392 protein-coding genes, 2 tRNA genes and 12 pseudogenes (1 of these 406 cut by a window edge) are annotated in these 461,373 nt (G+C 40.9%); 220 read left to right on the top strand and 186 right to left on the bottom strand.

Annotation, left to right across the window (positions count from 1 at the left end; translation table 11 throughout):
• Positions 1 to 85 carry the start of an ATP-binding protein gene (locus tag WKK05_RS35010; protein WP_341531275.1) on the bottom strand. It extends 1,517 nt beyond the left edge of the window, so only the first 85 of its 1,602 coding nucleotides appear in the window; its start codon is at positions 83 to 85; its stop codon lies beyond the left edge, outside the window.
• The gene (locus WKK05_RS35005; RefSeq protein WP_341527552.1) at positions 69 to 632 is read right to left on the bottom strand and encodes a hypothetical protein; all 564 of its coding nucleotides are present in this window, start codon (positions 630 to 632) and stop codon (positions 69 to 71) included. The genes WKK05_RS35010 and WKK05_RS35005 overlap by 17 nt, the downstream gene beginning before the upstream one ends.
• 1,252 nt (positions 633 to 1,884) lie before the next feature.
• Between WKK05_RS35005 and WKK05_RS35000 the strand changes: the two genes are divergently transcribed.
• The gene (locus tag WKK05_RS35000; protein WP_341527551.1) at positions 1,885 to 2,664 is read left to right on the top strand and encodes an N-formylglutamate amidohydrolase; all 780 of its coding nucleotides are present in this window, start codon (positions 1,885 to 1,887) and stop codon (positions 2,662 to 2,664) included.
• Positions 2,665 to 2,717: 53 nt separating this feature from the next.
• Here WKK05_RS35000 and WKK05_RS34995 read toward each other — a convergent pair whose 3' ends face one another.
• Both WKK05_RS34995 and WKK05_RS34990 read right to left on the bottom strand, forming a co-directional pair.
• Positions 2,718 to 4,085: an O-antigen ligase family protein gene (locus WKK05_RS34995; RefSeq protein ID WP_341527550.1), complete on the bottom strand. Its 1,368-nt coding sequence runs from the start codon at positions 4,083 to 4,085 to the stop codon at positions 2,718 to 2,720.
• Positions 4,067 to 4,909, bottom strand: a complete 843-nt coding sequence (locus WKK05_RS34990; RefSeq protein ID WP_341527549.1) for a YaaW family protein — start codon at positions 4,907 to 4,909, stop codon at positions 4,067 to 4,069. Before WKK05_RS34990 ends, WKK05_RS34995 begins: the two co-directional genes overlap by 19 nt.
• Before the next feature lie 268 nt (positions 4,910 to 5,177).
• Between WKK05_RS34990 and WKK05_RS34985 the strand changes: the two genes are divergently transcribed.
• From WKK05_RS34985 to WKK05_RS34965, 5 genes and pseudogenes are all read left to right on the top strand, one after another.
• Positions 5,178 to 6,239, top strand: coding sequence for an NAD(P)/FAD-dependent oxidoreductase (locus WKK05_RS34985; protein ID WP_341527548.1), 1,062 nt, complete (start codon positions 5,178 to 5,180; stop codon positions 6,237 to 6,239).
• Between the two features lie 552 nt (positions 6,240 to 6,791).
• Complete coding sequence (locus tag WKK05_RS34980; protein WP_341527547.1) at positions 6,792 to 7,166, top strand: hypothetical protein; 375 nt, start codon at positions 6,792 to 6,794, stop codon at positions 7,164 to 7,166.
• A gap of 200 nt (positions 7,167 to 7,366) precedes the next feature.
• Positions 7,367 to 8,215 (top strand): SIMPL domain-containing protein, encoded by an 849-nt coding sequence (locus tag WKK05_RS34975; protein ID WP_341527546.1) that lies wholly within the window; start codon positions 7,367 to 7,369, stop codon positions 8,213 to 8,215.
• 437 nt (positions 8,216 to 8,652) lie between these two features.
• Positions 8,653 to 9,039 (top strand): VOC family protein, encoded by a 387-nt coding sequence (locus WKK05_RS34970; RefSeq protein ID WP_341527545.1) that lies wholly within the window; start codon positions 8,653 to 8,655, stop codon positions 9,037 to 9,039.
• Positions 9,040 to 9,864: 825 nt separating this feature from the next.
• Positions 9,865 to 10,321: pseudogene (locus WKK05_RS34965) on the top strand (bestrophin family ion channel).
• A gap of 69 nt (positions 10,322 to 10,390) precedes the next feature.
• Here WKK05_RS34965 and WKK05_RS34960 read toward each other — a convergent pair.
• Positions 10,391 to 11,239 (bottom strand): M28 family peptidase, encoded by an 849-nt coding sequence (locus WKK05_RS34960; protein WP_341527544.1) that lies wholly within the window; start codon positions 11,237 to 11,239, stop codon positions 10,391 to 10,393.
• Positions 11,240 to 11,571: 332 nt separating this feature from the next.
• On the opposite strand from WKK05_RS34960, the gene dnaK reads away from it, so the two are divergent.
• From dnaK to WKK05_RS34940, 4 genes are all read left to right on the top strand, one after another.
• Positions 11,572 to 13,662 (top strand): molecular chaperone DnaK, encoded by a 2,091-nt coding sequence (gene dnaK / locus WKK05_RS34955; protein ID WP_341527543.1) that lies wholly within the window; start codon positions 11,572 to 11,574, stop codon positions 13,660 to 13,662.
• Between the two features lie 258 nt (positions 13,663 to 13,920).
• A complete protein-coding gene (locus tag WKK05_RS34950) occupies positions 13,921 to 14,928 on the top strand; it encodes a J domain-containing protein (RefSeq protein ID WP_341527542.1) in 1,008 nt (335 codons plus the stop codon).
• A gap of 143 nt (positions 14,929 to 15,071) precedes the next feature.
• The gene (locus WKK05_RS34945) at positions 15,072 to 15,635 is read left to right on the top strand and encodes a J domain-containing protein (protein WP_341527541.1); all 564 of its coding nucleotides are present in this window, start codon (positions 15,072 to 15,074) and stop codon (positions 15,633 to 15,635) included.
• 30 nt (positions 15,636 to 15,665) lie between these two features.
• A complete protein-coding gene (locus tag WKK05_RS34940) occupies positions 15,666 to 15,938 on the top strand; it encodes a DUF3143 domain-containing protein (protein ID WP_341527540.1) in 273 nt (90 codons plus the stop codon).
• 150 nt (positions 15,939 to 16,088) lie between these two features.
• Here the strand turns inward: WKK05_RS34940 and WKK05_RS34935 are convergent, their stop codons facing one another.
• The gene (locus WKK05_RS34935) at positions 16,089 to 17,738 is read right to left on the bottom strand and encodes a hypothetical protein (protein ID WP_341527539.1); all 1,650 of its coding nucleotides are present in this window, start codon (positions 17,736 to 17,738) and stop codon (positions 16,089 to 16,091) included.
• A 105-nt stretch (positions 17,739 to 17,843) separates the two neighbouring features.
• Here WKK05_RS34935 and WKK05_RS34930 point away from each other — a divergent pair, with 105 nt between their 5' ends.
• Entirely contained in the window at positions 17,844 to 21,194 is a 3,351-nt protein-coding gene (locus WKK05_RS34930) for an alpha-mannosidase (RefSeq protein ID WP_341527538.1), read from the top strand.
• 164 nt (positions 21,195 to 21,358) lie between these two features.
• On the opposite strand, the gene psbN is transcribed toward WKK05_RS34930, so the two are convergent.
• Positions 21,359 to 21,490, bottom strand: coding sequence for a photosystem II reaction center protein PsbN (gene psbN / locus WKK05_RS34925; RefSeq protein WP_341527537.1), 132 nt, complete (start codon positions 21,488 to 21,490; stop codon positions 21,359 to 21,361).
• Positions 21,491 to 21,575: 85 nt separating this feature from the next.
• On the opposite strand from psbN, the gene psbH reads away from it, so the two are divergent.
• From psbH to pth, 3 genes are all read left to right on the top strand, one after another.
• Complete coding sequence (psbH, locus tag WKK05_RS34920; protein ID WP_341527536.1) at positions 21,576 to 21,779, top strand: photosystem II reaction center protein PsbH; 204 nt, start codon at positions 21,576 to 21,578, stop codon at positions 21,777 to 21,779.
• A 289-nt stretch (positions 21,780 to 22,068) separates the two neighbouring features.
• Positions 22,069 to 22,341 (top strand): TatA/E family twin arginine-targeting protein translocase, encoded by a 273-nt coding sequence (locus WKK05_RS34915; protein WP_341527535.1) that lies wholly within the window; start codon positions 22,069 to 22,071, stop codon positions 22,339 to 22,341.
• A gap of 33 nt (positions 22,342 to 22,374) precedes the next feature.
• Complete coding sequence (gene pth / locus WKK05_RS34910) at positions 22,375 to 23,016, top strand: aminoacyl-tRNA hydrolase (RefSeq protein WP_341527534.1); 642 nt, start codon at positions 22,375 to 22,377, stop codon at positions 23,014 to 23,016.
• Between the two features lie 267 nt (positions 23,017 to 23,283).
• Here pth and rpsU read toward each other — a convergent pair whose 3' ends face one another.
• Both rpsU and rsmI read right to left on the bottom strand, forming a co-directional pair.
• Positions 23,284 to 23,463, bottom strand: coding sequence for a 30S ribosomal protein S21 (gene rpsU, locus WKK05_RS34905; protein WP_086686558.1), 180 nt, complete (start codon positions 23,461 to 23,463; stop codon positions 23,284 to 23,286).
• 412 nt (positions 23,464 to 23,875) lie between these two features.
• Positions 23,876 to 24,736 (bottom strand): 16S rRNA (cytidine(1402)-2'-O)-methyltransferase, encoded by an 861-nt coding sequence (gene rsmI, locus WKK05_RS34900; RefSeq protein ID WP_341527533.1) that lies wholly within the window; start codon positions 24,734 to 24,736, stop codon positions 23,876 to 23,878.
• A 126-nt stretch (positions 24,737 to 24,862) separates the two neighbouring features.
• Between rsmI and WKK05_RS34895 the strand changes: the two genes are divergently transcribed.
• From WKK05_RS34895 to WKK05_RS34880, 4 genes are all read left to right on the top strand, one after another.
• Positions 24,863 to 25,720 (top strand): sugar kinase, encoded by an 858-nt coding sequence (locus tag WKK05_RS34895; RefSeq protein WP_341527532.1) that lies wholly within the window; start codon positions 24,863 to 24,865, stop codon positions 25,718 to 25,720.
• Positions 25,721 to 25,782: 62 nt separating this feature from the next.
• Entirely contained in the window at positions 25,783 to 26,640 is an 858-nt protein-coding gene (locus WKK05_RS34890; protein WP_341527531.1) for a 3'(2'),5'-bisphosphate nucleotidase CysQ, read from the top strand.
• A gap of 458 nt (positions 26,641 to 27,098) precedes the next feature.
• The gene (locus WKK05_RS34885; protein WP_341527530.1) at positions 27,099 to 27,425 is read left to right on the top strand and encodes an RNA-binding protein; all 327 of its coding nucleotides are present in this window, start codon (positions 27,099 to 27,101) and stop codon (positions 27,423 to 27,425) included.
• 197 nt (positions 27,426 to 27,622) lie between these two features.
• Positions 27,623 to 28,345: a hypothetical protein gene (locus WKK05_RS34880; protein WP_341527529.1), complete on the top strand. Its 723-nt coding sequence runs from the start codon at positions 27,623 to 27,625 to the stop codon at positions 28,343 to 28,345.
• A gap of 126 nt (positions 28,346 to 28,471) precedes the next feature.
• On the opposite strand, the gene WKK05_RS34875 is transcribed toward WKK05_RS34880, so the two are convergent.
• From WKK05_RS34875 to WKK05_RS34865, 3 genes are all read right to left on the bottom strand, one after another.
• Positions 28,472 to 29,359: a hypothetical protein gene (locus WKK05_RS34875; RefSeq protein ID WP_341527528.1), complete on the bottom strand. Its 888-nt coding sequence runs from the start codon at positions 29,357 to 29,359 to the stop codon at positions 28,472 to 28,474.
• 48 nt (positions 29,360 to 29,407) lie between these two features.
• Complete coding sequence (locus WKK05_RS34870; RefSeq protein WP_341527527.1) at positions 29,408 to 29,920, bottom strand: hypothetical protein; 513 nt, start codon at positions 29,918 to 29,920, stop codon at positions 29,408 to 29,410.
• Positions 29,921 to 30,107: 187 nt separating this feature from the next.
• Positions 30,108 to 30,749, bottom strand: coding sequence for a class I SAM-dependent methyltransferase (locus tag WKK05_RS34865; protein WP_341527526.1), 642 nt, complete (start codon positions 30,747 to 30,749; stop codon positions 30,108 to 30,110).
• Positions 30,750 to 30,973: 224 nt separating this feature from the next.
• On the opposite strand from WKK05_RS34865, the gene WKK05_RS34860 reads away from it, so the two are divergent.
• The 5 genes from WKK05_RS34860 (at position 30,974) to WKK05_RS34840 (ending at position 38,232) form a co-directional block, all read left to right on the top strand.
• Entirely contained in the window at positions 30,974 to 32,656 is a 1,683-nt protein-coding gene (locus WKK05_RS34860) for a glycosyltransferase family 39 protein (protein WP_341527525.1), read from the top strand.
• Between the two features lie 225 nt (positions 32,657 to 32,881).
• Positions 32,882 to 33,349: a MarR family transcriptional regulator gene (locus WKK05_RS34855; RefSeq protein ID WP_341527524.1), complete on the top strand. Its 468-nt coding sequence runs from the start codon at positions 32,882 to 32,884 to the stop codon at positions 33,347 to 33,349.
• A gap of 147 nt (positions 33,350 to 33,496) precedes the next feature.
• Positions 33,497 to 34,987 carry an HlyD family secretion protein gene (locus WKK05_RS34850; protein WP_341527523.1) on the top strand — a complete coding sequence of 497 codons (1,491 nt, stop codon included), beginning with the start codon at positions 33,497 to 33,499 and terminating at the stop codon, positions 34,985 to 34,987.
• A 126-nt stretch (positions 34,988 to 35,113) separates the two neighbouring features.
• Positions 35,114 to 36,385, top strand: a complete 1,272-nt coding sequence (locus tag WKK05_RS34845) for an MFS transporter (RefSeq protein ID WP_341527522.1) — start codon at positions 35,114 to 35,116, stop codon at positions 36,383 to 36,385.
• A gap of 251 nt (positions 36,386 to 36,636) precedes the next feature.
• On the top strand, positions 36,637 to 38,232 hold the full coding sequence (locus WKK05_RS34840) for a DHA2 family efflux MFS transporter permease subunit (protein ID WP_341527521.1): 1,596 nt from the start codon (positions 36,637 to 36,639) through the stop codon (positions 38,230 to 38,232).
• Positions 38,233 to 38,261: 29 nt separating this feature from the next.
• Here the strand turns inward: WKK05_RS34840 and WKK05_RS34835 are convergent, their stop codons facing one another.
• The 3 genes from WKK05_RS34835 to acs form a co-directional block, all read right to left on the bottom strand.
• Complete coding sequence (locus WKK05_RS34835; RefSeq protein WP_341527520.1) at positions 38,262 to 39,020, bottom strand: Uma2 family endonuclease; 759 nt, start codon at positions 39,018 to 39,020, stop codon at positions 38,262 to 38,264.
• A 223-nt stretch (positions 39,021 to 39,243) separates the two neighbouring features.
• The gene (locus tag WKK05_RS34830; protein WP_341527519.1) at positions 39,244 to 39,918 is read right to left on the bottom strand and encodes a tetratricopeptide repeat protein; all 675 of its coding nucleotides are present in this window, start codon (positions 39,916 to 39,918) and stop codon (positions 39,244 to 39,246) included.
• Positions 39,919 to 40,042: 124 nt separating this feature from the next.
• The gene (gene acs / locus WKK05_RS34825; RefSeq protein ID WP_341527518.1) at positions 40,043 to 42,016 is read right to left on the bottom strand and encodes an acetate--CoA ligase; all 1,974 of its coding nucleotides are present in this window, start codon (positions 42,014 to 42,016) and stop codon (positions 40,043 to 40,045) included.
• 169 nt (positions 42,017 to 42,185) lie between these two features.
• Between acs and WKK05_RS34820 the strand changes: the two genes are divergently transcribed.
• The 5 genes from WKK05_RS34820 to WKK05_RS34800 all read left to right on the top strand — a co-directional run bounded on the left by WKK05_RS34820 (position 42,186) and on the right by WKK05_RS34800 (position 45,439).
• Complete coding sequence (locus tag WKK05_RS34820; protein ID WP_341527517.1) at positions 42,186 to 42,827, top strand: restriction endonuclease subunit R; 642 nt, start codon at positions 42,186 to 42,188, stop codon at positions 42,825 to 42,827.
• Between the two features lie 97 nt (positions 42,828 to 42,924).
• Positions 42,925 to 43,617: a hypothetical protein gene (locus WKK05_RS34815; RefSeq protein ID WP_341531274.1), complete on the top strand. Its 693-nt coding sequence runs from the start codon at positions 42,925 to 42,927 to the stop codon at positions 43,615 to 43,617.
• A 69-nt stretch (positions 43,618 to 43,686) separates the two neighbouring features.
• Positions 43,687 to 44,130, top strand: coding sequence for a hypothetical protein (locus WKK05_RS34810; protein WP_341527516.1), 444 nt, complete (start codon positions 43,687 to 43,689; stop codon positions 44,128 to 44,130).
• 198 nt (positions 44,131 to 44,328) lie between these two features.
• On the top strand, positions 44,329 to 44,634 hold the full coding sequence (locus tag WKK05_RS34805) for a hypothetical protein (RefSeq protein ID WP_341527515.1): 306 nt from the start codon (positions 44,329 to 44,331) through the stop codon (positions 44,632 to 44,634).
• Positions 44,635 to 44,815: 181 nt separating this feature from the next.
• Positions 44,816 to 45,439 carry a Uma2 family endonuclease gene (locus WKK05_RS34800; RefSeq protein ID WP_341527514.1) on the top strand — a complete coding sequence of 208 codons (624 nt, stop codon included), beginning with the start codon at positions 44,816 to 44,818 and terminating at the stop codon, positions 45,437 to 45,439.
• Positions 45,440 to 45,504: 65 nt separating this feature from the next.
• On the opposite strand, the gene WKK05_RS34795 is transcribed toward WKK05_RS34800, so the two are convergent.
• On the bottom strand, positions 45,505 to 45,936 hold the full coding sequence (locus tag WKK05_RS34795) for a hypothetical protein (RefSeq protein ID WP_341527513.1): 432 nt from the start codon (positions 45,934 to 45,936) through the stop codon (positions 45,505 to 45,507).
• 309 nt (positions 45,937 to 46,245) lie between these two features.
• Here WKK05_RS34795 and WKK05_RS34790 point away from each other — a divergent pair, with 309 nt between their 5' ends.
• Complete coding sequence (locus WKK05_RS34790; RefSeq protein WP_341527512.1) at positions 46,246 to 46,971, top strand: TerC family protein; 726 nt, start codon at positions 46,246 to 46,248, stop codon at positions 46,969 to 46,971.
• A gap of 170 nt (positions 46,972 to 47,141) precedes the next feature.
• Here WKK05_RS34790 and ndk read toward each other — a convergent pair whose 3' ends face one another.
• Positions 47,142 to 47,591: a nucleoside-diphosphate kinase gene (gene ndk / locus WKK05_RS34785; protein WP_341527511.1), complete on the bottom strand. Its 450-nt coding sequence runs from the start codon at positions 47,589 to 47,591 to the stop codon at positions 47,142 to 47,144.
• A gap of 233 nt (positions 47,592 to 47,824) precedes the next feature.
• Between ndk and speA the strand changes: the two genes are divergently transcribed.
• Positions 47,825 to 49,843 (top strand): biosynthetic arginine decarboxylase, encoded by a 2,019-nt coding sequence (gene speA / locus WKK05_RS34780; protein WP_341527510.1) that lies wholly within the window; start codon positions 47,825 to 47,827, stop codon positions 49,841 to 49,843.
• 72 nt (positions 49,844 to 49,915) lie between these two features.
• On the opposite strand, the gene WKK05_RS34775 is transcribed toward speA, so the two are convergent.
• The 3 genes from WKK05_RS34775 to WKK05_RS34765 form a co-directional block, all read right to left on the bottom strand.
• Positions 49,916 to 51,085, bottom strand: a complete 1,170-nt coding sequence (locus WKK05_RS34775; RefSeq protein WP_341527509.1) for an NDP-sugar synthase — start codon at positions 51,083 to 51,085, stop codon at positions 49,916 to 49,918.
• Positions 51,086 to 51,672: 587 nt separating this feature from the next.
• Positions 51,673 to 52,503 carry a ScpA family protein gene (locus WKK05_RS34770; protein ID WP_341527508.1) on the bottom strand — a complete coding sequence of 277 codons (831 nt, stop codon included), beginning with the start codon at positions 52,501 to 52,503 and terminating at the stop codon, positions 51,673 to 51,675.
• 318 nt (positions 52,504 to 52,821) lie between these two features.
• Entirely contained in the window at positions 52,822 to 53,922 is a 1,101-nt protein-coding gene (locus tag WKK05_RS34765) for an AI-2E family transporter (protein WP_341527507.1), read from the bottom strand.
• Between the two features lie 125 nt (positions 53,923 to 54,047).
• Between WKK05_RS34765 and pdxH the strand changes: the two genes are divergently transcribed.
• Positions 54,048 to 54,692: a pyridoxamine 5'-phosphate oxidase gene (gene pdxH / locus WKK05_RS34760; protein WP_341527506.1), complete on the top strand. Its 645-nt coding sequence runs from the start codon at positions 54,048 to 54,050 to the stop codon at positions 54,690 to 54,692.
• Between the two features lie 2 nt (positions 54,693 to 54,694).
• Here the strand turns inward: pdxH and WKK05_RS34755 are convergent, their stop codons facing one another.
• From WKK05_RS34755 to argB, 7 genes are all read right to left on the bottom strand, one after another.
• Positions 54,695 to 54,922, bottom strand: a complete 228-nt coding sequence (locus tag WKK05_RS34755) for a hypothetical protein (RefSeq protein ID WP_341527505.1) — start codon at positions 54,920 to 54,922, stop codon at positions 54,695 to 54,697.
• Between the two features lie 20 nt (positions 54,923 to 54,942).
• Entirely contained in the window at positions 54,943 to 56,508 is a 1,566-nt protein-coding gene (locus WKK05_RS34750; RefSeq protein ID WP_341527504.1) for a hypothetical protein, read from the bottom strand.
• 184 nt (positions 56,509 to 56,692) lie between these two features.
• On the bottom strand, positions 56,693 to 57,643 hold the full coding sequence (locus WKK05_RS34745; protein ID WP_341527503.1) for a DUF3153 domain-containing protein: 951 nt from the start codon (positions 57,641 to 57,643) through the stop codon (positions 56,693 to 56,695).
• A gap of 29 nt (positions 57,644 to 57,672) precedes the next feature.
• Positions 57,673 to 57,879: a hypothetical protein gene (locus WKK05_RS34740; RefSeq protein WP_341527502.1), complete on the bottom strand. Its 207-nt coding sequence runs from the start codon at positions 57,877 to 57,879 to the stop codon at positions 57,673 to 57,675.
• A gap of 65 nt (positions 57,880 to 57,944) precedes the next feature.
• Positions 57,945 to 58,481 carry a tetratricopeptide repeat protein gene (locus WKK05_RS34735; RefSeq protein ID WP_341531273.1) on the bottom strand — a complete coding sequence of 179 codons (537 nt, stop codon included), beginning with the start codon at positions 58,479 to 58,481 and terminating at the stop codon, positions 57,945 to 57,947.
• A gap of 105 nt (positions 58,482 to 58,586) precedes the next feature.
• Positions 58,587 to 58,856 (bottom strand): hypothetical protein, encoded by a 270-nt coding sequence (locus WKK05_RS34730; RefSeq protein ID WP_341527501.1) that lies wholly within the window; start codon positions 58,854 to 58,856, stop codon positions 58,587 to 58,589.
• 24 nt (positions 58,857 to 58,880) lie between these two features.
• Entirely contained in the window at positions 58,881 to 59,777 is an 897-nt protein-coding gene (gene argB, locus WKK05_RS34725) for an acetylglutamate kinase (protein ID WP_341527500.1), read from the bottom strand.
• A 189-nt stretch (positions 59,778 to 59,966) separates the two neighbouring features.
• Here argB and WKK05_RS34720 point away from each other — a divergent pair, with 189 nt between their 5' ends.
• From WKK05_RS34720 to WKK05_RS34710, 3 genes are all read left to right on the top strand, one after another.
• On the top strand, positions 59,967 to 60,194 hold the full coding sequence (locus tag WKK05_RS34720) for a hypothetical protein (protein ID WP_341527499.1): 228 nt from the start codon (positions 59,967 to 59,969) through the stop codon (positions 60,192 to 60,194).
• On the top strand, positions 60,184 to 60,573 hold the full coding sequence (locus WKK05_RS34715; protein WP_341527498.1) for a type II toxin-antitoxin system VapC family toxin: 390 nt from the start codon (positions 60,184 to 60,186) through the stop codon (positions 60,571 to 60,573). The genes WKK05_RS34720 and WKK05_RS34715 overlap by 11 nt, the downstream gene beginning before the upstream one ends.
• A gap of 517 nt (positions 60,574 to 61,090) precedes the next feature.
• Positions 61,091 to 62,500 (top strand): ABC transporter substrate-binding protein, encoded by a 1,410-nt coding sequence (locus WKK05_RS34710; RefSeq protein ID WP_341527497.1) that lies wholly within the window; start codon positions 61,091 to 61,093, stop codon positions 62,498 to 62,500.
• Here the strand turns inward: WKK05_RS34710 and WKK05_RS34705 are convergent.
• Positions 62,463 to 63,032, bottom strand: coding sequence for a shikimate kinase (locus WKK05_RS34705; protein ID WP_341527496.1), 570 nt, complete (start codon positions 63,030 to 63,032; stop codon positions 62,463 to 62,465). The genes WKK05_RS34710 and WKK05_RS34705 overlap by 38 nt on opposite strands.
• Before the next feature lie 62 nt (positions 63,033 to 63,094).
• Positions 63,095 to 64,717 (bottom strand): NB-ARC domain-containing protein, encoded by a 1,623-nt coding sequence (locus tag WKK05_RS34700; protein ID WP_341527495.1) that lies wholly within the window; start codon positions 64,715 to 64,717, stop codon positions 63,095 to 63,097.
• Positions 64,718 to 65,183: 466 nt separating this feature from the next.
• Here WKK05_RS34700 and WKK05_RS34695 point away from each other — a divergent pair, with 466 nt between their 5' ends.
• Positions 65,184 to 65,396: a hypothetical protein gene (locus WKK05_RS34695; RefSeq protein WP_341527494.1), complete on the top strand. Its 213-nt coding sequence runs from the start codon at positions 65,184 to 65,186 to the stop codon at positions 65,394 to 65,396.
• A gap of 92 nt (positions 65,397 to 65,488) precedes the next feature.
• Here the strand turns inward: WKK05_RS34695 and WKK05_RS34690 are convergent, their stop codons facing one another.
• The 3 genes from WKK05_RS34690 to WKK05_RS34680 all read right to left on the bottom strand — a co-directional run bounded on the left by WKK05_RS34690 (position 65,489) and on the right by WKK05_RS34680 (position 69,370).
• Entirely contained in the window at positions 65,489 to 66,187 is a 699-nt protein-coding gene (locus WKK05_RS34690) for a LapA family protein (RefSeq protein WP_341527493.1), read from the bottom strand.
• A 187-nt stretch (positions 66,188 to 66,374) separates the two neighbouring features.
• Positions 66,375 to 66,995: a flavin prenyltransferase UbiX gene (locus WKK05_RS34685; RefSeq protein ID WP_341527492.1), complete on the bottom strand. Its 621-nt coding sequence runs from the start codon at positions 66,993 to 66,995 to the stop codon at positions 66,375 to 66,377.
• Between the two features lie 17 nt (positions 66,996 to 67,012).
• The gene (locus tag WKK05_RS34680) at positions 67,013 to 69,370 is read right to left on the bottom strand and encodes a ribonuclease R family protein (RefSeq protein WP_341527491.1); all 2,358 of its coding nucleotides are present in this window, start codon (positions 69,368 to 69,370) and stop codon (positions 67,013 to 67,015) included.
• Positions 69,371 to 70,483: 1,113 nt separating this feature from the next.
• Between WKK05_RS34680 and WKK05_RS34675 the strand changes: the two genes are divergently transcribed.
• Complete coding sequence (locus WKK05_RS34675) at positions 70,484 to 71,368, top strand: hypothetical protein (RefSeq protein WP_341527490.1); 885 nt, start codon at positions 70,484 to 70,486, stop codon at positions 71,366 to 71,368.
• Between the two features lie 213 nt (positions 71,369 to 71,581).
• Here the strand turns inward: WKK05_RS34675 and clpP are convergent, their stop codons facing one another.
• Positions 71,582 to 72,193 carry an ATP-dependent Clp endopeptidase proteolytic subunit ClpP gene (gene clpP / locus WKK05_RS34670; RefSeq protein WP_341527489.1) on the bottom strand — a complete coding sequence of 204 codons (612 nt, stop codon included), beginning with the start codon at positions 72,191 to 72,193 and terminating at the stop codon, positions 71,582 to 71,584.
• A 462-nt stretch (positions 72,194 to 72,655) separates the two neighbouring features.
• Between clpP and WKK05_RS34665 the strand changes: the two genes are divergently transcribed.
• From WKK05_RS34665 to WKK05_RS34650, 4 genes are all read left to right on the top strand, one after another.
• A complete protein-coding gene (locus WKK05_RS34665) occupies positions 72,656 to 72,820 on the top strand; it encodes a hypothetical protein (protein WP_341527488.1) in 165 nt (54 codons plus the stop codon).
• Between the two features lie 172 nt (positions 72,821 to 72,992).
• Entirely contained in the window at positions 72,993 to 75,080 is a 2,088-nt protein-coding gene (locus WKK05_RS34660) for a thioredoxin domain-containing protein (protein ID WP_341527487.1), read from the top strand.
• Between the two features lie 119 nt (positions 75,081 to 75,199).
• Complete coding sequence (locus WKK05_RS34655; RefSeq protein ID WP_341527486.1) at positions 75,200 to 75,895, top strand: molybdenum cofactor guanylyltransferase; 696 nt, start codon at positions 75,200 to 75,202, stop codon at positions 75,893 to 75,895.
• Between the two features lie 210 nt (positions 75,896 to 76,105).
• Positions 76,106 to 77,041, top strand: coding sequence for an ABC transporter substrate-binding protein (locus WKK05_RS34650; protein WP_341531272.1), 936 nt, complete (start codon positions 76,106 to 76,108; stop codon positions 77,039 to 77,041).
• A 107-nt stretch (positions 77,042 to 77,148) separates the two neighbouring features.
• Here the strand turns inward: WKK05_RS34650 and WKK05_RS34645 are convergent, their stop codons facing one another.
• From WKK05_RS34645 to WKK05_RS34630, 4 genes are all read right to left on the bottom strand, one after another.
• Positions 77,149 to 78,117 (bottom strand): FTR1 family protein, encoded by a 969-nt coding sequence (locus WKK05_RS34645; RefSeq protein ID WP_341527485.1) that lies wholly within the window; start codon positions 78,115 to 78,117, stop codon positions 77,149 to 77,151.
• A 234-nt stretch (positions 78,118 to 78,351) separates the two neighbouring features.
• A complete protein-coding gene (locus WKK05_RS34640; RefSeq protein ID WP_341527484.1) occupies positions 78,352 to 78,786 on the bottom strand; it encodes a ferritin-like domain-containing protein in 435 nt (144 codons plus the stop codon).
• 145 nt (positions 78,787 to 78,931) lie between these two features.
• Positions 78,932 to 79,975, bottom strand: a complete 1,044-nt coding sequence (locus tag WKK05_RS34635; RefSeq protein WP_341527483.1) for a helix-hairpin-helix domain-containing protein — start codon at positions 79,973 to 79,975, stop codon at positions 78,932 to 78,934.
• Between the two features lie 201 nt (positions 79,976 to 80,176).
• Positions 80,177 to 80,392 carry a hypothetical protein gene (locus WKK05_RS34630; RefSeq protein WP_341527482.1) on the bottom strand — a complete coding sequence of 72 codons (216 nt, stop codon included), beginning with the start codon at positions 80,390 to 80,392 and terminating at the stop codon, positions 80,177 to 80,179.
• A gap of 1,705 nt (positions 80,393 to 82,097) precedes the next feature.
• On the opposite strand from WKK05_RS34630, the gene WKK05_RS34625 reads away from it, so the two are divergent.
• The 3 genes from WKK05_RS34625 (at position 82,098) to WKK05_RS34615 (ending at position 88,617) form a co-directional block, all read left to right on the top strand.
• Positions 82,098 to 84,065, top strand: a complete 1,968-nt coding sequence (locus WKK05_RS34625) for an AAA-like domain-containing protein (protein WP_341527481.1) — start codon at positions 82,098 to 82,100, stop codon at positions 84,063 to 84,065.
• A gap of 101 nt (positions 84,066 to 84,166) precedes the next feature.
• Positions 84,167 to 85,717: an AAA-like domain-containing protein gene (locus WKK05_RS34620; protein ID WP_341527480.1), complete on the top strand. Its 1,551-nt coding sequence runs from the start codon at positions 84,167 to 84,169 to the stop codon at positions 85,715 to 85,717.
• Between the two features lie 320 nt (positions 85,718 to 86,037).
• Positions 86,038 to 88,617: a GAF domain-containing protein gene (locus WKK05_RS34615; protein ID WP_341527479.1), complete on the top strand. Its 2,580-nt coding sequence runs from the start codon at positions 86,038 to 86,040 to the stop codon at positions 88,615 to 88,617.
• A 39-nt stretch (positions 88,618 to 88,656) separates the two neighbouring features.
• On the opposite strand, the gene WKK05_RS34610 is transcribed toward WKK05_RS34615, so the two are convergent.
• Positions 88,657 to 89,670 carry a multicopper oxidase domain-containing protein gene (locus tag WKK05_RS34610; RefSeq protein WP_341527478.1) on the bottom strand — a complete coding sequence of 338 codons (1,014 nt, stop codon included), beginning with the start codon at positions 89,668 to 89,670 and terminating at the stop codon, positions 88,657 to 88,659.
• 505 nt (positions 89,671 to 90,175) lie between these two features.
• Here WKK05_RS34610 and WKK05_RS34605 point away from each other — a divergent pair.
• The 13 genes from WKK05_RS34605 to WKK05_RS34545 all read left to right on the top strand — a co-directional run bounded on the left by WKK05_RS34605 (position 90,176) and on the right by WKK05_RS34545 (position 102,234).
• The gene (locus tag WKK05_RS34605) at positions 90,176 to 90,916 is read left to right on the top strand and encodes an energy-coupling factor ABC transporter permease (RefSeq protein ID WP_341531271.1); all 741 of its coding nucleotides are present in this window, start codon (positions 90,176 to 90,178) and stop codon (positions 90,914 to 90,916) included.
• Entirely contained in the window at positions 90,903 to 91,217 is a 315-nt protein-coding gene (locus WKK05_RS34600) for an energy-coupling factor ABC transporter substrate-binding protein (RefSeq protein WP_341527477.1), read from the top strand. Before WKK05_RS34605 ends, WKK05_RS34600 begins: the two co-directional genes overlap by 14 nt.
• A complete protein-coding gene (gene cbiQ, locus WKK05_RS34595) occupies positions 91,201 to 92,013 on the top strand; it encodes a cobalt ECF transporter T component CbiQ (protein ID WP_341527476.1) in 813 nt (270 codons plus the stop codon). Before WKK05_RS34600 ends, cbiQ begins: the two co-directional genes overlap by 17 nt.
• Positions 91,988 to 92,818: an ABC transporter ATP-binding protein gene (locus WKK05_RS34590; protein ID WP_341527475.1), complete on the top strand. Its 831-nt coding sequence runs from the start codon at positions 91,988 to 91,990 to the stop codon at positions 92,816 to 92,818. The genes cbiQ and WKK05_RS34590 overlap by 26 nt, the downstream gene beginning before the upstream one ends.
• Positions 92,819 to 92,977: 159 nt before the next feature.
• The gene (locus WKK05_RS34585; protein WP_341527474.1) at positions 92,978 to 93,169 is read left to right on the top strand and encodes a CbtB domain-containing protein; all 192 of its coding nucleotides are present in this window, start codon (positions 92,978 to 92,980) and stop codon (positions 93,167 to 93,169) included.
• A gap of 470 nt (positions 93,170 to 93,639) precedes the next feature.
• Positions 93,640 to 94,806, top strand: a complete 1,167-nt coding sequence (locus WKK05_RS34580) for a hypothetical protein (protein WP_341527473.1) — start codon at positions 93,640 to 93,642, stop codon at positions 94,804 to 94,806.
• A 618-nt stretch (positions 94,807 to 95,424) separates the two neighbouring features.
• Entirely contained in the window at positions 95,425 to 96,348 is a 924-nt protein-coding gene (locus WKK05_RS34575) for an energy-coupling factor ABC transporter permease (RefSeq protein ID WP_341527472.1), read from the top strand.
• Positions 96,341 to 96,994 carry an energy-coupling factor transporter transmembrane protein EcfT gene (locus WKK05_RS34570; RefSeq protein WP_341527471.1) on the top strand — a complete coding sequence of 218 codons (654 nt, stop codon included), beginning with the start codon at positions 96,341 to 96,343 and terminating at the stop codon, positions 96,992 to 96,994. Before WKK05_RS34575 ends, WKK05_RS34570 begins: the two co-directional genes overlap by 8 nt.
• A 14-nt stretch (positions 96,995 to 97,008) precedes the next feature.
• Positions 97,009 to 97,773, top strand: a complete 765-nt coding sequence (locus WKK05_RS34565) for an ABC transporter ATP-binding protein (RefSeq protein ID WP_341527470.1) — start codon at positions 97,009 to 97,011, stop codon at positions 97,771 to 97,773.
• Between the two features lie 184 nt (positions 97,774 to 97,957).
• Positions 97,958 to 98,437 carry a hypothetical protein gene (locus tag WKK05_RS34560; RefSeq protein WP_341527469.1) on the top strand — a complete coding sequence of 160 codons (480 nt, stop codon included), beginning with the start codon at positions 97,958 to 97,960 and terminating at the stop codon, positions 98,435 to 98,437.
• A gap of 865 nt (positions 98,438 to 99,302) precedes the next feature.
• Positions 99,303 to 99,959 carry a DUF1361 domain-containing protein gene (locus tag WKK05_RS34555; protein WP_341527468.1) on the top strand — a complete coding sequence of 219 codons (657 nt, stop codon included), beginning with the start codon at positions 99,303 to 99,305 and terminating at the stop codon, positions 99,957 to 99,959.
• Between the two features lie 232 nt (positions 99,960 to 100,191).
• Positions 100,192 to 101,364, top strand: coding sequence for a hypothetical protein (locus WKK05_RS34550; RefSeq protein ID WP_341527467.1), 1,173 nt, complete (start codon positions 100,192 to 100,194; stop codon positions 101,362 to 101,364).
• A 48-nt stretch (positions 101,365 to 101,412) separates the two neighbouring features.
• On the top strand, positions 101,413 to 102,234 hold the full coding sequence (locus tag WKK05_RS34545) for a hypothetical protein (RefSeq protein ID WP_341527466.1): 822 nt from the start codon (positions 101,413 to 101,415) through the stop codon (positions 102,232 to 102,234).
• 68 nt (positions 102,235 to 102,302) lie between these two features.
• Here the strand turns inward: WKK05_RS34545 and WKK05_RS34540 are convergent, their stop codons facing one another.
• Positions 102,303 to 104,702 carry a putative PEP-binding protein gene (locus WKK05_RS34540; protein WP_341527465.1) on the bottom strand — a complete coding sequence of 800 codons (2,400 nt, stop codon included), beginning with the start codon at positions 104,700 to 104,702 and terminating at the stop codon, positions 102,303 to 102,305.
• A 786-nt stretch (positions 104,703 to 105,488) separates the two neighbouring features.
• Between WKK05_RS34540 and WKK05_RS34535 the strand changes: the two genes are divergently transcribed.
• Positions 105,489 to 105,947, top strand: coding sequence for an MgtC/SapB family protein (locus WKK05_RS34535; protein ID WP_341527464.1), 459 nt, complete (start codon positions 105,489 to 105,491; stop codon positions 105,945 to 105,947).
• Positions 105,948 to 105,983: 36 nt separating this feature from the next.
• Here WKK05_RS34535 and WKK05_RS34530 read toward each other — a convergent pair whose 3' ends face one another.
• The 3 genes from WKK05_RS34530 to WKK05_RS34520 form a co-directional block, all read right to left on the bottom strand.
• Positions 105,984 to 106,391 carry a hypothetical protein gene (locus WKK05_RS34530; RefSeq protein ID WP_341527463.1) on the bottom strand — a complete coding sequence of 136 codons (408 nt, stop codon included), beginning with the start codon at positions 106,389 to 106,391 and terminating at the stop codon, positions 105,984 to 105,986.
• A gap of 59 nt (positions 106,392 to 106,450) precedes the next feature.
• Entirely contained in the window at positions 106,451 to 107,617 is a 1,167-nt protein-coding gene (gene recF, locus WKK05_RS34525) for a DNA replication/repair protein RecF (RefSeq protein ID WP_341527462.1), read from the bottom strand.
• Positions 107,618 to 107,779: 162 nt separating this feature from the next.
• Positions 107,780 to 110,638, bottom strand: coding sequence for a cation-translocating P-type ATPase (locus WKK05_RS34520; RefSeq protein ID WP_341527461.1), 2,859 nt, complete (start codon positions 110,636 to 110,638; stop codon positions 107,780 to 107,782).
• 297 nt (positions 110,639 to 110,935) lie between these two features.
• Here WKK05_RS34520 and WKK05_RS34515 point away from each other — a divergent pair, with 297 nt between their 5' ends.
• Positions 110,936 to 112,606, top strand: a complete 1,671-nt coding sequence (locus WKK05_RS34515) for a transglutaminase domain-containing protein (RefSeq protein ID WP_341527460.1) — start codon at positions 110,936 to 110,938, stop codon at positions 112,604 to 112,606.
• A gap of 109 nt (positions 112,607 to 112,715) precedes the next feature.
• Here WKK05_RS34515 and WKK05_RS34510 read toward each other — a convergent pair whose 3' ends face one another.
• Positions 112,716 to 113,570 carry a PD-(D/E)XK nuclease family protein gene (locus WKK05_RS34510; protein ID WP_341527459.1) on the bottom strand — a complete coding sequence of 285 codons (855 nt, stop codon included), beginning with the start codon at positions 113,568 to 113,570 and terminating at the stop codon, positions 112,716 to 112,718.
• A gap of 176 nt (positions 113,571 to 113,746) precedes the next feature.
• Here WKK05_RS34510 and WKK05_RS34505 point away from each other — a divergent pair, with 176 nt between their 5' ends.
• Both WKK05_RS34505 and WKK05_RS34500 read left to right on the top strand, forming a co-directional pair.
• Complete coding sequence (locus WKK05_RS34505; protein WP_341527458.1) at positions 113,747 to 115,204, top strand: phosphoglucomutase/phosphomannomutase family protein; 1,458 nt, start codon at positions 113,747 to 113,749, stop codon at positions 115,202 to 115,204.
• A 45-nt stretch (positions 115,205 to 115,249) separates the two neighbouring features.
• On the top strand, positions 115,250 to 115,528 hold the full coding sequence (locus WKK05_RS34500; protein ID WP_341527457.1) for a LapA family protein: 279 nt from the start codon (positions 115,250 to 115,252) through the stop codon (positions 115,526 to 115,528).
• Between the two features lie 14 nt (positions 115,529 to 115,542).
• On the opposite strand, the gene WKK05_RS34495 is transcribed toward WKK05_RS34500, so the two are convergent.
• Together WKK05_RS34495 and WKK05_RS34490 are read right to left on the bottom strand one after the other, a co-directional pair.
• Positions 115,543 to 115,818 carry a type II toxin-antitoxin system RelE/ParE family toxin gene (locus tag WKK05_RS34495; RefSeq protein WP_341527456.1) on the bottom strand — a complete coding sequence of 92 codons (276 nt, stop codon included), beginning with the start codon at positions 115,816 to 115,818 and terminating at the stop codon, positions 115,543 to 115,545.
• 94 nt (positions 115,819 to 115,912) lie between these two features.
• On the bottom strand, positions 115,913 to 116,050 hold the full coding sequence (locus WKK05_RS34490) for a ribbon-helix-helix domain-containing protein (RefSeq protein ID WP_341527455.1): 138 nt from the start codon (positions 116,048 to 116,050) through the stop codon (positions 115,913 to 115,915).
• A 108-nt stretch (positions 116,051 to 116,158) separates the two neighbouring features.
• On the opposite strand from WKK05_RS34490, the gene WKK05_RS34485 reads away from it, so the two are divergent.
• The 4 genes from WKK05_RS34485 to WKK05_RS34470 all read left to right on the top strand — a co-directional run bounded on the left by WKK05_RS34485 (position 116,159) and on the right by WKK05_RS34470 (position 117,881).
• Complete coding sequence (locus WKK05_RS34485; protein ID WP_341527454.1) at positions 116,159 to 116,446, top strand: BrnT family toxin; 288 nt, start codon at positions 116,159 to 116,161, stop codon at positions 116,444 to 116,446.
• Positions 116,415 to 116,696: a hypothetical protein gene (locus WKK05_RS34480; RefSeq protein ID WP_341527453.1), complete on the top strand. Its 282-nt coding sequence runs from the start codon at positions 116,415 to 116,417 to the stop codon at positions 116,694 to 116,696. Before WKK05_RS34485 ends, WKK05_RS34480 begins: the two co-directional genes overlap by 32 nt.
• Positions 116,697 to 116,777: 81 nt before the next feature.
• Positions 116,778 to 117,272 carry a hypothetical protein gene (locus WKK05_RS34475; RefSeq protein ID WP_341527452.1) on the top strand — a complete coding sequence of 165 codons (495 nt, stop codon included), beginning with the start codon at positions 116,778 to 116,780 and terminating at the stop codon, positions 117,270 to 117,272.
• A 177-nt stretch (positions 117,273 to 117,449) separates the two neighbouring features.
• Positions 117,450 to 117,881 (top strand): DUF29 domain-containing protein, encoded by a 432-nt coding sequence (locus tag WKK05_RS34470; RefSeq protein ID WP_341527451.1) that lies wholly within the window; start codon positions 117,450 to 117,452, stop codon positions 117,879 to 117,881.
• A gap of 5 nt (positions 117,882 to 117,886) precedes the next feature.
• Here the strand turns inward: WKK05_RS34470 and WKK05_RS34465 are convergent, their stop codons facing one another.
• Positions 117,887 to 118,597, bottom strand: a complete 711-nt coding sequence (locus WKK05_RS34465; protein WP_341527450.1) for a hypothetical protein — start codon at positions 118,595 to 118,597, stop codon at positions 117,887 to 117,889.
• A 243-nt stretch (positions 118,598 to 118,840) separates the two neighbouring features.
• Positions 118,841 to 119,584, bottom strand: a complete 744-nt coding sequence (locus tag WKK05_RS34460) for a Uma2 family endonuclease (protein ID WP_341527449.1) — start codon at positions 119,582 to 119,584, stop codon at positions 118,841 to 118,843.
• A gap of 239 nt (positions 119,585 to 119,823) precedes the next feature.
• Here WKK05_RS34460 and WKK05_RS34455 point away from each other — a divergent pair, with 239 nt between their 5' ends.
• Together WKK05_RS34455 and WKK05_RS34450 are read left to right on the top strand one after the other, a co-directional pair.
• Complete coding sequence (locus WKK05_RS34455; RefSeq protein WP_341527448.1) at positions 119,824 to 119,982, top strand: hypothetical protein; 159 nt, start codon at positions 119,824 to 119,826, stop codon at positions 119,980 to 119,982.
• 103 nt (positions 119,983 to 120,085) lie between these two features.
• Entirely contained in the window at positions 120,086 to 120,292 is a 207-nt protein-coding gene (locus WKK05_RS34450; RefSeq protein ID WP_341527447.1) for a hypothetical protein, read from the top strand.
• Positions 120,293 to 120,365: 73 nt separating this feature from the next.
• On the opposite strand, the gene ndhD1 is transcribed toward WKK05_RS34450, so the two are convergent.
• Positions 120,366 to 121,943: a photosynthetic/respiratory NAD(P)H-quinone oxidoreductase subunit D1 gene (gene ndhD1, locus WKK05_RS34445; RefSeq protein ID WP_341527446.1), complete on the bottom strand. Its 1,578-nt coding sequence runs from the start codon at positions 121,941 to 121,943 to the stop codon at positions 120,366 to 120,368.
• Between the two features lie 363 nt (positions 121,944 to 122,306).
• Between ndhD1 and WKK05_RS34440 the strand changes: the two genes are divergently transcribed.
• The 7 genes from WKK05_RS34440 (at position 122,307) to WKK05_RS34410 (ending at position 127,777) form a co-directional block, all read left to right on the top strand.
• Positions 122,307 to 122,564 carry a hypothetical protein gene (locus WKK05_RS34440; protein WP_341527445.1) on the top strand — a complete coding sequence of 86 codons (258 nt, stop codon included), beginning with the start codon at positions 122,307 to 122,309 and terminating at the stop codon, positions 122,562 to 122,564.
• A 4-nt stretch (positions 122,565 to 122,568) separates the two neighbouring features.
• On the top strand, positions 122,569 to 122,895 hold the full coding sequence (locus tag WKK05_RS34435; protein ID WP_341527444.1) for a type II toxin-antitoxin system RelE/ParE family toxin: 327 nt from the start codon (positions 122,569 to 122,571) through the stop codon (positions 122,893 to 122,895).
• A gap of 81 nt (positions 122,896 to 122,976) precedes the next feature.
• Positions 122,977 to 125,025: an N-6 DNA methylase gene (locus WKK05_RS34430; protein WP_341527443.1), complete on the top strand. Its 2,049-nt coding sequence runs from the start codon at positions 122,977 to 122,979 to the stop codon at positions 125,023 to 125,025.
• Positions 125,025 to 126,476, top strand: a complete 1,452-nt coding sequence (locus WKK05_RS34425) for a restriction endonuclease subunit S (protein ID WP_341527442.1) — start codon at positions 125,025 to 125,027, stop codon at positions 126,474 to 126,476. Before WKK05_RS34430 ends, WKK05_RS34425 begins: the two co-directional genes overlap by 1 nt.
• Entirely contained in the window at positions 126,473 to 126,970 is a 498-nt protein-coding gene (locus tag WKK05_RS34420; RefSeq protein ID WP_341527441.1) for a helix-turn-helix transcriptional regulator, read from the top strand. The genes WKK05_RS34425 and WKK05_RS34420 overlap by 4 nt, the downstream gene beginning before the upstream one ends.
• Positions 126,971 to 127,039: 69 nt before the next feature.
• Complete coding sequence (locus tag WKK05_RS34415; RefSeq protein WP_341527440.1) at positions 127,040 to 127,429, top strand: hypothetical protein; 390 nt, start codon at positions 127,040 to 127,042, stop codon at positions 127,427 to 127,429.
• A gap of 144 nt (positions 127,430 to 127,573) precedes the next feature.
• A complete protein-coding gene (locus tag WKK05_RS34410; protein WP_341527439.1) occupies positions 127,574 to 127,777 on the top strand; it encodes a hypothetical protein in 204 nt (67 codons plus the stop codon).
• A 195-nt stretch (positions 127,778 to 127,972) separates the two neighbouring features.
• On the opposite strand, the pseudogene WKK05_RS34405 reads toward WKK05_RS34410, so the two are convergent.
• Positions 127,973 to 128,254, bottom strand: a pseudogene (locus WKK05_RS34405) (NAD(P)H-quinone oxidoreductase subunit F); the annotation flags it as partial.
• Between the two features lie 90 nt (positions 128,255 to 128,344).
• Between WKK05_RS34405 and WKK05_RS34400 the strand changes: the two are divergent.
• Both WKK05_RS34400 and WKK05_RS34395 read left to right on the top strand, forming a co-directional pair.
• The gene (locus tag WKK05_RS34400) at positions 128,345 to 128,614 is read left to right on the top strand and encodes a UPF0175 family protein (protein WP_194000951.1); all 270 of its coding nucleotides are present in this window, start codon (positions 128,345 to 128,347) and stop codon (positions 128,612 to 128,614) included.
• Positions 128,611 to 129,096, top strand: coding sequence for a DUF3368 domain-containing protein (locus tag WKK05_RS34395; RefSeq protein WP_341527438.1), 486 nt, complete (start codon positions 128,611 to 128,613; stop codon positions 129,094 to 129,096). The genes WKK05_RS34400 and WKK05_RS34395 overlap by 4 nt, the downstream gene beginning before the upstream one ends.
• 49 nt (positions 129,097 to 129,145) lie before the next feature.
• Here WKK05_RS34395 and WKK05_RS34390 read toward each other — a convergent pair whose 3' ends face one another.
• From WKK05_RS34390 to WKK05_RS34375, 4 genes are all read right to left on the bottom strand, one after another.
• Entirely contained in the window at positions 129,146 to 129,370 is a 225-nt protein-coding gene (locus tag WKK05_RS34390; protein ID WP_152588362.1) for an addiction module protein, read from the bottom strand.
• Between the two features lie 163 nt (positions 129,371 to 129,533).
• On the bottom strand, positions 129,534 to 131,627 hold the full coding sequence (locus tag WKK05_RS34385; RefSeq protein WP_341527437.1) for an NAD(P)H-quinone oxidoreductase subunit 5: 2,094 nt from the start codon (positions 131,625 to 131,627) through the stop codon (positions 129,534 to 129,536).
• Between the two features lie 255 nt (positions 131,628 to 131,882).
• Positions 131,883 to 132,269, bottom strand: coding sequence for a thioredoxin domain-containing protein (locus WKK05_RS34380; RefSeq protein ID WP_341527436.1), 387 nt, complete (start codon positions 132,267 to 132,269; stop codon positions 131,883 to 131,885).
• A 414-nt stretch (positions 132,270 to 132,683) separates the two neighbouring features.
• Positions 132,684 to 133,400 (bottom strand): NnrU family protein, encoded by a 717-nt coding sequence (locus WKK05_RS34375; RefSeq protein WP_341527435.1) that lies wholly within the window; start codon positions 133,398 to 133,400, stop codon positions 132,684 to 132,686.
• Positions 133,401 to 133,701: 301 nt separating this feature from the next.
• Between WKK05_RS34375 and WKK05_RS34370 the strand changes: the two genes are divergently transcribed.
• From WKK05_RS34370 to WKK05_RS34350, 5 genes and pseudogenes are all read left to right on the top strand, one after another.
• A complete protein-coding gene (locus WKK05_RS34370) occupies positions 133,702 to 134,715 on the top strand; it encodes a LysR family transcriptional regulator (protein WP_341527434.1) in 1,014 nt (337 codons plus the stop codon).
• A 210-nt stretch (positions 134,716 to 134,925) separates the two neighbouring features.
• Positions 134,926 to 136,308, top strand: coding sequence for a serine/threonine-protein kinase (locus WKK05_RS34365; protein ID WP_341527433.1), 1,383 nt, complete (start codon positions 134,926 to 134,928; stop codon positions 136,306 to 136,308).
• 26 nt (positions 136,309 to 136,334) lie between these two features.
• Positions 136,335 to 137,387, top strand: a complete 1,053-nt coding sequence (locus tag WKK05_RS34360; protein WP_341527432.1) for a phosphate ABC transporter substrate-binding protein — start codon at positions 136,335 to 136,337, stop codon at positions 137,385 to 137,387.
• A gap of 128 nt (positions 137,388 to 137,515) precedes the next feature.
• Positions 137,516 to 138,895 carry an ABC transporter substrate-binding protein gene (locus WKK05_RS34355; RefSeq protein ID WP_341527431.1) on the top strand — a complete coding sequence of 460 codons (1,380 nt, stop codon included), beginning with the start codon at positions 137,516 to 137,518 and terminating at the stop codon, positions 138,893 to 138,895.
• Positions 138,896 to 139,055: 160 nt separating this feature from the next.
• Positions 139,056 to 139,891: pseudogene (locus tag WKK05_RS34350) on the top strand (substrate-binding domain-containing protein).
• A gap of 82 nt (positions 139,892 to 139,973) precedes the next feature.
• Here the strand turns inward: WKK05_RS34350 and WKK05_RS34345 are convergent.
• A complete protein-coding gene (locus WKK05_RS34345) occupies positions 139,974 to 140,732 on the bottom strand; it encodes a Crp/Fnr family transcriptional regulator (protein ID WP_341527430.1) in 759 nt (252 codons plus the stop codon).
• A 222-nt stretch (positions 140,733 to 140,954) separates the two neighbouring features.
• On the opposite strand from WKK05_RS34345, the gene WKK05_RS34340 reads away from it, so the two are divergent.
• On the top strand, positions 140,955 to 141,935 hold the full coding sequence (locus tag WKK05_RS34340) for a DALR anticodon-binding domain-containing protein (protein WP_341527429.1): 981 nt from the start codon (positions 140,955 to 140,957) through the stop codon (positions 141,933 to 141,935).
• A 321-nt stretch (positions 141,936 to 142,256) separates the two neighbouring features.
• Here WKK05_RS34340 and WKK05_RS34335 read toward each other — a convergent pair whose 3' ends face one another.
• Complete coding sequence (locus tag WKK05_RS34335; RefSeq protein ID WP_341527428.1) at positions 142,257 to 143,129, bottom strand: Cof-type HAD-IIB family hydrolase; 873 nt, start codon at positions 143,127 to 143,129, stop codon at positions 142,257 to 142,259.
• Between the two features lie 238 nt (positions 143,130 to 143,367).
• On the opposite strand from WKK05_RS34335, the gene polA reads away from it, so the two are divergent.
• Positions 143,368 to 146,337, top strand: coding sequence for a DNA polymerase I (polA, locus tag WKK05_RS34330; protein WP_341527427.1), 2,970 nt, complete (start codon positions 143,368 to 143,370; stop codon positions 146,335 to 146,337).
• A gap of 154 nt (positions 146,338 to 146,491) precedes the next feature.
• On the opposite strand, the gene WKK05_RS34325 is transcribed toward polA, so the two are convergent.
• The 4 genes from WKK05_RS34325 to WKK05_RS34310 all read right to left on the bottom strand — a co-directional run bounded on the left by WKK05_RS34325 (position 146,492) and on the right by WKK05_RS34310 (position 152,233).
• On the bottom strand, positions 146,492 to 147,988 hold the full coding sequence (locus WKK05_RS34325) for a family 10 glycosylhydrolase (RefSeq protein ID WP_341527426.1): 1,497 nt from the start codon (positions 147,986 to 147,988) through the stop codon (positions 146,492 to 146,494).
• Between the two features lie 515 nt (positions 147,989 to 148,503).
• Entirely contained in the window at positions 148,504 to 148,902 is a 399-nt protein-coding gene (psb27, locus tag WKK05_RS34320) for a photosystem II protein Psb27 (protein ID WP_341531270.1), read from the bottom strand.
• A 155-nt stretch (positions 148,903 to 149,057) separates the two neighbouring features.
• Positions 149,058 to 150,218 carry a 7,8-didemethyl-8-hydroxy-5-deazariboflavin synthase subunit CofH gene (gene cofH, locus WKK05_RS34315; RefSeq protein WP_341527425.1) on the bottom strand — a complete coding sequence of 387 codons (1,161 nt, stop codon included), beginning with the start codon at positions 150,216 to 150,218 and terminating at the stop codon, positions 149,058 to 149,060.
• 77 nt (positions 150,219 to 150,295) lie between these two features.
• Positions 150,296 to 152,233 carry a glycosyltransferase family 39 protein gene (locus WKK05_RS34310; protein WP_341527424.1) on the bottom strand — a complete coding sequence of 646 codons (1,938 nt, stop codon included), beginning with the start codon at positions 152,231 to 152,233 and terminating at the stop codon, positions 150,296 to 150,298.
• Between the two features lie 390 nt (positions 152,234 to 152,623).
• On the opposite strand from WKK05_RS34310, the gene WKK05_RS34305 reads away from it, so the two are divergent.
• Positions 152,624 to 154,336 (top strand): glycosyltransferase, encoded by a 1,713-nt coding sequence (locus tag WKK05_RS34305; protein ID WP_341531269.1) that lies wholly within the window; start codon positions 152,624 to 152,626, stop codon positions 154,334 to 154,336.
• 173 nt (positions 154,337 to 154,509) lie between these two features.
• Positions 154,510 to 156,108, top strand: coding sequence for a N,N-dimethylformamidase beta subunit family domain-containing protein (locus WKK05_RS34300; RefSeq protein WP_341527423.1), 1,599 nt, complete (start codon positions 154,510 to 154,512; stop codon positions 156,106 to 156,108).
• Positions 156,109 to 156,204: 96 nt separating this feature from the next.
• Here the strand turns inward: WKK05_RS34300 and WKK05_RS34295 are convergent, their stop codons facing one another.
• A complete protein-coding gene (locus tag WKK05_RS34295; protein WP_341527422.1) occupies positions 156,205 to 157,896 on the bottom strand; it encodes a M3 family oligoendopeptidase in 1,692 nt (563 codons plus the stop codon).
• Between the two features lie 365 nt (positions 157,897 to 158,261).
• Positions 158,262 to 158,864 carry a DUF3318 domain-containing protein gene (locus WKK05_RS34290; protein ID WP_341527421.1) on the bottom strand — a complete coding sequence of 201 codons (603 nt, stop codon included), beginning with the start codon at positions 158,862 to 158,864 and terminating at the stop codon, positions 158,262 to 158,264.
• A 272-nt stretch (positions 158,865 to 159,136) separates the two neighbouring features.
• Between WKK05_RS34290 and WKK05_RS34285 the strand changes: the two genes are divergently transcribed.
• The gene (locus WKK05_RS34285) at positions 159,137 to 159,400 is read left to right on the top strand and encodes a hypothetical protein (protein WP_341527420.1); all 264 of its coding nucleotides are present in this window, start codon (positions 159,137 to 159,139) and stop codon (positions 159,398 to 159,400) included.
• A 97-nt stretch (positions 159,401 to 159,497) separates the two neighbouring features.
• Here the strand turns inward: WKK05_RS34285 and WKK05_RS34280 are convergent, their stop codons facing one another.
• The 5 genes from WKK05_RS34280 to WKK05_RS34260 all read right to left on the bottom strand — a co-directional run bounded on the left by WKK05_RS34280 (position 159,498) and on the right by WKK05_RS34260 (position 165,629).
• Positions 159,498 to 161,120, bottom strand: coding sequence for an iron uptake porin (locus WKK05_RS34280; RefSeq protein WP_341527419.1), 1,623 nt, complete (start codon positions 161,118 to 161,120; stop codon positions 159,498 to 159,500).
• Positions 161,121 to 161,278: 158 nt separating this feature from the next.
• Entirely contained in the window at positions 161,279 to 161,887 is a 609-nt protein-coding gene (locus tag WKK05_RS34275) for a Crp/Fnr family transcriptional regulator (RefSeq protein ID WP_341527418.1), read from the bottom strand.
• A gap of 904 nt (positions 161,888 to 162,791) precedes the next feature.
• Positions 162,792 to 163,460: a phosphate signaling complex protein PhoU gene (phoU, locus tag WKK05_RS34270; RefSeq protein ID WP_341527417.1), complete on the bottom strand. Its 669-nt coding sequence runs from the start codon at positions 163,458 to 163,460 to the stop codon at positions 162,792 to 162,794.
• 28 nt (positions 163,461 to 163,488) lie between these two features.
• A complete protein-coding gene (locus WKK05_RS34265; RefSeq protein ID WP_341527416.1) occupies positions 163,489 to 164,823 on the bottom strand; it encodes a PAS domain-containing sensor histidine kinase in 1,335 nt (444 codons plus the stop codon).
• Between the two features lie 53 nt (positions 164,824 to 164,876).
• On the bottom strand, positions 164,877 to 165,629 hold the full coding sequence (locus WKK05_RS34260; RefSeq protein WP_341527415.1) for a response regulator transcription factor: 753 nt from the start codon (positions 165,627 to 165,629) through the stop codon (positions 164,877 to 164,879).
• 486 nt (positions 165,630 to 166,115) lie between these two features.
• Between WKK05_RS34260 and WKK05_RS34255 the strand changes: the two genes are divergently transcribed.
• Positions 166,116 to 167,099: a hypothetical protein gene (locus WKK05_RS34255; RefSeq protein ID WP_341527414.1), complete on the top strand. Its 984-nt coding sequence runs from the start codon at positions 166,116 to 166,118 to the stop codon at positions 167,097 to 167,099.
• Between the two features lie 54 nt (positions 167,100 to 167,153).
• On the top strand, positions 167,154 to 168,230 hold the full coding sequence (locus tag WKK05_RS34250) for a hypothetical protein (RefSeq protein WP_341527413.1): 1,077 nt from the start codon (positions 167,154 to 167,156) through the stop codon (positions 168,228 to 168,230).
• A 674-nt stretch (positions 168,231 to 168,904) separates the two neighbouring features.
• On the opposite strand, the gene hisA is transcribed toward WKK05_RS34250, so the two are convergent.
• Genes hisA through WKK05_RS34235 form a run of 3 tightly spaced genes read right to left on the bottom strand, consistent with a single transcriptional unit; the run spans position 168,905 to position 170,374 of the window.
• The gene (gene hisA, locus WKK05_RS34245; RefSeq protein WP_341527412.1) at positions 168,905 to 169,678 is read right to left on the bottom strand and encodes a 1-(5-phosphoribosyl)-5-[(5-phosphoribosylamino)methylideneamino]imidazole-4-carboxamide isomerase; all 774 of its coding nucleotides are present in this window, start codon (positions 169,676 to 169,678) and stop codon (positions 168,905 to 168,907) included.
• Between the two features lie 55 nt (positions 169,679 to 169,733).
• Positions 169,734 to 170,033 (bottom strand): DUF3593 domain-containing protein, encoded by a 300-nt coding sequence (locus WKK05_RS34240; RefSeq protein WP_341531268.1) that lies wholly within the window; start codon positions 170,031 to 170,033, stop codon positions 169,734 to 169,736.
• The gene (locus WKK05_RS34235; RefSeq protein ID WP_341527411.1) at positions 170,033 to 170,374 is read right to left on the bottom strand and encodes a DUF2499 domain-containing protein; all 342 of its coding nucleotides are present in this window, start codon (positions 170,372 to 170,374) and stop codon (positions 170,033 to 170,035) included. The genes WKK05_RS34240 and WKK05_RS34235 overlap by 1 nt, the downstream gene beginning before the upstream one ends.
• Before the next feature lie 314 nt (positions 170,375 to 170,688).
• Here WKK05_RS34235 and csaB point away from each other — a divergent pair, with 314 nt between their 5' ends.
• Both csaB and WKK05_RS34225 read left to right on the top strand, forming a co-directional pair.
• Positions 170,689 to 171,726, top strand: coding sequence for a polysaccharide pyruvyl transferase CsaB (csaB, locus tag WKK05_RS34230; protein WP_341531267.1), 1,038 nt, complete (start codon positions 170,689 to 170,691; stop codon positions 171,724 to 171,726).
• Positions 171,727 to 171,839: 113 nt separating this feature from the next.
• Positions 171,840 to 172,295: a retroviral-like aspartic protease family protein gene (locus tag WKK05_RS34225; RefSeq protein ID WP_341527410.1), complete on the top strand. Its 456-nt coding sequence runs from the start codon at positions 171,840 to 171,842 to the stop codon at positions 172,293 to 172,295.
• 15 nt (positions 172,296 to 172,310) lie between these two features.
• Here WKK05_RS34225 and pgeF read toward each other — a convergent pair whose 3' ends face one another.
• Positions 172,311 to 173,078 carry a peptidoglycan editing factor PgeF gene (gene pgeF, locus WKK05_RS34220; RefSeq protein ID WP_341527409.1) on the bottom strand — a complete coding sequence of 256 codons (768 nt, stop codon included), beginning with the start codon at positions 173,076 to 173,078 and terminating at the stop codon, positions 172,311 to 172,313.
• 76 nt (positions 173,079 to 173,154) lie between these two features.
• Between pgeF and WKK05_RS34215 the strand changes: the two genes are divergently transcribed.
• Positions 173,155 to 173,967, top strand: coding sequence for a biotin--[acetyl-CoA-carboxylase] ligase (locus WKK05_RS34215; protein ID WP_341527408.1), 813 nt, complete (start codon positions 173,155 to 173,157; stop codon positions 173,965 to 173,967).
• 90 nt (positions 173,968 to 174,057) lie between these two features.
• Positions 174,058 to 175,620: a peptidoglycan DD-metalloendopeptidase family protein gene (locus WKK05_RS34210; protein ID WP_341527407.1), complete on the top strand. Its 1,563-nt coding sequence runs from the start codon at positions 174,058 to 174,060 to the stop codon at positions 175,618 to 175,620.
• A gap of 90 nt (positions 175,621 to 175,710) precedes the next feature.
• Here WKK05_RS34210 and WKK05_RS34205 read toward each other — a convergent pair whose 3' ends face one another.
• On the bottom strand, positions 175,711 to 176,391 hold the full coding sequence (locus WKK05_RS34205; protein ID WP_341527406.1) for a riboflavin synthase: 681 nt from the start codon (positions 176,389 to 176,391) through the stop codon (positions 175,711 to 175,713).
• A 339-nt stretch (positions 176,392 to 176,730) separates the two neighbouring features.
• Between WKK05_RS34205 and WKK05_RS34200 the strand changes: the two genes are divergently transcribed.
• The 3 genes from WKK05_RS34200 to WKK05_RS34190 all read left to right on the top strand — a co-directional run bounded on the left by WKK05_RS34200 (position 176,731) and on the right by WKK05_RS34190 (position 179,096).
• Positions 176,731 to 177,228, top strand: coding sequence for a bifunctional nuclease family protein (locus tag WKK05_RS34200; RefSeq protein WP_341527405.1), 498 nt, complete (start codon positions 176,731 to 176,733; stop codon positions 177,226 to 177,228).
• A gap of 85 nt (positions 177,229 to 177,313) precedes the next feature.
• Positions 177,314 to 178,444, top strand: coding sequence for an aldo/keto reductase (locus WKK05_RS34195; RefSeq protein WP_341527404.1), 1,131 nt, complete (start codon positions 177,314 to 177,316; stop codon positions 178,442 to 178,444).
• A 34-nt stretch (positions 178,445 to 178,478) separates the two neighbouring features.
• Complete coding sequence (locus tag WKK05_RS34190) at positions 178,479 to 179,096, top strand: Uma2 family endonuclease (protein WP_341527403.1); 618 nt, start codon at positions 178,479 to 178,481, stop codon at positions 179,094 to 179,096.
• 57 nt (positions 179,097 to 179,153) lie between these two features.
• On the opposite strand, the gene WKK05_RS34185 is transcribed toward WKK05_RS34190, so the two are convergent.
• Positions 179,154 to 179,384: a type II toxin-antitoxin system HicB family antitoxin gene (locus WKK05_RS34185; protein ID WP_341527402.1), complete on the bottom strand. Its 231-nt coding sequence runs from the start codon at positions 179,382 to 179,384 to the stop codon at positions 179,154 to 179,156.
• Positions 179,381 to 179,593 carry a type II toxin-antitoxin system HicA family toxin gene (locus WKK05_RS34180; RefSeq protein WP_341527401.1) on the bottom strand — a complete coding sequence of 71 codons (213 nt, stop codon included), beginning with the start codon at positions 179,591 to 179,593 and terminating at the stop codon, positions 179,381 to 179,383. The genes WKK05_RS34185 and WKK05_RS34180 overlap by 4 nt, the downstream gene beginning before the upstream one ends.
• A gap of 410 nt (positions 179,594 to 180,003) precedes the next feature.
• Here WKK05_RS34180 and WKK05_RS34175 point away from each other — a divergent pair, with 410 nt between their 5' ends.
• Positions 180,004 to 181,335: a deoxyguanosinetriphosphate triphosphohydrolase gene (locus WKK05_RS34175; RefSeq protein ID WP_341527400.1), complete on the top strand. Its 1,332-nt coding sequence runs from the start codon at positions 180,004 to 180,006 to the stop codon at positions 181,333 to 181,335.
• Between the two features lie 152 nt (positions 181,336 to 181,487).
• On the opposite strand, the gene WKK05_RS34170 is transcribed toward WKK05_RS34175, so the two are convergent.
• The gene (locus WKK05_RS34170; protein WP_341527399.1) at positions 181,488 to 182,423 is read right to left on the bottom strand and encodes a glycosyltransferase family A protein; all 936 of its coding nucleotides are present in this window, start codon (positions 182,421 to 182,423) and stop codon (positions 181,488 to 181,490) included.
• Between the two features lie 321 nt (positions 182,424 to 182,744).
• Between WKK05_RS34170 and WKK05_RS34165 the strand changes: the two genes are divergently transcribed.
• The gene (locus WKK05_RS34165; protein ID WP_341527398.1) at positions 182,745 to 185,381 is read left to right on the top strand and encodes a DUF3656 domain-containing protein; all 2,637 of its coding nucleotides are present in this window, start codon (positions 182,745 to 182,747) and stop codon (positions 185,379 to 185,381) included.
• On the opposite strand, the gene WKK05_RS34160 is transcribed toward WKK05_RS34165, so the two are convergent.
• Positions 185,376 to 185,999, bottom strand: a complete 624-nt coding sequence (locus WKK05_RS34160) for a Uma2 family endonuclease (protein ID WP_341527397.1) — start codon at positions 185,997 to 185,999, stop codon at positions 185,376 to 185,378. The genes WKK05_RS34165 and WKK05_RS34160 overlap by 6 nt on opposite strands.
• Before the next feature lie 281 nt (positions 186,000 to 186,280).
• Between WKK05_RS34160 and WKK05_RS34155 the strand changes: the two genes are divergently transcribed.
• Positions 186,281 to 190,042, top strand: coding sequence for a CHAT domain-containing tetratricopeptide repeat protein (locus WKK05_RS34155; protein WP_341527396.1), 3,762 nt, complete (start codon positions 186,281 to 186,283; stop codon positions 190,040 to 190,042).
• Here WKK05_RS34155 and WKK05_RS34150 read toward each other — a convergent pair.
• Positions 190,017 to 190,910: a LysR family transcriptional regulator gene (locus WKK05_RS34150; protein WP_341527395.1), complete on the bottom strand. Its 894-nt coding sequence runs from the start codon at positions 190,908 to 190,910 to the stop codon at positions 190,017 to 190,019. The two genes, WKK05_RS34155 and WKK05_RS34150, sit on opposite strands and share 26 nt — an antisense overlap.
• 155 nt (positions 190,911 to 191,065) lie before the next feature.
• On the opposite strand from WKK05_RS34150, the gene WKK05_RS34145 reads away from it, so the two are divergent.
• Together WKK05_RS34145 and WKK05_RS34140 are read left to right on the top strand one after the other, a co-directional pair.
• Positions 191,066 to 191,842, top strand: coding sequence for a class I SAM-dependent methyltransferase (locus tag WKK05_RS34145; RefSeq protein WP_341527394.1), 777 nt, complete (start codon positions 191,066 to 191,068; stop codon positions 191,840 to 191,842).
• 277 nt (positions 191,843 to 192,119) lie between these two features.
• The gene (locus tag WKK05_RS34140; RefSeq protein WP_341527393.1) at positions 192,120 to 192,644 is read left to right on the top strand and encodes a hypothetical protein; all 525 of its coding nucleotides are present in this window, start codon (positions 192,120 to 192,122) and stop codon (positions 192,642 to 192,644) included.
• 97 nt (positions 192,645 to 192,741) lie between these two features.
• Here the strand turns inward: WKK05_RS34140 and WKK05_RS34135 are convergent, their stop codons facing one another.
• A complete protein-coding gene (locus tag WKK05_RS34135; protein ID WP_341527392.1) occupies positions 192,742 to 193,896 on the bottom strand; it encodes an extracellular solute-binding protein in 1,155 nt (384 codons plus the stop codon).
• A gap of 758 nt (positions 193,897 to 194,654) precedes the next feature.
• Between WKK05_RS34135 and WKK05_RS34130 the strand changes: the two genes are divergently transcribed.
• Positions 194,655 to 195,032: a hypothetical protein gene (locus tag WKK05_RS34130; RefSeq protein ID WP_341527391.1), complete on the top strand. Its 378-nt coding sequence runs from the start codon at positions 194,655 to 194,657 to the stop codon at positions 195,030 to 195,032.
• A gap of 59 nt (positions 195,033 to 195,091) precedes the next feature.
• On the opposite strand, the gene cobT is transcribed toward WKK05_RS34130, so the two are convergent.
• The 3 genes from cobT to WKK05_RS34115 form a co-directional block, all read right to left on the bottom strand.
• Entirely contained in the window at positions 195,092 to 196,246 is a 1,155-nt protein-coding gene (cobT, locus tag WKK05_RS34125; protein ID WP_341527390.1) for a nicotinate mononucleotide-dependent phosphoribosyltransferase CobT, read from the bottom strand.
• A gap of 79 nt (positions 196,247 to 196,325) precedes the next feature.
• A complete protein-coding gene (locus tag WKK05_RS34120; RefSeq protein WP_341527389.1) occupies positions 196,326 to 197,063 on the bottom strand; it encodes a DUF2232 domain-containing protein in 738 nt (245 codons plus the stop codon).
• A gap of 193 nt (positions 197,064 to 197,256) precedes the next feature.
• Complete coding sequence (locus WKK05_RS34115) at positions 197,257 to 197,958, bottom strand: Crp/Fnr family transcriptional regulator (protein ID WP_341527388.1); 702 nt, start codon at positions 197,956 to 197,958, stop codon at positions 197,257 to 197,259.
• Positions 197,959 to 198,700: 742 nt separating this feature from the next.
• Between WKK05_RS34115 and WKK05_RS34110 the strand changes: the two genes are divergently transcribed.
• On the top strand, positions 198,701 to 202,840 hold the full coding sequence (locus WKK05_RS34110) for a hypothetical protein (protein ID WP_341527387.1): 4,140 nt from the start codon (positions 198,701 to 198,703) through the stop codon (positions 202,838 to 202,840).
• Between the two features lie 283 nt (positions 202,841 to 203,123).
• Entirely contained in the window at positions 203,124 to 203,831 is a 708-nt protein-coding gene (locus WKK05_RS34105) for a sugar transferase (protein ID WP_341527386.1), read from the top strand.
• A 72-nt stretch (positions 203,832 to 203,903) separates the two neighbouring features.
• Here the strand turns inward: WKK05_RS34105 and WKK05_RS34100 are convergent, their stop codons facing one another.
• The 5 genes from WKK05_RS34100 to WKK05_RS34080 all read right to left on the bottom strand — a co-directional run bounded on the left by WKK05_RS34100 (position 203,904) and on the right by WKK05_RS34080 (position 209,327).
• Entirely contained in the window at positions 203,904 to 204,743 is an 840-nt protein-coding gene (locus tag WKK05_RS34100) for a carbohydrate ABC transporter permease (RefSeq protein WP_341527385.1), read from the bottom strand.
• A 240-nt stretch (positions 204,744 to 204,983) separates the two neighbouring features.
• Complete coding sequence (locus WKK05_RS34095; protein WP_341527384.1) at positions 204,984 to 205,550, bottom strand: 5-formyltetrahydrofolate cyclo-ligase; 567 nt, start codon at positions 205,548 to 205,550, stop codon at positions 204,984 to 204,986.
• Positions 205,551 to 205,777: 227 nt separating this feature from the next.
• On the bottom strand, positions 205,778 to 206,893 hold the full coding sequence (locus tag WKK05_RS34090) for an NAD-dependent epimerase/dehydratase family protein (protein ID WP_341527383.1): 1,116 nt from the start codon (positions 206,891 to 206,893) through the stop codon (positions 205,778 to 205,780).
• 448 nt (positions 206,894 to 207,341) lie between these two features.
• Complete coding sequence (locus tag WKK05_RS34085) at positions 207,342 to 208,073, bottom strand: sugar transferase (RefSeq protein WP_341531266.1); 732 nt, start codon at positions 208,071 to 208,073, stop codon at positions 207,342 to 207,344.
• A gap of 111 nt (positions 208,074 to 208,184) precedes the next feature.
• The gene (locus tag WKK05_RS34080) at positions 208,185 to 209,327 is read right to left on the bottom strand and encodes a glycosyltransferase (protein ID WP_341527382.1); all 1,143 of its coding nucleotides are present in this window, start codon (positions 209,325 to 209,327) and stop codon (positions 208,185 to 208,187) included.
• Between the two features lie 324 nt (positions 209,328 to 209,651).
• Between WKK05_RS34080 and WKK05_RS34075 the strand changes: the two genes are divergently transcribed.
• Positions 209,652 to 210,590 carry an NAD-dependent epimerase/dehydratase family protein gene (locus tag WKK05_RS34075; RefSeq protein WP_341527381.1) on the top strand — a complete coding sequence of 313 codons (939 nt, stop codon included), beginning with the start codon at positions 209,652 to 209,654 and terminating at the stop codon, positions 210,588 to 210,590.
• 50 nt (positions 210,591 to 210,640) lie between these two features.
• Here the strand turns inward: WKK05_RS34075 and WKK05_RS34070 are convergent, their stop codons facing one another.
• Positions 210,641 to 210,814 (bottom strand): hypothetical protein, encoded by a 174-nt coding sequence (locus tag WKK05_RS34070; RefSeq protein WP_341527380.1) that lies wholly within the window; start codon positions 210,812 to 210,814, stop codon positions 210,641 to 210,643.
• Between the two features lie 138 nt (positions 210,815 to 210,952).
• Here WKK05_RS34070 and WKK05_RS34065 point away from each other — a divergent pair, with 138 nt between their 5' ends.
• Positions 210,953 to 211,834, top strand: a complete 882-nt coding sequence (locus WKK05_RS34065; protein ID WP_341531265.1) for an SMP-30/gluconolactonase/LRE family protein — start codon at positions 210,953 to 210,955, stop codon at positions 211,832 to 211,834.
• Positions 211,835 to 211,884: 50 nt separating this feature from the next.
• Here WKK05_RS34065 and WKK05_RS34060 read toward each other — a convergent pair whose 3' ends face one another.
• Together WKK05_RS34060 and WKK05_RS34055 are read right to left on the bottom strand one after the other, a co-directional pair.
• A complete protein-coding gene (locus WKK05_RS34060; protein WP_341527379.1) occupies positions 211,885 to 217,557 on the bottom strand; it encodes an AAA family ATPase in 5,673 nt (1,890 codons plus the stop codon).
• A 629-nt stretch (positions 217,558 to 218,186) separates the two neighbouring features.
• Entirely contained in the window at positions 218,187 to 218,855 is a 669-nt protein-coding gene (locus WKK05_RS34055) for a response regulator (protein ID WP_341527378.1), read from the bottom strand.
• A gap of 398 nt (positions 218,856 to 219,253) precedes the next feature.
• Between WKK05_RS34055 and lipA the strand changes: the two genes are divergently transcribed.
• Positions 219,254 to 220,174 carry a lipoyl synthase gene (lipA, locus tag WKK05_RS34050; protein WP_341531264.1) on the top strand — a complete coding sequence of 307 codons (921 nt, stop codon included), beginning with the start codon at positions 219,254 to 219,256 and terminating at the stop codon, positions 220,172 to 220,174.
• A 314-nt stretch (positions 220,175 to 220,488) separates the two neighbouring features.
• Entirely contained in the window at positions 220,489 to 220,626 is a 138-nt protein-coding gene (locus tag WKK05_RS34045) for a photosystem I protein PsaX (RefSeq protein WP_341527377.1), read from the top strand.
• A gap of 21 nt (positions 220,627 to 220,647) precedes the next feature.
• Here the strand turns inward: WKK05_RS34045 and WKK05_RS34040 are convergent, their stop codons facing one another.
• On the bottom strand, positions 220,648 to 221,520 hold the full coding sequence (locus tag WKK05_RS34040) for a branched-chain amino acid ABC transporter permease (protein WP_341527376.1): 873 nt from the start codon (positions 221,518 to 221,520) through the stop codon (positions 220,648 to 220,650).
• 172 nt (positions 221,521 to 221,692) lie between these two features.
• Here WKK05_RS34040 and WKK05_RS34035 point away from each other — a divergent pair.
• Positions 221,693 to 222,721, top strand: a pseudogene (locus tag WKK05_RS34035) (histidine kinase dimerization/phospho-acceptor domain-containing protein); the annotation flags it as partial.
• Positions 222,722 to 222,984: 263 nt separating this feature from the next.
• On the opposite strand, the gene WKK05_RS34030 reads toward WKK05_RS34035, so the two are convergent.
• Positions 222,985 to 224,472: an IS1380 family transposase gene (locus WKK05_RS34030; RefSeq protein WP_341527375.1), complete on the bottom strand. Its 1,488-nt coding sequence runs from the start codon at positions 224,470 to 224,472 to the stop codon at positions 222,985 to 222,987.
• An 85-nt stretch (positions 224,473 to 224,557) separates the two neighbouring features.
• Here WKK05_RS34030 and WKK05_RS34025 point away from each other — a divergent pair.
• The 5 genes and pseudogenes from WKK05_RS34025 to larE all read left to right on the top strand — a co-directional run.
• A pseudogene (locus WKK05_RS34025) lies at positions 224,558 to 225,388 on the top strand (ATP-binding protein); the annotation flags it as partial.
• Between the two features lie 146 nt (positions 225,389 to 225,534).
• Positions 225,535 to 226,923 (top strand): ABC transporter ATP-binding protein, encoded by a 1,389-nt coding sequence (locus WKK05_RS34020; protein ID WP_341527374.1) that lies wholly within the window; start codon positions 225,535 to 225,537, stop codon positions 226,921 to 226,923.
• Positions 226,920 to 228,365 (top strand): hypothetical protein, encoded by a 1,446-nt coding sequence (locus WKK05_RS34015; protein ID WP_341527373.1) that lies wholly within the window; start codon positions 226,920 to 226,922, stop codon positions 228,363 to 228,365. Before WKK05_RS34020 ends, WKK05_RS34015 begins: the two co-directional genes overlap by 4 nt.
• A 2-nt stretch (positions 228,366 to 228,367) precedes the next feature.
• A complete protein-coding gene (locus WKK05_RS34010) occupies positions 228,368 to 229,267 on the top strand; it encodes a CHAT domain-containing protein (protein ID WP_341527372.1) in 900 nt (299 codons plus the stop codon).
• A gap of 150 nt (positions 229,268 to 229,417) precedes the next feature.
• Complete coding sequence (gene larE / locus WKK05_RS34005; protein WP_341531263.1) at positions 229,418 to 230,254, top strand: ATP-dependent sacrificial sulfur transferase LarE; 837 nt, start codon at positions 229,418 to 229,420, stop codon at positions 230,252 to 230,254.
• A 62-nt stretch (positions 230,255 to 230,316) separates the two neighbouring features.
• On the opposite strand, the gene WKK05_RS34000 is transcribed toward larE, so the two are convergent.
• Together WKK05_RS34000 and WKK05_RS33995 are read right to left on the bottom strand one after the other, a co-directional pair.
• On the bottom strand, positions 230,317 to 230,679 hold the full coding sequence (locus WKK05_RS34000) for a DUF4864 domain-containing protein (RefSeq protein WP_341527371.1): 363 nt from the start codon (positions 230,677 to 230,679) through the stop codon (positions 230,317 to 230,319).
• Between the two features lie 20 nt (positions 230,680 to 230,699).
• Positions 230,700 to 231,770 (bottom strand): SGNH/GDSL hydrolase family protein, encoded by a 1,071-nt coding sequence (locus WKK05_RS33995; protein ID WP_341527370.1) that lies wholly within the window; start codon positions 231,768 to 231,770, stop codon positions 230,700 to 230,702.
• A gap of 717 nt (positions 231,771 to 232,487) precedes the next feature.
• On the opposite strand from WKK05_RS33995, the gene WKK05_RS33990 reads away from it, so the two are divergent.
• Positions 232,488 to 232,700 carry a hypothetical protein gene (locus WKK05_RS33990; RefSeq protein WP_341527369.1) on the top strand — a complete coding sequence of 71 codons (213 nt, stop codon included), beginning with the start codon at positions 232,488 to 232,490 and terminating at the stop codon, positions 232,698 to 232,700.
• Between the two features lie 60 nt (positions 232,701 to 232,760).
• Here WKK05_RS33990 and WKK05_RS33985 read toward each other — a convergent pair whose 3' ends face one another.
• From WKK05_RS33985 to psaA, 5 genes are all read right to left on the bottom strand, one after another.
• The gene (locus WKK05_RS33985) at positions 232,761 to 233,666 is read right to left on the bottom strand and encodes a site-specific DNA-methyltransferase (RefSeq protein ID WP_341527368.1); all 906 of its coding nucleotides are present in this window, start codon (positions 233,664 to 233,666) and stop codon (positions 232,761 to 232,763) included.
• Between the two features lie 138 nt (positions 233,667 to 233,804).
• On the bottom strand, positions 233,805 to 234,245 hold the full coding sequence (cynS, locus tag WKK05_RS33980) for a cyanase (RefSeq protein WP_341527367.1): 441 nt from the start codon (positions 234,243 to 234,245) through the stop codon (positions 233,805 to 233,807).
• A gap of 149 nt (positions 234,246 to 234,394) precedes the next feature.
• Entirely contained in the window at positions 234,395 to 235,138 is a 744-nt protein-coding gene (locus tag WKK05_RS33975; RefSeq protein ID WP_341527366.1) for a class I SAM-dependent methyltransferase, read from the bottom strand.
• A 372-nt stretch (positions 235,139 to 235,510) separates the two neighbouring features.
• Positions 235,511 to 237,742, bottom strand: a complete 2,232-nt coding sequence (psaB, locus tag WKK05_RS33970; RefSeq protein WP_341527365.1) for a photosystem I core protein PsaB — start codon at positions 237,740 to 237,742, stop codon at positions 235,511 to 235,513.
• A 110-nt stretch (positions 237,743 to 237,852) separates the two neighbouring features.
• The gene (gene psaA / locus WKK05_RS33965; RefSeq protein ID WP_341527364.1) at positions 237,853 to 240,111 is read right to left on the bottom strand and encodes a photosystem I core protein PsaA; all 2,259 of its coding nucleotides are present in this window, start codon (positions 240,109 to 240,111) and stop codon (positions 237,853 to 237,855) included.
• Positions 240,112 to 240,663: 552 nt separating this feature from the next.
• Between psaA and WKK05_RS33960 the strand changes: the two genes are divergently transcribed.
• On the top strand, positions 240,664 to 242,301 hold the full coding sequence (locus WKK05_RS33960) for a hypothetical protein (RefSeq protein ID WP_341527363.1): 1,638 nt from the start codon (positions 240,664 to 240,666) through the stop codon (positions 242,299 to 242,301).
• Between the two features lie 67 nt (positions 242,302 to 242,368).
• Positions 242,369 to 243,423 (top strand): IS630 family transposase gene (locus tag WKK05_RS33955; protein WP_341525019.1). Its coding sequence is split into 2 segments (ribosomal slippage): positions 242,369 to 242,761 and positions 242,764 to 243,423, totalling 1,053 coding nucleotides; the frame shifts between segments, so codons are not numbered across the junction.
• Positions 243,424 to 243,551: 128 nt separating this feature from the next.
• Here the strand turns inward: WKK05_RS33955 and WKK05_RS33950 are convergent.
• A complete protein-coding gene (locus WKK05_RS33950) occupies positions 243,552 to 244,466 on the bottom strand; it encodes a glutaminase (RefSeq protein WP_341531262.1) in 915 nt (304 codons plus the stop codon).
• A 72-nt stretch (positions 244,467 to 244,538) separates the two neighbouring features.
• On the opposite strand from WKK05_RS33950, the gene WKK05_RS33945 reads away from it, so the two are divergent.
• The 4 genes from WKK05_RS33945 (at position 244,539) to WKK05_RS33930 (ending at position 248,114) form a co-directional block, all read left to right on the top strand.
• Entirely contained in the window at positions 244,539 to 246,056 is a 1,518-nt protein-coding gene (locus WKK05_RS33945; RefSeq protein WP_341527362.1) for a thioredoxin-like domain-containing protein, read from the top strand.
• A 105-nt stretch (positions 246,057 to 246,161) separates the two neighbouring features.
• Positions 246,162 to 246,512, top strand: coding sequence for a DUF952 domain-containing protein (locus WKK05_RS33940; RefSeq protein ID WP_341527361.1), 351 nt, complete (start codon positions 246,162 to 246,164; stop codon positions 246,510 to 246,512).
• A gap of 37 nt (positions 246,513 to 246,549) precedes the next feature.
• Positions 246,550 to 246,738: a DUF4089 domain-containing protein gene (locus tag WKK05_RS33935; protein WP_341527360.1), complete on the top strand. Its 189-nt coding sequence runs from the start codon at positions 246,550 to 246,552 to the stop codon at positions 246,736 to 246,738.
• Positions 246,735 to 248,114: an AtzE family amidohydrolase gene (locus WKK05_RS33930; RefSeq protein ID WP_341527359.1), complete on the top strand. Its 1,380-nt coding sequence runs from the start codon at positions 246,735 to 246,737 to the stop codon at positions 248,112 to 248,114. Before WKK05_RS33935 ends, WKK05_RS33930 begins: the two co-directional genes overlap by 4 nt.
• 33 nt (positions 248,115 to 248,147) lie before the next feature.
• Here WKK05_RS33930 and WKK05_RS33925 read toward each other — a convergent pair.
• Positions 248,148 to 249,372 (bottom strand): annotated as a pseudogene (locus WKK05_RS33925) (ISL3 family transposase).
• A gap of 690 nt (positions 249,373 to 250,062) precedes the next feature.
• Here WKK05_RS33925 and WKK05_RS33920 point away from each other — a divergent pair.
• Positions 250,063 to 251,466, top strand: a complete 1,404-nt coding sequence (locus WKK05_RS33920) for a glycoside hydrolase 100 family protein (RefSeq protein ID WP_341527358.1) — start codon at positions 250,063 to 250,065, stop codon at positions 251,464 to 251,466.
• 187 nt (positions 251,467 to 251,653) lie between these two features.
• Here the strand turns inward: WKK05_RS33920 and map are convergent, their stop codons facing one another.
• The 5 genes from map to WKK05_RS33895 all read right to left on the bottom strand — a co-directional run bounded on the left by map (position 251,654) and on the right by WKK05_RS33895 (position 257,490).
• Entirely contained in the window at positions 251,654 to 252,481 is an 828-nt protein-coding gene (gene map / locus WKK05_RS33915; protein WP_341527357.1) for a type I methionyl aminopeptidase, read from the bottom strand.
• A gap of 182 nt (positions 252,482 to 252,663) precedes the next feature.
• Positions 252,664 to 253,218: a plastocyanin/azurin family copper-binding protein gene (locus WKK05_RS33910; RefSeq protein WP_341527356.1), complete on the bottom strand. Its 555-nt coding sequence runs from the start codon at positions 253,216 to 253,218 to the stop codon at positions 252,664 to 252,666.
• 92 nt (positions 253,219 to 253,310) lie between these two features.
• Positions 253,311 to 256,151: a pitrilysin family protein gene (locus tag WKK05_RS33905; RefSeq protein ID WP_341527355.1), complete on the bottom strand. Its 2,841-nt coding sequence runs from the start codon at positions 256,149 to 256,151 to the stop codon at positions 253,311 to 253,313.
• 140 nt (positions 256,152 to 256,291) lie between these two features.
• On the bottom strand, positions 256,292 to 256,735 hold the full coding sequence (locus tag WKK05_RS33900) for a VOC family protein (protein WP_341527354.1): 444 nt from the start codon (positions 256,733 to 256,735) through the stop codon (positions 256,292 to 256,294).
• A gap of 242 nt (positions 256,736 to 256,977) precedes the next feature.
• Positions 256,978 to 257,490 carry a TIGR02652 family protein gene (locus WKK05_RS33895; protein WP_341527353.1) on the bottom strand — a complete coding sequence of 171 codons (513 nt, stop codon included), beginning with the start codon at positions 257,488 to 257,490 and terminating at the stop codon, positions 256,978 to 256,980.
• Positions 257,491 to 257,729: 239 nt separating this feature from the next.
• On the opposite strand from WKK05_RS33895, the gene WKK05_RS33890 reads away from it, so the two are divergent.
• The 3 genes from WKK05_RS33890 to WKK05_RS33880 all read left to right on the top strand — a co-directional run bounded on the left by WKK05_RS33890 (position 257,730) and on the right by WKK05_RS33880 (position 260,115).
• Complete coding sequence (locus tag WKK05_RS33890; RefSeq protein WP_341527352.1) at positions 257,730 to 258,251, top strand: gamma carbonic anhydrase family protein; 522 nt, start codon at positions 257,730 to 257,732, stop codon at positions 258,249 to 258,251.
• A 260-nt stretch (positions 258,252 to 258,511) separates the two neighbouring features.
• On the top strand, positions 258,512 to 258,637 hold the full coding sequence (locus tag WKK05_RS33885) for a photosystem II protein Y (protein WP_341527351.1): 126 nt from the start codon (positions 258,512 to 258,514) through the stop codon (positions 258,635 to 258,637).
• A gap of 146 nt (positions 258,638 to 258,783) precedes the next feature.
• Entirely contained in the window at positions 258,784 to 260,115 is a 1,332-nt protein-coding gene (locus WKK05_RS33880) for a folylpolyglutamate synthase/dihydrofolate synthase family protein (RefSeq protein WP_341527350.1), read from the top strand.
• Between the two features lie 44 nt (positions 260,116 to 260,159).
• Here the strand turns inward: WKK05_RS33880 and WKK05_RS33875 are convergent, their stop codons facing one another.
• A complete protein-coding gene (locus WKK05_RS33875) occupies positions 260,160 to 261,458 on the bottom strand; it encodes a sugar ABC transporter substrate-binding protein (protein WP_341527349.1) in 1,299 nt (432 codons plus the stop codon).
• Between the two features lie 144 nt (positions 261,459 to 261,602).
• On the opposite strand from WKK05_RS33875, the gene WKK05_RS33870 reads away from it, so the two are divergent.
• The 7 genes from WKK05_RS33870 (at position 261,603) to WKK05_RS33840 (ending at position 271,330) form a co-directional block, all read left to right on the top strand.
• Positions 261,603 to 262,712 carry a type IV pilus biogenesis protein PilM gene (locus tag WKK05_RS33870; RefSeq protein WP_341527348.1) on the top strand — a complete coding sequence of 370 codons (1,110 nt, stop codon included), beginning with the start codon at positions 261,603 to 261,605 and terminating at the stop codon, positions 262,710 to 262,712.
• 4 nt (positions 262,713 to 262,716) lie between these two features.
• Positions 262,717 to 263,484 (top strand): PilN domain-containing protein, encoded by a 768-nt coding sequence (locus WKK05_RS33865; protein ID WP_341527347.1) that lies wholly within the window; start codon positions 262,717 to 262,719, stop codon positions 263,482 to 263,484.
• A complete protein-coding gene (locus tag WKK05_RS33860) occupies positions 263,481 to 264,248 on the top strand; it encodes a pilus assembly protein PilO (RefSeq protein ID WP_341527346.1) in 768 nt (255 codons plus the stop codon). The genes WKK05_RS33865 and WKK05_RS33860 overlap by 4 nt, the downstream gene beginning before the upstream one ends.
• A gap of 479 nt (positions 264,249 to 264,727) precedes the next feature.
• Positions 264,728 to 267,190, top strand: coding sequence for an AMIN domain-containing protein (locus tag WKK05_RS33855; RefSeq protein ID WP_341527345.1), 2,463 nt, complete (start codon positions 264,728 to 264,730; stop codon positions 267,188 to 267,190).
• A 982-nt stretch (positions 267,191 to 268,172) separates the two neighbouring features.
• Positions 268,173 to 268,457: an HU family DNA-binding protein gene (locus tag WKK05_RS33850; RefSeq protein ID WP_009457351.1), complete on the top strand. Its 285-nt coding sequence runs from the start codon at positions 268,173 to 268,175 to the stop codon at positions 268,455 to 268,457.
• A gap of 26 nt (positions 268,458 to 268,483) precedes the next feature.
• Positions 268,484 to 269,674 carry a threonine-phosphate decarboxylase CobD gene (cobD, locus tag WKK05_RS33845; RefSeq protein ID WP_341527344.1) on the top strand — a complete coding sequence of 397 codons (1,191 nt, stop codon included), beginning with the start codon at positions 268,484 to 268,486 and terminating at the stop codon, positions 269,672 to 269,674.
• A gap of 75 nt (positions 269,675 to 269,749) precedes the next feature.
• Positions 269,750 to 271,330, top strand: coding sequence for an NAD(P)/FAD-dependent oxidoreductase (locus tag WKK05_RS33840; RefSeq protein ID WP_341527343.1), 1,581 nt, complete (start codon positions 269,750 to 269,752; stop codon positions 271,328 to 271,330).
• Between the two features lie 115 nt (positions 271,331 to 271,445).
• On the opposite strand, the gene WKK05_RS33835 is transcribed toward WKK05_RS33840, so the two are convergent.
• From WKK05_RS33835 to WKK05_RS33825, 3 genes are all read right to left on the bottom strand, one after another.
• Positions 271,446 to 272,156, bottom strand: a complete 711-nt coding sequence (locus tag WKK05_RS33835) for a phosphatidate cytidylyltransferase (protein ID WP_341527342.1) — start codon at positions 272,154 to 272,156, stop codon at positions 271,446 to 271,448.
• An 82-nt stretch (positions 272,157 to 272,238) separates the two neighbouring features.
• Positions 272,239 to 274,035, bottom strand: a complete 1,797-nt coding sequence (locus WKK05_RS33830) for a DUF3685 domain-containing protein (RefSeq protein ID WP_341527341.1) — start codon at positions 274,033 to 274,035, stop codon at positions 272,239 to 272,241.
• Between the two features lie 408 nt (positions 274,036 to 274,443).
• The gene (locus tag WKK05_RS33825) at positions 274,444 to 274,890 is read right to left on the bottom strand and encodes a Fur family transcriptional regulator (protein ID WP_341527340.1); all 447 of its coding nucleotides are present in this window, start codon (positions 274,888 to 274,890) and stop codon (positions 274,444 to 274,446) included.
• Positions 274,891 to 275,483: 593 nt separating this feature from the next.
• On the opposite strand from WKK05_RS33825, the gene WKK05_RS33820 reads away from it, so the two are divergent.
• Complete coding sequence (locus tag WKK05_RS33820; RefSeq protein ID WP_341527339.1) at positions 275,484 to 275,957, top strand: CRR6 family NdhI maturation factor; 474 nt, start codon at positions 275,484 to 275,486, stop codon at positions 275,955 to 275,957.
• Between the two features lie 132 nt (positions 275,958 to 276,089).
• Here the strand turns inward: WKK05_RS33820 and WKK05_RS33815 are convergent, their stop codons facing one another.
• Positions 276,090 to 277,028: a glycosyltransferase family 9 protein gene (locus WKK05_RS33815; RefSeq protein ID WP_341527338.1), complete on the bottom strand. Its 939-nt coding sequence runs from the start codon at positions 277,026 to 277,028 to the stop codon at positions 276,090 to 276,092.
• 69 nt (positions 277,029 to 277,097) lie between these two features.
• On the opposite strand from WKK05_RS33815, the gene ispD reads away from it, so the two are divergent.
• The 3 genes from ispD to WKK05_RS33800 all read left to right on the top strand — a co-directional run bounded on the left by ispD (position 277,098) and on the right by WKK05_RS33800 (position 279,064).
• Positions 277,098 to 277,781, top strand: coding sequence for a 2-C-methyl-D-erythritol 4-phosphate cytidylyltransferase (gene ispD, locus WKK05_RS33810; protein WP_341527337.1), 684 nt, complete (start codon positions 277,098 to 277,100; stop codon positions 277,779 to 277,781).
• 182 nt (positions 277,782 to 277,963) lie between these two features.
• Complete coding sequence (scpB, locus tag WKK05_RS33805) at positions 277,964 to 278,494, top strand: SMC-Scp complex subunit ScpB (protein WP_341527336.1); 531 nt, start codon at positions 277,964 to 277,966, stop codon at positions 278,492 to 278,494.
• A 222-nt stretch (positions 278,495 to 278,716) separates the two neighbouring features.
• Positions 278,717 to 279,064 (top strand): DUF760 domain-containing protein, encoded by a 348-nt coding sequence (locus tag WKK05_RS33800; RefSeq protein WP_341527335.1) that lies wholly within the window; start codon positions 278,717 to 278,719, stop codon positions 279,062 to 279,064.
• A gap of 57 nt (positions 279,065 to 279,121) precedes the next feature.
• Here WKK05_RS33800 and WKK05_RS33795 read toward each other — a convergent pair whose 3' ends face one another.
• A complete protein-coding gene (locus WKK05_RS33795; RefSeq protein WP_341527334.1) occupies positions 279,122 to 280,327 on the bottom strand; it encodes an HhoA/HhoB/HtrA family serine endopeptidase in 1,206 nt (401 codons plus the stop codon).
• A 219-nt stretch (positions 280,328 to 280,546) separates the two neighbouring features.
• On the opposite strand from WKK05_RS33795, the gene WKK05_RS33790 reads away from it, so the two are divergent.
• Positions 280,547 to 281,437 (top strand): M23 family metallopeptidase, encoded by an 891-nt coding sequence (locus WKK05_RS33790; RefSeq protein ID WP_341527333.1) that lies wholly within the window; start codon positions 280,547 to 280,549, stop codon positions 281,435 to 281,437.
• Positions 281,438 to 281,473: 36 nt separating this feature from the next.
• Here WKK05_RS33790 and WKK05_RS33785 read toward each other — a convergent pair whose 3' ends face one another.
• A complete protein-coding gene (locus WKK05_RS33785) occupies positions 281,474 to 282,517 on the bottom strand; it encodes an isochorismatase (RefSeq protein ID WP_341527332.1) in 1,044 nt (347 codons plus the stop codon).
• Between the two features lie 355 nt (positions 282,518 to 282,872).
• On the opposite strand from WKK05_RS33785, the gene WKK05_RS33780 reads away from it, so the two are divergent.
• From WKK05_RS33780 to ctpC, 3 genes are all read left to right on the top strand, one after another.
• Positions 282,873 to 284,414 (top strand): hypothetical protein, encoded by a 1,542-nt coding sequence (locus WKK05_RS33780; RefSeq protein WP_341527331.1) that lies wholly within the window; start codon positions 282,873 to 282,875, stop codon positions 284,412 to 284,414.
• A gap of 432 nt (positions 284,415 to 284,846) precedes the next feature.
• Positions 284,847 to 286,073: a (E)-4-hydroxy-3-methylbut-2-enyl-diphosphate synthase gene (gene ispG / locus WKK05_RS33775; RefSeq protein ID WP_341527330.1), complete on the top strand. Its 1,227-nt coding sequence runs from the start codon at positions 284,847 to 284,849 to the stop codon at positions 286,071 to 286,073.
• Between the two features lie 204 nt (positions 286,074 to 286,277).
• Positions 286,278 to 287,564 (top strand): carboxyl-terminal processing protease CtpC, encoded by a 1,287-nt coding sequence (gene ctpC / locus WKK05_RS33770; protein ID WP_341527329.1) that lies wholly within the window; start codon positions 286,278 to 286,280, stop codon positions 287,562 to 287,564.
• Positions 287,565 to 287,738: 174 nt separating this feature from the next.
• On the opposite strand, the gene WKK05_RS33765 is transcribed toward ctpC, so the two are convergent.
• From WKK05_RS33765 to WKK05_RS33750, 4 genes are all read right to left on the bottom strand, one after another.
• On the bottom strand, positions 287,739 to 287,924 hold the full coding sequence (locus tag WKK05_RS33765; RefSeq protein WP_341527328.1) for a DDE transposase family protein: 186 nt from the start codon (positions 287,922 to 287,924) through the stop codon (positions 287,739 to 287,741).
• 186 nt (positions 287,925 to 288,110) lie between these two features.
• Entirely contained in the window at positions 288,111 to 289,007 is an 897-nt protein-coding gene (locus WKK05_RS33760) for a prohibitin family protein (protein WP_341527327.1), read from the bottom strand.
• Positions 289,008 to 289,037: 30 nt separating this feature from the next.
• Positions 289,038 to 289,319 carry a hypothetical protein gene (locus WKK05_RS33755; RefSeq protein WP_341527326.1) on the bottom strand — a complete coding sequence of 94 codons (282 nt, stop codon included), beginning with the start codon at positions 289,317 to 289,319 and terminating at the stop codon, positions 289,038 to 289,040.
• A gap of 382 nt (positions 289,320 to 289,701) precedes the next feature.
• Positions 289,702 to 291,750: an elongation factor G gene (locus WKK05_RS33750; protein WP_341527325.1), complete on the bottom strand. Its 2,049-nt coding sequence runs from the start codon at positions 291,748 to 291,750 to the stop codon at positions 289,702 to 289,704.
• 316 nt (positions 291,751 to 292,066) lie between these two features.
• On the opposite strand from WKK05_RS33750, the gene WKK05_RS33745 reads away from it, so the two are divergent.
• The 6 genes from WKK05_RS33745 (at position 292,067) to pstB (ending at position 297,744) form a co-directional block, all read left to right on the top strand.
• On the top strand, positions 292,067 to 293,005 hold the full coding sequence (locus WKK05_RS33745) for a tetratricopeptide repeat protein (protein ID WP_341527324.1): 939 nt from the start codon (positions 292,067 to 292,069) through the stop codon (positions 293,003 to 293,005).
• 89 nt (positions 293,006 to 293,094) lie between these two features.
• Complete coding sequence (locus tag WKK05_RS33740) at positions 293,095 to 293,643, top strand: phosphate-starvation-inducible PsiE family protein (RefSeq protein WP_341527323.1); 549 nt, start codon at positions 293,095 to 293,097, stop codon at positions 293,641 to 293,643.
• Between the two features lie 147 nt (positions 293,644 to 293,790).
• Entirely contained in the window at positions 293,791 to 294,036 is a 246-nt protein-coding gene (locus WKK05_RS33735) for a hypothetical protein (protein ID WP_341527322.1), read from the top strand.
• A gap of 741 nt (positions 294,037 to 294,777) precedes the next feature.
• Complete coding sequence (gene pstC, locus WKK05_RS33730) at positions 294,778 to 295,716, top strand: phosphate ABC transporter permease subunit PstC (RefSeq protein ID WP_341527321.1); 939 nt, start codon at positions 294,778 to 294,780, stop codon at positions 295,714 to 295,716.
• A gap of 9 nt (positions 295,717 to 295,725) precedes the next feature.
• On the top strand, positions 295,726 to 296,625 hold the full coding sequence (gene pstA / locus WKK05_RS33725; protein WP_341527320.1) for a phosphate ABC transporter permease PstA: 900 nt from the start codon (positions 295,726 to 295,728) through the stop codon (positions 296,623 to 296,625).
• Between the two features lie 309 nt (positions 296,626 to 296,934).
• Entirely contained in the window at positions 296,935 to 297,744 is an 810-nt protein-coding gene (pstB, locus tag WKK05_RS33720; protein WP_341527319.1) for a phosphate ABC transporter ATP-binding protein PstB, read from the top strand.
• Positions 297,745 to 298,071: 327 nt separating this feature from the next.
• Here pstB and WKK05_RS33715 read toward each other — a convergent pair whose 3' ends face one another.
• The 3 genes from WKK05_RS33715 to WKK05_RS33705 form a co-directional block, all read right to left on the bottom strand.
• Positions 298,072 to 299,865: a tetratricopeptide repeat protein gene (locus WKK05_RS33715; protein WP_341527318.1), complete on the bottom strand. Its 1,794-nt coding sequence runs from the start codon at positions 299,863 to 299,865 to the stop codon at positions 298,072 to 298,074.
• The gene (locus tag WKK05_RS33710) at positions 299,855 to 301,147 is read right to left on the bottom strand and encodes an ATP-binding protein (RefSeq protein ID WP_341527317.1); all 1,293 of its coding nucleotides are present in this window, start codon (positions 301,145 to 301,147) and stop codon (positions 299,855 to 299,857) included. Before WKK05_RS33710 ends, WKK05_RS33715 begins: the two co-directional genes overlap by 11 nt.
• 990 nt (positions 301,148 to 302,137) lie before the next feature.
• On the bottom strand, positions 302,138 to 302,371 hold the full coding sequence (locus WKK05_RS33705; RefSeq protein ID WP_341527316.1) for a hypothetical protein: 234 nt from the start codon (positions 302,369 to 302,371) through the stop codon (positions 302,138 to 302,140).
• Positions 302,372 to 302,547: 176 nt separating this feature from the next.
• On the opposite strand from WKK05_RS33705, the gene WKK05_RS33700 reads away from it, so the two are divergent.
• Together WKK05_RS33700 and WKK05_RS33695 are read left to right on the top strand one after the other, a co-directional pair.
• Positions 302,548 to 302,916: a hypothetical protein gene (locus WKK05_RS33700; RefSeq protein ID WP_341527315.1), complete on the top strand. Its 369-nt coding sequence runs from the start codon at positions 302,548 to 302,550 to the stop codon at positions 302,914 to 302,916.
• Positions 302,917 to 303,024: 108 nt separating this feature from the next.
• Complete coding sequence (locus tag WKK05_RS33695; protein ID WP_341527314.1) at positions 303,025 to 303,588, top strand: Uma2 family endonuclease; 564 nt, start codon at positions 303,025 to 303,027, stop codon at positions 303,586 to 303,588.
• Between the two features lie 155 nt (positions 303,589 to 303,743).
• Here the strand turns inward: WKK05_RS33695 and WKK05_RS33690 are convergent, their stop codons facing one another.
• From WKK05_RS33690 to ndhC, 6 genes are all read right to left on the bottom strand, one after another.
• Positions 303,744 to 303,968, bottom strand: coding sequence for a type II toxin-antitoxin system RelE/ParE family toxin (locus WKK05_RS33690; RefSeq protein ID WP_341531261.1), 225 nt, complete (start codon positions 303,966 to 303,968; stop codon positions 303,744 to 303,746).
• Between the two features lie 53 nt (positions 303,969 to 304,021).
• Positions 304,022 to 304,369, bottom strand: coding sequence for a hypothetical protein (locus WKK05_RS33685; RefSeq protein WP_341527313.1), 348 nt, complete (start codon positions 304,367 to 304,369; stop codon positions 304,022 to 304,024).
• Positions 304,370 to 304,474: 105 nt separating this feature from the next.
• Positions 304,475 to 304,609 (bottom strand): hypothetical protein, encoded by a 135-nt coding sequence (locus WKK05_RS33680; RefSeq protein ID WP_341527312.1) that lies wholly within the window; start codon positions 304,607 to 304,609, stop codon positions 304,475 to 304,477.
• 182 nt (positions 304,610 to 304,791) lie between these two features.
• Positions 304,792 to 305,349, bottom strand: a complete 558-nt coding sequence (locus WKK05_RS33675) for an NAD(P)H-quinone oxidoreductase subunit J (RefSeq protein ID WP_341527311.1) — start codon at positions 305,347 to 305,349, stop codon at positions 304,792 to 304,794.
• Positions 305,342 to 306,079, bottom strand: coding sequence for a photosynthetic/respiratory NAD(P)H-quinone oxidoreductase subunit K (gene ndhK, locus WKK05_RS33670; RefSeq protein ID WP_341527310.1), 738 nt, complete (start codon positions 306,077 to 306,079; stop codon positions 305,342 to 305,344). Before ndhK ends, WKK05_RS33675 begins: the two co-directional genes overlap by 8 nt.
• Entirely contained in the window at positions 306,070 to 306,432 is a 363-nt protein-coding gene (ndhC, locus tag WKK05_RS33665; RefSeq protein ID WP_341527309.1) for a photosynthetic/respiratory NAD(P)H-quinone oxidoreductase subunit C, read from the bottom strand. The genes ndhK and ndhC overlap by 10 nt, the downstream gene beginning before the upstream one ends.
• A 317-nt stretch (positions 306,433 to 306,749) precedes the next feature.
• On the opposite strand from ndhC, the gene WKK05_RS33660 reads away from it, so the two are divergent.
• The 6 genes from WKK05_RS33660 (at position 306,750) to WKK05_RS33635 (ending at position 309,155) form a co-directional block, all read left to right on the top strand.
• Positions 306,750 to 307,085 (top strand): rubredoxin, encoded by a 336-nt coding sequence (locus tag WKK05_RS33660; protein ID WP_341527308.1) that lies wholly within the window; start codon positions 306,750 to 306,752, stop codon positions 307,083 to 307,085.
• Positions 307,086 to 307,186: 101 nt separating this feature from the next.
• On the top strand, positions 307,187 to 308,209 hold the full coding sequence (locus WKK05_RS33655) for a photosynthesis system II assembly factor Ycf48 (protein ID WP_341527307.1): 1,023 nt from the start codon (positions 307,187 to 307,189) through the stop codon (positions 308,207 to 308,209).
• A 225-nt stretch (positions 308,210 to 308,434) separates the two neighbouring features.
• Positions 308,435 to 308,683, top strand: coding sequence for a cytochrome b559 subunit alpha (gene psbE / locus WKK05_RS33650; RefSeq protein ID WP_341527306.1), 249 nt, complete (start codon positions 308,435 to 308,437; stop codon positions 308,681 to 308,683).
• Between the two features lie 9 nt (positions 308,684 to 308,692).
• Positions 308,693 to 308,830, top strand: coding sequence for a cytochrome b559 subunit beta (gene psbF / locus WKK05_RS33645; protein ID WP_015139785.1), 138 nt, complete (start codon positions 308,693 to 308,695; stop codon positions 308,828 to 308,830).
• A 9-nt stretch (positions 308,831 to 308,839) separates the two neighbouring features.
• Positions 308,840 to 308,962, top strand: coding sequence for a photosystem II reaction center protein L (locus WKK05_RS33640; protein ID WP_341527305.1), 123 nt, complete (start codon positions 308,840 to 308,842; stop codon positions 308,960 to 308,962).
• A gap of 70 nt (positions 308,963 to 309,032) precedes the next feature.
• Complete coding sequence (locus WKK05_RS33635; protein WP_341527304.1) at positions 309,033 to 309,155, top strand: photosystem II reaction center protein J; 123 nt, start codon at positions 309,033 to 309,035, stop codon at positions 309,153 to 309,155.
• A 201-nt stretch (positions 309,156 to 309,356) separates the two neighbouring features.
• On the opposite strand, the gene psaI is transcribed toward WKK05_RS33635, so the two are convergent.
• From psaI to WKK05_RS33605, 6 genes are all read right to left on the bottom strand, one after another.
• Positions 309,357 to 309,497: a photosystem I reaction center subunit VIII gene (psaI, locus tag WKK05_RS33630; RefSeq protein ID WP_341527303.1), complete on the bottom strand. Its 141-nt coding sequence runs from the start codon at positions 309,495 to 309,497 to the stop codon at positions 309,357 to 309,359.
• A 111-nt stretch (positions 309,498 to 309,608) separates the two neighbouring features.
• Positions 309,609 to 312,461, bottom strand: coding sequence for a hypothetical protein (locus tag WKK05_RS33625; protein ID WP_341527302.1), 2,853 nt, complete (start codon positions 312,459 to 312,461; stop codon positions 309,609 to 309,611).
• Between the two features lie 86 nt (positions 312,462 to 312,547).
• Positions 312,548 to 312,802 (bottom strand): hypothetical protein, encoded by a 255-nt coding sequence (locus tag WKK05_RS33620; RefSeq protein ID WP_341527301.1) that lies wholly within the window; start codon positions 312,800 to 312,802, stop codon positions 312,548 to 312,550.
• A 38-nt stretch (positions 312,803 to 312,840) separates the two neighbouring features.
• Positions 312,841 to 313,662: a hypothetical protein gene (locus WKK05_RS33615; protein WP_341527300.1), complete on the bottom strand. Its 822-nt coding sequence runs from the start codon at positions 313,660 to 313,662 to the stop codon at positions 312,841 to 312,843.
• Positions 313,663 to 313,827: 165 nt separating this feature from the next.
• Positions 313,828 to 314,604 (bottom strand): RNA polymerase sigma factor SigF, encoded by a 777-nt coding sequence (locus tag WKK05_RS33610; RefSeq protein WP_341527299.1) that lies wholly within the window; start codon positions 314,602 to 314,604, stop codon positions 313,828 to 313,830.
• Positions 314,605 to 315,204: 600 nt separating this feature from the next.
• On the bottom strand, positions 315,205 to 316,038 hold the full coding sequence (locus tag WKK05_RS33605; protein WP_341527298.1) for a photosystem II manganese-stabilizing polypeptide: 834 nt from the start codon (positions 316,036 to 316,038) through the stop codon (positions 315,205 to 315,207).
• Positions 316,039 to 317,035: 997 nt separating this feature from the next.
• On the opposite strand from WKK05_RS33605, the gene WKK05_RS33600 reads away from it, so the two are divergent.
• Positions 317,036 to 317,386 (top strand): hypothetical protein, encoded by a 351-nt coding sequence (locus WKK05_RS33600; protein ID WP_341527297.1) that lies wholly within the window; start codon positions 317,036 to 317,038, stop codon positions 317,384 to 317,386.
• 69 nt (positions 317,387 to 317,455) lie between these two features.
• Here WKK05_RS33600 and WKK05_RS33595 read toward each other — a convergent pair whose 3' ends face one another.
• Both WKK05_RS33595 and WKK05_RS33590 read right to left on the bottom strand, forming a co-directional pair.
• Positions 317,456 to 322,528, bottom strand: coding sequence for a hypothetical protein (locus WKK05_RS33595; RefSeq protein WP_341527296.1), 5,073 nt, complete (start codon positions 322,526 to 322,528; stop codon positions 317,456 to 317,458).
• A gap of 230 nt (positions 322,529 to 322,758) precedes the next feature.
• Positions 322,759 to 324,090, bottom strand: a complete 1,332-nt coding sequence (locus WKK05_RS33590) for a P-loop NTPase fold protein (RefSeq protein ID WP_341527295.1) — start codon at positions 324,088 to 324,090, stop codon at positions 322,759 to 322,761.
• A 950-nt stretch (positions 324,091 to 325,040) separates the two neighbouring features.
• Here WKK05_RS33590 and WKK05_RS33585 point away from each other — a divergent pair.
• The 3 genes from WKK05_RS33585 (at position 325,041) to ftsZ (ending at position 328,251) form a co-directional block, all read left to right on the top strand.
• Positions 325,041 to 325,895: an FtsQ-type POTRA domain-containing protein gene (locus tag WKK05_RS33585; RefSeq protein ID WP_341527294.1), complete on the top strand. Its 855-nt coding sequence runs from the start codon at positions 325,041 to 325,043 to the stop codon at positions 325,893 to 325,895.
• 437 nt (positions 325,896 to 326,332) lie between these two features.
• Complete coding sequence (locus WKK05_RS33580) at positions 326,333 to 326,899, top strand: hypothetical protein (RefSeq protein WP_341527293.1); 567 nt, start codon at positions 326,333 to 326,335, stop codon at positions 326,897 to 326,899.
• A gap of 56 nt (positions 326,900 to 326,955) precedes the next feature.
• Positions 326,956 to 328,251, top strand: coding sequence for a cell division protein FtsZ (ftsZ, locus tag WKK05_RS33575; protein WP_341527292.1), 1,296 nt, complete (start codon positions 326,956 to 326,958; stop codon positions 328,249 to 328,251).
• Positions 328,252 to 328,756: 505 nt separating this feature from the next.
• Here the strand turns inward: ftsZ and gshB are convergent.
• From gshB to WKK05_RS33530, 9 genes are all read right to left on the bottom strand, one after another.
• Positions 328,757 to 329,746, bottom strand: a complete 990-nt coding sequence (gshB, locus tag WKK05_RS33570; RefSeq protein WP_341527291.1) for a glutathione synthase — start codon at positions 329,744 to 329,746, stop codon at positions 328,757 to 328,759.
• Between the two features lie 136 nt (positions 329,747 to 329,882).
• Entirely contained in the window at positions 329,883 to 330,155 is a 273-nt protein-coding gene (gene grxC, locus WKK05_RS33565) for a glutaredoxin 3 (RefSeq protein ID WP_341527290.1), read from the bottom strand.
• 320 nt (positions 330,156 to 330,475) lie between these two features.
• The gene (locus WKK05_RS33560; protein ID WP_341527289.1) at positions 330,476 to 330,664 is read right to left on the bottom strand and encodes a hypothetical protein; all 189 of its coding nucleotides are present in this window, start codon (positions 330,662 to 330,664) and stop codon (positions 330,476 to 330,478) included.
• Between the two features lie 36 nt (positions 330,665 to 330,700).
• Positions 330,701 to 331,534 carry an XDD4 family exosortase-dependent surface protein gene (locus WKK05_RS33555; protein ID WP_341527288.1) on the bottom strand — a complete coding sequence of 278 codons (834 nt, stop codon included), beginning with the start codon at positions 331,532 to 331,534 and terminating at the stop codon, positions 330,701 to 330,703.
• A 682-nt stretch (positions 331,535 to 332,216) separates the two neighbouring features.
• Positions 332,217 to 333,965, bottom strand: coding sequence for a GTPase HflX (gene hflX / locus WKK05_RS33550; protein ID WP_341531260.1), 1,749 nt, complete (start codon positions 333,963 to 333,965; stop codon positions 332,217 to 332,219).
• 139 nt (positions 333,966 to 334,104) lie between these two features.
• Positions 334,105 to 335,229, bottom strand: a complete 1,125-nt coding sequence (locus tag WKK05_RS33545; RefSeq protein ID WP_341527287.1) for an ABC transporter permease — start codon at positions 335,227 to 335,229, stop codon at positions 334,105 to 334,107.
• A gap of 44 nt (positions 335,230 to 335,273) precedes the next feature.
• The gene (locus WKK05_RS33540) at positions 335,274 to 336,419 is read right to left on the bottom strand and encodes an ABC transporter permease (RefSeq protein ID WP_341527286.1); all 1,146 of its coding nucleotides are present in this window, start codon (positions 336,417 to 336,419) and stop codon (positions 335,274 to 335,276) included.
• A gap of 101 nt (positions 336,420 to 336,520) precedes the next feature.
• The gene (locus WKK05_RS33535) at positions 336,521 to 338,644 is read right to left on the bottom strand and encodes an ATP-binding cassette domain-containing protein (RefSeq protein WP_341527285.1); all 2,124 of its coding nucleotides are present in this window, start codon (positions 338,642 to 338,644) and stop codon (positions 336,521 to 336,523) included.
• 324 nt (positions 338,645 to 338,968) lie between these two features.
• The gene (locus WKK05_RS33530) at positions 338,969 to 340,231 is read right to left on the bottom strand and encodes an HlyD family efflux transporter periplasmic adaptor subunit (RefSeq protein WP_341527284.1); all 1,263 of its coding nucleotides are present in this window, start codon (positions 340,229 to 340,231) and stop codon (positions 338,969 to 338,971) included.
• A gap of 340 nt (positions 340,232 to 340,571) precedes the next feature.
• Between WKK05_RS33530 and WKK05_RS33525 the strand changes: the two genes are divergently transcribed.
• Complete coding sequence (locus WKK05_RS33525; protein WP_341527283.1) at positions 340,572 to 341,345, top strand: TetR/AcrR family transcriptional regulator; 774 nt, start codon at positions 340,572 to 340,574, stop codon at positions 341,343 to 341,345.
• A 55-nt stretch (positions 341,346 to 341,400) separates the two neighbouring features.
• On the opposite strand, the gene WKK05_RS33520 is transcribed toward WKK05_RS33525, so the two are convergent.
• Together WKK05_RS33520 and WKK05_RS33515 are read right to left on the bottom strand one after the other, a co-directional pair.
• Positions 341,401 to 342,510 carry a helix-turn-helix domain-containing protein gene (locus tag WKK05_RS33520; RefSeq protein ID WP_341527282.1) on the bottom strand — a complete coding sequence of 370 codons (1,110 nt, stop codon included), beginning with the start codon at positions 342,508 to 342,510 and terminating at the stop codon, positions 341,401 to 341,403.
• A 140-nt stretch (positions 342,511 to 342,650) separates the two neighbouring features.
• A complete protein-coding gene (locus WKK05_RS33515; protein WP_341527281.1) occupies positions 342,651 to 343,526 on the bottom strand; it encodes an alpha/beta fold hydrolase in 876 nt (291 codons plus the stop codon).
• Between the two features lie 229 nt (positions 343,527 to 343,755).
• Between WKK05_RS33515 and WKK05_RS33510 the strand changes: the two genes are divergently transcribed.
• Positions 343,756 to 344,232: a helix-turn-helix transcriptional regulator gene (locus WKK05_RS33510; protein WP_341527280.1), complete on the top strand. Its 477-nt coding sequence runs from the start codon at positions 343,756 to 343,758 to the stop codon at positions 344,230 to 344,232.
• Positions 344,233 to 344,256: 24 nt separating this feature from the next.
• Here the strand turns inward: WKK05_RS33510 and gatA are convergent, their stop codons facing one another.
• Complete coding sequence (gatA, locus tag WKK05_RS33505) at positions 344,257 to 345,717, bottom strand: Asp-tRNA(Asn)/Glu-tRNA(Gln) amidotransferase subunit GatA (RefSeq protein WP_341527279.1); 1,461 nt, start codon at positions 345,715 to 345,717, stop codon at positions 344,257 to 344,259.
• A gap of 519 nt (positions 345,718 to 346,236) precedes the next feature.
• Here gatA and WKK05_RS33500 point away from each other — a divergent pair.
• From WKK05_RS33500 to WKK05_RS33470, 7 genes and pseudogenes are all read left to right on the top strand, one after another.
• A complete protein-coding gene (locus WKK05_RS33500; protein WP_341527278.1) occupies positions 346,237 to 347,598 on the top strand; it encodes an OB-fold nucleic acid binding domain-containing protein in 1,362 nt (453 codons plus the stop codon).
• 163 nt (positions 347,599 to 347,761) lie between these two features.
• Positions 347,762 to 348,328: a hypothetical protein gene (locus tag WKK05_RS33495; protein WP_341527277.1), complete on the top strand. Its 567-nt coding sequence runs from the start codon at positions 347,762 to 347,764 to the stop codon at positions 348,326 to 348,328.
• A 527-nt stretch (positions 348,329 to 348,855) separates the two neighbouring features.
• Positions 348,856 to 349,335, top strand: coding sequence for a hypothetical protein (locus WKK05_RS33490; RefSeq protein ID WP_341527276.1), 480 nt, complete (start codon positions 348,856 to 348,858; stop codon positions 349,333 to 349,335).
• Between the two features lie 258 nt (positions 349,336 to 349,593).
• Positions 349,594 to 349,920: a DUF6464 family protein gene (locus WKK05_RS33485; protein WP_341531259.1), complete on the top strand. Its 327-nt coding sequence runs from the start codon at positions 349,594 to 349,596 to the stop codon at positions 349,918 to 349,920.
• A gap of 179 nt (positions 349,921 to 350,099) precedes the next feature.
• Positions 350,100 to 350,563, top strand: a pseudogene (locus WKK05_RS33480) (NADAR domain-containing protein).
• Positions 350,564 to 350,712: 149 nt separating this feature from the next.
• A pseudogene (locus tag WKK05_RS33475) lies at positions 350,713 to 351,194 on the top strand (peptidylprolyl isomerase); the annotation flags it as partial.
• 419 nt (positions 351,195 to 351,613) lie between these two features.
• On the top strand, positions 351,614 to 352,687 hold the full coding sequence (locus WKK05_RS33470) for a tetratricopeptide repeat protein (RefSeq protein WP_341527275.1): 1,074 nt from the start codon (positions 351,614 to 351,616) through the stop codon (positions 352,685 to 352,687).
• Positions 352,688 to 352,759: 72 nt separating this feature from the next.
• Here WKK05_RS33470 and WKK05_RS33465 read toward each other — a convergent pair whose 3' ends face one another.
• Entirely contained in the window at positions 352,760 to 353,446 is a 687-nt protein-coding gene (locus tag WKK05_RS33465; RefSeq protein WP_341527274.1) for a phosphoribosyltransferase family protein, read from the bottom strand.
• A gap of 163 nt (positions 353,447 to 353,609) precedes the next feature.
• Between WKK05_RS33465 and WKK05_RS33460 the strand changes: the two genes are divergently transcribed.
• Entirely contained in the window at positions 353,610 to 354,287 is a 678-nt protein-coding gene (locus tag WKK05_RS33460) for a uracil-DNA glycosylase (protein ID WP_341527273.1), read from the top strand.
• Positions 354,288 to 354,500: 213 nt separating this feature from the next.
• Here the strand turns inward: WKK05_RS33460 and WKK05_RS33455 are convergent, their stop codons facing one another.
• The 3 genes from WKK05_RS33455 to tyrS are packed head-to-tail and all read right to left on the bottom strand — an operon-like array spanning position 354,501 to position 357,130.
• The gene (locus WKK05_RS33455) at positions 354,501 to 355,136 is read right to left on the bottom strand and encodes a hypothetical protein (protein WP_341527272.1); all 636 of its coding nucleotides are present in this window, start codon (positions 355,134 to 355,136) and stop codon (positions 354,501 to 354,503) included.
• On the bottom strand, positions 355,133 to 355,852 hold the full coding sequence (gene pyrF / locus WKK05_RS33450) for an orotidine-5'-phosphate decarboxylase (protein WP_341527271.1): 720 nt from the start codon (positions 355,850 to 355,852) through the stop codon (positions 355,133 to 355,135). The genes WKK05_RS33455 and pyrF overlap by 4 nt, the downstream gene beginning before the upstream one ends.
• Positions 355,853 to 355,876: 24 nt before the next feature.
• Complete coding sequence (gene tyrS / locus WKK05_RS33445; protein WP_341527270.1) at positions 355,877 to 357,130, bottom strand: tyrosine--tRNA ligase; 1,254 nt, start codon at positions 357,128 to 357,130, stop codon at positions 355,877 to 355,879.
• A gap of 114 nt (positions 357,131 to 357,244) precedes the next feature.
• On the opposite strand from tyrS, the gene WKK05_RS33440 reads away from it, so the two are divergent.
• Positions 357,245 to 359,173, top strand: a complete 1,929-nt coding sequence (locus WKK05_RS33440) for a transglycosylase domain-containing protein (protein ID WP_341527269.1) — start codon at positions 357,245 to 357,247, stop codon at positions 359,171 to 359,173.
• Between the two features lie 131 nt (positions 359,174 to 359,304).
• Here WKK05_RS33440 and WKK05_RS33435 read toward each other — a convergent pair whose 3' ends face one another.
• Both WKK05_RS33435 and WKK05_RS33430 read right to left on the bottom strand, forming a co-directional pair.
• A complete protein-coding gene (locus WKK05_RS33435; RefSeq protein ID WP_341527268.1) occupies positions 359,305 to 359,628 on the bottom strand; it encodes a DUF1825 family protein in 324 nt (107 codons plus the stop codon).
• 125 nt (positions 359,629 to 359,753) lie between these two features.
• Positions 359,754 to 360,674: a DnaJ domain-containing protein gene (locus WKK05_RS33430; protein ID WP_341527267.1), complete on the bottom strand. Its 921-nt coding sequence runs from the start codon at positions 360,672 to 360,674 to the stop codon at positions 359,754 to 359,756.
• Between the two features lie 315 nt (positions 360,675 to 360,989).
• Between WKK05_RS33430 and WKK05_RS33425 the strand changes: the two genes are divergently transcribed.
• Together WKK05_RS33425 and WKK05_RS33420 are read left to right on the top strand one after the other, a co-directional pair.
• Positions 360,990 to 361,361, top strand: a complete 372-nt coding sequence (locus tag WKK05_RS33425) for an NINE protein (protein WP_341527266.1) — start codon at positions 360,990 to 360,992, stop codon at positions 361,359 to 361,361.
• A gap of 14 nt (positions 361,362 to 361,375) precedes the next feature.
• Positions 361,376 to 361,909: a ComEA family DNA-binding protein gene (locus WKK05_RS33420; RefSeq protein ID WP_341527265.1), complete on the top strand. Its 534-nt coding sequence runs from the start codon at positions 361,376 to 361,378 to the stop codon at positions 361,907 to 361,909.
• A gap of 48 nt (positions 361,910 to 361,957) precedes the next feature.
• On the opposite strand, the gene lepB is transcribed toward WKK05_RS33420, so the two are convergent.
• From lepB to rimI, 6 genes are all read right to left on the bottom strand, one after another.
• On the bottom strand, positions 361,958 to 362,530 hold the full coding sequence (lepB, locus tag WKK05_RS33415) for a signal peptidase I (RefSeq protein WP_341527264.1): 573 nt from the start codon (positions 362,528 to 362,530) through the stop codon (positions 361,958 to 361,960).
• A gap of 527 nt (positions 362,531 to 363,057) precedes the next feature.
• Positions 363,058 to 365,436, bottom strand: coding sequence for a UvrD-helicase domain-containing protein (locus WKK05_RS33410; protein WP_341527263.1), 2,379 nt, complete (start codon positions 365,434 to 365,436; stop codon positions 363,058 to 363,060).
• Between the two features lie 1,229 nt (positions 365,437 to 366,665).
• The gene (locus WKK05_RS33405) at positions 366,666 to 367,031 is read right to left on the bottom strand and encodes a clan AA aspartic protease (protein ID WP_341527262.1); all 366 of its coding nucleotides are present in this window, start codon (positions 367,029 to 367,031) and stop codon (positions 366,666 to 366,668) included.
• Positions 367,028 to 367,300 carry a hypothetical protein gene (locus WKK05_RS33400; protein ID WP_341527261.1) on the bottom strand — a complete coding sequence of 91 codons (273 nt, stop codon included), beginning with the start codon at positions 367,298 to 367,300 and terminating at the stop codon, positions 367,028 to 367,030. The genes WKK05_RS33405 and WKK05_RS33400 overlap by 4 nt, the downstream gene beginning before the upstream one ends.
• Positions 367,301 to 367,513: 213 nt before the next feature.
• The gene (locus WKK05_RS33395; protein ID WP_341527260.1) at positions 367,514 to 369,982 is read right to left on the bottom strand and encodes an ATP-dependent Clp protease ATP-binding subunit; all 2,469 of its coding nucleotides are present in this window, start codon (positions 369,980 to 369,982) and stop codon (positions 367,514 to 367,516) included.
• A 606-nt stretch (positions 369,983 to 370,588) separates the two neighbouring features.
• Entirely contained in the window at positions 370,589 to 371,137 is a 549-nt protein-coding gene (gene rimI / locus WKK05_RS33390; RefSeq protein ID WP_341527259.1) for a ribosomal protein S18-alanine N-acetyltransferase, read from the bottom strand.
• A 91-nt stretch (positions 371,138 to 371,228) separates the two neighbouring features.
• Here rimI and lysA point away from each other — a divergent pair, with 91 nt between their 5' ends.
• The 3 genes from lysA (at position 371,229) to WKK05_RS33375 (ending at position 374,578) form a co-directional block, all read left to right on the top strand.
• Complete coding sequence (lysA, locus tag WKK05_RS33385; protein ID WP_341527258.1) at positions 371,229 to 372,623, top strand: diaminopimelate decarboxylase; 1,395 nt, start codon at positions 371,229 to 371,231, stop codon at positions 372,621 to 372,623.
• 285 nt (positions 372,624 to 372,908) lie between these two features.
• Positions 372,909 to 373,832, top strand: a complete 924-nt coding sequence (gene cdaA / locus WKK05_RS33380) for a diadenylate cyclase CdaA (RefSeq protein WP_341527257.1) — start codon at positions 372,909 to 372,911, stop codon at positions 373,830 to 373,832.
• Entirely contained in the window at positions 373,829 to 374,578 is a 750-nt protein-coding gene (locus WKK05_RS33375) for an isoprenyl transferase (RefSeq protein WP_341527256.1), read from the top strand. Before cdaA ends, WKK05_RS33375 begins: the two co-directional genes overlap by 4 nt.
• 180 nt (positions 374,579 to 374,758) lie before the next feature.
• Here the strand turns inward: WKK05_RS33375 and WKK05_RS33370 are convergent, their stop codons facing one another.
• Entirely contained in the window at positions 374,759 to 375,703 is a 945-nt protein-coding gene (locus WKK05_RS33370) for a 1-acyl-sn-glycerol-3-phosphate acyltransferase (RefSeq protein WP_341527255.1), read from the bottom strand.
• A 312-nt stretch (positions 375,704 to 376,015) separates the two neighbouring features.
• On the opposite strand from WKK05_RS33370, the gene WKK05_RS33365 reads away from it, so the two are divergent.
• Positions 376,016 to 376,894 (top strand): lysophospholipase, encoded by an 879-nt coding sequence (locus WKK05_RS33365; RefSeq protein ID WP_341527254.1) that lies wholly within the window; start codon positions 376,016 to 376,018, stop codon positions 376,892 to 376,894.
• Between the two features lie 225 nt (positions 376,895 to 377,119).
• On the opposite strand, the gene aspS is transcribed toward WKK05_RS33365, so the two are convergent.
• The gene (gene aspS, locus WKK05_RS33360; protein ID WP_341527253.1) at positions 377,120 to 378,907 is read right to left on the bottom strand and encodes an aspartate--tRNA ligase; all 1,788 of its coding nucleotides are present in this window, start codon (positions 378,905 to 378,907) and stop codon (positions 377,120 to 377,122) included.
• A gap of 202 nt (positions 378,908 to 379,109) precedes the next feature.
• On the opposite strand from aspS, the gene WKK05_RS33355 reads away from it, so the two are divergent.
• The 3 genes from WKK05_RS33355 to WKK05_RS33345 all read left to right on the top strand — a co-directional run bounded on the left by WKK05_RS33355 (position 379,110) and on the right by WKK05_RS33345 (position 383,436).
• Positions 379,110 to 379,748, top strand: a complete 639-nt coding sequence (locus WKK05_RS33355) for a type I restriction endonuclease subunit R (protein WP_341527252.1) — start codon at positions 379,110 to 379,112, stop codon at positions 379,746 to 379,748.
• 352 nt (positions 379,749 to 380,100) lie between these two features.
• Entirely contained in the window at positions 380,101 to 382,254 is a 2,154-nt protein-coding gene (locus WKK05_RS33350; protein WP_341527251.1) for a pentapeptide repeat-containing protein, read from the top strand.
• 450 nt (positions 382,255 to 382,704) lie between these two features.
• Positions 382,705 to 383,436, top strand: a complete 732-nt coding sequence (locus WKK05_RS33345; RefSeq protein ID WP_341527250.1) for a class I SAM-dependent methyltransferase — start codon at positions 382,705 to 382,707, stop codon at positions 383,434 to 383,436.
• A gap of 135 nt (positions 383,437 to 383,571) precedes the next feature.
• On the opposite strand, the gene WKK05_RS33340 is transcribed toward WKK05_RS33345, so the two are convergent.
• Positions 383,572 to 384,006, bottom strand: coding sequence for a hypothetical protein (locus WKK05_RS33340; RefSeq protein ID WP_341531258.1), 435 nt, complete (start codon positions 384,004 to 384,006; stop codon positions 383,572 to 383,574).
• A 118-nt stretch (positions 384,007 to 384,124) separates the two neighbouring features.
• Entirely contained in the window at positions 384,125 to 384,994 is an 870-nt protein-coding gene (locus WKK05_RS33335; RefSeq protein WP_341527249.1) for a zinc metalloprotease HtpX, read from the bottom strand.
• A 378-nt stretch (positions 384,995 to 385,372) separates the two neighbouring features.
• Between WKK05_RS33335 and WKK05_RS33330 the strand changes: the two genes are divergently transcribed.
• Positions 385,373 to 385,828, top strand: a complete 456-nt coding sequence (locus WKK05_RS33330; protein ID WP_341527248.1) for a peroxiredoxin — start codon at positions 385,373 to 385,375, stop codon at positions 385,826 to 385,828.
• A 265-nt stretch (positions 385,829 to 386,093) separates the two neighbouring features.
• Here WKK05_RS33330 and raiA read toward each other — a convergent pair whose 3' ends face one another.
• The gene (gene raiA / locus WKK05_RS33325; protein WP_341527247.1) at positions 386,094 to 386,744 is read right to left on the bottom strand and encodes a ribosome-associated translation inhibitor RaiA; all 651 of its coding nucleotides are present in this window, start codon (positions 386,742 to 386,744) and stop codon (positions 386,094 to 386,096) included.
• A 638-nt stretch (positions 386,745 to 387,382) separates the two neighbouring features.
• Between raiA and lipB the strand changes: the two genes are divergently transcribed.
• Together lipB and WKK05_RS33315 are read left to right on the top strand one after the other, a co-directional pair.
• The gene (gene lipB / locus WKK05_RS33320) at positions 387,383 to 388,048 is read left to right on the top strand and encodes a lipoyl(octanoyl) transferase LipB (protein WP_341527246.1); all 666 of its coding nucleotides are present in this window, start codon (positions 387,383 to 387,385) and stop codon (positions 388,046 to 388,048) included.
• Positions 388,049 to 388,433: 385 nt separating this feature from the next.
• Positions 388,434 to 388,634 carry a hypothetical protein gene (locus WKK05_RS33315; protein ID WP_341527245.1) on the top strand — a complete coding sequence of 67 codons (201 nt, stop codon included), beginning with the start codon at positions 388,434 to 388,436 and terminating at the stop codon, positions 388,632 to 388,634.
• Between the two features lie 116 nt (positions 388,635 to 388,750).
• On the opposite strand, the gene WKK05_RS33310 is transcribed toward WKK05_RS33315, so the two are convergent.
• Entirely contained in the window at positions 388,751 to 389,506 is a 756-nt protein-coding gene (locus WKK05_RS33310; RefSeq protein WP_341527244.1) for an amino acid ABC transporter ATP-binding protein, read from the bottom strand.
• Between the two features lie 106 nt (positions 389,507 to 389,612).
• Here WKK05_RS33310 and WKK05_RS33305 point away from each other — a divergent pair, with 106 nt between their 5' ends.
• The 4 genes from WKK05_RS33305 (at position 389,613) to WKK05_RS33290 (ending at position 392,680) form a co-directional block, all read left to right on the top strand.
• Positions 389,613 to 391,157: an ABC transporter permease subunit gene (locus WKK05_RS33305; protein ID WP_341527243.1), complete on the top strand. Its 1,545-nt coding sequence runs from the start codon at positions 389,613 to 389,615 to the stop codon at positions 391,155 to 391,157.
• 91 nt (positions 391,158 to 391,248) lie between these two features.
• Positions 391,249 to 391,884, top strand: a complete 636-nt coding sequence (locus tag WKK05_RS33300) for a restriction endonuclease subunit R (RefSeq protein ID WP_341527242.1) — start codon at positions 391,249 to 391,251, stop codon at positions 391,882 to 391,884.
• 305 nt (positions 391,885 to 392,189) lie between these two features.
• Complete coding sequence (locus WKK05_RS33295; RefSeq protein ID WP_341527241.1) at positions 392,190 to 392,396, top strand: hypothetical protein; 207 nt, start codon at positions 392,190 to 392,192, stop codon at positions 392,394 to 392,396.
• A gap of 17 nt (positions 392,397 to 392,413) precedes the next feature.
• Positions 392,414 to 392,680, top strand: a complete 267-nt coding sequence (locus WKK05_RS33290; RefSeq protein ID WP_341527240.1) for a type II toxin-antitoxin system RelE/ParE family toxin — start codon at positions 392,414 to 392,416, stop codon at positions 392,678 to 392,680.
• A 254-nt stretch (positions 392,681 to 392,934) separates the two neighbouring features.
• On the opposite strand, the gene pgmB is transcribed toward WKK05_RS33290, so the two are convergent.
• The 3 genes from pgmB to WKK05_RS33275 all read right to left on the bottom strand — a co-directional run bounded on the left by pgmB (position 392,935) and on the right by WKK05_RS33275 (position 399,060).
• Positions 392,935 to 395,859 (bottom strand): beta-phosphoglucomutase, encoded by a 2,925-nt coding sequence (gene pgmB / locus WKK05_RS33285; RefSeq protein WP_341527239.1) that lies wholly within the window; start codon positions 395,857 to 395,859, stop codon positions 392,935 to 392,937.
• 719 nt (positions 395,860 to 396,578) lie between these two features.
• The gene (locus WKK05_RS33280; RefSeq protein ID WP_341527238.1) at positions 396,579 to 397,892 is read right to left on the bottom strand and encodes an NAD(P)/FAD-dependent oxidoreductase; all 1,314 of its coding nucleotides are present in this window, start codon (positions 397,890 to 397,892) and stop codon (positions 396,579 to 396,581) included.
• 37 nt (positions 397,893 to 397,929) lie between these two features.
• Entirely contained in the window at positions 397,930 to 399,060 is a 1,131-nt protein-coding gene (locus WKK05_RS33275) for a DUF5009 domain-containing protein (protein ID WP_341531257.1), read from the bottom strand.
• Between the two features lie 84 nt (positions 399,061 to 399,144).
• Between WKK05_RS33275 and WKK05_RS33270 the strand changes: the two genes are divergently transcribed.
• Complete coding sequence (locus WKK05_RS33270; protein ID WP_341527237.1) at positions 399,145 to 400,722, top strand: family 10 glycosylhydrolase; 1,578 nt, start codon at positions 399,145 to 399,147, stop codon at positions 400,720 to 400,722.
• Positions 400,723 to 401,065: 343 nt separating this feature from the next.
• Here the strand turns inward: WKK05_RS33270 and WKK05_RS33265 are convergent, their stop codons facing one another.
• Positions 401,066 to 401,629, bottom strand: coding sequence for a thermonuclease family protein (locus WKK05_RS33265; RefSeq protein ID WP_341527236.1), 564 nt, complete (start codon positions 401,627 to 401,629; stop codon positions 401,066 to 401,068).
• A gap of 688 nt (positions 401,630 to 402,317) precedes the next feature.
• Between WKK05_RS33265 and WKK05_RS33260 the strand changes: the two genes are divergently transcribed.
• Both WKK05_RS33260 and WKK05_RS33255 read left to right on the top strand, forming a co-directional pair.
• A complete protein-coding gene (locus WKK05_RS33260; RefSeq protein WP_341525207.1) occupies positions 402,318 to 403,211 on the top strand; it encodes a transposase family protein in 894 nt (297 codons plus the stop codon).
• Positions 403,212 to 403,374: 163 nt separating this feature from the next.
• On the top strand, positions 403,375 to 404,070 hold the full coding sequence (locus WKK05_RS33255; protein ID WP_341527235.1) for a ferritin-like domain-containing protein: 696 nt from the start codon (positions 403,375 to 403,377) through the stop codon (positions 404,068 to 404,070).
• Positions 404,071 to 404,245: 175 nt separating this feature from the next.
• Here the strand turns inward: WKK05_RS33255 and WKK05_RS33250 are convergent, their stop codons facing one another.
• Positions 404,246 to 404,560, bottom strand: coding sequence for an S-layer protein (locus tag WKK05_RS33250; protein ID WP_341527234.1), 315 nt, complete (start codon positions 404,558 to 404,560; stop codon positions 404,246 to 404,248).
• Positions 404,561 to 405,306: 746 nt separating this feature from the next.
• On the opposite strand from WKK05_RS33250, the gene WKK05_RS33245 reads away from it, so the two are divergent.
• Together WKK05_RS33245 and WKK05_RS33240 are read left to right on the top strand one after the other, a co-directional pair.
• A complete protein-coding gene (locus tag WKK05_RS33245) occupies positions 405,307 to 405,732 on the top strand; it encodes a thioesterase family protein (protein ID WP_341527233.1) in 426 nt (141 codons plus the stop codon).
• A 283-nt stretch (positions 405,733 to 406,015) separates the two neighbouring features.
• Complete coding sequence (locus WKK05_RS33240; protein ID WP_341527232.1) at positions 406,016 to 406,258, top strand: hypothetical protein; 243 nt, start codon at positions 406,016 to 406,018, stop codon at positions 406,256 to 406,258.
• A 3-nt stretch (positions 406,259 to 406,261) separates the two neighbouring features.
• Here the strand turns inward: WKK05_RS33240 and WKK05_RS33235 are convergent, their stop codons facing one another.
• The gene (locus WKK05_RS33235; RefSeq protein ID WP_341527231.1) at positions 406,262 to 407,059 is read right to left on the bottom strand and encodes an RNA methyltransferase; all 798 of its coding nucleotides are present in this window, start codon (positions 407,057 to 407,059) and stop codon (positions 406,262 to 406,264) included.
• A gap of 91 nt (positions 407,060 to 407,150) precedes the next feature.
• Positions 407,151 to 407,232 (bottom strand) — tRNA-Leu (locus tag WKK05_RS33230).
• 436 nt (positions 407,233 to 407,668) lie between these two features.
• On the opposite strand from WKK05_RS33230, the gene murA reads away from it, so the two are divergent.
• The 19 genes from murA to WKK05_RS33135 all read left to right on the top strand — a co-directional run bounded on the left by murA (position 407,669) and on the right by WKK05_RS33135 (position 431,098).
• On the top strand, positions 407,669 to 409,048 hold the full coding sequence (murA, locus tag WKK05_RS33225) for a UDP-N-acetylglucosamine 1-carboxyvinyltransferase (RefSeq protein WP_341531256.1): 1,380 nt from the start codon (positions 407,669 to 407,671) through the stop codon (positions 409,046 to 409,048).
• A gap of 112 nt (positions 409,049 to 409,160) precedes the next feature.
• On the top strand, positions 409,161 to 410,036 hold the full coding sequence (locus WKK05_RS33220) for a M48 family metallopeptidase (RefSeq protein ID WP_341527230.1): 876 nt from the start codon (positions 409,161 to 409,163) through the stop codon (positions 410,034 to 410,036).
• Between the two features lie 50 nt (positions 410,037 to 410,086).
• Positions 410,087 to 411,214, top strand: coding sequence for an alpha-hydroxy acid oxidase (locus WKK05_RS33215; RefSeq protein ID WP_341527229.1), 1,128 nt, complete (start codon positions 410,087 to 410,089; stop codon positions 411,212 to 411,214).
• A 216-nt stretch (positions 411,215 to 411,430) separates the two neighbouring features.
• Positions 411,431 to 411,514 (top strand) — tRNA-Leu (locus WKK05_RS33210).
• A 274-nt stretch (positions 411,515 to 411,788) separates the two neighbouring features.
• Positions 411,789 to 412,037 carry a hypothetical protein gene (locus WKK05_RS33205; RefSeq protein ID WP_341527228.1) on the top strand — a complete coding sequence of 83 codons (249 nt, stop codon included), beginning with the start codon at positions 411,789 to 411,791 and terminating at the stop codon, positions 412,035 to 412,037.
• A gap of 488 nt (positions 412,038 to 412,525) precedes the next feature.
• The gene (locus WKK05_RS33200) at positions 412,526 to 413,305 is read left to right on the top strand and encodes a WecB/TagA/CpsF family glycosyltransferase (protein WP_341527227.1); all 780 of its coding nucleotides are present in this window, start codon (positions 412,526 to 412,528) and stop codon (positions 413,303 to 413,305) included.
• A gap of 823 nt (positions 413,306 to 414,128) precedes the next feature.
• Positions 414,129 to 415,580, top strand: a complete 1,452-nt coding sequence (locus tag WKK05_RS33195; RefSeq protein ID WP_341527226.1) for a lipopolysaccharide biosynthesis protein — start codon at positions 414,129 to 414,131, stop codon at positions 415,578 to 415,580.
• 28 nt (positions 415,581 to 415,608) lie between these two features.
• Positions 415,609 to 417,051: a Coenzyme F420 hydrogenase/dehydrogenase, beta subunit C-terminal domain gene (locus tag WKK05_RS33190; RefSeq protein WP_341527225.1), complete on the top strand. Its 1,443-nt coding sequence runs from the start codon at positions 415,609 to 415,611 to the stop codon at positions 417,049 to 417,051.
• A 267-nt stretch (positions 417,052 to 417,318) separates the two neighbouring features.
• Positions 417,319 to 418,551 (top strand): polysaccharide pyruvyl transferase family protein, encoded by a 1,233-nt coding sequence (locus WKK05_RS33185; protein ID WP_341527224.1) that lies wholly within the window; start codon positions 417,319 to 417,321, stop codon positions 418,549 to 418,551.
• A gap of 181 nt (positions 418,552 to 418,732) precedes the next feature.
• Positions 418,733 to 419,821, top strand: a complete 1,089-nt coding sequence (locus tag WKK05_RS33180) for a glycosyltransferase family 4 protein (protein WP_341527223.1) — start codon at positions 418,733 to 418,735, stop codon at positions 419,819 to 419,821.
• Positions 419,822 to 420,019: 198 nt separating this feature from the next.
• Positions 420,020 to 421,225 (top strand): glycosyltransferase family 4 protein, encoded by a 1,206-nt coding sequence (locus tag WKK05_RS33175; RefSeq protein WP_341527222.1) that lies wholly within the window; start codon positions 420,020 to 420,022, stop codon positions 421,223 to 421,225.
• A gap of 101 nt (positions 421,226 to 421,326) precedes the next feature.
• Positions 421,327 to 422,382, top strand: coding sequence for a glycosyltransferase family 1 protein (locus WKK05_RS33170; protein ID WP_341527221.1), 1,056 nt, complete (start codon positions 421,327 to 421,329; stop codon positions 422,380 to 422,382).
• Positions 422,379 to 423,239, top strand: a complete 861-nt coding sequence (locus tag WKK05_RS33165) for a glycosyltransferase (RefSeq protein ID WP_341527220.1) — start codon at positions 422,379 to 422,381, stop codon at positions 423,237 to 423,239. The genes WKK05_RS33170 and WKK05_RS33165 overlap by 4 nt, the downstream gene beginning before the upstream one ends.
• A gap of 97 nt (positions 423,240 to 423,336) precedes the next feature.
• Complete coding sequence (locus WKK05_RS33160; protein WP_341527219.1) at positions 423,337 to 424,470, top strand: glycosyltransferase; 1,134 nt, start codon at positions 423,337 to 423,339, stop codon at positions 424,468 to 424,470.
• A gap of 214 nt (positions 424,471 to 424,684) precedes the next feature.
• A complete protein-coding gene (locus tag WKK05_RS33155) occupies positions 424,685 to 425,851 on the top strand; it encodes a glycosyltransferase family 4 protein (RefSeq protein WP_341527218.1) in 1,167 nt (388 codons plus the stop codon).
• An 87-nt stretch (positions 425,852 to 425,938) separates the two neighbouring features.
• Positions 425,939 to 427,204 (top strand): glycosyltransferase, encoded by a 1,266-nt coding sequence (locus WKK05_RS33150; protein ID WP_341531255.1) that lies wholly within the window; start codon positions 425,939 to 425,941, stop codon positions 427,202 to 427,204.
• A complete protein-coding gene (locus WKK05_RS33145; RefSeq protein WP_341527217.1) occupies positions 427,201 to 428,448 on the top strand; it encodes an O-antigen ligase family protein in 1,248 nt (415 codons plus the stop codon). Before WKK05_RS33150 ends, WKK05_RS33145 begins: the two co-directional genes overlap by 4 nt.
• A gap of 81 nt (positions 428,449 to 428,529) precedes the next feature.
• Positions 428,530 to 429,723, top strand: coding sequence for a glycosyltransferase family 4 protein (locus WKK05_RS33140; protein ID WP_341527216.1), 1,194 nt, complete (start codon positions 428,530 to 428,532; stop codon positions 429,721 to 429,723).
• Positions 429,724 to 429,904: 181 nt separating this feature from the next.
• The gene (locus WKK05_RS33135) at positions 429,905 to 431,098 is read left to right on the top strand and encodes a glycosyltransferase family 4 protein (RefSeq protein ID WP_341527215.1); all 1,194 of its coding nucleotides are present in this window, start codon (positions 429,905 to 429,907) and stop codon (positions 431,096 to 431,098) included.
• A gap of 170 nt (positions 431,099 to 431,268) precedes the next feature.
• On the opposite strand, the gene WKK05_RS33130 is transcribed toward WKK05_RS33135, so the two are convergent.
• Both WKK05_RS33130 and WKK05_RS33125 read right to left on the bottom strand, forming a co-directional pair.
• Entirely contained in the window at positions 431,269 to 432,831 is a 1,563-nt protein-coding gene (locus tag WKK05_RS33130) for a serine hydrolase (protein WP_341527214.1), read from the bottom strand.
• A gap of 172 nt (positions 432,832 to 433,003) precedes the next feature.
• Positions 433,004 to 433,744, bottom strand: coding sequence for an RNA methyltransferase (locus tag WKK05_RS33125; protein ID WP_341527213.1), 741 nt, complete (start codon positions 433,742 to 433,744; stop codon positions 433,004 to 433,006).
• 3 nt (positions 433,745 to 433,747) lie between these two features.
• On the opposite strand from WKK05_RS33125, the gene WKK05_RS33120 reads away from it, so the two are divergent.
• Entirely contained in the window at positions 433,748 to 433,939 is a 192-nt protein-coding gene (locus WKK05_RS33120) for a hypothetical protein (protein WP_341527212.1), read from the top strand.
• A 14-nt stretch (positions 433,940 to 433,953) separates the two neighbouring features.
• Here WKK05_RS33120 and WKK05_RS33115 read toward each other — a convergent pair whose 3' ends face one another.
• The gene (locus WKK05_RS33115) at positions 433,954 to 435,180 is read right to left on the bottom strand and encodes a hypothetical protein (RefSeq protein ID WP_341527211.1); all 1,227 of its coding nucleotides are present in this window, start codon (positions 435,178 to 435,180) and stop codon (positions 433,954 to 433,956) included.
• 263 nt (positions 435,181 to 435,443) lie between these two features.
• Between WKK05_RS33115 and WKK05_RS33110 the strand changes: the two genes are divergently transcribed.
• Positions 435,444 to 437,969, top strand: a complete 2,526-nt coding sequence (locus WKK05_RS33110; RefSeq protein WP_341527210.1) for a penicillin acylase family protein — start codon at positions 435,444 to 435,446, stop codon at positions 437,967 to 437,969.
• Positions 437,970 to 438,313: 344 nt separating this feature from the next.
• Here WKK05_RS33110 and WKK05_RS33105 read toward each other — a convergent pair whose 3' ends face one another.
• From WKK05_RS33105 to WKK05_RS33090, 4 genes are all read right to left on the bottom strand, one after another.
• Positions 438,314 to 440,641: a DUF4157 domain-containing protein gene (locus tag WKK05_RS33105; RefSeq protein ID WP_341527209.1), complete on the bottom strand. Its 2,328-nt coding sequence runs from the start codon at positions 440,639 to 440,641 to the stop codon at positions 438,314 to 438,316.
• Positions 440,642 to 441,050: 409 nt separating this feature from the next.
• Positions 441,051 to 441,365 carry a hypothetical protein gene (locus WKK05_RS33100; RefSeq protein ID WP_341527208.1) on the bottom strand — a complete coding sequence of 105 codons (315 nt, stop codon included), beginning with the start codon at positions 441,363 to 441,365 and terminating at the stop codon, positions 441,051 to 441,053.
• Positions 441,366 to 441,497: 132 nt separating this feature from the next.
• Positions 441,498 to 442,067: an IS630 family transposase gene (locus WKK05_RS33095; protein ID WP_341527207.1), complete on the bottom strand. Its 570-nt coding sequence runs from the start codon at positions 442,065 to 442,067 to the stop codon at positions 441,498 to 441,500.
• Positions 442,068 to 442,069: 2 nt separating this feature from the next.
• Entirely contained in the window at positions 442,070 to 442,570 is a 501-nt protein-coding gene (locus tag WKK05_RS33090) for a helix-turn-helix domain-containing protein (protein ID WP_341527206.1), read from the bottom strand.
• A gap of 162 nt (positions 442,571 to 442,732) precedes the next feature.
• Between WKK05_RS33090 and WKK05_RS33085 the strand changes: the two are divergent.
• The 3 genes and pseudogenes from WKK05_RS33085 to WKK05_RS33075 form a co-directional block, all read left to right on the top strand.
• Positions 442,733 to 442,921: pseudogene (locus WKK05_RS33085) on the top strand (type II toxin-antitoxin system RelE/ParE family toxin); the annotation flags it as partial.
• A 196-nt stretch (positions 442,922 to 443,117) separates the two neighbouring features.
• Positions 443,118 to 443,306 (top strand): annotated as a pseudogene (locus WKK05_RS33080) (type II toxin-antitoxin system RelE/ParE family toxin); the annotation flags it as partial.
• Positions 443,278 to 443,595 carry a DNA-binding transcriptional regulator gene (locus tag WKK05_RS33075; RefSeq protein WP_341527204.1) on the top strand — a complete coding sequence of 106 codons (318 nt, stop codon included), beginning with the start codon at positions 443,278 to 443,280 and terminating at the stop codon, positions 443,593 to 443,595. The pseudogene WKK05_RS33080 and the gene WKK05_RS33075, both read left to right, overlap by 29 nt.
• Before the next feature lie 359 nt (positions 443,596 to 443,954).
• On the opposite strand, the gene WKK05_RS33070 is transcribed toward WKK05_RS33075, so the two are convergent.
• A protein-coding gene (locus WKK05_RS33070) for an IS630 family transposase (RefSeq protein WP_341525019.1) occupies positions 443,955 to 445,009 on the bottom strand; the annotation gives its coding sequence in 2 pieces (ribosomal slippage) (positions 443,955 to 444,614 and positions 444,617 to 445,009; 1,053 coding nt in all).
• Positions 445,010 to 445,516: 507 nt separating this feature from the next.
• Here WKK05_RS33070 and WKK05_RS33065 point away from each other — a divergent pair.
• Positions 445,517 to 446,551 (top strand): annotated as a pseudogene (locus tag WKK05_RS33065) (IS630 family transposase); the annotation flags it as partial.
• Here the strand turns inward: WKK05_RS33065 and WKK05_RS33060 are convergent.
• Positions 446,541 to 446,809: pseudogene (locus tag WKK05_RS33060) on the bottom strand (phosphotyrosine protein phosphatase). The pseudogenes WKK05_RS33065 and WKK05_RS33060 overlap by 11 nt on opposite strands.
• Before the next feature lie 429 nt (positions 446,810 to 447,238).
• Between WKK05_RS33060 and WKK05_RS33055 the strand changes: the two are divergent.
• Genes WKK05_RS33055 through WKK05_RS33045 form a run of 3 tightly spaced genes read left to right on the top strand, consistent with a single transcriptional unit; the run spans position 447,239 to position 449,244 of the window.
• Positions 447,239 to 448,207, top strand: a complete 969-nt coding sequence (locus WKK05_RS33055; protein ID WP_341527203.1) for a sodium-dependent bicarbonate transport family permease — start codon at positions 447,239 to 447,241, stop codon at positions 448,205 to 448,207.
• Positions 448,208 to 448,211: 4 nt separating this feature from the next.
• The gene (locus tag WKK05_RS33050) at positions 448,212 to 448,523 is read left to right on the top strand and encodes a P-II family nitrogen regulator (RefSeq protein WP_341527202.1); all 312 of its coding nucleotides are present in this window, start codon (positions 448,212 to 448,214) and stop codon (positions 448,521 to 448,523) included.
• 28 nt (positions 448,524 to 448,551) lie between these two features.
• A complete protein-coding gene (locus tag WKK05_RS33045) occupies positions 448,552 to 449,244 on the top strand; it encodes a carbonic anhydrase (RefSeq protein ID WP_341531254.1) in 693 nt (230 codons plus the stop codon).
• 468 nt (positions 449,245 to 449,712) lie between these two features.
• Here the strand turns inward: WKK05_RS33045 and secA are convergent, their stop codons facing one another.
• The 6 genes from secA to WKK05_RS33015 all read right to left on the bottom strand — a co-directional run bounded on the left by secA (position 449,713) and on the right by WKK05_RS33015 (position 456,385).
• Positions 449,713 to 452,508 (bottom strand): preprotein translocase subunit SecA, encoded by a 2,796-nt coding sequence (gene secA, locus WKK05_RS33040; RefSeq protein ID WP_341527201.1) that lies wholly within the window; start codon positions 452,506 to 452,508, stop codon positions 449,713 to 449,715.
• A gap of 352 nt (positions 452,509 to 452,860) precedes the next feature.
• Positions 452,861 to 453,442 carry a cytochrome C gene (locus WKK05_RS33035; protein ID WP_341527200.1) on the bottom strand — a complete coding sequence of 194 codons (582 nt, stop codon included), beginning with the start codon at positions 453,440 to 453,442 and terminating at the stop codon, positions 452,861 to 452,863.
• A gap of 117 nt (positions 453,443 to 453,559) precedes the next feature.
• Positions 453,560 to 453,922 carry a type II toxin-antitoxin system RelE/ParE family toxin gene (locus tag WKK05_RS33030; RefSeq protein ID WP_341527199.1) on the bottom strand — a complete coding sequence of 121 codons (363 nt, stop codon included), beginning with the start codon at positions 453,920 to 453,922 and terminating at the stop codon, positions 453,560 to 453,562.
• Positions 453,912 to 454,169 (bottom strand): hypothetical protein, encoded by a 258-nt coding sequence (locus WKK05_RS33025; RefSeq protein WP_341527198.1) that lies wholly within the window; start codon positions 454,167 to 454,169, stop codon positions 453,912 to 453,914. The genes WKK05_RS33030 and WKK05_RS33025 overlap by 11 nt, the downstream gene beginning before the upstream one ends.
• Before the next feature lie 86 nt (positions 454,170 to 454,255).
• Positions 454,256 to 455,164 carry a MoxR family ATPase gene (locus tag WKK05_RS33020; protein ID WP_341527197.1) on the bottom strand — a complete coding sequence of 303 codons (909 nt, stop codon included), beginning with the start codon at positions 455,162 to 455,164 and terminating at the stop codon, positions 454,256 to 454,258.
• A gap of 81 nt (positions 455,165 to 455,245) precedes the next feature.
• Positions 455,246 to 456,385, bottom strand: coding sequence for a bifunctional riboflavin kinase/FAD synthetase (locus tag WKK05_RS33015; protein ID WP_341527196.1), 1,140 nt, complete (start codon positions 456,383 to 456,385; stop codon positions 455,246 to 455,248).
• Between the two features lie 83 nt (positions 456,386 to 456,468).
• Here WKK05_RS33015 and WKK05_RS33010 point away from each other — a divergent pair, with 83 nt between their 5' ends.
• Positions 456,469 to 456,633, top strand: coding sequence for a hypothetical protein (locus WKK05_RS33010; protein WP_341527195.1), 165 nt, complete (start codon positions 456,469 to 456,471; stop codon positions 456,631 to 456,633).
• Positions 456,634 to 456,858: 225 nt separating this feature from the next.
• Here the strand turns inward: WKK05_RS33010 and WKK05_RS33005 are convergent, their stop codons facing one another.
• Together WKK05_RS33005 and surE are read right to left on the bottom strand one after the other, a co-directional pair.
• Positions 456,859 to 457,755 carry an MBL fold metallo-hydrolase gene (locus WKK05_RS33005; protein ID WP_341527194.1) on the bottom strand — a complete coding sequence of 299 codons (897 nt, stop codon included), beginning with the start codon at positions 457,753 to 457,755 and terminating at the stop codon, positions 456,859 to 456,861.
• A 283-nt stretch (positions 457,756 to 458,038) separates the two neighbouring features.
• Positions 458,039 to 458,836 (bottom strand): 5'/3'-nucleotidase SurE, encoded by a 798-nt coding sequence (gene surE, locus WKK05_RS33000; RefSeq protein WP_341531253.1) that lies wholly within the window; start codon positions 458,834 to 458,836, stop codon positions 458,039 to 458,041.
• Positions 458,837 to 459,092: 256 nt separating this feature from the next.
• On the opposite strand from surE, the gene pheS reads away from it, so the two are divergent.
• The 3 genes from pheS (at position 459,093) to WKK05_RS32985 (ending at position 461,366) form a co-directional block, all read left to right on the top strand.
• A complete protein-coding gene (gene pheS / locus WKK05_RS32995; RefSeq protein WP_341527193.1) occupies positions 459,093 to 460,085 on the top strand; it encodes a phenylalanine--tRNA ligase subunit alpha in 993 nt (330 codons plus the stop codon).
• Positions 460,086 to 460,428: 343 nt separating this feature from the next.
• A complete protein-coding gene (locus WKK05_RS32990) occupies positions 460,429 to 461,031 on the top strand; it encodes a Uma2 family endonuclease (protein ID WP_341527192.1) in 603 nt (200 codons plus the stop codon).
• A gap of 29 nt (positions 461,032 to 461,060) precedes the next feature.
• Positions 461,061 to 461,366: a DUF433 domain-containing protein gene (locus tag WKK05_RS32985; RefSeq protein ID WP_341527191.1), complete on the top strand. Its 306-nt coding sequence runs from the start codon at positions 461,061 to 461,063 to the stop codon at positions 461,364 to 461,366.
• The last annotated feature ends 7 nt before the right edge of the window (positions 461,367 to 461,373 follow it).

The following is a 461,373-nucleotide window of genomic DNA, read 5'->3' as shown; positions in this document are numbered from 1 at the left end:
GAGGAATAAACAAGAATAATGTCAACAGTAATGTTATAGTTACTAGCTGATAAGGAACAATTTTAAATTTATAAGGCAGGCGCATTTTCATAGTATTTTTTAGATGTCTTAGAATCCAACGTTAACCAAATTTCAAATTTTCGTATAAGTTGAATTTCATCAGTATGAATTCCAAATAAATCTCTTATATGATTTATACTTTTATCGTGATATATTTCAAAGTTTATATCATTTATCTGTTTTACTTTAATTTTTCTCCCATAAACAAAGCCTAAATCAAATATGATGAAATCTAATGTAGAAAAGTTATAAGGATATGGATATATAAACTTAGCAAAAACTTTATATACAAATAAATGTAATTTATTAGTCTTTAAATCATTACCCATTGTAAATCCAATTACAAAAGCTTCATCTTCAGGAGAAATGCCTCGTCCTAAAAGAATATGAATATAATCGTGATAACGTAAACTAATTTTTCCAGGTAATGCCAAAGGGCTACTAGGATTTTCTAGTAACCAAACTACAAAAGGAATTTTCGTATTATCTAAACTAAATACTACTGTATGCGCTTCTTTTAAATGAGTATGGGCTACATCTATTTGGAAAGTTTCATCTAAATCAAAAGCCATCTGTATACTCCTAAACATTATTTAAAATAGAATTTAGTAAACTTTATTTTTATCAATTAAATATTTGTTTCTATATAAATTCTTCTTTTAATAAGCTACGCAGGTCAAGACGTACATCTGTGCATCCCTACTCGTATGTATGTTCAACTATAGATAATTTTAAGTATCTCTTTCTGTCCCTTACTCATGGAAGAACGGCTATAAATTTAAAAAAACAAATATTAATCCCTTAATTAATATTTGTTTTTCTATAATTTGTCTACAATTATTAAAAATATTATTTATTTTTTTATAATAAACCTACTAAAAACTACTTTTCATAAACTTTCAGTAGAATTACTAATGCTTGTTTTAAATGTAAATATTTGACTAAGACAGCTTTTATTTTAATTAATATAATTAAAATAAATATTTTGAAGTTTACAAATTTAAAATATTGTTTTTATACTTCTTTGTGAAATCTTTCAACATTATTTTAGTAAAAACATAAAAGATAAATTTTAATTAAGGATAAAATTATTATTAACACTTTTATAGCTTTATACCTTTTATCCATTTAGTATTTTACTTTATTTTATTTTGATGTCTTTTTGTTATGTATTGTACGAGGAAAATAAGAACCTTGAGACACTAAAAATTTAGATGAAATTAAAATAGATAACAGTTTAATTGCATATAATGAATTGTTAAAAATCCTAAATTACAATGAGTAATAAAATTTATTTATACAAACTGAATATGTTCTAATTTATTTAAACGTTGAGTAAGAAAATAAAATCCTCGGTTTAGCAAGTAAAGCAAAAATCTAAATGTAACTCGATTAGACTTTTATTGCTAAAACAAGGATGATGTAGAGAAGGATAAAATATAATGTGATATAGAAAACTTTATAAATTTATTAATTAAATTTTGTTTAACTGTCTAAAAATCGATATATAAAAGGGCATCTACAAGAGATGCCCGTCATGCAGGAAAACCCCAAAAGGGTTGTCCATACACCTTCCCAACAATCAGCAACAGTGGCTAATTCGGCATTAGCCACACTCACAGACGTGAATGTATTAATCCTATTAACTTATAACTATATATGTCCCCAGTGCATACACTGAAAAAACTGATAGCTATTCTAAATATAAATAAACTTATACTAGCCAGACTTGCTCCGCAGAGCAAAATAAATTGTTTGTATGTCATAACTAATATGTATATTACAAGCTAGCTATAAATTTATGTAAAAAAAGCTTAGAAATAAATGGAATTATTCAAAATTCATACACCTCTAGTCCAGCCAGTACCACTTATAGCTAATCTTCCCCACAGTGGTATGTTTATCCCTCAGAATATTGCTGGCCAATTTACTCCATATATTTTACAGTCGCTACCTAATACCGACTGGCATCTCGATAAACTTTATAATTTTCTTCCATCTTTAGGGATTACAGTTCTTCAAGCCAACTACAGCCGCTATGCCGTGGATTTAAACCGAGAATTTAATGAAACACTTAGTGGAAATTTCTGGTCAGCTATTGTTCCTCTACAAACAGCATTTAACCAACCAGTTTATATAAAAAATCCTAGTGCAGAAGAAGTACAAGAACACTGCCAGAAATTCTATATTCCTTATCACAATGAGCTAAATAAAATTATTCAATATAAACTTAAACAGTTTGGTAAACTTTATATTCTAGACCTGCACAGTTTTTTTGGCCCTATCAATGACCAAATTTGCTTAGGTAATGTCAATGGTAAAAGTTGTGATGAATCTTTCACATCCTTAGTGGAAGAAAGCTTTATTAACCAAGGCTATCAGGTGGTAAGGAACAAAAAATTTACTGGAGGCTACATTACCAGACACTATAGCCTAATCAAAAATGTTGCTACTTTGCAGATTGAAATTCGTTACCACCTTTACCTGGATATAAATCAGCTAGATAAACCAGAATTTCCAGATTGGGATGTCCCTCAGTTTACTACAGCAAGAAATAACTTTAAGGAAATTTTTACTTCTATTGCTAATCAACTGAGTATTTAAATTCTTTGCTTCTAAATTGCGGTGGAGAGATTTATTTATAAATTTCTAATTAGTTAATTATAAGGAGCTACAAGCCTGTCTGGTTGATTATAGCGATGTACTACTCCATAAATAGCAGCTAAAAATACCCATAAAAGTGTATTCAAACGGAAATCAAAGAGAGTTACATCTACTGTATTGAATAGCATCCAACCAACGAATACTACAAGATAACTGAAAAATATTAATCTCTCTTGTTTATCTATATATTTTGACTTTCGCACCAGTTGAATACCTGTAATCAAGATCCAACCGAGTAAGCTACAAAATAAAAGAGTAGTTGGAAAACCAGTTTCAGCAGATAACATCAAAAACAAATTGTGGGGGTGTCCTAAGTTAATTTGTACCTGTGCTTTGTAAAGTTGGGTAAAACTACGTAAGCCCCAGCCAGTCCAAGGATGTTGCTGAGCCAAAGATAATGCAAACTCCCACTGAGTTTTTCGCATTAAAGCGACTGGTCTATCTGGATACATATCATCATTTATCCGCGCCCAAAAGAAAGCAGGAACGTATTGGCGGAAAAATTGGGCAACTGGTGAGGGCGCAAAAGCTGCTAAAAGGACGCTGGTCACTATCCCAATGACACTACCCACAATAATGCGCCAACCTTGGTAGAGTGCATAAGCTAAACATACAAAAATAGCGATCGCCCAACCATTTCGTGAGTTGGTAAAAATTAAGGCGATGAAAATCGCAATTATCGTCAGAGTGAGGAAGAGGAGGGGGATTGGTGACTGGTGACTAGTGACTGGTGACTGGGATCTGTTCTTTGTACCTAATCTCCAATACCCAATTCCCAATCGCCATTGTTCTAGCCACAAGCTAAAACTGAGGGTTAAAACTATTATTAGGTAGGCTGCAAAGGTATTGGCGTGCATGAAGATTGAAGACATTCGACCTAGCGGTTCTCCTCCCCGCGCGATCGTGCACTCTAAGACAATCCACAAAAACTGTAAATTTAAATTCCAGCCTAAAAACAACTGCCCCAAGCCCATAATCACTACTGGCAAAGAACCAATCACTAAAATCCAAGCTATTTGCCGCAATTGTGCAGGTGTTTGAATCAGGGCGCTGAGTCCAACAAAAACTAAAAAGAACGGTAAGAAATTAAATAAGCCAAGGAGAGCCTGTATTTTGTCAGAGGCTAACCCAGCGGTAATAATCAGCAATACACTAAGGAGAGCAAATCCCCAGTTAAGGGGGCGGCGGTTAATTATGTGGGATTTTTGCAGCCAAGTTAGTAATACTGCAAAACCTAAACTCACAGCCCCCAGAAATGGACTCAATGGGAAAACTAAAAGTCCCAATTGAGTTAAGTTCCAAGGGAATTCTAATCCAGGATCTGGATGTTCAAAAGCCTTGTTCAAGCTGGCTCCCAACATTCAGCACGAGTCAGACGAATTTGCGCTAGGGCGAAAATAGTAGGGATGATCCGACCGTAATTAGTGGCGATCGCTCTCCACCCCAAATCGGCAAAAAACCAAGCCCACATCATTGGCCCAATTACAGCAAACATACTGCGAACTGCCCCATAACGAGCTGCACTCATAGTCATACCGCGCTGGGACATTTGCATAGCGACATAGCTTTGAAACTGCTTTGTAGCTGCTTCCGAACCTGTAATCGCTGCTTGTTTAGCTACTTCATAAGTGGCAAAGTGCATGGCAAACTGCTGGGCAATTTGTTTGAGTACGAGTGGCTGAAGCATAGAAGTAACAGCGATCGCACTACCCCCTTTGAGAAGTAAACCCAAGGGGTCACGTTGCAATAAAAGTGGTAGTGGTTCTTTTAGTTCTGATTTAAGTAGCTGATGTTGTATCCGTACAGTCAATTTTTGCTTTTCCTGTTCCGGTAATTTTTTCCAAACTTTTCCTAACAGATGTAGAAATACTTCTGCTTCTAAATCAACAGTTGCTAGCTGATTAGAATAAGGAATTTTCAAATACTTACATACTTGAACTAGTGCTTGTCTATAAGTTACTTCGCCTGTACGTCCCCGTAATACCGTTATTCCATCTGCCGCTAAAAAACGAAAGCGGCCCTCCAGTGCATCTAGCCAAGCTTTACGGTCTTGGCTTTGCACTTCGATGGGTTCGGGTGTATGAACATAGTCTAGGGGATTGAACTTACGACTAAACAGAATTGCCGTTAAGTCTTGCAATTCATCTTCAGTTGCCAGTTCTAACGCCGCCCTCATTTCATCCAATTTCCCTTCCTCCCTTCCGTGCAGCTTTCTGTACCTTATTCTACTATTAGCTTTCAGCAGCCGTTAGTAGTCTTTTTATCCTTGTCATCTGTCCTTTGATAATAACCAATGACTATGGACTAATGACTACCAATGATCCTACAGGTGACGCTCGTTCGCCTTTGGCGTCTGAAGACTCGCTCTAAGCGATAGCTCCACTAACGCACAGCGTCTCAGATAGGAGAAGGAGAAGGCTACTGGCTCACTAATAATCAAGGACTATTTACCAATGATTGATATTGTAGTAATCGGTGCAGGAATGGCGGGTTTAGCCTGCGCTCAGCAGTTAAGGCAGGCTGGATATTTGGTGCAAGTTGTGGAAAAATCCCGTGGTTTGGGGGGAAGAGTTGCTACGCGTCGCTTATATGATACTTGGGCAGATCATGGGGCTTGTTACCTGAAGCCAAAGGGCGAATTGTTAAAACGTTTTGTAGAAATACTGTGCGATCGCCAGATTCTCAAAGTCTGGACAGACACAGTTTACGAACTCAATCCCAACTTAGAATTCAACACTCAAAACTCTGTACTCCGTTATATTGCACCTACAGGAATGAGTGCGATCGCTAAATTTCTCGCCCAAGATTTAGATATCTTGTTAAATCAACGTGTGATAGCGATTACCTTAACTCCCGAAAATAATTGGCGTCTCACCCTCGAATCTAATAATGAAGAATTAATTGCAAAAGCTCTAGTTGTTGCTATTCCTGCACCCCAAGCTTTAATGTTGTTAGCGCCTTTGGGTGAAAGTTTATTAGATGCAACCTTTTTGGAAAACCTGCGTGCTGTAGAATTTTACCCTTCTATTAGTGCGATCGCTGGTTATCCTGCCACATCTCAACCTCTACCACCGTGGAAAGCCCTAACTTTTGTCGATGATGTTGATTTAGCCTGGATTGGTTTGGATAGTAGCAAGCGTCCTAATCCTCAGCAACCACATTTTGTAGTGCAAAGTAGTGCTAATTTTGCTCAACGTCACTTAGAGTCAGAGGATTTACAACCTGCTGGACAATATCTTTTACAACGCGCAGCTGAATCTCTAGCCCTTCCGTGGCTAAATACTCCTAAGTGGATGCAAGTACATCGCTGGCGTTACGCTTTTCCTAGCCGTCCTTGGCATGAAGCTTTTTTGTCTACCGAAACTCCTCTACCTTTAGTTTGCTGTGGTGATTGGTGTGGTGGCAATCTTGTGGAAGATGCGATGCTTTCTGGATTGGCTGCTGCTAGTGAAATTAACAATCAACTGCACCGTGTAACTCTAGATAATGTGAACTTTTTAAAACTTTTTAGTTGATTATTTCATCTCTCGCTAGACTGATTTATTGGTATAGTTAGTCACTGTTTGTGTGGCTAACTAAATTATTTTGCTAAGAAATATTTTTTCAGTCTATACGACAACTTTGAATTAAAGCTGCAACAACTGATTTGTCAGTAAAAGATATAAGTAATCTAAAATACAAATCAAGTTTAACTACCTTAAAAAACTCATTCTAATTAATGATGTTTTTTGCTTTTACCTTGATCCCCTATTGTTTATGCTGCGTTTTGTATAGTTTTGCCAAATAGGCTAAATTTCTAAATAATTGGAGCTATAAATATAAAATATTGATGGGTTACCAGTTTATCTTGTGCTAGCTTTAAATTTTATACTGTCTGCTCAGTATAAAATTTAACAAAAAAAATTAGGATGAATGTCTAATCTTCTACTAAGACAAAAGGTGAAGTCTAAGATTAGAGCATTTATTAGTTAAGTCACTTCTCATTGATAGCCATGACTAAATTACCATTTAGAAAAGTTGTTTTATTCTCAAAACATTGACCCAATTAAAAAAGGAGTTTAAACATTATGAGAACCGTCGTTAATTTAACACAGCAATCAGTAATAGGAGAGATTGAAAACGTTTTGGATACATATCCGTACAATCCTTATCAACAAGTCTTTGCCATTCCTGATTTACGCCAAGAGCTAATTAGCTTCGTTATTAAACGTATTCCCTGCTTTTACGTCTCAATGTCTGACGAACAGATTCCGTCAGAGGCTGAAAAAGAGAGCTTCGCAAACTATAAATTGCCACGACAACCCCTAGAACAGCAACTACACCTACAAAATTTGATTCATCAAGGCATTTGCTCAATTGTCCAACAAAAGTCAGATTGGATTAGCCATCACCTTTGTGAAACAGTTCAACCAGGGAGTGAACCCTCTCACTGGTTTGGTTAATACCTCCGGCAAGTTTTGGATTAGTGCGATCCTCTGAGAATGGTACGTACAAAGTCTCTGGGATGAACTTAATTTTATAGCCTGTCAACAAAGGTAAAGCAAGTAAGCGTTCGTATATCTACATATTTTATCCTTTGTTGACAATCACTTTTGGCGTGTAAACTTTGACAAGTACTAGGTTCAGAGGACATTCCTACGCCATGAGAAAAATAACTATTTTCATGCTGCTAAGTGCTACAGTGAATTTCGTGGTTGGCTCATTAACAGCCAGAGTTGCTACTGCACAATTATTTTATCCGCCAGCAAGCGATCGCCATTCATTGATGGTAATTGGCCAAGGTATTGTAAAAGTGCCAGCAGATACAGCAGATATTGAGATAGTACTGAGTAGCTCAGATGACAATAATGACTTAGAAACGCAACCATCATTGTTACCAGAAATTCGCCCAATATCCTCACCGATACTACTCTTAAATGACAAAACACCGACACCATCTTCACCAGATAAAGAATTTTTAACTAAAGCAAGTCTCCAACCTATAGTAAATAGCCTAGTTACTATTGGGATTAATGCCGATAAAATTCAAGTAAAAATTAATGCTAATTCTAGTGAAAATAATGCCAAGATATTGGTGAAATTAGAAAAATCAACTCGCATTAGAGAAGCTGCTCCTTTGGAGGCTCGCGTTCAAGAAATTATCGCCACAGTTAATAAAAGTACGAGTAAACTGGACAATATTTCTGTTAAAAATGTGGGCGTTGAGTACGCAGTAAATGATTGTCAGGCTTTACAGAGTTCAGTTTATCAATCAGCAATGAAAGATGCTCAAAACCGCGCTCAAGCTTTAGCATCCGCAATGGGTGTTAAACTTGGTACGCCTTCTGTAGCCGAGCCATTTTATACTCTTTTATACCCTTCATGTAGTTCCAAAGCGGGAGTTTCTTTACCTTCTTTTGCTAATTCTTTATTCTCACCAGCTTATGATCCAGAAACCCAGGCAGAAGTAGAAATGAAAAAGGATATTTTTGTGACATATACAGTCAAATAAGCATTTAGATAGGTGCGATCGCCATTTTTTTATATCTTTGAAATTGTCAAATAAAATTTAGCGATCGCTTTTCTAAAATTAAAAAACTCCAGAACTGCTTGGGACGAGCCTGGAGTCAAGAAAAATATGCATTTACCTTTATCAATCTTTCCCTATGGAAGAATCTACGTCATCAGGGTATACACTCAAATTTAGAACAAAAAGAAACTCCAGATGCAATGAAAGCATTCTGGAGCCGTAACAGGTTTCAAACATGAATCAATTTTTACCTGTTTTATGGGCAAATGTCGTTAGGGTATATACTCAAACACAAGGATAATGTTCAGTGACAAGCGCTTACGTATCTAAACTTGTTATATCTGGTAACAGAAAAACTTCAAAAGGCTATCTACAAAATTTATCTATACAAGCAGTTGCAAAAAGTTATTTAATATTTTATGTCTCATCATCCGCCAATTGAACAACAGATTACTTTTTTATATACCCATGATTTTACCACCTCCACACGATTTTATGAAGATAAGCTAGGCTTGGAATTGTGGCTTGATCAAGGAACCTGTAGAATTTATAGTATTAGTGGCTCTGCATACTTGGGATTGTGTCAAATAAACGAAACATCAATTCCTCCAAATAACAAACAACCAAGTGTAATTTTTACCTTAGTAACACCGCAAGTGGATGAGTGGTTTGAATACCTCAAAGGACGAGGTATTGAATTTGAAAAACCACCTATACTAAATAAAAAGTACAATATTTATCACTGTTTTTTGCGTGATCCCAATGGTTATTTAATAGAAATTCAACGTTTCGACGCTAAAGCTTAAATAGTCGTTTTGTGAAAAAAAAATTGTAGAATTTCAAGAGATAAATTATACAAATAATTAGATAAATCAATTAAGGATATAGGAAAAGCGAGCATTTTTCCTATTTGTTTAAGAATTGATAAGAGTCTACTTTTTCACAATTTAAACAAGGCTACTTTTATAGCGTTTCCAACTCCAGTGAGGTATAAAATAACCCCCTCCCCAACCCTCCCCTTACCAAGGGGAGGGTGCGCGATCGCGCGGGTGGGGTGTATTTCATATGCCTAAGAATTGCTATATAAAAAAAGACATAACTTTTTTCGTTATGTCTAAAAATTGAATTACTAAGGTAGAGTTTTAGAGCTTATAACTCTGTTATCACTCGTACAGATTATAGTGAGTAATTTAATATTTTTATAGTCTTTAGGTAAGTAGCTTTTCTTCTATAGAATTATCAGAGTGAAATATGAGATTTATGCATATACAATAAAATATTTCTCTTTTTTCATAACTTCCAACAATAGCCCGTGAGAAAGAACGAGAGAAGCTTGGATACTCCTTCTGTTCAAAAAAGTAGATGCAAAATCAAACATAAGTATTATCTATACTTAATATACTATGTAATATATGATACTTTTGCTCGCAACCTTCTAGTCCGTTTCCAAATTCCTTAGAGAATAGTATAACTGTACACAGAATGAAGCCTTGAATGCATATACGTCCTCTTTTATTGTTGAGAATTGTGCTACTTATAGAGTTATTATTTTTAAGTTATCAGACGTTTAATGCATCAGTGTAGTAAATCATTACTTGGGAGAACTGCATGACACCCAAAAAGTGCAATGAATTCAATCAGCTTTACAGCTTAAAGGTTCTGTGCTGGGAGCAATTTATAAACGCGTTCTGTGGTGTGGAACTTTTGGTGTTTTGATTTCTATACTACACTATTTTAAAATACCTGTGTCCCAACCTATTTTAGGAAGTGTTATCCCTAGTATATTCTTGTGAGCGAATTTTAAAAACACCCATGCCGCTTGCTTATGGAATTAATCTCAAGCAATTGTTATTATTATATTGCTTCTTACTACCATTTCAAATAGTAGAAAGTCTTGGTTGGTGGACAGGTTTAATTGCTAGTTTGGTTGGTTTTACTTTGTTTGGCATAGAAGCCATTGGACTAGAAATAGAAAATCCTTTTGGTTATGATGCTAACGATTTACCTCTAGATGCGATATGCAATACAATGAAACGCAATATCGACGACTTAATCAGCTTAACTCCCAGTGCTAAATCCTATGAATAAACTTTAGAAGTTAAAAGCTAGGAATAAAAAAATTCAACTCCTCATTCTTCACTTTAAACTCCTCACTTTTTATAGCCGCCGAATACCAAGTTCCAACCCTTCGCATATACCTGTAAGAAAATCTAAATCCAAAGTAGTAATAGTGTCACTAGGTTTGTGATAGTTTGGATTCCTTAAAAATGCAGTATCTGTCACCATAATTGCTGGATAATCAGCATCCCAGAAAGGTGCATGATCGCTCAACCTTGTTTGGCGAACTAGTAAACCTTTATTCGGTACTGGTAGCCATTGAGTAGGTATGCCAACTTTACGAATACTGCGGCTAATCCCAATTAAGTCACGGATAGTTCGCCAATTACCAATTAAGCCAATAAAATCGCCGCAATTTGGGTAAAAGCGTTCCAGAGGGGGTGGGTAACTTTGAGAACCAGGAGTAGAATCGCGATACCCCAGCATTTCTAGGGATATCATTAAACGTAATGGTTGTTGTTGTTGGCGTAACAAAGCTGCATAATCTGTGCTTCCCAATAAGCCGTACTCTTCCATATCGAAAGCAACCAGCCGTAATGGATATCTTGCTGGTTCAGCAGCGAACTTATTTGCTAATTCTAATAATACTGCTACACCTGTTGCATTATCATCAGCTCCTGGTGTTCCTGGTACAGCATCATAATGCGCTCCAATTAAGATTGGTGCTAAGTCCCCCTTTTGCTGCCCAGCTTGAGAGGGTAAATTTAAAATCAGATTTTTACAAGTTTTACTTCCAGTTACAAAGGTGTGGATTTCCACACCTCCCCATCGGGAAAATTGTTGACGGATGTATTCTTGGACAAAAAAATGTCCAGCTGTTGCCATGTAAGGATCGCGTTCTCGCGCAATCTCACTCAAGTAAGTTTGTAACCGCTCTTTTAAATTCAAATGTTTCAAATAGTCCGAATATAATTTTTCTTAGGCTGGGTAAAAACAGAGGATAGTTTTATCAGGGTGTATTTCCCAACGGTCAGATATAGTGAATTTATAGTGAATTAAATTTACTGGGCTACAAGAGTTAATGCTGCTGAAGCACACGACCCATTGTCAATGTTATCCTAGTCTTGCAACTAGCTCCTCAAACTTAAATTCCTCTGCTTGTGGCCTTAATGATGATTATTATACCATTGAGGCGTTTTAATCCCATAACACAAGGCTAGAGGTAGTCCGCTAATCATAATAAATTTATAAGAGACATATCATTAGGAGAAGAGTAACGCATGGGCAAGGTAGTCGGCATCGACTTGGGTACAACCAACTCAGTAGTCGCCGTAATGGAGGGTGGCAAGCCGGTGGTGATTGCCAATGCAGAAGGAATGCGAACAACCCCCTCCGTAGTAGGCTTTAGCAAAGAAGGTGAAAGAGTTGTTGGGCAAATGGCACGGCGTCAAACCGTCCTCAATCCACAAAATACCTTCTTCGCAGTTAAACGCTTCATAGGGCGGAAGTATGGCGAACTGAGTCCAGACTCAAAGCGTGTACCCTATACTATTCGCAAAGATGAAGTTGGTAACATAAAAATTGCTTGTCCCCGTTTGAATAAAGAATTCGCCCCAGAAGAAATTTCAGCTATGGTGCTGAAGAAATTGGCAGAAGATGCTAGTCGCTATTTGGGTGAACCTGTGACTGGGGCAGTAATTACAGTTCCTGCTTATTTCAATGATTCTCAGCGGCAAGCAACCCGCGATGCTGGCAGAATTGCTGGTTTAGAAGTGTTGCGGATTCTGAATGAACCCACAGCAGCATCTTTGGCTTACGGTTTAGATCGTGGTGACACAGAAACAATCTTAGTTTTTGACTTGGGTGGTGGCACTTTTGATGTGTCAATTCTGGAAGTTGGGGATGGCATATTTGAAGTCAAATCTACTAGTGGAGATACTCAACTTGGTGGCAATGACTTTGATAAAAAAATAGTAGATTGGTTGGCAGAGCAATTTTTAGAAACCGAAGGTATTGATTTAAGACGCGAAAGGCAGTCTTTACAACGTTTGATGGAAGCGGCTGAAAAGGCAAAAATTGAACTTTCGGCTGTAAGTGTCACTGATATCAATTTACCTTTTATTGCTGCTGACCAAGAAGGGCCAAAACATTTAGAAACTCGCCTAACCCGGTCTCAGTTTGAGGGTTTGTGTGTTGATTTGTTAAGTCGGTTGCGTACACCTGTTAAACGGGCATTGAAAGATGCTGGACTTTCGCCCGCAGACATTGAAGAAGTTGTGTTAGTTGGCGGTTCTACACGAATGCCAATGGTGAAGCAGTTAGTGCGCGACCTGATTGGTACAGAACCCAACGAAAATGTCAACCCCGATGAAGTTGTAGGAGTAGGCGCAGCAATTCAAGCAGGTATTCTTGCCGGCGAACTCAAAGATGTGCTGCTGTTGGATGTCACACCTTTATCTTTGGGATTGGAAACCATTGGCGGTGTGATGAAAAAGCTTATTCCTCGCAACACCACCATACCAGTGCGCCGCTCTGATATTTTTTCCACATCCGAAAATAATCAAAACACAGTGGAAATAAATGTAGTTCAGGGCGAACGGGAAATGGCAGCAAATAACAAGTCTTTGGGACGTTTCAAGCTGTATGGTATTCCCCCAGCGCCAAGAGGTGTGCCACAAGTTCAGGTATCCTTTGATATCGATGCCAACGGTATTTTACAGGTAACAGCCCTGGATAGAACTACTGGTAGAGAACAGAGTATTACGATTCAAGGTGCTTCTACTTTGAGTGAGTCGGAAGTGAATCGGATGATTCAAGATGCACAAAAGTATGCCGATGTGGACAGAGAACGCAAAGAACGCATAGAAAAGCGGACTCGTGCAGAGGCTTTGATTTTACAAGCAGAACGACAACTCCGAGAAGTAGCGCTAGAATTTGGGATGCAATTTGCCCGCAGCCGTCGTCAACGGATTGATAATATTTGCCAGGATCTACGAGAGGGTTTAAAAGAAAATGACGATCGCAGCATTGATCAAGCTTACGCTGACTTGCAAGATGCTCTATATGAGCTAAATCGAGAAGTCCGTCAGTATTATGCTGAGGACGAAGAAGACGATTTGTTTGGAACTATCCGTGAAATCTTTACTGGCGATAAAGAACGAGAACGTGAATCTCCTAGAGATACATACCGAGAACGTGATTCCTATAGCAGAGACTACAACAGCAGAGATTATAGTACCAGGGACTATAACAGCAGAGACAGAGACTATGGCAAGGACAGTCGTTCCTCCTCCTATGACAACCGTCCTCCTTCTCGCAAGCCCCGTCCTAGCTACCAAGATAACTGGGATGATGAGGATGATTGGCTGTAGTAGTTAGGAGAGACGCGACGCCAGTCGCTACAACGGGGGGAACCCCCGCAACGCGCTGGCTCATTAATCGCGTTTGTACAGGAGTTAAGAGTAAAGACGCGATTAATCACGTCTGTACACAAGTTAAAAGACAGGAGTTAAGTGTTTAAATTGATAACTGATAATTCCTAACTCCTAACTCTATCTTTTAACTCTCCCTTTCTAAATAAATAATCAACCCATTACCAAAATCTAAAATTTAAAGTTAAATAACTGGCTATGCAAAATTTGCAGAATTTTCGCGATTATTACGAGATTTTGGGAGTACCTAAAGATGCCTCGAATGAGGAAATTAAAAAAGTTTATCGGCGCTTAGCAAGGCAGTACCATCCAGACCTAAATCCAGGAAACAAAGCAGCAGAGGAAAAGTTTAAGGTTGTTGGGCAGGCTTATGAAGTCCTTTCTGACCCAGGTAAACGGGCGCAGTATGACCAGTTTAGCCGCTACTGGAAGCAACAAGGTTTTAGCGGCAAACAAGCGCAACGAGGTAAAGCAGGCTGGGCGGTAGATAATCGTGCTAATGGCCGCACCAGTACCCAGGAGGTAAACCCAAGTGAGTTTTCCAATTTTGAGGACTTTATTAATCAAGTTATTGGTGTAGGAGGTCGCAAACAAAGCAAAAATGGCACAAGTTCCTCTACCAGTGGCACTAAAGAAGATCCATTTCGTTCTACTAATACAAAAGTTCAATACACAGTCAACTCCCGCCCTAACCGTCGCGATATCGAAGCCAGATTGACTTTACCACTAGAGAAGGCTTATCAAGGTGGCAATGAACGGATTCGGTTGGAAGATGGGCGATCGCTAGAAGTAACTATGCCTCCAGGTATGGTCACAGGCCAAACTATCCGTTTGCGGAACCAAGGTATTGGTGGCGGTGATTTATACTTAAAAATTACCGTTGAGCCTCATTCTTTATTTAAACTAGAAGGCTTCAATATATTTTGCCAAGTACCAGTGACTCCAAGCGAGGCAGTCTTAGGAGGACAGGTAGAAGCACCCACTCTAGATGGCCCAGTAAAAATGACAATTCCTCCAGGAGTCAGGTCTGGTCAAAGATTTCGTTTGGCAAATAAAGGCTACCCTAACGAAAGCGGTAACCGCGGTGATCAATTGGTGGAAATCCAGATAGTTACGCCCAAAACTATTAGTACCCAAGAACGGGAACTATATGAAAAATTACGCCAAGTTGAAACCTTTAAACCCCGTGCTGATTTACTAGGTTAAGTCAATAAATATATTGATTAAGGTGTCATAACAGCACGTTAAAGCTACTGGGGAAGCATAACTATTAAGTAGAGTAAGACATAAAATGTTTGCCTGCCATCAGCTTGAGAGGTTTACAATATTAAAAAAAACTCGATCGCAAAGTGACTCAAACATCTGTGAATCACAACGAGGCAAGTCCACAAAGCAGGAAACCTACTCATTACTCTCTCTTAGGATTGCATCCCTCAGCGTCAGTAATTGATATTCGTCGCGCTTATCGGGAACTGAGCAAGCGCTATCATCCTGATACTACAGAATTGCCTGCTGCTATCGCCACTAGCAAATTTCAGCAAATCAATGAAGCCTACGCCACCCTGAGCAATCCAGAACGGCGTTTAAGCTACGATTTAAAGATTGGCTATTCTCGATTTGGGGTAATACAAGCACCCGCCGACTTGAACCATCCTGTTCACCGTTCCTATGACTGGTCGAAATCTAAATCAGCTTATTTAGACGCAAGCGATCGCCCCTTATCATCTGGCGAAATCTTTGTCTTGTTTATTCTGATATTGACCTTTATCGGTTGTGTGTTGCTAGCGATCGCCGTTGGACTAACTCGTGGTGATACCGCTTTTCAAACGCAACTCCTAGCACCAGATACACCCGCGCACCACCAGATTACCAATTTTTCGCCACCAACTGCTCCAAGAGAAATTAAAAATTAAAAATTTTCTAATCCAAAATCTAAAATTCTTATGTCTTTTCTTCCCGCTGACACTCCCTTATATAACCATCCCTTGCCGCAAATTGAACAGTGGCTAAAAGAGCAAGGTTGTCAACAAGATGAAACCCAGCGGCATTGTTGGCATATACAACGGCCAAGTTGGCAAGCCGAACTCTGGCTCGATATTGAACAAATTATTGTGCGATATATCAAAGCTGGTGGAACTGGGCAAGACATTCAACGCTCGTTTAAGTACTCTCTAAGTCGAGAAGACATAGAACAAGCCGTATTCTCTGGGCCGTAGGAGAGTGCTGAGTACAATTCATCCTAAAAAGGTTACGCAAATCAAGCTGCAATAACCAGTTTATCTACAACAGAATCGTTAGATGTTTAAGTTTGGGACTTTGCTAAAATTTTTGCAATCGATTTTTCACTTAGAATTTTTCCCACCGACTTACTTACCTTGCCACAAACTTCGCCAAGACTGAAAAAGTTTCACAAATATTTCTTCTAGCCAGACAATAGCACGGTCAAGCCATTCTAAAAGTTGCTCTAAAGGATGTTTCTCATAGCCCATTGAAGTGGCGCTGGTTTCTATCCAGTCTGGCTTTGCCTCTACTTCCGTGTTTTGACGAAACCGCTGAGAAATTTCCCCTTTATGACTCTTGCTTTCAGTTTGGGAAATACTAGCTCTAGTTTGTTTTGTCGAAGCGACGTTTCGAGGTGTTTTTTTAGTTGGCGTCAGATTATGAGTCGGTGTTTTCCTTTGCACTAATCCAGAGCCGGGTTTAGGTTGTTGTAAAGTCAGGTTTTTTCGGAAAGGAATCCCTGCGGATGAACTAGGAGATAAAGCAGATTTTGTGCTTTTAGACTGTGTAGCTGGCTTATTAGCAATTGTCTCGGTATTACCAAACAAATCACTTAAGCTCAACCAAGGATCAGTATCTAAATCTTGTTTCTGCATATGCCGACTTTTAGGTAAAGCCTTTCTTAAGCGATAAGATAAAGATTTGCTTTGCGATTGTCTATCACTGTCACTTGCCTCAACTTTTGTCGCAGTCCCAGTACCAAAAAAATAATTAATTGCTGCCTCGATTAAAGCTTGAAAGTTCAGTTTTTGAGTTTCCAAATCATCAGCAGCAACTGTTATTTCTCCCCTAGCGGCTAACTGCTCTTTGCCATAAAGAAAGATGTATAACTGAGTCCTCGCAATTTGGATCACTTCTTCGCTGCGATGTTGCACAGGCACTAAAGCATTGGCTTCCAACTTCGCAATAGATGCATCTAAAAATGCCAGCAATCTCCCGGCATTTAGTAAATCTTTTTCTGTCCCTTCAGCTAGATCTGGAATTTCTTCTGTAGTGCTACCAGTCAGCTTTGCTAATAAGCGGTTAATTTCTGGTAATAGTTGAGTCTCTTTTTTAGCTTCAGCTAATCTCCAAGAATACCAGTAATTAGCAACTTCAGTAATAATTCTATCTTCTAATTTAGCCTGCTGTTGAGGTGTCAAAATATCTAGAATTTCATTGTCAGCAGTAACAAGAACCAAATTGCGATTCAACAAGTTTGAAGCAATTCCCCGCATAACTGGAAGATGGCATTTTAGAGCATCATTTGGCTGTGTAGTTTTGAGGCTCTTTGCTGCATTATCTGGAATAGTTAAGGATTGAGAATTACTAGTATTAGTTGTAGAGCGATGGTGAATAACTTTTGACCATACAGTCTCTATGAATACTAAAGGATTGAAGGCTGGGGATGTTGTTGAAGAAGTAGCAGTAGTTTCCTCTGAAGATAGATGCTGGACGGCAACTAAGACCCGTTGAATGGGAGTGTCAACAATTGGGTAAGTTTCAGGTGATAAATCGGTATCATTTGGTTGTAACTTTAGCCTAGATTGTGGTTCTTTGGTATGTAGCGTTTTTCCAGCTGATTCAGATGACTGAAACAGTAGATACACTGGATAAAGTAGTAACTCCACACCCCACTTCGTGGCAACTTGCAAATGCCGTAAGGTGTGATCCCACTGTTGTGTCAACCGCCGAGATTTTTGGTGGACAAAGTTAAATAATCTGCTTTGATAACGACCAGAGGAACCAGAAGACATGGTAGTGATTTGTTAGTTTTAGTCTTGTTTAGTTGTGAGATTCCCACCAAACAATAAAAACGACAAACTGTAAACTATCGTAAGTGCCATCATCTTAACGAAAATATGACCCTTTCTGTATCTCAATTCATCTCGGAAGCAATAGAGAAACTCCGCTCTTGTTGTCAAGCTAATATTCAGTCTTCTTGGCTATACCAGGAACATGACCAGGTTATTACTGAGGTTGTCGCATCTGATTTGTCTAATTGGCAACCTGTTGAGTTAAACACCAAAGGACATATTGTTTGGCTAGGTGGGAAAAAAGTTCTATGGCTGGTACAAAGATTAGTGGTTCCTCAAGATTTACAGGGTTATCCCTTAGCGGGATTGTCTTTGCGGCTGGCGTTAGTTTGGTGGGCAGAATCTGCTGAAATTTATATCAATGGGAAGTTAGCGCTGGAGGGAGATTTATTTGATTGTTCCCCTAGAGTGCTTCTGAGTGAGGGAGTGAAGCCAGGAGAAGAATTTATTGTAGCTTTACGGTTAGTGAGTCCGGGGCATTGTGATGGTGCTTTAGTGCGATCGCTCCTTATTTACGAGTCTATTGATGATAATAATCCCGATCCGGGTTTTGTGGCTGATGAGTTGGCTATTTTGCAGCTTTATTTGGAAAGAGATGCACCAGAGAAGTTGGATGTTTTGGCAGAGGCGGTACAGGAGTTAACAAACCGCAGAGGCGCAAAGGACACAGAGGAAGAGAAAGAAGAGTTGGTAAAATCGTTTTTGCCTTTACGCCAAAAGCTAATTCAGTCCGATATTTTAGCCCCCCTTTTGAAGGGGGGTTGGGGGGATCATAAAATATATTTATTAGGTCATGCTCATTTAGATTTAGCATGGCTATGGCCTGTCAGTGAAACTTGGGATGCAGCGCAAAAAACTTTTGAATCGGTTCTCAAGCTGCAAGAAGATTTTCCTGAGTTAATTTTCTGTCATTCGACGCCAGCACTTTATGCTTGGGTTGAAGAACATCACCCAGATTTATTTAAGGCAATTCAATCGCAGGTAGCTGCTGGACGTTGGGAAGTTATTGGCGGAATGTGGGTGGAACCAGAACTTAATCTGATTGCTGGTGAATCAATAGTCCGTCAGCTTTTGTATGGTCAGCGCTATATCCAAGAAAAATTTGGCAAGCTGTCAACTGTGGTTTGGGTTCCAGATAGTTTTGGTTTCTGTGCAACTTTACCGCAGTTTTTTGCTAATGCAGGAATTGAGTATTTTGTCACGCAGAAATTGCGATGGAATGATACTACTAAGTTTGATTATGGGGCTTTTTGGTGGCGATCGCCTGATGGCAGCGAAGTGTTTAATTTAATGTCTGCACCCATCGGTGAAGCTATTGACCCAATTAAAATGGCTTCTTACTCTTTGGAATGGCAAAGCCAAACGAATTTACCAGAATCTCTCTGGCTTCCTGGAGTTGGCGACCACGGCGGCGGCCCTACTCGTGATATGTTAGAAACCGCCCAACGCTGGCAAAAATCGCCCTTCTTCCCCGAACTAGAATTTACAACGGCTGAAAAATATTTCCAACAAATCATTAAAGGAGGCAGGAGGCAGGAGCCAGGAGTCAAGAGTTATTATTCTCTCCCATCCTCCCCTGCTTCCCCATCCTCCCCTGCTTCCCCTGCTCCCCCTCCATCTTTCCCCACTTGGAATGACGAATTATACTTAGAATTCCATCGCGGTTGTTACACCACTCATGCAGATCAAAAACGTTGGAATCGTCTTTGTGAAGGGTTGTTGTATCAAGCTGAATTATTTGCGACTTTGGCGACTGTCAGCTGTGGCGTGACATATCCGAAAGCAGAAATCGAAACAGCTTGGAAACAGGTGTTATTTCAGCAATTTCATGATATTTTACCTGGTTCTTCAATTACTCAAGTTTATGTAGATGCACTACCCCAGTGGCAGGAAGTAGAACAAGTAGGAACGAAGATATTACAAGAATCACTTTTAGCGATCGCATCTCACATTACTCTACCAGAACCACCACAACCCAATAGTTTGCCTGTTTTCGTGTTCAATTCTCTTAACTGGCAACGTTCTGAAGTAGTTTCTGTGAATTTACCCTCACCAGTAACAGCCACCCAAGAATGGCAAGTCTACGATGTTTCTGGCAAACAGCTTGTTTCCCAGTTATCTGAACCCTCAACCCTGCTATTTCTCGCCACCGAAATTCCACCCGTCGGCTACCGCCTCTTTTGGCTTTCCCCCACTCCTTGCACAGAGGCGATTAATCGGGTCTCTACTGCTCCCTTCCTCCCCGACTGGATTCTAGAAAACGAATTCCTGCGTGCTGTTATTAACCCCGACACTGGAGATTTATCAAGTGTTTTTGACAAGATTCATCAATGGGAAGTTTTGAGTGGTGCGGGTAATCAACTACAAGGCTTTAAAGATAGCGGTCAATATTGGGATGCATGGAATATTGACCCTAATTATGCCCAGCATCCTTTACCTCCAACGAACCTGATATCTATACAGTTGCTAGAACAAGGGCCAGTGCAAAGTTGTGTACGTGTGGTGCGTCAGTTAGGTGAATCGGAATTTTGCCAAGATTATATTCTCCAAGCTGGTTCACCTGTGCTTAAAATTTCTTCTAGGGTTAACTGGCAAGAAACTCACATTTTGGTAAAAGCTGCTTTTCCTCTCAATGTCGAAGCAGACTTTGCTACCTATGAAATACCCTGCGCTGCTATTCGTCGCTCAACTAAACCTGAAACTCCCGCAGAACAAGCAAAATGGGAAGTTCCTGCTTTGCGTTGGGCTGATTTGACAGGTGAGACTAATGAGGGTTTATACGGAATTAGTTTGCTAAATGATTGTAAATATGGTTACGACAGCCAACCCAACCAACTACGGCTAACACTCCTACGTAGTCCTAGCTGGCCTGATGCAGAAGCTGACCGCGGCTGGCATGAATTTACGTATGCCTTGTATCCTCACGTTAATAGTTGGGAATCTGCTCACACAGTACGACGTGGCTATGAATTGAATATCCCGTTGCAAGTGATAGTAAATACACCTACTACTCAACGAGAAGCTGTAAAACAGGCTTCCTTTAGTGAGAACTTCTCCTCTTGGAAGACGCCGAGGGTGAACAGTGATTCAGGACTTAGCACTTTAGACAGGTTGAGTTTCCTAGATTTATCAGCTGAAAATTTAATATTGATGGCTTTGAAGCCAGCGGAAGATGACCCACAGCAAATTATCTTCCGATGTTATGAATCTCACGGAGAAACAGCAGAGTTATCTTTGCACAGTGATTTAGGATTAAATTTAGGAGATGCTGTAGATTTGTTGGAGCGTTCCTCCGCCACTGGTGAATTCTCATCTAAGCAACAAATCTTGATGATACAGCCTTGGAAAATCGCCAGCTTTCAAGTATCGCTAGCGACTAATCCTCAGCTAGGATAAGCGACTAATGCTCTGTCAGTGGCTGGTTGTGGGTTTGCACTGACCACTGACAAATAAGTCTCATATCACAAAGCGGCTTAAGTAAAACAACAAATTAAAGAGAACCGAGAAGCTTATATCGTAAGCCTTTTGAATTTTTAATTTTGAATTCCGCGTCGCGGTACTTAGTCTTCGTGATCATCAAAAGGGTCTGACAATTGCTTGCTAGGAGGGCCGAAAGAAGTATAAATGGCAAAGCCAGTAATGGCAACTAGGACGACGGATACAGAAATGCTAAGAACTATTGCGGGTTCCATAAATTAGAGATAAATTATGAGTGCTATTCTTATAGAATATTACAGAAGATTAAAAAAAGCTTTGGCAACTAATCTTAGGTGAACTATGGCACAACGGACTAGGTTGGGAGATATCCTGAAACCACTTAACTCTGAGTATGGGAAAGTGGCTCCAGGTTGGGGTACTACCCCTGTAATGGCTGTTTTTATTTTGCTATTTTTTGTATTTCTGCTGATTATTCTGCAACTTTACAATAGAACACTGTTGGTTCAGGATGTACTCGTCGACTGGCGGAGTTTAGGCAACTAACTAATACAGAGCTATCAAGTTTGGATAACAAGTTAACCAACACCCGGCTCGTCCGGGTTTTTTTGTTAGTTGTAATTTGTAATTTGATTGGTTAAACGATTTAACTTAAAGAATGATACAAATACATTGGTAGGGACACGACACGGCATTCTTACGTCCTGACAATAAATCTATGTCTATCAAAATTTTATGAATTGGTATTACTCATTTTTCTTTAATATTGACCATTGACTAAACTACATAATATGTGAGTTTATCCGGTAGTTTTAAAGTTGATAGGAGACAAAAAATGAATATATTTGGTATCGGTCTGCCAGAAATGGCTGTAATTATGGTAGTGGCGCTGTTAATCTTTGGCCCAAAGAAGCTACCAGAGATTGGTCGTAGTGTAGGTAAAACAATTCGCAGTTTTCAAGATGCTTCTAAGGAGTTTCAAAACGAGTTTCAAAAAGAGGCGGAACAGTTAGAAGAAGCTGTAAAAACTACCGCTGAATTGGAACCTAAGAAAATTGAGCCTGCTAAATCGGAGCAAGATACTGCTAGTTCTTCCCAAGCTAGCTAGGAGATTGCTGCGTATTGATTATCTGTAGGCAAAATGACAGAAGCTGATAAAAAACCTGTTTTGGTGATTCCCCAGCTAATAGTCGGGTTGGGGAACCCAGAACCAAAGTATGAGCAAACACGCCACAATATTGGCTTTGCATCTGTGGATGCTTTGTCGCGTTCTTGGCGCATTCCCTTAGCAGAAAATCGCAAATTTCAAGGGGAGTATGGCGAGGGTATTGCACCAAATGGCAGCAAAATTCGCTTGCTGAAGCCATTAACTTATATGAATCGCTCAGGACAGGCAATACAAGCGGTAACGAGTTGGTATAAGTTGCCTTCAGAATCAGTGCTGGTGATTTATGACGATATGGATTTGCCTTTGGGAAAAACTCGCCTACGCTTGTCTGGTTCTGCTGGTGGACACAATGGGATGAAGAGTGCGATCGCACATCTTAGCACCCAAAACTTTCCCCGGCTGCGAATCGGTATTGGTAAACCAAAAAATGCTGTCAATACCGATAACTCAGAAACTGTATCCCATGTGCTTGGAAGATTTTCTGCTGCTGAAACTCAATTGATGTCGCTTGTACTTCAGTTCGTAGCTGAGTGCTTAGAACTCAGCCTCAAACAGGGAGTAGAAAAGGCTATGAATCTTTGTAATAGCCGCACCATCGATAATTCTGACTTCTAAAGGTGGGTGAATGCTATCCTGCAAGCTTGACAAAAGAAATTAAGGGGTCTTTGAAGACATTTTTTTGGTTCTAGGCAGCTATTTTAACTGACTTGAATCAACCCGAATAACGTTCTGAATGCAGCTTGCTTGCAAGGATAGCAATCTACCTACACCCCAAGAAGGGGTGCGGCAAATATTGCTTAATTTTTTGTAAGAATAATGGCAACGCGCTGTTACTTGTTTTAGGTTATTACCTCAAGCAACGCCAGTACCAAACCAATAGGTTTATTTAAAACGACGTTTGCGTCTAGCTGCCACTGCCTTACGTTTGCGTTTTTCTAACGGTGTTTCGAAGTGCCGATGATATTTTACGTCAGCCAATATACCAGCTTTGGAAACCTGGCGTTTAAACCGACGCAGAGCTGAATCTATTCCTTCGTTTTCTCCTAGAAGCACTTGGGTCATTCTTGCCTTTTCCTCATTATCGATAATTTCCATTGTAATATTAGCCTCAAAGTTAGTAAAACTCCCCAAAGCAAAGCCAACAGCAGAGGTGATTCATCCAGATGAGACGGGTTATCTGTGCTTATCGGTTATGAAATTGGCATTTAGCTATTAATTAATTGCTATTACCCTAATGCACTATCGGCGGCAGCAGCAAAATAGAAAAAATATAATATTAAATTATCAAAAGGCACTAATTTACTAATAATCTAGCCATGTTAGGTACTTTTCATAAGCAGAAAATTCTCTTATTTCTACTTATTTTAAAAGAGGTTTATTGTATAAGTACTATAAGTGAATCTGCTCAATAGCTGAACTTCGATAATTCATGACTGATCGGACTCGAACAACTCGTGTTGACAACATTTACGAATCAGGAATCAGAACTCAAGACTATAGAAAGAGCTAATTGATAAATTTGGCGACGCGTAAGGGAAGTAAATTTGGCTAATTGACGGCTAGCTTGCGATCGCGATATTCCCTGACTAATTAAATGTTGTAATTCAACTTTGAGTTGTGCTTCTGTAAGTTGGGTTTCACTGGGTGGGTTTCCCGCCACTACTAGCGTATATTCGCCTTGGGGTTCACGTTGGTCGTAGTGAGCGATCGCCTCGGCAATTGTCCCCCGCCAAAATTCCTCATACAATTTAGTTAACTCTCGTCCTAGCACAATTTGGCGATCGCTTCCCCAAACTTCTGCTAAATCTTCTAAAGTTTCTCGCAAGCGGTGCGGCGACTCGTAGAAAATCAATGTGCGAGATTCTGTTTGCAGAGATTCTAAATGTTCTCGCCGTTGTTGACCTTTTGCTGGTAAAAAGCCTTCAAAGACAAATCGGTCTGTTGGTAGTCCAGCTGCACTCAATGCAGTAATAGCCGCACTAGCACCAGGAATAGGAACTACTGATATCCCTGCCTCAATACAAGCTTTCACCAATTCATAACCAGGATCAGAAATTCCTGGCATTCCAGCATCACTGACGAGAGCGATCGCTTTACCATTAGCTAAATGCTCTAATAATTCTGGAATGCGGCTACTACGATTGTGTTCGTGATAACTCACCTGGGGAGTTTTAATTTGAAAATGCTGTAACAGTTTCCCTGTATGACGCGTGTCTTCCGCAGCAATCATATCCACCGTTTGCAAAATTCGCACTGCCCGAAAGGTCATATCTTCCAGGTTGCCAATAGGTGTGCCGACAACGTAAAGTGTTTCTGGTTTGGGATCGGTCTGCATGAGTTAAACGATTGGGGATTGGGGACTGGGGACTGGGGATTGGGGACTGGGGACTGGGTACTAATGACAAATAACAAATGACAAATGACCAATGACCAATGACAAATGACAAATGACAAATGACCAATGACAAATGGATTATTTGTAGGTTTAGTAACCTTAGATTTGATTTACCTCGCTGAGTCTGCACCTAAGAATAATCAGAAAATAGTAGCTATTGACTATACTGTGGCGGCAGGTGGCCCAGCTACAAATGCGGCTGTCACTTTCAGTCATTTAGGTAATCAAGCTCAGATTTTAGGTGTGGTGGGTTCTCATCCCATGACGCAGCTAATTCGAGGAGATTTAGCAAATTGTCAAGTTGCGATCGCTGATCTTGATCCTAGTACTAATACAGCATTGCCTGTCTCTTCTATCATTGTCACCCAAAGTACAGGTGAACGAGCTGTGGTTTCTATTAATGCTGTAAAAACTCAAGCTAGCCACACATCTATTCCACCAGATATTTTACAAAATGTCGATATTGTACTAATTGATGGACACCAGATGGTGGTTAGTTATGACATAGCCCTAATGGCTAAAGCTAAGAATATACCAGTAATTATTGATGGTGGTAGTTGGAAAACTGGTTTTGAGCAAGTTTTGCCTTTTGTAGATTATGCTGTTTGTTCTGCTAATTTTTATCCCCCTTTCTGCCGCACAGAGCAAGAAGTTTTTGCATATCTAAATGCATTTAAAATTCCCCACATTGCTATTACACATGGTGAAAAACCGATTGAATATTTGAGTGACTCTAAAACTGGCTTTGTAGATGTGCCTCAGACTCCTGCAATTGATACACTTGGGGCTGGAGATGTTTTTCATGGTGCGTTTTGTCATTTCATCTTACAAGAAAGTTTTACCGATGCACTGGCACAAGCAGCTAATATTGCCGCTGATTCTTGTCGATTTTTCGGCACGCGCCGCTGGATGGATTCACAGTAATAACGCACAAAGGTGTGTCTTTACTCAGGTTATACATATTCAAGTTAAATAAGGCTGAATTAATGAAAGACTTAGAAGAAATATTAGCGATCGCTCTTGATGTGGGTAGGGAAGCATCAAATATACTCCGGTCTTACTATCACGAGACCATAGAAGACTTTAACTTAAAAGTGCAATATAAAGACAATGAGCCTGTAACTGTTGCAGATGTAGCTGTAAGTCAATATATTTTGGAGAGTCTACAAACGGCTTTAGGTAATGAAGATTTTACCTATATCAGTGAAGAAACCTATCAATTGCAAAGCGCACAGATGTGCGCCCCTAGCTGGGTATGGATAATTGACCCCTTGGATGGCACGCGAGACTTTATCGAAAAAACTGGTGATTATGCAATTCATATCGCATTGGTAAAGGAGACACGTCCAGTACTCGCAGTAGTGGCAGTACCTGAAGCAGAAAAGTTGTACTACGCTACAAAAGGTGGAGGTACGTTTGTTGAAACCTCTGCTGGATGTGTTCCTTTACAAGTTTCATCAGACAAAAAAATTGAGGATTTAACCTTAGTCGTTAGTCGCTCTCACCGCAATGAACGGCTCAATTACTTACTACAACATTTACCATGTCAAAATCAGAAATCTATTGGTAGTGTAGGTTGCAAAATCGCCGCCATTGTTGAACAACAGGCAGATGTGTACATATCTCTTTCTGGCAAGTCTGCGCCTAAAGACTGGGACATAGCCGCCCCAGAATTGATACTAACTGAGGCAGGTGGTCAATTCACGCATTTTGATGGCACTCCATTACAATACAACACAGGTGATATCAATCAGTGGGGTGGTTTGCTTGCTAGCAACGGTCAGCATCATCAGCTGTTGTGTAGCGAAGCCCAAAAGGCTTTATCAGAGTTTACTTCTGCCTAAAAGCTGCTCTAGTTTTAGATAAATGAAGTTTAAAATATACCTTCAATACAGACGCCCAATTTAGGACAACTAAGCCGGAAAATATTTTTTCCTACCTATTACCTATTACCTATTCCTGATTTCTGATTTCCAAGACAGTTAATCATGGTATAATTTCCTCCACTACTCAATTCAAATTCATACCTTTTATATTCCGCAGCCTAAATTTTCAAAGTAAAAACTTATGGGCGATCGCTAGTTGCCACTAACTTGCATCTAAACAGTGCGATATCGGGCATTTTGTGACACAATTCCTAGAGTTTTCTCTTTGCAAAAATCTCCGTGTGAACCGAGAGGTAAAGGCTGTGGTATAGTTGTGTATATAAGAATTATTTTCGGTTGAGTAACTCATTTTGATTTTTAAAAGGCGTCTCTCCGAATTTAACTCTCTACACTGTAAATTCGGAGACGTTCTATTTATGTCGATTTATGTCGGTAACCTGTCTTACAATGTTACAGAAGACGACCTGAAACGAGCTTTTGCAGAATACGGAACAGTTAGCAAGGTTCAATTACCTACTGACCGTGAGACAGGACGTGTGCGGGGGTTTGCTTTTGTAGAAATGGAAACAGAAGCACAAGAACAAGCTGCCATTGATGCACTTGACGGTGCTGAGTGGATGGGGCGTGATTTAAAAGTGAACAAGGCTAAGCCCCGCGAGGAAAGATCAAGCAACCCTCGTGGAAGTTGGGGTGGTAATAACCGTGGTGGTGGCGGTGGTGGTGGCGGTCGCCGCAGCTACTAAGTTTTCTACAGCAAATTTTATTCACATTTAGAGTCTCCAGTAGATAAAGCCAAAAGCTCAAATCTGCTGGAATATTTTATTTTGTTTCTAGCTTTAAACTATTCACCCATATTGAAATAGATTTCGCTTACTGTATGCCCATAAAGTATTGTAGATATTATTAGTCTGCAATCTTTGGCTATGGATTTTCAGGAACAATGTTACGACTTTATCATTTATTGCTAGGTTTTATTTTAATAACCTTAATGCCCCTGGGAGCAAAATTTGTTTTCCCTCAATTTTCAGCTACCAAAATAGAACAACGTCCAGCTGTGGCAAAGCTTCCTAATCTCAGGGAGGGAAATATTTGGAAGCAAATTCTCGCAACCGCAACAGCTCCAACGGGCTGGCAAGTGGCTGCTTGTGAAGGAAATGCACCTTTGTTGTGTGTCTCCTCAAAAGGAGAAATTTTAGGTACGGTTGAAATTGGGGTTTACCCACTAGCAAATAATCAAGATTTCCAAAAGAAACTAGTGGCAGCAGGCATTCCACCAAGTTCCCAGGTGGACTACCGAAATCCCCAATACCAAACTCAGATAGTAACAGCACTTAAAGCTTGGGTTGCAGACTTCTATACTAGTTTGGCAAAAGACCGCGAAGCTGAATATGGCAAGCAAATTGTTTTCTCAGCTTATCCAGCCCAACCAGTACCTATTGGTAAACTTCAAGGAATCCGTTATGGGTTTGCTGGAATCAAACAACAAGGTGGGGTACAAGAGCAACATATTAGTCATGTAACCTTTGATGGTGCTGCTCTTTATGTAATCACCACTGCCTTTGACCCAGGTTCAGAAACAGGGAAATTTGAGAAACTGGAAAATTTAGCTATTTTTCAACCTTATTTGGATGCGATCGCAACGAATCTGCGTTTGCCAAATTAAGGAATAGGGCATTGGCGATTATTAAGAAGCGGAGGGAGAGCAGGAGACTGGGAAAAGAATAACTGATGATTAATGCCCTATGCCCTATGCCCAATCCCCTATGCCCTATGCCCAATCCCTAAACTACTAAATCTCTGCAACAGCTCGTTCAATCAAGCGACGTGCTAAGGTTTGTGTGCCTGTATGTTCATAGTAATTTGTTGCTACATCCAGGAAAGCCGCTAGATAATCTAACTTGTCATCAGCTAATTCCATAAAACCTTGCAAGTGATGAACAACCTTTTGTGGCGTTAAATTATTGCTAGTGACGATACCATTCATCCAACCTTTAACTGAGTCAAAGCTTTCGCCAATAAAGTTAAGTTTGCTACCATCATTGCTTCCGGGAATCACATCTTTGATGTTTTGGAAAGTCGAGTTTTTTTCTAACTCTTGGGGATTTGTTTGATTAAGCCCAGATACTGCTTTTTGGATGAAATCTGGGCCCAGAGGTATCAATCCATCAACGCAAATTAATGCCACCATGCGGATAAGTGATTCACCACTATACTCACCCAAAGAAGCGACAAAATCCCCAATACTGTCTCCAGGAATGCCGTTAATTTGGCAGAAGGCTACTAATTCAGCAACTAATTTCAAAGACAAATCAATTGTTTGCGCTTTGTCAGGTTTGGGAGTCACAGAATTTAAAAAACCTAACAGAGGAATTTTTTCACCGACTTTGTTAGCTAAAGCCGCTGCACCAAGGGCTTTATCTGTACTATCTACAGTTTGATAAAGCCACAAAGCTCGTTGATATCCTTGTGATTTGTCGTTGAATAGATAAATTGCTCGTTCGCCAATTTGCTGAATTAAGTCTTCATCGTCTTCGCCAGTAACAGTCTTAATTGTGTTAACAAAGCCGACAGTATTTTGCCACTGACCAGGAGCAATAAAATCCAGAGAGTTCAACATAGAAATAGTCAAGCCGCTGGTTGGAAGTTGATCAACCAACTCAAAAATCGATTTGCTCACAACAATCTCCTTATTGTGCTTTTGTTATCTAAATGTTTGTAGCGCGGCTTATTTGAGCCTAGCCAGACCATTAAGGTTAAATTTTTCTAACCAATTGGCGCGATCGCTTGCTGTAAATGAAGCAGAACGGGAAAGTGCTTTTACTTGATACTTCCCTACCAAAATTGCCGTCTGCGTCTTACCTACTTCTATGGCTGGATAACCGCCAATTTTTTGAGTACTCTTAGAGAACTTAGCCGCTGCATTAGGCGTACTAGTAGTATCTGAAATAGATAGCACAGCTAGCTCTTTACCGTCTTTTTTCAACTTCGCTTCTGCAAAGCCTTTCTTCTCTTGAGTATAAACGCGCTGGTAGCCATTCCCAGATGCTGGGAAAAATTTGTTAAATTCACTTCCCTGAGTTGCAGTTTTGGAAACCGCTTGACCACTTTTTTTCTGGGTGCTGTCTTGTTGCACTTGGTCAAAACGTCCCGGTGTTTTTGGACTACCACAGGCTGCGGTCAGTAGTAACACTGACAACAACAAAGCAGCTAAAATCCTACGCTTGCGGGGTAAAGTCATCTTTGGCTCTCCATATACTTGAGCTTTGAGGCAATTATCTGCGCTGCTGTCGGTTTAATCCAGAAAATTTACTATTTGATAACTATTGTGGGGTATCAAGGATTACTAGTTAGGAGCCAAGAGTCAAGAATTAGTATTTTTCCCCTTGTCCCCCTTGTCCCTTTGTCTCCCACTCCCCTACTCAGCACTACTGACGATGAGCTACCACAGCATAAAACGGATCTCCTCCCGGTGCGCCCAACCACTGTAAGAAATTCGGTACTGTTGACTTATGGACAATGACTTCTGGGGTAGTAAACCCTGGTACTGAGGCGAAATAGTTTTTGACTAATTCCACTCGGTGATCTTCTGAAGCATCCCGCCAAGCTTGAATCGCCTTTTGAAAAAACATCCGGTTAGAAAAGCTGATAATTGCAACGCCACCAGGCTTAAGGATGCGGTGAATTTCAGAAAATACAGCCTCTGGATATTGTATATACTGCACAGAAACGCAGTTGAGAACGGCATCAAAATCTTGATCTGGTAAGGGTAGCTGCGGATTTTCGTTGATATTTTGGACTAAATAATGATTTAAGCGGGGATTACGTGCTAATTCCTCTGCGTTGAGTCCGTGTCCTTCAACATGAGCAAACTCTATCTCTTCTGGCAAATGAGATACCCAACTGCTCATCATATCCAAAATCCGGGTGTTGGGTTTCAGGCGATCGCGATATAAATCCGTTAGCCGTTGAATAAATCCTTCATCTACATGGGTGACGAAGCGGGGATAGTCGTAAAACAGCTTATCGTCTGTGTCATCTAACTTGACGCGTTGATTCGGTCTTAACATAAATCTCTTTTTTGCCAATTTGTCACAAAATTGGCTGAATTTCAGGTATTTTTTGAAAAAACGTTCTGTAACATATTTTAATAAAAGTAAGAGATATTAACTAGTGCTTGCAGGAAGAGGGCGAAGAGGTTGATACTCTGGTATTGAATACTAACTTAAACACATTGTTTACTTTCGCTCACCTGCACCAGACCAGATAACAGCATTACACTACTATCTATTCAATGTTATATAGACTACGCTCCTTGCAACCTATATGGCGGCAAATGCGCCTATCAGTAGCATTTCCCTATATTACTTTGTTACTTTGGATACTCCCTTTATTGCTATTCAATTCTGGGCAGAATAGCCTGATGGCACATGATGAAGGGCTGTATGCTTGGCGAGCGCGTCAGATGCTGGACTCTGGCGACTGGATAGCACCTTGGGGTAATGCTCATCATAAAACTCCTGGCCCATATTGGATAATTGCCAGTTGTTATAAGCTGTTTGGAATTAGTGAATTTAGTGGGCGAATTCCTAATATGATTGCTGGTATTTTAGTTTTGTTTTTAGTATATGAAATCAGCAAAATCCTGCTAGCGAAAAATTTAGCTTGGCTAACTGGGGCAATTTTAAGTATTGAATTTCTTTGGCTGCAATATTGCCGATTAGGTACGCCCGATATGCCAATGATTTTATTGGTACTTTTAGCTATTTTTTCTTTAATAAAAGCAGAGTTGTACCCTAAATATAGCCATTTTTGGACTTTAATTGCTGGACTAAGTTTTGGTTTAGGCTTCTTAGTCAGAAGCTTCATGATTTTTGTGCCAATCATAGCTCTATTACCTTATTTAGTTTTGGAGCATCGCCGTCATCGTCATCTTATCAACCCATTATTATATTTAGGGTTTGTAGTAGGTTTAATTCCTACCTTCAGTTGGTTATGGTTTAACTGGCAACGCTACGGTAATGTCAGTTTTGAGCAGCTGTTCAAGTTTGTTTTAGATTTAGGTTCCGATGATCGTAATCACAATGGAGCATTTTTTTACATCTGGAATATACCTTTAAAATCATTCCCTTGGTTTTTCTTTAGTCTTTTAGGCTTAGTTTTAGTATTACGTCGTCCTATTCCACGCTACCATTTGATCTTGGTTGGTTTTCCGCTAGTAATGTTTGCTGAACTTAGCCTGTTTTCTACTCGTCTATCTCACTATAGTCTTTGCATTTATCCCTTCATAGCAATGCTCGCAGCAGTGGGTTTAAACTGGTTGGGGAGAATTTATGAAACAGGACTTATACAAAAAGATATCCCCACTCAATCCCCCCTTAAAAAGGGGGGAAATATATTTATTCCCCCCTTTTTAAGAGTGGCTGGAGGGAATCTCCCGCGTAACCTCAGTTACGCCACAGGCGTATTAGGTATTTTACTTTTATTAGGGGCTATATTCGTTTTTGTTTGGGGCAGTGCTGATATTCGCAAGTATGCAATTCTTGGTTTAATTGTCGGGTTAGGTTGGTTAATTTTGCCAGTAGTGTGGATTAGTCGTTATCACTTTGGGCAAAAGTTTCTCACAGCACGTTACTGGATAGCTGGTTGGTTGATTCCCTGTTGGCTGGCTTTGGCTGTAGCTGGTAGTCTGGGTTTATTAGGCGACTATAATCCTGTTTATAGAACTTTTTTACAACAAAAAGCGATCGCTTCAGTTCTCCAAACTCATCCTATTTACTTTGTGCAGCTTGGCGGGAAAAACTCTGTACTGCTTAACTTCTACACTCCTATTCATGGCGAACGAGTAAATACAATTTCGCAACTCCCAGCTTCTAGCTACGCTTGGATTTATACAAAAAACTCCCTTGAACCGTCAAAGCCTTACCGTATTCTTGGTAAAGTGCAAGACTATCAGTTGATTCAAGTTATTCCCTAGAAAAAGAGAGTGGGAGAGTGGGAGACAAAGGAACAAGGAGGAAAAATACTAATTCTTGACTCCTGTAGAGACGCGTAGACGCTCGAAGAGCGGCTTCTCGTAAGAGTATAATCGCGTCTCTACTCTGCAAATTCTTCCTTAAGAACGATGTAAAGCAGGTGTTGCTAAGACGAACTATCCTCATATATAATAATATTACGTACACTAACTAATTATTATTTAAAAATGGTTGCTCAATTAAATAATACTCCGGCTTTGGAGTCTTGGCAGCAAGCTCTTGCGCCATACAATTTGGGTTATAGAATCAAATTGTTATCACAACTGCTCAGCCGCAAGTTTACTGAAAAGTTAGAACCGCTGGGACTAACTCCATTTCACTGGTTGGTGTTGTGCTGCTTATGGCAAGAAGATGGTTTACCTACTTCTAGCATTGGAGATAAGCTCAAGCAAGTGGGCGGAACTTTAACGGGTGTACTAGATCGCATGGAAGAACGCGGTTTAGTACGTAGAGAACGGGATTCTCACGATCGCCGCATCTGGCGAATCTGGCTAACAGATGCAGGCAAAGAACTAGAAACAGTTTTACCTCCAATTGCTGTGGAAGTGCGTGAAGAAGCAATGCAGGGTATTTCCTATGCTGAGCGTGAAATCTTCTCCCAAATCTTAAATCGCGCGATTTCTAACCTCTCCTAAAGGATTATCCCACAATCACCCAACTGGGGGAGGCATTGTTAAGTTTTGTTTTGGCATAATATTACGTACACTAAGCAAGTTTAGATAAACATCTCGCAATTAAATATTACGCATTCTAAATAAAAAAATCTTAAGCGAGTTAAAAATATGGGCGCTACTACTTCAAACGGACGCAATCAAAAGCAAACCCTAGTGTTAGAAAAAGAGTTGATAAAAGATTCAGAGACTTTAGAGACCGTAACTTCAGAGACATATACAAAGACAAAAGCGCCTGTTGCAGAGCCTGAAACTGGTGTAAATCAAGAGCCAGAGACAGGGAAAGATGTTAAACCAAAGCGTAAAAAACCGATTAAGTTAATTGTGGCAGGGTTAGGTGTAGGTGCGATCGCCGCAGGTGCTTTTGGATATCATTACTGGCAGTACGCCTCTACCCATCAAGAAACAGACAACGCTACTGTTGCAGGACATATTCACCAAGTTAGCAGTAAGATTCCGGGAACTGTCAGTCAAGTTTTAGTCAATGATAACCAGCTGGTGCAACCAGGACAGTTATTAGTCAAGCTTGATCCACGAGACTATGAGAGTAAAGTGCAGCAAGCACAAGCAGCACTGCAAAATGCTCAACGTCAAGCTCAAGCAGCACAAGCAAATATTGCCCTATCCGCACAAACAACTACTGGTAAGACTGCCCAGGCGCAGGGAGATGTCAGCAGTGCAGCAGCAGCAATTTCTACAGCACAAGCAGCTGTGCAAGAAGCACAAGCAGGGATACCAGCGGCACAAGCTGATGTGAAGTCTGCCGAAGCTGGAATACCCGCAGCACAAGCGCAAGTAGCACAGGCTAATGCCAATTTGGAAAGGGCGCAAGCAGATTATAACCGTTACAATAGCCTATTTAAAGAAGGTGCAATTCCTCGCCAGCAGTTAGACACAGCCAGGGCAGCCTATGATGTCGCCGTAGCCCAAAAGAATGCTGCTGTTCAGGGAGTAGAGCAAGCACAAGCCAGATTAGCCTCTGCGAGAGTTGGCGTAGCCAAAGCGCAATCTGTGTTAGCACAAGCACAACAAAATGTGACTAATGCTCAAGCTAAACTCGCTGCTTCTAGAGGAGGACTGCAACAAGCTACTGCTAACGGACAACAAACAGCAGTGAACAGAAGTCAATATGAAGCGGCAAGAGCAACAATTAGCCAAGCTGAAGCTTCATTAAAAGACGCACAATTGCAGTTGTCTTACACTAACATTACCGCCCCTAGTGCTGGACGGGTGGGCAAGAAAAACGTCGAAGTTGGCAACCGATTACAAGCAGGAACGCCACTAATGGCGATAGTGGATAACGAGTATTGGGTAACTGCAAACTTCAAAGAAACCCAATTGGGAAATATGCGTCCTGGACAGGAAGCCGAAATAAAACTGGATACATTCCCCAACCACACTTTTAAGGGTCGTGTTGATAGTATTTCGCCAGCTTCTGGCGCTCAGTTTGCTTTATTACCACCCGATAATGCTACAGGTAACTTTACCAAAGTAGTACAGCGCATCCCCGTAAAAATTGTTTTCGACCAGAAGAGTATTCAAGGATATGAATCACGGATTACTCCTGGGATGTCTGCGGAAATCGCCGTGGAAGTCAAGTAATACCAAATTGCTTTAAAACACATCAATAATCTCTGTCTTGCCTTTATCTCTCTCCACCTCTGGAGAGGCGTTAGAGGCAAACTGAACTGATATTTATAAAAGCATATTGGTATAAAGCAAGCCTACATGAAAACACAAGCTACCCAAAAACAATCGCTACTACCTGCATTAAAGTCAAGAAATTACCAACTTTTTTTTGCTGGACAAGGTGTTTCCCTGATTGGAACGTGGATGACACAACTTGCTACTATTTGGCTAGTTTATAAGTTAACAAACTCCCCATTAATGTTAGGAGTTGTGGGCTTTACTAGTCAAATTCCCAGCTTCTTTTTAGCTCCCTTTGGTGGGGTGTTTGTGGATCGCTTTTCTCGATATCGTACCTTAATCGGTACGCAAATATTGGCGATGATTCAGTCTTTAGCATTAGCAGTGCTGGCGCTAACTGGCGTGATTCAAGTCTGGCACATCATCGTTTTAAGCTTGTTTCAAGGATTTATTAACGCCTTGGATGCACCAGCACGACAGGCATTTGTGCCAGAACTGGTTGAACGTAGAGAAGATTTAGCCAATGCGATCGCGATTAACTCAACTATGGTTAATGGGGCGCGATTAATTGGCCCTGCGATCGGGGGTTTGTTAATTGCCAAAGTGGGAGCTAGTTACTGTTTTTTAATAGATGGTTTGAGCTATATTGCCGTAATCGCCGCTTTATTGGCAATGAAAATTAAGCCTTGGAAAGTTTCAGTAGATAACAGCAATCCCTTGCAAAGAGTCAAAGAGGGATTTGTCTATGCTTTTAGCTTTCCACCTATTCGTGCAATCTTATTACTATCAGCTTTAGTCAGCTTAATGGGACAGCAAAACACTACACTTGTACCAATTTTTGCTGAAGATATTTTAAAAGGTGGTGCAGAAACTCTAGGGTTTTTAATGGCGGCATCGGGAGTTGGAGCATTAGCAGGCGGAATTTATTTGGCGACACGGCAAACAATATTAGGGGTTGGCAAATTGATTGCCATAGCTCCAGCAATTTTAGGAATCGGTTTGATTTGTTTTTCTTTATCAAGATTTCTACCACTTTCTTTATTCACAATGTTGTTTGTTGGCTTAGGAACGATTCTTCAGATTGCTGCTAGTAATACAGTTTTACAAACCATTGTTGATGAAGACAAACGTGGAAGATTAATGAGTTTATACACAATGTCATTTTTAGGAATGATTCCCGTAGGTAATTTATTAGGAGGTTTTTTAGCAACTCATCTCGGTGCTTCATTAACATTAATTGTTGATGGCATAGCTTGTATTATTGGGTCTATTATTTTTAGCAGGCAGTTACCTACGTTAAGGCAACTAGTACGCCCAATTTATGAGCTAAAAGGAATTTATCCTCAGAAATAAGCAAAAAATTTTCGCTAACAAAGCTGCTATTTAAATTATTGTTAATACTATTTTTTCGTTAATTTTATGATTCAATAAAATTGAACTTTTACTTATTGTTTTGATAGGCAATTTCTATTTTATCTCAGCCTAAAAGATGAAATTGCTTTTGACTTTTTAAATATAAATAAATTTTGATAACTCAATAATGCTTCGTTTGACATCTATAATAATACATTTTAAAGATTAACCTAAGAAAGTGGAGCAATACTATGGCTAATACAGGTTCAATTCGTCAGTCAGGACAAAGTTCTGCTGTCCCGCCAAATCGTGTCCCGTTGAGAACTTGGATTGGTGTATTAGCTAGTATGCTTGGCGCATTCATGGCAGTTTTAGATATTCAAATCACTAACTCCTCTCTGCAAGATATTCAAGCAAGCTTAGGGGCAACTTTAGAAGAAGGTTCGTGGATTTCTACTGCTTATCTCGTGGCAGAAATTGTAGTAATTCCTTTAACGGGATGGTTATCGCGGGTATTTTCCCTACGACTTTATTTATTAGTAAATACTGCGTTATTTATCTTCTTTTCTATATGCTGTGCTTGGGCATGGGATCTCAATTCCATGATTTTCTTTCGCGCCTTACAAGGTTTCTGTGGAGGAGTTTTAATTCCTTCTGCTATGACAGTTGTGTTGACAACCTTGCCACCATCTAAGCAAGCAGTTGGGCTAGCAGCATTTGCTATTACAGCAGTTTTTGCACCATCAATTGGCCCGACATTAGGCGGTTGGTTAACAGACAACTATGGTTGGGAGTATAACTTTTATATAAATGTAGTTCCAGGGGTATTGATGATTACGGGGGTATGGTACGGGATTAAGCAAGAAATACCCCAGTTACAATTGTTAAAGAATGGCGACTGGTGGGGAATTATTTCAATGGCGATTGGATTAGGTTCTCTACAAGTTGTTTTAGAAGAAGGTAGCCGCAAAGATTGGTTTGGTTCAGCATTAATTGTACGCTTGAGTATAGTAGCAGCCATTTTTATAGCGCTATTTTTCTTTATAGAACTAACTCGCAAGCAACCATTTATTAATTTGCGCCTTATACGTTATCGTAATTTTGGTTTAGCAAGTATTGTTAATGTATCTTTAGGCGTTGGACTATATGGTTCAATTTATATTTTACCTTTGTATCTTGCTCAAATCCAAGGTTATAATGCACTGCAAATTGGAGAAGTATTAATTTGGGCTGGGATTCCCCAATTATTTATTATTCCTTTTCTACCTAGAGTGATGCAACGCATTGATGTGCGGTTAATGGTAGCCGTGGGAGTCACTTTGTTTGCTATTAGTGCATTTATGAATTCGGGAATGACTAATCAAACAGGATTAGATCAGTTGAGATGGTCTCAACTTGTAAGAGCAATGGGACAACCACTAATTATGGTTCCACTTACCTCAATTGCTACTGCTGGTTTAAAACCGCAAGAAGCAGGTTCAGCAAGTGGTTTATTTAATATGATGCGTAATATGGGTGGTTCTATAGGAATTGCTTCTTTAGCAACTTTATTAACTAATAGAGAGCAATTTCACTCGAATAGATTAGGTGATGCAGTATCTTTATATAGTCCAGCAACTCAACAGCGCTTAAACGAGCTGACACAGTATTTTGTCAGCCGAGGAGCAGATTTAGTGACAGCGCAAAATCAGGCGATCGCATCTATATCTAACGTCGTCCGCCGTGAAGCTTATGTGATGGCTTTTAATGATTGTTTCTACTTTATAGGTATTGCTTTATTACTCAGTGGAATAGCAATTATTTTCCTTAAGAAGGTGAAGACAACTGGTGGTGCTGTTGGTCATTAACAGTTTAGTTAAAAATATTTTAATTTTTTCTAATCTAACATTTCTGGATCGATTCCTAAAGCATTGAGTTGTTCAGCAGAAAGCGATCGCAATTTTTCTACAATTCTTTCTCGCTTCTGTCGCTCAACATCAGCGCTTTCTTCACCCGTTAGCAGCAAATTTCCTTGTGCATCCCACCAACGTAACCAGGGTAACTCTGCATTTTGGTACAATCCTTGCCAAATTCCCAACTCTACCCCAAGAGGAGCAATTGGGTAATGTCCTCGTTCATTTGCTGACATTAATTGATAGGTATTATCGATGAGATGATACACCTCAACTTGTGCTTTTGCTACTTCATAAATCCCATAATAAGGGACTCGAATTGCTTGCTCATAAATCCAAAACTTTCCAACATTTCCACCTTCACCCTGAGATGGCGGCGTTTTATCTCGTTCTTCTGAACCATCTCCAGAGACAAATTCCAACACAATTAACGGCGCGACATATTCTTTCCATAGCACATAAGAACGCCGCATTCTACCATCGAGGGTTGGCGGTACATTGGGTACATAAAACCAATCGGGTGCTTCAGCGCCTTTCTCTGGAGGATCTGTCAATCGCCAGTAAATACCTAAATCTTGCCCAATGCAATATCGACTATCAGAATGAAGTTCCTCTAGGACAAGTTTAATCGAGTCAGTAAGTAAGATACTTTGGGGATGCTCTTGCCAGTTTTTCACAAATGTACCATCTGAGTCTGGTAACTGAGTATGGTCAGGTAAAGTTAATGCCGATAGCGAAGTCATAGGCTTTAACCAGAGATATATCTAAATATTATTGTAGTAGTGTGGATGACTATCAAGGAGCGCTAGAAGATTATACGCAAACTATTCAATTAGATCCTGATTATACTGATGCTTATCCAACTAGATATTATCCAACATTCATGAATTAGGTGGGTACTCCCACCTAACAAATATTCTCGCTTACTTGATCGCAACTCAAAACAAATTTTCTGATAATATAAATTTAGGAAAGATTAGGATTATCTGAATTTTTTAGTTCTCGCAAAATTTGTTCAATTTGATAAACTTTTTCATTTCTCTTCTGTTGCTTGAAGATATCTAAAGCTTTTTCTAGAGAAGATACCGCTTCATCTCGTTTATTTGTTTGCCACTGTACTAGTGCCACATTAGTCAGTGCCTCGCCATAATTAGGATTAATTTCTAAAGCTTTTTGATATTCAGTAATTGCCTCTTGCCAGCGACTTTGACTGGCATAAACAACACCGATCGCATTGTAAGCTAAGGCATATTTAGATTGAAGCTCAATGGCTTTGCGGTAAGAGCTAATTGCTTCTTCGGCTCTGTTTTGCCGAAACAGTACATTTCCTAGTTGAAAGTGTGCAAAAGCGTCTTTGGGAAATTTTTTAAGTAGTTTGCGTAAATTTTCTTCTGCGCCTTTGAAATCTCTTTGAGAGTATAAATTATTAGCTTGTTGGATGAGCTGCGATCGCTCTGGTGAATTTGTATCTGTAGACTGCGCCAGTTTTTGTTCTTTGCTAAACTTTTCAGGCGAATTTAAAGAAACTTTTCCAGTAACCGCCAATACTAACGGTGATATACCAATTGTAGTTATAATACTCAGCGTTATGTAGCTAATAGATTGCACAAATACTGTTTTCTGCTTGTTCTTCAGCTTCATTGTCTTCAATGCCTAAACCTAAATAGTGTTCTAATTTTGATGAGAAATTGAGGTGCGCTAGCCAAGACATAACGCACCACGATTAATATTTAGTTGTAAATAGGGCTAACACATTTTGAATTGTTTACGTACCTTCCCGCAACTTATCTAACACACTTCTATCTTCTAAAGTAGAAGTATCACCAGAGACTTCTTGTCCCGATGCTAAGTTCCGCAACAGGCGCCGCATAATCTTACCCGATCGCGTTTTGGGCAAAGCGTCTGTAAACCGAATTTCACCGGGACGGGCGATCGCACCTATTTCTTTAACGACGTGTTGCTTGAGTTCTTTACTCAACTGTTCACTCGCCTGATAAGTACCTTCTAAAGTGATAAAAGCGACTACTTCTTCACCCTTGAGTTCATCTGGCTTACCAACTACCGCAGCTTCGGCAACTGCTGGATGCGAAACTAAAGCTGATTCTACTTCCATTGTTCCGAGACGGTGGCCTGATACATTAAGTACATCATCCACACGACCCATTACCCAGAAGTAGCCATCTTCATCTTGTCTCGCCCCATCACCAGCAAAGTAAGTATAGTTGCCATCTTTGGGGGGGATATGTTCCCAATAGGTACGGCGAAAGCGTTCAGGATTACCGTAGACTGTCCGCATCATTCCTGGCCAAGGATGACGCACCGCCAGATATCCGCCTTCATTGTTGGGTACAGTGTTACCGTCTAAATCTACGACATCCGCGAGAATTCCGGGGAAGGGACGAGTTGCTGAACCGGGTTTGGTTGCAATTGCCCCTGGTAAAGGTGTAATCATAATACCGCCCGTTTCTGTTTGCCACCATGTATCAACAATTGGGCAACGTTCACCGCCAATTACTTTGTGATACCAAATCCAAGCTTCTGGATTAATCGGTTCGCCAACAGTTCCCAGCAAACGCAATGAAGACAAGTTGCGGGTGTTGGGATGTTGTTCCCCCATCTTAATAAAGGCGCGAATTGCTGTAGGTGCAGTATAAAAAATATTGACGCCGTATTTTTCAATCACATCCCAGAAACAGCCAGGATTAGAAGCACGAGGCGCACCTTCGTACATCACAGTTGTTGCACCGTTGGAAAGCGGGCCGTAGACAATGTAACTATGACCAGTAATCCAACCCACGTCTGCGGTACACCAATATACATCTGTGTCTTGCAAGTCGAAGATCCACTTAGTGGTGATGTGGGTGTATAAGTTATAGCCAGCAGTAGTATGTACAACCCCCTTCGGCTTGCCTGTACTGCCGGAAGTGTAGAGGATAAACAGCATATCTTCGCTGTCCATTGGTTCAGCAGGACAATCGGCTGAGGCATCTTTTTGTAATTCGTGCCACCAATGATCGCGCCCGCCTAACTGCATATAAGTTTCTTGCCCGGTGCGCTTGACAACCAGAACATTTTCTACATTTGGAACAGCACCATCAGCTAAAGCTTTGTCTACTTGTTCTTTGAGAGGAACGATCGCATCTTTACGCCAACCACCATCAGCAGTAATTACCAGTTTAGCTTGAGCATCAATTAAGCGATCGCGTAAAGCTTCAGCACTAAAACCACCAAATACCACACTATGGGGTGCGCCAATTCTCGCACAGGCTAACATGGCGATCGCCGCTTCGGGAATCATCGGCATATAAATACCGACGCGATCGCCTTTTTGTATCCCCAATTGTTTCAGCACATTAGCAAATTGACAAACTTCTCTGTGTAGTTGGGCATAAGTGAGAGTACGCGAATCTCCTGGTTCCCCTTCCCAAATCAGCGCGGCTTTATTTTTCCGCCAAGTTGTGAGATGTCTGTCAAGACAGTTGTATGAAATATTCATCTTACCGCCGACGAACCATTTAGCAAAAGGCGGTTGCCAGTCTAGTACTGTGTCCCATTTTTGAAACCAGTGCAACTCCTTTTCGGCTAATTCTGCCCAGAATTGTTGAGGATCGGCTTTAGCTTGATCGTAGAGACGCTGATAATCTTCCAGACTTTTGATATGAGCATTCTCGGAAAATTCAGCAGGCGGATGGAATAGACGCTTCTCTTGTAGGATTGATTCTATAGTTGGTTGAGACATGGTTATGAATGCGATCGCTACGGCTACTGAAGTATATTCTTAACGGAGATTTGTCCCAAATTGTTTAGACTTTCATTAAAATGCACAAATGTAGAGACGTTACATTGCAACGCCTCTACTAAATAACGTTGCAAAATGTAAATAATATGCACAAACAAAGCCTTTAACTATGCCACTTACTGTTGAAGCCAGTAGCCTATCTCTTAACGATGTTCATCGCTTTCTCAAACTAGACAAGCTTTCAAATGCTTCATTCACAGATTTCTTAAGTTTAGAACCACTCTCTGAGTTTGAACAGCAGGATTTATTACGAATCGGAAACGACTTTGAGCGTTATCTATCAGCAGGCAAAATTTCTGAAGGTTTAGTTAAATTTTTAACAATTGCACCTTTAATGCGGTTAGCTGGGTTTTATGATGTCCCAATTCGGTTAACGATGGTAGATAGTATTGCGATCGCTGTTGAAGATGAGGATACAAATATTAAAGGTCAAATGGATATTTTAGCAGTCAACAGCGCCCAAGCAAAGACTCCACCAGTTTTTTGGGTTCTAGTGATCGAAACGAAAAATAGTGCTATAGATGTATCAGAAGGTCTACCACAACTACTTACCTATGCATTTAAAAGTTTAGAACAGCAAACATCTGTTTGGGGGCTAATGACTAACGGACTACGTTATCAATTTGTACATCTGATACAGGATAAGCCGCCAACTTATCAGCTAATGTCATTGTTAAACTTGAATGAATCTGAAAGTTCCAAGCTATTATTACAAGTTTTTAAAGCGATTTGTCAACTACTGAATATTTAACTACAACCAAATAAACGTTTTTGATAACAGAAATATTAACACCTACAATTAGGTATAAATTTAAAACAATCGTTAGTTTCTGAAAGTGGGGCAGAGTTTGCAAGCAAAAGAGATTAAATACCAGTTAAAGTCCCTCATCGAGCAAGCCTCCTCGATAGAGCCTAATTTAGCGAGAAGATTAGATGAAATCAATCGTTGGGTAAAAGATATCAAGCCAGGTTCGCTGACTGCTAAACCATTAGTCTTAGCCTTTTTGTTAGAGGTGATAACCGATTCAACAATTTGGCTGCTAATTAAATCTCTACCTACAGAGGAAGAACAAGAAGCGAAATTCGAGCAAATGACGCCTAACGAGAGATATTGGTATAGTTATCTCTTTCCCAGATGGATAAATGCTACAGATTCCAAATTTTATATTTGGAAACAAAAACTCATGGCAGGTGAGTTTAATCAGATTGATCATGATATTATTAAATCTATAGCGCAAGATATTGTCAGTCGTGAAGGTAGTTTTTGGCAGCGCTATATTGCTGACCTGTCAATGGCAACAGATTTAATTGTCAGCAGTCGCAATCAACAACCACTCTGCATCCAAGTTACCAGTGTCTGTGAAGAATTTAATCAACAAAAATACCAAGCTTGGCAAAATACACTGCGATTGTGGGAAATAGAGAGAGGATTGTTCTTAAGTTACAACCCTGGAAATGCTAATTTTCTCAATCAGTTAGTCAATGTGGCGCTGTATAACAGTGATTATCTTTCTGGTGGCAAATATTTAAAATTTGCTTGATGTTTTAAGGGGTGCAGTCTTCAAGATTTGTGTTCTAGTCTACATCATTATCTGTTCACGAAAGCTTTTATGGTTAATTATCGAGAAACTAGCAGCTGCAACAATCAAGTAGACAAATTTACCGAAGCTTTAGCAACAGCCAGACAAATGCAGCAAGACTGGCTAACTTACGGGCTTGATTTTGTCCATATTTATTTTGAAGATGTTGATGGAGATTGGCTAGAAACCTGGAAACATGACAAAATCTTGGGTAATTCAATACTAGATGGCATCAAAGAATTTTTAGTTAGTGATGATGATGTGGCTGTGAAGATACGGCAGCATTTAGGAGAACGTTCTCTATTTGATTTAGCAGTGAATTTAGAAGAATGTTGGAGAATTCCCGAATCAGATGATAGGTTATTTGCTGTGATAAATCTGTTATCTGGTGAGACAAATAGTGTTGATAGAGATAATATCAAGTTATTAGATTTAGCAGATACTCTATTAGAAAAGTTGGCAGAGATTTTGTAAATTTTAGTTGTGTAGTGGTAGATTAAATTGCCCTTAGACTAGAAGTCAATAGCTTACAAACAAAGGCTGCTGAGGCAGCCTGTAAAGAATTAAGCCCACCTTCGTGGGCTTTGTTTGTGCAGCCCCAGACTTCAAGTCTGTGGGGCTTTTCAGCAATTGGTGAAGGATTAATCAATATATAAGAATCAGGCTTGATTCTTGGTAAATATACTGAGGCGCCTATTTACTAAAAATTCCAGAAATGAGCAAATCCTTTTTGGTGAATCAACACTTTCAGTCAAACAGATTCGTTGTCTGGGTGGCGATAGACATGATCATGTTTATCTTTGGCAGGCGCAGGAATTTTCCCCTAGTTGGCTTAAAAATCATGGAATTTTACCTAATCCAAATACCCAGCCTTCCACAAACCCTACAGCAGATCAATTGCGAAGGCGAGAACACAGGCTTGAATCGTGGCAAAGAGAAATTGAACGTCTAGAACGGGAAGCTAGAACTTACATATGATATTAGAAATGGTATCTTAATTGATAGTTCTTATGAGCGATCGCAAGCAGCAAAAGCACTAAAAATCACAAATTAAAAACGTCTTTAGACCATTAATACAGAAAATTGTCAATAAACATTTGTTTACCTTGGAGGTAAAATTAGTTTAATGGACGCAAGAGCATAGGATTGCGAGGCAACGATGGATACTGTAATTACACCAGAAAGAATCGAGTTACCTCCTGGCGCTGTCTTGAAACTTTTGGGAAATTGGCAAGACTACCAAAGACTGCTTTCACAACTAGGCGATCACTCTGTACCTCGCATCAAATACCGTCCAGGAGAGATTTTATTAATGGCTCCGCTACCTGAACATGGGAGAGATGTAAACTTACTTGCAGATATTGTTAAGGTTTTACTCGACCATTTGGGACAAAGATATGATGCTTTTACTCCAATAACTATGAAGCTACCAGATGTAGGAGGAATTGAGCCAGATTATAGTTTTTATATTGAAAATTGGAGAGCAGTAGTAGGTAAAAAGAGAATTGATTGGGAGTCCGATCCACCCCCCGACTTAGTAATTGAAGTAGATGTTAGTAGCTACACAGATATTAATGATTACTTACCTTATCGAGTACCAGAGGTTTGGCTACTAAAGAATAGCGAGTTATTAGTTTATAGATTGCAGAGTGAAAGCTACACAATTTCAGAAAGCAGGTACTTTTCTAATGTCTCAGAAATTGTGCGGCAATGCTTACAAATTGCTACTGAGCAGACAACAAGTGAGACCATTAGATGGTTGAGGAATTTTTTAGGAAATTGAAGGGAAGCGATCGCTCCTTATTTGATGCCTGATACAATCAAAAACATTACACTTGTAATTCATCACTAACGCACGGCAACAGCTTGTAATTGTTGTACATGGGCTTTAAAAACAAACCAAGTCTGTGTACCGTCACCCTGATTGCACGGAAGTGGCTTCTCGAACGTGACTTCCCAGTAGTCTCTGAGGCGTTCACCATTACCAGTAGGACTTACTATTTGACTATTATTACTACCGAGAATAGATGAGACAAAAAATTTCTCACCTCCTCTGACGACACACTTGCGATCTGCTTGTTTAATATCGCGTGCTTGTAAATACCAACTGTCTTCTCGTTTTAAAGTAGTACCGCCTGGAGCCGTCACCCTCAAAATACGTATTACAGGAGTAGTTTGAGAAGACACAGTATCAGGAATGACTACGCCCAACACACCACAAGTCAAACCCAGACATAAAGCTAATCTCTTCGGATTTAACTTGATTTTAAAAATACTCATATTTATTAAACTTTTTTAGTGTTAAGTATGAATTTTACTCATAACTGTACTATTTTTACATGATTCTTATCTATAAATATATTTTACGATTTAATTTGTACGGTATAATATAACACAATTTACTGAGACAACCTCAAATTCGAGGGATGCCTAGATGCATAGGGACTTGTCGTTAGACATGACCCTTCAGAATGCACCACAACCACGTTAAGCTGGATTAGAGTAGCAATTTGTTGCGCTGTTTATATTAAATTGGCTAAATTAGCTAATCCTGTAAATTATTAATTTTTTCTGCTTGAGAAACCCGGAATGCTAGACCAAATTTTTGATTACCTGCACTTTCATTTCAGCGTTGAAGCCCCTATAGTTTTGCTGATTCTGGTGTTTTTAGAAGCAGTGCTATCTGCTGATAATGCGATCGCCCTCGCCGCGATCGCTCAAGGATTAGAAAACAAAGAACTTGAGCGTCAGGCCCTCAATTTTGGTTTGGTCGTTGCCTATGTGCTACGAATTACTTTAATTCTTACTGCCACTTGGGTACAAAAACTTTGGCAATTTGAATTATTAGGCGCAGCTTATCTGTTGTGGTTGGTATTTCAACACTTTACCTCCCAAGAAACTGACGGCGATCATCATCACGGGCCGCGGTTTAAATCCCTTTTGCAAGCGATCCCAGTGATTGCATTCACAGATTTAGCGTTTTCTTTAGATAGCGTCACAACCGCGATCGCAGTTTCTCAAGAAACGTGGCTTGTACTGACTGGTGCAACAATTGGCATCATCACATTGCGATTCATGGCGGGATTGTTTATCCGTTGGTTAGATGAATATGAAAATCTAGAAGATGCAGGCTATGTAACTGTAGCCTTGGTAGGCTTGCGCTTGTTATTAAAAGTGGTGAACGATAGTTTAGTCCCACCAGAATGGTTCATGATTAGTGCGATCGCCCTCATCTTAGCTTGGGGATTTGGCAAGAAGCGACCTGTCGCCGAATTGGTTCAAGAAGAACCAGAAAAGAGTGAAGTACCAAAGTAAGTTAAGAGTGAGGAGTTAGGAGTTAAGAGTTATTAATGATGAATTTTTAACTCCTGTACAGACGCGATTAATCGCGTCTGTACTCCTGACTCCTTTAGAGACGCGATTAATGAGCCAGCGCGTTGCGGGGGTTCTCCCCGTTGTAGCGACTGGCGTCGCGTCTCTACTTTTTACTCGTGCAACCAAGGGATTAAATGGGGTTGCCAATTGACTAATTCTTCTTCCTTAAACCATAAGGCTATTTCGTGTTTCGCTGTTTCTGGAGCATCAGAACCATGAATGAGGTTACGACCAATATTAATGCCAAAATCGCCCCGAATCGTCCCTGGTTCTGCTGTTAGAGGATTTGTTGCACCAATAATTTTTCTCGCAGAAGCAATTACACCATCACCTTCCCAAACAGTTGCGACTACTGGGCCAGAAGTGATAAATTCAACCAACCCAGCGAAAAATGGTCTTTGTCGGTGAACGCCATAGTGCTGTTCAGCTAATTCTCGACTGACATTCAGAAACTTCAAACCCACAAGGGTAAAACCCTTAGTTTCAAAGCGACGAATAACTTCGCCCACTAGTTTACGCTGTACGCCATCAGGCTTAATTGCAATGAATGTGCGTTCCAAAGCTGTCCCCCAAAACTTAATAAAATTTTTATCTGGTCAATTGTTCTTTGTTGTTTGTCATTTGTCATTCGTCAAGATTGCTTATAGACCAATGACCAATGACCAATGACTAATGACCAATGACCAATGACCAATCAGAGTTTATCTCAGAAATTATCCCTGGGTGCATATTTGTTCTCAGATGAATGCGTTAAATTGTTATCTCGTGGGTGAAAAACAGAGGTCAGGAATAAATGGGTGTTGAGTCAACTGCTACATCTGACGAGGTGGTAAAAGTACCGTCCAATGGACACAAATCTGAAGTGAAACACAAGCAAAAAAAGCTGTTACCACCTAGTACTAACACAGAAGATTCGCCTCGCGCCTCCTGGAAAATTGAGGACAGCGAAGCCCTCTACCGTATTGAAGGCTGGGGACAGCCTTATTTTTCGATTAACGCTGCCGGTCATGTGACTGTTGCTCCCAAGGGCGATCGCGGCGGTTCTCTAGATTTGTTTGAATTGGTCAACGCTTTGAAGCAGCGCAATTTGGGACTTCCCTTATTGATTCGCTTTTCTGATATTTTAGAAGACCGGATTGAGCGGTTAAACGCTTGTTTTGCCAAAGCGATCGCCCGCTACAATTACCCCGGCGTCTATCGTGGGGTATTTCCTGTCAAGTGTAATCAAGAGCGGCACTTGATTGAAGATTTAGTCAAATTTGGTAAGCCCCATCAATTTGGCTTAGAAGCTGGTTCCAAGCCAGAATTAATGATTGCTCTGGCTGTTCTCGATACACCAGGAGCATTGTTAGTTTGCAATGGCTACAAAGACCAGGAATACATCGAAACGGCAATGTTAGCCCAAAGACTAGGGCAAACACCAATTATCGTTTTAGAACAGATTGAAGAGGTCGATCTGGTAATTGCCGCTAACCGCCAGTTAGGTATTAAACCTATATTGGGGGTTCGGGCTAAACTCAGTACCCAAGGTATGGGGCGCTGGGGAACTTCTAGCGGCGATCGCGCTAAATTTGGTTTGACAATGCCAGAAGTGATCGAGGCTGTGGACAAGTTACGCGAAGCTGACCTGCTTGGTTCCTTGCAGTTGATGCACTTCCACATTGGTTCGCAAATCTCTGCCATTAATGTGATTAAAGATGCCATCCAAGAAGCCAGCCGCATCTACGTGGAGTTGGCGATGCTGGGGGCAGACATGAAATATCTCGATGTCGGCGGTGGCTTAGGTGTAGATTACGATGGTTCCCAAACGAACTTCTATGCCTCGAAAAATTACAATATGCAGAACTATGCCAACGACATAGTTGCAGAATTAAAAGATACTTGTGCAGAGCGGCAGATTTCCGTACCAACACTGATTAGCGAAAGTGGACGAGCGATCGCCTCTCATCAATCGGTGTTAATTTTTGATGTACTTAGTACTAGTGATGTTCCCCTTGATTCACCGGAACCACCGCAAGAGGGTGAATCACCAGTTATTAATTACCTTTGGGAAACTTACCAATCAATCAACACAGAGAATTACCAGGAGTTCTACCACGACGCTACTCAATTCAAAGAAGAAGCCATCAGCCGCTTCAACTTAGGAATTTTACGCCTCAGAGAACGAGCCAAAGCAGAACGGCTCTACTGGGCTTGTTGTCAAAAAATTCTGAACATAACTAGACAGCAGGAATACGTACCCGATGAACTGGAAGACCTAGAAAAAATCATGGCTTCCATCTACTACGTCAATATGTCTGTGTTTCAATCAGCACCAGATTGCTGGGCAATTGACCAACTATTCCCGATCATGCCGATACACCGCTTAGATCAAGAACCGACGCGGCGGGGAATACTAGCAGACCTCACCTGCGACAGTGATGGTAAAATCGACCGTTTTATTGACCTGCGCGATGTCAAATCGGTCTTAGAGTTGCACTCCTATAAACCCGGAGAACCATACTATCTAGGAATGTTCCTCAATGGAGCTTACCAAGAAATTATGGGCAATTTACACAACCTCTTTGGCGATACCAACGCAGTTCACATCCAGTTAACCCCCAAAGGTTACCAGATAGAACACGTAGTTAAAGGTGATACAATGAGTGAAGTAGTTAGCTACGTACAGTATGACTCCGAAGACATGGTGGAAAACATCCGCCAGCGTTGTGAGAAAGCTTTAGAGGAAAAGCGCATCACTCTAGCAGAATCTCAACGACTGCTACAAACCTACGAGCAGAGTCTCCGAAGATATACGTATCTGAATAGTTAGGGACTGGGGACTAGGGACTGGGAACTAGGAGGATTTGCCTTTTCCCAATCCCTAGTACCCAATCACCAGTCCCTAATTTGTGTTTGTCTCCAACAATTCAGCGATCGCTTGTCGCTCTAGCGGGGTTTGGGATGGTGGTGTTTGACGGGCATCGGTAATCAGCCAGTCTAGAGCAGCAGCTTGGACATCTATAGCAGCCCCAGTCTTATCCACGCAATAACGTCCAAAAACCAGCTTATCAACCAAACGGACTCCCGGCCCCAGGCGCGACCATTCAAAAATCACACTGTTTTCTACTGTCGCACCACTACATATCCAACAATTTGGGCCAATCATTGCTGGGCCGACAATTTTAGCGCCATCTTCTATTCTGGTCATACCACCGATGTAAACTGGCCCTGTGATATCTACTTTGTCCCAATTCACAGCAACATTTAAGCCAGTGTAAATACCAGGGGCGACTTCATGACCTGGAATTTGTACATTCTTGATTTCTCTGAGCAGCACACCGCGAATCGCCCGCCAGTAGTCTGGTACTTTACCAATATCTACCCATTCAAAATCCATCGGAATAGCGTAGAAGGGCGCTTTGATTTCCACCAGTTTGGGAAACAATTGACCGCCAATATCATACTCGATTCCAGAGGGAATGTAATTAAAAACTTCTGGCTCAAAGATGTAAATACCCGTGTTGATATTAGTGCTGAGGGCTTCTTCTGTCGAAGGTTTTTCTTGGAAAGCTTGGACACGATTGTCTTCGTCGGTAACGACTACACCGTAACTAGACACTTCTTCTTTTGGGACAGATTTTGTAATAATGGTGGCGATTGAACCCTTGGATTTATGCCACTTAACAGCCGCAGTTAAATCCAGGTCAATCAAAGCATCACCGCACAACACGATAAAGGTATCATCAAAAAACGGCGAGAAGTCCTGGATGCGGCGCATCCCGCCTGCTGAACCGATTGCTTCCCCCACCAGTTTCCCGTCATCATCAATTTTGCCTTCAAAAGAGTAGGCAATCTGCACACCAAACCGCTGACCGTCACGGAAATAATTTTCTATTTCCTCAGCCAAATGGCTGACATTGACCATAATTTGGTCAAAACCGTGTTGACGTAACAGTTCTAGTAAAAATTCCATCACTGGCTTTTGCAGGATAGGAATCATCGGTTTGGGAGTTGTATAGGTAATTGGACGGACGCGAGTACCCTTGCCCGCCGCGAGAATCATCGCTTTCATAAAAATTTATTCCTCAACCACGAGCCAGTTTACTTTCATCGAGTGATACTTAATCATCAGTTTTTATTTCTGCTCTTAGTTATCCCTAAACCAGGGATAACAGGAATTAGCTGGTTATTGCAACCATAGATATAGCTAGATAATAAGCGATCAGTTATTTTTTCAAGTTACTTGGATTTTAAGATTTACTCAAACAGATCAAGCAAAAGTCAGTGCAAAGAGGCAGGGAACAGGTAGTCGCATCTCGACTGCGCTCGGCGACCACCGAGCGTAGCCGAGGTGGAGTAGGGAGCAGAGGGGACAAGGAGGACAAGGGGAAAAATACTAATTCTTGACTCCTCAGACGCGATTAATGAGCCAGCGCGTTGCGGTGAATCAGCGCTGCTGGAGGGTTTTCCGGAGCAGGCAACTGTGGTTAGCGCAGCGTAAAGCCTTCTCTACTTGGGGAGACCCCAAGATCGGGCTGCTTCACCGCACGTGTGGCTGCACTCACCGTCCAACGCAGTGGCTCCCCGTTGTAGCGACTGGCGTCGCATCTCTACTCCTCACTCACCACTCTCTATGCCTAATCCCTAGTTAAAACAGACTTAATTCATAGGTTTCTCCAAAGGTTTGCCAAGATTAGCTGAATCTGTGAGTAACCGAATTTTAATTTCTTGGTAAAACTCCTCTTGAAATAGCTCAACTTTAGATTGAGCCGAAAGCAGTAGAAGCGCCCAGAAAACGCTAACTAGGTGACTTTCTTTTGAATGGTGGCTAGACTCATTTTGGTATGGTTGCTTTGTCTGAGTCCACAAATCAACAAGTTGTTCCAAATTCAAGTAATTTTGTTCTAAAGATAGCTCTTTTGCTGAAAGATACAATACCTGCTCCAATTCTCCAGCTACTTCTGTGAGATTTTCTTGGTGAGCTAGCTCTAAAGCCTCCCGCATACTCTGAACGCTAGGTTGGCGCTTGGTACGGACAGGTTTACTAACTTTCTGTACTAGTTTCAGTTGGTTCGCCATGATCTGCAATTGCTCGATTAATTCTTGCAGAGTCACACGGCGTTTGGGTGGTGGCATTGCTGATGGGCGACGACGCAATTGCCGTTCTAATGGCAGACGATGACCTTGATGTAATACTCCATCTTCACTTTCTAAGATTGCATCATTCAATACATCATCTTGTGTATTTATAACCGAAGACAATTGCATCAAGGTATTTGCTTTGAATAACACAAGCATAGATGCTGATAAAAAAGCCTGTCCAGATTGAGACAAATCGGCTTCATAGCCTCTTGTAGTTGCCTCTGGTGCCATCAGTTCTAAATAACGGTCAATTACCTCAATCACCTGGACATCCCAAGGATCAATTTCTCCTCGCTCAGCCTGGTCAATCAGGAGTGTAATTGTTTCTAATAGCTCGGAAGCATCCATCAACAATTTTTAAGTTAAGTACTGAACTCAAAAATAACTAAACTTGATACTAAACTTCTTGCGTACTGGTAAAGCGTTTACTTTGTGTATTTGCTTTTACTTAAGCAATTATGCTTAATGGTTTTAGCAAATCATAATTAATATCATTGTGAATTGTGATGACTGATTGTGCAAGTTTAGATTTGAGGCATCTTGCAAAAATCAACATTGCTCATTTACAACTAAATGAATTAATAGCAAACCATACTTTAATAAAAGAATGGCTTTTTTATACTAAGTAAAAAATCAGGTGCATTAGTTCTTCTTCCCCCTCTCCCTTTATCCCCTCTCTCTCTCTGGAGGTGAGTCATGAGCAATAGTCACAGTTGTTGATACAAAGTCATTAGCTTTGCCACTTTTGATAGCATCGAAAGTGCCTTTAATAGTACCGGCTATTGGAACAGCAACTAGTGTCCCTAATAATCCAGCAATTTCAAATCCCATCAAGATAGCAACAAAAATCCAGATGGGATTAAGTCCAATAAATTCGCCGAGTAACCTGGGAGCTAATAGGTTATCTTTAAGCTGCTGCATGAGAATAGCTGCTAAGGCAACTTGAACTGCTAACCACCAATTTTGCAGTAGTACTAGTATTGTCACCAAACCAATGCCCAAAGACGCGCCGATAAAGGGAATGAGTTCGGATAGACCAATGAGTATGGCAAATAATAGGGCAAACGGTACTTTCAGTGCTAAGAAAATTGGGGTAAGAGTCAATACCATAAATATCCCCAGCAAAAATTGACTGAGGAAAAAGTTTTGGAAATTGAGCTGCAAGGATCTGGTTAGGGGAACTGCAATATTCGACGGCAAAAGATTGACTAGACCATACCAGACGCGATCGCCATACAAAAGCATATAAAACGCCAGTACCACTACTAACACTATGTCAAGTAATCCTGACAACAATGTCCCAGCAAATCCCACAGCACCAGAAGCTAGTTGTTGCACCAGATTCTGGATGTTGACATTGATTTGATTACTGACAACCCTGAGATCAAGGGGCAAACGTCGCTGTTTAGCGATCGCTTCAAACTGTGAGAGGTTTGCTTGACTGGTGGTTAACCAATCAGGAATCTTATTTAACAGTTGGATTGTTTGGTCAATGAGCATCGGCACTAGTGTGACGCCCAGAATCACCAACAAGGTTAAAGTTGCTAGTAAAACAATGATCACTGCCTGAGTGTGAGTGATCCGAGCGCGTTCAAAGAACTTAACGGGATAATTTAGTAAAAAAGCCAGAATCGCTGCAATACTCAGGACGGTAATCGGATGCTGGAAATAGCGAAATAGCACTGATAGCAGCCAGATATTGACAGCAATAATCGGGCCGCTCAGACCATATATTAAGAGGCGTTGAAGGGAGGTCGAACGGCGCATCTGGTGCAATCTATTTTTGAGACACTTTGAGAGAATATCAAACTGGCGTTAGCGTTGATCACGATCATAGATATTTTTAACAAAGTTATGTATAAGCTTATCTGATAGCAAGGAAGCAAATCACGATGGATAAAACTATAGCCGACCTTCGCAAAGACTACACTTTGCAAGGTTTAAGTAAAACTGAAATTGACCCTAATCCTTTTATACAGTTTAAAAAATGGTTCGATCAAGCGCTAGCAGCCCAACTTCCTGAACCCAATGCCATGACTATAGCCACTGCCACACCAGACGGTAAGCCCTCAGCAAGAATGGTGCTACTGAAAGATTTTGATCAACGTGGTTTTGTATTTTTTACCAATTACAACAGCCACAAAGGGCAAGAACTAGCAAAAAATCCCCATGCAGCTTTGGTTTTCTGGTGGGCAGAATTGGAGCGCCAAGTCCGGATTTCTGGGACTGTGGAAAAGGTTTCTGAAAACGAGTCTGATGGTTATTTTGATAGCCGTCCAGCCAACAGTCGTTTAGGTGCGTGGGTATCAAATCAAAGTGAGGTAATCGCCAGCCGAGAGTTATTAGAGCAACGTTTGCAAGAATTTCAGAGCAAATATGAAAATCAGGAGATCCCTCGACCGCCTCATTGGGGCGGCTTACGAGTGATACCCACACAAATCGAGTTTTGGCAAGGTCGCTCCAGCCGACTGCACGATCGCTTACTTTATACTCGTTTAGATGACAGTAGTTGGAAGATTGAGCGATTGTCACCTTAATTTCAATCTGAAGGTGGCTTTTCACCAGTTCCCCAAGGTGGTATTTCGTTGGCTCTTGGTTCGAGATCCGTTTCTTCTTCAGAAGGTTCTGGACAAGGTTGTGGAAAGTTTGGAGCATCCGGTGATTTACGTTGTACGCCTCTTTTTGGCTTTGAGGGTGCGTTCTGCTCCGGAGGACGTGGAGTAAAGGATCTTGGGTTAGGTGGCTTTGGTTCTTGGTTCTCGTTCATTTTTATTTATCTCCTTGTAACTATAACCATTTAGCTGTTTTGAGGACTTCTTCTATGGATTGGGCAAAATCCTTATGGGTGAGTGTCGAAAATTGAGGAACTGTGTTGAATTTCTTCAACAGGTGAAATTTTAATTCCGTAATACCTTCACAAATGCCCTGTAACTCTGGATCTTGGTCTGCCCAGTCCCAGAAAATGCGATCACTGTCTCTAGCAAAAGCATAAACTAAGTAGCGGCGGGCTTTTAAAAGTGCGTCTTCTACTCCTGCATTTTGACGGTGAGCGATCGCATACCAACACGCTAAGTTATATAAAAAGCGGTGGTTTAGCTCCGATGTCTCATCCCAGCCCGTCAAGACTTTTTCTATTTCCTGTTTTGCTTCTTGAACTAAATTATCTATTTCATTTTTCTTGTCCTGAGCTAAATCATCAGTTTTGACTAGCCCAGTTATTGCTTTGCCAACCCTAATTCGGCGCTTGATAGATTCATCTTGACATCTTTCAAGCGCTTTCTCGTATTGCAAAATTGCTTGACGCCGCCAATACAAACCTTCTTTTAAACTGTATATGTCAGCCAGATTTTCGTAGGGTTGATACCAGTCTGGGTAGAAAACTATTGCCTGTTGCAAATCCTCAATAGCCAAGTCACCAAAGAAACTGCCATGAGTTTGAGCGCTGGCTTGGTTGAGAGCGCCAAAAAAGTTATGAACCTGTCCTTGATAGCGGTTACGTCTCTCACCAAAGTAATTCCAAGGTATAACTGTTAACATTTCACGCCGACAAAGTTCTAATGCCAACCAGCGGGTAGCTGATTTTAAAAGCTTTCTGTAGCGGTCTTTAAGTATCTGTGTTGACGAATCATTCTGAGCATCAGACTCCCAGATAGTGTAAAGCTTGGAGGATAAGCGACCTTCTATATTGGTGATTTCAAATGTAATTCCCAACCTATTATGTTCTTTACCTTGACTTTGGAGGATACTGGTAACTTTAGTGCCAAAGGGGGGGAATATCACCTTCAGCAGATGCACTATCGGGTCGATTTGGTCGGGTGTGAACTCGCTTAGTGAAGCAACTAAATCAGCGAGTCGTTGTTCTGGAGTTGCTTGTGGTAGCGGTAACTGGTCGCGAGAGCGATAGGTTTCTGGCCCCGCACTTTTAATGTGTTCCTTCATTCGCTGGCGCACACCTTTCATCTCCTGTACCAGCATTTCTCGCGCTAATTGACTCAGCCCTGGTAACACTTTGTCAAGTTCTTCATCAGCACCAGAATAATTGCTAAAGTTATCGATGATCAGTTGGGATGAGCGATAAGCAATCAGTAACAGGAGCCGATAGAGTACGAGAATACTCAAGACGGCAACCACTGCCTTTGCCAAAGTGAAAGCGATCGCAGTTAAGCTTTTATCAAGCGTTTCTAGATCCTCTGCAAATTTACTAATAGGGGGTTTCTTCGGGGACTTACTAGGTGTTGATGTTGCAGTAGGTTTTAGAGTAGCAGTTATCTGTGGCGTAGATATGGGCGTTTGAGCAAAAGCTGGAGGGGTAAGCAGCAACAAAGCAAACAATAAGAAAATGTGAGCTTTCACAACAAGGACACAAAAGAAAAAAGTAGATAGGTAATATTACACCGGGAATGGAGTAATGCTTGATAAAGGCATAATTTAGGAATATAAATTTATAGTTCAATAAAAAGTTTTTTGTAATTAGACAAGGAGAATATTTAGCTCTCCTTGTCTATTGGAAATTTTCAGCCATTGGGTCATTCAGTATTCAGGACTGTTCTGTGGCTGGTGCTTTGGGAGAAAACTGAATCCTGGGGTCTGGCATGAAAGTGTATCTGAGATAAAATCCTCCCCAGACAAACAGGATAATTAATAATGTACCAATGCCGAGGGGACTGGGAAGCCAGAAAACAGCTTCTATATGGTTTAGCTCTCCTGGTTGGAGTTTCCACACCAGCTGTTTGCCATTCTTTTCTGGTTGAATAGCAGTTTCAGTTAATTGAATATTCTTAGCTCCCCAAGGAGTTTTTAAGCTGAATTCCAAGTCGAGAATTGAACCAGCATTTGCTAAGACGTTACCTTTGCTAGCAATTAGCGAGAGCGATCGCAAATCCAAATCATAAATTAATCGATTCCGTACTAAAACTAAAAAATTATTCTGCTCTAAGAGTAAATTAGACTCAATTTTCGGCAGTTGTGAATCTGCTTCGTTCTGCTGAGATTCTGTTGGTTGATTCGTACGGGAATTAAAAAAATCGTTGAACTTTTCTTGCAATTCCGTACCACTGGTGAAAGGAACTGTCACAATAATTTCTTCTTTGGAGACCCGCCGAATTTTCCCTTCTAGTTTGCGAGCGCGGCGCTCTATGCTGTTTAACCATTCATACACGTAATCGCCGCTAAAACTGGTTAGCCGTTCTCCTAATTTAATATGCTGTACCAGTTCGCCACTATTTGAGTTGTTAAAATTAACCCCAGCATCGTACTCAACACATCCAGTCAGTAGCAGAGATGTTAATAGCACTAGCCACAAAATAGGCTTTTGATTTTTCCCTCTTCCTTTTTTTACAGATGTAGAGGAAAGCAGGTTTTCTCTAGAAAAGAAGCGATTAATTCCTTTCCTAGTGGTAAATCTTGTAAGCAATTCCCATTTTGCTAACACAAAACTAAATGGTCTAATTAACCATACGAACATCTTTCCTAGAGTAGAGGAATTCATTCTCCAAATCTCCCCAAAACTCAAACTTTTTAACTAATCTTGACTTCTATCTCTGGGCGACGTTCATTTTCACCCAATCGCTTTAACGGAATGACGAGTTTATTACGTCCTGGCAGCATTAGCTTATTAAACATGACTTTCGGAAATTCTCCAAGCAAGCCAAATGTTTCTACAATCAGTTCTGCTGAATTCTCAGTCTGAAGCGATCGCTCTATATCTAGCAGGCAAACGGTCACCTACATGTAGAGACGTTGCATTGCAACGTCTCTACAGAGATTATTGATCTTGCTTCCTGTTAGTTTCAAACAGACGTTCCTGAAAAATTCAACCAAACCAAGTACAAAACCGTTAAACCAATACCCATTAGCGCCACCCAGATAAAGCGATTATCTTTAGTATTGACCTGGCTGAGATCAATAAATTCTGGCTCAGCAGGTTTCTTTGGCTGAGAAGATTTGGTAGATTTTCCAGCTGCACGAATTTTGAGATCATTGTCAGATAGTGCGCCCAAATCGGGGATTTGAGTCATCCACTCGCTGGGCCTTTGCAACTTCGGCGCTTTTAAGATGTAATGCAACCGCCGCGCTTGTTTGGCAGTTTCTAAGTGAGGGTGGCGTTTGAGTCTTTCACACAGGGCGATCGCCTCATCCGTGCGTCCAGCAGCTTCATAAGCTGTCACCAACCAAAGCTCTGTTTCACCCCCAAGCCGAGAATTACGAGTTAATAAGGCACTTGCCTTTTCCAAATTCTCTACAGCTTCGCGGTATTTTCCACTTTCAAAGGCGGCTTTCCCTGTCTGGTAGTAACCTCTGGCAATTTCTATACTTTCTACAGTCACGTTCTGCACACAAATCAACTCTGTCTTAATTTTGCCAAGACTAGGAATATTTGGCGAAGGGGGGAGGGGAGGAGGGGGAGAGGGGGAGAGGGGGAGAGTTAGAATTTAAAGTTTCAGTTTAAGAACTCCAATATTGACCTTCTGAAGCTCAGCATTGAGCTTTGGAACCTCGACGTTGAGGTTCTGAACCTCGACGTTGACCTTCTGAACTTCAGCGTTGAGCTTTGGAACCCCGACGTTGGCCTTCTGAACCTCGACGTTGACCTTCTGAACCTCGACGTTGACCTTCTGAACCCCGACGTTGACCTTCTGAACCTCAACGTTGAGCTTTGGAAGCTCAAACTCTCCTCTTCGCCGACTTTTCCACTCCCCCACTTACCCGTCGCCTTCCCCTTTCGCTTAATAAGTGAACTGTGAACCGAGAATCATTGTACCGATCCCAACATCAGTAAAGATTTCTAGGAGTAGGGCGTGAGGAATGCGTCCATCAATGATGTGTGCAGCACGCACTCCTTGAGCAAGCGATCGCACACAACAATTGACTTTGGGAATCATCCCGCCACTAACTATGCCATTAGCAATTAAATCGCGGGCTTCGCGAATATCTACTTTTGGAATCAAGGTAGATTGGTCTTTGTAATCTTTTAAAATTCCACTGGTGTCGGTCAGTAAAATTAACTTTTCTGCCCCCAGTGCTGCGGCAATTTCTCCAGCTACAGTATCAGCGTTAATGTTGTAAGCTTGTCCCGTTTCGTCTGCGGCGACGCTGGACACTACCGGAATATAACCATTGCTAGCAAGGGTGTCTAAAATTTTAATATTCACATTGCTGACTTCCCCGACAAAGCCGATGCCTTCTTGACCTTGGGGACGAGCTGTAAATAGATTACCGTCTTTACCGCAAAGTCCTACAGCCAATCCACCAGCTTGGTTAATTAGCGCGACAATTTCTTTGTTAACTCGACCAACTAAAACCATTTCCACCACATCCATTGTGGCGGCATCAGTGACTCGCAGACCATTTTTAAATTGTGGTTCGATGCCCAGCTTATCTAACCAACTGTTAATTTCTGGGCCACCCCCGTGGACTACAATTGGACGCAAACCTACGCAGGATAAGAATACAATGTCGCGGATCACTTTGTCTTTGAGTGCGCTATCTTTCATTGCTGCGCCACCATATTTGACAACAACAGTGCGACCGGCGAATTGCTGAATATAAGGTAGTGCTTCGCTTAGTACACGCACACGAGTGGCTTCATCTTGCCTGATGTATTCAGAATCGTTGACCGTCATGAGGAGCCTAACAGAGAGAGTTAAAACCTATTTCAGCCAGTGTAGAAGACTTTGTAACTCGTCACAATCTCTCAAGCAAAAGTTGAGTATGTTTGTACTGATAAGCCATAGCTGTTTAGTTCGTCTCAGAAATGTGAAAATCTATAAAAGAAGGACTAGCAACCAAAATCGAAAATTATCAGGAGAAATATGGACACACCGATTCTCAATCGGCTAATTGAAGAATTAAAAGTTATGCCTGAAGACTTGCAGTATCGAGTGTTGGAGTTTGCCCGAACTTTAGTAGGTTCGCAAATTCATGGTGTTCCAGGCAGACAATTATTAAATTTTGCAGGTACAATATCGCCAAACGATATTCAGTTGATGCGCGAAGCAATTGAACAAGATTGCGAGCAAGTAGATATAGATGAGTGGTAGATATCTGCTTGATACTAATATTATTATCGCTTTATTTGTAAATGATATCGAAGTAAATAATCAGCTGGTAAATGCAGAAGAAATTTTTATTCCCAGCGTTGCTATTGGTGAATTATTTTACGGTGCAAGAAAATCAGGGCGATCACAAGGAAATTTAGAACGTATTGAGGAGTTCATTGCCAGAAATACGGTCATTGGATGTGATGTAGAAACTGCCCGTAAATATGGTGAAGTTAAGAATAAATTGCGCCTCAAAGGTCGTCCATTACCCGAAAATGATATTTGGATTGCATCTGTTGCAATTCAGTATAATTTAATTCTTATTACGCGAGATGCTCATTTTCAAGAGGTTGAAAACCTACAAACAGTAGCTTGGTGAATACGTCTTGTACACGAGTGGCTTCATCTTGCCTGATGTATTCAGAATCGTTGACCGTCATGAGGAGCCTAACAGAGAGAGTTAAAACCTGTCCAGTCAGTGTAAAAGGCTTTGTAACCTCACAATCTCTCAAGCGAAAGTTTAGTAGTGCGTTGGCTGTTGGTAAGTAATACCAATTCACGAAAATCTTGATACATATAAATTTCTCGTAGGGACACGGCAATACCCGTGTCCCTACCAAAGTATTTGTATCATTCTTAAAGTGAAATGGTATAAGTAGACATCATTAAACTGAAGATACTTTGTGGCTTGAAGTTGGCGCTGTCTTAGCACTTAGCGCCAACTCCGAACTTTAATTTATTTATGCCTACTTATTTTACTTGCCTGCTCTGTAGAAAAATTAACATTGGATCAGGGGATAATGATAAGTTTTTAATTGTATTCTCCATTTCAGCGTCTTCCTGCTTGTAGACGCTAAGCAAGTACTAATTCTGCGGGTGAATTTATTAAATAATCTATGAATTCTAAGAATGAAACGAAGGTTCTTGTCTTATCTCTACTGCTGACCATTGCTTTACTAGGTTCTGGCTTTTGGTTATGGAAGCGATTTTTTGGAAATACTTCAAATCCTCCACTATCAGGCACTAATCCTCAAGCAGCTTCAGGTTCTACATCAGAGCGAATTAGTTTAGGTGAGAGAATTTTAGTCACCGCTGACACAAACCCTGATAAACAAGCAGGAGTACAAGCCTTTGCTAAAGGCGATTTTGCCACTGCTGTCACTAAGTTGAAATCATCCTTGCTCAAATATCGCAACGATCCAGAAGCATTAATTTATCTAAACAATTCCCAAACTGACAAGAGCAAATATTTAAAAATTGCAGTCAGCGTGCCAATTGGCAGCAATCTAGATGTAGCAAAAGAAATTCTGCGGGGTGTGGCTCAGGCTCAAGATGAGGTGAATCGCACTGGTGGGATAAATGGTAAGCTTTTGCAGGTGGCGATCGCCAATGATGACAATGATCCCAGCCTAGCGCAACAAATTGCGACACAGTTTGTCAAAGATCCCAACATTCTGGCTGTAGTGGGACATAACGCGACTAATGCTTCTATTGCTGCCGCTCCAGTGTATCAACAGGGAGGGTTAGTGATGATCTCTCCTACAAGTTTTGCTCAAAACCTCTCTGGAATTGGCAGTTATATATTCCGTACAATTCCCGGTATTAGCTCTGTTGCTGAGAGGCTTTCTAATTACATTCTCAAAACAGCTCGCAAAACTAATATTGCCATTTGTGTTGATTCCAAAGCAATTGATAATCAATCATTCAAAGATGAACTGGTCAAAGATATATTAGCTGCGGGTGGTAAAGTTAATGCTGCCAATTGCGATTTTTATGCCCCGGATTTTAACCCCAGTGCAGTAATTTCTCAACTGATTAGTAGTGGTGCAGATAGTTTAGTATTGGCTGCCCACGTAGATAGAATTAACAAAGCTTTAGAACTAGCAGCAGCAAATAAAGGAAAATTGACGCTGTTTGCCAGTCCCACACTCTATACATTTCAAACGCTACAGGTGGGAAAAGCCGATGTCAATGGTATGGTACTGGCTGTAACTTGGCATCCTAATGCATTTCCTGGCAATACCTTTCCTCAAAATGCTGTGAAACTTTGGGGTGGAGCTGTCAATTGGCGCACGGCAATGGCTTATGATGCGACTATGGCGATCGCCAAAGGTTTGCAGAACAGTACTACCCGCGAAGATTTGCAAAAGACGCTACATAGTTCTAGCTTTTCAGCCAATGGTGCATCAGGAAAAATTGAATTTTTACCATCAGGCGATCGCAACGGTACAGCAATATTAGTTAAGGTGCAACCAAGTAGCAATTCTTCTACTGGCTATGATTTTGTTCCCTTGAGTGATAATTAGGCGATTTGAGTACGCTAGGAATTGCCTCGATAACTTTGTTGGCAATATCTTCTGGTGTTTCTTCTTCTCGAACAATAATGTGTAAATCAGCTTGTGAGTAAAGCGGTGTTCGTTGTTCAAGGAGCGATCGTAACTTACCCTTGGGATCAGCATCTTGCAAGAGTGGTCTTGTGGTATCTTCTGCTAAACGGCTGTAAAGTAGCTCAAGTGGGACATCTACCCACACAATCAAACCGTGGCGTAAACAACCCCAATTTTCTCGCCGCAGTACAATACCCCCGCCAGTTGCTATAGTCAATTTTGTGTAAGCACAAACTTGCGCTAGTACGTCGCTTTCTAACTGGCGAAAACCTGCTTCACCTTCCTGGGCAAATAATTGATTGATCGATTTACCTGCTGCTTTGACAATCACATCATCAGTATCCACAAACCCATAACCCAACTGCTTAGCCAGTAAGCGTCCTACCGTCGTCTTACCAACGCCCATCATCCCAATTAAGTACAGATTGACTCCCTGTAATAAACTGCTCACTAGTCACGTTACTCCAATTACTAAGTGCTGAGTCCTGAGTTTTATTAACTCCTGGCTATACTTTACATCTCTCCATTTAGTCGGCTTTCGTGGATGTAGTTTTTTAATTGTGCTTCAAAAATTTTATTATTTATCAATAAGTGATCTTTTTTATCTTCACTTAATTTAAAATTTTCTTCAATTAAGCGTTCAACTATATACTCTCTCAATACTGGAATTTGGCTAAAGCTAGATACGTGTTTTTCAACCAGAGAGCGTTTGTGTAATAACTCTAAAGCTTCTAAGATTAATCGTTGTGACAATCTCTTCGACCACCCTGGGATAGTCTCTTTTTGTAATTTGTGTAAGGAGACAACATCTTGAGTCAGGGCAATCCAATACATTATCTGTTTTTCTAACAGAGACAAACGATTGAACTGCTGGTCTAAAATTTCTCGAATATCTCCGAACACTCTAATGTTTTGTTCGAGAAAATCATAAATACTCCCAGCAAAGATTTCTTGAATAGTACTAGCAACTAATTTAATAAATAACGGATTACCTCCATACCAGTAATTTAGTAATTTGCATTCTTCATCTTTTAAGTTACCAAACCCTTTAGCTTGAAGAATTAAAATACTTTCTACTTGACTAATACCTGCTAATTTTAGAGAGCGAACAAGTAATTTTTCTCCTTCTCTGGAAGCAATTTCTGATGGTTTTTCTCGACTTGTTAATACTAAACAGCTTTGATGTTGCGAGTCGCCTACTCTCCTAATAAATTCTGTGTAATTTTCATAACCTTGGCGATATCGAATTGGTGAAACATATACAGAAGTATTCTTTATCCCTGAAGTTTCACTTGATACATTGGAATATTCTTGTGCTACATCACCATCGTCACTGCATAGAATCGAATCAACATGATCTAAGATAAGCAGGCAACGATAAGAGCGCAAACAATCAATCAGTTGAGAAATTTTACTGTCAAAAGTTGCTGTGCTTTTTGTCTCTGCTTTAGGAAAAAAAATTTCCAGAATTTGATTTAAGATGATATCTAAAGTTGGAGATAAATGTAGCGATCGCCAAATCACATAATCAAAGTCATCTTTAATTTCTTCTGCTAGCTTTACTGAAAAAGCTGTTTTACCAATTCCACCCATACCCAAGAGTACCACTAACCGACAACGCTCTTGCACAATCCATTCTTTAACTGTTGCTAGTTCTGCTACCCGTCCATAAAATCCACTCACATCAATTGCTTCACCCCAATCTTGGATTTGGGTTGATTTAGTGTGGACTACACCAGGCTCTTGTTCTTGCTTAGTTTTTAGTAAGCTAGTTGCTGGTTGTGTTTGTGACCAACCTTTTTTATACCCAGATTTTTCTAATAAATGAGTCACTCGACTCCAATTTTTTACCTTAACTGAGTATCCTGCCTGGTTACTCAACATTTCTTCTATATATTTATACAATCCATTAGAAAGATAAACTCTAACGGTACTGCTGCTACGACTTTGATAAACTACCTTAGCAATTTCTGCTGGACTACAACCGCAAAGCAGACCTCTTAAAAATTTCTTTTCCACAGGCGTCAAAGCTTTACCCTTAGCGGAAGCTAAGTCTAAATATAACTTTTCCAACTCCCAATTATTTTTTGCTTCTGTAAATTCATCTTCTATCTGATTTGAATCAACTATTGCCATTAGCTTTATTTATGTATTTAAAGTAACTCAGGCAATATATTAACGATTCTTCTATGAAATCAAAATAAATAAACAATGAACTTATAACGAAATTAGTAACTTTCGTTAGGTGACTTAGCGGTAATAGCTTAGGTATCTTTGGCTTAACAGAAAATTAACAAAGCTTGGTTGAAACTTTATCCAAAAAATTTCTGTCTATGTAAACAACCAGAACTTTCTGTCTAGTGAGGTAATTTTAAGTATACATAATACTGTGTTTTGAGTAGCACAGTAGAGGAATTCTAAAAGTTTAGATATAGCAGGGTTTCCATCAATAAGTGCTGCCGACAAAGGTGTAAATAATGACTGAATTTCTCACATCGTCTAAAAAAGCTTTGCCCAATTGAAGGCTTAGACACAAAAACTACTGCATATTTCACCTGACTAAGTTCAAATCAACAAATGTAGTATGAATGAGGTGTCAGCCATGACTCGAATTCGTGACGTTGTACAAAAAGCTATAGCAACTGGCTATTTGACTGTGGAGGCTGAAAATCAACTACGACAGTTATTAACTACCCGATATGACTTGGAAGATTTTAATGCTTTCATGACTTTGCAGGAAGCTGCTATGACTGGTAAAGTCAAGCAGGAGTCCAGAGAGCGGTGTCGGATACAAGCAATTCAAAATTCAAAATGAGAAAACTTTGATCTGGTGAGCATCCTCGCTGCTGACTGTATGCGAATTAGATTTGCAGCAGCTTAGCCCAAAAAAATATCGTACGTAAGTATCTACTTACGGGGGCGTTTATCCTTATCCTCAAAATCGTCATCGTCCAAAAATTCCCAATCATCATCATCATTCTCAACTTGATTTGTAGTTGGGGATTGATAAGGGGGAATGATTACCCGGTAATCAGCATCGTAAACTGATTCAGGTTTGCCCGCAGCAGTATTTTTTGGCTCTCGGTAACTATAGGAGTAAACTGAACCAGATTGAGAACTGCTTTTAGGTTCCGATTGACGTTCGTAAGATTTAGAGTCTTTAAACTGTTGAGTTTGAGGACTAGGGGTAGACGCTTCCTCTGACTTTTCATCAAAATTCCAATCATCATTACTGCTGTTATTCTCCCAATCATCAAATTCGTCACTAGTTGTGTATTCTCTTTTACTAGCTGACGGTGGAGGATTAGCAGAAGGGGGTGTAAACTCTTCTCTAGGAGTGGCTTTACCACGTCTTGAAGTTGTTGATTTGGCGGGGGCTTGGCGTTGCCCTGGCGTAAAATAATTAGATAATTTAAATAAGATCGTGATCGCTATAGATGTGAAAGCACCAGTGGCAATACTAAACAAAATCCAGATTGCTAGCGGTAATGGTTGAGTCCGCATACCCAAAAATACTAGCGATAGTGCAGGTGACCAATTTTGAACTAACAACAGTGTTAGTCCTCCTAGTACCGCCACTAATAGAATTAAGCGAATTACAGCCATAGGGATTGAGAAAAGATAGATCAGGGGGAGTAGGGTAGACAGGGAGCAGAAGGGCAGGGGGAGCAGGGGAGGCAGGGAGCAGAGGGGCAAGGGGCAAGGGGAATAATTTAATAACTCCTAACTCCTAACTTCTAACTCCCAACTCCTAACTCCTAACTTCTAACTCTCAACTCCTAACTCCTATACTCTAGCGACGACCTTGCCACCGCTGAATTGGGATGCAGTCAATATCTAGTTGATCTAAAGCACGAGCAACTACAAAATCAACCAAATCCTCAATAGTTTGAGGATTATGATACCAAGCGGGAATAGCAGGGACAATCCTGGCTCCAACTTCTGCTAGAGAGGTCAAGTTACGTAGGTGAATCAGGCTAAAAGGAGTTTCACGAGGGACGACCACCAGCTTTCGCCCCTCTTTGAGTTGAACATCCGCAGCTCGTTCTAGTAAATCGGAACTTAAACCCGCTGCTAGCTTTGCCACTGTACTCATACTGCATGGAATGATCATCATTCCTAGAGTCCGAAAGGAACCACTGGCGATGTTAGCTCCGACATCACTCCAAGGATGGCATTGCAGTTTACCTGAGAGTGCAACCCCAGCTTGCTCTCGCCAGAATTGTTCTTGTTGAGTGGATTCTGGTGGCATTCGGATATCTTGCTCCGACTGCCAAACCATGTAAGTTGCCTTAGATGCAACCAGTTCAATACTATACTCCGCTTCTAGCAAAAATTTGATAGCGCGAACGGCGTAAATCAGACCAGATGCACCCGATACGCCTAAAATCAGAGGAATAGTGTTATTTGACACGCGCTTATTAATTGATTTTACTCATCCTCACCATAGGGATCTAAGTCGTCAACATCAATGTCGTTTGGTAAATAGAGGTCTGAAACATCTTCGCGGGAACCGTTCTCGCTCAAGCCTTTAGGTACACCGTCGCTGCCAACTGTTACTAGATCAATTTGCTGACGGTAGTAATCGACACTTTTAACTTGGACGCCGACGCGATCGCCTAGTCTATAGGAAGCACGATTTTTGCGGCCAAAGAGTGCTTGTTGTCTGGCGCGATATTCATACCAATCATCTTTGAGAGAACTGACGTGTACCAGTCCTTCAACCCTAAGAGGTACACCAGGATTACCGCTAACCTCAACTTCGGCTGCTGGTACTTCAATTTCTACAAAGAAACCGTAGGATTGAACACCAGTAATCACGCCTTGAAACACTTGACCGATGCGCTGTTTCATCAGTTGCGCTTTTTGCAGTCCTGCTAAATCAGCTTCGGCTTCTTGGACTTCTTTTTCCCTGTCGTTAATCTGGACAATTACCCTAGTTAAATCGCTTTGTAATTCTTGTTGCAATTCTGGGGGTAAAACGTTCCAGTTAATTTCTATGTGGCTGGAGGAATGGCGCAGGTTAACACGGTCTTTCACACGGGTATTGCGGCGATCGCGTCCATGCTCCAGTAGCGAATAATACACTCTTTGCATGAGCAAATCTGGATAACGTCGCAAAGGGGCGGTAAAATGGGTGTATTGCGCTAATGCCAACCCAAAGTGAGATCCTTTGGTGGTGCTGTATGCAGCTGGCTTGAGGGTGTCTTGCAACAAGTAGGTGAGAACTTGCTCAGAAGGAGATTCTGCAAAAGCCCTGGTCAACTGTTGATAATCTAGGGGTTGGATATCAACTTCTGGGTCTAATGCCAGATCAACGCCTAAATTTATCGACAATTTCAGCATTTCCTGGACATCTTCGGAATCGGGTGCGCCTTGAACTCGCCAAATTGCGGGAACACCTAAAGCATTGAAGTGAGTTGCGATCAGTTCATTAACTAGCAGCACTAACTCTGTTAATAGCGATCGCACGAGTGAATCATTTACTACCACAGCCCCCAGAATTCCTTCATCATAGTAGGGGTTTTGGCTGGGTGGCAGATTCAACTGCAAGCTCCCACGCCCTAAACGTGACTGTTTCACAGTTTTTTGCAAGGCTTGCAGGTCTTGTAGTATCTGAATAACCTCTTTGTCAGTTTTCTTTTCAGGTTGACCTGCGAGAATTGCTTGGGCTTGTTCTTTACTCAGTGCGGTATCTACTTTGATGACGCTGGGTTGAAGTTCCCACTGGTCTACTTCTCCTGACTCTGGATCAATCGTAATTAAAAAAGACAGAGTTAAGCGATCGCTTCCAGCTACTAAAGAACTGCGTTCTGCCACAGCATCAGGCAACATTGGCAGCACCAACTCTCCTAGATACACTGACCTTCCCCGCTTGAATGCTTCTCTATCTAGCGGTTCGTCTGGCTGAACATAGTGGGATACATCACTGATATGAAAACCTAAAACCCACAGTCCGGCTGCGTTTCTTTGCAAGCTCAAAGCATTTTCTACTATTTTGGAGTCACCATTGACTCCGACGATAGTTAGGGTAAATAAATTACGTAAATCCAACCGATTTTTCAGGTCGGCTTTGAGCAGCCTTTTGGATAACTTTGCCGCGGCTTCTTGGACGTTATCTGGGAAAGTACGGGAAAGGTCGTGCTTGCACGTTACCAAATCTATGTCAGCAGCAGCTTCAGCATCGCTGCCAAGGATTTGCACCACCCGGCCTAGGGGGGGATATTGTGCTAACGGGTAACGCAGGACTTCTACATGGGCAAGGTGATCGATTGCTTGATCTAATTTTGCACCGTTCGGTTGCAGCTTGAGTTCAAACAAGAGACGATCATCTAAGGGTACAGCCCGAAAACCGCTTTCTACCTGTTTAATCCGTGCCAGGAGAGTGTGATTGGAACGTTCTAGAATCAGCTTCACTTCTCCTTCGGGAGAGCGTCGACGACTGCCTTCTTTGAGAACTCTTACTAAAACGCGATCGCCATTCCAAGCATTACTCAGATGACTCTCACGGATGTAAATATCCTCGGCTCCTTCTACATCCTGAATAGCGAAGCAAAAGCCCTTACTAGAACAACGCAGTTTTGCTTCGATGACTCCCTCTTCTGTGACACGGCGGTACTTGCCCCGTTCTTTCACCAAAATACCAATTTTTTCTAGAACCTCTAAGGCAATGTGAAGTTTTTGTAAACTGTCTTCATCCTCGCAACCAAGTTTCTTTTCCAAAACTTTACGAGCTACCAATTTATCATCGGTGAAATTGGCAAGGAGTGTAGCGATTGAAAATTCCATGCAGTGAACCGACCTTTGGTCAAAACATCATTTTTTGTTTAATCTGGTTCTTTGCTGTATGCCCTCACGGCTTACAGACACTAACTGGAAACGTATTGCCCTGAGGCAAAACCTCCGAAGTACCAAGGCAATGAAGACGACTCACCCTTATGGGTAACGGCTTCCGAAGTTCCGGTAAGCAAAGTTCCTCCAAAGGAGACTTGGAGGCTTCCTCTGCTCGGACTTCTCTTTGCGTCTACGGACTTCTCACTGCACGACGCTCTCAGAGTTCGCCTGCGCTCAAGTCCCTTCACCTAACCAAACTTAGAAAGAACGCCTGTTAAAATTTTGCCCTACCAGATAATTACTCAATGGATTTTTGAGAAGCTGAGTTTGGAGAACTCTCCATGCTGCCCAAAAGCTCTATGCAGGGAAGCCACTGCGGTCTTGGGGTTTCCCCAAGTGGAGCAAGTGGCGTGGAAACCACAGGTGTTTGATTGTCTAGATTGAAGGTAATTTTACGCCATTAGACTCTGATTTTTAACTAGGAGAAACTGCCGATAAACCCAATTTTCCCACATGTAGAATCGGTAACAATTAGGTAAGCAGCTTAATAAGCAGTGAGGGCGAACCTTATCTCCATTATTGTAGATTTAGAGCGCACTTCCAGAAAATAGTTCTGCATATCGAGTTGGGTATTCAGTATAGCATTGCAGGCAAAACCACCCAAGTGGGTCAGCAGTGGCCAAAAATATAACAGCAAAAAGAGCTACTGCTACAATTAGGACACAGGACAAAGCTTTTAGCTTTTTGCTACGTCTTCTTCCGTCTGCTAAGTAGTGAACGGACGTAAAATTAAAATGTCTTAGATATCCACTGGGACTAAACTTAGTCATCTCCCGCCATAATCTCAAAACAAGTTTTACTTGATTTGAGATTTGACTTTGAGAAGATGCTGCAAGGGGTTTAGAAGCAATTGAAAATGTTCGCCTTAGTCTCTTAGAGAAGAAATGCAATCGTAGCAAGCATCTTAGCTATTGATTGGATGTAAATTAAAGCAAGTGCAGCTTATCGCTTGGACAAACAGGTAACATCGACCCCGTTATTAAACAGATTTAGATTGGTGGCAGTATTATGTTGGCTCAATTCCAGAGCTTGTATCCCAACGGTAGTCTTATTTCTGAATTAGTGCAAATTTTTCAAGGAAAATACATTGTCAGGGCAAGCGTGCAAGTTGAAGGTGTAACCCGCGCAACAGGTTTGGCAGCCGCAGAAACTGTAGAAGCAGCAGAAGACCAAGCCAGAACTAGAGCATTGCTAGTTTTAGGAATCGCGAATGCGCCACAAGAATCGGTAGCATTGTCTTCAACTCCCATCTCAAAGACGCAAATCAACCCTACTTCAAGCACAAATTCCTCTGGACAGGATAAGGATTTTCTTAGTAGTCAGTGGTCAGTGGTCAGTGGCAAAGAAATATCTCCGCCACCTTTAAATGAACGAAACATTAAACCTGAGCCGATAACAACCGATTATGTAAACACGCCAGCAGTTTCCCAAAAGCTAGAACTGACAACTGACAAGGGTAACGTCAACACAAGCGATACTTACAGTCAAGACTTAGGTCAAGAGTTTCGTGTTGCTAACCAAGAAATCCCATTCGATACTCCAGTCGAAAAATTGGAAATAATTTCTGGTAACCAAGCAGAAAACCAACCTTTGTTAGGGATTTCTGCTAGTAATGTCACACCATTTACGCCCCGTAATTATAATCCTCAAGAGGATGCGATCGCCCCGACAAGCACAGGGAGGAAAAAGAAGAAATCTGAACCAGTCGATTTGTCAGATGTAATTGCTAAAACAGATGTCGAACTTCAACGCTTAGGTTGGACACCCGAACAGGGACGAGAACATCTGATAAAAACCTACGGTAAGCGAGGGCGCACCTTATTGACTGAAGACGAATTACACGGATTTCTCCAATACTTGCAATCTCAGCCAGACCCAATAGCGGGATTTTGATTAGTTATTTGTCTCTATGCACTTAACTTCTAGTGTTTGATGGTGGTGGATTAGGTTTTACCTAACCCACGCCACTACAAAAAAACCTAAAGCACTAAAGCATTTCAGTTGCCCATCTTAGACATAACCCCTCCTCACAAGTAAGTGAAGAGGGGTTATTTGCGAGATTTAAGGAATTAAAGGTAGTAAATCACCATTTGCTAATCGTGACTCTTAACCGACAACAGCAACTGCTGGACGGCTACCAGCAGCATGGCGGTCAATTACTTGGTCAATTAAGCCATATTCTTTGGCTTCATCCGGCGACATAAAGAAATCACGTTCAGTATCTTCAGCAATGCGCTCAATTGGTTGACCAGTGTGGTCGGCCAAATAGTCGTTTAGCCGCCGCTTGTGGTAAAGAATTTCCCGCGCCTGAATTTCAATATCAGTCGCTTGTCCTTGAGCGCCACCTAAAGGTTGATGAATCATAATCCGAGAATGGGGTAAACTCATTCGCTTGCCTTTAGCACCTGCGCTGAGCAGAAAAGCGCCCATACTCGCTGCTAGTCCGGTACAAATGGTACAGACATCAGGGCGAATATGCTTCATAGTGTCAAAAATACCCATGCCAGCTGTCACCGAACCACCGGGAGAATTAATGTACATATAAATGTCTTTCTCCGAGTCTTCGGCATCCAAATACAGCAATTGGGCAACAATCAAGTTAGCGAGGTTGTTATCAACTTGTTGTCCCAAAAAGATGATACGCTCACGCAACAGTCGTGAATAGATATCAAAGGCGCGTTCACCTCGACCCGATTGTTCAATTACGATAGGAATCATGCGCGTGTTTGTAGCTACTTTATATACATTCTAGCGATCGCAGCACTAATCTGGGGTTTATCTCTCCTGTTCTCAGACCAATGCAAATAATTATCGCTAAACAAAAGCGCAAAAGGTAGTTTTGCTAAATGTCTCATCTCTCAGGCACTTTTTGCCAGCTAAACCTGTCTAAGGAAATATCCGCATTTAAAAAGGAACTAATCAAAAGAAACCTAATTATCTTCAACCCCATACATTAGTGGTTGCTGTATAACTCTAATAATGTGGTGATTAGCTCAAGAACCGCATAAATTTTCTGTCTAAAGCGTCTAATTTTCTAGTAGCAATTTAAACATTTTTTTAAGATTTGCCTCAGTAATTATCCGGCTATTTTTGTAGAATTTCAGTAAAGTTAGTCGCACGAGGTGTATTTACAAAAAGTAGTCCTACTTAAACAGCTATTCATTTAGAGAGAGATGTGCCATGCGGGAAAAATTCGTACAAGCCGCCATTATCACCTTCTTACTCCACCTGATAGCAGGACTTAGCCCAAGTACTAAAATTCAGTCAAATGTAGTGTTACCTGTGACGGAAACACCTACACATCCAGGACATATTGTTAGCTTGTTGTTGCGCTCTTTCCAATAAGAATATTTCACAACTTGGGCAAGAACTGCTACCATCTACCTTTGTATATGAGCCTCTGACTTAAGGGGTAACTCGCTCGTTGGGTTTATTAACTGAGTATACAGGCGTTTAAACCAACGTCTCTGAGAACAGGCTAGACTGAGCAAAGAAGGCAACTACTGGCAATTTGATCATGACTAATCGCCTTGCTGAAGCTAAGAGCCTCTATCTACGCAAACACGCCGAAAACCCCATAGATTGGTGGTCTTGGTCTGACGAAGCACTTGCAACTGCAAGGGCGCAAAATAAACCAATTTTTCTCTCCATTGGCTACTCTAGTTGTCACTGGTGTACTGTCATGGAAGGTGAAGCTTTTTCCAATACAGCTATTGCCGAGTACATGAATAGTAACTTTCTTCCGATCAAAGTAGACAGAGAAGAAAGGCCAGACCTGGATAGCATTTATATGCAGGCTTTACAGATGATGAGCGGTCAAGGGGGTTGGCCTTTGAACGTCTTCCTTTCCCCAGAGGATTTAGTGCCGTTTTATGCTGGTACTTATTTTCCTGTGGACTCACGCTATGGTCGTCCTGGCTTTTTGCAAGTGTTACAGGCGCTTCGACGGTACTATGACACTGAAAAAGAGGACTTACACCAACGTAAAGCTTTAATTATTGAGTCGCTGCTCACGTCTGCGGTGTTGCAAGACGGAACTACAAACGAACTAGAAGACGACGAACTACTGCGAAAAGGTTGGGAAACCAGTACAGGTATAATTACTCCCAGCCAACAAGGTAACAGCTTTCCGATGATTCCCTACGCAGAACTAGCATTGCGAGGAACTCGATTTAATTTTGAATCGCGATATGATGGCAAGCAAATTTCTACCCAACGAGGATTAGACTTAGCGCTGGGAGGCATTTATGACCATGTAGGTGGTGGCTTTCATCGCTACACTGTTGACCCTACTTGGACAGTACCCCATTTTGAAAAGATGCTCTACGACAATGGACAAATCGTGGAGTATCTAGCAAATTTGTGGAGTGCAGGAATACAAAAACCAGCTTTTGAACGGGCAGTTGCTGGTACTGCACAGTGGCTGAAAAGGGAAATGACTGCACCTGAAGGTTACTTTTATGCAGCACAAGATGCTGACAGTTTTACTAACGCAACAGCAGTAGAACCAGAGGAAGGAGCCTTTTATGTCTGGAGTTACAGCGAACTAGAACAACTGTTAACACCTGAAGAACTAACAGAATTACAACAAGAGTTTACAGTTAGTCCTAGAGGTAATTTTGAAGGCAAAAATGTTTTACAAAGGCGTTATCCAGGGCAACTGAGCGCAAGACTGGAAGCTACATTAAACAAGCTGTTTACTGCTCGCTATGGTGTAACACCTGAGTCACTAGAAACTTTTCCCCCTGCTCGCAACAACCAGGAAGCAAAAACCAACAATTGGCCAGGGCGCATTCCTTCGGTGACAGATACAAAAATGATTGTTGCCTGGAATAGCTTAATGATTTCCGGTTTGGCAAAAGCTGCTGAGGTCTTTAAACAATCTTCTTACCTGGAATTAGCAGCACGAGCAGCAAATTTCATCTTGGAGCATCAGTTTGTAGATGGGCGTTTCCACCGACTTAACTATGAAGGCCAACCGACTGTATTAGCTCAGTCTGAAGATTACGCCCTTTTTATCAAAGCGCTGCTGGATTTACACCAAGTTTCGCTCTCAAGCGATGAGAATCACTTCATTCAAACTCCGCACTCTTTTTGGTTAGAAAAAGCGATCGCAATTCAAGATGAATTCGATGAATTTCTCTGGAGCTTGGAACTAGGTGGTTATTTTAACGCATCAAGTGATTCTAGTCAAGATTTAATAGTACGGGAGCGTAGCTACGCAGATAATGCTACACCATCAGCCAACGGAGTAGCGATCGCTAACCTTGTCCGTCTCGCCCTACTCACAGATAATTTACATTATTTGGATTTAGCGGAACTTGGCTTAAAAGCTTTTAGAAATGTGATGCGTGGCGCTCCTCAAGCTTGCCCCAGCTTGTTTACAGCCTTAGATTGGTATCGTAACTCTACCTTGATTCGCACTACACCTGAGCAGATAAACTCTCTTATTTTTAAGTATCTGCCGACTGCTGTGTTTGCCGTGGCATCAGATTTACCACAGGGAAGCGTTGGCTTAGTTTGCCAAGGCTTGAAGTGCCTTGCACCAGCAGAAAGTGCAGAGCATTTGTGGCAGCAAGTGCAACAAAGTCAGACTAGGGGATGATTGGGCATGGGGGCATTGGGATTAAAAGAATTCTTTACTTAATCTTCAGCCGCCAGTCCCCAGTCCTAATTACGAATTACGAATTACGAATTACGAATTAATTATGAGCCAGAAAACTGATGACGACACGCAGCAATTTAACTGCCATAGTCTTAGCAGGCGGTAAAAGTTCTCGCATGGGTCAAGATAAAGCCCTGATTCCCATTAAAGAAGTGCCATTGTTGCAGCAGATTTGTAGCATTGCCCAAGAGTGTGCCGATACTGTTTATATAGTCACTCCCTGGCCAGAACGCTATCAACATTTACTCTTACCCAATTGTCAATTTATCCGAGAACTACCTTTGCCTTCAGGAGATGAAGAGGTAGGAATGCAGGAAAATCAAAAGAATTCTTTCACCCCTCCATCTCCCCATACCCACGGCCCACTAGTAGGCTTTGCCCAAGGACTAGCCCAAGTACAGACAGATTGGGCATTGCTGCTAGCTTGCGATTTGCCGAGATTACGAGTTGAGGTCTTGCAAGATTGGGCAAGTAGACTTGATAATGTCGGGAGTGAAGCGATTGAGCAAAGCTCAGAACCAAAAGCGATCGCAGCGTTAGCCCATAATCCTAAAGGCTGGGAACCTCTGTGTGGTTTTTATCGCCGTGATTGTTTACCACAACTATTAGAGTTTATCAAGCAAGGCGGGCGATCGTTTCAAGAATGGCTTGAGCAATCTCCTGTAGAAGTTTTGCCTTTACCTGAACCCGAAATGCTGTTCAACTGTAATACACCAGAGGACTTGGCGTTGGAGAATAGCTATCCGTTAAATTGAGGCAATTAATTTTAAGCTACCAACGCCTTTTTATAAAATTTACTTCTTAATCGCGTAAACAATACTCAAAAATTTTTTGTTTCACGCAGAGGCATAGAGAAAGAAAATATCAGGCGATCGCAGCGATGATAAAGTCAAGCTAAGTGAAAATAGAATCTACATTTGCTATTTTTAAAAGTGCTGCTAAGTTTCTCTACAATGAATTTTAATATGCATCGCCGATGGCTATTATCTGCTTTAGCACTTTTATTGAGTATAGTTTTAGCTGCTTGTACGACTGCAACCACTCAGCAGCTACAACCAAAAGTAGCAGATTCCGTTGATAGGGCTAATACCAATTCTCAAGAATCACCAAAAAAAGAGGTAAAAAGAGTTGTTGCTCTTACCTCTCTATCAGCTGATATTATCTCTCAACTTGATCAAACAAAAATTGTCGGGATTACTGGTAGCAGATTATTTAAAGATGATCCACGATTTAAAGATATTCCCCGCGTTAGCGAAGGGCAAAATCCGCCAAATTTAGAAAAAATAGTAGTACTCAAACCAGATTTAGTGATTGGTGCTGAAGGTTTTTCTGACGTACCAATTCAAAAACTCAAGCAGCTAGGAATTTCAACCTTGCTCACCAAGGTAAATAAATGGGAATCTTTAACAGAACTTACTACAACATTGGCGCAGTCAATTGGTGCAGATCCTCAGTCTTTATTAAACCGTTATAAAACTTTCTTACCAGATAATCCAAATCAAAGTCCTTCTGCTTTGGTACTGGTTAGTCGTCAGCCAATCTTAGCTCCCAATAAAAATAGTTGGGCTGGGGATTTACTGGGAAAATTCCAGGTAAAAAATCTAGCAGCAGAATTGCAAGGTAAAAGCTCGATTGGTGGTTACATAACGCTTTCGGCTGAGAAAGTTTTAGAAGCCAATCCAGAGGTAATAATTTTAGTTAATCCCCCACAAGGGAATTCCCAAGCAGCACTTTTAAATTCCTTCAAAAAAGAAGCTTTTTGGAAGCAACTAGAAGCAACTAAAAATAACAGAGTCTATGTATTTGATTATTTTGGTCTAGTGAATCCAGGTAGCATAAACGCGATTGAAAAAGCTTGTCAGCAGCTTAAGCAAGACTTGTTTGCAGTAGAGAAAACGTAGAGACGCGATTATACTCTTACGAGAACCCACTCTTCGAGCGTCTACGCGTCTCTACAGGAGTTAGGAGTTGTTATTCTCCTCTTTGTCTTTCCAGTCCCCAGCCCCCTTTAATCCTTCACGGAACCAATCGGTCTTTGTCCAACAGATGTGTTCTTTCTAGTTTTAGGAGAATCACCAACAATGCTGCGGAAATACAACCCTCCAACAGTGAATAAAAATACTACATATCCTATTGCTTGCACAATATAAAGATTTTCTCTGTAGCCAAACAAAGATTGGAGAATAACACCAGGAAACTGTTCATCAGGCAAGATTTTGGAAGTATTCCAAACCATTGGCCCCAAAATACAAGAATGAACTCTGGTAAAGCGTTCGTAATAGAAACAAAGGCTTTCTGAGGCACGGCTGCTGAGAGCAACGCTAGCAACAGCCTCGTCAAAACGTTGCAGTGCTGTCACAACTAACCCAGCGACAATCAATACTAATAAAACGCCCATTGCTTGGAAAAACAGGCGAATGTTAATTCTAATACCCCATTTAAATAACAGTACGCCTATTACTACTGATGTTATAAGTCCGCCAATAGCGCCAATAGCGGGCATTAACCCCTGTTGAAGACTACCAGCAATAAACAGAACGGTTTCAAAACCTTCACGCAGGACGGCAACAAAAATTAAGCTAAAAATACCCCATCCAGCATTGCCCTTTTTTGTCAAAGCGCTGGTGACAGCTCCTTCAACTTGAGCTTTCATAAATCTGGCTTGTTTAGTCATCCAGATTAGCATCCAGCTGAGCATTGCGATCGCCAACACACTAAACACGCCTTCCAGTGCTGGCTCAATCACTCCCGCGTATTGCGGATAAGCTCTGCCAAGTGCTTGAGTCACCCAACTGAATAGCACACCTATCAAACCACTGATGGCAATGCCAACACCGACACCAGCATATACCCAAGGTTTGAGTCGGCTTTGTTTAGCTTTTTTCAGCAAAGCTAGGACAATGCCAACAACAAGGGCAGCTTCCACTCCTTCTCGGAGTGTAATCACAAAAGTAGGTATGGCATCACTAAAGTTCATGTTTTGTCATTTGTCCTTTGTCATTTGTCCTTTGTCATCTGTCCTTTGTCATCTGTCCTTTGTCATCTGTCATTAGTCATTTACAGCAGATTTCATGTTGGTAAAGTACAGAAACTAGGTCTCAGAACCAAGCATAAAACCTGTTTGAATTCTGACTCTCAAATTCTGAATTCTGCTGTATTCTTTGTCTTCGGACAAATAGCCAATGACTAATGACTAATGACTAATGACTACCTAGCTAAAATCGCGTAGCATCTTTTTCAGTTCGAGATTATGCATCTCTTCTTGTCCAATCATCCCCCGCGCAAATTCTTCAAGATAAATGCTAGCGTTGGTGACAGTTTCAAGCAAACTTTTATACAAATCAAGAGCTTTTTTCTCGTGAGATAAGCTTTCTGCCAAGATGTCCTTGACCGTATGCTTGTAAGTTTCTTCCATTGGGGCGATTCTCAAAGAGGGATGTCCATCTAAACCCGTGAGTATTTCTCCCACTTGTTCGGCATGGAGTAGAGATTCACTTGCCTGGGCTTTAAAGAAAGCCACAATTGGAATGCGGTTAGGGCCAGTCACCATCAAGGAATAATGTGTATATCGAACTACCCCTGCTAATTCAAATTCCATAATGGCATTTAGCAAGTCAATGGTCTTATTTAGGTCAAGCTCTTGCATCAGTTGTTAATCAAATTACGAATGGAGCGTCATGAGTAATTTTAGTTAGGAGTTAGGAATTCATTACTTATAAGTCTTAACTCCTAACTATTTACTCCACTCATTTTAAACTCCCTTACTCTGAGCATCCCATTAAGTTGTGCTGTTATCGTTGCGCTTGGGTGCTAGTTTTGTCGATCGCTTTTTGAGAGTTTTCTTCAATGGTCTTGATAAGCTTAGTAACATCTTCAGGAGTCTTAACTGGTGTAGCTGGGGGAATGACACTAGGCCAAGCTTTTACTAGCTCAGCCAAACTTGTTTCAATTGCTTTGTGTGCTTCCGGATCTGCTTGAGCTACTTTACTAGAAATTCCTTTGTATAAATCATTAGCATAGGTGACAAAGCCACGGGAATCTTGATACTCAATTGCTGCGGCTATTTTACCATCTGCGATCGCCGCTCCATATTCTGAGTTGGCTGAATCTAGCAATTCATTAATCACCTGTAGCACAAATCCTGGTTTGGAACGTTGAGCTACTGGCAAAACTGCGATCGCTCCATCGACTGATTGCACTGAAGCGGTAAAATCAGTTTTGACTTTAGCATCTTTGGGTTTAGATTTCACTAAATCTTGTAAACTTACCAAAGTTGTCTTAAATTCTTTGACTTTGCGCTCATTTAGCTGGTCTTCTACATCAACGTAAATCTCCTCAACTGGATGCCCAATATGAGGTTCTGCCTGTTTCGGCTGATTCTTATCCAGCAGTTCTTGCGCTACGAAAAGATGCCCTTTCATTAAGCCTAACTTAGTCATGTAGTCAACATCTTTTGCCTCACCTGTGAGTACTACTTCTTGAACAGTTACTTGGTCTTTAATTTGGTCAAACTGTTCCTGAGTAATAACTTTTTTAGTAACTAAATCTTCTGGACTAGCATAAGGGCGAGCCGCCTGAATTTTATTTGATAAAGCTGGGACACCTAGTTTAGCTTCAAACTTATCCAACTGAGACAAAATAGCACTATTAATGTTAATTTTCGCTTTACTACCATGACCGCTGTGATTGTTCTGACTCACGGCCTCTGTAGCTTGGGGAGTAGAGTTAGCAACTGGCGCGGATGGAGTTTCTGCCGTTGGCGTACTGTTACAAGCACTCAGACTAACTATTGCTGCTGTGGCGAAAGTTAAACAAATATAGCGAAATTTTATCATTGTTGTTCCTAGAGATACTGAAAAAGCCCGTAATTGCAACATTTCAAACTACTATCTGTCCTTGGGTTTGACGCTGTGTCATAGATTTTACTGTCGCATATAATGACACTTTTTATCAACTAGTACCAAAATATAAAGTAGAATTTAATAATTTTTTTAATCAACGATTGAGAATTAGGAACTAAAGAAGCAGAGGAGAATCTAAATTCTTCTCCCCTGCTTCTTTCTCAATGCTCTATACCCAGCTAAAGCATTTGCCACCTGAACAATAGCCTTCCCTCTTGGTGTCTTTAGGCTGAGGCTGGTGTAAGTTCGCAGACGTTGCGTTTGGTGAATGCGATCGCATCCAATTGAGTCTAGCCCTTTCTCTTTTAATATCGGTGTTAGCTTCTCTGTTGCTTGGAGGCTTTGCTGCAAAGTTTGGGGTTGCTGTTGAATTGTCTGTTTGTCTACGTCTTGGCGCTTTCGTTGTCAGGAGCTAACATCACAACCCGGCGTTTGCAATTACGTTAGTTTACCGCGTACTAGTTGTAGCTGTTTTAGTATTTTTGCTTTGGTCTAGCGTTGCTACTACGTCTCCTCGGCGCTACTAACGAATTAACAGCAACAACAGGTAGCCAGTTTTTTAGACTGACTACCTGCATGATTTGGCCTAGTTCTTCAGGCGAAGAAGCACGTTCTAAAGCTTCTTTGCAAAACAGGTTACTTTTTTGATTAGTTACCGAACACCATCCCAAATAACATGGGAGTAAAAATTAGAAAGTAGTTTGGAGCTAATAAAATTTTGCCGTTGCAATTTTAGTACAGCAGATTTCAAGTTAGTGCAGTACACAAACTAGCTCTCAAAGCTAGGCAGAAAGATTATTTTACTTCTGAATTGCAACTTCTGAATTCTGCTGTAAGTGCAAGTCTATTAAATCTTTTGTTTATTTTGTAATACTAGTGTTCATCGGCAGAAATCTAGGTGATGTAAGAAAAGAGGTCAAAAGCCAAAAACAAAAAAAGTTTTGACCTTTGGCTTTTGACTTCAATAAACGTGCATCACTTAAATACTGTTTCAAATCGTAGGATTCCTTGCTACAGGCGATCGTTCTACAAGGGAAATGATTTCTTCGTCATCCAACTCTGTGATAGCTGCGAGTTCTTCTTGCTCAAAAGTGATACAGCAGAATTCAGGAGCCAGGAGTCAGAAGTCAAAAAGGTTTTAATAATAACTTTTAAACTTAGACACTGTACTTTATTTACTTGCAAACTGCTGTATGTCATATAAGAAGTTCTTGCTTGTACACAATGAGTTCGGAGTTAGCGACATTATTTCAATTACTTCACTAAGAATTATTGACAGAAAAATTATTAGTTATCCCTAACAGTAGGTAACCTAAAACTTGCCATCACGCTTTGTAGCTAGAACGCTTGCTACTCAACGTTTTTCTCAGTGATAATTGCTACTTGTAAACTTACACAAATTGAAAAAGAAATGCAATACTATTGAGGATATCTCCTACTTTTCCCACAAAACCCACTTTTCCCACTATAAATTTTTATACTTAAGATTTTTATTTATAAAATTATAGTATAATAATATACAATAATTTTTAACATTTAGTAATTGCCTGTTTGCTATGACATTTTGACAAGAGAAGGGGTTTTTCGTGCAGTGTTTTTGACAGAATAACAATACCCAAAGATTGCACAGCAGTATTGTGTATGGACTTTACATACAATATCTATCATCTATGCACAGATTATCGGAGAGTAGACGCTTTTAGCGGCTTGTCGTCAGACATCGCTTATTTTGCCTACCACATTTGAGTACATAATTTAGCATTTATTATTCTTTTTTCATAGTAATAAAACAGCGTTAGACAAAGGCTTTACTCTTGATCACAAGTTAAACTACTACAGAATTGACTTATCCATAAGAAAAGCTGTTCACTCTTGGCGCATTAGCTCATCTTGACAAAAAAATCTTAAATACAAAAACCGTTGTGGTGAGGTGATTGCGTCAAAAACTCTATCTCTAAAAATTTAATTTTTCTTTGTTCAAGTATTTTTCGGTTGTATATTACTATTAAGCTAAAAAGTGTATGTGAATTTACTAACTACCTAACCTTTAACAAGCGTGGAAGAGCTTCTGCAAGTAATAGAAAAAATTTTGCAAGACAGGCCTTTCGGTTCCATTCACCGATTTGTGTTCCATCAAGCTTGGTTGGGCAAGACTTATGGTGAAATGGCAGACGTATCAGGCTATGGCTGCGATTACATAAAAGAAGTTGGCTCTCAGATGTGGCAAGACCTTTCTGCCGCGCTGGGAAAGAGAGTAACAAAAAAAAATCTGCATATAGTCTTGCGTAAATACTTGCCAAAGGAGATAAGTAACCAGGAGACTACACTCCAGCAAGACTTCCGCAAAGAACATAGCTCACAAAAGGTTTTTTCAGAATTAGTTTCAGTGAGCAATATAGACTTTCCCAGTGGCCCTGTACCGCTAAATTCTCCTCTTTACATTGAACGCCCTCCACTGGAAGAACTTGTTTGTAACGAAATCATCCACCCTGGTTGCTTAATCCGCATCAAAGCACCTCGGAAGATGGGGAAAAGTTCGCTACTCAACCGAATGATTGTTCATGCTAAAGAGCAGGGTTACCAAATCGTCTACTTGGACTTTCAGGAAGCTGACGAAGACGTTTTTGCTTCGCTTGATAAATTTTTACGTTGGTTCTGTATCTATGTAAGTAGGCAGTTGAATCTTCTACCCAGCCTGGATGATTTCTGGGATACAGAAATGGGCAGCAAGGTAAGCTGCAAAATCTATTTCGAGGCGTATTTGCTACAGTACATTAATAATAGCCCTGTAGTTTTGGCTTTAAATGAAGTCAATCGGGTTTTTGAGCATCCTAATATTGCCCAGGACTTCTTGCCAATGCTGCGATTTTGGCACGAACAAGCAAAGCAGGATCAGACTTGGCAAAAACTGCGGTTAGTAGTCGTTCACACAACAGAAATTTACATACCGTTGAAGCTCAATCAATCCCCTTTCAATGTAGGTATAACAGTACCGTTACCACCGTTTACGCTACGGCAAGTACAAGATTTAGCATTGAGTTACGGACTCGATTGGGCAGCAGACGAAGCAGGAGCAAAACGCCTTGCACCCCTACAAGAAATGATCGGAGGACATCCCTATCTGGTAAACCTTGCACTTTATTATTTATATCAGGGGGAAATGACTCTAGAGGTATTATTACAAACAGCATCCACACCAACCGGAATTTACAGTCCACATCTTAGAGAACTGTTAACTCTACTACAACAAGATCCACAGCTAGTTTCAGCTATGCAGCAGGTGATTGCAGCAGATGTGACAGTAGAGCTAGACGCGATCGCCGCTTACAAGTTAGAAAGCATGGGTTTGGTTCAACTAAATGGTAATCAAGCTCGTGTCAGCTGTGAGTTATATCGCTTTTATTTTAGCCAACAGTTGGGAAAGCAAAATGATGCTAATACGAATGGTAAGCTGTTGGAAAACAAACAACAAAAATATTTGCTCGAATCTGAAGCTGATATCATGAGTCAGTTTGTCAATTTACAGAATTTTAAGCAATATCTAGAAACACAGTGGCAGGAATGGCAAACATCAACTTCAATCCTATCTTTGATAGTATGTGAAATTGACCATTTAAAAATTTATTATGAAACTTATGGAGAAATTGCAGGAAATAGCAGCCTACAAAAAATTGCTAGTACGATTGAGAACTGTTTGAAAAATAAAACTGCTCTGATAGCGCATTATGAAGGGACAAAGTTTGCAGCTATCTTCCCGCAAACTAATGCTGATACTGCCGTTGGGCTTGCAGAAAACATTCGAGAAAAAGTTAACGCATTAGCGATCGCTCACGCTCCTAAATTTAAAAAATTGCTTGCGCCCTGCCTAACTGTTAGTGTAGGACTTGCAACGACAAATACTACTTATAAGTATCAGACATCCCCAACAATATTGATTGCTGCTGCGGAAGAAGCGCTCTTTCAATCGAAGAGAAGAGGCTACAACTGCTTTACATTAAACTCAGTTTTCACTGAGAAAAATTAAAGTCTGTTGATAAACGTTTATTTCTACTAATTTTTTCTACTTTTAAGCAAACTCCTTTATTCATATAGAGAAAAACTTATCAATTTAAAAATTCTCAAAAAATGAACAATTATCAATACCAAGTTGGTGGCACACTAACTACTGATGCTCCTAGCTATGTTGAGCGAAGCGCAGATGTGGAACTCTATGAAGCCTTAAAGCAGGGTGAATTTTGCTATATCCTCAGCTGTCGACAGATGGGTAAATCCTCGCTGATGGTAAAAACAAAGCATCGCTTGCAACAAGAGGGCTTTAAATGTGCCACTGTTGATATGACCAATATTGGTTGTGACAATATAACTCCAGAGCAGTGGTATAAAGGAATTGTCGGCGATTTATGGTTGGGTTTTAAACTACTAGGAAAAGTAAATTTAAAATCCTGGTGGCAAGAACAGAGCGATATATCTTTAGTTCAAAAAGTCAGTCGATTTATTTCTGAAATACTATTAACTCAATTTCCGGAAGAAAGACTGTTTATTTTTATTGACGAAATTGATAGTATTCTCAGCCTTGATTTTTCTGTAGATGACTTTTTTAGTTTGATTAGGTTTTGCTACAACCAACGAGCAGTAGCTCCAGAATATCAAAGAATTACGTTTGCAATTTTTGGCGTTGCTACACCCTCAGATTTAATTTTACATCGAAATAATACTACTCCGTTTAATATTGGTAAAGCTATAGAAGTAAGTGGTTTCAAATTTGAGGAAGCTAAACCACTAGCGAAAGGATTGGAGATAGATGGCAATCATCCTCACAAAGTTTTGAAAGAAGTATTATTCTGGACACAAGGACAACCATTTCTGACTCAAAAGCTGTGTCGCTTGTTGGTAAGTTTGTCTGAAGATGAAGCAGGTAGAAAGTTACAAATTCCCCCTGGCACAGAAGAATTTTGGATAGAAAGTGTAGTGCGATCGCGCATCATCGATAACTGGGAATCACAAGATGAGCCAGAACATTTACGGACAATTCGCGATCGCATCATTAGAAATGAACATTCAACCGCTAGAATGCTGGGAATTTATCAGCAAATCCTCCAAGGAGTTGAAGTGCCAGCCGACGATAGTCGAGAACAAGTAGAACTGTTGCTATCTGGTTTAGTAGTTAAAAAGCTAGGTTTGATAAAAGTCAAAAATAAAATATATCAAGAAGTTTTCAACCGAGAATGGGTAGGAAAACAATTAGCTGACTTACGTCCTTACTACCAAGCTTTTAATGCATGGGTAGACTTAAAAGAAAAGGATGAATCTCGTTTATTACGTGGGCAAGCTTTAATTGATGCCCAAACTTGGGCAAATGGTAAAAGCTTAAGTAATTTAGATTATCGGTTTTTAGCTGCTAGTGAAGAATTAGATCGGCGAGAAGTACAGCAGGCATTAGAGTCGGAACGTGCTAAAGAAATTGAAGCTAGACTTGCAGAAGAGCAAAAAAGGCTGGCTCAACAGAGAAAATATACCAAAATAGTTGCACTTTTGCTCTTAGGTATGACTATCAAGCTTGTCATTTCTTTAGGTTGGGGAATATCACTTTTACAAAAGATTGAAGTCTTGGAATCAAAGTTGAAGCAATGTTCTCAGGCACAGCAGGGCAAAGTCACAACTGCACAGTCTAAATAATGTTATATGTGAGTAGGAAGCAGGAGGTAGAAGGTAAAATCCTCAACAGCAAAAGGTTTCTTTAGGGAACATTTTACATTTAATTATGTTCGCCTACCTAGAATTCAAACAAAGCGATCACCATTTTATTGTTAACAAACTCATTAATCAAAACTGATTTTTTTAATATCAGAGATCACAAAAGCTTTATGGGGCATAACGGAGAAGATTAGCGTCTCAAAATACTTCTGAGAGCCAGGCATATTTAATAAGCTTTGTGTAAAATTTGGTGGTGAGGTTATTTGCTTAACTCTCAATTACAGTGCATCCAGGTTTCATTTATGAGTCAGTCTTTTTCTCAAAACCAAGCAAGACGAAACCGTCGACAAAGGCTGTGGCAAAGAAAATGGAGTTTAAAGACTAAAGCGATAGTTTGGGTATTAAGTATTAGTATTCTTCCTATTGTTGCAATTGGAACAGCTACTTACTACTATGGCAATGATTTAATCACCAAAAAAATTTCGTCAATCAGCCAAGAAAATGGCAAAAGTTTAACAAAAACTGAACTTGCTCTACAAAGACAACTGTCACTCTTGTTAACTGGTATGGGTGTGACAGCAATTTTGGCAGGTGCGATCGCAACTTTTGTGATTAATCGAGCTATTAGTCGAGTCAGCAAAGCTGCTATGACTTCTAATATTATCAAAAATAGGCTACGTCCAGACAGTGAGTTTACTCAAGTTTTCATCGCTAGTAATGATGAATTAGTGATGTTAGAGAGAAACATCAGCTTATTCACAGAACTGCTTTCGGTTTTGATACAGGAGAAAGAAGCTGAAGCTGATTACTCTCAACTATTGATGAAAATTACTCGCTGGGTTAGAGAATCATTGAATGAAGAAGATGTTCTCAAAATTACCTCAGAAGAAATTCGCAGAGCTTTAAACATTGATCGCGTAACCGTTTTTTGCTTCAATTCCAACTTTAATGGAACGTTTATCGCAGAATCAGTAGCACCTGGGTTACCAAAAATATTAGGGTTTACAGTCTCTGACTCTGGGTTCGAGGCAGGGTATATAGAAAAATACCAGAATGGTTGTAACCGTGCTATTGATGATATCTATCAAGCCGATCTCACTGATGCTGATATTGAATTGCTGGAGCAATTTGCTGTCAAATCTAGTTTAGTAGCACCCATTTTTAAAGGCAAACAGCTATTCGGTTTATTAATTGCACATCAGTGTTCCAGAATTCGCTTTTGGCAACAGTCTGAGATTGATTTGTTTACTCAGATAGCCATGCAAGTTGAATTTGCTCTTGACTACACCAAGCTTTTAGAAGAGGTAGATACCAAAGCAGATAAAGCTCAAGTATTTATAGAAATTACCCGCAGCATTCGCCAATCGCTCAACGAAGAAGATGTCCTCAAAACCACTGTGGAAGAGGTTCGCAAAGCATTGAGTGCAGACCGAGTACTGGTTTATAGCTTTTACGCTCATTGGTCTGGAATTATAATTGCCGAATCAGTGGTTCCAGGTTATCCCAAAGTTTTGCGGTCTGAAATTCAAGACCTATGTTTTGGTCAGGATTATGTAGAAAAATATCAGTCTGGTCGCGTTTTAGCCACAAACAACATTTATGAAGCTGGTTTGGCTGATTGTCATATTAGCCTGCTCGAATCCTTTGCTGTTAAAGCAAATTTAGTAGCACCCATTATCAAAGATGAGCAACTATTTGGCTTATTAATTGCACACCAATGCTCCAGACCCCGTGATTGGCAACAGCCTGAGATTGATTTATTTGCCCAGATTGCCATACAAGTAGGGTTTGCTCTCGACCATGCTAGGCTACTGCAACGAATCGAAGCCGAAGGTGTGCAAAGCCAGTTACTGGCGGATACTATCCGCAGCATTCGCCAATCGCTCAACGAAGAGGATGTCCTCAAAACCACTGTAGAAGAGGTTAGGAAAGTACTGAGTACAGACCGAGTACTGGTTTATAGCTTTAATGGTGATTGGTCTGGAACTGTGATTGCTGAATCAGTTGTTCTCACCTATCCCAAAGTTTTGCGAGCTGAAATCCAAGACCCATGTTTTGGTCAAGGCTATGTAGAAAAATATCAGTCTGGTCGCGTTGTTGCAGTAAACAATATTTATGAAGCTGGTTTAGCTGATTGTCATATTAGCCTGCTCGAATCCTTTGCTGTCAAAGCAAATTTAGTAGCACCCATTATTAAAGATGAGCAGCTATTTGGCTTGTTAATTGCACATCAATGTTCCAGACCTCGTGATTGGCAACAGTCTGAGATTGATTTATTTGCCCAGATAGCCATGCAAGTCGGATTTGCTCTTGACCATGCCAGGCTGCTGCAACGAATTAATGCTGAAAATATGCGAAGTCAGTCACTGCTAGATATTACCCGCAGCATTCGCCAATCGCTCAACGAAGAGGATGTTCTGAAAACGACTGTGGAAAAGGTTCGCAAAGCACTGAATACTGACCGAGTACTGGTTTATAGCTTTTACGTTAATTGGTTCGGAGTTATAATTGCCGAATCAGTGGTTTCAGGTTATCCCAAAGTTTTGCAGTCTAAAATCCACGACCCCTGTTTCACTCAAAATTATCTAGAAAAGTATCAGTCTGGTCGCGTTGTCGCAATAAACAACATTCATGAGTCCGGTTTGGCTGATTGCCACATTAGCCTGCTCGAATCTTTTACTGTCAAAGCAAATTTAGTAGCACCTATTATCAAAAATGAGCAGCTATTTGGCTTGTTAATTGCACATCAGTGTTCTGGGCCTCGTGATTGGCAACAGCCTGAGATTGATTTATTTGCCCAAATAGCCATACAAGTAGGATTTACTCTCGATCATGCTAGGCTCCTACAAGCATATGAAGCTACTGAAGCTAACTCTCGTTAATGTAAGTTCGACGGCTCATGTAGTAACCGCATAATTATGTTACACTCCTACGCCTTTATCTTTAGCCAGTACTTCAAATTGGCCCATACAACCATTTTCAGCGATCGCATCCTGATGAGGATGAAACATATACTTACCTGGATAGCGAAACGCAAATTCTAAAATGTGCCTTTCAGCTATACCCATCGTAATAACATCAGCTTTCTCGCTAGCAGTCATACTCATGCCATAGCGATAAACATCAAAGAAGTTGGCGTGGAGATGAAACGTTACAGCCGGATCGTATTCAATGATGTTGAGGACATATAGCCGAATCAACTGATCTTGATAAATCCGGATAGGATTATGCATATAGTGATGAGGCAGACCATTAAAGGCGTAATAGTCATTATGGCTATCGTCATCCACATCATACCCAGCCATCACGAGTACTATTTCATCAGCCGGGGGGCGGGGATTGGGTGGATCGATGATAAACATCCCATATAGCCCTTTGGCAATATGACGAGTGACTGGTTCAATATGGCAGTGGTACAAGTGAACGCCATAAGGTTCTGCATCAAATTCATAAATTGTCGCTTTGCCGTTGCTGATTGGGCGAACGCCATCCATTTCTGCTGGATGAACCCCATGAAAATGTAGAGAATGAGAATGCCCCGCTTGGTTGAGAAATAATACTCGGACGCGCTCGCCTTCTTTTGCCCGTAGCGTCGGCCCTGGTATTCTACCGTTTAAATCCCAAATATTGTAAGAGACAGCACTATTTAGCTGAATTACAGAAGTACCCGCAGTTAACTGAAACTCTCTGATGATACGTCCATTTTCTTTCTTTACTGTCCCATAATCAAAATTTCGTAGCATCTGCATCGGGTTCGCAGCACCTTCAGCTACACCCATCTCAATAGGTGGCACTCTGACGATTGACTTACTTTGGGCATTCATTATTTGCCAAATAGCTGCCGCACCAGTCAATCCCGCACCTGTTAAGCCCAGTTTCAGTAGTTGACGGCGGCTCCAAAGTTTTTCGTTACCCAGAGCGAAGTTTTTGGGCATAACATTCAATTACGGCTAGCGCCTACAAGTTGCAAAAGATTTGCAATTACCTCTGTGTATATTATAGGTTGCAAGAATTGTTGTCAATAATTCTCAACTATTTCCAAATGCCACAAGTCACCCACTCAGCGTAATTTGCTTAGAGATGGCATAATATCAATCGCATTTCTAAAGTATTTTAACGTGAGTTCGACAAACCTCTCCCTGCCTTGAACTAAAGTTCAAGTCTGTCCCTCTCCGACTCGGAGAGGGACGGTTTTGCGTAGTAAAACCAGGGAGAGGTTTCTTTATTACGCTAATTATTATTACGCTAATTAGGAGACAGCATATGACCCCTCGAACTCACATTATTTTAGGTGCTTGCTATATTCTTAATCTTGAATATTTAATGTTGAATTGCTTGTCAGGATGTCTGCCGATTTAAACTAAGTCGTTAAAATGTATCCGCGAGGTATGGAGCGTGTCAAGAATTCTTCTCAAGCCAAAACGTCTATCCCTAATTCTGATGGGAGTTTTGAGCTTTTATCTAGTTGTTAGCGCATCTGCACCAGCCTATGCAATGCATATTATGGAGGGCTATCTACCAGGGAGTTGGGCGCTTTTTTGGTGGGTAGTGGCCTTACCATTTTTTATTTTAGGGTTGCGATCGCTGACTCGCATCACCCAAGCAAACCCTGAACTTAAGCTACTCTTGGCTTTGTCGGGAGCTTTTACTTTTGTATTATCGGCGTTGAAAATGCCTTCAGTTACAGGTAGTTGCGCTCATCCTACAGGAACAGGGTTAGGAGCAGTACTGTTTGGCCCTTTGGCAATGTCGGTGCTGGGTAGCCTTGTCCTACTATTTCAAGCATTGCTGTTAGCGCATGGCGGTTTGACAACACTGGGTGCAAATGCTTTTTCAATGGCGATCGCTGGCCCATTTGCCGCTTACTGGATCTATCATCTGACAATGCGGCTAACTAATAAACAAAGAATTGCAATTTTTTTAGCCGCCGCCTTGGCAGATTTACTCACTTACATCATTACATCTATCCAACTCGCCTTAGCTTTTCCAGCTCCAGTTGGTGGGTTTATTGGGTCATTCATCAAGTTTGCGGGAATTTTTGCAATTACTCAAATTCCTTTGGCAATAAGTGAAGGATTGCTGACAGTGCTGGTGTGGAACTGGTTACAATCATACACACCTCAAGAACTAGAACTCTTGAAATTAATCAGACGGGAACCTCAACAAAATGAAACAGTCTAACAAGGGATTGAGTAACTGGTTGTTAATAGGAGGGGTAGTGATTTTGGCAGCTGCGCCGTTAATATTTGTCCGTAATGCTCAGTTTGCGGGCGCAGATGACAGAGCAGCAAAAGCTGTTACTGAAGTACAGCCTGGATATAAACCCTGGTTTAAACCATTAATGAATCTGCAAAGTTGCGAAGTACAAACTTTTCTATTTGCGTCTCAAGCTGCTTTAGGTGCTGGGACACTTGGTTACTTGATTGGTTTGTCTAAGGGACGCTCCGAACAGCGAAAGAGTAATAATGAACATTCAGATTGATACACTTGCTTACACTAATCGCTTGCGGTGGTTAGCACCAGAGCAGAAATTGCTGTTTGCGATCGCACTGCTAATTATTAGTGCCTTTGCCCATCCCCTAGTTCAAGTAATGATTGCAATTTGGGTTAGTGCTTGGACAGTTATTTATGCAAGAATTCCTGCCAAAATATATTTAAAATTAGTTTATATTGCTGCCCTTTTCTGGTTAACAAGTTTACCAGCCTTAGTCATCAGTGGTGTAGATATTTCTCACTTAAATTTTGTGCAAAAAGACTCAGTAACAGGGTTAGATATTGGCCATTATTATTTGTATATTAGTCTTCAAGGTATTCACCAGGGATTGACAATTTTAACGCGAGCGATCGCTTCTCTTTCTTGCTTATACTTCATTATGTTAACTATCCCTTTTACTGAACTTTTACAAATCATGCGTCGTGTGGGTTTTCCGGTACTTTTAACAGATTTATTATTACTGATGTACCGTTTTATTTTCGTTTTATTAAATACAGCCGCGGAATTATTAACTGCTCAACAATCTCGCAGTGGTTACCGCACTTTTAAAATTGGGATGAAAAGTTTATCTCTCTTGATTGGACAATTACTCAAGCGTACCTTAGAGAACTATCGTCAAATCTCCTTGAGTTTGGCATCAAGGGGTTTTAATGGAGAATTTCAGGTTTGGCATCCCCACCGCTATCGTATATCTAAGCGTTATGCCATAGAAGCGATTCTAGGATGTGCAATATTAATTGGATTGGATTGGTATAATAATGCAACAATTTTTACTCGAATTTGAGCAGGTACATTACACCTATCCAGGCGCAAAACAATCAGCTTTAAATGGGTTAACTCTCAAGATTCCTGCTAATAAAAGATGTGCATTAATCGGTCAAAATGGTTGCGGTAAAACTACACTGTTTCTCTTAGCTAATGGTTTATATAAACCTAATAAAGGAAATGTGCATTGGCAAGGCAAACTTCTGCAATATGACCGTCAATCCTTGATGAAATTACGGCAACAAGTTGGTCTAATATTTCAAGATCCAGAGCAACAACTGGTAGCTTCTACCGTTGAAGAAGACATTTCTTATGGATTGTGCAATTTAGGGTTACCAATAGGAGAAATTCAACAGCGGGTCGAGCAAGCTTTAATAGAATTTGGGCTGACTGAATTAGCCCAAAGGCCCGTGCATCATCTTAGTTTAGGGCAAAAAAAGCGAGTTTCTATAGCTGATGTCATGGTGCTAAAACCAGAATTGCTATTATTAGATGAACCAACAGCATATTTGGATAGGCTGCATACCCGTAACTTAATGGCAACCCTGAAAAAGATTCATGCATCTGGGACAACTATACTAATGGCAACCCATGACCTAGATTTAGTTTATCGTTGGGCAGACTGGATTTTTGTCATGGATAGGGGAAGGCTTGTGATGGAGGGAAAACCACAGGATGTGTTTACCCAACGTGGAGTTCTCGAAGATTTACAGCTAGGAGTTCCGTTAATATATGAGATGTTATTTGCTGAGGGAGTAGCCGAAGAAGGGCCAGTTTTAGAAAGATTACGACAGAGAATACTGAATCTATTCCGTTACTTTTAGTACGTAAATTTCTTTTAATATTCTTATATTAAAAGAAAACACACAATATATTTTATACACACTTGTCAAACACAAAGTTTATCGTATATCTTTTTGCAATCAAGCGGCAAAATGCTTTTTGATTGATAAATTACCCAAATTAATTATGCGAGGTCAAAAATGACTACTTTTTCTTCTAATTCAGTATTGCAGAAAACCGCAGGTATTACCCTGTCCAAGCCTGTGCAGGTAACACTTTATATGCTGCTATCTTCTTTGGTTATCTGGACTGTTTTGTTCTCTACTTATCCTGCGGCTCACAACACAGCACACGCAGTGCGTCACCACACTCTGGGCGTTGGGTGTCACTAAGTTATCATAATTCCAAGATTTTTAATCTGCATTAGGCTTTGACAAAATGTCGAGAAAATAATAGCGCTAAAAGGCTGCGAAATTAGGGCTATTGTTTTTACTTAGAAATATTTTAGGCTATGTAGAGATATTTACAGCAGAAATCAGGTGGCCGCACCTCGACTGCGCTCGGTAGCCACCGAGCGTAGCCGAGGTGAGCCAGAAGTCAGTAGTCAGAAGTAAAAGAGTTTTTATATATAGCTTTTAAACTTAGACGCTGTACTTCATTTACTTGCAAACTGCTGTATTTCCCATCTCTACATAGCCTTCTCTTGATTTGGGATAAAATTCTGATTGACTACTAGTTATTTAAGAGCTGATTCTTCGATTTTTTACTAAATAAAAGCTAATAAGTATGGGTTAATTTCACCCACTTTTATCAATCTATTAGTCGCAGAAGGTACACTATTGCTACACTGTCATCAAGTTTTATGAAAAAATATCGAATATTTGGGGTTCTTGCCACTTTTTGCATTTTATTGTCAATTGTTTATTCCTTTGTGGGGGTTTCCCAAACTCCTGTTTCCAGAGTGATACTCTCCACAAACCCACCTATAGAACGTATTCTTCCTTTTGAAGCAGAAGCGAAAAAACCACAAAATCCTGTTACCATTACACTACAAGCTGTTAATGCTGCGGGTAAACCATTAGAAAATGCTTTAATTGGCTTACAAATTTTCACATCGCCGCCGAACCCTTGGTTGACAACAGATTTTCCTATTGTCGAGGGAACAAAATTACTACAAATGGATGCGGTTGCACCTGATGGAAAGCTAGAAATTCAACAGATATTACCCATCCGTGGAAATTATCAACTCCGGGTAAATGTTTCTCCCTTGATAGCAAATACGTTTACTCCCTATCAGCAAACTTTAAATCTGAAAGTCCGAGAAAATCCAGTTAAATATAAATATTTTGTTGTTGTTGCCGCTATTTTATTATCAGTTGGATTATTAGGTGGTTGGGTTATTGGTGGACAAGAAAAACTGCGAGAAGGAGAAATTGCGCCGCAATCAGTGCGTCTGTTATTAAGTGCGTTAACAGTGATAGCTATAGTAACTTTATTATTTATCAATATTAGTGCAGAAGTTGCAGAAGCTCATGGCAGTGGACACTCAAGCAGTAGTGAAGCCATTGCACCATCAGTCCAAAAATCTCAGGGATTGGAAGTCAAACTTGAGGGAGATAAAACCGCGACTGTAGGAAAAGTTGCAAATTTAGCGATACAGGTGAAAGATGCTACAACAGGACAATCCGTTAAGAATGCGGTATTGCAGGTAAAGGCGATCGCTCTAGAACATAATTTAACAGTCTTTAGCTACAAAGGAGTTTCTGACCAAGAAGGCAAGTTAACATGGCTTGAACAATTTTTTGATGGCTCACCTCATAAAATCGAAGTGGAAGTAACTCCTAAGCCTGGTTCTAACCGTCAATTTCCATCGGTGAAAGTGGCACAGGAAATAGAAGTTGAGGGTATCGCACCACCAATTTATATCCGCTTGATTGGTTTATTTTACTTTACTGCTATTGTCGGCATTGGTATGGTAATTGGCTTGCTAATACAGCAATGGCGAAAACCACAAGTAAGGATAAATTAGTAACATTAGCGTTCATGGTATTGAACGGGAATTAATGATTTTGAGGCAAGCGATCGCTTCTTTTTCATGTTTATACTTCGTCATGTTAACTATCTCCTCTGCTGAACTTTTACAAATTTTGCATCGCGTGGGATTTTAATAGCAACGAAGATTGACAGCTAGAATTCCCGGTGATGAGATGTTATTTGCTGAGGGGGTAGCTGAAGAAGGGCCAGTTTTAGAACGCTTGCGATCAAGGATATTAAACTTATTTCGCTACTTTTGATATTTGTCATTTGTTTTTCTGCTTGCTCTTTGGAAGCTTCGCAGTCCACGCAAAGGGATGAGCTAGAGCTAATCGAGGAAGCTCCGAAATTTGGCTCTGAGGGAGCCTCTCTTTTTCTGTACCTTCCCTACCTTCGTGATTAATAATAAAAATATAATTAACAAAAATTTATTTAAAAAAAGAAAAGTATATTATTATATCTATATTTTATTGGCTATATCTCTTAAGTAATACTAGAAAATCCCCCAACAGGGCATTGCAAAAGTAGTAAAAATCTTGTTTGTTATTAATTTGATGCTGTAGTTATATTAGTTAATTTGTGTAGATAAACAACAAGAAATACAGGGTTAATAATGCATATTCCTGATGGATTTGTTTCTCCACCGGTGGCGGCAGCTGCTGGTTTAGTCAGTGCGGCAGCGCTGTTTGTAGCCTTTAGGCGATCGCAAGAAGCTTTTGGTATCCGTCGCGCTCCCATCTTAGGCTTAACCACTGCCTTTATTTTTGCTGCCCAAATGATCAATTTTCCTGTAGCAGGAGGTACAAGCGGTCACTTGTTAGGGGGAACCTTAGCAGCGATCGTTTTGGGGAGTCCTTGGGCGGGAACGTTGTCTATCGCCACGGTATTAATAATTCAAGCTGTACTGTTCGCTGATGGTGGCATCACAGCCTTGGGAGCGAATATTTTAAACATGGCAGTGATTGGTGTCTGGGTTGGCTGGGGTTTAACCCAAACCTTGCAGCGGCTGTTCGGCGGTTCTAAAGGACGCTTACCTTTTGCTGCTGGCATAGCAGCTGGTGTCAGTGTAGTCGTAGCCGCGATCGCTTGTGCCATTGAGTTAGCCCTTTCTGGAACTGCACCCGTAGCAATAGTTTTACCAGCTATGAGTGGTGTGCATATTCTGATTGCTATTGGCGAAGGGTTAATTACTGGCGGTGTGCTGAATTACCTGTCCACTGCACGACCAGATTTGTTACCAGGAGAACAGCATGAGTTTCGTGGGTGGTCGATACCAGTTGTCAGTATTTTCCTGATTGCAGGTGTGCTGTCACTGTTTGCCTCAGCCTGGCCTGATGGTTTAGAAAAAGTGGCACAAAACGCAGGTTTTATTAATTTAGCCGATAGAGTGCGAGTAATTGTACCAACACCCTTGGCTAACTACGGTATTGAAGGTTTAGGGACTATTGGCACTAGTATTGCTGGACTTATAGGAGCTGCGGTTTGCTTTGCTGTAGCCTTTGGGATTGCTAAGGTGGTGAAACCAAAGGATGCTTAAACTTTCCTTGCCGTTACGCTTGCAATTGTCTTTGGTGATTGTGGTCGGGGCAGCTTTATTAAAGCATCATGCTTGGTATTGTTTGGCTGCGTATGGCGCGATCGCACTTTTGTGGGCTGGACTGTTACGCGTCCCAATTCTCAAACTAGGAGGATTACTTGGTACTGAATTGATTTTCTTATCATTACTTGCATTGCCCTTGGGATGGGAGCGAGCTAGCTTTTTGCTGGTTCGTTCGTTGATTTGTCTGATAGCTATGAATAGTTTTTTGTTGACCTTACCGCCTCACAGTTTCGGCATCGCCCTGAAAAGCTTACCTGTACCAGCACCTTTAAAGGAAAATTTACTATTAGCTGGGCAATACATGGAAATTTTGCTATCAGAAGTTACGCGTATGCAGCGCAGCGCTCAATTACGCGGTTTGAATGGTACTGCGGGATGGCTGCGCTATGCTAGTGCTTCCATGATCGGAGCTTTGTATCTCCGCAGTTTAGATAGGGCAGAGCGAGTCTACGCGGCAATGGTTACGCGTGGTTACAACGGGCAATTGCCCATAGATTCCGCTTTTAGACCAAAAGAGCGTTTTGTCCTATTAACAGCTTGGACGATCGCTGCTTGTTTGACTCTAACTTCTTACCGAATTTAACGCAGTTGTGAATCTTGAAATCTTTGACATCTAAAACCAAACCTCCAATCGGTAACTCCCACAGTGCTGTGGTCGAGGTTCAGAATTTGGGATATGCCTATTCCCAGCAAGAACCAGTATTACAAGAAATCTCTTTTACTTTGAACAAAGGCGATCGCGTGGCATTGATGGGAGCCACTGGTTCTGGAAAAAGCACATTACTAGAGAACCTGATTGGCTTAAAACAACCGCAAACCGGAAAAATTTGGATTAATGGCATCTTAGTAGAACCTAGAACTCTGCCCCAAGTCCGTCGTCAAATTGGCTTTAGCTTCCAAGATGCCAACGACCAATTATTTATGCCGACCATTTTAGAAGACGTTACCTTTGGGCCACGCAACTATGGTGTACCACCAGCAGAGGCAAGCGATCAGGCCAGGCAATTATTAGCTGATTTTGAGCTAGAAGCTTACGCCCACCGTTCCGCCCACGAACTATCTGGTGGACAAAGACGCCTTGCTGCCCTAGCCACGATTTTGGCATTAGAACCGACAATTTTGATTTTGGATGAGCCAACTAACGGACTAGATCCAGCATGGCGGCGACACTTGGCACAAGTGTTGTTAAATTTACCTGTGCAAGTAATGTTAATTGCTTCCCATGACCTACATTGGTTAGGCAGAGTTACCCAACGTGCTTTAGTACTTGCTGATGGTCGTATTCAGATAGACAGTGACATTCAGCCACTTTTAAAAGACGGAGATAGATTAGACCAGTTGGGTTTGCCAGTAGATTGGTAATCCTGGCAGAGAGGCTGAGGAGCAAAAAAGTGGAGTTTTTATGCTTGTTCACGAGTATCAAGAACTGATTGTTACATTCTAAAATATATCTCCCTGCCCTCTGCTCCCCTGCCCCTAATCTTCCCCAAACTTGGCTCATAATATTGGGTACTATAGTCTGGTTTTTAATGCTGTTGTGGTATCAATGTCTGTTTTGCGTAAATATACCTTTATTGCTCCTGTTAGCCTGAGCATTGCTTTGTTAGCTACTAGTTGCAACCAGAATAAAATCTCCCAGTGTCAGCGACTGACTAAGGTTGTGAATGAAGGGACTTCTCTCATTGATCAAAATAAAGGGAGGCAAGTGATCACCAGCTTGCAACTGTCAAAGGATTTGGAATTTGTAACTAAATCCATTCGGGAGCTGAATTTAACAGATCCCAAGCTGAAAGAATTTCAAAGCGGTTTTGTGAACGTTTTTGATAATCTTAGTAAAGCGATCGCTAAAGCCGCTAAGGCTCTTGGTGCAGCCAAGAACGCACAAGCCTCAACATCTGGTAGAGAACAAATACAAAAGGCTAGAGCAGAAATCGATTCAGCACTAACGACAGCAGCTACAACTGTTGGCAAAAAATCAGATGCGTTAGTGAAGGATTTGAATAACTACTGTAGCCGGCCTGAATAATCCACTTGGGAAATCGGATCTGCAAAAGACGTAATATTTGAGCCTTATTTTTCCTCAAAAATAGGCTCAATAGGTATTGAAAGCAGTGATCATGGCAAGCAGACCTAAAAGTTTTAACTGAAATGATTTCAGCAACTTAAAATTTTTCAACCTGTAATCCTTTATAGGAAAAAATTTCAAGGCTTTTGTCATCAAAAGTTTTTGAGGGTATAAAAATTTTCGCTCTGCCATAAGTTATGTAAATGTTAAGCTAACGCATTAAGCAGTAATACAAATGCGATCGCGTACAGTCCTAGCCATTCAAACTTGGCTAATATATTCTATTACATATAATATATTAGTAATTGTTATCACTTATTTTATAGGAAAATTTCTGAGACGCATCTATTTTGACTGTCAACAGAAGTATTGGCGCGAGTCAGAATAAATACCAGAAACGATACATCCAAGCCAACGATCGCCTCACGCAGTCGAGTGCTAGTATGTTAAGTCTTAAGAGGTTGCAAAATTATTTTCAACCTCTCTTGAGACTCCAGTTTCATGCTTTATTTCTAGAGTAGATCATTGGCATTTTTGGTAAAAAGCTTTACTATGCTTCTGGAAATTAAGCACGCCAGTATGAAATAAATATCATAGTTAGCACAAGGGTAACATTGTAGCGAGAAAACTGTACAGGAATTCTGAGCAGCAAAATTGCTGTTCAGACTTCCTTTTTATGGTTGATTTTACGTTAATGATTTTCTGGCTATACTAGTGGCTTAAGTCGATTGATTGAGCAATTTGACAGTATCAGTTAATCACGAAGGTTAAAACTAACACTAAAGAGCGAATTCAAACATATAACACCTGTTACGAGTTAGCACCTATGAAAGAAGAATTAATAACCAGAGTCTTACAGGTATTGAAAATTAATATGAATTGGATGACTTGGAATTTATTTCTGGCTTTTATACCTTTAGCTTTAAGTGTTTGGCTGTTTCGTTTCAAGCGCGGGCGTTCTTGGCTTTGGTGGCTAGGATTCGTAGTATTTTATGCTTTCTTACCCAATGCTCCGTATTTATTGACTGATGTAATTCACCTCATAGACGATATCCGCACAGTTCAATCTGTCTGGATAATTACTTTGGTGTTAATTCCTGTTTACCTACTAGCAATTCTGGCTGGATTTGAAGCTTACGTAATATCCTTAATTAACTGGGGTTACTACTTACACCGCATCGGTAAGAGCCAATGGATTCTAAGGGCTGAGTTGATTACTCATGCTCTATGTGCTGTTGGTATTTATTGGGGGCGGTTTTTGCGTTTTAACAGTTGGGATTTTATTACTCAACCCGATGCTGTGTTAACCAGAGGTGTCGAGGAAATTCTTGGAAAACAGCCCTTGGTAATTATTGCTATCACCTTTGTGGTACTTGCAGGCTTGTACTGGATTATGCAAAGAGTAACTTTAAGCCTGGGGCGATCGCAAACTGCAATAGATATTAACTCAAAAAAAGCGAACTCTAACACCCCAAACATTTGAGCAACGTGCTAATTGTGAATTTTGAGATAAGTCTATTGCCAAGATTTCGTCACTTATAACTACTGTGATTTTTGGGTTAAAATTTACGATTGTTAATACTTTTGACGGCTATTGCCTGTCAAAAGAAAGATGAAAGTTAACTCTCCGTGAAGTCAAATAAATAAAGAGCAAAAGATTAAATATCAATGGTCTGGTTTGATGGCTCTAATTATTTGGACAGGAGGGTTATAAAATGCAATTAATCTCTAAAGAGGAAATAAAGAAATTACTAGAACAGCCAAAAGGAAATTGTGTTTCAATTTATATGCCAACGCACCCAGCCGGGCCAGAAGTGCGACAAGACCCAATTCGATTTAAGAATTTAATTAGAGAGGCGGAAGCTCGCTTGATTGATGCAGGTCTTGAAGAAAAACAAGCCACAGAATTGCTGCAAAAAGCTACCAAACTTGATACCCCAGATTTTTGGGAGCAGTGGGGAGAGCAAGGACTGGCAATTTTTATATCTGAAGATATTTTTCAGTACTACAACTTACCCTTTAATTTTCAAGAGTTAGTTGTGGTTACAGATAGATTTCATGTCAAGCCGCTACTGCCGATTTTAAATGGTAATGGCCGTTTTTACGTGTTGGCTTTGAGTCAAAAAGATGTCAGATTCTTCGAGGGAACCCGCTACAGCATTGATGAAGTAGAAGTAGAAAATCTGCCTAAAAGTCTGGATGAAGCGCTGCAAAGAGATGAGACTGCTAAAGAAGGCCAGTTCCGAATCGCAACACCGAAAGGGGGAACCGCAAATTCTTTTGTACAACCAGGTTCGTTTCACGGGCAAGGCAGCCCTGATAGAGATAAGCACCAAGAAGATATTCTCCAATTCTTTTACATCATAGATGGCGCATTGCACGAGAAACTGCGATCGCAAAAAGCACCTTTGGTAATAGCTGGGGTAGACTATCTTTTACCCTTGTATAGACAAGCAAATACTTACCAGCATTTGATGGAAGAAGGTATCACTGGGAATCCAGAAATTCTCAGTGCAAAAGAATTACATGACCAAGCTTGGCCGATTGTCGAGGCTGATTTTCAGAAGTCACAGCAAGATGTTTTAGAACGTTTTCACGAACTGTTTGGCGGTGACACTGGTAAAGCTACCAACAATCTCCAAGAAATTATTCCAGCAGCTTATTACCAACGAGTTGATTCATTGCTGGTTACAGTTGGTCAACAGCAATGGGGTTTGTTCGATCCCAGTTCCGAAACGGTTTATTTGCATGAAGAAAAAGAAACTGGCGATGAGGATTTGTTAGATTTTGCTGCTGCTCATACCTTATTAAACGGTGGTACAGTCTACGCCGTTCCGCCAGAACAAGTACCATATAGCACACCCATTGCAGCAATTTTCCGATATTAAATATTTTGGTGTTGTATATAGTTGTCTGTGCTTTATACAACACCAACAATGGATAATATTCGTTTTTTAATTAAGCAATCTATCATCGCTCTAGCACTCTTAAACGCAGCTACTACATTTGCCCAGCCTGCTACAGCAAAAACAGTAACCGGACAATTGGGGAATGTGCAAGCAGAAATATCTTATGATAAGCCAGAAGAATATCAGTATAAAAATGTACGACTAAAAATTATCCGAGCAGGTAAAACTACTTTAGATCAAAAGCTGCCACAAGAAAGTGAATATGACAGACCCATAGCGGATTTATTGGGAGATAATCAGGAGCAGTTGCCAGTGCGAGACTTAGACGGTAACAAAGAACCGGAAGTAATTGCTGATTTCTTTACAGGTGGAGCGCACTGTTGTACTTATTCATTGATTTACCGCTATGATCGCCAAACCCAAAAGTATACTAAGATTCGCCATGAATGGGGTAATGGTGGCTATGTACTTAAAGATTTAGATAAAGACGGACTCTTTGAGTTTGAGAGTCGGGACGATCGCTTTGCCTATGCTTTTACTGCTTATGCTGCTTCTGGCTACCCTTTACAAATTTGGCAATATCGCCAAGGCGAAATGATAGATATTACCCGCCGCTATCCCAAATTAATCTTTAATCATGCCTCTGAGTTATGGCAAACTTACACTGAAGCACGGCGACAAGGTGATGATGGTAAAGGGTTTTTATCAGCTTACCTAGCAGATAAGTATCTGTTGGGTCAAGAGCAGGATGGTTGGCAACGAGTACAACAAGCTTACAAAAAAAGCGATCGGACTCAATACTTCGCCGATTTACGTAAATTTTTGCGGGAAACTGGCTACCTCAAGTAAATAACACTTAACTAAATCGGCGCTAATATTTCAAGCTATATTATGAAATTTAAATGTAGGTTGACTCTCTATCTCAACTCACGTCGCGCAGCTGCTAAAATTAGGCGTTGTTCGGCACGAGCGATCGCTTGATATGTTCGCTTGACTGCTTCCTGTTCCACGGAAATAGAAGTAATCCCCCATTCCACCAATTTATCAATGATTTCAGGATAGAGCGCTGGTGCTTGTCCGCAGATTGAACAGGGAATCCCCGCATTTTTAGCCATTTCGATGAGTTGGGCGATCGCACGCATTACCGCTGGATGACGTTCATCAAATACTCTGGCAAATTGTCCTTGTTCGCGATCAACTCCTAATAGTAGTTGCGTTAAGTCATTTGTCCCAATCGAAATCCCAGCTACACCTGCTTTGACATATTCTGGCAGAAGAAACAATACACTTGGCACTTCTGCCATGATCCACAATTGAAACTGGGATACATCGGTTAATCCTGCTTGCTCAACTTTGCGGCGGCAAAAGGCGAATTCTTCTACAGTCCGAACAAAAGGCAAAATTAGGTGAATGTTACTGTAGCCAGCTTGCTGTACTGTAGCCAAAGCTTTTAATTCCAACTCAAACACGGCGGGATTCCGTAAATAACTGAAGGTTCCCCGCTCACCCAACATCGACTGTGGCGAAGATTCTAAACTATCCCTCAATGATGGTAAATCTTGCGATCGCCAATCTAAAGAACGATAAAAAACAGGTCTTGGTGCGAAGCCACGGGCAAACTGCATAATCTGTTGTGACCAGCGTTCTAACAATTCTGGCTGACGCCCGCCCAATAACCAACTATTCGGATGCTGCCCCTCTAATATATTGAGTACCATCAGCTCGGAACGCAATAATCCCACCCCATCAACTGATAAGCTTTGTGCTTGCTCTATCAAGCTGGATTGACTGAGATTAACCAGCAATTGGGTAGCAATCATCGGCAAGTTAGGGGTAAGAGAAGGTGTTGATGCGATGAGAGATTCATGTGAGTAAAGAAGATTTTCTCCCCCTTGCCCCCTTACCCCCTTATCTCCAGAGGAGACCAGGGGTTCCCCCTCTCCTCCTGCTCTTATCTCCCCTTCCTTCCCATCTCCTCTAAGCCGATACACTTCTCCCCTATCGCCATCAAGCAGCAATCGTTCGCCAGTATGAATAAGGGTTGTGGCAGATGTGGCGCTCACTACTGCTACAAGACCCATTTCTCTAGCAAGAATCGCAGCGTGGCTAGTTAACCCACCTTGCTCAGTGATAATTCCCGCTACATCTTGTAATAGTGGTAACCAATCAGGTGTAATTGCTGGTATTACTAAAATTATTCCTTCAGGTAGTTGTTCTGGTTTCTGTTGAGAATTAGTGATTACATGAGCAGTCGCCATAACACGTCCACTTGCTGCTCCTAGTCCTTTAAGAAAGTGGACATTAGGAATTACAGATTGGGGAGTGCTAACTTGTGTTAGGTAAAGCTTTGGATCTGGGCTTTCCTGAGCAAGTGTCCATTTGATGGTAAAGGTTTTACCAAATTCACTTACCAGTTGATTTCCTAGAGCAATAACTTGTTGTAGGTATTGTTCTTGCAAAGCATACTGTTTTTGTTGGGCTTGCTCAAGTAAGTAGGCAACTAAACAATTGTTATCTACTGTTAGCAATGATTTTGGCACGGGTTGCGAAGAAGCTAAAGTTGCTGCATTATCAACACGATAAGCCAGCATTTTATTACCCAGCTGTTGCTCTAGCACAACCCCAGTTTCGTTTTGAATGTAGTAGACATCTGGAAGTACTTCGCCATTGGCGATCGCCACTCCTAATCCCCAACTGGCTTCGATTTCCCAGCCAGGAGATTTGGCATGAAGTAAGCCGCTGGCGATCGCATTCTCAACAGGTTGCACCAACACTGCTAAATTAATTTGTTGGAGATTAATTCCTGTCCGCTGCCAATATAGTAAACTTCTGGCACGAAACATCTGGCTCCAAGTACGTTTTAAAGCTGTAGCGATCGCTTCTTCATCGTACTGACAAAACACTGACTCCAATAACCCGGACATATTCGCCTTTCCTTGGGTAACCCCTGATACTGACAAGGTAGGTCGAAAAATTAAACATTGAGTTTGCCACTCTCTAGCTGCTTGAAAAATTGTATTTACCCACTGCGGTGGCACAGTCGCAGTGATAATCTCCTGACGCAAGCGACCTGCTACCTGTTGAAGTTGTCGCCAATTATTGACATCTAAGTGCAATGAAGAATAGGGTAAATCAGCAACTAAGGACTCTGAACTGTTCAGAGTTTCCAGAAATTGTCGTAAAATTTCTGCCGAAACTACAAAACCAGGCACTACAGGATAGCCACGTTGCATGATTCTGCTCAAGTAAAATGCTTTGTCACCTACTTTGGCACGGTCTTGTAGTTTAATTTTGTCAAGCCAGTAGAGTTTGTCCACCCAATTTGTTAGTTATGAGTTGTCAGTTTTTTATTACAGCAGTATCCTCCTAGTAAGTTGTCAGTTGCTAATCCACTGACCGCCTACTAGAACTAGTTTCCAGCACTTACGTTTAATTCTGCCGATCTAGTTAGTGGTTAATTGGTAGTGCAAGAAGGAGCTAACTATATAAGAGGCAGCCCCTATACTCTTCCTAAACTACAAATTATGAAAGTAGCTTCCTTACTCCCCACTTACAAGTCATCCCTTTCATGAACCAGCAGGTTTAGTTGTTCGCTCAAGATATACATAGCGTTATCGTATTCAATTATTGAGTGTATGGTTAAATCGAGCAATTAGAGGTAATGTGTTATGACCTAATGAGTTAAAATAATCAAACAATTATTTAATCAAGTTACAAGTCATGCCATTTGCTCAATATATGGCATTTACCATAACCCATCATTAAAATTTGGTCTTCTTGGTGAGAATAATACCTAATTAGGAAAATTATCAAAAACAAAATAAATTCCCTTACATTTAAAAAACTATTTCCTAATAGATAAAATGCAAACAAGATATATAGTAATTATAAATCACTCGTAAGAAAGAAAATCCCCGACTTCTAAAATAAACCGGGGATATGTGTTCTCAACTCTCACAAATCAAATAGGATTGTTCTAGGCTGTTGTTGCATCCTAATTAGGATAAAGTTTGTAAACAAATAGTTTAAAATATTTTTTGAGTATTTTTAGAAATATAATACCTATTAACTAAGTATATAAAGTTCCTACACCAAACCAAACATTGTCAAGTACTTCCTATCTCTCATCTTCCGACTGGTTGAATCTAAGCTTCAGGTTATGCACTGCATTACTTATTGGAGCAATTATCGGCTTAGAACGCCAAATTAGGCATAAACCTGCTGGTTTAAGAACTCATATGCTGGTAACTCTTGGTTCAGCTATATTTACTCTCATACCTCTGCAAATAGCTGGAATGCAACCTAGCTCTGATGCTCTTAGCCGTGTGATACAGGGTATTGCAGCAGGCGTAGGATTTCTTGGTGCTGGGGAAATTGTGCGTCAATCTTCTCAACAATCACAGCAAATGGAAATTCGCGGACTCACATCAGCAGCTGCTATTTGGGTTTCGGCTGCTTTAGGAATTGCTGCTGGATGTGGTTTGTGGCAGTTAGGATTAATTGGTGCTGTACTAACTTATCTAGTTCTGAATGTTTTTAAGAAATTCGAAAAACGGGATTAATGGTGATTTTATAAGCAAATTATAACTGATAAAGTATTAATTAAACAGTTCTAAAGCCTTAGCGAATATAGTTTCCTCTGTCCTAGTTTGGAGAATTAATTTAACTAAATTGATGAATTCTCCATCAATTTTATGGTCATTGTCAATTGTTTTACTAGCTGCGTAAAAACTCACATCATTAATATTGAATTCATTTGTGATGCCTGTTTGCCATCCTGGTTTTTTTCTATCCCAAGAAAGCGTTTTACCCCGTAAGGTAAATTGAAACCATATTATTTCATCATTATCCAATTCCAAAAAAACATCAAAATAAGGTTCCTCTCCTTGAAACCAAATTCTGCTCAAACCTGGTTTATTACCTTGTTTTAATAGCTTTTGCTCAATCGGGCGTAAAGATGCACCTAATGATGCAATTTCATTTTCATTAACTACGTCATTTGTCATTGGTCATTTGTTATTGGGCATTTGTCATTAGCTAAAGACTAACAACTGGCGACAAAGTACTACTTTGGTGATATTTCTCCTGCCTTCACAAATAGAATTTGCGAGGAATTCAACCACTGGGAATCAAAAGAACCCAAGTGAGTAGTAGTAATCAGGGTTTGAAAGCGGTCTTGAATCGCATCAAGCAATTGATTTTGCCGAGATGGATCTAGTTCGGCAAGAACATCATCAAGCAATAACAGTGGTGGTTCTTTAACTACTTCTTCTATTAGTTGTAATTCTGCTAATTTTAAAGCTAGAACTAAGGTTCGTTGCTGACCTTGAGAACCGTATTGACGGGCAGGTGTCTGGTTAATAGTTAATTCTACTTCGTCACGATGGGGGCCGACAAGGGTAGTGCCTTGATGGATTTCAGCAATGGCTCGTTGCTGAATTTTTGCTAAAAAAGCTTGTTGTACTTCTTCGGGATGGCTATCTTCCAAAGGAACGTTAGGCGCATACTTAATTTGCAAAATTTCTGTGCTACCACTGATGCTGGCGTGCCAAGCTGTGGCGATAGGAGCTAATCGCTGTATAGCGCGATCGCGTCGTCTAATGACTCTTGTTCCTGTGGTAGCTAACTGTGCATCCCACAAAGCTAATTCTGTTGAGTGCTGAGTCGCTAAACGGGTGGGCGAATCTTCTAACTTGAGTGGACTGGCGTTGTTGAGTGTTGAGCTTTGAGTTTTTTTTAAAAAAGCATTGCGCTGCCGCAACACCTGATTGTATTGGTGCAAAATGTGAGCATAAACTGGTTCAAGTTGGATTAAAAGTGTATCTAACCAATCGCGGCGACCTTCTGGGCCGCCGCGTACCAGTTCTAAATCAAGGCTAGAAAACTGCACTGCATTGATGACACCGAGAAAATCCATTTGACGGCGCACAGATTCGCCATTGAGAGCAACGCTACGGCGACCATTACGCCGTAGGGTTAAAGTCAGTTCACTCGTACCTGTTTGGCGCTCAAGGTTAGCATTAATTTGAGCGGCAGTTTCTCCTTCTCGGACTAAATCGCGATCGCGTGCCATCCGATGCGATCGCAATGTCGCTAGCAACTCTACCGCCTCCAACAAATTCGACTTTCCCTGAGCATTATTACCGACCAAAATTGTTTTGGCAGCACAAAACTCAACCTTCTGGTCTTGGTAATTGCGAAATTGTCGGAGGTGTAGAGTTTTGAGGTACATAGTCAAAAGTGAGGAGTCTGGAGTTATGAGTAGAGACGCGATGAATGGCGTCTGTACAGAAGTTATGAGTAGAGACGCGATGAATGGGGTCTCTACAGAAGTGAGGAGTTATGAGTTAAAAACTTATAATTAATAACTCTTAACTCCTCACTCATAACTTTTTCACACACTCCTCTTACCCATAAGCCGCAAGAAAAGCTTCTCCAATTCAATCCAGACAAACATCAGCGCACTGAAGCCAATACAAATCCACAACTCCGTTGGACTTAGCCAATGAGTACCAAAGAAATTTCGCAGAGGCGGGACATAAATTAGCATCAATTGCAAAATCGTTGTGACGACAACTGCCGCTAACACAAAAATATTGGAGAAGGGATTCATCTCGATAGTCAGTCGATTATTGGAACGAATCGCGATCGCATGACCCATTTGGGCGATACAGAGCGTGGTAAAGACCATTGTTTTCCAAGCATCGCGATCGCCTTGATAACCCTCTGCATGGGTATGGTTATAAGCCCACCACATCAAGGCAATGGAGATAATGGCAAAGATGATACCAATGCGAATCATATAAGAACCCAAGCCCCTAGCAAAAATACTTTCTCTGGGGCTGAAGGGCGGACGTTTCATTACGTCTGGTTCTGGCGGTTCCACAGCCAATGCGAGGGCTGGTAAACCATCTGTGACCAAGTTCATCCACAGAATTTGCAAGGGGGTCAGGGGAACGCCTCCCAAACCAATTAAAGGTGCAGCGGCAATTGTCAGGACTTCGCCAATGTTACTACCCAGAATGTACTTAATAAAACGGCGGATGTTAGTGTAAACAACTCTGCCTTCCTTAGTAGCGGCGACGATGGTAGCGAAGTTGTCATCTAGTAGCACCATGTCACTGGCTTCTTTACTCACATCAGTACCAGTGATGCCCATTGCAATCCCGATATCAGCTTGTTTGATAGCTGGGGCATCGTTGACACCATCGCCTGTCATTGCCACAAATCGGCCCCGACGTTGTAGTGCTTGGACAATTCGCAGTTTGTGTTCTGGGGCGACCCTAGCATAAATGCTCACCAAGTCAACATTGTCCTCTAGTTCTTGGTCGCTCATCCGTTGCAATTCTTGACCTGTGAGAACACGATCGCCTTCTTGGGCAATTCCTAAATCAGCAGCGATCGCTCTGGCTGTCAACTGGTGGTCGCCAGTGATCATTACTGGGCGAATGCCTGCATCTCGACATTCTTGCACAGCTGCCCTCACCTCTGGGCGCGGTGCATCTAGCATACCGACTAATCCCAGCCACACCAACCCCTGCTCGGATGTTTCGTCTGAACCTTCTGGTGGTACTTCTACAAGTGGTTTGTAGGAAAAACCTAGCACCCGCAAACCTTTACTTGCCATTTCGTCATTGGCTGCCAGAATTTGCTGGCGTTGCTCATCGGTTAAGGGGGCTGAGTGATTACCCAAATGAAGCTGAGCGCAACGTGCCAAGATTAACTCTGGTGAGCCTTTGGTAAACATTAAGTAGCCTTCAGATTGTAAAAGACCCGCGATCGCTGGGTCTACTGCGCTCAAGGAGGCTTCACCTGTTGCTACTTGCTCCACCTGAGAAATTACACTCATCCGCTTGCGTTCTGAGGAAAAGGGAAATTCCGCAACACGGGGTAATTTACTATTCCACTGGTCTTTTTCAATTCCGGCTTTGCCCGCCAGTGTAATCAATGCGCCCTCTGTAGGATCTCCTAAAATCGCCCATTCGCCGTTTTCTTTTTGCAGCACTGAGTCATTACAAACAGCACAGGCGACTAGCAAAGCTGGGATTTCTGGATACTCATCTACAGGAATTGTTTGACTATCTAACTGAAAATCCCCTGTAGGCGCATAACCTTGTCCGGTGACACGAAAGGTTTTGTTATTCGTGTAAATTGATTGCACCACCATTTTGTTCTGTGTCAGCGTACCGGTTTTATCAGAACAGATGGTTGTGACAGAACCCAAAGTTTCTACTGCCGGCAGTTTGCGGATTAAAGCTTTCTGACGTACCATCCGCTGAGTTCCCAGTGCCAGGGTGACGGTGATGACAGCAGGTAAACCTTCTGGAACTACAGCAACAGCCATACTTAAAGAAACTTCCAGCAGTTCTTGGATGTTGCTAAAACCTCTTGCCTGGATAACACCGCCGATGACGACGATCGCCACAAGAATCAAAGAACCCGTAACTAGAACGTTGCCTAATTGCGTCATCCGCTGCTGCAAAGGGGTGGGTTCACTGTCCACTGCCTGCAACATGGCGGCAATTTTACCGAGTTCCGTTCGCATTCCAGTCTTGGTTACTAGAACCTTACCTCGTCCTTGGACTACTTCGGTTCCTTGGAATACCAAATTAATGCGATCGCCTAAATCTGTTTCTTCAGGCAGTTGTAATACTGCTTGTTTATTTACAGCTTCGGCTTCACCTGTTAGTGCCGACTCACGTACCTGTAAATTAGACTGTTCTATCAAACGTCCATCTGCGGCTATCTGCACCCCAGCTTCCAGCAGCATCACATCCCCTGGTACTAGTTCTTTGGCGGCGACATCCAGCAGTTTACGATCACGGATGATTCGCACTAAAGGAGATGAGAGTTTTTTCAGGGCTGCTAAGGCTTTTTCAGCACGGCTTTCTTGGACATAACCGAGTACGCCATTGAGGATGACAATCGCCAAAATAGCGATCGTATCTTTAAATGGCACTTCCCCAGGTTTCAAGCTGCCAGATCGCCAAGCCATCAAGTCTAAAAAACCAGAAATTAGGGCTACACCAATCAGCATCAATAACATGATGTTCTTGAACTGATCAAGTAAAATTTCCCAAGCACTACGGCCAGCAGTTTCTTCTAGTTCATTAGGCCCGTATTCTTGCAACCTCTGTTGAACTTCTTGGGATGTTAAGCCACTGTCTGCGTTACTATCAAGCAGGTCTAGCGCTTTATCAACTTCTAAACTATGCCAAACGGCGGCACCTTCAGGCAAAGAATTAGCAGACATCGTGTAGGTCACAGGAAATGGTTACAAAATTCGATCATAATTTAGTGATGGCAGGAATTCCATCAACTAAAGTTACATTAAGCTTGTCTCCAAGCTTTAGGAGCGCAAATGTAGTTTTTGACATTTGCCAATTTCTCCTCTGTTGACATAGTAAGTGTTATTTCTAACGAAAGAGTTTTTTGGAACATATATTACTGATAATTGTGATAATTGTGAGTAATGTATGTAGGTTTGGTTACAGAGGATATACCATAATTTATTCTAGGCGTGCTAAACCGTTAAAGAAATATGCTTAATATGAGTTTTGCACTCCCCAGTTTGACCGTTAGCCAGATGTTTGGGCAAAGGATAATTCGACCACTTACGGCTGCTACCCTATGTGGCATTGCTTTTATTAAAGATAAACTCATCGCTATTGACAGTGTTAAAGGGCATTTACTAGAAATTGACCCTATTTCTGACAACAGCAAAATTCTCAATCCACATCAAGTTAAAGAATTTTGCGATGTCACTGGTTTAGCGGTGTGGGAAGATACTCTGTGGGTGACCCGTGATAACAGTGTTTATATATCCAACTTTACTGATTTGGCTTTAGAGCATTTTGTCACATTGCCTTATCCCGCTAATGGCATTGCAGTTTGGGAATCGACAGTTTACGTCAGTTGCCAAAAACTTGGCTATATTCTGATTTATGACAGCGAGACACGCAAAGAAATTGCCAGGTTTTACGCTCCTGGTGTGGGGGTGGAAAATTTAGTAGTCAGCCAGGAAAGGCTTTGGATTTGCGATCGCACTGAACAAACAGTTTACGCAATGGACAGGGCGACTGGAGAACTTATATTTAGTGTCTTAACGCCGTTTGACTCTCCCACTGGCATAGCGATACATCAAGATGGCGATACAGGTAAGGAAAGTCTCTTCGTTGCTTACGCCTCTGAGGAGCCTTATATTCGGGATAACCCAAATGCTGACCCAAATCATGAGCTAACATACCGCGATCGGACTTTTATACATCCTCTGCATTATCATTACGAGCCAGATAAACACTACGCCCTCTCTAATGGCTATCTCATTGAAATGTCCTATGCTGAGGAAATAGCCCCATTAGATGAGGTGTATTTACCTGATGTTGAATGGCGCATCGCTCTACCATCGGAAACTGACCGTCAAAAAGTGAAACACGTTGAACCCATTGGTATACCCTTCACTGAAGAAGTAGTAGACGGGCAGCGTGTGGCAGTGTTTAAATTTGATTCCCTTAGCCCTGGCGAACGGCATATATTTGGCTGGAAAGCTCTTTTAGAAGTCAGAGGAATTAAGTATCGAATTACACCTAGAGATGTTGAAGATATTCCTGACCTTTCACCAGAGGTGCAAGCTCGTTATTTGGTGGATGATGACGATTTAGCAATGGATAGTACCATTGTTCGCCGTTCTGCCAAAGAAGCAATTGGTTCTGAAACCAATCTGTTACGGAAAATGTATAACATCCGTAACTATGTATATGACGAATTATCTTATGGTATTAAGCCATATATTGATACACCAGATGTGGTTTTAGAACGCGGTGTTGGTTCCTGTGGCGAATATGTGGGTGTCTTACTCGCCCTATGCCGTTTGAATGGTATCCCTTGCCGGACTGTCGGTAGATATAAGTGTCCTCCTAATAGCGAACACCAGGGTGTACCTCTACAGCCTGACTTTAATCATGTTTGGCTAGAGTTCTACGTACCGAATTATGGCTGGTTGCCAATGGAATCGAATCCTGATGATATTGGTTATGGTGGCCCTTATCCCACACGCTTTTTTATGGGCTTATGCTGGTATCACATTGAAATTGGCAAAGGTATTACTTTTGAGGTTGTAACTAGTCAAGGTAAACGGCTAACTAAAGAAGATATCCCCATTGGTGATTTAGCAATTAATCATATTCGCTTTACAATTCTTAAAGAATTACCACCATTTTGAATTAGGGCACAGGGCATGGGGCATTGGAAATGAAGCAGTTAGGGTGTGTTATGCCGTAGGCTAACGCACCTTAATACTCTTTGGTTAACCACAATACCTACACTTGCATTCAACTATTAACTCTCAAGCTTGGCAGTGGATATGATTGAGACTGCTTTAAATTAGCAAACTCGCAGATAGAGTTAAATGGGCAAAAGCGGCAGTGAGAACCTGGATTCGGTGGGAAAACTTTACTAAAGTTACTAGTCTCTTTCTGATATTTGTGCAAATCATGCTGATGCTTATGGGCAATATTAGCTAACTCAAATTCTAAGGATTTAAATTCGCTATTGTTGATGCTAATTAACTCAGATTTCTTAGATATTTCTAGATTATAAAATGATGCGACAGCTTGTCTTCCCGGATAAAGATAACGAGCTGCTAATAAGTAAACTAGAGCTTGTCGTTTATCAAAAGCAGATTTCCCAGTTTTGAAATCTAAAATATGTAAAGTGCTATCAGACTCAATGAAAACGCAGTCCATAGCCGCATATAAGCGAAAACAATAATCTTCTTGTTCAATTACTATCGGTTTGGGAAAACCTTCATCGCCCGGAGTTAATTGGATGATGTTTTTATCTAAAAGCAACGGAGCATCATGATATTTTTGCAAAATTTGCAGCACGCGTTGCTGGACTTGATCGCTTGAGTTGGCTAATTTCAGTAGCTGCGCAACTTTTTCTACACCATCAGATTGATTTAGAAGATGCCTGTGATGATGAAACTCATAAACGCCTTTTTGGGCAAGTATCCCAATCCGCTGGGGTGCAGTAGCTTTTGCTAACAAGGCTTTGACTTGTGGTTCGTGTTGCCGCGCTTTGATAAACCCCCGTCTCATCTGGCAATGCCAGCGTTCTTGCCCTGTCGCTGGGGCAACTAAAGACCAAAGGTGGTAGCTGGCAAAAGGTCGATCAGGGGTTGACATTGCTCAGAGAGAGTGAGAGAAAATACGAGTGGAGAAGTCTCTTGCGTGGCTTGGGCTGTTAGGGCTAGCTCTTCACCAAGTCCAGGCTGCTGAACTTCGGGAGATACTTGCTGCTACATACGCTTTGCGAAAAGCTTCCTAATAGAAGTAATGAGAAACGGGAGAGAGTGGCAAAAATGAGCGCCAGTGGCAATTGCAGCAAGATAAAATTTGGCACTGATGGATGGCGAGGAATTATTGCCGATGACTTTACTTTCGCGAATGTACGGAAAGTAACAAGGGCGATCGCCAGTTACTTGGAAACAGCCTATAGCAAAGATCGAACAGTACTTATTGCCTACGATACTCGCTTTTTAGCTGACCGGTTTGCCCACACAGCCGCCCAAGTCTTGGCAGATTTGGGTTGGACTGTGAAAATTACTGATCGAGATTGCCCCACGCCAGTAATTGCCTACAACGCCCGTCACCTCAATTCGGCCGGGGCATTAATGTTTACCGCTAGTCATAATCCAGCACCCTACTGTGGAATTAAATATATACCCGATTATGCCGGGCCTGCCACTCCAGAAATTACTGATACTATTGTGGCAAATATAAAAAGTGCATCGGATGAACTGCCTAGTAGCAGCCCGTTGGGTTCTATTTCTATTTTCGATCCGAAACCGGATTATCTGCAATTTATCTATACGCTACTTGATGTTGAGCGGATCAAGAGCGCTCATTTAAAAGTAAAGTACGATGCCTTATATTCTACTTCTCGCGGCTATTTAGATGAAGTTTTACAACACAGTGGCACGCAGTTAGAAAGTTTCCACACTTGGAGAGATGTATTATTTGGTGGCGGGATGCCAGAACCCAAAGGAGAACAATTAGTTGGGTTAATAGAAGCAGTACGCCGTGATCAAGCAGATTTGGGTTTGGCGACAGATGGAGATAGCGATCGCTTTGGCATTGTCGATGAACAAGGAACCGTCCTCACCCCCAACACTGTGCTGCTGGTGCTAGCACGTCATCTAATCAAAAATAAAGGTAAAAGCGGCGCGATCGTCCGCACTGTGGCTACAACCCATCTGCTGGACAATCTCGCGGCTAAATATGGGTTGCCAATTTATGAAACAGCAGTAGGCTTTAAATACATTGGTGAAAAGATGCGAGAAACTACCGTGCTGATTGGTGGGGAAGAATCAGGCGGTTTAAGCATACTTGGCCATATTCCTGAGAAAGATGGGATTTTAGCCGATATGCTAGTGGCAGAAGCGATCGCTTATGAAGGTAAACCTTTGAGTCAATTGGTAAAAGAAGCAATCACCGAAGCTGGTGGCTCGCTTTACAACACACGCCTTGACTTGCACCTTACTGAATCCCACAAAGTCGCTGTTATCGACTCCTTTACCAAAAACCCACCTACAGTAGTTGCAGGGATTATAGTCAAAGAAGTTGGGCATAAAGACGGTATTAAGCTGTATTTAGAAGATGGAAGTTGGGTTTTATTGCGTCCTTCCGGTACAGAACCATTGGTGCGCGTCTACCTAGAAACTAACTCTCCTGAAAAACTTACCCAAATTGCTCAAGAGTTGGAGAGCGTAATTGCTAAGCTAGAGGCAGTAAGTAGCAGTTTAATCAGTAAGAGTTAAGATTTATAACTTAGCAATTCTTAACTTCTAATTTGTATACAAAAGATGAAAACTCTGGCTCCTTTTTTAACATCTCTGGTTATAGCTATTTGGGTAGTAGCGATCGCGATTATTTCAGTCCAAAATGCTACCCCAGTATCGTTAAAATTCTTAACATTCCAATCGGTTCAGATACCAGTGGGTTTATTCCTAGCTTTCAGCGCTGCTTTGGGGTTAATTGTTATGGCAGTTTTACAACCACTCTGGGGTCTTGCTGGTTCTGGACAAGGTAATTCTAGATTGGAAGACGACGCTGAATTTTTTGTCGATGATGAAGATTTTTGAGGGTTAAAAAAACTTCAATCTGGATAGCGCTTTGATGTGTGGAGAACCCGAAGAATTTCTACAGACTCTTCTTTGACACGGTAAATAATATAAGGTGTGCTAGATATGACAAGCTCTCTTGTAGTTTCTATCCGTCCAGGTCGCCCCATAAAAGGATAATTCTCAAGTTGAGTCACAGCACTTTGAATCTTCAAGATTACTCCCTGTGCTGCTTCTGGATTTTCTTTGAGGATATAACTATGAGTTTGTTCCAGATTACGAAGCGCACGACGTAGCCACTTAACCTGCATTGGTTAGCCTTGCAAAAGCCGCTTTTACTTCCTCATCACTTGCAAAGTCTCCAGTGTCTGCTTTAGCAATCCCCTTTTGAATTTCCTCAATTTGTCATTGATACGTCTTTAGATAAGCGGCTACCGCCTCATTCAACACATAGCTCCGATCGCGATTCATTCCTGCGGCGATCGCATCTAGTGCAGCCTTCTTATCGCTATCTATCCGAAACGTAATGTTTTCTTTGCTCATTGTCCCATCAGTTCCAGTTATATTGCATCGTATAGCATTGCAAGATAACGCAATGTACCGCACAAGGTGAATTTCAAATACCAGATGAATTGATTTACTATTGTATTCATGCAATTTGAGTGGGATGAGCGTAAAAACCAAAGCAATATAACAAAGCATGGTTTTGACTTTGCTGATGCTTTTCGTATTTTTAATCTACCGATGCTTACATACCTTGATCAGCGAGAGGATTATGGTGAAGATAGGTATATTGCTATTGGATTACTTGATGGACGAGTCGTAGTAGTTGTTTACACCGAGCCTGATGAAGGAAAAGTTCGGATCATCTCATTACGAAAAGCACAATCTCACGAACGAAAACGCTATGAACAACACCTCAAGAACCGATTGGGATAGAATCGATGCCATGAGCGACGAAGATATCGACACCTCAGATATCCCACCCTTATCAGATGAGTTTTTTGCTAAAGCACAATTGCGAATGCCTAAGTCAACTGTAAAAATTACAGTTCAGTTAGATCCTGAAACTTTTGCTTGGTTCCAATCACAGGGAGATACTGCTGAACAACAGATGGCTTTCGCATTAAAGATTTATGCAGAAGCACACAAAGCTTATCCAACGTCTGAGGCGAAAAATGGAAACTAAGTATGATTTTAGTTAATTCGTTAATTCCGTGTTGTAACTGGGAATAATTTAAGCAGCTTACTGATTTCAAAGACCGACGCTATGAATTTTTCGGATAACTTAAAAAAAGGAACAACTTGGGGACTTTGCTTGGGTATGGGCTTGGGTAGCCTAGCAATTCTAGTATCTGGGCTTATTGACTTTAACTCTGCTGATGTCACAGACCTAGCACAGATACAAACAGGTATTTTTTATATAATTATTTTTGGCATTTTTGGCTATGCATTAGGCGGTACAGTTGCTCTATTTGTTGTTAGTGTGATACGCACTCTAAAGGTTGTACATTGGGTATTTGCTGTTTTAGCAGGAAGTGTTCTAAACCTTCTGACTGCTCTAATGGGTAGTATAGTTGGTTGGACAAGTATCTCACTTATTCCAATTTTGTTAATTGTACGTCACTATCTAGCGGAAAACTCACCTCAATGGATTGAAAAAGCTTTAAATGATGCAATTGTTGCGTTCTTAACTAGCCTAATTTTGACTGTTATAATATTTTGTTTTCACAACATTACTGGTATCAGTTTAGTTAAAGTGTAGTAAATGGCTCCCTTCCTTAGCTTGAGTTGATGTAACTATAGCAACTACATAACTTGTGCAATCACATTGCTCAAAAGCTAACACCTCAACTCAATGGATATAAGGAGCGATCACGTTAGTATCGAAACACTGTAAAGCTCAGCTAGTGACAATGTTCAATCAGGTAATAGGCGAGTCGTGAGCGCAATTTATAGAGCAGATTTTAATTTGTGGATTCAACAAACAGCCCAGTTATTGCGATCGCATCGCTGGCATGAAATTGATGTGGAACATCTGATTGCAGAGGTTGAAGACTTGGGCAAGAGCGAACGGCGAGGTATTACCAGTCAACTAACTCGCCTGTTACTACATCTGCTCAAGTGGCAGTATCAACCTCAACGCCGCTCAGATAGTTGGCTGGATTCCATCACTGATGCTCGTACCCAGATTGATTTAGCCCTTAAAGATAGTCCTAGTCTCAAGGGTTATCCTATAGAGCAACTTGAGGAGAGCTATCAAAGAGCGCGTCGTCAAGCAGTCAAGCAAACAGGTATGCTAATTTCCGTGTTTCCAGAAGAGTGTACTTATTCTTTAGAGTTAATTTTGGATGAAGACTGGTTACCAGAGTAAAGCAGCTAAGTTTGATAGCTTTGTGTTAGTTGCAGCTTCAGGTAATCAATGAAGTCTATAAGTTCTGTATCAGAAAGTTGTAAACGCGATCGCTTGCCATATTGTTGTTGTAAAAACTCTCTTCCCTGATCTGGAGTCCAATTTAATTGTGCTAAATATGTATCACTCTGAACTATAAAAGCCTCACGTAGTTCAGCCGTTATTGCATTCGTGAATATTTTTCTTTGACCTTGATTTAAATTTTGATTACCGTTAATTTTTAAACTTACTTTCTGCCCTAAAGCCTGCCAGTCAATTTCTTTATGTCCGTCCCAACTTACACCTATAGATTGATAAGTAACTGGATCGTAAATATTGCAAAAGACTACTGTTTTATCTCCAGGTTTCACGCTGATAGTAAGTGGATTACTCACTTGTTGAGAAGTAAGGGTATCTAAAGACAACAATAGACTTTTGGAAAAGTAAGTATCATTTCCTGATTGAATGATATAAGGTTTGTCTGCCAAAATATACAAATTTGTTTTTTTGTCTAGACCAAATGTATTTTCAACTTCTCTATCAACTTCTATTCCTGTTATCACTCCAGTTAACGCTCTCTCGTAAATTGGAATACGTCTGTTATCTTCAGCAAGCATATACCAACAGCAATCATTATCTTTTTTGACAAAGACATATTGAGGTTTTGGGATAGCACCAAATCCTAATTTAACTTGCATATTTTATCTGAAAGTTTTTTTAAATAGATTTATTTAGCAACAAGCTTTTACGGATTTTACCGTCAAGCGATGAGTTACTTTATAGATATAATTCCCTAAATAGCAAACCAATTAACATTCAAACAGCGAAAATTTTAAAGCTTAGTTAGGGCTTCTAAGATACAAGGGTGGGCTAATTGCCCACTCTACCTAAAGTTTGCTGTATCTATATGTATGTGAATTTGGTTTAGACAATAAGAAATTTTAAGCTAAAGTCTCTGGATCGACACCAAGTGCTTTTAACTTTTCCACTAGTATTTGCGCTCGTTGTTCCGCTTCTGCACGCCGTTGTTCTGCTTGCACGCGCAAATGTTGCTCAAAATTTGCGCGTTCTTCGGCTTCCCTGATGCGTTCTTCTGGGGTTGGCACTCTTTGCCCTTGCTCGTCATACCAGTACAACCATTCCCGCACTATACCTTGATAAATTCCGCGTTCTCGCCCAATTCCTAAACCAATTTCTGGTAGCCAAACCGGATTTCCTGACATTAGGATATATTCGCCATCCACTAAGCAATACACTTCCAAAGGTGGCTTTTTACGACGTAAAGGGCTATATACAACGTAGTACAAAATTCCTAATTCTTTAGCATAGAATTCTTTCTTGCTACTATATTCTCCCTGATATGTTTGGGAAACAACCTCTATTGCTAAAATTGGCAGTTTGTTTTCTTCCCACAATACATAACTAAAGCGTAAATTCTCATCAATAAAACGCTTAACTCCCACGCTGAGAAACCCATCAGGGACAATAGCCGATTTATTTGGGTCGTAATAAATGCCCATCCCAACGCCAAAAAACCAATCCCAACGTTCTGACCAAAACAAAGCCAGCACCGCTTTCAACAAGCCGGGAATTAAATCTTGTAGTTCATTATCCACAGGTGTATCCTCTGAGTCAGGTAGCTCTTCGGAAGATGGCAAACAGTGTAATGGGTTGTAGTTTAACATGAGTGGTATTGGTAGATGCTAAGTCTAAGAGATTGGAGAAAAGTAATTTAGTTTTTTGAATTACACAAACTTTGGATAATGCAGATTTTTTAATTTTATTTACTCCAAGTTAACAGATAGTAGTCAATGTTTTTGTTAGGAAAGTCATTTGAAATAATTTCTTGATAGATTTTAGTCTTTATGGTTAGCTTTATTCGTTTGGCAAATTCTAAGTATTTTCAGAAATTCAGGTTAAAGCTTTGACAGAGTTTTATTACCCTAGTTGGCTCTATCAAGAGTTAATTGATAATTCCTTACCTTGGCAAGAAGGTAAGAGAATGAGCTTTAGCGAGTTCCATGAACAATATACACTACATGATTCCCACTGGATAGGCGTCTTTTATAACGTTGCATTTTAACAAGCCGTAACATCAGCTATTGTGTGGGATGTTTTTTGGTTGCTTAAAGCAATTAAAAAAAAACACTACTATAATAGATAACTTGCTTTATTTTTTTATCAGATTGACTGGTATTGAACAGGTAAGTACGGCTAATTATATTGATATTGAATATGTTTGTCGAGCAATAACTAGTAGCGAAATTGTAGAATTAGACGGAAAAAAGTTTTTGGCTATTTATGATGTGTATGAAGGACAAATTAATATTGTTTATCAAGGTCAAGAAATATTCTTGGCAGTAGGGCAAGATAAGAGTATTTTAAAGATTTAAAGAATAAATACAAAAAAGAGCAGGTAGAAAACCTGCTCTTGAAGCCCGGTAAATTTCAAAAATGAATTGCTGGCTAATTACCAATTAGCGGCGCATTCAAAGAAACTTTAGGAGCTTCCTCTTTTTGCTGTGCCAATGTCGGCACGGAATTACGCAATCTTTCCGTCAATTGTACAGTTGTAGAGTCGTACATCTGAGTCAGCAATTTTGGATAAAAACCAATGCCAATAATTGGCACTAACAAACAGGCGATGATAAATACTTCTCTGGGTTCAGCATCTATCAAAGCTTGATGAGCAACTAATTCCTCGTTCTCTTGCCCATAGAAAATTTCTCGCAACATCGAGAGCAGATAAATCGGAGTTAAAATTACTCCAACTGCCATCAAGAAGACCACAATAACTTTGAATGTGGAGCTATAAGCATCGCTAGTAGCAAAGCCAACAAATACCATTAACTCTGCTACGAAACCACTCATCCCTGGTAAAGCTAGAGAAGCCATAGAACAGGTGGTGAACATGGCAAAAATCTTCTGCATCCTCTTGCCGACACCGCCCATTTCATCCAACATCAGGGTGTGTGTCCGGTCGTAAGTCGCACCTACAAGGAAGAACAAACTCGCCCCAATTAACCCATGAGAAACCATTTGTAACACTGCCCCACTCAATCCTAAATCAGTGAAGGTGGCAATACCAATGAGTACAAAGCCCATGTGAGAAATAGAGGAGTAGGCAATTTTTCGTTTGAGGTTGCGCTGGGCAAAGGATGTCAAAGCGGCGTAGATAATGTTAACTACCCCCAAAATTACCAAGGCTGGCGCAAAATAAGCGTGAGCATCGGGTAGCATTTGGGCATTCATCCGAATTAAGGCGTAACCGCCCATTTTCAGCAAAATGCCTGCAAGTAACATATGCACAGGGGCTGTAGCTTCGCCGTGGGCATCTGGTAGCCAAGTATGCAAGGGAATGATCGGCAACTTGACGGCGTAGGCAATCAGGAAGCCACCATAAATTAAAAGTTGGAAATTTAGGGCGTAGTCTTTGAGGCCAAGCGATCGCATATCAAAAGTGACTGTATCGCCATAAAACGCCATTGTCAAAGCGCCTATCAAAATAAACAGCGAACCACCAGCAGTATACAAAATAAACTTGGTAGCTGCATATTGCCGCTTTTTCCCTCCCCAAATTGCTAGCAGCAGGTAAACCGGAATCAATTCTAGTTCCCACACCAGGAAAAACAACAACATATCCTGGACGGCGAACACGGCAATTTGACCGCCATACATCGCCAAAAGCAAAAAGTAGAATAGCCTAGGCTTGAGTGTCACTGGCCAAGCTGCTAGAGTTGCCAGGGTGGTAATGAATCCTGTCAAAATAATTAGGGGCATAGACAAGCCATCTGCCCCTACCGACCATTTCAAATCTAGTTGCGGAACCCAAGAGTAACTTTCTACCAACTGTAAATCTGGATTGGCAAAGTCGTACTGGGTATAAAAAGCATAAACAATCAGTGCAAAATCAATCAATCCGACAATTAAGGCATACCAGCGTACTGTTTTGCCGTCTTTATCTGGGATGATGGGTGTAAGTAGTGACGCGGCGATCGGAAACAGAATAATCGTCGTCAGCCACGGGAAATGAGCTGTATTCATCGCAATTCTTCTGCTATCAAAATCATGTTTGGCAAGAACTCACTAGCTATTAAGTAGCAGCTTTTCGGGAGTTTGACCTTCAACGTTAGGTTGATTTAATTAAATTGGCAATTCCCTATTTTTTATTTTGGGAGTCTTTTTTTGACATTTGGGGGTGCGAAATGTGTGTTGTGATACTCCCAGTAAAGTCAAAAATTTACCCTAAAAAAGCCGCTAAAATCATACTTTAGTGGTGCGATGTCTACGACAAGCCACTCTGCGTCTACGCATAGCCCAACCTATTGCTAAAAATACACGATGCTGTTTGGTGGTTGTTGAAAAAAGCAATTTGGTGCAAAAAAGCATGACAGGAGAAATAACCCTATGATAATCGCACAAATTGAAAGCCAGATTCGTTATGTCACCAACATAGAGGGACAAACAACAGATGTACTCGTCCCTATAGAACTTTGGCAACAGCTTATAAGTTCCATAAATTCTGATAACGTCAGTGGTTTAGCTTGGATTGATGAACAAGAGCCAAAAGCACAAATATTAGCCGACTTGCAAGAGTCCGTAAGACAAGCAGCAGGAGGACAAACTTTCCCAGTTTCAGAGCTTTGGGACGATATCGAAGCCTAGATTTATGGCAGAAGTCCGCTTTACACCTCCCTTCAAGCGCCGTCTCAAAACTCTGACTAAACGTTATCGCCAAATTCAAATTGACATTCAACCCATTATTGATCAGCTACAGGTTGGGAATTTTATCGGCGATCAAATTTCTGGGATAGACTTGACCGTTTTTAAAGTTAGAGCAAAAAACAGTGATATCCCGACGGGCAAAAGTGGTGGATATCGGGTGATTTATCAGGTTGTCTCACCTGAATGTGTCTTACTTCTACTCATTTATGCAAAATCGGATCAGACAGATGTGAGCTTAGAAGAAATTGAAGATGCAATTAAAAAGACATAGCTGTACATAGATAAAGCGCGATCGCCCACAATACCATATCATTTATCTACTGTGTAGTCTGTCTCCTATAGCAATAACTTCATGCCTTTCTCCGATTTCACTAATCCTTACCAAAATCCGGCTAACATACCACAGGACTATCGCCAGCATATAAATCTACAGAAGTTATTTAAAGCTGATGGTTCTTATGTGCGTCCAGCAGAAGACCCTGTGACGATGTGGGCGCTTCAGATTTTAGTAGAAAAGTACGGTGTTCCACTAGAGGCAATGGAACTAGAACTAAATTCAGATTTTGCCGAGGGAACTCATCAAGGTGGGCGACGCTATCAAGGACGGGCAGACCTTGTAGTTTACGATGACCGTTATGCTGATTCTATAGGTAATTTGGATGTAGCCTTCATTATGGTGGAGGCTATGGAACCAAGTAAAAAAGTTGGCGGGACTGAGGGCGAAGGTTGGGTCGATCATCTTAATCGACTCAATGCTTACATGAGTGCTTCACCATCTGCCCGTTATGCGATTTTAACCAGTGGTAAACATACAGTAATTTATCGTCGTGACCTTGAATATCCAAGAAAGTTAGAAATAATTGGTGATTTACAGAAGTATGAAAGCGCCCGTGAAGCCGCAAAGCACAGTTTTTATACTGTAATTCTTAATCCCAGTGAACCAGATGGGATTCAAACAGGACTCACGCCCCTAACCCGTGATAGGTTTCGGGAGGTTTTGGGAGATACGCGTTCTGGTTGTCACTCTATTCTGAGAGATAACGAGGGTTTGCAGCCACAAGAAGCCGTTGATGCAATGGTTAAATTCTTGTTTGCTAAGTGGTACGACGAGCAAGCAACAGTAGACTTGGTAAAGCAAACAGGTGAACAACGAGCTTATGTGTTTAGTGTAAGTAATGAAACTGACCCAGAACGTCTATTAATTCAAGTCAGAGAAACTTTTGAGAAAGCGAAGCAGTGGGAACGTGAAACTTTAGCAAAAAAATTTGGTGACGATCTTTCGGCACGATTAGCATTTAATGAGGCTGATGTGTTGCAATTCAAGCCTCACACCACAATGGAAATCGTCAAGCGTTTACAGCCTTGGAGTTTGCGAAAATCTTCAGCAGATGTCAAAGGTGGGGTGTTTGAGGATTTTCTGAGTAAGACTTTCCGCGATGATTTAGGGCAATATTTCACACCTACACCTGTAATTAATTTAATGGTGGGAATTTTGCAACCTACAGTAAATGATTATGTTGGCGATCCTGCTTGCGGTTCAGCGCGGATGTTAACACACGTTTTAGATTATGTGCGTAAGCAGGAGTATGTAAAAGCAATAGCAAATAATGGTGGTAGTGCTGAAGGGATTAATCCTGAAGAACCAACGGAAGAGTTTATCAAGTTTCGAGATAATCATTTATTTGGTGCTGAATATTCTCGAAATGTGATGCACGTAGCGCGAGTTAATACTTTAATGAATGGCGCACAATATGCCGATTTAAAGGTAATGGATTCGCTGGAGCGATTGGGTAGCATTACAGGAGGAATTACAGAGGGGCTTCCAGAACGTCCTGGGTTTTATCTGGGAGGGTTGACGATGATTTTAACTAATCCTCCATTTGGTTCTAAATTAACGAATGAAAGTGTTCTAAAGGATTTTGCTGGACGAGATGGGGTGAGTAAGAAAAAGGGCAAGGTTGTTAAAAGTATTCCCCAAGAAGTAGCTTTTCTTAATCGTTGTTTGGAATATCTTGCACCCAATGGAAAGCTAGCCATTGTTTTACCTGATGGAGTATTGGCTAATAGTTCAATGCAGGATATTAGAGATTGGGTTTTACGTTGGGCAAGATTAAAAGCAGTTATTAGTTTACCACAAGAAACATTTGCGCCTTATGGTGCAGGCGTTAAAACTAGCATAGTTATTTTAGAAAAACGGAAAATACCTTTATTAGCTGAAGGACAGTTAGAAATAGGACAAGTACTTGTCGAAACAGGTGAAGATTACAACGTTTACATGGCTCGAATTGATGACATTGGTTATGATGCAACAGGTCGTTTTACTGTACCTGAAGAAAAGGCACATTTCCCTATTGAAGTAGTAGAAACAGTTACAGATTTTGAAAATCTAGCAGGATGGTAATGGATATTAATAAATATGATATAAAGCGATTTCTAGTTAAATCAAGTGATTTGACTAGAAAGAAACTTTTTGTTGAATTTTATCAACCTAAGTTTCAATTTCTATTTAAAAAGTTGCATGAATGTCCATATCCTCTTCATTCATTAAAGGAATTAAGTAACCGGATGTTTGACGGGCCTTTTGGTAGTAATCGTAAAGTTGATATGTATCAGGATAATGGAATAATACCTTACATTAGAGTTAAGGATGTTCTACCTTCAGGAATTTTTTTAGATGAACTTAAATACATATCTCAAGAAAAACACAATGAATTGATTCGTAGCCGTGTAGTTCCAGGAAATCTTTTGATAACAATAGCGGGTAGACTTGGGACTGCTGCTGTATTTCCTGAAAGTCTAAAAGAAGGTAATATTACAGGTCATATTGTTGGTTTAGAACTTTCAAAAGAAATAAATCCTCATTATGTTGCAACATTTATTAATTCTCAATTAGGTGAATTTCAAGCTATTAGATTAGGGCATAGAACAACAAGACCAGAATTAAATTTATCTGAAGTTGGAGAGTTTATAATTCCTGTTCCCCCTAAACCTGTTCAAGACCTTATTGCTCAAATAATACAGAGTGCTTATTCTACACATCAAGAAAAGTTAGTAGCAGCACAGAACTTAATTTTAGGAATCCAAGAGTATGTAATTAAAGTAATTGGAATTAAAAATGTTTTACCAGGAAGTCAAAATAGATTTATCATTAGGCGAGCACAATTAAATCGCTTTGATGTCCGTTATTTTTTACCATTCTATACTCAGTTAGAGCAGATAATAGAAAATTCAATATATCCAACAAAAAACTTGTCTGAGATTTGCATAAACATAGTAAATGGATTAACTCCTGCTAAAGACAGTTATACGGAAAATGGCTGTGTAGTAATAAAAGTTTCCAGTCTTACAAAAAATTGGCAAATTGAATGGAATAAAGTAGCTTTTACATCAAGAACATTTTTTCAAAAATCTAAAAAAGCATACGTAAAAGATGGAGATTTACTTTTACTTTCAGCCTCTCATCAGTTGGATTATATTGGTGGAAGTTTTGGTTTGGTAAGAGATATTCCTATTGAATATGTTGATCAATGTATGGCAGTTGGTGAGTTAATTATTGTTCGAGTTAATCATAAAATTGTACTTCCAGAATACTTACTTACTTGTTTTATCACTAAACCTATTCAAGAGCTTATCAACCGAATGTCTAGAGGTCAAACTGCTCACCTTTATGCAGAAGACTTGCAACATCTACGCGTTCCCTTACCGTCTATGGAAATTCAGCAAGTAATCGTAGATGAATTAAACAGACGACGTAATGAAGCAAATCATCTGTATACCGAAGCTGAATACTTGCTGACTGAAGCAAAAGCTCGTGTTGAACGCATGATATTAGGAGAAGAAGAAGTGACATGAAGGAGGGCAGTAAATATCAGCCACTCCTTGAATTTTTACGTGGCAGCGCTCAAAATGAAATAACTTTATCATTTGCTGAAATTGAGACTTTAATAAAAGATACTTTGCCCAATTCAGCAAAAAGTAAACGGGCTTGGTGGAGTAATCGGAGCAAAGGCGCATTACAAGCTTCAGCCTGGATAGAAGCAGGATATCGTGTTGAGGAAGTTGATTTTGATAAGCAGCAAATAAAATTTTATAAACCTCCTAATAACTTTCAAGTTCAGGTTAAAGGTGACACTGTAGTGTGGAATGGCGAATTAATCAAAGCACTGCGTCTTCACATGGGTTTAACACAGGCAGAGTTTGCAGAAAGGCTTGGGGTGCGTCAGAAAACAGTCAGTAATTGGGAAAACAGTCTTTATGTAATACCTCGCTCTACCTCCAAACATTTGGAATTGGTGGCTGAAACAGCTGGATTTAGATATGAGAAAAAGCCAGAAAATTCAGATTAGTTGATTGACATTTTAGTAATTAATTTACTATATTGTCAGGATAGCATTTGCTTCTGGCAGTAGTCAAGCATGAATATTCAAAACACCGAACCCAAAGCCCTCTTCCTCTCCCCGGACGGCAACGTATACCCCGACAGCCTAATTTGTACTGGCATCATCCCCGCAGAACTTGACGGCAAACCCTGCCCCCATTCCCAAGCAGGGCGCTTTCCTGGAATTAAACCTCTCAATCCTGAAGACTCAAACTACACCATCGACAAAGGAAAACCAGGCGACCTCTGCCCAACCTGCGCCAAACAACAACTTGCACACCTTGGACACTGGCAAGGTCACAGAAATCAAAAATTCCCTGAAGAACTTCTATCATTGCGCTTGTTCAAATGCCGGATGTGGCTATGGCTAGTTGTCCCAGGACTTCACGACCATGATGCAACCCAGCTTTTACCACAAAATCTATGAGATGAGAGTGTTTAGAAGCGATGAAAACACACTCACACTTACAGCAACCCAGCAACAAAATTACAAATCTTGTCAAAAGCCAGCAAATAAGTTTCCGAGGCTTCCTGCTGGCTCTTGGCTCCCTAACAAAAGGAGACATTCACCATGATAAAACCAGTTATTGCCCAAAATCATCCTTGGGTGATAGTAAAAACTGTAGTGATTACCCAATCTCACACCGTCGCCCGTTTTGCTAACCGCCAAGATGCAGACGACCATTTAAGATTTTTGCGTCGAACTATTCCCAACGGAGGTTTTGAGATTATGTTTGAACCACCAAATGATGTAAAAGAAGGCTTTAATCTTTAAATTGCTGACTATCAGCAAAAAAAAAGGAGTCTAAATTAGGCTCCTAAAAAACTTGAGTAAAAGGGCGGTTAGAAACCGCGTCTACACAGGCAAAACCCACGAAGGTGGGTTTCAAAAATTTAATTTTTCCTTAGTCCGCGCAGGCGGACTTCGTTTGTGTAGCCGCGAATTCTATTCGCCCTGGTTCTACATAAATCAAGTAACACCAAAGACAATCACTAAACCCAAAACAGCGCCAAACACTATCAAGGCATAGAATTGAGCGCGACCGTTTTCTAGGTATTTCAGACCTTCACCACTAACAAGGGTAAAAAAGCCTGTGAGGTTAACAGCACCATCGACAACGCGGAAATCCACTTCCATGACTTGTCTGGCTAGGCGGCGTAAGCCAAGGACAAAAACACGGTGGTAAATGTCATCAAAGTACCACTTGTTGAGGGATAACTCGTAAAGTGGTTTGATTTTAGCAGCGATCGCCTAGCCCAACCGGAGCATTGCTAAAAATGTATGATGCTGCTCAGTTATTCTTAAAAATAAGCATCATACATTCGTTAAAGTACACTGCAAATGCAAATTACCATCGAAATACCCGATGACATTGCCCATCAACTCGCTAATACCCCTGACCAACTTTCTCGCCGCGCCTTAGAATCTCTAGTGGTTGAAGCTTATCGCCATCAACAAATTTCTACTGCTCAAGTTCAACGTCTGTTAAATCTTTCTTCTCGACTAGCTACCGATGCTTTTCTTAAAACCTATGAAGCTTACCTACCCTACACCGTAGCTGACTTAGAGCAAGACTTACAAGCTATTGACCAAGCTATTACCCAGCAATGATAGTTGTATGCGATACTTCACCTTTGTGCTATCTCATCTTGATTGATTGTGTTGAAATTCTGCCTCAACTTTTCGGTCGCATCACCATCCCCAATGCCGTCTGCACAGAACTTCTTGCCGAAGGTTCTTACATCCAAGTTCAAAACTGGATAGCCCAACCTCCAAGCTGGTTAGAGATTCAAACTACCACATCTCTATTACCCAACTTATCTAACAAACTTGGTATAGGTGAGCAAGAAACCATTTCTCTGGCTGTCCAACTCAACGCCGCCCTAATTATCTTAGATGATATGGATGCTCGACAAGCAGCGATCGCACAAGGTCTTAATGTCACAGGCTTACTCGGTGTTCTTTATCGAGCAGGAACCCAAGAGATAATTGATTTTCCTAACGCCATTTCTAAATTGCAATTAACCACTTTTCGTGCATCTTCTGCCCTCATCCAAAGTTTTTTAGATCGTTATTACCAAGAACAAGGTTAATTTTGCCACTCTTGCTCTGCCAATGAATGAAATACAATTCTTGTCATTGTTAAGATGCACAAACTCGTCGAAACACTTCTTCAGCCGGAATACCAGTAATTTGATTGGTGTTCATATCTTCATCACGCTTCTGGGCTTCTTCAGCCCAACTAGCCGCAATTTCTTGATCTATTCCACTTTCTTGACCCAATCTTTCCAATAATCTTGCTAATAAAATCACTTGAGAATCTTTTGGAAGTGCAAGAACTTCGGCTTCCAGCTGTTCAAGGGTCATAGTGAGTACCTAAACTCTCTAGTAGAGTACCTCTTATTTTACTGGAAGTACAAAGTATAAAACCTCAACAGTTAATACTGCTGAGGAATTCAAGCTAAAAAAAGGAGTCTAAATTAGACTCTTAAAAAACTTAGGGGCGGACGATCGCCCACCCCGATTAAAATTAGGTAACACCAAAGACAATCACTAAGCCCAAAACAGCCCCAAACACAATCAAGGCATAGAATTGAGCGCGGCCGTTTTCTAGGTATTTCAGACCTTCACCACTCACAAGGGTAAAAAAGCCTGTGAGGTTAACAGCACCATCGACAACGCGGAAATCCACTTCCATGACTTGTCTGGCTAGGCGGCGTAAGCCAAGGACAAAAACACGGTGGTAAATGTCATCAAAGTACCACTTGTTGAGGGATAACTCGTAAAGTGGTTTGATTTTAGCAGCGATCGCTGCTGGGTCAATTTTCTTTTGCAAATACATCAGCGAAGCCAATGTAATCCCAATTAAGGAAATTCCCACTGAAGCCCCTGCCATTACGTAAAATTCCGTCGGGTTGAACTCGGCGGCTTTTTCTATAACTTCAGTAAGGGTTTCGCTGGGAGGAAAAATGAACTCCTCAAAGTAATTGGCATAAGGTGTACCTGTCAAACCAATCAAAATTGAAGGCACAGCTAAAAGTGCCAACGGTAGGGTCATTGTCCACGGTGATTCGTGGGGAGTATCGCTGTGATGACCGTCGTGAGAATCATGATGGTCATCAGTTGCTGACAATTCACCGTGTTTCATTGCTCCAGGGCCAAAAGCCGGAGCTAATTCTTCTGACTCTGATTCCAGAACAATTGTCGCTGCCTTCTTCAGCTTTTCCTTGATTGTTTCGTCAGTACCCCGGAATTTGCCTTCAAATGTTAAGAAATACATTCTAAACATATAGAAAGCAGTGATCCCAGCAGTTAACCAGCCAACCAGCCACAAAAGCGGGTTAGCTTCAAAAGCAGCACCAAGAATTTCATCTTTTGACCAGAATCCCGCAAAGGGTGGGATACCGGAAATTGCCAAGCAACCAATCAAAAAGGTGGTTCCGGTAACTGGCATATACTTCCGCAATCCTCCCATCAAGCGCATATCCTGCGCTAACGCGGGATCGTGACCGACGACTCCTTCCATGCCGTGAATCACAGAACCAGAATCCAAGAACAGCATTGCCTTGAAATAGGCGTGAGTCATCAAGTGGAATAGTCCAGCACTGTAAGAGCCTATTCCCATCGCCATCACCATGTAACCTAACTGGGAGATGGTTGAGTAAGCTAAGCCCTTTTTGATGTCATTTTGGGTAATCGCAATGGTTGCGCCCAAAAACGCCGTAAATGCCCCTGTAAAGGCAATTACGTTCATTGCTGCTGGGATGTGTTCAAATACTGGGTACATCCGAGCAATTAGGAAAACACCCGCTGCCACCATTGTTGCTGCGTGGATTAAAGCAGAAATGGGGGTGGGGCCTTCCATTGCGTCCGGGAGCCAGACGTGCAGGGGGAATTGAGCAGATTTGGCAACTGGGCCTAAGAAAACTAAAATTGCCAACAGGATTGCGAGGAAATTGCTCACAGAACCTGATTCTACGAGTTGTGTGAGGCGATCGCCCATCACACCAAAATCAAAGCTTCCTGTTGCCCAGAACAGCCCGATAATGCCCAGCAACAGACCAAAGTCACCTACGCGGTTGGTCACAAATGCTTTTTGGGCAGCATCTGCTGCTGACTTGCGATCGTACCAAAAGCCGACCAGCAAGTAGGAACACATCCCGACCAGTTCCCAGAAGATATAAACCTGTACTAAGTTGGGGCTTACAACTAAACCCAACATTGAGGAACCAAACAAACTGAGATAGGCGTAAAACCTTACGTAACCTGGGTCGTGAGCCATGTAGCCATCGGTGTAGACCATGACGAGGAAGGCTACCGTTGTCACAATCACCAGCATCAGGGCTGTCAGGTGGTCAATAGTGTAGCCCATGCTCAGGTGAAAATTGCCTGCCGCCGCCCATTCCAAGGTGCGGATATAAGTCGGGTGTCCTTGAATTTGGCTCCATAGCAAGGCAAGCGACAACCCCATAGCCGCCCCCATCAGGGAAATGATCACTACAGCGTTCAGCCGCCGCAGGCGATTTGTCACTTGATTCAACGAGATTAACCCTAGACCGACCAGCATTGCCCCTAAAAGAGGTAATACTGGAATCAGCCAGGCATACTGATAGATTACTTCCATCACTGACGCCTACTTTTAGAATTCTTGATTAGCGTATCGAAACTGTTAATAATTGTGACACACACCCTTTGGATAAAATAACCCACCCAAAGGTCATTGGGTGGGGTGTTAAGCATGGTTTTATATTTGCTGAGAATAGTCCGGAGTGCTGATTCCTGAACGCTGAGTCTAATTATTACTCATAACTCAGGGAGAAGTTTGGCGCGGAGTAAGTCTCTGCTCCTAACTTCCGTGACTCGAAACTAAGCGCTCCCTTCAGGCTGAACGACACTCCAAGTCTGCTGTTTTTGAGCTACTGTAGCTTTTAGGGCGGCTGCTATAGCTGACTTTAATTTCTTCTAAGGCTAGACGTAAATCTTCTCTACCACGAAAACTTTCCAAGCGATGCCGGACAATTCCGTTTTCAATCAATAGTAGAGTTGGTAGTGACTTTAGTTTATAAGTAGTAGACAATTTGAAATTTTGATCGGCGTTAACCCCGACCAATTTAATTTCCTCCCCACATTGGGCTTTAAATTGCAATAAAAGTGGATGAATAATTCGACACAAACCACACCAGGGTGCTTCAAAATTAACTAAAACAGGAATTGGAGATTCTAAAACTTCTTGAGTAAATGTCCGCTCACTAACCGACAACACCATGACGCCTCTTGGATTATAAGGTTTTTATATCAAACTAGCTATCAGCACTAAAGGACGGGCAAGCAACTACCAATAGATGCTATCAGGACAAAAAAATCAGGACACAAAATAATTAAGCAAAAATTGAGTGTGTTGATGTGTCTCTGGCAAAAAAGCCAGCGCGACTTTCACGGTGGCTTTTTTGGATGTTTAACTTCTGATTGCCGTAGCTAACTAGGAATTTTGAATGCATTTGCCATTTACTCCCAAGGAAAGGCAGTTGACTAACAAATACCAATATAAAATCTTAAACCGACTGAGCGCACCCCCACTGAATAGATGTTTGAATTCATCCTACATTGATTCGGTAGCAATTGATAAGCTGAAAGTTTCATCTACTTTGTATTTTATGCTGTACTTGGGGATCAGCTAAAATTACCATTTTATTGTACTAGTTGCTTCCAACAACAGGGGGTGGGATAACCAAAGCAAGACCACAAAAATGGCGACTCCCAAATAGGCAGGGCGAAGATATTCTTGCCATTTGAGAGATTGACGACCGTCAAGAATTGCTTGAAAAGGAATAATTGAAGTCCGCTGCTTCACAATTTCAAAGGCTTCGCCATAGCGATGCAAGAGACGACGATCCCCATGCCAAACTCCAAACCCGTGGTGTAACACTAACCCAATTGAGGTCACAAGGGTAAAACTAGTACCTAGCCAAAGAGTATGAGCAACACACCAAATTATTTGCCCCACCATTTGAGGATGGCGGGTAATACGAATTATTCCTGTCTCGAAGAGATAAACTTGGGGCTTTTGAATGGCAGCAATTTCTAGTAGATTGAAGGTAGCAGGATATAAAAACAAAAACGAAATCGCTGATAGCAACCAAACAACTTCCCGTACTCCCGACACCCCTTGCACTTGCCAAAGTACTAAACCATCATATCGGTGGTTAATAAAGTAAATAATTAAAATCACAGCTAACGGTAAGCTGATTAATGCAAAGAAAATGCGATACAGCCTTGCTCCAATGTATTTTTCTGCCCAAGGGCGCAAAGCAGCACCTCCACTGTGAGCGATCGCAAAAGTTAATAATAACCCCAGCATCACAAAATGGCTAGGAGTCAACCAAGGAGTCAGCATCATAAGCAATTTAAAATTTAACAATGAAGAAATTCAATCAGCGCGAGGATTCTGGGTATTGAGGAGAGATAAATTAAAGCAAGAGCATCATAATACACAGGTGAAGTAATTTAAAGAAAACCTAATTCAGTACAACCAATACCACAAAGTATTCAAAAGGGGACTTTAGTCAAGATGTTGTGCTACTGTCTTTTTCGAGTCAAGCCTTCAAGTTTAAGATGCAACAAATCATGCCCAGCTAGAAAGCTGTGAAATTTTATTTGTTGCCAAAGCCACTCCTTTCAAAGTTTGTGGGTTGAGCCTTATGTCTGACCTTCCTTTCACTTTAGATCAGTTACGTATCCTGAAAGCGATCGCCGTAGAAGGGAGCTTCAAACGCGCCGCTGATAGTCTTTACGTCTCCCAACCAGCCGTTAGTTTACAAGTCCAAAATCTAGAACGACAACTGGATGTCCCCTTATTCGACCGTGGAGGACGTCGCGCCCAACTTACAGAAGCAGGGCATTTACTCTTAAGCTACGGAGAAAAAATTCTGAGTCTGTGTCAAGAAACCTGCCGCGCCATCGAAGATTTACAAAATCTCCAAGGCGGTACTTTGATTGTTGGCGCTTCTCAAACCACTGGTACTTATCTTTTGCCGAGAATGATCGGGATGTTCCGACAAAAGTATCCAGATGTGGCAGTGCAATTGCACGTCCACTCTACTCGGCGAACGTCTTGGAGTGTAGCTAACGGGCAAGTTGATTTAGCAATCATCGGCGGTGAAATTCCTGGTGAACTGGCAGAATCTTTGGAAATTATTTCTTACGCTGAAGATGAATTAGCCCTGATTCTACCCGTCTTTCATCCCTTTGCCAAACTTGAAACAATCCAAAAAGAAGACCTATATAAATTACAATTCATAGCTCTAGATTCCCAATCAACTATCCGCAAAGTAATTGACCAAGTACTAGCACGCTGCGAGATTGATACAAGACGTTTTAAAGTGGAAATGGAATTGAATTCCATAGAAGCAATTAAAAATGCTGTGCAATCTGGTCTAGGGGCTGCTTTTGTATCCACCAGCGCGATCGCCAAAGAGTTACAAATGGGCGTTCTGCACTGCACCCCTATTGAAGGCGTTGTTGTCAAACGGAATCTGTGGCTGATCTTTAATCCCAACCGTTATAGATCTAAAGCCGCAGAAGCCTTTAGTCAGGAAATTTTGCCTCAGTTTGCTAACCCAGAATGGAATCAAAATGTGTTAAAATTAGCACAAAAAAACATAGTAGTAACTACACTGGATGCAGCGACGCCTACCTCCTCCGGAGAAGGCTAAAATCTGGTCATTAGTCCCCGAAGTTCAGATCGCCCACTGAACTTCTGAGTCTCCTAAGTCCTGCGGACACGCTACGCGAACGGAGGAAGCCTCCGCTTAGAGTTCTCGGAAGCCGACGGGCGCTCCTTCACTTTGTCATTTGTCCTTTGTTTTTTGTAAATTACTAATGACTAATGACTAATGACTAATGACTAATGACTAATCACGAAAATGGAAGTTTACTGCACTCGTCCACGCTGCCCACGCCCACAAAACTATTTTGCGGATTTAGATGATATTACGACGCTGAAAACAGCGCAGCAAAAATACTGTATTACCTGTGGGATGCCCCTGATGTTAGATGGTCGTTACGTACCAATTAAGCTGCTAGGAAGGGGAGGATTTGGAGCAGCTTTTTTGGCACGCGATCGCCGAATTCCAGGAATGCGTCAATGCGTGGTTAAACAATTCCAACCAGCAGGAAATTTAACCTCAGCTCAACTGCAACAAGCACAGCAGATGTTTGAGAGAGAGGCAGAAGTTTTAGCCGAAATAGGTAATCAACACGATCATATACCTGACTTGTTTGCCTTCTTTCCAGTTATAGTTAATAGTTTGCAATCAGGACAGCAAGACCAGTTTTTTTACTTAGTGCAAGAATACATTGATGGGCAAAACCTCCAGGAAGAATTAGCTCACAAAGGTAAATTCTCTGAGCAGCAAATTTTAGAATTACTACAAGAAATTCTTAAGGTACTAAAGTTTGTGCATGATCGAGGCATTATCCACAGAGACATTAAACCATCTAACATCATGCGTCGTCGTGATGGTAAACTCTTCCTGCTAGATTTTGGCGCAGTTAAGCAAGTAACAAATGTCCCATCTGGTTCTGCTTATTCCACAGGAATTTATTCTCTAGGATTTGCACCACCTGAACAAATGGCTGGGGGTCAAGTATTCCCATCTACAGATTTATATGCTTTGGCTGTAACTATTCTTACCTTGTTGACAGACCAAGAAGCCACTAAACTATTTGATGCGTATAGTAACCAATGGCAATGGCGAACACAAGCAAGTGTTAGCCCTCAGTTGGCTGATATTTTAGATAAAATGCTGCTGGCTGCTGCCAATCAACGCTTTCACTCAGCTGATGAGGTTTTGTCAGCACTTACCCAGCACGTAATACCGCCGACAATATTACCATCAACACAGCCACAGCAGCCACAGCAGCCACAGCAACGACCACGACCAATACAATCACAACCAGCATTTTCTACAATCGAATTGTTAATTGGAGCAGGGTTTAGTGGATTTGAAGGTGCATTGATAGCGATCGCCCTCTTGAGTTTATTAAAATCACCAATAATTACCCTGGCTACTGCTGCCACTATTTTAGGTATACTGATTTTTGCCCAAACTAGACGGTGGATTGAAAAATTCGATTTATTAATTATTCCGGGGATTAGCTTTGCAATTATCTTTTTTTTACCCTTGTTGCAAGGTGGCCTTGGTATTCAACAAATAGTTATTTTAGCCTTGGGCGCTGCATTAGTGGCTATTGCCCTGACATCTCTATTTCGCCTTATTTATAAATTATTATCTTTGATACTTTAAAAAACTTCTGGTGCTAACAGCCACCTATGTCTCAGAAAAACGAAACACTTAGCCTTTTCTTAGCCGCTGTCATTACCATTGGTTTAATCTTTGGTGGTTTATGGTTTCTGATGGAACGGTGGGCGCAATTAAATAGAATTGTTCCTAACCAATCGGGGAATAGCAAGCCAACAAATCCTTTGGCTTTTGGAAACCTGTTGTTCAACAAATGTAACGAGCCAAAGCTTCCAACAGGGACATTTAATTATGGTGGTAGCACAACTTGGGCAACCATCCGTAAAGAAGCAGATCCTGCACTGCAAAGCCTCTGCCCTCAATTTATTTTACGTTACACTCAACCTGCATTTGACAAGCCAGGATCTGGTACTGGGATACGGATGTTGATAGAAAATCAACTGGCTTTTGCCCAGTCTTCTCGCTCAATCAAAGCTGAAGAAAATGTACAAGCTCAAAAAAAAGGATTTAGCCTCAAAGAAATTCCAGTAGGGATTGATGGGATAGCGATCGCAGTCAACCCTAATCTTAATATTCCTGGTTTAACTGTTGCCCAACTCAAAGATATTTACACTGGCAAGATTACAAAATGGCAAGAAGTAGGCGGCCCCAATCTACCCATCACCCCATTCTCTCGCAAGAAAGAGTCTGGAGGTACAGTGGAATTCTTTGTGGAAAATGTTTTAGGAAAAGTAAATTTTGGTAACAACGTTCGTTATATTGACACCACTACTGAAGCCCTACGAAAATTGGCTTCGACTCCTGGCAGCATCTACTATGCTTCTGCCCCAGAAGTTGTACCCCAATGCGTCATTAAGCCCCTGCCACTGGGACGCACGTCCAGACAACTAGTAGCTCCTTACCGAGAACCCTACATACCTCCATCTCTATGTCCCACTCAGCGTAATCAGTTGAATACTCAAGCGTTTCGCAGTGGAGAATACCCAATTACTCGCAATTTATTTGTAATTGTTAAACAAAATGGGCAAACAGACCAGCAAGCAGGGCAAGCTTATGCAGACTGGTTGTTATCGTCTCAAGGTCAAGAACTAGTTGAACAAGCTGGATTCGTCAGAATCAAGTGATTAAAGTTTTTACTCAATTGCAACTTAACGAATAAATTTTGTTCAAGCTAGCCAAAAACTGATCGAATCGGTTGAATTTGGCAGAATAATCAAATAATAAGCGTATTTTAATTTAATAAAATTTGTTCATGTCACAAAAGAATGAAACTGCTGTTTTAGTCTTGGCTTTGCTCCTGACAGTTGGAATAGTTGGCGGTGGAGTGTGGTGGTTCAATAACTCTGGAGTCAAAATTACCACTGCAAACCCCTCCGAAAATGGTAATAAAGACCGCATTACTTTTGGAGAAAAACCTTTTACTCCAGGTGAAATTTCTCAAGTTAAAAAAGAGGGTGTGCAAGCGTTCGCTGCTAAAAGTTATGACAAAGCGATCGCTAATTTGACAAATGCTCTCAAACTCAAGCGTAATGATCCAGAAGCGCTGATATTTCTCAATAATGCCCGCATCGGCTCTGCAAAGAGCTATAGCATTGTTACATCTGTACCAATAGGTACTGACCCAAATGAATCTTTAGAAATTTTACGTGGCATTGCCCAAGCCCAAAATCAGATTAATAACTCTGGGGGAATCAAGGGAGTGCCTTTGAAGGTAGGAATAGCCAATGATGACGACAATCCAGAAATCTCTAAGCAAATCGCTGCCAGCTTAGTCAAAAAGCCTGAAGTATTGGGTGTAGTCGGCCCGATTACCAGCGATGCTACCTTAGCAGCAGGGACTATGTATACCTCTGGGCAACTTGTAGCCATTTCTCCTACTAGTACTTCCGTAAAAATTTCTAACTTTAGCCGCTACGTTTTTCGCACGGTTCCTAGTGATTTCATGGCTGCCAGAAGCTTAGCTAATTACATGGTGAGAACGTTGCAGAAAAAAAATGCAGTGGTTTTCTTTAATTCTCAAAGTAAATATAGCCAATCTTTAAAGACTGAATTTGTTTCATCTGTATTGCTAGAGGGTGGACAGATATCAAGCGAATTTGACTTGTCTACAGCAGATTTTAGTGCAGCTAAAAGTCTAGAACAAGCAACTAAGCAAGGCGCAGAAGTATTAATGTTAGCTGCTAACACTGAGACTCTAGATAAAGCTTTGCAAGTAGTTCAGATTAACCAGAAAAAGTTAACTCTGCTAGCGGGAGATGATGTTTACAGTGCCAAAACTTTAGAAATTGGTCGAGAGCAAGCTGTGGGGATGGTGTTAGCAGTTCCCTGGCATATTGATAGCAATCCTAACTCAGATTTTCCCCAGAAATCCCGGCAGTTATGGGGTGCTGATGTGAGCTGGCGAACTGCTCTAGCCTACGATGCCACTATCGCAATAATTGCCGCATTAGAACGTAATCCTACACGAGTTGGAGTACAACAAGTACTTGCCTCCTCTGACTTTTCTGCTAGTGGTGCTTCTGGGGCAATTCGGTTTTTACCATCAGGCGATCGCAATGCCCCAGTGCAACTAGTTAAAATTGTTCCAGGTTCTCGCTCTCGTACTGGGTATGACTTCCAGCCAGTGCGCTAATCATATATCCGATTATTAGTGCAACGTGGCATAGATAGACGAGCCATTCAAATTACTTAATAGTTTAATGCAGCGGTACTAGTCTAGTACCGGATAAAAACCTACTCTTATAATAAAATTTCAAATCACAATCACTTATAGTGAATTGGTGTAAATTGCTATGTCCCGAAATAACGAGATACTCATTCTTGTCGTATCCCTTTTAATTACGGTTGCGTTAATAGCAGGTGGCTTTTGGTATTTTACTAAAAAATTTAGTCTTAACCTAAAAAATCAAATTAGTTTTGACAGCACCAACACAGCCCAATCTTCATCAGGACAAGCTAGCGGCAAGACTTTTACCACTGTATAAAATGTGTTTAGAGGATTATTCAGCTATGGAGGTAGTACCAAATTCCTGTGGCAGTTGACGGTTTGGAAATAGTAGTTAACCCTAATCTCAACATTCCAGGGCTGACGATAGATTAATTGAAGTCGATTTATGCAGGCAAGTTCAGCCATTGGAAGCAAGTGGGCGGCTCTAATATCTCGATCAAACTTTATTATCGGCGTCTTGCTGATGGCGGCACAGTTGAAATTTTTGTCCAAGACATCTTGGGCGGTCAAGCTTTTGGCTCTAATGTGGAGTTTATTTCCACGACCACCCAGGCCTTGCAAAAATTGGCTGGTAGTCCTGGTAGCATTTACTACGCTTCTGCCCCAGAGGTGGTTCCTCAATGTTCAATCAAGCCCTTGCCGTTGGGGCGGACGCAAGGGCAGTATATTGCTCCTTACCAGGAACCATTTGTCCTCCCGTCTGAATGTCCTAGTAAACGGAACAAATTGAACATTGAGGTTTTCCAATCAGGAAAATACCCAATTACCCGCAATCTGTTTGTGGTGGTCAAACAGAATAGTCAAACTGAGCAGCAAGCGGGTGTTGCTTATGCCAACTTACTGCGAATTGAGCAGGGGCAGGAACTGATTAACCGAGCTGGGTTTGTCAAAATCCGCTAACATCTGTCGCTGGCAGACAGAGCAGCGCTTCTTCCTGCTATAGAAGCCTATAGAGTGGCTTCTTGTAATTCTGAACTGCGCTTTAGTTGGCTCTATTAATCGATTCTGCTGGTAAGCAAATAAGATTATCCCCTTGGGTGAGAATTAAGCCACGTTGACGCAACTTGCCCATTAAGCGGGTGACGGTGACACGAGTCGAACCGATCGCACTACCAATTTGGGCATGAGTAAGGGGGAAAGGCAGACAATAGCCACGAATTACATCGGGATCGGTGTCGCTCATTGCTGGCTCTCCATATTCCTCAATCAACAATGTGAGAAATCCTAAGAGTCGGTCAATTGTGCGGCGTTGCCCCAAAGCACTTAGCCACAGCAACTTGCGCTGGTGCTGATACCTAAAGGCATCCATAACTTCGCGACGGAAGTGAGGCCAGTTGTCTAAGTCATGCCAGTACATCCACAACACCGCTGTCTGGTCTACATGAGCATAAGCTTGGAGCGTGAATGGAGACTGAGCAACAATTTCAAATGGTTGTCCCGCTCCAACAAAACCCAAGAAAGCTTCTTCGGGGGTTCTGTTGATTCGTCGAGACGTGAGCTGACTTGCTGTAGCACTAACCTGGGCGGTTCCTACCATACGGATCGCACCCCTTTGCACCAAATATAGCAATCCAGGGCGGGCTGGAATGCGCTCATCTTTGCTGAAGGTGCGGCAGCGGTAGTGTTCTTGAGCCCAATCAAGAATCCGTTGCCAAGTTAAAAAAGGCCGTGAAGCCTCAGAAAAAGAAGATGGAGATTGCATAGGTAACAAAGAGCGTTCGGCTGAAGACAAAGACGTCATAAAAAGGTGCAAGGAGTGTCTTTGTGTTGGCGAGGTCGGCTTAACGCCTAACAGCGCCAGCCATACAAAGAGCAGAAAGCAAAATTTGCTATCCACTATTTTGTTATACTTCTTACTGTACAATGATGGTAGTAAAGTTTACTTACTATTCATCGAATATTCATCAAATTTTATCCTACTCTCATTTTTCTTTATCTAGATTAAACTTATATCTGGAGATAGATGTCAGAAAATGAAGAAATATATGGTACACAGTTATTTAAACAAATCTACGTGCATCATAGGCTACTAGTTAGCAAATACACAGCAATTAAGCGCTCGATACACAGTTATTTAGCTGATGTACTAAGTATTTATACTAAAAATGAAAAATCTGTACTCATAGAAGCTAGAAATATTCCTCTATCTAAAGGTAGAAATGGTAATCAAATTTTCTATGTCTCAGGTGTGGCCATGAGGCTATCAAAATCTCAGAATCAAAAATCTATAGAGATAGCCAATGCGATCGCTTCACATTTATTAGGGATTTGTGGTGACATATTCAAGGTTCAAATAGTTCCCCCAGGTTGGATATATTTACAATTGACTGACTCTGCCTTAGCTGCTTGGCTGCAAAGCCTCGCTGTGGGTAGTCTGGGGCAGGAGATCAGGGAGGAAAAGGGGCAATTGATACCCAATCCCCAGTACCCAATCCCCATTGCCCCTTATCCCCAGAGGGGGGCCCACCTTCCCCAATCCCTAGTACCCAATTCGTTGTTTGCTGTACAGTATGCCCACGCACGCTGCTGCTCGCTAGTGTTACTGGCGCACCGTGAGGGATTAATTGAACTTAGGGAACCAGTTCCCGATACTAGTCCAGTTTTTTGGAGTGTTCTCTCTTGCAACTCCCTTCCTTGGCTCAACTGTGATGGTAAACTGCGCTTCAATCACCCAGATGAGCATTTTCTAATTGCTGAGCTAGTTCAAGTGGTAGATAATTTAGACTACTTTGCTGTTAGCGGATCATGGAACTGGGAAAAAGCAGCATTGAAGTTGAGCCAAGCTTTTGAAAACTTTTGGCGCAATTGCCGCATTTGGGGTGAGATGAAAATTACTTCATCAGAACTAGCTCAAGCCAGACTGGGATTAGTCATGGCTACTCAGTCTGTATTAAGGTTGTTGCTAGAAGAAAAACTGGGAATTTTTGCACCTTTGGAGCTATAAATTAGTAATCTATTTCTGGCGTTGCTGAGTGAGAATATGAATTTGTTTCACACAGAGGCGCTAAGACGCGGAGAGTAAGAGTTGAGAGTACCCGATTTTTGCATTTCATATCTAAATTCAGCAACGCCCTATTTCTTATTCTTAAGAAAAAATAAAAACTTTTATATACATCTATTGACTCAATCAATCACCTTAGCTATATTATCAGGTGTGTGAGGAGCGAACCAGTAGGGGCACCGAGACGAAACACGGCCAGTCGTCGGTGTCCTTTCTGATTTTTAGGTAAATTTTAAATGGAGCAAGTTTAAAAAATTACCCTTTCTACAGCAAAAATTTTTCAATTGCTACAGCCGCTCCCTCTTCCTCTACACTAGGAGCTACCCACTTAGCGATCGCTTGAACCTCTGCTGGTGCATTGCCCATAGCCACACCAATCCCAGCGTACTCTAGCATTTCAACATCATTGAAGTTATCACCAATAGTCATCACATTCGCTGTTTGTAATCCCAGCAACTCTTCAGCTAGATAACGCACAGCTGCACCTTTGTTGGCAGTAGCGTTAGTTGCTTCAAAGAAGGTAGCAACAGATGTTGTGAGATAAAGTTCCGCTGGAGTATATTGGCGGCGCAAATTTCCTAATAGTTTATTTATGACATCTATGTCATCAGACAAAGCTAAGACTTTTGTTGGTTCATCGGTTAAAGCTTCGCGCAAATCACCCACAGCAATCGGGGAAATGCCAGAACGTTCTGCATAAATTTGGGTTTCTCTAGTTAACTCCCGCACATAAAGCTGGTCATTGACGTAAAAGTGAACTGAGAGAAGACTTCGCAACTGTGGCTGTTCAAAATAGTCGAGTAGTTGGTGAGCGATTTTTCTGGAAACAACCAAATTGCGATGAATTTTTTGATTGGCTGGGTCTTGAATCCAGGCTCCTTGATAGGCTAACAGTGGTAGATTCGAGCTAATTTCTTGATGGAAACGTAAGGCTGAGCAGTACATCCGCCCTGTAGCGATCGCCACTTGAATTCCTCGTGCTTGCACTGCTGCGATCGCTTGTTTGACAGCTTTACTCAACGTGTTAGATTTTCCGGCGATCGTGCCATCTACATCTACAACCAGCAGTTTGATGTCTTTGGCAGCAATAGCCTGATTTCCAGTTGATGCCAAGTGTGTGGCAGATGCTTTCTGCATAAATTTTCTAGATTTGTAAGGTTAACAGGCTCTATATAGACAGTTGGGAGTGGTAGAAAAAATTGGATTGACTGGAAATGTTAATACCAATTCAATTAATGATTGCAACATATCCTTGGGTGAAGAAGACGCGATGAATCGCGTCTTCTTCACCTACAAAAGCTGAAAAATCATGAAAAAATCAGCTTAAATTACACCATTTGTTCACGCAACGTAAGCCACTGGCTAAAATAAGGCTATGTCCCAAACTTCCTTTAACCAGTTGACTTCCGATTCTACTACCGCAACACGCCCCACGTTTATCCTAGTGGATGGACACTCCCTCGCTTATCGTTCATACTTCGCCTTTGCTAAAGGACGAGATGGCGGACTGCGTACCAAAGCGGGAATTCCAACCAGTATCTGTTTTGGCTTTATTAAGTGCTTACTAGAGGTAATGGCAACACAACAGCCACAAGCAATGGCTGTTGCCTTTGATTTGGCTGAGACAACCTTCCGGCATGAAGCCGATGATACTTATAAAGCTGGTCGTCCTGAAACGCCAGAAGATTTTATTCCTGACTTAGAAAATCTCCAAGAGTTGCTCAATGGCTTTAATCTGCCGATTTTCACTGCCCCTGGTTACGAGGCAGACGATGTTTTGGGAACTTTAGCACAGAGAGCAACTGCTGCTGAGTATAAAGTGAAGATTCTGACTGGCGATCGCGATTTATTTCAATTGATTGACCCTGATAAAGAAATCACTGTGCTAAATTTCAGTCCAGATGCCCTAAAGCGTTCTACAAATAGCATCACTGAATTTGAAGCAGAACAAGTTAAAGAAAAGCTTGGCGTTTTACCTACACAAATTGTTGATTTTAAAGCTCTTTGTGGTGATAAATCAGATAATATTCCTGGGGTTAAAGGAATAGGAGAAAAGACCGCAGTACAGCTGCTTAATACTTATGGTTCTCTTGAGCAAATTTATGCTGCTTTAGATGAAATTAAAGGTGCTACTCAGAAAAAACTGGCAACAGGTAAAGAAGATGCTGAGAAATCTCGCTATTTAGCACAAATAGTTATTGATGTTCCTATAGAAGTTGATTTAGAAAAGTGTAAATTAAAAGGATTTGATACAAACGTCCTTACACCAATTTTAGAAAAGTTAGAATTTAAGAAATTTTTAGGACAAATCAACGAACTTCAGCAACGTTTTGGTGGTTTAGTTGAAGAAGTACAAACAGCTGAGGCAACAGATACAGCAGACACAGAACCAGAATTTGAAAGCGGGGATCTGGCATTTTTCAGTTTTGCTGAAACACAAGCTGCACAAGAGCAATCTGCTTTATTAGGCGACGGTTCCCAAACACTAATTCAACCAAACATCATCGATACAGAAGCCAAACTAACTGAGTTAGTGAAGCTTTTGCAAAAATTTACTAATCCACAAACACCTGTTGCTTGGGATACTGAAACCACAGACTTAGAACCAAGAGACGCTGAATTAGTAGGAATTGGTTGCTGTTGGGGAACAAAACCAGATGAAGTTGCCTATATTCCCCTTGGGCATAAAACTGGGGAAAATTTGAATCTAGATGTAGCACTAACAGCACTACGTCCAATTTTAGAAAGTGCAGAATATCCTAAGAGTTTACAGAATGCCAAATTTGACCGCTTAGTTTTCCGCTGTCAAGGAATTAACTTGGCGGGAGTGGTGTTTGATCCAATGCTAGCAAGTTATCTTCTAAATGCAGATACTAGCCATAATTTGAGCGACTTGGCTCAGCGATATTTGGGATTGATAGCAAAAAGTTATGTGGATTTAGTTCCTAAAGGCAAAAGTATCGCTGACATAGATATTCCTGCTGTTGCAGATTACTGCGGTATGGATGTTTATTCTACATTTGGATTAGTGCCGAAACTGCGTGAGGAACTGGAGAAAATTCCAGCTCTGTACAAGTTGTTAGTAGAAGTAGAGCAGCCTCTAGAAGCAGTTTTAGCGGAAATGGAATATACAGGTGTCCGCATTAATTCAGCTTATTTAAAAGAACTTTCGCAGCAGTTAGAAATAGATTTAGCAAGGTTGCAGGAACAAGCTATTGAAATAGCTGGGGAAAATTTTAACTTGGGTTCTCCCAAACAATTGAGCCAGATATTATTTGAAAAATTAGGATTAAGCACCAAGCATTCCCGTAAAATTCAGACGGGATACTCTACAGACGCAGCAACACTAGAAAAACTCCAAGAAGTTGATGATACTGGGTTTGTTGAGGCGATTATTCAGTATCGCACTTTGTCGAAATTAAAGTCTACTTATGTTGATGCACTTCCAGCCCTAGTACGTCCAGATACCCAACGATTACATACTGATTTCAACCAAGTAGCAACATCAACTGGTAGATTATCTTCTTCCAATCCAAATTTACAAAATATCCCCATTCGGACTGCTTTTAGTCGTCAAATTCGTAAGGCATTTTTACCAGAACCTGGTTGGTTAATGGTGGCTGCTGATTACTCACAAATTGAGTTACGAATATTGGCTCATTTAAGTCAAGAGCCAATATTGGTGCAAGCATATCAGCAAAATGAAGATATTCATACCGTTACGGCGCGTTTGGTATTTGAAAAAGAAGACATAACATCAGATGAACGAAGGTTGGCCAAAACTATTAATTTTGGTGTAATTTATGGAATGGGTTCTCTAAGATTTTCGCGCTCAACAGGTATAGATAAAGCTGTTGCTAATGAGTTTATCAAGCGATTTAACGAACGCTATCCTAAAGTTTTCGCATATTTAGAGGGAGTGAAAAAGCAAGCGATCGCTCAAGGTTATGTAGAAACTATTCTCGGTCGTCGTCGTTATGTTGAGTTTACCAACAACAGTCTACGCAAGTTAAAAGATCGCAACCCAGAAGATATTGACTTGAGTAAATTAAAGAATTTGGGCCCTTACGATGCCGGATTACTACGCTCCGCTGCTAATGCACCAATTCAAGGTTCAAGTGCTGATATTATCAAAATTGCGATGGTAAAACTGCATGAAATTTTAAAAGGATATCAAGCACGTTTATTGTTACAAGTTCATGATGAATTAGTGTTTGAAGTTTCCCCCCAAGAGTGGGAAGAATTACAACCACAAATTAAGTCGGTGATGGAAGATGCGGTGCAATTAAGCGTACCGTTAATCGTAGATGTGCGTGCAGGTGAGAATTGGATGGAGACAAAGTAAAATAATATACTCTGACCATGTGCGTTATTTTTTAAAAGTGCAGTTGAGCGATTGGCGAAATTAATCATGCCCAATTGCTTTATTAAGCAAAAAACCAGAAAGGGGAAGATAAGCAGGGAGACTCCTGTAGCTTCTCTAATCTGGGATTTACTGCTTACCGAATGCGGCAGAATTTGCGATCGCTATCATTTTGAGGGTATTGCCAAGAATAAGCAAAATGGCTAACTCCTCGCAACCGAGGGGCAAATTGCCGAAGTGCCTGCATTTGCGCTTCCAGTGGTGGACGATTACTGACTGATTGTCCCCATTTACCAGCTAAAGCTGGAATCACCTGTGTTCCTGGTTTTGCCATACTCAAAACCCTTTTTACTTGCGCCGCGATACAACTGGCATTACCGCAAGTCATATAAGACATGGGATGCCATTCTAAAGTGCTGGGGAATCTGTCCCAAGGTTGCAAGCGGGAATCATAGCCTTGTCCTAACATTTGGTTGCCTTCAGGAAAAAACACCGCCCCTGTAGGAATGCCTTGTTGCTTTGCTGGATAACTGGCCATGCTGATAAAATCTATGATTCCTTGCATGGCATGGGCAACACAAAGCTGCCACAACTCCCATTGTAAAAGTGGTTGTCTGTTGCTTGCAGGCAGAATTGACTTTTGGGCTGGCCGAATGCGCCCTTGCCACATCGGTTCACCTTCCTGCGGATAAAGTTTATCAACTTGAGTGATGTCTCCGGCGGTGACGTAACCCTTACTCAAAAACCGCCGAATCAAGTCCAGCCCTTTGTAATTCAGGGCGCGTCTAAATAAAGCTTCTTGGGTTGCTGGACTAAATAGCCACAAATCTGTGACTTTGGTGGCAATAGAATCACTTCCTGTTTGTCGCGGATAGCGTATGTAGTCCAATAGCAAGCCATCCGGGCGACGGCGCAGTACTTGCTGTACTAAGTTGTAGTAGTCGCGTTTAGCTTGTGGGTTGTAGGGATCGATAAATACTTGCGAGCTATCATTGACAACGTATAGACTAGTTTGACCCTTGCCATTGCGAGCGATCGCTCCTTCCCGATCTCGACGCTGGGCGTAAGTATAGCCGAAATTTGTTGTAAACATCCAGGCGTAAACTTTCAAACCGCGTTGCCGACCTTTTTGAATTGCTGTGGAGAGCAGATCGGCGTTTTCTGCACCTGAAGTGCGAATTACAGAAGGCCAAACTGTGGGGTTAGCTGTTGCTGGCAATAGTACTTGCCCGTCGTAAAACACTTCCACATAAACTTGGTTATAACCGCGGTTAGCAATCCGATCCATAATTTGCTCGATTGCACCTGGACGAATGTCGCAAGGATACAAACGCAACCAAAGAGCTTGGGTTTGGGGCCAAGTACGACGGCGGCACTCTTGTAATTCTTTTGCCTGTTGCCGCACCAGCTTTTGGTAACGAGCCTGAGCATCTTGATTACCTTTAAAAGCTGACAGGCGTAAGTTTTCTTTCTTTTGTGCCGCTGTAGATGATAACTGACAATATTGCGTGACTTGCGCCCCTACTGGTTGGCTCCCAAAGTTGGGGGTTAACAAGCTACTAGTGACAATAACAGCGAAAAGGCGTCGCCAAAATAATATCGGTCTTGCAACGTTCAAGGGACGGTTAGACATACGTACAGGTAGATGGGCAAAACGATTATCGACCCCAAATTATTTGACTTCGGGCGACTTTTATCGAATTTGATATTTCAATAATCAGGATTTTTAAGCCTACTTTTCTAAGACTGCCAAACTTCTGTTTCTGTTGCCAGATTTTTGTATAAATAGATAATAGTATATGCAAAAAGCCTGAACAAAAAGCAGGCTTAGCCTGCTTTTTAGAAGATTTTATCTTTGCTTTGATTAGTAAAATTTTGCCAAAGTAAGAATCCCCTAGCTTCTTGCCAGGGGAGTATTAATCAATTAATTCACATGAGATGTTTCGCCTAAGTTCTCATCTACAGTTTGTTGACTTTATCGCCAATGACAATTAATTCAAAGTTTCAAAACCAGATTTAGCTAAATTTAACAAACTAGTCAAGAATCCAAAGTTTTAAGTTTGGACTCTTGAGAGCAAGTTCGCTCAATTTTTGGAACCTTAGCACAGCGCTGGCTCCTCGTGACTGAGGACATAGGTTAGCGGATAATTAACCACCACGCTTAAGCGCTGATTCTACCTGCTGTAACTCTTTTTCTAAACGATTTTTGAGCTTTTGCGGTACGGGACGATTTGGATAAGAACTGTAATGTCCAGCTAGGGAGTTGAGGGCTGTTCGGACGGTTGTAAAGGAGCTAAGACCAGAAACTGAGTTTGCCCGTTGGTAGCGAGCTGAAAAGTCATTAATTTTTTGACGCGCTTCTGCTTGAATTTCTGTTTTATTTGGTGAATCCTCTGATAAATCCAGGGCTTGTCTCATGGCATTAACTACAGTCAAAGTGTCTTGCCGATAATCCCCTGTCAAACTATCTGGACTACCAGAACAGCCCATTAAGCCAATGGCTAGAACCAAAACTAGCGCAAGCAGACGCGACCAATAGCGCTTCATATGCATTCAGTGAAATACTACGCAAATCAACGTCCATCCTATCCTGGATTGGTATCTTGGGGATCAATTCAGTGCTGAGTGTTGAATAGGGGAGTGGTGCAGGGGTGCAGGGGGCAAGGGGACAAGAATAAATACAGAGCAACCACTTTTGACTATTAACTCCTAACTCCTATTTCCTCACTTTTAACTTTCTGATATAGAGTATCTCGTTGTTGAAAAGGTCTCCCTAGAGAAGCGATCGCGGTTTGTAGGCTTTCTACTTCCATACAAGTGCCGCCCAAGGCTCCTGCCATTGTGGTAATGTGTTCTTCCATCAATGTGCCGCCGATATCGTTGCAACCCCAGTTTAAGGCTTCTGTCGCACCTGCAAGCCCTAGTTTTACCCAACTCTGTTGATGGTTAGGAATCCAATTTCCCAAGAAAATCCGTGCTACAGCCCCCAATAATAGGGCATCAGCTAAAACTGGTTGATCGCGTCCGACACGGCGACGTAAGGGTTTGGGTGCTTCTTGTCCAACGAATGGCAATAAAATAAACTCAGTAATTCTGGCTGGGTATCCCTGATTGATCGCAGTTTTTTGGAGCGATCGCAATTTTTCTAAATGCCCAATTTGCTGTTCGTGGGTTTCAATATGCCCAGACAGCATAGTACTTGTGGTGTTTAAGCCTAATTTGTGAGCCGTACTGACTATTTCTAGCCAAGTGGCTGTGTCAATCTTCTCTGGACACAGTATTCGCCTGACTTCATCATCCAATACCTCAGCTGCTGTTCCTGGCATTGAGCCAACACCAGCATCTCGTAAAGCAATAATTACATCAGCATACTTAAGTCCATCAAGTCTAGCTATAAACTGCACTTCTTGGGGTGAGAAAGCATGGAGATGAATTTGGGGAAATTCCTGTTTGATGGTTTCCACTAATTTCAGGTAATAAGGCAAAGATTTGCCGTTTATCTGCGCTTGTGGGTTTAATCCTCCTTGCATACAGATTTCTGTAGCACCCCGCTGCACTGCATCTGTAGCCTTTTCCAAAATTTGTGCCGAATCTAACCAGTACGCACCATTATCACCGTCATCTCTACGGAAAGCACAAAAACTACAGTGCTGCTCACAGATATTAGTAAAGTTGATATTACGGTTAATTATGTAGGTAACTGTATCACCTACTTGACTGTAGCGGAGTTTGTCAGCTGTGGCGCAAATAGCTGCGATCGCCTCTGGCTCAGTTTGTTTTAACAATACCGCTCCCTCTTCTAGGGATAAATCACAGCCCACTAAGGCACGCTCTAGAATTGTTTCAACAGCACTTTTCGTCACATTACATCTCAAAAAAGCATTACTCTCTTTATTTTCTCAGTAAATTTTAAATTTGTGACGTTTTAGCTAATAAAATTCTATTTTTTGATAAATACACCAAGCTCAGGAGAATCCAATTCTCGAATATAAGCTTTATTTTTAAAATTTATTTCTTGCCGTTTCTCTTGTTTGCTTCTCTTCGTTTCCATTGCAATAATTCCACAAGGTTCAAATTCTTGATATGGATACTCTTTTTCTAAAACTGCCGAGACATTTGTGACATTGATATGTTGAATTTTTACCATTTCTTGCTTCTTATGCTGCCACATTACCCACAAAGGGTAGTCCCAAGGGTCATTTCCCATTGATAGCCCAATATTTGAGCATTTTTTTGCATTTAAAAACTCAACTGCTCTTGTGTAAGTTCTCTGAAGATACGGTCTATTGCTAAAATACTGCTCAATTCTATTAGTTTGGAATATATTATTGCTACCAATTATAGGTCTATATCTGTTAGATAATACCCAAGAAGTTGATGAAATTAATAAAATTATCGCTATGATAAATGCTATTTTTTGCTTCTTGATTTTAGATAGGACAACACCTAAAAAAGGAGACATCAATACGAAAAAAGGTAAATGAAGACGACTATTCCATGCTTGCCATTTGACTAGAAAGCAAAATAACAAAAATGTAGAAATCACAGTTATTAGGTAGGCAGATAGATAGTTTTGCTTACGAAGATTTTTTTTTAAAATAAAAATACCAATACATAAAATTATTAGTGCTAAATGTACTAAATTACCAGCACTGTTTTCATTACCTGGTATTCCAAGTGTTGACCAACCTCCTGGCACAAAGAACGTTTTAGAAAAAGTTATCCGAGGGTCAGCAACATCTAGACCAATGAAAGTGTGTATAATTTGAATTAGTTTATTGACTATCCCATTCCATAACCCAATCGGTGTTCCTATATGCAAAGCAAGATTTCTCAGGATATTTGAACAAAGTATATTAATACCAAGCACTTCATTTCTATAGCTATTTGGTTCCCCTAATGGGGAAGCGAATAAATTATAATTACGTAAATAGTGACTAATATTAAGTAATAAAGAGATACTTCCTATTATGAATGCAGGCTTCCATATTTGCCAACGTAAGCGTTTCAGCAGGATTAAACTTAACCAAACTAAAAAGGGAAACACATAAAAATAAGCAGTTCCTTTGGTCAAAATAGCTAGTCCTACACTACTACCAATTTTGAATGAATTAGTCCAAATTTCTTTTTTTTCTACCTGTACAGTTAGGAGTACATAGTAAGCAAGGCAAAGTACCCAGAACGCTAGCACATAATCATTTTGAGTGCTTGATGCTTGCAAAATACCCATAGGAATTGTTGCAGTCACAACAGCAGAAAAAACCTGACCTTTTAAATTCGCTCCCAGTTGTTTTGCAATTAATGAGGCTGCAATAATGCAGCCAACCATACTCAACCATTGAACTAAGTTAGCAAAGAAGTCACTACCGCTCAAAATTTGAAAATGCAAAATTGCAAACTCTGACCAAGGGTTTTGGTAGAGTTGTGGCGTGTAACTTGTTGGATAATGAGCAACGCTATGATTTTGTATCCAATAAGCAACACGGCTCATGTGATAATCCATAGAATCCCAATTATTGGGTGGTGCTATGATGGCAATTAATCCAACTATTAATACAATTAAACTTACGCCAGATAATAATATTATTGTTGATGGTTGGATTGGGTTATTTCTCTTGAGAATAGAAGATGTGTTGATTTTTAACTTATAATTTAAACAAAAATATATATAAGTTAAAATCATACATATAACCAACCAAGACGATAATAACCAGTTAAAATTAATTAATTTTAAAAAGCTCAAAAATTCTGTGATTACAACGAGTAAAATTCCCCAAATAACAGATGCTAATATCAGAGATTCACGCCAATAATTAGGGTTTCTATTAATCAGAATAAAAGTTATAATTAAAAAATTTATAGGTAGTAAAATGGTCATGATTTGTGTGATATTATTGATATTGAAAAAATAAATAGGCACAATTTAAAAAACGACAATAGCCTATAGTGAGATTACATATTTTGATACTTCTTTTATCTTATAATGCCTTTAGAATAAACAAGTATTCAATTAAATTGATAATAAATGCATTTATTACTCTCTAAAATTTCTGGCTGAAACCGATATTAAATAATCAGAAATTGGAAGTTTTGCATCGAACTTAAATCTAAAATTTTGAATCTCAGTATAAACTAATCTGTTGATGAGACGGTTATGAAATCTACTGTTTGGGGTGTATTCTACTTTTGCACAAAGATGATCTCGTTGCTGCCTAGCTTCGCCAACCGTCGTGTACCTCTGGCAGATGAACCCTCTGCATCGCAACAGATGTATTTGTATACTTGGCTGGCTCGCCTCCCTTCTGGCTGGCTACATTTCTTGCTGTGCTTATTGTGGTTAATGATCGGATTGGGCTTGCGCTTAACCAACTTGACTGCAAAGCCACCTTGGACTGATGAATTTTCTACCTTGGTGTTTAGTTTGGGAAATAGTTTTTTAGGAGTACCCCTAGATCAAGCGATCGCACCTGATATTCTATTGCAACCACTACAACCGCAACCTGGCGCAAGCATCCAAGATGTCTGGACGCACTTGAGCCATGAAACTAACCATCCCCCACTTTACTTTGTCTTAGCTCACTGGTGGATGCAGTTATTTCCCACACAAGCAGGTTTAGTTTCTTTGTGGGGGGCGCGATCGCTTGCTGTTTTTTTCGGTGCTGTATCCATCCCCGCTATCTACGCCTTGGGCTGGCTTACCTTTCGCTCCCGCTTGGTTGGACACTTAGCAGCTGCGATGATGGCAGTATCTCCTTACGGTATCTTTCTGGCACAAGAAGCACGTCATTACACTTTGGCAATTTTGTGGGTGATTGCTTCCCTAGCCTGCTTGGTAATTGCTACACGTCATATCAAAAACCGCACACAATTACCTATTTCGATAGCCTTATCTTGGGTGGGAATTAATGCTTTGGGCATTGCTACCCATTATTTCTTTACCCTTACCCTTTGCGCTGAAACTGTAGCTTTAATTTTTCTAGCTTGGCAACAGCATAAGAGTGGCAAAATTTTTCTCCCTCTTTCTCCTCCTTGGGTGCGTATCTATGCTGCCGCTGGCGGCACTTTTGTAGCAGGTATAGTTTGGCTACCAGTATTTTTACAAAATAACTATGGTGATCAATTAACCGAATGGATACAGCAGCCACGCGTCGGATTTGCTTGGTTAAGCCCAATTTTTCAAGCTTTTGCGGCATGGCTAACGATGATTTACTTGCTTCCAGTTGAAGCACCACAGTTAGCAATTGTGATTGCCTCTGGGCTGGTGATGCTGATGTTTTTAATTTGGGCAGCACCCATTTTGGTACGTGGGATTAAAGTTCAGCTACAGCAACCAAATAATCGCTTGCTGACTCAGATGTTGATTGGGGTCGTTTTGGGGGCGATCGCTTTATTCTTTATTTTTACCTATTTTTTTGGTATAGACTTAACCCGAGGCGCTCGTTATAACTTTGTTTACTTTCCTGCTGTCATAGTTTTAGTAGGGGCAAGTCTTGCAGTTTGTTGGGATTCTCCTAAACTATTAAAAGGAATAACTGGTAAAAAAGCCGTGATCTTAATTTGGCTAATGGGATTTATCAGTGCCGTCACAGTCATCTGTAATTTTGGCTATCAAAAATACTATCGTCCTGACCTTTTCGTGCAACTGATTCAACAAACATCTAAAGTTCCAATACTCATTGCCACAACCCAGATCACTCATGTACAAATTGGCGAGATGCTAGGGGTAGCAAGAGAATTTAAAATGCAAAATTCTAACTCTTTAAATCCGTTGTTTCTTCTTGCACATCAAGATAAAAATCCTAATACTGCTACCAAAATCTTAGAAAATAATTTAAAGACTTTATCACAACCTTTTGACTTATGGCTCGTAAATTTTCATGCTCCCATAACAGAAGAAGTTAAAAAATGTGTTGCTCATGACCCATCCTTACCAGCAGTTAATGGTTACGAGTATAAAGTTTATCATTGTGGCAAAAGTTAATTACAGTTAAATTAAAAAACACTTCTATTTTGCTCAAAGTTATATTCATTTATCGCTATACGTTATTAATAACAATCAACATGGCACAATAAAGTTTAATCATAAATTAATTAAAAATAACTAATACTGGAATGTTTTTGAGCAAAAAACTAAAGTTTTTGATTAGGGTAATCTTGCCAGCACTGTTAATTTTAATTGCTGTTCTAAATATTCCACAGCAATCTGCTAAGCCTATTGATGTGCCAACACCAAGGCTAAGAAATAATCCGATAAGCATTGAAAATCAAAAAACTGGCACCTTTGATTGGCAATTAACCAATCCTGCTATTAGACATGAAATCGAAGGTTATGCTTCACTTACTAGCGTAAATCGTGGTAATGAGATCAAGCTTTTTGTCAATACAAAAGACCCTAGTTACACTATTGAAATCTTTCGTATGGGTTGGTATGGCGGCGCAGGTGGACGACAAATAATCCCTACAATTACAAGAAATGCAAGCAAGCAACCACCGCCAATTGTTAATCAAGCAAGTGGTCTAATCGAATGTAATTGGCAAGATCCATACATTTTAAAAATTTCAGACAACTCAGGAGATTCAACAGAGTGGACGAGTGGTGTTTATTTAGCTAAATTAACTGGCAGTAAAAGTTATAAGCAAAGCTACATCATTTTTGTGGTGCGTGATGATAGCCGCCCTTCTGATATCCTTTTTCAATCAAGTGTTACCACCTATCAAGCTTATAACAACTGGGGCAGTATGTCCCTTTATCGCTGGAATAGCCGTGGTAAACAAGCATACAAAGTATCCTTTAATCGTCCTTATGCTGCAAGTCCAGATCGAGCAGGAGGTTATGGAGTTGGAGCAGGAGAATTTTTGACCAATTTCCAGCCAAAGAGGAGGACATCTAATGCTGGATGGGAATACAACATGGTAAGGTGGCTAGAACGTGAAGGCTACGATGTCACCTACGCCACTGACATTGATACACACAATAATCCTTTGGACATACGTTCTACTAAACCGATACTCTTTTTGCACAAAGCATTTCTTTCGGTGGGTCATGATGAATATTGGTCATGGCAAATGCGGCAAAATGTGCAAGCAGCAAGAGAGCGTGGCGTCAGTCTTGGTTTCTTTTCTTCTAATACCTGTTATTGGCAAATTCGCTTTGAGCCTAGCCTCATTACCCAAGAAATGGATCGTACTATTGTTGCTTATAAAGAAAGTGCTGTTTTAGATCCGTTTGCTAGAGATAGTAATGTGGCGAATGATTATCTAGTGACGACTATTTGGCGAAATAAGCCTGTAAAGCGTCCAGAAGATGCTCTGATTGGTGTGATGTACGAAACATTTCAAGTTAATGCCGATATTATTGTGACTGACGCAGCTCCAGATTGGTTACTTGCTGGTACGCAATTAAGCCAAGATGATACTACAGTATCTGTGCGAGCGAATAGCAAAGCGCTTTCAAAAGAAATGCATCTTGAGGGATTGCTAGGTTACGAAGTTGATCGGATGTTTGGTAATGCACCAACTAATACCGTTCGTATTGCTCATTCACCCTATTCATATAACGGTGGTACAAGATATTCAGATATGACCATTTACACCACAGATTCAGATGCAATAGTATTTGCTACTGGTTCTATGCAGTGGAGTTGGGGACTGGATGATTATAATGCACCGCAATTACGTCCCTCTCTTTTGAGCGCTGATGCTCAGGCGATTACGCGCAACGTTTTAGCGCGGATGATCCTTCGGAGACGCTAACGCGAACGAGAGGCTTGTCTGCGACACGCTGCGCGAACGCCAACGGTGAGCTTCCCTTCGGATACTGTTGGCGAAAGCGACATTCTGATTTTTAAATTAGCCAATCTTCAAAGCCTGACGCACTTTTTCAACAACTTGAGTAAGTGCGCCAGGTTCAAACGGAGAAATGAGATTCGCCGATCGCACTAATTCTCGAAAGGACGCAGAACCCCCGCGATCGCATAATGCAATATACTCCGCCAATGCCTGCGAATAATCTTCTTCTGCTTTGACCCAAAACTGCAACGCGCAACACCCTGCCAAGGTGTAATCAATGTAGTAGAACGGCGAACAGTATATGTGCTGTTTGTCTTGCCAGAGTCCACCTTTGTTGAGGTAGTTCAAATCTCCATATTGACGCCAAGGCAGATAACGAGCTTCCATCTGTTGCCACATTTGATGTCGTTCTTGCTCAGTTGCTTCTGGGTTGGCATAGACTAAATGCTGAAAATGATCTACTGCCACGCCATAAGGCAAAAACGTAATCAACCCAGCTAGATGCTGCCTACGAAATCGATCAGCTTGATCACCGAAAAACTTTTCCATCTGTGATCTGGTGAGAAACTCTAAGCTCATAGAGTGAATTTCACACGATTCTAGGGTAGGCCACAGGTAATCGAAAACTGGCAAATGGCGACTTCGCCACATTTGGAAGGCGTGACCAATTTCATGAGCGAACACCTGGACGTCGTTTTTTGTACCATTGAAATTTGCAAACACATAGGGAGCGTCATAGGTTGGAAAGCTTGTGCAGAATCCACCTCCTGCCTTTCCAGGACGGTTTTGCAAATCTAGTAAATGCCGCTCAACCATCATCCTAAAAAAGTCACCCAGCGATGGATTCATGGCATCAAACATTTCTTGCGCCCGTTCCAGCATCCAATCATGATCGCCAATTGGAGCAGGACTGCCTTGGGCATCAAAGACTGACTCATCCCAGAAATATACGGTTTCTAGATTGAGCCGTTTCGCCTGTTGCTGAATTAGCTCGATCGCTAATGGAACGACCTCTTGAACGACTTGATCTCGATAGCGTTCGACATCGGTTTGATCGTAATCTACCCGTCGTACTCGACGATATCCTAGTGCAATGTAGTTCTCATAGCCCAATTTTTTTGCCATGCGATCGCGCAATTTCACCAACTGCTCAAAGAGTTGATCAAAGCGGTCTTGATTCTGCTCAAAAAACTGCCAGCGACACTGTTCTGCTTGGTAACGAATGTCTCGATATTTACTTTGCAGATAGGGTTGCAAGCCCGATAAATTTACCTGCTCACCCTGGAAGTCTAGCTTTGCCGAAGCGATCAGTTCAGTGTACTCATTGGTGAGTTTGGATTCTTCAACTAAATCTGTCGCGATCGCTCTTTCAAAAGTCGTGATGTCTGCTTCCCACAGCAAAAAGGCTTGTCGTCCCAAACTTTGTTCTAGCTCGGCGCGATCGGGACTGTGGATCAGTTGCCGTTTGAGGTCTACTTCAAGGGCGATTAGAGATGGCGAAAGTTCGTTGCAATAGTCTAGGGCAGTTTTATACTCTGGGTTTTGCGTGTCTTGATGAAAGTGCAGTTGCGTAAGTTCTCTCCACGTACTGAGTCTGCGTCGTAAGGCATCCCACTGCTCTATGACAGCTTTTCGTTGCTCAGAGGTTTGAGCTTGATTCAACAGCGTTTGGATGGCTTGGTATTCGGCGCTCACGGTTAAGAGCGTTGGAGTTTCCGCTGTAATGTCGGCAAAATCTACTGGAGCTTTCATCAATTATTCCCCTCAGCGATCAGGCGACTTCGAGAAAGTTTTTCTTTTGAGAAATCGCTAACTTTCATTTTTCCAACAATCTATTAAGACATCAACAATAAAATCGCTTGTAACCTTGGACTCTGTAAAGTATAAAAATAGTTCGTCTAACTCTCCAAGGAGGATACCATAAGGGATTACGGCTATTTTCGGCTTATAATCATGGTTTGAAAGTTTCAGTTATAACTGAGTTTCTAAGCTGTTATCCATTTAAATTGCATAACGAAAGAGTCAAGAGTAGAAACGCGCTGTTTGAAGCTTCTATCAAGAGGCAGGAGGCAGAATGAATCTTCCTGCTTGAATTTAGAATTTACTTATCCCCTGCCCTACTCATAACTTTTTGGCACACCCACGTTTGATAAACCCGCGATCGCTTTTAAGTTTTGGCAACGAATCAATTCGGTAAAATTTAAACCAGAACGCCCTTCAATCTTTGCTACTGTTTCAATTGCAGTTAACAAATGCTGTGCTGCTTCTGTTTCAGAATAACCGCGCCGCTGTGCTATGCGAATTGCAGCTGCATCAGCATTTAACTCTGCCTCTTGCGATTTATTAGTGCGCCAGATCCGAAAAGCGGCGATCGCACTTAATCCTCCAGCTGCAACTACACCCACTATATCTGACTGTGCTGTTTCTATGACTCCGCCCAACAGCCCAGCCAAAACTACACCTTGATAAATGTCAGGTTTAAACCACCTCACTCCCGTTAACCAACTAACCATCTGCAACAATAGCAAGTCTCGTTGCGGCTTCGGTAACCGACGCCATAAATCGAAATTAATATATATGGGTCGCTCCTGATTCCAAGGTAGGGGAAAGGAGGCTTCAATCACCTTTGTTTGCTCCGGCTTGCTGACGATTTTCGTTGTCATCCGACCTGAAGCAGGCATCACATCTAACAAGCGGCGAATTTCAACATTTGGCTCCATAGCTTTAATTATTAGCCATAATGTGCATTGTCAGTAATGCTACAAAAGATAAACTTTTCATGTTAACCTTTGATTTGTGAGATGTTCTTACACTTTTTTACAATAGATATTCTATTGGTGAAAACCTTTGCAAATTGCAAATAGAACAAACAAAGCCATCAAAATACTGGTTAAGTAGTTTTATAGTATGGCGGGATTTTTTCGTAACAGTTTGCTAACCAGTTCCAAACTTGAAAGTTTTGGCTCAGCATTAAGACTAGATTTTTAACTACATGGACGCTTTTGCTCCCATCTCGCCTGAATGGACGAATAAGGCAATACACGCTTATGAATTTTGCTGCCCTAACTGTCGCTCAAGTAGCCTAGAAGCTGCAAAAGTTTGGCTAAATAGGCGATCGCCTGTATTTACAGAAGACCGTCGCCGGAAATGGCAGGAGTTCTACTACTGTCATTGTGGTAGTGTCTGGTGGGCTTGGAGTAGCGATCGCCCCCCAACTGATTTATCTAATCAGCAAGATTATAATTCTACGCAGTAAATTGTTCTTAAGTAAAAGCCCGCCTAAAAGCGGGCTTTCTCATAACCAGGTTTTGTGTAGTCAGCAATTAAGTGCTAACTACTAAGCCATACAAATTTTAGAAAGTGAAGGTAGTCCGGAGAGTACCTACGTAGATGTTGTCATTGTCGCTGTTATGTTCAGGATTGAAAATCACCAACACGCCAGGGGTGACAGCTATATTATCGGTAAGTTTCAAACGATAGAGACCCTCCAAATGATAAGACGTGTCTGGATCTTCTCTACCCGCAACATCGTTATCGGTGACTCTGGGAGATTGGCCGAATATCACACCGAGTAAATTACCTTCTCTACCAAAGTCTTTTAGACCAAGGCTTGCAGCCCAGTACAAGAAGCTTGCATCACTACCTCTATTTACACCTGATTCAGCGACTGCGGTGGTGTAACCTGCCCAACCACCGATGGTCACTTTTTCGTTGGGCTGGAAAGTCGCTTCTACCCCATAGTGGTTAGATGTGGTTGCAGCACCAGCAAAGGGGTTATTGGCCAAGACACTACCTGTGGCACCAAAAAGATTTATACCATTGGGGTTTCCAGCTACAGTAGCATCAGGATCTTTTGCACCATCATAAGCATGGACATATGTCAGACCTAGATTGAAAGCTTTACTAGGTTGGAATGCTATCTGTCCAAAGGCTGCATAGTCGCCATCGGCAACTCCAAAACCATCGTTAGCATTGTTAGCTTTAGGAGCCAGATAAGCACCTGTTAAGCTGAGAGCACCACTAGGATTGAATGTGACAGTTACACCAGCACCACCAGAACCTTGGCGATAAATGGGGCTAAAACGTCCGTAACGAGAGATAGCACCCCTACCAGAACTGGAAAAGTCAGGGCTAAAGTTGTTGGTGTTTTCCCATAACTCAGCACCAGTAGCGTCAACCTTGATACGTACTGCATCATTGAAGTTAAAAGCGTAGTTAACTTTATCAACTGCAACACTGTTACCGTTATCACCATCAAAACCCAAGCGGGTCATGTTAGTACCGGTTACAGTGTTATTTGGAACAATGTTGGCAGCTTGTAAGCGGATTTGCAATTGGTCTTTACCAGTGAAGCTGCTGTACAAGTTCAAACGAACCCGGTCAGAGAAAGTCGTGTTTGAATTTAAATCAGCACCACCAACTGCATTGTCGCCGAAAGCATCAGATACGTTGAAAATTGCTTCTCCAACCAACTTGGTAGTTGTGGAGAACTGATTAGCCTCTAGTTCAGAAGTGCGGGCTTCTAGAGAATCTACACGACCGCGCAGGGTTGCTAGTTCGGCGGAAAATTCTTCTTGTAAACGCTGTAGGGTAGCTAAGTCTTGCTTGTTTACAATATCAGCTGTAGCTGTGGCAATTAGCTCGTTAACCCGGTCTAAACAGGCATTCAAACCAGCAGCAAACTCATAACGGGTTAAAGCACGGTTACCACGATAAGTACCATTGGGATAACCTGCAATACAGCCGTAACGCTCAACTAAAGATTGCAAAGCTTGGAATGCCCAGTCTGTAGGCTGTACATCAGAAAACTGAGAAACAGATGTTACCTGACCAAAACTATCAGACTCTTGTTGAGACTGTTGGGCAACAGTTGTCACTTGGTCATTAGCCTCAGCCACTAGAGCGCTGTTAACAGCAATAAATGTAGCTGCAACAACTGGACTGATCTTAAGAACATTCCAGAAGGATTTTGTCATTTTTTCACTCTCACTCACACCTAAGCCGTCAATATTATGGTAAGATTACCTGACATTTTGTACAGGGATTTTACTCATAACTCCAATGTTAAATATACCTGATTTGCAGTAATTATCACAAGTCAATCATCAGATTTTTAAAGTATTGCTTTGTTCATTTATTTGCTAATCTTATTTCCTATTCGTAGAACAATACGACGTTTGTGGCGTAAAATTGCCCCTTCTTCCTCAAACTCCTGTAAAAGCCGCGTCACTGTTACTCGTGTGGTGTTTAAGACTTCAGACATTTCTTGATGTGTAACATTTAAATCGATTAGCTTGCCTTGTTCTACATCACGACCAAATTTTTCACTTAGCCACATTAAAAATTGCCATAAACGTAATGACATTGGTTTACGATGTACTATGCTCAGTAGCTCTTCTAGCTGTTGAATATGAGATAACAAGGCATTAACATCTTCATGCAAAAGATGAGGTGGCACAATGCTCACTTCCACACTTGTCAGACATTCAATTTGGTAAGGCTTGACTCTAGAAAAGGGATAGCCTATTAGATCCCCAGACCCCCAGTATCCCAGAGTGACGAATGTTCCATCTTCACCCCAAGTTAAGGTACGAACGGCTCCGCGCTCAATGCGCCAGAGTATATCATTGCGAGGTGGAATAACTTCCCGACGGGTAAATAGCCGTTGGGAAGTTATTCCACTTAAAGCAGTGGTATTTGAGACGACAGGAGAGTGTGGGATAAGACTTGTAAAATGCATCATTAAAGGGTTTTCTAGATTAGAAATTTTGATTGGTTGAAATTTAATCCAAGGTATTCTGGCAAATTTTAATAAGCCGATCTATTCCAAATGATTTAATGCCGAAGCTGATAATTATCAAAGCTAAATTAGATATATAAATGCTATGGCATAGTTAACGTTAATAGGCTTAAGCCAGCTTACTGATACAGTGGACAATTGAAGAATGAATTTATCAAAAAATTTTATCTTAATTGTTTAATTACTTAATCATAATTTGCAAAAACTCTTTTAGTTTAATTATTGCTATAAATCAAGGCTAAAACACAGCTTTCAGAAAAGTTTTCTGCATAAAAACATCATGAAAAACAACTGTTAGAGATGTTTTTAATTATTAAAAAATTATAAAATTTTATATTAAATAATTGAAATTGAATTTTATAAATTACCCAGCTTTATCACTTAGTCAGATATAAAACAGCCTTGAGGTTATATCTGGTTACTCTAATCCTGTAAGTTTAAGAACAGGTAAGCTTTTCGTGAAATGTATATTAGTTAGTTAATTTTTATTTTAAATGTAATATAAATAACAAAAAAATAAGATAATTAAGTAATAATACTGAAACAAGTATTATATATAGCTCAACATTAATCAAACTTGATTTTAATTTAACATCTATCTATAGTGGTATTTGTAGAAAAAACTGTATTATCATTCCAGAAGAGTGAGCTAGCGAAAGCAAGGGGCTGGCACAATGCGTAAATTACTGATTACGCCAGTTCCTCCAATAGGTAAGTAGTCCATTGGTTTAGTTTCTGTAGTTGTAGCAACTGCCGTGATTATCCCGAAGCTTAGAGCAATGGCCTCCTCCGCTCAAAGTTCTTTTTGCATACAACTAGCTTGTAATTTTCTATTCTCTACGTCTAACTAAGAGCGTTGGCCGGTGACAATATATGCCACTCTTTGACCGATATTTGTGGCATGATCTGCCATACGTTCCAGACAACGAATCGCTAGCGCCAGCAGTACAATTGGCTCGACCACGCCTTGAACATCTCGCTGGTGGGCTAAAGTATGATAAAGGCGATCGTAGGCATCGTCTACAGTGTCATCCAGATGCTTTATGTTTCGCCCACCGGCTTCATCCAAATCTGCCAAAGCCACTAAGCTGGTTGCTAACATCGCCTGTGCGTGGTGAGACATGACTGCAATCTCTGGTAAAGACGCATGAGGTGGATAAGGAAAGATTTTAATCGCAATCTTAGCGAGATCCTTGGCGTAATCGCCAATGCGCTCTAAGTCTCGCACTAGCTGCATAAAAGCACTCAAGCAACGCAAATCTTGAGCTGTAGGTGCTTGCAGCGTCATTATTGCCGTACAGTCTGATTCTATTTGTCTATAAAAGCGATCAATTTTTTTATCTAATCGAGGAAGTTCCTCTGCTGCTGTTAAATCGCGGGAAAATAACGCTTGGTGGCTAAGGCGAAATGATTGTTCTACCAAAGCTCCCATGCGTAATACATCCCGTTCTAAGCGCCTAATGGCGCGTGCTAGCTGAGGTCTTTGAGGATGGGGAATAAAACGGACAGCTTTCACACTTGTAGTCTCAAACGTGAAGATATTTTTAACTATAGTCTTGGCCAAGGGAGTTTGCCACAGCTTCAGGAAGTTGAATTTGCATCCATGCACCACCAGTTTCTGGATGGTTCATAGCTTTAATTGAACCACGGTGAGCGAGAACAATTTGTCGGACGATCGCCAAACCCAAACCATTACCAACAATCGCTCTTATCGAATTACTATCTTTTAATGGTGAGTGAGTCCGTGCTTGATCCCCGCGATAAAATCGCTCAAAAACATGGGGCAAATCTGCTTGAGAAAAACCAACTCCAGAATCAATAAGATTTATTTCTAAAACTGGGGAAGCAGGAGCGCTTTTATCAGTCTCCTTTGTCGATAAGATTTTAGCCTGGACGTAAATGGTTGTCTGCGGAAGACTGTACTTGATGCTGTTGTCTAACAAATTCAGAAAAACTTGGTGAATACGGCTTTTATCTACTTTTATCCAAAGATTTTCTGGGCCAGAATAGTTAAGAGACAAATTTTGTTTCTGTGCCAATGGTTCTAGCGTTTCCCAGACAGAGGTAATGAGCGATCGCACTTCCACTGCTTCAGGCTGCAATTGAATGGTGGGATTGGTTTCCATTTGCGTTAGTTCTAACCAGCTTTGCACCAAGCTAATCAGCCGATCAACTTCCTGCATCAGGCGCTTAACCCAGCGATCTAAAGGTGGTTCCAAGCGGTTTTGTAACGTTTCTGCAACCAGCCGAATTGAAGTCAGCGGTGTTCTGAGTTCATGAGCTAAATCAGAAAAAGAGCGATCGCGTGCTTGATTTATATCTAATAGAGGTTGACGATTTTCTAAAAATACTCCTACTTGTCCATTAGGTAAGGGTAAGCTGGACGCCCGTAAAGTTAAAGATTTGATTGTTGGCATTTCTGCCGCATTGTCACAAGAAGGGTGAAAAAGCCACTCCTTTGTCTGTGGTTTTTGCCAATCACGAGTTTGCTCAATTAACTGGTCAAGTTCATAAGACCGAACCAACTCCAATAACAAGCGCACCTGTCCCGGTTGCCATCTTTGCAGATACAATACTTCCCGCGCTTGCTGATTGCACCAAAGTAGCTGATTTTCTTCATCCACCTGCAAATATCCTACTGGAGCAAAATCCAGCAAATCTTGGTAAGTTTGCAACGACTGCTGCAAATCTTGCCGTTGCTGCTTCACCATGAATATTTCCCGCCGCAGACGAGGAATCAGCGGCAGTGCTACCTTGTAAGCATGGGAGTTTAACGGTTGATGGAGTCCACGCCCCAGGTAGCGGTTAAGTTGAACCTGTTGCCAAACCCAAAACCCAATGCCTACCGCTAAACCCAGAAGAAATCCCAATAAGAGCATTTGAGTTGTTAGTTTCTTGGTGACTACTAAAAACTAGCAACTATCTCAACTAATTATCCAAATCTATAGCCAAAACCTCGCACAGTCACAATATATTCGGGGCGACTGGGGTCTTGCTCTAATTTTTCGCGTAACCAACGGATATGAACGTCTACAGTTTTACTATCCCCAACGAAATCTGGCCCCCAAACTTGATCTAGCAATTGCTCGCGTGACCATACCCGGCGGGCATAACTCATAAACAGTTCCAGCAAGCGGAACTCTTTGGGAGAAAGATTCACCTCTTGACCACGAACCACCACGCGGCACTCTTGAGGATTCAAGATCACATCCTTATATTTTAATACTGGCAGTTGAGGCAAACTACTTAAGCGTTGACGGCGGAGTAGAGCGCGACAACGCGCTACTAATTCGCGCATACTAAAGGGTTTAGTCAGGTAGTCATCTGCTCCCACTTCTAGCCCCAAAACGCGGTCAGTTTCACTACCCTTAGCACTGAGCATTAAAATCGGTACTGGGTTGCCTTGATGACGCAGCAAGCGGCAAATATCTAACCCATTGATCTGAGGCAGCATCAAATCAAGAATTACCAAGTCAAAGGGAAGTTCTCCTGAGCTAGGTTCAAAGCTTTTAAGATACTCTATAGCAGATCGCCCATCGGGGGCAGTTATCACCCCATAACCTTCCTCTTCTAATGCTACAGCTAGCATTTCCTGGATCAGTTCTTCATCTTCTACTACTAGGATACGGCTGGTTTGTCCGATATCCGCTCTTGCAGAATACTTAGTTGATTCACTGGTGTACATTGATATCACAAAAGTCTGGGACTGCGGCTGTATCAATATGATGATTGAGACAATTATCTAATCTCAGTGCGCCTACGCTTCATACTGGGAGAAATTCCTTTACAAATAGTAACATCTGCAACAGACCCCTCTATATTGTAAATGATTCGAGATACAAGCTGCTAATAGTCTTTTGAGCAATTTTGCATCTTTAATTCCCAAAATTCCTGAATAACATCGATTCTGTCTTGACAACAGCAGATCAAGTTAAGTACAATCAATAGTACAAAATTACTATCAAGCTTCAAATAATCAACCATACTTAAGAAATAAGAGGACATTGCTGTGGAGAATTCACGCCACAGTTAAGTGTCATATGTTTCTTAAATTCAGTATTTGCACTGTGCTTTAAATACTGATTTAAAAGCTACCCTGATGTCTGCATCGGGTAGTATTTGGTATACCTTGCTACCTCATTCATCATTGTCTATTCAAGGGAGTTGAAATATGACTATAGTTGCAGTCAAAGACAGCAAACAACAACTAATGCAAGCATTTCAACAAATTCTTATAGAAAAGAAAAAGCTGGAATCAAAGATAGCAACTAAACAAGAAGAAGCAGAAAAAGCAAAAAACCAAGAAATTCTCGAAGCAGCTTTGACATACACCGTCGATAGCATTGTTAAAGGTTTAGCTGATTTGCAATTAGAATTTGGCAGTGTTGTAAATGCACTATCTGAAAAATTAGCTAAAGAAAACTCCAGATTAGATGAATTGAACCAAGCTATAGAAATTGAAACTCAACGTCTGCAAGAACTTCAACAAATTAGAATAGTCGCAGATGTTTTAGATATTTTAAATCAAGAACATCAAGAAAAGCTAAAAACTTTAGAACAAGATATTACTAGTAAGAAAGAAGCATTAGAAAAAGAAGTTACAACTAGGCGTAAAGAATGGCAAAAAGAGCAAGCAGAGTATGAAGAAAAGCTGCAAGCATACAATGATTTATCAGCAAAACAACGCCAACAAGAGCAAGAAGAATATCAGTATAAATTAGGAACTACTCATAAACTGAATACAGACGCCTACGACGAGAAAAAGCGACAACAGGAAAGGGAAATACGAGAAAGCAACCAACAAAAAGATAAAGACTGGGCAGAAAGAGAAAAAGTACTTACAGAACGTCAGCCCCTATTTACAGAATATCAACAAAAAGTAGCTGCATTTCCTAACGAACTCGAAGAAGCAGTTAAAAAAGCTAGAGAAGAAGCAATCAAAGAAACAAATCAAAAGACTAAAGTTGAAGCTGATTTATTTGATAAAGAATGGGAAGCTAATAAACAGAGCTATGAATTAAGAATTCAATCTTTAGAAGAAACGATTAAGAAACAAACTGAACAAATAGAAGGTATATCTGCTCAACTACAAACTGCATTGAAACAAGCACAAGATTTAGCTATGAAGGCTTTTGGTAGTTCTGCTACTAAATAGAAATTATTTTGAATTCCCCTAATTATTTTTCATTTTTGAAGTAGGAGGTTGATTGTGGTAGTAAAAAAACTAACGGACAAAAATACTAAAGTTGAGATTCTGCAAGCATATGAGGAGCTAGCTAAAGAAAAAGCGGCGCTTAAATCGCAACTTGACCAAGCAGGAAAACAAAACCAACCTGTAGCTCCAGAAAAACCTAGAGTAGAGAAAACAGCTATGAATCAGCCTTCTACTGTCCAGCAAAAGATGAATTCTACAATTGAAAGCTTAGTAAAGATTCAGTTAGGCTTTGGTAGTGCTGCTAATGAATTATCAGAACAACTAACTACAAGAGCTTCTAAGCTAGAAGAAATTAGAGAATTTGTAGAGCAGGAAGTTGAGCAATTAACACAATTACATAATTTAGAAATTTCTGAAGATATCTTAGATACTCTCATCCAATCTTACGAAGATAATTCCAAAGCTTATCAGGAAGAGTTTAGCCAGCGCTATGAGGTATTATCACAAGAAATACTAGATCAAAGGAACGCTTGGGGTAAAGAGCAAGACGAACATCAACAAGCGATAAAAGAAAGGAATGAAAATCTCAATAAAACTCGGCAACGAGATACAGCAGAGTATAAGTATGATTTAGAACTCAGGCGCAAACTTGAGGCTGATGAATACGAACAACGACAAAAAGCGTTATATAAAGAGCTAGAAGAATTACTAGAAGAAACAGAAAAACAGCAGGCTGAACGAGAGAAGGTAATTTCTGAGAGAGAAAAACAATTTGATGAATATAAAGCTAAAGTAGAGGCATTTCCTAAAGATAAAGAAGCCGCTATCAAAAAAGCTACAGAAGAAGGAAAAGGCATTGCCCACTATCAAGCTAAGGTAAAAGCAGATTTATATGCTAAAGAAGTGGATGGGCAAAAGCGTTTCTATGAACAGAGACTACACTCTTTAGAACAAACTATTACTAATCAAGAAACACGCATTCAAAACCTTTCTAAACAACTTGAATCTGCCCTAAAACAAGTTCAAGATTTGGCTGTTAAAGCTATTGAAGGAACTGCAAATGTGAATTCATATCAAGCAATCAAAGAAATAGCTTTAGAGCAAGCAAAAAGTCAAGTTAAAAATAAATAAGCCTGTTAAGTTATAGAGACGTAATTAGAGTTACGTCTCTAATCTCTAACAATAAATACAATCTTATACTTGAGGGTTTTTAGGCGGTTTTTTGAACTCTGTTTTACGTGGTTTTCCTAAATTGTTAGGAGGTTGTGGTTTTTCTCCTGTTGGTTGTTGATTGGATTCTTGGTTAGACATAAAATTAAATTTTTAAATTAACTACAATTTTTACTACATAGTTGGTATTCTGGATTCCAGAAATATATCACAAAAAATTTGCTTTTAAATAAAATAAAAAAATAGAGACGTTGTGATTTTTACGTCTCTAGAACAGAGGAAACCCATTATTTTTAATGTTTTTAGATGAAAATTTAGAACATAAACTTTGTAGTTAGTGGTTTAAATTTATTAGTCAGTTCTTGACATCAAGTTATTTTTACTATTTAAGCTAATGATACCAAGCTCAGCTTGACGTTATAAATGTTTTACAGGAGCAGATTTAATAGTTGTGAACTCTTTACATATGGGGATACAAGAGTATAAACTCCCAATCCGGAAAATGAAAAAAAATCCTACTTTATCTGTGAGGGAGTTACAAAGCGTTAGAACGGAACTGGCACAGATGCATCTCTGAATATAAAGACACATCTGTGAATTAAAAACGCAAGACTGTTTTACAAAGATAGAAAATATTAAGCGAAGGTAGAAAAATCTAGATTGGGTGGAATATCTTGAATTCGCCCTGGCCCGATCGCTCGCAATGCTTCTTTAAGTAAAATATCACCAGTATACAAGGCACGTCCAACAATTACACCAGTTACGCCTTGTGGTTCTAACGCCAGCAGACTCAACAAATCGGTAACAGAACTCACTCCACCAGAGGCTATTACAGGAATAGAAATTGCCGCAGCTAGTTCTCGCAAGGCTTCTAAATTCGGGCCTTCGAGTGTACCATCTCGGTGAATATCGGTGTAAATTATGGCGGCTGCGCCTAATTCTTGCATTTGTACAGCCAGTTGGGTTGCTAAAACTTCCGAGGTTTCTAACCAACCGCGAGTTGCTACTCGACCGTTACGGGCATCAATACCAATAATAATCTTTTCGGGAAATTCTTGACAGAGTTCTTGCACTAGTTGGGGTTGTTCTACGGCAATGGTTCCAAGAATTGCCCACTGTACACCTAAATTGAAAACCTGTTGAACGCTAGCCTGATCGCGCAATCCTCCACCAATTTCAATTGGTACTGATACCGCTTGAGCGATCGCTTCAATTGCCCCTAAGTTTACTACTTTACCTGCTTTCGCACCATCTAAATCAACTATGTGCAATCTAGTTGCACCCTGCTCAACCCACTGTTTTGCAACATCTACAGGGTTTTCGCTAAAAACTTGCGATCGCTCATAGTCTCCCTGATACAGTCGCACACAACGACCTTCTAGTAAATCAATCGCTGGAATTACGTCCATTTACCTCTTCCTCATAACTCAATACCATTGAAGACGCTTGCTATAGCTGGACTTGTTATTTTGCATCCTTCATTTTTAATTGTTTTACTGCTTGCGCGAAACCCACCACAATCAAGATATTAGAAAGCGTCAAAAATACTTCTGCACCTCCGTGCAACCAATCCACATCTGCTAAAGATTTGCCATAATGTAATACAGCGTAAATTCCTGCGGGGATAGTGACGGCGACAAACACGAGAGTACCGTAAAATCCATATAGCGCCAAACGCGGCATTTGCTGACTGCGGCTGATAAACCACAAGAAACCCAAGTAGGGAAACAGTGAAAGCGCAAATAGGGTTTCTTTAGACATGATCACTCTGATTTGATAGATTTTGGCTCAACAGCATCAGTTACAGTGTTGGCATTGGTGGAACGCCAAATCAAAAACGCCGCTGCCCAAAGCGTAAAATTACCAACTAATGTCATAGTAGCTTGCAGCGTTACCAGCCATTCTAGAGATTCGGCATTATCGAAATAATGCCAAGTACAAGCACACATGGCGCTGACCAAAGCTGGTAACATGGCCAGGGATAATCCCCACCAATTGCGGTTACCTGTGAGTTCGCCGTAAGTCCAGATTAACCAAATAGCGGCAATCCACTCAATAACGCTAGAAACATGAATAATCCAGGTGGGAATCGAAAGGGCGTGCATAAATAAGTAAGTTGGGAGTTGGAAGTGGAGACGCGATTATACTCTTACGAGAAGCCGCTCTTCGAGCGTCTACGCGTCTGTACAGGAGTTAGGGGAGAGACGCGATTAATCGCGTCTGTACAAAAGTTAGAAGTTAAGAAAATTCATAGCTCAGCATTTTTAAGTCAGGTTTCAATAGAAAATAGTTTCCTATTTTTCTATGTTCTTATCTTTTTATAAGAAAATTTAATAAGCTTTAAGGTAAACAGTGGATATTTTGTCAACTATCTAGAGACTAATTAATAATTTAAAATCTAAAATACAAAATGGTTAAGATGCGAGCGTTATTGTCTGGGTATTACGGTAAAGGTAATGGTGGTGATGAAGCTTTGTTAGCGACACTTTTGCAAATGTTACCACCTGATGTAACGCCTGTGGTACTTTCTGGTAATCCAGAGGAAACTCGCGATCGCTACAATGTAGAAACCTACAATCGCATGGCTGTTTTACCTGTACTGCAAGCTTTGCGCTCCTGTGATGCCTTGATTTGGGGCGGTGGGAGTTTAATTCAAGATGTTACTAGTACTATCAGCCCATTTTATTATGGCGGACTGATGGTATTAGCACAGAAATTAGGTTTGAAAACTGTTGCTTGGGCGCAGGGTATTGGCCCGTTGCTGCGTCCGCAAACTCGCTACTTAGCACGGCAAACCTTTGGCAATTGTACCAAAGTCAGTGTACGCGATCGCGCCAGTGCTAGTTTATTATCTGATTGGCAAATTCCTTGTATCCTTGCTCCTGACCCAGTTTGGGCGTTGGAATCTAAACCAGTACCAGGACTTTGGGATTTACCTGCGCCGAGAGTTGCTGTAACTTTGCGATCGCATCCCCAACTCACAGAAGCACGTTTAGCAAATCTGACTCGCGCATTGGTGGATTTTCAAAAAGCCACGCAAGCTTTTATTCTACTTCTGCCATTTCAAAAAAGTGAAGATTTAATTATTGCCGAAGCTATTCAACCGCATCTTAAAGATGTCAGCAAGATTTTGTCTCTCGAAGATCCGCAGCTTTTGAAAGGCGTGTTTCGTGGTGTCGAGATGGCAATTGGAATGCGTCTGCACAGCTTGATTATGGCAGCAGCTGAAGGTTGTCGTTGTTTTGCTCTGAGTTATGACCCCAAGGTAAATCGCCTCATGGAAGAGTTAGCAATACCTGGATGGGATTTAGCGACTTTACCAGATGATACTAATTTGATTGGTAAAACTTGGATGGAGCATTATGCTAATGGTGATCCACTTTCGTCTGAGCAAATCCAGTCTTTAGTGGATCGTGCTTTGTTGCACCGTGAGTTGTTGAGTGAAGCCTTAAGTTAGTTTTTGTTTAGACTCGAAATCACGCCATAATAAAACCACACAAGCTTGTACATTTTACTGATAGCACAAGATACTTTAGAAGCAGATTAAAGAATTTTCCAAAAACACGGATTATGATAAACCTCAATCCTTACAATTCTGCTAACAATCAACGTAATATGGGTGAAGTTCGAGTCAAGGTCAAGCTCACTAATGCTATTGATGAAGCGCTTGTAAGCAGAGGAATGCTTAATCCAAATATGTTACGGGTGTGTGAAACCGAAGCACTCATAGACACTGGGGCAGTACGTACTGTACTACCAGTGTCTATTGTGCAGCAACTTGGTTTGAGAATTCGGGGACAGCAAATTGCTCAATATGCAAATGGCAGCGAAGAATCTATTGGCCTAACTGAACCCGTAATTATTGAATTGGCAGGACGAGAAACGACCGAAGCCACATTAGTTACAGGCTATACAGTCTTGATTGGACAAACAGTGCTTGAGACCCTGGATTTCCTAGTGGACTGTAGAAATCAGCGACTTATCCCGAATCCTGAGCATCCTAACTATCCCGTGTTCAGGATATAAAATGAATGCTAGTAACTATACTTTGCCACTGACAATCCCTGACCACTGCACTTTTTTCTCTTGCTCACGGCGGTAAGAAAAGAAATGCTCTGGAGTTTGGTAAGTACAATAAGGTGCGATCGCAACTTGTTCGGCACTAAATCCCATGTTTTCCAACTGTATGGCATTTATCCGCCGAACATCCAACCTTATCTTTCCGGGATTAGGATCTTCTAGCAGGGGCGAATTTGGTAATTCATGCAATGCCTCCACAATTTTTTGTTCGTCTTCGTGTGGTATAATACTAGCCCCGATTTCAGCAGCTACATCAAGAGAGACTTGATAAACTTCACCAGTGATCGCCGGCCCCATCGCAATCCGTAAATCATCAAGTTTGCTGCCTTGGGTTTGAAGTCGGGCGATCGCTTGCGGCACAATCTTCTTTGCTGTACCTCGCCAACCTGCATGAATTGCCGATACTTGTCCAGTTCTCACATCTCCAATCAATACGGGTGTACAATCTGCACTAGCTACCCATACCGCTTGCAGAGACTGTTGACTAATTAAAGCATCTGCTGATGCTAAATCATCTCCATTGCTCTCAACTTCTTGTGGGGTGAGAACAGTATTGCCATGTACCTGTTTTAAGCGATAGACTGATGCCTCTGGTTGTAGCACTGCTGTCAGGTCTTGTGGTGATCGCGGCCAAAACTGTTGGGTAAAAAAGCCGTGATGCCAAACTTCTAAGATACTACAAGTCAGATAAGGCAGTCCTTCCCAATTACGCCAGTGCCAAGTGTGCATCTTAAACCAAACCTAAACGGAATCACTCATCAGCCAATTCATGCTAACTTGAACAACGGGATTTGGGTTAACTGCTGTGGAATTTAATCGGCAAAAGTTGGAAGCAGCCCTGGAAACTGGGCAAGAATCTAGATATTTACCATTTTCCCTACACATTTTTGAAAGTGTCCCTTCAACTAACCAAACTCTTTGGGAATTACTCAACCAAGGCGCTACGCCAGGAACTGTAGTAATTGCCACTCAGCAGACAGCAGGACGAGGACAATGGGGTCGCCAATGGATTTCTCCAGCTGGAGGCATATACCTTTCGGTAGCGATCGCTCCTAAAATAGATGCTATTGATAGCTATCAGTTAACTTTGGCAACTGCTTGGGGAATTAGTTTTCAACTGCGCCAGTGTGGCGTAAGTGTCGGAATTAAATGGCCGAATGATTTAGTCTTAAATGATCGTAAATTAGGCGGCATATTGACAGAAACCAAAATAAACAAAGGAAAAATCACCCAAGCAGTCATAGGTGTAGGCATTAATTGGGCAAACCCAGTACCAGAGACTGGAATTAATCTGGAATCTTGGCAAACTTCCCAGCATTCCAAACCAATTTCTTGTCTAGAAATGCTCACCTCAACCGTTTTACTAGGAATAGAATCCGGTGTTCAGTGCCTTTTTCAAGAAGGGATAAGCATACTCTTGTCTCGCTATCTAGATTTGCTTACGAACATTGGTGACCAGGTGTACTTCAATAATCTTTTAGGCACTGTAGTTGGAGTAAATTCTCAGGGAAATTTAAAAGTAAATTTACAAACAGATGATACAAAGACACTCATAACACCAGAAATTTACATTGAACCCGGTACAATCAGTTTGGGTTATCATAAATCTTCTGTTTAACTTTTAGGTTTGTTCACAATTTCGCTCTTTGGGCAAGACAAACCACTAGCATCATCTCTTTAGGCTAATTACACACAACTGAGAGAACAAATGACGCAGCGCAATAAATCTGCCCAGAATCGTTTGCAACACTCTTGGCCGGCAAATTTAAAAACTAGACGTTTCGCGTCTACATTACCAGCACAGAGCCTTTGTTTGCTGGGCAGCATCAGCCTCCTCAGCGGCGGCTTCGTAATAGCCCAAACGGAAACATCAATAGACAATATTGTTCCCACTATTGAAAATTCCCAGCCAACAGCCGTTACAAATCCAGTTAAAAAAGATATTACTGCACCAGAAACAGTTCAAGCGCAACCAAGCTTTTCTCAACGGCGAGCCAAACTCAAACAGAGACTACGCCAGCAACAAGTTTCTCAATCAAAAGAGCCAGTTAGACAGTCTACACCAAAATTTGAGGCTTCCAAGCCTACTACCACTGTCAGACGCGCTACTCGCCAGGTTGAAGCTTCACCAGTTGTTCCTATAAGAGTAAGAGAGGAAAAACCAAATACCCCTCTTCGTTCACCGGAGAAACTCCCGCAAGTTGCCCAACCACCAAATAACTCAAACAGCCCTGTCGGCACGACGACAGGGAAAACCAGGGACTATAATAACGCCTATATTGACCCTAATAGTTACGATGCTAGTGCTACAGGTACTTATCAAGCACCGAATTCTGTGATCATCACAGAACGCTCTAGTGGTTGTCAAGCTGTTTTACCATCAGGGCAAAGTTTATTGGGCGGAGCTTGTGCTAAAGTACCTTCGCGCAATCAACGTGTAGCTGGTTCTACTGGCAAACCAGCACCAAGCTGGCTAAGAAAAAGTGAAAATGCCCAATTACCTATTGTTCCACCAGTAAGAGAGGTTGCAAGTACTGGCAGTAACAATAACGGGTGGAATGCTACTCGGATTGGTTCTACTGGTGTCACCAAAACTGCATTTCGTCCTAATCGATTTATTCCTAACCCTGGTAATTTCAGCACCACGACAGTGAGTGCAACTCCTATCGCGCCAAGTGGCGGTGCTTTGCCTCCACCAATGGCAGATGGTAACGTTGCACCCCGCCCTAGCACTGTAGCTTACGACTTCTCCTTGGCATCAGTATTGCCACAAATTCCCTACACTGGGACAGTCGCCTACCGTGGAACGGGAATGATGTATCCACTGTCTATTCCGGCTCCCATTACTTCTTTGTTTGGTTGGCGAACTCATCCAATTACAGGTAATCAACGCTTCCACGCAGGTACTGACTTGGGTGCGCCGATGGGAACACCAGTTTTGGCAGCCGCAAGAGGTCAAGTGGAAACTGCTAACTGGTTGGGTGGTTATGGTTTAGCCGTAATTTTGAATCACCAATCTGCTGAACAAACTCTCTACGGTCATATGTCCGAAATCTTTGTTCAACCCGGTCAGTGGGTTGAAGCAGGAACTATGATTGGACGAGTTGGCAGCACAGGAGCTTCCACAGGCCCTCACTTGCACTTTGAAGTCCGCCATTTGACACCACAAGGCTGGGTAGCTACTAACCCAGGTGTGGAATTACAAAACGGTTTAAGCCAGATGCTACAAGGCTCACAGACCACTCAGGTAAGTCAGCGACCAGGTAGCTAGAAGAGGAGTGGGGGAGTGGGGGAGTGGGAGATGAGGGAGAATAATTGTTGACCCCATGCCCCATGCCCCATGCCCCATGCCCCATGCTAATTACAAATACCCGTGTTCTGCTAAGAATGCGGGTGTAATTTCATCTAAACTGTTGTCCTCTGGCTCTGTGGTGTGTCGGTTGCCAGAATAAAGTAATTTTTCCACATATTTGCCGAGAATATCCCCTTCTAGATTTACTAAACTGCCAGGAATTAAATAACGGAGATTTGTCTCAGCATAGGTGAGGGGAATTACTGCTACTGTGAATTGAGAAAGTTCTGCTTCATATGCGGCTACTGTGAGGCTGATGCCATTAACGGCAATGCTACCTTTAGGGACAATGTACCGCGCGATCGCTTCGGATGCAACAAAGGTCATTTCCCAAGAACTAGCAGTTTGTTCCACTGCTACTAATCGGCCTATGCCGTCTACATGACCCATCACAAAATGACCGCCGATTTTACTTCCCACCCGTAGCGACGCTTCTAAATTAACATAAGTCTGTGCTGTGGACTCACTCCCCAAGGTGGTGCGACGTAGTGTTTCTGGTGAAGCAGTGGCGATAAATCCATCTTTTAAAACTTCTTCTACTGTCAAGCACACGCCATCAACTGCAACACTGTCACCATAAGCCAAATCCTGCATAATTAATTCACATGACTGGCTAACACAAGTAATTTGCCAAGAATCCCCCCCTAGAGGGTTCATCGTTCCCAAGGCCTGGATTAATCCTGTAAACACGGCTTTTTTGCCAAACTAACTCTATTTATTACCTATTTTTGCCTGAAATTAACTGGTAATTCTCACAAAAAAGTAGGAGGATTTAAGTAAAATTTCTGACTTCATTTACTACAAGAATATTAACACATTGGCATCCTTCACAAGTCATACTTGGGTAAGAAGGTTATTGTCTATGTAGACCAATTTGGCTTACTCTGGTGTTCACAACAAGTTCGGAGTTTAATATAAGCAACTATAGAGAACGATGCCTATGTTTATTTCTGTCACTAAGTTAACCCCAAATGGGTATTTTTTGTCACGTAGCACCCAAGCGCATAAAGGATTGTAGAGGCTTAGCCAATGATTGAAATGAGAGTCGCTGGCATAGCATTAGATGCCATAACCCGCAGCCCGATTGTACTTTTAAAAGATGCTTCAGATCGACGTGCTTTACCAATTTATATTGGTCAAGAACAAGCTAGGGCAATTATGGGTGCATTGGAGAATCAAAAGCCTCCCAGACCCTTAACCCATGACCTAATTGTGAATATTCTAGAAACATGGAACATGACTCTAGAAAAGGTCATTATTCATTCTCTACAAAAGGATACGTTTTATGCAGCTTTAATTGTCCAACAAGGCGAAGTTAAAAAAGAAATTGATGCGCGTCCTAGCGATGCGATCGCAGTTGCCCTCCGTACAAATACACCCATTTGGGTAATGGAAGAAGTCATAGCCGATGCTTCTATCCCTGTTGATCGCGATGCAGATGAAGCCGAACAGCAAGCCTTCCGGGAATTTATTTCCAATCTCCGCCCTGAAGATTTGATCAAGCGCTTTGGTGATGGCGACAGCTAGGAAAGTTATGAGTTAGAAGTTAGAAGTTAGGAGTTGTTTGCTTAAACTCCTAACTCCTAATTGTTAACTCCTAACTCTGTTAAAGATGCAATACCGACGCTTTGGCAAAACCAATCTGCGCCTCTCTGTGTTTTCCTTAGGAACAATGCGCTACTTGGCTTGTTTTGAAAATGCCCAGCAAACCATTAAACAAGCCTTAGCGTTAGGAATTAATCATGTAGAAACTGCCAGAGGTTACGGTAAAAGTGAAGAATACTTTGGCAGGGCGCTAAAAGCTGGATTGTCAATACCGCGTTCCCAACTTCACATCACAACCAAAATTCCACCCACAGCGGATGCTGACACCATGCGTCAGTACATTGATGAATCCTTAGAACGATTGCAACTAGATTATCTAGATTGTTTGGGAATTCATGGTTTAAACACTTCGCAACATTTAGAATGGGTGCAAGCCAAAAGCGGCTGTATGCAAGCAGTGCAGGAAGCTGTTGCTGATGGTCGTGTGCGACACGTTGGTTTTTCCACCCACGGTTCATTAGAGCTAATTCAGGCAGCAATCAATACAGATTTATTTGAATTTGTCAATCTGCACTATTACTATTTCTTTCAACGCCATGCACCAGCGATTCAGCTTGCAGCACAGAAGGATATGGGCGTTTTTATAATTTCCCCAGCTGATAAGGGGGGACGCCTCTACACGCCTCCCCAAAAGCTAAAAGACTTATGTAAGCCTTATTCACCTTTAGAACTAAACTATCGATTTTTACTGAATGATAACCGGATTTCAACTCTGAGTATTGGCCCAGCAAATCCAGATGAATTAATAGAACCTTTGCAAGTAGCTGACCAAGATAATAAACTTACATCAGAAGAAATTTATGCTTTTCAACGCTTAGAAAATCAGCAAAAAATTGCTTTAGGAAGTGATACTTGTAGTCAGTGCTATGCTTGTTTACCCTGTCCAGAAAACATCAATATTCCAGAAGTATTAAGGTTACGCAATCTCGCAGCGGCATACGATATGACAGACTACGGACAATATCGTTACGGGATGTTTGAAAATGCTGGTCATTGGTTCCCAGGAATGAAAGCCAGCCGCTGCACAGAATGCGGCGACTGTTTGCCTCGTTGTCCAGAAGATTTAGATATTCCAACTTTATTAGAAGATACTCACAAGAGATTAAACGGGAAAGCAGGTAGAAGATTGTGGGGATAATTAAAAGTTAAGCTCATGGAAGAGTGATAAAACTATGCAAGTAACACAACAGCGATACTACACTCCAGAAGAATATTTAGAGCTAGAAGAAACTGCTGACTACAAAAGTGAATACATTGATGGGGAAATAATTCCTATGCCAGGTGGAACAGCCAATCATAATCGAATTGCAGGTAACTTTTATGCTGTATTGAACTTTGCTTTCAGACAACAAGAGTACGAAGTGTTTAATAGCGATATGCGCCTATGGATAACTCAAAAGCATATATACACATATCCAGATGTGACAGTAATAGCGGGTGAACCAGAATTTTTCAACAATCGCACAGATATCATTACAAATCCACAGGTTATTGTGAAGGTTTTATCGAAATCGACTAAAGGCTATGACCGTAATGATAAATTTGAAGCTTACCGAACAATTTCCACTTTCCAAGAATATATCTTAGTTGATCAAAATCGAATTCATGTAGAGCAATTCTATAAAACTGGGAAAAAGCAATGGACGCTGCGTGAGTACGATGAAGAAGATGAAGCGATCGCTCTTGCAACTGTACCTTTTGAAATTGCTTTGCAGGATTTATACAACAAGGTTAAGTTTGAAGTTGTTGAATCTGAAAGGGAAATTGCTGATACTGAGGAATTAGGGTAAGTTAAGTGATCGCCTAACTTTGTAAAACAGCTATTATCCCGATTGCAACAATAACTTTTACGCCACTTTTAACGGCTTCTGAGGAAAAGTAATTGGCTCTGGCAGAGATTTTCCTTGGTCTTCATACCATTCAATCAATGATTCAATCACTTCTTGTCCATGTTTGGCGGCTTCTTCATAAGTCTTGCCATGAGTGTGGAATTGCTGCCACGAAAATTCTGGTAAGTGTACCAAGTAGCAGTTATCCTCATCCGACCATTGGATGACCATACTGTAGCGATCGTTCATTCTTCCTCTATTTCCCCTAGCTTCTTCAAAACACTATTGACTTGCTTTTCAAGATATCGAGGTGCATCATCTCCATCATTTCCTGCAATAGTAACTGGTTCATCAGGTATCAGTGGATGAGTCCAAAAAGTATGACTACCTTTAGCAGGACGGTAGAAAAACCCAGCTTTCAACAAAATTGCCTTTAACTCTCTGATTTTCTTGGGCATCTACCTTGAATTTAAATCACTATACTGATTTTTGCCTATAGAGTTGCAAGAGCGATCGCTCTTGCAACTGTACCCTTTGAAATTTCCTTACAGGATTTATACAACAAAGTGAAGTTTGAGCTTGTTGAGCCAACAACCGAAAGTAATGAAGAATTGAGGTGAAAGGAGTGATTGCCTAATTTATCTCTACTAGTAAAGGCGATCAGTTGAGCATCAACTTGCTGTAGTATCTTAACTCCTGACTTGCCCTTCACAGTTGAAGTTGAGTAATAGAGATTGTGGTTATTACTTAGACTCCTTTATGCAAGAGGATAAATTTTTTGTTCGATGATAAGTATAGTTACAATGTGGCATTGCCCATTGCTTATAGCTAGGGGGCATTGTCTAACCTACTTGCAGATCACACAGCCATGATGGATTGGAAGAAACTTCTGACACCAAAAAGACTTGGCAAGACTGAACTAGAAAATCCTCAGTTTGATCGTACTCCTTTTCTGAGAGACTATGATCGCCTAGTATTTTCCTCACCTTTTCGTCGCCTCAAAGATAAAACCCAGGTTTTTTCGTTGTCTACAAATGATTACATTCGTACTCGTCTGATTCACAGCCTCGAAGTTTCCTGTGTCGGTCGATCCCTGGGTAGGATGGTGGGTGAGAAAATTGTAGACACACACAAGCTTAATGACTATGGGTTCAGTGCTTCAGACTTTGGTGATATTATCTCTGCTGCTTGTCTAGCTCATGATATCGGTAATCCTCCTTTCGGTCATTCTGGAGAAGATGCTATCCGTACAGGATTTGAATCCTGGTACAACACTGTTAACCATGTAGGAGAAGAACTTCTCAGCAAGTCTCAAAAAACTGACTTTGATTCATTTGAGGGCAATGCACAGGGTTTTCGTATTCTAACTAAGCTTGAAATGCGTCCTCAAAAAGGGGGAATGCAACTCACCTGCCCAACTTTAGCTGCTTTCACAAAGTACCCTAGAGAATCATTACTATCAGAATCTACCTTAAACGGTTACTCAGGTAGAAGTGTTAATAAACATGGTTTCTTTCAGGCAGAAAAAGATTTATTTGCTGAAGTAGCAGAAACAGTTGGGCTAATTCGCCGTCATGACAATGCAGCATGGTGGTCTCGACACCCGCTTGCTTTTCTTGTTGAAGCAGCTGATGACATTTGTTATTCAATCGTTGATGTAGAAGACGCCCATCGCATGGGTTACATCTCATTTGAAAAAACCACGTGCTTGCTTAATAAAATTGCAGAAATTGATATTAACAAACATGATGAAAGCGATGTAGAAAAAGTTAAGCGCTTGCGTGCCAAAGCTATCCATAATCTCATAGGACAGGCAACTGACATTTTCTTAGGAAACGAGCAAGAAATACTTTCTGGAGAGTTTGACGAAGATTTATTATCCCGAAGTCGTTATGAAAATGACTTAGAGGAAATTGGGAAGGTAACCCGATCATCTGTTTTCGAGCATCGTAATGTCGTTAATATCCAAATAGCTGGTTATGAAGTTTTAGGAAAACTATTTTCTGAGTTTATTAATGCTATTCTAAATGACAGCAAAAAAGCAAAGTTAATCTATCATATGCTTCCCAGGGAATATTACCCGAATTCGGACGAAGATACCTATAGCAAAATCCTAAGAGTTACAGACTATATTTCTGGCATGACTGATTCTTACGCTACCAGTTTATTCCAACAATTTAGCGGTATTTCCTTGGGATAAAGTGATAGCTATTACCCCTACTCTCCGCCATCCCCAAGTAACTTAGATAAAATTGCTATGGTGCTACTTAACCCTTAGACTGATGAAAAGCGATGTCTGACGACAAGCCGCTTTGTGTCTACGCTCTTGTTGCAGTACCATTTGAAATTTATTTATGCAGGCCATTTAGTGCTGTAAGCTTTAGTAAGGGACTCGAAAATTCCTTTTGTCTTAGCCCGGAAGGGAATATCTATTAGAATATAAAACAACCACTTTGCAGCCATAAATAATTGGCGCTGTTTTATAAATACAAGTAAACGATTAGGTGTTTCAAACACTTGATAATAAGGGTGATTTTGCAAATTTTTATTCACTTCACCTTTTCTTAGCAGTCGTTTTGGTAGCAATAAAATCCCAAGAATGAACAAGCCATAATACTGAAAAATAGAGCCATATTTCAATTTTTCATAAAGGTAATTGAGGTCTCCGCCTATCCCTCTCCAGATTCTGTTTTCAGCAGGTGCATGGTAATGATCTGCCTTGACTGTTTTAGCTTTAATAATTTTGAAATTATGCTTCTGAATTCGTCGTGCTAAATCGTGTTCGTCGCAAGCAGTGCTGCGGAAATATCGAAGATTGGTGTCGAAGCGAAAATGCTCAAAGACTTCTCGTCGCAATGACCAGAGGCTACCAGTGCCAAATGTTGCTGTTCCTTTAGCCAAAGAACCACCCTGTTCGTAAATACATCCCCAAATAACCATGACATCTGGGTCTTCTGTATAAACTTTGATTATTTCATCAAGGCAATCAGGGAACGGGCTTACATCGTCATCCATAAGGACAACAATCTTACCTTTAGTATGAGCAACACCGAGATTTCTGGAAAAGCAAGCTCCTTGGTTTCTATTGTTTCGTAGAACGAGCAGATTTTTTATATTATTGTTAGAAGTATTAAGAAAGCTTTGTGTATCATCTGTTGAGGCATCATCAACTATTACTACCTCATAGTTTGGATAGTTGAGTTTAGCGATCGCTGGCAAACTATAGGTACGTAAACTTGAAGCTCTATTATAGGTTGCTATTACTATAGATATAAGTGGCTGTTCCATTTCCTCTTGTCTGTATATGTTGTATATATTTTCAAATTTATTTAGCTCGCAAATCTAAATAGATAAAGCAAATAGAATTGCTGTAAAGCTTAATCTATAGTAGTTTGGCTTAATATCTTATAATTACCGTGTAAACTCTGAAAATATGTAATAAATAAAAAATAAATACTTAATAGCTCAGAGATAATACTTAATTCAGACAGTAAAGAAATTAGCTAATTTCCTTTCATCTTCAGTGGTGTCATAGTCGATTCGCCTGCCTTCTCGCGGCAACTTATTAGATAGAATCACTATGGTGCTACTTAACCCTTCCCAAATCTGATGGAAAGCGATATCTTCTCTGCGAGACGCTACGCGAACAACGGGCTACGCCTCCCTTCCCAAACCTCTCTTCAACGTCCAGAATTACTTGCGCCAGCGGGGAATTGGGACTGTGCCAAAGCCGCTGTGGAAAATGGGGCAGATGCGATTTACTTCGGTTTGGATCGATTCAATGCACGAATGCGGGCGCAAAATTTTACTGAGGCGGACTTGCCTAGCTTGATGGCATTTCTACACCGTCGCGGTGTTAAGGGTTATGTCACTGTCAATACACTAATTTTTCCTCAAGAACTCAGAGAAGCCCAACAATATCTCCGCACAATTATTGCTGCGGGTGTGGATGCGGTGATTGTCCAAGATGTGGGTATCTGTCGTCTCATCCGTCACCTGTCGCCAGACTTTCCTATTCATGCCTCAACTCAGATGACTATCACCAGCGCAGCGGGAGTGGAATTTGCTAAATCCCTCGGCTGTCAGTTGGTAGTGCTTGCCCGTGAATGTTCTCTTAAAGAAATTAATAAAATTCAGCAACAAATTGCCCAGCAAAATACTTCACTACTTCTGGAAGTCTTCGTTCACGGTGCTTTATGCGTAGCTTATTCCGGTCAGTGTTTGACTAGTGAAGCTTTAGGTGGACGTTCTGCTAACCGGGGCGAATGCGCTCAAGCTTGCCGGATGCCTTACGATTTAATCGCAGATGGGGAAGTTGTTAATTTAGAGGAACGCAAATATTTACTCAGTCCTCAAGACCTTGCAGGGTTAGAGGTGCTGCCAGATTTAGTTAAGTCAGGCGTAACTTCTCTCAAGATTGAAGGTCGTTTGAAAGCACCAGAATATGTTGCCAATGTCACCCGTGTTTATCGGGAAGCCTTGGATCGGGTGATGGCGGAATTGGAAAGACCTAACCCCCTAGCCCCCTTCCCTACCAGGGAAGGGGGAAAAAAGGCTCCACTCTTGCCTTCGGAAAGGGAGAGGGGGAGAGGTCAAACAGATCCAGAGCGCTACAATCTGGAGATGGCATTTTCTCGCGGACTCTACACAGGTTGGTTTAGCGGGATTAATAATCAAGAATTGGTTCATGCCCGTTTTGGTAAAAAGCGCGGGGTTTACCTGGGTGAAGTCACCCGCATTCGCAATGAACAGGTAACGCTGAAACTGGAAGCGCCTGTTAAACCTGGGGATGGAATTGTTTTTGACTGCGGACATCCTGAAGCTAAAGAAGAAGGAGGTCGGGTTTATGCAGTGGTGCAGAAGGGTAAAGAAGCGGTACTGACTTTCGGTCAACGTGATCTGAATCTGCACCGGGTGCATTTGGGCGATAAAGTATGGAAAACCAGTGACCCAGAACTTGATAAACAACTGCGTCAAAGTTTTGCTGGAGAAAATCCTCAGTTTCAACGCCCGATTCACCTAGAAGTTTATGGAGAAGTTGGTCAACCACTAATTGCGATCGCCCGTGATCAACTCGGTAATATCGTACAGGTGGAATCAGAAATATTACTAGTTGAAGCTCACACCAAACCCCTCACCACAGAACGTTTGCAAGAACAATTAGGTCGTCTTGGTAACACTCCTTTTTCTCTGGGGACACTCACCAATCATCTCAACGGTGCAGTCATGCTACCCGTGAGTGAGTTAAACCGAATGCGCCGAGAAATAGTAGTTCAATTAGAAGAGTTACGGAGTCAACCCAAACGCTGGGAGTTACGTTCTGATGTCTCTTTTCAAGACTTGCTTCCTCCTTCATCTTCTCTATCTTCTTCATCCCCCTCACTTATTGTTCTCGTAAGAACTCTCAAGCAACTCAAAGCCGCACTCAAAGCCGGAATCCAAACACTGTACTGTGAATTTGAAGACCCCCGTGCCTACCGTGAGGCAGTGCAATTAGTCAAAAATGTAGAGACGCGATTAATCGCGTCTCCACTCCCTACCATCTGGGTTGCACCACCTCGAATTACCAAACCTGGGGAAAACTGGATTTTGCAGCAAGTACGTGCTTCAGAAGCAGATGGTTATTTGGTACGAAACTATGACCAATTACAATTCTTTGCAGCAGACCGTTGTATCGGAGATTTTTCACTCAATGTTACCAACCCTTTAACCGCAGACTATTTTCAGAATCGTTTTGGTTTAGAACGGTTGACGGCATCCTATGACCTGAATATCACACAACTGCAAGACCTGCTCACCAATTACTCGCCCCAATCGTTTGAAGTGACAATTCATCAGCATATGCCAATGTTCCACATGGAGCATTGTGTCTTTTGTGCTTTTCTTTCAACGGGAACAGACTACACTAACTGTGGACGCCCTTGCGAGAAGCAGGAAGTGAAATTAAGAGACCGCGTTGGCAGCGAACACGTTCTTCGAGCGGATGCAGGTTGTCGTAATACTGTGTTTAATGGCACTGCCCAAACTGGAGCCGAGTATGTACAGCGTCTGATAGAGATGGGCTTGCGGCACTTCCGTATCGAATTTGTGAATGAAACACCAGAGCAAGTGACTAAAACGATACATTGCTACCAGCAACTACTGCAAGGCGAGATTACAGGTTCCCAACTTTGGCGAGAGTTAAAGCTGCAAAATCAGTTAGGCGTGACTCGTGGCCCTATGGGAGTATCTGCACAGCGGTCATAACTCATTTTCTAATCGCCCAGCTTGAAAAATTTGTTCGGCTGTCAAGTTTAATTCTGGGAATGTAGGGGATATGATGCGCTCAGTAGCTCGAAATTGGTTAACCTGATACTCATCATCCACTAAGTAGTAAATGGAAATTGTCGGTTGTTTAGGGTTCCCAATGTACCTTCTCCCACCTAAAGCTAAATAATCAACAATCCAGTATTCAGGAACCCCGAAAGTTTCGTAATCAACAAGTTTGTGTGCATAATCGTCTTTCCAGTTAGTGCTGACGACTTCAATAACTAGGGGAACAGACGCAGCTTGAGTAACCGTTGAGGACTTTTTCCACATCGGTTCTGATGAAAGATTCTTTTGATTTATGACTATTACATCAGGGGAATAACCAGATTCTCTATCAGGAACTTTGACCAGTGCTTGCTTGGGTATGATGTATGGGAGTTTTAATCGTTTGAACTCTAAAGTTATTTCACCAGCTAAAAAACCATTAATCTCTTCATGATCCCCCACTGGCTGCATTTCAACAATTACCCCATCATGTAGTTCGTAGCATCCGCTGTCTGGTTTCAAATTCAGGAATTCTTCAAAAGTGATTGTTTTTGGTAAAGCTTGAAACATCACACTTGCTCCTTATGATGATTCAGAGTTTAACAAATGACGAATTGCGATCGCGGAGCTTCTAATTTGAGAATACTTCACGCTTTGCTTAATGAAGTGAATTTTGTTTCGTGCAAAGGCTCCTCCACGAGTATCAAAGACTCGTCCACGAGTATAAAAGACTCATCGCCGAGTATCAAAGACTCATTTACGAAGTTCAAAACTTTCCAAAAACTGCATAACTGCACAAGCACTAGAGATATAGTAACTCGTAGGTATAAATCAGCAAATTACCAGGATTTATGACCAAGCGAGTTAAAAAATCAAGACAGCCTTGCGTTAAGTGGACATTCTGGTATTTGCTACCGAATATTAGCCGTTACAGTTTAATACTACTGCTGAGTATGGTAATGCTCGCTGATACAGTGGGGGCAAAACTGAGTAGCGCACAGTTGCAGATAGCACAACAGCCAAGTACAACTCAACAAGATGCAATTCGCGCTGCTGCTGAAAAAGCCACGAATGAAGGGTTGGAGCTTTATAAACAAGGTACGGCAGAATCACTGCAACAAGCGATTGGGAAATGGCAAGAAGCGCTGAAGCTTTGGCAACAAGTTGATGATAAACGCTGGGAAGCCCTTACCTTCATTGGCATTGGCAGAATCTACTCTTCACTAGGAAAAAAGCAAGAAGCGCTCAAATACTACAACCAAGCTTTACCCGTACTCCGTGCAGTGGGGGACAGAACAGGGGAAGCCACTACCCTCAACAATATTGGCAGAATCTACTCTTCACTAGGAGAAAAGCAACAAGCGCTCAAATACTACAACCAAGCTTTACCCATACTCCATGCAGTGGGGGACAGAACAGGGGAAGCCACCACCCTCAACAGTATTGGCAGAATCTACTCTTCACTAGGAAAAAAGCAACAAGCGCTCAAATACTACAACCAAGCTTTACCCATACTCCATGCAGTGGGGGATAGAACAGGGGAAGCCACCACCCTCAACAATATTGGCTTTGTCTACGACTCATTAGGAGAAAAGCAAGAAGCGCTCAAATACTACAACCAAGCTTTACCCATACTCCGTGCAGTGGAGGACAGAACACGGGAAGCCACCACCCTCAACAATATTGGCTTTGTCTACGGCTCACTAGGAGAACAGCAACAAGCGCTCAAATACTACAACCAAGCTTTATCCATAAGCCGTGCAGTGGGGGACAGAACAGGGGAAGCCACCACCCTCAACAATATTGGCTTTGTCTACGGCTCACTAGGAGAACAGCAACAAGCGCTCAAATACTACAACCAAGCTTTACCCATAAGCCGTGCAGTGGGGGATAGAACAGAGGAAGCCACCACCCTCAACAATATTGGCTTTGTCTACTTTTCACTAGGAGAAAAGCAAGAAGCGCTCAAATACTACAACCAAGCTTTACCCATAAAGCGTGCAGTGGGGGACAGAACAGGGGAAGCCACCACCCTCAACAATATTGGCAGTGTCTACGACTCACTAGGAGAACAGCAAGAAGCGCTCAAATACTACAACCAAGCTTTACCCATACTCCGTGCAGTGGGCGACAGAACAGTGGAAGCCACCACCCTCAACAATATTGGCTTTGTCTACGACTCACTAGGAGAAAAGCAACAAGCACTCAAATACTACAACCAAGTTTTACCCATAAGGCGTGCAGTGGGGGATAGAACAGGGGAAGCCACCACCCTCAACAATATTGGCTTTGTCTACGGCTCACTAGGAGAACAGCAACAAGCGCTCAAATACTACAACCAAGCTTTATCCATAAGCCGTGCAGTGGGGGACAGAACAGGGGAAGCCACCGCCCTCAACAATATTGGCTTTGTCTACGACTCACTAGGAGAAAAGCAACAAGCGCTCAAATACTACAACCAAGCTTTACCCATAAGCCGTGCGGTGGGGGATAGAACACGGGAAGCCCCCACCCTCAGTAATATTGGCTTTGTCTACTCTTCACTAGGAGAAAAGCAACAAGCGCTCAAATACTACAACCAAGCTTTACCCATAAGCCGTGCGGTGGGGGATAGAACACGGGAAGCCCCCACCCTCAGTAATATTGGCTTTGTCTACGGCTCACTAGGAGAAAAGCAACAAGCGCTCAAATACTACAACCAAGCTTTACCCATAAGCCGTGCAGTGGGCGACAGAACAGGGGAAGCCATCACCCTCAACAATATTGGCAGTGTCTACTTTTCACTAGGAGAAAAGCAACAAGCGCTCAAATACTACAACCAAGCTTTACCCATAAGCCGTGCGGTGGGGGATAGAACAGAGGAAGCCACCACCCTCTCTAACATTGCTGGCCTAGAACGCGATCGCGGCAACCTACCACAAGCCTTGACTCAAATTGAAGCAGCAATCAAAATCATTGAAGATTTACGCACTAAAATTATTAACCAACAACTGCGTACTTCTTACTTTGCCAGTGTACAGGGTTATTACAAGTTCTACATCGACTTGTTAATGCAACTGCACAAAAAAGACCCATCAAAAGGATACGATGCTCTGGCACTCAACGCCAGCGAGCGATCTCGCGCCCGTAGTCTACTAGAACTCCTCACCGAAGCCCGTGCAGATATTCGCCAAGGGGTAGAACCACAACTTTTAGCAGAAGAACGCAGTTTACAGCAACAAATTGATGCCAGAAAAGAAAGCCGCATCAAATTACTTTCTGAGAAGAACACTTCTGAACAAGTCGAGAAACTAAATCAAGAAATTACCGAACTTTTAGATAAATATAATCAAGTTTTAGCAGATATCCGTGCCAAGAGTCCCCGTTATGCTGCACTTACTCAACCTCAACCCCTCAACCTCGAACAAATTCAGTCTTCAGTTCTCGATGACAATACGATTCTTTTGCAATATTCCCTGGGAGAAGAACACAGCTATCTTTGGCTAGTCACAAAAACCGGAATGAAAAGTTACGAATTGCCCAAAGAAGCAGATATTGCAACCTTAGCCAAACAATTCTATCAAAATATTACCCAAGAGAAATTAGACTCGCGTGGCGGAGGAATTTTACTCAATCCTGGCAATTCTAAAACTCAGATTACAGTCGCCACGAAATTAAGTCAAATATTACTGCAACCCGTAGCCAGAGAATTAGGTAATAAACGTTTGCTAATTGTTGCTGATGGCATTTTACAATATATTCCCTTTGCCGCATTACCAAATCCAAAACAAACAAAATTCCAACCTTTATTAGTAGAACACGAAATTGTCAACGCGCCTTCAGCGTCAACTATTGCTGTAATTAGAAATGAAATTAAAAATCGCAAAGTTGCTGTGAAGAAGTTAGCTGTATTAGCAGATCCAGTATTTAATAAAAATGATGAGCGATTTAAATCAAATATTGCTCGTGGCAGTCAAACTACAGGTAAAAATTCTAATTTCACTGATTTAGATGCCTTAGCATTCAAGCGTTCTAGTAGTGATTTAAATCTTACTTTTAATCGCCTCAAAGGTACGCGCACAGAAGCCGAAAAAATCTTGAGTTTAGTTCCAGAATCATTAAGCCAATCAGCTTTTGATTTTGCTGCGAATCGCGCAACGATAACTAGTTCTCAAATGAGCCAATATCAAATCATACATCTGGCGACACATGGCATTTTCAATACTAAACATCCAGAGTTTTCTGGCATAGTGCTGTCTCTAGTAGATTCAGCCGGAAATCCCCAGAATGGCTTTTTGCAACTCCAAGACATCTTTAATCTCAACCTTCCAGCAGAATTAGTAGTCTTAAGCGCTTGTCAAACCGGGTTGGGAGAGGAAGTTAAGGGAGAAGGCTTAGTAGGGTTGACAAGAGGTTTTATGTATGCAGGTAGTCCACGAGTCGCAGTTAGTTTATGGAGTGTAGGCGATGTCGCGACATCTGAATTAATGGCGAAATTTTATACCAAAATGCTCAAAGAAAATTTAAGACCTGCGGCGGCACTCAGGGCTGCACAGTTGGAGATGTGGCAAAATCCCAAATATACAGCGCCATATTTTTGGGCAGCTTTTACTCTTCAAGGTGAATGGCGATAGTTTCTATAAATTTCTGCACTATTGGCGATGTATCGTTGCTTCGCCAAATCATTGCTATAAGCACTTTTAAACTGCTATCTGGAATGTCTCGAATATGTCTATAAACTACTCCAGTGCGTTGGAGATTTTGCAATGATGCCGGGACGATCGCCACACCCATTTCGGCTGCTACTAAGCTCACAATCGTCTGCATTTGGATAGCTTCTTGAGCAACACTAGGACTAAAACCTGCTTGCTGGCAAAGACTAATAATTAAATCATAGAGTCCGGGCGCTAATAGCCTGGGAAATAATATGAACGGTTCATTAGCAAGGGATGTCAAACAAATATACCCTTGATTCGCTAGCGAATGTGTCTCAGGAAGCGCTACCATCAGCGGTTCTTCAAAAATTGTCTCCCAGCTAACTCTATTATCCTCCACAGGTGGACGCACAAACCCCACATCCATCCGTCCTGACTGCAACCACTCCAACTGCTGATCTGTAGTCAATTCATGCAACTCTAGTCTTACACCAGGGACGCAACTACGAAAGGTTCGCAGAATTGTAGGCAAAATATTATACGCTGCTGAACTGACAAAGCCGACGACCAATTGTCCGATTTCGCCCCTGCTGGTTTGTTGCCCAATTTGCACCGCTTGCTGTAATTGCTTAAAAATTTGCTGGACTTCACCCAGAAACACTTGCCCTGCTTCTGTTAACTGCACATTTCGTTTCGTCCGGTGAAACAATTCAAAACCCAATTCCTTCTCTAGCTGGCGAATTTGTTGACTGAGGGGAGGTTGAGCAATATGCAATCGTTCTGCTGCCTTCCCAAAGTGTAGTTCTTCTGCCACAGTCACAAAATAGCGCAGATGCCGTAGTTCCATCTTTTACCTGAACTCATATCTTTTAAGTATTAATTAAAGGACAAATATATATTGGACATTATTGAAAACTTTTTTTATTTTGATAATTAAGCCGTCATCAATCTAGAGCGCATAGTTGAGGATTGGCAAACCAATACACCATACTTTCACTACTTATGAATAATCTTTCAATACCCACTCCTTATTGGGACGCTTCCCTTTATGAAGATAAGCACGCCTTTGTCTGGCAATATGGCGAGGACTTACTGCAATTGCTCAACCCCAAGCCAGGAGAATCTATTTTGGATCTCGGCTGTGGGACTGGACAACTCACAGAAAAAATTGCTCTGACAGGGGCGAAGGTTATCGGAATTGACTATGCACCTGAGATGATTGAGAAGGCAAGACAAAACTATCCAGATTTACGCTTTGATGTTGCTGATGCAAGGGAATTTCAAGTAGATCAGCTATTAGATGCTGTATTTTCTAATGCTGCATTGCATTGGGTGAAAGAAGCAGATGCAGCGATCGCTTCCATACATCAAGCCTTAAAAACAGGGGGGCGTTTTGTCGCAGAGTTTGGTGGTAAAGGCAATGTACAGGCGATCGTTCAAGCTTTGTACAGTGCTTTAGAAGCAATTAATATCAACGCACCAGCACTGAATCCTTGGTATTTTCCTAGTATTGGCGAATACGCCACTTTACTAGAACAGCAAGGCTTTGATGTCATTTATGCCAATTTGTTTACTCGTCCAACCACCCTAGCAGATGGGGAAGTAGGTATTGCCAACTGGATTGAGATGTTTGCCAGTAATTTTATAGGTGGACTGTCTGTTGAGCAACAAAAACAAATAATTCCGGCTGTTGAGGAGCAACTCAAGCCGACACTGTATGAACGAGGAAGTTGGACAGTAGACTATCGGCGAATCCGCATTGTTGCCATCAAAGTTTAGATTGTCTGGAGTGTGGTTAAACAACAATGTTAGTTATTTTTAGATAGATTATGAGTAATCGGTAAAATCTATTACTCATAACTAAGATTGAAAATTGGGTGTGGAGTTCTGAGCTTCATTCACGAGGCTCAGAGGCTCATTAATGAAGTTCCGAGCTTCATTCACGAGGTTCAGAGGCTCATTAATGGAGTTCTGAGCCTCATTCATGAGTATCAAAGACTTATTGTTGTGCTTGCCCACTCGAAATTCCCGGTACTGCGCGAAGCCCCACTAGCTTATGCTTAAACATAAATTGCTTGGCTGCCAGAAATCGCTGCCACTACTACTAACTATTAGCCTCAGCACCTTACCAGTTCTACCCTCACTAGCACAAACGACCTCAGTACCGCCGCCTTCTAATGCGCCTTTAGAACTAGAGTTATTGACGAAGCCGAGGGGCGCTGTAATTACAGCTAACACCATTAATCCACAAGGATTAACTACTCCGAGTTTATGGTGGGCGAAAGAAAACTCACAGAACAAACTGTTAGATAACTGGATAGCATATCCGGTTTCCGAGAAAGAACCCGCGCGAGTAGACCTAATAGTAAATCAGCAATATTGGGGCTTGCTAGAGTATCTGGAACGCTACGCCTTTGTGAATCTCTTGGGTAGCGTTGCCCGAAAGAACAGTTATAACGTTCGGGTGTTTAATTACCAAAAAGAACTTTTGGCAACTTACACTTGTAACTTTGATACAAGCCCAGCATTATGTAATATCCGCATGAATATCCAGAATAGGTTAAAATTACCGCGTTCTTGATAAATTGGGGACTGGGGAAGGTGGGGCCCCCTCTGGGGATAAGGGGTAATGGGGACTGGGGGAGAAGAATAACTGATGATTAATGCCCAATGCCCAATCAACCTTTAATTTTGGCGAATAAAGTCTGATACTGTTTCGCTGCCGATGCAGGTAGGGGAAGCAGAAATTCACTTTTGTCGAAAACTTCGCGATCGCTCTGTAACAGACTGCGAAACGGTTCTTCTAAATTGGAAGCAACAATATCTGTAGAAATTGGTGAATTACTTTTGGTTAACAGAGAAATTTGTTTAGCGGTGTTTGGCTGCCAACAAAAATCAATCCACTGGGATGATAAAGCATTCTGAGCAACACTTGCAGGGCGCACCCATAAGTCTGCCCAAATTGCTGTTCCTGATTGGGGGACAACTACCCTCAGTTGTGGATAACGCCCTAGTGCTGGCAATACATCGCTTGACCAACCAACTGCTAGCCAAGTATCTCCCATAATTAGAGGTTCTAGGTAGTTATTGGAACTGTAGAATTTTACCTGTTGGTTTAATGTCTGTAATTCCTTTTCCAAGTTTGGGACTTGATCAATATTCTCTGTGTTGTACGATTTGCCTAGTTTTTTTAAGGCTAAACCAATCACTTCTCTGGGCTGGTCTAGTAAAGAAATACGCGATCGCAATTCCTCTCGCCACAAATCACTCCAATCTTTAGGTGTCCAACCCAAGTCTCGAAATTTGTCACGATTATAAACAATCACTGTACTACCCCAGCGGTAGGGGGCAGCCCAAACTTTTCCTTGAGGATTCAAGTTGCCTTGTTCATCGCGTGTTACCAACGTCTTCCACTTTTCATCCAAAGTAGCCCACTGCTTTAATTGGTTTCCTTGCACCTCTTGGAGTGGTTGAATCAGTTTCTGCTCAATCGCGGCTTTTAGCCAGTAATCTCCCAATGTCACTAGGTCAGCTAAAGCTACTTTTTGTCCTTGTCTAAATGGTATAAACCGACTCCATCCTTCTTCAGCAGTTCCTGGTTTCTGCTGCCAGTTTTGCAGTTCTTTAAATAAATCCTGTATCTGTGCGACGGGCGTAAACTTCACTTCAACCCGCTGCTGCAAACTTTTTTTAAATTGATTAACTATTTGACCTGGTATAGAACCTTTTAATAACTGTACTTTTAGATTCGTCTGGTTGTTTCCACTACAGCCAAAAAGCAGTTGCGAAAGTGCCAGTGTACTTGTCCCTACCAAAAAAGACCGTCGATCCATCGATTTGGGATTTGAGATTTTAGATAATACCTAATCTATATTAAGCAGAAGTGCAGCAGAGTCTAAGTAATTGCGAAAACTATGAGTACAAATTGCTCCTGGCTCTTTACCTAATCTCCTTAAAAACCAGTAAGTTTCTCAAATACATATTTAATATTTAAGCTTTTTTAGGTAGTTAGTAATGATATTTTGTGGTTTTGGGCTGTTTTAATTCCTGAGTTAACAAATTCTCCCTAATAGTGTTACTTATTACCTCGGTCATCGACTTATAGATTACTTCTCTTGTTCATATTCTAGAACTCATTTATTAAGTAAACATTAAATTTTTAGTAGTGGGTGAGGCGCAATTTCAAGTGTAATTTCTATAGAAATTTACGAATATTTTCGCCGTAACATACCGCCATTAATCTTCTATACACTGCGTTAACGCACTTTACTAGCTCCAAATTTGTTCTTAGACAAATCTTAGTAAGAGCAATAAATTTGGGATTCGCTGAGTTTTATTTTCTAATTTAGGCTGATAAATCTCAATAAATGATGATATTTAGCGATTTTTCCTCACAATAACTGTGTTAAGTTAACTTTCCTCAATAATGCTGTGTAGCATTACTTGTAGGAATTATTTAGTTATGTCTAAATTTAAAAACTTGAGTATCAGATTACGATAAAAAATATGAATACTTAAATAAATCATAAGTATAGTTAAGATTAACAGTAAATTGAATAACATAGAGAAAATATGCGGACAAGGGTGTTAAATGGAGCCATTAGAGAAGCAAATCCTGACGTTGAGCCATAAACTGGATGCCCTCTGCCAGGTGATTGAGCAACTTGATACAAAAGTTGCTCAAGCTTTATCAGACTGTTCTTTAGCAAAAACACAGGCAAGGGATAATTATTTAGAAAATAGTGAAGCTGGGGGCTACTATTTAAAAGGATATGTCGGTTTTAAGCAAGAAGAACTAGAACACAAAGATGTATTGACAGACGGCGTTTACCTAGATATGAGCCGTCAAGCTGGAGATAAAAACTTAACACCAGAAATTCAAATACAACGACTGACAGCACAATTAACAGCAGCGTACAATCGCATTGCTGCTCTAGAAGAACAATTACTTAGGGAGAGAATTCACTAATTAATCAATAGTCAATATTCTAAAGATTTACCGGAAGCTGTTTGAGTCCGGCTATTTTATTATTGACTATTGATTTGGTATAGCCGCTGGAGTTGGTCTTCAATCGCAGCTAAAAGTTGATGTTGCTGCCAATCTTGGCTAAGATGGGCAGCTATGCAAGCAGCTCCAGCGCCCATGCCTTCTTTGACAAAACCTTGTTCATAAGCTCGTAGTTGGGGATAACGAGAATCAACAAAACTCAGCCCCGTTGCTAATAGGGCAGGAGTTTCCCCACTTTGAGTTAGGCTACTTTTACCTAAACTGAGAGCTAAATCAACTGTACCACCAGTGGAGTCTTCTGCTACCCAACGAGTTGTACCTACGACTACTTGTGTTGGTTGCCATGATAAAGCGTAAGCTTGAGCGATCGCACTCATCAAAGCATAAACCGCCAGCATTTGCGTTCCACCAGCTAGCATAACTCCACAACTGCGACTAGCTGCGATCGCCATTCCTGCCACCACTACTTGCATCGGATCGCCTACCGCCGCAACAAGTTTTAGCGGATCAACTAGGGCAGATGAGGATAATATTGCTCCTCCTCCCCCCCTCATCTTCTCCAGCCCCGCTTGCACTAACGCCCACTTTTGTGCGTGGTTACAAACAGGGTGGCTACTGTTAACTTTTCCTGCCGCTTCTACACCCAAGCCAGTTAGAATTGCTAGAGCAGTTGTAGTGCCTCCAACAACGCATTCACCTAAAATCAAATAACCCTGTTGGATATTAGCAGCTAGGCGTTCTCCCCACAGTAACCCTTGCTCTAGTAAGTAATGTACAGTGGAAAGTTCCATAGCGACACCTTCACTTAAACATCTAGCTGGAGTACCAGCTAAATTAATTACTGGCACAGCCGGCGGCTGTGGCAAACCAGCATTAAATAAATAAACTGGGATGTTTAGTGCTTCAACCACAGCGCGAGAAATCAACACAGGCGAAGCGCCAGCCGCCAGGGGTGGTAAGGGATATTGGGGCTTTCGTTCCGGGCCGTAGTACAAAAACTCAGCATCGGCACAAGCAGTATACTTCCGATCCTCTGGAGTCTTACCAGCAGCTGAAATCCCCGGAATCAAACTAGTTTCAGTAAATCCTAAAACGCAGGCAAATACTGGTATGTGACCGCGATATTGTCGCAGCCATTCTTTGCTCTGTTCTTTTTGAGTATAAATATTAATCATAAGTCAAGGGTCGAGGGTCAAGAGTCAAGAGTCAAGATAAGTTTCTCTCGACTTTTGACTCTGGACTTTTGACTTTTAACTATCCCTCATAATCCATTAGGACTTGTACCCACTGAGGCGGGCGAGAAATGGAATTTCCTAGACGATCCAAAAGCAGCCATGCCGCTACGTGTACGACAAAAAGATAGATAAAGTTATTGAGTGCAATTAAAGCGATCGCTCCCACTTGAATTAAAAAGACATTAGGAATCGCCAATAAACCCAGTTTTAGGAATAACCACTCGACAAACTCACTTACCTGGGTAATCAGATAAATCCATAGGTCTTCACTCGATAACACAGACAGCAACCACAGCCGAAAAAAGAATCCCAGAGTACCCAATAGCGTCCCCAACGTGATGGAAACAATCCAGGGAACACGGCGATTCCAACATGCTCCCAAAAGCACGCCCATAAATCCATAGGGCATAATAAATAGCAGACTGCGGATTGGCCCCATGAGTACCGCCAGCAGCAACCCAGAAGTAACTGTCGCCATCCATGCCGCTCGTTTGCCCCAACGCAGATAAACTAGAGCGATCGGTACTGGAAAAAATATCCGCAACAAAGGCCCCAGCGGAAAATAGTAATTAATAAACCAAATTAAGCTAGCAGTACTGGCTAAAAACGCTGTTTCTACCAGCCGCAAGGGCGCACCAACTTTCAGAGGAGGTCGCGTTAATTGCTCTTGTTTATCTAACCACTGATTAACAGGAGTTTGAGATTCAGGGGTTGGATCTTCCTCCGGCTCATCTGGTAGAGAATCTAATATGCTCATATTTGACAAGTTTTTAAACTGGGGATTGGGGACTAGGGACTAGGGATTGGGAAGATTTGGTTGGGGTATGAATCCCCTTCCAAATCTTAAAAGAATTTCTTCCCCAGTACCCAGTACCCAGTACCCAGTCCCAAAGCAACCATTCCTCGCCAACTTTTCTTAGCTGAAGTTGGGGAATTCTGGGCGTGACCTGTTAAACTATCATTCTTTCCAAGGCTGACAAATCGGGAATACAAATAATGTCTTGATCGCGTTTAATCAACTCTTTTTTTTCTAGCCTTGTTAACACTCGTGTCACTGTTTCCCGCGCCAGTCCACTCAAACTACTCAATTCCCGATGAGGTAAATTAGGAATTTCAGTTCCTGCCTGCGCTTTTTTTCCCTGTCCTTCTGCCAAAAACAGCAATGTGTCTGCTACTCGTGATTGGCTATCAGATTCCCGCAACCGCAATCGCCGATTTACTTGCCGCAAACGCCGCGCCATCAGTTGTGCTAATCTGACTCCTGCCAGAGGTTCTGTGTGTAGTAACTTGACAAAATCTTGAGCAGGCATACTGCCAATTACTGTAGGGGTTAAGGTAATTACATCAGTGGATCGAGGTACTTCATCTAGTGCTGCCATTTCACCAAATAATTCCCCCTTGCCAAGAATATTCAGTGTTACCTCTTTGCCTTCTAGATTGTAAGTACGAATTTTTACCCAGCCATCTCCAATAAAATACACCGAACCACCCCAGTCATTTTCCAGTAGAATCACTTGGTTGGCTGGATGAGTACGAGTGACAAGATGAGTAACAGCTAGTTCCACAACAGCTTCTGGTAACCCTTGAAAGAAGGGAGCCGAGGTGATCATCCAGGGATTAATGGGTGTCTGCAAGGTATATCGGTCTTCCATTACGACATTTTTATCAAAGCTGCTATATTCACAACAAGCAAGAGCGCTATTCTAAGCCTAAGCTATCAAAGCAAGCCCTTTTCTAAGAAAAAACTAAACTATGCTACATAAGAAAGCGACAACAGCGTTTTTCTAAAAAACCTTTTATGGGTTTAAAGGGGGTAAAAGTTTTACAAAAAGTATTTTATAGCCTGCTAAAGGATACCTGAGATGCTAGCCTCAGTACAAATTTGATTACTTAAGAACATAGGCAATCAACATCAATGATACTCAAGCTAGTAAATTTTTGCTCATGTATGTTAGAGGTTGTCATCAAAATTGGCTGTTTAGTCAAATAACAGAGCGCTATGTAAACCCCACTTGCTCGCTTTTTGGCATGGTAGCTGTGGCAGTTTTTCTGGGGTAATGGCACGCCACTTGCTACAACGGCGAGGCAGCCTATTAGGCGGGCAATGCCCGACTTGAAAGAACTGCCGTAGGAACCCGGCACAGCATTGCTTCAGCTTAGCGATCGCAAAACTGCGAAATATTGCGGAATATTATGTGTATCCTTAAGACTACAATTTACCTGTCAAGCTAATCTGCTAATGCAGACTCTCCCTTAACATTGCTACGACTCTTCGCAATCCCTAACATAATGACAGTCACAAGTCTAAGCAGTGGTTTTGCCAATCAAAACTTCGGTAATTGTCAAATAATTCCCCGACCGGTTGACGTAAAGTTCTAGTTAAGGTAATTGAAAGTGACTTCCCGCTCAGATGAAATTCAAAAACTGATCGCAGACATTGATAACTTACTTACCAGCGGTGGCAAGCGCCTCTCTAGGCTGCTGTCTGGTCAGGCGCAAGAGCCTAAAGAAGTTTTACAACGAATTCGCAACTTTTTGGTTAGCCTACAAGAAAGCGAAGTATTAGAGAGCGGCACTCAAAGCCAGTCCTCTGAACAGCTATTATCGCCTTTGTTAACGAAATTTGCCGATCAAGCAAATCAGTTTTCGACAGCACAAAATGAACCAAAGCAGGAACAAAGTACTGTTGAGGGACAATTAAAAAATGAATTTTCAGTATTGTTACAGCCCTTACAAACGGAATTAACAGGGCTTTTACAAGAGCGAGCAGCCCTTGTACAGGAAATTAGGCAGCTAGAGCAACGGCGATTGCAAAACTACTCCTTAGCACAGCAGTTGGCAAACCAAGAGCAGATGATTTCTGAGTTTTTACAAGTACTCATAAGTCGCCTTGTGCCAACTTTAACACCTTACATAGCGGGAAATCTAGCAAATTCTGCTAATTTGGCAACAGCAGGTAATAGCGTTAACTCTGAATCAGCCACCTCTACAACTCAACCCCTGTTAGAATCACCAGACCGCGTGGAGCGGTTAACACAGCTGTCCAGAGAGTTAGATCAGCGTTTATTATCACTAGATGGGACTGTGAATGTTGTCTTTGAATCACTAGAGCGCAATATTAACACCTATCACGAGTCCTTATCCCAAGCACTGGCAAGAATGCATAGCAAGGGAGTGGAAGGTGAGCAATTGATTATCAGCTTTCTCAACAATTTGACTCAGTATTTGCAGCAACAATCCTCTAGTTCTCAGTCATCTTCTTTTAGGTTAGAGCCTGAAACACCACCTATCTCTCCATTATTGCCAAATTCAGTAGTGGTACAGCCAACTAACACTAATGCTGAAGTTGCGCCCCAAGTGTTTAACTTGAGACAGTCAGAAACTCCTTCTCTAGCAATTAATCCCGAACAACAGGATACTACTAGTTCAGAGGATTTAGATGCAGTGCTGTTGCAGCTAGGTTTAGATACTCCGGAATCTTCCGTAATTCCAACGGAATTGCAACAAGATAGTTTTAACGTAATTGGTGATGAAGTAGACCAACTTTATGCCAGCTTGTTTGGTATTGCTAATGATGTTGCCCAGCCAAGTATTGAGAAGGTTCCAAAGTTTGCTACAAATGACGTAGCTGCGATCGCCACAGCCTCTCCATCAGTGTTAGATATTCCTGAAAACACACCTGCACCCCCAAGCAATCAACAGGAACAAGTGATTTCTCAGGTGGCAATGCCAGATCCTTGGTCTGAGCAGCCAGACACAGATATTTTTAATTTGAGTGATACTCATCCCCAAGCAACTCCAGAGGCTCCAGTAGAATCTACAGATTCATCATCAGCAACACCGGAAGCATTGTTTTTAGAAGAGGACATTGACTTAACCTCACCGATAGGCTTCTTTACCTTCCCGCAAGAAGAAGTTGCCACAATAGATAGTTTCTTAGAGCAACTCGCGACTCAGCCAGAAAGTACTGATACAATCGCAAATCTGACTGACTTATTTGCTGATGCAGACAGTAACCAGCAGCTACCGGAAGTATCAGCCTCTGTAAATAATGCAGCAACTACTTCAGAAGCAGAAATTGCGATCGCCGAAGAGTCACTGGCAAAGCCAATCGCAACATCGGAAGTATTACTAAATTACGCTCAGCCAGAACAGTCTCTAGATGAATACATTCCTGCTTCGCCACAAGAAAATTTGCTTGTTACAGAAGAAAATCAAGCTCTGGCTGTGCCTAATATTTCTTTGGACGAAGAACAGTTACAGCAATTAAATCAGGATTTGGCTAACTTTGATCGGCAGCTAAATTATGAGCCACAGCCAGTGGCAAACTTGAAAAGTTCTGAAGAACTGACTATTCAAAGTCAAGACACGCTATCCACAGCTATCCCGGAAGTCGAATTTCCCTTTACACAACTGTCTCAAGAAAATCTACAGCCAGCGGAAAATGTAGTTGATTTGGCAGTTACACAGGCAGCAGTTGACTTAGACTCTAGCCCAAAAACTGAAAAAAAAAAGGAAGTTACAACTCCTGCCCCAGAAACTTCTCTACCTTTAGTTTCCAAACCCATAAATAATCTAGAATCACTCAATATTCTTGATTCTGTCTGGTATCTAGGAATTGATTTAGGTACAACTGGAATTTCGGCATCACTGTTGAATAGCTCTACTTTTGTTGTTTACCCGATCTATTGGTCAGCAGAAAATCAGCCAGGAACAAACTCCTTCCAGCAATCATTTCGTTTACCAGCAGAGGTTTATCTGCCGAAGGCTTCTGTTCCTCATGGAGAAAATGAAAGCATCGAAGCACATGAGCAGACAACACCTGCGGCTGTTGCTAAAGAGAAAGTTTCTGACCACGCAGCTACTACTGCGCCTAAGTCTGCACCAGGTGCAACGAATAATCTTTACTCAGCACAGTTGAAACCCTATTTACAAATAGCCATTCCCTACAAGAGTGAACAACAAAAATGGGAACCTGTGTTGCAATTAAATGAATTTTCTGCGGGGCCTTTGATTTGGGTTGTCCGATCGCTTTCTAAGCTACTATTGACTCTCAAATGCGATCGCACTAGTACTACCCCAGGTTTAGTTGCCGCTGCTGTTGGGATAGTAGATCAGCAAAGTTTTCTCCAAATCATCAATAATATTGCTGGTGTAATCTGCACTTGCCCATCTAGCTGGTCGGAACAATATCGCTTCAACGTGCGAGAAGCTTTACTCACTAGTAAAATTATCCAACATCCCCAGCAGGTCTTTTTTCTTGAGGAAGCGATCGCTAGTCTCCTTCCGGAAATCGATGGTGCTAATGGCGAACAAGTTAGACTAAGCCATCAGCAGGGTTTGCGTTCCGCAAAAACCAGTGAACATTCTCTTGCTGGCAACACCCTGGTAATTAACATTGGCACAACTGCCACAGAAATGCTCTTGGTTGATGTGCCAGAAAATCTCCAACAACTGACACACAATGATTTCATGCTCCACAATTTTGCCTATGCTGGCAAAGGAATTGAGCAGGACATTATTTGCCAATTGTTATTGCCACCAAAATCTCGGCAATCACGCACTCAAACACAGGGCGATCGCCAAACTTCTAACAGTAGCTCTTGGCAATGGCAATCACCAATTGCTGGTCTAGACCAGATGCATTGGCAAAGTTTGGGGTTAGAAGAATTAGAATTACCCAGAGTTGGGGAACCAGATATCACCGCTCGTATTCGCCTCCAGCAGCGTTTAGAAAGTTCCCTGCTAGGACAAGCGGTATTAGATGCAGCACTTGCCCTGAAGCTGATTTTACAACACCAAGATTCTTTTACTCTGGAATTAGCCGATCAGCAGTGGATTTTGCAGCGACGAGACTTAGAAAGCCAGGTATTTATCCCATTTGTGCGACGCCTAAACCGAGAACTTAACAAGTTATTGGTAGCTTGTGGCATCCCTACAGAAGCGATTAATCAAGCTATCCTAACTGGTGGAGTAACATCTGTGGGAACGGTGAACCGTTGGCTAAGACAAAAACTTCCCAACGCTAAGATTATTCAAGATTTATATCTCGGCGAAAACGGCGCTCCTAATTGTAGTCGGGTTGCTTACGGTTTAGCGTTGTTACCTCTCCATCCCCAAGTTTTAGAGATACCCAGGCAACAATACACTGATTATTTCTTGTTCAGCGAATTATTGCGGCTTTTACCAGAGCGATCGCTATCCTTTAATGAAGTTATCCAATTGTTTGAAAGTCGTGGCATCAATACCCGCACTTGCCAGCAACGCCTACTGGCTTTCTTGGAAGGTGAGCTACCCCCAGGTCTGATACCTTCGGTTATAAACTCAGCTTGGCTCACGCAAAGTTCACAGGAAAATGCTGACTATCAAGCGATCGCCACTGCACCACTTTTTGAAAAACAAGGAAGTCTTACCTATCGCCCCAATTCCCAACAACTCCTGGCTTTACGTAAATATCTAGATGCTATCAAAGCTAGTAATCAGCAATCATTAGATGAGCCGCATACTGTGAATTTCGTCTTAGAAGTTCATTAGTAGCAATAATGCCTCAAGATAGCTTGAACTTAAAGAAATACCCAAGCCGCGACGCGCAGTCTTCTCAGTAAAACTACTGTTTCCTGAGTAAGCTGCGCGTCATTTTAGCATTTGTTGTTTTTATTTTAAGAAATGATACTGGAATTTTACAATATCTACTTTACTTGAAAGATTCTGTAAACTTTGGACTTTCCGTTTTGCGCTAGGGAAAAATTTGTCTATATTAACACTCAGTAGAAACTCAGTAGAAACGACAAAATAAGTAAAAATCAAATAATAAAGTATGTCCATGTCTACTTTTACTACTGACCCAAAAAGTCCTGTTGTGGATAATTTAACCCTTGTGAATCAAATTCATCCAGTTAATTTCTTACAACAGCCTTTACACCCCTCAACAGTAAGCACTACAAAACGATTAATTGATATTCTTGGAGCCATTGTTGGGCTGACTATTACGTCTCTTGTAGCAATTCCTGTAGCAATAGTTACCATTATTAATGACCCAGGCCCAATATTTTATTCCCAAATTCGTTGCGGTCTAAATGGAAGACAGTTCCGGATGTGGAAATTCCGTTCCATGATTGTTGGTGCTGATAAGTTAAAGCATCTGGTCAAAAACCAAGCCCAAGGTCATATCTTTAAATCTGTTGATGATCCTCGCATTACTCCTGTAGGTAAATTCTTACGGCGCACAAGCTTGGACGAATTACCTCAATTTTGGAACGTACTGGTGGGAGACATGAGTTTAGTTGGTACCCGTCCACCTACTCGTGATGAAGTCATGCATTATGAACCACATCACTGGGATAGGTTGCGAGTCAAACCAGGGATGACTGGAGAATGGCAGGCTCATGGACGTTCAAGCATTAAAGACTTTGAAACCATCGTCAGCATGGATATAGATTATCAGCGCAAGTGGTCTATAGGTTATGACTTGAATTTGATTATTAAAACTATTTGGGTAGTTTTAAAAAAGAGCGGTGCTTATTAATTCTAAGTACTAAATTTCGGCTCTCACGCTCATTCAAAATTCCCGATTTTCTTGAACTCTGAATTAAATTGTTTAACCCTTAACTCCGCTACCAGTTTCTGTAGGTACAATGTAACGTTGTAAAAATAAAAAGATTGCAAGAACTGGGGCAATCGAAATTATTGAGCCAGCAGCTACTAATCGCCAGTCAAGAGAAAACGTGCCTGCTAGCTTTGCTACTCCCAAAGGGAGAGTATATAAATTTTCGTCTTGGATCACAATTAAAGGCCACAAAAAGTCACTCCAAGCACCAATGAAGACGAAAATAGCTAAAGTCACTAGTGCTGGACGAATTGCTGGCAACATAATGTACCACCACAAGCCTAACTCGGAGCTGCCATCCATACGGGCAGCTTCTTCTATTTCTTTAGGAACGCTCATGAAAGCTTGCCGCAACAGAAAAATGCCAAAGGCAGAAGCTAAACTAGGAAAAATCATTCCTAAATAAGTATTTCTCAAACCTAACTGGACTGTCAAAATGTAGAGGGGAATCATCACGATTTGAAAAGGAATCATAATCGTGGAGACAATCGCAATAAAAATCCAGTCTCGTCCTACAAACGATAGTCTTGCTAATGGGTATGCGGCTAAAGCGCAAAACAGCAAATTCAAGCCAACAGTTAGCACCGCCACCAAAGTACTGTTATATAAATACTGTCCAAAAGGTAGAGACTGCCAGACACTAAAAAAGTTATCCAGTGTAGGTTGACTTGGCAATAACTGCGGCGGTGACTGCAAAATATTCTCTGTTGGCGATTTTAAAGCTGTACTAATTAGCCACAATAAAGGAAAGAGCGTTACTAGCGCGATCGCTCCTAAAATTAAATACATTCCTATAGTATTAAGTTGTTGATTCCGCTTTAAAAAATTCATAATTAACCTAAAGTTACTATTTTAAAATCTAATTATAGTTATTCTTATTTTTCTGGTTTTTTATTTAATTAAGTATCTTTTTAAGATATGCTAATCTATTAGTAAAAATTCATAAATTCACAATATCATTAACCAGAATTAGCATTTAAAAATAGGTAACCTTGTATAATAAATTGATTATTCATTTTAATTTTAGATGAAATCTATAAACTTTATATCTATGAATCTATAATATTAAAGCTATTTAAACTTAGTTTCTGTACACACAAGTTTCAAAGGTTTATCCCAATGTTCGAGAGGTATTTGGGGTAAATAGGCAAAATCAAACACAATTCCTATAGTTGGTTTTGCTAACCAGTTAGGTGAACTGAGTAAGCGATCATAATATCCACCGCCATAGCCTAAGCGATATCCTTGATAGTCGCAAGCAACGCTGGGGACGAGAATTAAATCCACGTCATTCGGCTCTATAGTTGGTGCATCAGAATGGGGTTCGGTAATGCCGTAAGCACCAATTTGGACAGAATCGTTAGGTTTCCAAAGATGCCAATACAAAGACTTACCAACGCAACGAGGAAAACCCCAGCGATATCTTGTGTCTGCAAATAATGGACTCAGATCAGGTTCTTGACGAAAGCTGAAATAACCGAGTATTGTTTTTGCTTGGGTGAATAAAACAGAAGTTTGCAGATGATCACAGATGCGATCGCTCCTTTCCCTCCACTCTGAAACAGGGATTGATTGACGGGTTTTGAGCAGAGTACGGCGTAGTAACGCTTTATCTACTTGACTATCAACTTTACTCACCTTGAAAAACTAACTTGTTAAACGGCATTATGCGTTTTAATTGTAATTTAGCTTGCTTGGCTAAAGTATATTTACGTCATATCATGCACAATAAGTTTCATGAAATGAGCTTTAGCTCACGAATCTGATATTTTTCTAAAATTGGATTTTTGGTGGAAAGGGCAAAAAGCACCCACTAATCTTTGCCCAAAAAAATAGGGTGAGCATTGCCCACCCTACGTATTGAACTATACAGCGTGTTGACGATACCACTCAATCGTATTTTTTAGTCCTTCCTGGAAACTCACCTGAGCAGTAAAATTAAAGGCTTGCTTCGCCCGTTCTGTATCTAAACAGCGGCGGGGTTGACCATTAGGCTGATCTGTTTGCCAAACGATTTCACCCTTAAACTCCATCAGTTCGCTGATCAAAGTTACTAAATCACGAATGGAGATTTCATAACCCGTTCCCAAGTTAACTGGTTCCGAGTCGTTGTAGAGTTGAGTACCCATAACAATTCCCCGCGCCGCATCTTCTGAATACAGAAACTCGCGAGTCGGACTGCCATCACCCCAAACTGGGAGTTGTTTTTCTCCGTTGATTTGAGCTTCGTGAACTTTACGAATTAACGCTGGAATAACGTGAGAACTTCCTGGGTCGAAGTTATCTTCCGGGCCGTATAAATTCACTGGCAGTAGGTAAATGCCATTAAAGTTGTATTGCTGGCGGTAAGATTGCAATTGGACTAATAGAGCTTTCTTGGCAATTCCATAGGGGGCGTTAGTTTCTTCTGGGTAGCCATCCCACAGGTCATCTTCTTTAAAAGGCACTGGGGTAAATTTGGGATAAGCGCAAATAGTACCCACACAAACAAATTTTTCTACTCCGGCTTGATAAGCAGCGTGAATTAGGTGGGTTCCCATGATCAAGTTGTCGTAGAACAACTCTGCGGGTTTCTCGCGGTTAAGACCAATACCGCCAACGTGAGCAGCTAGGTGGATAATAATAATTGCCTCTAACAAACGTAGTGTTCCCATTCCTACGGCATCCACCGTATATTCTGGTGAATCAAAGCTTACTCTGACATGGGATTGAGCGCCGAGGTTGTAAATCTCTGTTGGCTGCACTTCTTCTAAAATACGGCGCAGTGTGGTACCATCTGTCAAGTCCCCGTAGTGAAGAAACAGCCGCACTCCCTCTTTGTGAGGGTCTTCGTAAATGTGATCTATGCGGTCTGTATTGAAGGTAGAAGTCCGACGAATAATACCATGAACTTCATAGCCTTGCTCTAGTAAAAACTCACTCAGATATGAACCATCTTGACCAGTGATACCAGTAATCAACGCTCGCTTCTGTTGGGTCATGCTCAATTATCCCTTGTGTCTTTGATATAAAAGTTACAGGCAATCTGATACAACTTAGCAGTTAATTGCTAAATTGACTAATGGGAAAGCTACGAGTGCTAGTTGATATCAGGATTTTACCGTCAATAAATATACCTAATAAAAAGTAATTTAAACAAGTAAGTCTTACCTAAGTTAAATCTAGATTGCTGAAGTATTGTATATAGTCTTGATAAAGTTAGCTAAAACTTTATCTGATTTTGGTTTTTGTAAAGTTTAAATAAATTGAGTATTTTAGATTGACCAGAGAGTACTTTGTTACCAGAAGAAAATTGAATTGAGTTATGTGGATTGAAATATCCAGATACCTAATAGTAAGCGCTCTGATGTAGCGGCTTAGTCTTTAATAAAGAGAATAATTGGCTGATGGGGGCATTAACTGCCCCACAAAATTAAGCCTAAGCGTTTCTCAATATGCTCCGTTATTTTTGGGTATAACGACCACATCAATAGTTTTCAATATGATCCATAAATCAAGCCAAAAGTTCCTGAATTTGACATAATGCAGGTCTATTTGGACTCGCCGTGGGTAGGGAATGTCATTACGTCCAGATACTTGCCACAATCCGGTGATTCCCGGACGGATTGTTAAAATCTCATCTATGTGACAACCATATTTTGGTAATTCTTCCGAGACTAAGGGTCGTGGGCCAACTACACTCATGTCCCCTTTCAAAACGTTCCAAAACTGGGGAAACTCATCTAAGCTAGTAATCCGCAAAAATCGACCAATTTTTGTAATTCGAGGATCTTGCTTGAGCTTAAAACTGGTTTCAAATTCTAGCCGCAGTTGAGGGGAGGTTTCCATCATTTGCATGAGAACTTCATCGGCATTGCTCACCATTGTGCGGAATTTTATACAATTAAACCGTTTATAGTTCTTCCCGACCCGTTCTTGGACATAAAAAATCGGGCCTTCTGAGCTGAATGCAATTAGCAAGGCCAAGATTAAATAAATGGGAAAGAACAAAATCAACACCAACAGCGAAAACACTATATCAAACAGTCGCTTGGCGAACTCTCCGTTTAAACCTTGATAAGACAAGCCTTTGGGTTTAACCTTAGGCGTCTTGGTTTTTTGACCACGTTTTAAGAAAGTACGCGATCGCTTGCCGGAGAGGAGTGAGCTCTGGGCAGTCATCATACTCCTTAACAATCCACACCACACATAGTCCCAATCTTAAAGCCAAAAGGAGGTGCTTCTGGGGGAAATTGCCAAAAGCTTATAAAATAGATCAATAAATCAAGAGCTTCACTCCCAAGAAGGTCTTTTTCCGTGACATTTATCTAAAAAATTTAGATAGCGGTCTGCAAAGATTTGTGGCGAAAACTGGGCGACGTGCGATCGGATAAACTCGGCACTGAACGAATTTTGATACATTTCAAACTTTTCTACTGCTTCCACTAAAGCCGCCTCTGTTTGTGTCTTGAAAAATACACCTGTTCCTGTACCTACATCAGATCGAATATCTCGTACTGTCTCTAAAGCACCTCCTGCACCGTAGGCTATCACTGGAGTACCGCAGGCTTGCGCCTCTACTAAGGCAATACCAAAATCTTCACAAGCAGCATACACAAATGCCTTAGCCCTAGCCATATATTTTTTTACCACATCATCTGGTTGCCATCCCAGTATTTGTATATTCGGGTTGGCTATCTCACGAATTTTGTTCATTTCTGTTCCTGTACCAATTACTACCAACGGTCGTTTGAGCTGATTAAAAGCTTTAACAATCAAGGAGATTTGCTTGTAACTCACTAGTCGGGAAACTGTCAGGTAAAAATCCTCTTTCTGAAGAAAAAAAGGAAATTCTTCGATGTTCACTGGTGGGTAAATGACTGTTGCCTCTCGTCGATAACAACGCCAAATTCGACGAGCTGTATGCTGTGAGTTGGCAATAAAGTAATCAACACGATTCGCACTCAAAACATCCCATTGGCGCAAACGATGTAATAAATATCGTGTTGCCCACCCAGCTAAACCACTACCCAACTTGCTGTAGTGCAGATAATCAAAAGTCAAATCCCAGGCATAACGCATAGGGCTATGGCAGTAGCAAATATGCAACTGTTCGGGAGTAGTAAGGACTCCTTTAGCAACAGCGTGGGATGAAGACAAAATTACATCATACTGCCGCAAATCTAGTTGTTCAATCGCCAACGGCAACAAAGGTAGGTATTTTTGTACACCATTGCGAGCATAGGGAAAATCTTGGAGAAATGTCTTGCCAATCTGACGCTTGTATAAATAACTTTCAGGGTTACTAGATTCAAAGTCGATAAGGGCATACAAATCAGCATCAATATGATTCAAAATTTCCCGTACAACGAGTTCTGAACCGCCGGTAGCTTTGGGTGTCAGCCACTCATGAACCAGAGCATATTTCAAAGGCACAGCTAACTTGAATAGATGGAAAACACTTGAGCAAATTACGAGGTGAACTAAAAAATTTCGCTTTGTATTTAGTGAATGGGAAACGCCCCAGATCAACTTGAAGACGCAATCTTTCCTTGAGAGGTTCCAGAGAGATGCTGCAACCTGATAACCTCAAATTGGGGCATTGGGGAGCCACTGCGTTGGACGGGTTTCCCGGCTTGAAGCAAGTGGCGTGATTGGGCATTGGGGATTGGGAATTAGGTGTTAATTATTCTTTGTTTCCCACTCCCTACCCCCTATTCCCTACTCCCTTAAGGAAAACGGATGTGGAATTGGGAACTTATGCGAATTCTAATTATAGGTGGGACTCGGTTCATTGGTGTCTACCTGACTCAACTACTGGTGGAACAGGGACATGAGGTGGTACTGTTCAATCGTGGTAATCGTCCAGCGCCTTCCTTGCCAGGAGTCGGACAAATTACAGGCGATCGCACTAATGCCACCCAATTAAAGGAAAAGTTATCACAAGAAAAGTTTGATGTCATTTTTGACAATAATGGCAGAGAACTTACTGATACCCAACCACTGGCAGAAATTTTTCAAGATCGCGTGCAACATTTTGTGTATATGAGTTCTGCCGGAGTATATCTCAAATCCGACCAGTTACCCCATGTGGAAGGTGATGCTATCGATCCGAAAAGTCGCCACCGGGGTAAGCATGAAACAGAAACTTACTTGACACAACTGGGATTACCTTTTACCTCCATTCGTCCCACCTACATTTACGGCCCCCGTAATTATAATGACTTAGAAAGCTGGTTTTTTGACAGAATTGTGCGCGATCGCCCAATTCCTATCCCAGGTAACGGATTACATATTACTCAGCTAGGTCATGTAAAAGACTTAGCAAGGGCAATGACGCAGGTTTTGGGCAATAAACAGGCAGTTGGACAGATTTACAATGTCTCCGGCGATCGCTTTATCACTTTTGATGGTTTGGCGCGTGCTAGTGCTGTAGCGGCTGGCAAGTCACCCGATGCTGTAAAAATTATTCACTACGACCCCAAAAAGTTTGATTTTGGCAAGCGCAAAGCTTTTCCATTCCGGGTGCAGCATTTCTTTGCTTCAGTAAATAAAGCTCAAACAGAATTAAGTTGGCAGCCTGAGTATGATTTGATTTCTGGATTACAAGATTCTTTGGAGAACGATTATCTGGCTTCTGGTCGAGATCAAGCTGAGGTCGATTTTTCTGTAGATGAGGAAATTTTGCAAGCTTTGTAAAGCTCGCGTAAAGGCGCAAAATTGAACAAAGGCGTCTTTGCAAACAATCCTTATAACTCACTAGGGCTAATGCCCAACTCTCGTAATCTTGCTGCTAATTTGTTAGCACGTTGACTTTTTTGTTGTAGTTTCTCTAGCGGCGTGGGAATCCAATTCCCAGTCGCGTCGTACCAGCGCAGCCACAATCGCTCACTTCTTTGGTAAGACAGTTGTAAACCAAGCATCCATAACCGTAAACCGCTGTAGCGGTCTGCAACTAGTTGGAAAGCTTGCAGTTTGTCTGTAAGTTAACTGATTCGAGGCAAGGTTTGGCAAAAATCAAAAGTCAACTGAAATTATTAATTGATGTATTGGCTAATCAAATGACTGAAGTTTTAAAATATCCAGTCGAAAATGTTTTAAAGGCGCGTGCGCGTTTAGGCGAAGGGCCTATTTGGAACTCAAATCAAAAGCTACTTTACTGGGTCGATATTTATAACCATCGGGTGCATCAGTTCAATCCTGCCACAGGAGATAACTCCTTTTTTGATGTGGGAGATGTGGTAGGAGCGATCGCCTTTGCCGGAGAAAATAGATTACTTGTAGCGCAGCGCCATCATTTAGCATTTCTCAATACTCAGACAGGTTTACTTACCCCCATTCTAGAGACTGAAGCAGAATTACCAGATAACCGTTTCAATGATGGCAAATGCGATGCTCAAGGCCGCTTTTGGTTCGGCTCAATGTCTCCTGAAAAACCGCAAGCTAGTCTTTATCGCTATGATCCAGATGGTTCATTGCATCTCATGGAAACAGGACTGACTATCTCCAATGGTTTGGGATGGAGTCCTGATCAAAACACATTTTATCTGACGGATTCTCCTCAACAAAAAATATATGCCTATGACTTTAATTCAGTAACTGGCAGTATTAGTAATCGCCGCATTTTTGTTGATTTAACTAGTGAGTCTTTCTATCCTGATGGATTGACGATAGATAGTGAAGGATATATCTGGTCTGCTATGTGGGATGGGTGGTGTGTAATTCGTTTTAATCCCGAAGGTGAGGAGATATTGCGGATAAATTTACCTGTACAATTACCAACCAGCTGCACCTTTGGTGGGCAAGATTTGCAAACACTTTATATTACCACCGCCTCAGTCGGACTCAGCCAAGCACAAATTGAAAACAGTTTCTACTCTGGTGATTTATTTGCCCTCCAGACTGATATTACTGGATTGCCTATCTATAATTTCCAGGGTTGATTATCGCTTTTTTAAAATCAATTCTTTGTTGAGGTTGAGGCATGACACTATTACATAGGTATCTCAATGACGAATTCAGTACCCTTTCCTGGCGTGGAATGACAAGTTAAACTACCTTTGTGTTTGTCCACGACAATCTGATAGCTAATTGACAAACCCAATCCTGTGCCACTTCCTACCGACTTGGTAGTAAAAAATGGGTCAAATATTTTCTGTTGCACTGCTTCTGTCATCCCAGAACCGTTATCAGCAATTCGAACTATTACTGTAGAATAATCTGTTAGTTGTGTAACAATGCGAATTTCTCCCTGAAGTTGTGATGGTAAAAAACCGACTCTCAGATTTATCTCTTTTTCATCCATTATTTGTATTTTGTCTTCTACTAATGAGAAATCACTCCTGACAAATGTCTCTTCTAAAACATCAATTGCATTACTGAGAAGATTCATAAACACCTGATTGAGCTGCCCAGCATAACAATATACCTCTGGCAAATTTCCATATTCTTTGATGACTTCAATCTCAGGGTGAGCGCTCTTTCCTTTGAGTCTGTGCTGTAAAATCATCAATGTGTTATCAATTCCCTCATGAATATCTACAAGTTTCATTTCTGATTCATCTAAGCGAGAGAAGTTACGTAAGCCCAAAACAATATTCCGGATGCGCGAACTTCCAACATTCATAGAATCGAGAATCTTTGGCAGGTCTTGTGCTATAAAATCTAGGTCAATCTCCTCCGTTTTATTCTCAACTAGAGATGAAGGGCGTGGGTATTCTTGCTGATATACACTAACCAAATCTAGCAAATCTTGGATATACTCACTAGTGTGGGCAATGTTTCCATGAATGAAATTGATAGGGTTATTAATTTCGTGAGCAATTCCTGCCACCATTTGCCCCAAAGAAGACATTTTTTCACTTTGAATTAATTGTGCTTGGGTGCGTTTTAATTCCTGTAGAGCTTGTTGTAAATGTTGATTTTTATCGTTTAGTTCCTGTGTCCTATCTTCAACTTTTTTCTCTAGCGTATGGTTGTATTCTTCCAGCCGTTCTTTAGCTTGTGCTAAATTTTTGTAGAGGATCGCATTCTCTAGAGATATTGCGGCTTGAGTCGTGAGGAGTTTGATAACTTCTACGCGATCGCGTGTAAATGCTCCTGTAATCAGATTATTTTCTAGATAAAGAATACCAATCAATTTGCCTTGATTAATAATAGGTATAGCCAACAAGCTCTGAGGCTGCTCACGGAGAATGTAGCTATCAGCTGCTAGGGAAGAAACAGCTATTGCGTTATCTACTACGAATATTTCTCTGGTACGTTTAACGTAGTTAATTAAAGTAACAGGAAGATTATCGCTTGACTCTAAGCAAACTGATGGAAACTCAGTGTAAGTATGCTCAAAAATTGCACTTGAACAAACCGCAGTCACAGTTAATGCTAAGTTATCACTATCGCTCAAAATTAAAGCACACTTAGAGGCTCCGGCGTTCTCCATTACAACTTCCATTAAGGTAGAAAGTAGTCGTTCAAGTTCAATTTCCCCAGAAAGTGCTTGAGATGCTTTGATGAACGTCCCTAAATCCAAAGAGTCAGAAATGCTTGTCTTAGTGCCAATAACAGTTTGTTGATTGCTCAAGGTAGATAAGAGGGACGTGTTATTGAAAGTACTACTTTCTTCGCTAGGATGGAGGCTGAGTTTTTCTTGGTGAAGTATGGGAGCTAGTAATTTGGGATAGCGTTTTGCCAAATCGTCAATTTTGGCTTTAGCTCCCCAGCGAACATAGCTATAGTAGGCATCAGTTAAATATATTTGTGCAATTTTCTGTTTGCCCAATTCTAGATAGAATTTAGCGGCAAGTTCGCTAGCTAAAGCTTCTTCATGAATATATTCATGTTCTTTAGCGAGGGAGATAGCGCGATCATATAATTCCATTGCTTCAAGATATTGACCAGCAATGCGATACCGCTCGGCTTCTACAAGATAATATTTATGTAAATAATTCATTGGTGCATGATGCGCCCAATGTTCAATTTTTTCCTGATTAGCTTTAACTTTATTTAGAGTGTTGTTTTTATCGGAATCGGACGCATTAGGATATACTGCTAGTCTTGCTAATGAATCATAAAAATAGAAAAGAGGAGTAATTAGCTGTCCTGTGCCACCCTGTAAATATTTTTCTGCTAGAGTGGCATTTTTAATGGCTAAAGGATATTCATGAAATAGGTAGCATAGATGTAGTTTGCTTACATATAAAGAAAAAATTCCCATTACATCATTTGTTTCAAGATGAAGGGGTAGCATTTTTTCCTCATTATAGACTTCACCCATTAAGTAACAAGGATTTGCTACATTTACTAGCAAGTTAAAGACACTCTGCCTATAGATAGTACTCCAGTTAAATACTATTTCTTGCTTGATTTGACTGATAGCATTACCGTAGGTTGCCATCTCTCGTTCCAATCCTGTCAATTCTCGACCGATAAAGTAAGAAGAGTAGCAGTAAGCGTTAAGATAGTATGCTGCATATTCTAAATCTCCTGTTTCTAATGCTGCATAGTAACTCTCCAGTAAAGGTTTTAATATTTCCCTAGTATGTTCCTTCCAATGCAAAATAGTGGTACAAAATCCCAGCATAATCTTAACTTTGACTTCTTTAGCATTGAATTTATCCACCAAATTTACAGCTAATTTGCCAAACTGATAGCCAGACTCAATATCTCCTACTACACCAGTAAGTATTAATCCATAATTGCAATAGGCAAAAGCAGATAAGGGAGCGTTACCATGTTTAAGGGATACGTTTATTTGTTTGAGAACAATCAACGGAAATAATTCAGGAGCAGCAACATAAGTAACAGCAGTTGTAGTCGATAGGATACGCATAACAGCCCTATGCTGGGTTCCCCCCATCTCTGGCAGATCAATTAAGTCTTTAATGCGCCTCCCGTTTAGATTTGATGTCAATTCTGCCATTGCTAATTGAACATCAGACTGGTTAGGTTGTTTAGGAAACTCCACTCCTAACAAATTCAGAATATTCAGTGCTGTATTAACTGCTGCAAGTGCTTGATTCTGCGCTCCATAAGCCTGAATTATAACTTCATAAACTTTCACTTTCTCCAGTAGGGTTTTAGCTTGTGCTAATACTACTTCTGCTAATTGCTGCATCTGTTCAAAGTCGCCGCTTAAGTATGTTGCTTCTACTGCTGTTTCATACAAAGCTAGGGTTAGCTCATACTTTGTCTCCCAGCTATCATCTGCTAGCAATTTGATTCCAGTAGTTAAATACTTAACGGAAGCGATATAAGCCGTTGATGCCAGAGCCTTAAGTCCAGCAATCAGATTCATTTGGGCCAACTCATCTCGCTTATGCTGATGATTGATGAATTCGACTGCGATATTGAACTGATTCACAAGCTCAAAAATCTTTTCTTGTTGTTCTGCAAGAGGAATATTGCTTAACAGCAACAACCCAATTTTTAGGTGGATTTGCTTTTTTTGAGCTTCAGGAATCAAAGAATAAGCAGCTTGCTGTACTCGATCATGTACAAATTTATATCTTGGTAGCTGTGTATGATAATTTTGTAACTGATTGGATTCTTTTTTATTAACACCTACTTGTTGGTTATTATTATCCTCCGGAAAGAAGCTATAAACTTCAGTTTGAGGTAAAATCAGCCCCTCAATTAATGCTTGCCATAAATCAGATGCTGTATCTACTACAGATTTTTCATTGACAATAGCCAGTGTTTTTAAGTCAAATTGGTTGCCAACACAGGCAGCAAGCTGCAAAATATTTTGAGTATTTATTGGCAACTTCCCTAATTGAGTCGCCATAAATTCTACTACATCATCTGTGAGAGCTAATTCTTTGATCTTTGCAATATCATACTGCCAATAACCAACATCAAAGTTTAATATTATTAGACCATCACCGTGCAAAGCTTTTAGAAATTGTAGAGAAAAGAAGGGATTACCTTTAGTTTTTGCAAATACCATTTGGGTGAGAGGAACAGCAACGGCTTCTCGACAACGCAAACTATCTGCAATTAGATGGTTTAAATCCCCCTGGTTTAAGGGTGCTAGGAAAATTGTATTAATAGTTTTTCCCGCTTCTTCAATTTCTTGTAGTGTTAAATAAAGGAGATGTGCTTTTGAAACTTCGTTATCTCGATAAGCACCAACCAGCAGTAAACCTCCCTTAGACTCACTCATCATCTCAGTGTTATCTGAAACAGAAGACGATGCAGTTTGAGCTATTAATAATTGAATTAATTTTAAAGAAGTAGCATCAGCCCATTGCAAGTCATCTAGAAAGATAACTAAGGGTTGTTCTTTAGTAGTAAAAACTTGAATAAATCTTTGAAACAATATATTGAACCGATTTTGAGCAGCACTACCAGAGAGTTCTGTAACTGGGGGTTGCTGACCAATAATTTGTTCCAGCTCAGGAATAACATCAGTAATCACCTGAGTTTGTGTACCTAATGCTGAAACAATTTTGGCTTTCCACTGTTCAATTTGGGCATCAGTTTCACTCAAAATTTGTCCGATTAAGTCACGACAAGCTTGTACTAATCCTGACAAGGGAATGTCACGTTGGAACTGATCAAATTTCCCTTTAATAAAGTAGCTACGCTGCCGGACTATGGGTTTGTGGATTTCGTTGACTACCGCAGTTTTACCAATGCCAGAGAATCCTGCAACTAATATCATTTCTGTTGCTCCAGTTGTCACGCGCCCAAAAGCAGCGAGTAGGGTTTCAACTTCTCGTTGACGACCATAGAGCTTTTCGGGGATGACGAAGCAGTCTGAGATGTCCCGATTTCCCAAGCTAAAGGGAGGAATATTACCAGCCTCTTGCCAATGATTTTGGCACACCTCCAAGTCATGCCTTAACCCTAAAGCGCTCTGATAGCGGTCTTCAGCGTTTTTTGCCATTAGTTTGCTAATGATGTCAGATAACACTGGGGGAATATTGGAGTTAATACGGCTTGCCTTTAGTGGTTGTTTAGCAATGTGAGAGTAAACTAACTCCATCGGGTCATTACTGGTAAAGGGTAACTGTCCGGTGAGAAGTTCAAAGAAGGTGACACCAAGAGAATAAAAATCAGTCCGGTAGTCAATACCTCGGTTCATCCTCCCAGTTTGTTCAGGGGAAATGTAAGCCAGTGTTCCTTCTAAAACATTAGGATTAATGAGAAATTGAATTTCTCGCGGCAGGATAGTGGCGATACTGAAGTCTATGAGTCTTATCTCACCTGTAGAAGGGTTAATTAGGATATTGGCAGGCTTGATATCTTTGTGAATGATGCGATTGCTATGCACTGCCTCAAGAGTAGAAGCAATTTTAATGGCGATATGAAAAAACTCACTTAGAGAAATAGGGTTTGCTTCCTTTCCTTTGTCCCCTAATTGCCAGTCTTTGAGAGAAACCCCGCTAATGTCTTCCATCACCAAGGCATAGCCGTTATGGTAATTTTCTAAGCTCAAAGGTTTAACTATGCCAGGAATGTCAAGATTTTTGGTAATAGTGTATTGATTGCGGAACTGAGCGATTTCTACAAAGGTTGGATATTCATTCCGGATCAGTTTAATGATCACCGATTTTTGGTCTTGTTCTCTAATGCCTCGATAAACTATGGTTTTGCTGCCTGAGTAAATTTGCTCAGTGATATGGTAGCCAAGAAGTGTATATATTGTACCTAATCCTACTGACATTGCAGCCTATGCTCATAATTCATGTTTATATCGCTTAGTGTTCCCAAGCGAAGGCTGCCGATATCATGAAACCAAAGAAAAGTATCTATTTTTTTATTTATATAGGTACATTTTTTTTAGTAAGTATTTGATATTAAAGTATATAAATAATTGTAAAAATATTAATACTGCTTGCTAGTAGAGAATAGCTACACAAAACTGCTATCAAGTGATTTTGGAAAATAGTTTTTCTGGGTTGTTTGAGTGTATGGTAGCGATCGCGTTTAAACGCAAATTAATTTACAATCAGCCCAAACAACAAAAAAAGCCTGCCCTTACTCTCTAACTCAAGAGTAAACTGTGGCAGGTTTAATGAGTATGGGTCTACTTTTTTAGATTAGTACTGTTCCCTTGAAATTCAATATTCAAAAAGTTAGACCATAAGCTTTTTGAATATTGAATTGTAGCTTTACTTACGCAGTTGTGTACTAATAACTGAGGTTACTAATTACCTCTACCCAGACGGCTCAAGGATTGTGCTTTGAAGTCCACCAAAAAATGGTGACTTAGATGTCGATTTCCAGTATGGGAAAAACTTTTCTTTTTAGTTTAGCCGCTCAAGAGAGCATTGAACATAGTCAGCACAAATCCTACTTAATTTTCTGTTTAATAAAGGTTACGACCTGAGTTAGCTGTTTCTTCAAGCCATCAATTTCTGCTTGCATTTTGACAATTTTCTCATTTAACGCATTAATTTCTGCTTGGGAAGTTGCTCCGCTACCGGAGGTTACAACTGTTGTACCGTTTGCAGCATTAGAGGTTGGTACTGTGCTATTTGCAACACCAGACGTTGTTAATGTGCCATTTGCAACCCCAGAGGTTACTGCTGTGCTATTTTTAGCGACAACACCTGCTCCTACTGCAACTGGTTCTGGACGTGGCAGTTTAGCCTTTGTCATGGCTAACTTAATTGCATTAATTAGTTGCTTTTGATCAAAAGGCTTTCCCAGAAACTCAAAATATTCAAAAGGTTCTGGAATTTTTTCCGTCACCTCTTCTTTACGACCAGACATGAGTACTAAAGGAATTTTCCTTAACTCTGGTTGAGCTTGAATTTGCTGGAAAACTTCCCAGCCACTCATTTTAGGCAACAGAAAATCCAACATAATCAGACTGAGTTTTTCTTGAAGGATGAAATTTAGTCCTTCCATACCATCTTTTGCTTCCAGTACATCGAAATTACCCGGAGGCAACATTTCGCGTACTTTTACCCTGACAACTGTAGTGTCATCGATAACTAGAATCTTGTTACTTGCCACGGCTGATTGCTCTAACAGAAACTTTAAGTGTAAATAGCGGCTTTGCCGATTGACCTCGTGAATGCTCCCACTATATCCAAAATTTTTCTTGATTGGGGGATAGTATATTTCGGTATAAATCACATTGCTGGAGGTATTTTGTAAAACTTTTGCTTCTGTTGCTTTAAATCTGTGCCATGGTGCTATTTGAGGCTTTAACCCGCCTCCAGAGCATAGCAAACTTGTTCTATTGCTCTATCTCAATTAATTCTGAGAATTCAACAAGGAGCAACGCTGGTCAGAACCTTGGAGGGACAAGAAAGAATTTACTCTCCCCTTTGACTTGTCTTTGCTGTCTCTAGCTATCAAAATTAATGCGATAGAAGAGTACTCTATTTTTGTATCTTGCTTAAATGTCTATGACTTCGTCACAACCAGCCTCACTAAAGTCTGAAATTACAGCAATGCCTAGCTGGTTACGTCGCCCCATTGGCAAAGCCAGTGAGCTTTCTACTGTACAACGTATTATTAAGCAACGCCAAATTCACACAATTTGCGAAGAAGGACGCTGCCCCAACAGGGGGGAATGCTACGCCCAAAAAACTGCGACTTTCTTACTTATGGGGCCTACTTGCACTCGTTCTTGTGCCTTTTGTCAAGTAGATAAAGGTCATGCACCGATGCCTATTGACTTAGAGGAACCGCAAAAGGTGGCAGAGGCGGTGCAACTTTTGGGATTGCGTTATGTTGTGCTGACTTCTGTTGCTCGTGATGACTTGTCTGATCAGGGTGCAGGGCATTTTGTTAATACGATCGCGACTATCCGTCAATTAAACCCAGAAACTCAAATTGAAGTACTGACCCCAGATTTTTGGGGTGGTACAGGTGTTGGAGAAGAAGGTCAACGCCAGCGGATAGCCACCGTTGTCAAAACCAAGCCAGCTTGTTTCAACCACAATATTGAGACAGTTCGCCGCTTAACTGGGCCAGTGCGCCGTGGAGCAAAGTACGATCGCTCTTTGCGGGTGCTGGCTATAGTCAAAGAAATTGATTCCACGATTTCCACTAAATCAGGTTTGATGTTGGGGCATGGAGAAACACTCAATGAAGTCATGGAAACAATGGCTGATTTGAGGACTGTAGGATGCGATCGCCTAACTATCGGTCAGTATATGCGTCCTTCCCTAGAACATTTGCCAGTCCAAAAATATTGGACTCCCGAAGAATTTGATCAGCTGGGCAGATTAGCATGGGAAATGGGCTTCAGTCACGTTCGTTCTGGGCCTCTAGTTCGTAGTTCATACCATGCAGGGGAAGAAGAGGGAAAGATAGGGAAATGAGAGCAGAGGAGAATCTTATTGCAAGTTCTTTCCCCTTTGCTCCTAGAGCCTTTTCAACCCCAGTCCCCAGCAATGTACTGAGTTTCGGCTACTTCGACTACGCTCAGCACAAGTGCGCGGAAATCGAGCGAAGTCGAGATTCAACTACCGCTTGTCGTACCCCTCCGGGGAAGCAAGCTACGCAAAGCGTGCCGCTCTTAAGTGTCCCTAAATTCCCAATCTCCAGGCTCACACAAATATTTCTAAAGAATCTGGACGATTGGTACACCTAATTTGGTATTTCTTAAAAAGTCATTACATTTGGAGAACCGCTTATGACAGCTAAAAGCAAAGATTTACCAGTTGCCCAAACTGGAGCTAAACCGCCCTACGCCTTTCGCACAGGCTGGGCGCTGTTCTTGTTAGCTATCAATTTCTTGGTAGCAGCCTATTATTTCCACATTATTGAATAGTTAGAAGTGGAATGGTGCTGCTCAAATCGTGCCTTTGAATAAACCTTTGGGACGAATTAGCAGCACCAAAATCATAATCAACAGTGCTACACCTGGTTTATATTGTGAACCCAGCCAAGGGATACTAGTGCTGACTTCCTGGACGATACCAATGATAAAGGCGGCGGCGATCGCACCGTAGGGGTTACCAATCCCACCAAGAATTACTGAGGCAAATAGTGGCAAAATCAAAAACCATCCCATATTTGGACGCACAGCTGTAATCAACCCATACATACTGCCGCCTAAAGATGTCAGAGAGCCAGCAATTAACCAAGTCCAAAAGATTACTCTATCAACATTGATACCAGATACTCTAGCTAAGTCCAGATCGTCAGCTACTGCTCGCATTGCCTTACCAATTTTGGTGTTTTGTAAGAGGTAGTGCAGCGCTAAAATTGCCAAGACTGCCAACCCTAATACCAATAATTGATTTTGTGGCACCTTTAAGCCCAAAATATCTAAAGCAGGAGTAACAGGCACATCATAACTTTGGTTCTTGCCGCCCCAAATAAAAATAATTCCGTTGCGAAGAAATAAGGCAAGTCCAATAGAGATAATAATCAACGTAGTGGAAGTAGCACGGATAGAACGCATCCTTGACCACAGTAACTTTTCGGATAACAGCATCGCCGCTACTGTTCCTACTGCCGCTAGTATCATCGATAACCAAATATTGACTCCTAAAGTATTCACTAACCAAGTAAGATAAGCCCCTAAAGTAAGAAAGTCACCGTGGGCAAAATTAGATAACCGTAAAATCCCATAGGTGAGCGTGAGTCCGACTGCGGCTAGGGCAATAATACTCCCTACTGCAATTCCATTGACAATTAGTTGAGCAAATTGTGCATCCATAGTCTGAAGTTGCTATGAAAAAATTGTATGTAAGTGATTCATAGATTGATTTTTGCTGTGGCTACTACACTAAGTTATGGTTTATAAATAAAAAAGAATTGTCCGCTTATTTACATAGAAACCTGTTCGCATTTTTATGCGAAGCTAAACTTTTTCACCGGTTTAGGTGACCATGCAGCAGTATTCAAGCTTACCAGAACAGAACTCACAGATAGATGCAACCGCAACACTTTTGAAAAAAATTCAGCAACTTCGCGCCGAGTTGTGGCTGGAGAGCAGCTTGAATAAGTTGCAAAGTCGCCTTAATGATTGCCTGCTTTCTGCTTGTAACACTGTCCCACAGGTAAGAGCAGCAGAAGCAGAAATTTTTCAAACTGTCGTTAACGAACTTAACAGTGCTATAGATAGTAGCGGCGTGGCGTTCACCCATTGTGCCGTAGGTATCGCTTTGTTTCAACCACAAGAAACATTTGGCCAAATTTCCTATGTTTCTTGTTCTCTATCCCCAGGTTCACAACTGCCGCAATTAGAAGTAATTCTGACAGGAAAAAAGCTGCTATTAAAACTGCAAGAGTTTATAACACTTGAAGATTTACAGCAGCTTGAGAATCAACAACCACCAAGTGCTTGGCGCTTAGTTGATGATTTTGGTGGCGTTAGGGGCTGGTTAATTCTCACTACACCACTCCTAGAATCTGATTGTGACTCACCAATAGCATCCAAAACTCAACTGATAGCAAAATTGATGGACAGGTCTGCCAAGCAGTGTACTACCGCTTTGGCACAACTTAGGAAAATAATATTTTGGCAGCAACGATATCAACAGTTAGATAGCTCTAATGCTGAGCTGGAACGCACCAATCAACTCAAAAATCAGTTTCTGGCAAACACGAGTCACGAAATTCGCACACCGCTCAGTTCTGTTATTGGGTTTACTCACCTGCTCTTAGCCCAAGGCTACGATCCAAGTAGAGAACGTCACCAAGAGTATTTAAATATCATTCAGTCTAGCGGTAAGCACCTGTTAGCTTTGATTAATGATATTTTGGATCTTTCTAAAATTGAAGCCAATCAATTAGAAGTCCAGTGGGAGACAGTAGATGTGCCAGTGCTGTGCAAGAATGTTTTAGCAATGGTGAAAGAGAAAGCTGCTAATAAGGGTTTGAAACTGCGCCTAGAACTAGACCCCGATGTCACAACCCCCGGATTTCTCACAAGTGAGAAAAAATCATTGAGATGAGTAAAACTTAAAGTAAATTATTTTATACAACACTAAACTATAATCAACAACAGATTATGACAACGTGTAAACCGAAACTACAAAGACAAATATGATACATTCTAAACAATAAATACTAAAGCAAAGATTATTGAAAATGATAAATAGACAGCCTAAAGCTAGGGTTAAATCAATGAAATCTACCCAAGTTAAAGCTAATAACTATAATTCCAATTAGCTGAAAATCAACCAGAACAGTTTAGCCGAGATAAATAGCTGTAAGCTGTTGCAAAAATATTCTTGTATGGACAATCTCTACTAATAGCGATTAAAATATATCGGCTATTAACAGTAATAACGGCTCCCAATTTCAGTAACTTTGTACGAACAGTTCCAACAGTAGCATTTTTGAGTTCGCTTGTTGTTAAACATTGCTCTCGGAGAGCGTTTATCAAAATATAAGCAACAGAAGAAAACCACAGACGTAGTTGATTTCCAGCAAATGTATGAGTACTAGTTCTATCACTTTTTAGTGATAACTTCTGTTCTTTTAAACGATTCTCCATATCACCTCGTGGGCAATACTTCTGGGTATAAAGTCGTCCTGGAGGCACTAATTTAGTAGGGAGTGAAGTGACAACAAAACGAGTACTTACCCCTGACTTACTATACTCAATTTTTGAGACAACACGGCGATTACGGCTCCAAGATTTTAAAGTTTTATAATCAAGCGAACAATACCAAACTGAGTTATCAACAAAGGCTGCTGCTTGTTTTTTCAAGTCATCTGACGGAGTAAATAAAGTTTCAAAAAACTCTACTACAGTTTCCAGTTTTTGCGAATATTCAAGATAAGCCCGGTATTGGGTTGGTTGGGATAGTTGAATTAACCGACTATTCTGGGCTAACCCAAAGACATAATCTACTCCAACTTGAGATTCACACCAACTCATAATATCTTCTCTCGAATACGCACTATCTCCACGTACAATAATTTTCACATTATCCCAACGTAAACGTATTAGTTTTATTACTCGTTGCAATTCTGATAATGCACCCGACGCTGGATCTACATTAGAAGCACGAAGCTTTGCTGCAATTAAATGTTTACCGCAGAAAATATAAAGTGGAGCATAACAATATCCTCTATAATAAGGGTTAAAAAACACTTCTTCTTGATTGCCATGCACTAAATCATCAGTCACGTCCAAGTCTAAAATTATCTGTCGTGGTGCTTTGGAGTAGGATTCTAAAAATATTTCAACTAATAATTTCTCTATAGCTTCTGCATCATGTCCAATGCGATGATATCGACTTGATGCTCTTGATTCAACAGTTTCTGGACAGTGTTCGATACGATTTAAAGTGCTTTTACCTGCTAGGACTGGTAGTTCTTTTTCTGAACCCATTATTTTCCCTAGCGCCAGGATAAACATTGGATCGTGACGCAGTTCCTCGTGGTCGTTTAAGTCTTCATAACCCATTATCAAACCATATATTCTCTGCGTGATTAGGCTTTCTACTGAATGGTCAATTCTATTGGAATCTCGGTAATCTTTAAAACATCTTGCTACTCGCGATGTAATTTCTCTTTTTCGGTCTAGCTCCGCAATTAAAGTCAATCCTGCATCTGATGTTACCCTCTCACCCTTGAAATTAACTACGACTGGACATGATTTAACTTGTTCAAATTTGAACTGTTCCGGTATACAATCTGTTTTCTGAGGGGTCATGCTTAAAACTGCTGGAATTCATGTGCAATAGATATTTTGGCAGTTTTTGACTCCTCTTTTCTCCGGCTTTGTGAGAAATCCGGGAACCCTAGCCGCCGACCCACTGCGACTTAAGCAAATGCTGCTGAATTTACTCTTCAATGCTTTAAAGTTTACCAGCACAGGAAACGTTGGCTTACAGGTTGTTCCCAAAGGCGAATTTGTGCATTTTACAGTTTGGGACACTGGCACTGGTATCTCTCTAGAAGACCAAGCTAAATTGTTTCAACCCTATTTCCAAATCACCAATACCGTAGCAGATCGCTTTGAAGGTACTGGTTTGGGTTTAACAGTGACTCGCAAACTTGCAGAAATTCACGGCGGTTCTGTGGAAGTAGAGTCTGAAGTAAATTGTGGCTCTCGTTTTACGATCGCACTTCCCTTTATACGAGAGATGGAAGGGGAAAAGGAAGAGAGTGAGAGAGCAGAAGTAACTAATTCTTCTTTGTCCTTGGTGTCCCATCTCCCTGTCGCCTCCTCTTTTACCCCTAGTTCTTCTCAAGAGATTTTGCTGGTAGAAGATGACTTACCCAACGCTGAGTTGATGCAAATTTATCTGCGTAAATCGGGATATCAGGTGACTTGGGTAAGGAGTGGTGCAAAGATGTGGGAAGCTTTAACACAGATAAAACCAGCAGTAATTTTAATGGATGTTTGCCTGCAAGATGGGAATGGTCTTAGCTTGGTGCAACAACTCCGAGGAAATCCAGAGTATCAAAGCATTCCAGTAATTGTCCAAACAGCAATGGCAATGAAAGGCGATCGCGAAAGATGTCTGGCGGCTGGGGTCAATGACTATACTTCTAAACCACTTGATTTACCACTTTTAGCAAGTCTGATAGCTAAATACAGTAAACCACCAACTTCAGCCGATTGATAGTTTTGCAAGGATTTTACTGTATTCGTATCTGCTAGCAATTAAATAAAACCAATATTCAATGGAATTTTAACGCTTTTGAGCAATACTTTGCTTAATAAGCACATTTACGTATAATCATGTAAGCTAGCGCCAGATAGCAAGCCATGACTAACACTGATCCTCAAGCCAGATACTCTGAAATTGAAAGCCTAGTTGCCTCAAATGATCTTAATGCAGCAACAAAGCGATTAATGGATTTTGAAAGAGATTTTTCTAATAGTAAAAACTATAGAGCAGAAATTATCGATATTCGAGGAGCGTACAAAGATTTAAGTGAGGATGAGCGTGTTTTTGGTAACACAGACAAGATAGATGATAAAAAAAGAAGATTAAGAAAGCAAATTGTAGAAATTGCTGCATCCATTCGCGATAGCTATAAATTAGAAAGTCAAGATATACCTAAGCACGAAAATATTAGTTTAATACAGCCTAAGTCTGAACAATTACAAACTGACCTTTATCATTTACAAGCTCTGAATGAGATAAGCTCTAACGAAACTCAACTCGAAATAGAGAAAAAGCAATTCATAGAAAGCAGAAGACAGAAAAGCATTTACAATTCTTCAATTGTATTTCAATGTGACCAAATTTATAAAACTTATAAAAGTCGTTCTGTTAAATTCCAGTTATCTAACATAAATGTCAGTCTCAAACTAGGTGAAATAACAGCTATTGTTGGTGAAAATGGCAATGGCAAAACAACTCTTTTAAGAATAATAGCAGGAAAGCTAGCACCAAGTACAGGAGAGTTACGTTATCCATGTTTAACTCTCAAAAAAAAGACTGATATGTACTCCATTAAGCAACAAATAGCTTACATACCTCAAGAACTACTACCATGGGAAGGCTTATTGTTTGATAATTTACATTTTGCAGCAGCTATTCATGGCTTTACAGGCCAAGATAATGAAGATGAAGTAGAATTTATTACTCTTCGTTTAGGATTAGAGCAATATAAAAAAGCAAAATGGACTGAAATATCGGGTGGTTATAAGATGAGGTTTGCCTTAGCAAAGGCGCTTATTAGTAAGCCTAAATTGATGATATTAGATGAACCATTAGCAAATTTGGATATCAACACTCAATTGCTTTTTTTACAAGATTTACGAGATTTGGCTAATTCTATTAGTGAACCCAAATCTATTATTGTCAGTTCACAAAATTTATATGAAATTGAAAATATCGCTGACAATATTATCTTTATTAAAGATGGTCAAACTCTATATAATGGTTCAGTTAAAAATTTTGGCGATGATAGAACTGAAAACTCTTATGAGATAAACTGCAACCAATCAAAAGAAGAAATAGAAGATTTACTGGAGAAAGTTAACTATAAAAGAATTGAAAAAGTTGGGAATGGGTTTATTATTCATACCCATAGAGATGTTGGTTCTAATTATTTATTAAAAGTTTTTTTAGAACAAGGTATTTCATTGAAATACTTTAGAGATATTAGCAAATCTACACGTAAACTTTTTGAAAATCAATCATGAGACAAAAATTTATTGAAAGTATAAAGAAATATTTGCATAAGATTTTGTTTCCTGAACGCTTGCAGAAAAAAGACCGTTATTTTTTACTTTACCAACCAAGACTATGGGTGCTGAAATTACACTATGTTTTTTATTATGTAGTGCTGATAAATATATTTATTATTATTTTGGTTATTATTTATCCTATTAAACCGTATCATATCTCTGTTTTATCGCAGATAAATTTTCTTGTGCTTCCTATAGTTGGAATACTTGCGCTTATTTATTGGTGGCCTAAGCAATATCTGTTTGATGACATATTTGATGTCGCAGAAAAATCTGGTAAAATTCCCAAAAACTTTGGTTTATTAGAGATACTTGGGTATGGTGCTGGTGTCATTTTGATTGCTTCAATAGTTATAGTCTTTAATTACTCAATAGTATTAAAGATGTCACACAATGTTGTTCCTCAAAATCAACTAAATATTGATTTATTAATACTAGATTCGATTGACATATTAAACATAAATTCTCAAAAAGATAAAGATGAAATAACTGATATTAATACATATTTAGAAGCTTTCAAGTATAAAGCCGACAAAGAACCACCGGAAAGTATTTGCAATAAAGAATATGATAAGTTATTAATCACAAATAATAATGTAAAAAATATTTTAAAAGAAAGAATTAGTTGTAAAAATATAATTTTTTTAGATTTAGAAGAGGGATTAGTCGATAGCATAGAAATATTTCATAAACTAATAGATTATAAAAGTAATGAATCAGTAATAAGACAGATAAGCACTTTGGCTAAGTTGATAGAATCATTACAAAAAAATGATCAAGAAGCAAAAAAAGTTATTCAATCAATAATAAACAGATATTTAGGAATGAATTACAGCTCGAGAAAAAGTATTAACTTTCTAATAAACTTGTCCATAGATAAGGCGACTCAAATTTACGATTATTATTATTCAAATTTATTAACTTTATGCTTCGCAATCTATTTTATTTGTAATTTAGTAGTACTCCTTATATTTTTATTTAATAACATCTATTTTTCGGACTGTATGTTGGGTCTATTGTATGTTGGAACTATTGGATGTTTCTGTTTATATAGTGCTTCTTTTTTAAGCTCTTACTCATCATTGCATGATCTGAAACAGGAGATAATACTAAGCATTTTCTTTTTCGTATTTACTTTGTTTATTATATACAATGCATTAAGTAATAAAAGAATCAATAAATATTCACACTTTAAAACACTTAATCTAATAGCCCTTCCATTTGCAGCAGTGATGTTTGCTGTTACTATAGTCACTCTTTTAAGTTACTACAATTTTATCGAAAAGGATTCTAGATCAGTAATAAAATACTACATGCTCGCCAGCCTAGCATATATTCCGTTGATACCCTATCTAAAAAACCAGTTGATTAATCAATTATTTTTACCTATAGATTAAACATGAATAAGGGATTAATTAATATTAAAAAACTAATTCAACAGAGTGAGTTACAAAATGCTATTTTGCAACTAACAGAAATTACTAATGAATACTCATCCCGCTATCATAATGAAGTAATTTTACACGCAGCTAATTTAAACCAATTACAAGAAAATGAACGCAAAGGTATTTTAAGTACAGAAGAAATGAGACGAGAAAAGAATCGTATTATCTCTGCACTTTTAGATTTAACGAATGCAATTGAACAAGATATTCTTGTTAAAGAGAGTATTCAAAACTTAAATAATATCAAAAGTAATAATAAAATAATTAAAATCCTTTTTTTGGCAGCCAATCCTTCAGACACTACTCATCTGAGATTAGATCAAGAGAGTCGCTCAATTGATCAAGCACTGCGTCAAGCAGAATTTGGTGATAAATTTGAGGTTATCCAACATTGGGCTGTGCGCGTCAGCGATTTACAGGGTCTTCTGCTACGTCATAAACCTGATATCGTACATTTTACTGGTCATGGAAGTGAAGACAGTGAAATTATTTTAGAAGATAACTTTGGTAACTACCATCCTGTTTCAGTTAGAGCATTTAGTCAATTATTTTCTATATTAAAAGATAATATTCGCTGCGTTGTTCTGAATGCCTGCTACTCTGAACCCCAAGCAAAAGCGATCGCCCAACACATTGATGGCGTAGTTGGGATGTCTACAGAAATTACAGATGAATCAGCACTTAGTTTTGCTACAGCATTTTATCAATCATTAGGCTATGGGCGCGACCTCAAAACAGCTTTTGACTTAGGTTGTCTACAAATAGATATGGAAAACTTAGATGAGCAATATACGCCACAACTACTTGCTTTAAAATCTGAGCCATCGACTATTTTCTTTACAAATGATATTTGAATGTCAAATTATCTACCAGTAAATGTTATTTAAAAATTCTACTAGTATACTCATACATCATTAACATTCCACGAAATCCTCAATCTAGGGAATAGGTGCCTAAAATGGAATATGTTGGGTGCTATTGATTTTTTGCAGGATTGGAAAGTTATGGTGACAGAAAAGCTTGAGCGACTCAAAGCCTTATTTGCAGAAATGGAGCAAGCCTTGATTGCCTACTCTGGAGGCGTTGACAGCACTTTAGTTGCTAAGATTGCTTATGATGTGTTAGGCGATCGCGCTTTAGCTGTCACAGCTGTTTCTCCTTCGCTATTACCAGAAGAGTTGGAAGACGCCAAAATTCAAGCAGCAACTATTGGGATTCGTCATCAAATTGTTCAGACTCACGAGATGGAAAATCCCAATTACACGTCTAACCCTGTCAATCGCTGTTATTTCTGCAAAAGTGAATTGCACGACACTCTCAAACCTTTAGCTAGGGAGTTGGGTTATCCCTATGTGGTGGATGGAGTGAATGCTGATGATTTGCATGATTATCGCCCAGGAATACAGGCTGCTAAAGAAAGAGGTGCGCGATCGCCTTTAGCAGAAGTTGGTGTCACTAAAGTCGAAATCCGTCAACTTTCACAACAACTCGGTTTACCTTGGTGGGATAAACCTGCTCAACCTTGTCTTAGTTCTCGCTTTCCCTACGGTGAAGAGATTACCGTAGCCAAGTTGCAACGAGTAGGTAGAGCAGAAATTTTCTTGAGAAAGCTGGGTTGGAAGAATTTGCGCGTGCGTTCTGAAGGTGATACCGCACGTATTGAATTACCAGCAGAACAAATCAAAGAGTTTGTGTTGACTACGGATTTACCATCATTAGTTTCCGCATTTCAAGATTTTGGATTTATCTACGTAACTCTGGATCTAGAAGGTTATCGTAGCGGGAAGTTAAATCAAGTTTTACAGGTTTCAAATAAGGAAAGCCTGAGTGCTAAACCATAAATTAGTCAACAGTTAGTAATTATTCTTGTCTCCTTTGTCTCACCTTATGACCCATCCCAAAACTAAATAATTTTTGCTTCTATAGATACAAGAAAGCAGCCGTTAATCCTCCAAGTATGATCAGGCTGCTTTTCCATAAAATATAATGCTCTTACGGGAACTCCGTTAGGTGCAAGCAGTAGCACTGGCTGAGTTATGTTCTTCTGGATAATTGTTATTTTTTCAAAAAATATAGAACGAGGACGGTACACAGCTGGGTAGCTTGTTCTCACCATCTGTATAAAGTTTTCTGGAGTGCCAAATTGTGCTTGAATTCCTTGGCTAGCGAAGGCAAAAGCGCCTTGGGCATCATCCTTTTGAAAGGCTGCTAATTGGCACTCTATTACAGAACGTATAGTAATGGCATCATGATCTGTCACTTCCATAAATTTAAAATTACACTGGCTCAATTCTTGCTCTGAACGAGCTTTAATTCTACCTGCTGTAGTACTGATTCCCACACATCATAGCCATCTTTAGATAGATGTAAGCCATCTGTGGTTAACTCTGAACGCAAATTACCTTGCATATCTGTAAACCAACTATAGAGATTTAAATAATTAGCTCCTTCTTGCTTAGTAATCAAGGCCAGTTGGGCGTTGACTCGACGAATACGGCTATTAGAAATTGTTGATAGACGAGTAGGCAAAATTGATTGGACAATTATCTGAGTCTTTGGATGATCCTGTCTTAAGCTGCGGATAATCCGGCGGTAATTACGTAAAATTGCTTGATCGCTAGCGCCTTTTCGCATATCGTTAATTCCCGCCATCACGTAAATTACATCCGGTCGCGTTGCCGAAAATGCTCCTAATCTCCTTAAAATGCCACTGGAAGTATCTCCAGATATGCCTTGATTTAACCACAATTTACCAGTAGGCAGTTTTTCGTTGGGGAACCACAAACTTAAAGAATCACCCAATAAAATACTGAGATGATTTCTACCTTGTCCTTGAGCGATCGCTTTGGCTTCCAAAGCTAATAAAATTTTCCAGTCCTCATAAGTTAACTGATGCTTTTTGGCTGAGTCCCACATCGACTGGACGCTATCACTATCCACACGTTTATAGACTTGTCCTGTTTTCAAAGCCGCCAATCTTTGATAGTAAAGTTGACTTCCAGATATCAGTGTACTGGTAGCTGTTGGCAGGTTAGGGTTAAGTGATGACTCAGTTGGTGCTGAAACTTCTTGACTGCTCAATTGCGGCAACGAGACATCTTCATTGGGGATGACTTTTTCACCTACTGTCGGCTGTACATTCCCTAGCAGTTGTAAAGCTTGGTTACTCAATTCTGGAGAGGAGAGCTTGTTAACACTGGGGATGATTTTCTGATTTACTATTGGCTGAGAACCCTGTTTTAAATCCCACAGGAATCTAGAATTGTCTTGCAGGATAATCGACATATGTGGAAGAGCCGATGCTGGTATTGCCAATCCTGTTAACAAGCCTGCTGCCAACAGATAGGGATCCCTCATCTTTTTATCTCTCCTCTACTCACTGCTTTTCCCTATGACAGCATTTACAGGCTGGATTCAGGAAATTTTTACTTCGGTTAGATTATTATTCTTATTTACACTGTATAGTTCTGTAAAGTGGGTTAGGGAGATTAATTTGACAATTTACAATCTCTTCAAAGCATATTTATTTTTACAGACGAAATACCAGAGTATTAAAAATTACTGCTACTGTCTTTTGGCTCATCAATTTTACAGTGGTATATAATCAACGATTTTTGAATAACTTAGAAATATCTCAAAGGCTCGCTATTCAGAACGTTCACATAGTATGACTAAGTGTTATTAATGACCTAGCATAGGCTTAGTTAATATGAGAGTTTGAGTACCAGATACATAGAGAATTTCAACCTTAATAGAGATTAGCGAACTTCTAGATTTGTTTTCAGCATGATCATACACTACACTCGTTGTACTGGGATATTAGGAATAGACTTTAAGTTCCGTGTAAATCCTGAGTTTTATTTTTGATGCCATGATTGAGGAATTGCTAAAAATTGTTCATGAGTATCATAAGACCTTGCCTATCTATCTTTTTCCTTTATTTATATAAATTCAAATTCATATTTGAATATGTAACTATAAGAACATCTAACATAAGTTTAAAGCCATTTAAATTAAGTTTTAATTATATAGAAGAACCTTCTTAGAAATGCTAATATTTAGGCTAAGTCATTAGTGGTTCCCTATTATTCTGTGGCTAGAGCTAGTACAGCGATTGGTGTTAGTCCAATTATTAAGGAGATTGTGCAAAAACAGGCACATTCGACACGTTTGACATTGAAAGAAGTTATTCTCATGGGTATGTTAGCCATTGATAAGTTAGATGAGCAAGGTCGTCAAGACCTAGCGGATCAAGTTCATCAAATGCAAGTAAATGGAGAGATTTAAGTAAATAGTTATGAGTTATAAGCTATAAATTTTAACTTATCACTCTTAACTTTATCTAGATTATTGGCTAAATCGATAACGACTTCCCACAACATAATCCTCATTAATTTCAAAAGAAATCCATCGGCGTTGCAAAGTCTCAGCAACAAATCCAGTTGTGTTAGAACCTGCAAATGGGTCTAAAACTATATCACCTTCATCAGTTAAGAACTTGATGAAAAACTCGGCGAACCCTTGAGGGAAACGTGCTGGATGGGGTTTAATTCCCACTGCTTTACACTGACGTAAATAAGCACTATTTGATTCAGTATTGGCAATTTCTAGTAAGTTTGGCGGAATTGCACCTTGATTATCTTTTTGAAACTTGTCAGAAATCTCATGTCCGCTAGGACGTATTTTGGACTTATAGCCATTTTTAAGTAATTTTTTCATACTTTGGCTATATGGCTTTAGAATTTTTCTATTGTCTGCTTTAGGGTTTGGTGTTTTAGACAACCACCAAACTACATTTACTGAATCTTTTACACGAATGCGTTTGATGGTTACCCACTCAGCAGGGGTAGGAAGCCGAGCCGGATTATAATGGTAGAATTCTTGAGCCAGAAAAAAACCTACTTCTCTGCATAATTTAACTAAAAGCTCATATTGATAGATACTCCGCACGGGATGACCAGGAAGGTAAGCACCGCCTAAATCCAGCACAAAGGAGCCATTATTTGCCAGTACCCTTTTAAATTCATAGGCAAAAGGTAGAAACCACTCTATATATTTTTCAGCGCTTTCATTACCGTATTCTTTTTTTCTAGTAAGAGCAAATGGAGGTGAAGTTAGAATTAAATTAATACTATTATCATCAATAAATTTAATTAGCTCTAAGCTATCACCCAAATATGCTGCTCCGCTATGGTGGATATAATAGGGATTAAAAATAATTTCTTTATCTGGCTTGATTTGTTCTTTTTTCAAGAGTTATAACTGGTTGTAGCTGTGAAAGAATTTACAACCAGTTATAACTTATTTTCAATATAATAATTATAATTTTTTTAACTTATTGCAATAGCAAATAAATGATCTTGAAAATTTACCATATGCTGAATTAAAAAACTACCATTTTTTATAAGGTAAAAATTTACCAGACATAATAACTTTAACGCGATCGCCTTTAGGGTCTTCTTCTTTTTCCACGTCTAAAGTAAAATCAATCGCGCTCATAATTCCGTCGCCAAATTTATCGTGAATCACAGCTTTAATTGGCAACCCATACACTTGCATAATCTCGTAGAAGCGATAAATTAGTGGGTCAGTAGGTACAACTGGGCCTAATCCCTTCACAGGATATTCAGTCAATTCTTGAATATAACTTGCGTCTAACTCTAATGCTTCAACTAATAACTTTGCCTCTTCTTCCGAAGCACTAGCTTGACGGTAGAATAAAGCAGCAATCCATACTTCATCGCGTCCGAGAATTTTTTCTAAGTCGGCGAAGCTTAGTTCTTTCTTTTGTTTCGCCGCTAATAGCTTTTGTGTAATATCGGGAATAGACATCTATTAACTCCTCATAACATCGCTTTACTTTACGGAGGTCATCAAATTTTAGATATTGGATTTAAGATTTTGGATTGAGTTCTCAGATAAATCTTGCAAATTTTACCGCCAAGAAATTGTCTATGACAATAAGTTTTACTTAACTCGCACTATTGCTTTGGAATTAAAAATGTGCCAGAGGGCAAATATAGCATTTTACGGCCATTTTCCTCAAATGCTACTTCGTCAACCAAAGAAAGTAGCCGTTGATTCAACTCCGAAGAAGCATTACGTAAGTTAGCTTGGAAAAGGAAATCCATCAACACTCTACCTTCTTCCGAATTGTGATTAAAGCAAGCAGAGACATCTAAATATTCAGGATAGCTTTCAAATTTATACGACAAACCGATATTATCTATGATTTTACGTAACTTATTTGCTTCTACATGAGAAGTCTCTTGCCAGTATTCTTCCTTACCAGCTATTTCTGAGTATTGGTTAATTAATTTGAATATCACTGCTTCTTCTGTTTCCAGCGTGATGATTAGAACTCCTCCGTCTTTGAGCATATTAAGCGACTTAAGGATTAATTGCTCTTCTTGACCTGGCATGTGGTAAAGAGAATGCGTGTAATGAATACAATCAAATTGCTCATCTGTTTGAAAATCTACAATCATCACTGGATGCATTTCTAAGTTCACTTCACTAAGACCAGGTGATTGCATTGTTGCTTCAAATATCTGCCGATGAACATGATTAGGCTCTACTGTCACATATTTTAAAGTTTGTCCTTCAGGAACATATTGCTGTAAAAATTGGATAAGTTGCCTATCAAACTCTCCAGGGCCAACACTTAGCACCGACGAAACTTCAGTTTGCTTAGAAAGGTTGCTTTTAAAATGCTTCTCAAGCATATCTATAGCTGCTTCTCGCTGAATTTGCCAATTCTTTAAAAAAATGGCGTATGAAATAGAAAACTAACTATTTGTAATTTCTCTTGTGGGGTGGACACCATCCTATCTTTATCTTTCCCGCTTTCCAACCAAAGATAAAATTTTAGGTTTTTCTTATACCAATTAAATTAATGATTGCAACTTAAATTAATGATTGCAACACATCCTTGGGTGAAGACGCGATGAATCGCGTCTCTACAAATGGGCTATTTGTCATATTCTTTTTTCAAATTGGTATTAATTTGCGGCTTAGGCATCTTATCTACTCAATAAAAATCCCCTACCTAACGGCAGGGGATTTTTATTACTTATCCTACAAAACTAGTAGCGGAATTAACCGAACTTACCAGCAGTGGAGGCAATCAAGAACGCGGCGTAAGTCAAGACGTAGCCAACAGTGAAGTGAGCTAGACCAACCAAACGTCCTTGAACGATAGATAGAGCAACGGGCTTGTCTTTCCAGCGAACTAGGTTAGCTAGAGGAGTACGCTCGTGCGCCCAGACAAGGGTTTCAATTAACTCTTGCCAGTAACCTCTCCAGGAGATTAAGAACATGAAGCCAGTAGCCCAAACTAGGTGTCCAAACAGGAACATCCAAGCCCAGACAGACAGGTTATTCACGCCGTAGGGGTTGTATCCGTTAATCAACTGAGCAGAGTTAGCCCAGAGGTAGTCACGGAACCAGCCCATGAGGTATGTGGAATTTTCGTTGAACTGAGCAACGTTGCCTTGCCAAATACCTAAATGCTTCCAGTGCCAGTAGAAGGTAACCCAACCTACTGTATTTAATGCCCAAAAGAGTGATAGGTAGAAGGAATCCCAACCGGAGATATCGCAAGTACCGCCACGACCGGGGCCGTCGCAAGGGAAGGCATAGCCGAAGTCCTTTTTATCGGGCATCAGCTTAGAACCACGAGCATCCAAAGCACCTTTGACTAGGATGAGTGTGGTGGTGTGAAGACCTAAAGCGATCGCATGGTGTACCAGGAAGTCGCCAGGGCCAATTGTTAAGAACAGGGAGTTTGTTCCAGAGTTAATAGCATCCAGCCAACCACTCAACCAAACGTTGCCGTAGTTGGGATAGGCTGTGTAAGCTACGCTATCAGGGTTAGACAGCAAGGTGTCTAAGCCGTAGAGTACTTTACCGTGAGAAGCTTGGATGAATTGAGCAAATACTGGCTCAATCAAGATTTGCTTTTCAGGAGTACCGAAAGCAACCACTACGTCGTTGTGGACGTACAAACCGAGGGTGTGGAAGCCCAAGAAGAGGGATACCCAACTGAGGTGGGAGATAATCGCTTCTTTGTGCTTCAGTACGCGCTCAAGTACGTTGCCTTTGTTTTGTTCGGGGTCGTAGTCACGAACCCAGAAAATAGCACCGTGGGCAAAAGCACCAACCAGCAGGAAAATCGCGATGTACTGGTGGTGGGTGTAAAGCGCTGCCTGTGTTGTGTAGTCCTTAGCAATAAATGCATAAGGAGGCAGAGCATACATATGCTGCGCTACTAGGGACGTAACGGTTCCCAAAGCAGCTAGGTGAATACCTAACTGGAAGTGCAGAGAGTTGTTGTAGGTATCGTACAACCCTTGGTGAGGCAAGTTAAACTGACCTTCACTCTTTGTTCCAGGTACCAAACCAGACTTGGAGTTCAGCATTTCTTTGATGCTGTGACCAATTCCGAAGTTAGTCCGGTACATATGACCAGCAATGATAAATATCACTGCGATCGCCAAGTGGTGGTGAGCAATGTCAGTCAACCACAGGGATTCTGTTTGAGGATGGAAACCACCCAAGAAAGTCAGAATCGCAGTCCCTGAACCTTGGGATGTGCTGAACACATGACCCGCTGTATCAGGGTTTTGAGCGTAAACACCCCAGTTACCAGTAAAGAAGGGTGTCAAGCCTGCTGGGTGGGGCAAGGTGGTCAGGAAGTTATCCCAACCCACGTGCTGTCCGCGAGATTCGGGGATAGCAACGTGAACCAAGTGACCAGTCCAAGCCAAAGAGCTAACACCAAACAGACCTGCCAAGTGATGGTTCAGGCGGGGTTCAGCACTCTTGAACCAAGAGAGGCTAGGACGGAACTTGGGCTGTAAGTGCAACCAACCAGCAAACAAGAACAATGCTGCCAACAGCAGGAGGAATACTGAACCTGTATACAGTTCAGAATTTGTTCTCATGCCGATGGTGTACCACCAGTGGTAAACACCAGAGTAGGCAATGTTGACGGGATTGCTAGCACCAGCTTGGGTAAAAGCTTCTATCGCTGGTTTACCAAAGTGGGGATCCCAAATTGCATGGGCGATTGGGCGGATGTGAATGGGATCTTTAATCCACTGTTCAAAGTTACCTTGCCAGGCTACATGAAACAGGAGGCTCGATGCCCACAGGAAGATGATTGCCAAATGACCGAAGTGAGTGGCGAAAATCTTTTGGTAAAGATTTTCCTCTGTTATGCCATCGTGGCTTTCAAAGTCGTTACCTGTAGCGATCGCATACCATATCCGACGTGTAGTCGGATCCTGTGCAAGATCCTGGCTAAATTTTGGAAATTTTGTTGCCATAGGTTTGATAATTCCTCTGACCTTTAGCCATCAGGTTTCAGCTTTTGGAGTTTTGAGTCTAAGTGCTGAGTTTTAACTCCTCAGCACTCAGCACTCTATATAACTGATTGCTACCCTACTGAAAGGATATGTGCATGGAAGAAAGCCCAGGTTGTGGCTATTCCTCCTAATAGGTAGTGAGCCACACCTACAGCTCGACCCTGAATAATGCTCAGAGCGCGAGGCTGAATTGATGGTGCTACTTTCAGTTTATTATGCGCCCAAACAATGGACTCAATCAGTTCTTGCCAGTAGCCGCGACCGCTGAACAGGAACATCAAGCTGAATGCCCAGACAAAGTGAGCGCCTAAGAACATGAGTCCATAAGCAGATAGCGCACTGCCATAGGAGTTGATGACTTGTGTTGCTTGCGCCCACAAGAAGTCACGCAACCAGCCGTTAATCGTGATGGCACTTTGGGCAAAGTTATCACCAGTGATGTGAGTCACAACACCATCTGCATCTACGGTTCCCCAAACATCTGATTGCATCTTCCAGCTGAAGTGGAAAATCACAATTGATAGGGAGTTGTACATCCAGAAAAGTCCGAGGAATACATGATCCCAGCCAGACACTTGACAGGTACCGCCACGACCAGGGCCGTCGCAAGGGAAACGGAAGCCCAAGTTTGCCTTGTCTGGAATCAGACGAGAACTCCGGGCAAACAGTACGCCTTTGAGCAGAATCAGTACTGTGACGTGAATGGTGAAGGCGTGAATGTGGTGAATTAGGAAGTCCGCTGTACCCAAAGCGATGGGTGCAGCTGCCACTTTGCCGCCAACAGCCAAAATACCGCCACCGAATACATAGCTAACTGGTTCTAGGGCATTTGGTGCAGTTGAACCAGGAGCCAAAGCGTGAATATTTTGTATCCACTGAGCAAATACTGGTTGCAGCTGAATTGCGGTATCCGAGAACATATCTTGGGGACGACCCAAGGCACGCATGGTGTCGTTGTGGATGTACAGCCCAAAGCTATGGAAGCCAAGGAAAATACATACCCAGTTCAGGTGGGAGATAATTGCATCCCGGTGACGAATCACCCGATCCAGCAAGTTGTTTTGATTCACAACCGGATCATAATCCCGCACCATGAAGATGGCAGCGTGAGCTGCTCCACCAACAATCAAGAAGCCACCGATCCAAATATGGTGAGTGAATATGCACAACTGAGTAGCGTAGTCAGTTGCCAAATATGGATAGGGAGGCATCGCGTACATATGATGCGCGATGATGATTGTCAATGAACCCAAGAAGGCAAGGTTAGTTGCCAACTGAGCATGCCAAGATGTGGTCAGGTTTTCGTAGAGACCTTTGTGACCTTCACCAGTGAATGGGCCTTTATGGTTTTCCAGGATTTCTCTGATGCTGTGACCGATACCCCAATTGGTGCGGTATTGGTGACCAGCAATGATGAACAATACTGCGATCGCCAAGTGGTGATGGGAAATGTCTGTCAGCCACAAACCGCCTGTTACTGGGTTTAGACCGCCCTTGAATGTCAGGAAGTCAGCATACTGACCCCAGTTCAAGGTGAAGAAAGGTGCTAAACCACTGGCAAAGCCAGGATACAGATCGGTCAACAAGTCTTTGTTCAGAATGAACTCGTGGGGCAAGGGTATGTCTTTGAGGGCAACGCCTGCGTCCAAAAGCTTGTTGGTCGGTGCGGATACGTGGATTAAGTGACCTGCCCACCCCAAGGAACCACAACCTAGCAATACTTGCAAGTGGTGATTCAGCATCGACTCAACATTCTGGAACCATTCCAGTTTGGGAGCGCGTTTGTGGTAGTGGAACCAGCCAGCAAACAGGAACAAGCCTGCTAATACCAAGCCGCCAATCGCAGTTACATAAAGCTGGAAGGAGTTGGTAATACCCCAGCCACGCCATACTTGGAACAGACCGGAGGTGATTTGAATGCCGTGGAAACCACCACCGACATCACCATTTAAAATGTCTTGTCCCACAATGGGCCAAACGACTTGGGCGCTAGGCTTAACGTTCAGTGGGTCGCTAAGCCAAGCTTCGTAGTTAGAGAACTTCGCGCCGTGGAAAATCATCCCGCTCAGCCAAATCGTCACTACGGCTAGGTGGCCGAAGTGCGCTGCGAATATCTTGCGGGATATTTCTTCTAAATCGCTTGTATGTGTATCAAAATCATGGGCGAGTGCATGAAGGTTCCAAATCCATGTGGTGGTTTTGGGCCCTCTGGCTAAGGATCTGTCAAAGTGTCCTGGTTGTGCCCATTTCTCAAATGAGGTGGGAACTGGATCGTTATCGACGATGATTCTTGCCTTTTTTTCCTCTCGCTCCGGAGGACTAATTGTCATTCGACCTCCTCTCTTGATAAGGAATGAGGATCATAAATACCACAAAGTAAACCTTAGCCGCATACTCCAGAAATTTTCTGAAGCCGCGATGAAGACCCTGTGTGGAGAGTTGTTTCTGTTGAATTATAGAGTCTTCACTTGTACATTGTTGGAGATATTTTAACAATAATTCAAAATCCCTGAAAATAGCGTCTTATATGCTTTTTACCTTCAAACTAATTGCCAAAAAGTCAATAGATTCTTTATTTAATTTACAAACGATAACAATTCGTAAAATTTATGGTTTTATTGGGAATTGGCAGTAGAGATGCGATTAATCGCGTCTGTATAAGAGTTGGGAGTTAGGAGTCATTAATTATTTCTTCTGCTCCCTTGCTCCGCTGCTCCTCGGTCACTGAGCATAGCCGTAAAGCCTGCGGCATAGCTGCGCTTAGGGCGCAGCCTCTCGTAGAGAAGTGCTGCTCCCTGCCCTCCTTTTGGGCTATAGTTCCCTATGGACAGTTTGAGCCAAAATGATCTGTCAGCGGTTGACGACTATCACTGGTGAAAGGCATGAACTCGTGGCAAAAGGCGGTATTGGAGAAACTTCTCCCTAAGAGATTTCCAATTCTTAGATGGGTAATGATGTTGGTGCTAGTCTTGAGCTTAACCAGTTGTGGCGAGAAAGCTGGTAGCCAAGAAGTATCTAATAGAGATAGTTCTGGAGAAAATCCTCCAAAGATTTCTCAAATTTCAAAGCAATTTTCAGAAGTTTCACCACCAGTTGTGATTCAAGAACTGCGTCAAACTTTGGAAGTTTATCAACCACAAGTAACAATAATTACTCCAAAATCTAATGAAGTTCTTCAAGACAACAAAGTCACAGCTAGCTTTCAAGTTAAGGATCTACCAATCTTCAAAGAGCCAGAATTACAACTTGGGCCTCATCTACACGTAATTCTCGATAACCAACCTTATATACCTGTTTATGACCTGAATCAGCCTTTAGTTTTGCCAGATTTGTCCCCAGGTACTCATACTCTACGTGTCTTTGCCTCGCGTCCTTGGCATGAAAGCTTTAAAAACGAAGGTGCTTATGCACAGACAACGTTTCATATTTTCACCAAGACAGACGACAATAATCCCGATCCTAGCCTGCCTTTGCTAACTTACAGCCGTCCTCAAAGCAGCTACGGAGCAGAGCCAATTTTACTTGACTTTTACCTAACTAATGCTCCTCTGCACCTTGTTGCTCAAGAAAACACGAAAGACGAATTTAGTGATTGGCGCATCCGCTGCACGATTAATGGTGAAAGCTTTATTTTTGATCGCTGGCAAGCAGTTTATCTTAAAGGCTTTAAGCCCGGTCAAAACTGGGTAAAACTAGAATTTCTTGATAACCAAGGAAATCCTGTAAAAAATGCTTTCAATACTACAACGAGACTAATTACCTACCAGCCAAAGGGTAAAGATACTTTATCGAGAATTGTGCGAGGGGAACTCACAGCAGATCAGGTACGTAGCATTGTAGACGTGAATTATACTGCCAAAATACCTGTTAGACTTACACCTACTGTTGAAAAAACACCCCAAATACAGCCGAAGGTAGAAAAACAACCCATTCCTGAAACTCAAGTTCTAGAAGAACCCAAAACAGAGCTAGCTAAGCCAAAACAGCCAGAAGAACCTAAATTAGAAGTGCCAACGGCTAGACCATCTCCAAGTTTGTCCCCGACAATCCCAGAGATTATCGAGTCTCCTGCACCAGAAACAATTGCGCCAACACCAGAACCAAAGCTAGAGGTAACACCAACACCTCAATCAACACTGTTACCGGAAAAAGTTACTCCTGAGCCAGCAAAACCGAGATTTGGCGGATTTTTTAATCGCAAATCACGTCAAACGCCTGTACCATCTCCGAGTTTGTCCCCGACAATCCCAGAGATTATCGAGTCTCCTGCACCAGAGATAATTGCACCAACACCAGAACCAAAGCTAGAGGTAAGCCCGATACCTGAATCAACACCCTTACCTGAAAAAGTTATTCCTGAGCCAGCAAAACCGAGATTTGGCGGATTTTTTAACCGCAAATCACGTCAAACACCTGTACCATCTCCGAGTTTTTCCCCGACAATCCCAGAGATTATCGAGTCTCCTGCACCAGAGACAAATACGCTAACGCCAGAACTACAGCCAGAGGTAAGTAGGTAGGTGCCAAAAAAGTCAGCTATGTTAAGATATGTAAAGACTGATAATGCATCTACAAGGTAGTTGGTGTATGGGTGCGCGTTTAAGGGTATTTCTGACTCCTGAGCAAGACCAAACTTTACTAAATCTGAGAAAACAGGATGTACCACAGAAAGTCAAAGACAGGGCGGAAATAATCAGGCTAAATGCACATGGTTGGTATGTAGAGAAGATAGCAGATCACTTTGATTGTCACAAAAAAACAGTCACAAAAGTTTTGCATCAATGGCAAAAACTGGGCACAGAAGGGCTTTGGGAATCTCCTGGGCGAGGGGGGAAACCAAAGTGGCTTGAGGATGACATGATATTTTTAGAAGAATGCCTCAGAAACGAGCCACGCACATACAATAGTTCTCAGTTAGCTTTGAAGTTGAAAACAGAACGCAACGTTGAGATGAGTGCCGACAGATTAAGACGGGTACTCAAAAAAAGGGGGTCGATTGGAAACGGACAAGGAAAAGCCATAAAGGAAAACAAGACCCAGTAGCACGAGCAAACAAGCAAGCAGACCTAGACATGTTGGAATTAGCTGCTGCCACTGGTGAAATAGACCTGAAATACCTAGACGAGTCAGGGTTCTGTATGTGGAGCGAACCTAGTTATACATATTACTTTAGAGGTGAGCAAAAACGGTTAGAACAGACTAAACGCCGTGGTCGCAGATTAAGTATTATCGGGCTTCTCCAACCTTTAATCAGTTTTGTTTACGGTTTAGTTATCGGTGGTGTTGACCGTAAATCTTATATAGAAATGATGGAGAAAGAAGCCAAACAAGCCCAAGAAACTGGACGTATCAGCGTGATTGTGCAAGATAACGGGCCAATACATCGCTGCCAAGAAGTTCAACAATTGTGGAAAAAATGGGAAAGTCAGGGTTTGTACATCTTTTTTCTCCCGAAATATTGCTCAGAAATGAATCCAATTGAATTGGAATGGCAACATCTCAAGAAAGATGAGTTATCCGGGCAAGCATTTGATGATGAGCTAGATCTCGCTTACGCCGTCATCAATGGTGTTCAAGCTAGAGGAAAAAAAAACAATCACAACACACATCGTGTAAAATTTAGCTCTAGATTATCAACTTAAGATTTTGTTACATAGTAGAAAATTTCGGTGCCTACCTACTTAACTCCAACACCTCAATCAACACTGTTACCTGAAAAAGTTACTCCTGAGTCAGCAAAACCTAGATAAAATGTGAGTCCTCGGCTGTTTTAGCCGAAGATACTCAACTCTAAATTTTGCGATAAAGCAGCAATAAAGGCGATCGCTCCTACTGGATTACCTATACTATCCAAGGCAGGACTGTAGCAAGCGATCGCTCCTTCACCTGGTACTATTGCTAGCAGTCCACCGCCAATTCCTGATTTCATCGGTAGACCAATCTGAACCGCATATTGGGCAGAAGCCTCATACAGCCCACAGGTTAACATCACAGCGTTAACAATCTGGCGATGTTGCGCTGATAAAAGATTGTTTTCACAAGCTAAAAGTTTTCCTAACTGGGCTAAATCTTCAACTCTCCCAGATAGGCAGCATATCTGCTCGTATATGTCAAGTGCTATTTCAGGATTTTGTAGATGTCCTGTTTCGGCAAGATAATTTGCGATCGCTTGATTAGCTTTTGAGCGTGTCGCTCGCACTGAAGCCAGCATTACTTCATCTAAGGTTAGGTGACAACCTGCTAACTTATTGAGCCATTGACAAAATAAAAGAGTTCGCTGACTAGCATCGTTTCCCGGTAACTTATCAGCAAGAGTAATGGCTCCACTATTAATCATCGGATTGCGGGGGTGTCCAGCATCAGTAATCAGCTGCTCTAAAGAGTTGAATGGTGCATCTGATGGTTGGACTCCAACCCATTGAAAAACTGTTTCTGCTCCGAAATGTTCTAGTAGATAAAGCAGAGAGAATGTTTTAATGACGCTCATTAAAGGAAAGATACAAGCTGTATCGCCAAGGCTGACAGTGTGTCCTGATTCACAGCAGATGTGAACTGCAAACCCATGAGGATTAGCCAAAGCTAATTGGAGAATGCGATCGCAAACTTGCCCCTCTTCAGCCTGGGTTTTGGCTAGTTGTATTAAAGCTATCAACTCTGTATTAGTTAGTCTTTCAAGTCCTTTCACAAGAGATATAGCCACGTTAAATTACGTATAGTTAACAAGCATAATGCTTGCATTTCTTAATTACGAATTAGTATGATTCCTCGTGTCAGAGCGCCAGAACTACCACAAAATTACTCTTGGCTCAACACCGACAAACCTTTGTCTCTAAAGCAACTCAAGGGTAGAGTCGTCATTTTAGATTTTTGGACATACTGCTGTATCAACTGTTTACACATTCTGCCAGACCTGAAATATTTAGAACAGAAATATAAAGATAGCCTTACTGTTATCGGCGTTCACTCTGCCAAGTTTGACAATGAAAAAGAAACTGAAAATATTCGCCAAGCTATACTGCGCTACGACATCGAACACCCTATTTTAGTAGACACTGATTTTCGAGTTTGGGAAGAGTATGCTGTACGTGCTTGGCCTACGTTAATGATTATCGACCCAGAAAGTTACGTAATTGGTTACGTTTCTGGCGAAGGTAATCGAGATGCTGTAGACGAATTAATTCAACAGTTAATTAGCCAACACCAAGAGAAAGGCACGATTAATTTTCATGAACTTAGCTTGACTTTAGAGAAACAGCGCCAACCATTAATTACACCCCTGGCGTTTCCTGGTAAAGTTCTAGCAACTCCAGCAGGTCTTTTCATCGCTGACTCTGGACATCACCGTCTAGTTGTGAGCAACTTTGAGGGGGAAATTCTGCATTTGATTGGCATAGGAAAAGCTGGTTTAACCGATGGTACTTTTAGCGAAGCGCAGTTTTTTGCACCGCAGGGAATGGCTTTTGATGCAGAAAATCAGATTCTCTATGTTGCTGACACAGAAAACCACGCTTTGCGGCGAGTTGATTTGCAGCGCCAAGTAGTAGAAACTATTGCGGGAACAGGTAAACAAAGTCGCAATATTCGGCCTCATGGCGGTTTTGCTTTAGAAACAGCATTGAATTCCCCTTGGGATTTAGTGAAAGTGGGAAATAGCCTGTTCATTGCAATGGCGGGGCCACATCAAATTTGGCAAATGGATTTAGAAACCAGCATTATCAAAACCTACGCTGGTAGTGGTGCTGAAGCTTGCGTTGATGGTTCACTTACTGAATCTGTCTTTGCTCAACCCAGTGGCATAACTACTAATGGACAAGAACTATATGTTGCTGACAGCGAAGTTAGTTCAATTCGTGGTGTAGGACTGGTAGAACCTTATCAAGTGCGAACTGTTTGCGGTAGTGGGAGTTTATTTGGCTTTGGTGATGTTGATGGACAGGGTGAAAATGTTAGGTTGCAACACTGTTTAGGAGTGGAATATGCTCAGAATTATCTGTGGGTAGCAGATACTTACAACCATAAAATTAAATTAGTTAGTCCTAGTACAGGTAATTGTCAAACAGTATTAGGAGATGGTTCTGCTGGTTTGCAAGATGGTGAAGGTAAGAATAGCCGATTTTTTGAACCTTCGGGATTGAGTGTTATGGGTTCACATTTATATATTGCTGATACTAATAACCATGTCATTCGCCGTGTAGATTTGAATACTTTTGAGGTGACAACGTTGCAATTTTCAAAGTTGTGTGCGCCGGATGTTTGTATTCCGCCTAATTTATAGAATGATTAGCTCACGCCAAGGCGCAAAGGCGCTAAGAAAACTCTGCGTCTCTGCGTCTCTGCGTGAGCTTAAAAAAACTTGGATTTCAAATAACTATTAATTAAAATGAGTTCTATCTTTCACATTACCCAACGCCAACAATGGGAACAAGCTAAATTTATTGGCAGCTATAGTGCTGATTCACTGGATAATGAAGGCTTTATCCACTGTTCAAAGCCAACGCAAATTGTCACAGTTGCAAATAGATTTTTTTCTAATCAAAAAGAATTGGTACTGCTTTTTATTGATTCTGATAAAGTGCAAGCGGAAATTCTTTATGAAGCTGCTGAGATAGGCGAATTATTTCCTCACATTTATGGTGAGTTAAATATTGATGCAGTTTTTCAGGTTATTGACTTTGAAGCTGGTGAAGATGGCTTTTTTGAGTTGCCGCAAGAAGTTGTAGATTTAGAATAAGGAACCGCAGAGGCGCAGAGAATACAGAGGAGGAAAGATGGAAAGTCGGGAATTTGATGTGGATAAATATGTTGAGCAAATGGGGTTGTTATTGAATTTGCAAATAAGAGATGAGTATCGAGATGGGGTGGTGACAAATTTTGAGAGGATAAAAGCGATCGCTAATCTCGTAAATTCTTTCTCTCTACCAGAAGAAATTGAAGCTGCACCAGTGTTTGAACCATGAATGATGCTGTATCAATAGCTGCTGATGTTCGTTCAGGCAAAGTTAGCGCGGTGGAAGTTACCAAAGCTGCGTTAGCACGTATCACAGCACAAAACAATGAACTTAATTGTTTTACAACTGTGATTGCTGAGGCGGCTTTGGCAGATGCAGCACAAATTGATCAGAAAATTGCTGATGGTGATCACCCTGGTGCATTGACTGGTGTGCCTTTTGCAGTCAAAAACCTCTTTGATATCGCTGGTTTAACAACTCTAGCGGGGTCAAAAATTAATGCAGAAAATCCGCCAGCTAGCCAAGATGCAACAGCCATAGCCAAGCTGAAAAAAGCGGGTGCTATATTGGTTGGCGCTTTAAATATGGATGAGTACGCCTACGGCTTTGTCACAGAAAACTCTCATTACGGTGCTACTCACAACCCTCATAATTTACAGCGGGTTGCTGGAGGTTCATCAGGTGGTTCGGCGGCGGCGGTTGCTGCTGGGTTAATACCGTTAACGCTGGGTTCTGATACTAATGGTTCAATTCGCGTTCCGGCGGCTTTGTGCGGTGTTTTTGGTTTAAAACCAACCTATGGACGTTTGTCTCGTGCTGGAGTAGCTTTATTTTCTAGCAGTTTTGACCACATTGGCCCTTTTACGCGTTCAGTGCAGGATATTGCTACTGTTTTCGATCTCCTTCAAGGAGAAGACGATCGCGATCCGATATGTACAAAACGCCCTCCTGAATTGTGTTTACCACAAATCTATCAAGATATTTCTGGTATAAGAATTGCCATTGCTGACGATTATTTTATGAAAGGTGCGGAACCAGAAGCCTTAGCAGCAGTGCAAAAAGTAGCAGATGCATTGGATGTGACTGAGTACATCACAATACCAGAATCACATCGCGCTAGGGCAGCTGCCTTTGTGATTACAGCTAGCGAGGGCGCAAATCTGCATTTAGATAAATTAAGATCGCGTCCTCAAGCCTTTGACCCAGCAACACGCGATCGCTTTTTAGCAGGAGCATTAATACCAAGTAGCTGGTATTTACAAGCGCAACGCTTTAGAAAATGGTATCGCGATCGTGTCCGAGAAATCTTTCAAAATGTTGATGTAATTCTTGCACCAACTACACCAATTTCAGCACCGTTAATTGGTCAACAAACTATGATTTTGGATGGGCAAGAAATTCTTGTTCGTCCACATTTAGGACTATTCACTCAACCTTTATCTTTTATCGGCCTACCAGTTTTATCAGTACCGATTCAGCATCAAAATGCTCTACCTTTGGGTGTGCAATTGATAGCAGCACCCTACAATGAAGCTTTAATTTTTCGAGTAGCAGCTTTGTTAGAAGCTAAAGGTATAGTTTCAGTAAAAGTATTTAATAGCTAATAAATTTGGCTCTCCCAGATTAGATATGATAAATTAGTAGCAGAAATACCAATTGAGTAAAATTCTTCTTCTAAAATTATCAAAGTTAGTTAAACCATAAGCTCTTCTTTTAATCAGCTTAATCTTTTGATTAATTCCTTCAACAACTCCTTGAGTAGTTCGGCTATCAAAATAAGCGAGAATCTCATCTATCCATCTACTTATTGTTCGACAACTTTTCGGGAAGTATTTATAAGCTGTTTCTGTCCATTCTCGGAATTTATATAAGGCTTCATCACTGGTTATTTGACTGTCAAATATATCTCTAAGTCCTTCTTTCATTCGATACATTTTTCCTAGCTCAGGGGCAACTTTCTCCACTGATTCTATCTTCGCCTTTTCCTCGGAGTTAAGGTTTTTTTTTCTTTAATAAAGGGTATTTACTATGAGTCAACCCCGCTAATGTACTTTCTCTCTCTTTCTTATTTTTAATTTTTTCTGCTGCTCTTTTTGCTTTCTTTCTCTTTTGATCTAACTCCTCGTTTATTTGTTTCATGACATGGAATCTATCGGCTACTATTTGAGCATTTGGCATCATTTCTTGGATTAAACTTTTATATGGTATCCATAAATCTATGCTAACTTCTTCTATTTGGGTTAAAATCTCTAAACCTAGACTAGATAAGTATTCTGCTATTACTGCTTTATTTCTTTTCTCCAATAATGCTATTGGTTTTTTTGTTTCTAAGTCCACCAGAACTGCCGCATAATTTTTTCCTCCTTTTAACTGGGTGATTTCATCTATCCCCAACTTTTTTAACTTATTAGGTTTTTCTGTGAGTAAATCAACTTCCAGTTCTTTTAATACTGTTTCCACCTCAGAGGTTGTCATTCTATTTCTGATGGCTGCACTCTTTACATTAGTTTCTAATACTTCCTTAATTACTTTCATCGCCAGTCTTTTTGTATAAGTTCTTCTGGCTTTGATAAAATCTAACTCTTCACTGAATACTTTCTGACATTTTTGACATTTCAACTGACGACGATTTACTTTTAACAATACTTGATAATCGCTTAGGGGTATATCTCTGACTCTATACCAATGATTTTGATGGATTTTATCGGAGGTATTTCCACAGTGAGGGCATTTAGCAACTTTCAGCTTATTTTCAATTTCTATTACTATTTCATCATCTGTAAGAAAATGGTAATTAATAACCTTGACATCTTCAAGATTAATAACTTTAGTAATGAAATGAAGTAAGGGATTAGATGGCATATTTATTAAAACCCTTGTTTTAATATCAATATTTTTGAATTTTTATATTATTTAATTAGTCTAGAATTCTATTTATAGCTTGGGTTTGCTCTATTAAAAAATCTAAATTATCTAAGATTTATTTAATTATTTATATTATTTTACCATAGTTACTCTGGGAGAGCCATAAATTTTAACTTAGTATTAAATCCAACGAAAAGCTTAAACTACATACCTATAACAATATTGTTTATTTTAAACATTATATTAATTTGGATACGTTTGTATTAAACAATTTAAAATAAAGAAATAAGTTTTTGATAAACCTCTTTACTATTGATTAAATCTGAATTAAAGCATATTAGCTTATCCATTAAATATGATAATATTAAAAAGTAATAGTATCTCAATTACAGGTGTAAACTCAAATATAGAGTAATCTGAAATTCTTTCTACACACTCAAGATTTCTCTTAAGTCTCCTCTCTGCGCCTCTGTGGCTCTGCGTGAAACAAGAACATATTTGATATTGCCCATAAAGGTGCAATATTGCTCTTCATTACCGAAAAAAACTCCAATTTCAGCTAAATACAGAAGAAATGGCAATGCAAAAAGTTTGCCTACATCTTGGATGTGGTGTAAATTTGCTGCTAGTTTAGGAAGATATTTTTTAGTAATTAGACGCTGAGAGTATTAGTGGAATTAGACATCTATGACTCGCGCGATCAATAAGGACAATCTGCTAGAAGTAGAAGCTTGGAGACTACTGGAAAAGGCTATAATTTATTACCAAGGACAACCTGTTGGGACTGTAGCTGCTCAAGATCCAGAGTCAAATGCACTTAACTATGATCAGTGCTTCATCCGCGATTTTGTTCCTTCTGCCTTAGTGTTTCTAATGTATGGGAAAACAGACATTGTTCGTAACTTCCTAATAGAAACACTAACATTGCAAAGCCATCAAAAGCAGATGGACTGTTTTGAACCAGCAGCAGGATTGATGCCTGCAAGTTTCAAAGTTATATCTAATGGTACTGATGAGTTTTTAGTTGGTGATTTTGGTGAACACGCGATCGCACGCGTTCCCCCAGTTGATTCTTGTATGTGGTGGATTATCCTGTTGCGGGCATATGAAAAGGCGACAGGTGATGTTAGTTTGGCGCGTCAGCCCAAATTTCAAGAAGGAATCAAGCTAATTTTAGATATTTGCTTGGTACATCGGTTTGCTATGTACCCAACAATGTTAGTTCCCGATGGCGCGTTTATGATTGACCGTCGCATGGGAGTCTACGAACACCCTCTGGAAATTCAAGTATTATTCTACGCATCTCTCAGAGCTGCCAATGAATTACTCTTACCGGATGGAAATGGCGATCGCTATCTGCGTAACATCACAGGACGATTAGGAGCTTTAAAATATCATATTTGTAACTATTACTGGCTAGACCTCAAGCGATTGCGAGAAATATACCGTTATAAAGGTGATGAATTTGGTAAAGAAGTTGCTAATAAATTTAATATCTACTCACAATCAATTCCTAGTTGGCTAACTGAATGGTTACCTGAAACAGGCGGATATTTGGCAGGGAATTTAGGCCCAGGACGCATGGATTTTCGGTTTTTTACTCTAGGAAATCTGATGGCTATCTTGGCTTCTTTAGCCAGTGAATCAGAATCGCAAAGCATCATGAATTTATTTGCAAATCGCTGGAAAGACTTGATTGGCTATATGCCCCTAAAAATCTGCTATCCGGCGGTGGAAGGTTTAGAATGGCAGATTGTTACAGGATGTGACCCTAAAAATATTGCTTGGTCTTACCACAATGGTGGGAACTGGCCAGTTTTACTGTGGTTATTTAGTGCAGCAGCAGTGAAAACAGGTCGTATAGAACTTGCCCAAAAAGCGATCGCCATTGCCGAAAACCGCTTATTTGAGGATAAATTTCCTGAATACTACGATGGTAATAATGGTCGTCTCGTTGGCAAAGAAGCCCGAATTTATCAAACTTGGAGCATTGCCGGATTACTGGCAGCAAAACAGCTACTAGCAAATCCAGATTGCTTAGAATTAATCAGCTTTCCAGAGGGTCTTGAAGGGCCAGGCTGTAGTTTATAATTTGAAACAAGAATGCAATAAATAGATCAACCTGTAGAGACGCGATTCATCGCGTCTTCACCCAAGGATGTGTTGAAATTATTAATTGAATTAATATTATAAAATATTAAATTTACTACAAAAAATAAAGAGGTAAATCGTCTTTTTTGACGTTTCACCCCTCGAATAATAAATAAACACTTTGTAATTAAAGTTTAGTGCGATCGCTCAAAATTTCATAGCCAGTTTCTGTTACTAAAACTGTATGCTCGAATTGAGCTGACAAAGAATTATCCACAGTTACGGCTGTCCATCGATCAGATAATGTCCGTGTGTGTCTAGAACCCGCATTCACAATTGGCTCAATTGCTAGTGTCATTCCCGCACGCAGTTTTACATTCGGGAGTTCGCGAGTCCGGAAATTGAATACTGAGGGTTCTTCGTGTAGATTACGACCAACACCATGTCCAGTAAATTCTTCGACTATACTAAAGCCGTTAGATTTCACATGGTCTTCAATCGGCCCAGCAAGGTCAAGTAGATATACACCCGCCTTAACTTGTTCAATACCTTTATAAAGAGCTTCTTCGGCTACGCGAATTAATTTAGCAGCTTCTGGAGTCACTTCACCGACAGCAATTGTAATGCAAGAATCGCCATGAAAGCCTTGGAAATAAGCACCTGTATCTACTTTTAATACATCCCCTGTCCTAATAACTTTCTTAGAGCTAGGGATACCATGCACAACTTCATTGTTAATGCTGGAACAAATAGAACCGGGAAAACCATGATATCCTTTAAAGCTTGGTGTTGCATCCATTTCGCGGATGCGCTTTTCTGCATAAGCATCCAAGTCCGCTGTAGTCATTCCTGGCTTTACTAGCTCAGAAATTTCTTTTAACACGGTTGCTACAATTTTTGCTGACTGCCGCATAATTTCAATTTCACGCGGCGATTTAATTTCAATTCCTCGGCGTTGTTTTTTAGAAACTGTAGGCTGAGTTGCTTGAGAAAGTAAGTTACTGAAAATGTTCATGGCGAATTAATAATTACTGATGGCGTCTTGCTGCTTAAGTGTCAGTTTTTCTTGTCTAGTTGAGAAATAATATCTATACTTAACTTAGCTTATTTTTCGCTACGCACTTTGCTTTTTGGCTAAACTCTAGTTAATTGAGAACTTAAGTACACTGCTATTAATGGTCAAATTATTTTTAACTTTTAATTGCTAATTACAATTTCTCCAGTCATACCTGCTTCCGTATGTCCTGGTATCGGACACCGCAGGCCATACTTGCCAGATTTGAGAGCTATAAACACCCATTCTGCCTTAGCACCAGGCTTAAGTTCTAATTCGTGGATGGCTCCCTTAATTTCCACATTGCCTGCTTCGACTTTTTGTGTCCAGATGCCATCGGCAAAATCCTTAGCAGTAAAATAGTGCTTTAGTTGGCTGGGATTTGTAAGACTTAGTTGATAGCGTTTACCAGCAAGTAGTTCTAGATGATTTGGCTCAAATTTGAGTTCGTTAGCTGAATTACCCAAGCTAACTGTAATTTCTATAGCTGGTTGCTTGAGCAAATCACCAGTGAAGTTAGCCGCCATTGCTGGAGTAGTATGAATGAAATTAAAGCACAATAATAACGTTAGCGTTGAGCATAATTTTTGTAGCGATCGCACCCCTGTTTGGCTGTGAACAAAGGCAAATTGGAGCAGTCGAGCAGTAATCTTACCTTGGGATAAATGTTTGTAAATTACCGTAAATAATTTGAACATTTCTATTACTCGTCCTCAAAAGGTAATAGTTAATTGAATAAAAGCATATTATTCATATTCCATTATCTATTACCTATGCCCCATGTCGGTTTCTACCTATTATTTTGCTTTGCAAATACAGCTGGCCCTGCTGTGACAACTACGATTTTATCTGGGTGGAGTAACTCACGAGCTGCTTGATTGACTTCCTCAAGAGTTACTTCCTGGATTTTTTGAGGAAAGGAGCGTAATTCTATGGCATCCAATCCATACACCTCATTCATCAGAATTCTATCTGTTAAGTCCTCGGGATCTGCTAGAGAAACATTATAGTTGCTGATTAGGGTGTGCTTAGCTGTCTCTACTTCCGTTGCAGTAACGCCTTGTTGATGGATTTGCTGTATCAGCTTTTGGGTGCTAGCGATCGCTTTATTAGTATCTTCTGGGCTGGTTTGCATTTCAATTAAAAATGTTCCAATATTTTTCCCAGCTTGGAAGTAGCTATAAATTCCATAGCTTAGACCTTGGCGATCGCGTATTTCTACTCCCAGTCGACTAGATAAGGTATCGCCTCCCAAAATTTGATTCAATACTGAGGCTGTATAAAATCGAGGATCTTGACGTTTAATACCTGCGTAACCCATATAAGTAACAGCTTGGGCTTTACTTGGTAAAACTGGGTTGACACGCACTATGTTTTCTGGCAAGGACACAGTGGGATACTTTAATGCTGGAGGTTGTCCAATAACTTGCCAGTTACCAAACTCAGTTTTAATGAGCGATCGCACTGACTCCGGGTCAAAATCTCCCACCAGTGCTAACACTATGGTGTCAGGGCGATAATGTTTTTCCTTGAACTTAATCACATCCTTGCGGCTAATCTGCTCTAAACTCTTTTCTGTGGCAAAGGTATGCAATGGATGTTTTTTCGGATAAACCGATTGTAAAAATGTTCTTCTTGCTACTTCTGTTGGATCATCTAATTCCACTTCCAAAGAAGTTAAGGCTTGTTGACGATTTAGTTCCAACTCCTTGGTTGGAAATGTACTATTTTGTATAACATCAGCCAAAGTTCTAATAAGTACGGGCAAATCTCTTGCTAGGCTATCACCTTCCATACGCACACCCTCACGGTACGCTTCAAAGTCCAGACTTACCCCCCGTTCTTCTAAAGCTTTGGCGATACTTAAGTTATCCTTCGTTTTAGTACCATTCATTAAATTCTCTGCCACAAGAGAAGCTAGTCCAGCTTTATCTTCTGGGTCAAATTCCATTCCGGCTTTGATGTAGCCGCTGAGGGTAACAGTAGGTGTACTTTTGTCAGGTAATAGTAATACTCGTAAACCGTTAGTAAATGTGAATTGCTCTGGTAGGAGTCGTGCGATCGCTTCTTTTGTCGAATCTACAGGCGGTAAGTACTTCGCCACTTCAGATGGATTTACAGGTGCGCCAGGAGAGAAATTTTCTGTAGTTTGTGATGTGTGTGGTTTCTCAGTCATCACTTGTGACTGCTTCTGAGTCGGTTCAAAATAACCTACTGTCCGTGCTTCTGTTCGTAGGTATTTTTTCACCACAGCTACAACATCCGCCTGCTTCACTTGCCGGACAGCAGCTAAATAGCGGTCTGTGTACTGGTAATCACCAGCAGTTGTCTCATCATTGCCCAATTGCATTGCTTGACTAGTGATATCACGGTTACTCAAAATAACATCTGCTACTAATTGTGTTTTGGCTCGTTCAACTTCTTCTAGTGTTACTCCTTTTTCAGTAATATTAGCGATCGCACTACTTACCACTGAGTCAATTTTTTTCAATTTTTGATTCAGTGCAGCCACCACCAATAACTCATACCAACCAGATTCGCGCAAACTGGTGACAGATGCTGTTACGTCACTAGCTAAACCTGTTTCTACCAATGCCTGATAAAGGCGAGAATTTCGTCCCTCTGTCAAAATGTAATCCATCACATCCAGCGCTGGCACATCCGGCTGATTCACATCTGGCAACGGATATACCACTTGCAATAGGTGTCCAGCTCCCGGTTCTCTCAACACTATCGGAGATGAAGGAGATGAGGAAGTAATTTCTTCCCCCACTCCCCCACTCCCCCACTCCCCCACTCCCCCACTCCCCCACTCCCTCCTCGGCAGTTGCCCAAAAACCTCTTTGACCATTTCGAGGGTTTTTCCAGTTTTGAAATCTCCAACAATCACTAAGACGGCATTGTCGGGTCTGTAGAAATTACGGTAATACTTTTGTACTTGTTCTACGTCAAGCTTCTCGACATCAGCTTTAGTCCCACCCACAGGTAACCCGTAAGCATTATTAGGAAACACTGCTTGCATAACGGCGCGGTTGAGACGGTATTCTGGGCTATTTTCATAACCCTGCAACTCAGAAATTACTACCCGCTTTTCACTAGCTAACTGTTCTGGCTCAATCAAGGAATTTTGCATCCTGTCGGCTTCCAGTACCAAAAGCGCTTTGAGTTTATTTCGTTCTACAGTGCCGTAATATGCAGTTTGGTCATAGCTAGTGAAAGCATTTGAGTCACTGCCTAAAGCACTAAACAAACGTCCAAATTGAATCGGACGATTTTTTGTGCCTTTAAACAACATATGTTCTAATTGGTGAGCAATCCCATTCACTCCCGATTCTTCGTTACGCGAACCAATCTTGTACCAAACCTGCACCGTTACCACTGGCGCAGTATGCACTTCTTTTGTCACGACAGTCAGACCATTCTCCAGCACTATCTTGCGGACGTTCTCTGTCACTGTTAAGGGCATCGTTATTTTTGCTACTAAATTTTGTCTCTGATTTTCTTGCCCAGATGCTCTTACGTGTTGGCTTTGGGCTGGTTTACCAATGAATAAAAGTACTGCGACTAGCCAAAAGCTTAACAGTAATAACTGGAAGCGATATTTTTTATATAAAGTAGAAAATACTGACATAGATTTTGAGATATATGTAATTCATATTACATATTTTTTGTGAAAAGACTAGAGTCTATCTTTCACTGAAGTGTCTCACATCACCAAACCAATAGGAAATGCTCATTGTATCAGCAAAATTTATTTGGTAAAAAGCTTAACTAGCCAAGTTTGGATAAAACTCGGATAAATTCTAGAGGTAAACCATCAGTATCAGCAATGAAAGCAACTTCGTAAATGCGATCGCCTATCTGTTGCTGTGTTGGTTCTAACAGTACCTTCAGAGGTAATAATTGTTCTGCTTGGCTCTCTGTTACCTGTGCTACGCGTTCTTTTAAATTTGTCAACCAACTGGGTAAATCTGGTGTAATGTCAGTTAAATCAAAAGACAGATGATAATATCCCACATAATGTTCGTCTGCAAATGCATCGGGGGCTGGTTTTGGTTGGGGAATTTGGATGAGTTCAATTCTGCCGCCTAATCCTTCCATCCAGCAAGCTAGGGTGTAACCTGTAGTGAAGCGTTCGGAAATTGTAAACCCTAACTGTTCGTAAAAAGCGATCGCCCGATGAATATTCGCAGTCCGAATAGAAGCGTGGTGCATAATTTTGTCCTTCGTCAGTAGTCATTTGTCATTAGAGTTCTAGCAAAAATCCGAATAATACTAAAAATAACTACAGATGCACACAGAATAAATATCTGTGTGCATCTGTGTGCTTCCGAAGTTATAATTGTCGGCTTCCAGCGCTCAGATTTCTCTGTGTGGTTCGATTTAAGAAATATCGACTTATGCAAAAGGTCTATTGGTCTTCTGACAAATGACAAATGACAAATGACTAATGACCATTACTCAAACAATCTGAAATAAGGATAGCGTACAGGAACTCCAGGCTCTTTTTCCAAATCAAAATTAATCACTTCCCAGCACGGATCTTCTGTCGATTCAGGGCTAAACTCCACAGGTAAGCCGTATAATCGCGCAGATGTCGCTTCCGGCTGTCCAGAACGCCAAGGTGTACTGCGTTCTAAGTAGCCACCCATCAATTCCTGATAGCGCCGAGCAATAATTACTCGTGTTGCTCGATAGCCTTGAGTGTAAAGCTTATCAAGTGCTTCGTGAATTTCAAAGCGAATACCATCAGGATGGGTATGTTGCCTATACCATTCACTATTCCACCTTCGCCAATGGCGTCCTGACTGTAAATGGATTAATTCTCCATTTTTAGGATTAGCTTCAAATGCGCCATGACGCGGACAGAGATAGGTATCTGTTAGTGTCAACGCCGGAATAGTCTGGCGACAGTGGGGACACTGTATTTCAGGGCCAAATATTGGGTACTGCAAGCCTGGATTCATCATGAAGTGCGTACAAACATAGTTTCGTCTTCACCAGCACCTGTGGGTTGAATTTTACACTTCGGCTCCGCCACTTTGGGCTATTTGCTCGCTGCTGCACGGACACGGAGTTGCGGCAGGAACATTTACCACTAACGTCTTCCTCAGAAGAGAGACTTGACGCTGTGATATCCTGGTTGTACAACCAGCCTCAATGGTTGGAGTTTCTCCAGTGTTCCTGGGTACCATATTCATATTCTATCGTGTCTACAGCTTCTTACTGGACATCTCCCGATTTTTCTCAAGCTGCCTTCGTCGCAGCTAATGCCGTTATTGTGGGTTCTGTAAATATAGCAGCAGGAGCAAGCATTTGGTACGGTGCTGTAGTCAGAGGAGATGTAGAGCGCATAGAAATTGGCGAATACACGAATATTCAGGATGGAGCTATTCTACATGGTGACCCTGGTATTCCAACTATCTTAGAAGATTATGTAACTGTAGGGCATCGTGCTGTAGTGCATTCCGCTTATATTGAACGCGGAAGTTTAATTGGCATTGGGGCAGTGATTTTAGACGGAGTACGGGTAGGCGCTGGTAGCATTATTGGTGCTGGTGCTGTGGTAACTAAGGATATACCCCCTTTGTCCTTAGTTGTCGGCATTCCGGGCAAAGTGCAGCGTCAAGTTACAGATGTTGAAGCCGCAGAACTCATCGAACACGCCAAACGTTACCAAAAGTTAGCTTTGGTTCATGCTGGGAAAGGTACTGATATCGGGTTTAGTTAAGTAGAGACGCAATTATACTCTTACGAGAATCCGCTCTTCGAGCGTCTACGCGTTTGTGCAGGGAGTGAGAGAGCCTTTTGAAATATCGAACTTGAGCTTCGAAATGTCAATGTTGAGTTTTCATCAATGCCCAATGCCAAATAACCAGAATTTAAACATTCTTTACATATCGTTTGGGAAAAATAGCCCACTTCAGCTAAAAATAAAAATGAGAACAGTTGACAAAACTTTAATTTCTACTTAACAGAGAGGTTGTACATATGGATATTGATTTCCGGGTAGTGATCGTTTTAGCACCAATCGCCGTTGCTGCTGGTTGGGCATTGTTTAACATCGGTGCAGCAGCTTTAAGACAAGTTCAAGGCTTTTTGGATAGAGAAGCCTAAATTAGACTTCACTTCTTCACTCTTCAACCGACTGTTTTTCTTTATGGAGACAGTCGGTTTTATTCATAATCATCCAGACGCGTAGACGCTCGAAGAGCGGCTTCTCGTAAGAGTATAATCGCGTCTCTACACCCACTCCCCAAGCTGTGGATATCGATTCTCTAATACAACCCTTTCACCGCTTTGGTGTCCATCTGGGACTTGAGCGCATTGTCAAACTGTTGGCAAATCTCGGTAACCCTCATAATCAAATCCCAGTAATTCACGTTGCTGGCACTAATGGCAAAGGTTCAGTATGTGCCTATCTTTCCTCTGTACTTACTGAGGCTGGTTATCGTACAGGACGTTATACTTCCCCCCATTTAGTCGATTGGACAGAACGAATTTGTCTTAATGAACAGCCTATTTCCTCTGAGGAATTGAGCCAATTAATAGAAAAAGTCCAAGCGGCTATTCGTGCTAGTGATGACTCGGCAACTCAATTTGAAGTAATTACGGCGGCTGCTTGGTTGTATTTTGCTCAACAGCAAGTCGATGTAGCCGTGGTAGAAGTCGGGCTAGGAGGACGCTTAGATGCTACCAATGTCTGTTCAGAGCCATTGGTAACTGTTATTACTTCTATCAGTCGAGAACACTGGCAACAACTAGGCCCCACGATCGCTGACATTGCTAGAGAAAAAGCAGGTATTCTTAAACCTGGATGCCCTGTTGTGATTGGGCCCTTGCCAGAGGATGCTCTAAAAGTTGTGCGATCGCGTGCCTTAGAATTACAATGCCCGATTTATACGCCTCAACCTGCTCGTCAAATAGGTACAGGATGGGCAGAGTATAAAAGAGGGGGAGAGGGGAAGAGGGGGAGAGGGGGGGAGACGCAAAAAGAATATCACTCAATTAAATACCCATTGCCGTTAGCTGGGCAAATTCAGTTAACTAATTCAGCTTTGGCTTTAGCTGCTTTGAAAATTCTGCAAACACAAGGTTGGCAGATTTCAGAAACAGCAATAATTAACGGCATGGCAAAGACCAAATGGCCGGGGCGGATGCAATGGATTAGCTGGAAAAACCATCAGTTATTAGTTGATGGCGCTCATAATACAGCTGCCGCCAAAGCACTGCGCGATTATATAGATAGCCTAGATACAGTAAACCAAAAGCCTGTGAATTGGGTTATGGGAATGTTTTCCGACAAAGATCATGCAGATATTTTTGCAGCTTTACTGCGTCCAAGCGATCGCCTTTATTTAGTCCCCATACCAATAGAGCCTTGGCCTGGTAGAACTTCCGCTGATTTACAAGACTTAGCAAGCCTAGCTGATAATATCTGTCCAGATTTAGGCGGTTGTCAAATACATCCAGACTTATTCACAGCACTAGAAGCTGCAAGCTCAACCGCTACAAATGACGATTTAATTGTCCTGTGTGGTTCGCTTTATTTAGTAGGAGATTTTTTAAACAACCAAATAATTCGTAAATCATAATTACGAATTACGAATTACGAATTACGAATTACGAATTACAAAATCTATCTTTGATTCCACTCTTGCGCTGCATCTTCTACAGCTTTATCTACCGTCTTCTCGCCTAGCATTGCTGCTTGTAAGTTTTCGTAAACTGCTTTTTGCAGTTTATTAAAATCCTTCAAAGTCGGAGTTAATATTTCTGCCTGTTGCAATTGTTTAGCAGTGATAACTCGTGCCTTCTCCACCGTCGAAGCATTAGCTGGGACATTTTTAAAGTAGCTGTCAGAAAGTGCTTTAACTGTAGAAGGTAGGACGTTTGCAGCTTTGGCAAAGGCTAACTGGTTGTCGTCATTGGTGAGAAATAGGGCAAATTTAACAGCAGCGTCAGGGTTTTTAGTTCTACGGGGAATAACTACATTCATCACCGCTACGTTTTTCTTGCCTGTTTCACCTGTTAGTTGGGGTGCTATTGCTGAGGCTTGAGCGATTTTTGGGGCATTATTGGCGATCGTTTTGAGAAACTCTGGCCCCGAAGCTAGAAATACCGTTTCTCCAGCTTGGTACAAATCGATCGCATGGCGATGTCCTTGCGTTAATGCCTCTTTCGGAAGCAGCCCTTTTTTGTACAAGTCTACCCAATACTGAAATGCTGCTTTACCTTGTGGAGAGTTAAATGCCGCTTTACCCTCAGCATCTATTAAAGTAACTCCCATTTGTACAAAAGATTCCAAAACTTCACCGGAGTCTTGTGGTACGAAAGTTACAAAAAAAGCATATTTGCCTGTTTTATCTTTAATCTGTTGTGCCGCTTGTGCCAATTCTGCGTAAGTAGCAGGTACTTTATTGATACCTGCCTGTTTTAATAAATCAGTGTTATAAATGGTTAGCCGCGTGGTGAGATACCAAGGAATTCCAAAACTCTTGCCATTGAGCATGCTGGCTTTCCAGATATTCGGCAGATAGGAGGAACGTACGGCATTTGGGACTTTTGTATCCAAATCAAGCCAGGCATTACGACCAGCAAGTTGAGAGGCAAAATCTGGGTTGAGGTTGACAACATCAGGTGGCGTATTTGCGGAGACAGCTGTTAAGATTTTGTTCTCCATAGCAGCCCAGGGTACATCTACCCAGTTCACCTTTATACCAGAATTTTGCGATTCAAAAGTCGTAATTAGGCTTTGGAAGTAATTGGTAAATTGTGGTTGGAGTTGCATTGTCCAAAACTCAACAGTTGCCGCTCCTGAAGTGGCCTGTTTAGTACTCGTACCAACATTACCTGTGCTGCAACTGATCATCCAACTAGTAAATAGGCCAAGCAGCGCCCAAGCAGCTACTTGTTGGAATTTTCGTAATTGAGTCATCTTCCCAGTATTTTTACGCTTGTTCGGGGTGAAAATCTTATGCAAAATTGTCGAGATCATAGGCTAAATCAATTACCAGTAAAGACGTAATATATTCGTCTCTATCATTTAAATTTTCAATTTAGCAGTCTAGCAGGCACAACTGTGGTTAAAAGCTTCAATAGTCTGTTTGGCAAATCTAATAAAGGGGTCGGCATTGAACTTGCGCCAGAAAGGGTGAATTTAGTTCAGCTACGCAAGCAGCGACAAGGCTTAAAAATAGAAGCCTTCACATCAGTAGCAGTTCCAGAAGGTGTAGTTACTGATGGTCAAATTACCGATCCGCCAGCAATGGCGGAGTTAATCCAGCAGGCGCTAGCCCAAAGTAAAATCAAAACTTCTCGCGTTGCTACTGCTCTACCAGGGCGGGATTCTATCGTTCGTTTGATACCTGTGCCAGCAGAGTTAGATGACAAAGAACTGCGAGAGATGGTGCTAAACCATGAAGCAGGTTTGTATTTACCCTATCCCCGCGAAGAAGCTGATGTAGATTATCAGAAACTTGGGTACTTCGTAGATGAGGATGGCATTGAAAAAGTACAAGTACTCTTAGTTGCCACCCGCAAGGAGGTGACGGATACATATATAAGTACATTCGAGCAGGCAGGATTGCAAATTGATGTTTTAGAAATTAACAGTTTTGCTCTGATTCGGACTATTCGCGATCGCCATTTGCGAGAATTAGGGCCGCAAGAAGCAGCAGTGCTAGTTGATATAGAGTTTGACAGCACAGAAATAGCCATCATTGTTAACGGAGTTCCACAATTTTCGCGTACCGTGCCTATTGGTACGTATCAATTGCAAACGTCCTTAGCAAGGGCAATGAGTTTACCCACGTCACGAGATATGGAAATGTTGCACGGAATGGTTATTCCCCCAACTCCCGTAGACGGTGGAAAAACAGGGGTTACAGGAATCAATCCTGGTATGGCAGCAATTATGAGAGTGTTGGGAGAATTGACAGATGAGCTACGCCGTTCTATCGATTTTTATCTCAATCAAAGTGAAAATTTGGAAGTAGCGCAGATTCTACTTGCTGGGCCAGGAGGCGGACTTCAACAGCTAGATGAGTTCTTTAGCCAGCGACTGAGCTTACCAACCACCCAAATAGATCCTATTGGAGCTTTGTCTTTAGAAGTTGACAGCGAAAAATTTCCACAAGTGCAACGCTCTGGTTTAGCGATCGTACTCGGTCTAGGAATGCGGGAGGTGTAACAGAATGTATAGTCTAGACGTTAACTTTCTTAAAGACCGCCCAGCATACCAGAAAAAGCCTGACAGAAAGGCAGGAATAACACTTCCTGCGGGAAATTTAACCCCAGTTTACATAGGAGTTGCTCTAGGCGTAGGTCTTCCAGTTTTGGTAGGAATTGGTTGGTTATTTTTGCAAGGAAAAATCGGTGAATTAGAGACACAGATAGCACAATTAGACCAGGAAAACAAGAGATTAGATACAGAAATAGGAAACATTAACAAAATCAAACAAGAGATAACCGCAGTTAAGGCAGAAACACAAGCTTTAGTGACTGTCTTTGACCAGATTCGGCCTTGGTCAGCCATGCTACAGGATTTGCGCGATCGCATTCCACCGTCAGTGCAAATTGAAACCGTCAAACAACTCCCACCCGTTGCAGCAGCGCAAGGGCAACCACCAAGCAATCCTGCTGGAGGATTAGAAATTACTGGATTAGCTCGCTCGTATAACGATGTCAATGATTTCTTGTTGAGTCTCCAACAGTCTCGGTTCTTGAAGTCTTCAGAAAGCAGAATTATTACAGCAGAGTTAGTAGATGCTCCTGTCTCGGTAGGTGCGCGTCAATCTACTACTGTAGTAATTAAGCCACCCCAAGTAGTCAAATACACTATTCAATCAAGTATGAGTGATGTCCCAGCTTCTGAATTAGTTAGGGAGTTAGAACAAAAAGGCACAGTGGGACTAGTGGCTCGGATTCGTAGTATCCAACAAACAGGAGCCATTCTAAAATGACGCTGAGTGATGATTTAAATTTTGCTGAACAAGGCGGAGAATTTGATTCGCCAACACCTGGCTATCCGGTTATATTTGGCATCACTTTCACACCAAAAATCATTGGTATCTTAGTGGGGGTAGTTGGTTTAGCAGGTGCAGCTTACATATTGTTAAACCTAGTAATGCCAGCTTGGGAAAACTATCAGCAGCAGCAAGCAAAAAGCTCAGAACTACAAGGACAAATTGAGCAAAAGAAAGCCAGCCTTAAAGAAATTGCAAAAGTTAAAGAGGATCTAGCCCAAGCTAAGCAGCAAAAAGTCCAAGTTTTAAATTTATTTGCTAATGAAAAAACCTTGGATACATTGCTGTTAGATATGAATCGCTTAGTTGAATCTGGCAATGCTCAAACTCCTATTAGTGGAGTCAGAGCTAAATTGGTAAAGTTTGTGCCAGCTTCACCAAAACCAGAACCGATTACTGATGGAACTCTAGGGACACAGGTCGACGGCAAACTGGAACGCAGGATTATCAATGTTGCAATTTTTGGGACTTATGAACAGACGCAATCGATAGTTCGTAACATTGAGCGGTTACAGCCTTTGTTGATAGTTAAAGATTATCAATCAACTGTAGCTCCACCAGAAGCTAGATCCCCCTTAGATAAAACAGTTGTACGGCAAGGCCCAGCAACAATTAATACATCTTTCCAGTTACAGGCGTTAATGCCACTGACTCCAGAAGAAATAGCCGCAGCAGCAGCTAAAACTGCTCCCAAGAAATAACAATAAGCAGTGCTAAGTCTGAAGAGTTAGGAGTTAGAGAGTTGTTATAGCAATTGCCAGCCACATGAAATACACCCCACCCGCGCTGTCGCGCACCCTCCCCTTACCAACTACGGTGTACACACAAGTAGAATTACCCCCCTTAATCCCACGCCACTTGCTACAAGTCGGCAGAGCCGCCCAACGCAGTGGCTCCCCTTATAAAGGGGGGAAATGAGAAATCTAGTTCCCTCCCCTTTATAAGGGGAGGGTTAGGGTGGGGTAAAACCGACGCTTAAACCCAGATGAGTAGACTGTTTCAGACTTGTGCGTACACCGTAGCCCCTTACCAAGGGGAGAGTTGAGGAGGGGTTATTTTATATTTGACTGGAGTTAGAAACGCTATATTCCTGACTTCTAACTTTTAAAACTCAGTACTAACAGGAGTAGAAGTACTCAATTTTTTTGTTAACAAGGTGTTATAAGGTGAGGAATGAACTGTGAAACAGCTTCACGGTAATAGTTTAATATTGGGTGCTGCCACTTTTGTATTTTTAGCAGCTAAACCAGTGTCGGCGCAGACTACGCAAGTTACTGATGTACAGTTAAATCCCGCTAATGGTGGAATTAATGTTGTTTTGAAAACTTCTTCAGGCTCGCGTCCACAAGTTTTCACTACAAAAAGAGGTACAGCTTTAGTCACAGATATTATTAATACTCAACTACGTTTACCACAAGGTAATACTTTTCGCAAAGACAACCCAGCACCAGGAATTACCTCAGTCCAAATTAATCAACTTGATAGTAATAGCATTCGGGTAACGGTAACTGGAAGTAATAACGCCCCTAACACTCAACCCGCAGGGCGAAATCAAAACGGAATTACTCTTAGTTTTACACCATCCACAGGTGCTACAGCATCAGCACCAACGCCACCGCCAGCAGCAACGCCCACAGCACCGCCTGCTCCTGCTCCTGCGCCAGCCCAATCAAGTCAAAGACCAAATGTTCTCGTTCCGAATCCCGAAGTGACAATTGATGGGCAACCTGCACAACCTGCTGGCAATGGTCAACTAGTGAATCAGGCTCCACCTTTCTTACCCAGAGCTGTTGCGCCACCAGTGGGAGATATTGCCATCTCTAACACTGATGCTTCTCCCAGCACAATAGACTTGGCAACTCAGGAACGGGTTCCCCGTTTGGTATTGCGAGATGCCCCAGTACGTGAGGTTTTATCACTGCTTGCCCGTGCTGCTGGTCTGAACCTAGCTTATATCGGCAGCGAGCAAGCTGCTGGAGGTCAGCAAAGTACTGCTGCCGCTCCCGGACAAGCAACTTCTCAAACAATCTCGCTAGATATTGAAAATGAGCCAGTACAAGATGTATTCAACTACGTTTTGCGCTTAAGTGGTTTAGAGGCTAACCGTAGTGGTCGCACGGTTTTCGTAGGGCCTAAATTACCCAATGCCACCCGCGATACCGTTATGCGTAATCTGCGACTTAATCAAGTAACTGTGGGAGTTGCTCTAAACTTTTTGGTAGGCTTGGGAGCAGAAAGTGCTGTCAGCCGTGAAAGACTTGTGACTAGCGTCAATGCTGTACCTGTGGGTACTGGAGCTACTAGCGCAGTTACTCAGACTCAGACAACCACGGAAACTAGACTAGAAACTCAACGTGCTGAGTTTAGAGACTCTAACCCATTACTTAGAGGTTTACAAGCATTAGGAGACGAGCGCACAAATTCTATTACCTTAATTGGTTCTCCTAGACTAATTGATATTGCGATCGCTCAACTAACTCAGCTTGATATCCGTCGTCGTCAAGTGGCAGTCAATGTCAAGATTATCGACGTTAACCTGAATAATACTCAAGACTTCAACACTAGCTTTTCTTTTGGGATTGGCAATAACTACTTTAGCAATGATGGCGGTGCAGCATCTCTGAATTTTGGCGGTTCTAGACCAGCTACTAGTTCTGAAGCAAGAAATAGTGTGACTGGTACACCTACTATTCAGAATCCAATTACAGGAACGACTTTCTTGAACCCAAATAGTACGTTTACGGTTCCAAATGGAGGTTCGGGTCTGAGAGTGATACAGGACGGTCAGGTTGTACAAGATATTCCAGGTAATGCCACCTTCCTTCAACCTATCTCTCCAACAAGTACAAACCCGACTAGTCCTGGTCTTTCAACTTTTACTCCAGGAACCCCAGATACAGTAACGACAACCACTGACCCTGTAACAGGAAGACAAACTACAACCTTTGCTCCAGGCACTCGTGCAACAGCAACATCTGCTCTACCATCTCTGTATCAGTTCCCCAGACGTTTGCTTGCTAGCTTGCAGGCTCAGGTTACAAATGGCAACGCTAAGATTTTGACTGACCCCACTTTAATTGTGCAAGAAGGTCAGCAAGCTCTTGTTAACTTGACCCAAGAAGTGGTAGGCAATGTAACTCTCCAAACAACTGATACTGCTGCTGGCTCTAGGACAGAGAGAAGAATTGATAAACAAAGAGTTGGCTTAACCTTAAATGTGAGAGTTGAGCGGATTGACGACAATGGTTTCGTTTCTCTGTCAGTTGCTCCAACTGTTAGCGCTCCTTCAGCCACAGAGAATACAGGAAATGGACAAATTGTTTTAGTGTCTGAACGCTCTCTTACTTCGGGTCAGATTCGCTTACGAGATGGTCAGACACTAATTCTTTCAGGCATCATTCAAGACCAAGACCGGACAACTGTCTCCAAGATTCCTATTTTGGGTGATATTCCGCTAATTGGAGCATTGTTTAGACAAACAAATAAAAGTAACCAGCGCCAAGAGGTAATTGTACTGCTCACACCGCAGATTATGGATGATACAGAGAACTCATCCTACGGCTATAACTACACACCTAGCCCAGAGGTGCGGCAAATGTTAGAGCGTCGGGGGTTAAAGGTTCCTGGCGGACAATCAAGATGATAAACAGGTGAGGCTCAAAGTTATTTACTTTGAGCAAACTGCTTTACACATTCATAGGGGCGCATAGCTAGCCAGCTGTGCGCCCCGAATCATTTTTGGCGACTGAACTAGTTAATAGCTGAACTGAGGGTGTCAGTAGGCTCTCAGATATCGTGATGCATTTACAAGCTGAGACTGACCGAGAGGTGTTTAAAGCTGAAATTCGGGGCATCTGAGAATATCTCATAAGACAGGGTGCTAATGCTAGCAGCGCTCTGGTATGAAAAGGACAGGGAATAAGGCAAACTAAGCCGCCTACGAGGGGCGAGGCTTAAAGCCTTATTTCGGGGCTGCACCGTCTCTTCTGTCCCCTGTTCCCGCCTCCTTGTTCCCGCCCTGAAGGGGCTTGTAAATGCGATCGCTTTAACTGATCAATTCTCGTTTTTGTCTTCCGCTCACTTAAACTTAGTATGATTTGTTTAAAAGTCGTAAGCATAACATCTTGGTGTATACCAAGGGAGAACTAAACTATGGCGGCGATAACAACATCCGCAGAAACTAGGATTTTACTCCACAACAGATTATAAAAAACTTGGGGAATGGGAAGAATAATTTTTGACAAGTTTCCTCATTTCCCTCTGTGTCAGTTGAGAACAGCTACACAAATCTTTTCCACTTTCTCACTCGCCACCTCCTGTTCCCCTCATAACAAGGGTATTTACTAAGTATTTATTCCTACTTTTTGGTGGTTTTTAGTGAAACAATCAGCCGAAAATCACAAAAAATCCTGAAATCTATATAAATTAATGGTTTCATCTATCCACTACAGGCTTCAACACCTTAGAATGATTCATTGAAAAGTCGAGCCGATGGGATTTGCAGCCATTTTGAGTAAAAATGCTCCCAAAGGATGACTTTTGTATATCTCTAAACAGAGATTTCAGTAAAAGGTACATCAGGGTGTATCTATAGAGAATCTCAAATAAACCTTAAGGAGTTTGACATGAACAAAGGTGAATTGGTTGATGCTGTAGCTGAAAAGGCTAGCGTTACTAAAAAACAAGCGGATGCAGTTTTAACTGCCGCTTTAGAGACGATTATCGAAGCTGTTTCTTCTGGCGATAAAGTAACGCTAGTCGGATTTGGCTCGTTTGAATCACGGGAACGTAAAGCCCGTGAAGGTCGTAACCCTAAAACCAATGAAAAAATGGAAATTCCAGCAACGAAGGTTCCCGCGTTCTCGGCAGGAAAGCTGTTTAGAGAAAAGGTAGCACCCCCAAAATCATAGATTCTTCTTTTGGGAATCTGATTTTGATGCGGCAACCTGCACACGGGGGAAATTTAGCCTGGGCAGCAGCACTGGCTGGCTGTCCCCGTGATGCTATTCTGGATTTTTCTGCTAGCATCAGCCCATTGGGGCCACCAAACAGCGCGATCGCTGCTATTCAGTCCCAACTAAGTAATATTAGGCACTATCCAGATCCAAACTACAGTGAACTGAGACTAGCTCTCAGTCACTTCCATCAATTGCCGCCTGAGTGGATTCTGCCGGGTAACGGCTCAGCAGAATTACTTACTTTAGCAGGTAGGGAATTAGCAGAATTATCCGCAACAGTCTTAATTACTCCAGCCTTTGGTGACTATTACCGAACCCTGAGTGCGTATAACGCTGAAGTCCTGGAGTGTCCTTTATCATTAGGGATTGGTTATGGTGAGGCAGCCCCCGAAAGGTCTACATCATTAGTCAAGCTTTTTGGGGAGCCTTCTCAAGAGCATTTAGCTGATTTGTCGTTTTTGCTTGATAAAGCACAAACAGAGAAGTCTGTAGAGGCTTCTGCGGGAAGTCACAGCAGCGTCTACAGACTTTCGGGAACAAACGAGAAAGCACTACTGCTGAATAACCCTAACAACCCAACAGGAAAGCTATTTTCGCGGGACTCTATTTTGCCTTACCTGGAGCAGTTTGCTTTGGTAGTGGTGGATGAAGCGTTTATGGATTTTGTCACCCCTAATGAGGAACAAAGCCTAATTTCGGTGGTACAGGAATATGCGAATTTAGTAATATTGCGATCGCTGACGAAATTCTATAGTCTTCCAGGATTGCGACTGGGATATGCGATCGCTCACCCTGACCGCTTATCTAAATGGCAGTTATGGCGTGACCCCTGGCCTGTCAACACGCTCGCAGCCGCAGCTGCAATTGCGGTACTCCAAGATACAGAGTTTCAAGAGCAAAGCTGGAAATGGCTACCACCTGCAAGAAATCACCTCTTTCACGGCTTAGCTTCCATACCAGGATTGCAACCCCAAGAAAGTGCTGCTAACTTTTTACTAGTTGAATCACAACAGTCTACTTTGCAGTTACAGCAACAATTACTTAAAGATCATCAAATTTTAATTCGCGATTGTTTAAGTTTTAAAGAACTTGGCGATCGCTTTTTCCGGATTGCTGTACGCTCTGAGTCTGATAATCAACGCTTACTAACAGCGCTAAAAGAAAGTTAGAAGTTCTGAGTTGGGAGTTTAAAATTAACTCCTAACTCCTGTTTTCTGTCTGTTAACTTATAACTCTAAATTCATGTGGCTATTGACTACGATATCGTAATTATTGGTGGCAGTCTTGCTGGATACTATGCTGCCCTGACTGCAACCCAACTAGGCGCTACAGTCGCTCTAGTGGAACCCAAAGTAAATTACGGGTTTATTTATCACCAAGCACTTAGCAAAATCAGCAACATTAAGCAGTATTCGGGTATTCATCCCTCACAGCCCAATACCGCAGAAAAAAGCGAAAAGTTCAGACTTGGTGGTAACCACGCCACTTCCTACCCTTTTGCTAATGGAGATGCTGCGCCAACGGGAACGCTTTCAGCGAACAAGCCGACAGAACCGCCTAACGGAGTGGCTCCCCAAGAGCAAACTTTTCAAGACAATCAATTACCTGTGGCATGGCAAGAGAGGATGCTATATGCTCAATCTGTCGTCTCAAATCTCGAAGAACAGCATTCTCCCGGCATCCTAGCCGCACTGGGAGTTGATGTAATCTTTGGTAGTGGTCAATTTCAATCCTCTCCCCAATTGGCTTTTTCCGTGAATAGCCGTTTGCTTACCGCACGTAACTATTTGCTAGCTACTGGTTCGCGTCCGGCAATTCCTGATATTGATGGATTACAAGCTACTGGCTACCTTAGCTTATCTAATATTTACTCATCCTTAAATAAATCAAAACTACCTAAAAATTGGGTAATTATCGGTGGCGTTCCTCAAAGTATTGAAATAGCTCAAACTTTAAGTCGGTTAGGTTGCAGCGTCACGCTAGTAGTCAAATATCCGTATATTTTGCCCCATATTGACCCTGAGATAGCCATACTGCTGCAAGCGCAATTGGAAGTTGAAGGTATACGTGTCCTAACTGAAACGCCAGTCACTCAGGTAAGGCGAATTGAAGATAAAAAGTGGATTCAGGCAGGAGATAAGGCAATTGAAACTGATGAGATTTTAGTAGCCACTGGACAGCAGCCAAATGTTGAATCTTTAAATCTGGCAACGGTAGGTGTGAAATGGTATCAGCATCGCTTAGTAGTAAATGATAAACTGCAAACTACTAACCACCACATTTACGCTTGTGGTGATGTAATTGGTGGTTATGATTTTGCTAATGTTGCTAATTACGAAGCCAGAATCGCCCTGAAAAATGCACTCTTTTTCACAAAATTCCGAGTTAATTATCAAAGCATTCCTTGGGCAGTATTTTCTCAGCCAACGCTGGCGCAAGTGGGTTTAACAGAGAAACAGGCTAAACGGCAATTCAATCGAAATGAAGTCTTAGTTTTGCAACACTATTTTAAAACAGTAGCAGCAGCTCAAATAAATGACGAAACTACTGGTATTTGTAAATTAATTGTGCTGAGCAACGGAGAAATTTTAGGAGCTTCGATATTAGGGGCAGCAGCTGGAGAGTTAATTAATTTGATTGCTTTAGCAATATCCCGAAAAATTAAAGTTAAACATTTAGCAAATTTATCTCCAATTTATCCCAGTTACTCAGAAATTTTGGAACAAACTGCAAGAGAGTGGAATAAGCAAAAGTTAAATAGCAATATCGCTTTGCAAGAGTTTTTAGAAGGTTTCTTTCATTTTCGCCGTAATTGGAATTTGTGAGTCAGGAGTCAGGAAACAGTAATTAAAAATTTGTTGTCACTCCTAGTTGAAAATCATCTCTACCTGTGTCACACCACTACGTATTAATTACGAATTACGAATTACGAATTACGAATTATAAATTATGAATTAGTATCCATACTACTCCTGCTGCGACCAGTGGCACGCTTAAATTATCTGTACCGTGGGGCGACACTGCCTCAGCTAGGGTTGCAAAAAAAGCACTTATTACTGCGACCAAAAAAGACCATTCTATACTGTGTGGCGTTGCTAGGAGGCTCAGTGATGAACTAGGTAATAGCAGCAGCACCAAGAACATCGCCACCGTACTTGCTACAAACATCGCTGCCGAACCCTCCCAGGAACGTACAGAATTTCCTACTTGATATTTGTGTTTTCCGAAGCGCTTGCCGATTAATGCTGCTAGTGCATCTCCCCAAGTCATCGCCATCACGCCAGCTACAGCGATAGGAACATTATCTACTGGGCCATCTGGTCGCCACAATAACCCGAACAGCAAGGTCACTGAAATGGCGAAGTAAACAGTACCAGGTGAGCTATCCTCACTATCCATTGCGCCGATGAATCGGTAACGGTAAAACAGATAGTTGAGTCCGATAAATGTAGCAAAGGGGATAATTCCAATTTTCCAGTTGCTAAATAGCCACAGGATACCGAAAACCCACATCCCTGCACCAATATGAATCACTTTACGGGTTAGGTCGGGTTGAAAACCAAATATTCTACGTAGCCCTTCACCAAGGACTAGTAAACCAGTGGCATAAGCATAAGAAGCTGCTAGCCCAATAATATTACTGTTGGTCATTTGTCATTTGTCATTTGTCATTGGTCATTTGTTATGAGATAGGAAAAGAAATATTATTTATCCCTCTTATCTTTCTCCTTCATCACTTAGGCCGATCGCTATTTTTTCGTAAGTTTTTTTCTGTCAACGACACACTGCCAATACCTTGTAGAATACCACGACCTATTAGACCTAAACCCCGACCAATTACTTGAGTAAGAACGAAGACAATCCCACTGCCTAAAAAAGCTAAAAGTGATTGTAACCGAGGTGCGATCGCATCTCTAAATTCTAAAAGTAGTGTTACGAAGAGGGGAATATTAGAAAGCCGGGCTAACTCTTGGCTCCGAGGCGCATAAATCGAAGTTTTAGCAATACCACGAGGTGCAATTACAAATAGCTCGTAACGGCTTTCAAAAACAGCTTTTGGCTCTTTTATTAAATTATTTAAAGTATATTTCCACGATAAATTATTTCTAAAACGCTCAATCTCCCTTGTAGAAATTAATTGACGAGTGTAAAAATTTTGCTTGATTATTTCAACATCTGCTAAATAATTCAGTAATGGTTGTACTACTCCATTTGCAATTTGAATTAATAAATTCTCTAAAATCATTAGTGCTTGTGACTTTGCTTCGACACTAACTGCTGGATAAGAAGTGTTATCTACTTGTAAATCTGTTTTAAATAGCAAATAAGAAAATAACTCTGTCACTAGCGGAATTGAATTTAAAATTTCTTTTTGGACAATTTGTGTATTTTGCAGTAGTAAATCAACAATTTCTATATTCTTATTACTAACTTTAATTCGAGAAAATTTACCAAAAAAATCCGTGGTTGCTCTTTGCCATAAATCACGTAATAAAGTATTTTTTATTTCATATAGCTGAATAATATCGACTTGAGAAGCTCTCATTTCTTCCAACTGGTCAGCAACTTTTTGTAGTATCAGATAAAGTAATTCTCGTCTTTTATCTTCACGAAAAATGTCAATTTCTAAGGGTTCATCTGTGACATTTTGTAAGGGAAATTGGAGTTTACTAACACAAGATGCAAATAAAGCAGATTGCAGCGCTCTGGAGTTGAAGGAAGATGGCAGAGTTTGACTTTGTTGCGAATCTAATGTGGTGACAGCAGTACTTAAGGAAGGAATGGGAGGCGGTTGTCTAGGCGAGGTAATCCGCCTCTGCTGCTCTTTTTGCCTTTCTTGTGGTAAGATTAATAACCGATTCAGCAGCCAACGAGCTGCTAGCAGTTCTCGCCGTTGCCCAGCTAGAATTGCTCGGTCTAGTAATAGTACTCCAGGTATTTGCAATTGTCTCGTTACTGCTGCTAGGGTAGCCTCAATGTAACCAATTCCTGATAAACGTAAATTATTTCGCAATCTAGCCAAGGGCAGAGGTGAGTTCTCAGTTCTAATCTGTAAAAATTCTCCCCCTCTTCCAATCTCTCCCTCTTCTAATGTCGTTCTCTCATCAAACCAATAGAAACCACCCTCTGCTATTTCTTGCATAGCGGCGACTAACTCCGAAACAGGTGTGCCTTTAGGACAGTACCCATTTACACCAATATCTCTTGCTGCCATTAAGACTTTTTGGTCTTGGATAGAACTAAGGAGCATGATTGGTAGGTTAGGATATAAAACTCTCAATTCCTGACAGAATTGCAAACCTAGCTGCTGACTGACAAGAGAGCGGACATTACCTAATTCTAAAACTACCAAATTTACTTGATGAGGATATTGTTGACCGATTTCTGCTAAAGTTTGCAAGGCAGAAGTATCACTTTCTACAGCGGCTACAACTTCCAAGTTAGGAATTGCATCTAGAGCTACCTGTAATCCCAAACGAAAAATTGGATCTTGGTCAATAAGTAATAATTTTAGTGGGCGATCGCTCATAGTCTGCTCAACTACACAAGCACTGTTATTTTCCTAGTCAGAAAACAGCTCTGATACTAAGCCTAGTTCCCCCTATTATTACTGTTTTCGCAAAGTTATAAATTAATCATAATTGCCAGAGGCAGCTATTCGTTGTGTAATTAAGTGAACCTGAGTATTCGGCGCTGGTAGGCATGATACTATACTCTACTGCCGGAAAAGTAGCCCAAGAGTGAAGTTATAGCCATAAAAATGAAGTCCGTTTCGTGGACTTCATGCATAAAAGCTGATTGTCATTTTCAAGATTTAGCTAAATAAATCAATCGATACTTACGGCACACTGCGTGAACGCTTTAGAACTTCTACAACTGTCCACTATACGGCACACTGCGTGAACGCTTTAGAACTTCTACAATCGTTTAGCTATTATTAACTTTCTTGTGAGTTGCGGTAGCCATAAAAGTTAATACTGTATTCAGTAATCCGCACTCCTGTTTGTTCTTCAATTTTGTGGATAATATCTTCTGGCAGTTCTATATGTACATCAAGAATTTGATTTGTATCCACACAGTGAACATGACTGTGGGAGTCACTGATATTGCCATATAAACGCCCGTCACAGCGTTCAATAGACTCGATTATGCCTTGACTAGATAAAGCTTCTAAATTTTGATACACAGAAGTATGACCGATTTCTTTACCTTGGTGGTTTAAGCGATCATAAATCTCTCTAGCAGAAAGATGCTCATTAGCCTGCCAAAGTAGTTCCAGAATAAAGCGACGCTGGCGACTGACGCGCATACCCAGCACTTGACACCGCTCAAGAGCATCTTCTAGGGAACGAATTGGTTTTGTAGAAATTACTTGTTTTTGCATATTACAGTTTATTAACTGTTACGGGAATTTTCCCATGTCAATGTTCAACAGTTGCCTTTATGCAAGGATATTGCACACCGAGCTTCTACCTGTACTTGTGTCTTGGCTTTTGATGCTGCGGAAGAACAGGTTGGGGTAATAATCTTTTTGCTTGCTGACAGTTGTTTAGCCACACCTTAAGCTAAAACAAACTCATTACAACTTTAACTTAAAATTGTTGCAAATGTCCACCTTGAGGTAGGTGTTTCGCCTACCAAAGTCAACCAATCCTGACCCTATTAATCGTGTAATCAAGTCAGAATGGCTGATAAACTTTTATGCGAATATCTATAGAATTGTTCAAAATTTTGTATTAGCTGACCAAGAGCGAACAAAAAAACAATCAGTAAATACCAATTAATGTGCCAAGCAAAGCCCTGTAGCCACTCTAGGAAAGAGATATTTTTGGAGTGTTTCGCCATTTTTTGGTTAAAACGCCCAAGGTGCTAAAAGACGATAACAACCTCAAAGCTAATGTAGCGTCAATCCGGGAAAGCTGCTACTGTGAATTCTCGATCCTACAATTGAGCATAAAGAAAGTGGCTGCTGAGTCAATGACAATCACGATTACCCTTAACAATGACTCCATAAACCATCTGGATTTGTCGCCTGCGTCAACGGTAATTGAACAACTGTTGCAAGAGGGAGAAATAGCTTCCCATGAACAGCAGTTGTGCTTTGATATTAAATACGATTTGGAACCAGGTGATCCGCGAGAACTTTCAGAAATTCCAGAAGTCCGGCTGTGGTTTGTTCGGCTAGATGCCAAATATCCCTGGTTGCCATTTTTGCTAGATTGGAAAGCTGGAGAATTTGCTCGTTACGCCGCGATGCTTGTACCACATCAATTCAGCTCCCAAGAAGGCATTCAGTACAATCCTGAAGCTTTAGAAATCTTTTTGATGCACAAAATTTTTATTTTAGGTGATTGGCTCAAACAGCAGAATATTCCGAGTCTATCGCGACTGAAGTCGATGGCACAAATGCTTGGTTATGAGTTAGATGATGCTTTATTTGAGATTTTTTAAATGGGCAGTGGGAATTAGGGATTGGGGACTGGGGGATAGGGAGCGGAGGAGATAGCGGGCAAGAACTTGCATTAAGTTCTTTTTCTTTCCCCTCCGCTCCTCCGCTCCCCTGCTCCCTGCCCCTCTGCTCGCTCATCCCCCCCAGATTTTATCCAAGACTACTTTGGGAGAAATATCTGCAATTTTTCCCGTGGGAGATTGAATTGCCAGGAATTTATCGCTTTTTGGCAATAACTTAGTTGGATCTGTGGAACCAAGTAAGGCAATGGTATAAGTTTGGACTGCCACGCTTAGGTGCAATGGCGCACTTTCAGTGGACAAAAATAAACTTGCCCCACCAATTATGGCGGTTAATTTGCCAATATCATTTGGGGAAATCACCTTGAGATTTGGAGTGGAGGCCAAAAGCGATCGCACAAATTTTTCATCGTCAGGCTCCTTAATGATTACTACAGGTAGATCCGGCTGCTTATTTTGTAAATCTTGAATTATTTGCCGCCAGTTCTTAACTGGATAATGGGACAACTCATCAGAACCGCTATAAATCAAAACATAGCCTGTTTCATGCACGCCTAAGCGTTTCTGTTCTGTTTGCGCCCACTCAATATCTGGCTTTGGTACATTTACTTTTAGTTCTGGGGTAGGGGCGTTTACGCCAAATGGTTGCAGCAAGTCATGGTATGCAGCGGCTGCATACTGAGCTGTTTTCAATGGCACAAGGTCGGTAAGAAAAACTGCTCCTTTGCCTTGGTAGCCAATGCGTTTGGGAATTCCTGTTAACCAAAGTAAAAGACTAACTAACCAGCTTTGCCTAGCACTAATGGCAACATCGTACTCGCGATCGCGAATCGTACCCACTAAGTTGCCCCAATCAGCCATACTGTTACGGTCTTTGTAGTCAAAGCTTAGTACTTCGTGAACTGATTTGCTCACACGGTAGGCAGACTTTGACCGGGGTTCCACAACAACATCTATCTGAGCGTTGGGGTAATAGCGCTTCAGGTCATCTAAAGTCGGAAAAAAGAGAATTTGGTCGCCAATTCCGCCAGGGACAAGGGCTACTACTCGCATAATATTTATTGACGCTTACTCGCTCCCTATTTTAGGGGAAAATATATAGCCTAAAGATTGAGGAATTCTGTGTATTTACTAATTCCCGCTGCCGGAGTCGGAAAAAGGATGCGTAGTACCCGCAATAAACTCCTGCTTGAAGTGCGATCGCAACCGATTATTGCCTGGACTCTCAAAGCCGCAGAAGCGGCAAGTACAATCAGTTGGATTGGAATTATTTATCAGTCTGCTGACTGGACTGACTTAAAAAAAATTCTTGCCGACTTGAAACTGACTAAACCAGTGGAATTAATTCTCGGTGGTTCTACCCGCCAAGAGTCAGTTTACAACGGCTTACAGGCGCTGCCAGCCGATGCCAAACAAGTGTTGATTCACGATGGGGCTAGATGCCTTGTCACACCAGATTTACTCAACTCTTGCGCCCAAGCGATTCACCATTGTCCTGGTTTAATTGCTGCTGTCTCAGTCAAAGACACGATTAAAATTGTTGATGATAATGGCATAATTCAGAGTACGCCCGACCGACGGCAACTGTGGGCGGCACAAACTCCCCAAGGATTTGATGTCAAATTATTAAAACAGTGCCATGCTGAAGGTGTTCGTCTGGGTTGGGAAGTAACTGATGATGCCGCTTTGTTTGAAAGGTGCGGCATCCAAGTGCGGATTGTTGAAGGAGAGGAAACAAATTTGAAAGTGACCACTCCACAAGATTTAGCGATCGCCGAATTTATCCTCAACAACAGAGGTTTATAAGTTCAAGAAGAGGGAAAAATAATTCAAAATTCTTAGTTCTTCTCTCTTCTTCTGCTTCGGTTGACGATTTTAATAAATTTTGATACAATCCCACACATTTGTTGATTGTCCTTTGTCAGGCGTCAATTGTCAGTTGTAAATGACTAATGACTGATGACTAATCACTAATGACTAATGATTAAATGATTACACCCATAGCGACAAAGATAGAAGCGATTCTCTATTTAAAGGGTAAGCCCCTGTCGCTCGGCGAAATCGCCGAGTACGCAGCGTGCGATCGCGCCAAAATTAAAGAAGGCATCATTGAACTGATGGACAATTATGCCCGCCGAGATACTGCCTTAGAAGTTGTAGAAACCCCAGATGGTTACAGTTTGCAGTTGCGGTCAGACTTTCATGATTTAGTGCAAACGCTGATTCCAGTAGAATTGGGTGTAGGTGCATTGCGGACTTTAGCAGCGATCGCCCTCAATAGTCCTATACTCCAAAGTGACTTAATTAATCTGCGCGGTTCAGGAGTATATCAACACGTTCCAGAACTAGTGGAACTTGGGTTTGTCCGGAAACGCCGAGATAGTGACTCTCGTTCCTACTCGCTGCAAGTAACCTCTAAATTTCATCAGTATTTCCAAATCGAACAACTTCCACAAATATTTGCAATCAGTGAGAAGGAAGAACAATTAGAACTAGAACTACAACTAGAAGCAAAATAAAGGGAGTGGGAAAGTGGGGATTGGTTACTGGGCAGAGAATAGGGAGATAGGGAATGCAGGAGATATAGGGCAATAACTTGCATTAAGTTCTTCTTTTCCCTCCACTTCCCTGCCCCTCGTCCTGCTCTCTGGGTAGAGTTAACGTATTATACCCGTGGTGAATGCGCTACCCTTGTACTATGGTTTAGAGTAGAACTAGCAAGTAAGCTCAATAAATTGCCAATGGTGTTTAATCCTGACTTTCTAAATGACAACTCTGAGGAACACCCGAATCAGCTTCTAAATGACCACTCTGACGAATACCCCAATCAGTTACTAAAATATCTACAGCATCAGTCTCCTGATGTTTTAGCCCGTGTTGCCCAGTCTGTTAGCCCTGAAATAAAACAAATCATCTCGCAAAATGTCCAAGGGCTAGTGGGAATGCTCCCGGCAGAAAATTTCAACGTGCAAATCACAACAGACCGGGAAAATCTAGCAGGACTTTTAGCGTCGGCAATGATGACGGGGTATTTTCTGCGCCAGATGGAACAAAGAATGCAGTTAGAGCATTTGTCTAACAATCAATAGTCAATAGTCAGTAGTCAATAGTCAAAAATTCTTAAACTACGGACTATTGACTCTGAGCTATTTTTGTGGGTAGGCTCCTGACTGCACTTTGAAGCTTTGAACTTTACCACTGCGGTTGACTTCAAGCGTCAGAATATCTCCGACTGAACTAGACTCTACTAGCCTCTGAACTTGGGCAGATGTTTTGACAGGTTTCCCGTTAATTTTTTGAATCACGTCTCCAGGAAGCAATCCTCCACGCTTGGCTGGGGAATTGTCGAGAACTCCTTTAATGACAATTCCTGTGTCCTGCTGAATGTTGAGCTGATTTTCTTGATTAATTTGCAATTTTTTAGTGGGCGAAAGGTCTGCCATTTCAATACCCAAATATGGATGTTGCACACGCCCTTTGGTAAACAGTTCATTGGCAATGCGGGCAGCAGTTTCAATCGGGATGGCAAAACCGAGTCCTTGAGCATCGGCACGGATAGCAGTGTTAACGCCAATGACTTCGCCTTGAGCGTTCAATAAGGGGCCACCAGAATTACCAGGATTAATTGCCGCATCAGTTTGGATAAAGCTGACACGCTTATCTGGGACACCCACTTGAGCGCTGGTGCGATCCGTAGCACTGATGATCCCAATGGTTACAGTATTATCTAAACCCAGGGGATTACCAATAGCGATCGCCCATTGTCCTGGAACTAAGTTTTGCGAATTGCCCAACTTCACTGTAGGCAAATCATTGGCGCTAATTTTCACGACTGCTACATCTGTTACAGCATCAATTCCCGCGACTTTTCCCTCAAAAGTCCGACCATCCTTGAGGGTGACTTGTACTGTATCCGTGTCTGCTACTACATGAGCATTGGTAAGTAATTCTCCATCTTCGCTCAAAATAAAACCTGACCCTGTACCGCGCTCAATCCGTTCTTGGGGAATTGGTTGTTCGTCTTCTCCAAAGAATCGCCGTAAGAGTGGATTTTTCAAAGCATCAGAAATAGGATTTGCCACTTTACGGGTAGCATTAATTCGCACCACCGCTGGGCCAACTTTTTGCACTGCCGTAGCAATAAAATTCACATTTTCGCCCCCACTAGCCCCAATCCGTCCATCCCCAGGATTAGGAACTACAGACTCAGGAGGCAGAGTTATTGTTACATTTTTTAGCTGCTGAAACGAGCGATTTTCTGGCAGGAGATAGCGACTGCCAAACAAACCTGCACCGCCGCCAATCGCCACTAAAGACAAATAGATAGCCAGTTGCTTTAAGGATAAATTCATACTCATTACGCTTAAGGACAGCAATGCAGTTGCTAATTTCTAAGTTAAGTGTAGTCAAGCAAACGGTAAGTGGACAGATCAATTTAGATAGAAACAATAGGATTTTGGATTAAGTCATGAGTATTAGGGAATAGGGAATTTGTTTATTCTCTTCTGCTCCCTTATCTCCTCTCACTCCCCATCTAAAATCTAAAGTTAATGCGCTCTTGACGTGTATACATGAATTTACCTTATCGTCAACTATTTCTTTGTAGCTTATTTAGTGTCTTGGGGCTAGTATCCATACTGCCAAACTCGAACAGTGCCAACGCTGCTGTAGAGGCTTGTCCAACTCCGGCTCTATCTCGCTTCCAGCGCCATAAAGTGGCTCGTGGCGAAAATGTGGAGAGTATAGCGCAGCGCTACAATCTTATTCCTGCAACTATTATCGGGATGAATCCAGCTTTACAAAACGGTACAATTACCGTTGGTAGCATACTTCAGATTCCTCCTTACAACGGGGTTGTGGTTGAAGTGCCTCGCGGTCAGACTTGGCGAGAAGTAGCAGCAAAGTATAAAGTCCGTGCTGATACATTGTTTGAGGTAAATGGCTGCCAAAAAGATCCCAGAATAGTCTTTGTTCCAGGGGTAAATTGGTCACCTAATGGTTTTGTAACTGAGTCCCGCCCGCTTACTAGTACAAACATTCCCAAACGTGTTTCCATCGCTGGTTACCCCTTGGCGCAAGAGGCAACTGTGGGGTTAGCTTACGGCTGGCAAATTAATCCTTCTACAGGTAAAGTATTCTTTCATAGCGGTGTTGATTTATTAGCAGCAGTAGGCACTCCTGTAGAAGCGATCGCTCCTGGAACTGTAGCTTTTGCTAGCGAACAGGGTACTTATGGGAAGTTGGTAATAATTAATCACGGTGGCGGACTCCAAAGTCGCTATGCCCAACTTGACGGTATCAAAGTTACTGTTGGTCAGCAAGTGAACAAAGGAGACTTAATAGGAACAGTAGGCACTAGTGGACAACCAACTTCTAGACAACCACACCTGCATTTTGAAATGCGTTCTAGCTCATCTCTAGGTTGGGTAGCAGAAGATCCAAAAGGTTATTTGAAAAGATAAAGAAGAAATAACTTCTAACTCAGCACTTTCAATGCCTTATTTCCAATTCCCAAATTCTATTTTTTCAGTAGATTTTACTATATGCATTCCTGCTGCTGCAAACCTGGCAAAAGCATCTTCGGCCTGCTGCGTGTAGTCCACTACACCTGGAACAACCACAGGGGAAGTACAATCTTCTAATAAATAGACTTTTTGAGCAAGGGTAGCATCTACCTGTTTAATTTCTGTTAATAAATCATCAATTGTCCAAGCTACGCAATGACTTTTAGCTTGACCGGCAATAATGACAGCATCAAATTCTAATAGTTGTTTAATTAGTCGAGTGTTTTTTTGAGCAAGTGGACGTTGTTCGAAATCTTCTAACACCTCTGGGCGTAAAATAGAATAGTTTTCTGTTAAAGGATTTTCACCTTTAATTTCAAACTGTGTTTGGCTCTGACGAGCAATACAATGAAAAAATAACGCTTCTTCTACAGACGAAACTAAGGCATGACCAATACCACCCAACATAGAATGATAAGGCCAAACTGTAAGGGGATATTTACCATTTTGGCTTAGTTGTTTAACGTAGTGATAAGCGTGTTTTTCTAGTAATTCATAATCGCCATTAGTAATACTATTAGCAACTGCTGGGTTAACTTTCCAGATGCCTTTTTCAATATCTTGAGGAGTTATGTTAGTAGCTGCTGGTATAGGATGTTCGTAGGCTGAATTTATCCAAAAAATAGGATGGAAAATTTGTGTTGTTTTATGCGTGTCTAATGTAGGCACAATTGTAGTTATTAAACTCAAATTCTGATAAATAAATTCACAGAGCCTTCGGTTATCATCTACTGCTCCCTTCCCAGAATTTCCTCCTACAAATAATTCAAATTCTGGAATGCAAAAGGTGTTTTGAACATCGATTAATAGTAGACAAATACGGATTTTATCAATAGATGCTGGTTTAATATTGTGTTGTTTTGCCCAGGCTTCAGCTTCTGTGGCACGTTCTTGGTAAGTTACACGCCAGACTTCGCTGACTTTTTCGGGGTTGAAACATGAAGGAATGGGTAGTTGGTTTATTGTTTGGGCGTTCATATAAAATCTGCACTTAGAGGTAGTTTTAATACTGCAAGTTAGTTTTTAATTTTTTTATTTGTTTTTGGAGATAATAAATATCGATTTTGTGGTGATGCAGCTATTGAAGGTGAACTGATAAAATTATAGCATTGCTGATAGTATTTATAACTCAGTAAGTAAGCGATCGCTACACAAACAAGTATGAAAAAATAAAGCCTCAGCAATTTGCTGCATACTAAACTAAGAAAAATAAATCTAGTTTGCAAATTATTCAAATTTAAATTTAATTTTCTTAAACAATATATAATAATTAAAATCAATAATCATTTAATTATTATTTTTTTTATAAAATATAAAAGATTCTGAACTAACAATGCTAATCAAAAAAATAAATAATCCAATTTCGAGGTTCTCTTTTCATTCTCCTTGGTGGATTATAATTATTTTCTCATTTCTCGGTTTAATAGGTATTCTCAACCATTCGATGTGGCGAGATGAAATAAATCCCTGGCTAATTGTTAGAGATAGTGAATCTTTTGGAGATTTGATTGCAAGTATTCATTACGAAGGGCATCCTGTACTGTGGTATTTTTCTCTGGCATTTGTGAGGAAAATAGCTGATAACCCTATTGCAATGCAAATATTTCATTTGGCTATTACAATTGCTTCGGTGGCTATTTTTTGCTTTTATAGCCCTTTTAATTATAAACAAAAATTTCTTTTTTCATTTGGTTTTTATCCCTTTTATGAATATCTTTTGATTTCTCGAAACTATGCATTTAGTTTGCTATTTGTTATTGTTTTTTGCACAATGTTTACATCTAGAAAAAAAACTTATTTTTACTTAGCAATTTTATTGGGCTTGCTAGCCAATAGCAGTGTTTATGCTTTGTTTGTGGCATTTTCTTTGTTGTTGACTTTAATAGTAGAATTTTGTTTTGATAGAGAACATCGGAAACAGTATTTTAGCCAAAGCCCAAAATGTGATTTATTTTTAAGTATTGGAATTATTATATTTTCTTTTATTTTGTCAATTTATATTATTACTCCTCCAGTAGACAGTTATCTTCATGGTGGGTTAAGTAATGGATGGGTAACTAAATTAGATATCGGTAATTTTTTGAGAAGCATAGGTAGATTATTTGGGAGTTACTTTTTAATTATCCCAAGTAGAAAATGGCTAGATTTAATTGTTTGTGCATTAATTATTATGTTTATCGTTGTTTTAACGGTAATAAGGTTGTATAAAAAGCCATTCTCTCTCTTTTTATATCTTGTAGGAAATTTTATAATATTTGCATTCACATACTTGAAATTTCCAGGTTATCCTCGGCATTACGGACATTTTTATTTAATTCTTATAGCGGCGTTATGGTTAGAAACTAATTATCAAGAGTCTACGTTTCTGTCCAATAAATTTTTTATTAAGCGAAGCTCCTTTAATTTTTTTGTGAAATGGCATCACCTTGCCTTTATGTTAATCCTTTATATTCAACTGTTTGGAGGAATTTTTAGCTTTTCAAGAGATTTAATTGTTCCATTTTCCGCCAGTCGGGAAACAGCTAATTATATTCAAAAATCTCAGTTAGATCAGGAGTTTATTGTAGCTAGCCGAGATGCCAACATGGCTCCCTTATCAGGTTATCTCAACCGCAAATTTTACTATCCTGAGATTAAAAAAATAGGAAGTTTTACCCTATTTAAAAAAGGTCGTCAAGGTGTTAACCAAAATGAAATTTTAATACAAATCAATTTTTTGTTAAAGACTCAAGAAGAGAAAAAGAGAATTTTATTAATTTTAAATAAAAAACTAAATTTAACGCAAAATGGATTAAAGATTACTCCTATCAAGAATTTTAATAGGGCTTGGGTAGATAGTGAACGATATTATCTTTATTGGGTAGATGAAGCATAAACTTAGTGATTGTATAAGTTGCTGCTAATAAGTTGCTTAATTCGATACGTCAAAGTACGGTGAGAACTAAAGCTACCCTCTGAGCAACTGAGTGAATTTAAGGTATTAAAGATTGCATCATAGAATGATTTATGCTGCTGATAGCATAGATCACTCAGTAAGAGAGCGATAACTTCTCTACGAGACGCTATGCGAACGTTAAGCTTTCCTTCGGAACGCTAACGCTATCCACCACTCAGCTAAATAAAAGTTATCAAGCAGTATATTCTGGAGAAATGAGCAAAGTGTAGCGATCGCTCTTGCTCTCTAGTTTTCTCATTCTCCCTTTTTTTTCTATTTAATCACCTAAAAAGACCCCAGCTGTGGCAATCTGGGAAACAGAGATTTATCAAATCTGATATTTTAGCTACAACAAATTTACCTAATCAGGTTATGCAAACTCTGCCTACAGTAAACACATCCAACGCTACATCGAGTCAAACTATCTTTGATACAACTATCAAGCGGCGTAAAACCCGTCCTGTAAAGGTGGGAAATGTCACCATTGGCGGTGGCTACCCCGTTGTTGTGCAGTCAATGATTAACGAAGACACTCTTGATATTGATGGTTCTGTAGCGGCTATTCGTCGCCTACATGAAATTGGCTGCGAAATTGTCCGCGTCACAGTACCAAGCATGGCTCATGCTAAAGCTTTAGCAGAAATTAAACAAAAATTAATTAAAACTTATCAAGATGTGCCAGTTGTGGCCGATGTACATCACAATGGACTGAAAATTGCTCTGGAAGTCTCTAAGCACATAGAGAAAGTGCGAATTAATCCAGGATTATATGTATTTGAAAAACCAAATCTTAATAGAACCGAATACACCAAAGCCGAATTTGATGAAATTGGCGAGAAAATCCGCGAAACTTTAGCACCACTGGTTGTTTCTTTACGCGACCAAGGTAAATCGATGCGAATTGGGGTAAATCACGGTTCCCTAGCTGAAAGAATGCTATTTACATATGGTGATACCCCTGAAGGAATGGTGGAATCTGCCATAGAATTCATCCGCATCTGTGAATCTTTGGACTTCCGTAACTTAGTAATTTCGATGAAAGCTTCACGAGTACCAGTGATGGTAGCCGCCTATCGTCTCATAGCCAAGCGCATGGACGATCTGGGTATGGATTATCCCTTGCATTTAGGCGTTACTGAAGCTGGTGATGGCGAATATGGGCGGATTAAATCCACAGCTGGTATTGCTACGTTACTTGCTGATGGCATTGGTGATACAATCCGTGTGTCACTTACAGAAGCACCAGAAAAAGAAATTCCTGTCTGCTACAGCATCCTGCAAGCTTTGGGACTGCGGAAGACAATGGTCGAGTACGTTGCTTGTCCTTCCTGCGGACGCACTCTGTTTAATTTAGAAGAAGTGCTGCACAAAGTCCGGGAAGCTACCAAACACCTAACTGGCTTAGACATAGCTGTTATGGGTTGCATTGTAAATGGCCCAGGCGAAATGGCGGACGCCGACTACGGCTATGTAGGCAAAACTCCTGGTTATATTTCCTTGTATCGTGGCAGAGAAGAAATTAAAAAAGTTCCAGAAGACAAAGGTGTAGAGGAATTAATCAACCTCATTAAAGCAGATGGACGCTGGGTAGAACCGTAGGGAGGTTAGAGGAGCAGGGGAGGAGGGAGCAGAGGGGCAAGGGGAGAATAGACAGATCCCCAATCGCCAATCCCCAGTACCTAATCCCCCAGATTGTCAAGTATTTTGTTTAAATTAAGATATAGATCCTGACGCTGTACAGTAATACCCTGTGTTAGATTGGGCATACTGACTATAAATTTTCCCTCTGACGCAGCTGTCATTATGGTGATTACAAAAAGTAGGCTTGTTTTGGGTGCAACGGCAGTGACACTCTCCACAATTGCAGTTACTAGCCTTGGCATTCACTCGCGAGGTCAGGCTTTATTTAAAGCTAATCCCAAGGAATTGGTAGATGAAGTTTGGCAGAATATATACCGAAATTACGTAGATGGGACTTTTAATCAGGTAGATTGGCTGGCTGTTCGTAACGAGTATGTGAAGAACAAGTCCTACAGTAATCCGCAAGAAGCGTATAAGTCCATCCGGGAAATGCTCAAAAAGCTAGATGATCCCTACACCCGGTTTATGGATCCTGAAGAATTCAAGAATATGCAAGTTGATACCTCTGGGGAACTGATAGGGATAGGTATCACAATCAGCCAGGATGAAAAAACCAAGCAATTGGTTGTAATTGCGCCAATTGAAGATACACCAGCCTTCAAGGCTGGTGTTTTGGCAAAAGATGTCATTCTGCAAATCGACGGCAAAAGTACCAAAGGAATGGATACCAACCAAGCAGTATCCCTAATTCGAGGTGAAGCCGGAACGCAAGTAAGCCTAACAATTCAACGTAACGGTCAGACAAAACAGTTTGACATCAAACGATCGCGAATTGAAATCCATCCAGTTAAGTATTCTCAAAAGCAAACTCCAGCGGGGAACCTTGGCTACATTCGCCTGAACCAATTCAGTGCCAATGCTGGCAAAGAAATGCAAGGTGCTATTAAAAATCTAGAAACCAAACAGGTAGCTGGATATATTTTGGATCTGCGTGGTAATCCAGGTGGCTTACTTTTCTCAAGTGTAGAAATCGCCCGGATGTGGTTGAATAAAGGTACTATTGTTTCTACCATTGACCGCCAGGGTGAGCAAGAACGAGAAGAGGCAAATGGCCGTGCCTTGACAAATAAACCATTGGTAGTATTGGTGGATAAAGGTTCAGCAAGCGCGAGTGAAATTCTTTCGGGAGCTTTGCAGGACAACAAACGTGCTACTTTGGTTGGTACTCAAACCTTTGGTAAGGGCTTGGTGCAATCGGTACGTCCTTTGGAAGATGGTTCAGGATTGGCAGTAACAATTGCTAGATATCACACTCCTAGTGGGAAAGATATTAACAAGCATGGGGTTGATCCAGATGTGAAGGTAAATTTGAGTGATGCCCAGCGACAGGACTTGTGGCTCCACGAACGTGATAAACTCGCTACCTTAGCAGATCCTCAATTTGCTAAAGCAGTTGAAGTGGTAGGTAAACAAATTGCAGCTCAAGGCAGCACCAGAGCAGAAAAATGAAGAGACGCGACGCCAGTCGCTACAATGGGGGGAACCCCCGCAACGCGCTGGCTCATTAATCGCATCAGTACAAGAGAGGCCTGATTAATCGCGTCCTTACAGGAGTTAAGAGTCAATAGTGAGAAGTTAGGAATTAAAACCATCATTGTCAACCTCCAACTCCTAACTTTGAACTTAAACTGGCTGACATTTGCCAGCGCGAATGAGCCCGACACGACGGGCGATCGCTTCTTCTTGCGAATTAAAAGGCCCCCATTGTTCTATAATCTCTGGATTATTATCCTCAAATTGCTGACTGGGGATGATTTCGCAATTCCCAGTGTTATGCTTGACAATATACCAACTTTGTGTATTGCTCATACTGGAAATGAAAACCTTGTTTTTATTTCTAGGGCGAATTTTACGGCATAGTGAGAACTTCTTTGCGCTTGTAAATCAGATTGTTAGGATAATTAGTATGCCTTCACCGTTTTCAGGGATGAACTCTACATAGAAAATCCTCAACTGTAGCCTGAAGTTCATATAAGATAAATTTTAAGATAAATTTTAAGGCTTTGAGTTTCCTGCGTCTGGCTGAATGAGAATAGGAACTCCGCCTTTTTCAGAACCAACAATTACAATTTTAGAATTATTAGATTGAGCTAATTTTTCTGTGGCTTCAATCGCTCGTAATTGCAGCACTTGGTTGGTAAGTCCACCAGAGATAATTTTTTGAGAATCTGCTATACCTTGAGCTTCAATACGCTTTCGTTGTGCTTCTTGACGCTCTTTTTCTAGAACAAATTTCATCTGCTGGTTCTGTTGCTCTGCTTTTAGTTTCTCTTGAATTGCAGCTTGCAGAGTATCAGGCATTTTGACGTTTCGTAAAAGAGCTTCTTCGACAATGAAACCCAAAGTAGGTATCTCCTGGGTAAGTTGTTGGTCGATTTTTTGAGAGATTTCTTGACGTTTGGTAGAGTAAATAGCACTGGCTGGGTAGTTTGCTGTTATGGCACGGACAGTAGAGCGGAATCTGGAAATTACTAGTTGTGTCTCATCAGTTCCAATTGTTTTATATACTGTTGCTGCTTTCTGCGGATCGAGCTTGTACTGAAGACTAACATCAAGATTTAGGCTCAATCCTTCTTGGGATGTTACATCTACGTTTTCCTTCACATCCTTAAGGCGAGTGGAAAAATTCAGCACCTTGGTAAACGGGTTCAACAAGTGGACACCTGAATTAAGACTGTTTTCAGAAACCTGACCAAAGAAGTTAACGATGCCGACATTGCCTGGTGGGACAATAACCAAAACCCTGGAAATGGAATTTAGTATCGCAACACTGCCAATTAATATAGTTATCCCGCGCACTGCTAAACGAGACTTTTCGCTGGATATCTTGCCTGTGTTCAGATAAATGAGAATTGCGATCAGGCTAGTTAGAAGAGTAACTATAAAGCTCATAAGATTTTCCTATATGTTTACGTTACATACTTAATCAGATAATTCCCAAATTTTTTTATGAAACTTTCGTAGCAGTAGAAATTTTAGAGCTATATCTTCCAATAATTCCAAAACCATTGGAACAAAGAAGAATTTGCATTTCAACAGCACGTTTAAAAAACCCCTCTCCAAACGTCTCACGCCAGTTGCTTCAACGGGGTGAACCCAATAGGTTCGGTTAAGGGAAGAGACGCGATAAATCGCCGTCTCTACAAAGGACTGATTATTGTAAAGACGGCGATTTATCGCGTCTTTGTGATCTATAACTTTCATTAAAAAACCTTATCCGAACCGTATTGCAGGTGAACCTCACCGATAGGACTGTTTCACCGCATAGCGTCTACGGAGCAAGCTTCTGCTCCAACTTCTCTTTGCAACACACTGGCTCCCCCACTCTGAGAGAGGCTTTGAAACCCTGATTTTTTTGTTGAAAACTAATACCAATTTAATTAATGATTGCAATACATCCTTGGGTGAAGACGCGATGAATCGCGTCTCTACAGATGGTCTATTTGTCACATTCTTTTTTCAAATTGGTATAAGAATATTTCTCTCTTTGCGTCGGTGAGGGAGAGAGGTTCATCGAACTCACGTTGACTAAAAAAATAGCCCTGCATTTAAAAATGCAGGGCTATTTTTTTAGATAAATTCAAAATTACTTGCCGTTACCGTTACCACCATTACCGTTTGTTTGAAGAACGCGTTCAGCAAGTTTTTCTGGTACTTCCTGGAGATGGTCATATTCCCAGTGGAAAGAACCAACGCCAAGAGTGAGCGATCGCAATTCTACAATAAAGTCTTGCATCTCTGCTTGCGGCAAGTATGCAGATACATTATCCCAACCTTGCCAATCATTTCTGCCTTCATAGCCTAAAATTTGCCCTCTTCTACCACTTAATAATTGCAGCACTTTAGAGGTAAATTCGCTAGGTGTACTCACTTTCACACGTAGAATCGGTTCTAAGAGGGTAGGTTGCGCTTGCGGTATTCCCGTTTGCATCGCTAGACGCGCGGCTTGCTTAAAAGCTTGTTCAGAACTATCAACTGTGTGATAAGAACCGTTAGTCAAAGTTACCGCCACATCAACTATTGGAAAACCCAAAGGCCCATGTGCGAGAAACTCCCGTACACCCATTTCTACACCAGGAATATACTGTCTAGGAACCACGCCGCCAACAATAGTTTCCTTAAAGTTAAATCCTTCACCACGTGGTAGAGGCTTGATATCTAGAAAAACATCGCCAAACTGTCCGTGACCACCACTTTGATGTTTGTAGCGCCCATGAATTGATGCCACAGGTTTACGAATGGTTTCTTTGTAAGGCACTTGTGGCAAGTGGGTTGTCATCGGCAGGTTATATTTGCGGCGCAGTCTATCTAATGCAACTTGCAAATGAATCTCGCCTTGACCCCAAAGAATTACTTCGTGAGTATCACCATGTTGCTCCCAAGCAAGTGAGCAATCTTCTTCTAACAACTTAGTGATGGCACTGCTGAGTTTAACTTCATCGTTGCGCTTTTCTGGTGTAATAGCAAGGGCATACACTGGTTCCAACTGTTCAGCTTTGGGTAATTCTATTGCTGACTGTTGCTCTGTAGAAATTGTATCCCCTGTCTTAATACCCTCCAAACGGCTGATAGCGACAATTTCACCAGCAGCAACTTCATTAACTGACTGCTGTTGTTGCCCCATGAGGCGGTAAATTCCACCTGCACGAATGCCGTTGAGAAGAATACCATCAGTTAATTTGCCCCGCCAAACACGCACTAGGGAGAGTTTGCCACCTTGAGGAGTGTAATAAGTTTTCAATACCTGCGCTAGGGGGGTATTTCCTTTGAGATTTTTTAAGCGACGTTCAGCTGTGGCTTCTGGTTCTGGGGCTTCTCGTAATAGGGCTTCTAATAAAGGTCTAACACCATAATCTTGTTCTGCTACCCCAAAGAAAACGGGTACTACCAAATCTGCCCCTAATTCTAGTTTTAAGTCTTTAAGAATTTCTTCTTGGGGTGGTTCGATATCTTCTAAAAGTTCTTCAAGTAAATGGTCATCAAAATTTGCTAAGGCTTCGAGCATTTCTGCCCGTGCTGTATGTTCTTCTTCTTTTAGATGTTCGGGGAAAGGAATCGGGTCAGCAGCTGCACCTGGATGGTACTTGTACGCCTGTTCACTCACCATATCGATAAAGCCGATGAGCTGTTCACCTTGCAAAATAGGATATTGATGGGCTACTAAAGGACGGCTGGAAACTGCTTTGAGGGCGTGTAATGTTTCCAAAACATGGATATTTGCCCGATCCATTTTATTGACAAAGACAAGGTGGGGAATTTCCCAATCATCTAGGAATTTAAATAGAGGAGCAAGGGTGAGGACGCGATCGCGTATGGGTTCACAAACTACAATTGCCGCATCAACTCCCATTAAAGCATTGTAAGTTTCTTGGGCAAATTCTACGCTGCCTGGGCAGTCAATAAAGGTAAAACGAGTGTCATTATATTCGGTGCTAGCGGTGCTGACTTCCACAGTCATATGGCGATCGCGAGACTCCGCTGCACTATCTCCCACTGTGTTACCATCCTTAACACTGCCTTTGCGGGAAATTGCCCCTGTGACAAATAACAAGCTTTCTAGTAAAGTGGTTTTTCCACTTAAATAAGGCCCAACAATTGCAACATTCCGCGAACCCGATTTTACTTTTTCGTTCATAAAACCTCCCTTGCGGTGAGTCACTTTACACCGCATTATTCTGTTTATTCCAGGGATAAAAAATGGTTCTGACAAGAAAGAATAATCCCTTCTTTAACTAGTTATTATCCTCCCTTTAATCTGAAGCAAAAAAAATTGTAGCCTCTCGTAAGATTTAGCTTAAGAAAGGTTAAGCAAAACAAACTTTAATGCTGAATCAAAAACTTTTGTAAAAGAAGAGAGAAGTTAGGAGAGACGCGATTAATCGCGTCTGTACAGGAATTTAGGAGAGACGCGATTAATCGCGTTTGTACAAAAGTTAAGAGTTAGGAAATTCATGAGATTATCATTCTATAAATATCGCATAGCAGTATTAGTGAGTTTGATATTAGCAAGTGGCAGCATTCTATACCCTGCTTCTTCTGCTCCCACTCTTCCACTCCCCCCTTCTCCCCCAGGCAAGCTAGCACAAGCAGGTAGTAAAACCGCTACAGACTGGTTAAACCAGGGCTTACAGTCAATTCAGGCAGGAAAAGTGCAAGATGCGATCGCTGCCTTTCGACAGGCAACTAAATTAGATCCAGCATTAGCGGCAGCGCATTATAATTTGGGACTAGCACTACGACAAACAGGACAATTACAACCTTCGGCGGATGCATTTTATCGAGCAACACAAACCGATCCCAACTTTGCCCCAGCCTTTGCGAATTTGGGTGGAGCTTTGTTAGAAGGTAATAACTTACAATTGGCAAATGATTACTTGCAACGGGCGTTAGAACTTGATCCGAAACTGGGTTTTGCTCACTATAACTTAGGGTTGGTACGAGAACAGCAACGAGATTGCAAACAGGCGATCGCATCTTTTAGAAAAGCAATGGAATATAGTAAAAATGCACCAGAGCCTGCTTATCACATAGGGATATGTTTTCTCCAAGAAGGCAACCTTGATAAAGCAAAAGCTGCTTTTCGTGAGGCAATCAAAATTAATCCTAAATATTCAGAAGCTCATTATACTATTGGTTCAGTTTGGTTTAGCCAAGGCAAATTACAAGAAGCCTTAGAGTCTTTTAGAAAATCAGCCGAAGCTAATTCTAATTATCCCAATGCCTATTACGGTGCAGGCTTAGTTTTTATGCAGTTAAAACGCTATGGAGATGCTGCACAAGTATTTCAATTTGCTAAAGATTTATATAATGCTCAGGGTAATTCTCAGTGGACAAAAAATGCTGAACAATTGTTACAACAAGCACAAAATTTAAATTACCAACCTCGCTGAGGCGCAAAACTTAATATTGGGTAACAATGAGATTATTGGGTGGGCTGGTTGGTGTGGTCTGCACTTGATCACATTGGAATGAAAATGTAATGCAAAAGCGCATCAAGAGTCGATTTTTATTTTCTGATCGCTGGCTTGATCGGCATTCAATTGTTCGTAACATGGAGGCCTTTCAAGACTTAATTGTGATTATCTTGTGTTTAGGTTTGTTCGCCGTCATGCTGATTCAGTTGTGGGGAATACTAATCGCCCTGACGCAACCACTGGATTATAAACACGTGACTGCCAAAATACTATTTGTGTTGATATTAGTCGAGTTATTTCGGCTACTAATGGTCTATTTGCAAGAACATAGTATCTCTGTTGGGGTAGCAGTCGAGGTAACAATTGTATCCGTGCTACGGGAAGTAGTGGTTCACGGAGCGTTAGAAATTGCCTCGATACAGACACTAGCAATTTGCGGCTTATTGTTCGTTCTGGGTGGGCTACTTGTGGTGTGTGCTAAGACGCCACACATGGATTGTATAAGTGCCAACACTAAGCTTTGTCCTATTGCCTATAGAGGAGGTAGAGAGCAGCAAAATGAGTTGGAATTTCAGTATTCACGTCGCTGTGATGAAAGCCAACCTCTTGGATAAACTGTAGAGACGTTGCGATACAACGTCTCTACTTGTTGTATCTCTGCAAGCTTCTTACGGCGTATTGAAATATACTCTTTTCGGGAGATGAATCACTCTTTGAGGCTAGGTAAAAGTTAAGTAGAAATCCTAGAAGAGGTTCAAGCAATGACTACAAATACAGGTAACGGACAGTCTCAACAACCAATTAGCAATCTGGAATACGATTTTATTACTGTGTTGCATAACAAAGCTGAAGCTGTTAAGGCTTATGACACATACATTCAGGATGCAGAGCAAGCCGGCTCACAGCCTTGTGTAGAGTTGTTCCAAAAATTGCGGCAATCTGATGTTCAGCAAGCACAAGAGATCCGCCAGCATCTACAAGCAGTAATGCAGCACGGTAAGATGTAGACTCACCTTAAAGTGCGATCGCCTCCGGTAGTGCGCCTAGCGCAATCGCTTAAGGAGTAATACCAAAGGCAGTGGCTCCCTGGAGAGATGAAAGGAAAAAGGGCGATCGCACTTAAATATAAAAAATATAAAATATCCTATATTGAGAATTTTCTCATTCTTTTAATTTTGTTAACTTTAGCTTTTAGCTGCAATAAGCTACAAAACCTTACGTTATAAGCCTTTTAATACTAAATTACTCTTGTAAACAACTAATAAGCCTGAATACTGCCGTATTCAGGCTTGCTTTTTTACAGCTTAGTATGTGATACTTTATCTCACAAAGAACGGTAAATCTGTCAATTTACTGGAGTATACTTGATAAGTAGTAGTGAATCAATAATTATCTGTCTTGTCTTTTGAGGCAGCGAAAACAAGGCTTTTTAGTTAAAGCTTGCTCCCTGTAAAAATGAGTATATATTCAACAATTAAGCCTTACTTACCAATAATTCTTGGTGGTAAAAAATATACCTAATATTATACATATGTATGATGCTGGTTTTCGCCTTTACACAAAAATTATTGCAATTTGATTAGCGCCAGAAGCGATCGCAGAGTAGAGAAGCAAGAAAAAACTAAGTTTTGTAGTAGGAAATCCATATTTTTGACTCATGATGTTTGTTTATTAAAATTAAAAAGTTGAAATATAAAAGTATTTTTATTTAATTGCTAACATTATTTTTTAGTTACTTTACACTAGTTATGGCCAATACAAATTTTAGAGATGAAGTAAATCACGAATATCCGAAATCTCTTGATAAGAATGCGTTTGAAGATATCTGGGAAAAAATCATTGAGGTAATTTTATTTGCCTGTGGTTTAGTTTCGATTCTGACGACTTTTGGCATAGTTTTCATTATTTTTCAGGTAACTTTTGAGTTTTTCCAACAGGTTTCGTTTGCTCAATTCTTTCTTGATACTCGTTGGACACCATTATTTGCCGATCGCCATTTTGGAGTGTGGCCATTAATCTGCGGTACTGTATTGATTACAGCGATCGCTATGTTAGTAGCTATTCCTCTAGGTTTATCTTCTGCTATTTACCTTAGTGAATACGCTTCACCGAAAACAGCGGCAATTTTACGTCCGGCGGTAGAACTACTAGCTGGAGTACCTACAGTAGTCTATGGGTACTTTGCATTATTATTTGTTACACCATTTCTACGAACTTTCTTACCCTTAGAGATTTTTAATGCTCTGAGTGCTGGACTGATGATGGGAATTATGATTATTCCGACAGTCGGTTCTATCAGCCTAGATGCTATACAAGCAGTGCCTCGCGCTCTCCGGGAAGGTGCTTATGCAATGGGAGTTACTAAATTAGAAGTAATTGGCACAGTTGTTCTGCCGGCTGCGCTCTCTGGAATTGCTGCCTCAATTATTTTGGGCATTTCTAGAGCTATTGGTGAAACAATGACGGTTTTGATTGCGGCTGGACAAGAACCAAAGCTCACCCTCAATGCCTTTGAATCTGTATCCACGATGACAGCATATATGGCCCAAATTTCTGGAGGAGATAGCCCTCGCGGCAGCATTAACTATAAAACCTTATATGCAGTGGGAGCAGTTCTATTTTTGATGACTCTTTCGTTAAATATTGTCAGTCATTGGATTGCTAAACGCTTCAAGGAAAAATATTAAATCACAGACATGGCTAATCCTACTTATCAAAATAATTTCGATGACGAATCTAATGAGTTTAGCGATAATGTTGATAGCAGAGAAACCACAGGTAAAATTTTTGAAATTCTCTTTTTGATTGGTCTTTTGATTGGTTTGTTTGTCCTAGTATTACTACTATTCGATATACTTCAAGATGGATTGTTGAGATTTTTGACACCAGGTTTTCTTACAGAGACTCCTTCTCGTTTTCCTGAATTAGGTGGTATTCGTCCCGCAATATTAGGCAGTGCTTTAATTGGTCTATTAGTTATATTAATTGCAGTTCCTATTGGTGTGGGAGCCGCTTTATATCTAGAAGAATATGCACCTAAAACTTGGTGGACTGACATCATTGAAATCAACATTGCTAATCTTGCTGGTGTTCCTTCAATTGTCTACGGATTGTTAGGATTAGGCGTTTTCAACTATCTGCTAGGCTTCGGCCCAGTTTTGATTTCTGGAGCGCTCACTTTATCATTACTCTCCCTGCCTTTGATTATTGTGACAGCCAGAGAAGCAATTCGTGCAGTTCCCAATCCTTTAAGAGAAGCTTCTTATGGCTTGGGAACAACTAAATGGCAAACCGTAAGCAATCATGTTTTACCTTATGCAATTCCAGGCATTTTAACTGGGGTGATTATTGCTGTCTCACGTGCTATAGGTGATGCAGCTTCTCTCATAGTTATCGGAGCAGTGAGCTTTTTGACATTTAACCCTGGTTTATTTCAACGCTTTATGGCTTTGCCCATCATCATTTACAACTACATTACTCGTCCTGAACCAGGTTTTGGCAATGCTGCGGCAGCAGGGATTATTGTTTTGTTGTTACTGATTTTTGTACTCAATGGTGCAGCCATATATATCAGGCAACGCTTCACAATGCGGTAATAAACTTGGGATTAGCAAAGAGAAAACTTAGTAGCAAAACTAAAGATACTACGGTAATACCAATTATGTATGAAGATGCATATAAAAAGACCCTTCTGTAGTCTTCCCTTGGCAAGTCGAATTACCCCCCTTAATCCCCTTATAAAGGGAGAGACAATAAATCTAATTCCCTCCCCTTTCCAAGGGGAGGGTTAGGGTGGGGTAAAAATATATGCAGCTTCACAAAGTAACGGTAAGTTAATTTCGTTTGTTTTTTAAGCAATAAATTGGGATTTTTCTCAATCGTAAATAGTGGGAGTAACACAGGGTATGCGCTCAAATAATGTAGTAAATAACAAACAAGATACGGCAATTTTTCGTGCTGACACTGTGAGAGTTTATTATGGTGGCTTTATGGCACTTCGGGAAGTAAATATGGAAATTCCCGAAAAGCAAATTGTCGCCTTTATTGGGCCTTCGGGATGTGGTAAAAGTACTTTACTGCGCTGCTTCAATCGTATGAATGATTTAATACCTGGAGCTAGGGTAGCAGGACAGCTGAATTACCGGGGTAGAGACATTTATGACAGCAAAACGAATCCGGTGAAGTTGCGGCGTCAAGTCGGGATGGTATTTCAGAGACCAAATCCTTTTCCTAAATCGATTTACGAAAACATTGCTTTTGGGCCACGCGCTAACGGTTATAAAGGCAACCTGGACGATCTTGTAGAGGATTCACTGCGACGAGCGGCAATTTGGAATGAGGTAAAGGATAAGCTGAAGTCCAAAGGCACAGATTTATCTGGAGGACAGCAACAGCGGCTTTGTATTGCCAGAGCGATCGCCATGAAACCAGATGTATTATTAATGGATGAACCCTGTTCTGCTTTAGATCCGATTTCCACACGAGAGATTGAAGAGTTGTGCGTAGAACTAAAAGAACAGTACACCATCATCATGGTGACTCATAATATGCAGCAAGCTACACGCATATCAGATTTAACCGCATTTTTCAACACAGAAACCGATGAAACTGGCAAGCGTCGAGGAAAACTAGTCGAAGTCGGTACTACCAAACAAATATTTAGTACTCCTACCTCTGGAGAAACAGCCGACTACATCAGTGGACGATTCGGTTAAGTAATACACCGCACATACACCCTTGTAGAGACGCGATTCATCGCGTCTTCACTTCACTCAAAGATGTGGCAATCATTAATTGAATTGGTATAACAAATCCTACATACGAATGGCACTAAGAAAAGCGTAAATCACTGGTATTACTGGCTTTTGGGTGTGGGGTTGCAGGTTCGGGTGTGGGTAATTAAGAAGATGTTGAACTTTTTGACGCATTCGCATTCAATTGTCTGGAACACTACCCCCAACACCCTGCCCTGACGAGGTTTCACCTTTTCTTAGTGGCATTCTCCTACATACATCCTTGTAGAGCGTTGCAATACAACGTCTCTACTGATTGCTACAATTATTTTGCATTGCTGCATCAAGTTTTGCCAGATTTTGATGAACAGCGATAGTACGAGGATGACTTGTGCCCCAAACTCGTTGACAAACATCTAAAGCTTCCTCGTAAAGGGGTTTTGCTTCGTTGTAGCGTCCAGTTACACGATAGATTTCTGCCAAATTATTCAGACTTTCAGCAACATTGGGATGGTTTTCTCCCAATAAATGTTTATCAAATTCTAAAGCTTGTACACACAAAGGTTCAGCCTCATTGTAGCGCTCCTGCTCTCTGTACATATAACCAAGAGCGTAAATAGTATCTGCCAATAGGGGATGCGCCTTTGGTAATAGACGCTGCTTAAGTTCTAAAGATTGCAGAAACAATGATTCAGCTTCAGAGTAGCGTGCTTGAGCGCGGTAGATCAATCCCAAATTGTGAAGGTCTGTAGCAACATCAGGATTATCTTCGCCTAAAAATCGCTTATCTAACTCTACCGCTTGTTGCGACAACGGTTCAGCTTCACTGTAGCGTCCTTGATGATAATAAAGCAGTGCTAAATTATTTAGCATGAAAGCGAAAGAAGGATGATTTTCGCCAAGCAGACTTTTTGCAAGTTCTAGCGATCGCAAATAAAGCGGTTCTGCTTCTTCATAGCGTCCTTGTTCATCGTACAGCAGTGCTAAGTTATTTAAACTAGCGGCAACATCGGGATGATTTTCTCCCAAAAGACGTTTTCTTAGTTCCAAAGCTTCTTGATATAGAAGTTCTGCTTTCTTGTAATGTCCAGTAGATTTGTAGAGTCCCGCTAGGTTATTGAGGCTAGTAGCGAGAGAAGGATGATTGTCTCCTAAAAGACGTTTCCTGAGTTCCAAGGCTTGTTGATACAGGGGTTCTGCTTCGCTGTAGCGTCCTGTTGCGCGGTATAACCCTGCTAAATTATTCAGGTTAGCAGCCAAATCTATCTGCAAACCTAATTCATTTTGTAGCTCGATCGCCTTATACCAATACCTAATTGCTAGTTCCTGTTCTTGTTTGTAATTTTGAGACTCTCCCCGATCTAATCTGCTGTGGTAAATATCGCCCAACCTTGAGTATAAGGTAGCCAAGCTAGGGTCTTTAGTTCCCCGTTCCTGTTCTATCTTGTCGATTAACCTTTGTAAATCTTGGATGGGTAAGAAAAAAGGGTTATCTTCATCAGTATCTGTGCTGGCTAATTCCGTGTCTCGAAAAACAAAGCGAATAGATTCTAGTTCCTTCCCAGCGATCGCATTTGTCTTTTTAGAGACAAACTTAAAAACACCATTGCGCCAACTCCAAAAATCAGGAGCTTTTTTAATCAAGTTGACTAAAATTTGGTTAGTCACCCAAAGGACGATCGCAAAAGGAAAATCGCGCAATCCTTCTCTTGTCCACTGTAAGTAACCAAAAAACTTCTCCTGTTCCGATTGTTCCTCCCCCAGTCTGAGAAAATAAAACTGCTCAGTACCTGTGACAGTAATGACTGCTGGGTTACGTTGCTGGAGATATTCTTCTTGTTGTACCAGTTGATTCAGTGCAGCTTTCAGGCTCGGTTCCTTGCGTGGTAAAGTCACCCGATAGGTACGAAAAACTGGTTGTAGTTCAGTTTCATACTGGCTAATAATCTCATCCTGAAAGTTAGCATCATCACAAACTGCAATCAGTAAATTCAAGCCCTGCTTTCGAGGTTCAATAGAAACAATTAAATCATCATAAGCATCTAGATTATCCTCATCATTATCTAACAAGTCTTCATCATCTAAAGATTCTTCATGCCACATTGACGACTCCCTGACTTTTCAGGCTTTCTATGATAATCGGGTGAACATCGTACCAAGTTTCTTCACTGCGATATTCTAAGATGTACAATCCATGTAGTAAATCTAAAAACTCTGCTTGTTTGGGGTCATTCGGCATGAATTGTTGATAAATACTTTGCAAAATACCTATATCAACTTTTCCTAAACATATAGAAAAGTCATTGCGTATTTTGTTGATTGCTTGGGCTAATATTTTATCATCAATCAAAACCTTAGCAGATGGATTTCGCCGGATCATTCGTAAGCAAATCCGGCAACATTCTTTAGAAATCCGAATTAACTCTCGCAATACACCACCACTGTAAATAACAATTTTTTCAGCAGTGTCATCTGCGATTAATTCACTAGGAATCCGTTTCCGTAAAACTTCACCAAGAATTTTAGTTGTTTCCGGACGAGGTTCTGCGTAAGGTAGCCTGTTTTTACCTTTCTCAAAAATTTTTAAGACAGGCATGGCTACAACTTGGTCGTTAGTCTCTGTAGCAATTATTGTGCTGATAAATGTTTCGCGAAGCACTGCGATCGGGATAGTGTAAATGATGCGAAAATTAGGCTGGCAAAGAGCTTTAATATTATCTTTATATATTTCATTGACTCTTCCTAAGTCGAGTTTATCTAAATCATCAATAATTACCAATACGTCTTGTTTGGTAGCTGCTTGAATAAGAGCAGCAATTTCGTTAATTCTGGCAACTAAATCTGATATTTTACGTTCAAATTCTTGCTTAATTTCATCGCGAACTGTAGCGTCAGCTTTTAATTTAGAGCTAATCAACTTCAACAAGTCAAAACCTATTGAAGCTTCTGCTTGAAAATTTAATTCTTCAGTGCGAGTACGGGTAGCAAACCATTTATAAAGAGCTTCTTTAGTAGATTGAGGAATTTCAACTTTACGTGCTTCTGCCTCAGTCATTAAATTTACTGCGATCGCAAACAGAATATTAATATGGTTAACTGCCGACATTTCAATTTTGTCTGCAATAGAGAATAACACTACAAAATACTTATCTTGGATTTGTCTGCTGAACTCAGCTAACAAACTGGACTTACCACATCCTCGATGTCCTGTAAAGACAATTTTGCCATCTCCATTGGGACTGTCTTCAACTAATTGTCTCAGGTCTGCGATTAAATCATCACCATATTGCACCCGGAATCTTTCCATTTCGTTTTGTTCCATTAATGGAAACAGCTCGAGATTGCTGTATGCTTCTTGAAAGGAGTTTAATAATTCTTGAGTCATAAGATAGTGCCGTAAACGTGCCAACTATTCATATAATGGCTCATCATTTTTGAAGCAAAAATTAAGGCAAGTGCAACCTTAATAGCTATGTTAATAAATGGCTACTAAGTGGTTACTAACTTATCTTTTTAAAAGGTAAGCTCTATCTCCGAGAGTGCTAACGAGAAAATAAGTAATAGGAGTGATAAATAAATAATAATGAATAACAAATTATACATTTGCTAAATAGCAATAGATGATGGATTATACATTTGAAATAGTGAAAGTTACTTAACAAATAAATAAAATAAAGTTTTCAGTTATAAAAACAAATTTTTAGTGTGCTTCGTCTCATCCCCCTCTAGCCGATGCAATGGGAAGCTGTTGTTACTACTGGTTTACTAGGTATTTATCTCACTTTTGCAAATATACTTATTACTGTAAGCCGGAAGTCAAAAGTCAAGGCTTCGGCTACTTCGGCTACGCTAAGCACAAGTTCGCTCAGCCTTGACCCTGAAGCGCAGTCGAAGGGTCAAAAGTCAAAAAGCTTAGAAGACAGGCTTTTGAATAATTTGAAATAGTTGCTTTATTTACGCCGTACTGTTTTACCCCACCCTAACCCTGCCCTTGCAAAGGGGAGGGAACTGGATTTCTTGTTTCCCCCCTTGGAAATGCTACCGTGTACACACAAGTCGGAAACAGTTCACTTATCTGGGTTTAAGCGTTGGTTTTACCCCTCCCTAACCCTCTACTTTACAAGGGGAGAGAACTAGATTTTTTGTTTCCCACCTTTATAAGGGGGGATTAAGGGGGGTAATTTACCGTAGCCCCGAAAAGTCGAGAGGTTTTGATTCTTGCTCCCCTTCCCTTGCAGGGAAGGGGCTGGGGGTTAGGTTTGAAAGAAAGTTGCACACGGCGCTAAAAAGCATTCTTTTAATTCCGCCTTGCGGTAATAGTCGTAACCCCACGGATAAATTTATCCGTGGGGTTGTTCTGTTGAGCTAATTAAGGTTATGGAATTATTTGAACAACTTTCATCAAACTAGCTTTTGCGACTTCAAAACCAGCTTTTGCGACTTCAAAACCAGCTTTTGCGACTTCAAAACTAGCTTTTGCGACTTCAAAACCAGCTTTTGCGACTTCAAAACTAGCTTTTGCGACTTCAAAACCAGCTTTTGCGACTTCAAAACCAGCTTTTGCGACTTCAAAACTAGCTTTTGCGACTTCAAAACTAGCTTTTCTCAACAAATTTAAGCAAATATACCCGCATCTATTAGTTGGCTAATGCCATCCAATGCTTTTAAAATTCTGTAACTTCACTGTGGCTGGTGCATCTGCTTATTGCATATTTTGATGATATATAAATAACTCAGTGTATAAGATCATGGTTATTTATAAATTAATCCAAATAGGAAAACTATATGACGCAACGGAAACGAAACTCCATCGCACTTACCAAAGCTGAACGACGGATTGAAGGAATGCAGACAATTAACCCTGAGTTAAACTTTAGTAATGGGTTTTCAATTGCTACTTACAACACTAAAGTAATTGAGTTACGAGAAAAGCTAGCCGCTTATAATCAAGCACAAACAATAGTAGATAAGACACACAATGCATTAATAGAAGCAGAACGCGAGTTAAATACTTATTCTGAACAAATGCTGTTAAATGTTGCATCTCACTATGGCAAAAGTAGTGATGAGTATGAGATGGCTGGTGGAACGCGCAGATCAGACCGTAAAAAAGCACGTCCAGTAGTCAACCAAACAGTGACATCTGTGAAGTGATTGTTTGGACTCGCTGCTTCTTTAGATAAGGGTGCGTTGACCTTTGTGACAACGCACCATTAAAATTAATATAAAGCTAATTAAACTCTTTTTTACAAGAAAGCCCTAATGCTACAAACCCCATCTAAATCGATAACTTTAGATGAGTTTCTCAAGCTACCAGAAACAGAACCTGCTAGCGAATATATTGATGGGCAAATCATCCAGAAACCAATGCCGCAGGGTAAGCACAGCACAATTCAAACCGAGTTTTCTACTACTATCAATGTAATTCTTAAACCGCAACAGATTGCACGAGCATTTTCAGAGTTACGTTGCACATTTGATGGACGCTCAATAATTCCAGATGTGTCTGTGTTTACTTGGGAGAGAATTCCCCGCGATGAAAAAGGCGAGGTTGCTAATACCTTTTTAATAGCTCCTGATTGGACAATTGAGATTCTATCACCTGACCAAAGTCAAACAAAAGTCACCAAAAATATTTTGTGTTGCCTCAATTCTGGCACTCAAATGTGTTGGTTAATTGATCCAAATGAGCAAACAGTGTTTGTTTATCTTCCCAAGCAGCAACCAGAAGTATTTGATGAACCACAGCAAAAACTTCCTGTTCCATCTTTTGCTAATGAGTTAAATCTGAGCGTGGCGTCTGTTTTTGGGTGGTTATTAGAGTAATTTTTTTACAGATTTGGTTGTGATGTTTGATGGTGATCGCTTCATATTCTCCTTTATCCAATGTTTGCTTTAAGAGTTGAGCAAGCGGTTACGGTAATTGCTGAGGATGTCGAGAGGGAGTAGGTAGCCTAATCTTTTCAACATGAAAATTAATACTAACGAGGTCGATTCTCTCGCCCGTGATAGATGCGTAGAATAACAACATCATCCTCAAGAATAACGTAGTGAATTATAAAGCCGTACTTACCAAAAGAAACCAAAAGTTTTCGTAAGCCTGCTATTTCATCTACGATTGCACCTCGACGAGGATTCTGCTCTAGACTTTCGCCTGAAGAAACAATTGCTTGTACTGCACGTACTGCTGCATCAGGATTATTCAGTTTTACAAAATCGTAATGACGATTTAAGTCGTCAATTGCAGTTTCAGTCCAAACTATCTAGGACATGGACGTTCTCGATCTGTTCCCAAACTTTCAGCCCATTCACGCACGTGATCATGGGCTATTCCTGAACCTTTGGAACGGTAAGCTTCGAGAGCAGATTGACTCTGCTGAAGCATTTGGGCTTCAGTAAGAGGTTGAAAATTTAATCCTGTGTCTATCTCTCCGTACTCAAATGATTCTTCCGTCGTTTGAGTAGTTTGATGTGTCAGTAATCGCTCAAAATCTTCTAAAGAATTGGATGTACCAGACAGCCATGTTAACAGGAGAGTTTTCACCTGTTCTCCAGGTAATGTTTTAAGATGCTCTAAAATTTGTTGCCTAATATTGCTGGCTGTCATAAGCTTTTAATTTTTGTAGTAGCTCTGCTGTAAATACAACATTTTTTACGAGCATATCTAATTTTAACCTGCACTAGATGTTGGAATTAGCCAGATTTTAGGATTTTAATTAGTCCAGCGATGTCTACGACGGGCTACGCCTACGCACCAATGACGATAGAGATGCTGAGTGCGATCGCAAAAGAACAAGAAGGTTGTTGCAGAAATACAGGTGTAATATCCCTTTTTCGCTTCTAGCATGGGGTTCTGTAGGCTTTGATTAACCTTTGTCTTGTTTAAAACCACACTCTTTGGCGTCCTTCTTTGCGCCTTTGCGCAAGACATGGAAAACATAACCCCTCTCCGCCACCGGAAAGGGGTTAATCACTATCGAAACACTATATTGTACAGACGCGATGAATCGCGTCTCTATTCAGCACTACTTAATAAGCATCCTGCAACTCATAGAAATCAGGCGAGACGTAATCCTTCCGCAAAGGCCAACCCACCCAATCTTCCGGCATCAAAATTCGCTTGAGATTCGGGTGTCCTTCGTAGATAATGCCAAACATATCGTAAGCTTCGCGCTCTTGCCAATCTGCGGTTTTCCAAATCCAGTACACAGAAGGCACTCTCGGATTTTCCCGTGGTAAGAACACTTTAACTCGCACTTCTTCAGGGCGATCGCCATTATCACCGACTTTAATTAAGTGATACACGCTCACCAATTCTTGCCCAGGCCCAAGGTCAACACCACCTTGAAACTGAAGATAATTAAACCCGTAAGCATACAAAGCTGTAGCGGTGGGGAGCAAGAAATCAGGCTCAACCTTAATAATCTCTACCCCGTTCTTGTCTGGTTCCGAAAACTCATGATCAAAGCCATTTTCGGTCAGCCACTTGGAAATTTTACCAGCTTCTACTAGAGATTCTTGAGCTGCTGGTAATGGTTTAGACTCTGCTTCGTCTGCTGGTACTGCTTTAGATTCTTCTTCAGCCACGGTTTTGTTCCTCCTTTTGCGCTTTTTCTGTCAACAACGCAGGCGGTACTGGTAGACCGATCGCTTCTGTCAATTCTTTAGGTGGTGTAAAGCGAGTTTCTGACTGCAAATACTTCCCAGTTAAAATTTCATCTACTGGCTTGAAGTTATGAGTCGTGCTGTAGTAGCGGTGAGTTTGCTTAATCTTACTCCGCTCCTGCATCGAATCATTAGTAATCTTCTTCCGTAGCTTAATAATTGCGTCAATAATCGCTTCTGGACGGGGAGGACAACCAGGCAAGTACACGTCTACAGGAATTAGTTTATCAACTCCACGCACTGCTGTAGGAGAATCAACGCTAAACATCCCACCAGTAATCGTGCAAGCTCCCATAGCGATGACATACTTCGGCTCTGGCATTTGCTCATAAAGACGCACCAACTGCGGAGCCATCTTCATAGTAATCGTCCCTGCCGTAATAATTAAATCAGCTTGGCGGGGGCTAGAACGGGGAATTAGCCCAAAGCGGTCAAAGTCAAACCGGGAGCCAATTAGAGCTGCAAATTCAATAAAGCAGCAAGCAGTACCAAACAGCAAAGGCCACAAACTAGAAAGCCGCGCCCAGTTGTAGAGGTCATCAACCGTCGTCAAAATGACGTTTTCTGAAAGCTCTTGTGTAACTGAGGGACGCTCAATAGGGTTGATGATTCGCTCTTTGTCCTGAGTTGTTAAGTTAGAATTCAAGACCACTCCAAAGCTCCTTTACGCCATGCGTACACTAAGGCGACTACAAGAATTGCAATAAAGATTAGTGCTTCAATAAATGCCAATAGCCCCAAACGGTGGAACGCTACTGCCCAAGGATACAAAAACACAGTCTCCACATCAAAAACGACGAAGACCAGGGCAAACATATAGTAGCGGATGTTGAACTGAATCCAGGCTCCCCCAATGGGTTCCATACCAGATTCGTATGTAGTGCGCCGTTCTGGGCTGTAACTACTGGGTCGTAAGAGCTTGGACGCTGAGAGCGCTAAGGCAGGTACTAGGCTACAGATGAGTAAGAAGCCTAGAAGATACTCGTAACCGCTGAGGACAAACACAATGAATATCTACCGCTTAAGGTGTAATCAGATTAGGGACTGGGGACTAGAGACTGGGGACTAGGAACTAGGGAATAAGAACTAAAAATTTAATTCTTTCCTACACGCTCTAGGCAATCCCTAATACCCAGTACCCAATCCCCAATCCCTTAATTCCGTAACTTCTTTTTACATTATATCTTTTTGGCTTTTCTGAAATCTGGGAAACAGATGCACTTCAAGTATTTGATTCGTTTTTGCTAGTGATAGAAAAGTCTAACAGTTATGTCATAATTTTTAACGTATATTTAAGATTTCTCCTCTGCGAGGCTTTAGCCATGAGCGAACAAGGTGTTGAGACTACGGTGTTAGACCGCTATGAGTGTCGCGCCTGCGGTTATGTTTACGAACCTGAAAAGGGAGACGACAAGGATGATATTCCTTCAGGAACGCCTTTTGCAGAGCTACCTGTAAATTGGCGGTGTCCCGTTTGTTCTGCAAAGAAAACCGCTTTCGCCAACATTGGCCCTGCGGGTACAGCATCCGGTTTCAAAGAAAATCTCGGTTATGGTTTGGGTGTCAACAAGCTGACGCCAACTCAAAAAAATATCCTGATTTTTGGTGCTTTGGCTCTTGGCTTCTTGTTTTTTATTAGTCTTTACGGCTTACAGTGACACCCGAAACCTTTTTACTCAGTTTAAAGGCTAGCCAAAGCTCTTAACGTAAACCTTTTAGAAAACCCTTAGACAAATTTAGAAACAAGTAAGAAATACTGATGCATTCAATTGTGAGAAGTTGGCAACGAATATTTGCCTTGTTGATAGTAGTCATTATGTGCATAGGTTGTAGCCAAGTCCCCTCCGTTAGCTACAATCCCTGGAAAGCCATTTCTGTGCCAACAGACTCAAAGTTACTGGATATTGCCTTCACTGATAATTCTCAACATGGTTACTTAGTTGGTAGCAATGCTACCCTTCTGGAGACAAATGATGGGGGTGAAACTTGGAAACCGATAACACTACAACTGGATGAATCAAAGTCTCGTTTTGACTCAGTAAGTTTTACTGGCAAAGAAGGTTGGATTGCGGGAGAACCAGGGCTGCTTCTGCACACGACTGATGAAGGTGCTTCATGGTCGCGCATTCCTTTGAGTGAAAAGTTACCAGGTAGCCCGATCGCTGTCAAGGCACTGGCAGAAAATACAGCTGAAATTGCTACGGATGTAGGAGCAATATACAAAACTACAGATGGTGGCAAAAACTGGAAAGCCCAGGTGGAATCAGCGGTTGGCGTGGTGCGTAACTTGGAACGTTCTGCTGATGGCAAATATGTAGCAGTTTCGGCCAAAGGGAACTTTTACTCGACTTGGGAACCAGGGCAAAATGCTTGGGTTCCTCATAATCGCAATAGTTCTCGGCGGGTAGAAAACATGGGTTTTGCTGACGGTGGTCAGTTGTGGATGCTAGCAAGGGGTGGTCAGATTCAATTTAATGACCTAAATAAACCTGATGAGTGGCAAGAAGCAAAATATCCAGAGTTGTCCACCAGTTGGGGTTTGCTGGATTTGGCCTATCGCACACCTAATGAAATTTGGATAGGTGGCGGTAGCGGTAATTTACTGCGGAGTGGTGACGGTGGCAAAACCTGGGAAAAAGACCGTCAGGTGGAAGAAGTCGCTGCTAATTTATACAAGATTGTTTTCTTCAACCCCGATCAGGGATTTATTATTGGCGATCGCGGTGTTTTACTGAAATATTTTCCCAATCCTGAGAAAACCTCTCAAGCAGAAGCAGCTTAGTGATTAAGAGTACACGGTGAAGGGTGATGAGGGACTAGAAAGAGACAGGAGAGCAGGGAGAAAGAGAAGAAATTGCTTTTTCATTACTCCTGATCCCCAGTACCCAGTCCCTAATCCCCAATACCCAATACCTAATTTCTGAGAAGGACGTTGCAACTTGTAACTCTTTCTAAACTTTGTAGGATAATAAACTCAATACATCCTTTGCGAAGGTAGGGAATCTCAATGTCAGGTACCACTGGAGAGCGTCCGTTTTCGGACATTGTAACCAGTATTCGTTACTGGGTAATTCACAGCATCACAATCCCCGCATTGTTTATTGCTGGTTGGTTATTTGTGCAAACTGGACTGGCTTATGATGCCTTTGGCACACCACGTCCCAATGAGTATTTCACACCAGCACGGCAGGAAGTGCCAATTGTGAAAAACCGTTTTGAAGCTAAAAAGCAAGTTGAACAATTTATTGGAAAGTAGTTTGAGATCATGACTAGCGGCAATAACATCAATCAACCAGTTACCTATCCAATTTTTACGGTTAGATGGCTTGCAGTTCACACATTAGCTGTGCCAACTGTGTTCTTTTTGGGCGCGATCGCCGCAATGCAGTTTATTCAACGCTAGGAGCAACTCATGGTAGAAAGAACGCCCAATCCTAATAATCAACCGGTTGAACTTAACCGGACTTCACTATACCTGGGACTACTACTAGTTTTCGTTCTAGGGATTCTGTTTTCCAGTTACTTCTTTAACTAACAGGAAGTACTGTTGTTAATCTTTGTTTATTTAACCTGTGTTAATTTTTTGTTAAGGGAGGAGAGAAGCTGTGTCTGCTGGAAGCGGAAGAATTCCCCTGTGGGTCGTCGCTACGATCGCAGGTTTAGGTGCAATTACTGTTTTAGGCATTTTCTTTTATGGTGCCTACGCCGGAATCGGTTCTTCGATATAAAAATAGTTAGAACCGAGTACCATTCAGTATAGAATTTCTAGCATTTGTTTAGAAATCAGCATTAAAAAACCGCCTGTCTCTTTGAGATAGGCGGTATTGCTATATTCATTAACTTGGTTAGTGAATTGATAATTAAGCAATTGGTAAAAAGTTAAAGTAGCCTATATACCAATTACCAATTATCAATTGCTTATTAACCAATTAAGCAGCATCTTCGCGTTCAATGTATAAAAATAGAAACGCGAACACCGCACCTGGCAAAACCCAACCAATGATGGGAACTAAGATAGAAGACAAGTAGGAAGTGCTTGCCAAGATAGAGGGTAAAAATGCAGATGCCATAGTAAACATTCCTGTTAAATCACACTACAATTCAAGATGAGCTTACTGCAAATCCTGCCAAGTTTTTGAAATTCTTGCATATTTTTAACACAGCCTCTGTTTGGGTCATATTCACATACCCATTAATTCATCGATCTGCAAGGTCGGTAAATCTGGAGGAATCACAGTCCGCACGATTGTGACTTTATGGCTCTCCTGTTTGCTTATTGGATCAAGAGCGATCGCCTCTACGCGAATTTCCAAGCAGCCAAACGGAATATTTAATTGTGTCAACACTTCCACCCCTCCCTGAGAATTAGGCAGCAAATTTTTCAGCAAATGGGGCCCATCTAGCAACCAGCGAGTTTGGTAATCCTCGACCCATAGTTTAACAACAACTTGCGGAGGTACGTCAGGCAGTTCTACACGCACTCTTACAGACTTGCCAGCCGGTAATTCGCCATCTGGTAAATGCAGCTGTGGAATTGGTAAAGGCTTGATAATTGCCGCAGTCGTAGGCAGAGAAAGGGATAAATCTGATAAGAATTGCTCTTCCTCAGACGCTTGATTCCTTGTCGTATCGGCTTCTGGCTCACTGTATGTATCATCTACAACGATTTCTTGCGCTAACCAAGCTGATAGTGTCTTAATAGGAAGGTCAAACGGTAGTTCTGGTAATGGATGAGATGGCAAGGAGGCTTCCTCTCGTATATTTTTTATCTCCGTGTTTAGCTCTACTTCTATATTCTCTTCTTTGGCTATCTCTTGAAGTTCTGAATCGGGGCTTTCGCTACTCAGACTTCTGTGTGCATCTGTATTAACTTCCGTTTCAGTATCTAGCAAGTTCACATCAATACTCGGAGTTTCAGCGCTTCCTGATAGGGGCGTCTGCTCAAGCGATATACCTGTGTCAGTATCTAGTTGTAATGGCAAATTGACATCAGTACTCCGAGCTTCAGCATTTCCAGACAGAGGCGTCTGTTGAACTGAGAAAGAAGTTTCGTACTGCTTATTAACAGATTCCGGCAAAGAATAGCCTTGACTCTGCATCCACTTCCTAATCAAGGGGGATGCTCGGTTACCTGCTGTGGAGAGTAATCCACTAGGCTGGGCTACCAATTCGGTAACAGTTTCATCGTTGAATTCTGTACTCGGTTGCACTACCACTTGAGCAATCGACTCTTCAATGAATTCTGCACTCGACTGGGCTATTTCAGCAACAGACTCTTCCTGAGATTGTGCTTCGTCTGCTGCGAATTCAAGTGAACTTAATTGAGGTGCATTTTCATCTTCAACTACATTTACATTGAAAGGCTGAAAATCTTCAATATCTTGAGATTTTAACCTATCTGTCGCATTGTCTTCTACTTCTTCTGCCTGAGTTGGCAAAGCTTTGAGTCGTCTCAAATATCGAAAAGTAACATCTACCTTTGGAACTCGCCGATGTTTGATAAGTAACTGCTCCAAGTTGATGGCAGCCATAGGAGGAGCTTTTTCTACAGGCTCTTCCAGAGCAGGTAGTTCTGCAATAGCAGTAGTAACGATCGCTTGATCATCTGCGGCGGCGATCGCCTTTAGCACTGCGCTTTGCTCAATTGCATTAGTTTGCACAGGAGCAGGTAACTTCGGCAATTGCGGCGTCTCATCTGAATCCTTCAACGTAGCCGCCCGTAAGGTTGCTTCTCGCAGAACTTGCAAGTTAATTTGTGGTGGCAGGGGTTTATTTGGGGATGGATTAAATATCAATGACTGATCTGGCTTTCGAGTTTTGACCAGATTGAAAAGTTTTAAATCAAGGCTAAAAGCCGGCTCTGACTCTGTCTCAATATTTGGCGGCGTCGACACTCCGTTAGGGTCAGCTAACAGATTAGATGTACTAGATTTTGCTGCGGCTGTGATTGTCAGTAATTCTGTCACATTCGCTGTGATAGTGAAGGACTGACTAGCTAAAATAACTTCATTAACATTAGCGAGTCCACCATACAAACTAATATCTGCCAAAATCAGCTTAGATTTGCACTCAGCAGGAATATCAATTGAGGTGTTAATAGTGAAAGGCAATACCTGATCTGGTAAGCTTTGCCGCACTTGGGTGAGTATTTCCGACTTTAGGGGTGAGCGCAAGTCAATTCTTAGTTCAAGCGCACAAAGGCTGTTTAAGGCTGATATCTCAGCTGCATCTAGATTCGTCTTGTCTTTTAATTCTACGTTTCCTTCAACTTTGAGAGTTTGCCCCCAATGAGCAATGTAAGTTTCCTTTGCCAAAGTTAGCAGTAATGGTGGCGGTGGTTGTATTGCTGAAAAATCTCTAACAGTTTGATTCTCCGGCAGAAGCTCAGAGGCAGGGAAAGCTAATTCTATTAAGTTTTGTAAAATTTGTTCTGCCGTCTCACCTTTAAGCCAAACAGGCCTAACAGGCTGATCGATAACTGTATCTTCTTTATTTTCTTTGTTCTCAGATAGCTGTTGAGTAGCAATTACTAGTTGTCTAGGGAGAGAAATAGCTTTATTTAGGATAACGGGTTCTACTGGGACGGTGGATATAAAATTAGCATCAGAAATAGTATTCGGTTGTTCGGGTGATTGAATGGTAGTGTCAAAAGCAGGATTAGATTCTAGATTCTCCTTCTCTGTTTTTTGCGGCAAAACCTGCACTTGGACGCTGTGTTGCCAAGCTTCACCAACCAGTTCCGACATTAAATCGCAGTAGCAGCGAAATTCCCAAACTCCTGGCTTGAAGTAAGTAAAGGGAATTACCGCCATTAAACCTTCTGTGTTCGTGCGACGCGATCGCTTAAAAATTCGCCGTTTTGGTGGAACTTCCTGGGTTGAGGAGTAGGTAATCCGCACTTCCACATCTGTATTAGGAAGGTGAGAACGAGCCAAAACTCTATACTCACCTTCCAAAATTTCTAAATTTGGCCATTCCAGGAGATGCCAAGAGCGAGCGTCCTGTTTCTGTATCAGAAATTGCCAGTGTTCCATTGTATGTGATGCCCACACCGAAGAGCCGCTGAGTAATATTTTGCATTAGCTTGCTTGCAAGTTTAACCCAGCAATTTATAATTACATCACTTACTTGAAACACCATAGCAATTTTGATAGTAAGCCAAAATTTCACTAACGCGTTCCCGGCTTTCTGAACCAGAGCTTGCTGTCCATAATATCCACAAGCCACTAATTTGACTTTGACTGTAATCAAACTGCTGAGATGACTGGGGAATCAAATCCACTTCTACCCCTTCCACTTGACGTAAATGAGCGGCCATCTCTCGATAGACCGCTAAAGGCAAACCAGCCAATTCAATTTTTTCCTTAGTTTCCATCTTGATCAAGTTTTACCACTTCCACCACTTATAAAATTTTAGAGTGGCGTGACCATAGAAATAGGGTTATTGCTAGCATTTGAAGCTGAAGGTGCTGTGTTGACAGGTGCTTCCCCTACCGTTTTAGCAACTTCAATTCCATATTGTTCCAGAACCACGGTAGGATTATAGCCTTCATTCATTTCAATACGTTTAACTAAAACGCCATTTGCTAATCGCTGTCCTGCTTCTACATATCGACTCGTTGGCTCATTTGGTACTTTGATAATTGCTTGGGGTTCACTACCAATTAGAACTACACCACTCACAAAAACTGCCTTTGCTAACTCAGGTTGTGCTGGTGGTGGTAATACAGATACCAAACTAGGATTGGGGAGAACTTGAGGTAAAACTTTAGGTAGAACTGTAGGTAAGCCCGGCTTTTTTGCTATCCGTACAGCAGCAGGTTTATTTTTTTGTTGATTCTGAGATGTGCTGTTGATTGCCGTTTTTAGCCCCGCTGTCGATGCGGTTGGTAGCTGAGGTAACACAGGAACAGGTCTTGCACCTGTATTGTTAGGAGTCACAGCAACCGTTTGTCCAAAGAGTTGTGCGAACGGGTCAGTTCGCCCTTTTTGCACCACAACTATCCGTTCTGTAGCATTAGTGGATTGAATCAAGCCAACATTTGCAGCAGGAACTTGGGGAATCTGTTTGGCAGGCACTACTGGATTTTTAAAGGTTTGAGTCGCTGGTGGCGACTTTGCTGCCGTTTTAGGAATTGGTGTCGGATTAATCACTTGTGGTGTGTCTTCAGAAGCACATCCAGCGATCGCGAGAGTTAAAATGGCTGCAACTGCAATTTTTGAATTTCTGCCCATGAGCCGTTCTTAAAAGCATTGAAAAATGTGCTTGTGGAAATCAACCTGCCTAAAATTTGTATCAAAGGCGAAGTCTGTTCCCTTTATAACTTAAATTTTATACATTTCAAGGGTTATTTTTAGCACTCTCAGTTAAGCATAACTGCGGCTTCAGTTGCTTGGTAGTTAATCATCTGCGACACACATGATATTTTTCAACAAATCCAAGCCTTTTTTAACTCTACGGGAAACTGTTACTACACTAATCCCCAGATGTTCTGCCACTTGTTTTTGTGTTAAATCATGTAAAAAAACACATTCCAACACTTCGCGGGTGCGTTGTTCCAACTGAACTAGCCCTTGTTGAAGGCGAAGTTGGTCTTCTTGTGCTAATTGAAAGCTGCGATAGTGAGGATCTGGAACTAATTCTCCTAAACAAGTAGCTCCTTCTTCTCCGTCCTGTATTGGTACATCTAGGCTCAAAGGAGCGCGATTGACCCATGCTAATTTAATTTCTTGCCATTCGTTAGGAGAAATTTCTAATGCTGCGGCTAATTCCACGTCGGTTGGTTGACGATTGTACTTTTCCCGCAAAGAACGTGTAACTCCTATTGCCTGCTGTTGCAGTGCTAACCATCGCCGAGGAATTCGCACTGTGACACCTTTATCTCGAAGGTAGTGTTGAATTTCACCTCGAATATAAGGAATAGCATAAGAACTGAAGGCGTGTCCTTTGGAAATTTCAAATTTTTCAATAGCTCGTATTAAGCCCAAACAACCGACTTGAAGCAAATCATCGTAGCTTTCATGGCATTGATTTAGCCAGTAATGAGCTTCTTTTCTCACTAATCCAAAATTTAGGTTTACCAGTTGATTACGAACAGCTTCTGTGCGGGAATCTTGGTATTCTCGCAATAACTGCCAAATCTCATGCTTCAATTCATTGGTAATTGTAGTAGACATAGCACTGCGTTTATCAAGTAAATAAACAGTCAGACATCACGTTATATTTCAGAAAGAAACCTATGGCGTACAATCGATTTTTTCTATATAAATTGCCATAAGTAGATTGACTATTGAGCAAAATTTAAATCGCGAAATTGTTTTTTATGTTATTAAGCTTGAGAATGACTTGTCGCTTCAGAAAGAACTACATAGAAATAAAATATAAAATTAGTGAGTAATTCTCAAACCGAGATTGTACTTAATTTAATTAAATATTAATGAGGATAAATTATATAAATAAAACGAGAATAATTTTGAGTCTATATATAAGAGGAAAAATTTTACTAGCAGTAGAATTACGTATTTTATCTAATGGGATTCAGCTAATATTGAGCAATTACTAATAATATGTAAAAATTAGTATGTATTTTTACGTAAAACCATAAAAAAAAGGGCAGCTTGCCCTTTGTTGCACTTAGGTCTATGACTAGTTAGTTAAGTGAGTAAAAAAGCTACTCGCCCCCTAAAAAATGGGGGCAAAGCAGTTAACTGTTGTAGTAGAGCCTGATGCTTTCCAGAATTTTAGTTCTTAGCGCCAGTTGGAGTAATCAAGAAGCTTTAGCCACGAGATGGTTCAACGCGAGCATAGAATAGACCGCGAATTTTGACCTCTTTAGGTTCACCAGCACCTAAATCGGTGTCAGATGGTTGTTCGCTCTCGAAAGTACCAGCAATTTCCCCACTAGAGTTATCTATCTTAGCTACTTGCAGAGAAATCTTGCCTTTAAGAATTTCGGCACGCTTGACGTTAGTGCGGGTAAGTTCTTCATCATCTGCTTGGGCAGGGAGAGCCACCGCATTATCATAGCCACTAACAACACCGCGACCTTTAGGGTCTAGGAAGGCAGCACCACGATAAGAAGGAACTTTGAACTCGCCTTCAAAGTCAGTCGAGGTATTAATGCTAGTTAAACCAGGTTGAGTTTGGGCAACCAAGTTCTTGATGGTGAAGAGGAAAGGTACTCGCTCACCACCAGGTAGTTGTACAGTGATAGCTTGGAAGTCAAGACCATCTGTTTCCACAAAGGTCAGACTTTTATCTTCATTGATTTTCAGGTCGCCTTGTACTTGGTCAATAGTGGAAGTGTATCTAGTCAATAATTTGCCAGCAACAAATTCTGCTTCTTGCCGTTTATTGGCAGGTTCTTCTTTGATAAAGAAATTAGTTGGTTCTAAGCAAAGTTCTTTGATGGCGTAGGACTGGCTAGAATCAATGGGAATGGAACCACGGCTGGTTTCTGCCAGTTGGGGGCATTTGTTAGCCAAACCAGTGCCTCGAATTTGTTCGTAAGTGAGTACATCTCTACCACTAGTGGCAGGAGCATCACTACAAGCAGTTAGTAGCCCAAGGCACAATGCCAAGAATGCAACAATTACAGCGCGATACCTCATGGTCAACCTCAATCTCAAAAATTAATATCTAAGTTGTAAAACTGCACCAAAACTTTGATTCTCTCACGAGAAGCTACCCTCCGAACGTCTATACCTCAACGAGTGTCTTCGATGGAAGCTCTTGGGGTATTTTCTTTGGAGACGCTATGCGAAGACGGAAAACCTTACGAGTGATGCTCCTACGTCGCTAACGGCAGTAGCTCCGGAGGGAAACTCTCCCCGAAGTTTTGAGTAGAGACTTTCTCCACTCAAACGTCTCTCAGCAGGGCTGTCTCACCGCTGCTCAAACTTTTTTCTGCTAAACGTACTTAAAGGTGCCGCGTTCTTGAGCCTAGAGTGTAAACTCCAGATCAAACAACACACCGCATCCATTTTTTTTGGATGTGTGTCACTAGGAAAGTAAAAACCAGCAGTTTTACTGTTGCCAGTATTAGTTAGAGTTTGGCGCATGAATGAGTCTGCCCTAGTACAGAGCGGCATAAGTGTTTACCTTAAAGAGCGTGAAGAAGGAGTTTGCTTCCCGCTTGACTTTTGCCTGTGGCAAAAGCGGCGTCGCCCAAGCCGGTCTGTATTATGTATGTATTGCCATTACATACAGATCATTGTTCGATTGGGAAATCAGCCAGATCATACGATTTTTTTTAACTCAAAATCAAAGTACTGTAGTCTTGCTCAATAACCTCTTGATCCCTTCTAGCTCACACGGAGGCTTTACTAGAGGTTACTGCTTTGTTTTAGAAGCGATCGCAGGAGTTAACAATTAGGAGTTAGAAGTGAAGATTTTCCTGCCTCACCCACAACCCACACTTTCTGCGTTCCGTTGTTTTTATCTTGGGAGTCGAAAAAAACCTCTCCAGACCCCTCTAAAACCCTCTAGAAGCTTCATTTCCTCTTCAGTTGATGTAGAGTGACAATTGAAGAATAAAGACTGTTAAACAAGGAAAATTTACAATCTCCGGTAAATTTAAGTTGACCTTATTTACACGGAAAGGACGGCATGAGTAACGACAAAAGTTCTGAATCTGGGCAATTATCCTGTCAAATCCAGGCGATCGCAAGTGTAGTACATGATGCAGCTAAAAGCTGTCAGGGGGATACTATAGCTATTTTGAGTTTGCTACGGCAGTTAGAGAAGTTACACCGAGAGATTCGGGATGGGGCTTTTCAAGAAAGTTTGCCTAGTAATCGCCGACAACTGTACTCACTACTCAAAGATATTGAGTCTGAGGGGGGCTGGCCTTATATTGAGCGCATGAGGATACAAGCTTTTTTAGCGAATTTCCAAGAAGACTCAACTGAGGAAAACAGCGACGAGGTGTTGACTAGCGATCGCTCTTGTGATTTTTAAGCTCAAAACTTTTTTTGAGTTTTGAGATCATAAACTCTGAGGGCGTTTGTTCATTTAGGCTTCAGCGATTCACTTGGAGGGTATGTCATCACAAATAGAGCGATCGCGCTCTTCGACATTGCGGTTGTACTTAAGGTAATCACCCACCCAGTTACAACTACGAAAGAGCAAGTTATCGAGATGCAAATTCCAGAGAATAATCGTGTTGTCATCACTAGCTGATGCTAGTGTTTGACCATCTGGACTAAAGCTGACACTTAAAACTGGGGCGCGATGTCCGTTAAGAATTTTAATCAATTCACCATCACGGCTCCAAAGTTTAACTGTACTGTCCCAATTGGCAGCGGCGAGGAGTTCACCATTGGGACTGAAAGTAACAGCATTAACGCTATCGCTGTATCCCTTTAACAATGTTTTGAACAACTTACCGTCCCGCTGCCACAACCTCACTGTATTGTCCCAGCTAGCAGAAGCTAGCAAGTTATCAGTAGGACTAAAGCTTACACCTAACACCCAGCTGTCATGGGGCGTAAAAGTTTTGATTAAAGTACCATCCCGCCGCCAAAGTTTAAGAGTTTTGTCATCGCTAGCTGAAGCTAAAACCTGACCGTCAGGGCTGAAATTCACGCTATTCACCCAACCCTGATGGCCAATTAAGGTTTTGAGTAACTTGCCTTGACGATTCCAAAGTTTTACTGTCTTGTCTTTACTTGCTGATGCTAATAACTGGCCATCTGGGCTGAAACTCACACTCATTACACTATCGCTATGCCCTTGAAGAGTTTTGAGTAAAGTGCCATCACGCCGCCAAAGTTTGAGAGTTTTGTCATAACTTCCTGAGACCAGCATTTCACCTTTTGGATCAAAACTGACACTAGGAACTCTATCTGTATGGCCGACCAGAGTTTTGTAGAGTCGAGTTGTAACCTCGCCGTGGTTAGTTTCTCTTTGCCAAAGCTTCACCGTGCGATCACGACTACCAGAAGCTAACATTTGACCATCAGGACTCCAAGCAACGCTCAAAACTCGATCCTGATGCCCTTTAAGAACGGGTAAAGTTGGTGTATCTAGTCGCCAAAGTTTGACACTTTTGTCATAACTTCCTGAAGCAAGCAATTTGTTATCTGGACTAAAAGCCACACTAGTCACAGCATCATTATGTCCTTTTAAGGTTTTGAGTAATGTGCCAGTGTTACTCCAGATGTCAATGGTATTGTCATCGCTGGCGGAAGCTAACTTTTGACCATCAGAACTGAAACTTAGACTCCAAATTGTGCTGGTATGGTGTTGTAAAGTTTTATAAATATGAAAGTCCCAATTATCTTTACTATCAGGCTCTCGTTGCCACAGTTTCACTGTTTTATCTTGACCTGTTGAAGCTAATAGCTTGCCATCAGGACTGAAAGTAACCATAGTCACACCCTGCTCATGCCCCTGCAAAGTTTTAACCAAGCTACCGTCTCGTCGCCAGATTTTCACTGTCTTGTCTTCGCTTGCTGAGGCGATGTATTGGCTGTCAGGACTGAAGCTTACCCAGTTAACCCATCCTTGATGTCCCTTGAGTATTTTGACTAAGCTACCGTCGTTGCGCCAAATTTTGATGGTTTTATCCTTACTGCCAGTAGCTACTAATTCTCCATCAGGACTGAAACTCACACTATAAACCCAATCTCCTGCTAACAGAGTTTTAGATGGTTTTGGGTCAAATTCGCCTGTTATTGGGTTTTTGTGCCAGATTTGCACAGTTTTATCAAGACTGGCAGCAGCTAAGCTTTGGCCATCTGGACTGAAATTCACGCTGGTAATGGCATCGGTATGACCTTTGAGGGTTTGGAGTAAAGTGCCATTTGGACGCCAAAGTTTCACTGTCTGATCTCGGCTACCAGATGCTAACAACTTACCATCAGGGCTGAAAGTTACACCCCAAACAATATCAGTGTGTCCTTCCAGGCGATTTACTTCGGTAACTCCATAAATAGCTTGTTGCAGGGCTGTGACAACTCGCATTCGGGTTTGTGGTTGAACTTTGTCTGTCTGTTTAAGTTTTCTCCAAGCCCGTAAACTTTCTAAAAGGGCATCAAATTCTTTATTGGAAGCAAACAAAGCTTCACTAGCCCCAGTGATCGCACTAATTTTAAAGTTAGTTTCGCTGCGTTCAGCTCGGATGGTTTGGCGCAATGCAGCCCTTTTTTGTAAATCAGCTTGCCACCATAACCCTGCTATTGTCCCGCCCATAACTGCCAATAATGCGCCCGCTAAACGTGCTTCTCGCAACCGTCGTCGCAACACTAAATTAAGATGTTCTTGACTAAGTTTTTGGGCTATTTCGGCTTTATTTTTTTCAATTCTGACTTTTTCTAATTCAGCAACCATGCCATAGTTGTTTTTTTGGCGAATTGGTTCTACTAAATAATCGTGAACCAACTGGTAGCGATCGCCTAATTCTTCCCGCACTTGTAACACTAACCCTGAACCAACCAAAATTTCTAAAATCAATTCCCAAGCTGGGTCAAAATCAGATATTGCATCATCGTTATGAGTTTCTAGTGCAGCCACTAAATCAGTTTTCGTTTTTAGCGGTCGTGTACCCTTTTCATCAGTTAACGCAAATAATAATTTCCAGCTTAAATCTTCATTTTCTTGCCCGCAGTCTTTGATAACTTCTTCAAGCCAGCGTTCTACAAGTTTTTCCGAGCCACCACAAAGCTTATATTGTTCCAATGTGGTAATGTTTTCTGCTTGTAGCTGAGCGCCGACTATTTGTAATTCAATCGGATGTACTTCATCTAGTTCTCCTGCCAAATCCTGTACTAGTTTATTAATTAATTCCTTACTGAGTTCATAATGAGAACGTTGAGTAAGACTCCGAATTACACTTCTTGCATCTTGACTGGAGAATTTTCCTAAGTAATAGCGAATATCCTTATCGAGAACATTTTTATTAATTACGCCTAAATCATATACTTTATTATTATTTTCTCTATTTAAGCGTTCGAACTCTAATAAATAATGTAAATAATCTTCCCTTAATGATAAAATTATTTTAACAAAGGGTATATTTAAACATTCAGTAAAAAAGTTATAAAATTTAATTTTATTGGCGGGAGATTTACTTATAAAGAAAAATTCTTCAAACTGATCAAAAATAATAACTATTATATGATTACGTTCGGTTAATAAGCGGAGATTTTCACTTATTACAGTAGGTGTAATTTCTGTAGAGATAGATATTTCCGCGTGTGCTAGTGCTTGATTAACACTATTTCCCAAAGCTCCAACCCAATCAGTGTAAACAGATAAAACAATGGGTATAGGAATACGTTCCCCAATTACTTTGGTTTTCAAAGCTGGGACTAAACCAGCTTTGAGAACAGAACTTTTCCCAACGCCTGATGAACCATGAATAACTGTAAGTTTGTAGTCAGCACGGGTAATTCTTTCAATCAAGCGATTGACATCTTGGCGTCGTCCAGAAGCAGATATTTCTTGAGCAGTTTCCTCAGTAATAAAAGGTGTTTTTTGTGAATCTAAGACTGGGTTAATTCTAGAACGCTGTGGTTGCAATTGACTTGCCCCGATGAAGGCACGAAAGCCATACTGATGTTCTATTTGAATTTTCTCTTGCTTAAGGTTAAAGGCTTCTATATAGTCATGACGCTCAACAAAGTAAAGCGATCGCAACTCCTCTAAAATTTCTAAGTAGAGCGATGGTTCATGTTGTAGCTCACAAACTATTCTCGCCCACTCTAGGTTATTAATAGCTTCTTCCCACTCACCTAAATGCCTCTGGGTACGTGCCAATAATAATAAATACCAACTTTCCTGTTGCCGTGTTCGCAAAGCGTCTCGCAGAGAAACTTCTGTTGCTATTTCTGAAATAGAAAGCGCCGTATTCGCTAATTCATGAGCTTGAATCCAATTTGACTCAGAAGCGGCAACATATCCTAAAAATCCATAATCTTGAGCAACTTGTGTTCGAGTTCCATAAATTTTATGTAGCTGTAATGACTTTTGAGCTAATTCTTTTAACTCTTTCCAAGCTTGTAAACGTTGGAGAATTTCACAAACAGGCAAAATAAATTTGGCAACTAAATCTTCTCTTTGTGCCTCCTCTAATACCTCCAAGCATTGCTTAAACCACGACAGAGCCGGCTGCCAATAACTATTGTTACCACTCTGATGTAAGTCTGCCATTCGGCGATAACACAGTCCCAGGTGGAATAATACAATAGCTTGCCAAAGTAAAGAAGAGGAGGGAACAAAAGGAGGAAGAGACAAGAGTAATTGTTCACTTATTTCTTCTACTTTCTCTGCCTCCCACTCTCCCATTCTCCTACGTTCCCACTCTACTCTTCTTGTGTTCTGCTGCCACAATGCTAGGCTTCTTTGATAATGAGCTAAAGCACCATTAATTTGATCATTTGCATATTTATCTCGCCCTAATACAACTTCTAAACTAGCTTCTAACCCTGGATCTAATTTGACAGCATATAGGCGCAGTAAATCATTACGGGCTGATTCTATTTCGTGACGATGTTGGGATTTTGGATCTAATTCTAGAGAGGCATTAGATAAAAATTTTTCTGCGCCTACATCTAAAACTTTAGTAAAAATAGATTCTACCTCTTGACGGATCAAAGTAATTAAATCTACTTTTGCCATTTCAAATTTAATAGTCGTAGCAGCCCAACTTTTAAAATCGGGTGCTAATCGAGAAAGCAATGAAGCCACTTCATCTTGTAGCCATAAGACCAGTGGAAACCGAAAAGTGGTGGCATATATATCTCGCGCTTGGTTGATGGTAGTAAGTAAGTCTTCAATATGAATAATTGACTCTAGCCCCAAAACCATTACAGCTGATGGCAAAGAATCTGTGATGACAACAGGATTATCTAAAAATAATTCTGAGATTATTGTGCTATGTAAAGTTTTAGTTGATGGATCAAGAACAATTCCTTTTAAATTAATATCTTTGGTAGTTGAGCGAATATTTTCTAACATTTGCTCACGTAATTGCCCATAATTACACCGAACTAGAATTAGGGAAAATTGACCTTGCGAAAGTGCGATCGCTCGAATCAGCCTTTGCAGAGCATGCTGATTTTCGGTGGCGATCTCTCCTGTAAGTTGCCAGATTGTCATAAGTAAAAATTGAGATTGAAAGGAAAGAAAAACATCACACCAAAAATCACAAGGAAATTATGAGCTTTTTAAAATCTTATTTCTCATGGCTCATACCTTATGGATATAACTATTTTGACTAAAGATACTCTCTAGCCGTTTCCACTCTAATTCAAAATTCCTAATTATCAGAAATTTAAAATTAAAGATTTTTTGAATTTTTTATTTTTACTTTTGAAACTCTCAGATTTCTACTTTTTTTGCTGCCAAGCGAGAACTTTTTCTGTTTCTGATAATGCTGGGCTGATCCCAAACCAACGTCCTATAGGATCACGGTATTCAAACAGGTACATACTTCGCAGTAAACTCTGATAGTCAGACTCGCCTTTAACTCTCTGTTGCTGCACTACTTCAAACAACAATTCCCATTGGTATTCATCAATAGCCAATAAGAGATCATCGCGGTAGTCCTTAATTACGGCTTCCAAGCAGTTTCTCGAAAAAGGAGGATCTTGTCGTTGCAGGCAGCTATAGAGCAAACCTAATAGATTACGAATATGGCCACCACTAACGCGGCATATACGATCTAAGGTTTCGGCGTGATCGAATAACTCTGTAACTAGCGATAGTCTTTCATTCCAAGAAACTTCAGGAAAAGCTCTTGCTAGGACTAACTGGCGTAGTAGTGAAATTCCCGGTTCGTAATCGCTACCATCTCTTTGCCGCACCAGCACCATTGGTAGTACTTTAGGGGCAATGCCTCCCCCTAGACGATTTTTTAGTGTCTCGTATTCGTTCGAGAAAATTAAAGCTAAGGGGATTGTGTAAACTAGGTGGCATTTGAGTCGGCGTAACTGTTCGCCTCGGTCGATGAAGAGATATTCTGGTTGCGATCGCCCGGAGGCAACAGGACGCATATCCACTCGATCTAAGTTATCTACAATCACAACCAGTCCTTTTTGACCCCTCAGCTTTAGCTGTTCAACAGCTTTTTCTAATATCTCTTCATTAATTGCTTGCAAAATACTATTAGTACGTGGTTCCAGATATTGTCTCAGTTGATTACGCATCTGAGCGCTATCTTTAGTTTTGGCAGTAATTTTGGCAATACCCAAAGACAACTCTGCTTGTCCAGAAAGCTCTATAGGAGTTTGCAAAAAATCGCCTACTTCTTTAAACAAATTGGTAAAGTAACTAGGTTTGAGTTTGATGCCAATAGCTTCTAAACTGATGCTTACTTGCCGGGCTACACTCAACAAAATGTCGCTGACATCAATATCTGCCATGTCTAAGTCTTGACTGGACTCAAAATAAACCACATGAAATCCAGCCAATTCTAGTTCTGCCTTGAGGCGTTGCAACTCTGTTGATTTACCACAACCAATGTGACCTGTAAATAGCTGGCAGGTTGGCTCATCCGGAGAAATGCGGCTAATTGTACGTTGCAATTCTTCCACAATCTTGCAACCGCGTACGTCAGCAAAATCTATGTAGTACTGCCGATCTAACACGTTACTTATGTTTAACGTGTAGCTTGGATTACAAGCTTTATAAAAACGTGACAAATTTAGTGTCGTTTTCATGTATGTAGAGGTGTATATATTATTGTCTCTGTAAATGCAAATTAATTAGTATTTTTTATACTAAAAATCTCTAACCACTATGTATATACACGAACAGTTCACAAGCTACCTAAATCTTGTGAAGGGCGCTACTCGTGGCAGTTATCCTGCTATGAGTAACTGTTAGTGGTGTGGTAGAGATTTAATTGACCCTAATAACATTAAGCATATTTGTCCTTTTTACAGCAGCTGTTGAGATTTTGACAATCTGTAGCTTGTATTTGACTTAGCACAAACCCAGACGGCTAAGCCAATTTATCAAAAAGCTACTAAGATGACTAATGCTCAGTTTGCATAGCTGATCAGCGAGGACTTGTGTTAATTCTAGCAAGGGATACAGTAAATAGTCATGTATTGAATAATATTCAGTATATTTGCTGAGACTTTTTTGAATTTTACTTCAGCAGAACTTAATATTTTGTAATTGCTAAAAAATTTCTCATTACCGCTGAATCATTAACAAGCTTACTACTATGGGGTTTGGCTACATTTTTTGTTATTCATCCTTGTGAAAGAAGAAATTTTGGTGAATAAGTTTTGATTCGATGCAACTTTTGCCTTTGCAGCTAGCCTTCATCACTACTGTGAGCTAGTTAAAAAGCTGTATTTAGATTGTGGTAATTTTGTCAGTAACTGCGTTGTAGCTCTTTTCGTAGGTATGAACTATTATCCCACCGTCGAAAAGCTATAGTCGGTTAAAAGTAAACCCAAAAAGCTTTAATTAAGAAGAGTTACTAGCGCCACAATACTTTTGTGGCTACTCATAGTGTGCTAATAAAAGTGAAAAAATCCTGAGATAGAGTGGCAAAAATATGCCAACAAGGTTTACTAATAATTAAATGATCATACGAGTAATTAAATGATCATACGAGCGTGTTAAAGAATTGAACTGAAACTAGGAAGGGGTTTGAATGGCTGACATAGTATCAGTTTCCCGCACAGATTTAGCCCAGCGCCGTAAGAACTTACGTCGGCAGCGGCAGATGAAAATTATCCAGGCGATTTGGCGAACCTTTGCGATTAGTGGGTTGGCAGGTGGATTGCTATGGATAGCAATCCAACCAATCTGGGTGCTAAATACTCCCAAACAAATAGTGATCAAATCAGGCAATCAATTACTGTCGGATGATGCGATTCAATCACTAGTGGTGCTATCCTATCCCCAGTCTTTATGGCGGATTCAACCGTCTGCGATCGCCGAATCTTTGAAGAAACAACCAACTATTGCACAAGCGACTGTTAGCCGTCGTCTATTTCCTCCTGGACTAATCATTGAACTTCAAGAAAGAGTACCTGTAGCGATAACTCAAGCATATACTGTACAAAATCAACGCTCTAGCAATAAACAAGTAGCTGTAGGTTTACTAGATGCAAGTGGAGTTTGGATGCCTTTAGCAAGATATAAATCATTGAATCCCACGGCAAAATTTCCCACTCTCAAAGTTATTGGATTGCCACAACAATACCGTCACTACTGGCCTCAACTTTATCAAGCTATCAGCGAGAGTTCTGTGAAAGTTGCAGAAATTAATTGCCAAGATCCAGCGAATTTAATGTTGAAAACAGAACTAGGAACTGTCTATCTTGGTGTTCCAGACCCCCAGCTACCTGACAAAATCAAAGTACTTGCCCAAATGCGCCATTTACCAGCAAAAATTAATTCCAGTCAAATAGAGTATATTGATCTAAAAAATCTGGAAACTCCATTAGTACAAGTGAACCAACAAAACCGAAAGTTAACTCCTAAAAACTTGAAAAAACTCTAGGGCGCTTAATGTATGAATTCCTACAAGTAAATAAATAAGCTTTATGCTGATAAGTATATTTATTATTTTCAATTTTCCAGAAACCTACCAAAAAATCGACATTAACTTCTAATTAAAATGATCAAACCAATCATAGAATCTTGTTCAAAAGCCATAGCTCTTTAATGGTTACTCTAGCATCTAGTGATAGAGTGCAGAATGTTAGAGAATCTAATGATGATGTTTAACGTGCGAAACGTCTTTAAAACTCTTGGTTTATTGACAAGACTGCTAGGAGTTCCCATAGGATAAAATATTGCTCCTACACAATGTCCTTAGATTCTCACCAAACAACAAATTTATCAGCTATAGTCTGACAAGTAAATTCTGCTTTACTTCAAGCCTAAAGATAAGTAAATAGAGGGTAATTTTGGTGTATTTAGTTGCAATTATTTCTAATGGTAAAACCTATTAACAATATTATTAAGGCATACAAGACGCACCATAGAGCGTTTATACAAGCTACGTCATCCATTAATAATTTTGAATTTATTGAAAATATTACTGGGATTAAGTGTATACTTAGTTACTTAAATTTTGCAACAAGGTTTAACTACAAACACAGACAGAATGACTTGAAATTGCATTTTTCTTTTTTAGAAGAGTGCAAATTATACAAGATAAATACTGAATATGTGGCAGTTAAACTCAAAACAACCAATACTGTTAGTAGTAAAATTAATGACCAATTTAAATCACTGGTACAAAGGAAGGGAGGCAATTGGAAATGCGAAAAGGATAATGAACCTAATGAGCAACATAGCACTGAAGTAATAAAGATGTGCTTGAAGTTTTACAGTTCACTTTTAGATCGATGTAAGTATACTTCCGTAAAATTAGCTGACCGAGCCGCTGGGTTAAAGACTGATGTCAGACTAAATTTTCCGACTGCTAATCCTGTTATGGTTGGCAGTAGAAAGAACAATAAAGAACAATGCCATAGATTGTGGCGTGTCAAACTATAGTTGACTCTTAGGTGAATCACACCTGAAAAAGTCGTTTATCTACCTTTCTGAATCCAATGACACTTGATAATAACCAAGAGCTTACCTATAAAAATTCCCAATCTGTGGGGCAGCCAGGGTTCTCTCTGGCAGCTAACTCGACCAATCCCTTTAATAATTCTGGGTTGAACTTCGGACAAAATCACGATAATAAAAAGATTCCTGTTGAAAATAGCCGAATTGGCGAGATAGTTCCTGGTCGAGTCGCTAACATCAAAGTAATTGGTGTAGGTGGCGGCGGTGGCAATGCCGTTAACCGCATGATCGAGTCTGATGTTTCTGGAGTTGAGTTTTGGTCAATTAATACTGATGCCCAAGCCCTTACCTTAGCTGGCGCTCCCAGCAGATTGCAAATTGGGCAGAAACTGACGCGGGGTTTAGGTGCAGGTGGTAATCCTGCTATTGGTCAAAAAGCAGCTGAAGAATCACGAGATGAAATTGCCACAGCTTTAGAGGGTGCAGATTTAGTATTTATCACAGCTGGGATGGGAGGTGGTACCGGAACAGGTGCAGCTCCGATTGTGGCAGAAGTAGCAAAAGAAATGGGCGCTCTTACAGTTGGTGTAGTCACACGTCCATTTGTATTTGAAGGACGCCGCCGTACTAGCCAAGCAGAACAAGGCATTGAAGGGCTAAAAAGTAGGGTAGATACACTGATTATTATCCCTAACAATAAGCTGCTAGAAGTAATCCCTGAGCAAACGCCTGTACAGGAAGCTTTTCGCTATGCAGATGATGTGCTGCGTCAAGGCGTACAAGGAATTTCTGATATCATTACGATTCCTGGATTGGTAAACGTTGACTTTGCCGATGTCAGAGCTGTAATGGCAGATGCAGGGTCGGCATTGATGGGGATTGGCGTCAGTTCTGGGAAATCTAGAGCCAGAGAAGCGGCGATCGCAGCTATTTCTTCGCCTTTGTTAGAAAGTTCTATTGAAGGAGCCAGAGGAGTTGTCTTTAATATTACTGGTGGTACTGACCTGACTCTGCACGAGGTGAATGCCGCAGCAGAAGCAATCTATGAAGTGGTTGATCCCAACGCTAATATTATTTTTGGTGCCGTAATTGATGATAGGCTCCAGGGTGAAGTGAGAATTACCGTAATTGCTACTGGATTTACAGGTGAAGTGCAAGCAGCGCCACAACAAAACGCCGCTAATGTTAGGGTAGCGCCTACGTCAAAACGACCAGCAACACAGCAACCCACAGTTAATCCTTCAACCCCAACTCCAACACCTATTCCAGAACCAAAAGAAAAACCTGGATTGGATATACCTGATTTTCTCCGCAACAGACGTACACCAAGGAATTAAGTGATTTTAGATTTGAGATTTTAGATTAAATTTGCAGTCTCATGTCAAGCTGAACGCTTTATAAAATCTGTTAGTTCTAAATAGGGTTTCGCCAGACACAGGGGTTAGCAATCTATTGCCATCCCCAATTTTGGCAATTGTTGTCAAAGCTCTAATTAAATCCATTCAATAGCCAAGATGCTTACCCAGATAATCCAGATAGTATTTCTGAATTTTGATTTTGCGAAAAGTTCTAAGGGGGAGTAAACACTGTACGGAAAAAAGTCTGAACGAAGGCTTCTCCTTTAAAAGAAGCGCGTTAGCTCCTCGCTTTGCGTAGCTAGCAACTTCAGAGGAAGCCTCCGTTGTACCGACTAGCATAGCTTTGTCGGTTTCTAGACGCCCTTAGGACGGTTTAAGGCAGGGTAAAACTGCTTTACATTGGCGTTATTTCTCGTAAAAGCAACTGCTATGAACGGTTCGTTATTTGCAGTAAGTGTTATCAGTTTTCCCGCCTAGCAAACTTTTAAAAACGAACTTTGAATTTTGAATTGCTTAAGGTCTGTTCAACCCACTGAATGACCTGATGAGCAAGGCGAGTGCCATCTAAACGGTCAATTTCGCGAATTCCGGTAGGACTGGTGACGTTAACTTCAGTAAGGTAGCCACCAATAACATCTATGCCCACAAAAATTAAGCCGTCTTGGCGTAGGCGTTCAGCTAGTTGGGTACAAATTTCATACTCTCTTGGGGTAATCTCAGTTTGAGCTACTGTGCCACCAGTAGCCATATTATTGCGAAAATCAGTTCCGCTAGAAAGGCGATTGAGCGCACCAATAGGTTCCCCATTGAGTAAAATAATTCGCTTGTCTCCTGCTTTTGCCTCTGGTAAATACGTCTGTACCATTACTGGCACTTTACCTTGGAGGGTACTAAGTTCGACAATAGAATTGAAGTTGCGATCGCCTGATTGCAAAAATAAAATACCTTCCCCAGCTTTGTTACCCAGTGGTTTAAGAACCGTTGCTCTCTTGGCTTCGACAAATTCCCTAATAACCTGCTTATCAGCACTAACAATTGTTTCTGGAACTGCATTAGTAAACTGAAGGGCATACATTTTTTCATTTGCCCCCCGGATACCGCTAGGACTGTTAATCACCAGAGTATTCTTTTGGTCAATGTAATCCAGAATGTAGGTGGCATAGAGGTAGGAATCATTGACTGGTGGATCTGTCCGCATAAATACGGCGTCCATTGTTTCTAAAGAAGTTAAGGCACGAGCGCTCAACTTATACCAAGGATTCGCCGCTAGCCAGCGTCCCTCGACCAACTGCACTGGTACAAGTTCTACTCGCTGTAGGACAGCCCAGGCTTTGCCCTCCACCACACTCAGCAGATTTGCTTGAGTTATCCAAACTTCGTGTCCCAGGATTTGCGCTGCTTCCATTAAAGCAACACTAGTATCGTGACACGGGTCAAGTAGATGGATGGGATCAATGATAAAAGCTAGTTTCACGCTTTCTCCCTTAATCACCAGAAAACTTAATCGTTATGCAATTTAGATTATGCCCTGATGATCTTACCAATTTACCGAAACACAACCATTTAGATGGGTAATTCCTGATTGACAGACATCGCAATACCTTCTGTAGCTACACACTATTACTAGAAGCGAGTAACTCATCTAGTTTGCCTTGACGGTCTAAAGCATGGATATCGTCACAACCGCCAATATGATCATCATTGATGAAAATTTGCGGTACAGAGCGGCGTCCATTTGATCTTTGAGCCATTTTATCTCTTGCGGCCTCGTCTCCATCAATGCTGTATTCGACAAATTCAACTCCCTTGGTTTTGAGCAGACTTTTGGCACGAATACAAAACGGGCAAGTCCTCCAAGTATAAATTTCTACTTTTGCAGCCATAACTTTCTCTACTTGATTTAATACTTTTTAATTTTAGAACGTTACCACTGACTATAGGTGTCATATCACGTTTTGATTTAATCCTCAGAAGTGGCTAAATAGTTTTAAAAAATCAGAGTTAAACTTTTAACTCAAATAAACTAAGATTATTAAATATAAAATATCTATTATTTAAGATTAGCAGGTAAGATGCTCACTCTATAAGAGTTTTAAAGGATTTGGAGATACACACCTTGTATTAACAATACCTTCGCCAATTTACAAGGATGAGTTGATGTATTAACGCCTTGTTCTCAAAGGTTTGGACAAAACAATAAGTCTTAAAAATTCCTTAAAGATTTACCGCAAGCATTTTTTAACGTATTGCCCGCAGTATCAAGGGTTTGATCTTTCAAACTACCTTGTCGCTTATGAGTCTTTTTGCCAAAATTTTTGTAGGCTCTTATTTTGGCAAAGGTATTGATTAATAGAGAATATGTTTGGCAACCTTGTGCTTCTAAGAGTTGCATCTGGTATATTCCAGTGCAACTTCTACGAAAGTTTATTTAGGCTGCCACTAGAGACTTTTTCTTTGTTAGTCTCAGCGCACCTACAGCAAATAAGCCAAGAGCAGCTGTAGCTCCAGGCTCAGGTACTTTCTTTGGTGGAGGTGGCGGAGCAATATAATAAGTACTAGGTTCATTTAAAGCAGTCCCATACTGAAAACGAACATTCTGAATCTTTGTTAAATCAAAGCCAGTAGGTAGCCCTGCAAAAACGAATGTAGCAGAGTTCTTGATAAAAGTCCCCCCATTCACTGCTGGATTTGCACTATCGTAACCAGTAATAATACCGTAATTTAATTGCTGCCCACCCGAAAGACCCAAACCAGGCGATATGCCAAAACCGGCTGTACCAATACCGTAATGCTGAGTTACTGGGTTAGCTACGCCACTAGCACCACCAAGTCCACTGCTAGCGGTAGTCTTTGCAAAACCCCATTCAACTTTACTTCCTCCAACCTTGGTAAGATCGATATTAGTTCCAGTCGTTACATTATTCGTAATTACGGTTGGAGCTTTTGCTGAAGACAAAGTTAAGCTTGTTAAGGGAGAGCCAGCATAATCCCAGAAGATTCCTGTTAAGACATCAGAAGGGACTGATGCACCCGGGCCTGTATTGGTAAGGGTCAGTGTCAACTTACCTGCTATTGAATCATCAAAGACAGCTTTCGCCGCAAGGGCTGTACTGTTTCCACCTGATATTGGGTTAGTACCTGTGGCTGAAAAAGTCATGGAGGCTGCATTTGCTTTGGATATTTGCCCAGCAGTAACCATAGCTAATGCTGATACACAGCAAGTTACATAACCTACTATTTTCTTGGAATATGGCTGAGACACTCGGTTAAAACTCCTTTGTTTTATATTGAGAACATTTAAAATGTCTCAAAATAATTTTTATTAACATTACTAATGTATAAATTGGCATACAAAAATATTAATTGTCTACGCTATTTATAGTGATTGTTTAAAACTTTAATTTGGAAATAAAAAATATAACTTCTATGTATTTATTAAGTATTATTAGTATTTACACTTAAGCTTTTTAGATATTTTTTAAATAAATATGTTTGTTGATAGTAAATCTACTTTGATAACCTTTGTTTTTTCTAGCAACTGCAAATGTCAGCCGTACAAAGTAATCATATTTGCATTACTAGAGAATAGGGAGCTAGTATAATCAATCGGATTTTGTATTAAGAAGCTGTGAAGAAAGAACTTTTAGAAGTTTATATTTAGAAAGCTGTCTTCAAAGCATTTTTAACTGAAATTAATGCCAAGATTAATTTGTGATAAACCCTAAGCTGTTGCATTCCAAAATAAAGATTTCAGAATAACTATTAAGTTTTAGCTTTTGACTTTGAATAATCGTTATGAGTAATTGTGCAAGTTTCTTTGCAAAATAGCTTATCAGGAATATTTAATAATCTTTAAACAACAAGGGAAGGCGATCGCCTTCCCTTAAGTTAAAATTCAGGGTACTAATATTGGACTGTTGACGCTAAATTAACTAGCTCAACATTTATCTACTATCAACTGCATATTGAATCAGGTGAGCAAGGCGCTGGCGTAGGGTTTCTAATCCCAAACGCTGACTTGCCGAAATAAATACTGCTAGGGGAAACTCTTCTTGAGCTAGAGCTAGGGTCTCGCTATCCACTTGATCAATTTTGTTAAAAGCGACTAGCGCCGGGCCAGGAGTCACTGGCATTTGCGCTAGGATTTCTCTGACTGAGCGAATATGGCTCAACCAAGCAGGATGAGACAAATCGACTAAATGCAATAGAGCATCCGCTTCTGTGACTTCCTCCAATGTAGCTCGGAAGGCATCCATTAAAGATGCAGGCAGTTCATGTATGAAACCTACGGTATCTGTAATGAGAACTGCTTGAGGTTCATTGGTATCGATATGAGGAATAACTAAGCGGCGCGTGGTGGGATCAAGGGTGGCAAATAGCTGGTCGGCTGTATAAACTTCTGCATTGGTGAGAGTATTCAGTAAGGTAGACTTGCCAGCGTTGGTATAACCAACCAAAGCTACTGAAGGAACTTCTCGATGCTGTCGTTGTTGCCTTAGCCGTGAACGATGTGCTTGTAATTGGGTTACTTCTTGTTGCAGTCGGGAAATGCGTTTTCCAATACCACGGCGTTCAGTTTCTAGTTTAGTTTCGCCAGGGCCGCGAGTACCGATACCACCACCCAAGCGGGACATCGCTTGACCTCTACCAGTCAGGCGCGGCAACATATATTCTAACTGTGCCAGTTCTACTTGTAGTTTCCCAGCACGGGATTGAGCGCGTTGAGCAAAGATATCTAAGATCACTTCGGTGCGGTCAACTACCCGAACACCGATTTGCGCTTCTAAGTTACGGACTTGGCTAGGTGAGAGGTCACGGTCAAAGACAACTAGATTGGCTCCCAGGGTTTGTGCAGTTAGGGCGATTTCTTGCACCTTTCCTTCACCAACTACTGTCTGAGGATGAACACGCGATCGCTTTTGTTGTACTGTTTGCAATACATCTCCGCCAGCAGTATCCACTAACCTTGCCAATTCCGCTAGAGTGTCTTGGAATTGCTGAGGATTTGTTCGCTCGGTGAATAACCCTACAATTAACACGCGATCGTGGTCGGCATCTACTTCCTGAGCAATAAATTCCCGCTGGAATTCTGCTTCTAGGCCTTCTACCAACTCGATGAAATCTTCCTGTGCCAGCATATCCAAGCTCAGAGGCGGCGATACGCTGGAATATAAGGTTGAATCTTGAGCATTAATTCCTGTGGCGTTTAGCCCATGCTGAGTCAGGGCTAGCTGTTTAGTGTTTGATATCAAATGAGCTAAATAAGTTTCTTTGACATACCCAGTCGCGCCGCCTCCCCGCCGTTGAAATCCTGAGCCAGTAATGTTAAGCACAACCAGGGCATCTAATCGTTGTAATGCCATAGCTGTCAGCGCCGCATCATTTGGTGGTTCTGGCTTGAGATTGGTGGCAATACAACGGATACCACTGAGTCGTTCTGCACCGTAACGGGGTAGTTCCAGCGGTGGGATTTGCGTTTGACGCGGTGTGCCTACCCCCACGCGAATCACTTGTCCGCGACGGTTGAGGTAGGCACAAACGGGTTGATTAATTTCTGTACTAATTGCTGCCAGACGCTGGGAAAACTCAGGCGTGGTGATGCGATCGCCCGGTATGCGCTGGTGATACAGCCGCTGTAGTTGCTTTAGCTGGCTGGATTTTAAACCTTGCAAATTACCAAATATAGTCTCTATAGGCGTTTATGACCAGTCAAATGGCCCCCCGAATTCTTACTTATGTCTATTTTACAATACTGTTTGTTACTCCAAACTCTATCCAATGACGGATGCATTTTAATTTCTTATGTATTTTATACAAACTATTAAATTCACGCTAACTCAGTTGACGACGAAATCTATTAATACTGATGGACAAAAGTACTGTAGCAAAGAGTAGAAGTGCGATCGCATTCAACCAAAGTACTTCTAAGCCTACTCCTTTGAGCAGTATTCCTCGCACAATTGTTATGTAATGACGCAATGGATTCAGCAGTGACACATACTTAAGTGCCAGAGGCATACTTTCAATTGGAGAAATTGCACCAGAAAGCTGAATCAAGGGTAAATTAATAAAGAATGATGTCAATACAACTTGTTGCTGAGTGCGGCAAACCGTTGCTAACATAATTCCAATGCCAATTCCTACAAATAAATAGAGTCCTGAAAGGCCTAAAAACAGAACTAAATTTCCTTGGAATGGTACTCTAAAAACTAATCTTGCCAAACTCAAAGCTAAGATGACATCACCCATTAATAAAATAAACAATGGCACAATTTTAGCTAGTAGAATTTCCCAGGCTTCTGCTGGAGTCATTAATAATTGTTCTAGCGTCCCTGTATCTTTTTCTCGTACAACTGTGACTGAAGAAACCAAGGAACTAATGAGTGTTAAAACTAAACCTAATACTCCTGGAACAAAAAACCAACTACTTGCTAGTCCTGGATTATAAAGAAAAGTTGTTTGAGTACTAATTAATGGTGGTGTTTGATTCGGTGATAATCTTTGATTAAACTGATTAATGATTTGAGTTATGTAACCTTGTGCTATTCCAGCAGTATTAGCATCTACAGCATCGACTAAAACTTGAATGTCACTAGGTTTATCTTGAGCTAAATCACGTTTAAAATTAGGTGGAATTATTAAACCAGCAGTAATTTTACCCTGTCGTACTTGCTCACCTAAATCTTGAGTATTAAATAGATATTTTTCAGCTACAAAAACTTTATTTTCAGTCAAAGCTGAGATTAGCTCCCGGCTTTCATAAGTTTTGGCATCATCAACAATTCCTAATTTAATATAATGTACATCTGGATTAAGAGCAAATCCATAAAGTAGCATTTGAACTGTCGGAGGAATTATTAATAATACTAATGTTTCTTTACTCCTCAGTATTTGATTAAATTCTTTAATTACTAAACTAAAAAATCGGCTTTCTAAAATCCTTTTAATAAAATTCATTGTTATTTTATTGCTGAATGGGAGACAAAACAAATCAAGTAAAATTAATCTGGTAACTGCATCCGCTTTAATATTTGACGTGCTGCATTAAATAACAATAATCCTAAAATAATTAATATTAGTATTGATAACCAAACACCTGCCCAACCAGTGCCACGTACATATGCATCACGAGTAATCTCAACATAATAACGCGCTGGAACAACATAAGAAAATAATGAAAGTGGAAACGGAATATTACTAATTGGATAAATAAATCCAGATAACAGTAAAGCTGTCAAAAAACCAAGCAATGCTACAGCCTGAATAGCAGAATTTTGATTAGCAGCACGAACACCAACCAATAAACCAAACATAATACTATCTATTAAAAAAAATAATGTGCCAAATAATAATGTTGTTGGCTCTACTGCTAAAGATAATTGCCAAATTATTGAACTCATTACCATAAGCAATAAAGCTTCACTAACTCCAATGAGTAGATAAGCTAAAGCTTTCCCTAATAGCAGTTCTTCAGCGCTGAGATTAGAAGCATAGACTTGTAATATTGTCCCTTTTTCTTTCTCACGCACCATTGCGATCGCTGTTATCAGTGACGGAAAAATCCAGAGAATAACCGCGTAAACTCCAGGCACAATATACAAAGATTCTTTTCTCCCAGGATTAAACCAAAGACGGATATGGGCAACTACTTTATCAACCGAAGATTGTAAACCAGAATTCTGCAAAAAAAATCCTGTCGTTGCCTGCACACTGTTTTTGATAATACGTGCATTATTAACATCAGTCCCATCAACTAAAATCTGTACTGTGCTAGCTAAACCTGATTTAATCCGACGACTGAAATCTGGTGGAATCACTACAGCAGCTTTTGCAAAGCCCTTATCAATTGACTCTTGAGGATTTCGAATTTCAACTTTTGAAGTCTTAAAAGAATTGAAAAACGATAAATTAATATTATTAATAGGTTCAAACTGGTTTGTAGCAAATAACCGCTCAGTGTAAGCACGACTGAGAGGGCTAATATCCAAATCCTCTATGAATAAAGGAATATTTTTAGATTCTAGCCTGATAGCAAAACCGAAGATGATTAAAGTCATAAATGGCAATATAAATGCCAACGCTAATGTAAGGCGATCGCGCTGAAATTGTGCCAATTCTTTTTGACATTGAGATAAAATTCTTTTCATGGGTCAAAAGTAAAGAGTCAAGAGTCGTAGAGACGCAATTATACTCTTACGAGAAGCCGCTCTTCGAGCGTCTACGCGTCTGTACAAGAGTTAAGAGTCAGTTATTTCTCCTCCTTTTCTTCAGTGCGTTGCACAATACCAATAAATGAATCTTCAAGGGAAAAGGGAATAGGCCGTAGAGAGTAAAGATTTATCCCTTCTGTTTGTAAAATAGAGCGGATAAAAGGAATTTCTGTGTCAGGATGATCGAGAACAAGGTGTAAGCGATCGCCAAAAATTGACACTCGCCACGGTGCTAAATGAGTTTTAAGTAAATTTGAGGCATTTTGAGTTTTATCAATCACTACTTCGATTAACTGACCAGGTTGAGAAGCTTTAATTTCACTAGGTGAACCCTGTGCTACCACTTCACCCGCAACCATAAATCCCATACGGTTGCATTGTTCTGCTTCTTCTAGATAATGGGTAGTTACCAGCACTGCTGTACCCGATCTGGCAAACTCATTAATTAACCGCCAAAACTGACGACGTGCTAAAGGGTCTACTCCTGATGTCGGTTCATCTAAAAACAAGATTTCTGGTTCATGCATTACAGAAGCACCAAAAGCCACTCGTTGCTTCCATCCTCCTGGTAGTTGTCCTGTGAGCAGATTTTCTCTACCGACTAAGCCACAGGTTGTAAGTACCCAGTCAATTTTGGTGCGACGCAAACGAGTTGGTACACCATAAACCCCACAGTAAAATTCCAGATTCTGGATAATAGTTAAATCATCGTAGAGGGTAAATTTTTGGCTCATGTAGCCAATACGCTGGCGCACATTTCTGCTACGTAAATTCTGGGTTTGTCCTGCTAAAGAAATTTTGCCGGATGTTGGTTCTAATAAGCCACAGAGAATCTTAATCGTAGTTGTCTTTCCTGCACCATTAGCTCCAAGTAAACCGTAAATTTCACCATAACGAACTTCCAAATCTACACCTTTAACTGCTTGGAAGTTGCCAAAAACTTTCCTCAGTTGATTTGCACCAATAGCGATAGGTGAGGGATTGGAGATTGGAAATTGGGGGTTGGGGATTGGTGACTGGGGATTGGTGACTTGGAACTGTGGATTGAGAGGAGACAAGGGAATTTCTTTAATAATTCTTCCTTGTACCTCTTGTTTACCTTGCCCTTTTAACCCCCAGCGATGCACTGAACCTGTCGTTGGCGCAGCCTCTCGTAGAGAAGTGTCCCTAGTACCCAGTCCCCAATCACCAATCCCCTTTCTTGCACGAGGAAAAGGAATAAATTCTGGGTCGTTACCAGCTGCACGCAAGCGACTGACAAAAACATTTTCTAAGGTGGCGTCAGCAGTTTGAATGCTGTCAAGTTGTAGTTGCTGCTGAGTAAAAATTGTTTCAATTACTCTCGAAGCGATCGCAGCATCTTTAACTAGTACGTCCAAGCGATCACCAAAGGTCTGCACATCGATGATTGATGTTTGTTTACTATTTGTCGCTTTGTGTAATGCTTGTTCAGCGGCTTCGATGTGATTAGTCCGAACTTCTAATCGTTGTAAACCTAGACTCTCTCGCAACTGAGAAAGAGTACCAATTTGCTGAATCTCTCCCTCATACATTAAAGCAATGCGATCGCATCTTTCTGCTTCGTCCAAATAAGGTGTTGCTACAACTATCGTCACTCCCTCCGCTGCAATGGCGGCTAGGACATCCCAAAATTCTCGCCGCGATACGGGGTCAACTCCTGTAGTCGGCTCATCTAACAGAAGAATTTCGGGTTGGGAAATCAACGCACAGCACAAAGCTAATTTCTGCTTCATCCCACCAGAGAGGCGTCCAGCTAAGCGATCGCCAAATTTCTCCAAACTCATTAATCGCAGATATTTATGGCGACGCTGCCAAAAAAGCTTGTCTGCAACTTCATGCAATCCAGCAGTGTAACGTAAATTTTCATCAATACTTAGGTCAAGATACAGTGAGAATTGCTGTGTCAGATAACCTATGGCTAGACGAGCATCGCGGGGTAGTTTTCCTAAAACCTGGATATTACCAGCAGATGCTTCCATCACTCCACCTAAAATGTGGAATGTAGTAGTTTTCCCTGCACCATCAGGGCCAATTAAACCAAATATTTCTCCCTGCTTGACGGCGAAATCTATTCCCTTAACGGCGACTAATTTGCCATAACGTTTGAATAAATTCTCGACATTAACTACGACGTTTGTCATTTGTTATTGGGCATTTGTCATTGGTCATTGGTCATTTGTTAAAACTCAATATTGACCTTTTGAGGCTCGACGTTGACCTTTTGAACATCAACATTGACCTTCTGAGGCTCGACGTTTACCTTTTGAACCTCAACATTGACCTTCTGAGGCTCGACGTTGACCTTCTGAACATCAACATTGACCTTTTGAGGCTCGACGTTGACCTTCTGAGGCTCGACGTTGACCTTTTGAACATCAACATTGAGCTTCTGAGACTCGATGTTGACCTTCTGAACCTCAACTTTTATGTTTCAAAAGACTCCCTAATCTCCCCCAACCTCCCACTCACCTTGTTGGTGCAATACCAATCTCAGCATCTGCCGGCATTCCTGGTTTGGCTAATCCACCGGGGTTATCGATGGTGATTTTGACGCCAAAAACTTGTTTAACTCGGTCTTGCTGGAAATAAATGTTCTCAGGGGTAAAAGATGCTTGGGTATCAACGGCAGCAATTTTGGCGCTGAGGGGTTGTTTAGGGGCTGAATCTAGAAAGACCTGAGCTTCTTGACCGACTCGCAGCTTGCCAATTTCTCCTTGAGGGATAAAAGCACGCAAATAAACTGTATTGGGATTAATCACTGTCAGCAGGGTTTTGCCAGTGGTAACAACGGCTCCTGGTTCTACACTCCGACTGACAACTACGCCTTCAATCGGACTGATAACCTTGAGGTCGGCAATTTTAGATTTAGTCTCTTGCTGAGAGGCTTTAGCATTGGCGACATTAGCTTGAGCTGCTGCTAGTTTTAAGCGCGTCTGTGCCAATTGGGTACGTAACCCTGCTAGCTGGGCGTTGCGAATGGAAGGATTTAACCCTGTGCTTTGGGCTTGTGTCAATTGACCTTGTGCAGAATTAACTAATTTCCGAGCCGAAGCTACTGCTGCTTGACGTGATTTGAGGGTGGCAAAAGCAGTTTCAAAGCTAGTTTGAGCTTGGTCAAATTGTTGCTTGGTGACAGCTCCATCGCCTACTAATTTCTCGTAGCGATCGCGATTTATTTGCGCTAGTTTCAACTCAGATTTGGCTTGTTCTGCTTGAGCGATCGCTTGATCTAATTGCGCCTGTGATGAAGCTACCGATGACTCTGCCTGAAAAATCTGTCCTTTGGCATCTCCCCGCGCTTGTTGTAAATTCAGCTGATTCTCCAAAATCTGGCTTTGTAAAAGATTAATTTGCAGCCGTGCTTGTTCTTCTTCTTTTTTCATGGAATCTAAACGAGCAGCCGCACCCTGAAGTTGTGCTTGAATCTCTGCATCATCCAGCTGAACAATCACTTGATTTTTATGAACTTCATCTCCTTCCCGCACTGCTACAGACTCGATTCGCCCTGCAACTTTCGCGCCAATATCAGTTTCGTAGCCTTCAAGTCGACCGCTTACCCGTAAAACGTTAGTTTCTGAGTTTGATGAGAGAAAATACCAGATTGATATACCAATTCCTGCTAATAGTAAGACCAACAAAATTAGCAACCTGGGAGACAATTTGCGCTTTTGTTTGGCTGATTCACTACTATCAATAGGTTCTTGAGGTGGCGAAAGTGACTGAGCCATAATTTTTCTCTTTGTCCAACTGTTATTGTGTCAGCTACAGGAGAATCTAATCAGATTTTTATATTAGGTAAGTCGTGTGAGTTTATCTGAACAGATGTTTGGTTGACGGTATGTATTTATTTCCTACTGTAAAAAAAGTACTTGTTTGTAGCCAACTTAAAACATTCCTAATTGATAGTTAATCAACTAGACTGTATGGTTTGCTATTTCAGGGATTTTTGGTGCGATCGCGTTGATATTTATTTTAATTATCCGAGATTATATCCGAATATCTATGGTTTGTTAATCAAAAATAACGTAAAATATTTACTCCATAAAATGAACAATAAATGATACAAAAATGAAACAGCCAAGAGATTACAGCTTGAGAGTCACACTCAATCAAAGTGAGCTTTCTTTACTCAAGGATGAGTCAGAACGTCAGGGAGTACCAATGACTGCTGTAATCCGCCAGTTGATTCGCACTAAAATCAGCCCAGATATTAATTCTCCAAGCATTGAGTTGCAGGACGAACTACCTTCATTACCCAATATTCAGTACACGAGCAAGCCTGAACAGATATTACAGGGAGCAATGCAGGAGTTTCTCCAGCATGGGTATGCAGATACCAGCATGGAGCGAATAGCCGCAACCTCTGGAGTATCAAAGCAAACCCTGTACAGCTACTTTCGAGACAAAGAAGGACTATTCACAGCCTTAATAGAGCGAATAGTGAGCGAACGGTTTGAGTTTTTATTTAGTTCCCAAATGCTAGAAGGGGAACCAAAAGTGGTATTGCAAGAGTTAGCAATAAGTTTGCTCAACCAAATATTGAAGGATCAAAAATATATCTCTTTCATCCGCTTAGTGTTTGCGGAATCGGGGCGTTTTCCTAATTTAGCGCAAACGTTTATTCGCAATGGCTTTAAAGTTGGGATTGTGACTCTAACTCAATATTTAGCTTCTCATCCAGAACTAAAGATTTCTGACCTAGAGGCAACAGCACGGATTTTTGCCGGGACTGTGATGTCATACGTCATAACGATGGAAGTACTTCATGGCAAAGAAGTGATGCCAATGGAAAGCGATCGCTTAATTAATACTCTGGTTAACCTCGTTATTCCCCAGGTTTAAACAGTGAGCATAAAGCGATCGCTAAAGTAAAAGTAATGCAGAAAAATTTTGTACCCTAGAGTGATTCTGGTGGAGCAATATCTGTTCCTACACTAATACCCGCACTGCTAGACTTAATCCCTGGTTTAGTAGTTACGTTAGTTTTATCAGGTGACTTAGAAATAGTTGAAGAAGGCAAAGTAACTACATCTGAATTAAGTGTTTTATCAGAATATGCTTGCTGTGATATCAATGTCAATCCTCCCATCGCCCCAGCAACAAGCGCTGTATAGCTCACATATAGATGCATTGGCTTGATTGTCAAGTCCAATCCTTTGGAAGTATTTTGAGACTGATACCTAGAAGGCAAAACTGATTTAACTTTCTCAGGTACTGGTAAAGAAGCAGCCAAAGCTGTGCCATCTAGTTTTAAAGCATTTCCCATCACCCGAATAAAGCCACGAACAAAGATATCCTCTGGCAATAAATCTAACTTGCCATTCTCTATAGCCTCCATTTGATAGATTGATAAGTGAGTATAAATGTTAAGCTGTCTCAGAGAAATACGCTGAGACTCACGAGCTTGGCGTAATTTTGCACCGATTTGACGCATAGTTTCCAAACGTTGTTCGGCTACTACTATTTGTTTAGTTATTTCAGTTGTTGTAGAAGGTTGCTTCTTTGGCTTGAGCCATTTTATAAGTCTTGCTGAAGTCCTATTTTTCAGCTCATTTATTGAATTTTGAGGTGTATTCGCTAACACCTGAGATTCTAACGGCAAATTGCCGTCGCTAGTATTTGCAGACGTTGGGTTTAAATATAGTTTATCGCTTGCTACGCTGCTGGGTTTTTCTTGTTCAAGACTTGGTGAAACAGTAATATCTACTTGTTGCTTAATATCTGCAACCGTTTGTTCATTTTGTGTAAATCGCTGAAATGCTATATTAATTGCCTCTCTGCCTACTACTTTCAACAAAATATTCAGTTGTTCAGATGAAAAGCCTAGCAAATCTTGCAAGCTAGCTAAAGCATGGCGATAAGCTTTACTCTGATGTAGTTCAGCTTCTATTTCACCTAGTAGTGATTGCTTTTGGCACTGCTCTTTAGGCGATCGCAATTCATCTTCAGATATTTTAATCTCAGGATTTCCTGGAATAGATAGCAAGTATACAGGTGTCATCGTCATGGTTGAAGTTTCTCCTGGCGCCCTAATAAGAGTTGTTTAACCTGTATAATTTATTCTTAATGTTCCTAAATTATCCGGATTCTAATGTATAAAATTTCTCCAAAATCAGAAAAATAGTAAAAATTATTACCAGTGCGCTGTTAGAAATTTAAATACCTGCAACCTTGCACTTGTTGGATGAAAGACTCTATCTTTTGCACATATTGCAAACCGCCAACAACTGCTGTGTCATTATGATTTGCTCCTGAAACTAAAAATAGTTGCTTTGGTGCAATAGCTTTGGCGTAAAGTTTTTCGCTCATGAAAGCGGGTACAGTCGAATCAACAGCGCCATGAATGAATAAAACTGGCATTTTCAGCTCTGGCACTTTTTTGATAGATTCAAATCGCTGTGTCAGAATCAAATCGACAGGAAACATCCAAAAAATATTCTGATATGTTACTAAATCTCGGATAGAGGTAAAAGAGCTTTCGACAATTAGCCCAGCGGCATCTGGATATTTAACTGCTAAATCAATAGCTATTGCTCCTCCCAGAGAATGACCGTAAATAAAAATTTGCTTGGCTGGAATCTGTCGCTGCTGCACTAAGTATTTCCAAGCTGTAGCTGCATCCTGATAAACCCGCTTTTCATTTGGAAAGATACCCTGACTGCGGCCGTAACCCCGGTAATCAATCAGCAAGACCGAAAATCCTAATTGATAAAATCGGTTAGTGTGAGCTATGTTTGCACCAATATTAATCCCATTTCCGTGCAGGTACAGTAATGTTTTGGCGTTAGGCTGTTTTGCTTTTATCCACCAACCGTGAATATGTTCTACCTTACCAGTTTTAACTGGCACAGGTAACCATACCTCTTCGTAAGTAAGATTAAACAACTCTGGTGTCTTTTCAATCACGGCAGAGGGAAAAAAGATGAACCGAGGTTGTTGAATAAGCAGAAAGAGACAGATAGCAGAGTAAGCGATCGCTACAACTGTCCCTGCCCAAAGTAGCAGTTTAAACAATACTTGCATTGGAAGCTACAGTGAATTAGCAGTCATGTACTAGATTTTAATCGGTTACAAGTATTTATAAAAAATAATAATTACGCTCTTTCTGACTATGTGGGAATTTTCTAATCAGGATTAAACTGAATCTTGAAAAATTTTTTTCCTAAAAGGAATTTATTAGTAAATTTACGTATGCGTTTATCAGTAGTTTCACTCTTTAATAGTAAGGATTCATCAATACCGGGAGAAGACTGTGACGCGCTTAAATGAAGTTCAAGTAAAACAGTTCCAGGAAATCAGTACAAAGCTGCAACAAGTAAGACAAGAAAAATCCATACGTATAGAAGAAATAGCGGCTCAGACACTTATTCGACCAGCTATTTTGCTAGCTTTAGAAGAAGGGCGATATGAAGAATTGCCTGAGCTTGTTTTTGTTCAAGGATTCATCCGTCGCTACGCAGACGCCTTGGGCCTGGATGGAAGTGCTTTAACACAGAGCCTTAAAAGTAATGTTTTCTGTCTAGATACTAATTGTAAAAATCAGAATTTAGACAGAAAATCAGTTTTACACATACCTCTTTTTATTACCTATGGATTATTGTTAGCGGCTGCGTCTGCCGGGCTATTTTATACACATAATCCACAAGTTACATCCGAATCTTTGACTCCACAACTCAACGAGCAACAGTCAATGGTCAATAGCAATCAAGAACGAATAATTGACAATTAACTAGTAGAAACTCAATGTCTATTTTCAAGATATTTGCGGTTTACGTAGATGCCAAGAGGTAGATTTCTCATAAGCATAAGCCACTTGAAACAGTTGGTCTTCTCTAAGTACATTGCCAATTAGTTGCAATCCAATCGGTAGCCCTTGATCATCAAAGCCACAAGGTACGCTTAATCCTGGTAAACCAGCAAGGTTAACGGGAATAGTCATTAAGTCAACTAAATACATACTCAACGGATCTGTAGTTTTTTCTCCTGCCTTGAAAGCTGTAGTGGGAGCGGTAGGAGAGACTAGTACATCAAATTTTTGAAAAGCTTTTTGAAAGTCTTGTTTAATCAAAGTGCGGACTTTTTGAGCTTTCAGATAAAAGGCATCATAATAGCCAGCCGAAAGGGCGTAGGTTCCAATCATAATTCGGCGTTTGACTTCTGCTCCAAAACCAGTAGCGCGAGTACGAGTGTACATAGATAGTAGATTGTCTGCATCAGGCGCACGCAACCCATACTTAACACCATCGTAACGGGCTAGGTTAGCTGAGGCTTCCGATGGGGCGATGATGTAATAGCTAGGTACGCCATAGCGGAAACTGGGACAGGAAACTACATCAATCTCTGCTCCCAAATGTTGTAGTTGTTCCAGTGCTTTGGTAACAGCTTGTTCGACTACGGAGTCTAAGCCTTCACCAAAAGTTTCTTTAATTACACCGATTCTGATTTTTCCTCTGGCTTTGAGGTCTGGTTTTAAGCTAGCGGCGTAGTCAGGAATATCTACTTTCAGGCTGGTAGAGTCTTTGGGATCGTAACCTGCGATCGCACTCAATAATATCGCAGCATCTTCTACTGTCTGGGCAAATGGCCCTATTTGATCTAAAGATGAAGCGTAAGCCACTAAACCATAACGAGAAACTAGGCCATAAGTCGGTTTCATCCCCACTACACCACAAAAAGATGCAGGTTGCCGAATCGAACCACCAGTATCAGAACCAAGGGCAACAACGCATTCATCTGCCGCTACGGCTGCGGCAGATCCCCCAGAAGAACCACCCGGAACCCGTGACAAATCCCAAGGATTAGCCGTGACTTGGTAAGCAGAGTTTTCTGTGGAACCACCCATTGCAAACTCGTCTAAATTAGTTTTGCCTACCATCACCGCTCCAGAGTCCGCCAGTTTTTGCGTCACGGTTGATTCATAAGGCGGCACAAAATTTTCTAAAATTCGTGAGGCGCAGGTAGTAGGAATACCCTTAGTACACATATTGTCTTTAACGCCAATGGGAATCCCTGCAAGGATGCCAATTTCCTCTCCAGCAGCGATTTTGCCATCCACAGCACGAGCTTGCTCTAATGCTTGTTCTGCTGTCACATACAAGAAACTGTGCAATTTCGGCTCTAGAGCTTGAATGCGCTCTAGAGCTTCTTGGGTAATTTCAACGGCAGAACGTTCTTTTTTTATTAGCTGTTCGTGCAACTCGCGGATGGATGCCATGATTGCTCTCTCTATGACTCAAGTCCTTGATTTTATTACATATTGACCCAAATTGGGCATAGGGCACTTGTACTGAGCTTTGTCGAAGTATGGGGCATTAATCAATAGCTATTTTCGCTCATCTCTCTGCATCTACCCCTTCCCAACACCGTATCTAGGATTATTCAGAGGTAATACTCAATTGGCTGAGCAAGAAAGGCTGTAAGGGTCTGAGGTTTAGGAACAAAGCGATTAAACACTTAACATCATCGCGCAAATCAACTAGGTTGAGCCGTTTAAGATGCTGATTACTTTGATTAATCTATATTGAATCAGTTTCTAAGACAGCAGATAGCTGCTTTTCAAACTGTTTGTTTAGTATTTTACTAAAATTTGATAAATTGTGGCTATTTTTGTGTAAGAGTATAGCAGTGTTTGCTCGTCACAAAGTTTTGTATTATTAAGTAATATCCACTCTATAAACCTGATATTTTTATCAATTAATCAGTTTAACAAAATTTGTTTTAGGAGTAGGAAAGAATGGTTAAAATAGTCACCCGTAAATATTTAGGCAACGAGAATGTCTACGATATTGGCTTAGAACGCGACCATAATTTTGTTATCAAAAATAGTTTAATAGCTTCTAATTGTTTCAATAAATCCCATTCTACTGCCTATGGATATGTAACTTATCAAACAGCATATTTAAAAGCTAATTATCCATTAGAGTATATGGCGGCACTGTTAACAGCTAACAGTGGCGACACAGATAAAGTGCAGAGATATATTACTAACTGCACGAATATGGGGATTCCAATAGATCCGCCTGATATTAATCGCTCTGGTGTAGATTTCACGCCAACAGCAGGAAAAATTTTATTTGGATTTTCAGCGGTGCGTAATGTAGGCCAGAATGCGATCGCCTGCATTTTGTCAGCGAGGAATGAGACAGGAGAGTTTAAATCACTCGCTGATTTTTGCGATCGCGTCGATTTACGCGCTGTTAATCGCCGTACTTTGGAGTCATTGATTTACTGTGGAGCTTTTGACAAACTTGAACCGAACCGCCAACAGTTAATCAATGACTTAGAGCTAGTGTATGACTGGGCGCAATCCCGTGCTAAAGACAGGGCTAGCGGTCAAGGAAATCTTTTTGATTTATTAGGAGGTGGATTTTCTTCCGCTAATAATAAGAGAGCAAATAATGCTTTTGAAATAGCTCCTAAAGCTAAACCTGTTATGGATTTTCCCCCACAAGAAAAATTGCGGATGGAAAAAGAATTATTGGGCTTTTATGTATCAGATCATCCATTAAAATCTTTAAGGCAAATAGTACCTCTCTTAACTCCAATTAACCTTTCGCAACTTGGTGAACAAAGAGAAGATATAAAACTTTGTGCAGTTGTCATGTTAAATGGTGTCAAAAAAGTGGTCACCAAAAAAGGTGACTCAATGGCAATTTTGCAAATAGAAGATTTAACCACACAATCAGAAGCTGTAGTATTTCCCAAAACTTATGAACGTATTAGTTCTTTGCTGCAAGTAGATACCAGATTAATTATTTGGGGGAAAGTAGACCGACGAGACGAACAAACCCAATTTATTCTTGAAGACGCAGAACCAGTTGAAACAGTACAGATGGTAATGGTGGAATTGAATCCTCAACAAGCCGGAAACATTGAAGAACTACATCGCTTGAAAACAATTTTACAAGAACAGTCAGGTGATAAAGAAAAGGCAAAAATGCCGATTATCGGAATTGTACAAACTGAAAATTCTCGCAAACTTGTGCGCTTAGGTTGGCAATTTTGTGTACAAGATTCTAGAATTACCGTCCAAGCTTTGCAAAACGCCAGATTTTCTGCCCATATCAAACCGTTGATTAGTAGCCAAAGTCAGTAGCTTGATATCTTTTTTACTAACTGTCAATAGTAGATCAACTTACGCAATCAAAAAGGTAATTGTTTTTTTAGTTACTTATGCGGATGATACCTTCCTTAAGAAGTTGGTATATTTTAATGCCATGATCATTGAGGCAGCAACTGAGGTAAGGAGCTAAAACTTGATGACCGCAAATGAGCTAAATAAATTTGTTTCATACTGTAGAAGAATTCAACCCCAAACTCAAGAAGACATTAAAAAATTCTTTGAGGGGGTTATCGTGTTTCCTTATGATAAAGAACTTCTATTACAAGCTTATTTATTCCTAAATATAAAAGAGTTATTTCCTTCATGCGCTGAATTACTGTTATTTGAAAAATCTCCAATAGCAGATTATACAGATTTAGGAAAATGCGATTTTGTTTATCTAACATTTAAAGGAAATTTACTTTTAATAGAAACTAAGTTTATTGATACAGAAGCAACGGGTGCTACAGAAAGAAAAAGAAGAAATAAGCATAGAAACAAAGTATTTGAACAAGTTATTACTTTAAAAAGCCGATTTAGTGAATATTGGGATATCAGGCTGGAGCAGTTAGAATGTGGAGTCTTTACGACAGATTCAGAAATAGCTTGGCGTGGAAATGATATGAATGTTGTCACTAAATCAATATGTATTAATCATCTTGAACAATGGCGCAAAAGTTATAATAAAACTGACGCTATTTCTAATGTAATTAAACATTATTAATTTTAGTAATCGCTAGTTATCATCTGACAATTTTTAAAATACGATTTAGCTTATATATATATTGGTGAAATTGTCCGCTATATAAAATACAGCAGAATTCCGAATACAGGTGGTTGCACCTCAGCTGCGCTCGGCGACCATCGAGCGTAGCCGAGGTGAGTCAGAAATAAATCCGGCTTTATATCTAGCTTTTTAACTCAGATCCTGTAATTCATTTACTTGCAAACTGCTGTATGCTACTTGCCACCCTGCTTTAAAGCACCCTAGCCTATGGCAAGATGTATCTATGGGCGTCTACTCGCGATAACTGTACAAATTATACATGCACTGTCTCACTTCGCGCTAGCAGCACTTGTAGCAAATAATTTCTAAGATACTTCACTACGTTACCCTAAGCATCACATTTTTACGTGTATGACTGCCACTTAGTACAAGTGGTCAAAAACGTTATATATTAAATTTATAGTACATATGTACTTTTTACTGCTAAAATGCCTTACGAGTTAAGTAGCATTACAGGAGTAACTATGAAAAACATCCAAAACAGCTACAAAAGTGCCATCTCGCTGAATGTTCCTTTATTAAAACCAACAATTGTCACTACTGCGATCGCGCCACTGCAACCTCAAGAGGAAAGAATCATCAGTGGATGGGAGCGTTTAGTAGCACAAAGCGAACGTATCAACGAAATAGCAGAAGAGTTAGAAATAGCAATATTAGAGTTGAAGGCAATAGCCAGCACGCTCAAATCTCAAAAATTTCACCCACTGATAAAAGAGGGGCCAGGCAAAAACATTTGTCAGGATTTCACAGTAGGTGTTCCTTGCGTCAGAAAAAAGCCCGATGCAACATTTATCCTGACAATGCGAAAAGTTGATTTATGCCGAGCAGAGAAGGAAGCAGCGCAACTAGCACAGCAACTACGTGAGCAAACCAAAAATAAAAGACTAGCATCACAGCGACATAGAAAAAACAAGAATGAGGTAGAGACTGACACAAAGCGCTGATTTAAAAGCGTGCTAATCAACAAATCTTAAAATTATTAATATTCAACAACAGCTCACCCCTTGGGTTGTAAAAGTTATGCTGATGGAAGTGGCAGGGTGTACTTCTTGTTGAGAATTGCTAAATGCCACACTGTTATTGCCATTGACAAACTTGTTAATGGCAAAAAGATACAACTGCCCAAAGATTTGCACTTCCGTAAACACCAGAGTGCAACATCAGGTGACGATCAATCAGCGCACAAAAGAGGTAAAAAGAAGGTGTTAAGGACACTTTTAGTGATTGCCGTTGGTTTTTTACCGTCCCTGTTTTCCCTGTGGGTGATGCGTAAAACCCAATTACGGACACGCGCACGGTTAAGACAAGCAGCGATGAGTTTTCCAGTGGTACGGGTACGCCAGAATGAAAGACCTATTGAAAGTGATCGCTACTATCTAGAAGGAGTGGGTTATTTAATTGGCGACATTAGTTGCAAATTTAATGCTCGATCTGGCTATATCCGCTGTGCTGTCAATCCTGATGGGCCGTGTAATGGTTGCCGTTACTTTGAACCCAAGGAATTAGCTGGTAATGAAAAGAGAGCTTAAATAGTTAAAAATCCTAAATTTAAATAGGCAAAACTGACAGTGCGATCGCGATTGTGGATAAATTGCGCTGTCAAAGTATATCAAGCAAGATTCTTGGCGGCTTTGAGATGTTATTGACTTAGATAACATGAATGATTAAACATTGAATCTAAATTTAGCCAAAAAGCACAGTTTTTCAGATGCCTATTTACTTTTACAGTACTCGTGAACAATATGGTTGTTTCTCCAACTTTATCGCCTCACGGCTTTAAGTTGGATGGATTGTACTGGTATACGAGCGAACACTACTTTCAAGCACAAAAGTTTGTAGGCACGCCTCATGCAGAACAAATTCCCCTAGTCAGCACCCAAAGAAGCGGCGAGAAGGGACGTGAGAGAACCCGTCCCCTACGCCAAGATTGGGAACAAGTTAAAGATGACATCATGCGAAAAGCTGTCTTAGGCAAATTTAAAACCCATGCAGATATCAGAGATATTTTACTTTCTACAAGTAATGAAGAAATCGTTGAAAACTCTCCTATCGACTTTTACTGGGGTTGCGGAAGTGATGGTAGTGGTAAAAATATGTTAGGAAAAATTTTATATATTAGGAAAAATTTTAATGGAGGTGCGAGATATACTTCGTCACACCTATGATGTATAAGTTGATAATACTTGCTATAAAATAATATTGTTATTGTTACTATTAATGTTAATACTTGTCTTAAATAACACATAAATATTGTAATTAAAAGGGAGCGAATCTTAAAGTGCATAACTCAAATTAATAAAATGTAACTTTAAAAAAAAGTAAAGTTAGCTAATCACTTATTTTCTACTCAAGTCGAAAAGTTTTTTATGAACACCAATTAGATTACGTTGCCGCCATCACCTATCAAGTCATCTTTGAGAATAGGGACTTAGCCTTAGAATTATTTTATGCCTTAGAAGAAGGCGAAATTAGTTTTCCAGAAATCGCTCGTCTATATATCCAAGAACCAGAACTCCGCCGTGCTTATGGATATCAAGGTTTGCGATACCGTAAAGATTTTCGTCCAGAGATTGCAGCAGTTGTATTTGCTGCTTCTGCTCCAAAAGTTCTCAAACCAATTCAGACTCAAAAATGAGTTCATCTAATTGAGGTTCATAAAATTATTCAACCTCAATTAGATGAGCAATTACGTCAAACAATCATTACAGAATTGTTTTCTGATTGTTTACATAAACAAATTGAGCTTACGGAAATAGTTATTCAACTAGACTCTGCTGCAAATATGCAGAAAATAGCTAATTAAAGCTTAACTAGTTTAAAGCCGATAATCTTTTTGTACTTTATTCTATAAAATAATTTTTTCAAGACACATAAAGCTAATAAAATATATACTTTCATCTCCTGAATCTTTATTTTAGGCTTTCTATAATAGAATTTTATTCTAAAATTTAATCTTATGTACAAATAAATTTAATAGCTGTAACCTTTATTTAGTACTACATTTAAAGCCTGCTTTAACTATTTAATAGCGATCGCTTGATTAAACTACCTAAAAAAGAAAATAGATTTTTTATCAAACCCTAGCCTAAACTTTATATTTTCCTATAAATAGTAGAAAACGAATCATTAAAATTGAAATATGTTTTCTGGTTTTGGGAACAATAAATGTATTACAAAACTGAACAGGAAGGGTAGATGTCGAAAAACTGATGGAATCAGAGATTGCAAAATATAGTCCCCTTACCATTGTCCATAACATACGTAAAATCAGTGAAGCGGAATACAATTACCCATCAATTTGATACAAATTCCCAAGCAGGAAATCTATTTACACAAGGCAGTGACGGCCAGTTGTCAGATGCATCTAAGCTAATGCGGCAAGGAATTCAACAGCAGAAGGCTGGTGACTTCATCGCCTCCATAAAATCTTTACAACAATCCTTAATGCTGTTTACAACAATAGGGAATAAGCAAAAACAAGCACAAGTCCTTTCTTGTTTAGGATTGGTAACTTATACCGCGGGGGATTACAAAAATAGTATCTCTTACTCTCAGCAGTGTTTATCTTTGATTGAAGATACTTCAGATTTAGGGTTAAAGATGCAAGTATTTTCCCATTTAGGTAATGCTTATCGTCACTTGAATGAACATCAAAAGGCAATTGAGTTTCTAGAAAAGTGTTTGAAAATAACCCAGCAGCTACAAGATAAACGGAGTCAAGTGGCGGCACTGAATAATTTGGGACTGGTGTATAAAGCTTTGGGTAACTTTATCCAAGCGATTGAGTATCAGCAGCAAAGCCTAGAAATTGTACAGGAACTCAAAGACAATTGGGGGCAGGAACAGGTACTAAAGAATCTGGGTAATGCTTGGTATGCTTTGGATAACTACCCAAAAGCGATCGCTTACTATGAGCAGTGTGTAGTAATAGCACGTTCCTTAAAAAATTTTCGCAGTGCTTCTCAGGTATTAAAAAACTTGGGTAATGCTTGTTACGCTTTGGGGGATTATGCCAGAGCTATTAAATATTATCAAGACCGTTTGCAATTAGCTAAAGAAATTCAAGATAAGCGTGCTGAGGAACAGTCTTTGGGCAGTTTAGGAGTTGCTTGTGAAGCGTTGGGTGACTATACCAAAGCTATTTTATATTATGAAGAACGTTTGCTCTTAGCCAGGACAATCAAAGATCATCGCTGTGAAGAACAAGCCCTTGCTAGTTTAAGAGTCACTTGCTACGCCTTGGGTGATTACGCCAAAGCCATGCAATACCAACAGGAGGCATATCCAAATAGTTAGAAAAAAAGAGGAGGAAACAATTAAAAATTAAAAATTAAAAATTTAAACCCACATTCCAAATTACTTTTAAAGCTACATTTCTCCTACTCTCTTTTGTTGCTGAAGATACATGAGAACTTCTAATGTATCTACTTGAGGAAATTCTGTGTAAAAATTACTCACACTCATGAAGGGTTCTGGCGTCTCCAAGACAATTACCCGATCGCCCCACTGACTCAACCAAGGCAGCAAATTCTGGGGCGCTACTGGAGTACAAAGCCAAACTGCTGCTGGTGAAAGTGCTTTAATAGCAGTTGCAGCTACTGCTATCGTCATACCAGTGGCAATACCATCATCAACCAAGATCAGCGTAGCACCTTCTGTGTTTACCTGGGGACAAGCAGGGCTTAATTGAGCCTCCAAAAACTTAGCTTGATTGATAGCTTCATTTAAAGCTAGTTGCCGCCACCGCGAATTATCTTTTGGGTGCAATAGCTTTTGCTGAGTCCAAAGAATGTGTTCAGAGGTAGTCACTGCACCAATTGCTAACTCTGGATTATCTGGATGACTAATCTTTTTCGCCACAACTATTGTCAACGGACAATTTAAAAGACTTGCTATTGGTGCTGCTATTGGCACACCTCCTCTTGGTAAAGCATAGATAATTGGCATAGGCTTTACCCCAGAATCAATAGCTTGCTGAGTCAAAACATCATGAATCACTCGTGCCAATTCCTCACCTGCATGAGTGCGATCGGCAAAAAATGGAGTATTCGACATGGTTGCCCCCAGCCCTTCAGGACGGCACTGCTTTATATCATGACTGAATTTGGCTCAAATTAACTGATACAATAGTATTTGTGCAAATATCTCAGTATTCAGCAAAAGTCTATCTATAAAAACAGACAATATAGCTGGTGCTGAAGCCAATATCCTGATTTTCATGAGCAGCGAAAACCAACTCAGCCTCTTTGACGATTCAACCTTTAACCAACGAGAGCTGATACCCACAGACGCCAAAATTCCTATCCTTCCCGGAACCTACTCCAGCATCACCGAGTTGGCACAGCATTGCAATCATTGCCATCGTTGTGTTTTGGGAGACACTCGTACCCATGCTGTTGTTGGACGCGGCAATCTTAAAGCGCCCATCATGATTGTGGGAGAAGCACCAGGACAAAATGAAGACGAAACAGGTTTACCATTTGTTGGCAAATCAGGGCAATTGCTAGAAAAAATTCTGGCATCTGTAAATTTGTCTACTGAAAATGATGTGTATATCGCCAACATCAATAAATGCCGCCCACCAAATAACCGAGTTCCAACTACAGATGAAATGGGTGCTTGCAAACCCTATTTATTGGAACAAATTCGCTTAGTTGATCCAAAAATAATTCTTTTAACAGGTGCGACTGCACTCAAAGGTTTAACTGGTGATAAGCGGGCAATTACAAAAATCCGCGGACAGTGGTTGGAATGGGAAGGACGTTTGTGTATGCCAATTTTCCATCCTTCCTACTTGTTACGTAACCCTTCTAAGGAAAAAGGTGGGCCTAAGTGGTTGATGTGGCAGGATATTCAAGCAGTGCGTGCCAAGGTAGATGAAATCAGGAAAATATAGATAAGAAAACTGAAGTATACATCAACTCAGTAAATAGTTAATAGGTAATTTGTTACCTTGGGCTGGGGAACAGATTGAACAAGAACGCCAGCAAAAAGAACGACTGATTGCTTACTTACAATCTTAGGGTCTTGATCCGAATAATTTGCCCTTGTTCGAGTAGAAAGTAAATTGCGATCGCTTATTTAATTGACCTTCTGATTTATCCTGTGCCTAATTTGCAGCACGTATCCGCACACTTCCGGCTTGACAATCACGTAACCAGGTTTTCACTCCTTGAGCGATCGCACCATTGCTACTATCCCGTGGCGGAGATAGTGGTTGTCCTGGTGAATCAGAACCAGTTTGAGAAAACATCATCACTACACGCCAACCACTGTTAGTTTTGGTCAATAACAGCCAGTGAAATTCTTGGGATTCTACTGCTTTTTTACCTATATACTGCCGCACCAAAGTAGTAAAAAAAACTTGCTCTACTCCGCTATTTTTATTAGATGTATCTGCGGTATATTCTTCAGAGTTTAAGGGCAAGGGGGTAAACTCAGGTTTTCCCGCAACTAGCATATAACTGTAAACGTCACCGCTTCTTTTGAGGCGACGGGAGCGTTGAGTGGCTCGATTAGCGTAGTTGGGCAAATCTTGCAGTAGCTGTATAGTTAATGTTTCTAAATTTTGCTCAGCACATAAAGACCTCGCCGCACTATTGACGCTACCCCTCTGTGCTAGCAAAGAGGGGTTAGGAGTAATGTTCGAAAACGCTGAGTTATTAACACTATTTGCTGCTACAAGCCAGAAGCTACAAGCAACAAACCACAAACCATAGTTTCTTTTCCAGATTCCTGACTTCATGCGATCGCTGTTAATTCTTCAGAAATGCTCTGCCAAGCTAACCCAGGATCACTTGCAGCAGTAATTGGACGCCCAATCACTAAATAATCTGCACCAGCTTGCATAGCTTGCGCTGGGGTAAGCGATCGCTTTTGATCTCCCATGTCTGCCCAAATTGGTCTTACCCCCGGACAAACCAGCAAAAAATCATTTCCACAAGTGTCTCGCAGTTGTGCCACTTCTTGAGGCGAACAAACTGCCCCATCTACTCCCGTCTCTTTAGCTAGCAGTGCCATTTCTAAGATGTATTCTGGCAATTCTAAGGGAATTTTTAAATCAAAAGCTAATTGCCTAGCAGAAATGCTTGTCAGCAGAGTAATAGCAATTAATTTCGGGGGTTTTAGACCCACTTGTGCAGCCCCTGACTGCGCCGCCTCAGTTGCAGCTTTCAAGGCATCCCTACCACACGTAGTATGGATAGTTAATAAATCTACGCCATAACGAGCTGCACTACGGCAAGCACCAGCCACAGTGTTGGGGATGTCGTCAAACTTTAAATCTAAGAAAATGCGCTTGTTCCGAGACTTAAGCAATTCTAGTATTCTCGGCCCTGTACTGGTAAACAACTCTAAGCCGACTTTCCAAAAACCAACTTGTGGAAGTTGATCTACAAGAGCGATCGCACTTTGCTCATCAGGCACATCCAAAGCTACAATAATTCGTTCTTCTGGCTTCATTCCCTACTCCCTACTCCCCATTCCCTACTTCACCAATCGCACAAACTTATTTTTTCCCACTTGTAAAACTTTACCTTCTAACTCAGTGGAAGCAGCAAAAGTTGTATCAACATCGGTAATGCGATCGCCATCTAAGCGCACTCCTCCCTCTTGAATTTTTCGCTTTCCTTCCCCTGTACTTTTACACAAACCACTAACATTGAGAATATATGCTAACTTAGCGGGATGCTGCACACCAGCTAAAGAAAATTCTGGAACTGCACCTTCTTTACCACCAGTTTTTGCTGCTTCTTTAGCCTCATTAGCTGCTGTTTCGCCGTGGTACTGTTTGACAACTTCCCATGCTAAAAGTGTTTGGCGATCGCGGGGATTTTCTGGCAATTTATCCAAAGGTAAATCTGTCAGCAGTTCAAAATACTGCTCCAACAATTTATCTGGAACTCCCTGTAACTTCTGATACTTTTGTCCAGGATGTTCTGCCAAACCTACATAATTACCTAGAGACTTGGACATTTTTTGCTCCCCATCTGTACCAATTAAAATTGGTAGCAGCATTCCAAACTGGGGCTTTAGACCAAAATGGCGCTGTAAATCTCTGCCGACAGCAATGTTAAACTTCTGATCAGTACCTCCTAATTCGACATCTGCCTCAACTGCTACAGAATCAAAACCTTGCATTAAAGGGTACAGGAACTCATGGAGAAAAATTGGATTCTCTTTTTTATAGCGTTCGGCAAATCCTTCCTTAGCCAACATCTGCCCCACCGTCATCGTGGAGAGTAACTCCAAAATTTTCCCTAAGTTAAGCTGGGAGAGCCATTCGGAGTTATAACGCACCTCTAACCTTCCTGGTGTGTCAAAATCCAAGATAGGGCGCATTTGGTCAAGATAACTCTGAGCGTTTTGTGCTACCTCAGCTTCTGTAAGCTGACGCCGTACATCAGATTTGCCCGTCGGGTCACCAATACGTGCTGTAAAATCACCAATAATTAAAACTGCTGTATGACCTGCATCCTGAAACGCTCGCAGTTTTCGCACTGGTATGCTATGACCAAGATGAATATCAGCACCTGTGGGGTCAATTCCCAATTTTACCCTTAAAGGTTGGTTTGTAGTGAGTAAGCGCTTTTCTAAACTTTCACTTTCGCTGTTAGCATCAATTGGTTGTGGAAAAACTTCTACTACACCACGACGCAGCCAAGCGAAATTTTGCGCCATACTAGGAGATTCAATATTAGCTATGCTTTGCACTTTAGAAGTTAAGTTGGTTATATTCACTAGCAATTTGTCCAGTTTCTCATCTGCCAGACTACTATAATTGCAAAAAATTAACCGCCTTGCTTCGCTTTAATGAATTACAGTTATATTTACAAGTGAGGAAGTGAAAACGCCGTGTCTTCGTCTAGGACTTTTGAAGATAAGCAGCCACAAAATCGGGCTTCATCAGGTTTTGATTTTTTGAAAGGAGTAGGTCAGGTAACTGGCGGTACTCTGTTATCAATCACCTTGCTGGCAAGTTCTATTGTAGCCGGAGGACTGGTTGGTTTAGCAATTAGTTTCCGTAATTTGCCAGATGTCCGACAGCTACGTAACTTTTTTCCCTCAGAAACAACTTATATCTATGACATTAAGGGCAAACTCTTAGCAGGTGTCCACGGGGAAGCCAATCGAGAAGTCGTACCGCTAGATAAAATTTCTCCGAACCTGAAACGAGCAGTATTAGCCAGTGAAGATAGTCATTTCTACGATCACCACGGTATTAACCCTACTGGTGTTGGGCGTGCTGTTGTAGTCAACTGGGCAGCAGGTGGAGTCCGAGAAGGTGGCTCTACCATTACTATGCAGTTGGTGAAAAACCTGTTTTTGTCCCAAAAGCGTGCCTTTACCCGGAAGTTAGCAGAAGGGGTACTAGCAATTCGCTTAGAGCAAATTCTCAGTAAAGACCAAATTTTGGAGATGTACCTCAATCAAGTTTATTGGGGACACAACAACTACGGTGTACAAACGGCAGCACGCAGTTATTTTAACAAATCAGCAGAATATTTAAATCTAGGTGAATCGGCAATGATGGCCGGTTTGATCCAAGCGCCAGAAGAATTCAGTCCGTTTGTAAGCATGAAGCTGGCAAAACAAAAACAAAAAGAAGTGCTGGGACGGATGCTGGAATTAAATTGGATTAACCAGCAAGAATACGATGACGCCCTCAAGCAAGAAATCAAACTTGGTAAAATCAAGTCGTTTCAAGGTAGCGCACTACCTTATGTAACTAATACTGTCTCCCAGGAGTTGGCTAAGAAGTTTGGGCGTGACACACTGCTTAAAGGTGGAATGCGGGTGCAAACAACTGTTGATGCCAACTTCCAAATTATGGCAGAAGAAACAGTTAGGAAGTGGCACAAAACATTAGAGGGCAATGGATTATCTAAGAATCAAATGGCTTTAGTAGCTATTGATCCGCGGACACATTTTATCAAAGCATTGGTGGGTGGGGTAGATTCCAAAACCAGCGAATTCAACCGTGCAACCCAAGCTCAGCGTCAGCCAGGATCTTCTTTTAAGCCATTTGTATACTATACTGCCTTTGCTAGCGGGAAATTTGGTCCAGACTCAACAGTGGTCGATGCTCCAGTCAGCTATCGAGATGGTAATGGTTGGTATTATCCGAAAAACTATGATGGTGGCTTTAGCGGAGCGATGACAATTCGTACTGCCATATCGCAGTCTCGTAATATCCCCGTGATTAAAGTTGGTAAGGCTGTAGGGATGAACAGAGTAATCGAAACCTGCCGCACTTTGGGAATTATGAGTCCAATGGCTCCGGTGAGTTCTTTGCCACTAGGAGCGATTGGTGTCACACCTCTAGAAATGGCTAGTGCTTATGCAACCTTTGCCAATTATGGCTGGCAGTCACCACCAACGATAATTGCTCGCGTTACTGATAGTAGTGGCAATGTATTGCTAGACAACACACCGAAACCTCAGCTAATTCTCGATCCTTGGGCATCAGCTGCAATTCTTGATGTCATGCAATCGGTAGTTAACAGTGGTACTGGTAAAAATGCTGCTCTAAGTGATCGCCCAGCTGCTGGTAAGACAGGAACAACCTCTTCAGAAAAGGATATCTGGTTTGTAGGTACTGTACCCCAATTAACAACTGCTGTGTGGGTGGGTAGAGACAACAACACACAACTGGCTCACGGTGCAACGGGTGGGGTTATGGTTGCTCCTATCTGGCGTGATTTCATGCAGAAAGCTCTCAAAGGCGTGCCAGTAGAAAAGTTTAAACCGCCTTCCCAATTTACTCGTCCCAAGTCAAATTAGGGATTAGGGTCTGGTTACTGGGGACTGGGTATTAGATATTGAGAGTAGACAATGAAATTTCTTCAATAATTCTCCCTTGTCTCCCTTGTCCTCTTAACCCCCAATCACCAGCCCCCAGTCCCCAGTTCCCTCTATGGCTGCGCTTCTAACTCAGCTTTCATCCGTTCCAAGGTGAGGTGCATTTGATCAAACATTTGTTGTGGGGTGACGCCAAACTGACCCAGCTGAGTTTTAAGTTGCTCTACTGTCATTTGTGCCATGAAATCTTCTGATAGCTCAAAGCGCTTCATAAAGATACGATACCGATCCATCATGGCTTCCATTTGCTCAATAAACAGCTTTTTACCTTCGCGGTCAAATTTGCCGTAGTTATTGCCAAGCGAGATCAGCGCTTGATAATTGTCAAACAACTGCTTTGCTTCTTGCTGAACTATCTCAGAGTCGAAGAATCCCATAATACTTATATTCAACTAAGTACTGACACTCAGTAGTTTATAGTTTTACTCTTAGTTTTTATTTTAGTCTATGGGAATAATCTCAGGAACAAGCTTCGGTTTTAGTACGGTTTTTTACCGAAATTTCAACACTTGACTTGAGAACGATTCTTCGGTGCAAATAAGCTTAATAAAGCTGCAATACTCACAGCTTTGGCCATTGATTGAGGATTGACGTTTTCACTTGGATTAATTTTCAGTCTGGACGCATATTTTAAAGCTAGTGAATGTTGGGGATTAAGTTTTAGTGCTTGACGTAGATAAACTCTAGCCATACCTGGGAATTTCTGTTGAAGATGGACTAAACCTAATAAAGCATGATAATCGCTGTTATTTGGCTCTAACTTGATGGCATCGCGCAGTTCTTGCACAGCTAATGACCAATTAGTTAATCGGACATATTCAATAGCTCGCTCGTAGTGGCGTTGAGCATAGTTTTTCAGAACTGGTTTGACATTAGTTTTATCACATAGTATTAATTCAACTGGCTTGACTTGCACCTCAATAATGCCAGAAGCAGGTTCTGGCGGCAAAAACACCTCAGTTTTGTGCAAGCGTAAGTAAACTAAATTCAGTATGCTGATCTGTTTAGTTACAACAGAGAATTGATGGAGTGATTTATATTGAGCTACTGCATAGGAAGCGATCGCTTCTTCATAAAAAAATTCTGCTTCTAGTGCAGACATTTCCATCAGTTCTTGAGCTAAAGGACTTTGAATAAACTTAGCTTGCTGCTCCCATCCCCGCAGTATAGCAATAGCGCTACAACGCTTTTGTCTATGCTTTATTTTTTCATAAGCTGGATTGATCAAATGGCTAAATATTGCCGCTGCTAATTCTCGATCTGGATTGTGGCTGGCGGCGTAGCGATCGGGATGTAGCAGCTTTGCTAAAGTGTGATAACGTTTGAGAATCTGGCGTTCATCAGCAGTCACAGAAATTCCCAGCACAGCATAAGGGTCAAAAAGCTGTTTAAGCCATTGTGGTGGGAGAAAGGTCTGTGACATTGTGGTAAGTAATATGAGCCGTTGAGAACTAAAACTTAGCATCAAAGCTCAATTTACCGTTATGAGAAACTTACTCAAATTTACCCAAACAGTGGTAACTGTACTTAAGTATGCTTGATTGTAAAGGTGGGCAGAGACTGAGCATTAGTGATTAAATTTCTATTCCCCATTCGTGCTTGCCCCTATGCCTTTTTCAATAGAATAGATTCAGACGTTTACTAATAAGTATGAATTATTAAATGTTTAATTAATCAAGGTGCTTTGCTACTACGGCTATCTTAATTGTAGAAACTTTGGTAATAGATTTATAAGAATATGTTGACTAAGCGAAAAAGCCGAAGCGTTGCCGCCATTTTAGCTTTTTCTGGCACGCTGACAATTTCAGGACTACATAAATTTTATTTAGGGCAGCCTTTGTGGGGTATTTTGTATGTCTTGCTTTCTTGGACGCCAATACCCAAGGTAGCTAGTGCGATTGAAGGAGTTTGGTACTTAGCCCAAGACGAAGAAGCTTTTGATCGTCATTTTAACTTAGGTAAGTCAGTAATCAGGAACTCCCAACAGGCAAATCAAGTAGGAGCGATAGCTAATGCCTTGCGTGAGTTAGATGCTCTCCGCCAAGATGGATTGATTTCTGAGTATGAATTTGAGCAAAAACGCCGCCAGATGCTAGACCAGATTTCTTGACGCAAGCGACAATCATGAATAACTGGCTACCTTTGAATTCCAAATTACAAAAACTTCGTGCCAAGCTCCTTAAAGACCCATACTATCGACTACAATCTGGGGAAGAAATTCAGATGGCGGCAGAGTTGGGTATCCGCATTGATGCCAATCAAGCCGCTGTAGATGATTGGTTACGTCTACCTGGGTTGTCAATTCATCAAGCGCGATCACTGGTAGAACTTTCACGTTTTGGTGTTAAATTTTACTGTATAGAAGATATCGCTGCGGCTTTGAGTATGCCAGCACAAAGACTAGAGCCACTTAAACCGCTGCTAAGTTTTAATTACTATGATGACGAATCTTTAAGCAATTTTACTCAATCAATCAATCCAAATACTGCTACAGTTGAGAAGCTAGTACAAATTCCATTTATAGATTTGTCTCTGGCGCAAGCAGTAGTCAAAAATCGCCAAGCAGCTGGGCCTTACCGTAACCTAGTAGATTTCCAGCAACGCCTAGAATTACACGGTGATGCGATCGCCCAACTGATGTACTACTTAAGGTTTTAGTTAGAAGTTAGCAATTTAGAAGCCTAAACTGTAATAACTCCTGACTCTTTAAATAAACCCAATACGGTCGAGAGGCCAAAAGCGAAATGCAGCGCGACCAATAATATTTTTTCTAGGTAAAAATCCCCAGTAGCGAGAGTCATTGCTATCGTTGCGATTATCACCCATAACAAACAACTCGTCTTCAGGGACTTTGACTGGTGGAAATGGCTGATTTGGTGGTTCAGCAATGTAGTCTTCTGACAAGGGTCGACTATTAAGGTAAACTTTACCACCAGTAATGTTAATTACTTCTCCAGGTTGACCAATTACCCGCTTAATAAAAGCTTGGTCTTTGGGATATCCTCGACGTTGTAGTTCTGCTGGTGGCTGAAAAACAATAATATCTCCAGTTTTAGGAAGGTGAAGACGGTAGGAGACTTTTTCCACCACTAGGCGATCGCCTGTATGTAGAGTAGGTAACATCGAGTCAGAAGGGATGTAGCGCGGTTCGGCGATAAAAGTCCGAATCAAGATTGCCAAAGACAAGGCGATCGCAATTAAAGTTAGATTTTCCTGCCAACTCCGCCATACTTTTGAAGATTTAGGAGCTTCTTTAGCATCACTTTCGTGAAGAGTCATAAAATTTTTCAGCCAATTAAAAAAGTGGGACAAATACCTTGATTATTTTGACGCTCAAGGTATACTCATAACCAAGTTGGGTTTTGCAACGACCCATACAAATATTAATAATACGGTGATCGCATCTACCAAAGTTGAGCAAGATGATTGTAAATAAACTATAACTTGCCTAAAGCGATACAAGCTTAAGATTAGAACTGATGCATAGATTATTGAATCTCCTGATCTTAATTGCTGCAATTATAAAGCAAGGTTTTAGCTGATTCTCAATTTTGTCTTCTCTAGAAAAAGTTAGTCACCAAACTGGTGAGTGGGATAGCCTGTCGGTTTTTTATAGGAGTGAAAGATGGGCTATTGAATGGCACAATATCACAAATTGTTGTGTAATGATAAACTCTGTCTCGAACACTAGTATAGAGCAATTTAACCTGGATAATAGCTTGAGGCTTAAATTATGAAGTATGCGACGCCAATAAGTTATCACTTATCTTAAGTTTCAATAAACCACTAAATTTTTTGCTAAAACTCTACTTTAAATTGACTTCAGAAATATTGTTAAAAACAAGATTATACTGCCCTCGATCAACATAATACTTCGCCAGCATATTCTCTAAATCGTCATAAAAACGCACCTCAATACCGGCAGCTTGAGTAATCCACTGAGCGTTATGAAAATATTGTTGTATTGAGAAATCCTGTGCAGGATAAGTACAACACCAAGCTGACCACTCAATTGCTATCCAGGTATAGCCTTCAGCATTAAGCAAATGTTTGATCGCGTAAGTGCCGTTTCCACCTTGTCCAGCCTGATTACCCACTTTAACAGTAATACGCTGTATGGTTCCAACAAAAGGTGGATAATCTAACCAATCAAGTAAGTTAATTCTTTTCCTACTTTTTAATTCCTCAAGGAAAGGTGACAAGTTTTTGCTTTCAGTGAGAATATATAAATGCTCTACTGCACGAGTTAAGGCAACATAAAAAAGACGACGCTCCTCACTAACTACTTGCTCAATGCTATCACCGAAAACACGACTAAACATCAAATCAGGGTGTATTAATGGGTAACAACGAGGGACAGCATCAATTATTATAACCACATCATTCTGAAGACCTTTATACTTGTGAGCGGTTGATATGCTTACAGCCTTTCTTGATTCTTCAGAAAGGTAGGAGTGTAGCAAATTTAAGAAGCTGTCGAGTACGCCATCTCTTGATGTACGTTTACCATAATTCACGTACCAAGGTAAACTATTCTTTCGGCTAAGTAAAACTACATTTTTTCCATCTTTGATAGTTTTGTCCACTAAGCGCAATATGGCAGGTGTTATACTATCCCCCGAATGCTCCTCTTGCTCCTTGGAAGTTAGATTAAATTGTCCCATATCAGCAATTTCAACCGTTCCAAATATACCTTTATGGGCGCGAGCGGGAGTACCCAATCCATACATCAATGTGTTACCGATATCGACAATTGAAGTAGCAGAACGGTAATTAGTAGCTATATTGAGTTTTTGCGAAGGCTGGAAAAACTGCGCGAAATTCTGGTAAAAGCGAAGGTCAGAACCAGCAAAACCATTAATTGCTTGCCAATCATCACCAACACAGAAAAATTGTGCTTGAGAATTTTGTTCTCTAATTGCTTCTATTAAATGGTGGAAGAGTTCTGAGAAATCTTGATATTCATCAATCAGTATGTATCGAAGACACTTTAAATCGCCAGTGCCAGATTTGCGACGAAATACAGTTTGTCCTGATGCGATCGCTGTGGCAGCTTTTTGCATCAGTCCATCAAAATCATCCTCGCCTGTTGTCTGAAGGTGTTGTAAATAGGACTGATAAAACTTTTGTGCAAGCTCCAAAAAGCGCTGCTCGACATCACTAGCACACTTATGATTATCAACTAGAGAGGCTAATTCTTCTGAAGTGAGGGATAGTTTCCGACAACGCTGGATAAATCCTTCTACTACTTGAGTAAAACGGTCTATAACTCTAAGTTTAGTTTTCTTCCAAATCTCGTCTTCACTCAAGCGATCGCACCTAATACCATAACTTTCAAGATATCGCTTAAGTAAAGCACAAAAATCTTCAACTCCCTCAAATCTGAGGGTTGTGGGGGATAATTCCACAAAATGCCAGTTAGGATGATTTCGCCAATATTCTCGCTTTTGTTCTGACATGATATCGTAATCTGGATCACCTTCTAGCCCAAAATATTCAATAACTATCCCCTGATTCTCTCCAGTAACAATTGTAAAATCAGGGCGGTAATTAATGCCATCCCACCAAAAGTTACGCTCGTATTTGTATGTAATATTGTGTTCCAATAAAAAATTCGCAATTACTTTCTCACCAAAAGACTTGTAGTAGTTTCCGTCAAGCCCTTCTCTTGGTAACGAGCGACGGTAACACAATATTTCTTCAGGACTTTTATTATAATCACCCCAAGCAATGCGCTCCCAGTCTTCACGAAGGTTCGCCATCATCAAAACGCGAATTTTTTCATAAACATCTGGCTTGCGGTGATACTCATAAATTACAGTCTGTAAAGCTTGGGCTTTGTTCTGTTGTCCATCTGATTCATTGAAAAGAATACTTTTTTCTGGATGAACTAAAGCGTATGCTAATGCATGGAAAGTCATTACATGAGGAATAGAGCTTTGTAATTGTAGAGTAAGGCGCTCTCGTATTTCTTCCGCAGCCTTGCGATTGAAAGCTAAAAGTAATATTTCATTGGGTGCAATACCGCAATGTTTTTGTAAAAATAAAGCTCGATTGACCAATGTTGAAGTTTTGCCACTTCCAGCCCGTGCTACTACTTGTATATGACCTTTCACAGCACCAATTGCTGCTGCTTGCTCAAGGTCAGGTGAGGTATTTAAGTTGGTTTGTACCCAAGATTGCACATAACTTAATTTTTCATATTGGTATTCTTTAAATGATATGTGTTCAGGACATTTAATTTGATAGAAGTTATCAGCATTCAGAAAATTTTGTTCAAACTGGTTTTTTAAGTTTTCAAGTAAAACCTGTTTTTCTGCTTTTCGTCTTTGTGCGTCCTTTACTTCTTGCTCTTTTCGGACTAATTCAAAAATTTATTGACGAGAAAGAGGTGGTGATATATTGCTAAATTTTCTAAGAAATTGCTCCTTTTTATATCTAAAAATTAATCCATCTCTGTATTCTATTTCGAATGACACTTCTGATGTTTTTAGTTGATATACTGCATAAACTTTTCCTTGAGTATAATACTTTACTCCTGCTAGATTTCGTTTTTGATCTTGATATTTAACTTCTTCTTTAAGGCGGCTAACTTATTTTTTATGCAGCAGCCTCCAGAGGTTATCGTTATCACCAATAACTTCTGCAAAACTTTGAACATTGTCAATCTGTAAACTGTTATCCATACTCTGTTTTACTCTCACTCAACTGCTTGCAGCTACTTAAGCCCCTATTTTTAGTTTTCCCGCAGACAGAGCATAATTAACAACGAAGCAGAAATTATAGAAGGGAAAAGTTTAGATTCATCTGCTTTTTGTGTTTTTGCCATATTGGTAAACAACCAAAAAACGGCAGATAAGTTTTGTCTTCTACCGTTTTTTGAATATTGATTTTTATCTACTCATTGAAATGGAGAACTGAAACTTACTTTTAACATCACTCTTCTATCAGCTGTCTCAGTTTATCCATATTCAAGGAAAACTTTAGTTCACTATTTTGCTGTTCTACTTGCGCCGCTTAAAAATTTTGATAAATCTCTTCACGCCTTTCTTCTCGTAGGTATTGCTGCAATAACAGTTGAATTTCTAATACCGTTTCTCTAAAATATGGCGACAGATTCAACACTTCGGCTACGCTCAGCTTCAATTAGGCAAGGAATTGCGCTTAAGCGCTACTACAAACGATGTGTTGCTTTCATTTAGATAATTGGTATAACTTCTCTTCACTGGAAAGACTTTTAATTGCTTCAACTACATCACTGTAGATCATAACTTGGAAAACTTTTTAGTGCTTATCGGATAAATCTAACATGGTAACGATAAAGCTAAAATTTTAAATCTTACTCAACCCCTTGGGTTAATAATTATCATTGCTATATTGCTATTGATAAAAACTTGATATAACCAGAAAGCAACTATAATTCATCAATTGTTACTAAACCGCCTTCGATAAACTGTATGACAAGTTCATGCTCATCAAGTAAAGCAGTTCCTAGTAAAGGTCGCTTTCCTGTCGCAAGTACATTCACTTCCCGTTCTTCTCCATTCCAAATAATGTTAGCTTGATGTACTGGCAAGATTACATTACTATTGTCAGCTAAATTTGCATACATATCATACACAAAAGGGAAACCCAATAGAGTCACTGCTGCTGGAGGCAGAGAAAGAAACTCTGTAAAACCTGTATCGATAACAAATTCAATAGTAAAATTTGGTTTATTTGACAGTCGAAATATTATGTTAACGGTTGCACGTCCGTTTTTGATAATACCAGGAATCACCGATAATCGCGCTCCATCTCACCACTGAAAGAAACAGCAACTTTATAACCAATGCGAATACCAAAAAGTCGAGCAAATGGACGTTTGCTACGTAAATATCGTGCCGATTCTAAGCCTGTTTTATCAACTGCGTATTCACCTGTTTCTATATCAATGATCACCATTTTACCGATGTTTTCTTCTCGTTCCACTTGTTGACGGATGCTATTTTCATATAATTCTTTTGCACGTCGTCCAACTTCTTCGCGGCTTAAAAGTATGCTTTCCACGTCCTCGCTCCTTTGTTCATGTTGTATCCTAATTCTACTACCAAGCTATAATACAAGGCGGTTTAGTGAACGATATACTACCGCAGATCAAATACTAGTAGAGCCAAATTTGGAGTAGTTAATAAATATTTAGTGAATAAAAAACGGTAGAGCAATAAACACTCTACCGTTTTATAATTTTTTATTTGAGATTAAAGTCCCAAACTTTAAATCTTACTCAACGCCTTGGGGTAACAATTCCCGGCGCTGTTGAGAACTCACCTGCACAGTACCACTGTCATCCACATCAACAACGGCTGTATCGCCATCCTTGATGCGACCAGACAGAATTTCTTCTGCTAGGCTATCTTCTAACAAGCGCATAATTGCTCGACGTAAGGGTCTTGCGCCGTAGCTGGGACTGTAACCTTCTTCGATGAGACGGTCTTTGAAGCGATCGGTAACTTCTAGGGTGATACCCTTTTCTGTTAGACGACCAAAGACTTCCTTAAGCATAATTTCGGCGATTTGTGTCACCTCTGGCTTAGTCAACTGACGGAAGACGATAATTTCATCTAGTCGGTTGAGGAACTCTGGACGGAAGTACTGCTTCAGTTCTTCGTTCACCAAGGAGCGAATGCGGTTGTAAGCTGACTCGGTGACATCTTCGGAGAACTCGAAGCCGATACCGCTGCCGCCTTTTTCAATTACCTTAGAACCAATATTGGAAGTTAATATCAGCAAGGTGTTCTTGAAGTCCACCGTGCGACCTTTGGCATCGGTTAACCGACCGTCTTCCAAAATTTGCAGCAGCATATTAAATACATCGGGGTGCGCTTTCTCGATTTCGTCGAACAGCACCACGGTGTAAGGACGCCGCCGCACGGCTTCAGTCAATTGACCGCCTTCGTTATAACCCACATAACCAGGAGGTGAACCAATCAGTTTGCTGACGGTATGACGCTCCATGTATTCCGACATATCCAAGCGGATCATCGCTTCTTCAGAACCGAAGAAGTAAGATGCCAAAGACTTCGCCAACTCGGTTTTACCTACACCAGTAGGCCCAGAGAAGACAAAACTAGCAATGGGTCGATTGGGATTTTTCAAACCGACACGAGCGCGACGAATTGCCCGTGAAACAGCCTTCACAGCCTCGTCTTGACCAATAAGACGCTGATGCAGGGTGTCTTCCATGTGCAACAGCTTTTCGGATTCAGATTCGGTGAGCTTGTTCACCGGTACTCCAGTCCAAGAAGCGACAATGTGAGCAATGTCTTCTTCTGTAACTACAGGTTCTTCACCCTCAGAGCCGCTAGCGTTGGTCTTGCTTTGGGCGATCGCGCGAATTTCGGCTTTGATTTCCATTTCGCGATCGCGCAATTCCCCTGCTCGGTCAAAGTCTTGCGAGCGGACTGCATCGTCTTTTTCTTTTAATATCTGACGGAGTTCTTTGTCTAACTCCTTAGCTGCGGGTGGCAGTTGGGAGTTAATCAAACGCACTCTAGAACCAGCTTCATCAATCAAGTCGATTGCTTTATCTGGGAGGTAGCGATCGCTAATATAACGATCAGACAACTTTGCCGCCGCCACCAATGCTTCATCGGAGATTTTCAGCTTGTGGTGTTGCTCGTAGCGATCGCGTAAACCATACAAAATTTCGATTGTCTCATCGACTGACGGTTCACCTACCATTACTGGTTGGAAGCGACGCTCTAGGGCTGCATCTCGCTCGATGTGTTTACGATATTCATCTAGAGTTGTCGCCCCGATGCACTGTAATTCACCCCTAGCCAAAGCTGGCTTGAGGATATTTGCTGCATCTATTGCACCTTCTGCCGCACCTGCACCAATTAAGGTGTGTACCTCGTCAATCACGAGAATGACATTACCCGCTGAGCGGATTTCATCCATGATTTTTTTCAGGCGTTCTTCAAATTCGCCTCGGTACTTGGTTCCAGCTACGAGCAAGCCGATATCTAGCGTTACCACCCGCTTATCTTCCAGGATGTCGGGGACATCTTTATTGGCGATGCGTGTCGCTAAACCTTCAGCGATCGCGGTTTTACCAACCCCTGGTTCCCCAATCAGCACTGGGTTATTTTTTGTCCGACGACCCAATATCTGGATCACCCGTTCAATCTCTTTAGCACGTCCCACCACTGGGTCGAGCTTGTTGTCTGTCGCCATTTGGGTCAGGTTTGAACCAAATTCATCCAAAGTCGGGGTTTTTGTGCGACCGGATGAACCACCTGGTGAAACTTCAGCAGTTTCTCCCAACATGCGGATGACTTGAGTTCTTACCTTAGATAGATCCACACCGAGGTTTTCTAGCACCCTGGCTGCTACACCTTCCCCTTCACGGATTAGGCCCAACAGCAGATGCTCGGTGCCAATGTAGTTATGCCCCAGTTGGCGTGCTTCTTCCAAGGATAGTTCCAGAACTCGCTTTGCCCGTGGGGTAAACGGAATTTCCACGGCAACAAAGCCTGATCCTCGACCTATAATTTTTTCAACTTCAATTCGGGCATCTTTGAGATTGACACCCATTGATTTCAGCACCTTGGCGGCCACGCCGGTACCTTCGCCAATCAGACCCAGGAGGATCTGCTCGGTACCGACAAAATTGTGACCTAAACGGCGGGCCTCTTCTTGGGCCAGCATGATTACCTTAATGGCTTTTTCTGTGAAGCGTTCAAACATATGGCATTGATCCCATCACCTGCGTCGTGCCGGTACGCTGATTTTAGCACAGGCAAAGCTTTTGGATGCCTGTATAAAGATTATAGACATCCAAATCGCATTACTCAGGTTAATCTGGTAATTGCTAAATATTTATAACTTTTATGTGGCTAGTGTACTGAGGAGCTTGACTTTACCAGCGTTTTTAGCATTGCTACGAATAACTGACTGCTGGGATTTAGCCTTTTTTAATCTAATCCCAAACATTTACTTGTAGCAAAAATATTTTATTTTGTCAAGAAAAGTTATTTGATGAGAATTTTTTATATTAAGAAACCACAACAAAATGTTATTTAAATTCAATCAAATACTGCAAAATTGCGGTTTGATCTGAAGGTAGTCAACAGTCAAGTTAAAACCATTGCCATGCAAGTAAAGGTTAAAAGCAGCATCGCTGAGATAGCTGGTGTCTCAGCAGGTTAAAGATACAGGAGTACAGATGCGATTAATCGTGTCTGGGTAGGAGCCGTCCCATCCAAACCTCACAGAATCGTTAAAGTTAGCTGCTCAAGGTTGTAACTTTTAATGCATACTCTGGTTTAGATGACTCGATGAACGAAGTAGAGCTTAAAAAGCAATATGCCAAGAAGATTTTCTCAAGCGATCGCTAACTTGGGTATGCCAATTGTCTAAATTATCTTGAAATTGCGGCTCTTGCAACTCAGAAATCCAAAGAATTAGTGCATCTTCATCGTTATCTTTGTAATAACGTCGCCGTCGCCCAGCTGTTTTGAAGCCAAATTTTTGATATAAAGATATGGCTGCCGAGTTGGAAGCTCGAACTTCGAGAGTAGCTCGCTCCAAACCGCGATCGCAAGCTGTCTTTATGAGTGAATATAGTAGAGCCTGCCCCAAACCTTGACCATGATATTGGGGATGAACTGCCAAAATTGTAATATGAGCTTCGTCTAAAATTGACCAAAAGCAACCCATCCCTAGCAATCTTAAACTAGAGACAGGGGAAAATAAACCCAGTAGATCACTGTTAGGACTTTCCAGCTCTCGTTGGTAGCCTTCTAAAGTCCATAAACCACCAAAACAAGCTTGATCTAGTTCTAGAATTGCACTCAGATGCTCTGGGGTTAATAATTGAAGTTCTAAGTCTAATGAGATCACATTTATTGGATAAGGTTACAAAGCCTTTGTAAACTGGGAATCGGAGACTTAATCACGCCCGTAATTTTAACAAGGACAACTCTTTATAGTTATGGTATCGACTCACCCCACTGGGGTTAAACATTCTGGTAGTCAGTATTTACCTCAAAAGCACAGCACCAACTCCAATCTTTCGCCCAATCAGCAACTTCTACCCTTAACTGCCAGAGTTCATCATGACCTCCTGGAAATTGGTGGGTGTGATGTCACAACCCTAGTTCAGCAGTTTGGTTCACCTTTATATATTTTAGATGAAGAAACCTTGCGATCAGCTTGTCAGCAATACAGAAATGCTTTCAAACAGTATTACAAAGGCGAATCTCAAGTACTTTACGCCTCAAAAGCCTGGAACTGTCTAGCAGTTTGCGCGATCGCCAATAGTGAAGGATTAGGAATCGATGTCGCCTCTGGCGGCGAACTCTACACAGCCATAACAGCAGGTGTCAGCGCCGAGAAAATTTACTTCCACGGTAATAATAAATCTCGTGCAGAACTGCTTTATGCAATTGAGTCTGGTGCGAACATTGTGGCAGATAACTGGTATGAGTTGCAAACTCTCGTTGAATTAGCAGGCAAGCAACAGCCTGTGCGGATTCTCCTACGTCTGACTCCCGGTATTGATTGTCATACTCACGAATATATTCGTACTGGTCATTTAGACAGTAAATTTGGTTTTGACCCTGGCGATTTGGATCAAGTGTTTGCTTTTGTGAGTCAGCAACCGGCGCTCAATTGTGTAGGGGTACACGCTCATATTGGTTCCCAAATTTTTGAACGTCAACCGCATCGGGATTTAGCTGCTTTGATGGTGCAGTGGTTAACTAAAGCTGCTAGCTATGGTTTAACTCTTACAGAATTAGATGTAGGTGGCGGATTGGGAATTACTTATATAGAATCAGACGATCCACCCAGCATTGAAGAGTGGGTAAAGCCGATTTGTGAAGTGATTGAAGAAGCTTGTGCAGCAGAAAATTTGCCTTTGCCGAAGTTACTTAGTGAACCGGGGCGATCGCTAATTGCCACAGCTGGCGTCACTGCTTACACCATCGGCTCATCAAAAGTTGTTCCTGATATTCGTACTTATATAGCGGTTGATGGAGGATTGTCTGATAATCCACGCCCAATTACTTACCAATCAGTTTATCGGGCAGTAGTAGCTAATAAAATGTCTGCTCCGTTAACAGAAACTGTAACAATTGCTGGTAAACATTGTGAATCAGGAGATATTCTGATTAAAAATGCCCAACTGCCAAAAACAGAACCAGGGGATATTCTCGTAGTTATGGGAACTGGTGCGTACAATTACAGTATGGCATCTAACTATAACCGCTTACCCCGACCGGCAGCAGTTTTAGTGGCGAATGGCGAAGCAAATTTAATTTTGCAACGCGAAACTTATCAAGACTTAATTCGACAAGATTGCCTACCAGAAAGACTGAAAAGTTAGTCATTTGTCATTTGTGAGTCCAGCACTGCGGGGAAAACCTGAGTGGAGGTTCCCTCCGCAGGTGGCTGGTGAAGCATGGGGGTTCCCCCCGCCGTCAGTAACTGTTGAACCCGTACCCTTTCGGGGAAGTAAGCTACATATAGCGTCTCCGATAGGAGAAAGGCGAACCCGTAAGGGTCATTAGTTATTAAGCAGGAACTAATTACAAATGACTAATGACTAATGACTAATGACTAATGACTAATGACTAACTGTAATTAAAGGCATAAGTAGATTCCAGATGTCATGAGAGATTGGTGGAAGCAATGGCTGACAAACCTAGGATGGTCGCAGTCCTTGCTGTTTGGGACTCTGGATATTGTGTTAGTGCTGGCGCTGACGTACATGATACTAGTTATTATTAGTGAGCGCCGGACACTGTGGATGGTGCGAGGATTTATTATCTTGATGTTAGCCTCAGCACTAAGTGGCAGATTGGGGCTGCCTCTACTAAATTTTGTCCTGGAAAAGTTAGTCATTGGTTGCGCTGTAGCGATGGCAGTTGCTCTACAGTCAGAGTTTCGTAGGTTTTTAGAACAATTGGGACGTGGCGAATTCCGGCAGTTGTTTCAACCCGACCGTCTAGCAATCCCGAAGTCTGATAGTGTAATTGATGAAATTGTTGAAGCTGTTAAAGAATTGTCAAAAAACCGCATTGGAGCTTTACTAATTGTGGAAACTACAGGCCCAATTGATGAGCGAGATTTTTCTGTGCCAGGAGTAAAGCTAAATGCGGAAGTTTCTAAGGAACTAATACAGACAATTTTTCAGCCGAAAACTTTGTTACACGACGGAGCAACATTGATCCGTGGTTCGCGGATTGTGGCATCAGGTATAATTTTACCACTTTCGGGACGCACAGCCTCACGCCAGTTGGGAACACGCCATCGGGCGGCGATGGGAATTACTGAGCGGGTCGAAAATTGCATTTGTGTCGTTGTATCAGAAGAGACTGGTTCTATTTCCTTAGCGGAACGGGGAACCCTAAATAGACCGCTGACAATCAGGAAACTGAAAGAGTCATTAGAGGCTCAATTGTCCCCAGCTGTAGATCGGGAAGCTGTCGCCCCTGGTTTGTTCAGCTTGGCTCGTCAAATAGGTGGGAAGGCACTAGCACTGGTTTCACGTTTACTCGGATTACCATCGACCGCTTCTCGAGATAAAAAATGACAGTACAACAAACTAAACTGCAAGATTTGCCCAGTGACTTGAAACGAGAACTGCTACCCAAGCACGTTGCGGTGATTATGGATGGCAATGGTCGATGGGCTAAACGTCAAGGTCTTCCTCGAATTATGGGTCATAAGCGAGGAGTAGATGCTCTCAAGGATTTACTTCGCTGTTGCCAGGATTGGGGAATTCAGGCGTTGACGGCTTATGCTTTTTCGACAGAAAACTGGAAAAGACCGCAGGAAGAAGTAGATTTTTTGATGACTCTGTTCCAAAGAGTTTTGCGGCAAGAACTGCGGGAAATGGTCGAAGAGAATGTTCAAATTAAGTTTGTGGGAAATTTGCAAGCTCTGCCATCATCGCTCCAAAAAGAAATTTCCCGTTCAATGGCAGAAACTAAGGATAATCGCGGTATTCGATTTTCAGTCGCAACTAATTATGGTGGACGGCAAGAGATTTTACAAGCTTGTCGGGCGATCGCTGAAAAAGTCCAACAAGGGTTGCTACAACCAAATGAAATTGATGAAGAGGTGTTTCAAAGCCATCTCTACACAGCCGGAATTACTGACCCGGATTTGTTAATTCGTACTAGTGGGGAAATGCGCCTCTCGAATTTCCTACTCTGGCAAATGGCTTATGGGGAAATTTACATAACAGATGCTCTTTGGCCAGATTTTGATCGTGCCGAGTTTCACCGCGCCTTGTGTGCCTACCAGCAACGGGAACGGCGATTTGGGAAAGTTTAGAAGACTGGGACATCGGGCATGGGGCATTGATTAATAACTAAGAGTTATTCTTTTTCTGCTCCAACTACTTCCTACTCTTTTAGAAATAGCTATGCTACAAGATAAGCGATCGCACTGGGCATTGCCACAAGGCTTATTAGCTAATTTCTAAAGTTACAAATTTTTTAGAGGAGTTATCTTTTACCACAACATATGATTTAGGAAATGATTTAACATCTTTGGTTCTTTTGGTTCCTGATAATTTGTTGGTAACAAAGCAAGCATTGCATTTTGCAAAGCCTCCAAAGCTCCTTCCACTTCTTTTCGCTTCGGCCTAGCCGTTTGCGAAAAGTGTAATGGCTCCCCAACTCGAATTGTTAACTCTTTCCGCAAATAAAGGTCATGAGTCCCAATTAACGCTACAGGAACTATTGGTACTCCAGCTCGCAAGGCGTAAATCACAGTTCCTCGCTTCAGGGGAAGATGTAAGTTACCCTCAGCAGTTCCCAGCCTGCCTTCGGGAAAGAGAATCATCCCGTCTCCATGAGCCAAAATTCCTAAAACAATGCGGTCTATTTGTCTTAGTGTCTGTATGTCCCCTCCTGTGGGTACAGTCTGCGCGATCGCATTAGCCAAATCAACTAAATCTTCCCGTCCGGCTTTAGCAGCTTTGATAACTGCAAATTCTTCTTTCCAAATCCGTTCTAAAGGGATGACACCCCCGGTAAAACGTAAAATCAAGCGCTTCCACCACTTGTTATAAAGGGTACGAGCATCACCCAAGATGTAGTAGTAGGGTTGGGTAGGAAGTTCACCCAGCAGCAGCAATGGATCGATGTGGTGGAGATGGTTGACTGCTAAAATTGCTGGTTCTTGAGGTATATTTTTGAGGTGTTCGACCCGTACCCGGAAAAGAAGATGGATAAGCGATCGCATCACAAAACGCCGCAACCAAGGGTTAGCTCTCGGTTCAGGATGTCCTTGATTAATGGCTTCTAAACGATTGAGAGTTTCTTCTATAATCAGGCGAACAGCGCGATCGCTAGCTGCCACCACACCCTCTTGTACCCGCTTAATTGTTGCAGCACTCAGAGGCGGTAAAGTTTTTGCTTGTGTACTGTTTTCCAGCTGATGGCTGTTTGTCAAGTCACCTGTTTTTTCATCGGCATGAACTTGAGAAGTTACCTCATCAGCTAGGTCTTCCCGAACAGATTCGCTAGAAGAACTTTTGATAAAACCCTCTTTGAATTCATAAACAAATGATAATTCTTTAGCACGAATTATTAACTAACCCACAGTTAGAAGCTGAGGCTTGAAATCTAACTGTTTTGTTTATATTTAGATATATAAAGGCAATTCCCTCGCCTGTGATTCCTTCCAAGGAAGTAAGCCATTTTCTTTACAATGTACCTTGATAAGCTAGTAGCTTGCTGGGAAAAAGCGTAAAAAATTAATTCTATGATCTACCATAACGAAGGCACATTTCAAGGTGTCGGGAAGCTCGAACTGTATTACCAAAGCTGGCATCCAGAGGGGAAGGTGAGGGGAGTATTAGCGATCGTGCATGGATTAGGAGCGCACAGCGGACGGTACAATAATGTAGTTGAGCATCTCATACCCAAGAAATACGCTGTTTACGGTTTGGATTTGCGTGGTCATGGACGCTCACCAGGTCAACGAGGCTATATCAACTCTTGGAGTGAGTTTCGCGAAGACCTTCGAGCTTTTTTACAGTTAATTCAAAGCCAGCAGCCAAAAACCCCAATTTTTCTTTTAGGTCATAGCTTAGGCTCGGTAATTGTCTTAGACTATGTTTTGCGTTATCCCCAACAAATATCCGCATTGCAAGGTGTAATCACCTTAGCACCAGCTTTAGGGAAAGTTGGGGTGTCAAAATTTCGGTTACTCTTAGGAAACTTGCTCTCACAAGTCTGGCCGCGTTTCACCTTGAATACAGGCATGGATTTATCTGCCGGTTCACGAGATGAGAAAGTTTTAGCCGCTTACGCTCAAGATAAACTACGCCATACACTAGCTAGTGCGCGTCTAGCTACGGAATTCTTTGCTACCGTTGCTTGGGTTAATGCTCATGCTGCTGATTGGCAATTGCCGTTGTTAATTCTCCACGGTGGATCTGACAGAGTGACTCTACCAGAAGGAGGCGAAATTTTTTACCAACGAGTTGTATACGAAGATAAGTTGCGAGTGGTGTATCCGCAAGCCTATCACGAGCTTCAAAACGACTTCAATTATCAAGAGGTGCTGACCGATTTAGAAGATTGGTTGGAGCAACACCTATCACCAGAGAACGTGCAGTTGTCACAGGGAAACAGCTAAGTTTGTGCTGGCAAAGCTAAAATGGTGGAATAGAAAATTGTTTGTAGTAGCGCTTTAGCGCTATCTTGTCACGCCAGTAGTGGACTGACACAGCTAAGTTTGTGCATTAGATTTGTGTTTTTTGGTGCTAAAGCCCAACTACGAGCCTTTAGCTAGTACACCATTTTAGCTGTGCCACGCCAGTAGGTTAATTTTTGCAGGTCGATACACCCCTAGTTAACCTGATTATGACTTTGGCTTATAAGTCGAGGCAACGTGTAACTCTTTCAACTGCTTGGCATCCACGCTTGAAGGTGCATCCGTCAACAAACAACGCGCTTGTTGCGTCTTCGGAAAAGCAATCACATCCCGAATAGACTCTTCGCCAGCTAGCAACATCACCAACCGATCTAAACCGTAAGCGATACCACCATGAGGTGGTGTACCATATTCAAAAGCTTCCAAGAGAAAGCCGAATTTACTCTGTGCTTCTTCGGGAGATAAACCGATCGCATCAAATACCTGCTGTTGAACTTCCCGTTGATAAATACGCAGACTACCACCGCCAACTTCTACACCGTTGAGTACTAAATCATAAGCTTGAGCGCGTGCAGCCTTTAAATCACTCAAATCTTCAGGATGTGGCGCAGTGAATGGGTGATGCAAAGCTTCTAAACGTTTTTCGTCAGCATTCCATTCAAACATCGGGAATTCTGTCAGCCAGAGCAAGTTGATTTTATCTGGATCAATTAACCCAAATTCTTTAGCAATAACTTGCCGCAGTCTGTCTAGGGTTTTATTAACAGTAGCAGTGTCACCTGCACCAAATAGTAGTAAATGTCCAGCTTTAGCACCTGTACGGCGCAAAATTTCTTGTTTTTGTTCAACGCTTAGGTTGTCTTTAATTGCACCAATGGTATCGATTTCACCATCATCTCTTACCCGGATGTAAGCTAGACCTTTAGCACCAGCTTCACTAGCTTCTTTGAATAAGTCGCCACCTGGTTTGATGCGGACATTAGAAATTACATCGTTAGCGTTGGGAATTGGTAAGATTTTGACTATACCACCGTTGATAACAGTGTCTCGAAAAACTTTGAAACCAGAGTCTTTGACTATATCCGAGACATTGACTAGTTCCAATCCATAGCGAGTATCTGGCTTATCACTGCCGTAACGTTCCATTCCTTCAGCATAAGTGAGACGGGGAAAGGGACGTTGCAACTCAATGCCTTTAACCGTTTTGAAGATATGACAAATTAACTTTTCATTTAATTCGATAATCTCTTCTTCAGACATGAAACTCATTTCCATGTCTAATTGAGTGAATTCTGGTTGTCTGTCGGCACGTAAGTCTTCATCGCGGAAGCAGCGGGCAATCTGATAATATCTGTCTAAGCCGGATACCATCAGCAATTGTTTAAAGAGTTGGGGTGATTGCGGTAAGGCAAACCACTCACTAGGATTGACACGGCTGGGTAGAATATAATCCCTAGCACCTTCTGGAGTGGAACGGGTAAGTATTGGGGTTTCGACTTCAATGAAACCTTCCAAATCTTCAAGGTAGCGGCGCATGGCTTTGATGATTTGATGACGCAATTGCAAATTTTGCGCCATGCGATCGCGTCGTAAATCCAAATAACGATATTTTAGTCGTAAGTCTTCTCGTACTGTTTCGGTATCAGCAGTGGAAACTTGGAAAGGTAACTGTTTACGAACAGCATTGAGCAATTCAATCTTATCGGCGTATATTTCCACCTCGCCTGTGGGGATGCGAGGATTGAGGGATTCTTCGGGGCGTTGTGTTACCCTACCTGTGATTTGGACGACGTATTCGTTGCGGAGAGCGTTTGCCTGTTCATAGGAATCTGGGGTGCGTTGCGGATCGCTGACAATTTGGACAATGCCAGAGCGATCGCGTAAATCCAAAAATATCACACCCCCATGATCGCGGCGACGGTCTACCCATCCGTACAAGGTAACAGTTTCTCCAATATCTTGTTTTCGGAGTTCGCCGCAATAGTGAGTTCGCATAGGTATTAGTTCTTGTTTCCCGGTCTAGATGGGTTAATAAATGTCAAAGCTTTCCCATTATCTAGCATCAATAGTAATTGTAGTAGTTCCAGTGAAAGAAAAAACGAAATAATCTCACACTATATATAGATGAGGGAACCCATAATACCGGAATAGTGAGTTTTGTTTATATAGATAGCAAGAAAGAACAAAGTAAAAGACTATGACACAGACAGCAGCAATTACAGAAGCGATTACCAGCTTAACGGATGCTCACACCCGATTCGGTTTAGTCCGCATTGAAGACGAGCAATTTTTTCCAGAGTGGTTTGAGGAATTACCTGAAATTACTGAAGCTGAAAAAACCTCATTAGATGTACTGCGGCGCAGATATCTATATCATCGGGCTGATGGTGATTTGTTAGAGGGGACAGTGATGTTGTTGGTAGTGTCTCCCTTACTAGCGATCGCAGGATTTTACGATCCTCCTTTTAAAATTGCCGCAGAGTCATCAGTAGAGTTGGTACTAAATGATGGAGAAGAGTTACTGCGGGGACAGATTGATGTTTTGGTGCTGCAAAATCAGTTTTGGGTTATGGTGTTAGAGCCGAAAAAAACTACGCTTTCGGTTTGGACAGCTTTGCCACAAGCATTAGCTTATTTGATGGCTAATCCTCAACCTGATAAACCTGTCTTTGGAATATTGACTAACGGGGACGATATTTTATTTATTAAATTGAGGCAAACACCTACCCCTCAATATGATCTGTCACAGGTGTTTGCTCTATTTACCTCTGCTAGAGAGGTGTATGAAATATTGCAAATCCTTAAAGGTATTGGTCAAGCAATTTCTACTGTATGAATTTCTGCTACTTTATGTCATATTGTCTATTCCTTGACGTACGGTCTGACGAATATCGTCCTAATCTTGATCAGTTATCTCAGTTACAGTTCCAGAATTCAAACCTTCTTAGAACATATACAAACTGATTGTTAATAAGTAATATTGCGAAGTAGACTGTTTCTCTAAGTTGTGGAACCGCTACGGTTGCAATAATATTGATAACTATAGCTTAAGCATTCAAAAGTCAGAACGCAGAATTAAGCGCTTTTACCGCATATTGCATCTAAAATTTTTGTATTTTGTCAAAATATGGAATATTGCAGAGTAAAGTTGTATAAAATCTCAGTAAAACTCTCTTACTGAGACACTTATGCCGCCAAACTACTCCAGTCAAAATCTTCAAGGTCGTTCTTTTAAAGGTCAAAACCTGACTGGAGCAAACTTTAGCAATGCGGATATTAGAGGGGCAAACTTTACCAATGCTATTCTCAAAAATGCTGATTTTACAAGTGCTAAAGCTGGACTACAGCGACATTGGGTAATTGGGTTGCTCCTAGTCTCATGCCTGTTATCGGCACTATCAGGGTATTTATCAATTTTAATTGGTTCATTAGTAGCATCTATTCTCAACCCTAAAAACACTACTGTAAACTTCGTGATTGGCATAGTCTCCCTGGTTATGATGCCAGTATTTTTTATTGTCACTAGCCGCAAAGGTTTAAGAGCTGGTTTTGGAGCTTTCGTCGGAGCCTTAGCTGTCGCCGGAGCTGTAGGCTTTGCCTTCGCTGTAGCCGTAGTCAAAGCCAGAGCCGTAGCCTTAGCCGGAGCCGTAGGCAAAACCTTAGTCGGAGCCTTTGCCTTCGCCGGAGCCGGAGCCTTAGCTGGAGCCTTAGCCGGAGCCTTTGCCTTCGCCGTAGCAGGAGCTGGAGCCATTGCCTTTGCCTTCGCCTTTGCCGTAGCCGGAGCCAGAGCCTTAGCTGTCACCGGAGTCTTAGCCTTAGCCGGAGCCTACGTCTACGCCTTAGACGTAGTCGGAGCCGGAACCAGAGCCTTAGCCGTAGCCTTCGCCGTAGCTGGAGTTTTCCTACTTTTTAGTGCTTACATTGGCTGCCGTAGTCTAGCAGGAGATGAAAAAGATGCTTGGCTTCGTTCAGCTGCCATTGCCTTTGCTGCCACAGGTAGTACAAGTTTTCGTAATGCTGATTTAACTGATGCTGATTTTACTGGTGCAATTCTCAGAAATACAGATTTTAGAAAAGCCAACCTCACACGCACTCGTTTTTATGAAGTCAAAAAATTGGACTTGGCTAGAGTAGATAACTCGATATTAGCTAATCGAGGTGTTCTCAATTTGCTTGTAACTGGCAATGGTAGGGGAAAACCTTATGCTGGTGCTAACCTTAAAGGCGCAAACCTCATCGGTGCAGATTTAAAAGAAGCGAATTTAAAAGATGCTGATATTACAGAAGCCACATTCCAAGGCGCTTGCTTAGAGTGGGCAAACTTAACTCTAGCTCAGTCTGTTGGTACTAATTTCATCAACGCTCAAATGACTGGTGCTTGTGTCGAAGCGTGGAATATTGAAAGTACAACCAAATTAGATAATGTAGATTGTCGCTTTATCTATCTTCTCGAAAACCCAAAGCCTGGAACAGACGACCGCGAACGCCGTCCTAGTAGTGGCGACTTTCAACCAAGAGAATTTAGCAAACTATTTGAAGAAGTTTTAAATACTGTTGATTTAATTTTCCGCAATGGCATAGACTGGAAAGCTTTTGTTAACGCTTTCCAAACAGTGCAAGACCAAAATGAAGACACAGAATTAGCTCTACAGAGTATTGAAAATAAAGGTGATGGCGTAGTAGTCGTTAAAGTTGGTGTACCTGATGGTGCTGATAAAGAAAAGATTCATAGTGATTTTACGCAAAATTATCATCTGGCACTGCAAGCTGTAGAAGAAAAATATAAAGCACTATTACAGGCTAAAGATAATGAGATAGTCATCTATCGCCAGCAAAGTGGAGAGATGACAGAAATTGTCAGACTATTAGCAAATAAGCCGATTAATGTTCAAGTTGACAATAAAGTAGAGAATAAAAATATGACTAACAGCAATGATGCCAGCCGCAAAATTGAAATTGGCAGTGTTGGCAGAGATTTTAATGCCAGCGGACAAGCTTTAAATTTAGGCGACATCAGCGGTACAGTGACAAATACTATCAACCAGTTACCAACGTCTCCCGAACCAGAGAAACCAGGAATTAAAGAATTGTTGGCGCAATTGCAATCAGCAATAGAGGCTGATACCAATTTAAACCAAGAAGATAAAGCTGAAGCATTAGAGCAAGTTAAAGCCTTGGCTGAAGCTGGAAAAAGTCCTCAAGAAGGAACAGTGCAGAAAGCAGCGAAAACAGCTATTAAAATTTTAAAAGGTACGATCGCAAGCTTACCCAGTGCTACAACGTTAGTTGAAGAGTTTAACAAACTTTTGCCACTGATTTCAAGTTTTCTTGGTTTAACTTGAGTTTCTTTAATAGAATCTCATCCTTGTTCTACCATTTTCGTTCCGTCAAACTCAAGTTTTATTAGCATTCTGGGTAGTAAGTTGCATTCTACCTAAGACTGATTTTTATTATGCATAAAGATGAGATTTTGTTAATAATATTGTTTCATATATTACTTAAGGAACACAGGATTTTACCTTTGTTATCTTTACAATCAGTATGTAATACCATTTCATTTTAATAATGATACAAATACGCTGGTAGGGGCATGGGTAATGCCATGCCCTTACGAGAAATCTATATGTATCAGGATTTTCATGAATTGATATAACTGGCAACAGAGGGGTAAGTTATATTGCATGATGAAGCAGGTGCTTACCTAAGATTACTCTCATCGTTCTTCTAATGAGGATGTGAAGCTCTTTTCATGCCAGTTTTTTCTAAGTTCCATCAATATAAGTGAGGTTTGGATGATTCAAAATTTAGCTCCTGAGCGTAAAACATCCGAAGAAGAACGCTTTGAAGATGACTATTATTCTTACTTTGAAGCGCCTGAAAATGCCACACGATATACACCAGCAGCATCTTTCTTGGATAACACCTTTAAAGATCAGCCATTCTCTTTATTAGATTTAGGATGTGGTAATGGAGCTTTGAGCAAATATCTACCTGCTCGGTGTGATTATCTCGGAATCGATCACAGTGAACAGGCTATAGAATACTGTTTAAATCTCTACCCTAATAGAAAGTTTATTGCTAAAGATTTATCAACTTACTTGCCTCAACTTGCTGAAGAAAATCAAAAGTTTGATGCAGTTGTGCTAGCAGGTTTGTTATTTCACAGTGTTGATAAGGAAACCGAAGAAAAAAAAGACGACCAAGAAATTATTCAATTCTGCGTGAATAAAATACTTAGTGAAAGAGGATATCTCGTCATTATTGTACCTTTTTGCTATGGTGACCATCCATCTCACAATCTGTTTGTTCGAGCAGAGTGGCTGCAAAAGTCAGTAGAAAAAATGATAGAAACTGCCAATGCAAAAGTTGTTCACGAGAATATAGCTCTACAAATTGGCTTAGATAAAAAAGTCCGGCAACAGAAGGCAATTCCTGACTGGTTTATTTCTGATAGCTATGCTGATTATCCCAGTATCTTTGTTGGAACATATATGGCGAGTTTGACATTTATTGCCTCGCTTTAAAAGATTTGATAAATATCTGCAAATGCGTGTAGAGACGTTGCAATGCAACGTCTCTACATTTACATACAAATTAACGCAGATGATGTAATAAAATCATTTGCGTGTTTATGTCTCTGCACCGACAATACTCTCGACTTAAAGTTGAGAACGAGGAGCGTTGAAAGTATCCCAAGCTGCTTTAGCAGCTTTTTGCAGGCGAACGCTGAAGTCTACCGCTTCTTTCATTAGCAAATACCAGTTTTTTTCAGCTTCGTCTTGCATGACTGACCAAGCATATTCTACACGGCGATCGCCTTCAATGAGTTTCCTGCCTTCAATTACTTCACGTGCTTGACGCACTGCTTTTAAATATGTTTCGCGGGTGAGAGTACCTGCTGATTTTGCCTCTGCTTGGGCGCGTATTCTTAGCGCTTCAATCAACGCTTTAGTTTCGCGCTTAACTTCATCAGTTTCGTCAGCCATCTCTGTTTCTACTATGTCGTCTGTTTGAGAAATGATTTCTACAATTACTGTAGATTCTGTAGATTCAATTACTGTGGCTTCAATGGATTCGATGTTGTTAGCAGTCATAATTAAGACATCCTTAATTACAGAACTTCCTGTTGGATGAAAACCGCACCCTGTAATGGTAGCCATTAATCATCGGTTATTCACAAAGGACTAATGACAAACAACAAATGACAAAAATTTAATAAACCGCGGTTGGCAGTTCTTGTTCTAACTTAAGCAATTGTGCAACTCGCGCCTCAGTAGAAGGATGGCTGGAGAATAACTTACCCAGAAACTGTCCAGAAATGGGATTGATAATTAACAACGGTTCAAACGCTGGGTTAGCATTCAAAGGTAACTGCCTTGCCGTAGCTTCTAACCGTTGCAACGCCCTAGCTAAAGCGCGAGGATTACCAGTCAATCTAGCAGAACCTGCATCAGCAGCGAATTCTCGTGTACGCGAAATTGCTAACTGAATAATTGTTGCTGCTAACGGTGCAAGTAGTACTGTTAATAAAATTCCTAGAGGATTTCCGCCTCTGTTATCATCTCGTGAACCACCGCCAAACCATAAACCGTAACTCACCATTTGAGCCAAGAATGAGATAGCACCAGCTACAGTTGCAGCAACGGCTTGCGTCAGTGTATCACGATTAATAATGTGCGTCAGTTCGTGGGCAATGACGCCTTCAAGTTCATCTTCTGGCAATACATTTAAAATGCCTTTAGTGACAGCAACAGCAGCGTGTTCTGGGTCTCTCCCTGTAGCAAAAGCGTTAGCAGTTTCACCAGGAACGATGTAAATTCCCGGCATGGGTATATTAGCCCGGCGAGATAATCTCTGCACTATACGATAAAGTTCTGGTGCTTGAGTTTCGCTCACAGGCTGGGCGCGGTATACTGCCAGTGCAATTTTATCGGATTGATACCAAGAGAATAGGTTTGTTACTGCGGCTAAAACAATTCCTATAATCAAGCCATTAGTACCACCAAATACCCAATAACTAATTGCAATCAATAAACCACTCAACGCAGCTAGCAAAGCAAGCGTTTTCAATTGATTTCTCATATTTTTGCTCTCCTGCTTATGCTGTATTGATTTTTGTAAATTTTTCTAGATAACAGCACTACTCAAAGCCGCACTTCGATTCTATCTAGCTAAACTCAGATACATAGTGCAGAAAACCTATCAGATGAGTACGGTTTCCACGCTTAACTTTTGGAGTATTTCTGTTAACAGATAACTTAACTCATACTTTAAGGTATGAAATCTGTTTTTCTTTTTTTAGCGTCTTGATGTGTTATGCCGAGTTATAGAAATCTTCATATGTATAGATCCATCGTAGAAACATAGTAATTCTTGTGTCTTTACCAGATACTCTGATGGATGCCACAGTAACGAATAATTAGTTAATGTACATTTGTTAAGTAGTTATCATTAGTGCTTATGCCAGTTAAAGTTGGAGATACCGCTCCTAATTTCACTCTGTCTGCTCAAAACGGGTCAACAGTTAGCCTCCAAGATTTTCGGGGCAAAAATGTTGTTCTATATTTTTACCCCAAAGACGACACCCCAGGATGTACAACTGAATCCTGTGCCTTTCGAGATCAGTATGAAGTCTTTAAAAACGTTGGTGCTGAAGTTATTGGCGTGAGTGCTGACTCTAACGAATCTCACCAGCGATTTGCCACCAAGTACCAGCTACCATTTACTCTATTAAGCGACAAAGGCGATCAAGTACGCAAACTTTACGGTGCAACAGCAGCTTTTGGTTTATTGCCTGGGCGCGTTACTTACGTTATTGACCAAAACGGAGTTGTTCAATACGTGTTTGATTCAATGTTTAACTTTAAAGGTCACGTTGAAGAAACCTTGAAAACGCTGCAACAGCTTGTGAAGTAGGGCATGGGGGAGCCACTCTCGTGGGCGGTGAGTGCAGCCACACGTGCGGCTTTGCCGCCGTTAACGTCAGCGGTAGCGACAGAGGAGCGTCGTGGACTGCTGTTAGCGTAGCGTTAGCGCAGCGTCTCGCAGAGAGCGTCACCCGGAGGACTCCGCCGACTTGAGAGAACTGGCGTCATGGGGCATGAGGCATGAGGCATGGTAAGGAAAATAAGATAGAAATATTTTTCCTAGTCCCCATTACCTAGTCCCCAGTCCCCATTCCCTATTTACTCAAGTGCGATTTTTCTGGTATCACAATATTCGCTTGGGATGCTTTGCCATTTTTGCCGTTGGTATGACCGTTACTATTACGTGGTTGAATCACGCCATAGCCGCCGTGGTTGCGTTCGTAGATGACATTAATCTCGCCAGTTTCAGCATTTCGGAACATATAAAAGTCGTGTCCTACTAGTTGTAGTTGTTCCAAGGCTTCTGTAAGAGTCATCGGCGGCATGGAAAAATATTTGGTACGGACGACTTCGTTGGGTAGTTCGGGGGTGCGATCGCCAATTAAATCTGTTACCACCGTCTCTGGAACTACTACTTCATCTGGTGGTTGGGCATGAGTTTTGTGATCTTGACGCCGTTCTTTGTATTTACGCAGTTGACGAGCAATTTTATCTGCAACTAAGTCAATACTGGCATATAAGTTTTCGCTGCTTTCCTCGGCACGGATGACGCTACCATTCGCATAAATAGTGACTTCAGCCGCTTGTTTGGGATTGATTCGGGGATTACGGGCTACGCTTAGGTGGACATCCACTTCATTTGTGATGTTTTGAAAATGACTAACAGCTTTTTCAATCTTTTGATGCACATATTCTCGAATCGCATCGGTGATTTCTATATTTTTGCCGTGGATGACAAGCTTCATGTAAACTCTCCCGCTGAGATATTATGATGTGTGAATTTGCTTTGTATGAAAAGAAATTGCGGTAAGGTCTATCACTGCCGCCAAAACAAATTGTGAACTATTTTTATGTACTGTTGTAAGTTGTCTCTAAGCTTGTCGCATCTGAGTGGTTTCCTTATTATAGTCTTGATTGACCTCTTCATCTCTGCGCTGTTTTCCAATTGGTTCCAAGGCAATTAGATGTCTACGTAGAAGTTTACCTGAGACAGTCAAAGGGCTAGCTCCTGTGACTACCTTCTGTAATTAAGCAACTCTGACAAAATTTGTAATTGTTCGTTTTTTGTTTGATAGAGGTTTGCTCGCTATTTATGAAGAAGACAAGGTTTGGTTGCAGTTTGATCCTGTTTGAGATGCCAACAATATGTTTAAGTATTTAGAGCCATCAGCCAGTGCATTCGTTCTTATTGTCTTGGCTTGATGCTTATTGCAGAGAATTCCTCCCAACACCATCGAGGTTATATATTCAAACTAGCACTTTGTATTTTCTAAAGCAGGTTCCCTTGATGTTCCTTTAAAATCCTTTGCAAAGCTTGACATTTGTTGATTCCATTCCTGTAAGTTGAAATATACTTCTTTCTCTATACCAGTTGATTTTTGGCATGATCCGTAGTGATAAACCATACAAAAACCGTTGTTTGTTATATAATCAGGGATTGATGCCTTACTCAGATGCTCATGAATGGCAGCGATCACTTCTCAATCAACGCATTCATGACCCCAGGCTTGAGGACGTGTTAATCTTGCTAGAACATCCGCCTGTCTACACTTTGGGACAAGGAGCCAACTCTAATTTTCTCAAATTTGAGATTACCAATAGCCAGCATGATGTACGTAGAGTTGAACGAGGTGGCGAAGTCACTTATCATTGTCCGGGTCAACTCGTAGGGTATCCAATTTTAAATCTGCAACGGTATCATAAAGACCTGCATTGGTACTTACGCCAACTCGAAGAGGTATTAATTCGGGTGCTGGCAATTTATGGCTTGCAGGGAGAAAGAATTACAGGTTTTACTGGTGTTTGGTTACAAGGCCATAAAGTTGCCGCTATTGGTATTAAAGTTAGCCGTTGGATTACCATGCACGGCTTTTCATTAAATGTTTGTCCGGATATGACAGGCTTTGAGCGCATTATACCGTGTGGCATTTCTGATAAACCTGTAGGTAGTTTAGCAAAATGGATTCCAGGTCTCACTTGCCAAGAGGTACGTCTGGTTGTTGCACAGTCCTTTGCAGAAGTGTTTGCTGTAGAATTAGTCGAGTCTTAGCCTGAAGGATTGTTCAGGTCTGCGTAAATTAAGCTGGCAATTATGTAAAATTTACTATGGCACTCTTATTTAAGGTGTGAGAAACTCGTGAGAGCCGTCTACAATTTATAGTTTTAGCCTAATTATTTCGGCTGCGGGTATCAAACCAATTAAAAATTAAAAATGTAAAATTCAAAATTGCAATTAGTCGGGGCTTGAACCCACCGCTGATTGTAGACTACTGAATGCTTGATGCAGTGGGGGCTTGTACCCAAAATAAATTAATTAAAAATTATTCTTCTCAATTTTTAATCTTTAATTTTTAATTAAAACTGGTCAAAGGCAGAATACCGTTATTAAAAACTCTTAGACTAATTGTTTGCGACAGTCAATACAACTTTAGCGCGTGAATTACTCAAATAATCTACAGGTATATGCCGAATCGTTTACGTCTCTAAAAGAGCGTGACTGGAATGCTTTAACCGATCTGTTTGACAGAGACGACGGTGATGAAATTGAAGCTGACATCAATAGTAATTTATATTGGCGAACACCTGAACCATGTTGGGAAGACGACCCATTTGATTTTTTACGTGAATATCTTTAAGTAGTGCTGAGCTAAGAGTAGAGACGCGATTATACTCTTACGAGAAGCCGCACTCCCTGCGTCTACGCGTCTGTACAAAAGTCTAGAGTTATTTTCCCTGGCTTCCTGCCCTCTAATTATCTCGCGTTTAGGCGACTTAGGAAAATACGCAAGCGATCGCTTTGCGGATTAGTCAGAACTTCATACGCTGCACCTTGTTCTGCAATAATACCTTTATCTAAAAAAATCACCTGATTTGCTACTTCTCGCGCAAATTGCATTTCATGGGTGACAATCACCATCGTCATTCCCTCTACTGCTAATTGCTGCATTACTTGCAGAACTTCGCCCACAAGTTCTGGATCTAGAGCGCTGGTGGGTTCGTCGAATAGCATAATCTGGGGATTCATACACAAACTGCGGGCTATGGCTACCCGTTGCTTTTGTCCGCCAGAAAGTTGTTCGGGATAACTAGAGGCTTTATCAAACAAACCGACTTTTTCTAAATACAACCCTGCTAGTTGGGCGCTTTCTTTTGGTGTTTTACCCAAAACTTTACGAGGGGCAAGTGTCATATTTTCTAAAACACTGAGATGAGGAAACAGGTTAAACTGCTGAAAAACCATGCCTACTTGTGTCCGCAGTTGCCGTAATTGACTATAGTTGGCAGCTGCTTGAGATATGTTGATCCCGTTAACTATTAAGCGTCCGTTGTCAATGGTTTCTAGGCGGTTGAAGCAGCGTAATAGAGTACTTTTACCACAGCCAGAGGAACCAATCACTGCAACGACTTCTCCTCGTTTGATTTCGCCAGTTATTCCCTTGAGGACTTTGAGGGAACCAAAGCTTTTTTCAATATTTTCAAAAATCAGGGCAGAGGTAGAATTATTCATTGCCTATTTGTGCTGCTCTATGGTTGATTGTAGTATTTTTAACTAACCGTCCTTCGGATTCAGCACTGCTTCACCAAGTCGCCAAGGACACAGAGGGAAAAAATATATGGCTAAGTTTGGTTGCATAAGTAGGCTGCGCTGGTTTGTGGTTGTTGGTTTGAGTTGTTTGTTATTGGCTGGCTGTGGTGTAAATTCCGGTGTGGGGAGAAGTTTGCGGGTTGCGACTGAACCAGCGTTTCCACCTTTTGAGTTTCAGGGACAAGGTGGTGGGTTACAGGGTTTTTCTATTGATTTGATGAATGCGGTCGCTTCCTCTGCTAACTTTAAAGTTAATTTTCAAAGTTTGCCTTTTGATGGCATTATCCCAGCATTACAAGCGAAAACGGTAGATGCCGCGATTAGTTCAATTACGATTACAGAGGAACGGGCAAAGAGTGTTTCTTTTTCACGTCCTTATTTTAAGGCTGGGTTAGCGATCGCAATCCGTTCTGACAATCAAAATATTACTGGCTTTGACAGCCTCCAAAATAAAAAAATTGCGGTACAAATTGGTACAACTGGGGCTGCAAAGGCTAAAAGTATTCCAGGAGTGCAAATTCGGAGTTTTGATTCTGCGCCTATTGCCTTGCAAGAATTGCTTAATGGTAATGTGGATGCGGTAATTAATGATGCACCTGTTACTTTGTATGCAATTAATACAGGTAATCTTAAGGGAATTAAAGTAGTACAGCAATTGCTAACAGAGGAATTTTATGGAATTGCTACAGCGAAAAACTCGCCGTATTTAGCACTAATCAACAATGGTTTGAATAGGGTGTTGGAAAATGGCACTTATTCGCAAATTTACCAAAAATGGTTTAAAGTTGAGCCGCCCACATCATTACCAGCGAAATCACCATTTGAGAACCAGACTAGCGCTGATGTATCAGGGATATTTACGTCAATTGCTGTAATTTTGCAGGCTTTGCCAACTCTCTTACAGGGTGCGTTGGTGACCCTACAATTAACAATACTTTCTGTAGTGTTTGGTTTAATTGGTGGTTCCCTTATTGGTATTGTCCGCCTTTCTAAGATTACACCTGTGCGATGGTTAGCGAGGGCGTATGTGGATTTTTTTCGGGGAACGCCTTTGCTGGTGCAAATTTATATGATTTATTTTGGGTTACCAGCAATTTTCCAACAACTTGGTTTCACGTTTACTTTTGACCGCCTTCTAGCAGGAGTAATTGCTTTAAGTTTGAATAGCGCCGCCTATATTGCCGAAGTTGTGCGTGCAGGGATTCAATCAATTGAACCAGGACAAGCAGAAGCTGCACAGTCACTAGGTTTAAGTTCTGTACAAACGATGAGCTATGTAATTTTTCCCCAAGCTTTCCGGCGGATGATTCCACCTTTGGGTAATGAGTTTATCAGTTTATTGAAGGATACTAGCTTAGTCTCTGTGATTGGGTTTGAAGAATTGGTACGCAAAGGACAGTTAATTGTTGCTGACAATTATCGTGCCTTTGAAATTTACGCGGGTATAGCAGTGGTTTATTTATGTTTAACGTTATTTTCTTCACAAGCATTTAGTCGCTTAGAAGAGTGGATGAATCCGATTAAACGACAATCGATTCTTAAACGGGACAGAAATGAAGGGACAAGGCTTTAAGGACGTTTGTCAGTCAACCAGCGGTTAAGATAGGTTTTATGTGGGGAATTTTGATTAGAGATTAGATTGCACTTGAGTCAATCAAAAATATATGACAATTCTCAACGCTCGCAATTTATCCTTAGAAGAAGTTCAGCGTCTGTTTGGCTTTCAAGAACAATACAGTGACTCATTTTCTCACTACTTATCTCTAGAACCTCTCCCGGAAGCAGAACAACAAGAACTTCTACAAATTAGAAATGACTTTCGACGCTACTTGACAGCAGGTAAAGTTTCTGAAGGTCAGGCAAAGTTTCTTGTAGTTGCTCCTTTACTAAGATTAGCTGGTTTTTATCGCTATCCTATCGAGATTCTTTTAGAGGAAAATATTGCTGATATTGAAGTTGAAGATGAAGATATTAAAATTAAAGTAAGATTTGATATTTTAGCTATCAGTAAAGCTAAACAGACGAAACCTCAAATATATTTTTGGGTACTGTTAATTGAATCTAAAAATAGTCAGATTGATATATCGGCAGGTTTACCTCAGCTACTTACATACGCTTATAAAAATTTAGATAATCAAAAATCAGTTTGGGGATTAACAACTAATGGTAGAAGTTATCAGTTTGTCTATCTTGACCAAGGAGATATTCTTATTTATTACCTGTTGCCAGAATTAAATTTCATGGAAAGAGAGCGTTCAAATCAGTTGTTACAAGTTCTAAAGGGAATTTGTCAGATTTAAAAGCTAATTTAAATACAGATTTAGCGTCTCCTTTAGGAAAAGGACTTATGTTTTGCTCCGCTGACAATAACTGTAAATATTTTTGTTCATTTATTGACTTACATCCCGGTCTAAGATTACTTATAGCGGTTCTCAGTTCAATCCAATACACTGCTAGGGACACGGCACTATTCCCTAGACCCGTGATATAATTTTGTATCGAATTATGCAACGAAGAATGGCTATAACATGATAACTGTTTGTAGGATAATTAGATTTTTTCGTGGGAATTGTTGTATCTACATTCAATATTTATGGGTCTAAACATGAAAACAGAAATCGAAAGAGAAGAAATTATCAAAGCTATCAACGTACTGCTAACCCAAGCTTACGATAGCACTTTAGACGAAATTCTCGCATTATTAGAGCGGATTGAAGAAGAAGAAGAAGAAGAAGACTTAAAAGCCTATGATAAGGGTAAAGAAGATATGCTGATTAACGGTACTGTAAGCTGGGAAGAAGTTAAAAAATAAATAAACAAGAAAGTGGCGTGAGTTATCAAGTTGAAATTTCCAAGGGTGCATTAAAACAACTTAAAAAATTATCGCCAGAACTTCAGGAACGTATACAACTAAAAATTGATGATTTAGCGATAGAACCCCGTCCAGACGGTGTTAAAAAACTAAAAGCTAGAGATAACAGTTATCGAATTAGAGTAGGTGATTATCGCGTTATATACGAGATAATCGATAATATTTTGTTGATAATTATTGTAGAAGTTGGACATCGTAGTAATCTTTATAAAGAGAAAAAGTAGCGGCGTACTCGATTTTATTAAATTGTGCAATGGTGTTGAGGAAAGAAATTCAACGTTTTCAAGTCACTCATCTGTTGGGCCAATCTACGATTCTAATGGTAATTAACTCTTAGGCTAAGTTAATAAGGAGAGCGATCGCATGGTAGAAATTGTTTAAGCGATCGCTATCTCGAAATCCCAATTTGAAAAAAGAATGTGACAAATCATTGTAGAGACGCTTTAAACAGCGCGTCTCTACCAAAGGTGAATGGGTGTTACACTCTCGCTTCTACGAGTGCGCCTATTTTCTCGCTGTTAGCTAACTGCTGGTGCAAGTCTTGCCAAGACACACCTTCTAGACTAGATAAAACCACATTAGCCCTACCCACTCGCGCAACTGGGCCTAGCCCGACAACCTGCATACCAGCAGCATGAGCAGCTTCGATACCTGCTGTTGCATCTTCCACTACGATACAGTGTGACGGTGACAAGCCAAGTTGTTGGGCAGCAAACAGAAAGACGTCTGGTGCTGGTTTTGATTGAGAAACACTGTAGCCATCGGCTATTGCATCTAATTTATCCTCAATGCCCAATCGTTCAATTACAGACTGGGCATTTTTACTGGATGAACCCAATGCTACTTTAATCCCAGCGGCTCGTAGTTCTTCTAACAAATTTGTCACTCCAGGAAGTAAATCAGCGCTAGTAATCTGCTGCATCAGTTCCAGGTAGTAGCGATTTTTTCGCTCCATCATCTCTTGAATTTGCTCTTCAGTGACGGTGCGATCGCCTAAAATTTGCAATAGTGATTCCCGCCGTGGCAATCCTCGCATCGCTTCGTTTGCTTCCCTATTAAAAGGGATGCCCTCTTCTTCTGCTAGCCGCTTCCAGCCTAAATAGTGAAACTCTGAGGTATCAGTTAAAACACCGTCTAAATCAAAGATTACGCCTTTAATTGTTGAGTAGGTATCTGCCAAACTGGGAACTTTTACTTCTGATTCTGCTCCCAAGTCGAAGTCAAACCACTCGTTGCGCCATTTAAGCCGAAATTTCAAGCGTGTCCAGCCTGAAGGCAGATTTGCACAAGCAATGGGGCCAAATTGTGTCATGCGGATACCACCAAAGCCAAAAACTACAGCTTGCCAAACACCTCCAGCACTGGCGGCGTGAATTCCTTCACCTGCATTGAGCCTGACATCTTCTAAGTCTACTAAGGCTGCTCGCATAAAATGCGTGTAGGCTAGACTTGGCTGATTCAGGTCACAAGCTAAGATGGCGTGAATTGCTGGGCCGAGTGAGGAACCATAACTATGGTCGGTACGCTGAGTGTAATAGTCCCAGTTGGTAGCGATGGTTTTATAATCGTAGCGATCGCGTAGCAAATACAAAAGCATCAACACATCCGGCTGCTTGAGAATTTGCTTTTGGCTAGTGGCTTCAATTCCCAGCAATCCTTGTAGAGATTGAGTGCGTGGTTCATAATCGGCAAGGTTGACGTGTTCTAGCTGGTAAAAGCTCTCAAACTGCTCAATTAAACCTGTTTCAACATCTTCATTGATAAATAGACGTTCTTGAATTTCTGTCCAACGATGCAGACGTTCTGTAGTTAAGTTGAGTTTTTGCACCAAATCTGCTGAAATTTCGGGATAAGCTTGTTTAAACCAGTCCCACAACGCTAAAGCTGATTGTAAGTGCCACTGTACCATCAGATTGGTGAAGGCATTATTATCGACGCGATCGTGATTTTCATCTGGGCCAATCACATCTAAAATGTCATAACTGTGGCGTTCTTGGTTCCACTGCACCCGACTTTCCCAGAAAACAGCGGTATCGAGGATAATTTCTGCACCATAATCCCGCATCCAGTCATCATCGTCGGTAGTTTGCCAGTAATGCCAGACTGCATAAGCTACGTCAGCGGTGATATGCACTTCAATGTCACCGCACCAAATCCGCACTAATTCACCGTTAGCACCTGGAACCCACCGGGGAGTGACTTCATCGCCAGTAGTGGCACTTTCCCAAGCAAACATTGCGCCTTGATAACCCGCTTCTTGGGCTTTGCGTCGCGCTCCTGGTAAGGTGTGATAGCGGTATGTGAGCAAATTACGCGCCAGGGCTGGTTGAGTTAAGGTTAAAAAAGGAAGGATGAAAATTTCTGTGTCCCAAAAGATATGTCCGCTGTAGGCAAAGCCAGACAGCGTTTTGGGAGGAATGCTCACTCTGTCGTCTTGACGTGGTGCTACTGCCAATAGTTGAAAGAGATTGTAACGAACGCTCAATTGCGAAAGGCGATCGCCTTCTATAATAATGTCACTGTCTTGCCACACCTGATCCCAGGCAGCGATGTGAGCTGCTAGCAGAGTTGTGTACCTGGGTTCATCAGCTAATCTTTCTAGTGCTGCTGCGATCGGATTTTCTGTTTCTCGTGAAGTAAACACAGTGACAATCTTTTCTACAGTCACCGTTTTTCCGGGGACGAACTCAAAAGTGCTTGCCAAGGTTGGAGAATGAGAAGGATTTTCAACGCGGATTGGTGCAGTATCATCACCTTCTACCACTAACTTAGCTGCCATCCCCAGTTGAATCTCTGAGTGGAGAGTCTGGCTGTGTAGCCAGAGAATATGATCTGCTCCACCTTGACTTAGGGTTTGCCAGTGTTGTGTGCCTTGGGTATCTGGTTTGGCATCAAACCCAACTTCGACAGTAACATCACCCTCAAAATCTAAGGATGTGATTTGACAACGGATTGCCAAAACGTGTTGATCTGCCAAACTAGTGAAACGCTCGAAGTGGAAGTCTAAGGTATGACCATTATGGCTACGCCACCGCACATCACGGCTAACTAAACCCAAACGTAGGTCAAGCCGACGCTCGTAGTTGAGAATTTCACCACTATCCATGCTAAAGCTTTCCCCTGCCACTTTTACCACCAATGGCAGCCAGCTAGGGCAGTTGACTAGTTCAGTATGAGCAATTTGGACGTCATCGTATACGCCGTGAATCAATGTTGCTGAAAAATCTTGAGGATACCCTTCCTCGAAACTACCCCGCGTTCCTAAGAAACCGTTGCCAAGTGTGAAGACGGTTTCTTTATGGTGTAGCTGCGTGGGGTCAAACTCCGTTTCAATAACGTTCCAGCCAGTAGCGTCAAGCAGTTGTTGATTGTGTTGAAAATCGGAAACCGACAGATTGAGCATGAGTAATAAAACCTATTTTCAGGAATTGGCTCTAGTTAGGATGAATACCAGTTGTAGGGTTTAAAAGTACTTTGTGCCTTTCCTTCTCTGTTAAAACTTAGATACAGCTTCAACAGCAAAAATTGACGTTCTCGTTAACAGAAACTTTCCTTATTTCATCCCTCTATAGTAGGTTTCATCAATATCTTAAGTATGAACTCAAAAAGACAAAAAACTACATCTATCTTTACATTTAGTTAAAAATAATTGGAAAATAAATTGATTTAATAAATTAATTTATATATATGAGTTTAATAACGTAATTCATCGCGCTTTAAAGCAGCTAAGACGCTTAATGACAAGAGTTGAAATAATTTTTTATATTTTATTAAAAGTAGAATTGTAAAATAATACCAATTTGAAAATGCTGTAGAGACGCGATGAATCGCGTCTTCACCCAAGGATGTGTTGCAATCATTAATTGAATTGGTATTAGTTTTCACCGAAAAAACCAGGGTTTCAAAGCCTCTGTCCCTGTGGGGAAGAGATTTGGAGAGGGTTTTTTAGATCCGTCGAACTCACGTCGGATTTAGGAAAATCGCAAAGCTAAAAACCCCAGTTTCTCTGAAAAACCGGGGTTATTGTTGTTCACAAATGATTTAGGATTGCTATAAGATTTCTATATAGGCGAATCACTATGTAAAATTAATTAGATTATCGTGTCGATAATCTAATTAGTTCTAACGAGCAAACAACTTTTTATTAGAATTCTTCACCTTTGAAATCCAACCTTGATAATATTTGAGAATATCTGAATAAGGAACTGTACTGGCAGATAATAATTCCCGCAAAGGTGGTACAAAAAACTGAGGAAATAGTTTGTGCATAATCTTTGCAAAACTTTCCCTGAAGATGAGTTCGGTAAATAAAGTTTTAGAGGTAGGAATAACGTTTGTATCAAGTTCCCATAGTGCGTAAGCATCTGGCTGTCGGCGGATAGTAAACTGCTCTATAGCAGTACCCCAATCATCAGAATATTCATCTAAAAGACTATCAAAAATCAGCACATCCTCAAATGCATTATTACAACCTTGACCAAGGGTTGAAGAAATAGCATGAGCAGCATCTCCCATAATTACCACACTGTCACGATAATGATAGCGATCGCAGCGTGTTCTTAATTGTGTTCCTATTGGTCTTTTCAAAAAAGCTTCTGCTTCTTCTTCAGAAATTAGCGGTGCAACCTCTGGCAAATTCTGCTGAAAGAATGCCATTACTTCTTCTTTTGTAGATAAATCAACTACTTGATTTGCCTTTCGTGGGAAGAATAAAATTCCAATAAACTTTTCCTCTAATTGCGGAACTATACCAAAAGTTACCCCTTCTTCTATTCTCCAAACATGAATAAAATTAGGTTTCAAGTTGCGACTGATTTTTTCTTTGTTACTTAGCAAAAAAACTGTTTTGTAGCAAGCATTAGCATACTCTTGTTGAAATTCAAAAAAATCTGTGTTTAAAAAATGCGTTCTCACTACTGAACGCGCTCCATCTGCGCCAACTAAGAGGTCATAATTAACTGTAAATTCTTCTGGATCTTTGTCTGATGCTGCTTCTATAATTTTCTCAAAGCTAACAGTTTTTGCATCAAAATCAAGACCAGTACATTGGCAATCGAAATGAATTTCAATTTGGTTTTTGTTGTAATTTTCAGTTAATGTTGATAACAGAGATATTAATATACTAGTTCGGTCGCTATTAAATATATTTTTTCTATGCCGATTCTCTGTTATGCCATTTTTCTGATATATTATACTCCCATGATTATCTACACAAGTTGCTTTAACTGCGGCTTCTAGCCCATCTATTTTTCTCAAAGCTCTTAGCCCTCTTTCATTGATGCCATAAGGGATAGTTCTAGAGTTGACTAAAGAGGCTTTTCGAGGATCACTACGGCGTTCGTAAATTTCGATTTTATATTGATTGCCACGACGCAATAAATAATTTGCTAGTAAAACTCCACAAGGGCCAGCACCAATAATAATAACTTTTTTCATTGTTATTAGTAAAATACCGTGTAATTTTATATTGGTATTAAATTTTCAGAAACCAACGACGATTATACATTCCATAGAGAATTACCCACCAAAGTAACACCATTGCGATCGCAAATAATAAAGAACCATTAAATGTACCCGCCCAAGGGCGAAAAAAATGCTCATAAATCCAGGTGTATGTAGTTGTGGGTTTAGTACCGCTGCCAACGTACGTTTTAATTAAAATTCTAGTCAAAAAACCAGAACCGACAAACAAAAAAATTGCATTTAACCCCATAACTTCAAGTGGGAATCCCCAACGTCTAAAACCTCGTACCTCTATCAACTCGTAACAAATAGCTAACACCAACATTGCCCAACCAGCTGTAAACAGAACGTAAGAACTTGTCCACAGTTGTTTATTAATTGGGAAGACAAAACCCCATAATTGCCCAATAACCAAACAGATTAGCCCGAAAATGACAATATTTACACTGGTGCGGCTGGTCACAGTCTGTTTTCGTAACCAATCACCTGTGAAGTAACCAAAGAGAACAGTGACAACTGCTGGCAAAGTGCTAAATAAACCTTCAGGGTCAAAAGGCCCGCCTCGAAACAGATGTTGTGTCCCCAAAATGATGCGGTCAATATAACCTCCCAAGTTACCTTCTGGGGTAAGGTTTCCTGCACCGTAACCAGGGACGGGAATTAGTTGCATTGCTCCCCAGTAGCCAACTAGCACGATAATTACTAATGTCCACAACCAGCGCCAAGAAAGATTCAGGACAGCTAAAGCGGCTAATACATAAACTAAGCTGATGCGTTGCAAGACTCCCATAATCCGCATAGTGCTGAAATTAGGGAGTACACCTTTTACCAGCCAATCCAAGCTTAGAGAAAACAAAGCTAGCAGCAAACCAAGAGCAAACAGTACGACCCCGCGACGGAGAATTCGCCAATAAACAGCAGTAGTAGGGCGATTTTCTGAGATGTACTTGGCAAACGAAAAAGGCATTGCCACACCGATAATGAACAAAAAGAACGGAAAAACCAGATCCGGCGGTGTGCAACCGTTCCACTTGGCATGGTCTAAAAGGGGATAGACATAATCCCAACTTCCGGGATTGTTAACTAGAATCATAGAGGCGATCGCTATCCCCCGAAATATGTCCAAAGAAGTAAGGCGCAAGGAAGGTGCAGAAAACTTTTCCAATGGTTTAGATACAAAAACTCCGACTATAGTTTAATCTTTTGGGAACTCTTCAAGAATCTTGTGAACATCAAAGCTCTTTTCCTCAGTGGATTGTTACTTTTTACCAGTGCTTCTGTTCAAGCTATTGACCCTCCACGCAAATCAGAAACTATCGTCCCGCCATCGCCAACCAGAGAATTTCGCGGTGTTTGGATTGCTACCGTAGAAAATATTGATTGGCCTTCTAGACCCGGTTTAACCACCGACCAACAAAAAGCGGAACTGATTGCCATACTTGACCGAGCGGTAAAATTAAAACTGAATGCAGTTATCTTTCAAGTACGTCCTGCTTGTGATGCACTTTACTCATCTCCCTACGAACCTTGGTCACAGTATTTAACTGGACAGATGGGTAAAGCACCAGAACCAAATTATGATCCTTTAACTTTTGCAGTAGCAGAGGCGCATAAGAGAGGTTTAGAATTACACGCTTGGTTTAACCCTTATCGCGCACGCCTTGCCCAAACTAGAACTGCAATTTCTGCTAATCACGTCAGCAAAACACATCCAGAGTTTGTCAAGCAGTACGGCAAGTTTCTTTGGCTAGACCCAGGAGAAAAGGCAGCTCAAGATTACTCCCTCAAGGTAATTATGGATGTTGTTCAGCGATATGATATTGACGGCGTTCATATTGATGACTACTTTTATCCTTACCCGGAAAAAACCAAAAACAATAAAATTATTGATTTTCCTGATGAAATGAGTTGGCAGAAATATCTCCACTCAGGAGGCACACAAAGCCGTGATGACTGGCGGCGGGAAAATATCAATACATTTGTTCAGCGTTTGTATTTGAGTATTAAAACCCAAAAGCCTTGGGTGAAATTCGGAATTAGTCCCTTTGGCATTTGGAAACCTGGCTATCCGAAACAGATAACAAGTGGAAATAGTTCAGGAAGTTTCGATGCTTACGATCACCTATATGCTGATTCGCGAAAATGGCTAGCGAATGGCTGGTTAGATTACCTTTCTCCGCAATTATATTGGAAGATTGAGCAAACTCAACAGAGTTATCCTGTCTTGCTAAACTGGTGGGTAGAGCAAAATACCAAAGGCAGACATATCTGGCCAGGAATTTATACTAGTCGTGTAGCAAATAATGGTAATAGCCGCACAGCTTGGCCTGCTAATGAAATCCTCTCTCAAATCAAGGTGACGCGCGGTTATTCTGGAGCTGATGGCAACGTTCACTTTAGCATGAAACCTTTGATGCAAAATCGTAACGGAATTTCGGATTTGTTATCAAAGGATGTTTATGCAAATCCTGCTTTAATACCAGCATCACCGTGGTTAAATGCATCTCTACCAAGTAAACCCGATGTAAAAATTTATCAAGCTGGAACTAGTGATAAAATTCAGCTTTACTGGCAACCAACAGATAAAACAAACGTTTGGTTATGGGTTGTACAGACAAAAACGGGTAATCAGTGGACTACGAATATCTTACCGATTGGGCAAAATTCCTACATTCTCAACAATACACAGGTTGACAGTGTAGCAGTCTCCGCAGTTAATCGCTACGGAACTCAGGGAGCAAGCACTTTTGTCAAAGTCAAAGATATTCAGGCGCAACAACCAGCATTTAGGGCTGGTTCCTAAATTAAAATAGGAGTCAGAATTCAGAATGCAATCAGTGAGAAATAAAGGTTGTTACCCTAAATTTACAAAGCTGTTGTTACTAAAATCACGATTTGTTTTTTAGGAACATGATTTTTTCACTAAAAGCAGGTTGTTTTAAAAACGAAAATGGAATTTAGGTCGTAGGGTGTGTTAACGCGACAGCGTAACGCACCTATTTATTTGTTAGGCTGTGCGTTATGACGCTAAGCCTAACGTATCCTACTAGATATTTTTTTGGAAGTCTCCAGCACTCATGTAAATTGTGCGATCGCAGGCGTCATACTAAGTGAGTTCCATAAACGGAAAGAAGAAATTATCAGCTTTATTTATTGAGAGTGCGATACTCCCACGGATTGACAAACTTAGCATCACGCCACACACCAAGCCGTTGTTGTTTGGCTTGGGCTTCGGCTTGTTGAACTATGTCTCTACTAGGACACTTATTTAAATAGGGACGATAGACTTTTGCCAACCCTTCCTGCAACAGAACTTGTTGTACAAGAGTACCATTTCTCAACCGGACTTCTGCTATCTTCCTGCCGTAGCGATCGCTATCGGTAATATTCAAAGTTACGCGATCGCCTCCTTGTTCCACCAGTTCTTTTACTCGTTCTTGTGCTTTTACACCCCAACTAAATTGATTGCGATCGCTGCTGCGTCTACTCTGTTTTTCTTTATTAGAATGAGCTATTTCTGGTGCATCCAGACAAGCAAAGCGCACAGTAAAATTTTTGCCATCAGTATCTTTGACTACTATAGTATCGCCATCGCTGACTCGCTCAACTACGTCTCCCGAATTACCGACAAGGCGATCGCAGCCTAGCAAACCCAAAACAATAATAGTCGTGCAAAGCCAAAATCGCGCTTGCTTAGTTAATGTTTTCATTAAAAATCACCAAAATATCTCTGAGGGATGATACTAGCCAAATGAGAAGATATGTTGGATAACTATATATGAGTTGACTGATCTACTGCCATAGCAATTAATACCTTTTGTTATGTTTATAAAACTTTGATAACTTCTAACAATTTTACGTGCAATCACCCAAGTATTTCAAGACACTGTTCGCTTTTACCAATCATTTTTGGGTGCATTAATAAATATACAGAGTTGGATTGTGCATTCCCAACCATAAGCTACCTTAACTCAGTATTTGTAAATAATAGATGGCTTCAAATAGTGCTAAATCTTATCAAAGATAATACAGCATGACTAAAATAACTAATAAAAACTTACTATATATGGCTATGATTTGATTTTTGAAAAAACTCGCCCTCAACTCGAAAACCCTGATTCCCTAGTCCCTAATTCCCACTCCCCGCCTACGCAGATAATTTCAAAAATTAAATATGATTCCTATATAGGCTTTCTTACCTTGTGCCTCGAAGATGCAAGCAACAAATTAAAAACGAGGATTAGTATAAGAAATATCACCTTCTAACAGTCAACGGGAATCTTTCATGAACTTTTTGACTTATGCCATGCATCTAGTAAACTTGTCCGAAATATTAACTTAGGAAAAGAAAAATGGTAAAACGTTAGATTGGGCGTCTACCATTTTCCACAATTAGTTATGATTTTAGATTATATACAAAAGTATCCACTACGAACAAAACAGATTTTAGGGATTAGTTACGAACAATTGCAATCACTGCTAAATTGCGCCTTAAAACGAAATCGATACATCAAAGCTAAACAAGAGAGTCATAAAATTAGAATTAATGCGGCTGGTGGTGGTCGTCCCGAAAAGTTATCAACCGAAGAACAAGTATGTTTATGTCTATTTTATCTAAGACAGATGCCAACATTCCAAGTATTAGGAATGCTATTTGGTGTTTCCAAAACCGAAGCTAATGATACATTTCACGACTGGATACCAATTCTTCGTGATATATTACCTGCTAGTTTATTAGAACAAGTATCAAATAATGAAAGTGATTTACTATTTGTTCAAGAAGTATTAACAAATTTTAGGCTATTAGTCGATAGCTTAGAACAGCCAATATATAGGGATTCTGACCAAAAAGAGCAACAGAAATATTTTTCTGGAAAGAAGAGACAACATACATTAAAAAGTCTGATAATTGGCATACCAGAAGGCAAAGATATTGTAGAGGTAGAAGTAGGTGTTCCTGGGCCAACAGCAGATATAAAATTGTTTCGTCAATCTCAAAATAAATTTGATAAATCTCAACCCTTTTCAGGTGATAAAGGCTTTCAAGGAGGTGAGAATATCACTACTCCTCATAAAAAGAAACCAAAACGAGAATTAACTCAACAGCAAAAAGATGAAAATAAGGCTTTATCTAGTAATCGGATATTCATTGAACATTTGATTCGATTACTTAAAATATTCCGCATAGCCTCACAAAGATTTCGCTTAAAGCTTGAGACGTATGAGCAGATTATTTTAACAGTTTGCGGATTAGTTAGGTTAAGAATTGGTAGCTTAGTTCTGCCAACTTAGCTAGTAGCAAAAATCATAAATTTTTAGAAATTAGGAGTTAATTTTTATGCCTCTAAATTATCACTAACTATCTCAAAGCCTTATAATTACGTATTTACGAAGATATCAAAGTTTTGCCCCAAAGCTTTGAACAGTCTGGCTTTGGAATTTTCGGACAAGTCTAGTGGGTTCGGGTGCTGTTGCTTATTACTATGCCGCTCAAATTCGTGACTCTAAAACTCGCCCCAACGTCCTTGCAGGGTTTCAATTGGCAGAATCTGGCTCAGTTCCATTTTTATCTGCACTGAGCGATCGGGCAGCAGCCGAAGGCGATACATGGCTGGCAGAAAAACTCGCAAAACACGCATCAGATGAAACTAGGCATGGTCAGGTTTTTGCTCACGCCTTAAAACAGCTGAATAAACAAGTTATAGATTTCAAACGTCAATCCCAAAGTCCATCTACAAGTAAATCAAAACAGCAGCGCAGTCCCTTTTTTGCAGCATTCTATGAGGGTTACACACAAGAACAGCTAAAACCCCCTGTTATTGACTGGGATGTATTTATGGCTAGCACTTATATTCTGGAGTTAGATGCTAGTAAAGACTTTACCCGTATGGCAAAAGTATTACCTGATGATGAGCCAACCACTCGCAACTTAAAAATGGGAATATTGAGCATTGCTAAAGATGAAACTGGTCATGCAGCTTATCTCTACGAAGCGATGTTGCGGCGAATGTCTGCAAATCAAGTAGAACAACTTGTAGATAAATGGCGCAACCGCAAGATAAACGCTTTATTGGCAATGGTTGGCGGTATTCTCCAGCGCAATGGCGAAACTCGTTCACTAGTTCAGGATAGTGAGCCAGTCAATGTTTAATTAAAGAATTCAATAATCAGAATTCAGAAACCAGAATTAATTAGTCGTGGATTTAAATCAGCGCTAATTGTTTTGCACCAAATAACTCAATCCTAAATTCTGGTTTCTGACTTATTAGATTGTCAATTGACTCACTTAATTTACCGTTAGTTAATTTGAGAAAGTTTTTCTTTTTTTACTTTTGAAACTGTGGTTCTTTTTCATATTGCTGCTGGCTTTGTATTGGTCGCAACTTCTCAAACAAAGCAGGCGGAGTCGCTTGACGGAAGGCTCCGCAGTAATGCATAGTCATAACTGCTTTAAAAGCCCAATGGTTTGATGGTACGTCGCTAAAGGGATTTGGCAAAGTTTGGGCTTGGTTCTGGACGCAAGCATTTATAACTTTATTTGATTGCCCTGGAGTTCTGTTATTAAGCTCTTGAGCTTTGACAGGAGCTACTAAGCTAGTAACAGATAACGCCATAACTGTTAGTAAAATTTTGCAGTTCATAAATTTTTGTCTCAAGTTTAATTTTTTCGAGACGCAGTTTATTATCTTCCAGTTTCTAGACTGCTACCCAGAAACTGGAAGAATCTTACTGTTATTAAGTGTAAGAAAACATTGTAAGTATTACTAACAGCATGATTAATCCACTAACCAAAAGGGCTAACGATCCCCAAGTGACGGAATTTTGTTGTACTCTTTGCCATATATTGGCAACTAAATTATTCCGAACTGCCATTTTATACCTCCGAATTTTACTAATTTTCTTCTACTAAACTCGAATAATCGAGTCAGCCAGAAGTAATATGCATCTTGGAAAGTATCATCTATGATCTGCTTACTTCCAAGAATTAAGTAGCTGAGATTTAAATCAATGCAGCAGCTAATACGCCTAGAAAACGCATTTTTTGCTAAAAACAAAACAGAAATTTACAAAAAACAAAAAGATATTTGTCAAGAATTAACTTTATTCTCCCATAGGGAACTGTTTACACTCATAAACTTCCTAATTTTGAAAAATTTCTTAACTTAGTTTTAACTTTAGAGAAAGCTTGTGTTATTAGAATGACAACTGTATGTAATATTTATACAGATTAACTTTTATAACTGTTGTGATATTTAGATATAACTTGTCGCTTTTAGCTGACGCTTTAACGCTAAAGTGCCAAGTAAAAACTTTAATTTATTTATGTCTACCTACTTAGAGCTTGCAATCAGATAGACTAAAACAGCGCCGCACTACTTACTAAACTATGGAATTATTCAAAACTCTATTGCGCGTTCGGCACTATGAGATGGATGCTCTTGGCCATGTAAATAACGCCGTCTATCAAAACTATTTAGAACAGGCTGCCATTGAACACTCCGAACACCTGGGTTTAACTTTGGATGTATACCAAGAACTAGGTGGCGTATTTGTCATGCGGCGGGTAGAAATTGACTACTTACGCCCAGCTGTTGCAGGCGATACTCTGGAAGTCACTACTTGGCTAAAGGAAATACGTGGAACCCGTGTTTTCCGACACTACGAAATTCGTAAACAAAATCAAGATGATTTATTAGTAACAGCAAATGCACTCTGGGTTTGGGTAGAAGCCAAAACAATGCGTCCACGTCCCATTCCCAGTATGATGTTGGACAAATTTTTGCAAATTCAAAATTCAGGTGTCACAACCTGATGGGGTTCAAGGAAAATAGCGGTTTAAGTATGTGTAGCGCTGGATTTTTGGCTATATTCGTAAACCAAAAATTTAGCAGTCTCTAGCTCTAGGAAGCTGCTGGTAATCGTTCGGGATCGCATCACAGCCAATTTTGCTGTCAAGCCGTTTAGTGTGTAAAGTTGATACAGTAGTACCTAGCTCTTTGCAGATAGCTAGCAATAGATGTTATATATGCAAAATTTAAAGTTGTAGGAACTGCAATTTGAGTATTACGTAATTAAATCTAAAATTCTCACATCTTATGGAGCAAAGCCAGAACAAACATCGCCATTCCGCCGCAAAAGAGTTTCTTCAATCGCTTGACCAATTGGAGGGTATTTTGCAAGAGAATACAACGGAAGATGAAGCAGTAGAGACACTACAATTGCATACTGATAGCGCTAATGACGCCCAACTGGTGGAAAACTTGACGGAAATTGATTTAGAGGCTTTTGAGGACGCAGTTGCTGATATTGAACAATATTTCGAAGAAAAAAAGAAATAATAGTTAGGAGTCGGGAGTTACTTTTAACTGTTGTTGCCGTTGGGCTTCGTACAACATTAAAGCGGCTGCGATCGCTACATTTAAAGACTCTACTCCTGGACTCAGGGGAATTTTGACTTGCTTGTCTGCCATCGCTGCTAAATCTGCTGACAAGCCTGCGCCTTCATTACCCAATAAAATCAAGCTGGGTTTTTGCCAATCTACTTCCCAATAAGTTAAATTTGCCGTTGGTAAAGTTGCCACTACCTGCATTCCTGCTTCTTGACTTTGCTGCACTGTGGCTCTTAAATCATCAGATACTGCTGTTGCTAAACGAAACCACTGCCCAGCAGAGGCACGTAAGACTTTTGGGTTATCTAAATCTACACTATCTCCACTGATCCACAGCCCCGATGCTCCAGCTGCGGCAGCAGTGCGGATCATTGTACCGAGGTTCCCTGGATCTTGCACAGTTTCTAAAGCCAGTACTAAACCAGTAAACGGTACTTGAGTTTGACGATCATCCCGTTGTGCTGTTGCAACTACACCATCCGGGTTGACTGTCGTGGCGATCGCCTTTAAAACTTCCTCACTGACAATTTCGACGCGATCGCATTGTCTACAAGCTTCTTCCCACAGTGAAGGATGAGCAGTTTGCCATTCTGGGGTACAACATACTGTGACTATTGGGTAATTTACTGCGCAAGCTTCCTCTAACAGATGTGTCCCTTCCAGTAAAAACAGCTGCTGCTTCTGTCGCTCCTTGGTAGAGTGTAGTTTGCGGATTTGCTTTACTAAGGAATTCTGTAAACTAGTCAACATCACAAGTTGGGAGTTAGGAGTTAGGAATTAGGAGTTAAGCTGGTTTTGTTTCAACTCCTAACTGTTCGCTCCTAACTTTTAACTTAAAATATGCGGAACCCGGGACTTGAACCCGGAAGCCTTGCGGCACTAGAACCTGAATCTAGCGCGTCTGCCAATTCCGCCAGTTCCGCTGGCATTTGTTTTTAATCGACAATTTCCTATTGTTACTAATTTTTTTCCATTTGTCAACTCCTTTCATCTAACAAGCTTTATTTGGTGATTTTTGTGAGTAGCCATGTTAAGAAAGATGTGATTGGTATACGCCTTTTCTAAGCAGCAAGGAAAATCAAATTATTAACTTAGTACAGCCTTGCTTTTTTAAGAGGATGATATTTTCTACTTAGTAATTAATTTTACTTAAAATTTAAAGTTGGGATGTTTTTTTATGAGAAGTTGAAAAAACGTAAAAAGCTTACTAATGCTTGTTCTGAGACGTTATTTCACACCTAAAAAACAATTTTTCAATACTAGACATAGCCCTAAAATGTGGACAAATTAAATCTTTAATGTAGAATCAAAACCAACTTCAAACATATAAAATTACGTATTTCTTTTGGAGGTAGGCTTATTAATCCTTCTAGCGGCTTACCAGATGCCAAATTTTCTCCAGAAGCAGACTCCTCAGTCTTGCAAATTTGGGGTGGGCATCCTTTACAAGGCCATGTGAAAATTAGCGGGGCAAAAAATGCAGCCTTGGTAATCATGGCAGGAGCCTTACTATGTCCGGGTGATTGTCGCATTCGCAACGTTCCCTTATTGGCTGACGTGGAGCGGATGAGTCAAGTTTTATTAGCTTTAGGTGTACGACTAACTCGGCAAGGTGATATTTTAGACATAAATGCCAGTGAAATTAAAACATCAAAAGCTCCCTACGAACTAGTTACCCAGTTGCGGGCGAGTTTTTTTGCTATTGGTGCGATTTTGGCAAGACTTGGAGTAGCACAGATGCCGCTACCAGGCGGTTGTGCTATTGGGGCAAGACCAGTTGACCTGCACGTCCGGGGACTGCAAGCAATGGGAGCTGAAGTCCAGATTGAGCATGGTATATGTAATGCTTACGTCCCTGGTAGTAATCGGAGATTAAAAGGAGCAAATATTTACTTAGACATCGCCAGTGTAGGGGCCACAGAAAATTTAATGATGGCGGCTACCTTGGCAGATGGCGAAACGATTATCGAAAATGCTGCACGAGAACCAGAAGTAGTTGATTTAGCGAACTTCTGTAACGCGATGGGAGCGAAGATTAAGGGTGCGGGAACTAGCAGGATTATTATTGAAGGAGTTCCTAAGCTGCATTCTGTTGACTACACTATTATTCCTGACCGGATTGAGGCAGGAACATTTTTAGTAGCAGCAGCAATTACCCGCTCAGAACTGACTCTCTCACCAGTGGCTCCAGAACATCTCATACCAGTGATTGCCAAATTGCGAGATATTGGAGTCACCATAATTGAAGAAGCACCTGAATACTTACGCATTCTCCCAGCCGAAGCCCTCAAGGCAACGGATATTGAAACCCAATACCATCCTGGGTTTCCCACAGATATGCAAGCGCCATTCATGGCTTTACTAGCATTGGCAGAAGGCGACAGTGTAATTAATGAATCTGTGTTTGAAAATCGCTTGCGTCATGCCTCGGAATTGAATCGCTTGGGGGCAGATATTCGTGTCAAAGGCAATGCTGCTTTCGTTCGGGGAGTGCCAAAGCTGTCTGGCGCACCAGTGTTAGGTACAGACTTACGAGCATCAGCAGCATTAGTTTTAGCAGGATTAGCAGCAGAAGGACAAACTACAATTCAGGGATTGCGCCATCTTGATCGTGGCTATGATCGACTGGATATGAAGTTACAGCAACTAGGAGCTAAAATCTTGCGTGTGGGCGAAGCATCGGTAGATGCAGAACTCGTCCCTAATACCAGTACTTCTCCAGCGTCGATTTCGACTTAGTTGTTAGGTAGGTGGGCATTGCCCACCTTACTTAATCGTTATACTAGCTGTGGGAGGCTGTTTATCTAACCAGCCAGATTCTCCAGTTGTGTTGTTTATAGCTTGCTGTATCATGTCCTTCTTCAAAACCCCGCTGATTGGTTTAAAAGCTGACTCATTTCGTCATCCCTTAGACCTGGAAGCTACCAACACTCTCAAGCAGATACCAGGCTTAGACATGATGGTGCGGAATTGGCTAGGGCCAATGGCAGAACAAATTTTCTATGTAGAAAATATTGCTTCCAGTGTTCTGGTAGGTGAAAAGCAACTGCCGGATTTACACAAGCTGTTGATAGGAGCTTGTAAAGTTCTAGATATCGAGCCTCCTCAGTTGTATGTCAGACAACATCCAGCTCCTAATGCCTACACCTTTGCCGTGCGGGGTAAGCAGCCCTTTGTTGTGCTGCACACATCGTTAATTGATATCCTCACACCAGAAGAAATACAAGCAGTAATTGCCCATGAGTTAGGGCATCTCAAGTGTGACCATAGCGTTTATTTGACGCCAGTGAATATATTAGTGTTAGCTGCGGCAATTGTCCCTAATGTCGGCACATTTCTTGCTCAAGCAATACAGACACAACTTTTAGAATGGGTACGCTGTGCTGAGTTTACCTGCGATCGCGCCGCATTACTAGCAACTCAAGACCCGAAAGTTGTCATGTCAGTATTAATGAAACTAGCAGGTGGTTCTCCTACGTTAGCGCCACAACTAAATCTTGATGCTTTTGTTGCCCAAGCTCGTGCTTACGATGATATTAGTAAAACAGAACTTGGGGAAATGGTCAAAGCTGCTCGTACAGCCCAATTAACCCATCCAGTACCAGTGCTTCGGGCGCGAGAAATTGACCGTTGGGCAAGTAGCACAGAATATCAAACTCTATTGCACAGCCACGGATTGAAGAACACTGATGAAGTTACAACCAAGGGTGGTTGGCGAAACTGGTAGAATAACCAGAATGACAATCAGCAAGCCTTTTGGTTAATTCACCAGTCGTTATGACAGCTGTATCCCAAAATAATAGCTTTCAACCCATCAATCTTTTTGAATACGAGCAGTTAGCAAAACAGCATCTGTCTCCGATGGCACTGGATTATTACAGTAGTGGTGCTTGGGATGAAGTTACATTGCGGGATAATCGTGCAGCTTTTGAGCGAGTCAAGCTGCAACCTCGGATGCTGGTTGATGTGAGCGATCGCAACCTAAGTACCTCTATTTTAGGACAACCACTGCAATTACCTTTATTAATTGCACCAATGGCTTTTCAATGTCTTGCTCACCCAGACGGAGAGATAGCCACAGCAAGAGCTGCTGCATCTGCTGGTGTGGGCATGGTGTTGAGTACAATGGCGACTAAAAGCATTGAAGAAGTCGCAGATGGATGTCAGAACTTTCAAAATTCCCTGCAATGGTTCCAGCTTTACATTCACAAAGACCGAGGATTAACCCGTACTTTGGTAGAAAAAGCTGATGCGGCAGGCTACAAAGCACTTTGTTTAACTGTAGATGCGCCTGTTTTAGGACAACGGGAGAGAGATAGACATAACGAATTTGCCTTGCCCCTAGACTTGCATCTCGCTAATCTTGCTACTATATCCGGGCTAGATATTTCCCATGAAAAAGGGGAATCTGGCTTGTTTACTTATTTTGCTCAACAATTAAATGCAGCGGTAACTTGGAGTGATTTAGAATGGTTGCAGTCTATATCTCCGCTGCCTTTAGTACTTAAAGGAATTTTACGGGGAGATGATGCTGTACGTGCTGTGGAGTATGGAGCCAAAGCAATTGTTGTTTCCAATCATGGTGGTAGACAACTTGATGGTGCGATCGCCTCGTTAGATGCTCTAACTCAAATAGTAACAGCAGTGGATGATAGAGCAGAAGTCCTTTTGGATGGAGGTATTCGCAGAGGCACAGACATTCTTAAAGCTTTAGCATTAGGAGCCAAAGCAGTACTGATTGGGCGACCTATTTTATGGGGGCTGGCAGTAGCAGGACAAGTTGGTGTAGCTCATGTAATTTCGCTGCTACAAGATGAGCTAAGCATAGCAATGGCACTTAGTGGCTGTGCCAAACTACAGGATATTGACTCTAGTTTGGTTAAAGTCAGTAAACATATAGAGTAGGGAAAAGTTGATATCCTTCGACTTAGCACGAAAACAACCAACTTGTTAAAACTCCAGCATTTACACGTTGGAAACACTTGTCATATAAGTAATAAAGCTAGATCGTCGATTTCCTGAATTAACTTTCAAGCCACTTATCCAGCAATTTTTCTAAAATAAAAGTTTATGCTTGTTGTAAATTTACTTATTAGGCTATAATAGAAAAGTTGAATACAAGGGCGGGTGGCGAAATTGGTAGACGCACCACACTCAAAATGTGGCGACCTTGCGGTCATAGGAGTTCGATTCTCCTCCTGCCCATTCTCCAAGACTTCAATAAATCAAAGATTTGAAAGCACTTAGTAGTTACGAAAGTAACATAACTAAAAAAGGCTAGAAAACCAGCTTTCTCAGTTCTGGGTATTTTTTTGGAATCTAGTAATATTTCTCGACACCGTGCTATACTTACAGGCAGTGGAAACACTCTCTTGCAAAGCAGCCAATTTAATGCTTAAGAAGAGTCCTGATTTAGCGGTGATTTCACTTGTATGTGAGTAAATACCAACCATAACCAAGAAAGAGAGGTTAAGAATTAATGCGATTAAAAAGATGGGAATCCCCTCGAAAAGAAGGCAGAAATGATAAAGGTAGAGGCGGTTCTGCCAGAAAACGACAGCTAAGAAAACAAAGGCAAATGTTGCGACAAAAACTTAAAGAAGCTAATAAAGTAAATAGCAACAAATCTAAAAAAGAGGGGGAAGAAAACGTTTTCTTCCCCCTCTTTTTTAGATTTGTGAGTAGTAAAAATAAAGTTTGCATATTTCACAATACAGGCTTTTTGTAATAGTTTGGAAACTAGATAAAAAATAATTATCATCTGAATTTTTCAAAATATAGTTATGTTAAATTAAAAATTCTTAAGCGCATAGTAACGCATTAAAATCGGCATATTTAGCGTTTGGTATTTTACTCTTCTACACCATAATTTTCTACACTAGGTATGAAATCATGAAAATTTATATATAGTAGTTTGTTGCAATTGTAATATTTGCATGAAATAATTGAAAATTAATTATGAAGTAAGTATGAATTTTATCAATAGGGGTTTAAAGTCCCTTGGTTAAATGTGTAAAGTAAGATAAAGTAACAAATAATTCTAGTATTACCGAGGAAATAAAGAATCTACTGAGAAGCTTACTGCATCTCTGTGTAGTAAATTACGAAAATGATACAAGCCTAAAAAAGTCAGAAATAATTGTAAGCTGACCTTTTGAAGATTCAAAAAGCTCTAGGTAATCTATGGATTCTTTTGTTGAACACAAGGAGTCACTTATGGTGGAAAAAGTGTTTCTACCTAATCAGAAGGTGCTTGATTTCCCTATTACTGCCTTACGCTTTGACGATCAGATACAAACAATAATGAAGTGGGCTAGTAACCGTGAGAGCAAAACTGTATGTATAGCAAATGTACATATGCTCATGGAAGCTCATTGGAATCCAGAGTTTGCTAGTGTATTAAAGAACGCAGACCTAGTAACTCCTGATGGTATGCCTCTCGTGTGGATGATGCGGAAAATGGGGGCGCGTTACCAAGACCGTGTTGCAGGAATGGATGTTTTTTTAGCATTGTGTCAGCTAGCTCAAAAACAAAGCCTCAGTGTTTTCTTTGTAGGTTCTCAAGCAGAAATTCTTTCTAGGATGCGAAAAAGATTAGAGAAGGAATTTCCTGTGTTAAGAGTTGCAGCGATGGAACCTCTACCTTTTCGCCCAATGACTGAAACGGAAGACGAAGCACTGATTCAAAAAATTAACTCTAGTGGAGCTGGCATCGTGTTAGTATCCTTGGGATGTCCAAAACAAGAGAATTGGATGGCTCAGCATAAAGATAAAATTCAAGCTGTAATGATTGGAGTTGGTGGAGTTTTCCCGGTTTATGCAGGAATACAGAAACGGGCACCACGCGTAATTCGAGACTTAGGGCTTGAATGGCTGTATAGATGGATTCAAGAACCACGCAGGCTCTGGGGTCGCTATGCAACAACAATTCCGCCGTTTATGTGGCTAGCGACTAAACAATTGTTATCAACTAATCGTCTTGAAAGGTCTTCCTGATGGCAAGGGGATGTTGAGGGATTCGTATTGCAAAAATTTTATGTGTAATATAACTGAACTCTTTGCTTTCGTTTACCCTGCGTTCAGTACAAAAACAATGCATTATCTACAGACTGGAAATGCATAGTTGCACATATCATAAGACATTGCCCTTCTTCCTTATCAATTAGCTTACAAAAGTCCAACTAGGACTGCATTAGCAATTCCTAAACTTTAATCTGACAGACAAGTCTTTTAACCAATGTTACAACCAATAAGTGTTGATACCCAGAGTATCAACAGTAACATTATTTCTAACAATTTTACTTTTTTAGCTTGCTCACAGGGAATCTGCTTTCTACATCTATTAAAGTTTAAAAAATAATTCTGCATAAAGGTAGGGTATTGAAGTAGCAAGACTCATACATGAATTCAAATCTATTACAACCCTATTCACAAATTGAAACACAAACTTTATAATGCTTTAAAAAGTAAATTTTTTTATTTTACCTCCTTTAAAGCCTGAAGCGCACGTCTACGTTATTTTTCCTGAAAAATTATCTCATTTATCAATAGATTTCATGATGAGAGTTTGTTCAATGATTGCCAATTTATCACAATATTGTGGCAAGATTATCCGTGAGTATTGACAGCACAAAAGATAGTTCCCTCAAAAAAAATTATGTAGCCTTCTATGTTCTGTTTTTCTAGTAAAAAACTTGATGTAGTTAAATAATCCGGAAAATTGATTTGGGTTGTTGCGGTTATAAAAGCTAACCTTGGATGTTCTAGGTTGGAATCTCAAAGTTAAAAATTTTTAGTCTTTTTATAGATAAATCCTGTAATGGAATCACCAAAAAAACCATTAAGTTTGCGAAAAGAGGCTATTAAAGGCGTATTTTGGTCTGCAATAGATAGTTGGGGACGCCAAATAATTTCCTTTGGTGTTTTCTTTCTCCTTGCCCGTCTGCTAGGGCCAACAACTTTTGGTTTGACTGCTTTAGCTAGTGTATTTTTGGCTTTTTTACAAGTCTTTCTTGATCAAGGATTGGGTCAAGCAATTGTTCAACGGCAAGATTTAGAACCAGAGCATTTAGATACTGCTTTTTGGACTAATTTAGGAATGAGTATACTAATAGCAATAATAAGCATTGCTTGTGCTGGTTTTGCTGGTGAATTATTTAAAGAGCCACAAATAACGCCAATTATCCGCTGGTTATCTATTAACTTTGTCTTTGGGGCTTTTAACAGCGTTCAGACCGCAATTTTTCAACGCAGGCTAGCTTTCAAAACTCTTGCTACACGATCGCTCTTGTCAGTTTTTATTGGCGGTATAGTAGGCGTAACGATGGCATTTATGGGCTTTGGAGTTTGGAGCCTTGTCGGTCAGCAATTAATTAGTAGTTTGGTAGGAGTTTTGATAATATGGCAAATAAGTGATTGGCGACCAGGATGGAGATTTTCACAAAAACACTTCAAGGAATTATTTTCTTTTGGAGTAAATGTGATGGGAATGAATGTATTTAACTTTTTAACTCGTCGGTCAGATGATTTTTTAATAGGTTATTTTTTAGGTTCTTCTGCATTAGGGTATTATACTGTAGCTTACCGCATACTTTCAATATTGACAGAATTGTTAACTAGCGTCATTTCTAAGGTTTCGCTGCCAACATTTTCTAGATTGCAGCAAGAACCAGAACGATTACAAAATGCACTTTATCAAGCAATTCAACTAACAAGTTTACTTACTTTTCCAGGATTCTTCGCTACAGCGGCATTGGCACCTGAAATAGTTCTATTTGTATTTGGAGAAAAATGGTCGCCCAGTATCCCTGTAATGCAAATTTTAAACCTTATTGGTATTCTTTACGCTTATTTTTATTTTAATGGCTCTGTCCTGATGGCTATTGGAAAACCTTCTTGGAAATTAGGTTTAGATTTTGTGCAAGCTATCGGTAATCTTATTGCCTTTGCCATAACAGTAAAATTGGGAATTGTAGCTGTAGCGGCTGCTTATGTCATTAGAGGTTACTTAATGGCACCTCTTACAATTTGGGTTGTATGGAAGGCAATCCACATTAATATTTGGACTTATTTGCGCCAAGGTGCTGTACCTTTCGCTGGAACGGTAACTATGCTAGTTACCATATTTACTATCAAATATTTTCTGGGTAATGTAATTAGTTCTTCTGCGGTATTAGCTATTGCTATATTGGCAGGTTCTACAGTATATATTTTGTCAGTTTTCTTGCTTGCGCCAAAACTATTTTGGCAAGTAGTAAATATTGCCCGTTAGGTCGGTAGGTAGAGGATTTATGACAAATATGGAAGAGACTACACATAAAAGCATAGAGCCAGAAGTGACTAAGTTATTAGAAACTGTAGTTGAAGGTGGTTACTGTATAGGCTGTGGGGCGTGTGCTTCTATTAGTGGCTCACCAATGAAAATTAAGTTGGATGAATACGCTAGGTTCCAAGCTACTATCGATCCATCTGCTGAACAGTCATTTATTAGTAGCTCAGTGCAATCTGTATGTCCTTTCTCTAACGAGAGTCTAAACGAAGACCAGATTAGTCAAGAATTATACAGAAAGGATTGCAAATACCATGAAAAGATTGGTTACCATCTAGCTACCTATGCAGGTTATGTCAATGAAGATGATTTTCGTGATCGCGGTAGTTCTGGAGGAATGGGTACTTGGATTGTTAGCAATCTTCTTAGTCAAGGATTAGTAGATGGTGTAATACATGTCCATCAGCGACCTCCTTCCGTGGATGATCCTAGACTGTTTCAGTATCAGCTTTCTACAACCGTAGAACAAGTACGTAATGGTTCTAAGTCCCGTTACTATCCTGTAGAAATGTCTGAGGTGATGCAGCTAATTCGCGATCAACCAGGACGTTATGCCATTGTTGGTATCCCCTGTTTCATTAAAGCTGTCCGCCTCTTAATGCGACAAGACAAACTGCTAGGTGAACGAATTAAATTTTGTGTGGGGCTAATTTGCGGTCATCTTAAAAGTATGCGCTTTGCTGAGATGTTTGCATGGCAATTTGGCATAGAACCCGGCAACCTTTTGGCAATTGATTTTAGGAAAAAGTTACCTGATGCAGATGCTAACTGCTATGGAGTTGAAGTAACTGGATTGCAAGATGGGCAGATAATAACTCACGTTAAATCTGTACGTGATCTTTACGGTACTGATTGGGGATTGGGTTTTTTCAAGTACAAAGCTTGTGACTATTGTGATGATGTAGTAGCTGAAACAGCAGATGTAACAGTTGGTGATGCTTGGTTACCTCAGTACGTTAAAGATAGTAAAGGAACAAACGTTATAGTTGTACGTAACTCAGTCATTCGTGACATAATTGACTGTGCCGTAACTATTGGGCAATTAAAGCTTGACCGAGTTAGTGCTGATGAAGTTGCTCAATCACAAACATCAGGTTTGAACCATCGACGAGAAGGCTTAGCTTACCGTTTACACTTAACAGATCAACAGGGTGAATGGCGTCCCCGAAAGCGGGTTCAACCAAGATATGACCATCTCAGCCGCAACGTCCAAGAGCGACAACTTCTGAGAGTAGCTCTAGCGGCAGAAAGCCATGTTGCTTTTAAGGAAGCTATTGATACTAGCCAATTTTATTTCTTTAAACAGCGCTTAGATCCCTTGGTACAAAAATATATAAAGTTATATCAACGACCATTATGGAAACGAGTTGCAGGGCGCATTCAAGGTCTTTTGGGAAAGTTATTAAATACTTAGATTACAGTAGTGGCTTTTTAAACTATATGTTGTAGCTAAAGTTGGACTAAGGAAATCAAGTTTAAGAGTTTAGCACTTCCGAAATACTATGCTAACAATATTGCTAACAGTTAGAACAGTAAGTATTCTTGTTAATAACTTTATCTGTTCTGTTACGCATGGATATTAGAAAAATTTTTTACACAATTTATCTACCAAAGTATTGCCTAATTTAAGTACTGTTTTGATTGTCACAAAATACTTTAAGTATAGAGAGGTTAAACTAGCATGAACGCAATCATTACTGGAATCACCGGCCTACGTAACCGAGGTGTTGAAGCATTAGTTATACCCACAATTGAACAGTTGCATAAACGTAAACCAGATTTAGATGTAGAAGTATTGACCTGTTCACCCGACTTTGATGAAATTAGGTTGGAACCCCTTGGTGCAAAATCAATTACTGATTACTTAAAAAATGCTAGTGGGCAAAGGCTTGATCGGTTACTTACCAACCTTTCTCAGTATTACAAACGTCTGTCACCTGGCTACCAAGGTAATGTAGAAAAGATCCGAAGCGCATCAATTGTAATCGCTTCAGGAGGAGATGTCTTCAGTTCAGACTATGGAGGATTGAATCGACATTTGTTGCCATTAAAGATAGCTTTGGACGCTGGTGTACCTATTGTTTTTCTTGCTCAATCAATTGGGCCGTTCAAAACTAAGAATGAGGCTGAGGTATGGTTGCAAGTTGCTCGCCGCTCAAAGTTAGTCACGGTTCGAGAACGGCTTTCCTACAACTATGTAACTAAAGACTTAGGTCTTGATCCTGCTCTGGTTAAGCATACTGCTGACCCAGCCTTTTTACTACAACCGCCATCTCCAGAGATAGTAGCTAAGATGCTCAGTAATTATGGTATTGAGCAAGATAGACCGAAGATTGCGATCGCACCCAGTCAGGCTATTTGCCGCTACACAGTCCAAGATCAAGCTTATGACAAACATCTCGATGTATGGTGTCAAGTGGTTAAACTCATGGTTAATGAACTTGGGGCGCAGGTATTGATAATTCCTCACGTTCAAGAAATTAATCCTAATAACGATGACCGAATCTTTGCCACACGACTGCTAAAAGCAATTGACTACAATCCCCAGGTTCGTCTTGCAGGTGCAGATCACACTGCATCTGAGTTTAAAGGTTTGATCGGTGCTTGTGACATGGTTGTAGCAGAGAGGATGCATCCTGCGATCGCTGGACTTTCTAGTGGTGTTTGTACCCTACCAGTTGGTTATTCAGTTAAAGCTGAAGGCATCATGACTGATTTATTGGGAGCTGAGGCACTTCATAATGGATTACTCATCTCAATTCAACAATTTCTAAATGCTGACGTAGCTTGTAAAGCGATCACTGCTTCTTGGAACAAACGACAGGAAATAGCAAATAGACTAAATCAGGTGTTACCAAAAGCTAAGCAGGCAGCATCCGATAACTTTGATATGATTCTTGATATTTTGAGATAAGTCTTATAATCAGACCATTTTTTACAGATGCTCTTGATAGATTCGGCAGAAATAATTTTGCTCAGTTTTGCTCAGTATGAGAATTATAATACAGAGACTTAGCACAACACCTAATTAACTAACATAGCAAAATATTGTTAGTGCTACATAAAGATATATCTAGTTTAGAAAAAGGTTAAATATGGAAAAGATGAAATCAATTTTTGTTCCTCGAGCAATTGATGATAATCCCTATCAAAATCAGTTAATTTTGAACTTACAACAATTAGGCACTTATGTAGAAAGACCAAATCATGCTACTAGATTTTTACCAACTTTCTTTTTACTAACCATTTTTTCGCACTGGAAACCCGATATTGTACACTTTCATTGGCTTCATCCGTTATTTCTAGAACCAAATAACAATTTAAAGACTTTCTTTAAAACTTTAGCCTTTATAACTCAAGTAGTCATATTAAAAATTACTGGAATAAAGATTATCTGGACTGTACATAATCTTAAAAACCATGAAAATACAAATTTATTTCTGGATTATATATGTACAAATCTAATTGTCACATTATCTAGTGCAATTATTACTCATTGTGAAGCTGCAAAAGAAGAATTTATTAAAAAATTTCCTTTAAGAAATCAAGATAAAGTTTTTGTTATTCCACATGGCAATTACATAGATTCTTATGAAAACAAAATTGAAAAATCTATTGCTCGTAAAAGTCTAGGTTTGACCAATTCTGGCACGGTTTTTCTATTTCTTGGGTTGATTAGGCCTTATAAAGGAGTACTTGAACTTATAGAAACATTCAAGACCTTAGATAGTGAAGAATGTGAACTAATCATTGCTGGTAAAGTATACGATAATAATCAAGAAATGATGGATCTGCTTTTACAAAAGATTGCTGATGATAAAAGAATCAAATTAATTCCAACTTTTGTTCCCCCAGAGCAAGTTCAAACATACATGAACGCTAGTGACGTGGTTGTTTTTCCATATCGGGATGTTTTAACATCGGGAGCAGTTCTTTTGGCAATGTCCTTTAGTAGAGCCTGTATTGCACCACGCAAAGGTTGTATTGCAGAAGTATTGGATAATGACGGAGCATTTCTATATCAACCAGATGAGAACAACGGTCTTAGAGAAGCTATGGATGCTGCATTATACAAGCAGTCCAATTTATTAATTATGGGTAAGCATAATTTCCATTTAGCTAAAAAATTCAACTGGAAACACATTGCAGAAATGACAGTTGATGTATATCGTTCCTGCCTATAAATATTTATTATAAATTATTATAAAATTTATTAGAAATCGAGTTTATGAGTTTTATATGCTTTTGCTTAATTTTAATGATGACTGAATAGGTTAGACAATGTGAACTAAATACAACTTTTTGTATTCTCTAAAATTTATTTGTATTGATTAGTAAAGATGAAGAGTAATACTGAAATGTGGAACACCTAACTCTTTTGTATGAAAATTCTATTAGTTAACACGCTCTACTATCCCAATATTATTGGTGGTGCTGAACGCTCAGTACAAATATTATCAGAGTCATTAGTTCAAAATGGCGATGAGGCAGTGGTAGTCAGCACATTCTCTGGAGTAGGCACAAAATTAGATTGGATAAATGGTGTTAAAGTATATTACGTAGGCTTGAAAAATCTGTACTGGCAATTCCAAGATATACCACCGCCAAAAGGACTAAATTTACTCTGGCATACATTTGATACTTTTAACTTCTTAATGGTTAATGAGCTAGAGAAAATTATTGATATAGAACTTCCAGACATAGTTCACACAAATAATTTAGCAGGATTTTCAGTTTGGGTTTGGCGGCTGATTAAAAAGCGTAAGTTGCCACTAATCCATACATTACGAGATTACTATCTACTTTGTCCACGTTCTGGCGGAATGATGTACCGCAAGGGCAAAAATTGTCACGATCAGTGTCAAAACTGTAAATTATTTACTATCCCAAGACATGAACTTTCTGCTATTCCAGATGCAGTAGTAGGAATTAGCCACTTCATCTTAAATAGACACCTAACACTGGGATATTTTAACAAAGTCGCTGTTCGTGAAGTTATTCATAATGCTTACCAAGCTCCAACGATTTTACCTTCTTGTAAAGTATCATCTTTACAAGGAAAGCCTTTGACCCTTGGCTATATTGGTCGCATCGACCAAACTAAAGGAATAGAATTGTTACTTCAAGCATTAGAGCAGATACCTCAACAAGATTGGGAACTTAAAGTAGCAGGGAAAGCTCCAGATTCTTACAAAGATACTTTAGAAAAGCGTTATCCAATGCCAAATGTTCGCTATCTAGGCTTTATCAAACCAGAAGAATTTTTCAGCAATATAGATGTTTTAGTAGTCCCTTCCTTATGGCAAGAGCCTTTAGGTAGAACTGTACTCGAAGCATATGCTCATGGAGTTCCTGTAATTGGATCAAACAAAGGGGGTATTCCAGAAATTATTGAAGAAGGACGTACCGGATTTGTTTTTAATACTGAGCATTTAGAAACTTTGAAGAATCATATAGTTAAATTTATTAATACTCCTCATCTGATAGAGGAAACTAGTATAAATGCTCAAGTCAAATCAAAGGAGTTTACTCTTGACTATATTTTGGATTCTTATCTTAAGGTTTATAAATCTGTGAGTGTGAGCTAAGTATCTTTTGCTCAAATTCGAGTAGGTTTATTGTCTATATTTAGGAGGTTAAAGGAATCAAGACTTTTCAAACTTGAAATATAGTCGCTTGGGTAGCGGAAATGAGCCAGACCATTTTGTACGATGCAAGACCTCTGCAACCAGGAACTCGACAATGGGGACCGGGAGTAGTTCTCAATCAACTTTTGATGCGTTTATCTTCAAGTTTCCATTTCACTGGCATGGCTCAGGATTTTGCTGATGCCAAAGATTTAAAAATCAGTACATGGAAAGAACTCCCTAAACTACATAACCTTCTATTTGAAATCAGCCCACTTCTAGCATCTTCCTTTGATATTTATTGGGGTACCAATCATTTTTTACCTCAGTTCTCGCTAGGAAAGCCAACAGTGATAACGGTTCATGACTTACTATTACTTCGATATCCTAACGATCAAAGACAATCACGATACTATGGTTGGCGGCTTGTATCATCCCTACGCCGTGCCGATCGCGTTGTGGCAATTTCAGAAACAACTGCTCAAGACCTGCTTGTAGATTTTCCTTGGCTGAAAAACAAACTCCGGGTAGCCCTTAATGGATATGATTCTACCCCTGTTACAGAGCAAGATATTGGAATAATGAGAGAGCGTTTTCCAGAACCTTATGTAATCATGCTTGGTGGACACAGACCTCGTAAAAACCTTTATTTAGGAATTGCAACTGTTGCAATATTGCGAGATATGGGTGTACCTATCCGTCTTATAATTAGCGGAAATATTCATACTTCATTTCAGCCTCTGCTTAATATTTATGCTGACATAGTGGAACAGACAGGTATGTTATCTAGAGGTCAACTGAGAGCATTACTTAAAAATTCACAGGCGATGTTGTTTCCATCTATTTATGAAGGTTTTGGTTTACCCCTGTTGGAAGCTATGAGTCAAGGGTGTCCTATTTTAGCATTAGATACTCCAATAAATCGAGAAATAGCAAATCAAGCAGCTTTGCTACTTCCTGACGAGCCAGGAGAATGGGCTAAACAATTGAAAAATGTTTTGCATGATTCAATTCTCAGAACTGAGTTAATTGCAAGTGGTTTTGAAAACTTAAAACGCTTTGATTGGAACTACACTGCTAATGTCTATACCCAAATTTTTCATGAGGTAATGACATGAAGTTTTCTCTCATCCTTGCTACCCTAAATCGTACTGCTGAAGTTGAATATTTTTTACAGGCTCTTGACGCCCAAACGTATCGCAACTTCGAGTTGATCGTCATAGATCAAAATCTCGATGATCGCCTGCTAGAATTCATCCAATCTTATCAAAACCGCTTTCCCATAGTGCATCTGCGTTCGTCCAAAGGGCTTTCTCTAGCTCGTAATGTAGGCTTACAGCATATTAATGGCGACATAGTTGCTTTCCCAGATGACGATTGCGCTTACCCGCCGGACATACTTAAGCAAGTAGCCCATTTTTTTACTAATCATCCTGAATGGAGTGGTCTTACAGGACGTTCTGTTGATCAACAAGGCAAAGACTCAGGGAGACATGGAGACAGTCCCCCAGGGCCAATCAATCGTTTTAACGTATGGCGAAGAGGTATTTCTTACACAATATTTCTCCGTCGCTCGGTTGTTTTAAAAGTGGGTGTCTTTGATGAAAGTCTAGGAGTTGGAGCGAATACACCTTGGGGTTCGGCAGAAGAGACTGATTATTTATTGCGCGCTATCAACACAGGTTTGTATTATGATCCTGCCATAGCTGTCACTCACCCAATAAAATTTACACCACTAGAACCACTTCTATCTGATGTCCCCCAAGTTAGCAGCCACTCCAAAACTTATGCCTATGCAATGGGCAGAGGACGGGTACTGCGTAAGCATAAGATTCCACTGTGGTTCGTCATCTATAACTGGGGTCGTCCATTACTAGGTGTTGTACTATCACTACTTCAAGGACGGCTAGACAGAGTAGGTTCTTATTGGGCAACGTTTCAAGGTAGAGTACAAGGGTGGTTAGGTTGGGCTTAAATTTAACCTATCTTAATTAATTTAATTACTTGAAAAACTTTTAAATGATCAGATACTGCCGAAAGTATAAATAATCCAATGTTGCGGAAGCAAGGCTATGAAACTATATATATACACAAAGCTTTTCCCACCGGATATTACACAAATTAAGAGCGAAGGAACTAAAAAAGTTATTCATGGTCTTGCTTATGGACTCGTCAAATGTGGCATAGAAACCACAATTCTTTGCGAAGGAGAAACTGATGGCTTATTTGAGATGCCAGAAGGCTACAAAATTCGATGTTTTACAAATCCGAATAAAAAACAGTCTTTTCAAATTGCCCTTGGTTTAAGACAATTTATTAGCCAAAATTTAGATAGTAATAGCCTTGTTATTCTCAGTGGTATCTTCCAACCTAGAATTTATGCAGTAGCCCGTTTGTTGAATAAGTATGGCATACCGTATGTAGTATTTCCACATGATCCTTATAATCCTGCAATTTTTAGTAAAAATTCTCACATAAAATGGACATATTGGTATCTTTTTGAACGGCGTATATTGAGGCAGGCACGAGCAATACAGCTTTTAGATAGTCGCCATACTGAATTTCTCCGGAATCTAAAGGTCAATACTCCTACTATAGCGGCACCTAACGGTTTCTTACCCAATGAAGTCTATCCTGAAGCTTCCTTAACTTGGAACATAGAAACTACTCCTAAATTCTTTTTTATAGGTCGTATAGATACTCATAATAAAGGTCTAGATTTACTGATTGATGCATTTGCTCAAGTTATTGAGATCACTGATGCCCAACTTATAATTCAGGGTGCTGACAAAGGAGACAAGAAAAATTTAGAAGACAGAGTAACAAAACTTTCTTTGTCAAATAAAACGTCGTTTCTAGCTGCCGATTATTCAACTCCTACACCTCTAATTATTAAGAACTATGATGTCTTTTGCGTTCCGTCTCGTTTTGAGGGTTTCAGTCTAGCTGCCCTCGAAGCAATGTTAGCTGGACGGGTGCTGTTAGTTTCAGAAGTGGCTGGCATAGCACCCCATGTTCAAGCAAGCGGTTGCGGTGTTGTAGTTGCACCAGAAGTATCAGCAATTAAATCAGGTTTAATAAAATTACTCGAATGCCGTTCAGATTGGGTAGAAATGGGGTTGAGAGGTCGGGACTATGCACTAGAACATCTTGATTGGAAAAAGATTGCATTTACTGCAATAGATCAGTATCAGCGTCTGTTATAGCCTTATACTAATATTTTAGTAAAGAATAAAGATGCACTTTTGAGAATCGTTTTATTTAAAGAGATATGCGTCAATAATTAATAATTCAATAAATAAAATATTGCTATTATTTACAGTTTCTAGCAATCCTCAATGTAGATTATCTATATCTTGTAAATTTAGTTAAAATTATTTAGTTTAATGTTTGTTTCTATACGATATGGATTAAGTCAATATGGATGTCCCTAATAATGAATTGAAGATTATCCAGGTAGCGTGGGTTAGTCCTAGTATGAAACTAGGTTTTTATATCCAGCCAGTACTTCGTAATCTTAATAAGATTATTCCAGGCTTAGAAATTTTTACTTCAGAATGGCCAGGATTTGTTCCAGGCTGTGAAAATGCTTTTAAAGTTAACATAGTAGGTAAATATAGACAAATATCCGTAGGGAAAACGAACGCAGGTTACAAACGTATAGTTCAACTACTACCATTAGAAATCATTCCTAACCTTTTAAAATTAAAACCACAGGTGATCTTTGTAACTGGTCTTTCGCTATGGACTCTCTTAGTACTGATGTTAAAGCCATTGACAAAATGGCGAGTAATCATCATATACAGTGGCAGCTCACCTAATATTGACATGAGTGATTCGCCAGTTAGAAACTTTAGTAGACGTATAATGGCTGAGTCTGCCGATGCATTTATTACCAACTCTCAAGGGGGAAAAGCGTATCTTACAAATGTTTTAAAGGTTGAAGATCCTAGAGTTTTTGCTAGACCTTATCAAATCCCAGATAAGCAAGCGCTTTTACAATCTAGAAAAGATAATAAACTCAACTTATCTAATACTCAACATCCTGTCTTTCTGTTTATTGGCCAGACAATCCATCGTAAAGGTCTAACCTTTCTCTTAGAAGCTTGCTTATTACTTGAAAAGCAAGGTTGTCACAATTATACGCTAATTGTGATTGGCGACGGTTCCCAACGCCAAGAGCTAGAAAACTGGACTAGAGAACATGGTTTACAAAATAGAATCAAGTTTGAAGGATGGGTAGATTATGGTAGCTTAGGAGGCTACTTTGAAAGTACAGACGTATTTATATTTCCTACTTTAGAAGATATTTGGGGTATGGTGGTGCTAGAAGCCATGTTGTTTGCTAAACCGATAATGTGTTCTAAATATGCAGGAGTATCAGAAATAATTTCTTCTGGAGAAAATGGTTATATTTTTGATCCATTTGACCCTACAGAAATAGCTAAATTTATGCAACTTTTTATAGATAATCCTAATGTGATTAACTCTATGGGTTCTAAGTCACAAGATTTAATAGCAGATCATACTCCAGAGGCGGCAGCAAAGTTTCTAGCAGAAGTTCAATCGTTCGCTTTAAAGCATTGACTGAATGCATTCTATGTAAGTAGGTTTGGTGAATAGGGCAACCTTTATTGGCTATCGATTTTTGTGGAAATCTCAAGCATGAAACCCCTGAAAGTTTTGATATCTGCCTATGCTTGTGAACCGAACCTCGGTTCTGAGCCAGGAGTGGGCTGGAATGTTATTCGGGAAGTAAGTAAGTATCACCACGTATGGGTACTAACATCTAATTGTCACCGCGAAGGTATTGAAACCGAGCTAGCACGGAATCCATTGCCTAATATACAGTTTGTATATCTAGACCCCTTAGGCTGGGTTTTAGACTGGAGTAAGGAGGGAAAGCAAACTCAATGGGCTGTTCATTTCCATTACTACCTTTGGCAAATTTGGGGGTATTTTGTCAGTCGCTCTCTGCACGAGCAGATTTGCTTTGACACTTTACATCATGTGACCTACGTGAGATATTCAAGCCCTAGCTTCCTATCACTGCTACCAGTGCCTTTTATTTGGGGTCCTGTCGGTGGAGGCGAATCTGCACCAAAAGAGTTCTGGAAAGATTTTAGCCAGCGTGCGAAAGCTTATGAAACTGCACGCCATCTGCTTCGTTCCATAGGTGAATTAGATCCTTTTGTACATATTACTGCTAAAAAAAGTGTTGTAGTTAGAGCAACAACTGATGATACAGCCAAACGACTGTATAAGCTGGGTGCAAATTATGTGCAGATTACGTCTGAATCAGGATTATCAGAAGCTGAAATAAATCGTCTTGCTCAATGCAAAGTCCCTGATAGTAGCTCACTCAGATTTATCAGTATGGGTAGACTTTTGCACTGGAAAGGTTTTCACTTAGGTTTACGTGCCTTTGCTCAAGCAGACTTACCTGATGCAGAGTATTGGATATTGGGGGATGGCCCTGAAAAGGAAAAACTTCATAGCCTTATTCAAGATTTGGGAATTACTCAACGGGTTACCTTCTGGGGTAGACTACCCCGTGAAGATACTTTGAGCAAACTAGCAGAGTCCCATGTGTTAGTTCATCCTAGTTTGCATGATTCTGGGGGATGGGTGTGTATGGAAGCAATGGCAGCCGCGCGACCAGTAATTTGCTTAGATTTAGGAGGCCCATCTTTTCAGATTACACAGGAAACAGGTATTAAAATCCCAGCACATACGCCTGAACAAGCAGTGCAAGAACTTGCTAAAGCTATGAGGCTTTTGGGCAGAGATCCAGAGTTAAGATTGCGTATGGGTCAAGCTGGACAGAAGAGAGTCAAAGAAGGTTTTAGTTGGGAAAGTAAAGGGCAAGAGTTGGCTAAACTATATGAAGAAATTTCAATCCAGGATAAATCTTGCTTGAAATTAGTTAAAAAATTATGAAGCTTTACCACAATTTCTTATCTACAACGTTGTTGGTTTGTGGACTCACTGATTTATTACGTGGGTTAAAGCTCGGTGGAATTAGTGGTTTAGGTCTAATAACTCTGATTTATGCTGTAACCAGTTGGTTTTTGGTATTCAGTCGTTCTAAGATACCTAAAGCCGTATTACTAACATCTTGGTTAGTTTTATTTGTCATATTTGCATTGCTTGATGGGCTGTGGCACTACTCCACATTATCTATTGTCTCTCTTATCCAAAACCTGTCATTATACGTAGCATTTGTTGGATTTGTAGTACTCAGTACAATTCAAAGTAACCGAAATTTAGAGATACCTGAGTACATAAGTAAAAATTTCCCAAAAGCAATCAAGATATCAGTATCGCTCTATGCATTGAGTCTTTTGATAACTGGCCCTGGCGCAAGCTTGATTATGGGTGCGCGATCGTTTGCCTTGTTTGGTACTATCGGGATGGCTTGGTGGCTTGCAACTTGGCGTTACCGTATGCCTGGTTCTTTATGGTGGGCAGGTTTTACACTTGTGACTATTGCTTTGAGTTTCTCCCGCACAGCACTGCTTATAGCAATAATCTTATTTCCTCTATCTCAAATATCTTTGACGAGTTTCAAGGGTTTTATGCGTATGACTTTAACTATATTGCTGATAGTTACTGTTTCATTTTTAGCATTCACTTTTGTGGAACCTATACGCGCTCGTTTCACTGCCGTCGGAGATAATGCTACTGTTGGAGGAGTAAAAATTAACACATCTGGGCGAAGTGCTGCATGGCCCGTTGCATATGCTTCAGCAATGGAATCGCCTTGGATTGGCAAAGGTCCTGGTTCTGTAGGAATAATTTTGGCGAAACGTGTTGGCCCTGCTTTCGCTCACCCACATAATGATTACTTGCGAATTTTGCATGATTTTGGTTTCATAGGTTTAACATTTTGGCTATTAGGATATTGGCAATTAATAATCAGAACTTGGCAAAACTGGCAATGGGCAGATAAAAATGATCAAGAAAATGCCTATATTCACCTTGCTGCTTTCCTTAGCCTAGTTGCTGTAGCTTTAGCGATGATCAGCGATAATGTTGTAGTTTATATTTTCGCAATGGCTCCTTTAGGGATCTTAGTAGGAGCTTCCCTTGGGATTACAAGCCGTCGTAAAAAGATAATCAAATATTCTCCGCAATTAGCTTTACAATCAAGCACTTTAGAACAATTGTCTATTGAACCATAAAGTTACTACAAGTCTGGATCTAATTACTTTGTATTTTCTACTTTTTAGTTATTTTCCTAAACTATTGAGAGAGTCAAATTCATGAGAGTTCTGTTGCTACATAATCGGTACCAACTAGCAGGCGGTGAGGATGGAGTAGTACAGGCTGAAAAGTCGTTGCTGGAAGTAAATGGTCATCAAGTATCTTTACTCGAAGTCAGCAATCATAACATTAAAAATCCCTGGGATAAAGCGGTAACTGCTGTAAGTGCAATTTACTCATATTCAGCTAAACAAAAAGTTAAGAGTGAAATTGCTCGATTTAGCCCTGATGTTGTCCATGTACATAACTTTTTTCCCCTACTTTCTCCTTCTGTATATGATGCTTGTCGTGAGCATAAAGTACCTGTCGTCCAAACTCTTCACAACTATAGGCTTGCTTGTCCAAAAGCAATACCTTTTAGAGATGGCAAGGTTTGTGAGGATTGCATTGGTGAACTAATGCCGTGGCAAAGTGTTGTACACGGTTGTTACCGAAACTCACGCGTACAAAGCTCGGTTGTAGCAGCCATGAATACTTGGCATAGAGTGCAAGGTACTTGGCAAGAACGTGTAGATGCTTATATTGTCTTTACGCAATTTCAAAAAGCAAAAATGGTTCAGGCTGGACTGCCAATAGAGAAGTTTCATATTAAACCTAATTTTGTATTTACATCTAACTCTTTAGAGGAAACTAATAAAGCTAATAACTACTTTCTTTTTGTAGGCAGGCTATCTGAAGAAAAAGGTGTTTCAAATTTAATTGATTCTTATTTACAGAATAATATAAGCACCCCGTTAAAAATAGTTGGTGAAGGACCTTTACGAGCAACATTAGAGCAAAAGACACAAAATAGTAATGTCGGCAATATCATTGAATTTTTAGGTTTTCAGGATAAGCATAAAGTATTGACATTAATGCATAATGCACAAAGTTTAATATTTCCTTCTATCTGGTATGAAGGTTTTCCTTTAACTATTGCTGAAGCTTTTTCCTGTGGTTTACCCGTAATAGCTCCCAAATTAGGCAGTATGGCAGAAATCGTAGAGGATGGAGTGAACGGTTTACATTTTGAACCTGGGAATTCAATAGATATGGCTGCCAAAATAAAATTTGCAATATCTCACCCTGAGACTATTATTACTATGGGTAAAAATGCTCGTCTGACTTATGAGAAGAAATATGCTTCTGATGCTAATTATCAGCAGTTAATCGCCATTTACCAGGAAGTTATCAACCAAAAATCAGTAGTTTAATATTTTTTGTGTGTAAAACTAAAAATAATGTTACGAACATTATTAAATGCATAATTTAGTTTCAAAACATTTGAAAGTTTAAGGTTAAAAGCGGTAATTTTCTAAGTGTAAAAAATAAAATATCAATATTTTTCAGAATCTAATAAGTTATTAAATCTAAATAAATTGGAGTACTGAGCATATGAAGTATGGAAAAAGAAAAATAGTTATTTTTGACTTTAATGTTACAAAAAACAGCCCTGGCGGTAGTTGTGTTCTTCAGATGATTACCGGACTTTATAAGGACTATGACATAACAGTTATATCAGAAGCTTTTGAAAACCCTGCACCCGATAAAATTGGGTGGATTCGCGTTCCTCTACCTGGCAATCCTGTCTTTATTCGCTATATAGCCTTCTATTTGCTAGCACCAATCTATTACAAACGTTATTATTTAGCTACTCAAGAAAAACCTTGGCTAGTTATATCTACGCAAGGAGAGTTTATTAACTGCGATATTTCTTACGCTCATTTTGGACATCGGGCTTACCTTAACAATCAATGGCGTTCCAGCGCTGTCAAGGGACTCCGGCGCGTTGTTCGTTGGATTAACCATCAATTTAATGCTTGGACGGAAAGCCAAGCATTTACTAATGCTAATACCATTGTTGTTCCATCAAAAGGTCTTGCCAGTGAACTTTCCCAGACTTACCCTGAAATTAAAGATAAGATTGTTACACTACCTAACCCAGTTGATGTTAATAAATTTGCCCTTCCCGAAGGATTTGATAATCGAGTAATTCGTGAAAAATTAGGGTTGAGTATTGATGATTTAGTTATGGTATTTGTAGCATTAGGAGATTTTGAGCGTAAAGGACTGAATCTTTTGTTGGAAGCGTTAACCAAGCTCAAAAATCCTGATGCTAAACTTTTGGTCATTGGTGGAACTCAAAGTGTCATTGAAGAATATAAGCAATTACAAAATAAACTGGGGTTATCCAATAGAGTAGTGTTTGCAGGGTTTCAGAGGGATGTGCGCCCTTATTTATGGTCTTCCGATGTATTTGTTTTGGCTTCTAGTTACGAAGTCTTTCCTCTGGTTGCTCTGCAAGCACCCGCGGCGGGACTACCAGTTGTAGCTACAAAGGTCTATGGTGTAGAAGAGTTTCTCCAAGATGGAGTAAACGGCTGGCTTGTCGAACGCGAGGTTACTGCTCTTACCGAAGTACTTGATCGGGCATTAAGTGATAAAAATAAACTAGCGGAAATGGGAGTAGTTGCTCATAATTTAGTTAGTAGTTATGATGCAACCTCTTTTGTGAACCGTTGGCGGCTTTTGCTAGAGTCTTTAACTTCTACAAAGATAGAAGCTTCGAATAAATTGCTATTGCCATAGTAAAAAAGATATTAATCCTGGTTTAGCTCAGCTTGGAATTATAATTTATGCGTCACTGCCTCACGCCCAGAGGAAGGTTAGAAATTAAGGCTTTTGTAGAAAGTCTATTGCAAAATCTAAGTGGCTTAAATCTAAGTGGTTTAATTGTATGTCCTAATAATAGAAATATTTTACCTTGGAGGGTAATATTGGGGATTCATAACTGGTGACTGATAACCATTTGCAGGTATATTTCCTGGATTGTTGGGTACAGGAGGATTCATAACTTGAGGTTGATAACCATTCATAGGCATATTATTGGGCGTACTATTGGGTAAAGTAGGATTCACAACTTGAGATGGATAATTATTTGCAGGTATACTGCTTGTGGTATTGCTGGGTGTGACAGGATTTTGGCTAAACTCTTGGTAAGCTGCACGAGAAATTGAGCTAATCAGTTTATCGGCACGAGGATCGTTGTTAGGGCGTTGTACCATGACTGCGGCTATATAGCGCTTGCCATTTGGCATATCAACTAAACCAGCATCTGCTAACATTGTGCCAATATCACCCGTTTTGTGGTAGATCCTTGCCCCATCTCCCAAACCTGATGGTAGTAGAGTATCTTTCTCGGTGCGACGCATAATATCTAATATGCGATCGCGTGATTGAATACTCATAAAATTCCCTTGATTTACCATCGCCATCAAATTTCCCAATTCTCTGGGGCTGGTGGTGTTTGTACCTTGCAAATCTGGGAGTTGATTGCGAATTGCCGTGGTTGTCAGCCCCCAAATACGAAAACGCTGATTAAGAGACTCTATTCCTCCGAGCCGGGCAATCAGCATATTGGTTGCTGTATTGTCGCTGATTGTAATCATTTTAGTTGCAACTTCTAGAGCGGTGTACTGGGTTCCGGCTGGTTTGTATTGCAGATTTCCCGAACCGCCAGCTACCATGTCTTGTTGCATAGTCAGCATTTCATCTAGGCGAATTTTTCCCGCATCTACATCTTGGAAAAAGGCAACGAGAATCGGCACCTTGATTGTGCTAGCCGCCGGAAAACTAGTGGAAGCATTCACATCCACGTAAGCCCCAGTATCTAAATCTACTAAAAAAACACCTGGTGTGAGATTTGGGTTAGTCCCCGCCAAATTCTGCACGGCATTTCTCAAGGAGATAATTTCCTGCGATAGGTATAAACCGGCAGCACCAACAGCTGGAGTTTGGGTTGGTTGTGGCTGTACATTAGTATTAGCTTGTCCCGAAGAAGTGCTAGCGATGCGATTAGCAGGATCTAAGACTGACAATGCTGTACCAACGATTGCCCCAATCCCAACTCCCACAATCAACAACCGCAGAATATACAACATGGTTCTGGCCATTGGCTTTAACCGCGTCTTACGTGATACTCGCTTGCTTTTTTTTGGCAGCAATTGCTTCTCTACACGCACTGTTTTTAACTTCACTGCATTTGGTTGGTAGGGAGGAATCTTTCCCTGTCCATTGGGGATTGGTTTGACTGCTGCTGGCATGACTAACCCCTTTGCTTTGCGTGTAGCAACAGGGATTGGGGAAGGCATAATACTATTTTTTTGGCGTGTTTGCGCTACTTCTCTGCTAGTAGCACCCTGCTGCTGGTTGTTAACTTTGACTTTCTTCTGTCCCATTTTTTGAACTTTTTGGGGATGTTGACGGCGATTTAAGGGTTGACGTCGCGAGAAAGTTGTTAGATTGTCACTCGACTCTGACACCGCTACTCCTTGTGGGCCACTCGACTTGTTCGTTGCAGACTCCTGACCTAAAACTTATCTTTAAGCACTTTAATACTCAAATCATACTTTGCTAGTTAGTTAGCATTTTTGTGTTTAGTCTAAGCCATATTCATTGTTTTAGAGGGTGATTGCGTAAATATTAAATGAATAATTACAAGTTTTCACCATCCCTTTGACTTTTAAGCGCCCATTCTACCTGTCGCAAAATTCCTCGCAGCATAGCTACTTCTCTAGTTTGCAGGTGAGCGCGATTATACATTTGCCGGAATTTTTCCATACGACTAGCTGCCGTATGCGGGTAAATATAACCTATTTTTAATAATAGTGATTCTAATTGCTGGTAGTATCCTTCGACAACATCTAAAGATGCAAGTTCAGGTAGAGTTAGGGATTGACTTACAGATAGCTCTGCACATTGTGCTAGTTCATAACAGCAAATTGCTACAGCAGTAGCCAAATTCAGGGATAGATAATTTTCATTTGTAGGAATGAAAACAAATCGCTGAGCATAGTTTAATTCTTCATTGCTTAATCCCCGATCTTCTCTCCCGAAAATTAGGGCTGTGGGTTTTTCTGGCTCTTCTAGTAACCAAGGTAGAGCAGTGCGGGGGTTTTCTAAAGGTACTTCCCAACTCAGAACCCGTCCAGCAGTTGCGATCGCCTTTACACATCCTTGCAATGCTTCTGGCAATGTTGCCACTAATACCGCAGATTCTAAAATCTCCTTAGCATGAACTGCCATTCTTAAGGCTTCTTCCGACAGGGGGTCGCATTGAGGATTTACTAGTACTAAATGATGCAGCCCGAAATTTTTCATGACCCTGGCGATCGCCCCAACATTTATTGGCCCAGCTGGCTCTACCAACACAATTCTTAACCCAGCCAAGCCCATGTTTTGCCTCCCGCGATTCCTTTAGAAAATACTTTTAGGCTGAACTTCGGCATGATGCTTGCTGCCGAAGGTCATCTCATCCCTTATTGTAAACGTGGCAAGACAGCTATACGAAAAGTGGCGATTATGAAGTGCGATCGCCACAAATGTGAATTTCATTGCTATGCAGGCAAGCTATGGAACAAGCGTCGGTAACGCCGAGACATCATCTAATTATTTTGTAACCTTTGATAACGACGTAATCGGCGTTGACGGTAGCTCAGAGAGGCTAGACCAAATCCAGCTAGTACTGTACTGCCTATTGTCCAAGGTTCTGGAACAGGTTCAGTATACCTTGGAGTTAGCAATAAAGCGCGTCCTTTAAAGTCTTGTTCTTTATAGCCATAGACAACAATTTGACCCTCATTATTAATAGCATTTGCAGAAAGCAGTTTCCAACCTTGGCTAGGATCAATCAAGGTATTGAGGTTTCTCATCCCAGTGTTGCTACTCCACACAAACGGAATAACGCTAGTAGAACCATTCGCATTTCCTACTACTTGACCTACATCATTGAGGTCAACGGCGTAATTTTCATACTTACCTTCAAGAGTACCAAGGGGAGTTAAGTGATTATTAGTCCACAAAGCCGCAACTGTGCGTTTGAGTTGCTGACTATCCACACTTCCTGCTATCTGACCTGCATTATTAATAGCTGTAGCATTTACGGACTTACCTGGGAGGGTTACACTGAGGTCGGTTATGCTATTGTTATTCCACAAAACTGGGCGACTTACTCCGCTAGCAGAATATAATATTTTGCCATCCCCGTCAGTAAAAACCTCAACATAAGATGAGTCACCTAATATCTGGCCTGTATCATTAAGATCAAAAGCATGACTGCTATTATCACCAGGGAGGGTGCCAAGGTCTGTTATGGTGTTATTGCTCCACAAAAGGGCGCGACTGCCACCCATACCATAGGAGTAACCAGCTATCTGACCTGCGTCATTTATGTCTATGGCTCTAGTGTAATCCCAGCCAGGGAGGGTGCCGAGGTCTGTTATGGTATTATTGCTCCACAAGACTGGGCGCTCCTGGCTGATAGCACCTGCTGAATCTAGTATGGTTGAGAAACCTACTACTTGACTAGCATTATTGATACCAAAAGCGATACTGTTATACCAGCTTGGCAGGGTGGCAAGGTTGGTTACGCCATTGCTGTTACTCCACAAAAAACCACGACCAGGCTCACCACTAGCATCCCAATATCCTCCTACCTGACCTGAATCATTGATGTCAGTCGGGGTACTAGAATACTTATTTATGAAGCTATCAATATCTGTAACGTCATAAAGAACTACTGCGGTTGCTTTCATATTCACGTTTAGCGTCATCAAAGCAGCCACACCACATACAACGGGTAACTTTGTTAATTTGGTTTTTAAAGTATTCATCTGAATAAGACAGCTTAGAACAAATGGATTATAAAATTTCGGATCATTTTTACTTAGTAATATCTGCATACTTCATGAAAAATATATAAAAAATACATTTTTTCATTAAATTGTTAATAGCTTTTATGTGTAGTTACAAATAACTTCAGGGAGCCTATATGAGCTATGTTGGTTTATCTAAGTTACCGAAAAAGAGCAAAACTGCAACATTTTAAGCTGTATAATATCGCCTGATTTCACTAACGATATTACAGCACCCACACATGAAAAAATCCAGGAAAGGTTGGTTACTTAAAAGACTCAAAATCACCATGATTTTCCTGTTAGTGCTGGGGCCATTGTTAGCTGGATTTGCGACTTATACTGTCCGCCAATCATTTCCTCAAGAAAGTGGCACAATTCAACTACCTGGAATTAAAACAGAAGTAACTGTACAACGGGATAAATGGGGAATTCCTCATATCTATGCTGCCAATTCCCACGATTTATTCATGGCGCAAGGTTATATCCACGCCCAAGACCGCTTTTGGCAAATGGATTTTTGGCGACACATTGGTTCTGGGCGATTAGCAGAAATGTTTGGTTCATCCCAAGTAGAAACTGACAGATATCTGCGGACAATGGGTTGGGCAAGGGTGGCGCAGCAAGAAATGCAACAAATTAATCCCGAAATGAAGGCATACCTGGAAGCATACGCCCAAGGTGTAAACGCCTATCTTGCAAAACATCAAGGCAGCGCCCTAAGCCTAGAATATGCTGTGCTAAAGTTCCTCAATCCTGAGTACAAACCAGAACCTTGGCAACCGCTACACTCGTTGACTTGGGGTAAGGTGATGGCTTACGACCTTGGCAGAAATTTCCAAACCGAAATTGAACGCGCCATTTTGCAAAAATCTCTTACTCCAACGCAAGTAGAAGAACTTTTTCCACCATACCCTGAAGGTTTACCGGTGATTTTGCCTGAGTTGCAGCCAAGAGGGAGGGAGGGAGAGAAAAATACTAAACTAATTCTCGACTCTCCAGATATCTTTCCTGCTTTAGAGTCAATTACTCAGCCGATCGCGGCTTTAGAACAACTTATAGGAACTACAGGAGTAGGCATCGGCTCTAATAATTGGGTGATATCTGGTCAGCGCACAACTACTGGTAAGCCTATTTTGGCGAATGACCCCCATTTAGCTGTACAAATGCCTTCGATATGGTACGAGGTTGGTTTGCATTGCACACCGAAAAGTGCAGAATGCCCCTACAACGTGACTGGTTTTTCCTTTGTGGGAATGCTAGGGATAATTATCGGTCATAGCGATCGCATTGCTTGGGGTGTTACCAATGTTGAATCAGATGTCATGGATTTATACATTGAGAAAATCAACCCAAGTAATCCCAACCAGTATGAGGTGAATGGTAAATGGGTGGATATGCAACTGGTCACAGAAACAATTAAAGTCGCAGGAAGTCAACCGATTGACCAAACTGTCCGCTATACCAGGCATGGGCCGATTCTCTCGGATGTTGCGCCTAATCTAAAGGAGGTCAAACCAAGCCAGCAAATAGAAGTACCGCAAAACTATGCCGTAGCCCTGCGCTGGACAGCCCTAGAACCTTCAAGGCTTGGGTATGCGATTCCGCAAATCAATCGCGCCCAAAACTGGCAGGAGTTCCGCGCTGCTGCAAGCAACTACGATGTACCTGCTCAAAACTTGGTCTATGCGGACATTGAAGGCAATATTGGTTACCAAATGCCTGGAAAATTCCCCATTAGAGCAAACGGAGACGGACGCTACCCGGTTCCAGGTTGGACTGATGAATATGAGTGGCAAGGATATATTGACTTTGAAAAGTTACCTAAAAGCTTCAATCCAGATCAAGGTTTTATTGCTACAGCTAATAACTTAGTTGCAAGTGGATATCCTTACTTAATAACTAAAGATTGGGTTTATGGCTATCGGGCAAAGCGGATTGTAGAGATGATTTCCCAGTCAACTCAACCGATTTCTCTAAAGGATGTGCAGCAGATACAGGGAGATAACCTTAATTTAAATGCACAAATATTAGTACCTTTACTGCAATCTATCTCTGTGAATACTCCCCGCTTGCAAGTAGCCCGAAAACTCCTGAGAGATTGGGATTTACAGCTAGAAATGACATCGCCTGCTGCGGCTCTTTTTGAAGTATTCTGGAAACACTTGTTAGCAGATACCTTCCATGATCAGTTGCCTAAAAAGTACTTTCCTGATGGGGGCGATCGCTGGTATGCTGTGGTCAAAAATCTCGTCAAACAGCCCAATAGCTTTTGGTGGGATAACCGCAACACCGCAAATGTCGAAAATCGCGATCAAATCTTGCGCCAAGCTTTCACAGAAGCTGTAGAAGAATTAGAACGTATTCAAAGCCAAGACCCAAAAAACTGGAACTGGGGCAAACTGCATACCATCACATTTCGCAATGCTACCTTGGGTAAATCTGGAGTTGCACCGATTGAAGCTTTATTTAATCGTGGTTCCTTTGCCACTGCTGGTAATGGAGAAACAGTGAATGCTAACCGCTGGAAGCCAAACAAATCTTCTTATGAGGTGACTGATATTCCTTCTTTACGGATGATTGTAGATTTGGCAAACCTGAATAACTCCATCGCTATTCATACCCCCGGACAATCTGGTCATGCGTTCCATACTCATTACACTGATATGGTTGAACCCTGGCGTAAAATTGAATACCATCCCATGCTAGGGAAACAGAAAGCTGTTGCAAATAACACTGCTGCAACATTGCGGTTAATTCCAAGATAAGTAAATTAATCAGCTAACACGTTTACAAGTTGCACTTTTTCGCTAAGGCAGTCAAAACTATTGAATTTTTAATAGGGACAGTACCTTTTGTTTTAACAACTCAATTAAAGCTGGTTCCATATATAGGAATCATATTTGATTTCTGAAAAAGACTGCGAGATAATATGGATAGAGATATCTGTCTAAGAACGAACAATGATAAATTAGCATCTAGAAATGGCGATCGCACTGGAAAGTTCCCAATCCTTGGGCGATCACACTACGGGTAATCGCACTAAATCTACTATTTTCAAGCGAGTCGCTACGAAATTTTCTCGGAAACCGTGTACTGTGGTAAGCACATTTCAAGCTCCATTGCCCTTGGCCTTTGTTGCATGATAATGTTCTAGGGGATGAAGTACCTTCACAACAAGATTACCCCCACCGTTTATTGAATAGATCCACGCTCCTGGCATTAATATATCGAGACCTACATTGTTTGCAACCGATGCTACCTCTAGAATAATGTCCCCTACATTGGGGTTAGCCCAGTCGTTCTCTGTGATACAAACAATCACATCCATGAAGTCCTGACCTGCATTTTGTACTACTTGGAGTGTATTTTCGTCACCATTTTTTAGCTTCAACAGAGTGTTGAGTTTTACAGATTCTCCTGAGGTTCCGATGATTCGACCTATTGCGTCGAAAATGCAAAGCCCTGTTGGTTCCACCCAATCAACCTCTAGGTTGCGGTTCTCTAGATATTCAGTTTGTTCTGCACCTGGCTGATAATCATTGCGGACGCTGCCGCCAGATTTGCTTAACTTCATCGATGTAATCAACGAGGCATAATCAGAAACAACACTCAAAGAACTCTTTTCCTGAGGGATGTATTTCTTGTATTTGTCCGGTACATTTGGTTCTAGATACCCAAGGTGAAGATTGTAAAGGTCAGCTACAAGACCAGGTTTTGTCGCAGCTGCTTTGCGATCATCATTCCCTGCAAGAATGGATGCGATGTCCATCAAGTAGGTGTCAAGAAGGGTTGTAAGTTCAGTAGAATTGTTCTTTTCATTCTCGATAACACTGTTAAGCGCATCCAACATCTCTACGACTACCGTTCGATAAGTCGTGTAACGGTTGAAGAACGGTAGCGCACCAAAGATGTGATCAGCTTGCTTGGCAGCATTGGGCGTGACTGTATGTACTTCTAAGTTTTTCTTACTGAAATAACCACCTGTGTTCACCTGCACATTGGTTGGCAATGGTAGTGCCTCCATGCCCTGCTCGTCTGACGTATCACCCTCTTCTGCGACCGGGTGTATGCCAAACTCGTGGTTCAGCATACCCATGATTCGGGCAAGCGACATCTGCTCAAAGTACCAAATAGCAAGGTTTATCCTAACAGCTTTCGGATCAGCGGTGATATCAGCCGGAACCTCCTGTTTCTTGAGAGTGATATAGCAAGGCCTGTTCCCGATAAAGTTAACAATGGTTGCATGGTTTCTGAGCACCGCAATTATCTGATCTGCCTTTTCCTGATATTTCTCAGCTATATTAGTAAAGCCGATGTTAACTCGCTGAATTACATACCCATCAAATGTTGTGTGCTCCACTGGTTCATGGCAACCTAACCAGTGAATATTGATATCGGGCAGCATCTTTGGTTGAATATCCTTTGGGTGAGCCACAGAGTTGTAGTAGGCTTCTACACCATCAATTGACATACTGGAAAAAGTTTCAACCCCAACGTTCTGGTTATTCCTCCCACCACTTTTGTTTTTCTGTTGGCTCTGTTTAAGATTTATAGATTGCTTTGGCACTATCGGCAATTGCTGCACCGTCCCCTCATTCTGCTGCACCACATGCGTTAACTCATGCGCCAATAGCTCCTGCCCTCCTCGGCTCCCTGGCTCATACACCCCCTGCCGAAAGAATATATCTTGCCGCGTGGTAAACGCCTTAGCCTGTATCGATTGATTTAACTGGTCAGCCCGAGAATCTGTGTGGATCTTCACCCTACTGAAGTCAGCCCCAAACGCCTGCTCCATTGGTTCTCGGATACTGTCAGCTAGAGGTTGCCCACCGCCCCGTGCCTGTTGAATTGACGCTTCCACGTCAGGTGCGGCAGCCATACCAACCTTACCAGACCGAAGCTGTAACATTGGCTTCATTTGAAGTTCTTTCTCTTCTTCTTGTAGCTTCTCGCGGTGGATAGGCTGACTTTGACCTGCCTGCTGAAAAACAGGTGCATTAATCTGGTTGACGACTTGTGCTGCTACTCGATCTGCCTCTTGTTCGTACTTATCTCCCGGCTCTCCAATTGTAAGTTTTGTTTGCACCACTGGCTGTGATGCTGCATCAGGACGACTTATGGGGATATTGGCAAAGTTGTGACCAAAGCTCGATGCATGTTCGAGTCTCCTTTGCAACAAGCCACTCATTTTAGCCTGCAATACAGTGAGCCGTTCCTGTCCCTCTGGGGTGATAGTGCCATACTTCGCCTGGCTCTCCAGTTTCGTCGCCTCAAACTTCTGCTGTTGAAATTCTTGATCTTCTGTTTCGGTCTGCGTGAGATGCTTTGAGGATTGCAGTTGAGCTTGAGGAATTTTGGGGCGCGACTGCAACTGACTCAGCACTGGGTTTGAAGCGGACGAGTCAGCTTTTTTGTGGATGTGCGATCGCTTATTCATTGCTAACCTCAGAACTCAACTGTGGGTAATCAAAATATTATCTCACCGAGGCTTCCTCCTTCTGAACCCAAGGCTTACACCCAACAAACCACGACCGCGCAACAGTGAACAGCATTGGCTCCCGAAAACCTTGCTATTCAAGCCTTTTAACTGACTAATCAAAATTTTTCTTACTTTTTTTCTTACTTGCCAGAAATATCATTAATAAATAGCTTATAAATTCTAAATACCATTGGTTAAAATCTATATTTGAATTGATCCTCTTTAGCCCTTAAAAAACTCAAGTTTAGACAACACAAACTTGCTCAATCGGCTGATGTCTGCAATCATTTGTTATATAAAGAGGAGCTATGACAGCGATCGCTATCATGAATACTGGTATTGAAACTCGTCAAATGTCGCCAACGTTTCAAAGAGTTATACCTGTTCTATGAAGAAGGCGAGTTTTACACTGTCGCAGTTTGGCGGAATTCAAAACAGCTACGCCAGAGTCAGGAGTGAGTTTACCTGTATCTGGCTGTTGCTCTGTAGCTATTTGGCGAGATTCAAAAGCTGGTTTTATAGTTGGTTGATCTAGTTCTGTTGGGTCAAAGTTCGCAGTCGGGAGAGTTTTACCTTTCTCATACTTCACGCTGATTCGCCCCTGCTGGACATAACCCTCCAACGCCCTAACACTTATACCCAGGTAATCTGCTGCTGACTGCTTGTTTATAAATCTCGCCAAATATCGAACCTCGCCAAAATACTATTCAGTGATTGGCGAGTTTTACTCTGTCGTAGTTTGGCGGAATTCAAAACAGCTTCTCAACATACTCTTCCAGGTCAGCACGCTTAACTCGCCAGCCTTTATACCAATTCACGAAAAATTTGATTCAAATAAAGCATCAAGAATAAAATCCCAACCTGTAATAGAAGCAACGATTGATGTGTTTAATTTCTCCAAACGCTTCCAGATAAATTGCCTCAATTCATCTAAAGTTCCAAAGCTCTCCCAAGCTAAATGTCTTTTAACTTCCTCCCATAATCGCTCGATAGGATTAACTTGCGGTGTATGTGGAGGTTGAAACAATAAAATTATATTCTCTGGTATCTGTAGATGCTGACTAAAATGAAAAGCACCATTATCTAACTGAATGATATGTATATCTTGGGCATAAGTGGCAGAAAACTTTTCTAAAAAAATCTGAAAACAAGCTGCATTTAAATGAGAGAATTCCCAGATAAAATACTCTCCAGTTAATGGTTCTACTAATCCATATAAATAAAAATTATCTCGGTTCCATTGCATAATACCAACAGGCTTGACACCTTTTATTGTAATTAATCTGCCAGCTTCAGTTTTCAACCCAACACGGCTTTCATCTTCACACCAATATCTAATTCTTCTGTTTTTATCTATTGGTGCAATAACGTGTTTTTTAATCACTTCTAAGTATTGAGGCAGTTTTTTTTTAACTCTGATTCTGCTTCTTCTTTGTGTTTTATCCCTACTGCACGCGGCACTTTTAGCTTCGCTTTCATTCGATAACGCACCGTGTCATGTACTACTTTGTATGACGCTTCTACACCCTCCACCGCTTTTAACCATGTTCGGATTTCTTCATAACTTTTGAATCCTTGCGGTTCTTCTAATTCTTTTAAAAGCTGTTCTTGAGCATCCTTGTTAATGAGCGGCGGCCGCCCTGAACCCTTTTTTCTTGATACCAGACTGACAATTCCCGTTTCTGTATAAGCCTTTAACCACCTTTGTACTGTCGCACTCCCTCTTCCCAACACCACAGCCAAATCTTGTATTGTCTTTACCTGCCCTATTTTCAATAAATACAACGCGCTTATACGTTCTTTACCTAATGCTGTTTTTTGTTTTCTCAGCAGTTCACGTAATTCCTCTGCTGACTCTTTTATTTTTACTTTGGTGACTCCAGCCATGAACGTCTGCTTATATTTCTTACTTAAATATCTTTATCATTTTTTTAGTGAAATGGTATTACCAATGAGCTTGACTTTCAACTCAGCTGCTGTAATAGCATCCCGTAAGAATTCTCTAAAGTATAGGACTAGGTGCTATACTTTAACCGAAGAGACTATAAAATGAAAATTTACAAAAACCGTACTTTTGACCGTTGGGCGCGAAAGTACGGCTTAAACAATCTTAGTCTCTGTAATGCTGTAAACGAAATGGCAGCAGGGCTTTATGATGCTGACCTAGGAGGTGGACTGTTTAAAAAACGCATAGCAAAACCAGGGAAAGGTAAGAGTGGTGGATTTCGGACACTAATAGTTACTAACCCTGTTATGTCAAACTGGGAAAAGCCAATCCCTGAAAGCCTTTCAGAGCTTAATTTTTCAGCTTTTGGCTAGAAATTTTAATTTCTATTAGAAAAGAAAGGCTCAAAGTTTGATTAAATAAAGGCTCCAATGTTTAGCTACGATTATTGTTTTCCGAAAGTGACAGAACAGGGCTAATAATGAAGATCGTTGGTTTTTTATTTTTGGCTTTTCAAAAAACGAACGCAGCAACATTGACAAAGATGAAGAAGAAGCTCTGAAAATGTTATCCAAGCAATTACTTGCTTATACACCAGAAGAGCTTGAGCAGGCAAAAAATAGTAATGCGTTAATAGAGGTGATTTGTAATGCGTCAGAAAAAATCAGCAATTCTTGAAGCAGTTCATGAGACAGCAAAAGACCTACACAAAGCTGGGCTAATGAATCAAACTACATTGCGCGAATTTGAACACCTATGTCTACCTCCTATTGAGCCTCTAGAACCTAGTCAAATTAAAGAAATACGGGAATCATATAAAGTCAGTCAAGCTGTTTTTGCACGTATTTTGAATATAAGTCCTTCAACAGTTCAAAAATGGGAAATAGGACAAAAGCGGCCTAGTGGAGCATCTCTTAAGCTACTGCACTTGATAAAGAATCGTGGGTTAAGCAGTGTGCTGTATTAAAATTTTTGGCTCGTAAAACTTACTTACGGATTATTGCTCTAATCTAACTTGTAAACCATTGTTCACCTCTGGTCGCTCAAAAACCCCAAACTACTATAAGCCGACATAAAGCGCGATCAATTAGGTAGAGCAGAAAATAATTAATTACTGAGTCCGTTTTTCATTTGACTTAACAGCTTCGCTATATTCTTTATTAGATGGCACACACGTTTTATAAATATTATTTGCATTTAAATAATTTTTAAGCAATGCTTGAGAATCTTTCAAAAAATTATCATTTCCTATTAAATTATCTGTATATTGTGCTAAAAGAAATCTAAGTAGGTAGGCACCGAAATTTTCTACTATGTAACAAAATCTTAAGTTGATAATCTAGAGCTAAATTTTACACGATGTGTGTTGTGATTGTTTTTTTTTCCTCTAGCTTGAACACCATTGATGACGGCGTAAGCGAGATCTAGCTCATCATCAAATGCTTGCCCGGATAACTCATCTTTCTTGAGATGTTGCCATTCCAATTCAATTGGATTCATTTCTGAGCAATATTTCGGGAGAAAAAAGATGTACAAACCCTGACTTTCCCATTTTTTCCACAATTGTTGAACTTCTTGGCAGCGATGTATTGGCCCGTTATCTTGCACAATCACGCTGATACGTCCAGTTTCTTGGGCTTGTTTGGCTTCTTTCTCCATCATTTCTATATAAGATTTACGGTCAACACCACCGATAACTAAACCGTAAACAAAACTGATTAAAGGTTGGAGAAGCCCGATAATACTTAATCTGCGACCACGGCGTTTAGTCTGTTCTAACCGTTTTTGCTCACCTCTAAAGTAATATGTATAACTAGGTTCGCTCCACATACAGAACCCTGACTCGTCTAGGTATTTCAGGTCTATTTCACCAGTGGCAGCAGCTAATTCCAACATGTCTAGGTCTGCTTGCTTGTTTGCTCGTGCTACTGGGTCTTGTTTTCCTTTATGGCTTTTCCTTGTCCGTTTCCAATCGACCCCCTTTTTTTGAGTACCCGTCTTAATCTGTCGGCACTCATCTCAACGTTGCGTTCTGTTTTCAACTTCAAAGCTAACTGAGAACTATTGTATGTGCGTGGCTCGTTTCTGAGGCATTCTTCTAAAAATATCATGTCATCCTCAAGCCACTTTGGTTTCCCCCCTCGCCCAGGAGATTCCCAAAGCCCTTCTGTGCCCAGTTTTTGCCATTGATGCAAAACTTTTGTGACTGTTTTTTTGTGACAATCAAAGTGATCTGCTATCTTCTCTACATACCAACCATGTGCATTTAGCCTGATTATTTCCGCCCTGTCTTTGACTTTCTGTGGTACATCCTGTTTTCTCAGATTTAGTAAAGTTTGGTCTTGCTCAGGAGTCAGAAATACCCTTAAACGCGCACCCATACACCAACTACCTTGTAGATGCATTATCAGTCTTTACATATCTTAACATAGCTGACTTTTTTGGCACCTACCTACTTAGATTGACGATAAATATTTGCATACGCTTCTCAGCACTTAAATGTAATTCAATTTCTTTTTGATAATTAAAAAAGGTTTGGGTTGCTGCTAAAGATGCTGAAATAATAGATAAAATTTTTATTATAAATACTATATTTTTTAGTGTTAAAATTTCAAACAAAGGAGAAAAAACTATAACGTTTATTGTGATAATATATATACCTAAAATTCTATGTATTTTTTGTTTTTTTTTGAAAAGCCAAAAAATGCGCTGTCTTAACAGTTCTAGAATCTTTATTTAATTTCTCTATTTCTTGAATAATATTATTCATATAGAAATCATATTTGATTTATGAAAAAGTGTGCGAAATAATACAGAGGAATATATCTGTCTAATAACGAACAATGATAGACCAGCATCTACAACCTGCGATGCCTGCGGCGGGCGTAGCCATCGCAGAACTACAAGAATTTATAGATAATCGCCCAGATGCCCGTGAGGTAAGAAAAGCTTTGGCAGTGAAACTGGTTTATCAAGGCTACAAGTATGAGGAAATTCAAACAATTTTAGATGTATCTGTTGGTTCAATTAACTTACTGGAAGCAAGCTTATAAGGAATATGGAATTTGCGGATTGCGCTTAAATTATAAAGGCAGAAAGAGTTACCTAAGCGATGAACAGCAACAAGAAATATTAAGTTAGTTGCAAACTAAGGATATTTGGGAGCTTGGTGAACTGGAGTACAAATTGGCTTTTGAATATGATGTCATCTACGAATCGAAACTGAGTTATTATGATTTATTTGACGCGGCGGGAATTAGTTGGAAAAAAACTACTGGCTTGAACCCAAAGGCGGACATTGAGGCTGTAGCTGCAAAAAAAAAATAGATTGAAACATTGTTGGCAAGTAACAGAGAGGAGATAGAAGCAAGAAGACTGAAAGTATTACTAATAGATGAGTGCCATCTGTTATGGGGAGACGTAACTGGTTATGTCTGGGGAAAAACTAACCAAGAAATAGCAATTGGCATCGTTAACGAACGAGAGAAACAGACATACTACGGGGCGGTTGATTATCTGGATGGCAAGTTACTTCTTAAAGCTTATAATGCTGGTAACTCAAACAATACGATTGATTATTTACGTTATTTATTAGACCAGTCTCCCAACCAACGAGTACTTCTTTTTTGGGATGGTGCTTCTTACCATCGTTCACATCTGGTTCAAAAATTTTTAGGAGAGATAAACCTTGGTTTGTCTCAAGAGCAGTGGAAAATTCATTGCATTCGCTTCGCTCCTAATTGCCCATCACAAAACCCAATTGAGGATATTTGGTTACAAGCTAAAACCTGGGTGTGGCGTTTCTGTGCTTTGATTCCTTCGTTCTCTCATCTCAAATGGATGTTTGAGTGGTTCTCCGACACACTAACTTTGATTTTGCGACTCTTCAAATGTACGGAGCTTTTTCAAAAATCAAATACTAGTCCTATATTCATATTCATCTGGGATATCCAAACAGATTATTTTCTTACCTTTAAGAAAAGGCTGGAAATTTTTTGATAACTTGTTTCTATGTGATTTTTCCATCACAAAGATAATATCAACCCATTCAATGGCTTCCGTGGAAACAAGTACTTCGGCATCGCGGTTTATACCTCAAGTCCTTCATACTCAAAAAACACAGCTTCAGCCGTGAGACTACGCAATCTGTTCTGACTACAGAGAAATAAAAGCTTCTTCATCAATTAATATTATGGTTGGCTTTTAAAATTAATAGTTTCAGCCATTTCAATGTAAATAAAAATCTTTAAGAATTTTGCCCATTTATAATTTTTCATTTTCGTGACTTTATAGTCAAAAAATTGTCTTTTGAAGCATAAAGTCACAATATATTAAGAAAAATATATTATTCCAAAAGCTTTTATGCATAGCTTTACCTATCATCCAGCGTCTTTGAAAGAAGCGCTTAGGGTTAGATATTGCCAGCACAAACAATCCCAATTAATACCAAGTAGTACTGATAAGCTAGCAGTTTAAGAGTTTTGAATATAGTTCGTTGTTCAATTGACATTGGGTAACAATCCACGATACATCATGTATCGAGCCATTAAATTTTTTAAGATGAGAAATTTCTCTAATTGCCAACTTCAGCAGTATGAGGAGGGTTGGAAATGGATGTCAGCTTGATAGTATCCAACATCCTGAATCCGCCAATTCTATTTTTCTTTCTGGGTATGACTGCCGTTTTTGTCAAGTCTGATCTAGAAATTCCTCCACCAGTGCCTAAACTCCTTTCGCTTTATCTGCTGTTGTCGATTGGTTTTAAAGGAGGAGTAGAACTGATTAAAAGCGGAATCACTCAGGAAGTAGTTCTGACGCTTATGGCAGCCATGTTGATGGCTTGTTTTGTCCCCGTTTACACGTTTTTTATCCTGAAGCTGAAGCTAGATATTTACGATGCTGCGGCGATCGCCGCAACTTATGGTTCTATCAGTGCTGTCACCTTCATCACCGCTAGCGCCTTTCTCAGCGAGCTTGGCATTACTTTTGATGGCTACATGGTGGCAGCTCTTGCCCTTATGGAATCTCCTGCCATCATTGTTGGTCTCATCTTAGTAAATTTATTCTCCGTTGATCAAAAGCGAGACTTTTCTTGGCCAGAAGTTTTGCGAGAGGCATTTCTCAATAGTTCAGTCTTTCTTCTGGTTGGTAGCCTGATAATTGGTTTCTTGACAGGAGAACGCGGTGGGAAAACTTTAGAACCCTTCACTCAAGGGATGTTTTATGGCGTTCTCAGTTTCTTTCTAATGGATATGGGACTGGTAGCTGCTAGAAGAATTAAAGACTTGCAAAAAACCGGAGTTTTTCTCATCTTATTTGCCATACTAATTCCAATAGTTAATGCAGTCATTGGCTTGGTGATTGCCAAATTCATCGGTATGCCGCCAGGTGATTCGCTTTTGTTCGCTGTACTGTGTGCTAGCGCTTCTTACATCGCTGTCCCCGCTGCTATGCGAATGACTGTTCCGGAAGCAAATCCTAGTCTGTACGTTTCTACAGCCCTGGCAGTGACATTCCCATTCAATATTATTGTGGGAATTCCGTTATATTTCTACGGAATAAACCTGTTTTGGAGATAATAATATGCACTTAGTTAAAAAGATAGAAATTATCGCCAACTCGTTTGAACTTAGCAAAATATTAGATAGTTTAGACAAGTCTGGTGTACATGGTCATGCTGTAATCCGAAATGTAGCTGGTAAAGGATTACGAGGAACAGCGGAAGATTTAGACATGACAATGCTTGATAATGTCTACATCATCGCGTTTTGTATGCCAGAACAACTCAAGCCTGTTGTAGAAAATATCAGACCGCTGCTTAACAAGTTTGGAGGTACTTGTTACATCTCGGATGTAATGGAAATTCGCTCAATGAAATGTGTTGCGTCCTTATAAAAGAATCATAATTTTTATGAAGCATTTCATGGAACGTCGTGACTTTTTAAAGTTAGGGGTCACGGGAGCATTTGGAATGATGTTAACTGCCAGCGATTTTTTCTGGCGAGTTAAACAGGTTAAAGCCGCCCAATTGCCTCCTCAAACTCTTAGTCCCGACACTGCATTGCAAAAGTTGATAGACGGAAATCAGCGGTTTATTCAGCATCAACCCCAATACCCAGATCAATCTGCGGGTCGGTTGCAGGAAGTTGCTCAAGCTCAACATCCATTTGCAACTATTCTCAGTTGTGCAGATTCAAGAGTACCCGCAGAAATTATTTTTGATCAGGGTATCGGAGACATTTTTGATGTTCGTCTCGCCGGAAATATTGCCACACCTGAATCGCTAGGCAGTATCGAATATGCAGTTGCTCTATTAGGTACGCCGCTGCTGATGGTGCTGGGTCATGAGCGATGCGGAGCCGTCACCGCCGCTGTGAAAAATGAAGCCCTACTCGGTGATATTGGTAGCTTTGTCGAGGCAATTAAGCCTGTTGTCAAAAGTGCCAAACTTCAGCCAGGGGACGCAGTTGAAAATGCTGTGGTTGCTAATGTGCAATATCAAATTACACGATTGAAGCGATCGCGCCTCTTAAGTGAGCGGTTAAAGTCCGGTAAATTAAAAATTGTCGGAGGTCGTTACGACTTGGATACCGGGAGTGTGACTATTATCTCTTAAGTCAGCAAAAGTGACAGCACATTTTTTAACAAAAATACGATAACTGACTGCTTCCAAATTAAAACGTTGGTAGTTGAAACCTCTAAAATATCATCGAACCAAAGTTAGCCGTCCGGTAAAGTGTTAAAGCACTAAAGTCAATACAAGGACATTGTTTTCTTGCCACCCACTTTTACCAATGACGGCATCATTAATTCAGAATCTTGATCGGGCTTTACTTCATAATATTAGCTGGCAAACTTATCAATCTCTACACCGATAGATAGCTAAAAATGGGTAAAAGTTTTTTATAAACAACCTTTACCCATTTAAATTTCTAACTATGTTTATCTAACAACTAAGGCTATATAGCAGTTCTAAATCATTCGTGAAAATTTGAGGTTGTTGTAATCCTCCTGTAGTCCCTCCTTGCCAAGGAGGGGACAGCGTTAGCTGGGGGTGAATTTTCTTACAACTCATTTAGGATTGCTATACTACCTCAGATGATGCTTGAACTACTGGCTGCGGTTGAGGCTGGAACATGAACAATGAGTAGACCACATCTCGGCGGATGTTAACCATCATATCCAAGAAGAGTTCGTAACCCTCGCTCTTGTATTCAATCAGCGGGTCTTTTTGACCGTAACCACGCAATCCTACAGATTCACGTAAGGCATCCATTTGTTGTAGGTGTTCCCGCCACAGAGTGTCAATCCGTTGCAAGATAAAGAAGCGTTCAGCTTGGCGCATCAATCCAGGTTGAACTTGGTCAATTTGTGCTTCTTTAAGGTCGTAAGCAATTCGCACTTGTTCGTGGAGGAAGGCTTTGATCTCTGTAACAGACATATCCTCTAATTGATTTGGCTGCAAGTCTGCTAGCAGATAGACAAATTCTTTGACTTTCTCAACCAACTTTTCTAACTCCCACTCTTCTGAGGGCAAGTCTATGTTGATGTAATAGTCAACGATGTCATCCATCGTTTTTTCAGCGTACTTGATTACTTGTTCTTTCAGGTCTTGACCTTCCAGTACCCGACGGCGTTCGGCGTAGATAGCGCGACGTTGGTTGTTCATTACCTCGTCGTACTCAAACACCTGCTTACGAATGTCGTAGTAATAGGTTTCAACTTTTTTCTGTGCGCCTTCTAAACTGCGGGTGAGCATCCCGGATTCGATGGGCATATCTTCCTCAACTTGGAAGGCATTCATTAACCCAGCAACGCGATCGCCCCCAAATATTCGTAGCAAGTTATCCTCTAAACTCAGGAAGAATCTCGTTGTTCCTGGGTCGCCTTGTCTTCCTGCACGTCCACGCAATTGGTTATCAATGCGTCGCGATTCGTGGCGTTCTGTACCAATTACGTGCAAGCCGCCAATTTCCACTACTTCATTGTGTTCGCGGGTAGTGAATTGTTCGTATTCTTGCTTAACGCGGTTGTAAGCTTCCCGTAATTTCTGGATCACAGGATCATCAATCGGAGCTTTTTCTGCGGCTACAGCGACCTTTTCTTCTGCTTCCAATTCCGGTAAACTGCGTTCGCCATACTCACGTACAGCAATTTCTACTGCTTCTTTAAGCAATTGTTCTGTTTCTTTTGTCAACTGGGTGGGGAAAATTTCTGGTGAAGCCCGCCAAGTTTTGACTTTTTTACCTGGGACAAAACCTTGACCACCACCGTGTCCTGCTGCTGGTAAACCAGCAGGTCTTTGCACGCCAAATACATCTTCATCTTCTGGCATGACAATCCGCGGCATAAAGTATTCCCGCAGCTTTAGACGTGCCATGTATTCGGAGTTACCACCCAAAATAATGTCTGTACCTCTACCAGCCATGTTAGTAGCAATGGTAACAGCACCTTTTCGCCCTGCTTGAGCTACGATTTCCGCTTCACGTTCAACGTTTTCTGGCCTAGCGTTGAGTAATTCGTGAGGAATTTCTAGTTGCTTGAGTAGTCTGCTGAGAAGTTCGGATTTTTCAACACTGGTGGTTCCTACTAATACAGGTCTACCGAGTTGGTGCATTTCAGCACATTCTCTGGCGATCGCTCCCCACTTTCCTGCTTCCGTTTTAAAGACCATATCAGATAAGTCTTCACGTCGGCGATCGCGGTTAGTAGGAATTACCGCTACTTCCAGTTTGTAAATTTTTTCAAATTCTGGTTCTTCTGTCTTGGCTGTTCCAGTCATTCCACCCAATTTGGGATACAGCAAGAACAGGTTTTGATAGGTGATCGTCGCCAAAGTTTGAGTTTCTGGCTGAATTTCTACGTGTTCTTTGGCTTCAATCGCTTGGTGCAGTCCATCACTCCAGCGCCGTCCAGGTAGCACCCGTCCGGTAAATTCGTCTACGATTACTACTTCCCCATTACGGACGATATAGTTTACATCCTTGAGGAAAAGTTCTTTAGCTTTAATCGCATTGAAAACGAAGTGCGCCCAAGGGTCTTCGGGGTCAAATAAATCTGTTACTCCCAAAAGATTCTCGGCTTCTGCAAAACCTTCATCGGTCAATAGCACGTTACGAGCTTTTTCATCAACCTCATAATACTCATCTTTCTTAAGAGCCGATGCTATTTCAGAAGCTTGTAGGTATTTTTCTGTAGGTCTTTCCACCTGCCCTGAAATAATCAGGGGTGTCCGCGCTTCATCAATTAAAATTGAATCTACTTCATCAATTACACAGTAATTAAACGGGCGTTGCACTACATCTGCCATTGATGTTGCCATGTTATCCCGCAGGTAGTCAAAGCCTACCTCACTATTGGTAACATAGGTAATGTCACACTCATAGTTTCTCTGGCGTTCACTGGGAGTCATGCTTGCCTGGATTAACCCCACACTCAACCCTAGGAACCGATGCACCTGTCCCATCCATTCCGCGTCCCGACGAGCTAGATAATCGTTCACGGTAACGACGTGTACACCTTTCCCAGTGAGGGCATTCAAATAACTTGGCAAGGTGGCAACCAGAGTTTTACCCTCACCGGTTTTCATTTCGGCAATTTGCCCAGAGTGCAAAATGATACCGCCTAAGAGTTGAACATCAAAGTGCCGCAAGCCTAAGACTCGCCGTCCTGCTTCCCGGACAACAGCAAAGGCTTCTGGCAAAAGATTATCCAGAGTTTCACCTTTAGCAAGTCGTTGTTTAAATTCTGCGGTTTTACCTTTTAACTCCTCATCGGAAAGAGCTTTAGTTTCTTCCTCTAAAAGGTTAATTTCAGTAACGTCAGGTTGGTATTTTTTAAGCTTACGAGCGTTGGGATCGCCCAACAATAATTTTAGCATGGCAGGTTATGGAACTGAATCAAAGGGATAGGGATAAAGGCGTGGCATTGATTATAAACACTTAACCCAACCATCTTGGTTGTGGATGGGTGTGAAATGAAAATTTACTCAAAAATCAGACTGAAACCAATGAATTAGTTTGCTAAACAATTGGTTTTTACTTATATCTTATATTTAGACTCTCTTCATAGTATCATTTTGCCTTCAGCTGGGCGCAGAGAAGCCCACCCATGCTGAAGTAGCGATCGCCGCAACAGAGAAGGGGGGAGGGGGAGAGGGGGGGAGTGGGGAAGTAAATGCACATAACCACTCTTCTGCCCCTTGTCCCCCCTCCCCTATTCTCTCTTTACTCTTATTCTCTCTCTGCTTCTGGGCTAAGGCGGCGGAAATTATAATCGCTTGCGCTAGGATGACAACTGACACAGCTACCAATCTGAACAGGACGTGGTAGATTCACTCCTGGATGCAAAGCTTTAAAATAACGTGAATCTTTGAGGCGATAGGGCGTTTCTTCCTCTTGTAATTGTGTACGCGAGAAAGTCGAAAGATATTTCCATACCAAAATACGGGGCGGATCTACTAAAGGCTTGAGTTGTACGCCGTAGTGTTGCGGGTCTTCTAGGAGATTTTTCCAAGTTTGGGTGGGTAAAACAGCTGGTGGTAAGGCAATGTGACAAGTGGAGCAGTTTTCTACATACAGTTCTTGCCCCAACTGGAACTGTGCAGGTACTACGTCAACCGTGCTAACTTCGGGAGTGAGAGTAGGACTTTGGGCGTTAGTTGCTGAGGAGAGAAGACAGCCCATAGCTAGACTCCAAGCTAAAATTATTATAATTAAACCGAATGATTGGCTTTTGCTGCTTCGCCGTAGCGCTTGGCGATAAGGTGGAAGCTTTTCGCGATCGCGGAATTTACGTTTAATAGTATTTAACATTCCTCACATTCCCAAATACTTAGATGTGGCGCTTGTGCTAATAATAAGACTTATGCAGCATTTGCGATGTTGCGGAATCAGTATAAGTATTTTAAAAGATATAGTTTACTAGCAGTTTTAACCTTCTTCGCCATAAAAATCAGCCACGATATTGCGGATTTCATTTACACCAATATCTTCTCTGTCAGACTTGGAATAAATTGTCAGTAGCAAAATACTTGTAGGCAACTCAAGTAAATAAATTAATCGATATCCAGCACTCTTACCTTTTTGGATATTACTGTTGCGAACCCTCAGTTTATAAACAACATACTCCTCACTAATGCCAGCAATTCTATCTCCTATGACATTTCCTTGTTGTAATTGCTCAATAATTGGTTGAATATCAGAGCGAATATTGCGAAATCTCTTTGAGAGTCGGTAAACTTCCTCCTCAAACTCATAGGAGAATCGAATTGAAACGGTATTATCACTCTGCATCAATCCTGTCCCATAGCTCACTAATTGGTCTAGTTTGACCTGTTTTTGCTTGGTGCAAAGCTCTCCTCAAGCTGGCTTTAATCTCCTCAACAGGTGTATCATCAGGGTCATCCTCTTCTGCTTCTGCCTGTTCTGGAACCAACACAATCACCCTGACTCGATGCGGATAAGTCGTACCCTGAATCGGCTCATCTAGAACTAAGTTTCCTTGAGAGTCAATCCTGCCAGTAACTTCGATCGCTTTCATGATCTACCCACCTCTGTTTGTTGCAGATCCTAACACGCTCGAATCCAAGCAGGACAAGGAAAATTCGGATGATATCAAGCTTTAACTTAAGGAATGGGAAGCGATCGCAATAATCGCTCAACAACACTTCTAGCACTGCGCCCTCCCCTTGGAATAAGTCTGTGGCAAAGAACGTGAGGAGCAAGAAATTTCACATCATCAGGAATTGCATAATCACGTCCTAAGAGAAAAGCTAGTGCTTGGGTAGCCCGTTGCAATGATACTGTGCCGCGTGGACTGACCCCAAGAGCGATTTCTTCATCCTGTCGTGTCGCTCGCACTAATTCAAGGATGTACTGTTGCAAGGAAGTTTCCACTCTTACTTGAGAGCAGAGGTATCGCAATTCTTGCACTTGTGCCAAGGTAATACAAGGCTGTAAATCAGCCACTTTAACAGCATTTTGGAGGCTTTGCAGCATCTGGAGTTCTTCTGCCTCGGAAGGATAACCTAAACTCAACGACAACATGAAGCGATCCATTTGTGCTTCTGGTAGGGGAAAAGTACCTTGATACTCGATGGGATTTTGAGTAGCAATCACAAAGAAAGGCTGAGGAACTGGACGAGACACACCATCGACTGTTACCTGATGTTCTTCCATAACTTCTAGCAAAGCTGACTGAGTGCGGGGTGTAGCACGGTTAATTTCGTCTGCTAGCAGCACATTGGTAAATATTGGCCCAGGAAGAAAACTAAATTCGCCGCTTTTTGGGTTCCAAATATTAGTGCCAGTGATATCAGTTGGTAATAAATCAGGGGTGCATTGTAATCTTTGAAACTTGCCATCCAAAGAACGAGCTAGGGATTTAGCAAGCAGGGTTTTGCCAACGCCAGGGACATCTTCTAAGAGGGCATGACCACCACCTAATAAGGCAACTAGCACTAAGCGTATCGCTTCAGTTTTGCCAACGATTGTAAGAGCCAGATTTTGCGTTAAAGCGTCAATTTTTTCTCTCATACAGTGTGGGGAATGGGGAGTAGGGAATAAGGAGTGGGGAGTGGGAAAGATTTTTTCAATACCCCATGCCCCATGCCCTATCTATTGTTCCCACTCAGCACTCAAAACTTCTCTAGCAGCAATGCAGTCAAGTTGAATTTGTGTTTTCAGGGCTTCTAGAGAAGGAAATTTTTGTTCGGGGCGCAAAAATTTTACTAGTTGCACAGCTAGCTTTTTGCCATATAAATCACCAGACCAATCGAACAAATGTACTTCCGCAGATGAATAAGTACCATTGACAGTTGGGCGGTTGCCGATATTCATGACGCCTAAGCTCTCGATAGGAGAAGTATTTGACGTTTCGTTGAGAGTAAAAACGCGGACAGCATAAACTCCTTGGCGGGGCAAAAACTTTTCTTTTGGTAGTTGCAAGTTAGCCGTGGGAAAGCCAATAGTTCTACCCAGTTGTTGACCTTGAACAACAACACCAATGAGGGTATAAGGGCGTCCTAGTAGTAAATTGGCGTTTTCGATGTCACCGGTTTCAAGAGTTTGACGGATAAGTGAAGTGCTAATACGTGCTAGGTGACTTGGAGCAACGCAATCACCACCGTTTTCTGGAGGCAAGTTGCCTGTATAAGTTTGTAAGGGAACGATGGTGACAGGAATATTGTAATTGGCGGCTAGTAATTGCAAATCTTTAGCAGTACCGCTGCGCTTGTCGCCAAAACAAAAATCTTCCCCAATGCTAATTTGTTGGCATCGTAGTTGCTGCACGAGAATTTTTTCGACAAACTCTTCGGGAGTCAAAGCAGATAATTCTTTATCAAAAGGTAGTAGTACTAGTTGTTCTACCCCAAGCGATCGCAATTGTTGGACTTTTTCATCCAGTGGCGTTAATAAAGTACGCGGTTGTCCTGTAAAAAACTCCTGTGGATGCGGATGAAAGGTGACAACTGTTGAGTATACACGTTCGTTGGGTGATCCTAGCGGTGAAGAAGAGGAGGAGACGTAAGGAGAAAGGGACACAGAGACATTTTCTCTCTCCCCCTCTCCCCCTCTCCCCCTCTCCCCCTCTCCTCCCTGTTGTCTCCTTGCTTGCTGCAAAACTGGTTGAATTACCCTTTGATGACCAAGATGGACACCATCAAATTTGCCAAGAGCAACAGCGGTTGGTGTTAGAGCCAGTTCGGTCGAAGAAGCAACCCACACAGAACACCCATTTTGAGACAAATTTAGCACGTGGATTCTGAGATTTTTAGGTTTATTTTAGCTATCAGCAGGAAGCTACCCCATAGCCAAACGCTTTAACTAGAACAGGCTTAATGGATGGTCGAGACCTCCAGTCACCTGTCCGTGAGATTTTACCTCATCAGCCAGGATGTTTATGCCATCCCTTTCTTTATAGCTATCAGCCAAAAGCCTACCCACAGGAAATCACCCAGGATGGGGTTTTATACTCTCAGCTTGACCACTATTTGCTGACTTGAGAGAAACGCACATACCAAAACCAAAAAGGCTTTAGTGCTGTACTGCGGCTGTAACGGAGATTTTACCCTACGCTCAGCCAGTAGAGAGGGCGCTTACACTGTGTTTCGTGAACCCATAAAGCGTATTCTCCAGTTGTTGCGATATACCCAAAAGGTAGCGCTTGCGCTGAAAAGCTCCTAATCTCCAATCTAATCTAAAATCTACAGTTGCTTCGAGTGCAGCCTTTAGATAGAAAATTTGCTAACAGGAAAAGATTCTGATAAAGAAACTGAAACAGGAACCTGGAGTGCCATCCCTTCCCGTGCCATAATCGCACCAGGAAATTTCACTGCTGCTTGTTCCCCTACACAATCCAAAAAATCGTCATTGTGAGCAGGGTCATGGTGATAAATTACCAAAGTTTTAACGTTAGCAGATTTTGCCACTTTCACTGCTTCTTGCCAAGTTGAATGCCCCCAACCAATTTTCGGGAATTTCGGGGAATGGTATTCTTCATCAGTATAAGTAGAATCATAAATCAAGATGTCGGCATTACGAGCTAGCCACAGAACATTGTCATCCAGTCGGTCGGGAAAATGTTCCGTATCAGTAATGTAGACAGCCGCACCGCCACGCCAGTTGACTCGGTATCCGACAGCTTCACCTGGATGATTTAAAGGTGCTGTTTCTACCGTAATCTCATCAATGTCTATTGCTTGCCCCGCTTGAACGTCGTGAAAATTTAAATTTGCTTGCATAATTTGCAAGGGTACGGGAAAATTCGGGTGGAGCATCTGGTCATTCAAGCGCTGTTCGATCGTGGAACCATCGGGGGCGATCGCACCATAGATATGAAAGTTATTCCCTTTCACAAATCCTGGAGTAAAGAAGGGAAAACCCTGCATATGATCCCAGTGGGAATGGGTGAAAAATATATGACCTTCTATCGGCATTTGGCGCAACAGAGATTGCCCCAAAACGTGTAATCCCGTACCACCATCGAAAATTAAGCGTTTACCGCCCACTTGCATCTCAACGCAAGGGGTATTACCGCCGTAACGAACAGTGTGTGGGCCTGGACTGGGGATGCTACCGCGAACGCCCCAAAATTGCACAATGAATTGATTCTCTATCCTAGACATGGGTGTTGCTTGCTGGACTGAGCGGGCGATCAAAAAATTGATACTTGTTTTGTCTAAGTTTATGCTGTCTTACTGCTTTTGGTAGAGGGCGATTTCTGGGTAAAACAGCATACCTTGTTTCTAGCTGGTCTAATAAACGTGGATAAGGTAGTTTAAAGCAGAGGTTTCTAGTTTTTAGCAGGTAATCTGTAGTAGTTATATCTCAAGTGTTACTACTTTATAGCCTAGATTTTCGTGTGATGCATTTAACTACACTTAAACTATTACCCTTAGATTAAATGATTCAGGGGAACTGGAATTTCCACTGAGATAATTTATCTAATCCAGCTGCGTAAGTGAGATTGTATTGCAATGGCGTTATGCTGATGTAATTTTTACGGATAACATCCACATCTAAGGGTATATTTTTAGCTAGATTTAAACCTTCTGGCGGTTCCACATCCTCGATCACTTCTCCTGTTAACCAGTAGTAGGTTTTCCCACGAGGATCGACTCGTTTATCGAACACATCAACATAATGCCTCAATCCCTGACGGGTAAGAGTGACCCCAGCTATTTCTTCCCACTCAACAGCAGGAATATTGACATTGAGTAACATCAAATCTGGTATTGGTTCTGCTGAGAGTTGCTCTACTAGAACTTTGGCAAAGCTAGCAGCAGGTTGAAAGTCTTTAGACGTGTGGCTGGTGAGACTCAGTGCTATACTAGGAACCCCTTCAATTAAACCTTCCATTGCCGCCGAAACAGTGCCGGAATAGAGAATTTCTGTTCCTAAGTTAGCACCTTGATTAATACCAGAGATAACCAAGTCAGGGGGCGACTCTAGCAAAGCCCACAGTGCAAGTTTTACGCAGTCTGAAGGAGTACCATCGCAAGCCCAAGCCTTGATAGTGGGATGAAACAGTGATTCAACAATTTCAGCACGAATCGGTTGGTGTAGGGTTAATCCATGACCGGTAGCCGAACGCTCCCGATCAGGGCAAACTACAGTAACTTCATGACCAGCTTCTGCCAGGGTATTAGCTAAAACGCGAATACCCAAGGCAGAAATACCGTCATCATTGCTAATTAGTAATTTCATAGTCATTGGTCATTGGTCATTGGTCATTGGTCACTTGTCATTTGTTATTTGTTATTATTCATTTGTCAATGTCAAAGGTCACAAATTTAGAACAAAAAACATACATACATCCAATTAACTCTAAACTGGTAAACAGAAGTTGAGCTTCGGCCCTTACCTTTGATTTCAGTAATTGCACAATGCTCAGGTGATTTGTTGAGCAGTCTTAAGCTTTGGACTATAGACTAATGACTAATGACTAATGACTAATTAACTAATGACTAGCAATTTAGAGGCTCAACTTTTAGCACTGCGGCAGGAAGGAGAAAAAGCGATCGCCGCCGCCGATACTTTAGAACGCCTAGAGGAACTCAGAGTTAGCTATCTGGGTAAAAAGGGGCAACTGGGGGCATTGTTGCGAAGTATGGGGCAAATGAGTGCAGAGGAACGACCGAAAATTGGGGCGATCGCCAATACAGTCAAAGAGTCACTGCAAACTAGTTTAGACCAGCAACGTGCTGCCTTAGAAGCCGCACAAATCGAGGCACAGCTAGATGCTGAAACTCTAGATGTGACTATGCCAGGAATTTACCGCCCCCAAGGTCGCATTCATCCCCTTAATGGTATTTTTGATCGGGCGCTAGATATTTTTGTCGGTATGGGCTACACAGTGGCTCAAGGGCCTGAAATGGAAACAGATTATTATAATTTTGAGGCTCTCAATACTCCGCCTGACCACCCCGCCCGTGATATGCAGGATACTTTCTACCTGCCAGATGGAAATCTTTTACGGACTCATACCTCGTCAGTACAAATTCGTTACATGGAAAGAGAAGAACCACCCATCAGAGTTGTGGCTCCAGGGCGAGTTTATCGGCGAGATAATGTAGATGCGACTCACTCAGCAGTTTTCCATCAAATTGAACTTTTAGCAATCGATGAGGGATTAACCTTTACAGACCTTAAAGGCACAATCAAAGTATTTCTACAAGCAATGTTTGGCGACTTACCAATTCGCTTCCGCGCCAGTTATTTCCCGTTTACTGAACCTTCGGCTGAGGTAGATTTGCAGTGGAATGGTCGCTGGCTGGAGGTGATGGGCTGCGGGATGGTCGATCCAAATGTACTTAAGTCTGTGGGTTATGATCCAGAAGTTTATACAGGATTTGCTGCGGGTTTTGGTGTAGAACGCTTTGCAATGGTATTACATCAAATAGATGATATTCGTCGCTTGTATGCTAGTGATTTGCGATTTTTGCAACAATTTTAGGTAATTTTAAGAAGAATTCAGGAGTTAGAATTCAGAATCAATGAGTGGGGAATTCAGCAAAATAGATTTTAACTGAGTGAATGCAATAGAGCGATCGCCCATTCTCCTGAAGCTAAAGGAACTGAGAATTTTATGCGATCGCTTTATTGTAAACCCCAAATTTACAATTACCCATTTTTTCTAGGATCTCCCATCCTGTTAGAGATTGTTTTATTCAAAAGTGATCGCTCAACTTTTGTGAATGAGGTAGTAAAAAAATTGAGTTTATTACTTTTATAAGTAAACGAGATTTTACGAGAATGAATTTGGTAATCTATCAATATGTGACTCTCGTTGAAGCGATATGACTGCAATCACTGGCAAACGTCTGACGCTTGAGGAATATTTGAAGCATGACTATTGTACTGATTGCCAGTACGAACTGGTGGCAGGGGAGTTAGTTGAAATGCCGCCTGAAAGTCCAAAAAATGTTCAGATATCTCTCTTTTTACTAGTAAATTTCCTCAAGTTTGTCCCAATCAATCGGTTGAGTAACAAAGTTGAAATTGTTGTTGCTGGTTCTCGTGCGACAACTCGCGTCCCTGACCTTGTTGTGCTGACAGATGAACTTGTAACAGCCTTACAAGGCGCAACGCGATCTACAATCACTTTGGATATGCCACCTCCAGTGTTGGTTATCGAAGTTGTTTCTCCTGGCAAAGCTAACGAAGACCGAGACTACCGCTACAAACGTTCTGAGTATGCTGCTAGGGGAATTGCTGAATATTGGATTGTTGATCCGCAAAGGAACAGAATTACTTTACTAACATTAGTTGATGGGTTTTATGAAGAAGCTGTCTTTGTAGGAAATACAATAATTGTTTCTTGTGTCTTTTCAGAATTAAAGCTGACCGCAGAACAAGTACTTAATGCCGGAGAAAGCAATGCGGGTGATATCATTTCTTAATTTAAATCTAAAAGCTAGATAGAGGAAGTATGTTTGCTGAAACCTCCTCGCGTTACGTTACCCGTAACCCTGAAATTTTAAGTGGAGAGCCAATTATTATAGGTACTCGGATATCTGTTCGTGCCATTGTCGGTTTGTGGCGATTGGGGATTATACCAGAAGAAATCCTGAACCATTTACCACATCTGACTATGGTACAAGTGTTTGATGCCTTGAGTTTTTATCTCGATCATCAGGCAGAGATTAATGAATACATTGAGCGAAACCAAGTACCTGATGAATTAATACATCCATCTGTAATTAAAAATATTCAGGTGGTTAGTGAATTACACTAACCACCTT

The organism is Nostoc sp. UHCC 0302 (assembly GCF_038096175.1).
GTDB lineage: Bacteria > Cyanobacteriota > Cyanobacteriia > Cyanobacteriales > Nostocaceae > UHCC-0302.
The sequence above is the reverse complement of the archived record's forward strand: the minus strand, read 5'-3'. Positions and strand labels throughout refer to the sequence as shown.

Excerpts from the sequence above, each read along its gene's own strand:
- WKK05_RS34800 (WP_341527514.1), top strand. The coding sequence starts at position 44,816 with ATGGATACTGTAATTACACCAGAAAGAATCGAGTTACCTCCTGGCGCT.
- raiA (WP_341527247.1), bottom strand. The coding sequence starts at position 386,744 with ATGAAGCTTGTCATCCACGGCAAAAATATAGAAATCACCGATGCGATT.
- WKK05_RS33580 (WP_341527293.1), top strand. The coding sequence starts at position 326,333 with ATGGTAAAACCTATTAACAATATTATTAAGGCATACAAGACGCACCAT.
- WKK05_RS33975 (WP_341527366.1), bottom strand. The coding sequence starts at position 235,138 with ATGCTTGAGAAGCATTTTAAAAGCAACCTTTCTAAGCAAACTGAAGTT.
- WKK05_RS33710 (WP_341527317.1), bottom strand. The coding sequence starts at position 301,147 with ATGACTCAAGAATTATTAAACTCCTTTCAAGAAGCATACAGCAATCTC.
- aspS (WP_341527253.1), bottom strand. The coding sequence starts at position 378,907 with ATGCGAACTCACTATTGCGGCGAACTCCGAAAACAAGATATTGGAGAA.
- cynS (WP_341527367.1), bottom strand. The coding sequence starts at position 234,245 with ATGTCTATTCCCGATATTACACAAAAGCTATTAGCGGCGAAACAAAAG.
- WKK05_RS33850 (WP_009457351.1), top strand. The coding sequence starts at position 268,173 with ATGAACAAAGGTGAATTGGTTGATGCTGTAGCTGAAAAGGCTAGCGTT.
- psbF (WP_015139785.1), top strand. The coding sequence starts at position 308,693 with ATGACTAGCGGCAATAACATCAATCAACCAGTTACCTATCCAATTTTT.
- WKK05_RS34950 (WP_341527542.1), top strand. The coding sequence starts at position 13,921 with ATGCAAAATTTGCAGAATTTTCGCGATTATTACGAGATTTTGGGAGTA.
- WKK05_RS34265 (WP_341527416.1), bottom strand. The coding sequence starts at position 164,823 with ATGCTCTTATTGGGATTTCTTCTGGGTTTAGCGGTAGGCATTGGGTTT.
- WKK05_RS33075 (WP_341527204.1), top strand. The coding sequence starts at position 443,278 with ATGCGTCAGAAAAAATCAGCAATTCTTGAAGCAGTTCATGAGACAGCA.
- WKK05_RS34345 (WP_341527430.1), bottom strand. The coding sequence starts at position 140,732 with ATGACGTCTTTGTCTTCAGCCGAACGCTCTTTGTTACCTATGCAATCT.
- WKK05_RS33005 (WP_341527194.1), bottom strand. The coding sequence starts at position 457,755 with ATGTCTAGGATAGAGAATCAATTCATTGTGCAATTTTGGGGCGTTCGC.
- WKK05_RS34375 (WP_341527435.1), bottom strand. The coding sequence starts at position 133,400 with ATGATGCTGACTCCTTGGTTGACTCCTAGCCATTTTGTGATGCTGGGG.
- WKK05_RS34655 (WP_341527486.1), top strand. The coding sequence starts at position 75,200 with ATGACGACACGCAGCAATTTAACTGCCATAGTCTTAGCAGGCGGTAAA.
- WKK05_RS34355 (WP_341527431.1), top strand. The coding sequence starts at position 137,516 with ATGTCACAAAAGAATGAAACTGCTGTTTTAGTCTTGGCTTTGCTCCTG.
- WKK05_RS34485 (WP_341527454.1), top strand. The coding sequence starts at position 116,159 with ATGCAATTTGAGTGGGATGAGCGTAAAAACCAAAGCAATATAACAAAG.
- WKK05_RS33215 (WP_341527229.1), top strand. The coding sequence starts at position 410,087 with ATGACAGCTGTATCCCAAAATAATAGCTTTCAACCCATCAATCTTTTT.
- WKK05_RS33750 (WP_341527325.1), bottom strand. The coding sequence starts at position 291,750 with ATGAACGAAAAAGTAAAATCGGGTTCGCGGAATGTTGCAATTGTTGGG.
- ispG (WP_341527330.1), top strand. The coding sequence starts at position 284,847 with ATGCAAACTCTGCCTACAGTAAACACATCCAACGCTACATCGAGTCAA.
- pgeF (WP_341527409.1), bottom strand. The coding sequence starts at position 173,078 with ATGCACACTTGGCACTGGCGTAATTGGGAAGGACTGCCTTATCTGACT.
- WKK05_RS34075 (WP_341527381.1), top strand. The coding sequence starts at position 209,652 with ATGCGAATTCTAATTATAGGTGGGACTCGGTTCATTGGTGTCTACCTG.
- WKK05_RS34390 (WP_152588362.1), bottom strand. The coding sequence starts at position 129,370 with ATGACCCTTGAACAGCTGGAAGCCGAAGTTCTTGCACTTCCAAAAGAT.
- psb27 (WP_341531270.1), bottom strand. The coding sequence starts at position 148,902 with ATGAAGCGCTATTGGTCGCGTCTGCTTGCGCTAGTTTTGGTTCTAGCC.
- WKK05_RS33045 (WP_341531254.1), top strand. The coding sequence starts at position 448,552 with ATGGAACGTCGTGACTTTTTAAAGTTAGGGGTCACGGGAGCATTTGGA.
- WKK05_RS33020 (WP_341527197.1), bottom strand. The coding sequence starts at position 455,164 with ATGAGAGAAAAAATTGACGCTTTAACGCAAAATCTGGCTCTTACAATC.
- WKK05_RS33460 (WP_341527273.1), top strand. The coding sequence starts at position 353,610 with ATGAGCAGCGAAAACCAACTCAGCCTCTTTGACGATTCAACCTTTAAC.
- WKK05_RS34830 (WP_341527519.1), bottom strand. The coding sequence starts at position 39,918 with ATGAAGCTGAAGAACAAGCAGAAAACAGTATTTGTGCAATCTATTAGC.
- WKK05_RS34120 (WP_341527389.1), bottom strand. The coding sequence starts at position 197,063 with ATGAGCATATTAGATTCTCTACCAGATGAGCCGGAGGAAGATCCAACC.
- WKK05_RS34460 (WP_341527449.1), bottom strand. The coding sequence starts at position 119,584 with ATGTTAAACTACAACCCATTACACTGTTTGCCATCTTCCGAAGAGCTA.
- WKK05_RS34135 (WP_341527392.1), bottom strand. The coding sequence starts at position 193,896 with ATGGATCGACGGTCTTTTTTGGTAGGGACAAGTACACTGGCACTTTCG.
- pth (WP_341527534.1), top strand. The coding sequence starts at position 22,375 with ATGACAGAAGCTGATAAAAAACCTGTTTTGGTGATTCCCCAGCTAATA.
- WKK05_RS33715 (WP_341527318.1), bottom strand. The coding sequence starts at position 299,865 with ATGTGGCATGAAGAATCTTTAGATGATGAAGACTTGTTAGATAATGAT.
- psaI (WP_341527303.1), bottom strand. The coding sequence starts at position 309,497 with ATGGCATCTGCATTTTTACCCTCTATCTTGGCAAGCACTTCCTACTTG.
- WKK05_RS34515 (WP_341527460.1), top strand. The coding sequence starts at position 110,936 with ATGAGTTTTGCACTCCCCAGTTTGACCGTTAGCCAGATGTTTGGGCAA.
- WKK05_RS33110 (WP_341527210.1), top strand. The coding sequence starts at position 435,444 with ATGAAAAAATCCAGGAAAGGTTGGTTACTTAAAAGACTCAAAATCACC.
- WKK05_RS34865 (WP_341527526.1), bottom strand. The coding sequence starts at position 30,749 with ATGTTAAGACCGAATCAACGCGTCAAGTTAGATGACACAGACGATAAG.
- WKK05_RS34435 (WP_341527444.1), top strand. The coding sequence starts at position 122,569 with ATGGCAGAAGTCCGCTTTACACCTCCCTTCAAGCGCCGTCTCAAAACT.
- WKK05_RS33795 (WP_341527334.1), bottom strand. The coding sequence starts at position 280,327 with ATGAATTTATCCTTAAAGCAACTGGCTATCTATTTGTCTTTAGTGGCG.
- WKK05_RS33995 (WP_341527370.1), bottom strand. The coding sequence starts at position 231,770 with ATGAGGGATCCCTATCTGTTGGCAGCAGGCTTGTTAACAGGATTGGCA.
- WKK05_RS34675 (WP_341527490.1), top strand. The coding sequence starts at position 70,484 with ATGTTGGCTCAATTCCAGAGCTTGTATCCCAACGGTAGTCTTATTTCT.
- WKK05_RS34610 (WP_341527478.1), bottom strand. The coding sequence starts at position 89,670 with ATGCCCAAAAACTTCGCTCTGGGTAACGAAAAACTTTGGAGCCGCCGT.
- WKK05_RS33560 (WP_341527289.1), bottom strand. The coding sequence starts at position 330,664 with ATGCAACTCTTAGAAGCACAAGGTTGCCAAACATATTCTCTATTAATC.
- WKK05_RS33755 (WP_341527326.1), bottom strand. The coding sequence starts at position 289,319 with ATGAAAGTTATAGATCACAAAGACGCGATAAATCGCCGTCTTTACAAT.
- WKK05_RS34360 (WP_341527432.1), top strand. The coding sequence starts at position 136,335 with ATGTCTCAGAAAAACGAAACACTTAGCCTTTTCTTAGCCGCTGTCATT.
- WKK05_RS33195 (WP_341527226.1), top strand. The coding sequence starts at position 414,129 with ATGGAATCACCAAAAAAACCATTAAGTTTGCGAAAAGAGGCTATTAAA.
- WKK05_RS34180 (WP_341527401.1), bottom strand. The coding sequence starts at position 179,593 with ATGCCCAAGAAAATCAGAGAGTTAAAGGCAATTTTGTTGAAAGCTGGG.
- WKK05_RS33540 (WP_341527286.1), bottom strand. The coding sequence starts at position 336,419 with ATGAAAAGAATTTTATCTCAATGTCAAAAAGAATTGGCACAATTTCAG.
- WKK05_RS34660 (WP_341527487.1), top strand. The coding sequence starts at position 72,993 with ATGACTAATCGCCTTGCTGAAGCTAAGAGCCTCTATCTACGCAAACAC.
- WKK05_RS34930 (WP_341527538.1), top strand. The coding sequence starts at position 17,844 with ATGACCCTTTCTGTATCTCAATTCATCTCGGAAGCAATAGAGAAACTC.
- WKK05_RS34885 (WP_341527530.1), top strand. The coding sequence starts at position 27,099 with ATGTCGATTTATGTCGGTAACCTGTCTTACAATGTTACAGAAGACGAC.
- WKK05_RS34810 (WP_341527516.1), top strand. The coding sequence starts at position 43,687 with ATGGTTAATTATCGAGAAACTAGCAGCTGCAACAATCAAGTAGACAAA.
- WKK05_RS34210 (WP_341527407.1), top strand. The coding sequence starts at position 174,058 with ATGACGCAGCGCAATAAATCTGCCCAGAATCGTTTGCAACACTCTTGG.
- WKK05_RS34295 (WP_341527422.1), bottom strand. The coding sequence starts at position 157,896 with ATGAAAGCTCCAGTAGATTTTGCCGACATTACAGCGGAAACTCCAACG.
- pyrF (WP_341527271.1), bottom strand. The coding sequence starts at position 355,852 with ATGAAGCCAGAAGAACGAATTATTGTAGCTTTGGATGTGCCTGATGAG.
- WKK05_RS33695 (WP_341527314.1), top strand. The coding sequence starts at position 303,025 with ATGCTACAAACCCCATCTAAATCGATAACTTTAGATGAGTTTCTCAAG.
- WKK05_RS33535 (WP_341527285.1), bottom strand. The coding sequence starts at position 338,644 with ATGACAAACGTCGTAGTTAATGTCGAGAATTTATTCAAACGTTATGGC.
- WKK05_RS34505 (WP_341527458.1), top strand. The coding sequence starts at position 113,747 with ATGAGCGCCAGTGGCAATTGCAGCAAGATAAAATTTGGCACTGATGGA.
- WKK05_RS34940 (WP_341527540.1), top strand. The coding sequence starts at position 15,666 with ATGTCTTTTCTTCCCGCTGACACTCCCTTATATAACCATCCCTTGCCG.
- WKK05_RS33160 (WP_341527219.1), top strand. The coding sequence starts at position 423,337 with ATGAAACTATATATATACACAAAGCTTTTCCCACCGGATATTACACAA.
- WKK05_RS34365 (WP_341527433.1), top strand. The coding sequence starts at position 134,926 with ATGGAAGTTTACTGCACTCGTCCACGCTGCCCACGCCCACAAAACTAT.
- WKK05_RS33050 (WP_341527202.1), top strand. The coding sequence starts at position 448,212 with ATGCACTTAGTTAAAAAGATAGAAATTATCGCCAACTCGTTTGAACTT.
- larE (WP_341531263.1), top strand. The coding sequence starts at position 229,418 with ATGGTGACAGAAAAGCTTGAGCGACTCAAAGCCTTATTTGCAGAAATG.
- WKK05_RS33945 (WP_341527362.1), top strand. The coding sequence starts at position 244,539 with ATGATTCCTCGTGTCAGAGCGCCAGAACTACCACAAAATTACTCTTGG.
- WKK05_RS34615 (WP_341527479.1), top strand. The coding sequence starts at position 86,038 with ATGAGTCAGTCTTTTTCTCAAAACCAAGCAAGACGAAACCGTCGACAA.
- WKK05_RS34045 (WP_341527377.1), top strand. The coding sequence starts at position 220,489 with ATGACAGCTAAAAGCAAAGATTTACCAGTTGCCCAAACTGGAGCTAAA.
- WKK05_RS34510 (WP_341527459.1), bottom strand. The coding sequence starts at position 113,570 with ATGTCAACCCCTGATCGACCTTTTGCCAGCTACCACCTTTGGTCTTTA.
- WKK05_RS33365 (WP_341527254.1), top strand. The coding sequence starts at position 376,016 with ATGATCTACCATAACGAAGGCACATTTCAAGGTGTCGGGAAGCTCGAA.
- WKK05_RS34520 (WP_341527461.1), bottom strand. The coding sequence starts at position 110,638 with ATGTCTGCTAATTCTTTGCCTGAAGGTGCCGCCGTTTGGCATAGTTTA.
- WKK05_RS34335 (WP_341527428.1), bottom strand. The coding sequence starts at position 143,129 with ATGCAGAAAGCATCTGCCACACACTTGGCATCAACTGGAAATCAGGCT.
- WKK05_RS34150 (WP_341527395.1), bottom strand. The coding sequence starts at position 190,910 with ATGGAACTACGGCATCTGCGCTATTTTGTGACTGTGGCAGAAGAACTA.
- WKK05_RS34175 (WP_341527400.1), top strand. The coding sequence starts at position 180,004 with ATGATGGATTGGAAGAAACTTCTGACACCAAAAAGACTTGGCAAGACT.
- WKK05_RS34000 (WP_341527371.1), bottom strand. The coding sequence starts at position 230,679 with ATGGAAGTGACAGATCATGATGCCATTACTATACGTTCTGTAATAGAG.
- WKK05_RS34425 (WP_341527442.1), top strand. The coding sequence starts at position 125,025 with ATGGATATTAATAAATATGATATAAAGCGATTTCTAGTTAAATCAAGT.
- WKK05_RS33520 (WP_341527282.1), bottom strand. The coding sequence starts at position 342,510 with ATGACGATGACACCTGTATACTTGCTATCTATTCCAGGAAATCCTGAG.
- WKK05_RS33910 (WP_341527356.1), bottom strand. The coding sequence starts at position 253,218 with ATGTTCAAATTATTTACGGTAATTTACAAACATTTATCCCAAGGTAAG.
- WKK05_RS33035 (WP_341527200.1), bottom strand. The coding sequence starts at position 453,442 with ATGTTAAATACTATTAAACGTAAATTCCGCGATCGCGAAAAGCTTCCA.
- WKK05_RS34195 (WP_341527404.1), top strand. The coding sequence starts at position 177,314 with ATGCAATACCGACGCTTTGGCAAAACCAATCTGCGCCTCTCTGTGTTT.
- WKK05_RS33260 (WP_341525207.1), top strand. The coding sequence starts at position 402,318 with ATGATTTTAGATTATATACAAAAGTATCCACTACGAACAAAACAGATT.
- cbiQ (WP_341527476.1), top strand. The coding sequence starts at position 91,201 with ATGAACATTCAGATTGATACACTTGCTTACACTAATCGCTTGCGGTGG.
- WKK05_RS34570 (WP_341527471.1), top strand. The coding sequence starts at position 96,341 with ATGCTTAAACTTTCCTTGCCGTTACGCTTGCAATTGTCTTTGGTGATT.
- WKK05_RS34420 (WP_341527441.1), top strand. The coding sequence starts at position 126,473 with ATGAAGGAGGGCAGTAAATATCAGCCACTCCTTGAATTTTTACGTGGC.
- WKK05_RS33165 (WP_341527220.1), top strand. The coding sequence starts at position 422,379 with ATGAAGTTTTCTCTCATCCTTGCTACCCTAAATCGTACTGCTGAAGTT.
- WKK05_RS33125 (WP_341527213.1), bottom strand. The coding sequence starts at position 433,744 with ATGGGCTTGGCTGGGTTAAGAATTGTGTTGGTAGAGCCAGCTGGGCCA.
- ctpC (WP_341527329.1), top strand. The coding sequence starts at position 286,278 with ATGGTGATTACAAAAAGTAGGCTTGTTTTGGGTGCAACGGCAGTGACA.
- WKK05_RS34255 (WP_341527414.1), top strand. The coding sequence starts at position 166,116 with ATGACTATAGTTGCAGTCAAAGACAGCAAACAACAACTAATGCAAGCA.
- WKK05_RS33610 (WP_341527299.1), bottom strand. The coding sequence starts at position 314,604 with ATGTCTACTACAATTACCAATGAATTGAAGCATGAGATTTGGCAGTTA.
- WKK05_RS34440 (WP_341527445.1), top strand. The coding sequence starts at position 122,307 with ATGATAATCGCACAAATTGAAAGCCAGATTCGTTATGTCACCAACATA.
- WKK05_RS34165 (WP_341527398.1), top strand. The coding sequence starts at position 182,745 with ATGGAAAGCGATATCTTCTCTGCGAGACGCTACGCGAACAACGGGCTA.
- WKK05_RS33420 (WP_341527265.1), top strand. The coding sequence starts at position 361,376 with ATGAATAACTGGCTACCTTTGAATTCCAAATTACAAAAACTTCGTGCC.
- WKK05_RS34870 (WP_341527527.1), bottom strand. The coding sequence starts at position 29,920 with ATGACTTTACCCCGCAAGCGTAGGATTTTAGCTGCTTTGTTGTTGTCA.
- WKK05_RS34590 (WP_341527475.1), top strand. The coding sequence starts at position 91,988 with ATGCAACAATTTTTACTCGAATTTGAGCAGGTACATTACACCTATCCA.
- WKK05_RS33010 (WP_341527195.1), top strand. The coding sequence starts at position 456,469 with ATGGATGGTCGAGACCTCCAGTCACCTGTCCGTGAGATTTTACCTCAT.
- WKK05_RS34370 (WP_341527434.1), top strand. The coding sequence starts at position 133,702 with ATGTCTGACCTTCCTTTCACTTTAGATCAGTTACGTATCCTGAAAGCG.
- WKK05_RS34585 (WP_341527474.1), top strand. The coding sequence starts at position 92,978 with ATGACTACTTTTTCTTCTAATTCAGTATTGCAGAAAACCGCAGGTATT.
- WKK05_RS33240 (WP_341527232.1), top strand. The coding sequence starts at position 406,016 with ATGGAGCAAAGCCAGAACAAACATCGCCATTCCGCCGCAAAAGAGTTT.
- WKK05_RS33250 (WP_341527234.1), bottom strand. The coding sequence starts at position 404,560 with ATGAACTGCAAAATTTTACTAACAGTTATGGCGTTATCTGTTACTAGC.
- WKK05_RS33175 (WP_341527222.1), top strand. The coding sequence starts at position 420,020 with ATGAAAATTCTATTAGTTAACACGCTCTACTATCCCAATATTATTGGT.
- WKK05_RS34605 (WP_341531271.1), top strand. The coding sequence starts at position 90,176 with ATGGGAGTTTTGAGCTTTTATCTAGTTGTTAGCGCATCTGCACCAGCC.
- WKK05_RS34895 (WP_341527532.1), top strand. The coding sequence starts at position 24,863 with ATGACAAATGGATTATTTGTAGGTTTAGTAACCTTAGATTTGATTTAC.
- WKK05_RS33490 (WP_341527276.1), top strand. The coding sequence starts at position 348,856 with ATGAAAAACATCCAAAACAGCTACAAAAGTGCCATCTCGCTGAATGTT.
- WKK05_RS33190 (WP_341527225.1), top strand. The coding sequence starts at position 415,609 with ATGGAAGAGACTACACATAAAAGCATAGAGCCAGAAGTGACTAAGTTA.
- WKK05_RS33245 (WP_341527233.1), top strand. The coding sequence starts at position 405,307 with ATGGAATTATTCAAAACTCTATTGCGCGTTCGGCACTATGAGATGGAT.
- WKK05_RS33335 (WP_341527249.1), bottom strand. The coding sequence starts at position 384,994 with ATGAGAAATCAATTGAAAACGCTTGCTTTGCTAGCTGCGTTGAGTGGT.
- psbH (WP_341527536.1), top strand. The coding sequence starts at position 21,576 with ATGGCACAACGGACTAGGTTGGGAGATATCCTGAAACCACTTAACTCT.
- WKK05_RS33350 (WP_341527251.1), top strand. The coding sequence starts at position 380,101 with ATGCCGCCAAACTACTCCAGTCAAAATCTTCAAGGTCGTTCTTTTAAA.
- WKK05_RS34680 (WP_341527491.1), bottom strand. The coding sequence starts at position 69,370 with ATGGAATTTTCAATCGCTACACTCCTTGCCAATTTCACCGATGATAAA.
- WKK05_RS33205 (WP_341527228.1), top strand. The coding sequence starts at position 411,789 with ATGCGATTAAAAAGATGGGAATCCCCTCGAAAAGAAGGCAGAAATGAT.
- rpsU (WP_086686558.1), bottom strand. The coding sequence starts at position 23,463 with ATGACCCAAGTGCTTCTAGGAGAAAACGAAGGAATAGATTCAGCTCTG.
- WKK05_RS34710 (WP_341527497.1), top strand. The coding sequence starts at position 61,091 with ATGAATTCTAAGAATGAAACGAAGGTTCTTGTCTTATCTCTACTGCTG.
- WKK05_RS34185 (WP_341527402.1), bottom strand. The coding sequence starts at position 179,384 with ATGAACGATCGCTACAGTATGGTCATCCAATGGTCGGATGAGGATAAC.
- WKK05_RS34720 (WP_341527499.1), top strand. The coding sequence starts at position 59,967 with ATGGACACACCGATTCTCAATCGGCTAATTGAAGAATTAAAAGTTATG.
- WKK05_RS33745 (WP_341527324.1), top strand. The coding sequence starts at position 292,067 with ATGAGATTATCATTCTATAAATATCGCATAGCAGTATTAGTGAGTTTG.
- WKK05_RS33900 (WP_341527354.1), bottom strand. The coding sequence starts at position 256,735 with ATGCACCACGCTTCTATTCGGACTGCGAATATTCATCGGGCGATCGCT.
- WKK05_RS34530 (WP_341527463.1), bottom strand. The coding sequence starts at position 106,391 with ATGACAAATGACGTAGTTAATGAAAATGAAATTGCATCATTAGGTGCA.
- WKK05_RS34030 (WP_341527375.1), bottom strand. The coding sequence starts at position 224,472 with ATGACCCCTCAGAAAACAGATTGTATACCGGAACAGTTCAAATTTGAA.
- WKK05_RS33800 (WP_341527335.1), top strand. The coding sequence starts at position 278,717 with ATGGTGTTTAATCCTGACTTTCTAAATGACAACTCTGAGGAACACCCG.
- WKK05_RS33090 (WP_341527206.1), bottom strand. The coding sequence starts at position 442,570 with ATGGCTGGAGTCACCAAAGTAAAAATAAAAGAGTCAGCAGAGGAATTA.
- WKK05_RS33295 (WP_341527241.1), top strand. The coding sequence starts at position 392,190 with ATGAAAACAGAAATCGAAAGAGAAGAAATTATCAAAGCTATCAACGTA.
- WKK05_RS34755 (WP_341527505.1), bottom strand. The coding sequence starts at position 54,922 with ATGAACGAGAACCAAGAACCAAAGCCACCTAACCCAAGATCCTTTACT.
- WKK05_RS34015 (WP_341527373.1), top strand. The coding sequence starts at position 226,920 with ATGAGACAAAAATTTATTGAAAGTATAAAGAAATATTTGCATAAGATT.
- WKK05_RS32990 (WP_341527192.1), top strand. The coding sequence starts at position 460,429 with ATGACTGCAATCACTGGCAAACGTCTGACGCTTGAGGAATATTTGAAG.
- WKK05_RS34170 (WP_341527399.1), bottom strand. The coding sequence starts at position 182,423 with ATGGAACAGCCACTTATATCTATAGTAATAGCAACCTATAATAGAGCT.
- WKK05_RS33655 (WP_341527307.1), top strand. The coding sequence starts at position 307,187 with ATGCATTCAATTGTGAGAAGTTGGCAACGAATATTTGCCTTGTTGATA.
- WKK05_RS34745 (WP_341527503.1), bottom strand. The coding sequence starts at position 57,643 with ATGAATTCCTCTACTCTAGGAAAGATGTTCGTATGGTTAATTAGACCA.
- WKK05_RS34340 (WP_341527429.1), top strand. The coding sequence starts at position 140,955 with ATGTCAGAAAATGAAGAAATATATGGTACACAGTTATTTAAACAAATC.
- WKK05_RS33025 (WP_341527198.1), bottom strand. The coding sequence starts at position 454,169 with ATGAAAGCGATCGAAGTTACTGGCAGGATTGACTCTCAAGGAAACTTA.
- WKK05_RS33495 (WP_341527277.1), top strand. The coding sequence starts at position 347,762 with ATGACCGCAAATGAGCTAAATAAATTTGTTTCATACTGTAGAAGAATT.
- WKK05_RS33200 (WP_341527227.1), top strand. The coding sequence starts at position 412,526 with ATGGTGGAAAAAGTGTTTCTACCTAATCAGAAGGTGCTTGATTTCCCT.
- WKK05_RS34855 (WP_341527524.1), top strand. The coding sequence starts at position 32,882 with ATGGTTGCTCAATTAAATAATACTCCGGCTTTGGAGTCTTGGCAGCAA.
- WKK05_RS34395 (WP_341527438.1), top strand. The coding sequence starts at position 128,611 with ATGATAGTTGTATGCGATACTTCACCTTTGTGCTATCTCATCTTGATT.
- psaB (WP_341527365.1), bottom strand. The coding sequence starts at position 237,742 with ATGGCAACAAAATTTCCAAAATTTAGCCAGGATCTTGCACAGGATCCG.
- WKK05_RS34580 (WP_341527473.1), top strand. The coding sequence starts at position 93,640 with ATGAAAAAATATCGAATATTTGGGGTTCTTGCCACTTTTTGCATTTTA.
- hisA (WP_341527412.1), bottom strand. The coding sequence starts at position 169,678 with ATGGACGTAATTCCAGCGATTGATTTACTAGAAGGTCGTTGTGTGCGA.
- psbE (WP_341527306.1), top strand. The coding sequence starts at position 308,435 with ATGTCAGGTACCACTGGAGAGCGTCCGTTTTCGGACATTGTAACCAGT.
- WKK05_RS35005 (WP_341527552.1), bottom strand. The coding sequence starts at position 632 with ATGGCTTTTGATTTAGATGAAACTTTCCAAATAGATGTAGCCCATACT.
- pgmB (WP_341527239.1), bottom strand. The coding sequence starts at position 395,859 with ATGCTCAATCTGTCGGTTTCCGATTTTCAACACAATCAACAACTGCTT.
- WKK05_RS34915 (WP_341527535.1), top strand. The coding sequence starts at position 22,069 with ATGAATATATTTGGTATCGGTCTGCCAGAAATGGCTGTAATTATGGTA.
- WKK05_RS33830 (WP_341527341.1), bottom strand. The coding sequence starts at position 274,035 with ATGAGCGATCGCCCACTAAAATTATTACTTATTGACCAAGATCCAATT.
- WKK05_RS34400 (WP_194000951.1), top strand. The coding sequence starts at position 128,345 with ATGCAAATTACCATCGAAATACCCGATGACATTGCCCATCAACTCGCT.
- secA (WP_341527201.1), bottom strand. The coding sequence starts at position 452,508 with ATGCTAAAATTATTGTTGGGCGATCCCAACGCTCGTAAGCTTAAAAAA.
- WKK05_RS34790 (WP_341527512.1), top strand. The coding sequence starts at position 46,246 with ATGCTAGACCAAATTTTTGATTACCTGCACTTTCATTTCAGCGTTGAA.
- WKK05_RS34475 (WP_341527452.1), top strand. The coding sequence starts at position 116,778 with ATGAATTTTTCGGATAACTTAAAAAAAGGAACAACTTGGGGACTTTGC.
- WKK05_RS33820 (WP_341527339.1), top strand. The coding sequence starts at position 275,484 with ATGACAATCACGATTACCCTTAACAATGACTCCATAAACCATCTGGAT.
- WKK05_RS34285 (WP_341527420.1), top strand. The coding sequence starts at position 159,137 with ATGGACGCTTTTGCTCCCATCTCGCCTGAATGGACGAATAAGGCAATA.
- WKK05_RS33700 (WP_341527315.1), top strand. The coding sequence starts at position 302,548 with ATGACGCAACGGAAACGAAACTCCATCGCACTTACCAAAGCTGAACGA.
- WKK05_RS33235 (WP_341527231.1), bottom strand. The coding sequence starts at position 407,059 with ATGTTGACTAGTTTACAGAATTCCTTAGTAAAGCAAATCCGCAAACTA.
- WKK05_RS33740 (WP_341527323.1), top strand. The coding sequence starts at position 293,095 with ATGCAAAAGCGCATCAAGAGTCGATTTTTATTTTCTGATCGCTGGCTT.
- pstA (WP_341527320.1), top strand. The coding sequence starts at position 295,726 with ATGGCTAATCCTACTTATCAAAATAATTTCGATGACGAATCTAATGAG.
- WKK05_RS34090 (WP_341527383.1), bottom strand. The coding sequence starts at position 206,893 with ATGACCCAACAGAAGCGAGCGTTGATTACTGGTATCACTGGTCAAGAT.
- rsmI (WP_341527533.1), bottom strand. The coding sequence starts at position 24,736 with ATGCAGACCGATCCCAAACCAGAAACACTTTACGTTGTCGGCACACCT.
- WKK05_RS33140 (WP_341527216.1), top strand. The coding sequence starts at position 428,530 with ATGAGAGTTCTGTTGCTACATAATCGGTACCAACTAGCAGGCGGTGAG.
- WKK05_RS34155 (WP_341527396.1), top strand. The coding sequence starts at position 186,281 with ATGACCAAGCGAGTTAAAAAATCAAGACAGCCTTGCGTTAAGTGGACA.
- WKK05_RS33105 (WP_341527209.1), bottom strand. The coding sequence starts at position 440,641 with ATGAATAAGCGATCGCACATCCACAAAAAAGCTGACTCGTCCGCTTCA.
- polA (WP_341527427.1), top strand. The coding sequence starts at position 143,368 with ATGTCCCAAACTTCCTTTAACCAGTTGACTTCCGATTCTACTACCGCA.
- WKK05_RS34145 (WP_341527394.1), top strand. The coding sequence starts at position 191,066 with ATGAATAATCTTTCAATACCCACTCCTTATTGGGACGCTTCCCTTTAT.
- dnaK (WP_341527543.1), top strand. The coding sequence starts at position 11,572 with ATGGGCAAGGTAGTCGGCATCGACTTGGGTACAACCAACTCAGTAGTC.
- scpB (WP_341527336.1), top strand. The coding sequence starts at position 277,964 with ATGATTACACCCATAGCGACAAAGATAGAAGCGATTCTCTATTTAAAG.
- WKK05_RS33760 (WP_341527327.1), bottom strand. The coding sequence starts at position 289,007 with ATGAGCTTTATAGTTACTCTTCTAACTAGCCTGATCGCAATTCTCATT.
- WKK05_RS33875 (WP_341527349.1), bottom strand. The coding sequence starts at position 261,458 with ATGACTCAATTACGAAAATTCCAACAAGTAGCTGCTTGGGCGCTGCTT.
- WKK05_RS34880 (WP_341527529.1), top strand. The coding sequence starts at position 27,623 with ATGTTACGACTTTATCATTTATTGCTAGGTTTTATTTTAATAACCTTA.
- cobT (WP_341527390.1), bottom strand. The coding sequence starts at position 196,246 with ATGATTAATATTTATACTCAAAAAGAACAGAGCAAAGAATGGCTGCGA.
- cobD (WP_341527344.1), top strand. The coding sequence starts at position 268,484 with ATGCGGCAACCTGCACACGGGGGAAATTTAGCCTGGGCAGCAGCACTG.
- WKK05_RS33055 (WP_341527203.1), top strand. The coding sequence starts at position 447,239 with ATGGATGTCAGCTTGATAGTATCCAACATCCTGAATCCGCCAATTCTA.
- WKK05_RS33185 (WP_341527224.1), top strand. The coding sequence starts at position 417,319 with ATGAACGCAATCATTACTGGAATCACCGGCCTACGTAACCGAGGTGTT.
- argB (WP_341527500.1), bottom strand. The coding sequence starts at position 59,777 with ATGACGGTCAACGATTCTGAATACATCAGGCAAGATGAAGCCACTCGT.
- WKK05_RS34305 (WP_341531269.1), top strand. The coding sequence starts at position 152,624 with ATGTATTTGTATACTTGGCTGGCTCGCCTCCCTTCTGGCTGGCTACAT.
- WKK05_RS34820 (WP_341527517.1), top strand. The coding sequence starts at position 42,186 with ATGCCACTTACTGTTGAAGCCAGTAGCCTATCTCTTAACGATGTTCAT.
- WKK05_RS34140 (WP_341527393.1), top strand. The coding sequence starts at position 192,120 with ATGCTTAAACATAAATTGCTTGGCTGCCAGAAATCGCTGCCACTACTA.
- WKK05_RS33685 (WP_341527313.1), bottom strand. The coding sequence starts at position 304,369 with ATGACAGCCAGCAATATTAGGCAACAAATTTTAGAGCATCTTAAAACA.
- WKK05_RS33355 (WP_341527252.1), top strand. The coding sequence starts at position 379,110 with ATGACACAGACAGCAGCAATTACAGAAGCGATTACCAGCTTAACGGAT.
- WKK05_RS33435 (WP_341527268.1), bottom strand. The coding sequence starts at position 359,628 with ATGGGATTCTTCGACTCTGAGATAGTTCAGCAAGAAGCAAAGCAGTTG.
- speA (WP_341527510.1), top strand. The coding sequence starts at position 47,825 with ATGGGTGTTGAGTCAACTGCTACATCTGACGAGGTGGTAAAAGTACCG.
- WKK05_RS33500 (WP_341527278.1), top strand. The coding sequence starts at position 346,237 with ATGGTTAAAATAGTCACCCGTAAATATTTAGGCAACGAGAATGTCTAC.
- WKK05_RS34325 (WP_341527426.1), bottom strand. The coding sequence starts at position 147,988 with ATGTCTAACCGTCCCTTGAACGTTGCAAGACCGATATTATTTTGGCGA.
- map (WP_341527357.1), bottom strand. The coding sequence starts at position 252,481 with ATGAACATTTTCAGTAACTTACTTTCTCAAGCAACTCAGCCTACAGTT.
- WKK05_RS34645 (WP_341527485.1), bottom strand. The coding sequence starts at position 78,117 with ATGAACTTTAGTGATGCCATACCTACTTTTGTGATTACACTCCGAGAA.
- WKK05_RS34070 (WP_341527380.1), bottom strand. The coding sequence starts at position 210,814 with ATGCTTGGTTTACAACTGTCTTACCAAAGAAGTGAGCGATTGTGGCTG.
- WKK05_RS34890 (WP_341527531.1), top strand. The coding sequence starts at position 25,783 with ATGAAAGACTTAGAAGAAATATTAGCGATCGCTCTTGATGTGGGTAGG.
- WKK05_RS33220 (WP_341527230.1), top strand. The coding sequence starts at position 409,161 with ATGTCCTTCTTCAAAACCCCGCTGATTGGTTTAAAAGCTGACTCATTT.
- WKK05_RS33895 (WP_341527353.1), bottom strand. The coding sequence starts at position 257,490 with ATGATGAATCCAGGCTTGCAGTACCCAATATTTGGCCCTGAAATACAG.
- WKK05_RS34020 (WP_341527374.1), top strand. The coding sequence starts at position 225,535 with ATGACTAACACTGATCCTCAAGCCAGATACTCTGAAATTGAAAGCCTA.
- WKK05_RS34225 (WP_341527410.1), top strand. The coding sequence starts at position 171,840 with ATGATAAACCTCAATCCTTACAATTCTGCTAACAATCAACGTAATATG.
- WKK05_RS33395 (WP_341527260.1), bottom strand. The coding sequence starts at position 369,982 with ATGTTTGAACGCTTCACAGAAAAAGCCATTAAGGTAATCATGCTGGCC.
- surE (WP_341531253.1), bottom strand. The coding sequence starts at position 458,836 with ATGAAATTACTAATTAGCAATGATGACGGTATTTCTGCCTTGGGTATT.
- WKK05_RS33310 (WP_341527244.1), bottom strand. The coding sequence starts at position 389,506 with ATGAATAATTCTACCTCTGCCCTGATTTTTGAAAATATTGAAAAAAGC.
- WKK05_RS34415 (WP_341527440.1), top strand. The coding sequence starts at position 127,040 with ATGAATATTCAAAACACCGAACCCAAAGCCCTCTTCCTCTCCCCGGAC.
- WKK05_RS34410 (WP_341527439.1), top strand. The coding sequence starts at position 127,574 with ATGATAAAACCAGTTATTGCCCAAAATCATCCTTGGGTGATAGTAAAA.
- WKK05_RS34640 (WP_341527484.1), bottom strand. The coding sequence starts at position 78,786 with ATGCAAGAGCTTGACCTAAATAAGACCATTGACTTGCTAAATGCCATT.
- pdxH (WP_341527506.1), top strand. The coding sequence starts at position 54,048 with ATGGATAAAACTATAGCCGACCTTCGCAAAGACTACACTTTGCAAGGT.
- WKK05_RS33660 (WP_341527308.1), top strand. The coding sequence starts at position 306,750 with ATGAGCGAACAAGGTGTTGAGACTACGGTGTTAGACCGCTATGAGTGT.
- WKK05_RS33835 (WP_341527342.1), bottom strand. The coding sequence starts at position 272,156 with ATGACCAACAGTAATATTATTGGGCTAGCAGCTTCTTATGCTTATGCC.
- WKK05_RS34770 (WP_341527508.1), bottom strand. The coding sequence starts at position 52,503 with ATGGATGCTTCCGAGCTATTAGAAACAATTACACTCCTGATTGACCAG.
- psbN (WP_341527537.1), bottom strand. The coding sequence starts at position 21,490 with ATGGAACCCGCAATAGTTCTTAGCATTTCTGTATCCGTCGTCCTAGTT.
- WKK05_RS34835 (WP_341527520.1), bottom strand. The coding sequence starts at position 39,020 with ATGACTTCGCTATCGGCATTAACTTTACCTGACCATACTCAGTTACCA.
- WKK05_RS33605 (WP_341527298.1), bottom strand. The coding sequence starts at position 316,038 with ATGAGGTATCGCGCTGTAATTGTTGCATTCTTGGCATTGTGCCTTGGG.
- WKK05_RS34480 (WP_341527453.1), top strand. The coding sequence starts at position 116,415 with ATGAACAACACCTCAAGAACCGATTGGGATAGAATCGATGCCATGAGC.
- WKK05_RS34860 (WP_341527525.1), top strand. The coding sequence starts at position 30,974 with ATGTTATATAGACTACGCTCCTTGCAACCTATATGGCGGCAAATGCGC.
- WKK05_RS33815 (WP_341527338.1), bottom strand. The coding sequence starts at position 277,028 with ATGCGAGTAGTAGCCCTTGTCCCTGGCGGAATTGGCGACCAAATTCTC.
- WKK05_RS33170 (WP_341527221.1), top strand. The coding sequence starts at position 421,327 with ATGAGCCAGACCATTTTGTACGATGCAAGACCTCTGCAACCAGGAACT.
- WKK05_RS33615 (WP_341527300.1), bottom strand. The coding sequence starts at position 313,662 with ATGGGCAGAAATTCAAAAATTGCAGTTGCAGCCATTTTAACTCTCGCG.
- WKK05_RS33265 (WP_341527236.1), bottom strand. The coding sequence starts at position 401,629 with ATGAAAACATTAACTAAGCAAGCGCGATTTTGGCTTTGCACGACTATT.
- WKK05_RS34695 (WP_341527494.1), top strand. The coding sequence starts at position 65,184 with ATGACTCGAATTCGTGACGTTGTACAAAAAGCTATAGCAACTGGCTAT.
- WKK05_RS33375 (WP_341527256.1), top strand. The coding sequence starts at position 373,829 with ATGACAGTACAACAAACTAAACTGCAAGATTTGCCCAGTGACTTGAAA.
- WKK05_RS34550 (WP_341527467.1), top strand. The coding sequence starts at position 100,192 with ATGCAATTAATCTCTAAAGAGGAAATAAAGAAATTACTAGAACAGCCA.
- WKK05_RS34310 (WP_341527424.1), bottom strand. The coding sequence starts at position 152,233 with ATGACCATTTTACTACCTATAAATTTTTTAATTATAACTTTTATTCTG.
- WKK05_RS34275 (WP_341527418.1), bottom strand. The coding sequence starts at position 161,887 with ATGATGCATTTTACAAGTCTTATCCCACACTCTCCTGTCGTCTCAAAT.
- WKK05_RS34650 (WP_341531272.1), top strand. The coding sequence starts at position 76,106 with ATGCATCGCCGATGGCTATTATCTGCTTTAGCACTTTTATTGAGTATA.
- WKK05_RS34620 (WP_341527480.1), top strand. The coding sequence starts at position 84,167 with ATGAACAATTATCAATACCAAGTTGGTGGCACACTAACTACTGATGCT.
- grxC (WP_341527290.1), bottom strand. The coding sequence starts at position 330,155 with ATGGCTGCAAAAGTAGAAATTTATACTTGGAGGACTTGCCCGTTTTGT.
- WKK05_RS33430 (WP_341527267.1), bottom strand. The coding sequence starts at position 360,674 with ATGTCACAGACCTTTCTCCCACCACAATGGCTTAAACAGCTTTTTGAC.
- WKK05_RS33340 (WP_341531258.1), bottom strand. The coding sequence starts at position 384,006 with ATGACTGCTAACAACATCGAATCCATTGAAGCCACAGTAATTGAATCT.
- WKK05_RS33030 (WP_341527199.1), bottom strand. The coding sequence starts at position 453,922 with ATGCAGAGTGATAATACCGTTTCAATTCGATTCTCCTATGAGTTTGAG.
- WKK05_RS33735 (WP_341527322.1), top strand. The coding sequence starts at position 293,791 with ATGACTACAAATACAGGTAACGGACAGTCTCAACAACCAATTAGCAAT.
- psaA (WP_341527364.1), bottom strand. The coding sequence starts at position 240,111 with ATGACAATTAGTCCTCCGGAGCGAGAGGAAAAAAAGGCAAGAATCATC.
- WKK05_RS34545 (WP_341527466.1), top strand. The coding sequence starts at position 101,413 with ATGGATAATATTCGTTTTTTAATTAAGCAATCTATCATCGCTCTAGCA.
- WKK05_RS33625 (WP_341527302.1), bottom strand. The coding sequence starts at position 312,461 with ATGGAACACTGGCAATTTCTGATACAGAAACAGGACGCTCGCTCTTGG.
- pheS (WP_341527193.1), top strand. The coding sequence starts at position 459,093 with ATGACTAGCAATTTAGAGGCTCAACTTTTAGCACTGCGGCAGGAAGGA.
- WKK05_RS33825 (WP_341527340.1), bottom strand. The coding sequence starts at position 274,890 with ATGCAAAAACAAGTAATTTCTACAAAACCAATTCGTTCCCTAGAAGAT.
- WKK05_RS34575 (WP_341527472.1), top strand. The coding sequence starts at position 95,425 with ATGCATATTCCTGATGGATTTGTTTCTCCACCGGTGGCGGCAGCTGCT.
- WKK05_RS34260 (WP_341527415.1), bottom strand. The coding sequence starts at position 165,629 with ATGTACACCAGTGAATCAACTAAGTATTCTGCAAGAGCGGATATCGGA.
- WKK05_RS34970 (WP_341527545.1), top strand. The coding sequence starts at position 8,653 with ATGTCTCATCATCCGCCAATTGAACAACAGATTACTTTTTTATATACC.
- WKK05_RS34665 (WP_341527488.1), top strand. The coding sequence starts at position 72,656 with ATGCGGGAAAAATTCGTACAAGCCGCCATTATCACCTTCTTACTCCAC.
- lipB (WP_341527246.1), top strand. The coding sequence starts at position 387,383 with ATGATCCGTAGTGATAAACCATACAAAAACCGTTGTTTGTTATATAAT.
- WKK05_RS33790 (WP_341527333.1), top strand. The coding sequence starts at position 280,547 with ATGAATTTACCTTATCGTCAACTATTTCTTTGTAGCTTATTTAGTGTC.
- WKK05_RS34040 (WP_341527376.1), bottom strand. The coding sequence starts at position 221,520 with ATGGATGCACAATTTGCTCAACTAATTGTCAATGGAATTGCAGTAGGG.
- WKK05_RS34380 (WP_341527436.1), bottom strand. The coding sequence starts at position 132,269 with ATGGTGTTGTCGGTTAGTGAGCGGACATTTACTCAAGAAGTTTTAGAA.
- pstB (WP_341527319.1), top strand. The coding sequence starts at position 296,935 with ATGCGCTCAAATAATGTAGTAAATAACAAACAAGATACGGCAATTTTT.
- WKK05_RS34560 (WP_341527469.1), top strand. The coding sequence starts at position 97,958 with ATGTCTGTTTTGCGTAAATATACCTTTATTGCTCCTGTTAGCCTGAGC.
- WKK05_RS33300 (WP_341527242.1), top strand. The coding sequence starts at position 391,249 with ATGACAATTCTCAACGCTCGCAATTTATCCTTAGAAGAAGTTCAGCGT.
- acs (WP_341527518.1), bottom strand. The coding sequence starts at position 42,016 with ATGTCTCAACCAACTATAGAATCAATCCTACAAGAGAAGCGTCTATTC.
- WKK05_RS33930 (WP_341527359.1), top strand. The coding sequence starts at position 246,735 with ATGAATGATGCTGTATCAATAGCTGCTGATGTTCGTTCAGGCAAAGTT.
- WKK05_RS34280 (WP_341527419.1), bottom strand. The coding sequence starts at position 161,120 with ATGACAAAATCCTTCTGGAATGTTCTTAAGATCAGTCCAGTTGTTGCA.
- pstC (WP_341527321.1), top strand. The coding sequence starts at position 294,778 with ATGGCCAATACAAATTTTAGAGATGAAGTAAATCACGAATATCCGAAA.
- WKK05_RS34985 (WP_341527548.1), top strand. The coding sequence starts at position 5,178 with ATGATTGATATTGTAGTAATCGGTGCAGGAATGGCGGGTTTAGCCTGC.
- clpP (WP_341527489.1), bottom strand. The coding sequence starts at position 72,193 with ATGATTCCTATCGTAATTGAACAATCGGGTCGAGGTGAACGCGCCTTT.
- WKK05_RS34935 (WP_341527539.1), bottom strand. The coding sequence starts at position 17,738 with ATGTCTTCTGGTTCCTCTGGTCGTTATCAAAGCAGATTATTTAACTTT.
- WKK05_RS34555 (WP_341527468.1), top strand. The coding sequence starts at position 99,303 with ATGAAAGAAGAATTAATAACCAGAGTCTTACAGGTATTGAAAATTAAT.
- WKK05_RS33595 (WP_341527296.1), bottom strand. The coding sequence starts at position 322,528 with ATGACAATCTGGCAACTTACAGGAGAGATCGCCACCGAAAATCAGCAT.
- WKK05_RS34130 (WP_341527391.1), top strand. The coding sequence starts at position 194,655 with ATGGAGCCATTAGAGAAGCAAATCCTGACGTTGAGCCATAAACTGGAT.
- WKK05_RS33940 (WP_341527361.1), top strand. The coding sequence starts at position 246,162 with ATGAGTTCTATCTTTCACATTACCCAACGCCAACAATGGGAACAAGCT.
- WKK05_RS34715 (WP_341527498.1), top strand. The coding sequence starts at position 60,184 with ATGAGTGGTAGATATCTGCTTGATACTAATATTATTATCGCTTTATTT.
- WKK05_RS33640 (WP_341527305.1), top strand. The coding sequence starts at position 308,840 with ATGGTAGAAAGAACGCCCAATCCTAATAATCAACCGGTTGAACTTAAC.
- WKK05_RS33280 (WP_341527238.1), bottom strand. The coding sequence starts at position 397,892 with ATGAAAAAAGTTATTATTATTGGTGCTGGCCCTTGTGGAGTTTTACTA.
- WKK05_RS33905 (WP_341527355.1), bottom strand. The coding sequence starts at position 256,151 with ATGTCAGTATTTTCTACTTTATATAAAAAATATCGCTTCCAGTTATTA.
- gatA (WP_341527279.1), bottom strand. The coding sequence starts at position 345,717 with ATGGCATCCATCCGCGAGTTGCACGAACAGCTAATAAAAAAAGAACGT.
- lepB (WP_341527264.1), bottom strand. The coding sequence starts at position 362,530 with ATGACTCTTCACGAAAGTGATGCTAAAGAAGCTCCTAAATCTTCAAAA.
- WKK05_RS33545 (WP_341527287.1), bottom strand. The coding sequence starts at position 335,229 with ATGAATTTTATTAAAAGGATTTTAGAAAGCCGATTTTTTAGTTTAGTA.
- WKK05_RS33780 (WP_341527331.1), top strand. The coding sequence starts at position 282,873 with ATGCTAATCAAAAAAATAAATAATCCAATTTCGAGGTTCTCTTTTCAT.
- WKK05_RS35000 (WP_341527551.1), top strand. The coding sequence starts at position 1,885 with ATGGAATTATTCAAAATTCATACACCTCTAGTCCAGCCAGTACCACTT.
- lysA (WP_341527258.1), top strand. The coding sequence starts at position 371,229 with ATGGTATCGACTCACCCCACTGGGGTTAAACATTCTGGTAGTCAGTAT.
- WKK05_RS34845 (WP_341527522.1), top strand. The coding sequence starts at position 35,114 with ATGAAAACACAAGCTACCCAAAAACAATCGCTACTACCTGCATTAAAG.
- WKK05_RS34775 (WP_341527509.1), bottom strand. The coding sequence starts at position 51,085 with ATGAAAGCGATGATTCTCGCGGCGGGCAAGGGTACTCGCGTCCGTCCA.
- WKK05_RS33525 (WP_341527283.1), top strand. The coding sequence starts at position 340,572 with ATGAAACAGCCAAGAGATTACAGCTTGAGAGTCACACTCAATCAAAGT.
- WKK05_RS34995 (WP_341527550.1), bottom strand. The coding sequence starts at position 4,085 with ATGTTGGGAGCCAGCTTGAACAAGGCTTTTGAACATCCAGATCCTGGA.
- WKK05_RS34500 (WP_341527457.1), top strand. The coding sequence starts at position 115,250 with ATGAAAACTCTGGCTCCTTTTTTAACATCTCTGGTTATAGCTATTTGG.
- WKK05_RS34600 (WP_341527477.1), top strand. The coding sequence starts at position 90,903 with ATGAAACAGTCTAACAAGGGATTGAGTAACTGGTTGTTAATAGGAGGG.
- WKK05_RS33860 (WP_341527346.1), top strand. The coding sequence starts at position 263,481 with ATGACGCTGAGTGATGATTTAAATTTTGCTGAACAAGGCGGAGAATTT.
- WKK05_RS33115 (WP_341527211.1), bottom strand. The coding sequence starts at position 435,180 with ATGAATACTTTAAAAACCAAATTAACAAAGTTACCCGTTGTATGTGGT.
- WKK05_RS34065 (WP_341531265.1), top strand. The coding sequence starts at position 210,953 with ATGACTGAAGTTTTAAAATATCCAGTCGAAAATGTTTTAAAGGCGCGT.
- recF (WP_341527462.1), bottom strand. The coding sequence starts at position 107,617 with ATGTACCTCAAAACTCTACACCTCCGACAATTTCGCAATTACCAAGAC.
- lipA (WP_341531264.1), top strand. The coding sequence starts at position 219,254 with ATGACTTCGTCACAACCAGCCTCACTAAAGTCTGAAATTACAGCAATG.
- WKK05_RS33785 (WP_341527332.1), bottom strand. The coding sequence starts at position 282,517 with ATGAACGCCCAAACAATAAACCAACTACCCATTCCTTCATGTTTCAAC.
- WKK05_RS34635 (WP_341527483.1), bottom strand. The coding sequence starts at position 79,975 with ATGATAAAATTTCGCTATATTTGTTTAACTTTCGCCACAGCAGCAATA.
- WKK05_RS34010 (WP_341527372.1), top strand. The coding sequence starts at position 228,368 with ATGAATAAGGGATTAATTAATATTAAAAAACTAATTCAACAGAGTGAG.
- WKK05_RS33680 (WP_341527312.1), bottom strand. The coding sequence starts at position 304,609 with ATGCTAGAAGCGAAAAAGGGATATTACACCTGTATTTCTGCAACAACC.
- cdaA (WP_341527257.1), top strand. The coding sequence starts at position 372,909 with ATGAGAGATTGGTGGAAGCAATGGCTGACAAACCTAGGATGGTCGCAG.
- WKK05_RS32985 (WP_341527191.1), top strand. The coding sequence starts at position 461,061 with ATGTTTGCTGAAACCTCCTCGCGTTACGTTACCCGTAACCCTGAAATT.
- WKK05_RS33530 (WP_341527284.1), bottom strand. The coding sequence starts at position 340,231 with ATGGCTCAGTCACTTTCGCCACCTCAAGAACCTATTGATAGTAGTGAA.
- WKK05_RS33600 (WP_341527297.1), top strand. The coding sequence starts at position 317,036 with ATGAGTAACGACAAAAGTTCTGAATCTGGGCAATTATCCTGTCAAATC.
- WKK05_RS34160 (WP_341527397.1), bottom strand. The coding sequence starts at position 185,999 with ATGTTTCAAGCTTTACCAAAAACAATCACTTTTGAAGAATTCCTGAAT.
- WKK05_RS33425 (WP_341527266.1), top strand. The coding sequence starts at position 360,990 with ATGTTGACTAAGCGAAAAAGCCGAAGCGTTGCCGCCATTTTAGCTTTT.
- WKK05_RS34115 (WP_341527388.1), bottom strand. The coding sequence starts at position 197,958 with ATGGAAGACCGATATACCTTGCAGACACCCATTAATCCCTGGATGATC.
- WKK05_RS33455 (WP_341527272.1), bottom strand. The coding sequence starts at position 355,136 with ATGAAGTCAGGAATCTGGAAAAGAAACTATGGTTTGTGGTTTGTTGCT.
- WKK05_RS33135 (WP_341527215.1), top strand. The coding sequence starts at position 429,905 with ATGAAGTATGGAAAAAGAAAAATAGTTATTTTTGACTTTAATGTTACA.
- WKK05_RS34490 (WP_341527455.1), bottom strand. The coding sequence starts at position 116,050 with ATGAGCAAAGAAAACATTACGTTTCGGATAGATAGCGATAAGAAGGCT.
- WKK05_RS34385 (WP_341527437.1), bottom strand. The coding sequence starts at position 131,627 with ATGGAAGTAATCTATCAGTATGCCTGGCTGATTCCAGTATTACCTCTT.
- WKK05_RS34100 (WP_341527385.1), bottom strand. The coding sequence starts at position 204,743 with ATGAATTTTTTAAAGCGGAATCAACAACTTAATACTATAGGAATGTAT.
- WKK05_RS33515 (WP_341527281.1), bottom strand. The coding sequence starts at position 343,526 with ATGCAAGTATTGTTTAAACTGCTACTTTGGGCAGGGACAGTTGTAGCG.
- WKK05_RS33180 (WP_341527223.1), top strand. The coding sequence starts at position 418,733 with ATGGAAAAGATGAAATCAATTTTTGTTCCTCGAGCAATTGATGATAAT.
- WKK05_RS34690 (WP_341527493.1), bottom strand. The coding sequence starts at position 66,187 with ATGGCTGTAATTCGCTTAATTCTATTAGTGGCGGTACTAGGAGGACTA.
- WKK05_RS33345 (WP_341527250.1), top strand. The coding sequence starts at position 382,705 with ATGATTCAAAATTTAGCTCCTGAGCGTAAAACATCCGAAGAAGAACGC.
- WKK05_RS33590 (WP_341527295.1), bottom strand. The coding sequence starts at position 324,090 with ATGAAAACGACACTAAATTTGTCACGTTTTTATAAAGCTTGTAATCCA.
- WKK05_RS33765 (WP_341527328.1), bottom strand. The coding sequence starts at position 287,924 with ATGAGCAATACACAAAGTTGGTATATTGTCAAGCATAACACTGGGAAT.
- WKK05_RS34980 (WP_341527547.1), top strand. The coding sequence starts at position 6,792 with ATGAGAACCGTCGTTAATTTAACACAGCAATCAGTAATAGGAGAGATT.
- WKK05_RS34840 (WP_341527521.1), top strand. The coding sequence starts at position 36,637 with ATGGCTAATACAGGTTCAATTCGTCAGTCAGGACAAAGTTCTGCTGTC.
- WKK05_RS34105 (WP_341527386.1), top strand. The coding sequence starts at position 203,124 with ATGTCCATGTCTACTTTTACTACTGACCCAAAAAGTCCTGTTGTGGAT.
- WKK05_RS33585 (WP_341527294.1), top strand. The coding sequence starts at position 325,041 with ATGGCTGACATAGTATCAGTTTCCCGCACAGATTTAGCCCAGCGCCGT.
- WKK05_RS34850 (WP_341527523.1), top strand. The coding sequence starts at position 33,497 with ATGGGCGCTACTACTTCAAACGGACGCAATCAAAAGCAAACCCTAGTG.
- ndhD1 (WP_341527446.1), bottom strand. The coding sequence starts at position 121,943 with ATGAATACAGCTCATTTCCCGTGGCTGACGACGATTATTCTGTTTCCG.
- WKK05_RS33155 (WP_341527218.1), top strand. The coding sequence starts at position 424,685 with ATGGATGTCCCTAATAATGAATTGAAGATTATCCAGGTAGCGTGGGTT.
- WKK05_RS33920 (WP_341527358.1), top strand. The coding sequence starts at position 250,063 with ATGACTCGCGCGATCAATAAGGACAATCTGCTAGAAGTAGAAGCTTGG.
- WKK05_RS34060 (WP_341527379.1), bottom strand. The coding sequence starts at position 217,557 with ATGTCAGTAGGATTAGGTACAATATATACACTTCTTGGCTACCATATC.
- WKK05_RS34795 (WP_341527513.1), bottom strand. The coding sequence starts at position 45,936 with ATGAGTATTTTTAAAATCAAGTTAAATCCGAAGAGATTAGCTTTATGT.
- WKK05_RS34495 (WP_341527456.1), bottom strand. The coding sequence starts at position 115,818 with ATGCAGGTTAAGTGGCTACGTCGTGCGCTTCGTAATCTGGAACAAACT.
- WKK05_RS34465 (WP_341527450.1), bottom strand. The coding sequence starts at position 118,597 with ATGCAAGTTAAATTAGGATTTGGTGCTATCCCAAAACCTCAATATGTC.
- WKK05_RS33620 (WP_341527301.1), bottom strand. The coding sequence starts at position 312,802 with ATGGAAACTAAGGAAAAAATTGAATTGGCTGGTTTGCCTTTAGCGGTC.
- WKK05_RS34235 (WP_341527411.1), bottom strand. The coding sequence starts at position 170,374 with ATGCACGCCCTTTCGATTCCCACCTGGATTATTCATGTTTCTAGCGTT.
- WKK05_RS34765 (WP_341527507.1), bottom strand. The coding sequence starts at position 53,922 with ATGCGCCGTTCGACCTCCCTTCAACGCCTCTTAATATATGGTCTGAGC.
- csaB (WP_341531267.1), top strand. The coding sequence starts at position 170,689 with ATGCGAGCGTTATTGTCTGGGTATTACGGTAAAGGTAATGGTGGTGAT.
- WKK05_RS33330 (WP_341527248.1), top strand. The coding sequence starts at position 385,373 with ATGCCAGTTAAAGTTGGAGATACCGCTCCTAATTTCACTCTGTCTGCT.
- WKK05_RS33935 (WP_341527360.1), top strand. The coding sequence starts at position 246,550 with ATGGAAAGTCGGGAATTTGATGTGGATAAATATGTTGAGCAAATGGGG.
- WKK05_RS34200 (WP_341527405.1), top strand. The coding sequence starts at position 176,731 with ATGATTGAAATGAGAGTCGCTGGCATAGCATTAGATGCCATAACCCGC.
- WKK05_RS34190 (WP_341527403.1), top strand. The coding sequence starts at position 178,479 with ATGCAAGTAACACAACAGCGATACTACACTCCAGAAGAATATTTAGAG.
- WKK05_RS34700 (WP_341527495.1), bottom strand. The coding sequence starts at position 64,717 with ATGGCAATAGTTGATTCAAATCAGATAGAAGATGAATTTACAGAAGCA.
- WKK05_RS34430 (WP_341527443.1), top strand. The coding sequence starts at position 122,977 with ATGCCTTTCTCCGATTTCACTAATCCTTACCAAAATCCGGCTAACATA.
- WKK05_RS33960 (WP_341527363.1), top strand. The coding sequence starts at position 240,664 with ATGAACTCGTGGCAAAAGGCGGTATTGGAGAAACTTCTCCCTAAGAGA.
- WKK05_RS33305 (WP_341527243.1), top strand. The coding sequence starts at position 389,613 with ATGGCTAAGTTTGGTTGCATAAGTAGGCTGCGCTGGTTTGTGGTTGTT.
- WKK05_RS33885 (WP_341527351.1), top strand. The coding sequence starts at position 258,512 with ATGGATATTGATTTCCGGGTAGTGATCGTTTTAGCACCAATCGCCGTT.
- WKK05_RS34085 (WP_341531266.1), bottom strand. The coding sequence starts at position 208,073 with ATGACTGCCCAGAGCTCACTCCTCTCCGGCAAGCGATCGCGTACTTTC.
- WKK05_RS34975 (WP_341527546.1), top strand. The coding sequence starts at position 7,367 with ATGAGAAAAATAACTATTTTCATGCTGCTAAGTGCTACAGTGAATTTC.
- WKK05_RS33145 (WP_341527217.1), top strand. The coding sequence starts at position 427,201 with ATGAAGCTTTACCACAATTTCTTATCTACAACGTTGTTGGTTTGTGGA.
- ftsZ (WP_341527292.1), top strand. The coding sequence starts at position 326,956 with ATGACACTTGATAATAACCAAGAGCTTACCTATAAAAATTCCCAATCT.
- WKK05_RS34290 (WP_341527421.1), bottom strand. The coding sequence starts at position 158,864 with ATGGAGCCAAATGTTGAAATTCGCCGCTTGTTAGATGTGATGCCTGCT.
- WKK05_RS33865 (WP_341527347.1), top strand. The coding sequence starts at position 262,717 with ATGTATAGTCTAGACGTTAACTTTCTTAAAGACCGCCCAGCATACCAG.
- WKK05_RS33465 (WP_341527274.1), bottom strand. The coding sequence starts at position 353,446 with ATGTCGAATACTCCATTTTTTGCCGATCGCACTCATGCAGGTGAGGAA.